Genomic DNA, 461,373 nt, shown 5'->3' on the forward strand with positions numbered 1-461,373 from the left:
AAAATGCCGAAAAAATCAACGACGATGCTAAATCATTTGTCTTGGCTCGTTGGTGTGACCGCGTAAAGCGTGTAGCTAATTACAACCAACTTTTAAAAGAATACAACGCCAAGGCGGAAGAGGAAGATTGGAAGTTATTAAAATCGGAACAATCGCTTATCAATTTCCTCACTGATCCTAAGATTGAACCATTGTGGTACGGTTACCGATTTGGTGAGCTAAAGATGAAAGAAAAATTCACCATGTCATTCAAAACTGCTCTTCCATCTATGCGTGATAGCCTTTGGTATTCAGATGGTACGAAAGTCAATCTTTTCTACCAGGATGCTAATGGAGCTATGAAAACAATAAACGTTTATGAGGTTATGGATGCCTACAGCGAAGTGTTCTTAGGGTATCACATTTCAGAGAAAGAAGATTACGAGGCGGGTTACCAAGCTTTCAAAATGGCGATGCGGGTATCAGAGCACAGACCTTACCAAATTTCGTTTGATAACGGTGCAGGTAACAAGAAGCTTCATTCCGGTGGTTTTTTTGATAAAATCAGCCATTTAGCCATTAAAACACAGCCTTATAATGGTAAATCTAAGACGATTGAGAGTGCCTTTGGACGTTTTCAAACTCAGTTTTTAGCACAATTGCCTAACTATTCCGGTCAAAATATCACATCGAAAAAGGTTTCGAGCCATGCAAATATGGAATTTATTTTGGCAAATACGGATAAACTTCCAACCCTTGAAGAGCTGAAAGCTATTTATAAGAAAAAGCGCAACGAATGGAATCAGGCAACGCACCCAAAGACTGGTAAACCTAGAATCGAAATGTATTTTGAAAGTATCAATCCCGATTCGCCTGAAGTGACACCGTTCCAGATGGTAGACTTCTTTTGGATTGAGAGAAACTTACCGGTTATGTGTCAATCGGGCGGCATTAGCTTCAAAGAAAAGAAAATTCAATACGATTATGTGGTCTATCAACAGAACTCACGAGCTATAGACCAGGAATGGCACATGAGTAATGTAAATCAAAAATTCCATATCAAGTTTGATCCTGACGATATGAGTTTGATTTATCTCTACAAGAAAACACCACTAGGATTGAAGTTTGTAATTGCTGCCGAAACCAAAGTCGAAATACACAGAGGTCAGCAAGAACAGGAAGACTGGGAAGCTCAATTTTACAGAGATCAAATTGAAGCCACTAAGAAAATAAGAATTGCCAATGAGGAGAAAGTTGAGGCTAACCTCGAAAAACACGGAATGACAGCTGACAGTTACGGATATAAAAACCCAAAACTAAAAGGCATCAACTCCAAGCGAGTTAAAAAAGAAAAAACCGACATCGCCCAATTTCAAAAGAAAGTAAGCGAAGCGGTTCTAACGGATGATGCAGAGAGTATCTACGATTTAATGTAAAACGGGTTGCAGCCCAAATTAACCTAATAAAAAACAAAAGTATGACAACTGATTTCAAAAACCAAGTCAAAGAAAAGCTAGTCCTTTTTATAGCTCAAAAAGGTAGTCAAAACAAAGCGGCCAATTCACTAAACGGCGTTTCCTCAGCCTTACTTTCCCAAATCATGAATGACAACTGGGAAAACATTTCAGAAACCATGTGGCGTAATGTGGCTTCACAAATCGGGCACAGCTCTAAAGAATGGGTTTGTGTAGAAACAACAGATTTCAAAATTATCTCTCAATTTCTGAATGATGCCCAACAAAATGCCAATGTTTTTGCCATGACTGGCGATGCAGGTTCCGGTAAGTCTAAGACCTTCGAGCTTTATATCCAAGACAACAAAAATTCGTACTTATTGAGTTGTGCCGAGTATTGGAATCGTAAGGAATTCTTAGTACAACTTCTTACGGAAATGGGGGTTGATTATAGCGGGTTCACGGTTGCCGAAATGATGAACGAGATTGTAAAGAAACTAAAATCACAACAGGACCCGCTTATCATACTAGATGAAGCCGACAAATTACCTGATACCGTGTTGTATTTCTTTATCACCTTATACAACCGACTGGAAGATCATTGCGGAATTGTAATGTGTGCAACGGATCACCTTTCTAAAAGAATCAATAAGGGAATCAAACTCAACCGAAAAGGGTATAAAGAAATCAACTCCCGTATTGGCCGAAAGTTCATAGAACTGAAAGGTGTAAACTATACCGATGTTACACAGATATGTATTGCCAACGGTGTTGAGGATAGTAAATCTATAAAAGAAATATTCAACGATGCTGAAGGCGATTTGAGAAGAGTAAAACGAAAAATTCACGCAGTTAAAAACAGAGTTTAATGGCATTAAAACGAGCCGTTTCGGTTGACGAAATCACAAAAAAGAAGTTCATTGAATTAGAATTACCGCCCGAGTTTGCAAAACTGTTAGGAAAGCCGGAAAGGTCAGGTGTTTGGATTATATGGGGAGAATCATTTAACGGTAAAACGAGTTTCTCCCTGCAACTGGCCAAAGCCTTGACCCAATCAGGCAAGGTGTTTTATAATACACTTGAGGAGGGCGCACGAAAGTCCATGCAGAAAGCGGTGATCTCTCAAAACATGCAGGAAGTAAAACAACGCTTCCTGATAGGCAACCGAGAAAATATCGAACACCTCAAGGAAAGAATGCGAAAAAAGAAGTCGCCCGATATCATTTTCATTGACTCACTGCAGTACACAGGACTAACCAAAAAGGAATATAAACACCTCAAAGAGGAGTTCCACAATAAGCTATTCATTTTTATAAGCCATGCCGATGGCAAGAACCCGGAAGGATCACTTGCCAAGTTTGTAAAATATGATGCTGACGTAAAAATTAGAGTTGAAGGTTACAAGGCCATGTGTTTAAGCCGCCTTGGAGGAGATAAAGAACCCTATGTGATTTGGGAGCAAGGAGCCGCCCAATTTGATATAAAAATAAAATAGCCATGAAACCGTAAGGTTCACGAAAACCAAATTTAGAAAACAACATCATGAGTATTACACAAACAACAACCGCTCAAAAATTACAAATGACTGCCTACGAATATGAACACATGCTTTTTTCTGGGTATGCTCGATGGTGTGAAAGCGTAACCATCAATGAGCGTGAATTTCAAAAGACACTGGCTAATTCCGCTATCAATAAATGGTACCTAATCGAGTATTCAAAATGTGAAAAAGAATTTCAGCAGTTAACCGGAAGGTATGATAATCTAACTGCTTCCGATTATAAAAGATGCTACAACGACTGCACATATCGCATGTTTAATATCCGCCCAACAGCATTGTTACAAGAAGTCAAAAAAACACAAGTCTTTGGAGTTATTAAAATCCAAGGATTGAGAATTCCAAGCTTAACCTTTAACCAAAACTAACCAATGAACCCAGAACAACGAAAAGTCAAGATTGCTGAACTAGAGCAATGTCTAAAAGACAATCCAAACCATGCTAACAGGACCACGATTGAAACTGATTTAAGAAAACTAAAAGAAGAGCAACAAAGCAGAACCTACGAACGCGACACCTTTGATGTTCGAAACCATAATTTTCACAGCCAATGAGCGAAAATATAATTACCCGGCTAGACGATTTACACAGCATATTGCAGTATTGCTCCGACAAACAAAAAGTTGGCAAACCCGAATGTTTTACCACATTAGAGCGCATCTGCATCAATCAGGAGCGGGGCGCATTACTAAGCCAATGCAACGAGGAAAACCGAGAGCACGAAATTAGGTTTTACAGCTGTCCGCCAAAACTGGAAAGCAAAATACGCTTCATTCTCCAAAAAGTAATAGACAACAATTTAATAACCCAATAATTTATCATGAACACAGAAACGCAAGCCCCAGTTGATTTAACAACATTTTCACCAGCACAACTAAAAGCAGCTTTGGCAAAAGTGGAAGCCAAAAAAGAAGACGATCGCACAGCTTATAAAGAATTAGTCGAGCAAACAGTACCTAAAGCCGTATTTAAACTCTGCATGGCATCAGAAGCATTGTCGAATGCCAAAACCGAAGCATTTAAGTACTTCGAAGATATTTTAAAGTTGAAATCGGAAGTTTTCGGTATTAAAGAAAAGCAAATGACACACACTTTTTCGTGTGAGAAAAGCGAGATTACTATTGGGTACCGCATCAATGACGGTTGGGATGATACCGTAAATGCCGGAATCGCCAAAGTGGAGCAATTCATCCAGTCATTAGCTAAAGATGAACCTACGGCAGCATTAGTAAGTATGGTTTTTGGTTTGTTGAAAAAAGATGCCAAAGGAAACTTAAAAGGCAGTCGGGTTTTGGAGTTGCAAAAATTGACCAAAGAGTTCAATAATGAGGAGTTTACCGATGGTGTAGACATCATTTCCAAAGCCTACAAGCCGTTAAAATCGGTTTGGTTTGTCGATGCTTCATTAATTAACGATGATGGATCAAAAACCAGTATTCCGCTATCGTTAAGTGCGGTAGATTTTTCGCAAGGCTACAAATTCGAGTTTTATAATGAATCACCTATAGAAAAGGAATAAATGAACGGTACCATAACCATTATTCCCGTAGAGGATCATCAGCAATATAATGTAAATGGTCATACCGTTTACAAGGACAGCAACGACAACTTTGTTTCAAAAACGGATATGTCAGACAGTGAGCTTAGGGCTTTCCGAAAATACAAGCAATTAGTTATTGATAACCCCAGATTCAAAACACATACTAAAGCAACTTACAAGGTTTAGTTAATTCGGTTTCCTGAGAGTCTTGGAGAATAAAAGCTAGCTGAAAGGGACAATAGGCTTTTTTAAATAGTGATGCAGCCCGCCACCCGTTATGTCAAGGCACCATCACAAGCAGGTTCGAATCCTGCCTCGGGAACAAATATTTAAAACAACAACAAGATGAAAGATAAAGCATTTCATATCAGAGTAAAAGTGACAACTAATAAGACTTTCTATTTAAAAGGAGTTTGTGTTTCAGAAAGCAAAAAGAAGGCAAGTGAATATGTAGTAACCGAAGTTGACAAATGGCTAAGTGCATCAACAAAACAGAACAATAGAAAAATTGAGATTGTCGAATGTAAAGAATTAAGAACGGACTTTTTAATGAGTACCAATAATAAGTAATCATGACAGCAACTAAAGTAAAACCAAAAGAAGTCATAGGCGACGACTTACCCATACTCAAGTGGCAGGTTAACCGGATTATGAAAAACGCCCAATACAAAGTAGACATTAAGGACGAATGGGTACAATGGGTTACTGCCGATGTGAACCGCACCAGCCTGAGATCAATTACACAGGCTGAGGCTAAAAAAGTAATCGTTGCTCAGGAGGGCTTACAGCCATTAAATCAGCCAAAACAACCCTCTGACAATTGGGGCTTATTCGACAATAGCAACCAGCAGCACCGCACCATATTGTCACACATGCGCACCGCTCAATGGACGGTACCCAATGACAAATGGGGCGAAGTTCCAGACCTCGACCGTTTAAGTAACTTTTTAAAGAGCGATAAAAGTCCAGTTAATAAGCCATTAAAAAAGATGGAACCCGAAGAGGTTTCAAAGATTATAGAAGCATTCAAAGGCATAGTAAAATCAATATACAAATGATAAAGAATTTTTTAAACAGAGTTTTCTACAGCATTCAAAACAGATTAACCGACGGCAAAAGCTGCTTTCCAAACGAAACAACATGGAGATAGTTTGCCCCCACGACATCGCTACAATAAGAGTACTGGAAAGCGCGGGAACTTGTGAAACAACAGTACTCGTTTGCACCGAATGTGGCGAACAATTAGAAACTCCAAAAACCGAATGTTAATATGGATATTATAAACCCAACTTTTAAGCCGGCAGAACTCGAAGACAACGGCTTTCAATTGACAGATGAAGCAATGCTTGACGGCGAAGATTACTATAAAACCTATAGTTTAAGTAAAAACGATTCTGATTTAAGTGTTACGCATGAATATGATGCTTGGGGAGACCCAACTAATGAAATAGTTGAGTTCAACAGCACTGCATTGAAAGGCACAAAACCAACGTGGAAAGACCTAAAAACACTAATTGAAATTATGTAATAATGAAAATAGAACTAAAACTTACCGCTGACGAAATCAACTATTTAGAACGTCAAACACTCCTGGTACAAAGCATTGATACCAATCAATTACCAAAAGACAAAAAAGCGGCCTACACCATAATGCTCGATGTGTCCGATAAGCTAATGACAAAAGCCAAACAACTCAATCGAAAAACCGATTTGTTCGACCAGAAAAAGAAACACAAGATCACGCTTAAGTGGCACGAGGCCGAAACCTTGGAGCAATACATAGACGTTTTTAGTTCCTATCAAGACGATCCGTATAAGGCTAATCTTGCCCGAAAGGTAATTATTCAACTCAACCAAAAATTAGCATAGGATGAGCTTGATTAAAACCTACACCGTCAAGATGGAAAATGGCGACATCTGGCAGTTTAAATATAATTTAAAAGGTGTTTTAGTCTTCTTTAATGTAATGGAAGGCGATTTGAGTGATAAACAGGAACAATTTTTATACGTCAACGGAAAGTTCCCCTGGAAAGAAGATTATATCAAGGAATGGACAAAGAAATACAAAAGCATCAAACTTGAAGTTGGTGAGCCGGATTTGTCTTTTAAAGCATTGTGGAATTTGTACGACAATAAAGTGTCCAAGTTTGATGCTGAGAAAGCCTTTAAGAAGCTAAGCGATGCGGATAAAATAAAATGTTTCCTAGCGATACCCGGATACAAGAAGTATTTAGCCAAAAAAGGCACCGGAACGGCTCATTTAGCCACATTCATTAACCGTCAGTATTATAATGACGAATGGAGTAAAGCAGCATAAACAAGTAATTAATTAAACAACAATAAAAATGAGTAAGACAATGCAAATCAATCCGCCACAAGGATTCAAATTTCAATCAGTTGACCAATCGTCAGGAGCTATTAATTTGGTAGAAATACCAAAAGACATCAAAGAGCGAATCAAAACCCTTAATGATGTGATTCGAGAAAATGGGAAGACAGAAGAAGAATTCAGAGAATCATGTGAGGGTCTCGAACCCGACGAAGTTGCCTATAAAATGATCAAGGAAATTGTAAAAGCATTCAATGAAGGTTGGGTACCAGACTGGACAAACAGCAATGAGTATAAATACTATCCTTGGTTCAAGATGGGTTCTCCTTCGGGTGGCGGTTTTTCGGCCGACGTCTACGGTTATTGGATCTCGAGTTCGGCTGTCGGCTCGCGCCTTTGCTACAAGTCCGCTGATTTAGCTAAACATGCTGGACAATTATTTGAGAGTATTTACAAAGATTTTTTAACAGTTTAAAACAATAAAAATGTACACAGAAATTAAAACATTCGAAGACGCTTGCAAGGCTATTAATCTAGAGCCTACGATTATTCCAGATTTTTCATTATTCCCTGAAGCAGACAGACAGGCAATGATTGACCACGCCAAATTAGTGATCATAGCCAAAGCCATAAACGGCGATTGGGTACCGGACTGGAAAGACTGGAGTCAATACAAGTACTATCCTTGGTTCGAGATGGGTTCTCCTTCGGGTGGCGGTTTTTCGTTCATCGGCTGCGGTGGTTGGTACACGGGTTCGGCTGTCGGCTCGCGCCTTTGCTTTGAAACCAGAGACAAGGCAATCTATGCCGGAAAACAATTTGAAGACCTGTACAAAAGCTATTTTGTAAAAGCATAAATAATTAAGGTTGTGTGGTGTCGTTGCTGTAGTTCTCCTTCAGGTGGCAGTTTTTCGTACAACGACTACGATAATTGGAACACGAATTCGAATGTCAGCTCGCACCTGAGCTTAAAATATTAAACACCACAGACCTTGCCAACAGGGCAAAAAATCACAATTTTAATAGGTTCGTTAGTAGAGCAATCGAAAGCGAGCCAATCAAAGCAAAGTAATGAAACGACTCAATAATATATACAGTCAAATCGCCTCCATTGACAATCTAAGGATTGCTGAAGCAAAAGCCCGAAAAGGCAAAGCCCAACAATACGGTGTAAAAATTTTTGACAAAGAACCCGAAAGCAATATTTTTAAACTTCATGAAATGCTTTTGAACAAAGGGTATAAAACCTCAGAATATACAACCTTCACCGTTTATGAACCCAAAGAAAGGCTTGTTTTTCGCCTTCCTTACTTCCCTGACCGAATCACACACCACGCCGTAATGAATGTTCTAGAGCCTATATTTGTAAAGGTTTTTACAAATGACAGTTATGCCTGCATCAAAGGAAAAGGAATACATGCAGCGGCCAATAATATCAAAACAGCATTGCAGGACCAGGAGAATACAAAATACTGTTTGAAGTTGGATATCGTGAAGTTTTACCCTAATGTAGATCATGATATACTAAAAGCGTTACTTAGAAAAAAGTTCAAGGACAATGACCTTCTTTGGCTACTGGATGAAATTATAGACAGTGCCGACGGTTTACCAATCGGCAATTATTTAAGCCAATACTTCGCCAACTTTTACCTCACTTATTTTGATCATTGGATCAAGGAACAAAAGGGAATAAAATATTACTTCAGGTACGCCGATGATATCGTAATACTTTCGAATAACAAACCCCATTTACACGATATTTTATCAGCCATTAAACAGTATTTAAACGATAATTTAAAACTGCGAGTGAAAGATAATTATCAAGTATTCCCGGTTGAAGCTCGCGGGATTGATTTTGTAGGGTACAAGTTTTACCACACGCACACATTACTTCGAAAATCAATCAAAAAAAGATTTGCCAAAGCAGTATCCAAAACAAAAAACAAGGCCACAATAGCCGCTTATAATGGATGGGCAAAACATTGCAACTCCAAACACTTATTAAAAAAATTACTACCCAATGAACAACTTTAAGGATTTCAAAATAAAAGCCGAATTATCCACTTTTACAGGCGATAAGATAAAAGTAGATAGATTATTAAATGCCGAAATATCAGTACTAGCCTATAAGATTGAAGATTCGAAAGTAAAGGCAGGAACAAAGCTCTTAATCCTTCAACTCGAAAAATCGGGCACCAAACATGTTTTATTTACCGGTTCCACAATATTAATGCAAATGATAAAACAAGTTCCTGAAGACAAATTCCCATTCAAAACCATAATAATCAAAGACTCAGAACATTTAGAATTCACTTAAAAACTTAAATTATGAAAGAAATTTGGGAAGATCACCACCGAAAAATGGCAGAAATAGACCGACGCCATAAAATTAGAATGCGAGTTTTGACAACTGCAGCGGTATTACTTTTTATTGCAATGGCTGTTGTCATTTATAAATATTGATTAGATTTGAATCAAATAAAAACTTAAAATGTATATATGGGATTTTTTGACGGTCAATTAGAGAAAATTAAAGTAAGAGCAAAAACAGAAGTTGAAGGTCTACTTTTGAATAACGAAACTATTGAACACTTTTATATTGTTAAAGAGGATTATTGTGCTGTAACAAATAAAAGATTAATATTTGTTGATAATAGCATTTCATCAAAAAAGGCTACTTCAGGAATACCGTTCAATAAAATAAATGTGGTATCATTAAAAAGAGGCGGAACTTTGTCAATTTCCAAAGAGGTTATTGTATTGGTTGGTTCCAAAGAATTCGAAATTGATTTATATAGTGCTGAAGATGCAATTGAAATATTCAAACTAATATCTGAAAGGATAGTTTAAACTAAAATTCTTCAAAAATGAAAAAACTACTCTTACTTACCGCATTATTCATTTGTTCTTTTGCTATTGCACAAAAGACAGATGTTATAAACAGAATGCAGGGAAGCTCCTTAGCTGAAGCTAAAAATCTTGTGAGTGACTTGGTAAGCTTAAATACTGATAAGTATGAATTAGTCAAAGAGAAACCAACGAAAGAGGCTCATCTGTTGTTTTATCTTCCTGCTGGACTTACAGCGGAACAAAAAGAAGAGGCAGCGGTTAACGCTTACGAGAGCGGTATTGTGGTAAGACTTTCTAAACTAGAAAACGGTACTTACAAAGTCCGTGAGTTTTATGCAGAGCCGAAATTGATGTTTTCAATTATCAATGATGTTTTTTATCCTGCTGCTAATTATAATGACTTTGTTGGCGCCACAAAATACCGCAATTATATAGATAGCGATAAGAAGTATAAGTTTTACTTCTATTCCGGGGATTCTCCCAAAAGCAAATATAAATTTTACTCTTATTAAAATAAGAACCCACCAAAACGGTGGGTTTTTTTATGCCTAAAAAATTCGACTTGTTTATAATATGTAAGTTTCCTACTTTTGCTTATATGTCTGTATCCCTAAATCGTAGTATTGGAATTCAAAGGAATAAGCTGTTACGTTACAGGCTTATCAAGGAGTTATACCAAAAACACAAGACCGAGGACATTCCTACAACAGTTGTTTGGCGAAAATACATTTGCCCGGTTTACCCTATTTCACGTACCACACTTTATGAAGTGCTTTGCACGCCCGTAACCTCGGAGCTTAAAAAAATTGAAGACCTAATAAGTATCCAAACAAAATTGTTTGATTAAACATTGGTTACCCCGATGGTATAAGTCACCTCATACTCTTGAATTCCATCATCCCGTTTTACTTTTCTCATGGCCGTGCGCATCATAGCACCGGCAGAACCACCCACAACCACCCCGTGTAACTTAGCGTGAACACTCTTTACAATACCCCAAATTGACCAAGCCTGATCCCTTTGTGTTTGTGGTGCTCTGGCACTGGTATTGGTTAGCTTCAGGCTGGCAATACTGATCACGATGGTACCCGTTGCCATTTGACGGTTTTGGGGTGTTGCCGTTCTGTCTTTTCCAATATCGCTAAATTGCAGGTTTCCAATATCAATTAAAGCCGAAGGAAATTGTGTGGGAGGGTTTGGCGAATAATCGTCCAGTTGCCCCCAGTCTTCATCAACATATTTAAGTGCTGGGATTGTGCTTAAAGTGTCCTGAATGTTTTTTAAAACTACGTCCATTATCGTTTGAGTTTATTAAATATTTCCTTTTCCAATTCTTTCATGTTGCGGTCAACAACCTGCTCAATGCGTTGCCTTACTTGTGGGTGATCGCCTATAAACTGGCGTTGCTTGACTTTCATTTTAGCACCCACTTTTTGCAAGGCTAAGGCTCTCCACGTTTCCGCCTCAGTAGTTAGTCGCTTGTTTCTGTCGTTGTTCCTGGTGTCGCCTTTGGTGGTTTTTGAAACAGCACCGTTTGCCTTGTAGAACATCGCCCAAAAAAAACGCTTCATTTTTTCGGTTACAATAATTTCGCCACCTTCATTCATTAAACTGGCGTGAGGCAATGAACTGCTCCAAGAAATTTCATTATTCGTTTGCTTGGAACGAACGGAACGTCTAGTCTTGCCCGAACGCATCATTAAACTGCCTTTGGCGTTAGGTATTCTTGTGTTTTCCCAAGCTTTGTCAAAGAAAGCCTTTCTCTCAAAATTTTTGTCAAACTCATCGGTTAGCTCGATGCGAACATCAGAAAGAATGTTTTTTATAAAATCTATCATTGCTTTTTCATTTGTTTTTTTACCACAGTTGCACCTACTACTTTTCCATATGGATGCGCCGGAGGAAACACCACTTTTTGCGCACCAGGATTAAAACGGAATATCTCTAAACGGTTCTTGCCGTCCTTGCCTATTTGTGTGGTTGCCGCTTCGCCCGCTTTAATTGACTTTTCACTGTCACTCGTTGGATATTTACCTTTTAAAACTTCTACCGCCGTACAACGGCATTTCCATCCGTTAAGAGGCGTATAATACAGCCAAAAAGGGTCTGACTTTGGTAATGTAATCCCATTTAAAGCAGCGTGCTCTGGACGTACTGCGCCATCGCCTGCAGTCCTGTAATTTAACTCATAACGATCATTATCGGCAAACTCTTCCCATTTGGCCGCCATTTCTGAAGAGCCAACGGCAAACTCATATTCTGCCTCTAAATAATTCTTATTATAAGTAACATTCAGTTTGTCGAATTCGTGCGATAATTGGCTAAAGGGTTTTAAATTACCGTTATCATCCAACAGCAGTTTTGAAGCTTCAAATAATTGTGCATGAGTTTTCAGGCCTCCAAACAAACGGGCATTGTCTTGTAATGCCGTGCGCATGGTGTCCGGTATATCATTGTCGGTAATGGCAAAATTGAAAGCATCGTAAGTTTGGTTAACCAAATCTTTGTACACCTTTTCCGTTTGCAGGTCTTTTGGGGTGTAACTCCCTTTTTTATGCAGGTGTTTAAATGCCTTTTTACCGGTGTTTAATAACTGTTTAAACGAATCACTAATTGACAGGTTTAGTTGATTAACTCTTGCGTTGCAGTCCTCACATCCGCACTCATATAAACTGGTTATACGTGAATGAAACGCCCCGAAATATTCAGGGCTTAAACGAAAAAACGCTCGTAGTCTTCTAAACTTAATTTTGTTCCTGGCGTTGGTGTTGGTTGCACTTTAACGCCAGTAACTTCAATACCAAACGTATCTTTTACCCAAACCGGGTCAACCTCTAAAAAGCTGGCAGCTTCTGTTGTCATCTTCCAAAGTTTGTCTAAATCTTCCGCAGGTGGATAAGCATAAACCACATCGCTCGTAATAACACCCAAAACTTTCAAGGCGGGAATAACAGTCGAGTTCCAAGCCTGTTCAATAATTGATAAGTCGCTATCAATTAAGTCCTGTAAAATCCCAATAGAGGTTTTTTCTTTACTGTTAGAACCGTTTTTGGTGTCCTGACCTACAACGGTTCCGGAGATACCCATTGATAGCTCGTTGTTGCAAAAGCTCATTAAATTTTTGTAAACATCGCCATTTGTGGAAACGCCTTGTGCAAACTCAAAGCTTTCGTTTTCGTCAATGATGAACCAAGCGGCACTACCCATGTCTTTCAACATCTTTTCGCCACGAGAAACCATAGTCCTGTCCTGGGTATTGGTTTTTAATACACGAGGCGGAATACCGTATATTTCACAAAGTTCAGAATAGCAGCTTTGCGAAAACCTTTTAAATAATACGTGGGGAATACAGCCATCGAGTAATCCAAACTCTGTATTGCTTCCAAACTCGATTAACCAGGAACCGTATTCTTTTTGTAAACGATAATCAATAAATTTATCTTCGGTATAGTCTTTGAAAATTCGACCTTTTACAGGTTCAACATTTTGCCTTGGAATTAAATTAAATACCAATTCACCATTAACATAGTCGAATTCTCCAAGAGAATGCGCGTAATAGGTCGTTTGCAAAATAGCCTTGTTGACTTGATAAACGAATTGTTTGTTTTGTAATAAATCGGTTAAATCCTGATCTAAATCGCCTTTCAAATTTTTTATTATAAAAGGCTGAGACAAGCTCTTTAACATCCTGTTGTTGATCTGACTTTGCAAATGTAAATCGACCAATATATTATCTACAAGATTGTAGTATGGGAAACGTTTTGGATTATCAGCATTTTTAAATAGGTTTTTAGCATCAGTATAATTTTTGATGTCTTGCCTAGTTTGCGAAATAGTTTTTGGCGCAATGGTGGGAACATAACTGGTGCCTTGTTTTACTTTCCATGCTCCGGACTTGTCTGCTAATTCAAATAGTGGTACTGTGCTCATAATTAATAATCATGGTTAAATTTGGCGCGTGAACCGGAACTAAAAGGGTTTCGGTCGCTGTTGGTATCGTCAAGGGTAATTCTAGGCAATGAAGTCAATACAACCGTGCCTTTTGATAGTTTGGTAAACCACTCTATAGCTCGGTCGTAGCGTTCTTTGGCTTGCTCATAGATAAAGTCGGCATTGCATAAAGTAGCAATATGAAACTTCGCCAAGGTCAAACAATGTTGTAAAATCAGTGCGTTTCTGTCTAGTCCGGTAGCACTAAAAATCACCTCAGTATCATACAAAATTCGCCCGTCAAGAGCTTCCAGTTTGTTGATATTTGGGGTTAAATAACTTTTGGCCTCTTCCTCGGCCGCCGCCAGAGCTTGTGCGACTAAGTCATCATTACCCTCGGTGATTTGGTCTATTTGGTAGGCATAAATAACACTGCCTAAATCTGCTTTTTCTAAAAACATATTAATGTTGTTTTAATATTTTCGGTTACTTCTTTGCCCAATAACATAGGTGTCTTCTCTTTTTTCAGCTCTGTTTTTTAATAGCCATACACCACCTTCCAGTAAATCGGGGCCATCCATTATTTTGGAACTTTCATCAACTCCTAAAAATTGCTCCTCCATTCTTACCATGTGAGGATTGCTTTTTTCATCTATATTAAAGATCAAATCTCCTGCTGTCCATATAGGTTCAAGGGTTCCTTCGATACGGTTAAATTTGTCTCCTTTTGACCGTCTGTCCAAGGACATTACTAATCTTTTGTTTCGCTCTCTTCCTGTGGTTTGAATCAGCGGCTTTATTACTTGCTCGTAAAAAGGGTCTTGTAAGGAGTTGTTCTCAATCCAGTCCTTATGCACGTCGACACCTTTCCCGTTCACCCATTCCGAGGCATCATATAGATAGCCTACAAAAACAGATTGACGCATATTGTTAAGCCAAATTTTATAGAGATAATATTTGCCTTTGTATAAACCAATAACTCCAACACCTTTTTGAGAAGAGCTGCTTTTATCCTTATTTGAGGTTGCTGGATCAGCATAAGTTAATAGTTGCTCGCAAGCTCTAAGAGGTGGGCATTTCCCCCAAATAACACTTTTGAAAATTTTACCAATCTTGGTTGGATTATTGTAATACTCTTTTTGTTGAGAGCTTAAAGTGATAGGCTTCAAAGCTCTATCAATCATTTCCTCAGTGTTTTTTGTTGGCCAAGTACTTTTGCCGTTTTTGTCACGAATATTTACAATTTCATGCAAGTCGGCTTTTTTACCCATTTCAGTAATACAGCAATATTTTGCAATGATATTACCACAGGCAATTATTAATAATGGGACTGAAATTGACCTAGTAGGAATTAAAGCCTGCTCAATCCATTCGTATTTTTTCTTGATGGTTTCAGGATTACGACAATCAACATCAGTGTCAATGTCATCAATAAGAATCACGTCGGGTCTTGCTGCATCATTACGCGTACCACGCGGTGATTGTCCAGCCCCTAAAGCTCTGAATGAAGCTCCGTTTCTTGTTCTAAATTCGCCTGATTCCCAATTACCAATACTTTCCTGAACTCCATAGTCATTTATCAGTCTATTGTTTACCTCTAGTATCGTTTTGTAAGGCAATAACAACCGTTCGGCATCGTCATAAGTTGCAGAAACAAGTAATACTGTTTTCTTTTTCCCCGTTGTAGTTAAGTACAAAACCTCCATCATAGTTCTGGCGGATTTTGCTAACTCACGAGACCAGGAACGCACTTCGTACCATTCGGGATTATCCAAAGCTCGTTTGGTTGCCTTAATGTGGAATGGTGCAGGTTCCGCAGTATAAAAGTTTGGAAAATAATATTTAAACCATTGTTCCGGGTGCGCTTCCAGATGTTTGATTCTTTTGCCTTTCTCTACCGCAGTTTCGTTCATATCTACAGGAGTTGACTTTCGAGTATTGTCCCGAAACTCCTGCCATTGTGCTAAAGAATCTTTATCGCTTTTACTGCTCATTATTTTTTCATTTTAGAGGTGATAAAAGCGTCGCAATATTCTGTGAGCTGTTTTGAAAAGGCTAAATCTTGACTTCCAATAAACTGGATGAGTTGTTTGGCAACCTCCACGGTTTCGCCAATATTGGTTTCGGTTTCAAGTTTTTTGATTGCACCGGTTATTTTAGAAATAATATCGGCATCTTTTGAATTTGCAAAATTTCCAGACTTTACAGGGTAATCTTTCTCATTGATTTTTGGATATTCCAAGAACTCGCAGCCGTGTTCATCTTTGAGTTTTATTGGTTTTAATAAAAAAACAGGGATGTCGTAAACTATGGGGCGGTTTTCAATCTCTTTGTTTTTAGTTTCCAGCTGCTTGTACAATGCAGTCAGTTGGTTGTCTTTTGTAACCAGCATTGAAGTTTTTAGGGATTCCCAGTTTCCTTCCTTAATCCATTTTCCGATTGTTTTTTCGGTCACATTTAAACGTGTTGCAATTTCCTTTTGTGAGATATTTTCATTCACAAAAAGGATTTTGGCAAAGTCTTTTTCTACCTGTTTTTTAACGCCCATACTACTATTATTTATAGCAAAGTTGAACGAAACTTAAAGGTCAAAAAAATTCCTGTTTACTTGCTTTACAACTGTGTAAGTTCTTTAAACACTAGTGTTCGCGCACTGTGCATTTGTTTTTTTAGGAATTGGTTTCAATACATCTTTGTCATCTCAAAAGGCAACAACTGCCGACAAGAATTTTAAAAAAAATAGCAAATGCCAAGACCGGAATACTTTGTTTTTAATGACGAAAATGTAAAAAACTCATACGGGTTTTACATTAACACATTGGGCATTAAAATGGATCGTTTCAATGACAACCCAGTCATGTTGAATAACCATATAAATTCCAATGAAAATGTTATTGGTAATTGGTCAGATGCTTTAAAAGAAGGCGGATTATTAAAGCTAAAACCCCATTTCGATGAAGAAACGAATCTAGGTAAAGACATCGCCGGGAAAGTAGATCGCGGCATTTTAAAAGGCTGTTCAATGGGAATTATACCCAATTGGGACAGTGTACAAAAAGTGGGCGATCGCTTAATCATGATGGAATGTGAACTCGCAGAGGGTTCTATTGTTCCGGTACCATCCAATAAAGGAGCTACTGCTATTTACAGTATAGATGGCGAACTATTAAAAGAAGAGGACGTAAAATCTCTTTGTTTATCCGTAACCGAGAAACTCGACGGAATCCCCGAAAATTTAAACACAAAATTAGATATGAACAAAATCATTTTAAGCGTAGCTGCACTTATGGCTTTAGGCTATAAAGACCAGCCAAAAGACGGTCTTGACGTTGCAGATGTAGAAGCCAAATTATTGGGGCTTTCTAACCAAGTAACCTCTTTAACCAACGAAAACAACGGTTTGAAATTGGCGGCTGAAACTGCCAAGGAGGCACAAGACGCAGCGATAAAATTAGCAGCTACCCAAAAGGTAGACTTGGCTATTACACAGGGCAAAATCCCTGCAGATAAAAAAGAAGCATTCGTGCAATTAGGGATCAGTTCTCCTGAAGTATTGCAAACGACTTTAGACTCTATTCCTGCCAAACAAAACTTTGGGGCGGGTGTTACGGTTCCGGGTGGAAACGGAGCTGCTGTAGTTGCAACTATGGATGAGTTTGAAAAACTTTCCCATACCGAAAAATTAAGCTTCAAGGAAACCAACCCAGAGGCATACAAAAAATTGTTTAACTAATAAGTAAAATACTATGCCAGCAGCATTTCCAGAAATGTGGGAGTCAAGAGTAAGAACTCTACTCCAAGATGAGCAACTCGCTCTATGGTTAGATGGTATACCAGAAATAGACACTCAAGTTCTTGAGGTTGGTTCTGGTGCAGCATCTGAATCAAACATCATTCATATTCCAATTACCACTTTTAGACCGGGTGTATTGATCAACAATACCACTTATCCGCTTGCTTTGGTAGCTTATGATGATACCAGTATGACTATTCAATTGGATAAGTATCAAACTAATCCAACTTCTCTAACTGATGACCAAGCTAATGGTGCCAGTTATGCACAAATTGACTCTGTAACTAAATCACATCGTGATGATATTACTGAAGGCAAATTTGCAAAAGCAATTCACTCCCTTGCGCCACAAACAACTGTTGCCGGGTCTACATTCGTAATCCAATGTACAGGTGATGAAGTTACCGCCGGTGGTCGTAGAAAAATGCTTTGGAAAGACCTTGTTACGGCAAGACGTTCTATGGATGCCGCCAAGTGCAAGAAAAAAGGAAGACGTTTGGTATTGTGTTCAGATCACGAAAATGATTTGCTTGAGGACAACTCTAACAAATATGCTGACAAATTAGCCGATTATTTATCGGGGAACATCAAAGGTATGTTGGCAGGGTTTGAAATGTACCAAAACATTGACAATCCAATGTACACGGCTGCGGGTGCTAAATTAGCTTGGGGAGCAGTACCAGGAGCGACAGATAGAAACGCAACTGTGATTTTCCATCCAGAGAATATTGTAAAGAAAACAGGTTTTACGAAACAATATTTTTCAGGCTCTGCAGGTGCGCCTAGAACTCAACAAAACGAGTATGCATTGCGCCACTATTTCATTGCAGTTCCTGTAATGGCTAAATACGCCGGAGCAATCATTTAGAAATTAAATTTCAGATCATAAACAAAAGGCTACTGCAATATGTAGTAGCCTTTTTTTAAACTCAATTATGGAGCAATTTGTATACCTAACATTAGCCGCTTTTTTCTCAGCATTAATAACCTATCTATTTTCTAAGCGAAAAAATTTGGCTGAAGATAGAGCCGCAGAATTAGACAATGCCGTCAATGCGGTTAAATATTACAGAGAATTACTTGACGACATGGCTATGCGATTGTCAGCAGCAACCGAAACTATAAAAACGATGGAAGCGCAACACCGTGAGTTAATGGGAATCAATCAGCACTTAGTTGAGGAATTACAAAAGTTCAAACAATTAAACGGTAAGGCCTAATGAAAAAGCAAGACTTTGTGAATAAGTTTTACCCGTCTGCAAAGGCGTCTCAAAACAAAACAGGGATTCCGGCTTTAGCTAATTTGGCACAAGCAGCGGTTGAAAGTGCTTGGGGTGAAGTTTGTCCTGGTAACATGCTTTTTGGGGTTAAAGATACCGACGGCATCAATGGCAATGAGCAATTGCTTGTTACTACAGAATATTCGAAAAGTGCTAATACTAAGTTTCCAAATATTATATCGGTTACACCGGTAGTTAGAAATGGTCAAAAGTGGTTTAAATACAAGATAAAAGACTATTTCAGAAAATACAACACACTAGAAGATTGCTTTACTGATCACGCCCAGTTTTTCATCAAAAACAAGCGTTACGCCAAAGCTCTCTTAGTTAAACACAACACTTATCTATTTATAGATGAAATAGCGAAAGCGGGTTATGCAACTGATCCCAATTACGCGAAATTATTAAGAGGAATTGCTAAAGATTTAGAAAAATACATCCCTAAAACATGAAAAATTTAAAACACATTGTGTTGTTGTTTTTTTCTCTCATGGTACTGGCTTCCTGCTCAAGCTCGAAGCCCGCCATGACCGAAAACAAAACACAGATTATTACCCTAAAGGAAACGGTACGCGATACTGTTTTCAGAATTGAAAAAGACAGCAGCTCATACCTGGCATTATTGGAATGCCAAAACGGTAAGGTTGCTATAAAAAATGTTATTCAAGCCGAACCAGGGCGCACATTAAAAAGCCCAAAGGTTCGGTTAGATAGCAACCAGTTAAAGATAGACTGTGAAGCCCGAGCGCAAGAGTTACTGGCTCATTATATCAATACACATCAAACCAGTGACACGGTGGTTAAGGTACCATTTGAAGTAAATAAACTCAGTTGGTGGCAACAAACCCAAATAAAACTATTTCGAATCTATGCCATTATCACGCTGCTTTTGGCGGTTTGGCTCTTTGTAAAATCTAAAATATAAAATCATGCACAAAATTTTTGAATCGAATCCAGACTTAAAAAAAGCCTTCATCACTTCAGATGGAACGCCTTTCTATCAAGAAAACGACGCTAAAAATCACGCCAAAACTTTGAAGGATAAAACAGTTGAACCTGTTTATAACGAAAAGGAATTACAGGTGGTGGATGCGGAGGACTTGACTGAAGCTGAAAAAGAAATGGCAGCCTTTGAAGCTGATGAGGCCGCAAAAGAGGCAAAAGCCGAGTTGGACAAAGCGTTAGCCGAATTTGACCCGGAAACAACAAAATACCCAGAAGCAGTGAAATTGTTCAAGGCTTTGGGATTGGAGTCAGAAAATGCCAAACAAGACACAATCTATCCTTTGTTAGTTGCTGCTAAGGCAAGCGCACAAGAAGGAGCTAATACTCAAGTATAATGGGAAAACCAAAAGTAAGTATAGGATTTGAAAACGGCAACCTTGGGGTTGTCGCTACAAGTCCGGACGGAATTTGCTCCATTGTAGCAAGTGCCACCGCTAACGGAACTTTTGCTTTAAATACTGTTTATACAGTGTTTAATTTGAAAGAAGCCGAAACACTAGGCATTATTGCCAGTGTTGAAAATTACGAGCTTCATAAAACTATTAAAGAGTTTTATGCTGAGGCTGGTGATGGTACCGAGCTTTGGATTTATGGCGTTGCCAAAACCAAAACCTTGGACGAATTAGTTACTGCAAGTGAGATACCATTGACAGCATCAAACAGACGAATTCGTTTTGTCTTGTGTAAATATGCACCAAGTGTTGCTGAAGTAGAAACCGAAAACGGTTTGCGTGAAGGTTTTGCATCCACATTAGCAGCAGCTCAAACAATTGCTGAAGATTTTACCACAAATAAAATCCATCCTGTTGTATTTGTTATCGAAGGGTATAATTATACAGGCGTTCCGGGTGATTTAGAGGGGTTTTCGGAAACCACTTTTAACCGTGTAGCGGTTTTAATTGGAGATACTGAAAAAAGAACCGGAGCAACTGCTTCAAAAGGTGCTGCAGTAGGTGTTTTGGGTGGTCGCATCGCTAAGAATCAAGTACACGTCAACGTTGGTCGTGTGAAATCTGGTGCTTTGAAACCTTTAGAGTTCTTTGTCCTGGACACGCCAGTCGAGCAAGTGAATATTGATGCCTTGTATGATAAAGGATTTATTACGCTTTGTACGCATGTCGGAAAATCAGGCTACTATTTTGTAGACGATCATTTGGCCTGTACTGTTGAGGATGATTACCACTTTTTGACTCGCAGACGTGTAATTGATAAAGCTTTTGTTTTGGCTAATGCGACTTTGACCAACTACATTCTGGATGATTTCAATTTGTTGGATGGCGGGAAACTGTCCCCAATTGATGCAAGAACTATTGAGGCAGAACTTGAAAGGGTAATTGCGCAAGAAATGAGTGCTAAAGGTGAATTGTCAGTAGATGTTACCAAGGCAAATGATTCAGGAGTACAAGCATTAGTTGATACAACTAACAATGTAGCTACTACTGGAATCATTCAGGGAAAAGTGAAAGTAAAACCAAAAGGCTACGGTAGATATTTAGAGTTTACCATTGGCTATAATCTTAATTCTTAAAAGATATGTTTGATACTAGAGAATACGAGTGGGCTGATATCACGGTCATTTTTGGTGGGGTTGATTTATTGACTATCCGCGCTGTAAAATGCAAAAAGAAACGTGAAAAAGAGCCTATTTATGCCAAAGGTCGAGAGCCTTTTGCCATGCAATCGGGTAATTCATCTTATGAAGGTGAATTAGAGCTTTTGAAGTCGGGTTATGATGCTTTAGAAGATGCAGCCGGCGGAAACATTCTGGATATAAAAGTAGATATGTTGATATCCTACGGTAATCCATCTTCGGGCGATGTTATGCGTACCAAACGAATTTCAGGAGTAAGCATTACTGAAGCTGAGGAAGCTGCTAAACAAGGCGATAAATTCATGCCGGTAACCTTACCATTCTTAGCATTAGGGATGAAAAATGTATAATCAATGATCCCGAGCAATCGGGATTATTTTAATAAAAACAACAAATGAACACAGCAGAAAACACTATTGCCATATCGGCACATACAGCAACTCCAGAGCAAATTGCAGAATGGAAAGCACAACACGGCGAATTTTTTGGAATCGTAATCGAGGACAAAGTTTGCTATTTAAAAAAACCTGATCGTAAGGCTTTGAGCTTTGCTTCGCAAGTCGGTTCCGACCCAATGAAGTTTAATGAAGTAATTCTAAAAAACTGTTGGCTTGGAGGTGATCCAGAGATATTAACAGACGATAGTTTATTTCTTGCAGCCTCTTCAAAACTTGACCAGGTAATTGAATTTAAAAAGGCGGAGCTGGTAAAGTACTAGAGTCATCAGTAGTTGATGAAAACGACTGGTTACGCATCACAAACGCCCAATTGCGCTATTATATGAGTATAGGCAATCCTGATGACTTATCAGATGAAGAATGGGGACAGCGATATAAAGAACTGGAATACATACGAAAAAAAGAAAACACTTAAATGAGCAATACCTTATCCTATATCATTCAGATTAATGAAAACTTTGATAAGGTAAATTCCTCATTTAATAAGTTTCAGTCTAACGTTCATAGCGGAATTGACAGAGTACAAAGGCAGTTAAACGGTTTGCGCTTAAACAATCTAATCCAAAACATTAGTTCAGCAGCAGACGGTTTAAACTCTTTGAATGATCCTGGACTAAAGCTAAGTTCTAGCCTTAGTGATCTTTCGGCAATAACCGGAGTAACTGGGGATAAATTAAAAGAAATTGAGGGATATGCCAGACAAAACGCTAATACTTTTGGAGGTGCTGCTTCCGAAAGTGCGGAATCGTACAAGCTTATACTTTCGCAGTTGACACCTGAAATTGCCAAAGTTCCATCGGCTTTAAAAGCAATGGGTAAAGAGGCATCGGTTACGAGCAAGTTAATGGGCGGCGATACAGCTGCAGCAACAAGTGTTCTTACTACTGCAATGAATCAGTATCAGGTTTCTATGGCTGATCCTATTAAGGCATCCAAAGAAATGGCTAAGATGAACAATGTTATGGCTGCCTCTGCTAAAGAAGGTTCTGCTGAACTGCCTCAGATTGCCCAAGCCTTAGAACAGTCTGGACTGGCTGCAAAAACTGCAAATGTCTCTTTTGAAGAAACAAATGCCTTTATCCAGGTACTTGATAAAAATGGTAAAAAAGGTGCTGAAGGCGGAGTTGCTTTACGTAACGTAATGGCAACATTAGCGCAAGGTCGTTTTTTACCAAAAGATGTTAAAACAGAATTAAGAGCAGCGGGTGTTGATATTAATAGGCTTACCGATAATTCAATTTCATTGTCTGAGCGATTAAAACCCTTAAAGGGAATAATGACCGACCAGGCTTTAGTTACTAAGCTCTTTGGAAAAGAAAATAGCAATGCGGCTATTGCCATGATTGCCGGAATTACCGAAGCGGAAAGGCTAACAATAGCGGTTACCGGTACAAATACAGCTTACGAGCAAGCAGCTATTATAATGGAGTCACCATTGGAAAAAAACAAAAGACTCCAGGCGCAAATTGATGATTTTAAAATAACACTATTTAACGGAACCAATGGCTTAATGGGTTATGCATCTGTTCTTGGGCAAACTGCACATGACTTTGCTAATCTAATGCCTATTATGTCCGGTGCCGGTAAAGTGTTTTCAACTTTAACCAGTGCGACAAAATTACAGGCTTTATGGACGGGAATTGTTTCAGGAGCTACAAGCGTGTGGACTGGTGTACAAATGGCATTCAATGCAGTAATGGCAATGAATCCAATTGTTTGGATTGTTATAGGGGTTATGGCATTGGTTGCCGCAATAGCTTGGGTGGCTACTTCAACCACTGGTTGGGGTAATGCTTGGAAGCATACCATCACAGGTGCAAAATTAATCTTCACTGCTTATGTAGAACTGGTGAAGGCTCAATTTAACACCGTGGTAAACGGGATTATGATTGGGATAAACAAGATACAGATTGCCTGGTACAAGTTTAAAAATATGGCAGGACTTGGAGATAAAGGAGCTAATAATGCCGAAATATCCAAGCTTAATGCCGAGGTGGAAGCGCGTAAGGCCTCCATAAAGGGCGGGTATCAAAAAGCGGCTTCGACAGCGGTAGCAGCAGGAGCAGAATTTAAAGCGGCCTTTGATTCGGTAAAATGGAAAAAGGAAAGCAAAAAAGGTGAATCTGGTATTACTGATCCTGGACTAGTTGGAACGGATTTAGGTAAAGGCGGCGCAAGTGGTTCTGGAGCCGGTGGAGGTTCTGCCAGTGCTAAAAAATCAAACGAGGCGGTTGCAACTGGAGGTACTAAACACACTTATGTCACAATCAACTTAAAAGAATTAATAGGCATAAAAACAGAAAGCATAAGCGGTGGAAAAGACACAGCTAACAAAGCTGGTAATGAAGTTGCTGACGAATTAATGAGGTTGTTGGCAATGGCTACAACGGCAGGAGGATAACCCCTCGACTACGCTCGGGATGACAAAATAAAGAAAAGAATGCTAACAAATAAAGACCTATTGTTTGCCAGTTTGATGGGTACCGCTAATATTAAAATGTATGAGCGGACACAATTAGTGCAAAACGAATTGAGCAAACATGTGTTGCCGCCGATTCCTTTTTTGCCTTTCCCGAAAGAAGACGGTATAACAGGACAAACGGCTAGTCCTGCTTTTTTGGTGAATCAGACTGATTTACCCATACCGGAAGATCAGCAGTTTTTTCCGTTGTCGTTTAGCCTGACTGAAAACGGGCAAAAATGGCTCTTTCCTTATGAACCAATGATAACCATTAGTTCCGGGAATACTGTTATTAAACGAAATGTGGCCAAACAAGGAAATACACTCATCGGTACTATTAAGGAACGTTGGAACCGAAAAGATTTTGACATTACGGTTACTGGTGTTTTGATGGGAGGTTTAATAAAAGGGAAAGTGGAGGATTGTTTCCCGAGGGAGCAAATGCAACGTCTTTTTGAATTTCTGAAGTACAACAAAGAGTTTTATATCTATTGTGCCCCATTGGAGATTTTAGGTATTACAAAAGTAGTGGTTGAAGATTACACTTTTCCCTTTACCAAAGGCGAAAATGTACAGGCTTATGATTTGAAAATAACGAGTGATGACTTTTATAATTTATTAGTCATCGAAGAAAATAAATAAAATGTTTGATATCAATTGGAGCATAAAGTTTAAAACGGCGGGTGTAACCTACAGACTGGAAACGGTTGTCGCCATTGATATTGACGAAAGTGTTGACAATTTAGTAGACACGGCCACCATCACATTGCCGGAGGCGGTTATGAATCAGGTTTTAAACATAGGTGACCGCATTGCCCGAGGTTCGGAAGTGACCATACAATTGGGTTATGATGACAATTTAAAAACCGAGTTTGTGGGCTACGTCCTAGATATTGTCACTAACGACAGTTCTTTGAAAATCCTTTGTGAGGATGCCTTGTTTTTGTTTCGAGTAGGTGTTAAAAATGCTGAAATGAAACCTACTACAATGGCAAAAATTGCTCAATCATTATTGGATCAAATTAACTCCAGTTATAAGTTGGTTTGTGATTATGACATTGCCTACGAAAAGTTTGTAGTCCATCAAGCTACTGGCTTTGATGTGTTGAAAAAACTAGCTGAAGAAACGAAAGCTAATATCTATTTCAATACCGAAAAAAAGGAGCTGCATATCCATCCGCCTTATTTAGAAAAAGGAGGCGAAGTTGTTTACGCTATGCAGGTAAATGTTGAGAAAAGTTCATTGGAATATAAAAAAGCAATTGACCGAAAGGTGGAGGTTGTTGTTGAGGCGACTAACCTAGCGGGAAAAGTAGAAAGCTATACTGCAGGAACAACCGGAGGTGATAAAGTTACCCTTAAAGTGGGTTCCGTGAATTTAGACAGTTTAAAAAAAATTGCTAATGCCGAATTATTACGCCGTAGCGCGGATATGTATGAGGGAAGTTTTGACGGTTGGTTAATTCCATTTGTGAAACCCTCTTATTCGGCAAAGATTAAAGATGAAGACTACCCGGACAAGGACGGAACCTATTATGTTGTAGGTGTTGTAACCTCAGTAAGTGAGTCGGGTTGTAAAAGGACAATTAAACCAGGAATAAAACTGAGCGTGTAAATGGATACAGCAGCAGAAATAAAAAAGGCATTGTTAGGGGCTTTAGGAGCTAATCCAAACTTACCCATTACGGCTACGGTTGTATCGATAGAAAATGACACTTGTACGGTGAAATTATTGAGTGAGTTGGTTCTTTCTGATGTACGATTGAAAGCCACTGTAACGGATGAAACCGATAGTTTTTTGATTGTTCCAAAAGTGGATAGTGAGGTTGTTTTGATGAGTCAGACAGGAGCTTTGAGCAGTTTGATGGTGATAAAAATAAATAGCGTAGAAAGCATTCGCTACAAGAAAGGCGAATTTGAATTTGTAGTTGATGGTACCACCGGTAAAGTGACTTTGAAAAAAGGGACTGCCAATTTTGGAGCTTTGGTTTCCGATCTGATAAAAGAAATAAGCAACGCTATTATTTTGACACCTGCAGGACCAGGTAAAATAGCTCCATCTACTAAAACGAAATTAACGGCATTAGATACCAAGTTTAAAACACTTTTAAATACTGATTAAAATGGGATTAAATAAGGGGGTATTAAAAGACGCAATCAAAGCAATACTTACTGATATGTTGACCAAAGAGGACAACTCTATCGAAGAATTTGCGACACGCTTAAGCGATGCTGTTGATGCCTTTGTAAAAACAGGAGCGGTTAGCGTGACCGTGACCACAACAGGAACGGCAACGAATCACACGGGAAGCGGAACCGGAACAATAAGTTAATTATGAAAGGCATAGGGATACAGGTAAATGACCATAACGATACAGGTGATATTTTGGATTTAAAAATTGAGCCAGTACGTGACAGCTCTAACAAAATTGTTAGTGGCTTGGTTGTAGGCTCTACGCTTGAGCAAAATATTTCTTTCATAATGATATTGCACCAGGGCGAATTAAAATCGAATCCTGATTTGGGAGTGGGGATTGAAGATATTGCATTGAGTGAAGACTATCTGGGTTTTCGACACAAGATAAGAGAGCATTTAAAAAAGGACGGATTGGTAGTAAGTCAATTGGATTTATTTGAGGGAAAACCTTTTAAAATAGTAGCCGAATATGGAAAGTAAAGTATATCAGGGACAAAGTTTTTTAGATAAAACGATAGAAATGACCGGCTCGATTGAGAATGTGTTTGCTCTTGCGCTGGAAAACAATATGTCTATCACAGACATTTTGACCATTGGCAGTACATTGACTTACTCGGGTAAAATAATCAAATCTATTGGCGCATTGTTTAATGATATGAATCGCTGTGCTACTCAAATAACAGCAGAGGATTACACTATTGTGATTCCAGATGAAGGAATAGGCGCTATGATAATTGAAGACACATTTATAATACGATGAGAACAAAAGCACTAATAAAACAGGATTTAACTACACCATTTATGGCCAATGAAACCATGGCAATAAAATATGGTTTCACTGCAGGTGATTTGTTCAGTGATACGTTTGCGATTGTGAGTTTTGAAAATTTTATTTTCGAAATCATTGCTACTGCTATTTTTATACACGAGCTATTTTTTGACCAACATAAAAAGGAGGTTGATGATACATTGGCGAATAAAAAACCGGGCACAAAACCATGGTACCGCACAATGGCCTTACAGTTTCAATATGGTTTTGATTTGGTCGCGGACAAAGATTATTACGATAATACCGGTTTTACAGGTGAGGTAATTGAGGCTTCTAAAATTGTTAAATATTCGGCAGTCAATGAAGCCACGGAAAGCAGCCGAGTGATTGTAAAAATTGCGGGGGAAATTTCGGGTAATCTAGCGCCAATTGCAGTACCGCAAAAGGAGGCTTTTGACGCTTATATGGAGGAAATAAGAATAGCCGGTGTACAACTTACGATTATTAATTATTTGCCCGACAGGTTGTATTTGACTATTCAGATTAAACGGGATGCCTTAGTATTGGCTGCAAATGGGATGAGCATTATTAATGCTAATTATCCGGTCAACGATGCTATTGCCGAATTCATGAAAGAATTACCATTTGACGGTGAGTTGCGATTGTCGGCCTTAGTAGATAAACTGCAAGTTGTTCCGGGTGTTTTGGATGCGACAATCGTGAGTGCATCAAGTTCCTGGATTAATCCACTAACAAACGGCTACGAATTGCCACAACCTATTTATATCGCCACGATTCCGATAAGCGGGTATTTTGAAGTACAAGGATTTGAAAATGTTAACTATGTGGTATAACATCAATTTTAAAATATTCTCGGTGCAAATGTTGCCTCCTATTCTGCGAAAGCAGATTTGGGCTCAATGGATGCAAATAGCGGTTACTCCAATATCTAAGTTATACGATGTGTGGTACAACTGGCGGATTGATAACATTTATAAGATTGAGCATACAGGGCAGGTTTGTTCGTTGCGGGGTTCTTTGAATGATAAGTTTGACCCGATTGAAAGGCGGATTTATATAGGTAACGGTCAGTTTTATGATACTACCTACATCTATTCGGAGGCGGAGGCTCAAGATGTTTGGCTGGAAACGGAAAGCGAAGAAAGAACCATTTGGTTACGAACGGAAGGCGAAACGGCTGATACAGGGCTCGACTTTATTGTTTTTGTGCCTGAACAAATTTATAACACTCAAATTCATGGCTTAAACGCTCATATCAAATTTTACAAAGCTGGCGGTTTTCGCTATAATATTTTCATAGATGAATAGAACTAATTTTAATCAAACGGGTGGTTTTCCTTTGAAAACGGAACGACTACAGGAGCTGCAAACGGCTTCGGAAATCTTTCAGTCTTTTGGAGCATTGGCGGGTAACTTGACGATTATATCGGGTTGCGAGCTCGTAGGTACCACCATAAAGAAAGGTGTGGTTTATATCGATGGTGAACCCCTAGAGTTTCGGGAGGCTGCGGTTACGGGAGGTTCTACCGTGATTATCATTGAAGAGGCCGTAAACAGGGCTTTTGAAAATGGTGCTATAAAACAAGTTCACACGATACGCTATGCCACTTTTGGGACGGCTGCCACATCATGGCCCTGGAGTGATTTTAAAAGACCATTCGAAACTAAATCGATCCCATCGGATTTACTTGCACAACTTGGAACTATAAGTGATAAGGAAGATAAAACAACTGTTGAGGCTTTAATCGAAAGAATAGAAGATCTGGAAACGGCGGCATTGACAATTCCTAAAATAAAAATCACAACTGGAACTGAAATTATAAGCTCAACAGCTGGCGGTTATAAGGAAGATGATTATACTAAAAATTATGTTTATGTATATCCTCCAGCAGGATACGGCATGGCTAATTTAGTCGGGTTTATGCCATCAATAGCGCAAATAGCCTTTTCGGGTGATGTTAATTTGGATGATACGCTATGGTGTAAATATAGGATTGAGTATAATAGAGTAACGGTTATTTGTAGCAATTCTGAAACAAGAGCCACTTCGAAGGTTAATTATATGGCGGTTTGGATTAAATATTAATTATATGGCAACATTAGCACAAATATACGACTGGTTTATGACCGGCAAGAAGCCAACACAAGCGCAATTTTGGGCTTCGTGGGGGAGTTTTTGGAACAAGGAAGAAGCAATCCCGCAAAGTGCGATTTCTAATCTCGCAAGCGCTTTAAACGCTAAGGCGGAAAAAGACCAATTTGATGGACATAAGACGGATGTAAATGCTCATGCTGATCTATTTGAGGAAAAACTAGATGTATCCGTATTCGAGGACTATAAGAACGATCCAAACGCTCACGCGGCCTTGTTTGCAAAAGCCAAAGTTTTCGCCATCGGGGAAATGCTTGTTTTTAAAACTGAGGGCAATGAGGATGATGCCACCCGGGAAATTGGCGATTTCTGTATGGGATTCGTAGAAAATCAATTCATAAGCGCGCCTTATTTGGGAGGTGATATCATGTTGTTATCCTCCTACGATATTTAATAATTTTAAATTAAAATAAATGAAAAAACTATTTATATTTCTATTCTTAACGGCATGTTTGGCCGTATCAGCGCAGGGGACTATTCCTGCTTATTCAACGGTTAAACTTACCAAAACTATGCTTGGTACACCCCTAGATAGTGCATTGGTTAAAGGTGCTAATGGCATTGTGAAGCATTTGCCTGTTTCCGAAATTAAAGGTACAACTAACCTAGATCAATTAGCTACTCCAACTGGAATAACTGTTTTTTCCAGTACGGGAAACGATGCCGTTCTGCCATTGGCTACAACGACCAATGCGGGTTTACAATCACCTGCAGATAAAACTAAACTTGATGGATTATCAAATTTTGATCCTACTACCATAAATAACACTCTAGCTACTAAAGTAGATAAAGTATCCGGAAAAGGATTATCTACAGAAGATTATACAACTGCCGAAAAAACAAAGCTTGCAGGCATAGCCACAGGAGCCACGGCAAACGATACTGATGCCAATTTAAAGAACCGTGCCAATCATACCGGTACACAAGCTATTTCGACTGTAATTGGGTTACAAGCGGCCATAGATGCTAAGTTAAATCTTTCGTTGGTCGGAGCAAACAATGGGGTGGCTCCGCTAGATGCTGGTGGAAAAGTGCCATTTGCTAATCTACCTGCTTCTTTGATGATTTATAAGTCAATGTGGGATGCTGCAGGCAACACTCCTACTTTGTCTGATGCGACTGGTGTGGTCGGATGGGTTTATAAAGTTAGTGTAGGTGGAACGATAAATCTTGGTTCTGGAAACATAACTTTTTTAGCTGCAGATTTCTTAATTCACAACGGGACCAAATGGGAAAGATCACCAGGAACTGATGCAGTTGTTTCTGTAAATGGTCAGCAAGGAATAGTTACTTTGACTACTTCAAATATTGCTGATTCTGCTAATAAAAGATACCAAACTGACTTACAGCAATCTGTCAACGATGCATCAAGTTCAATTCAAACTCAATTGAATGGGAAACAAGCGGTTTTAGGATTTACTCCGTATAACGCGACTAATCCAGCAGGATATATTTCATCATATACCGAAACTGACCCGACGGTTCCAGTTTACTCTAAATCATTAACTTCCTTTGATGTTATAGCGGCAAATGCTGATTCTCGTTATAAACTCACTTTTACAGAAAAAACAGCATTTAATAAAGACTTTGGCTCTACATCTGGAACGGTTGCTCAGGGAAATGACGGCAGAATATCAAACGGACAAACTGCATTTGGTTGGGGTAGTCATGCAGGATTATATCCCCTTTACAATGGTACAGGAGCAACAGGCACTTGGGGGATTAATATAAGTGGATTAGCAGCTAATTCTACTAAATGGAATGGGGAAAATTTCGGAGTACACACGTCAGAAGTTCCAATAAATCTTTTAGGATATAATGTAAGTACTGCCAGATGGGAGCCTAAAACATCAGCAGAGTCACGGTCTTTTTTAGGAATAAATGACGGAAGCACCTTAAATAATAATATTTCGGGTAATGCTGGGAGCGCTACTTATTGGGGGAATAGAACTGCTGATTTAGATGCTTTAGATAATGGTATAGATTATTTTGTTACTAGGACTTCAGGGTTTATAAAATTATCGTCTGTAGGAGGAGTTCAAGTTAGATTAGGTCTTGGTTCCAATGCCTACAGTTCTATTGCTTATTTGCCATTGACAGGGGGTGACATAACAAATAACTTAGGAGTAAATGCTGGTTATGGATTCGGGTTTACTTTATTAGATGGTTTTTCAATAACTAGGCAATCTGGTTTTACTCAATTTAATTATGGAGGTAATTCTAAAATGGAACTTTCTTCAACAGGAATAAATGTAAAAGGGAATATTGGTTCCGATGGTTATTTTTCGCTAAACACTAATATTGATAATGATTCAAGCGGTAATCCTTGGTATGGATTAGGCAAAAAAACTGACTCTTATGTAAACCTAAATGGATGGGCCGGTATTCGTTTAAAAACATATGGAGGCTCTGTTAGTATTAACCAAGATGGTTCTACCTCCTTTCCTGGTACTACAACAGCAACTTCTTTCGTCACAGCAGGAGGTACATCGTCTCAATTCGTGAAAGGGGATGGTTCTTTAACAAGTGCAGTAAACGGGACGACTGCTGCATTCACAGATAAAATTTCTAACACAGGAGGCGGAGTAAATTTTAAAGGTGCAAATGTATCGAGTAATACGATAGAAAATTTATTTGCACAAGCAGCGGTCAACATAGGAGATAATTCTAGGTTGCTGTTTGGAACATCTAATGCCGATGGTAGATTGATTCTTCAATCAACAGATATTACAGGGGCAGCTAGAACCCTTAACATTAATGCATTCGGAGGAGAGGTGAGTATCGGTACCGCAGGCGTAAACTCTCTTATGGTTCACGGTAATCTTAGGTATTCTGGGTCTTTGTCTCAAGTATCTGACGTGAGAGTAAAAAAGAATATAAGACCGCTTAACAACTCATTGGATAAAATCACCAAAATTAACTGCTATACCTATGACAGAACGGACGATAATAGTAAGGATCAGATGGGAGTTATCGCTCAAGAGTTAGAAAAAATATATCCTGAGTTGATTACTACTGGAAAGTATGGGGAAATAGAGGATTTTAAAACGGTCAATTATAGTGGATTAATACCGGCGCTTATTGAAGCTGTTAAAGAGCAACAAAAAACAATCGATAAATTAAATTTAAGACTTGAAATCTTAGAAGGTAAATAGTTTGTCAATACTATATAATTAATAAAAACAGAAATATGAATAAATTTTTAAACTTAATTCTAGGCACAACGGATGTGCCTACGTATATGGCGGGATTGGTTTTCGCATTAATAGGGCTGGCTTTTTATTATCATGGAAAAGTTAAGAAAAGGGACGAGTTTTCTAAAAACACGCCTTATGATTTTTCTTGGCGCTTTTTCACTCAGGACAACCTAGTGGATATTGTGTTTTCATTGTTGGCAATTTTCTTGGCTTTGCGGTTTTCCGTGGAGTATGCAGGCGTTCAAATCACGATGTTTTACTCTTTGGGTATTGGTTGGGGTTTGCCGAAATTCATAGCTTATATGTACACAGTGCAAGAAAAAGCAAGGGAATAGTTCCTAGGGAGGCAGGAAGTAAAAATAGTCCTCCAGCAATTTAAATACTTCTCACGGAATTTAAAATATAGCACAAAGCCACCCGCTGGAGGACATAAGTCTTCTTGTGGGTGGCTTTGTTATTTTAAAGATATTCCGTGAGAAGTGCAAATATAGAATAATCAATCATCAATCAAAAATCGAATGGAATTAAAAAAGAAAGTTTTTACAACGGCACCCTTGCCGTTTATGGGTCAAAAAAGGAAGTTTTTAAAGCAGTTTAAGCCGGCATTGCAAGGGTATTCGCCAACAGCTACTTATGTAGATTTATTTGGCGGAAGTGGGTTGCTGAGTCATACCGTTAAAGCGCAATATCCAAATGCAAGAGTAGTCTATAATGATTTTGATAATTATCGAGAGCGTTTATTGAATATTGCAAAAACGAACGCTTTAATCGGCGATATTCGTCAAATGCTTATAGATGTGCCGAAAGATAAAAAAGTACCGGAAAACATCAAAAAAAGGATATTGGCGCGGGTTGCTCAGGAGGAAAGCCAAACGGGTTATGTGGATTATATAACCTTATCGAGTTCGATATTGTTTAGCATGAAGTATGTATTGAGCTTGGAACAACTGGAAAAAGAAACCTTTTACAATTGCGTACGCCAGTCGGGTTATGATGCTACAGGCTATTTAGAGGGTTTAGAGGTCGTAAGCCAGTGTTACAAGGAATTGTTTAAAGAGTATAAGGATTTGCCTAATGTGGTTTTTTTGGTTGATCCGCCTTATTTGTCAACCGAAGCGGGAACGTACAAGAGTTATTGGAAGCTAAAGGATTATTTGGATGTTCTACAAGTACTGGATGGTACGAAGTATTTTTATTTCACTTCAAACAAGTCGTCAATAATTGAGCTTTGCGAGTGGATTGAGACCAAAACGCCTATGAGCAATCCGTTTACGGGTTCTACAACGGCCACAATGAACGCAACGGTGAATTATAGCTCAAGCTATACGGATATAATGTTGTATAAATAGTTTTTAAATGTTGATTAAATAGTAATTAAAAAGCCGGTACGTTGTGTGCCGGCTTTTGTGGTTTTTTGGGTTGAAAATGTACATTTTAATTTATATTTGTGTACAATTTAATTTTGCGATTATAGAAATAAAACAATTTTTCCATTTTTTTTAGACTTTAAGAACGTTTAGAAACTAAAAATGCCTCTAATTTTAGGGGCATTTTTTTATATTCTTTTTAATTGAATGCTTAATTTGAAAGTAGATTTTAGAATTTTCTTTTTTGATAAGGCGTTCCTTCACCATCTTCACAATACCCCTTGAGACTTAATAAGAACATGGCCCAATTGTAATTGCACCATTGGTAAAATTCAGTTAGTTCGTGCCAATCGAAATGTTTAAGAATAACAGATGTTATTCCGTTTTTTTCGGTTAAGTCAAATGAAATACTTGTTCCTATCCACTCCGGATCAGAGGCTATGCATTTCCATAAGATTCTTTTGTTATGTGACAATTCTATTACTTTCATTTTTGTAGTTTCTTCATCTCCGAAGCCAAACTCATTGATAAAACCCAATTCAGGTTTAACGATTAACTCCTCAGTCCAAACTGCACCAAGACCTATCTGTGTTGTTAATGCGCTGTAAACAGTTGTGATAGGCGCTTTAATGTAGTTTATATGTTCGATTTTTTCCATTTGAAAGCAGGTTGCGTTTTACAAATATAAAGTTAGTTTTTGATACTCCAACTAAAGAAAAATATTTTTAATGTGTTTATTCATAATGTGTTAAGTTGTAAATAGGTCTTGAAAAAGAATTTGTCTTTTAGATTAATTAGGTCTGTTTAGAAAATAGAGGATATTAAAAACAAAAAAAAACAGTAGTAAAAAAGTTTTTACTACTGTTTCAGCTATTATAATTGCTATAAGAGGTTAACTAAAATAAACCGTTTAATTCGGCATCAATTCTATTGATAATATCTCCTAAATCTTCTGGGTTATCCACAAAGTTAATATTGTCAACATCAATTATTAAAAGTTTTCCTTTAGTGTAAGTTTGTACCCAAGCTTCGTAACGTTCATTTAATCTGCTTAAGTAATCAATTGAAATGGTGTTTTCATATTCTCGGCCACGTTTGTGAATTTGTCCAACTAAATTAGGGATAGAACTTCTTAAGTAAATTAATAAATCAGGTGGTTTTACTAAAGTTTCCATTAGTTCAAATAAAGAAGTGTAATTCTGAAAATCACGACTTGTCATTAATCCCATTGAATATAAGTTGGGAGCAAAAATATAAGCATCTTCGTAGATAGTTCTGTCCTGAATAATTTTTTTACCGCTTTCACGAATTTGTTGTACTTGGCGAAATCTACTGTTTAAGAAATAAATTTGCAAATTAAATGACCAACGTTCCATTTGATGGTAAAAATCGTCCAAATATGGATTATCAACAACATCTTCATAATGAGGTTCCCATTTGAAATGTTTGGCGAGTAATTTGGTCAAAGTTGTTTTTCCTGCGCCTATGTTTCCTGCTATTGCTATGTGCATTACGGTATTATGATTTTATAATTTGTAATTCCTCCAAATGTAAAAATAGATAAAATTTGGTCTTTGTAATAGAAATTCCCAAACGTTTTTTCTGAAATTTCAATTTGTAATATATTCTCTAATTCGGGCTTGCTACTGTCTTTAAAAAACAACAAATTATCCTTCTTAAAAATATATTGTTTGTCGTTAAGTATAGTTAAATCATCGAAATCTGGTATTTTCCCAAGAGCAACTACTTTTCCAAAGATGTCACAGGAAAACCAATTGTTTTTTTCATCAATCCAATAAAAGAGATTAAAGTTTGTTTGGTAGTATTTTATGTTACCTGAAAGAGGTATTGAAACAGATTTGTACTCGTCTTTTAAATAATTATAAAGGCCTATTTGTTGATTTAATGTGTTGTAAACCCAGAGTTGGTTTTGTGAAGCAATCCCAATTCCCGAAGCAAGAATTGGAGTTGTGTTTTTTGAAAAATTAATCCTGTTTGTTTCGTTAAACTGATTGTCAAGTAAAATAGCAGTATTGAAATCTTCATAGAATAATACAACCTTAAGCGGGTTCTCTATATCAACTTTCGAGATTTTTCCTAAAGAGATGTTTTTATATTCGTAAGCATCTTTACCGTTAGTCTTTACAAAAAGATTGTTTTTTATTAAATAGGCAAAACCAAAAGAATCCATTCCGATAAATTGATCAGCATCAAAGGTTATATTCTTTATTGCTACAATTTGGATTTTCTTATCTTGGGAAAAAGCTACAGAAAAAGAGCTAATAAGAATAAGAAATATCAAGTTTTTGTACATTATCGTTTTAGTTTTAGTAACTCAAATTTTGAACAGACCAAATTACAAAAAAAACTCAATTGTATTTTGATTTGTTTGTTGAACTAATTCTAGAACGCATTTTTTATAGTTATCTTGTGCATAACGGTAGTATTCTATCAATTATAGACATTCGTTTCTGTAGAGTTGCAAAGCCTCTTTAAATGTTGCTATTAAAGGGTTTTAGTTTTTGATTTTTATAGTTACTCTAATTTGATAATTATTTAGGGTTAGTTTTTTCTCTTTTCTGCTACCGCTCGCATTTAGGTAATTTATAAGAATAGAATATTTAGGAGATTCTATTCTCTGGGAAATAGTATTGTTAACTCTGTTTTTGAAAAGCAGATAATTTGTATTTATAAAATCTGATATTCTTAGCGGAATACTATCTTGATTTATCATCAAATCCAAACCATAATTTTTTTCAATGGACAATATTGAATAATTGACATTGTTTATTTTGATACAATCAGTACAAGTCAAATCAAGTCCTTGGTAGTATACAAAAGTGATATCATACCCGTGAATGTTCTGAATTTCATTTGTACTGTAATTGTAGTAAAAATTATCACTTGTTTCTTTTTTAGAATCATATGGTGAGCGATATTGTAATCCTAAAGCTTCCATAATTGAGAACGAGCTCGGGTTTGTCTGACTCTTGATCAGAATGTCGAGCTTGTTATTTGTAACAGGCAGAAGTATTTTAGCATCATGGTTTTTCTTTACAAAATCGACAATACTGCTGAGGTCTTTTTCTTCTTCAAAAGTTAGTTTTTCTTTTTGAGATCTTTCTACATACTCTTCAAATCTTGATAATTGACTGTTTTTAGAAACTGCATTAGCACTTTGTGGACCAACTAAAGAAAATAACCCACCCAAACACAAACAAATAGGGATGAATTTAATCTTAGGATATTTTTGAATTAAAAAATAGCCAACTATAATACTTAGCAAAATGGCTAATAATAGTACATAGTAGCGATCGTGTGTAAAACCATAAAGATTGATTCGGTACAAAATAGCCCAAAATAGCAATCCTAATAAAGGAATTAATAGATAGTAAAACCAACGGTTAAAAGTTCGTATCCAAAGATTTTCTGTTTCTTTTGCAATTGGTAAAACCAATAAAAAAGACAGGATTCCAAAGAGAGCAAATATCAAAACAAGGTACGAAACCCATCCAACAGGTAATGAAAGTGTCGCGAGAATTTTGGCTTCATAGCAAATTAAAATGACCAAATAGACACTTATTAAAGGCAATAAAATAAATTGAGTAAAGGTTTTAAGTCCTTTAGGATAGTTTAGTGTAAGAGGCACTTCTTTGTTATTGGTTTCAGGAATGCCAGACAAGAAGAAAATAGTATTGAAAATACCAACAATAATAAAAAACAAGTACAAGTAAATGTTTCGGTTAAATTCTACATTAAATAAATTATCTACAGCTAAGATTGCTAATGCCAAGCCAGAATAAAGTACGATACTATAAAGTCCAGCAGTGAGAATACGCAAGAATAGCTGTTTGTTAAATTCCCAAAATTCATCTTGATCATATCTCTTTGGAATAAAACCAGCAAACGAAACTAATAAGTGCAAAGCTATATTAAGTACGATAAATTGCTGAATTTCGAGATTTGTGATGTATTGATGAAAACTAAATATAAAGGCTACAATCAGGCTTCCAAGTACTAAACTAGTTAAGAAACGTAGAATGTTATTCTTTTTTGAGGCTAAGAAAAATAAACTTACAGATAGAAATAAAACGAAGCACAAAGAACAACTCATTAATGCTTTTTGGTAAAGTTCCCTGTTAGGGTCATTGTAAGATTTCTCATTAAGAATTATGGACAAAATAGTTCCTATAACAGCAGTTATGGTTTCTAGTGGGAATCTAGTTATAGTTTTTAGTATAGCTTGAGCTATATTTTGTAACGAAGGAAACTTGCTCATCTTTTATCAGTTATTATGCACAAAGAAAAGCAAGCTGTAAGAGATTAGCAAATAAAATAAATAGGATTAAAAGAGAAGTTTGTACGTTATAAGTTTTACTTTTTTATAACTGTTTTAAATCATAACACCGCTTTTTTTATTAAATTGCTGAGTTTGAATTATAAAATTATAATGTATGAAAAAATTAATTACCCTTGTTTTGATTACTTGTGGAGGAGTTGCTTTTTCGCAAGCAATTAAAAAGCCATTAGTTTCAGCAATAACAGATAAAGATCTTAGAACAGATATGTACCAGATGGCTGGTGATCATTTTAATGGTCGTGAAGCAGGAACTCTGGATGAATTAAAAGTATCGATGTGGCTTGCAAATAAAGCTAAAGAAGCAGGAATGGAGCCATTAGGAGATGATGGAACTTATTTCCAGTTTTTTGATTTGTATAGACATCAGGTTACTCCGAATACAAAATTTAAAATAGGGAATAAAGAATATAAATTATGGAAAGATGTTCTCGTAGCAGAAACTACAAATAGTAAAGTAGATGCATCATTATTGTACTTAGGAGCTGCAACAAAAGAAGAAATTGAAAAAGCAAATATAAAAGGAAAGGCAATTGTGTTATTAGCTTCGAAAGAAGGAATCGCTGATGATATTTCTCTTTTTGACAGACGCTATCCAGGTTTAGTAAGGAATAAATATTATGATCTTGTAGTAAAAAAAGGAGCTGTAGCACTTATTATAGTTGCAGATGATTTAGCAGAAGAAAGCTGGTCGCAGGTAGAGCCACAAATGACAAGAGGTGTATATGGAATTGATGGTTTTCGTGATAAAATAGGAGGAACAATGCCTGTGTTTTGGGTACATTATGACCAATTAGAATATCTAAAAAATACAAAGGATAAATTGTCTACAGAAGTATTTTCTGAGACGTATAAATATCCATCTGTAAATGTTATTGGAAAAGTAGTAGGAACAGATCCTAAATTAAAAAATGAATATGTTCTTTTTAGTGGTCATCAGGATCATGATGGAGTAAGACAAAAATATGGTCAAGATTCTATTTACAATGGAGCAGATGATAATGCTAGTACTTGTGTAGCAATGTTAGCGATTGCAAGAGCTTATAAAAAGCAACCAGGAAAAAGAACTGCTTTATTCGTATTTCATGGTTCAGAAGAAAGAGGGTTGTTAGGTTCAAGATGGTATGCGTCACATCCAACAGTTCCAGAAAAGGATATTGTTGCCGTATTAAACGGAGACATGATTGGTAGAAATAATGTAAATCAAGCGGCACTTTTAGGGTCTAGTTCACCTCATGAAAACTCATCTGATTTAGTTAGTATTGCTAAAAGAGCAAATGATGAAGGACCTAAATTTGAATTGGATAAATTATGGGATAGACCAGAACATCCAGAGTATTTTTACTTTCGTTCAGACCATTTACCTTACGCTCGTAAAGGAATACCAGCAGTATTTTTCACAAGTGTATTGCATAGTGAATATCACACTCCAATGGATGAATCTGAAAAGATTGATTACGTAAAATTGCGAAAAATGACTGAATGGATGTACCGCACAGGTTGGATTTTGTCAAATGATCCAGTTCGTCCAAAAACATTACCTAATGTACAATTAGAACGATAAAAATAATCCATTAAATTCTGCGTCTTATTCAACGCTGGTAAAAGGGATTTTAAAAATAAAACCCCGATTTCTAAAAATTAGAAATCGGGGTTTTTTATGTCTAAGAATAATAAATAGTTATCAAAAAATCGAACAATCTAAAATTCTAATAATCTAAGTTAGTCTAACATCTAAGTTAGTCTAATAGTCTAAATTACAAACCAAATGCAGTTTTTACTTGGTCAACAAAATCAAGTTTTTCCCATGTAAATAACTCAACAGTAACAGTTTTTTCGTTTCCTCCTGGAGCAGAGAAAGTTTTAGTAACAGTTTCTGGTTTACGTCCCATGTGTCCGTAAGCAGCAGTTTCGCTATAAATAGGATTTCTTAATTTTAAACGTTGCTCAATAAAGTAAGGACGCATATCAAAAATAGCTTCTACTTTTTTAGCAATCTCACCATTGGTTAAGTTTACTTTAGAAGTTCCGTAAGTATCAATAAAAATACCCATTGGTTTTGCAACTCCAATTGCATAAGAAACTTGAACCAAGATTTCATCAGCAATACCTGCAGCTACTAAGTTTTTAGCAATATGACGTGTAGCATAAGCAGCACTTCTATCTACTTTACTCGGATCTTTTCCAGAGAAAGCACCACCACCGTGAGCTCCTTTACCACCGTAAGTATCTACAATGATTTTTCTTCCTGTTAATCCAGTATCACCATGAGGTCCTCCAATTACGAATTTTCCAGTTGGGTTAATATGATATTGAATTTTATCGTTGAATAAATGAGCATGAGTTGGATTTTTAGTGATAATTCTTGGAATAAGAATTTCGATAATATCTTTCTTGATTTTAGCAAGCATTGCAGCTTCTTCATCAAAATCATCATGTTGAGTAGAGATTACAATAGCATCAATACGAGTTGGCTTATTGTCATCGCTGTATTCTAATGTTACTTGAGATTTAGCATCAGGACGTAAATAATTGATCTCATTGTTCTCACGTCTTAAAATTGCTAATTCTTGTAATAATTTATGAGATAAATCAAGTGCCAAAGGCATATAATTTTCAGTTTCATTAGTTGCATAACCAAACATCATTCCTTGGTCACCAGCTCCTTGTTCTTCAGGATTTGCTCTGTCAACACCTTGATTGATATCAGCAGATTGTTCGTGAATAGCAGATAAGATACCACAAGAGTTTGCTTCAAACATATACTCGCTTTTTGTGTAACCAATTTTTCGGATTACATCACGAGCGATTTGCTGTACATCTAAATAAGTATTTGATTTTACTTCACCGGCCAATATTACTTGTCCAGTTGTTACTAAAGTTTCACAAGCTACTTTAGAATCAGCATCAAATGCCAAAAAATTATCAATTAATGCATCCGAGATTTGATCCGCAACTTTGTCCGGGTGTCCTTCGCTAACAGATTCTGACGTAAATAAATAAGCCATAATATTTATTAAATTAAAATTAAGCGAGAAAAAATAATTGCTGGAAATGCTAAAGGAGGATTCCTGCTTTAGCATTTTTTAATACTGAAATGAAAATCTTTCAGCATCCATAATGAATGTTTTCATTATGAAGAGGTTGCAATCAGTTCAAATTTTTCCTCTGTATTCGGGTGCAAAGGTATAAAACGATTTTGAATTGCAAATTAATCTTTTGTTTTTTTAATTTAATAATGAGAAATTTAACATATTCTACTTACTCTATAGGGTTTAGAAAATAAATTGAATTTTGTTTGGTAGACTAAAAAATAGTTCGCAAATTTGCCATATCAAAAGAAAAGAAAAATGAAATTTACAGTAAACAATATGATGTCTTGTATGATGCCGGAGTATTCCGCAGAGACGCTATTGTAGTTATTTTTCAAAAAAATATACATAGAGCCTCTGCAAATTGCAGGGGCTTTTTTTGTTTATACAAGAAATAAAAGAACAAACCATTTTTAACCAAACAATAATAAAACAGTAAAAAGTAATGAAAAAGAAAGTAGTATTAGTTTTAGGGCTTTTGACGTTTTCAGGGATTTATGCTCAAGAAAATAAAAAAGAAAAAGACACTTTACAGAATAATGAATTATCTGAAGTAACGATAATTGGTTCTAGAAGTAAAAACAGAGTAAAAACAGATGTGCCAGTGCCAATTGACATTTTTAATATTTCTGAAATAACAAAAGGCGCTCCACAAACCAGTGTAACTCAAATTTTAAATTATGTTGCTCCGTCGTTTACAAGTAATCCAACATCAACAGCAGATGGAACCGATCATATAGATCCGGCACAATTAAGAGGGCTAGGACCAGATCAGGTTTTAATACTTGTAAATGGAAAAAGAAGACATACCAGTGCATTGGTTAATATCAATGGGGCTCCAGGAAGAGGTTCAGTAGGGACAGACTTAAATGCAATACCATCATTTGCAATTGAGCGAATAGAAGTTCTACGAGATGGGGCAGCTGCTCAATATGGTTCAGATGCAATTGCAGGAGTGATTAATATTGTATTGAAAAAGAATGCTAATTTTCTTTCAGGGGATGTTCAATATGGAGCAAACATCTCTTCTGGATCAAATAACTTCAAAGGAGGAACAGACGGTCAATCTGTACAAGTAGACTTAAATTACGGAACCTCTTTAGGTAAACAGGGAAGTTTCTTAAATGTTACAGGTAGTGCTGTTACAAGACAGGCAACTAGTAGAGCTGGAATTAGAAGTAACAACATATTTAATGCTTACAATGCAGTTGAATATAGAGCAGCTCAGAATGGAGTAAATATTAATTCGTTATTCAGCAATATTAATACAACGCCAAATTCAGCTCAGATTATTAACTCCTTGAAACAATATGCACCACAAGTTGGCTATTTTACACCAGCACAACAAACTGCAATTTCTTCAGCAAATAGCATCAACCAGTTACAAACTGCATTAGGTTTTGATGTAACTAATAATGAGATTAATTACAGAGGACAAGCAAGAAGTGATTATAATATGAGCGTTGGACAGTCAGAATTGGCATCTGGACAATTATATTATAATGCTAAATATCCTTTAACAGAAATTACTTCATTGTATTCTTTTGGAGGTGCTTCGTATAGAAATGGAAAATCGTATGCTTTTAACAGACTGCCAAATGGTTCTGGTACATTTACACAAGTATATGCAAATGGATTTTTACCAGAAATTCAATCGGATATTTTAGATCTATCTTCAGCAGTAGGAGTTACAACTCAATTGTTTGGTTTCGATACTGATATTAGTACAAATCTAGGAACAAACTCTTTTAAGTATGATGTAAACAATACTATAAATGCAACTTTGGGAACAAATTCTGCAGATAGTTTTTATGCAGGTAAAGTTTCTTTTTTACAAAGTACGACCAATTTAGATTTAAGTAAAAAGTACGATGTGTTAGAAGGGTTGAATGTTGCATTTGGTGGAGAGTTCAGATATGAAAACTACCAAATAAAACAAGGGGATGAAGCATCTTATGGGTTGTATGACGTAAATGGAAATATTGTTTCAGGAATTTTGCCAAGTAACTCACCATTGATTGTAACCGATTTTTTTGGAAACAAACGTGGAGCTGGAGCACAAGGATTCTCAGGATTTCAACCTTCAGATGCTAAAGAAAAAGATAGAAAAAGTGGTGCTGCTTATATCGATTTAGAATTAAATGCAACAAAAGATTGGCTTTTAAATGGAGCCGCTCGTTATGAGAACTATTCAGATTTTGGGAGTACAGTTACTTTTAAATTAGCATCTCTTTTAAAACTAACGGATAACATCAACTGGAGAATTTCTGGACAAACAGGATTTAGAGCGCCATCATTGCAACAAAAATATTTTGAAAGCAGTTCAACGCAATTTATTAATGGTTCTCCATATCAGGTAGGTTATTTTACAAACGATTCCCAAGCAGCAAAAAGTATTGGTGTTGAAAATCTAAAAGCCGAAACATCTAAAAGTATTAGTACTGGATTTACTTTTAAAATTCCAGACGCTAATATAACAATAGCTACAGATGCTTATTTTACAAGAATCGATGACAGAGTTGTTTTAACAGGACAATATTCAAGACCAACCGATGCGCAAATAAGTGGAGCAACATCACCAGAACAAAAAGATGCATTGACATTGTTTCAACAAGCATTTGATTTAAAAGGGGTTGAAAGAGCTTCGTTTTGGACAAACGGTATTAATTCAGAAACTAAAGGAATTGATTTAGTAATTTCTCAGAAGTATAACGTGATTCAAGATTTCACAATCAGAAATGATTTTGCTTTAAGTTATAATACGACAAAAAGAGTTGGAGAATTAAATGTGCCACAATCAATTATAGATGCTGGTGGAGATCCTTATAAATATTCGTTTTTCCCTGAGTCAAGCAGAGTTTATTTAGAAGAAGCTATTCCTAAATTGAAAGCGAACTTAATGACAACTTTCAATATAAAAAAACTAGATATTTATTTAAGAAATAGCTATTTCGGAAAAGTTACAGATCCAGGAGCAACAGATGTAAATTTAGATGGTTTCTCTTCTGTTTATGAACACCCAGAATATAGCGCAAAATTAGTTACTGACTTATCTTTCGGATATCAGGTTAATGAGCATTTAAGATTGACATTAGGAGTTAACAATATTGGAGATGTTTATCCAGATAGAAATAATCCGGCAACTCCAGCATTTACAAACACAACTCCAACATTGTCGCCAGCTCCGAGTACAGATTTGAGCAATGCGAATCAATTTGCTTATTCTAGAGCGGTATCGCAATTTGGATTAAACGGACGATTTGGTTTCGCACGTTTAAGTTTTAAGATCTAATTTAATTTGTTGGGTGTACATGTTGTAAACAAAATAATGCACCCAACAATTGTATAATTAAAGAATAGATTCCATATTGGGTAATGTAAGATATTTTAAGGTTTTACCTCGATCAACTTACATTACCTATATATCGTCTAAAAGGGAAACAAGAATTTGGAGGTCCTGCTTATTCTCAAATTATTAAGTGATTTTGCAATTAGAAAAAATAATTGCAAAAAAGTAAGTTTAGATTTGGTAAATAGAAATATAGTAACTACTTTTACTCTATCAAATTAGTAGAATTAAAAAATAAAACAATTTTATAAAAATGAAGACAATAGCAAATAAAATGATGATGTGTTGTATGATGCGTATGTGCATCCCAATTTGCTATTGCCAAAAGTGAAAGATTAAATCTTTGTTATAGTTAGAACTATACGCCCTTTTGGTAGCCATCCGAAAGGGCTTTTTTTTATCCTTTAACTTAAATTAGAATCATGAAAACACTAAATATAATTTCAAAAAAAACACAGTCTTTATTAAAGACCAATTTTAAAAGAATTTTCAGCATCATACAAAACAAAAGAGTTACTACTGTCAAAACAAAAGGTGGATTATATTCAAGTGAATCAAATTCATTGTTGTTTCAAATGTATCTCCATGAAGACGAAGATCTTTTTATATAAAAAAAGGATAGTCAAGAAATATAAATATACAGTCTATTAATTAACTAAAAAAAATAAAATCATGAGCACACAAAAATTCGCAACAAACGCATTACACGCAGGACACGACGTTACAAAAAATGGAAGTACACGCGCAGTTCCAATTTATCAGACATCTTCTTATGTTTTTAACAATTCAGATCATGCATCCAATTTATTTGGTCTTGCCGAAGCTGGTTTTATTTACACAAGATTAAACAATCCTACAAATGATATTCTAGAACAACGTCTAGCGGCTTTAGAAGGCGGAATTGGTGCTGTTGTTACGGCATCAGGAGCATCTGCCATTGCAACCACCTTTTTGACCTTGCTTAAAGCGGGAGATCATATTGTGGCTTCGAATAGCCTTTACGGAGGAACCTATAATCTATTAAAAGTTACTTTGCCAAGATTAGGAATTACAACCACATTTGTAGATCCATCAAATGCTGAAAACTTCACAAAAGCAGCAAAGGAAAATACTAGGGTATTTTTTGTGGAATCATTGGGGAATCCAAAGCTAGATGTATTGGATTTAAAAGCAATTGGAACAGAAGCAAAAGCGTTCAAGGTCCCGTTTATAGTTGATAATACCGTTCCAACACCATATTTACTTAATCCAATCGAGTATGGAGCAAATATTGTAATTCACTCTTTAACTAAATATATTTCGGGTAACGGAACTTCTTTGGGAGGAGCAATAATCGATGCAGGAACTTTTGATTGGGCAAACGGTAAATTCCCCGAGTTTACAGAGCCTTCTCCAGGTTACCACGGATTAATATATAATGAAGCATTAGGAAATGCAGCCTTTATAGCTAAAGCACGAATTGAAGGCTTGCGTGATTTTGGATCGGCATTGAGTCCATTTAATGCTTTTCAGATTATCCAAGGATTAGAAACATTACCAATTCGTATTAAAAAGCATAGCGAAAATGCATTGGCACTAGCCTCTTGGTTAGAGTCGCAAGATGAGGTTGTTTGGGTGAACTATCCTGGATTGAAATCAAATAAATACTATGACCTAGGACAGCAATATTTACCAAAAGGACAAAGCGGAATCATAACTTTTGGTTTAAAAGGAGGTTTTGAAGCTGCTAAAAAAGTAGCTGATGAAACTAAATTATTCTCGCTTCTGGCAAATATTGGGGATACCAAGTCATTAATCATCCATCCAGCTAGTACAACGCACCAACAATTATCTGAAGAGGAACAAGTTTCGACAGGCGTTTCAAAAGATCTAATTCGACTTTCAGTAGGAATAGAAGATATCGACGATTTAATAGCCGATTTACAAGCGGTTTTTAAAAGCATAAAAAGTGCTCAGTTAGCATAAATTAAAAATTTGGTTTTTGTTTTTTGTTAGAAAAATTGCCTTTAATCACGTGAGCAGGGTTAAAGGTGATTTTTTTAAAAGGAATACACACAACCAGCCTCAGAATACAATAAAAAAGAAGAAATTATGTCAAAGCTTAAAATAAATATCATCCTTTTTGGAATAGGAAATATAGGTAGTACTTTAATAAATCAGATCATAGAGAGCCAAGTGTTTTTTAGCGAAAACAAAAGCATTGATTTGAGGTTTCCAATAATAACCAATTCAACATTAGCATTTTTTGAGAAGGAAGGCGCAGAGAATGCATGGGAAGCTAATTTTGTACATCTAGCCATTCCTTTTAAAGTAGATGATATTATTGCTTTTGCAAAAGAAAATGCATTCGAAAATTTAATAGCCGTAGATGCAACAGCAAGTGATGAATTAGTAGATCATTATATTCCATTAATTCAAAACGGATTTAATATTGTGGCAGTAAACAAAAAAGCCAATACATTACCAATCAATTTTTATAAAGAGTTAAGAGATAATCTTAAAAAACACGACAAAGAGTTTTTATATGAAACCTCAGTAGATACTGGTTTTCCAGTATTACAAACAATTCGGGATTTATACAACTCGGGTGAGAAAATAACAAAAATACGAGGTGTTTTTTCAGATTCATTAAGTTATGTCTTTAATAGATTTTCTTCAGAGGACACTGGTTTTTCTGAAATACTAAAAGATGCCCAAAAATTACAGTTACTAACCTCAGATTACGAGAGTGATTTATCAGGTAATGATGTGGCCGAAAAACTGCTTATACTTACCAGAGAAATTGGAAAGGATTTTGAATTATCAGACATAAAAATTAGCCCAATTTTAGATCATAATCAATATGAGATAAATGCAAAGACAAAGCGTGTGCTTAATAAAGAAGTATTAGATAAAACTTTTAAAATTGCAAAAATCACACAGGCCGATAATCATGTTTTGAGATACGTAGGAGAGTACACTACTTTGGAAAATAAACTAGAGGTTAAATTGGTTTCGGAATCTACAAAAACAGCAATTGGAAAATTAAAAGGATCGGATACTATTTTTGAAATCTATACACAATCTTATGGAAATATTCCGATAGTTATACAAAGTGCAGCTGCAGGAAGAGAAGCAATAGCCCGAGGTGTTATTACAGATATCTTAAAAGTTGCCGAAAAAATAAAAAATAAAGAAGCTATTTGGGCTTAGAAATTGTAAGAATTGAATTTTATATTCAATTTTTTTTTGATTAAAATTGAGATGTTCTTTGAAATTTATGTTTAGTGAAATAATTTTTTAAACTGCTGATGGTTAAATTTATAGCCTATTGTAAAGTATTTTGCCGTTGAAAAACAACATTTCGTCGTTTTTTTGTTTTTTAATGCAAATTTAACGTCAATTTATCATTAAAATAAGGATTCTGGCTTGGTTAATCCGGAAATATGTCGCATATTTGTTAAACCAAAAAGATACCAAAAATGAATTTTAATATTTGTAAAACGAATAAGGTCATGTCGGAGAAATCCGTAGGGAAGTCTATTGCTTAGAATTATATTTATACAATTATATAGCAAAGCCTTCCAATACATTTGGAGGGCTTTTTTTTTGGATTACGCAAATGTTGAAATTTTTTAAAATAAAAAATAATATTAAAATGAATTATAACTCGAAGTTTAAGATGATGCTGAATGTCGCGCTTATTTGCGTACGCGTTCATTGATTCCAAAAGTATAATAAGTTTAAACGACTTTAACCCTTTTGGCATAATTCCCAAAAGGGTTTTTTTATGGCATCGAGATTCATTTAATAAAGACAAACACAAATAGAAAACACAAATAGAAAACACAAATAAACAATTATAAAAACACACGTTATGAGCACTCAAAATTACTTCGCAAAAAGGTTCGGATTCTTGAAATTTTTCAGAACTAAAAAAAGTATAATCATCCAAACTACAAATGAATTGGCACACCCAAGATTTGGGATGGAAACTACTGATGAGACTGCAGGAAAAAAAGCACCTAATTCTTTGCTTTTCTTGATGTATTCTACAGAGAATGAAACATTATTTATTTAAATTAAAACTTTAAATAAAATACAAGTCAACAAGAAAAATTTTCTGGATATTCGTGTCCAGCGGTTGCTTGTACGTGACTGTTTTGTTTGAACTATTTTGTAAACAGACCAAAATCAAATGAATAAAAAATTTGGTCGTTTAAGAAAATAGTAGTTTATTTGTGCCATTAAGTTCAAAAACGTATTGAAATGTTATAAAGAAAGGACGAGGGATTAGACCCTATGAATCCTTAGCAACCCTTCGATTTATCGAAGAAGGTGCTGCATTCTACCACGCCCAACGTGGAAAGATAACACAAAGAATTTTTCTAGCCTAGCTCTAGTTTTTTCTTTTTAATATTTCCATGTACAAATCAAAAATTACAAAAGATTTGAAATTGGAAAATAAAACCAACCCGATTACATTAAGCAATTTTGTCACCGAAAGCGGTGCTTCGTATGCAACGATTAACCTAAGTTATGAACTTTTTGGTTTGCCGTTACACACTGCACCTATAGTTTTGGTAAATCATGCATTAACAGGAAACGCTCAGGTTACGGGCGAGAATGGTTGGTGGAACGACTTGATTGGAGACAACAAAACAATTGATACTTCAAAATATACTATTCTGGCCTTTAATGTTCCAGGAAATGGATATAATGGTGCCTCAATTGAGAATCATGCTGATTTTACTGCCAGAGATATTGCTCGAATTTTTATAAAAGGAATTGAGTTCCTAAATATCGATCAGTTGTTTGCAATTATAGGCGGTTCTGTAGGCGGCGGAATTGCATGGGAAATACTAGCATTAGAACCTCAAATCACTAAACATTTAATACCGATTGCAACCGATTGGAAAGCTACCGATTGGTTAATTGCTAATTGCTATTTGCAAGAGCAAATCTTGAATAACTCTTCAAAACCAATAGAAGACGCAAGAATCCATGCCATGTTATGTTACCGATCACCTGATTCTTTCAAAGAAAAGTTCCAGAGAACTAAAAATGAAGAACTAGCGATCTTTAATGTAGAAAGCTGGTTGGGACATCACGGTAAAAAGTTGCAAAAAAGGTATCAAATCTCATCCTATAAATTAATGAATCAGTTGCTTAAAACAATTGATATTACAAGGAATACAGCTGATTTTGAAACATTGTTGTCCAAAACAACTGCCGATATCCATATCATAGGAATTAACTCAGACTTGTTTTTTACAGCAAAAGAAAATCAGGAAACTTATCAAGAATTAAAAAAGTTCAAAGAAAATGTTTCTTATAACGAAATAGATTCTGTTCACGGACATGACGCTTTTTTAATCGAGTACAAACAATTAGATAATTTGCTTGCATCTATTTTTTAGAGCAACATAAAATACAACACAAATACAATGAAAATATTAAAATTTGGAGGTAAGTCTCTATCAAATGGGGAAGGACTTAATAAAGTAGTTTCTATAATTATAGATAAAATAAATCAAGGTGAGAAAATTGCTGTAGTAGTTTCTGCTCGTGGAAAAGCAACCGATGAGCTAGAAGATATATTGACTATAGCTTCAAAAAATGGAAATTACAAACCATTACTTGAGAGTTTTAAAACATATCAGATTTCTGATTATAAAAATGTTGACTTCTCTGAAGAGTTTGAAATTTTGGATAAGCTTTTTGAAGGAGTTAGTTTAATTGGTGATTACAGCAAAAAGATAAAAGATCAGATTCTCTCAAAAGGAGAATTGCTTTCGGCTAAATTGTTAACTGCGATTTTAATCGAAAAAGGAGTTCCTGCAAATTTTGCAGATTCTAGAGAGTTGCTTAAAACCGATTCTAAGTTTGGTGATGCACAACTTTTGGAGCAATTATCAAAGAAAAACGTAATCAATTATTTTAAGCAACATAACGGATCTACAGTTAATGTTGTAACTGGTTTTATTGGGTCAAACAATAATAATGATACAACCACTTTAGGAAGAAACGGTAGTAATTATACTGCTTCACTATTAGCAAATTATCTAGATGCTGAAGAGCTTCAGAACTTTACGCATGTTGATGGTATTTATACTGCAAATCCTGATTTGGTAAGTGATGCTAAAAAAATCGAATATTTATCATTCAATGAAGCAAATGAGTTAGCAAACTTTGGAGCTACTATTTTACATGCGAAAACCATAATTCCGTTAATCGAAAAAAGTATTCCGCTTCGTATTTTAAATACTTTTAATCATGAAAACCGCGGTACATTAATCACATCAGATTCGGATAAAGAAGGAATTAAAACACTTTCGGTATTAGAGAATTTATCATTGGTAAATCTTGAAGGTCGTGGATTACTTGGTAAAGCAGGTGTAGATGCTCGTATTTTTAAGGTAATGGGTGATAATGACATTAGTGTTAGTATCATTTCGCAAGGTTCGTCAGAAAGAGGAATCGGACTTGTCGTTGCTACAGATAAAGCAACAACAGCAATGATTGAATTAGAAAAAGAGTTTGAAAATGATTTTTATTCTAAAGATGTTAATCAGATTACAGTAACAGATAACGTTTCGGTTATTTCTATAATCGGACAGGATTTAAGTACTTTCCATAAGCCATATACTGCTTTAATTAAAAATAAGATTGTTCCAATTTTGTTTAACAATACAGTTACGGGTAAAAACGTGAGTTTGGTGGTGAAAAAATCGGAACTTCATAAAGCCTTAAATGTGATCCACGGAGAGATTTTTGGAGTTTCAAAGAAAATTAATATTGCTGTTTTCGGTCACGGATTAGTGGGGGGAACTTTAATCAATCAAATTTTGGCATCTGCGGCAAGCATCGAAAAACGTAAAGATGTTAAGTTGAATGTTTTTGCAATTGCCAATTCTAAAAAAGTACTTCTGAATAAAAATGGAGTTACTGAAAATTGGAAAAATGATGTTGAAAACAATGGAGTTGCTTACACGATAAATGATGTTATCGCTTATGCTAATGAGAATCATTTAGAAAATTTAATTGCCATTGATAATACAGCAAGTGCTGCTTTTGTGGAGAATTATATTTCATTGGTAGAGAGTAGTTTTGATTTGATTTCTTCGAATAAAGTGGCAAATACACTTAGTTATGGTTTTTACAAAGAGCTAAGAAAAGCATTGGCTGATAACCAAAAAAATTATTTGTATGAAACCAATGTTGGAGCAGGATTGCCATTAATTGATACCATAAAACTATTGCATCTTTCGGGAGAAAATATCACCAAAATAAAAGGGGTTTTCTCAGGAACGTTGAGTTATTTATTTAATAATTTCTCAGCTAAAGAAGTGCCGTTTAGTGAGATTTTGCAAGAAGCAATCGAAAATGGATATACAGAACCAGATCCGCGTGAAGATTTATGTGGGAATGATGTTGGTAGAAAATTACTAATTTTAGCTAGAGAATTAGATTTACAAAATGAGTTTGAAGAAATTTCGATTCAGAATCTAATTCCAGAACATTTGCGTGAAGGAAATGTTTCGGATTTCTTAACTAAATTAAAAGAATTTGATCCAATTTATGACAAGATAAAAAAGGATCAAAAACCGAATCATGTGTTGAGGTACATCGGCGAATTGTCTGGTGATTTACAAAATGACAAAGGGGTTTTGGAAGTGAAATTAGTTTCTGTACCTTCGGATACAGCATTAGGAGGATTAAAAGGATCTGATTCTTTTTTCGAAATTTATACAGAATCTTATGGAGATAGACCAATCGTAATTCAAGGAGCGGGAGCAGGTTCAGCAGTAACTGCAAGAGGAGTTTTTGGAGATATCTTGAGATTGTCGGATAAAGAGTAATCCCCCTTGCCCCCGAAAGGGGAAATAATAGGAATGATTAAAAGATTTATTAATTAAATAGGGACGACCTCCAGTCTTAGCTCCCTTCCCTTTGGGGAGGGTTGGGGAGGGGAAAAACATGAAAGTAACCTTAGACAGAGTAAACGATGCGTTTCATTTTAAGCTCAAAAATGAACGTGGTCATGTAGTTGATGTAGATAGCAGAGCCGAATTTGGAGGAAGCGATTTAGGTGCAAGCCCAATGGAATTAGTATTGATGGGTGTTGCAGGATGTAGCGCAATTGATATGATTTCGATTTTAAAGAAACAACGTCAAGAAATAACTTCATTTAAAGCTGAGGTTGAAGGTGAGCGTGTGCAAGTGGGAGAAGCAAAACCTTTTAAAGAAATCTTTGTAGTTTTTTATTTAGAAGGAGATATCAATCCAGAGAAAGCACAGCGAGCAGCACAACTTTCTTTTGAGAAATACTGTTCAGTTGGTAAAACAGTTGAACCAACAGCTACAATTAAATATAAAGTTGTTTTGAATGGAATCCCCCTAACCCCCGAAGGGGGAACCAGCAACTAATACATTTTTTTGCATATAATTATAATATAAATTTCTCCGCATTAGTCTCCCTCCCCTTTGGGGAGGGCTAGGGTGGGGATAACAAACAACACAATGAATACAGAAGAATTTGGTTTTGAGACTCAAGCCATAAGAACACAATTAGAAAGAACACAGTATTTAGAGCATTCGGTGCCATTATACCTATCATCAAGTTTTGTATTTGAAGATGCAGAAGATATGCGCGCTTCTTTTACAGAAGAAAAAGAAAGAAATATTTATAGCCGTTTCAGTAATCCAAATACAACTGAATTCGTAGATAAAATTTGCAAAATGGAAGGAGCAGAAGCAGGTTATGCTTTTGCAACAGGAATGGCAGCAGTGTATTCTACCTTTGCCGCTTTATTAAATTCAGGTGATCATATTGTGTCTGCAAGTAGTGTTTTTGGATCAACTCATGCATTGTTTGTTACTTATTTTCCAAAATGGAATATTGAGACTTCGTATTTTGATATTAACAAACCCGAGACGATTGAGAGTTTTATTAAACCCAATACAAAAATTTTATATGCTGAGTCGCCTACAAATCCAGGAGTTGATGTAATTGATTTGGAGTTGTTGGGAACTATTGCTAAAAAACACAATTTGATTTTAATCATTGATAACTGTTTTGCAACACCATACATTCAGCAACCTATAAAACACGGGGCGCATTTGGTTGTGCATTCGGCTACTAAATTAATAGATGGTCAGGGGCGTGTTTTAGGAGGAGTAACAGTTGGAAGAGAAGATTTAATAAGACAGATTTATTTGTTTTCAAGAAATACAGGGCCTGCATTGTCTCCTTTTAATGCTTGGGTTTTGTCTAAAAGTTTAGAGACATTGGTTGTACGTGTTGAGAAACATTGTGAAAATGCATTGAAAGTTGCCGAGTTTTTAGAGGGGCATCCAAATGTGAAAAGTATTAAATATCCATTTTTGAAATCGCATCCACAATATGAAATCGCTAAGAAGCAAATGCTTTTAGGGGGTAATATTATTGCTTTTGAAATCAATGGTGGAATTGAAGCGGGTAGAAAATTTTTGGATAAAATAAAGTTATGTTCCTTATCGGCTAACATCGGTGATACGAGAACAATCGTAACGCATCCTGCTTCGACTACACATAGTAAATTGTCTGTAGAAGATCAATTAGCGGTTGGAATCACACAAGGTTTAGTGCGTGTTTCTGTTGGTTTAGAAACTGTAAAAGATGTAATTGCCGATTTAGATCAAGCGCTATCTTAGTAGAAACGGAATGATGCTTAATGGTGAGTTTCTCATTGAAATTGTACGCAATTAAGCATCATTTATTATTCTTTTGTAATTCTTCACTCAAAAAGTATATTTTTGTCGTTGCAAAAAGCTGTAGTGATTATGGATTTAATCTAATAAAAAGCTATAATTTTTAATCAGCAAACTTAAAATATTTTTAAAATGCTTTCAAAGAAAACAAAATACGGAATCAAAGCGCTTACTTTTTTAGCAAGGCAGGAAGATCAAACACCTGTACAAATTGCTGAAATTGCTAGAAGCGAAAATATTTCTATAAAATTTCTTGAGAGTATTTTGTTGTTGCTTCGTAATTCTGGGTTTCTTGGCGCTAAAAAAGGAAAAGGCGGAGGATATTACTTGATAAAAGATCCTAAAGACATTAGCATGGCAAAGGTCTATCGTATTCTCGAAGGACCAATTGCATTGTTGCCTTGCGCCAGTCATAATTTTTATGAAAAATGTGATGATTGTGAAGATGAAACAAGATGCGCAGCCAGACGATTAATGACTGAAATTAGGGATAATACTTTAAAGGTATTGGAGAACAATTCCCTTGCAGATATAGCTTTTTAGGTAAAATATCGATAAACATAAAAAAGACCATTTCATTGAAATGGTCTTTTTTATGTTTAAACTTTTAGTCTAAAAAATCAATTTGTATCCAGCTAGAAAAAGCATTACAGCAATTGCATTTCTAAGAAATAAATCAGGAACCTTACCGCTTAACATACTTCCGATGAAAATTCCCGGAAGAGAACCCATTAACAATTGAGCGAGTAGTGTTAAATCTAAATTACCCATTGAGGCATGTCCTAGTCCTGCAACAAGAGTTAGAGGAACGGCATGGGCAATCTCAGTTCCTACCAATCTTGGTGTTGCTAAAAGTGGGTAAAGGAAGAATAGCGTAACAGTTCCTAATGCGCCTGCACCGATTGAAGTAAGTGTTACGGTTGCTCCGAGTAATACACCAATTGCAACAGTTAGTAAGTTTTGAGTTTTACTTTCACTATGAAATTTATCTCCTGCATGTCTTTGTGAAAACACTAACAATTTCTTTTTGAATAAAATGGCTACTGATGTAAAAAGTAATGCCCATCCTAAACTATATTTTATTACAGAATTTATAGTCGTAATATCTGTTTTAATGCTATTTAGTATCCATAAGGTTAGTAAAGCTGCAGGGACGCTACCTAAAGTTAGCCAACCTGTAATTGTCCAATTTATATTGCCCTTTTTGTGATGTACAAATACGCCTCCCATTTTGGTAAAAGCGGCATATAATAAATCGGTTCCTACTGCTGTTGTTGGGGGAATACCGAACCATAATAAAATTGGAGTCATTAAAGAGCCACCTCCAACGCCTGTTAATCCAACTATAAATCCGACCAGTAAACCTGCAATTACAAGACCTATTTGAAAATCCATAAAAATAATTTGGATAAAAATAATAACAATTTGATTATAATCCTATAGATCTGGTAGACATTAGGAAAAAACTAACATTAATAGGTTAAAATGTGTTTTATATTTTATTAAGCTTATTTATTGTGGTTTTAAGGTGAATTAAGATGTAACTTAAAGAGAACTAGAACGATAAAAAAATTAAAAATTATTTTGATATTTAGAAATAAGTAGTAATTTTGCACTGTAATCTACTAACCCGATAGGGTAATGGATTTTAAAGTAAAAATGAATATCAGGAAGATGGAAAAAGAATTGGAATTAAATACTATAGCAACAAAATCAGGGGGATCGTTTTCGAAACAATTATGGGTTATTATTCCTGCTACATTATTGTTGGGTTTAATTTCAGTATTAATTTATAATCATCATGCTGATTTTTCATGGCAAGGTTTTCTAAATGGATTTGATCAAGAATTTTTGGTATTTTTCTTTATTGGAGTTTTTGCGCAATTAGTAGATGGAACATTGGGAATGGGTTATGGAGCGACGTCTACTTCTTTTTTATTGGCTTACGGAGTTTCTCCAGTAGTTAGTAGTGGCGGAGTTCACGTAGCAGAGATGTTTACTACAGGAGCATCAGCAATATCACATCATAAGTTTGGAAATATTAATAAAAAGTTGGTTAAGAATTTATTGATTCCAGGTGTTTTGGGTTCAATTACAGGAGCTTATTTATTATCTGATGTAATTGATGGAGATGTTATAAAGCCTTTTATTGCTGTTTATATGATTGTATTAGCAGTAATAATTATTAGAAAAGCATTAAATAAAAATATAATTAAAAAGAAAACCAAGCGTCTTGGGATCTTGGCAACCTTCGGAGGATTTATGGATTCTATTGGAGGTGGAGGTTGGGGACCAATCGTAACTTCTACATTGTTAGGAAGAGGTAGAAATCCTCGTTACACAATTGGATCGGTTAATGCAGCTGAGTTTGCAGTTTCATTTGCAAGTGGTGTAACATTTATGCTTTTTGGAGGAATCCATGGATGGCAAGTTATTATAGGTTTGATTTTGGGTGGTGTAATCGCCGCTCCTCTTGCTGCTTTTTTAGTAAACAAGATTCAAAGAAAACCAATGATGGTGGCAGTAGGGATATTAATTATCCTTTTGAGTTTAAAAACATTATCTAAATTATTATAAGGATTTTTTAGAAAAAAATAAGAATATGAGTGCAACAGATATTACATCGTTACTAGTTAAAACAAAAGATCTTTCTCTTGAAGAAACATTGATTTTTTTGGCTAATGAATACAAAGAGAAAGTAGTTTTTTCGACTTCGTTTGGTCAGGAAGATCAGGTTATTACCGATTTTATCGCTAAAAACAATATTGATATTACCATTTTTACTTTAGATACAGGTAGATTATTTCAGGAAACATATGATGTGTTTCACCGAACATTAAAGAAATATAAAAAACATATTGAGGTTTATTTTCCAGAGGCAACAGCTGTAGAGAATTTGCTAAAAACAAAAGGACCAAACAGTTTTTACGAATCGGTTGAGAATAGAAAAGAATGCTGTTTTATCCGAAAAGTTATTCCTCTTAAAAAAGCTTTAGCAGGAAATGCAGTTTGGATTACAGGTTTAAGAGCAGAACAATCGGAGAATAGATATGATTTACAGTTGTTTGAATATGATGCTAATTTTGAGATAATTAAATTTAACCCATTGTTAAAGTGGTCTTTACAGGAAGTTGAGGATTATTTACAAGAACACAATGTCCCTCAAAATGCATTACACAAAAAAGGATTCGTAAGTATTGGATGTGCACCATGTACGAGAGCAATTTTACCAGAAGAAGATATTAGAGCCGGAAGATGGTACTGGGAGTCAAGTCATAAAGAATGTGGTTTGCATAGCGCGAAGAAAGAGTAGTTTCTTAGTCGCAGTTTTCAGTTTTCAGTCGCGGTTTACAGTCGCAGTGTCATCCTGAGCGGAGTCGAAGGACAGTCGCAGTTAGCAACTTTCAACTTGCAACCTGAAACAAAAAAATAAACAGTCGCAGTGTCATCCTGAGGGGAGTCGAAGGACAGTCGCAGGATGAAACAAAAAACAAAAGAATAGATTAAATAATAGTTTGAAGAATTTCGGGATAGCTCACAATAACCTGAAACTTGAAACAAAAAATAGCAATAATGAGTTCAGTATTAAAAACAAATGCTTTAGAGAGTGAAGCAATTTACATTTTCAGAGAAGTAATATCGCAATTTGATAAACCAGTCCTACTTTTTTCTGGGGGAAAAGATTCGATTACTTTAGTACGTTTAGCACAAAAAGCATTTTTTCCAGCCAAAATTCCATTTCCATTATTACATGTTGATACAGGACATAATTTTCCTGAAACAATTGAATTTAGAGATAAATTAGTTGAAGAATTAGGATTGGAATTAATAGTAAGAAATGTTCAAGATGCTATTGATGAAGGTAAAGTTGTTGAAGAAACTGGTAAGTATTCTAGTAGAAACAGCTTGCAAACAATTACACTTTTAGACGCTATCGAAGAATTTAAGTTTGATGCTTGTATTGGTGGTGCACGTAGAGATGAAGAGAAAGCAAGAGCTAAAGAACGTATTTTTTCTGTTCGTGATGATTTTGGTCAATGGGATGAGAAAAACCAACGTCCAGAGTTATTTGATATTTTGAATGGTAAAATCGAAAATGGACAAAACGTACGTGTTTTTCCAATTTCAAACTGGACTGAATTAGATGTTTGGAGTTATATCGAACAAGAAAAAATTGAAATTCCATCTATTTATTTTTCACACAAACGTAAAGTTTTCTTGAGAGACGGATTAATCTGGTCGCACTCAGAATTTGTATATCAGGAAGAAGATGAGCAAATCGAAGAAAGAATTGTTCGTTTTAGAACAGTTGGAGATATGACTTGTACTGCAGCAGTTGATTCGTATGCAGCAACAATACAGGAAGTAGTTGGAGAAATTAGAACATCTACAATTTCTGAAAGAGGTGCCAGAATTGACGATAAACGTTCTGAAGCAGCAATGGAGAAAAGAAAACAACAAGGATACTTTTAATCCCCCTAACCCCCGAAGGGGGAATGTAAGGATTGAATAAAAAATAAAATAATAATAGTATTTCCGTTTCTGCTCCCTTCCCTTTGGGGAGGGTTGGGGAGGGGAAAAATAGATAAGATATGGAAGTTTTAAAAATAGCAACAGCAGGAAGCGTAGATGACGGAAAGAGTACTTTAATCGGAAGATTATTGTATGATACAAAGTCATTGACTACAGATAAAATCGAAGCAATTGAAAAAAGTAGTAAACTAAAAGGATACGATTATTTAGACTTTTCTCTTGCAACTGATGGATTGGTAGCAGAAAGAGAACAAGGAATTACTATTGATGTAGCTCATATTTATTTTTCGACTGCTAAGAAAAGTTACATTATTGCTGATACTCCTGGGCACGTAGAATATACTCGTAACATGGTTACGGGAGCTTCAACTTCACAAGTTTCAATCATTTTAATTGATGCTAGAAAAGGAGTAATCGAACAAACATACCGTCACTTTTTTATCAATAATTTATTGAGAGTAAAAGAGGTTATTGTAGCGATTAACAAAATGGACTTAGTTGATTATTCTGAAGAAGTATTTAATAAAATCAAAGCCGATTTTCAGGCATTAAATGCTAAAAGTACTTTTAAGGAGCAAAACGTAAGTTATATTCCGTTAAGTGCTATCAACGGTGGAAACGTAGTTGATAAGTCAGAAAACATGAAATGGTACGATGGGCAAACTGTTTTGGAACATTTAGAAGCTTTAGAGCCAACAGATGTTTTTGAAAAAGGAAAAGCACGTTTCCCAGTTCAAACAGTTATTCGTCCGAAGACAGAAGAGTACCATGATTTTAGAGGATACGCAGGTAAATTATATGGGAATTCAATAAAAGTAGGAGATGCTGTAACAGTTTTACCTTCATTAACAGAATCTAAAGTAAAGCATATTCACTTTTTTGATAAAAAATTCGACGAAGCAATTGCTGGTTCTTCAATAACAATTGAATTAGAAAACGATATCAATGTAACTAGAGGAGATATGATTGTGAAATCGTCAGAGCTTCCAAAAATAGAGAAAGATATCACAACAACAATTTGTTGGATGGACTCAAAAAAGTTAGTTCCAGGAACAAAATATATCGTTCAGCATAATACAAATAGAGTTTTGGCAAAAGTGGAAAGTATTAAAAATACAATTGCAACTGATTACTCAGGTACAACCCCAGCAACTCAGTTAGCCATAAACGAAATAGGAGAGGTGACTATTAAATTAAGTAAGCCTTTATATTTTGATGCTTACAATGATAATAAATCAAACGGAGCATTTATCCTGATTGATACTGCTACAAATACAACTGCAGGAGTAGGGTTTATTCGATAAATTCCCCTAACCCCCGAATGGGGAATGAATAAGAATTTAGATAAAAAAATATATTAATTCTCCAGTTTTACTCCTTCCCCTTCGGGGAGGGTTGGGAAGGGAAAGCGAAATAGAAAAATGGAAAGTTTTAGAACAGAAATAGAAAATCCGATAGTTCAAAAAGAGATTATCGATTTAGAAAAAAAGATTCACTTATTCCGTGGAGGAAAAATTGATGATGAACGTTTTCGTAGTCTTCGTTTAGCACGTGGAATTTACGGACAGCGTCAAGAAGGCGTTCAAATGATTCGTATTAAATTGCCTTTTGGTAAAGTTACCAGTGAGCAATTAGTACGTATCACTAAAGTTTCTGATGAATATTCTACAGGGCGTTTGCATATTACAACACGTCAGGACATTCAGATTCACTATGTAAGTTTAGATAGAACTCCAGAGCTTTGGGCAAATTTGGCCAAAGATGATGTTACCTTGCGTGAAGCTTGTGGTAACACCGTTCGTAATATTACAGCTAGCGAATTAGCAGGTGTAGATGTAAATGAACCATTTGATGTTTCGCCATATGCACATGGTTTATTTCAGTATTTGCTAAGAAATCCTATTTGTCAGGAAATGGGACGTAAATTTAAAATTTCGTTCTCATCATCAGATGAAGATACAGCTTTAAGTTATTTGCATGATTTAGGATTTATTCCAAAAATTGTAGATGGTGTTCGTGGATTCAAAATAATGTTAGGTGGAGGATTAGGTTCGCAACCAGCACATGCCGAATTACTTTCGGAATTTGTTCCTGCTAACCAAATTATACCAACAGCAGAAGGAGTGATTCGTATTTTTGATAGATACGGAGAACGTGCAAAAAGAATGAAAGCGCGTATGAAATTTTTAATCAAAGAAATGGGTAGAGATGCTTTTTTGGATTTGGTTGAAAAAGAGAAAAAAGCAATCGCTTTTGAAACATACGAAATAGATACAACTGCTTTTGATGCACCTATTGCTGAACCATTATTGACCGTTCCAGCTGTTACGATTAAAGATCCAGTAGCTTATGAAGCATGGAAAAAATCGAATGTAATTGCTCAAAAGCAAGAAGGTTATTCTGCTATTGGAATAAAAGTGTTATTAGGTGATTTTTATACCGATAAAGCGAGAATATTAGCCGATTTAATTAAAAATTATGCAGCAAATGAATTGCGTTTTTCGTTGCGTCAAAATATTGTAATTCGTCACGTAAAAGAAGAGAATCTGCCTTTCTTTTATCAAGAATTAGAAAAATTAGGATTCGTTAATTTAGGATATAATTCAACAGCCGATATTACTGCATGTCCAGGTACAGATACTTGTAACCTAGGTATTGCAAGTAGTACAGGAATTGCTGAAGAATTAGAGAAAGTTCTAAATGCTGAATATCCTCAATATAGCAATAATCATGAAATTGAAATAAAAATTAGTGGTTGTATGAATGCTTGTGGGCAACATAATATGTCTGCAATTGGATTTCAAGGAATGTCAATTAACTCAGGTAAATTAGTAGCGCCAGCGTTGCAAGTTTTGTTAGGAGGAGGAAAACTAGGAAATGGTTCAGGACGATTTGCTGATAAAGTAATAAAAATTCCTAGCCGTAGAGGACCAGATGCATTGCGTACTATCTTAAATGATTTTGATGCTAATGCAAAAGGAGAAAAATTCCTTACTTATTATGATGCAAAAGGAGAGAAATATTTTTATGAAATATTGAAACCTTTCGCTGATGTAACGAATTTAACCGAAGCTGATTTTGTAGATTGGGGTAATGCCGATAACTACGTAAAAGCAGTTGGAGTTGGAGAATGTGCTGGTGTTGTTATTGACTTGGTTGCTACTTTATTATTAGAAGCAAAAGACAAATTAACATTTGCTCAGGAATCATTCGACGAAAACAAATGGTCAGATGCAATCTATCATGCCTATGCAGGATTTGTAAATGGTGCCAAAGCATTGTTACTTTCAGAAAATGAGAAAACAAATAATCATGCAGGAATTGTTGATTTATTTGATACTGTTTTTATAGCTACTTCAAAAATTGAATTGCCAACAACATTCAGAGAATTAGTTTATCAAATCAATAAAGTTGAACCTTCAGAAGCATTTGCAAAACAATACATCCAAGAAGGAATTTCATTTTTTGATACAATCGAAAAATATAGAGCCAAAGATTTAGCTAATGCTTAATACAGTAAAACCCAAAGTAACTTTAGTCGGAGCAGGTCCTGGTGATCCTGATTTGATGACTTTAAAAGGTGTAAAAGCACTTGCTGAAGCAAATGTGGTTTTGTATGATGCTTTGGCTAATGAAGAAATTTTAGAATATGCGCCTAAGAATGCAATTCGAATTTTTGTTGGCAAGCGAATAGCAAATCATGCCTATACTCAAGATCAGATTAACCAATTAATAGTTGATAATGCATTGACTTATGGTAATGTGGTGCGTTTAAAAGGGGGAGATCCATTTGTATTTGGACGCGGAAGTGAAGAAATAGAATACGTGGAGAGCTTCGGAATACCTACATTTGTAGTGCCTGGAATATCATCGGTAATTGCAGTTCCTGCTAATTTGGGAATTTCGATAACTAAAAGAGGTGTTTCAGAGAGCTTTTGGGCCATTACAGGAACAACTTCAGATAGAAAATTATCTACTGATGTTGCATTGGCAGCTCAATCTTCGGCTACAGTAGTTATCTTAATGGGAATGAGTAAGCTAGCGCAGATAGTTGCTTTGTTTCAAAAAGAACAAAAAGGAGAAACTCCAATTGCGATTATTCAAAACGGAACAACTCCAGACGAGAAAGTCGGAATCGGAACTATAAGTACAATTAAAAAAGTTGCTATGGAGAAAAAATTAGCTTCTCCAGCAATCATTATAATTGGCGAAGTAGTTAGAGAAAGCACTAAACTAAAAGGATTTTACGAAGAATTTGTATCAAGTCAAATACGATTGTAATGGAAAGAAACGAATTATATCCAATATTTTTAAAACTACATAAGCTTAATGTGCTTATAGTAGGCGGTGGAAATGTGGGGTTAGAAAAACTTTCTTTTTTATTAAAATCAAGTCCCAATGCTAATGTGGAGGTTGTTGCAACTACCTTTTTACCCGAAATTGAGATTCTGGGTGAAAAGTATAATTTGACCTTAACAAAAGCAAAGTTCAAGAAAAAGATGCTAAAAAAAAGGCATATGGTTATTGCTTGTACGGATGATTTGTTGGTGAATAAAAAGATATATGATTTGTCAAGAGAAAGATATCTGATTTGTAATATTGCCGATACTCCCGAATTATGTGACTACTATTTAGGTGGTATCGTAACCAAGGGAAATGTTAAAATTGCTATTTCTACCAATGGTAAATCACCAACAACGGCCAAAAGACTTCGAGAATTTTTTGAAGAAGTTATTCCTGAAGACATTAATAAAATGGTTGAAAACCTCAATGAGTACAGGAAAACACTAAAAGGCAACTTTGAAGATAAGGTTAGAAAGATGAACGAAATTACCGCATCGTTAAAAAATAAAGAGTAAAAAATTCCACAAAGAAATCAATGATAAAAATCATTGACATTAGAATAAATTATTCGTTTCTTTGTATTATTAAGAATGATTATAAACAACCTCATAATGATTAAAACAGACATACTTATAATAGGAGCTGGTCCAACTGGTTTATTTGCCGTTTTTGAAGCAGGATTATTAAAATTAAAATGCCATATCCTAGATGCTTTACCGCAAGCAGGAGGGCAACTTTCAGAGTTATATCCAAAGAAGCCTATTTATGATATTCCTGGTTTTCCAGAAGTATTAGCAGGAGATTTGATTGATAACCTACAGGAGCAAATTAAGCAATTTGAGCCAGGTTACACATTAGGAGAGCGTGCTGAAACAATCGAGAAACAAGAAGATGGTAGTTTTATCGTAACCTCAAATAAAGGAACTAAATTTCATGCGCCAGTTGTTGCTATTGCAGGAGGATTAGGAAGTTTTGAGCCACGTAAGCCACTTATTGAAGATATTGAGTTTTATGAAAATAAAGGAGTAAAATACTTCATTAAGAACCCAGAAAAATTCAGAGATAAGAGAGTTGTAATTGCAGGAGGAGGAGATTCAGCTTTAGACTGGAGTATATTCCTTGCAAATGTAGCTTCAGAAGTAACTTTAATTCACCGTAGAAACGAATTTAGAGGAGCTTTAGATTCTGTAGAAAAAGTACAAGAATTAAAAACGGCTGGAAAAATTAAGTTAATTACACCTGCAGAGGTAATCGGAATCAATGGTGCAGAGCATATTGAGTCACTTGTTATCGAAGAAAACGGAGCAACTCGTATAATTCCAACAGATTATTTTATTCCGCTTTTCGGATTAACACCAAAATTAGGTCCAATCGGAGACTGGGGATTAGAAATTGAAAAAAATGCAATTAAAGTAAATAATGCATTAGATTATCAAACTAATATTCCGGGAATCTTTGCAATTGGAGACGTAAATACTTACCCAGGGAAATTAAAATTGATTCTTTGTGGATTTCACGAAGCGACACTTATGTGTCAGGCAGCATATCAAATTATCAATCCAGGTAAAAAATATGTATTAAAATATACTACCGTATCAGGAGTAGACGGATTTGATGGAACTCGTAAAGAAGCTCCAAAAGCAGTTGTTAAGGCAATTGTTTAGTTTTTAAAAGTTGCTAAGGTTCTTAGTAACTGAGGTTCTAAGATTAAAAAAAAGGAAAGCTCGAACTATTTTAGTTTGGGCTTTTTTTAGTTGTATACTTCAAATTTACGTACTAACGAATTTATAAATCATAAAGAAGTGATGGATATATTCTCAAAATAAAAACAAAAACATTAATAAAGTTTTAAAAACTTAGAGCCTTAGTAACTTAGTGGCTCAGAATCTTTAAAAAATAGTTGCAATTGATAGCTTTATGTCTTTACTTTGCGCTGTTCATATTTTTATTGAAAGTTATCACGAAAGGCGGAGGGATAGACCCATTGAAACCTTAGCAACCCTTTATCATAAAGAAGGTGCTACATTCTACTTTATACATTCATTGTATTAAAGATAGATAACAACATAATACAGCAATGTATTTCTCAAAACTTTTCTTGACAAACTTACCGTATCAAACTGAACAAAATTCAGTATCAGCAGCGAATTATTGGCGCATTTTTGCCCATAACATTCCCGCTTTCTGCTATATCTTATTTTCTGAACCCCAGAAAAAAAGGATACCGCTGTAAACGAAGTTCACTGAACTCCTATGAAAATAGAAATTAAGTGAAGTAATCGGGGCTAAAGAGCTATGATATTGAATTTTTGGAATCGCAACCTAACCCGTTTTTAAAACCTGTTAGGTTTGAATTTCAAACAACAACAAAAATTAAATAGTAGTCCTAACAGGTTTTAAAAACTTGTTAGGACGTTAGAAAAGAAGAAAATGTCAACAATTCAAGAAGCAATAAAAAAAAATATCCTAATCCTAGATGGAGCAATGGGAACAATGTTGCAACGCTATAATTTCTCAGAAGAAGATTTTAGAGGAGAGCGTTTCAAAGACTTTCCGCATCCATTAAAAGGAAACAACGATTTACTATCCATAACACAACCACAAGCAATTCGCGATGTCCACGCCGCTTATTATGAAGCGGGTGCAGACATCGTAGAGACGAATACCTTTTCGGGAACAACAATCGGTATGGCCGATTATTTCCTAGAAGAGTACGTTTACGAATTAAATTACGAATCGGCTAAATTGGCTAGAGAAGTAGCAGATGAATTTACTGCTAAAAATCCAAGTAAACCCCGTTTTGTAGCAGGTTCAATCGGACCAACAAACCGTACAGCAAGTATGTCACCCGATGTAAATGATCCGGGTTACAGAGCCGTAACTTTCGATGATTTACGTATTGCTTACAAACAACAAGTAGAAGCCCTTATGGATGGTGGCTGCGATTTACTGTTGGTAGAAACTATTTTTGATACGCTGAATGCTAAAGCAGCACTTTTTGCAATCGAAGAAGTAAAGGAAGAACGTAATATAGAAATTCCGATTATGGTTTCGGGAACAATTACCGATGCTTCAGGAAGAACACTTTCTGGGCAAACAGTAGAAGCGTTCTTGATTTCAGTATCACATATTCCGTTATTAAGCGTAGGATTCAATTGTGCTTTAGGAGCCGATTTATTGAAACCATATCTAAAAACATTATCACAACATACAAGCTTTAATGTTTCGGCACACCCGAATGCAGGTTTACCAAACGCGTTTGGACAATACGACGAAACACCAGAGCAAACACAAGCATTCATCAAAGAATATTTAGATGATAATTTAATCAATATCATCGGTGGTTGTTGCGGAACAACTCCAGATCATATTCGATTAATTGCCGAAGTAGCAAAAGATTATAAACCGAGAATAGCGCCGGTTTTTGAGTAAAAGTTTTTTAAAAAGTTCTAGATGAAGAGATATTTGTATCAATTATAATGGAAAGGAATTGAGTTAAAGGTTCTTTAAAAAGTTCTAGATGAAGAGATATTTGTATCAATTATAATGGAAAGAATTTAAGTTAAAGGTTCTTTAAAAAGTTCCAGAGGAACGACATATTTGTATCAATTATAATGGAAAGGAATTGAGTTAAAGGTTCTTTAAAAAGTTCTAGATGAAGAGATATTTGTATCAATTATAATGGAAAGAATTTAAGTTAAAGGTTCTTTAAAAAGTTCCAGAGGAACGACATATTTGTATCAATTATAATGGAAAGGAATTGAGTTAAAGGTTCTTTAAAAAGTTCTAGATGAAGAGATATTTGTATCAATTATAATGGAAAGAATTTAAGTTAAAGGTTCTTTAAAAAGTTCCAGAGGAACGACATATTTGTATCAATTATAATGGAAAGGAATTGAGTTAAAGGTTCTTTAAAAAGTTCCAGAGGAACGACATATTTGTAGCAACGAAATTTATTTCGTTGAAAATTAAAAAAAAGAAATGGCAGAAAATAGAAGAGACCTTGTATTAGCAGGATTGGAACCGTTAATTATTACGCCTACTAGTGTTTTTGTAAACATTGGAGAACGTACGAATGTAACAGGCTCAAGAAAATTCTTGCGTTTAATCAAGGAAGAGAAATACGACGAGGCACTTGATATTGCGAGGCAACAAGTAGAAGGTGGAGCACAGATCATCGATATTAATATGGATGAAGGAATGCTTGATGGAGTTCAGGCAATGACTAAATTCCTGAATTTAATTGCATCCGAACCAGATATTTCGAGAGTGCCGATTATGATTGACAGTTCGAAATGGGAAATTATCGAAGCTGGTCTTAAAGTAGTACAAGGAAAAAGTGTTGTAAACTCAATCTCTCTAAAAGAAGGAGAAGAAGCTTTTATTCATCATGCTAAACTTATCAAACGTTACGGTGCCGCTGCAATTATCATGGCTTTTGATGAGGTTGGACAGGCCGATAATTTTGAACGAAGAGTTGAAATTTGTCAGCGTTCGTATGATATTTTAGTAGATAAAGTTGGTTTTCCACCACAGGATATCATCTTCGATTTAAATATTTTTCCAGTTGCAACCGGAATGGAAGAGCACCGCTTAAATGCGTTGGACTTTTTTAGAGGAACAAAATGGGTTCGTGATAATTTACCTCATGCACATATTAGTGGTGGAGTAAGTAACGTTTCGTTCTCATTTAGAGGAAACGATACTGTTCGTGAAGCTATGCACTCGGTGTTTTTATATCATGCGATTCAGAACGGAATGACAATGGGAATTGTAAATCCTGAGATGCTTTCGATTTATGATGATATTCCAAAAGATTTATTAGAACACGTAGAAGATGTAATTCTTAACCGCCGCGATGATGCTACCGAAAGACTTTTGGACTTTGCAGAGAATGTAAAGGGAGAAGTAAAAAGTGATGAAAAAGCAATTCAAGAATGGCGTTTAGGAACCGTTCAGGAGCGTATAACACATTCGCTAGTAAAAGGTATCGATGCTTTTATAGAAGAAGATGTTGAAGAAGCGCGTTTGGCGGCAGTTAAACCTATCGAAGTTATTGAAATTAACTTGATGACAGGGATGAATGTTGTGGGAGATTTATTCGGAAGCGGAAAAATGTTCTTACCACAGGTTGTAAAATCGGCACGTGTAATGAAAAAAGCAGTGGCGTATTTGTTGCCTTATATTGAAGCAAGTAAACAAGCAGGAGATAAATCTGGAAACGGAAAAATCCTGATGGCAACAGTAAAAGGAGATGTTCATGATATTGGTAAAAACATTGTTTCGGTTGTATTAGCCTGTAACAATTACGAAATCGTAGATTTAGGTGTAATGGTGCCTCCAGAAAAAATTATTGCAGCAGCAATTGAGCACAACGTAGACATTATTGGATTAAGCGGACTGATTACACCTTCGCTTGACGAAATGGTTTATTTGGCAAAAGAATTAGACAAACAAGGAATTAAAATTCCGATTATGATTGGTGGAGCAACTACTTCGCGTGCGCATACAGCCGTGAAAATCGCTCCACAATATAGAGAAACTGTAATTCACGTAAACGATGCTTCGAGAGCAGTTACTGTTGCAGGAAACTTATTAGATCATAATCGTAAAGTATATGCAAGTGATATTCGTGCTGATTACGACGCTTTTAGAGAAACGTTTTTAAATCGTTCGAGAGATAAAAATTTCTTGACAATTGAACAAGCGCGTAAAAATAAATTACAATTGGATTGGAGCGAATATACTCCGACGAAACCAAAATTTATAGGAGCGAAAGTTATTGAAGTAGAATTGGATGTTTTGGTTCCGTATATCGACTGGACACCATTTTTTAGAACGTGGGAATTGTTTGGTAAATATCCAGCAATTCTAACGGATGAGGTTGTGGGAACTGAAGCGACTTCTGTTTTTGCAGATGCTCAGGCGATGTTGAAAGTTATCTTGGAAGAGAAAAAACTAACAGCAAAAGGAATTTACGGAATTTTCCCTGCGAATCAAGTAAACGATGATGATATTGAATTATACGACATCCCCCCAACCCCCGAAGGGGGAGTTGCTCAAATTGACGAAAAGCAAACCAACAACAGCACAACGGAAATAACGACAAAAGAAGAAGTTCCCCCTTCGGGGGTTAGGGGGACCTTTTTGACACTACGTCAACAATCTCAAAAGACAAAAGGAGCGCCAAACATAGCTCTAGCAGATTTTATTTTGCCAAAAGATTCGGGAGTAACTGATTATATGGGAGCGTTTTGTGTAACAACAGGATTTGGTGTTGACGAATGGGCTGCAGAATTTGAGAAAGATCTTGATGACTATAATTCGATTATGGTAAAAGCATTAGCAGATCGTTTTGCAGAGGCGTTTGCTGAATATTTACACGAGGAAGTCCGTAAAAATTTCTGGGGTTACGATGCCGATGAGTCATTATCAACCGAAGATTTAATTGAAGAAAATTATAAAGGAATTCGACCAGCACCGGGATATCCTGCTTGCCCAGACCATTTAGAAAAACCAACTATTTGGAAATTACTAAATGTAGAAGAAGAGATAGGAGTTACGCTAACAGAAAGTATGGCAATGTGGCCAGCATCATCAGTTTCAGGATATTATTTCGGAAATCCCAAAAGTAAATATTTTGGACTAGGGAAAATAAAAGAAGATCAGGTTGTTGATTACGCCAAACGAAGAAGTATTTCGACAGATAAAGCCATGAAATGGCTAAACCCAAACATAGCAGACTAGTCCCCCTAGCCCCCGAAGGGGGGGAAAAGGAGAATAAAATAACGCAAACCTGATGACCCCTTTCAGGATTCCCCCTTCGGGGGTTAGGGGGATAATTATGAAAGTAACCAAACATATAGAAAAGGCAAACGGGAATACATTATTCTCATTTGAAATTATTCCTCCACAAAAAGGGAAAAGTATTCAGGAATTATACGCTAATATCGATCCGTTAATGGATTTTAATCCTCCATTTATTGATGTAACAACTTCTCGCGAAGAGTACATTTACATTGATAAAGGAAATGGTTTATTAGATAAAAAACTAACAAGAATGCGTCCGGGAACATTAGGGATTTGTGCTTCTATAAAACATAAATACAATGTAGATACCGTTCCTCATGTACTTTGTGGCGGATTTACCAAAGAAGAAACGGAGTATCTTTTGGTAGATTGTAACTACCTAGGTATCGATAATGTTATGGCTTTGCGTGGAGATGCTATGAAAGACGAACAATATTTTATGCCAAAATTAGGAGGAAACGATTATGCAGTCGATTTAGTAAAACAAATCAACTTGCTCAATCAAGGAAAATACCTGCATGAAGTAATGGATATTGATAACAAAGCCGATTTTTGTATTGGTGTGGCAGGTTATCCAGAGAAACATTTAGAATCTCCATCATTACAATCTGACTTAAAAAGATTGAAAGAAAAAGTAGATGCAGGTGCTGATTATGTTGTAACACAGATGTTTTTTGATAATTCAAAATATTTTAAGTTTGTAGAAAAAGCTAGAGAAATGGGAATTACAATTCCGATTATTCCAGGGATTAAACCAATAGCAGTTCAAAGACATTTACAAGTATTACCACAGATTTTCCGTATCGATTTACCCGAAGATTTAATTCATGAGGTAGATAAATGCAAGAATAATGCTGAGATTAAGCAAGTAGGAATTGAATGGGCAATTCAGCAATCATTAGAGTTAAAAGCAGCTGGAGTTCCTGTTTTGCATTATTACTCAATGGGGAAATCAGAGAATATTCGCCAGATTGCTTGTAACGTTTTTTAGTCTATTTTTGGTGTTATAATTCTAAAAAAGGCAAGGAGCTATTCCGATAACTATCGGAACAAGCTGTACGCTGTATCTTTTTATCCGCAAAATAAAGCGGATAAAAAGGATGCCGCTCCCATCTGGGCTAGGGCATTAGGAGTTGTTAATTTTAATTTATAATAGTTTCAACAATTATGGAAAAAGAAGAATTACAATCAATTGCATCTCAATTAAAAAAACCAGAAGGACAAAAAGGAATTGAAATGGCAAATATGATGCATGAAACAAACATCAATATGACGCTAAGTTCAATTCAAAATCTACATATTTCACAAGGTGATATAATATTAGAATTAGGTCATGGCAACGCTGCTCATCTTGAGTATTTAATGGAGCAAAGCTCTAATTTAAAGTATTACGGACTCGAAATGTCTGAGCTTATGTATCAAGAAGCGCGTCAGATTAACAGAAATTATGTTTCTCAAAAACAAGCTTTCTTTTTGCTTTACGATGGAAATCAAATTCCATTTCCCGATGCACATTTCAATAAAATATTTACAGTGAATACGTTATATTTTTGGCAAGAACCTGTAAAATTTCTTTCGGAAATATACAGAGTGTTAGATAACAAAGGAATCTTTAGCCTAACATTCGCACAAGAAAGTTTTATGAAAAAGCTTCCGTTTACTGCGTTTGAATTCGAACTTTATAATACCGAAAAAGTCGAAAAACTAATTAGTCAGACTCCTTTTAAGGTTATCAAGACAGAAAATCAAACTGAAAAAGTAAAAAGTAAAACAGGAGAACTTGTTGATAGAGAATTTACTACGATTGTTTTAGAAAAATAGAATAAGTTAAGTTGTTGATTGTTAAAAGATTTAGCATAATTTTAAAATACTAATACTTCTTAATTATGGAGACTAAAAAAATCAATTTTTTAAAAAATTACAGCAGTATTCTTTTACTCCTAGGTGGTATTATTGCGGGAAGTGTTTTAGGATTAGTCTTTGGTAAAGACATAGAGATAATAAAGCCAATAGGTGATATTTTCTTGAATTTACTTTTTACAGCAATCATTCCGCTAATCTTTTTTACAATAACATCTTCTATTGCCAATTTAGAAAAAACAGAAAAGTTAGGTAGATTATTCGTTGTGATGGTAGCCGTTTTTCTAGCAACGTTACTTCTTTCGGCTATAGTTATGATTATAGCAGTTTATCTTTTTCCAATTCATCAAAATATTATCGTTTCTAAAATTCCACTTGAGAATATTGCAACAGGAAACGTTGGAGATCAGATAGCACAATTAGTAACAACAAATGACTTCTTCGAGTTATTGTCGCGAAAAAGTATGTTGGCACTTATCATTTTTTCTTTTTTAATAGGTTTTGCAACTTTGCAATCGGGAGAAAAAGGAGCAAGTTTTAAGAGTTTCTTGGATTCAGGAAATGAAGTAATGAAGCAGTTATTAAATATTATAATGAAAATGGCTCCAATAGGTTTAGGAGCTTACTTTGCGTATCAGGTTAGTTTTTATGGACCACAATTATTTGGAGTTTATGCCAAACCATTGGGGATTTATTATGGAGCTTGTGTATTTTATTTCTTTGTTTTCTTTAGCTTTTATGCTTTAGTAGCAGGAGGGAAAAGAGCTTTTATAGTTTTTTGGACTAATAATGTAACGCCTGCACTTACAGCTATAGGAACTTGTAGTAGCATTGCAACAATCCCTGCCAATCTAGAAGCTGCTGAAAAAATGGGAATTCCTGCTCGTGTTCGTAATGTGGTTATTCCACTCGGAGCACCATTGCATAAAGATGGTTCGAGTATGTCATCTATCTTAAAAATTACCGTATTGTTTACCATGTTCGGAAAAGATTTTACAGAACCAAGTACAATACTGATGGCATTAGGAATTACAGTAATTGTATCAATCGTAGAAGGAGGAATTCCTAACGGAGGCTATATCGGAGAAGTTTTGGCAATAACTGTTTATGGATTTCCAATGGCAGAAGCTTTGCCAGTGGCAATGATATTGGGAACGCTTGTTGATCCAATTGCTACTTTACTAAATGCCAATGGCGATGTGATTTCGTCAATGATGGTCTCCCGATTTTCGGAGAAGACTAAATGGTAACCTACATTACTATTTCCTATTTCAATTTAACACTATTTCATAATTCGCATAAACAGTACAATTAACTTACTGTTTTTGTCGTGAATGATGTTTTAGGTAACTACATAAAAGACCGCTATAAATGAATACAACATTTCAACAAGATTTAAACGATATTGAAAATATACTTGAGAAAGTAAAACAACAAGGGCTAGATTTTTTGAATTCCCTAGATACAGTTCCAACTTCAACTTCAAATACGATAACAACCGATAGGAATTTAAATCAATCAGGTTTAGGTACATTATCGACTTTGGATGAATTTAATCAGCGATTAGCTCCTTTAATGGTAGCATCATCTGGGCCAAGATATTGGGGGTTTGTTACTGGCGGGACTACACCTGCTTCGATAGTTGGAGATTGGTTGACTACTATTTATGACCAAAATACACAGACGGTAAAGGCGCAAGGAGGAGTATCGGCTTTAATAGAAATTGAAACAATTAATTTATTATTGCAATTATTAGATTTACCAAAATCATTCCTAGGCGGATTTGTTACTGGTGCTACAATGTCTAATTTTACTTCTTTGGCTGTTGCGAGACAATGGCTAGGAAAGCAATTAGGAAAGGACTTTGCTAAGAATGGAATAGATGAACCAATTACCATTTTATCTGCAACTCCACATTCGTCTTCTATAAAATGCTTGTCGATGTTAGGAATAGGAAGTCAGAACTTTACAAAAATAAAAACACTCGAAGGAAATAGAGAAGCAATTGATGTCGTTGATTTAGAAAAGAACATTCAAGCTTTAAATGGGAAACCTTTTATTGTAATAACAAGCGCTGCTACTGTAAACACAGGAGATTTTGATGATTTTATTGCAATAAATAAACTAAAAGAAAAGTATCAATTCTGGTGGCATATCGATGCTGCTTTTGGTGGCTTTGCCGCTTGTTCGCCTAAATACAAACATTTATTAAACGGATGGGAGACTGCGGATAGTATTACTATAGATTGTCATAAATGGCTAAATGTGCCTTATGAAAGTGCATTTTATTTGATAAAAGAAGAACATAAAATTTTGCAGATAGAAACATTCCAAAATTCGAATGCCCCGTACTTAGGAGATCCATTAGAGAACTTTAGTTTCTTAAATTTTTTACCTGAGAATTCAAGACGATTAAAAGCATTGCCAGTTTGGTTTTCTTTATTGGCTTATGGTAAAGAGGGTTATCAGGATATAGTTGAAAACAGTATTGAACTCGCATTGCAATTTGATGAATTTATTGTTGGGAGTGAGAACTTTGAGTTATTAGCTCCAACGAGATTAAATAATGTTTGTTTTACGTTATCAGGAGATCATAATCAGGATAAAGTAAATTTGTTTTTGACACATCTAAATGACACAGGAAAAGTATTTATGACTCCTACGGTATATTTAAACCGCAAAGGAATTAGAGCTTCATTTGTAAATTGGAGAACCAGCAAAGAAGATATTCAAATCGTGATAGAAGTAATTAAAAAGACAATTTTGGAATTAAAAATATAGATTAATCGTTTAATTATTTTTTAAAAGTAGCCCGTTTAAATTTTTAAACGGGCTACTTTTTTGTATACATGGGAGTTATTGTCAATGTGATTACTCTATTATTTTAATGAAATATGACACATTTTTTTAAGATTTTTATGTTTAAAATTAACAAAAGTGTTATTAAACTTCCTTTTCATTAAATTAAAGTTATTATAAAAGTTAAAAATTATGCTTATTTAGAATAATTAAAAACAAACTTGATTGGTTTGTCTCTAATAGTTAATTTTGTCATAAATTAATTCACATATCTATTGTTCATTTTTAATTAAAAGTTAATGCGACTACATAAAATAGGAATTCTATTATTGGTTTTAATGACCACAATACAAGGTTTTTCACAAAAAAATAAATCAACTATTTCTGGAGTTGTTTTGATAACGAACCAAATGCCGGGCGAAGCAGTTTCTGTAGCTTTAAAAGGAACAGCTTATGCTACACTTACAAATAGTAAGGGAGAATATAAGTTGAATGCTGAACCAGGAGATTATGTTCTAGTGATTACTTATGTAGGTTATAAAACAAGTTATACTGCGATTACTTTATTAAAAGGCGGCAAAGTAGTTCCAAATATCACGATACAAGAAGATATGGCTGCACTAAAAGAAGTAGCTGTAACAGGAAAATCTAAAGTGCAACGAGTTAGAGAGCAGGCTTATAACATTACGGCTGTCGATCTGAAAAAAACATACAATACTTCTGCCGATTTAAATCAGATTTTGAATAAAACAACTGGGGTTCGTGTTCGTGAATCTGGAGGAATGGGTTCTGATTTTAATTTTACATTGAATGGGTTTTCAGGAGATCAAGTGAAATTCTTTCTAGACGGAGTTCCAATGGAGAGCTTTGGTTCTTCGCTTACACTGAATAATATTCCAGTAAATATGGCTGAAAGGATTGATGTGTACAAAGGAGTTGTTCCTATAGAGTTAGGTTCAGATGCTTTAGGTGGTGCAGTTAATATTATAACGAATAAAAGTGTTGATCGTTACATTGATGCTTCTTATAGTTTTGGATCATTCAATACACATAGAATGGCTGTAAATACACGTTTTACAAACAAATCTGGCCTTATTTTGAATTTAAATGCTTTTGGTAACTATTCTGATAATGACTATAAAGTAGACGTAAGTATTGCTGATAAAGCTACTGGATCTTATTTACCAGAAAAAAAATACCGTCACTTCAATGATGGTTATAAATCAGGTGCAATAATGGCAGAAACTGGTTTTAAAAATAAATCATTTGCAGATTATTTACTTGTTGGTTTCGTGATGTCTGGTAATAAGAAAGAGATTCAGCAAGGAATAAGCATGGATAAAGTAGCTGGTCAAGCTTTTAAGGACGGTGAGGCTTTTATATCTTCTTTGAAATACAAGAAAAACAATCTTTTTACTAAGGGACTTTCTGTAAACTTCAATACAACTTATAGTTTGGTAAACAACCGTACAATTGACACTTCATCTAGGGTTTATGATTGGGCAGGAAATTATACTTATAGAAGTTTTGGAGGAGCTAGTGATAAGGGTGAATTAAATGATAATAAAAAAACATTTTATCTATATGATGAAAAGAATTTATTGACAATAACCAATATCAAATATGAAATTGATGAGCACCAATCTATAGCATTTAATCATACATATACGAGTTATAAACGTAAAGAAAAGGAAGGATATATAAATACTATTGATTTAGGTGAACCTTCTTTTGATAAAAATGTTTTGGGACTTGTATATAATGTGAGCGGTTTTGATAATCGATTTTCAGCATCTGTATTTGGAAAGATGTTTGATTTTCGTTCAAGCTCAGTAATTAAGGACAAAAAAGAATCTACCTCATCTACAAATTATGGTTATGGAGTTACTGCAACATATCATTTAACGGAAAATATACAAACAAAAGCATCCTATGAACATGCATATCGTTTGCCTTCGCCTGGAGAGATGTATGGAGATAGTGGAGTAACAATTACAAGTAATACTGGATTAATACCTGAAAGTAGTGATAATGTAAATTTTGGACTTGTATTAATTGCTCAAAAAAACAAACATCATTTTGGAGCTGAAAGTAGTTTGATTTACAGAAATGCTAAAGATTTTATACAAATGGTTCCTGTTGGAAATACATCTAGTTATAAAAATCTACAAAGTGTTCGTGTTACCGGTGTCGATGGAGTAATTCGTTATGCATATGATGATTTTTTAAGTTTTGAAGTAAATGCGACCTATCAAAAGCAGGTTAATACAAATAAATTTGTTAAAAAAGATAATTTGGAGGTTCCGGATGCACTGTATAATGCACAATTACCAAATGTACCTATCTTTTTTGGTAATGCTGATTTAGCTTTTTCATTCAAAAATATCAAATACAAACACGACCGACTTACCCTTAATGTTAGTGCAAATTATTTAGATGCTTTTTATTTAACATGGCCAGTTTTGGGTGAACTTGAAACTAAAAAAGCAATTCCAGAGCAGTTTACTCAAAATGCAATGGTTTCTTATTCTTTCTTAAATGGGAAATACAATTTTGCTTTTGAGTGCAGAAATATTACCGATGTAAAAGTATACGATTATTTCAAAGTTCAAAAACCGGGTCGCGCTTTCTCAGTTAAATTAAGATACTTCATTCAATAATAATTTAAATTTTTAATAATAACCCTTAAATAATTACAAATCATGTTTATAAACAAATTTCAAAAAGGCTTTGCAGTAGCAATGCTATCGTTATCTATTTTTTCTTGTAGTAGTGATGATGCTGCTCCAAAAGATGAAACAACTTTTACTGGTTCTAAGTATGTTGCATCTTACTGGTTAGCTGATTATACTCAGTATATTTTAGATTTTAACTCTATAGATCGATTAATGACGGGTGAAATTAGCGCTAAAGGAGTTGGAATTGAGCAAAACGGAAGTTGTTTTCCGATTAACAATACTTTTTTTGCATTACACACAGGAAGTGAAGGGTCAATACCATTTTCTTTAAATAGTGAAGGTAAATTAAAAGCAGGACAAAAAATTTCTTTCGAATCTTCTTATGCTGTTGGATACACTGATGACAAAAGAATGATTAATATTGGTGCCACTTGGGATGGTAGTTCTTCAGATTATGAACTAATGATTTACAATCCTACCAAAGTTTCAATCGATGCTCGTAAGTTTAATGACTTTGCAGTAAATGCATCAAATAAGAACGTCTTATATTGGCCAACAGGAGCAGCAGTTTCTGGAGATAAACTTTTTGTACCAGTATATATCAAAGATGTATCTGATAAAACGAATGTAATTTTGTCATCAGATGCAATTGTGAGAGTTTACAAGTACCCATCTTTGGAGTACATAACTACAATAAAAGATGCTAGATCAGCTGCAATTGGATTGTATTACACAAACACAGGAATTGTACAAACAGGATCAGGAGATATCTTTACTTTTTCATCTAATGCTCGTGCTGGTGGTTATCCAGTTACAAATGTTTCTTCTGGAATTTTGCGTATTAAAAAAGGAGAAGATAAATTCGATGCAAGTTATTTCTTTGATATTGAAAAAAGTTCACTTAAAGGAAAGGTTCTAGCAGCTTATCCGCTAGGGGGAGAAAAAGTTTATATATCTTATATACCTAGCGATGTTGATTCAGTAAACAATGTTTATAGTTTTCTAGATTCAAAACCAATTTTTAAAGGTGCTATATTAGATTTAGCTTCTAAAACTATTTTGCCAGTTACAGGATTGCCTGATTATGGTGGAGATGAGTTTTTTGGATTAGGAAGCATGTTTGTAGAAGATGGTAAAGCATACAAAAGCTTTGTTACGGGTAAAGAAGCTCGTGTATATCAAATAGATATTGCAACTGGTACTGCTAAAGCTGGAGCACTTCTTAAAGAGGGACTTTACTTACCTTCTATTGGTAAACTTACATATTAATACAGTTTAAAATGGTTTGAGGATATAATGATTAATTCCTCAAACCATTTTTATATGCCTTTTTTGCCCAAGACATTATTACCTATATAAAATATATATCCCCAATGACTACTATTAAAAGCCGTACAAATAAGCCACCGAATAATGGAAAATCGCGTTTTAGTAAAATCAATGCTTGGTTGCATTTATGGCTGGGGCTCGCCTCAGGAATCGTGGTGTTTATAATGGGAATTACAGGTTGTGTTTTGGTTTTTGAGCAAGAAATCAAAGAGTTAACATCACCTTGGTTAACTGTAGAAGCGCAAACACCAGACAAAGTTCTACCACCTTCTAAAATATATGAGGCAGTTAGTAAAGCGTTGCCAGATAAAGAGATTCATGGGTTTTGGTACAATGGTTTAGATAAGACTATAAAAGTTGATATTGAATCGGATTCTTTGATTTACGTAAATCCATACAATGGAGTTATTACTGGAATGGTAGATCACGAAGATCTTTTTCATATTATGGATGAAGGACATCGTTATGTATGGTTAGGTCGTGATGTTGGTTCGCAAGTAACAGCTTGGGGGACATTGATTTTCTTTTTATTACTGATAAGTGGTCTTATTCTTTGGTTTCCAAAAAAATGGAATAAAACAACAAGAAATGCTAGTTTTAAGATTAAATGGAACGCTAAGTTTAAACGAATCAATTATGATTTGCATAATGTAATGGGATTTTACACTATTATATTGGCATTACTTATTTCGTTTACAGGATTAATAATGAGTTTTCACTGGATTAGGCAAAGTACCTATTGGATAAGTGGAGGTTGGGCAGATGAAAAAGAGAAAAAAGAACTAGTTGTTGAAGCTAAAAAAGATTCATTATCCAAGCAACAAATAGATATGCTTACTGCCGCCGATATCATTTGGAATAAAGTGAGAAAAGAAATTGCCAAGGAAAACACAGAAGCCGTTATCATCCATTTACCAGATGAGCCAGAGGAAGATTTTTATGCTTGTACAGATATGAATAAAGGGATTTGGAGAGATTTGTATTTTGATTCAACAACATTAGAATTACTCCCTAAATCACAAAAGTATATTGACAATGAACGTTTTTCAAGATGGCTTATGCGATCCAATTATAGTCTTCATATTGGAGCTATTGGTGGATTACCAACAAAGATCCTATACTTTTTAGCTAGTTTAATTTGCGCTAGTTTGCCCGTTACAGGTTTTTATATATGGTGGGGAAGGAAGAAAAAAACAAAACCTGCCGTTGTTAAAAAATAAGATTACTTTTTTTGTTTACATATTTTTAGTTAGTTAAAGTCTTTTGAAGTTCTGAGCCCTCTTCAAAAGACTTTTTTTATGCTTTAAAATGACGCTCTAATAGATGTTATTTTGATTTGAGAGCTATTGAGTGTAATTACTTCGTCAATTAGCTTTGCTCCGGCCGTAAAAATAGCATTTAACACATAGTTACATAGTTCTGATAGTTATCGGAGGTTATGCGCTATAATAATTACATTCAAGGCGTGTACTAGTAAGTTAATTGTTATTAGTCTTTTTTTTGCTTTGCATTTAATCTGTTGTGATTAATTTATATAAATAAGTCGGTTGCAATTCGTTTTAGATAAGATATAAAACCAAGAAAGCCCATGAAATTCTTCATGGGCTTTTTATTATAAAATGATATTCTTTTAAATTCTGTAAGTAAAAGAAATGGTAGCTACACGGCTATCAAGGTTGTATCTTTTATCTATACTAGTTTGTCCAATAAACGAATTGATATTGTATTTATTAGTATTAAAGACATCAGTAACATTAAATTTTATACTGCCTTTGTTATCAAGAACTTGTTTTGATAATCCGATACTAAAATCGAAGAAACTATCTCTTTCGTAAATACCTACATTCGATTTTGATTGGTATTGTGCATTAGCTTCCGCTTTCCAAGTATCCGTAATAGTAAATGAGTTCTGAACGTTTAAATTTAGCGTTACTATCGGATTAATTTTAGTTGAATTAATCATGTTTCCTTCAAACTTATTTTCAAAAACATTCATCAGTGTATTTACAGACCACCATTTATATATTTCGGTTGTATTGGTAATATTTACACCATAATTAAAAGATTTTTTGGCATTAATTTGAGAAGTAACTGTTGTATTGTCTACAGGATTATAAACATAGATTTCTGTAAAAACATCTTTGGTTTGGTTAAAATAAACAGAAGCCATAAATATACTTTTCCAAGAATAACCTATCTCTGTTGAATGAGTGATTTCTGGAACTAAATCAGGATTTCCCTGTGAATAATTAAATGAATCATCGTAAAAACGGAAAGGGTTCAAGTCAAATTGACTCGGCCTGTTGATTCTCTTACTGTAAGAAGCATGCATCGAATGGTTGCTATTCATTTCATATTTTAGCGCAAGACTTGGGAACCATTTTAAATAGTCATCTTTATGCTTCTCATTTAATGTTTTTTGATTTATATCAATTGCAGTATATTCAGTTCGTATTCCACCTTGAATGCTCAGGTTCTCTAGTTTGTATTTATAGTTAGCATAAGCCGCATAAATTTGTTCATCGTATACAAAATGATTTGTTGAATTAGGGTCAACTATCCATTCATTATTATAGAACTCGTAAACAGAAGGATTATCGTTATTTTTAACACTTGCTTTAAATCCCCATTCTAGAGTTTGTTTTTCCTTAAAAGGATTTGTGAAATCTACCTTTCCAGTGAAAACTTTTAAATGAGAAGGAATATAACCTCTTCGATCATTGATTGCAGCACCAGGAATTAAATTAAAGGCGCTTTGAAATTGATTAGATCTAAATTTTGATGTTTCATATTCAAAATCAAAAGACATGTTTTTACCCTCAGTATTAAATTTGTGAACACCTGATAGAGCATAAGTATAGTCAAACCACTTTTCTTTACTATTGTTGTAGGTTAAAGCATCAAAATCTAATTGATTTAAGCTGTTATATAAAGTATTTCCTCCATTGGCAATATTTTGATAGCGTCCAATTTTTGCGTCAATGGAAACTTCTAAATTTGTTTTTGATGACACTTCATAAGAAGTTCCTATTTTGAAATTATTAGAGGTAAGCGGTTCGCTTGTTGTCGAGTGCTGATAATTTGTTGTAGCAATCTCTTGTCGGCTATTGTCTTTATACTGAATTTGTTCAAAATTTTTGCGTTCCTCTTCGCCTCTAAAAGTGTAGCTATAATTACCAAAAACACCAAATTTATCTTTGTTATAGCTTAAATTCATTCCAGAGTTAGTTCTGTTTTTTCTACCTCTTCCATAACTAGAAAACACAGTTCCTTTAATTCCAGAAGCACTTGGTTTTTTTAATATAATATTAATCATTCCAGCCTTACCCGTAGCATCGTATTTAGCAGAAGGATTCGTAATAACTTCAATTTGTTTGATGTTTGATGAGGTAGTCGATTTTAAGTAATTTGCTAGTTCTTTTTGCGAAAGCTGCGTTAGCTTACCATTAATCATTACGCCAACTCCTTGTTGTCCTCTAATTGATAATTCTCCATCCTGAGATACAACAACGCCTGGAGCGCGCATTAAAACATCTAGAGCAGTTCCCCCTTCGGCTACAATACTATTTTCTACATTAAAAATCATTCGATCTGATTTTTGGGTATAGAGAACTTTCTTTTTTACAATTATAATTTCATCTAATGAATTTATTGATGTTTCGATGATACTGTCTTTTTCTTTCTCTGTTTGCGCAGTCGCATAAACAGAAAAGGCAAGCATAATGGATGTTATAATATTTTTCATATTATTTGTTTTAATTTATGGGAATAATAAAATGACTTATTAATTAAGCCTAAAGGGTATAGTTGATCTATAATGATTTTTTTTATGTGGGAAATGGAACCAGAAATAATCAAATTAATTTTTTTGTTGGATAGAAAATAATTTTAGTTATTTCATCAGAGTATTTTTTTTGAAGATAAAATAACTCACTAAAAAGTGTGGAAGTAGCGGTTTTTGATGGGTAAAATAAAAACATGATTGTGTATTATTTAAAATTTTAAACATCAAATATAGCATTATTTATAACAAGTCTAAATAAAAATAAAAACAATTTTCAGTCTTTCCTGTAATCTGTTGGTATTGAGCATTAAATAGTGGTTGGTATAACGGTTTTAATAAAAAAATCCTATTCATTTAATAGCTGTTAAATGAATAGGATTTTTTATAAGTAGAGTGATAACTCTAAAAATGTTGGTAGCGTATGTATCTTATTTAGTAATTTCTCTAAATACAGCTTCTAGGTTTTTGTTTTTTTGATTAAGCTGTAGCGTTTTTAAACCGTTTGCAGTTGCAAAGTCAAAAATAGCTGGACGCATATCTTTTTCAGTAACAAAAGTCAATTCCCAAATCATATCATGGGTATTTTTATACGAACTAATATTTTCTAGTTTAGCAAGAAGTTGTTCTTCGACCTTATAATCGAACTCAACTTCGATAACTTGTTCTTTATCTTCAGAAATTAATTTGTCTAGTTTCTTGTCAGCAACGATTTTTCCATTGTTAATAATAATAACTCTGTCACAAATAGCTTCTACTTCTTGCATGATGTGAGTTGATAAAAAAACAGTTTTGTCTTTACCAACATTCTTAATTACGTTTCTAATTTCTATTAACTGGTTAGGATCTAGACCAGTTGTAGGTTCATCAAGAATTAAAACATCTGGATTGTGTAATAATGCATTTGCTAACCCTACACGTTGGCGATATCCTTTAGATAATTGTCCTATTTTTTTATGGCTTTCAGGTGACAAGCCTGTCAGTTTAATGACTTCTTCAATACGTGATTTTGCCACTTGATAGACATCGGCATTAAAAGCCAAATACTCACGAACATACAAATCCAAATACAACGGATTATGTTCTGGTAAATACCCAATAGATAGTTGTACTGCTTTAGTGTTTGTCATGACATCATGACTATTTACAAGGGCTGAACCGCTATCGGCAAGTAAATAAGTAGTCAAAATTTTCATCAAAGTAGATTTTCCTGCTCCATTTGGACCAAGAAATCCAACGATTTCTCCCTTTTTAATCGAAAACGAAATTTCGTCTAAAGCTTTTTGAGTACCGTAACTTTTTGATATGCTGTTTACTTCTATTGACATGACTTTTTTATTTGTTGCAAAAGTAAACAGAAATCTGCTTGATTACTAAAAATTGTCTTTTAAAGCACTCTTAAAATTAATATAAAATCTCAGGTACGTCGGCATTGTTATTGTTAAAACGAATCTGAATTTTTAAAAACAAAAAAATAAAATGAAAAAATTTTTACTTATTGCAACATTCGCTATCTGTAGCTTTGCAAATGCTCAAAAAGGATCAATCTTAGTTGGTGGGAATATCGAGTACACTTCTACAAATTCTGATTCTCGTTTTGGAGATACAAAAGAAAACACATTTGGCTTTTCTCCAAGAGTAGGTTACCAATTTAATGATAACTGGACAGTTGGGGGTGAATTTAGTGTAGCTTCTTCAAAAGTAGAAAGCGGTTCAGAAGAAAATAAAATTAATGCTTTCAGATTAGGAGCATTTTTACGTTATTCTGTGCCATTAAGTTCAACTTTCTCGGTTTTTGCTGATTTAGGAGCAGGTTTCCAAAACTATAAAAACAAAACGTATACTACAATGGGTAATAATACTATAACTAGCTCAAAAGCGAAAGCAGATGGTATGTATGTAGGTATAACTCCAGCTCTTTTCATTAACATGAAAAAAGGATTTGGTTTAAACTTCAGTATTGGTGGTTTAGGATACCAAACGTTAAGTTTTGATAATAACGGACCAGACGTTAACGAATTTTACTTCAATTTTGGTAAAACTGTTAATATCGGAATTTCAAAAAATTTCTAATCTTAGATTAGTTTTCAATTTTAAAAAGCACTCCAAATGGGGTGCTTTTTGCATTTCTATAGTCAGTCTTTTTTAATTTAAAAGAGGGAATATCATCGTTTTGAGATTCCCTCTTTTGGAATTAACAGTTCTTTTTGCAAAGACTATTTTTCTTTCATTATTTTTTCTAAATATTCTGTTTTATCTTTTTCAGCCTGAACTAAACGCTCATAAAGCTCAATAACTTTATCTAAAGGATTGAAGGTACAATTATTTGGATGATTAAAAATACCACTACCTGCATTACTATTATCATAAAAGTTATTGAAAAAATTAAGTACATTTTCTTCTGAAAAGTTTTTAATTGCTTCTACGCTTACACCGAGCGCTTTTGCAACTTCTATAAGTTTTTCTTCGTCTATGGTTTCGCTATTTTCGATAGTCGATACAGTTTGCTGCGTTGTTCCTAAAGCTTGCGCTAAGGCTTCTTGTTTCATGTCTTTTAGTTCACGAATGCGGCTAATTTTTCTTCCGATATGACTTGGTCTTGTTACTGTGCTCATAATTCAAAGATATTTAAAAATTCTTTTGTAAAATAGTTTTTGGTAAAAAACAGCTTATTCAGGTACGCTACCGTTACTTTCTTCCATTTTCATTTTGGCATTGAAAAAGTTTAAGAAAGTTGGTTTTTAAATTTTTCCTAAGATAAACCCATTTGGTTCTTTTAATTCAGGTTGACTTTAAATGAAATTGTATCATTTAAAACTGTCTTTCCTTTATCATTAAATCCATATTTTATTATGTTGCCTGTTCTTTTATTTCTGTACTGATCCAATTTGGTATCTCCGTAGCAATTGCCCAATTTTAATAAATCCCTGATATATGTTGTAAAGCAAGGATATTGGCCAATAGCGGTGTCTCTTTTTATAATTATAAAATCTGTAAAAAGTATTAAATTTGTTAAATACAACAAGTTATTGTAGGTTAAAGCTTTCTTTGATTGCAATATTGCGTCTAAATATCTTACTTAAAGAACTTGATTACGTATATTTACCGTCTTTAAAAGACTAATTAACCAAATCACCCATACATGCTTATAGAAAATGTGAAAATTTATTCAGGCTCATTCCTGTAAAATATATAAGCATCTCATTAATAAAAGAGTTTTGATATGGACTTAAAATAAATAGAATGAAATTACTTTTAGTTGAAGACAATCATAAGTTAATAAAAAGTATTGCAGATTATCTAATTCAGGAAAATAATATTTGTGAAATGGCGAATACCATTGCAGAAGCGCGTGAGAAATTACTTTTGTTCACTTACGACTGTATTATTTTGGACATTATGCTACCAGATGAAAACGGAATTGATTTGCTTCGGCTTATTAAAAAAAGTGAAATTCCCAGTTGTGTCATCATAATTTCAGCAAAGAATTCTCTAGATTTTAAAATAACAACTCTCGATGAAGGTGCCGATGATTATATCATAAAACCCTTTCCGCTTCCAGAATTATATTCCAGAATTAAAGCGGTTACCCGAAGAAACAATAAATGTAGTGCTAGCAACCGATTAGTATTTAATGAAATCTATGTTGATCTGCTTTCAATGGAAACTAAAATAAATGAGGACCTTATTATTTTGACACGAAAAGAAACTAATCTACTGATTTATTTTCTAAGTAATCAAAATAGAATTCTCTCAAGGCAAGCGATTGCAGCACATCTTTGGGGGGACTATACTGATAATCTTGATAATTTTGATTTCGTATATCAGCATGTTAAAAATATTAGAAAGAAAATTACAGATGCGGGCGGACAGGATTACATCAGTACAGTTTATGGACTTGGTTACAAAATGAGTAGTTAATGCAACGATTAAATTATCGCTATACAAAAGCATATTCTGTAGTCACATTTTTTGCATTGCTCATTGGTTTTGTGATTGTTTTTAATGCTGTAAAAAGAAGTAGCTCCCAGGCCACCATTGGTCAGTTAAAAAACCTTAATGCTATTATTGCCGAACAGATTAAAAGCGGAAAAGATTTTTCTGGAGATGATTCACGTGCCTATGTGAATATAAAAAAACTAAATTCAAATAGTGGTGAAATCAATGAAGTTGTTAGCTATAGAGAGGTGTATAATAAAAAATTGCAGGATACTGTAAGAGAGGTACAATTAACATCTTATCATCGAATTGATGATATAAATTATCAGATTGTCAGTTATACTTTTATGGTTATAACAGATCATATTTACCTTAACGGAATTTTCATGGTTTTTGCATGGACTTTTGTTTTCCTGATTTCTATGGTTATTATTTCTAGTGAAGTTATTTCGGGTTACATTCTTTCCCCTTTTAATTCGACTTTGAAATTAATGCAACGATTTGAAATCAATCAGAAAACAGATTTGAAATTTGAAAAAACAAATACGTTTGAATTTCAGGAGCTCAATAATTTTTTGAGGAAGATGACTGAAAAGGCAAAAAAAGATTTTTCAATTTTAAAAGAATTTTCGGAAAACGCTTCTCATGAATTACAGACTCCAATTGCTGTAATTAAAGCAAAAATTGAGCTACTCATGCAATCTAAGCTTGATGAAGAACAATTGATTAAGCTAACTTCAATGATGGATGAGTTAGAAAAACTTTCTAAAATTAATCAGTCACTTACATTGCTTACTACCCTTGAAAATTTTGATAATAAAAAAAGCAGTCGGATTGATATTAGCGAAATTGTTGAAGAAACGATTGTGTCTTTTTTAGATTTAATCGAAATGAAAAATATTAGTCTCAAAAAAAATATCCAAAAAGGAGTATTCATTCAGATGGATGAAACGCTCAGCAGAGTACTAATGAATAATCTTTTTAGCAATGCGATTCGACATAATTTTATAAACGGCGAAATTGAAGTAGAAATCACAGCTTCAAAAATGGTTATAAAAAATACAGGTAAACCTCCTTTAGTTCCCACAGAAGAATTATTTGAAAGGTTTAAGAAAGACAATCAATCCTTAAATTCAGTCGGAATTGGATTGTCTATTGTTAAGAAAATTTGCGAAATTTTTAATCATTCAATATCATACACTTCCATTTCTTCAACTCATATCTTGAAAATTATTTTTTTAAAGAAGTAAAAACGCTATTGTTTATTTGATATTTGGAAGAAAAATTTTAAAATTCAAACAAAAAACAGAATTACTTCAAAATTGCTTCAATATTATCTTATTAGTTTGTAATCGACAAAAAAAGGTTTTTTGTTGATTATTGAGCCATCAAGGTTTGCCTTAAACGTATTGTATGAAAAAAATATCAAATAATTTTTTAGTTACTTTAGTTTTTATTGTTGCTTTTGGAAAATTGTATTCACAGGAAATTAAAGATTCTGTGTTTGTTGCAATAGAAAAGCCAAAAGTAACAACGACGCCTATTGGTGATTTGAAAATTAAATTCAATAATGACGGAAGTAAATATTTGAAATTTGGTTTTTGGAATCAAGTCTTACTTCGTGCAATTGAAAACAATCCGGGTACAGCAGTCAATGGCATCCCTCAGGAAACGACTTATGACGTAGGAGTTCGTCGAATGAGAATTACCGCTACAGCCCAACTTTCGCCAAGATACCTATTGTTTGTACAAATGGGAATGAATAATCAGTCTTTTATAGCTGGTGGAGGAAAAGGGACAGGAGCGTATGGCGCGGGGAAAAAAGCAACCTTATTTTTTCATGATGCGTATAATGAATTTACGGTAATTCCGACTATTGATTCCGAAAGTAAAAAAGTAAATGATTTTAGTTTGTATATTGGAGCCGGACTTCACAGCTGGAGTGGAGTAAGCCGTTTGACAAATGCAAGTTCTAGCAAAATGCTGACAGCCGATTTGCCCGTTTTTAATTTTAGTACCATTGAAATTTCGGATCAGTTTGGTCGACAAATGGGAATATTTGCCCACGGAGAATACAAGAAATTAGGTTATAGAGTCAATTTAAATAAACCATTTGCGACCAATTTAGTGCCAGCAGTTGGTGCAGGAGCATTAGACAATAATAAAAGTGGAAAATTATCGTATGCAGGTTATTTTGATTATCAGTTTTTTGATACTGAAAAAAGAATTACCTCTTTTTTTGCAGGAACTTATTTAGGAGAAAAGAAAATTTTAAATGTTGGAGCAGGATTTTATAGCACAAAAGACGGAACGATAACACAGTCTTCTACCGGCGTTTTTGAAAGCCATGACATTAATATATTAGGTTTAGATGTTTTTGCAGAACTTCCGGTTGGGCCAAAAGATAAAAAGATGTCATTCTCTATTTATAGTGTTCTATATGACTATGATTTTGGTAAGAATTATATCCGTACTACAGGAACTATGAATCCAGGAACTGCCGATCCAGCTTTTATTGGTACTGTCGCAAAAGAAGGATTTGGAAACGCGAAATATCTTTTAGGAACAGGGAAAATTTGGTACACACAAACAGGTTTTTTATTGCCTAAATTTAGCGAAAACATCAGAATTCAGCCTTTTGCAACCTATTCTCTGAAAAAATTAGAAGCCCTTTCTCAAAGCGGAAACTATTATGATTTAGGAACAAATCTATTTTTAGAGGGTCATAATGCTAAAATTTCATTCCAATATTCAAGTCGTCCTTTATATGATGGTTTGACTAATACAGTTTTTAAAAGAGCAGGAGAGTTTTTAGCCTGCATTCAAATATGTCTTTAATAAATTAAATCAATTCATTTATAACTTATGTCAGATAAACATACAACTTCTGAAGAAATGTCTACTGCTCGTCGATTAAAAGCAATTATGAGTGGTTCAATAGGAAATTTGGTAGAATGGTACGATTGGTACGCCTATTCTGCATTTTCAATCTATTTTGCACCTGTTTTTTTTCCAAAAAGTGATAGTACGGCACAACTATTAAATACAGCAGGGATTTTTGCAGTTGGGTTTTTAATGCGTCCTATTGGTGGATGGATTTTTGGTAGTATTGCAGACAGGGTTGGTAGAAAATTCTCGATGACATTATCTGTTTTATTAATGTCTCTAGGGTCGCTTTTAATAGCATTGACACCTTCATATGAGACAATTGGAGTATTAGCACCTATATTATTATTAGTAGCAAGATTACTTCAGGGGTTGAGTGTTGGGGGAGAATATGGAACTTCGGCAACCTACTTGAGCGAAATGGCAACCGCCAAAAACAGGGGGTTCTTTTCAAGTTTTCAATATGTTACTCTGATAGGTGGGCAACTTATTGCTTTAGGAATCCAGCTTGCAATGCAAAAATTGTTTTTAACAGATGCGCAAATGCATGAATGGGGCTGGAGAGTTCCCTTCTTTATTGGTGCAGCTTTGTCTTTAGTAGCGTTATACCTGAGAAGCCATATGGATGAGACTTCAGAATTTAAAAAGACTGAAAATCAAAATGAAGGAGAGACAAAGAAGAAAAGTGGTTCTCTAAGGGAATTAATGCGTCATCCAAAAGCATTAGCAACTGTTGTAGGGCTTACACTAGGAGGAACTATTGCTTTTTATACTTATAGTACCTACATGCAGAAATTTTTGGTAAACACAGTACATCTAACCAAGGATGAATCGACATTAATAACTTTTTTATCCTTATTAATTTTTGCTTTAATTCAACCAATATTTGGAGCATTATCAGATAAAATAGGGAGAAAACCATTACTCTTAGCATTTGGGATATTAGGGACTATAGCGACATACCCTTTATTAACAGCAGTTTCGAATGCCTCGGGTAAATGGGAAGCTTTTGGATATATTATGATTGCTCTGATAATTGTAAGTGGTTATACTTCTATAAACGCAGTGGTTAAAGCGGAACTATTCCCAACAGAAATTCGTGCACTTGGAGTAGGCTTTCCTTACTCGATAACAGTTGCTCTTTTTGGAGGAACTGCTGAGTATATTGCACTTTGGTTTAAAAATGCAGGACATGAAACCTATTTTTACTGGTATGTTACAGGTTGTATTTTTATATCACTGATTGTTTATACTTTAATGAAAGACACCCGTAAAACATCAACCTTTGGCGATACTAATAACTAGTGGTTAGTTTATAAGTTAGTATTGTAGTTTTTTTTTTTTGGACCTTGATGAAATAGAGACAGCCTTTTGAGTTGTCTCTATTTTTTTTGTTTTATGATATAAAATACAATTGAGCGAAGTCGAAATAAATCATAACTACAAGATTTTCGACTCCACTCAATTGGCAATAAGAAATAAAAATTATAGGCTTATTTCAGTTTCAACGGCAACTCTCATTTCTTGGGCAGCAGCTACCATTTCAATTAATGCTTTTTTTGTTTCATCCCAATGACGGGTTTTTAAACCACAATCAGGATTAACCCAAAGTTGATTTACAGGAATAACCGCAGCGGCTTTCTCTAACAATTTTACCATTTCTTCTCTAGATGGCACACGAGGGGAGTGTATATCATAAACTCCAGGACCTATTTCGTTAGGATATTTAAAATCGGCAAAAGCATCAAGTAATTCCATTTGCGAGCGAGAACATTCAATTGTAATTACATCGGCATCCATATCGGCAATGTTTTGAATGATATCATTGAATTCGCTATAACACATATGGGTATGAATTTGAGTATCGTCTTTAACGCCACTAGCCGAAATACGAAATGCTTTTACAGCCCAATCTAAGTAAGTTGCCCATTCTTCTTTGCGTAATGGTAATCCTTCACGAATAGCAGGTTCGTCAATTTGAATTATCTTAATTCCTGCATTTTCTAAATCGACTACTTCATCTCTTATTGCCAATGCAATCTGGGTACAGGTTTGAGAACGCGGTTGGTCGTTACGAACAAATGACCATTGTAAAATTGTTACTGGGCCAGTTAACATTCCTTTTAACCATTTAGGAGTTAACGATTGTGCATATTCTGACCATTTTACAGTCATTGGTCTAGGTCGCGATACATCACCGTAGATTACAGGAGGTTTTACACAACGGCTACCGTAACTTTGAACCCAACCATTTTTCGTGAATGTAAATCCATCTAATTGCTCGCCAAAATATTCCACCATATCATTGCGTTCAAATTCGCCATGAACAAGAACATCAATACCAGTTTCTTCTTGAAAACGAATCGTTTCTTCAGTTTCTTTCTTTATTAAATCGTCGTATTGTTGTTGAGATAATTCTCCTTTTTTAAATTTTGCTCTCCAACTACGGACTTCAGGAGTTTGCGGAAACGAACCAATTGTTGTTGTTGGAAACAAGGGAAGATTTAAAGCCTTTGTTTGTTTCTCTCTACGAATAGCAAAAGGGTTCTTGCGTTTGTCATCATCAGGAGTAATGTTTGCAACACGATTTTTAACCAATTCGTTATGAATTAGCTTAGATGTTTTTCTATTCTCATTAGCCAAAGTGTTTTCTGCAAAACGAATAGAGTTTGCAATGTCAATTTCTTTTGTAGCAAACTGCTTTAACAAAACAACTTCTTGAATTTTCTGTTTAGCAAAAGCCAGCCATTGTTTAATTTCAGGAGTCAGTGTTTCGTTGTTTGTTTCTAATTCTAAATCGCATGGACTATGAATTAAGGAGCAAGAAGGCGCAATTAAAATTCTATTTTTACCTAGAGCATTAACTGCTTTTTCTATAATTGCCAATGAGTTTTTAAAATCATTTTTCCAGATGTTTCTTCCGTCAACTAAACCAAGAGAAAGATTCACATTTGGGGCTAATTGATTGGATTCTAAAATGTCCTCTAATTGTAACGGACAACGAACTAAGTCTAAATGCAAAGTATCAACTGGTAAAGCCAATGCCGTAGCTAGATTTTCACCATAACAATCGAAATAATTCGCAAGAATGATTTTAATGTTAGGGAAACGTTTGTTGATTTCGTTATACACTTTTACATAAGTAGTACGTTCTTTATCGCTAAGATTTAAAGCCAAGAAAGGCTCGTCTAATTGAATGTAAGTCGCATTTTCGGCTTCTAGTTTCTCGAAAATTTCAAAATAGACAGGAAGTAAAGATTCAATAAGATCAATTCTATGAAAACCATCTTCCTTTTCTTTTCCTAAAAGCAAGTAAGAGATAGGGCCTATAAGTACAGGTTTTGTAGCAATTCCTAAATCATTAGCTTCTTTAAACTCATTGATTATTTTTTCTGAAAACAGAGTGAATTTTTGGTTTCTTGTAAACTCAGGAACTATATAATGGTAGTTTGTATCAAACCACTTAGTCATTTCCATAGCAACAACATCTTGTCCGTTTTTTTGCGAACCTCTTGCCATTGCAAAATATAAATCGATAGCCGAATTAGTTCTTGCAAAATCAGTATAACGTTCAGGGATTGCTCCTAAACTTACTGTTAGATCTAAAACTTGGTCATAAAAAGAGAAATCATTTGAAGGAATTAAATCAATACCAGATTCAGCTTGTAATTGCCAGTTTTCTCGGCGAATGTTTTTTCCAACTTCCAGAAGTTCATCAGCCGAAATTTTCCCTGACCAGTATAATTCACTAGCTTTTTTTAATTCTCTGTTGCTTCCAATTCGAGGATAACCTAAATTATTTGTTTTCATTTTGTTTCAGTATTTTTTACTGAACAAATTTATTGTATTGGTTTTTAAAACTTATATTTGGTCTGTATTTAAGTGAATTGACTTAATTAAGTGGGTTTTTGCAGATTTTAATACTGATTAATCCTTTTAAAACGAACCTTAGCCGTAAAAATTACTATGGAAAATTTAGATAAGACCGATTTAGAGATCTTGAAACACCTTCAGGAAAACTCAAATATCAATACAAAAGACTTGGCAAGTAAATTATTCTTGACTGTTACGCCCGTTTATGAGCGTATAAAACGATTGGAAAGAGATGGGTATATTACAAAATATGTCGCATTATTAGATAAGAAAAAGATGAATCGTGGCATGATTGTTTTTTGCAATGTTCGATTAAAGGAACATGCGAAAAATGTGGGAAGTAATTTTGTGAAAGATATTGTTGCCCTGCCAGAAATTATTGAGTGTTATAATATTGCTGGTGATTATGATTTTATGCTAAAAATACTTGTTCAGGACATGGCTAGTTATCAGGATTTTGTAATGAATAAATTGTCAACGATTGAGAACATAGGTAATACAAATAGTATTTTTGTAATGGGAGAAATAAAGCACAGTACAGCATTGGCATTTTAGATTGCATTAGATATTTTAGAAAGCCGATGAATTACAAAACGAGTTTTTCTTTAAAACATATCTATTTCTGTATCTTTGAAAACAAAATTGGAAAAAAATTACAATGAACTGGGAACAACTTTTATCACTCAAACGCCAAGGCGATACTAGCAAAAGATTACGTGTAGAACAAGATGATACACGATTGGGATTTGAAGTAGATTATGACCGAATAATATTTTCATCGGCGTTTAGAAGTCTACAAGATAAAACGCAGGTAATTCCACTTTCGAAAACTGATTTTGTACACACCCGCTTAACGCATAGTTTAGAAGTTTCGGTTGTGGGACGCTCAATAGGACGTTTGGTAGGAAAAAAAATAATCGAAAAATATCCATACCTAAAAGAGATTCATGGGTATCATATGAATGATTTTGGAGCTATCGTAGCTGCAGCATCATTGGCACACGATATAGGAAACCCACCTTTTGGACATTCGGGTGAGAAAGCAATTGGAGAATATTTTTCAATTGGAAACGGACAAAAATATAAAGAGCATTTAACGGACAAACAGTGGCAAGACTTAATAGATTTTGAAGGTAATGCAAATGGGTTTTCAGTACTAACAGCAAGTCGCCCAGGAATAGAGGGAGGTCTTAGAATTTCGTACGCCACGTTAGGAGCATTTATGAAATACCCGAAAGAAAGTTTACCAAAAAAGCCAACGAAAGATATAGCCGATAAAAAATATGGTTTCTTCCAGACTGACAAAGATTTTTTTAATACAGTAGCTGTCGATATGGGAATGCTACCTAATAAGTCCGGAAATGATATTGGTTTTGAAAGACATCCTTTGGCTTATTTAGTAGAAGCAGCCGATGATATTTGTTATACTATTATTGATTTTGAAGACGGAATAAATCTAGGTTTAGTCTCTGAAGATTATGCTCTGGAATATTTGATTAAACTGGTAAAAGACAATATTGGAGTTGCTAAATATAAAACACTAACAACAAAAGAAGATCGAATTAGTTATTTACGTGCGCTAGCAATTGGTAGTTTGATAAATGATGCGGTTAAAGTTTTTATTGACAATGAAGAAGCAATTCTAGCAGGTAAATTCCCATATGCTTTAATGGATAAAAGCCAATATAAAGCACAAATGAATGATATTATAAATTTGAGTGTTCAAAATATATATCAAAGTCGCGAAGTGATTGAAAAAGAAATAGTTGGTTATCAGATAATCCAGACACTTCTAGATAAATTTATTACAGCTTTTAATAATAAATACAACGATGAAGCGTCAAACTATGATACTTTGATTTTAAAAATGTTGCCAGAAAAACACCATTTAGAAAAAGAAGGATTATATGAAAGATTGTTGCACATATGCCATTACGTTTCCTTATTAACAGATGGAAATGCATTGGAATTGTTCGACACTATAAATGGAAGAAAAACAAGTTAGTTGTTAAAAAGCATAAACAACACCAACACCAAGAACTTGTTTTAATTGTACTTTTGGTCCTTCGGTAACTTGTACTCCGCCTATTTCTTTTTTAGATTTGATGTCGTCATCATAAACGAAATGAATGCCAACATTGGCTTTTACATATTGATTTACAACAAGATCTAGGCGGGTATCATAATCGATATCGACATTTCCGAATCGATTTAGATAATCGGTATAAAGACTCAGACGGTTTTCGAAAAAGATATTTTTGAAAATCTCATTCTTTGAATAAGCAGTGAATAAAATACCAAATTCCGCTTTTATTTTTTGACCTTCTTCAACAAGAATTTTATTGGTAGGATCCTCAGGGTCTTCTATGTAAATTGCTTTTCTAACACCAAATGCTCCTTGATTTGCCAATGTTTGATCTAATACCAATGTGGTCTTTAATGTTATTGGTGAGAAATAAAAAGTGCGATTTTTCTTTTTGTTAGCATTCTCAGCTCCAGCTCCTAAGAATACATAAGCAGGGGCAAAAAGTTTGGAAATAGGAATGGCAGTGTTTGGATAAGAATATCCATTAGTGAATTGTGAATTTAAATTGAATTTTGCAGAATAATACCAGTTTGAAAGGGTGTCTCTTCTAAAACCGTAAGTGGAATTAAACTGAAAAGCATCATCAGTTTTACGTAATTCAATACCATCTTGTTTATTTAAACCGTATTTTAGTAAAAGTTCATTTGCCCATTTATGATTGTCCTTTGCGTATACTCTTGAAAATTCACCTTTAAAAAGTCCAGAAATAGAACTAGTTCCCCCAGCACTCCAATTTACAAAAGCAATTTGGGTAATATCAAAGCCTAATTTATTTTTCTTAGTCCAATTAGATTCCTCATCTGGTAATTGAGTTTGAATTACGGGAGATATTTGAGTTTGAATTAAAGATTTCTGAGCGAAATTTTTAGATGAACAAAATAAAAAAAGTATTAAAATGGGTAAATGGAATAATTTCATTATGGCAATTTTTGTTTTGGCTGTGCAAAATAATTCTTTTTAAGCAAGAGAAAAAAGAATTTCTAAACTTTTAACGTCAATATTGCATAATTGTTGCAATTCGGTAACAGTTCCATGTTCAATAAAAGTATCAGGAATTCCTAATGTTGTTATGTTTGCTGTATAATTATGAAGGGCTGAAAACTCTAGAATAGCTGTTCCGAAACCACCAGTTACAGTTCCATCTTCGATTGTTATTATGTTTTTGAAATTTGTAAAAATAGTGTGTAATAGTTTGTTGTCTAGTGGTTTGATGAAAGCAAAGTCGTAATGAGCAATACTGTTCGGATTAGCACAGTTTTGTAGTGCAGTTATTACATTGTTTCCAATTGTTCCTGTAGATAAAACAGCTGTTTGATTTCCTTCTTTAAGGCAAGTAGCTCTTCCGATTTCGATTGTAGCATAATTCTTAAAATTGTTCTTTTGCCAATCGGTAACGACACCCCTGCCTCTAGGATATCGAATAGCAATAGGATGGTTCAATCCTAATTGCGCAGTATATAAAATGTTCTGTAATCCTATTTCGTTTAAGGGAGCATATATAATTATGTTAGGAATGCAACGCAAATATGCGATATCAAATACGCCATGATGAGTAGCACCGTCTTCTCCGACCAAACCTGCTCTGTCAAGACAAAATATGACAGGTAAATTTTGTAAAGCAACATCGTGTATGACTTGGTCGTACGCACGTTGTAAAAAAGTAGAGTAAATATTGCAATACACAATCATTCCTTGAGTAGCCATTCCAGCGGCAAGTGTTACAGCATGTTGCTCGGCAATACCCACATCAAAAGCACGTTTTGGAAAAGCATCCATCATAAATTTAAGAGAGCTTCCAGATGGCATTGCAGGAGTAATACCAACGATTTTCTCGTTTTTTTGTGCTAAATCTAAAATAGTTAATCCAAAAACATCTTGATATTTTGGAGGCAGATTATTTTCTATTTTTGGAATTATTTCTCCAGTTGTAGCATCAAATTTACCTGGAGCATGATACTGAACCTGATTGTCTTCAGCTTGCTGTAATCCCTTTCCTTTGGTAGTAACGATATGCAGGAATTTAGGTCCTTTTATATTTTTTAATCGTTTTAATTCTTTTATTAATTCAAAAATATCATGTCCGTTTATAGGTCCCGAATAATCAAAATTCAATGATTTAATCATATTGTTTTTCTTCGGATTTTTTCCTTCTTTTACAGCAGTAAGATATTTTTTAAGTGCTCCAACACTAGGATCTATTCCGATAGCATTGTCATTAAGAATCACTAATAAATTGGCATCAGTTACCCCAGCATGATTTAAACCTTCAAAAGCCATTCCCGATGCGATTGAAGCATCGCCAATAACTGCTATATGTTGTTTTTCGAAATCGCCTTTTAAATTAGAAGCAATTGCCATTCCTAATGCTGCAGATATAGAAGTCGATGAATGGCCTACGCCAAAAGTATCATATTTGCTTTCAGCTATTTTAGGAAACCCAGAAATACCATGAAGCTGTCTATTGGTGTGAAATTGGTCTCTTCTTTCAGTCAATATTTTATGCCCATAAGCTTGATGTCCAACATCCCAAACGAGTAAATCATCAGGTGTATTAAAAACATAATGCAATGCAATGGTAAGTTCGGTAACACCAAGGCTAGCACCTAAATGCCCTTCTTTTACAGAAACAACATCAATAATAAAATTACGTAATTCTTGAGCAACTTGTGGAAGTTGTTCTTCTTGTAACAGACGTAAATCGGCTGGATTGAATATGCTTGAAAGTAAATTATTTTTCATTTTTGAGTAAAAAACAAATTTACGGTTTTAAATTTAATTCTTTCTATTTGATTATCATTTCAGCCTTTAACGGCGCTAATTGCAGTTATTGTAGAAATATTATTTTCTATTGAAGAATTTAGAGTGTCTTTTTGAATTGATAGTAAATATCGTACTCTTGTTTTTTTTCCATTTTGTTCACCAGGTTTCCATTTTTTAGAAGATTTTAAAACCCTAATAGCTTCGTCCATATTTCCAAAGCCCATATCTTTGATCGGTTTGATATCCTCTATAGAGCCATCTTTTGAAATTACAAAAGAGAGTTCTATTTCTCCGTATTTTGCTCTTGCTTCTTCTGGTAATCTAAAATTATCTTTGAAAAAAGTATAAAATTTTTCAATTCCTCCGCTGTATTCAGGATCTACTTCAATCGCGGTGTAGCCATTATAAACATCTTCAGTAACTGAATTGTCTTCACAACTGATTTTTGATTGTTTTTTTAATTTTATTTTTTTATTTGTAATTATAGATACAGGTTTTGTAAATTTTATTTGGTCAACTTTTGGAGGAGGAGGAGTAGGATACCTTGGGTTATTTTCGCTAGCTTTAATATCTCCAACCATAATATTTTCTGTGGTTGAAGAATCTTCAACAATTTCTATTTTATTTATTTTTTGTTTAGTTCCGTTTTTATCCGCGCAACTAAACAAAGTAGTTCCCATACTAATAAACAATGCTAGTAAAAACATTTTATGATAATGAGTTTGCGAATGTAAAACGTGATTCGGAATTTGAATTATAATATTGTCCAGTTGAGATTTTTTAAATCTCCCGCAGACACTCTTATTTTGATTTGAAATAAAATAATGCTGAATTTCTTCTGGTAACATTGCCGTAAAATCGACTACTGTTTTTGTACAGCTAAGGCAAAATCTTCCATTGTCTTTTGGAGTCATTTCGTCCCAGTTTTCATTGCAGGGGTTCGGAATTGTTATTTTGTGTTTTGTGGCCATGATTTTAATTCAATAAATAAATGTAATAATAAATAGTTACTAAAAATGTATTTTTGTTTCATGATAGATATTTTCACCGACGAGTATTTTATGAAAAAGGCTTTGCAAGAAGCTGAAATGGCATTTGATAAAGATGAAATTCCTGTTGGAGCCATTATTGTAATTGATAATAAGGTCATTGCAAGAAGTCATAATCTAACCGAATTATTAAATGATGTTACAGCTCATGCCGAAATGCAAGCTATAACAGCTGCAGCTAATTTTTTAGGTGGGAAATATTTAAAAGACTGTACACTTTATGTAACGCTGGAACCTTGCCAGATGTGTGCGGGAGCTTTGTATTGGAGTCAGATCTCGAAAATTGTTTTTGGAGCCAGTGATGAACATCGCGGTTACAAAAAAATGGGCACACAGCTACATCCCAAAACAGTTGTTGTTCGAGGAATCATGGCAAATGAAGCTTCAGACTTGATGAAACGTTTTTTTGCGAAAAGAAGAAGATAAATACCGGAAAAACTTTAAGAGATATTGTATTTACCTATTAAAGTTATTTCCGTATACTCACTTTAATACAGATAGGTCATATAAAGACATACCAATATCATAAATGTATTAAAACAAATTATATTGTAAAATGTGTTTTCAGAAAAAGCTTTTTTTGAATGAAGTATCTTTAAACTGATGGCTATCGAAAGAAGTAACGTACAGCAAAAGTAAAAGAGAATTCCATTAATACTTAAGTCATTAGTAAGGATATTGGTGTAATCTTTATCCCCTGATTTTACTTTTCTTACTGATTTTAAGATCAAAGAATGCTCAAGTTCTATATCTTTCTCTTCAATATAACTTTTAGCAGTTGAAAATGTAAATCCATTCTGTGTATAGTAATGATAAGAAATAGTTTGAGGTTTAGATCTCCTTTTTGAGCTTGTGTTTTTTAAAGTATAATGGGTTACTTTATCAGTTGTTTTGGAGGCTGGCAAAATATGATAATCTAAAAAGCAGAACAAAATAAACAAAGTTACTATCATTAATAGGTAGATGATAACGGGTTTGTTTTTAATAATAAACGTGTTTTCGGTAGAATTTTTTTTCAAAATAGGTGGTATTTTTGGTTTGTAAAAAAAAGAACGAAATATAATACATTTTTAAATAAGTTGTTCGGAATTTTACGTAAATATTTATTAATCAGTATTGAAGAGTTTTCTTTTAGAAGTAATTAAAATTTAGAGTACTTTTATTACAATATAAAGACCATTTTATTTGTTATGGTTTTGAATTGTAAGAAGGCATATTTTATATGCAATTGTAATTTTGTAATAATTAACTCTGTATGAAATTGACAACAAAAGGATTAGTTTACGTGTTTTTTGTGTTTTTTATTTTTCAGGCTTGCGGAAGGAAATCTGCCTCCGACTTTAATTCTGATTTCTCATTATTCAAAGATTATATAACAAGTTTCACTGGAGGGATAGTTTCGTCTCAATCGGATATACGTGTTGTTTTGGCTTTTGAGAAGAAAGATTGGAAAATCAATCAAGAACTGGATAGCGATTTATTTGATATTTCACCAAGTGTCGACGGAAAAGTAGTTGCACTTTCGAGTAATACAGTAGCTTTTATTCCAGAAAAAAAACTGAAAGCAGGAACAGAATATCAAGTCACATTAAATTTAGATAAACTTATTACGCTTCCAAAAAAAGGAGAGGATGATAAAGATCTTTCTAAATTTAATTTTACTGTTAAAACAATCAAACAAGACTTTATAGTAAATACTTTGGATGTGCAGTCCTATAGTAAGGAATATCAATACCTGAATTGTGTATTGAAAACAGCTGACAATATAGATGTAGAGACAGCAAAGAAACTAGTTTTGGCAAGTCAAAATGGAAAGAATCTCAATATTAAGTTTGACAAAACTGCTATTTCAGGAAAAGAGTTCAAGTTTACTATTGATAGTATTCAGCGTTTTTCGGCTGCTAGCAATCTTGAGATTTCCTACGACGGGAATGATTTTGACATAGATCAAAAAGGAAAGATGGATTTTCCAATTACTGCGATTACTGAATTCAAAATTATAAAAGTCGAAATTCCTGATGAAAACAATCAGTCGGTATTAATTAATTTTTCGGAACCACTAGAGAAAGGACAAGATTTTAAGGGATTGGTAGCCATTCAAAATACAAATAACTTAAAGTTTTCAACCCAAGGAAATATTTTGAAAGTTTATTTCAGTAGCCAAAAGCAAGTTCAAGAAGTAGTACATGAAGTTGCGGTTGTTGATACAACTGCTGTTGCTGTAGATAGTAGCGCTGTGGATAGTGTTGCAGTAGTTGAGCCAGTTGTTCAAGAAGTTGTAGAAGAACCAGTGTCTGATCAAGCTGTAACTGGTGAATTGTTATTAGAAGTTTTTCAAGGAATAGAAAGTCAATATGGGCGAAAGATGGCCGAGAATTATTCGGAGAAGATTTCTTTTGATCAAATTAAGCCGAATATCAAGTTTATAAAAAACGGAACGATTTTACCAAGTTCAAATAATTTAAAATTGAACTTTGAAGCTGTAAATCTTAGTGCGGTAGATGTTAAAGTATATAAGATTTATAAAAATAATATCCTGCAGTTTCTTCAAAACAATGAATTGAATGGAGCTCAAAACTTAAAAAGAGTGGCGCAACCTGTTGCAAAAACGACTCTTAATCTTAAGGATAATCCATTAGTCAATCCAACCAAGTGGAATACCTATGCTTTGGATTTATCCAAAATTATAACACCAGAACCTGGGGCAATTTATAGAGTTGAGTTCTCGTATAAAAAAGCATACTCTTTGTATAAATGTGATACTAACGAGCCAGATTCAGAGCAAACGGAAGAAGAAGATGTTGATGAGAATGATGTAAATTATAGTAGCAATTCATACGATGATTATTACTATGATGATTATGAATGGAGAGAAAGTCAAGATCCTTGTACAGGTTCGTATTATTATAACGCCAAAATAGGAACTAATATTTTAGCTTCAGACTTAGGTGTGATTGCTAAAAGAGGAGAAAATAAATCGTATTTGTTTGTAGTCAATAATATAATAACTACAGAGCCAGTTTCTAATGCACGAGTAGATTTATATAGTTTTCAGCAACAAAAACTTGCCACAGGAACAACAAGTAGCGAAGGAATAGCCTCTTTTCAGTTAGATAAGTTTGCCTATTTTGCTATTGTCACTCTAGGAACTCAATCTACTTATGTAAAGCTAGATGATGGAAATTCATTGTCGGTAAGTAATTTTGATGTTGCTGGTGAAACGTTGCAAAAAGGATTAAAAGGATATATCTACGGAGAACGCGGAGTTTGGCGTCCGGGAGATAATTTGTATTTGTCATTTATACTTAATGATGCAGCAAATAAATTACCAAAATCACATCCGATAAAATTTAGATTAACGGATCCTAACGGGAAAGTGACCTATCAAACGGTTCAAAAATCGAATAATCTGAACCATTATGCTTTTATAGTTCCTACAGATACTGAAGCACCAACCGGAAATTGGGAAGCGATGGTAAGTGTAGGTGGAGCAAAATATTACAAGAGCGTAAAAATTGAAACCATTAAACCAAACCGTTTAAAAATTAAAAATAGTTTTAAACGAGCAATACTCTCTTCTTCATATCCCAATACATGTAACCTTGAAGTTACGTGGCTTCATGGAGCAATTGCTAAAAATTTGAATGTAGAAATGCAAGCAAAGTTTTCGCAACAAAGCACTACATTTAAAGGCTATGAAAAATATGTTTTTGATGATTTAGTACGTCAATTTAGCACAGAAGAAGTTAATATCTTCTCGGGTAAGCTAGATGCAAACGGAAGAGCTTCTGTAAATATTGAACCTAAATTACAAGGGCAAGCACCGGGGATGTTAAGAGCTGCCTTTATTACCAAAGTGTATGAAGAAGGGGGTGATTTCAGTACCGATGTTATCTCAACAACATATTCACCTTACAATACTTATGTAGGTGTTAGATCGCCTGAGCCTACAAAATACGGAATGCTTGAAACCCGTAAAATGAATCGATTTGATGTGGTGACAGTTGATGAAAACGGAAGACCAAAAGCGGTAAGAAATCTAGAAGTAAAAGTTTATAAAACAGAATGGCGCTGGTGGTGGGATGCTTCGAGTGATAACTTATCGAATTATAATTCGTCGAATGCTACTACTTCATACAAAACATTTACTGTAAATACAGATGCAAGCGGAAAAGGAAGTTTTCAATTTGCTTTAACAGATGAAGAATGGGGACGTTACTTAATTCGTGTTTCAGATGAAACTAGCGGACATGCATCGGCAATAACTGTAAATATCGATTGGCCAATTTGGTCAGGTAAGACTAGAAATACAGATGCTTCTACAGCCAATATGCTTGTTTTTTCTACAGATAAAAAGAATTATGCAGTAGGTGAAAAAGCACAAATATCATTTCCTTCAAGTGAGGGTGGTCGCGCTTTAGTTTCTATAGAAAATGGTTCTAAAGTAGTGCAAACGTTATGGGTAAATACTCAAAAAGGAGAAACTAAAGTTGATGTTCCAATTACGGGAGCGATGGCGCCGAATGTGTATTTCAATATCACACTTTTGCAACCACATGCATCGACCAAAAATGATTCTCCAATTCGTATGTACGGAATTGTGCCAATCGAAGTAATTGACAAAACTACAATTCTTGCTCCAAGTTTATCAATGCCAGATGTATTGAAACCTGAGCAAACGTTCCCTATAAAAGTAAGTGAAAAATCAGGCAAGGAAATGACCTATACAATTGCGGTTGTCGATGAAGGTTTGTTGGATTTAACTCGTTTTAAAACTCCAAACGCTTGGGACAGTTTTTATGTTAGAGAAGCCTTGGGAGTAAAAACATGGGATGTTTATGATGATGTGATTGGTGCTTACGGAGGTAAAGTAAACCAGATATTTAGTATTGGTGGAGATCAAGATTTAGGCGGAGGTAAAGCTAAAAAAGCCAATCGATTTAAACCTGTGGTTATTTATCTAGGGCCATTTAAATTAAAGAAAGGGGAAACAAAAACACATCAAGTAAAATTACCAAAATACATTGGTTCAGTAAGAACAATGGTAGTTGCTGGTGATGCAAATACAAGTGCATACGGAAGCGTGGATAAAGCAACTCCAGTTCGTAGTCCGTTAATGGTATTGGCTACGTTGCCAAGAAAAATTTCTCCTTCAGAAAAAGTGACTATTCCAGTTACCATTTTTGCAATGGAAAAACACATTAAGAACGTAACTGTACAAATTAAAACAAGTAACGGATTAAGAGTAATAGGAAGTGCGACTCAAGGATTGACATTTACACAGCCTGATGAAAAGATGGCATATTTTAATTTAGAAGTAGGTGGCTTAACCGGAATTGCCAAAGTACAAGTTATCGCTACTTCTGGAAAAGAAAAATCAGTTTACGATGTCGAAATTGATATGACAAATCCAAATCCTGTAACGAATACGTATACAGATGTAATCTTAGAACCAAATAGCGCTAAGACTATTGTTTGGAAAACATTTGGCGTAGCAGGAAGTAACAAGGCAAAACTCGAAGTGTCGTCAATGCCAACGATTAATTTAAATGGAAGGTTGCAATTTCTTATTCAATATCCGCATGGATGTGTAGAGCAAACAACTTCATCAGTATTTCCGCAACTATTCCTAAATGATGTGGCCGATATTGATGTTACGCGTCAGCAGCTTATTCAAAAGAATGTAACAGCAGGAATTGCAAGATTAGGAGGTTTCCAATTGTCAAATGGAGGACTTCCATATTGGCAAGGAAATCCTGTTGCTGATGATTGGGGAACTTCATATGCAGGGCATTTTATGATAGAAGCCGAGAAAAAAGGATATGTATTGCCAATTAATTTTAAGTCAAAATGGTTATCATATCAGCAAAAAGAAGCCAAACAATGGCGATTTGAAGTTCGTTATGGAAATGATTTAGCGCAAGCTTATCGTTTATATACATTGGCTTTGGCTGGTTCATCAGATTTGTCTTCAATGAATAGATTGCGTGAAACAAAAGGGATTTCAAATGAAAGTAAATTAAGACTTGCTGCTGCTTATGTTTTGGCAGGACAAAAAAGCGCAGCTTCAGCATTGCTATTGAGTAGTAAAATTGATGAAGAGGCATCGGGTTATAATTATTACTATTATGGTTCAAGTGACAGAAATCGTGCTATGGCTTTGGAAACAATGTTGTTATTAGATCAAAAACAAAAAGCATTTGCGATGGCTACAAAACTAGCTAAGAACATGGCAAGTGATCAATGGATGAGCACACAAACAACAGCTTATTGTTTGTATGCAATGTCTAAGTTTTCATTGAATAATGGAGCTAAAGGAATTGACGTACAATATAGTTCGGCAGGCAAAACAGAAAGTATAAAAACAAATAAAACGGTCGCCGATAGAAGCTTAGTAGTTAAAGCAGGTTCGAATAGCGTTACTTTAAAAAACAATAAAAAGAATACGATTTATGTTCGAGTATTAAATACAGGAATCTTACCAATAGGTCAGGAGAATGTAATTCAGAGCAATGTTTCGGCTACTATAGTTTTCAAAAACAGAAAAGGAGGCGTTATCAATGTATCGAAAATTGCACAAGGAACAGAATTTATAGCAGAGGTGACTGTTAGAAGTCTAAGGAATGAACGTGTTGAAAATGTAGCATTGACTCAGATTTTACCTTCTGGATTTGAAATTGTAAACACCCGTTTTACAGATTTTGGTGATGCAACAAATAATATCGCCGATTATATCGATATTCGTGATGATAGAACCAATTTCTATTTTGGATTAAAAGCAGGAGAAACCAAAGTGTTTAAAATTTTGTTGAATGCATCTTATCTAGGTAATTATTATTTACCTGGATTGCAGTGTGAAGCAATGTATGATAATACATTCTTAGCACGAACAAAAGGATTCTGGGTTGAGGTTGTGAAATAAGTCTCGTATCCTAACAGGTTTCCGAAACCTGTTAGGTATATTTTTTAGTTTTTATTAGTTTTACTTGGATTGGAAAGCGAAGCAATGTATGATAATACCTTCTTAGCACAAACTAAAGGATTCTGGTTTGAGGTTGTGAAATAAGTCTCATATCCTAACAGGTTTCCGTAACCTGTTAGGTATACTTTTCAGTTTTATTAGTTTTACTTAGATAGGAATGTGAAGCAATGTATGATAATACCTTCTTAGCACGAACAAAAGAATTCTGGTTTGAGGTTGTGAAATAAGGTGTATCCTAACAGGTTTCCAAAACCTGTTAGGAATGCTTTTTAGTTTTCATTAGTTGTGTCTAAGTAAAATGTATATCAAGTTTAGAAAATTTTAGGGTAAAAGAATAAGTTACAATGGATAAAGATGTTTTTGAGTCAGGACAGTACTATCATGTATATAATAGAGGAAATAATAGGGAGGATATATTTATTGAGGGGAGAAATTATATTTATTTTCTTGAAAAAATGAAGAAATATCTTTTGCCTGCCGTAGATATTTATGCCTATTGTTTACTTAAAAATCATTTTCATATTGTATTAAGAATTAAGGATGAAAACGAATTACCTGAAAAAATAAAAGAGAAATTGCATCTCCCTTTCTCGCACTTATTTAATTCATATTCTAAAAGTATAAATAAAGCTTATAATAGAACAGGAAGTTTGTTTCAAGAGCATTTGCAAAGAAACAGAATAGAAAACGAAGCTTATTTAAAACAATTGATTATTTATGTTCATTTGAATCCTGTCAAACATAAGTTTACAAAGAATTTTGAGTCTTATTCGCATTCTTCCTATCGTTCCTATTTATCTGATAAGCTGAGTAATGTCGATAGAAACTATATTCTTGAATTATTTGATGGGTTAGAAAATTTTAAGTTTTGTCATGATGAAAGAAGAATTGTTTATGAGGGAGTAATTGGCGATGTTGATAAAATGGACGAGTAAGATCTCTTCGTAAATTTAAAAATATACCTAACAGGTTTTGGAAACCTGTTAGGATAAAAAATAGTTTCATTTGTTTTGAAAAATAAATTAAAAGCATTCTTCCAACGCATTATAAATTGGATTAAACAGAATAAGATAAAATCACTACTAGCATTTTTGTTAGTGGTGATTTATTATTTTTCGTTGCCACGAACTTTATTTCAAGAGCCTTATTCTACAGTTATCGAGAGTAAGGAAGGGGAATTATTGGGGGCGAAAATTGCTCGCGATGGGCAATGGCGTTTTCCTGCTCAGGATAGTGTTCCAGATAAATTTAAAAAATGTATCGTTTATTTTGAAGATGAGTACTTCTATAAGCATCCGGGGTTTAATCCAGTTGCTATGGTAAATGCGATTAAGCAAAATAGAAAAGCGGGGAAGGTTGTTCGTGGAGGAAGCACACTTACACAGCAAGTAATCCGATTATCACGTAAAGGTAAGGGAAGAACTTATTTTGAAAAACTTATCGAAGTTGTCCTAGCAACAAGATTGGAGTTGGGATATTCAAAAGATGCAATTTTAGAATTATATGCTGCGCATGCCCCTTTTGGCGGAAATGTGGTAGGTCTCGAAATGGCCTCATGGAGGTATTTTGGAGTTAAATCAAATCAATTGTCGTGGGCAGAAAATGCAACTTTAGCCGTTTTGCCAAATGCGCCGAGTTTAATTTATCCAGGAAAGAATCAGGTAAAATTATTAAAGAAGCGTAATCGTCTTTTGCGTAAGCTTAATCAGGAAGGAATAATTGATAAGCAAACGTATGAACTTGCTATAGAAGAGCCTTTGCCTAAAAAGCCCTATGATTTGCCACAAATAGCACCTCATTTATTACAGCGAGTTGCTAAAAATCAGGAAGGAGCAAGGGTAAAAACAACAGTTGAATTTGCTTTACAGAACAGAGTAAATCAAATTGCAAAATATTATTACAATCAGTACAAGCAGAATGAAGTTAGTAATTTGGCTATTTTGGTAATTGATGTTTCTAATAGAAATATAATCAGTTATATCGGAAATTCACCCACAGATAGCGATCATCAAAAAGATGTTGATATAATCGATGCGCCAAGAAGTACAGGAAGTATTTTAAAGCCTTTGTTATATGCTGCAATGCTAGATGATGGGGAAATATTACCTAATACTTTGGTTGCCGATGTGCCAACTCAAATTGCTGGATATACACCACAAAATTTTAATTTAACCTATGATGGAGCTGTGCCGGCTCATCGTGCCTTATCGCGTTCGCTTAATATTCCATCAGTTTTGATGTTACAGGATTTTGGAGTAAATAAATTTTACGAAGAACTGCAAAAGTTTAAACTGAAAAATATTTCAAAGCCAGCAGAGCATTATGGATTGTCGCTTATTCTTGGGGGAGCCGAAAGCAATTTATGGGATTTGTGTCGCAGTTATGCGGGTATGTCATCAACAGTGAATTATTTTAATAAAAGCAATGGTAAATACCGAACAAATGAATTTACGGAACTAAATTATGATAACGATTTAAAGGCTGATTTTGGAGGCGAAAGCACTCAAAAGAACATATTAGGCGCTGGTTCGATTTGGTTAACCTATAACGCCATGGAAGAGGTAAATAGGCCAGAAGGAGACGAAGCTTGGAAATTTTATGACAGTTCGCTTAAGATTGCATGGAAAACAGGTACAAGCTTTGGTAATCGTGATGCTTGGGCGATAGGTACAAATTCTAGATATGTAGTTGGAGTTTGGGTAGGAAATGCTACAGGGGAGGGAAGACCGACATTAACTGGTGTTACAAGTGCAGCGCCAATTTTGTTTGATATATTTAATTTATTGCCTAGACAAAAATGGTTTACTACTCCGTACAAGGATTTGGATGAGGTTGAGGTTTGTCGCTTAAGTGGGTATTTAGCCAAAGAAGGCTGTCCGAAAATTAAACAATGGGTTTCTTTAAAAGGAAAAACAACTTCAATTTGTCCCTATCATAAAACAGTACATTTGAATCAAACCGAAAAGTTTCAGGTAAATAGTAGTTGTGAAAGTGTAGATAATATGGTTGTGAAAAATTGGTTTGTCTTGCCTCCTGTTATGGCGTGGTACTACAAAGGCAAGCATATTGAATATATGCCATTACCACCTTTTAGAGATAATTGTGTAGGGACACAAACAGCTTCTATGGATTTTATTTATCCTAAAAGCAATAGCAAAATATATCTGACCAAAAATTTTAATAGTGAAGTGCAACCAGTAATATTTAGAGTGGCTTATTCACAAAGAGAAAGTCAGTTGTTTTGGTATGTAGATAATGTGTATAAAGGAGTTACTAAAGTATTTCATGAGAAACCAATTGTAATGACTGCCGGGTTTCATTATGTTACTGTTGTAGATGAATTAGGAAACGAAATTAGACGAAAAGTTGAGGTTGTACGGGAATAGTATAAATCACATCACTTTTTGGTAATGCTTTGATGAGTGTAAAATTAAATAGAATTAAAATATAGAAAGACAACTTGACTTAATCTGCTTATTTGTGGTATTTGAAGGTGTCTGATTTTGTTGAGTAATAGGTACAAAAAAACCGCCAATCTTTAGAGAGGCGGTTTTTCGTTTTATTCTTTAATAACATTTCCATCTTTATCATAGAAATGATATTCTAAATACGTGTAAGCGTCACGAGGTATAATTTTCACCCATTTTTTATATTCAAAAAACCATTTTGAACGTATTGATGGAAAACCTTTACTGAGGTATGCAGCCACAAATGGATGTGTGTTAAGCACAACTTTTTTGTGGGTTTTTAAATGTCTTTCTAAATCAGAAGTAATTTTATCAATGATTAAAATTGGCGCTTCAATTTCGCCATTTTCATTGTTTGGATTCTCTTCTCTAGTTTTAATGTTTACTTCGGGTCTTACTCTTTGTCTTGTAATTTGAACTAATCCAAATTTGCTAGGCGGTAAGATTTTATGTTTTGCTTTATCGTCGCTCATTTCTTCTCGCAAGAAGTCGAACAAAATCTTCCTATTTTCAGGGTTAGACATATCGATAAAATCTACTACGATTATTCCACCCATATCGCGCAAACGTAATTGTCTTGCGATTTCGGCAGCGGCAATCATATTGACTTCCATGGCTGTATCTTCTTGATTAGTGGCCTTATTAGAACGGTTTCCGCTATTTACGTCTATAACGTGTAAAGCTTCAGTATGTTCGATAATAAGATACGCCCCTTTGCTCATAGAAACAGTTCTTCCAAATGAAGTTTTGATTTGTCTCTCAATGTTGTATTTCTCGAAAATTGGAGTATCATTTGATTGATAAAACTTAACAATCGATTGTTTTGAAGGAGCAATTTCTTGCAGATAGTCCTTCGTTTGATGGTACAACTCTTCATCATCAATTTGAATACCACTAAAGGTATCATTAAATACATCTCTCAATATTGAAGAAGCTCTATTGAGTTCTCCTAATACCTTAGATGGATGATGAGCAGTTGGTAATTTTTTACACATTGCAGTCCATCTGCTAAGCAGGTTCTGCAAATCTTTTTCTAATTCGGCTACGTTTTTGCCTTCGGCTACTGTGCGAACAATAACACCAAATCCTTTAGGTTTGATCGATAATACAAGTTTTTTTAATCGATCCTTTTCTTTTTTGTCTTCTATTTTTTGTGAAATAGAAACACGATCAGAAAAAGGAACTAGAACAATAAAACGTCCAGCCAAAGATAGTTCTGCACTAATTCTTGGACCTTTAGTAGATATTGGTTCTTTTACGACTTGTACTAAAACAGATTGATTAGCACTTAAAATATCAGTAATGGTGCCGTCTTTATCAATCTCTTTTTCAAACTGAAAGGTTTTTAGGGAGAAATCTTTTAATTTACCTGCGCTTACAAGTTTTATGAATTTCAATTGAGAAGCTAAGTTAGGTCCTAAATCGTGATAATGTAAAAAGGCATCTTTTTCAAAGCCAACATTTACAAAAGCAGCATTAAGTCCAGCAACTGGTTTCCTTATTTTGGCTATAAAAATATCGCCAACTTGAAAATTGCTTTTCTCTTCTTCCTTGTGTAATTCAATTAGTTTTCCATCTTTTAATAAGGCAAAATCTACGAAATCAGAACTTGATCTAATGATTAATTCTTTATTCATTTGTAAATTTTTATCCGAACTTTTTAGTTTTCAGTTCACAGTTTTCAGTTCATAGCTTTTGCAACTCTTAAACTCATAACATATAACTCATAACTGAATTGTAAGGATGGATTAAACAATAATTTAACAGGTATTGAACCCGGGGGATTTTAATTTGCAGTTTTCAGTGGCAGTTTGCAGTTTAACAATTACGCTGCATACTTTGACTGTTTACTTAAACTAATTTCCAATTTCAATGAACGGTTAAAAAGAAAAAAGTAGTTTAAAACTACTTTTTCTTCTTGTGACGGTTAGCTCTCGCTCTTTTTTTACGTTTGTGAGTTGCTACCTTATGTCTCTTTCTTTTTTTACCACTTGGCATATCGTATCGATTTTATGATTAATTAATAGTGTTATTTTGCTTCGTTATTTATCTTTACTCCTTCTACGAAAACTTTTGCAGGCTTAAACGCAGGAATGTTGTGTGCTGGAATTTTAATAGTGGTATTTTTAGAAATGTTTCTTCCAGTCTTTTCAGCTCTGGTTTTTACAATAAAACTACCAAACCCTCTTAAATAAACATTGTCTCCAGTTTCTAATGAAGTTTTTACTTCATTCATAAAAGTTTCTACAGTTGCTTGTACGTCACCTTTTTCAAGACCCAACTTTTCTGAAATTTTCGCTACGATATCTGCTTTCGTCATTTTCTTTCCTATTTATAATGGTATACTATTTTTTGAGTTTGCAAATATAGGAATTAAAAAAACAAATATTCAAGCTAATTCGTTAAATTTTAATTACATAAACTTTTACTTTTGTGGTCTAATATTTAATGATGAGTTTTTCTAAACAATTGATAAAATGGTATTTACAAAATAAACGCGATTTACCATGGCGAAATACTGTTGATTCTTACCCTATTTGGCTATCAGAAATAATGTTACAACAGACTCGAGTAGCACAAGGAATGCCTTATTTTTTATCTTTTTTAAATGCATTTCCTACGGTTTTTGATTTGGCAAACGCCGATGAAGAGCAAGTTTTGAAACTTTGGCAGGGTTTGGGTTATTATTCGAGAGCTAGAAATCTCCATCAGACTGCAAAATTTATTGCGAATGATTTAAATGGTGTTTTTCCTAAAACGTATTTAGAGTTACTAAAATTAAAAGGAGTAGGCGAGTACACCGCAGCAGCTATTGCATCCTTTTCTTATAATGAAGCTGTTCCGGTTGTTGATGGAAATGTATTTCGTGTTTTATCACGTTACTTTGATGTAGAAACGGATATTGCTGTAGCTTCGGCTAAAAAAGAATTTGCCGCTTTGGCTTATGAATTGATGCCAAAAGATAATCCGGCAATTTTTAATCAAGCTATAATGGAGTTTGGCGCTTTACAATGTGTGCCTAAAAGTCCAAATTGTTCGATTTGTGTGTTCAATGAAAGCTGTTTGGCATTGCAGAAGAAAAAAGTCGACGTGCTCCCTGTGAAATCAAAAAAGATAAAAGTAACGACTCGATTCTTTAATTATTTAGTAGTTGAGGATGGAATTGGTAATACGGTTTTACAAAAAAGAACTGCAAAAGGCATATGGCATAATCTATATGAGTTTCCGTTATTAGAAACAGATACTGAGAAAGACTTTGATTTTGTGGCTTCTTATATTAAAGAAGAGTTTTTTTCCACGCATTCTATTATAGGAATAGAGGAGTGTAATCCAAAAAGTATCATTCATAAATTATCACATCAGCATTTGTATATTAAGTTCTGGAAAATCAAAATTAGCGAGACAATTTCAAAAGGTATTAATGCACAGGATTTAAAAACATATCCTTTTCCTATAGTGATTCATAATTTTATTGAGTCAGTATAATATGATTAAACTGAATTGTTTAGGGTTTACACCTATAAAGGTTCTGTTTTTTGAATTTTAAATAATAATCTATCAATTGTAAGTTTTTTATTCGTTTCTTTATTTCGTAATGTTAATGTTTCTGATGAGAATAAAAGCGTTTAAAATTCAGAATTAAATTAAACTTAAAAAATTAGATTATGAAGATTGCTTTTGTGATATCGGTGTTTTGTATTTATACAATAGGTTATTCTCAATCTGTGGTAGTAAATTACATTGAAAAAAGAATAATAAGTAAAGAGAAACTAGAGGCAACTCCTGAATTTGCTAGAGCTAATGCATTAGCAATTCACAATTATATTTTGGAATATAGTAATGGGATTTCATTTTACAAGAATACTTCTGAGGTAAAAAATGTGGATAGTATTAAGGAAATTGACACAAAAAACGAAAGAGAAGAGAAGTCTTATAGGATTACTCAAAGACATCTTGAAAAATGGTATTACGCAGATTTTAATACCGATGAATTATTGTTTAAGATTTATAACGGTAAAGATTTTTATGGACAGGATCATTTGTTAAAATGGGACTGGAAAATTACAAATGAGACAAAAAATATAAATGGGTTCGAATGTAAAAAAGCAATTTCAGAAGCTTTTGGCTATTATTTTACAGCTTGGTTTACAGAAGATATTGCTGTAAGTGCAGGGCCAGACAAATTTAATGGACTTCCGGGGCTTATTTTATATGTTGGAACAGCCTATTACGAATACGTTGCAACAAGCCTAGAGGTGAAAAAAGAACCGATAGTGATTGTGAAACCTAAAATAGCAGACAAAACCTTTACTATGGCGGAGGTAGAAACCTATGTGAAAGACGGTATTAGTAAATTAAAATCGGGTACCACGACTGAAGTAAAAGGCAATACTACAAAAACTGTAACAAGTATAATCGTTCATTAGGTAATAAAAAGTATTTATGCGATTTACGCTATTGATTATTTTAATTTTTGTATTTCTTCCGGTAAAAGGACAAACAGTAATAAAAGGGACAATTAATGATTCACTACAAAATCCTGTTGCATTAGTCAATGTAAGGCTGTATAATAAATTAGACAATTCTCTAATTGATTTTAAGCAATCTAATAAGGTAGGGGCTTTTGAATTAGTATCAAATGATAGTAACATTAAAAGCTTTGTTCTAAAGGCTAATTATATTGGTTATAAACCATTTTTACTTGAATTTACGAACTCAGAAGATAAGTTGTTGTTAGAAAAAAAAATTATCTTAAAAGAGGAAATTATTAAAATGAAAGAGGTTGTTATTAAAGCTGATTTCAGAGATGTTGTTGATAAAAACGATACGGTTACATTTAATCTTAAAAAATTATTAAACGGGTCAGAACAAAAGTTGAAAGATGTGCTAAAAAAGCTTCCTGGAATTAAAATAGATAATGACGGTAAAATAAAATATAAAGGAAAAAAAATTGATGATTTATTGATAGAAGGAGATGAGTTTTTTGGTACTCAGCATCAATTGGCAACTGAGAATATTAAATCTGAAATGATTGAAAAAATTGAGGTGCTGAAAAATTTTAAAAATCTATCTTCAATGGCAGGTTTCGATAATGCCACAAGAACTGCATTGAATATTTCTATAAAAAATGAGTTTAAAAATACTTTCAAAGGGAATGTTGATGCCGAGTATGGAGTGAAAAATCGTTTTCGGCAACATAATAATATCTATAATTTCGCAAGTAAGGTTAAATTGAATTTTATTTCGGATCTCAATAATACAAATAATCCTTCATTTACAGTTAATGATTACTTAGAATTAAAAAAAGGAGTCAAGAATGATGTTGCAAATATAAATCAGGCAAATACATTTTCTGTAGATGAAAATATTCCGTCTTTTTTGTTTTCAACAGATGATGTTAGTAAAAAGGATATTCAGTTTTATTCTATCAACTTTAGTGATAAGCTTTCAAAAACCAGTAAGATACAAGGAATATCGATTTTAAACCAAATCAATCAAAATGAATTTTTGCAATCAAAACAAACTTTTTTTTCTGATAAGAATGATTTTGTTGTAGATAAAAATTCAGTTCTCGATGGTTATTTACTCTTTAATACTAATCGTATACAATACGAATCTAAACCAAACGATAGAAACTATTATAATTATGTGATTTCGGTAAATTATAATAGAGAAAAACAAAACAGCTTAATTGATAATAAATCAAATACGATACGTACAAATTTTAATGAAGATAAAAATAATTTCAATACAAATATTGGTCAATTTTTTAATCATAAAATAAAACTGAATAGCAAAATTCTTTTTGAATACGATCTATATACAGATTTTACAAGTTTTAAAAAAGATTTATGGCTGAATTCAAATATGCCATTTTTAGGTTTGAATTTTAATGATACTTTTGATGCGCTTCAGAAAACCGAAGGATATTCGAATGCAATTGGGATCAATTCTAATTTTATAATTAAAAAAGAAATAGGGACATTTGTTCTTAATGCTGGCTCGGCTTCTAATTTTGATTCACTAAACTTCTTTTTAAACGAATTAAATCCAAATTTTAATTCTGAACAAAATCTTACAACTTCTAAAAATTATATTGGACTTAACTTCAGTAAGAAAAAACGAAACAGTATTAGTTATTCAGTTGGATTTCGACTTTCGCAGGCCACTTTAAATTTTAATTCAGAAAAAGAAAACATATTCACGTTCCTTCCCTTCGGAAGTTTTAATTACGAATTTAGCCCCAACAAAACGATTAATATTGGTTATAAAAGAGACTTCTCAAATCCAGCAATAGATAAGTTGATTTCTGGATTTTATCTTCAAGACTACAGAACTGTTTTAAAGAATGGTAGTATTCTTTATGATGCTATTTTACCAAAAAACACTTTTAGTTTAACGAGTTCATACTCTAATAGCGATCATAGTGTTATTTCATTTTTTGGAGCAATATATACAAACAAAGAAAAGTCTATAGGTTATAATTCGCTCAATACGAATAATTTATCGGTTAGGGAGTATGAGTATATTGAACTAGATGATTCTTATTATTTGTTTTTTACGATTGAAAAAAAAATGAAAAAGATTCCTTGGGCAATAAAAATGGAGGCTTTGTATTCTAATTCTAAACAAGAATCTTTTATAAATAATGGGAGTGTTGATTTTAGCTCTACCCAAAGTAAAATGGAGGTCAATCTATTGTCTTATTTTAAGTCTAGTGTTTTTAATGTTAATTTTGGGGCAGAATATGTTATTAATGAATCTAGGTATAGTCCTAATAATGAAATGAATGGCTTAAAAAAGACTTCGGTTTTTATGAGATTTAATGGTTTGATTTTAAACGAAAAAATTAATTGGGAATTAGAGAATAAATTCATTCATTTTGATTCTAATAATTCTGTGCAAAAAAATATTTTAGAACTGAATCCTAGTCTTAGTTACAAAATTAAAAAGTGGAGTTTTACAATTAGAGGCGTCAATATTCTGAATATAAAAGATAACAATACAAGATTAAGAGTAGTGAATAGAGAGTCTTATTTTGAAGAAACACAATACAGTTCTTTGCCTGGTTTCGTCAATGTTGGGTTTTCTTGTTCTTTTTAATTTTATCTTTTAAAAAGCATTTTTTTTGTACAAGCAATTCTTCATGGCTTCTGAGTTTTATTTATGCTTTATGTATGAAAGGAATTGTTAGTGGTGTAATAATTTTTAGAAAAAAAATGTATCTTTGATAGAAATACAATAGTTAAGTCATGAACGGAACATTAAATAAAGTGATGTTGATAGGTCATTTAGGTGACGATGTAAAAATGCATTATTTTGATGGTGGGAATTGCATTGGGCGATTTCAATTGGCAACTAATGAGGTTTATATTAACAAAACAACCAATGAAAAGATCACTTCTACGGAGTGGCATAATTTGGTTGTGCGTAATAAAGCCGCAGAAATTTGTGAAAAATATTTATCAAAAGGAGATAAGATATATATCGAAGGTAGGATAAAGTCGCGCCAATGGCAAGCCGAAGATGGTTCGACGAAACATACGACAGAGATTCAGGTAACTGAGTTTACTTTCTTGACTACTAAAAAAGAGACTGAAGGGCAGAAGCAGAATCCTTCTCCAGAATCGTCAAAAAACACTAACTTTGACGCTTCGAATGATGGCTTACCAATAAATGATTTGCCATTCTGATTGTTTAACTAATTCTTTTTAATTTGGACCCAGAGCCCAGTTTATACGTTGCAAACACCTTAGATACTAACCTTATTGTTGGTTTTCTTGGAATTTTTATTTTACTTTTTTGTTCGGCCATTGTTTCCGGCGCCGAAGTAGCACTTTTTTCGTTGTCTCAAAAAGATATTGATGAGGCAGTACAACAAAACGCATCCAAAGGAAGAATTATCTCTAACCTTTTGGATAAACCCAAAAAGCTTTTAGCGACACTTCTTGTAGCCAATAATTTTATTAATATTGGAGTTGTTATCTTGTTCTCTTTTGTAGGTCGAGATATTTTTGGTGCAGTTATTTCTCCTGTTTTAAAATTTATTCTAGAAGTGATTCTAGTTACTTCTTTGATTTTGTTTTTTGGTGAAATTTTACCAAAGGTCTATGCGAGTCGTAATAATCTTAAATTTGCACAACGTGTGGCATATCCATTAGCTTTGCTAGATAAATTGCTTTCTCCTATAAGTTTGCCAATGCGTTCGGCAACGGTATATTTGCATAATAAATTGGGAAAACAAAAAACGAGTTTTTCAGTGGGTCAATTGTCTCAAGCTTTAGAACTTACCGATTCAGATGATACGTCAACTGAAGAGCAAAAAATATTAGAAGGGATTGTTTCTTTTGGAAATACAGACACAAAGCAAGTGATGAGTCCGAGAATTGATATTTTTGCATTAGAGATTTCGGAATCTTTTGAAGCAATATATCCTAAAATTATCGAAAAAGGATATTCTAGAATTCCAGTTTACAGAGATAATATTGATCAGATTGAAGGAGTTTTGTTTGTAAAGGACTTGCTTCCTTATATAGATAAGAAAGATTTTGATTGGGTTACACTTATTCGTGAGCCATTTTTTGTGCCGGAGAATAAGAAGTTAGATAATCTATTGAAAGATTTTCAGAGTATGAAAAGCCATTTAGCAATCGTTGTTGATGAATATGGTGGAACTTCTGGATTGGTTTCTTTAGAGGATGTAATTGAAGAAATAGTAGGGGATATAAGTGATGAGTTTGATGATGAACACATTAATTTTTCTCAAATTGATGATAAGAATTACCTGTTTGAAGGAAAGATAAATCTAAAAGACTTTTATAGAATTATAGATGTTGATGAAGATTTATTTGAAATACAAAAAGGAGAAGCCGAAACATTGGGAGGTTTTATTTTGGAGATTATAGGTAATTTTCCAAAGAAGAATCAGAAAATTGCCTTTCAAAACTGTATTTTTACAATAGAATCGGTGGATAGTAAAAGAATAAAACAAATAAAAGTAACAATAGAATAATAATAATGCTTAAAAAATCAATTGCCATAATCACGCTTTTTATAATAACATTGACTGTAGTAAGTTGTAAAGATGATGTTGTGCCTAAACCAGCAAGTTATCTGAGATTGGATTATGCGGAAGCTAAATATGTAAATTTTGAGAATCAGTGTCCTTTTAGTTTTGAAATAAATGGAGATGCCGTTATAAAAGGAGAAAAAGATTGTGGGTTCACGATTTCATATCCAAAAATGAAAGCGACTATTTATCTTACTTACAAACCTGTCAATAATGATATTAATAAATTATTGAAAGATGCTCAGAAGCTAACCTACGAACATGTTATAAAAGCAGATGATATATTAGAGCAACCCTATTTAAACCCTGATAAGAAAACGTATGGTATGTTTTATCAAGTTGACGGAAACGCTGCTACAAACTCTCAATTTTACATCACAGACAGTATTAAGCATTTTGTGACTGGTTCGGTTTATTTTTACGCAAAGCCTAATTTTGATTCAATCATGCCGGCAGCGAGTTATATTAAAAATGATATGCAGCATTTAATGGAAACTATTAAATGGAAGTAATTACAATATATACAGGTACAAAAAAAGAGCATTCGTTTTGAATGCTCTTTTTTTTGTGTTCTTAAAATCGTTTGAATTACGATTTCATGTTTGAAACTTTATATGTTTTTCCGTCACCAGTGGCTTGAACTATTTTAGTTAAGTTATCTGGATTTTGAACAGTTTTGTCAAAAGTTACAGTAGCAGTTTTTTTGTCAAAATCTACTTTAGCATCTTGTACACCATCAAGGTCAGCTAATTCGCTTTCGATAGTTTTTGCACATCCCATTGCGCAAGTCATTCCTTCGATTTCAAAACTTGCAGTTTGCACATTTTGAGCAGCGATTTCTTTATGCACTTTTGGAGTAGCAGCTTCTGTAGTTGCAACAGGTGTAGTTTCTGTTTCGTTCTTTTTACAGCTTATGAACAAAAGGCTAGCAATTGCTATAACTGCGATTGATTTTACGATTTTCATATAGTTTATTTTAATAATTTACAACAGGATTTATTTGCAAAATTAATAAAAAACGAATGGGTAATTCATAAAATTATTACAATTTTGCTGCAAAACAGATAGTATGGATTCAAAACAATTAAAGTGGGTTTATTTAACGGTATTAGCCTTGGTTTGGGGAAGTTCTTTTATTTTGATAAAAAAAGGATTAATAGGCTTAACTGCGATTCAGTTGGGGTCTTTGCGAATTATTTTTGCTGCCTTATTTTTATTATTGATTGGTTTTAAAAGTTTGGCTAAAATTCCGCAACGTCAATGGAAATTTATTGCGTTAACTTCTTTCTTTGGAACATTTACGCCTGCTTATCTTTTTGCCATTGCCGAAACAGAAATTGATAGCTCGATTACCGCAATCTTAAATTCGTTGACTCCATTAAATACATTGATAATAGGAGCGGTTATCTTTGGAATGCAATTTCAGAGGCGACAAATTATCGGAGTTTTTATTGGGTTAATAGGATGTTTGCTTCTGGTTTTTAATGGAGCAATGAGTCATCCTGAGCAAAATTATTATTATGCTGTTTTAGTGGTTGTAGCGTCTCTTTGTTATGCTATCAATGTAAACTTGATAAAAAGATACTTATCAGATTTAAGTTCGCTGAGTATTACTACGGGTAATTTTATGGTACTATTGGTTCCTGCAATTGTAATATTAAGTTTCTCCGGATTTCAGGACGTAATGTATGACGATAAAGTGCAGTATTCTATTTGGTTTATAGTTGTTCTTGGAGTAGTGGGGACTGGAATTGCTAATGTTTTATTCTTTAAACTAATACAAATGTCTTCGCCGGTATTTGCAACTTCTGTAACTTATTTAATTCCTATAATAGCTTTCTTTTGGGGTTTTCTAGATAATGAAATGCTTACGCCAATTCAAGTATTAGGGGCGTTGATTGTTTTGGTTGGGGTTTATCTCTCAGCAAAAAAATAAGGTTTGTCAAAATTTTAATTTTTGACAAACCTTATAAAGGTTATTTCAAGCTAAGCAAAAGGCTTTTTGAAATGGTTGTGTTTTAAAAGATTATAAGAAGTCTTTATCAGTAACACCTTCGTTGATTTTTACTTCGGACATTTTGATGTTCAATTCAAAACCTACATTTTGAGTAATGTTAAAAGGAACCTTAACTCCTTTTACTTCTTTATAATCACCAAAATTTGTAATTTGAGTAATTGATTTCCCCGCTTGTTCGGAAACTTTAGCTTCGGCAACTTTTAATCCAGATTTTGTATCAAAGAAGTAAGTTGTTTTGCCGTCTTTTATAGCGTAAGCATCGTTGTTGTTAATAGGTTCAATGTGGTCAATCACTAAGCCTTCTTTTTTAGAAAGGTGAAGCTCTTCAAACGGAACAGCGCTTGCTTTCATATCTGCAAGATCTTTACCTTCAAGGTTTTTTCGTTGTCCTTGTTGTTCGATATAAGCTTCTTTTTCATTGACAACTTGCTTCATTAAATTCATAGGTCCCATCGCTAGTGAAACCATCATTTTTCCTCTAGCATCCATTTTAGAGATAAAGGTTAATGGAGACGGTGCTTGAGGAATAGTTGTTGATCCTAGCATAGCAATTGTTTTTACAGAGGCTACTGCTTTTTCTCCGCCTATAACTTTTATGTAATTGTCAAATACGCTTTTAGCAGTTACGCCTTTAGGAACTTCTTTCTTTAATGATGGCTTTTCTGTAGGATTAGCATATTTGTCAAAGTAACTAATAGGAATGTTTAGTTTTTCTAAACCGGGAATTACTTCAGATCCTTTTCCAGTAATAACAATTCTCATGTTATCAATTGGGAAATATTTGTTGGCTACTCTAAGTATCTCGTCTGGAGTTACCTTATTGATGTTCTGAATGTATTTCTCGTAAAAATCTTTAGGAAGATTTTCGGTCTCAATATTCAATGCGTATCTAGCTACAGTCTGTGGCTTCTCAACCTGCATAACAAATCTACCGATGTATCCTGCTTTAACTGTTTTTAAAATCTCGTCTGAAACTTTTTCCGTTCTAATTCTCTTGATTTCTTTTACAAATTCTACTACAGCGCTATCTGTTACAGCATTTCTTACTGCCGAAGCAGCTTTGAATTTAGCAGTGTATTTTCCGCTTCCTAGGCCTGAACTAGCACCATATGTCCATCCGTGAGCCTCACGTAAATTCATGTTTAGGTAACTGTTGAAATCTCCTCCTAAGATTTGGTTTGCAATAACTGCAGGGAAAAAATCTGGATCGTTCATTTTTAAGTTAACTGTGTTAACTAGTGCTATTTCTGATTGGACAGCATTAGGAACGTCAACAAAATTAATTTGAAGATTAGAGACATTTACAGGGTTAGGGTAGGTGTCTTTTGGTTGTGCTTTTTTCTCCCATTTTCCAAACAGTTTTTCTACAGCGGCTTTAGTTTCTTTGAATTTTATATCTCCAATAACTACTAAATAGGCGTTTTCTGGAACAAAATGTGTTTTGTAATTGTTTTCTACATCAGCCAGTGTTATGTTCTTTAGTGTTTCTTCAGTGATAAATTCTCCAGAAGGATGGTTTTTTCCAAACGCTAAAGCATCAACTACTCTTCTTTCGATAGCAGGTACGCTTTTCTCTTCAGTTTTAAGTCCTTCGCTGAGTTTTGCTTTTTCTTTATCAAATTCTGCTTGAGTAAAATTAGGTTGCAAAGCACCTTCTGCTAAAAGTTCTAAGATTCTTCCTGAATATTTAGAAAGAGAACTTGCGAAAGCACCGCTAGAACTAAAATTAATATTTGCTCCGTAGAAATCAATCTCTTCGTTAAAAGCTTCTTTTTTAGTTTTTTTAGTTCCGTCGCCAATCATATTACTTGTTAGCTCATCTACTCCTTTTTTATTTCCTTCTGTAAAAGGAGCGTTGTCAAGGGTTAGGTTAAAACTTACTCTAGGTAATTTGTGATTCTCGACAACCAAAACTTTCATCCCGTTTGCCAAAACAAAGGTTTGTGGTTTTTTAATATTTACTATTGGAGCGTTACCTGGTTTAGGTTGTGGACGATCTTGTGCTTGCATAATTCCTGTTACGAATAATAGGATTAAAATAATGTTTCTTTTTTTCATGTTTCTAAGAGTCTTAATTTTGTGCCTTTGTAGTAGGAACATAGTCTAGAATTAAACGTTGATTAGGATTTAGATATTTTTTTGCTACATCTCTAATTTCTTCTCTTGTTATAGAGTGATAGAGGTCAATTTCTGTGTTTATTAGATTTATATCACCATAAAGCAGATAGTAACTAGCTAGGTTTTCGGCAATTCCTTCAACAGTTGCGTTTGAGTTAACGTAGTTGTTGTCGAACTTGTTTTGTAGTTTTTCGTAATCTTTCTCAGAAATCAAGTTGGTTTGAAGTTTTACAATTTCTTCGTCAATTTCTTTTAATAGATCGGCAGATGTATAAGGGTTCATTGGTAAGCCGTATAAAATGTACATACCGTAATCTTCTTGACTAAAACCAACAGCTCCAATTTGTAAAGCCATCTTTTTTTCGTCAACTATTTTTTTGTAAAGTTTAGAGCTTTTTCCATCACTTAAATAAGAAGATATTAAATCTAGTACTCTTGCGTCTCTAGTTTTCATCGATGGAGTACGGTATGAAGCAACAACCATCGGAATTTGAATGTTTGGATCTTCGTATTTAGCTTTTATCGGTTGAGTGATAGGTTCTTCTGTAAAAGTTTGTTTTTGCAGTTTCTCTCCTTTTTTTATTGGTCCAAAGTATTTTTGAACCCATTCTTTGGTTTTTGCTTTATCAAAATCTCCAGCAATTACCAAAACAGCATTGTTTGGAGTGTAGAATTTTTTATTGAAAGCTTTAAATTCGTCAAGAGTTGCAGCATCAAGATGTTCCATAGTCCCGATTGTAGTCCAACGATAAGGGTGGTTCTTGAACATGTTTTTCTTTACCTCTGGAAGAATGTTTCCGTAAGGTTGGTTGTCGTAGCGAGTTCTTTTTTCCTCTTTAACAACTTCATTTTGAGTGTCAACTCCAATTTTGTTTATTACAGGATGCATCAATCTTTCTGATTCCATCCATAGTGCTAATTCTAAATTATTAGATGGGAAAACTTCGTAATAATACGTTCTGTCGTCAGATGTGTTAGCGTTATTGGTTCCACCATTGGCAGTTACCATTTTCATCCATTCTCCACGTTTAATATTTTCAGTTCCTTCAAATAATAAATGTTCGAAAAAATGAGCAAAACCCGTTCTGTCTGGAGTTTCGTCTTTTGATCCGACATGGTACATTACAGAAGTTATGACAACTGGTGCCGAAGAATCATTGTGCAAAATGACATGTAGGCCATTGTCCAAATCGTATTCTTCAAAGGCTACTTTTTGAGCAGTAGCTACTCCACCTAGCATAAGCGCAGCACTTAACATAATTATTGATTTTTTCATAAAGGTTAATAATTTTTTATTACACTTAATAGGTAATGATTAATTAGAAATAGTTACATCAAAAATAACTTTTTTTGGTTAAGAATAGCAAAAACGAAATTCTTTTAACAGTATTTTACTACAGTATGTTTTGTTGTATGAATTATAGCCTATTGAGAAACAGGGTTTAAAGAGTATTGAATATTTTTACTTTAAGAAATTGCATAGTAAATTATTAATTGTATATTTGCAACCTTAAAAATCAATAAATCAATTTGGTATGTATGCAATCGTAGAGATAGCAGGGCAACAATTCAAAGTAAGCAAAGACTTAAAGGTTTATGTTCACAGATTAGCTAATGAAGAAGGTTCAAAAGTTTCTTTTGACAAAGTTCTTTTATTAGATGATAATGGGAATGTAACTTTAGGCGCCCCAGCTATAGAAGGTGCTTCTGTAGAAGCTAAAGTGTTACAACACTTAAAAGGAGACAAAGTAATCGTTTTCAAAAAGAAAAGAAGAAAAGGTTACAAAAAGAGAAATGGTCACAGACAATATCTTACTCAAATTGTAATTGAAGGTATTACTGCAGCTGGAGGAACTAAAAAAGCAGCAGCTAAGAAAGCAGTTGTAGCAGAAGAAGTTGCGACTGAAGAAGCAGCTCCTAAAGCTAAAAAAGCGGCTCCAAAAGCAAAAAAAGAAGCTACTAAAGAATAATAACAATATTTAAACTCATACGTCATGGCTCACAAGAAAGGTGTCGGTAGTTCGAAGAATGGTAGAGAATCAGAATCAAAACGTTTAGGCGTTAAGATTTTTGGAGGACAAGCTGCTATTGCTGGGAACATCATCGTTAGACAAAGAGGTTCAAAACATAATCCAGGTGAAAACGTTTACATTAGTAAAGATCACACTCTACACGCAAGAGTAGCTGGAGTTGTAAAGTTCCAAAAGAAAAGAGATAATAAATCTTACGTTTCTATACTTCCATTCGAAGCATAATAACTAGATTATATATTATTACAAAACCCGTTCGCTTTGCGAACGGGTTTTCTGTTTTTAGGCTATTTATTATTTTTAGAAGCTTTTTTTGTAGTCCTTTTGTATGAAATAGTGATTCTCTGCTGGTTTCCGTAGATTTATTATTAGTATTTTTGATTGGATAAATCTACGTTAGCTTTGAAAAGAATAATATTACTTCTATTAATTTTTTGTACTGGTATGTATGCAGGGAACGATCCTAAGAATGCAACTAATCAGATTGTATTGTTAAATGAAGCTCAAAAAAAGATGCTCTTTGAATTTGCAGTTTTGCAAAATAATGGTGCTGATGAAGAACAGTATTGGCTGAAACATAAAAGTCAATTTCCATCGTTTAATAATAATAAAAGAGATGCATTGGCAAAGGAAATCTTTGAGAACTCTCATATCATGTATGCCCCAGTTAAAAATTCATCTGTCGAATTATGGATGCAAGCACAATCGCTTGCCAATTGGATGTTATACTTGGCTGCATTCATTGCAGTATGCGCAGTAATTGCTTTGATGCGTAATTATTGGAGCCTCATTATAAAGATTCTCATTAAGCAATTTCAGCCCTTGTTTAAAGTGTTGTTTTCACAAGTTTTACTTACTTATGAATTGTTACTGATTGGTATTGCTAGCGTTTTTATAGCCAGCAATGTTGATGATATGGTTTTGCGTACTGTTTTAGCGCATCTTGGGATCTTTCTGATTTGGAGTCAATCGACAGCCTTATTTACTAAAGAGTATCTTGTAAAGGGATATATTCATGAAATACGAGATAATTTTTGGGAGAACAATACGTGGAAAGTAATAAAGACAATTTGCTTTCCTGCTATTATTGTAACTTTTGCTATTTTATTTATGTTGTGCAAAGTGCCTCAAGATAAACTGTATTATTATGAAGTCGTTATAACGAGTCTTGTAGCTGTTTATGCTTTCCCTATTTGGCGGTCACTTGAAAAGTACATATATCCAGTTCTGATTCCTTTTAAAGATCCTCGTGTTGAAAGAAGTATTCACTCGTTAGCAACTTGTACTGTTTTGGTTTTATTGGTTGATGCAGTTTTTTTGTATCAATCACATGAAGGTTTATCTTATTTTGTAACAGCACTAACTTCTTTATTGGTTGCATCATTTCTAATTTTATCTCTCAAGGTCAATTATAAGCATAATTATAAAAACTACATTTATCTACAATTTGTTGCAGTCCTTTTTTTGCTTTCTTCTTTGGTCTATAGTTTTTATATCCAATCAGTAGAAATGATTTGGGTAGGAATAACAGGGCTGTGTGTATTTATAATTATAAAATATTGGGAGATTGTCATGCATTATTTAAGTTGGAATAGAAGAGCTAGTAAATGGGCTTGGAGTTGTCTAGGAATGGCAGTATTGTTGTGGTTGTTAGCAAAAGGAATTTTGTTTCTGTTACATTACTATTATATATAATTTTAGTTATATTAATTGGTCGCTTTCGATTATAGACAGTATAAAATCAACCCTTTTTTTTATGTCTAATTTTGGCACTTCGATTAATTGGTAATCACAATTAGTGTACGTTTTTACTATTGCTTCGTAGGTATCTATCGCCTCTTGAAAAGTTTGTTTGCGTTCCGAATCTGTTTGGTATATTTTTTTCCAAGGAGGAAGAGCGAATACGATTGGGTTATAGCGATATTTTCTAGTAGCCTCTAAAAGTTCTGTAAAAGGTTTTAGTCCGATTAAGTTTGCGTATGCTAACGTATCTGGAATCCCTCGATCAAAAAAAGTAATACAAGAATTGTTCTCGTTTTCTATAAAGGTTTCTATGGAGTGCTTTAACATTAATAATGTGTATTTTTCTTTGTTGGCCCATGGTAAGGCATCTCCATTTGAGGCTACTTGCTCTTTGATTATATTGCGTGCAACTTCGTCTATGCAATTATAATTTCTTTTTTTTAATTCTTCAATAATGGTTGTTTTACCAGCACCTGGTCCTCCAGTTATGATAAATAGATTAGTTGATTCGGTCATTTTTAGTTTATTTGATTGCAATAAAAGAGTTTTGCAAGAAGGATAATTGTGATTCTACAGTATTATTAAGTTAATTTTAGTAATGTGCTTTGATACGTGTTAATCTTAAAATAAAATTTTATTTAAGCAAGGTGCAGATTTATAAATGTAAAAAATGATCTGCAATTTTGCAAATGATTTGGTGAATCTTAAGTGCTTGTTTTTTAGTTGTTTTGTTTTGTGTTTTGTATGATTTAGTAGCGTTAGTAATGTTTTTAAGTACTTTTTTGAAGACTTGAATATTAAAAAATATGTAGTTTTTTACTGATTTAAGTGAAAAAAGTTTTATATTGGGAAATAAATGTCAATTTATGTTAAAATAGGTTGGCAAAAATTAATTTACCAGTATTTATATATCAAAAAAATGAAACAATTACTACAGTGGACAATTATTATTCCAGTATTATCCTGGGCTCTTTTTTTTAGTGGCCTTGTTGATAATAGCAGCATCTTTCAAGTAGTTGCAAGCATATTACTTATCCTTAGTGTTATGTCGGCAGTGCATCATTCAGAAATAATAGCAGAAAGAGTAGGGGAGCCTTACGGAACCATTATTTTAGCTATATCAATAACAGTTATCGAAGTTTCAATTATCGTGTCTTTGATGATGTCCGAAGGTTCAGAAGCAGCCTCGCTTGCGAGAGACACAGTTTATGCAGCTACGATGCTTATTCTTAATGGTATTATTGGATTGTGCCTTCTAATCGGTGGGCTTAAACATTATGAACAGAATTTCTCGCCTTCATCGGTAACTATCGGCTTAGTTTCGCTAGTTTCGATTATAGTATTTACATTAGTGTTCCCTACTTTCACCGAAAGTGTTTCGGGATCTTATTACTCAATACCACAGCTTGTTTTTGCATCTGGTGCATGTATTGTTATTTATGGTTCGTTTCTATTTGCGCAGACTACAAGATACAGACAATACTTTCTTACGATTGGTGCAGATGAAAATGAAGAAGTAGCTGAGCCTATCCCGATTAATAACAAAGTTTTTTTTACTAGTCTTTTCTTCCTTGTTGTAAGTTTAGGAATTGTAGTTTTATTGGCCAAAACGCTATCGCCTACAATCGAAGGAATTATTGTTAGCTATCATTTACCAAAAAGTTTAGTTGGGGTTGTTATTGCAGCAATAATATTATTACCAGAAGCTATTGCGGCTATCATAGCAGCAAGAAAAAACAGACTTCAAACTAGTATTAACTTAGCTTTGGGTTCTGCTTTGGCAAGTATCGGATTAACTATTCCTAGTGTTGCAGCAGTTTGTATTATGATGGATATGCCTATTATCTTAGGACTAGATATTAAATCGATTGTTCTATTGGCATTGTCGGTATTTACGGTAATGTTGTCATTAAGTAAAGGAAAGTCAAATGTTGTTTATGGAGTCGTACTTCTAGTCAATTTATTTGCTTTTGTATTTTTGATGATATATCCTTAATAATAAGCAATAATAGTTAATATTAGAATCTGTTAGTTAAAGCTTACACAGAGTTCTAAATAGTATTTTACAATATAAAACTGCTCTAATTTTTTCTAATTAGAGCAGTTTTGTTTTTATAGAGAGCCATCATAATTAGTAATAAATAAAAAAATCATGCAACATTTTCCAGTAATAAGTTCAATTCTTTCAGCGAGTAAACTTGGTGAATTATTACAACAGCAATATGGTTTAAGTAAGAATACTGAATGTGAACTTTTTAGAGCAGCTATGAATCATGTTTATATTGTTACTGATGTTGACAAGAAATATGTTTTTCGTGTTTATACTTTTGATTGGAGAACAAAAACGGAAATAGCCGAAGAATTAAGACTCTTACTTCACTTGCGGGAAAATAAAACGCCAGTTTCCTATCCCATTGCAACCAACTCAAACGAATATATTCAAGAAATAAACGCTCCCGAAGGAAAGAGATTTGGAGTATTGTTTTCGTTTGCTGACGGTGCTAAATCTGCTAAATTTACTGCAGAAACAAGTTTCTTTATCGGACAAGCATTAGGCGAAGTTCATAAATCAACCCAAAATTTTACATTAAAAAGAGAAACATATAACGATACTGTTTTGTTGGTAGATTCTGTTAAACGAATCCAGCTATTTTTCAAAAAAGAAACAGATGAAATACTTTTCTTGAAAGATTTAGCGACCTTTCTTCAGAAAGAATTTGATGCAATAAAAATTGATCAAGTCAGATTTGGAGCAGTTCATCTCGATGTATGGTTTGATAATATGCATTTTAATGAAGAGAATAAAGTAACATTATTTGATTTTGATTTTTGTGGTAATGGATGGTTATGTCTCGATATTTCATACTTTTTGTTTCAGCTCTTTATTACAAACCCGAATGAAAAGGATTATGAAGCAAAGGCAGTAACTTTTCTAAAAGGTTATGAATCCAAAGGCGAAATAAGCGAAGAAGAAAAACGTATTATATCTTTTGTTTGTCTTGGTGTTATGGTCTATTTTTTAAGTATGCAATGCGACAGATTCGATCATTGGACAAACATCTTCTTGAATGAAGATCACTTAAAAAGATTTACTGGTAATTTAAAGCGCTGGATGGATTATAATAAAATCACAATCCAATAAAGATTCTATAATTGTTTAATATTAGAGCAATGAATAATTCTTGTAAAACAAAGAATCTCAAGTAAACTAGATTATGTGATATCTAATTTATCAATAAATCTAATGCCGAATTTTTTTGGTTGATGATGAACAGCTGACTTTTGTCTTCTAGCAATATTTTATAGTTAAATTCTTTTTCAGGATTATACTTCCAGTTTTTTAGTTCCTTGAAACTGTCCTTGATTAATTTAAGATTCTCTTTGTTGTTTTTTGATACAATTATCATTTTCGTTAATGTTGTTTTTTGCATTTTTTCAATGGCACTTTTTGTAATTTCAGTTTCATAATTCGTTCGAGAGCGATAACGGAATTTTTTCTTAATTACATCAAAATCTTTTGGGTTTTCTGAAATAACGTACCTGTAAGCCATTATATTATCAAGTTCATTTATCCAATTTGGAAAGTTTTCTTCATACTGTTTGATATAGTTATCAATGAAATTTTTATCCATAGATTTATTTTGAGCAATATATTCTTTCACTAACGGATAAATTTGTTTTGCCATCAAATTAATGTACTTATGATAATACCAATCATTAGAATCTACTGTTCCGTTTAGTTTTTCGTAAACATAGCCGTTCCCTAAAGCAGTAGCTAAAACTTCATTTAAAAGCTGATAAGCATAATTGCTATATATTGATTTATTCTCTTGGAAATTTTTGTTGATTTCTTCTTTTACTTCAAGTGATTGTTCGTTGTAAATGATGTGATACGTTTCGTGTAACATAACACTAAATAAATCTTTGTAATCGCTTAAATTGGTTTGAATTGCACTTATGAAATTATTGCAAAATGCTTGTGCTGTAAAGCCTTTAGAATTTGGTAAAGGGTAAAATGCAATCTCAAAAGGAATTGAATTGTCCCAACTTGAGTTATAAAAAACTAGTCCAGTTTCGAAATAGCGTTCGATATTATTTTCATTAGAATATCTCGTGATTTCTGTAATTTGTTTTTCAAACTGCTTTTTATTTGGGTTGTATATTAGTTCATTGTAGATAGGTGTAAACTCCGAAATGCTGGTTGTTAAATCATTCAATGTTTTATTCGGAATCATGCCAATGCAACGAAGTTTGAAATCGGTTAGATTAGTAGTTTCAATAAGATTCTTTTTCAAAATATCTTCCGTCTGCATTTGCTTTTTTGAACCATAAGGGAATTCATCAAATTGATAATTGTAATCAAGTATTAATTTGTCAAATTTTGAAATGATATCGTTGTACTTGTCAACGTTGTATTTTGATTTTAGAAATTCTGTTTTGTAGACATTATCTGGATAGTTTTCAGATAGGTTTTGCATAAAAATAAATACCGCTAATTGTTCCGAATATTTAATGTTAAAAGTGGTCTTTTGAGAAAAAGATAAAGTAGATATTCCGCAAAGTATAAAAACTAAAATTCTGATATTCATCGTGTTCTTTTTTTTATAACGTGTTTATTTATTTTATGTTTTGTCGTTGGAGAAATAAAGTAATAAAAAAAGAGGCTGAACGAAATACTTTTCGGACAGCCTCTTTAAGACATTGATATATCTTCTATAAAAGGTTATTTCTCTTTTATTACCTTCTCTAAATATTCAACCTTTTCTTTTTCTGCTTGAACTAAACGTTCGTATAGTTCAACTATTTTATCGACTGTATTAAAAGTTGGTTGATAATTCACAGAACTAGCAATCAATGTAGAGTTGTCACTACTTGTATTGTGATAAGTATTTGAAATTATATTAAATACGGCTTCATCACTATAATCTCTAATTGCTTCTACAGAAACACCTAAACTTGAGGCAATAGCTTGTAGTTTTTCTTCATCAACAGTTTCACTTGCTTCAATATTAGATATGGATTGTTGGCTTACACCAATTGCAGTAGCCAAAGCTTCTTGTTTCATACCGCGTAGCTCTCTTATTCGGCTAATATTTCTGCCTATATGTTTTGGTTTTGTTACTGTGCTCATAGTTCAAAGATATTTAAAATTCTCTTAAAAAATAGGTTTTGGTAAAAAACAAGTACCGTTTGGTAAGTTACAATTCTTAATGGTTGGGTACAGTACTAAGCCGTTTTTCTTTGTATGTAATAAACAAAAATAGAAAATAGAAACAATGTTTAACTTGTAAAAATCAAAATTATGGAAGTACAAAAAAATGTGAATTCTAATGAGTTTAGACAATTAATCGCTAGGTATTTCACTACAATAAAACCCCTAAATGGTAAAATGGATAGTTATACAGCAGAAATCAAGGTATTGAATTATTGTGAACTCTCATCTGTTATTACTAATATGTTGAAATTGTGTACTCTGGCATTAGATCATGAAACTCCTGAAATTTCAAATATGCCTAGAGATTCATCTATCGATATTGCATTAATATTAAAAGTAGTTACGCAGTTACTTCCTCTTGAAGAAATTGAATTTCTGGATGAAATTAATAAAATGTTTATTACGAATCCAAATTCTACAGATTTGTAATCTGTGCTCAATAATTAAGGAATGAATGAGATAAGGAATAAAAAGTTCCTGTTTTTTTAGTTTTGTTTTTATATAATTCTGCATTTTTTTTGTATTCAGGTGGATGTGATACAAATCGGTACATTAATTTTAATAAAATATAAGTAATATGTATGAGTAAGATTTTTACTGTATATTTACTTAGGATGAAATACTGATAACTTTTAATTTAAGACGTTTAAAGCATCCAATTCTAGTAACCAATAACCATAAATACATGAGAAAAATTAAATTAGGGATTGCCTTTGTTTCAGTTTTATTATTGTTTTCGAACTGTAACAATGAAACATTTGAAAATCCGCAAGAGGTAAGTGCGACAACAAAATTGCTATCTGGGATAAAAGAAGAAAATATAAGTCTCGACGAAATTGAAAAAGATTATTATTTAAGCCCAATTTTACAGAAGACTTCAAAAAAACTTAAACAAAATGCAAACAATTTAAAAAACACAAATCAAAATTTATTCAATTTAGATTTATCAAACCGAGTAAAAAAATATACACTAAACGATTATACCTCTTATACAATACCAATAATTAATGATTCTGGAAATTCTTATATTTTTCAAAATCTTGTAATTGAAAAAGATGCGCTAAGAGATGCGGCCTATCTTGTGACTTACTATCCCGATGAAAATTATAAAGAATCGATACGAAAACATCTTGTAAAACCAGATGACAATATTGATTTCACAGGAAGTAAAACGATTGTATATTTATACTATAAGCGAAAAGTAAATATTGATGAAAAAACAACAACGACTAATAAAAATAACGGTGCAATTGAAATAGGTTCAGATGGAGTAATAGACGAACCTTTAACGGTTTGCGTAACAACATACAGTCCTAAACAATGTACTGCAGGAGGGAATCATTCTCCTGGGCAGTCATGCACTGGCACGTCTGGGCAACAACCTGGTTGGATTGTCTCCGAAAGTTGCACTCCTATTCCTCGTCCTACTGATCCTGGTCCTGGCCCTTATCCTGGTGGATGTACGGGTTGTGTAACATCACCTTCAGCTCCGAATCAAGGAACAGGTGCCTATTTTCCTCCAACGAGTCCAAGTCCAGATTGGACACCAGAATTTATTTGTATTGAGCAAGGTTCTGAAGGAAGGTGTACTAAAATGGTACCCTATACACCTATTCTAACAATACCTATGTATGATCCTTATAATTACTATACTTCAGTATTAAACCGTGCAGAAATTGATTTATTGTTAAGAGTTGAATATAAGGAAGCTCGAAAAAGTATTGATTCTTATATAGAAAGAAATAAAACATTAGAAGGAGGTTACGTTCCGGAAACTTTAACTTTTGTACCTTGGGCACTGGATTATTTCAAGAATAATCCTGATACAACATTTGAACAATTTAATAATTGGTTTATGAGTGTTTCTGAAGGTCAAGATTGGAGTTATGATACTACTTATTGGGAAAATCCAAATTTAACTTTTCCTAAACAAGATTTACCTAGTTATAATGATTATTATAATGGCATGGCTCGCTCTACAGATGGAAAACTTATGGTAGGTGCAGATAATGTATATGGTTTAATAGGAGGCAAAGTACAAGAAGTGCGAACTAAATATCCGAGAATAACTGAAAACACATGTGCTGCAAAAGTTTCGATAGCATTAAACAGATCAGGTGTTGTAATTCCTAATTTACCGGGTAAAACAATTGAAGGTGGAGGCGCAGAATTTACAGGAAAATACTTTTTTCTAAACGCTAGGGAGTTAAACATTTGGATGAGAAAAACTTTTGAAACAAATCCTTCAAATGCGAACCACATATCTTATTTAGGGAGTGAAGGAGGTACAAATGGGGCAAATTTTCCAGAGTTACTTAAAGATATTAAAGGAATTTATTCGATGGTAACTACAAAGGATTATAGTGACAAAACTGGAATGTCAGGGCACTCTGACCTTATGTTTACTGATAGTAAAAATTTGGGAAATTGTGTATATGGATGCTTTTTTGATAGACCAATAGAAAGAATAGACGTATGGATACTAAATTAATAATCAAAATTACAACACTGTTGCTACTAGTAACAGTGTTCTCTTGCACAAGCATTAAAGGAACTGATAATCTTAATGTCTATTATGGAGATAATTTCTTTTATCCTAGATCTTCAGATAGCAAAAAAACACCCATTAATGGATGGGTTAACTCTTATAAAATAGGAGCATTTTATGACTGCCTCTTCCAAGGATATAAAAATGACTCTATTTATAAATTAGCAAAAAAAGAAGATTTATTCTTTGAAACTATTATTCCTATTGATAAATGGGATAAGATTAAAGCTGACAGTAAAAAAATAGCGGATAATATGCCAGTGGTTGAGAGTCACTATGATGACGAATTATATAAAAAGAAAAAATACATTTCAGCAACATGCCTATGTTATTTTGCTAGTAGAGAATTGGATTCTATTGCGAAAGAAGAATATAAATTATTCAGGAAAGATAAAAATAATAAAGATTTTTTCGAATAATTAATTGATTATCTCTAGCATATAAAAAGTACTAAAAAAAACAGAATAATATAAAAGGATACTTGTTTTATGTTTTCATACTGATTTTGGAGTTTTTTATTCTGTGGTTCTACTCTTATTTTACGCATTAAACAGTCGCAAACTTGTTTCTCTGAGGAACGAAGAGTCTTCGTTAGTGGCTCGACTATCAAAAAATACTTTGTGTTAGTTTCTTGTGGTGACTCTTCGTTCCTCAGAGAGACAAGATTGGGGTAAGGATAGAAATGCTGAGCGATTCGTGAAATAATACCATAAAAAAACTCCTTAAGAAATTAAGGAGTTTAGTGATTAATAGTGACGCTATATTATTCGTACTTTAAGTATTTTAAAACATCAACTTTTGTTACTTGATAGGCTTTGGCTAAAACGATTGTTAGTGTAAGAAACAATAAGAATACAAAAGCAATTATAAACGGTAGAACTGGGATGTCGATGCGAAAGGCAAAGTTTTCAAGCCATTTTTCTAATAGGAAATAGGCAGGAATAATTCCGATTATAAAACCAATGATGCAAAAAAGAACATATTGTTTTGATAATTCTTGTAGTAAAAGATTCGTTTCTGCACCTAGTGTTTTTCTAATAGCAATTTCTCTTAATCTCCGTTCCATCGAAAAAGAAGCTAAGGCGAATAATCCAAATACAGCAATAAGAATTACAATTACATTTAGTAAAGAAAACAACCTACTTTGATTTTTGTAGATGTCATATTTTCTGGCGAAATTTTTATCTACAAAATTATATTCAAATGGATATTCGGGATCTACTTTTGTATTCCAGAATTTATCTAAAGCGGCTATGGTTTTAGACATATCTTGTGAGGCAATTTTAAAGGAAATATTATGTAGTTTTTCATCTTTAATGGCGTTGGTTGTTAAATGCATGAAAATCATAGGACTTATTCTGTTTTCAAGCCCAAAATAATTGAAGTCCTTTACGACTCCTACTATTTTACAATTTTTACCTTTCCAATTAATTACTTTATCGATAGGGTCATTCTCTTGCATCATCTTAACGGCGGTTTCATTTAGTAAAACGTTCGAAATTGTATCCGATGAAAATTGATCTGTCAAATCTCTTCCTTTTATGATTTTGATTCCTAGTAGATTTAGTATTCCAAAATCGATTCCCATGCGCTGGATTAAGATGCCTTTATCGCTTTTGTATGAGAAGCTATCCCAAGAATTTTCGTCACTACCAATAGAAAATAATCCTGCCGAAACTGCTTCGACTCCTTTAATCTTTAGCGCTTGTTGCTTGATAACTTTATATCTGTCGTATTGATTTTGGCCTTCTTTAGTTTTAAAAGTCACATCGATAACTTGTGCGCCTTTAAAACCTAAATCTTTCTCGGTCATAAACTTTACTTGTTGGTAAACGATAAATGAACCAATGATAAAAAATGTTGCAATGGTAAATTGTAGAACAAGCATTCCGTTTCGTAGCCAAATTCCGTTTTTGCTACGAGAAAAATTCCCTTTCAATACTTTTAAAGGTTCAAAATTGGAGACATATATTGCAGGTAAAACTCCAGCAACAAGAATTACAATTATAAAAATTAGTATTAATTGTGAGTAAAATTGAGATCCTTCGATTAGGAGATTTGTATTTAAAAATGAATTGTAATACGGCAACGAAAGCTCTACGATTACTAATGCCAATAAGAGTGAAAAAAGGGTAATTAATGCTGTTTCAAATACAAATTGCGTTATGATTTGAGACTTTTCTGCACCGACAATCTTTCTTATTCCTACTTCTTTAGCTCTCTTTATTGCATTGGCTGTAGCCAAATTAATGTAGTTTACAATTGAAAGCAACAAAATAAGAATAGATAAACCCATTAATATTCTTAAGAATTGTAAGTTACCAGTGTCTCCAGGAAAAGGCGTGTTCCCTTTGTATAGTCTGGTATTAGGTAGCGAAAGTAAACTTGATTTTACAGGCTCACCATATTTCTTGATATATTTTTCGACAGTTAAGCCTTCTTGATTTGCTTGAACCTTTAAGCAGTTGTCTATAAAAATGGTATTTAAATCTTTTACTATTGAAGTGGTGTCGCTTTGTTTTTTTAATTTCAGCATCAAACCAAAATTATAACTCCACTTGTCTTTCTCTTTTTCTAAATCGTCTTCTATTATAGTCGTTACTAAGGAAGGCACTACTGAAGAATTTTGATTTAATCGATATACACCCCTTACAACAAATAGTTTGTTTAGATAGGTTACTTGCTTGCCCATAGGGTTTTCATTCCCAAATAATTGAGAAGCAGTCTCTTCAGACAGAGCGATGCTGTTACGATCTTTAAGAGCAGTTTTTCCGTTACCATGAATAAATTCGAAAGGGAAAAAAGTAAAAAAATTACTTTGTGCAGTATAAATACCATCTATTAATTCTCGTTTCGCTTTATACGTAATGGTTTCTTTGTAGTAATTAATTTGAGTGTAACAATAACTCTCGAGAGCAGGAGAGGTAATTTTTAGTATTGGTGCTATGGGTGCAGGATTTACAGACCAGATGTTTCCTTCTCCAATGTCATTCATAACCGAATAAATCCTGTCCTTATCAGGATTCCATTGGTCATACGAGTGCTCGTTATTCCAGTACAGAATAGCAAAGATTAATCCCGAAATTCCAATGCTCAATCCTAAAACATTTAAAGCAGTAAAGAGTTTGTTGCTTTTAATATGGTAAATAAATATATTGATCCAATTTTTTAGCATGATGTCATTTTTTTAGAGTTTGCTACAAATACATCAACATTTCTATTGTTTGTTTTTTCTGAAAGAATAATTCCGTCTTTCATTAAAATTGTTTTTTGAGAATAAGAAGCATCGTAATCAGAATGGGTTACCATTAAGATTGTTGCTCCATTGGCATGTAAATCGGTAAGTAGCTCCATTACTTCATTTCCATTTTTGCTGTCTAGATTTCCTGTAGGTTCATCGGCAAGAATTATTTTTGGATTATTAATTAAAGCCCTTGCAACAGCAACACGTTGTTGTTGTCCTCCAGAAAGTTGTTGCGGATAATGTTTTAAGCGATGCGAGATGTTTAATTTATTAGCAATTTCAGGTACCTTTATCTTTCTTTCGGCTACGGGAACATTGTTGTAAATTAACGGTAATTCGATATTGTCATAAACAGATATTTCATCAATTAAATTAAAGTTCTGAAAAATGAAACCAATGTTTTCTTTTCTGGCTTTTGATCTTAATTTTTCTTTTAAGCCAACCATTTCCTGATCTAGAAGCAGGTAATTGCCGCTGGTAGCACTGTCTAATAATCCAACAATGTTTAGTAAAGTTGATTTTCCACTTCCTGATGGTCCCATAATAGAAATAAAATCACCTTGGTTAATGGTTAATGAAATTTCACTTAATGCATTGGTTTCTAATTCTTCGGTTCTAAATATTTTTGAAAGCTTTTTGATGGTAATCATGATTGACTTTTTTTAGTGATTGTTTTTTTTCTTTAAATTTTTTGTCATCGAAGCAAAAGAAACACATCTGTAAATTTAGATATTTCACAATGTAATTTATAGTTGTTTATTTTGTTATTTTTACTTTCGAAAGGTGTTCGTAATTAATGATTTACAAGTCATAATGTGAATTTTATGCCAAAAATTTAAAGATTGTAAATGCCTTATTTTTAAGATTTTATTTTATTGAAATAAATTATACTGTCCATAATTGGACAGCTTTCGTCCAAAACTGAACAAAAATGAAAAAGACAAATGCTTCCATATTAATCATAGATGATCAAGAGGATATTCTTTTTGCATCAAAATTGTATCTGAAAAAGTATTTTGAGACTATTTATACACTAAATAATCCAAGAAATATTGTCGAATTATTAGCAAAAAATAATATTGACGTTGTTTTGCTTGATATGAATTATCGAATTGGTTTTGAGGATGGGAGAGAAGGATTGTATTTGCTAAAAGAGATAAAAACGCTTTCGCCCAAAACAGTAGTTATATTAATGACCGCTTTTGGAAAAGTAGAAACCGCAGTTGAGGGATTAAAATCGGGAGCCTTTGATTATATTTTAAAGCCTTGGGAGAATAAAAAATTATTAGAAACGGTAAAACAAGCAGTTGATGTAAGTCGGAAGAATCAAAGGAATGCAAAGGATGTTGTTGTTAATGATGAGTTTTTTGTAGGGAATTCAGAGATTATAAAAAAAGCATATTCTCTGGCAGATAAAGTGGCCAAAACAGATGCGAATGTTTTGATATTGGGCGAAAACGGAACAGGTAAGTTTGTCTTAGCACATCATATTTATAGCCAGTCAGAAAGAAAAAACAATCCTTTTGTTGCAGTTGATTTAGGATCGTTAAATTCTAATATTTTTGAAAGTGAATTGTTTGGCTATGCTAAAGGAGCTTTTACTGATGCACAAACAGATACGCCTGGGCGGTTTGAAATGGCACAGAACGGAACTATATTTTTAGATGAAATAGGGAATGTTCCTTTGCATTTACAATCGAAACTTCTGCAAGTTATACAGACCAAAACAGTAACAAGGTTAGGCGAAACAAAAGCGAGACCACTTAATGTGCGTATCATTACTGCGACTAACTTAAATCTGAAAGTAGAAGTTGAGGATAAAAACTTTAGAGAAGATTTGTATTATCGCATCAATACAATGGAAATTGTTTTGCCTCCGTTGCGGGAACGAAATGAAGATAAAATTCCTCTAGCGGAATATTTGTTAGAAAAAATGAGAGAGAAATACGGAAGAGATGCCATTGCTTTTGATAAAAAAGTATTCGAACAAATAGAAAAACATGCTTGGAAAGGTAATATCCGAGAAATGGAAAATAAGATTGAACGTGCCGTTATCCTTTGTGAAAACAATCGAATCACAGTTTCGGATTTGGATCTTGACGAAATAACTACATACGATGAAAATTCAGATGATATTCAGCTTTCAACAGTAGAGAAGGCTACAGTTGAAAAAGCATTGCTTAAAAACAATAATAACATCAGTAAAACAGCTGAGGAGTTAGGATTGTCAAGAGGTTCGTTGTACCGACGTTTAGAGAAATATAACATTAGCATTAACTAATATGTTTAAATCATTAAAAATATACAATCTTCTTTTCTTGAGGTTAATTTTTATACTAGTGGGTGTTGAACTTGCCATTTTATTTTTTAAAAAGGATTTAATTTTTACCACTATATTTAGTTTATTTATTGTTTTCTTACTTATTCGTGAGTTGTATTTCTATGTTAGAAATTTCGTTTTACTTTATAATAAAACGATAGCTTCGATATTGGAAGATGATTTTTCTTCAGATTTTTCGAAGCATAAATTCAATAAAAATTATGATGATTTATTTACTTTATACAACACGCTAAAAACGAAGCAAAAAGAAGAAGTTTCTAAGGATATTGTTTATCGTTCTATATTGAATAATATTGAAACAGGAATTTTCATCTTACAAAAGGAAGGAGACGATTGGAATGTTTTTTTAATGAATGATTATTTTTCTAAATATTTTGATGTCCCAAAAATCTCTAAGTGGAAGTATTTAAAAAATCATTTACCAGCTTTATGTAATGTAATTGAGGAACAGGATTTTCAGGAAATTAAAACTGCAATAGACATACGTGTAAATCAGGAGAATGTACAAACATTTGTCATGCAAACATCTAGAACAGAGATTTGTGATTTAGATTATTTTATTGTTTTGCTAGATTCGATTCAAAATGTGGTTGAGAAAAAAGAGAAAGAAGCTTGGGTGAATTTGATGAAAGTGATTTCGCATGAGCTTTTAAATTCGATAACGCCAATTCGTTCAATTTCGCAAAATTTACAGGAATTAGTAGAGCAAGATTCGATTTCATCAGATGATATTGAAGATATTAAAAGTGGTGTTGGAACCATGTTACGACGAAGTGATCTTTTGCAGAAGTTTGTAGAAGGATATCGAAAGCTAGCAATGTTGCCTTCTCCTCAAAAAGACAAAATAGATTTGTTGCAACTCATTGCGGATTGTCTTCTAGTAATGGATCCATTATTTAAAGAAAGAGGGATTGAGGTTATAAATACAATTGATTTTAAGTATTGGTTGTCTGTAGATCAGCAACAAATGGAGCAAGTCTTGATTAATCTTTTAACCAATAGCATGCATGCTCTAGAAAATAGTGAAAACAAACAAATTTTAATTGCTTCGGAAATTAAAGAAAACAGAATTTTTATAAAGATTATTGATAACGGAACCGGAATTGATAAAGAAATAGAAACGAAAGTATTCTTGCCTTTTTTTACCACTAGACAAGAAGGTGCAGGAATCGGATTAACGCTTTCTAAAAGTATTATTGAAGCTCACGGTGGTTATTTGGATTTTAAGAACCAAGAGGATAAAACCACTTTTGTGATTTGTTTGGTTGAGAATTAAAATTAAAATAATGCTTGAGGCAAGTAGATGAAGATTGTTTTAGTAATTTCTTAATGATTTTCTTTGTGTTTTTTTAGATCTATTTTTTAATCATTTCTATTTCAGACTATATCTGGCTGTGCTAATTTTTTTTTCTATAGTTGAAAATTAAATCTAGCGACAGATAATTTACAGCATAGGGATTGTTTCCTCCAACTAAATTATTCATGTAGCCAATGTCAAAAGTTATATTTGATTTTCTTGGTGTTACCGAATAATATATTAAGAATCGACTTTCCTTATATTTTAAATCACTCCATTTTTTTGATAATTCATTTTTTTCAGCTGAAAATAGTTGTTCGGAACTTATAATTATTTTTTTAGAAGCTTCTTCATTTAGATTAATACTCAACTGTAATCTCAGTCTGCTTCTCAAGGCTAAAGATTCGGAATCTATGAGGTTTTTTGGAGAAAAGAATTTTCTTAGTTCCTGTCTAAAAGTAGGAGTCAATTTTAGTTTTGAAAATTTAAAAGCATGAGATAGTCTCCCGTAAAACCTTATTTCCTGTTGATCTAAAGTTTGATTGGTTGAAGAGATTTGTTGTTTTTGATTTCTCAAACTTAAAGCTAAAGAGTAGTTCCAGTTATTTTTTAATTGTCTGATAAATTCCTGATTTAGAACCAAAATAGTGGGATTTTTATTAGAGTTGATTGCTGTCATGTCTTTGAATCCAATTCCTAAATAACTCATCGATTCCCATTTAGAATCTAGTCTATTTCTTATTCCGGCTGCAAACCAGCTGGGCATTTCAGAATGTCCTAATCCTGGTGGACTGATTTGTGCTACGGTTTGAAATGTAAAAAATAAAAGTGTAAAAATGATTATGAGCTTTTTCATGCCGCTAAATTCTAAAATGATTCTGGAAACAATTGGGAATCCCAATCATAGCATTCGAAATAGACTTTATGATAATCGATTCGTGAAATAATTGCATAAAAAAGCTCCTTAAAAAATTAAGGAGTTTCTTGGTGGGTAGTTAGGGTTTCTAACCGACACTTGATTCGGTTTTTATTTTACGCATTAAAAAGTCGTAAACTTGTCTCTCTGAGGAACGAAGAGTCTTCATTAGTGGCTCGACTATCTAAAAATACTTTGTGTTAGTTTCTTGTGGTGACTCTTCGTTCCTCAGAGAGACAAGATTGAGGGTAAAGCAGAATTCTATATAAAAAAACTGTTTTCTGCTAGCTACTTGATGAGATATTTTACATAATCCACAACTTTTGCACCTGATCCGGGATAAGTGAAATAATGGCATAAAAAAACTCCTTAATTTCTTAAGGAGTTTTTTTGTGGGCGATGAGGGGTTCGAACCCCCGACCCCCTCGGTGTAAACGAGGTGCTCTGAACCAGCTGAGCTAATCGCCCTATTTTACTAGGTTGCTATCATATTCTGATTGCGTGTGCAAATATAAGATTGTTTTCTGGATTTCCTAGACTTATCAAATACATTACTAATTTTAAATTAAGCCAATTGCTCAAATTTATTATGGAGAGTCTTTGATATCATTTTTCTATCTTTTAAGTACCTCGATTTCACTTCTTGATTTTAATCTTTTGGTCAAGCTCAATAGTGTTATGCTTAATAGGATTATATATCCAGTAATAATTTTTAAACTGCCAAGATTTGCAATTACAAGTACAATTCCTGTAATTCCTGGACTCCCACCACCGACAAGTTCATACCTTGCACCATTTTCAATTTGGAAAGCTAAATATAGTGACCAAATAAAAATTACCGTAATAGATAATAATGCAAAAAGTTGTGCTTTTGCATAATTCATTACACTAGGAATTTCGGCTGAATATTTTAATTTCGGATTTTGGGATTTCAAAAACTCAAAAATCTCATTTTTTATAATTTCGTTGTCAACTTTTAGTTCTTCTTCAGAGTTATTCCCAAATAATATTTTGATATGATTTTTTCCTCTTTGGTTTTCTATTCTTTTAATGTAAGAATATGGAATGCTAAATAAATCTTTTAAGAATTCTAATTCAGTCGTTTCTGGATTTACACGATTCAAGTCATTTTCTTTAGGATTCCCCTTAAAAATTATTTGGTCTTTAATCAAAATCAGTTTGTTTGATTTCGATTCTTTTAACTTCCAAAATTGATGCATTTAAATGTCTTTTTTTAAATTTTTTGTGAGTAATACTTGAAATATATAACTACTGTTTTACAGTGCGCAACTCTCTTATTTTGTTTGTATAGGTGTTGCGTAATGAAGTGTAATTATTTTGCAATAGTACAATAAAAACAGAATAATACGATATATGCCTTTTAATAAATTGAGATTTATTTTAGATAAAAATGAAAAATATTGCGAAGACATTTGTTAAATAATGACATCAAATAACTCCTTAAGAAATTAAGGAAATTTTTGATGCGCCTTTTTTCTTGTTTTATGTGTTTTTAGGTAATTGTGCTGATTTTTGCATAAGTAGTAAAATCTTTAATTTTTATTATATGAAGCAGATTATCATTGTTTTAATGGTTGAAAATGGATTTATACTTATTTTAGCATTTGCGTTATTTTGCATTATGTTGTTTTGTATATTTGGTAAAATGCAAAAAAGCGTATTTGTTAAAAGTATCGTTATGTTTTGTGTTAAATAACTAATTAAAACCAACTAACTATGAGAAAAAATTATTTAATTGTCTTACTTTTTTTTATTGGAGTGATAAACAGTGCTACGGCCCAATGTTCGATGGGTGGCGAGTTTAGCAAAAGCAATCCAAAACGCGATTTGAGAGGTGTTTTTTTAGCCTCAGTTTACAGTTTAAATTGGCCTACAAATCGATTAGCTTCACCAGCAGTACAGCAAGCAGAATTGATTGTGATTTTAGATAATCTAAAAGCTAATGGTTATAATACCGTTTTTTTTCAAGTTCGTTCAGAGTGTGATGCTTTGTATGTCTCAAGTATTGAGCCTTGGGGGTATTATTTAACTGGAACACAAGGTTTGGCACCAAATCCTTTGTGGGATCCTTTGTTGTTTGTTATAAATGAAGCTCATAAAAGAGGACTCGATTTGCATGCTTGGTTGAATCCCTATCGAGCAAAAACAGCCTCTACATACGCTACTTCTGCTAATCATATTACTGTCACCCAGCCTACTTGGTGGTTTACATCATCAGCTGATTCACAAAAAATATTAAATCCTGGCTTACCTACAGTAAAAAATTATGTCATCAGTATTGTACAAGATATTGCTACACGATATGATGTAGATGGAATTCATTTTGATGATTATTTTTATCCCAATGGAGGAATGGCGACAAACCAAGACGCTCAAACTTATATCGATAATAATCCAAATAATATTGCTACCATTACTGATTGGAGAAGAGATAATGTAAACCAGATGATTGCGGGAACCTACGATGCAATACAGACTATAAATGCCGATTTAAATAAAAATATCGTTTTTGGTGTTAGTCCTGCAGGGATTTGGAAAAGTGGAACGCCTACCGGAATTTCTGGAAATTCAGCATATTCGGCTCTTTATTGTGATGCATTAGCGTGGTTGAATTCGGGTAAGGTAGATTATTTAGCTCCTCAATTGTATTGGAAAATTACCGGTTCTCAAGATTATGTGGCTCTGTCAAAATGGTGGAACGATCAAGCCAAGGCTAGCGGGAAACAACTGTATATTAGTCAAGCTTACTATAAAATGACTGATTCAAATAATTGGACAGCAATTGAAATGCAGAATCAATTTATTCAAAATAGAGCTCCTTCGATGGATGCTACTTTTGGGCAAATTGCTTACAATTACACTAGCATAAAAGGTAATTCAAAAACTATTAATGATGTTTTGAATAGCAATCAATATAAATACAGGGCATTTGCACCGCCAATCGCGGGTAAAGATGTTATTTGTCCTAATGCTCCAGAAAACATTAGATTTGTTGGTTCAACGCTAACATGGGATACTCCTGTTGTAGCCTTAGATGGTGATTTGCCTGTGAAATATGTTGTCTATGCTTTTAATAACTCTGCTGAGGCTATAACCAATAAAGATGATGGTTCTAAGATAATCGATATTGTTGTGGGTAATGAATTAGTTGTTTCGCAAGACTTAAAAGACACGAAGCATTTTGTAGTTACTTCATTGGATAAAAATAATAATGAAGCAGGGGATTTTAATGCAACTTTGGGTAATCCGGATTTTGACTTAATGATAAATAAGTCCTACGTGGTTTATCCAAGCCCATTTAATGATTTTTTTGAGATTGAGTTTCAAGCTGCTTTTTCCGATTATATAAAAGTGTCCATTTTTGATGCAAACGGAAAGCAGGTTTTAGAGCAAGATTATGTTATCGCAAATTCTAAAATAGTGGTGAGTCCTGTAAATATTGATAGTGGAATTTATTTTGTAAAAATTAGTTTTGAAAATGGAGCTAATGAGAGCTTTAAAATAATTAAGAAGTAATAACAAAATGGTGTAAAATAGAAAATTGGCTAAGTAAAATTAGTTTGATAAATTAATAAGATATGATTATTGAACTTAATTCTGCAGGTTTGGAATTCTTGCCCGAGCAGTAAGGGGTAAGTGAAATAATGGCATAAAAAAACTCCTTAAGAAATTAAGGAGTTTTTTTGTGGGCGATGAGGGGTTCGAACCCCCGACCCCCTCGGTGTAAACGAGGTGCTCTGAACCAGCTGAGCTAATCGCCCTATTTTACTAGGTTGCTATCATATTCTGATTGCGTGTGCAAATATAAGATTGTTTTCTGGATTTCCTAGGCTTTTTTTATTCAGAAAGGATGAATTTTTAAGTTGTTTTTGCAATGATTTGATATCTAGTATGATTTTAATGAAATATAAAATGAAAAAATATTTTCAGTTAGCTATTTATAGGCTTATTCATACGTGTATTTTGTGCTAAATCTTTATAGCATTGTAAAATGTATTCTTGTTTTAATATAGAAAAGCTAATGTTTAGTATTGTTGACTGAAAATGTTATTTCTAATTGTCTTTATTTTTAAAGTCTTTGATAGTTTTTCCGTCATAGCGATGCACACCGTTCATAGATCCAAACCAAATGTCCCCATTTCGAGCTTCTAAAATACCAAAAAGAACATTATCTGCAGTGCTAATTTCGGTTACAATTGGTTTTTTATCAGACAAAGAGTTTCCGTCATAGTGAAAAAGTGCCCAAGATTGACTATTGCCTTTTTGTGTAGTAGTCCAAATATTGCCTTTTGTGTCTTCGATTATATAGCCAGTAAAATTCTTTGTGAAATTAGTGAATGTATTACCGTCATAGCGCCAAAGACCATCAGCTCCACCAAGCCAGATATTTCCTTTTTTGTCCTCTATTATGGAACGAACATTTTTAAAAGGTTTGTCGTTATGAGAGAAAACTGAAAATGTTTTTCCATCATAGGCAAAGGTGTTGCTTCTTGTAGCAAACCAAATTTTGCCTTTTTTATCTTCAATGATAGAGTTAACCTCATAGGGACGTCTGCTTGGAAAAGTTTTCCCAGTAAGATCGACATTCATTTCGTTGCCCTCTATAATATAATTTTGAAAAGACTTTCCGTCGAAACGACTTGCTCCTCCAGAAACACCAAACCAAATAGTACCCTTTTTATCTTCATAAATACTTGTTACTTCGTTATTAAGAAGCCCTTCTTTGATTGTGAAATTCTGAAAAGATTTGCCATCGTAATAATAAGCACCTGAGCCAATACTTCCAAACCAGAAGTTTCCTTTTTTATCTTCTAAAATTGAAAAAAAACGGAAGGGAATTACTTTGCTTGTAATGTTGGTAAAAGAGTTTCCATCGTAACGAAATACACCAGTAAATGTCGCAATCCAAATGTTGCCTTTTCTATCTTGTATGATATTTCGAGATAACGATGGAAGTTCGTCTGGGGTGATTACTCTTTTAGTTTCGGAGTTGATAATAATTTTTTCTCCCTCTATTCTTTTTTGTTGGCAGGATGTGTATAGAAAAAGCATTAATAGCAAAATATGAATCTGTAAGTATCTCTTCATTGCATTTTGTGTTAGCTCAAATTTTATACTAATATAGAAACAATTCTTAATAAATTATCAAATGCCTTTTGGTTTGTTAGATGCTATGGTGATTTGTGTTTTGTAGGTTTTTTTTTCTTTTTTTTTCTTTTTGTGGTTGAGTTGTATTCGAATCTAACCTTCGTAAGATAGTATATACTATGAAAACCAAATTTTAAAGAATTTTGTGTGTCGATTTTACCACAAAATTTAATCAGTTTTAAGAATCTAAACCTGTTAACTAAGGCTATAATTGAATAACAAAGATGTAGAATTTAAGCCCCAGTTTATATTAATGCGGTAAGTAGAGGATATCTGGTATGTGATAATTTTAAAGCCTCTTAATTTATGTGGCAAAGAGAAGATGCTAGTTCCACTTTTATCATGATGTAGTTTTTGTAGATAGTTGGTTTATAGCGGTTTGTTTTGATAATGTTTCTGACGAATAACTCAATTTGTTGTTTTTTAATCCTAGATCATTATAATATGTAGTATATAAACTTTGTTAAAAAATATTTAATTATAAGAATTTATTGATATATTTATCGCTTTAATGAAATAGTGTAATTTTTATTATGTCGTTTCAATATTATTAAAAGTTTGTAGAAAGAACTACAAATTAGTAAACGTGAACTATGATTTGGCTCAGGAAACAGATCCTTCAGCGTGTTCTTTTATGGTAACTCGAAATATAATAAGTAAGTGAGAATAAGAAATCGCACAGAGAAGATAAATCGCAAAATTGGCGAGTTTCGATAACAAAGAAGTTGCCATAAATATTAAAAGCTTTAAAAGTGTACACTCACATTAGGAACAAAATTTAATAATAAATAATTATGAGTATTGTAAGAATTATCGGTGGAGAGATGAAAAATACCACCAGAGGGAAAATGGATTTACATGCTACAGAAGGTGATTTTAATATAAATGCCGCTACAGAAATTAATTGGGACGGAGGAGAAGGTGGTGTTGTTCATAGAGAATATGAACCATTACATCCAGATGATTCACTTTCTAACGAAAAAATAGTAAGGCTTAATTTATTTTTTGATGGCACACAAAATAATAAAACAAATACTGAAGCAGGAAAATTGCATCCTAATTCTAATCACGTAGATGATAGTTATACAAATGATTATTCTAATGTGGCGCGAGGTTTTGATGCTACAGATCCTACCAAAGAAAATCAAGTACGTGTTTATATAGAAGGTATAGGAACTGAAAACTTAAAAAGTGAGACTACTTTTTTTGGCAATCTGCCTAATAATTCCGGTATCCCTTTGGGTGAGGGTATTCGTGGTGTAAAGGCAAAAGTAACCAAAGGATGTTTTGAAGCAGGGAAAGGTTTGAATGAATATGCGGGAAAAGCCATTACGTTACAAGTAAATGTTTTTGGGTTTAGCAGAGGAGCCACTGCAGCTAGGTATTTTCTGCACATAGCGACTAATCCTGTTGAGACCAATAATCCTACGTTTAGTAATTACGAAGTTGCACTTCCTCCATTTGGCATAAAATGCCCGAGATATTTAAAAACAAAAGAAACGGATATGCAGGTGCAAAAATATGGTTTTTTTGGTGCTTGTCTTGCGAAGTGGGATGTCATACCTGCAAATATCATTTTTAATTTTGTTGGCTTATACGATACTGTAGCTGCTTACGGTGCAGACCATCGGGGCAAAGCAATTCCGGGTACGACGATAAGTATTATAGATAATGATACCAAACAACTGGGGTTGGATGCAGTTAATAAGGCTTCTTTTGTGCTTCAGTTTGCTGCAGACGACGAACACCGTGATAATTTTGACTTGACCAATATAAATAGTGCGGGGATACATGGATTAGAGTTTACTCTACCTGGAGTTCACTCAGATATTGGTGGCTGTTATGTCGAGAATGATTCAGAAAATGTAGATCTTTTTTATGAACCTTATTTTAATCGAGATTGTAATAAATTTAAAGAGATTTTAGAAGAAGAAGGATGGTACAAACCTCATGAGTTAAAAATTGTACATTCTTATACTACCGATTTTACTAAAAAAGTACCTGTAGAGTATGACGCTAATCCTGTAGGGAACTTCGGCTTGGTGGGTACCAGAAAAAACATACACAATAGTTATGATAAGGTTGCGCTAAACCAAATGTTTCATTACTCAAAACAATTTGATGTAGCATATAAGAATTTAAGTCTAAATGACCATAAAATAAAAAGTTCTTTTCTGATAACAGTAAACAATCAGTTAGTGCGTTACATCAATGCTTGCTCGCATTTAAGAAATCAGTATGTTATACGGTTTAATAGTGGGGAGAATATTACAAATGAATATCTCGCTGCTATAAAAAAAATTAAATATCAGGATTATATAAATGAAGATGATTTAAAAACACTGCGAAATGAATACTTGCACTGGTCGTCTAGCGCTACCAAATTTGGCTACGGTCCTAAGGTAGGAGGTATAAAGAATGCAATAGAAAGAAACCGTAATATACAATATGGATAGTTTTAAAAAAATAATACTAACGAGTATAGCATGCTTTGTGTTTTGTACTCAATTAACCCAATGTCAGATGATACAACCATTGCCAGAATTTCATGTAGAAATATGTTCTCCAGATAATAAATATAGGATTGAACCAATTTTTGATACTATAAAGACGCTCGAAGGAGTTCCAGCTGGACTACCTTATGGAGGTTCGTCAGGACGATGGGGCAATTCAAGGAAAATTTGGACTTCACAAAAAGGGACCCCAATAGGGGCGGATATTACTTATTATTCAGGATACGAAGATGTGTTTTATCGACTAAATATTGATTTTCCTTTAGAGGCTATAAAAGACTATATGGAAAGAGTGTATTCCAGAGTAGATGATAGAAATGGAGAAACACAGGAATATAAAAGATTGGGTAGAGGTTATGAATCTGGCGGAGGTGAAGCTTATGATAGTTTTAGTACATTGGTTTTTGGTTTTGCACCAAAAGGAATGGTTGTGGTATGGATGAATTTTGGTACTACGCGAATAGAATTAGGTCGCTATCAGGCTCAGAAAGTAATTGATGATGTTATTATAAATAAGGCAAGTAAAAAACATTTAGAAAAGTATAGAATAACACCAGAGCGATTTGAGGAGGAAAAAGAAATACTACATATTTCTGATGCCAGTCCATCAAGATGGGATAATTATCGTAATCGCTATAACTGGCGTCCAGAAATAATTTCTGAAAGTCCCAGTTTTGAACTCCTGCAAATTTTAAATAGTTATTATAATGGCGAAGTAGAATATATGCTTCGTCCATGGGTTAGCAATATACCCTACAAAGAACGAGCAGTTCCCCAAGAAATAAATGTAGTCTGGTTGACAGGAGAAAACCATGAAGTAAAAAAACAGGCTTTTATCTATCTCAGTTGGATAAAAGCAAATGAAGCTTTTACAAATGCAGGAGACAAATTTGATATGCAGATAAAAATAGCTGAAAATAATAGTATTCAAGTTTTTCTAAATGGACAGCCGTTTGAAGTAGAAAGTATTAGAGTATTTGATTGGTCACCATCTATGCTCAATGGCGGGATGTATAAAAATGTAAAAAAAATAGAGTAGTAATTTATTTGGCACAAAGTTGTGAAAGAGGAATGAAAAAAATAATACTAACGAGTATAGCATGCTTTGTGTTTTGTACTCAATTAACCCAATGTCAGATGATACAGCCATTACCAGAATTTCATGTAGAAATATGTTCTCCAGATAATAAATATGATATAACTCCAGTCTACGATGTTATAAAAACCCTCGAAGGAGTTCCTGCAGGACTACCATATGGTAGCTCATCAGGGCGATGGGGTAATTCAGGTTCTATTTGGACTTCACAACAAGGGACCCCAATAGGGGCAGATATTACTTATTATTCACGCTACGAAGACGTGTTTTATCGACTAAATATTGATTTCCCATCAGAGACTATAAAAGACTATATGAAAAGAGCGTATTCCAGAGTAGATGATAGAAATGGAGAAACACAGGAATATAAAAGATTGGGTAGAGGTTATGAATCTGGAGGAGGAGAAGCTTATGATAGTTTTAGCACATTGGTTTTTGGTTTTGCACCAAAAGGAATGGTGATGGTATGGATGAATTTTGGTACTACTCGAATAGAATTAGGTCGTTATCAGGCTCAGATACTTACTGATTCAGCTGTTATAGAAAAAACCAAGAAAAAATATCTGTCAACTTATCGTTTAAGTTCAGAGCGATATGATGAAGCTGCAAAAGAATATTTTCTTGTAGATGCCAGTCCATCAAGATGGGATAATTATCGTAATCGCTATAACTGGCGTCCGGAAATAATTTCTGAAAGTCCCAGTTTTGAACTCCTACAAATTTTAAATAGTTATTACAATGGCGAAGTAGAATATATGCTTCGTCCATGGGTTAGCAATGTTCCATACAAAGAACGAGCAGTTCCCCAAGAAATAAATGTAGTCTGGTTGACAGGAGAAAACCATGAAGTAAAAAAACAGGCTTTTATCTATCTCAGTTGGATAAAAGCAAATGAAGCTTTTACAAATGCAGGAGACAAATTTGATATGCAGATAAAAATAGCTGAAAATAATAGTATTCAAGTTTTTCTAAATGGACAGCCGTTTGAAGTAGAAAGTATTAGAGTATTTGATTGGTCACCATCTATGCTCAATGGCGGGATGTATAAAAATGTAAAAAAAATAGAGTAGTAATTTATTTGGCACAAAGTTGTGAAAGAGGAATGAAAAAAATAATACTAACGAGTATAGTATGCTTTGTGTTTTGTACTCAATTAACCCAATGTCAGATGATACAACCATTGCCAGAATTTCATGTAGAAATATGTGCGCCAGATAATAATTATGATATAACTCCAGTGTATGATGTTATAAAAACCCTCGAAGGAGTTCCTGCAGGACTCCCATATGGTAGCTCCTCAGGGCGATGGGGCGATTCAGGTTCTATATGGACTTCGCAACAAGGGACCCCAATAGGGGCAGATATTACTTATTATTCACGCTATGAAGACGTATTTTATCGACTAAATATTGATTTCCCATCAGAGACTATAAAAGACTATATGGAAAGAGCTTATTCTGCTTATGACGATAGAAATGGAGAAACACAGGAATATAAAAGACTTGGTCGCAGATACGAATCTGGAGGAGGAGAAGCTTATGATAGTTTTAGTACATTGGTTTTTGGTTTTGCGCCAAAAGGAATGGTGATGGTATGGATGAATTTTGGTACTACTCGAATAGAATTAGGTCGCTATCAGGCCCAAATACTAACTGATTCAGCTGTTATAGAAAAAACAAAGAAAAAATACCTATCAACTTATCGTTTAAGTTCAGAGCGCTATGATGAAGCTGCAAAAGAATATTTTCTTGCAGATGCCAGTCCATCAAGATGGGATAATTATCGTAATCGCTATAATTGGCGTCCAGAAATAATTTCTGAAAGTCCCAGTTTTGAACTCCTACAAATTTTAAATAGTTATTATAATGGTGAAGTAGAATATATGCTTCGCCCATGGGTTAGCAATGCTCCCTACAAAGAACGAGCAGTTCCCCAAGAAATAAATGTAGTCTGGTTGACAGGGAAAAACCATGAAGTAAAAAAACAGGCTTTTATCTATCTCAGTTGGATAAAAGCAAATGAAGCTTTTACAAATGCGGGAGACAAATTTGATATGCAGATAAAAATAGCTAAAAATAATAGTATTCAAGTTTTTCTAAATGGACAGCCGTTTGAAGTAGAAAGTATTAGAGTATTTGATTGGTCACCATCTATGCTCAATGGCGGGATGTATAAAAATGTAAAAAAAATAGAGTAGTAATTTATTTGACACAAAGTTGTGAAAAGAGGAATGAAAAAAATAATACTCATGAGTATAGCATGCTTTGTGTTTTGTACTCAATTACTCCAATGTCAGATGATACAACCATTGCCAGAATTTCATGTAGAAATATGTTCTCCAGATAATAAATATAGGATTGAACCAATTTATGATACTATAAAGACGCTCGAAGGAGTTCCAGCTGGACTACCTTATGGAGGTTCCTCAGGGCGATGGGGAGATTCAGGTTCTGTATGGACTTCACAAAAAGGGACCCCAATAGGGGCGGATATTACTTATTATTCAGGATATGAAGACGTATTTTATCGACTAAATATTGATTTCCCATCAGAGACTATAAAAGACTATATGGAAAGAGCTTATTCTGCTTATGACGATAGAAATGGAGAAACACAGGAATATAAAAGACTTGGTCGCAGATACGAATCTGGAGGAGGAGAAGCTTATGATAGTTTTAGTACATTGGTTTTTGGTTTTGCACCAAAAGGAATGGTGATGGTATGGATGAATTTTGGTACTACTCGAATAGAATTAGGTCGCTATCAGGCTCAGGAAGTAATTGATGATGTTATTATAAATAAGGCAAGTAAAAAACATTTAGAAAAGTATAGAATAACACCAGAGCGATTTGAGGAGGAAAAAGAAATACTACATATTTCTGATGCCAGTCCATCAAGATGGGATAATTATCGTAATCGCTATAATTGGCGTCCAGAAATAATTTCTGAAAGTCCCAGTTTTGAACTCCTACAAATTTTAAATAGTTATTATAATGGTGAAGTAGAATATATGCTTCGCCCATGGGTTAGCAATGCTCCCTACAAAGAACGAGCAGTTCCCCAAGAAATAAATGTAGTCTGGTTGACAGGAGAAAACCATGAAGTAAAAAAACAGGCTTTTATCTATCTCAGTTGGATAAAAGCAAATGAAGCTTTTACAAATTCGGGAGACAAATTTGATATGCAGATAAAAATAGCTAAAAATAATAGTATTCAAGTTTTTCTCAATGGACAGCCGTTTGAAGTAGAAAGTATTAGAGTGTTTGATTGGTCACCATCTATGCTTAATGGCGGCATGTATAAAAATGTAAAAAAAATAGAGTAGTAATTTTCAATTATCTGTTTCTTGTAAATTTGGAAACAGTAAAATAAGAGTGTAATAAAGGCAATTAAGAAGAAGTGTAATTAGTGCACAGTCATATTTAATTAAAATTAATAAAATAACAATACCTAAACAAACCTTGCGTAGAATTGAAGTTGTTTGTATGTTGAAAATAAAGTTGGATAGCCTAAGAGGGAATATATTTAAATCTTTCAGTAAGTTAAAGTCATAAATCTTTCCTTGTTAAAATAAAAAATAATAATTTGGCAGGATATAATAGACCCCTTTTTTTTGTGCAATTAAATTCACAATTTACTATACAATGAAGCAATTTTTTAATATTTCGTTACTACTTTTCAGTACAGCTCTATTTTCACAAATTAAGATAACTGGGAGAGTTGTTACAAAAGAAAATATTCCAAGTGCATTTATTGAGGCTATATTGGTGAATAAAGATTCATTAGCCGTTAAAAGTGAACTTACTAATGAAAAAGGAGCGTTTTTCTTCGACGTTGCTCCAGGTTTTTATACGCTGCAAATAAGGCAGAATGCAAAAATAGTCGCTTCTCAAAATTTTCAGTTAATTACTGATAAAGATTTAGGGCAAATTTCAGTAGGTGATGCGGTTGAGTTAGAATCCGTCGTTATTGAAGGGGTGAGGAAAAAATTAATAGAAAGAAAAATTGATAGAGTAGTATTTAATTTGGAAAATTCAATTAGTTCATCAGGTGGTAACGCCTTAAGTGCGCTCAGTGTAACGCCGGGTGTACGAGTTCAAAATGAAAATATAAGTATTATTGGGAAAAGTACACTTGCTGTTTTAGTAGACGATAAAATTGTGCAACTTTCTGGCGATGACCTTGCTAATTATTTAAAAACAATACCTTCTTATGCTATTCAAAAAATTGAAGTTATAACTACTCCTCCTGCTAAATACGAAGCAGAAGGAAATAGTGGGTTGGTTAATATTGTGATGAAGAAAGCAAAAGAAAATTCATGGAATGCTTTAGTGCAGTCTACTTACATTCAAAAAACGTATGCTGGTCAAGCCTCTATGGGGAGCTTTAATTACAATAAGGATAAATTAAGTTTTTCTTCGGTTATTAATTACAGAGACGTAACTGATGCATTTGAAAACAAGCAAGAGACTTATTTTCCCGATAATTTATGGTATTCGAGTAATCCTTTTAAAATAAAAGCTAAAAGTTTAAATTTAAATTTAAGCACGAATTATAAAATTAAGCCTTGGTGGACTATGGGAGTACAGGTCTTGTATGTGCAAAATAACCGAAGTTTTGACAGCAAACCCTATACATCTATTAAAGATTATACATCAGGTAATGTTGATAGTTACTTATCGTCAGTAGTTAATGCGAAATTAAAACCAAATATTAAATCGTATAACTTTTACAATGATTTTAAGCTTGATACTTTAGGAAGAAGGCTGACTTTAAATTTAGATTACTTTAATTTCAATAATAATGATTTCCGAGTTTATGATGGTGAATCTATTACTTTGTCTCCTCAACCTACCTCTGAGCAATATTATGCGGGAGAGAATTCAAATATTCAAGACATCACGAATTTATCTGGAAAAGTAGATGTAGAATATCCAACTAAATTTGCCAAATGGAGCTATGGTGGTAAAATCTCAAGTTCTAAATCCAAGAATGACATTTATAGTTTTAATAGCGGTTTAGTCGATAATCCTGTTTCAGATTTTCCTATTACTTATTCTAAATTTGAATATACTGAAAACATTCAGTCAGCTTACTTGTCTTTAAATAAAAAAATCAATAAGAGCTGGGAGTCTCAATTTGGGTTAAGAATGGAAGCGACACAGACCCAGTCATTTGTTGAGAAATCAGGAGCAATAGAAAATAAATATTTAAAGTTTTTCCCGACATTTTACTTGGCTTATACAATAAATGATAATTCATCACTGAATTTAAATTACAGTAAAAGAATTTCAAGACCTGGTTTTGCTAATTTAAATCCAAATATATTTTTCAGTAATCCTTTTCAAAGCCAGAGAGGTAATCCGTTGTTACAGCCTGCCTTTATAGATAATATTGACTTAAATTATAGATTTAAGGATCTTGAAAGTAAACTTTATGTTAGTTTTTCAAATAATTTATTTGCAGGAATAGATATAACAGATCCAGCCACGGAAACAGTTGTATCGAGCACGGAAAATTATTTGGATACACAAAGATATGGTGTTTATGAAACTTATTCTTTTACTAAATTTAAATGGCTAGAAAGTTCATTTTCATTAGATGTTAACTATACTGTTTCAAAATCAAGAGTTGCTATTACCGAACAGAAGCAGGAGGGATTTAATTCTTCAGTTTCTCTCGATAACCAGTTTACTTTAAATACTAAAAAGACAGTACTTTTTTTTGCAAATTATTGGTACGATTTTCCAGGAATAAATGGGATATATAAAAATAAGGCAACAAGTAATTTGTCAGTAGGATTCCAATACCTATTGCTTGATAAGAATTTAAAAATCTCTTTGAATGGCAATGATATTTTTAAAACTGCAGGGCCTCGTACACGTGCAGCTGTTAATGATGTTCTCAATAAAACTGCTATGTATTTGGATAGCAGAAATCTCCAGCTATCTGTTTCTTATAAATTTGGAAATAGTAAAATAAGAGTGCAACAAAGGCAAGCTGGTAATCAAGAAGAAAGAAGAAGGACAGGGAATTAGTAAGTTGTGTTCTTTTTACGACGTTTTTCGTGACAAACACATCAAAGAAGATTTAGAAAATTATCCAAAATAGTTAAAAAAAGTATTTGGTCTATAAATTATTAATCAAACAATATCTGAAAGAAAATGAGTATAGCAAAAAAGGTATTATTAATCAACACGCATTTAAATTATCCAAATTGGAGCGAAGGCACATTGAATGCTTCGTTTTATCAAAAAGCGAAAGACTTTTTCTTAACAAATGGGTTTGAAGTTTTAGAGACGAAAGTAGAAGGCGGCTACAATACCGATGAAGAAGTAGAAAAACATTTAGAAGCAGATATTATCATCTTACAAACACCAATCAACTGGTTTGGTGCGCCATGGATTTATAAAAAATATGTAGATGAGGTTTTAAAGTCTTGCTTTCCGATAATGGTGATAATTTCTATCCGTTTGTCTCCATTGATTTGATAGTAAATAGTATCAACACCACAAACGCAGTAACGGTAACTTTTTTTAATGTGATCGGCAGATGGAAATAAAAAAGGATTTTCCTCTATTTTATCAAAACAATCATAAAACATATTGAAATAGTTATCAGCTACAACAATACCAAACTTGGCAACGCCATAATAATAAATTCTCCTTAAATCTTCTTTTGCCTCGCTACTTAAATAATAGCTATACATTAGGCAAATCTTTTTTAAATTCAGCTAACATTTCTTCTCTGGTTTGTTTTTTTGCAAAGCCGCTTTTTTCTCCCTTATCTATTTTAGCTCTCACAAAATCATAATATTCTTCTCGCGAGCGGGCTTGTTTAATCAAATAGTTGATAGCTTCGCTTTTACTACTAAACTCTTCGGTGTTGACCTGATTTTTTAGCCACTCTTCATTAAGGGCGGTTAGTGATATGCTTTGTCGTGTCATGATAAAAAATATAAGATTGGTGCAAATTTACACCATAATTTTGGAAATGGAAAAAGATTCAGTCAAAAACTTAAATTGACAAAAAAAATGGGTCAAGGTATAGTGTTGTGGTGGAATATTAAAAAATTACGATTTTGTATTGATGCTCAATTTTGTAAATATTTTCACCGGTTTCTAGGCATAAAAAAAGGCCTAAAATAATTTAGGAATACAGTTAAATAAATCAATTAACTAGAAAATTAGATTTATTAATTTAACAAACTCGATTCGCTCGATTTTTTAATAAATATAATTCCATCAAATGCTTCTTTTAATTTTTCTTTTTGAATCATCTTAGGGGAATAAGTAGATCCGATATCTCTGTAAAGCACTTTGGACATTACGAATTCATTTAATAGGGGAGATAAATTACTTTTGTGAAAATCTAAAAAATATATGTCAGAAGAAGCATTGTTGAATACCTCAGTGCTTGTTTTTTCTAAAGGTTCATGGATAGAATACTTTTTAATTTTGTTATTTACAATATCCCAAGCATTAAAACTACCAGATCCAAAGTCAAAACCAGCGCTATAATATTTTTCTGAATATTTATTTTTTAAACGATACCCTAGGGATGTAAATGAAATATTGTTTTTTTTAATATGGGAATTGTGAGCGCAAATAAATATATTATTATTACTATTTTCTACTAACCAATTTACATTTTCAAACATAAGTTCATCCCTGTGGCTTTGAGTATAATTTAACTTCATTGAAATGTATTGTAAAATAGAATTGTTAAGTTGCCATAAATATGGATCTTTTAGATGTTTCAATTCTAATTCTAAAGACTTTAATATTAGATAGTGTTCTTCAAAATCTTTTTTTCTAAGTTTTGTTAAATTATTTTTTGAAACATAATTATTTAATACGGTAAGATATTTTTGGTTATTGGGTGAAGAATTGCTTTGTAGGTATTTGTAAAGTATATCTGTTGCATTTTGACAATTCAAAACATCAATGCCGATAAATGTTAATTGGTTTTCTTTATTTTGTGTTGAATTATATAGTTTCATCCATTCAATCAATGATAATGTTTCGTTTGTATTCCATATCCAATATCCAATTTTATTTAGGAGATCTTTTGGATTAAGCTTCTCTTCATTCTTAATGTATGAATTAATGGCTAAACAGTCACTGTAATTTGCTTCTATTGCAAGTGTTTTGACATTACAATTAAAGACAAGGTATCTGAAAAACTTATCTTTTAAATCCTGAAATTCTTTAGTGCCATGCGTCGCCTCTCCAAAACCAAATATTTTTACATTTTGAAATATATCCTTCAATTTAAAGGGTTCTTTAAAAGGATATTCTGGATTTGAATTATCAATGTCGATCAAACTTGAATTAATAGATGTAATTAATTCTTTATTTTGTGATCGTACTGATTTAAAAGAAGTGATAAAAATTATTAATACTAATATTTTTAATTTATGCATCTTGTAGACTATTTAAAAAATAACAATAATTTTAAATTTGAGTATATTTTGTTAATTGAGTAAATTGAATTTTTTACGGATCAATCCTAAAAGTTGTGATGGAAAGATAGAAAAAAGTTTTTTTTATTGATGCTCAATTTTGTAAATATTTCCACCGGTTTCTAGGCATAAAAAAAGTCCTAAAATAATTTAGGACTTTTTTGGTGGGGAGAGCAGGATTCGAACCTGCGAAGTTTTCACAGCAGATTTACAGTCTGCCCTCGTTGGCCGCTTGAGTATCTCCCCGATACTCGCTAATTTTGTAAAAAAAACTCCTTAATTGCTTAAGGAGTTTTGTGGGCGATGAGGGGTTCGAACCCCCGACCCCCTCGGTGTAAACGAGGTGCTCTGAACCAGCTGAGCTAATCGCCCTATTTTACTAGGTTGCTATCATTTTGTGATTGCGAGTGCAAATATAAGACTGTTTTTCGTATCTCCAAAGCTTTTTTAAATAAAATGTAATTTAAATTTGCAATTAATTTTTAGCTTGTTGATATTTAGTTATTTGTAAAACTTGATTTTTGTATTAAAAATCAAGTTTTACCTATTTTGTTGTCTTTTTATGCTTATTTGTTTTGTCTTTTTTATTTCTCTTCACCAGATAAAGGCAGTTCGGCTACTACAAATGTGCTTCCGCCTGCGTAAATGAAATCATTTTTAGTTGCATTTTCTTTAGCTGCGACAAAAGCATCAGAGACCGAATCGTATTTTTCACCAATTAATTCATGCTTTTTAGCATTTTCTTGTAAAATAGAAGTCGGTAAACCACGCGTGGAATTAGGACTACAGAAATAGTATTGTGCTTCTTTTGGGAATAGGGGTAGGATAGAATCTAAATCTTTATCATTAACAACACCTAGAACGATATGCAAGTTATCGAAAGTTTCTTTTTTTAACTGATTCATCACAATTGCTAAACCATGTTTGTTATGAGCCGTATCACAGATTATCTTTGGACTTTTACCCAGTTGTTGCCATCTTCCTTGTAAACCTGTGTTGGTAGTCACTTTTAATAAACCCGTTTTAAGGTTTTCGTCATTGACTTTAAAATCATTTAAGGCATTTAAAATATGAATCGTTTGCTGTACCGTCTTTTTATTATGTAGTTGGTAATCTCCTAATAAGTCCGAAGGAAAAACTTCGGTGATTAAATCTGCAGCAAAATAAATTGGCGCATTGTTCTCTTTTGCTTTAGCTAAAAAAACGGCTTTTGTGTCGAGAGTATATTCTCCAATTACAACTGGAGAGTTTGGTTTAATTATTCCAGCTTTTTCGCCTGCAATTGCTGTTGGTGTATTTCCTAAAAATTGGGTGTGATCCAAATCTATATTGGTAATCACCGAGATTAGCGGTTTGATAATATTAGTAGCGTCTAATCTTCCGCCTAGTCCCACTTCAATAATAGCAATGTCTACTTTTTGTTTCGCAAAATAATCAAATGCTAACCCAACCGACATTTCGAAAAAGCTCATATCATTAGATTCAAAAAAAGTCTTGTGTTTGCTTATGAATTCGCAGACAAAATCTTCAGAAATTTCTACACCGTTAATTTTAATGCGTTCACGAAAATCTTTTAAATGTGGTGAAGTGTACAATCCAACTTTGCATCCTGCTTCTTGTAATATTGAAGCTAGCATATGAGAGGTTGAACCTTTACCATTTGTTCCAGCAACATGAATGCATTTCAATTGATTTTCAGGATTATCAAGATGAGAAGCCAGTAGCTTAATGTTGGTTAAATCTTCTTTATATGCCGAAGCTCCCTGTAATTGGTACATTGGGAGTTGATTAAACATCCAGTTTGTAGTTTCTTGATAGTTCATTTATTTCTTGTAAAATAGTTGCTGATTGAAATAATTTTCGTTTTTTTTAGTTTAATATAACAACGAAAAGTATCTTTATTGCAAAATTGGAATATTTTTTAGAATTAATTATTAAAAACAAGAATTAATATATGTTTAGCTTCATTCAATTACAAGCGGATACTATTGCAAACGCCGCATCTAACGTAGTTATAGAAAAAATTGCACCAAATACAGAAATTTCTGTTTTAGGATTTATTTTAAAAGGAGGGGTCTTTCTTATTCCAATCGCCATCTTATTATTCTATACTTTTTATATAATCATTGAACGTTATTTATATATAAGTAAAGCTTCAAAAATCGATAATCGATTAATGATGGATGTAAGTATGAATCTAAATTCGGGAAATTTAGATATGGCTAGAAGCATTGTAGAGAGAAGTGATACTGCTGCAGGAAATATTCTTAAAGAAGGTGTACTTGTTATTGGTAGACCAATTGCCGAAATAGAATCGAATATGGATCGTGCTGCCGATATTGAAATAGGTGAGATGGAAAGACGTCTTGGGCATTTAGGTCTTATTGCGGGTATTGCGCCTACTTTAGGATTTATTGGAACAATTTCTGGAGTTATAAAAATATTTTATAGCATTTCGGTTACTGAGAATATTAGTATTGGTAATATTTCTGGAGGATTGTATGAAAAAATGATTAGTAGTGGTTCGGGGTTAATTGTTGGTATTATTGCTTATAGTGCTTACCACCTTTTGAATGGTAAAATTGATGATTTTGCTCTGAAAATTCAGAAGCAAATACTAGAATTTGTAAATATTATTCAAAGATCATAAGCTATGTCTATAAAAAGAAAAAGAAGATTTCATGCCGAGGTGGCAACTTCATCGCTAAGTGACATTATGTTTTTCTTGCTTTTGTTTTTCTTGATTATATCTACATTGGCAAATCCAAATGTTATAAAAATGACATTGCCTAAAGCCAAAGCAAATGAAAAAACAAACAAACAATTCATAAGTATATCAGTTACCGAAGATAAAAAATTCTTCATCGATAAACAGCCTGTAGATTTTGAAGAGTTAGAAACGAGTTTAATGTCCAAATTAGGAACAGATAAAGAACAAACAGTAGTTGTAAGGATTCCGTTTAATCTTCAAGTACAAGACTTGGTAGATGTGCTTCAAATAGGAGTAAGGAATAATCTTAAGTTTGTTATTGCTACGAGTCCCAAATAATAAAAATTTTTTGAGATAACTGGATTTCTGATTCAGTTGAGACCAATAAAAAAGGCTTTCAGATTTTAGACTGAAAGCCTTTTTTATTGGATCTTATATTTTTTAATTCATATCAAAATTGTAAATAATCTTACCAACTTGTTTTTCTGGAGCATCACTACTTGCAGCCCATTTTGTATTCATTGCCGCAATTTTGGCTTGATCTAATAAACATTTTGCAGTGTTTGTAGTTCCTTTTATTCCTGCAATTGCGCTTATTGTTCTTCCGTTTCTGTCTACAGAAACTTCTACAACTACTTTTCCAACTTCATTGCAAGTATAGTTTGGAGCAGGTTTAGATAATGCTTTTCTGTTTCCAAGGGAATATCCTGATCCACCGCCAGAACCACTTCCAGATCCGCCACCACTTCCTGAGCCGTAGCCACTACCAGTTCCTATGCCAGTTCCAGTTCCGTTTCCGCCACCAGTTCCTCCGCCAGAACCACCAGTTCCGTAATAGCCATTAGAATTCAGATTTCCGTTTGATTTTCCTTTGTTTCCAGCCACTTTATCATCTCCATCACCGCCTTTGTTGGAGCCTTTTAAAATACTTGATAAAGCATCATTTGTAGTGTTGGAAACTTTAGGTTTCTCGACTACAGGCTTTGGGTCCGGTTTTGTAACTGTTATAGGTTTGTTCGTTTTTTCTTTTTGAGGAATAACAACACTCTCTTCAGTAGCGTTTTCTTGTGATAGTATCGCTTCTTCTGGAGTTGATTTTACAGGGATTTGTTTAGCATGGTTTTTTACTTCCAAAACTTCACTTTTGTAATTTGCGCCAGAACCTAAGTCGCTATCTCCAAAGTTAACGGTAACACCACCGCCTCCGCCGCCTCCAGCTAATTCGTTTATGCCATTTGCAGGTGGCCAAAAGCGAATGAAGAATAAAAGCAGTATGATTAGTCCATACAAAAGCACAGAAACGATGATTGATTTCTTTTTATCAGAACCAGGAGCATTTACAAACGTGTCGCTAGCTTTGCCTAGTAATCTAGATATTAGGCCAGTAGGGATTACCATATTAGTGTCAAATTAGTTTTAAATTTAAACGTTTAAAAGTACTAAAAATTGTTTAGAATCAAAGGGCTGGGCAGATTTTATGAAATGTAGGTTTAAGTAGCTGTTTCTAATATGTGGGTTTAGTAGATTGGTCAAGTTATTCGGATTGCTACTTAATTAGCAGTTTGCATTAATTACTTCGTCAACTTGGGTCGTAAAAAATATATTTAATACATAGAGACATAGTTTCTGTACTTATCGCATTAGAATTGATAATCAAAGGGGATTTAAGAAAAATATTTTTTCCACATAGCTTATGTTATTTATTTTAAGTGAAATACCTTTTTAGACTTTGTTATGCTATGTTCCGATAGCTATCGGAACTATGTGTGATAATAATTAAATGGAACGTTTTTAATCAGTTAAAGATTCTCCATCTGATTTGCCAATTTTGAATAAGTTAAATAAAAAAACGGATCAAACAGTTTATGAAAACTAGTTTGATCCGTTTAGGATAAAGTATAAAAAAATTATACTAATTGTTTCAGTGCAATTTCAAAAGCAGTTGCGCTGATATTTGTTTTTGATGCACTTAAAGCATGTGCTTTTTGAATTGCATTTTTTATAGTGTCCGAAGTGTCATTAAAGATCGCTTCATCGGTCATTTGTACTTTCTTTTCCATGAAATAAGCAAAAACGCGTGCCATTCCGCAGTTTGAAATAAAGTCAGGAATTAAACTCACTTTGCTGTCTACTTGTTCCATAATCGAACCAAAGAAGATTTCTTTATCAGCAAAAGGTACATTTGCACCACAAGAAATTACTTCAAGTCCATTTGTAATTAAAGCATCAATTTGATTCTGATTTACTAATCTTGAAGCGGCGCAAGGAGTAAATATTTCGGCTCCAATTGTCCATATTTTTTCATTGATTTCTTCAAAAGGAATCATGTTTTCAGCAACAAGTTTGTTACCGTCTTTAGCTAAAAATAGTGCTTTGATTTCATCAAAAGAAAAACCTTCTTCATTAATTAATCCACCATCTCTATCGATAATACCAATTACTTTAACCCCCATGTCAGCCAAATAAAAAGCGGCTGCCGATCCTACATTTCCGAATCCTTGTACGATAGCTTTCTTACCTTTTACCTCACCTCCATAAATTGCATAATAATGACGTACAGCTTGTGCAACGCCAAAACCTGTAATCATATCAGCAATTGTATATTTTCTGGTTACGTCGGGAGAGAAATTTGAATTCTCGATTACTTTAACAACCCCTTGACGTAATTGTCCGATTCTATTAATTTTGTCAGCTTCAGTAGGCTTGAAATGTCCATTAAAAACACCTTCTTGCGGATGCCAAACACCGCATTCTTCGGTCATTGGAATTACTTCGTGAATTTCATCAACATTCAAATCACCACCAGTTCCGTAATAACTTTTTAGTAATGGAGAAACGGCTTTGTACCAACGTTGTAAAACACCTTTCTTTCTAGGGTCGTTTGGGTCAAAATTAATACCAGATTTAGCACCACCAATCGCAGGTCCAGAAACTGAAAATTTTACTTCCATTGTTTTTGCCAATGATAAAACTTCGTTTACATCTAAACCTTTTCGCATTCGGGTACCCCCACCAGCAGCTCCACCTCGAAGGGAATTAATTACTGTCCATCCTTCGGCTTCGGTTTCAGAATCTTTCCAGTTGAATACGATCTCAGGTTCCTTATTTTCAAATTTCTTTAATAAATCTTTCATTTTACTGCGATTAGTTTAATTTAGACAAATATAAAAAATAGGTTAATGCGAAATGTGTATTATGGTAAAAATTTCAATTACTTCACAGAATGATGTTTTTTTAACCAAATTAGCTAAATATTATTATTTACCTAATAATTGATTTTTTAATTTCTCATCAGCAGGTTTGTCTGCTAACCAAATACCAAAAAGAGCTTTCTTAAAATCTTTTCCTTCTATTTTCCCTTTCAGATTATTGTTTTTATACACCCAGATTGAAGTATCATTTGGTGAATAAATAAGCTTAAAAACATCTTTTTTGGTTATGTTATCGCTTAAGTATCTTTTAAACATTTCGATTCGAGGTTGCAACGACTCTAAATTATCACCTGCATTTTTTCGGAAGCCATCATCCATCGCTTTAGTTAGCTTTTTTGAAGATACCATCGACGAAGTAACTTCAATTCGAATAGCCATTTCAGTGTCGCTTTCCAGAATAAACTTTGCATCTTGACTTAATTGGGATAAATATAATGCTTGTACATAAAGATCTGACCACATAATAGACCTGCCACCAGCACCATTTAAGGATAAAGTTTTATTTTGAAATTCTATTGTTCTAGGAACCATTACGCCTTCTACATTAAAAACTTTCTGAGCAGAAACGGTTGAAAATTGCAAAGTCATTATTATTGTAAGTGATAGTAAAAAGTTTTTCATAATAATTGTAATTTAAATTTATGCAAAATTACTTATTATTTCTCTATTTTTAGGGTACTACAGAAGTCTTTTTGGTTAAGCGCTTAGTTTATAGGCTTTAATTTAAAGTTAATAATTCAAGACAATAGCGTATTTATTTACCTAATAGTTGATCTCTTAGTTTTACATCGGCTGGTTTGTCTGCTAACCAAATACCAAAAAAAGCTTTTTTGAAATCAGTTCCTTTAATCTTTCCTTTCAGTATATTGTTTTTATATACCCATACTGCTGGATCGTTAGGGGTGTATATAAATTTAAAAACATCTTTTGCTCTGATTTCACCACTAAGCATATTATTTAATTTTTCTAACCTTGGTCTAAGGTATTCAATATTGTTTTCAGCCGCAATTTCAAAACGGTCATATATAAGTTTTGTTAATTTACTTGGAGGAACTACAGGAATAACAATGTTTATACGTATAGCCATCTCAGTATCAAGATCCATTAAATACTCATAATCTTGACTTAATTGAGTTAAATATAATGATTGAATGCATTTCCCTAACCAAATTTTAGATTTTCCACCCGCTCCATTTAATGATAAAGTTTTATTTTGAAATTGAATGGTTCTTGGTAGAACAACATCTTCTACTGTAAACGTTTTTTGTGCGTAAACATTTGTGAATTGCAAAGTTGAAATTACTGTAAGTAACATTAAAAATTTTTTCATCTTTTTGTAAATTATATGATTTTCACAAAAATACTCCTAATTTCAATATTCTATGGATGAATAAGGGTTCTTACCTGTATAAATGACTTATTTATGATAGTTTTTAGATTTTAGTTATTTGTAAGGTATTCAGGTTGTTAGTTGATATTTCGGTTAGCCTACAAAACACTTTTGTTGAAGTGTCTTATGTAACGTATTAAAATAATTTTACTTCAAAAATCAGGCTTTTAAAGAGTAAAATAAATTAGAGTATATATGGTATAATAATCTTATTTTCAGATAATAAGATTGTTTGATTTAGTTGGATTATTTGTCATCTTAATCTTTCTAGAGGGAATGTTTTTTATCAGTAGATATGTCGTTTTTATAGCGTAAAGTGACGTAAATGCTTTTTATTACAAACAAAATAAAGATTAACAATTTATTTGTAGTACAAATAGCTCAATATTAATTTTATAACATGGATATTTATCTTACAAATGAATAAGAAGATGTTTTTGAAAACTTATTCATTCGAAAAAACAAAGTAGCTAATTTGTTTAAAATTGTTTTTTTCCTTTTTTTGATTAGTGGGAATCTTGTTTTTTATTCTAATTAGAGAATGTTTAAAAACTTATTTACCTAATAATTGATTTTTTAATTTTTCATCAGCAGGTTTATCAGATAACCAAATTCCGAACAGCGCTTTTTTGAAATCAAATCCTTGCACTTTACCTTTTAAAATATCATTTTTAAATACCCAAACAGACGAATCAATAGGAGAATAGATAAGTTTAAAGATATCTTTTTGTGTTATTTCGTCACTTAAATAACTTTTAAATTGTTCGATTCTTGATCGTAATGATTCTAGATTATCTCCAGCTGATTTTTCGAAACCACTATTCATTGCTTTTGTTAATTTATTAGAAGAGACCATTGATGAAGTGATTTCAATTCGGACAGCCATTTCTGTGTCACTATCAATAATGTATTTTGGATCTTGACTTAATTGGGATAAATACAAAGCTTGAACATATACTTCTAACCACATTTTTGATCTTCCACCAGCACCATTTAATGATAAAGTTTTATCTTGAAATTGAATTGTTCTAGGAACTATAACACCATCAATATTAAAAGATTTCTGTGCTGAAACGTTAGAAAATGGTAAAATTATAATTGCAGTAAGTAATAGTAAAAATTTTCTCATATTAATGTTATTGTGCGTTTTTGGTAAAAATAGTTTTATTTTCTGTTTTTTTTTGTGAAAAAAATAGTGTTTTTAATGAGAAAATCATTTGTGTAAGAAAACATCTATTTGGGAATTACTTATTTGGTTTCTAGTAGCTTACTAATATTGTTTTTTTTAGGAATAGGAGTTTTTATTTTGGCTTTATTTTTTCTCTAAAAATCATATTTCCATCAGTTCGAGTCAGATTTGGTGTTTACTTTTCAGCATATTGAAAGGAGATGCATGCGTATTATTGTTCCAGAATTTTTATTCTATGATGAAACTATATCGTTAAGTCTTGTCTTTACTAAAATTATTTGGTTTCTGATGTGTTTTTGTAGAAATTGATGTAGCTTTTTTTATGCAAAATAAGGTATGGTTTTAAGTGTTTTGAAAGCAAATTAGGTATGTATTTACATAAAATTAATAATAACTTAATGGTCGTTTTTAAGTGAAGTCCTTGATATTATTACGATAACGATATAGTGAACTATTTTACTTACTCAAAAATGCTTGACATTATTGAAAATTACAGTATAAAAAATTATCTTTGAATATATTTTTTTAACAAAAAGCAACTTTTATTTTATATTACTATGGATTTTAATCTTACCGAAGAGCACTTAATGATTCAACAAGCCGCTAGAGATTTTGCTCAAAACGAATTACTACCAGGTGTGATTGAAAGAGACGAAAAGCAAATTTTCCCTACGGAACAAATAAAAAAAATGGGACAACTCGGATTCATGGGAATGATGGTTGATCCTAAATACGGAGGAAGCGGTTTAGATACGATTTCGTACGTAATTGCAATGGAGGAAATTTCTAAAGTTGATGCTTCGGCTTCTGTAGTTATGTCGGTAAATAATTCATTAGTTTGTTGGGGACTTCAAGCTTTTGGTACCGAAGAACAAAAACAAAAATATTTACCAGGATTGGCTTCTGGAGAGATTCACGGTGCTTTTTGCTTAAGCGAGCCAGAAGCAGGAAGTGATGCTACATCACAAAAGACTTCTGGAATTGATATGGGCGACCATTATCTAGTAAACGGAACAAAAAACTGGATTACTAATGGTAATACAGCTTCTGTATATATTGTAATTGTACAAACTCATGCCGAATTAAAGCATAAAGGAATAAATGCTTTAATCATGACCAAAGATATGCCAGGTTTCTCTGTTGGTCCTAAGGAGCAAAAAATGGGAATTCGTGGTTCAGACACGCATTCATTAATGTTTAGCGATGTAAAAGTGCCAAAAGAAAACAGAATCGGTGAAGACGGATTTGGATTTAAGTTTGCTATGAAAACCTTAGCAGGTGGAAGAATCGGAATTGCTTCTCAAGCCTTAGGAATTGCTTCTGGAGCTTATGAATTGGCTCTTAAATATTCTAAAGAACGTAAAGCTTTTGGAACAGAAATTTGCAATCACCAAGCTATCGCATTTAAATTAGCAGATATGGCAGTTAATATCGAAGCAGCTCGTCATCTTTGTATGAAAGCAGCTTGGGATAAAGACCAACATAATAATTACGATGTAAGTGGTGCTATGGCTAAATTATTTGCTTCGCAAGTAGCAATGGATACGGCTGTAGAAGCAGTACAAATTCATGGTGGAAACGGATACGTAAAAGAATATCACGTAGAACGTTTTATGCGTGATGCAAAAATTACTCAGATTTATGAAGGAACTTCAGAAATTCAAAAAATTGTAATTTCAAGAGCAGTTATTGCAGGATAATCTTTTGATTTAATTGATATCAACAACCCTTTCGATACTATGGCTTCGAAAGGGTTTTGTTTTTAAAATTAAAAATTAATTACATTTACAATCCTAGATTTGATATTATGTACGAAGATTTAAAATATTGGTATTTGCGAGATCACAAATTGTTCCGGACATTAAGTTATGGACAAATAAAGCAATTGTGCATCATTACAGGTTTTAAAAAAGCGGAGAAAGGGGAGATTATTTATTTCTCTTCTTCTGATTTGCCTCGAATTTTTTTATTGAAAAAAGGAAATATCAAAATTGTTGCAGTTGATGAAGACGGAAACGAAACAATAAAAGATATTATTCAGAAGGGAGATTTGTTTGGCGAATTAACTTTGGAGACGGATAAAGAAACAAATGAATATGCAAAAGTGCTTTCAGAAGATGTTTCTATTTGTAGTTTCTTAATGTCGGATTTTGAAGATTTATTATTACGAAATCCAAGTTTAGCTTTGTCTTACACAAAATTTGTAGGGCTGAAGATGAAACGCATCAAAAACAGTTATTCTAATTTGATTTCTAAAGATGCTAAAACGAGATTACTTCAGTTTTTAAAGGACTGGGCAGAGAAAGAAGGAGTGAAGTCTGGAAATTTAGTAACAATCGAAAACTATTTAACTCAAAATGATATTGCTCAGATTATCTGTACTTCAAGACAAACAGCAACCCAGTTGATTAATGAGTTAGAAACCAATAAGATTCTCGTATACAATCGAAAAGAAATTGTAATACAAGATATTACTAAATTATAGCTCCTTTTCTAAACTTTACTAGGGTTGATATTTAGGTTCGCAAAACTGAAGTAGGTTTGCATTATCAAAATGTAAGCCTATGAAGAAAAATAATTTTTATCGTGGGGTGGTGTTTTTACAGCAACGCACACTCATCTGCTTTGGCTTAAACCGAAAAATGACAATTGAATTTAGTATATCAAATTATCGCTGTAAGCCCAGATTAGCTAATAATTTAAAAAGTATCGAAGAGAAAGAGGAAATATATTATCTGTTGCTTTCTGATAACAAAGGAAAAGTAGTAAAGGTTATGGGTGTTTTTAAGAGTTTTGGAAATTAAAAGAAGATTTTAAACATCGTATACTGCCACATTGTTGGCCGCAGATGTAAAAAAATATAGCAAAATCAAACGTATATGTTGAGAAATGTATAATGTATTGGCTGTTTTTTATTGGAGTTTTACTTAATTGTTTTAATTTTTTGCAATTACCTTTCTGGACTGGTTGGAATTTGTATTTGATAAATGAGAATTATATTTCTACAGAAAAGAATTATAAATATTATTATATTGCGGGAACTTTAATTGGAGTCTTTATAGGAATGCTTAGCCTTATTTTAGTATTGCAACTCATTTTTAAGAATACATCTTATATTTTTAATTATCTGATGTTAATTCTTATACCGTTGTTTTTTATTTTTTTGGCTGGGATTCAGACTTTTAAAGTGTATAATAAATATTTTAATATAAAGCTTAAAACTTAGCTAAATCAAACCACAGTAATGAAAAAACTATTCCTTTTAGTTCCGTTTATTTTTTTTGCGTGTAAAACCAATACACAAGTTGCAACCGAAGCAACACAGTCAAATTCAAAATTAGTAATTGATTATAAAGTAAAGGAGAGTGATGTTTCTTCGACTTTAAAATATCTTTCATCAGATGAATTAGAAGGAAGGGAAACGGGAACAAAAGGAATTGAAAAAGCAGCTGTTTATCTGGAAGATATTTTAAAAAGTAATTCTGTTAAACCTTATTTTTCTTCTTATCGTGACACTTTGTCTACGTTTAAAACTCCAGCATTTAATATAGTTGGATATTTAGAAGGAACAGATCCCGCTCTAAAAAAGGAATTTGTTATTCTAAGTGCACATTATGATCACATTGGTATTGATAAAAAAGGTGTTAATGGAGATTTTATAAATAATGGTGCAAATGACGATGCATCTGGAGTTGTAGCGGTTGCAGAAATGGCGAAGTACTTTAGCCAAACGAAATCGAATAAAAGGAGTGTACTATTTGTGTTTTTTTCAGGAGAAGAAAAAGGGCTTTTAGGTTCTAAACATTTGGCTAAAAAACTCAAAAGCCAAAACTTTAATTTATATACTCAGTTAAATATAGAAATGATTGGTGTGCCAATGAAGCGCGAGTTTTTAGCTTATATTACAGGTTTCGATAAATCGAATATGGCAACAAAAATCAATGAATATACTGGCGATAAGACTATTGGGTTTTTACCAAAAGAAGCTGAATATAAATTATTCTATAGATCTGATAATTTTCCTTTTTTCGAAGCATTCAATGTTCCTTGTCAATCGATAAGTACATTTGATTTCGAAAATTTCGAGTTCTACCATCATGTTTCTGATGAATTTAAAGTAATGGATGTGTCGCATATGACTTCTTTTATTCAGGAATTTTTGCCTGCGGTAACTCATATGACAAGTTCTCCAACAAAAGAGATTATCATGACCAAATAAACTATGCTTTTTTATCGGTTTTCCTTATTTTTGCTATATGAAAAATATTATTATCACAGGAACGAGTAGAGGGATAGGTTATGAGTTGGCTTTGCAATTTGCAAATGCTGGGCATCAGGTATTGGCTATTTCCAGAAAAATTCCTCAATTGCTTTTAGAGCATTCTAATGTTACTTGTCTTTCGGTCGATTTATCTGATGAATCTGAATTATACAAAGTAGAAGAGTTTCTTTCTTCAACTTGGAAAAAAGTAGATGCATTGGTGCATAATGCAGGAGCTTTGCTTTTAAAGCCTTTTGCAGAAACTACTCAAGCAGATTTTGAAAGTATTTATAAAGTGAATGTTTTTGCAGTAGCTAATCTAACTAGAGTTTGTCTGCCTTTTCTTCAGAAAGGAAGTCATGTGGTAACTATTAGTTCTATTGGAGGTGTTCGCGGTAGTCTCAAATTTGCAGGACTTGCAGCTTATAGCTCTAGTAAAGGAGCAGTAATTACATTATCTGAATTGTTAGCTGAAGAATACAAAGAAAAAGGAGTCTCATTTAATGTTTTGGCATTGGGTTCTGTTCAAACAGAAATGTTACAGGAAGCTTTTCCAGGATATCAAGCACCAATTTCGGCAGAAGGAATGGCTACTTATATTTATGATTTTACACTTAATGGTAATAAATATTTTAACGGAAAAGTGTTAGAAGTTTCTTCGACTAATCCGTAGTTTAATTATAAGAAGGATTATTACCTCAAAGAAAAACCTAAAACTCATAATTCATAACTCATAATTTTAAAACGTTTTGAGCCAAACTCTAGCAAAATATATCCCTGAACATGCAGTAAGTCCAGTTTTTGATCTTATTGTTGATAATCATGTGCATCTTAAGATCGTAAACGAAAGACAAACACGTCATGGAGATTATAGAAAAGGACCAAGTGGCAAACACGAAATTACGGTGAATTCTAGCTTGAATAAATACAAGTTTTTAATCACACTTATTCATGAGATTGCACATTTGGTAGCCTTTGAAAAGTTTGGAAGAAATATTAAACCTCATGGGAATGAATGGAAATATTCTTTCCAACGGTTAATGGTTCCTTTTATACGGCCGGAGATTTTTCCGAGTCATTTATTACCATTGTTAGCTAAGCATTTTAAAAATCCTACAGCAAGTAGTGATACTGACGCAACATTGTCATTGGCTCTAAAACAATATGACAAAGAAAATGATAAGAATTATATTTTTGAGATCCCTTTTGGAAGTGTTTTTAAGATACATAACGGCAAAGTTTTTAAAAAAATGGCCCTTAGGACTAAACGTTTTGAATGTCTCGAAATAAGCTCAGGAAAGACCTATCTTTTTAATCCAAATGCCGAAGTAGAGTTATTACCTGTTAGAGGCTAGTTTCACTACCAAAAACAAAAACCATTTAGAAATTAAGTTTAAGAATAGAATCTTAAATCGCTTAATTTCTAAATGGTTTTTTTTATGTTTTAGAATTTATCTAAAGGTTAGCCTTTTAAATAAGCTTCTCGTACTTTCTTGAATAAATTAGAAGAATATACAAATTCTACAATAGCTTTATTATCGGTTACAAAAATTTCTTCTTTTGTTCCTTGCCATTCTTTTACTCCATTTTTTAAGAATAAAATATTCTCACCAATCTCCATTACAGAGTTCATATCATGCGTATTAATTACAGTTGTGATATTGTACTCTTCTGTGATTTCTTTAATCAAATTATCAATCAGAGTTGATGTATTTGGATCTAGACCAGAGTTAGGTTCATCACAAAATAAATATTTTGGATTGTTTACAATAGCACGGGCAATAGCCACACGTTTTTGCATACCTCCTGAAATCTCTGATGGTAATTTTTTATGTGCATCAATTAGATTTACTCTTTTTAAAACGAAATCTACACGATCTTGAATTTTAGAGCCAGTATCTGTGGTGAACATTTTTAGAGGGAAAGCTACGTTCTCAGCAACAGTCATGGAATCAAATAAAGCACTTCCTTGAAATACCATTCCAATTTCAGTACGTAATTCTCTTTTCTCGTCTGGTTCTAGTTCTGAGTAAACTCTACCATCAAACTCAATTGTTCCAGAATCTGGAGCGTGAATACCTAATAAGCTTTTCAGTAGAACCGTTTTCCCAGATCCACTTTGCCCAATAATTAGGTTTGTTTTTCCAGTTTCGAATACGGTCGAAACACCTTTAAGTACTTTGCTGTCGCCAAATGATTTTTCTATGTTTTTTACTTCTATCATGAGCCTAATAACAATTGTGTTAGTATATAATTAAAAAGGATAATAGATACAGATGTCCAAACGAATGCTACTGTACTTGCCTTTCCTACTTCTAGTGCGCCACCTTTCATGTAGTAACCGTGAAATGAAGGGATTGTTGCCAATAGCATAGCGAAAATTATGGTTTTAATGAAAGCATAAGTAATATGAAATGGAATAAACTCCATTTGCGCCCCCATTATAAAATCATCACTAGTTGTAAATCCTCCATAAACTCCAGCTAGCCAACCACCAAAAATACCTAAGAACATACTAATTCCAATTACGAAAGGATATAGTAGTAAAGCGATTATTTTTGGAAAAACTAAATAGTTTAATGAGTTTACACCCATAACTTCAAGCGCATCGATTTGTTCTGTAACACGCATAGTTCCTATACTTGATGTAATAAAAGAGCCCATTTTTCCCGCCATAATAACAGAGATAAAAGTTGGAGCAAATTCTAAAATTACAGATTGTCTGGTTGCGAAACCAATTAAGTATTTAGGGATTAAAGGATTTGTTAAGTTTAATGCGGTTTGAATTGCAACAACTCCTCCTACGAAGAATGAAATGAAACAAACAATACCAAGGGAATCAATAATTAAGTCATCAATTTCTTTAAAGATTAGTTTTTTCATAACAGACCATTTGGTTTGTTTGTTGAAAATTTCTTTAAGCATCAAGAAGTATCTTCCTATTTGGGATAAATAACGAATGAGCATCATAGTTTTTACGAATATGGGCTAAATTACGAAAATAGTTGCCAGTTTACGGTTTAGATTTTATAGTTTTTTTGATTGCTTGAACTAAAAAAGCTTTTCTTTCATTTTTTTCAATCGATAATTTCGAATGAATTTTGCTTGAGCGTCAGTAACTAACAAAGGTGTTTTTGCTTTTTTTGCTTTCAAGAATCCTTTTATGTAATCAAGGAATAATAACGGTTTTTTCTTCATCATAGCTAATTTTGCAGATGCAATTGCTGTGATCCAAAAACCATAGCCTAAAGTATAAAAAGCTTCGCCTTGTTTGTAACGAGCTGTTTTGTTATAATTTGCACCTGTTGGTTTAAGGTGTTTTACATGTAATGAAGAGTCAGTAATGATTTTCCAATCGTAATATTTACAAAGTAATTCATCTACAGTATCCCAACCCATTGAAGGTTTTAAACCACCAATTTGTTTAAACGTTTCTTTTCGGTATGCTTTTAATGCGCCACGAATATGATCCTTATCGGTTAGGTTTTCTAGTACCCAATCTCCATTTTTTTCTATGTAGCAAAATCCTCCTGCCATTCCAACTTTTGGGTCGGATTGAAAATGAGAAATTATGGTTTCGAAATAGTTTGGTGGGAAAATTAAATCACCATCTATTTTTACAATGATATCATAATCTTCATCAAGAGTTTCAAATCCTTTTTGAAATGCTTGAATAACTTTGCTTCCAGGTAAATGTATGGCACTTGAAGTTTTATTAACTAAGGAGATATATGGATTTTCTTTGGCATAATTCAATACTATCTCTTCCGTTTTATCGGTGGAATTATCATTGACTACAACTATTTTTTTTGGTAAAATGGTTTGCGAAATCAAAGACTGCAAGGTTAACCCAATTAGTTTTTGTTCGTTATGTGCCGGTATAACAATGTAATATTTCATAAGCTAAAACTGATGCGGAAAATTATTTTCTTTCTGCGTAAACAATATAATATCTGTTAGTAAAGCTTCGTAATAACGGACGGATACCGAATTTTTTTACGGGATTGGTCCATTTTTGTCTGTCGATGATTTTCCAACCTGTTTTTTCAAGAAGCCAATCTAATTGCCAATCTTCAAATTCGTGATAATGCCTGTCCCACATATCCGTTTTGCTACGATATGCTGGTGAAAACCATAAACGCATTGGAATCGAGATAAATAGTTTGTCTGATTTTATTTCGTTTAAAATAGTGAACGGGTTTAATAAATGTTCGAAGATTTCGAATGCTGTAACCACATCTTGCTTTTCGGTAGAGAATACTGTTTGGTCGATGTCTAAATCTTCTCCAGTGGTATTTTTTACTTTAAATCCTTCGGCTTTCATGATTTTTGAAAACGGATTTTCAACTCCTAAATCTAAGATAGTTTCGGATGTTGTGATGTGCTTTTTTAGAAATTCTAAAGTATGTTTGAATCGTTTGTTCGGAAATGTTTTTTCGTACATAGTTATTTCGAGGAACGATAGAATCTCTCGTTCTTAGTTTTAATTAGGGTGCAAAGGTACAAAATATCTTCTTTTTTTATTGTTTTTTAGCCCAGATAGAAATGAAAAGCCCACGACTTAAAAAATGCAGTTTTTATTGGCTTAAAAAAGCGACTTTACGAAGCTCTTTTTAAGGTTTTTAAAAAACACATTTTTTAAGTGTGGACTTGTAATGGATAACTGGATTAGCTCCTAAAAAAGGAATTAATGTCTGTATACAAATGCATTAACATTCATTCCTGCTCCAACGGAAGCAAAGATGATAACGTCGCCTTTGTTTATTTCGTGATTTTCTATTTTTCCTTGTAATAATAGGTCGTAAAGCGTAGGGACTGTTGCTACACTGCTGTTTCCTAAATCGTGAATACACATTGGCATAATGTTTTCTGGTGGAGTTTTGCCATGTAGTTTGTAAAAACGATGGATTATAGCTTCGTCCATTTTTTCATTAGCTTGGTGAATCAAGATTTTTTTAACATCATCGATTGCAATACCGCTTTTGTCCAAGCAACTTTTCATTGCTGCAGGAACTTGGCTTAAAGCGAATTCATATATTTTTCGACCATACATTTTGATGTATTTGGTGTCTGGATCTAAATCGGGATTGTATGATTTTCCGAAGTATAAGTAGCCTGCCTCATCATTTGCAAAAGTAGCACTCTCGTATGACAATAAACCAGTTTCATCATCCGAAGCTTCGATTACTGACGCACCTGCTCCGTCTGAATAAATCATAGAATCTCTATCATGATGATCTACAACTCTAGAAAGTGTTTCGGCACCAATTACTAAGCAACGTTTTGCCATGCCAGATTTGATGAAAGCATTTGCTTGTAAGACACCTTCTATCCATCCTGGACATCCAAAAAGGATATCGTATGCAACACATTTTGGGTTCTTAATACCTAATTTATTTTTTACACGCGTTGCTAAACTCGGTAATATATCTGTTTGAGTTGTACCATATTTTACATCGCCAAAATTGTGGGCAAAAATTATATAATCAAGCGTTTCAGGATCGATATTTGCATTTTCTATTGCTTTTTGTGCAGCAAAATAGGCTAAATCGGAAGAGGTATATTTGTCTTCTGCATATCGTCTGTTCTCAATACCTGTTATTCCTTTAAACTTACTAATGACAACTTCATTTGGATAACCAAAAGGGGTTCCGTCTTCATTTAAAAATACATGTTCGTTAAAATCTGTATTCTTTATTTTTTTTTGTGGAATATAACTTCCTATTCCAGTTATTTTTATTTTCATTACACAGTTTTTCCTAATAATTTAGGCTAATTTAGAAATAATATTATAATTACAACTATAATATTTACTATGCATGCATATAATTATGGAATAATTTGTGTTTTGTTTTAATATCTGTCTATATTTTAATAATTACCTCTATTTTTTGCGTTTTTATTGGTTAATTTACGGAGGCTTGAAAATTTATTTTTTGGTGTGTTTTTATAGAACAAAAAAAATGCCTCGAATATTCGAGGCATTTGTAAGATTTGCTTTTGTTTTATTAATTGATTCTCTCAAGAGTAATTGCTTTTTTATTGATTTCTTCATTCACATTTTTAAGAGTTCCTTCTTTGCTAATTTCTGCAAAAATCTTTTTACCGTCTTTAAGCCTTAAACCACTAAATTGTACATTGTCATCATTATCTACGTTTAAAGAGTAAATTTCATATTCACCTGATGGAAGTAACTTAATATAATCATGAGTGTCTAAATTAACTTTGTATAGATCTTTTTTTGTTGCGATATAATAATTTTCTTTTGAATAGACAATTTTAGAATATTGATCGATATTGGGTAAATCGATGGTTTCAACTGCATTGTCACTTTCAAAAAATTCCCAATCCATAGTACCCCAGCTATAATAGGTGTCTATAAACATAACAGAGTTTCTTTTCTTTATCATAAATGATCCTTGAGCAGATGTGCGAAACATATGTCCTACACCATCTGGAACAGGCGAACCCTTACGAGGCCATACTACAGTAGTACTAATGTTATCGCCATCGATATCTATTTTATGAATTTGTGGGATGTAGTTATTGTCCCATGTATAAGTAATAAAATAAAATTTGCCATTATTGCCTAGCCAAAATTCTCTGTTATCTCTTCCTTCTATTTTAACTTCATAGATTCCGCCATTTGCTTTTCTGATACGTATATCATTTGTACCGTTACTTTTGGTGACTCCTTTGCTTTCTCCATATTTATACATGCAGTTTCCTTTAGGATCAACTTCAAAATACATGTTTTTTTGTCCGCTTGGTAAATAATCTATTATGCTGATATTGTCTGGATTGTTTAAAGAAAATTTTCCAATTGAATTTTCAGCTCCCTTGTAATAATAGATGTTTCCCTCAGAATCAGTTTTAGGTAAAATTTCGCCTAATTTTTTAGTTTCAAAATTAAAGCCAATTGATGAGGAATCGTATATTGCTCCGTCATTTTTTCGTACTACAATGCTTGAGTATTTTTTTGTCTTACCACCTTTATCGGATATCTCAAAACTTCCTGTAAGTAAAATGTAATTTGAGTTTAAATTTTTGATATTGTAGATTACCGATTTACCACTTGATGTATTAGTAGAACCATCTGCATTTGTGAGATTTACTGGTAAGTATTTACCATCTGCAGTAATTTTGAATAAATTTGTTTCGGTTGCGAGGTTTTTGCTAGATAATGATGTTTCTAACACAACCAGACTTTTTGCATCCGTAATATTTAATGTAGTTTTTGTATTGGTTCCTTGTTCTCCGTTATTAGTTTCATTGTCTTTATCGCTTGAACAACTAACGGACAGTAATATAAAAAGAGAGCCTAATGCAAGTATAGTTTTGTTCATATAATTTTTATTTAAGTGGAGGATTAAGTTTGTAGCTAAATTATTAAAAAAATAGACACATCTCGTAATTCGTTGTTGGGTTTTATTAAAAAAAAATACCCCGATTCTAGAATTCTAGATCGGGGTATTTTATATTAAAAAGAATTGTTTTTATTCTTCCATATAGGCTTCAATAGGAGCACAGCTACAAACTAAATTTCTATCTCCAAAAGCATCATCGGCTCTGCGTACAGTTGGCCAGAATTTGTTTTCAGCAATATATTCTAATGGGAAAGCAGCTTGTTCTCTTGTGTATGGGAAATCCCAAACATCTGTAGTAAGCATTGCTAATGTATGTGGTGAATTTTTTAATACATTGTTTTTGTCTTCTAGTGTAGAAGCCTCAATTTCTTTACGAATAGAAATCATTGCCTCACAGAAACGGTCTAATTCTTCTAAGTTTTCACTTTCAGTAGGTTCGATCATTAAAGTTCCAGCAACTGGGAAAGAAACTGTTGGAGCGTGGAAGCCGTAATCCATTAAACGTTTTGCAATATCAGTAACTTCAATTCCTTTTTGTTTAAATGGACGACATTCTAGAATCATTTCGTGAGCAGCACGACCCATTTCTCCTGAATATAAAGTGTCGTAGTGACCGCTTAATTTTTCTTTGATGTAGTTCGCATTTAAAATAGCATGTTGTGTAGCGCTTTTTAAACCTTCGGCTCCTAACATCGAAATGTATCCGTAAGAGATTAAACAAACTAATGCTGAACCCCAAGGAGCTGCAGAAATAGCTGTAATTGCGTGATCTCCTCCAGTTGCAATAACTGGGTTTCCTGGTAAAAATGGAACTAATTGTGGTGCAACACAAATAGGTCCAACTCCTGGTCCACCACCACCGTGAGGGATTGCAAATGTTTTGTGTAGGTTTAAGTGACAAACATCGGCTCCAATTGTTGCAGGATTTGTTAATCCTACTTGAGCATTCATATTTGCACCATCCATGTATACTTGACCACCGTTATCGTGGATCAATTGTGTAATTTCTTTAATAGCACTTTCGTAAACACCATGCGTAGATGGGTACGTTACCATTAAACAAGATAGATTGTCTTTATGAAGAATGGCTTTTTCACGTAAATCTTCTACGTCGATGTTACCGTTTTCTAGTGTTTTTGTAACAATAACTTTCATTCCAGCCATTGCAGCCGAAGCAGGGTTTGTTCCGTGTGCTGATGATGGAATTAAAGCAATATTTCTGTGGTGATCTCCTTTTGATTGGTGGTACGCACGAATTACCATAAGTCCTGCATATTCTCCTTGTGCTCCTGAGTTAGGTTGCAAAGTAGTTCCAGCAAATCCTGTGATAACGTTTAATTGTTGTTCTAGTTTTTTCAACATTTCTTGGTAACCTTGTGCTTGATCAAGCGGAGCAAAAGGGTGAATGTTGTTCCATTGTGGGTTGCTTAATGGTAACATTTCGGCAGCCGCATTCAATTTCATCGTACATGAACCTAGCGAAATCATCGAGTGATTTAAAGCTAAATCTTTGCGCTCTAACTTTTTGATGTAACGCATCAAAGCAGTCTCTGAGTGGTATTTGTTGAAAACATCATGTTGTAAGAATGATGATGTTCTTTTCAAATTCTCTGGGAAATGATTTGTATTACTTAAGCTATCAATTGTGTTAGCTTTTTGATTTGTAGCATTAGCAAAAACAGAAATGATTTCGTTTACCTCAGCAACACTAACAGTTTCATTTAATGAAATAGAGATTGTGTTATCGTCGATATAATAAAAATTGATTTCGTTTTGTTCTGCAATAGCACGTACTTTTTTAGAATCGGCTTTTACTACGATTGTATCAAAGAATGCAGTATTAGTTTGTTCTACACCTAATTTTTTTAATTCGATTGCAAGCGTTGCGGTTGCAGCGTGAACTTTATCAGCGATGTATTGTAATCCTTTTGGTCCGTGATATACTGCATACATTCCTGCCATAACAGATAATAATACCTGTGCAGTACAAATGTTTGAAGTTGCTTTATCACGTTTTATGTGTTGCTCACGTGTTTGTAATGCCATACGTAAAGCACGGTTTCCGTTGGTATCGATTGTAACTCCAATGATACGTCCTGGCATACTTCTTTTGTATTCGTCTTTTGTTGCAAAATAAGCAGCGTGTGGTCCACCATATCCTAACGGAATACCAAAACGTTGTGTTGTTCCTACAACAACAGCAGCTCCAATTTCTCCAGGAGGAGTTAATTTTGCTAAACTTAAAATATCAGCAGCAACAGCAACTTTTATTTCATTTTCTTTTGCTTTAGCAATAAAAGCTGCATAATCATTTACTTGTCCGTATTTTCCAGGATATTGAAGGATTGCTCCAAAAAATGCTGTTGAAAAATCGAATGTTTCGTGATTTCCTATAACTAATTCAACTCCAATTGGTGTTGCACGAGTTTGTAAAACAGATAATGTTTGTGGTAAAATTTCTTCAGAAACAAAAAACTTGTTGATTTCGCTTTTCTTCTGATCTCTTGATCTTACATCAAATAAAAGCGCCATTGCTTCAGCAGCAGCAGTTGCTTCATCTAATAAAGATGCATTGGCAATCTCCATTCCAGTTAATTCTATAACTGTAGTTTGGAAATTAAGGATTGCCTCTAAACGACCTTGAGCAATTTCTGCTTGGTAAGGTGTGTATGCTGTATACCATCCTGGATTTTCAAAGACATTTCTTTGAACAACTGCAGGAACGATAGCTTGGTTATATCCTAAACCAATATATGATTTAAAAACCTTATTTTTATTTCCTAATTGGTGTATGTGATTTGAAAACTCATATTCTGTCATTGCAGGATCTAAGTTTAATGGTGCTTTTAAACGAATGTCATCTGGAAGCGTTTCATAAACGAGTTGTTCAATAGATTCAACTCCGATTGTTTTCAACATATGTTGATGGTCCGTTTCTCTTGGTCCAATGTGTCTTAAAGCAAAAGCATCTGTTTTCATATAGTAGTAAAAGTGTTGTTTTTTAGTGGTGCAAAATTAAGTATTAATAATAATTTAATTGCTATTTTCAGTGCCAATTTTTATGGAATTTACAACTAAAGGATTGATTTCTTAATAATTGATTATTTTTGTCTTATGAGAGTAATTACACAGCTATTTAATTTTTATATCATTAGTAGCATTCATGTTGCTTTATCATGTTATGCATTGGTGCGTTTGACATTCCATATGTTTGGTCTTGAGTATGATGAATCAATCACCTTATTTGTTTTTTTTGGAACTATTGTAGGTTATAATTTTGTAAAATACGATGCTTTGGTTCGTGTAAAGAAAGTACCAATAGGAAATCAATTAAAAATTATTGCTGTTTTTAGTTTCTGTTCTCTTTTATTGGTTGGTTATTATTTTTTTCAATTAAAAAGAATAACTCAAATTGTTTCGGTGGGTATTTTGGCAATTACAGCACTTTATACACTTCCTTTCTTTCCCAATAGAAAAAATGCACGAAATTGGGCGGGAGTTAAAATCTACATAGTTGCGTTATGTTGGGTTGGCGCCACCTTGGTTTTGCCTTTAATTAATGCTGAAATTGCTTTTACTTCAGATTTCTATTTGAAATGTATACAACGTTTTATATTGGTTTTTGTACTGATTTTAATTTTTGAAATTATCGATAAAGCTAATGATGACCCGCATTTACAAACAGTTCCACAACAAATTGGAGTAAAGCGGACCAAGATTTTAGGATTGCTATTATTGTTGCCTTTTTACTTTTTAGAATTTTTAAAATCTAATTTTGATAAAAACCAATTGGTGATTAATTTAATCATGGTCTTTGTTTTGTCACTTTTTATTGTTTTTGCAAATGAAAAACGTTCTAAGTATTATACTTCTTTTTGGGTAGAAAGTATTCCAATTTTTTGGTGGTTGCTGGTTGTGTTTTATGGATAACTGAAGATTAGAAACAAGAAAACCGATGAGAGGCATCGGTTTTGTTGTGGAGGCACTAAAGGGTTATTTCGTTTTTTGTTCTAAAAGCGCTTTATTCAATTCGGCTTTTGCTTCTTCTAATTTTTTCTTTTTCTTATTGATTTTTTCTTTGCTCTCGTTGTCTTTAATCGCTTTGTTTAAATCTGCCGTTTTTTCGTTTACTTTTTGCTGTTTCTCTTTTACTTTCTTTTCTAGGTCTTTATTAACTGTTTTAGTTGTGCAGTTTTTCTTGGTTTGTGAGATAGCATTTTCAATTCCTCTAATTTCGTTTTGATTGCCTCTTTTTTTAGCATATTCTAATTTAGTGTTCAGTTCGCATAATTTTCTTTCGCAACCACTTAATTGTTTGCAATTACTTTGTGAGAAGCCTACGAATGAAATGACTAAAAATAGTGCGGATAAAAATTTAGTTTTTAATGTCATGATCTTCATTTTAAGTTAACGATTAAAATCCATCTTATTTTGCTTGAAAAAGCAGGTGATACTCAAAGATAATTTTTTAATTGGAACGTTTTGTTTCGAATGCACTATTTTCTTTAAAGACTCATATCCATTATAACTTGATTAGTTACCTTTTTCAGAAATGGTTTTTAAAACTTTATTTCTTTCTAATAGAAAATGAGTTAGGTGTTTTTCTAAAAATAAAATGTCAAACAATTTTCCTAATAGCCAAAAAGGAGTTTCATATTGTAATTTATCAGTCATAATTGTAAGTCCATTTACTTCTTCAAAAAAATGTTCATGTTTAAATGATTTAAATTTTCCTTCTTCCATCTCATCAACAAAATAATCATAAAGACTCATTGCTGTAATTCTGCTTTTATGAGTTAAATAAAAACCGAAATGTTTACCACGCCAAGTAACCGTTTCATTATTATTGATTAATCCTTTAGTTACACCTGAAATTGCTTTTTCGTTGGTCTTAGAAGCTGATTTTTGGTGTAAATCGATATCTCGTGAATTGTCAAATACAATTTTTTTCGATGCGTTTATTCTTGTGACTAGATGTATAGTTGTCATTTATATTAAGTTTTTTAACGCCTTTTCTAGCGTATCAAATTCAAATACAAAGTCATTTTCTTGTAATCGTTTTGGAATCACATTACGGCTCTTTAAAACTAATTCGGTTTCAGTTCCAATTAGAACAGCTCCAAATTTTAATAACGGTTCACTTATCGGAATTCCAATTGAACAATCAACCGCTTTACGAAGTTCCTTCATGAAATCGGTATTCGGAATTGGCTTAGGAGAAACAATGTTTACAACTCCGGTGATTTCTTTCTGAATTACGAAATCTACTGCTCGTACAAAATCAGTTTCATGAATCCAGCTTACAAATTGATTTCCTTTTCCTTGTTTTCCACCTAAACCAAATTTGGCTAATCTCTTTAACGGAATCAAAGCACCTCCTTGTCTTCCTAATACGATAGATGTTCGCAAGGCAGTCTTTAAGGTGTTTGTTGTTTCTGTTTTAAAAAAAGCCTTTTCCCAAGATAAAGCAACGTTAATAGAGAAATCATTTCCGACTTCTCCGTTAATTTCATCCATTTCTTTATCTAAAGAGAAACGATAAATAGTAGCTGTTGATGAATTTAGCCAATGCTTAGGTGGTGTTTTGCAATTTAAAACAGCTTCGTTTAGAATTCTAGTACTATCAATTCGTGATAGCAAAATTTCTCTTTTGTTTTCTTTGGTATAACGGCAATCTACAGATTTTCCTGCCATGTTTATTAAAACGGTTGTATTTTCAAGCTCGTTTTCCCATCCAGAAAAAGTTTTCGCGTTCCAATTGACGTATTTAATGGTGTCGATTATTTTAGATTTTCCTCGAGTAAGAATTACAATTTCTTCAAATTTATTTTTGAAATGATTGACTAATGCTTGTCCTAAAAATCCTGTTCCAGCTGCGATGACTAGTTTGCTCATGGTTATAAATTTAAAATTAAAAATAAGGCTATAATTCGGTAGAGTACCCAAGTATATGAAAGATAAGATGGAAGTTCTAAAATTTTAATTCTTCTAAAATGTTCTGCAAACATAATTAGAACTGTTACAGCAAACCAACCTAAAAGCAGCATTTCTGAAAGTTTTATGAATTGATTTAAGAGTACAATTGGCATTAAAATTAAAGAACCCATTAAAGAAACGCTCATTAGATTTCCAATATAATTTAGAATCGTATTTCTGTTTGATTTTATTAGAAATAAACTTTGAAATATAATTTGACTAGATGCTATAACAATTTCTCTTAAAATACTTGATTTGGGAAATGCTGGAATTATATTTGAATATTGGAATAATGTGTAAGCTGTTATTGTTAAGGAAAATGCGATAAAAACAAATCGGTATTTATAATTAAAATCGGGTATGCATTGCAGTTTAACCTCTTTATTAATTCTATTCGGCATAATCACTTTACGATTATAAGAAATAAAAGAATATAATTTTCTCAGAATAAAATTGATTGGTTTAGTTTTTCCAATTTTTTCAATCAATGGAAATGAAAACCCAACCACTTTCAATAAACTATCGATACCATAGATAACAGTTTTGTTTTTGTTATCTATTAATGCAATTTCATTTGAAGCTTGTTTTATATTTATTAGATTTTGTTCTTCCTGAGATAGTTGGCAGTATGATTTTCTTCCGTTTCCGTCGAGCATTCCAGTTTTTATAAATCCACTTGTGTAAAGGTTGCAAAGAGGGCAGTTCTCATCATAGATTAGTGTTTGATTTTGAAGCGTTTTCATAGTTATAAATTTTTAGGAGATTAAATGAAATGCCAATACTAGTTTATATCTTAATTTTTTTCTTGTTCTCAACACTAATTTTAGAACCTACTGCTAAAAATGCAGAGAGAGGTTTTACCCCATTAAGGAATGCAAAATCATTTCCGTAGTTGTCTTCAAAATCAACATCAATTTTATAATTAATAAGTTGAAGTTGTTTCCATCTTGGATGTGTTACCTCATATTCATAGGTAGTATTCTTATCATATTTAGTATATCCAAAATAATGTTCGGTAATGAATTCTGCTTCTGAGTTAATTTTTATTTCTTTTTGAGTTGTTTCAGTTTCAACTTCTATCGTATTCCATTTATTTTGATACATCCATTGATAAACAAAAGTTTTAGAGTCTTTACTCTCAATAATAGCATGTTTCATTTTATTAGTTTGATAGTGCTCTTTATATAAAGTGTTTGCAATAAAAGTAATAGCAGTTTTAGGAACTATTTCTTTTATGAAAATAACACCACGTTTCCAAGTGCCCTTTTCTAACCGTTTAACGTAAAAGCGCAGGTTTACCTCTTCGAAGTCGATATGAAAAGGGATTTTTATGCCTAATACTTTCGTGTTTTTAAACAAAAAACCAACTAGACTTACGTAACACTTGTTATCCCATAAATCAATTTCGGTTCCAGGCGGAACATATTTCTCAAGTATTTTAGCATTGATCTCATAATTGAATAATGCTAAATTTTTCCATTCGGCGGTTAAGAAGCTCATGATTCTTTTTCTTTATATATCAGTACAGAAAGATAAATGGCGAGAATAAGTGGGACAGGCACGAGTACATAATTAATGAAGTTATTGTAGCCAATGAAACTATTAAAGAACCAAAGTGCAAAGAACAAAGCTACTGCAGCAATGTATATCTGAATCTTGGTGTCTTTTGGATTATCAATAAGCATTATTACCCCTAACGAAAATTGAATTAATCCTGTAAGCATAGTAGATAATAAGGCGAATATAATAGCTCCTTCTTTGAATATTGGAGCTGTTATTGCAATGGTAAGCGGAATTGCAAGTGCTAGGGTGTTCATTTTTTGTAAAGCTGTCATTATTATTGAGTTTTTTAAACTTTCAGAAAAAAATGAAAGTTTAGATTAAATTTTTTTATTTCATTATTTTAAGTACCAAACGGCCTAACCAGTTTTCATTAAATTCGGTCATTTTATCTAACATATTATCAGCCTTTAAAACAAAATCATACAATTTAGCGGTTTGATCTACAAAGTGTTTTTCTTCTGCTGAATCTTTTGATTCAATCGAGGATACTTCTTTTAATATTTTAAGTGCTGGTTTAATTTCGCGTTTACTTCTTTCACGAGCAATTTTTACAGCTAGTTCATCTAAATCTTTTTCGGCAGTAAAAAATTCTCTACGTTCTCCCGCTTTGTATTCTTTGTAAACAATTCCCCAATCCATCAGAGCTCGTAAATTCATACTGGCATTACCACGAGAAATTTGTAATTCTTCCATAACGTCTTCCATAGAAACAGCTTCGTTTGAAATCATTAATAAAGCATGGATTTGTGCCATGGTTTTATTAATACCCCATTGAGAACCTAAAGCTCCCCATGTTTGAACGAATTTATTTTTTGCCTCTTTGAATTCCATTTTTTACTTCTATAATTTTCTGATTTCAAATATTCTTTGTGATACAACAAATGTAAATAAAAGTTTTCAAACTTTCAAAAATAAATGAAACTTATTTTCGTAACTGATTTATTTTTTTTTAATCTGAAAATCAGGTATTTATACGCTTTTAAGGTTTCTAGTATTATTGTTCCTTTATTATGTAATAATCAAAAGTTTTGATACCAAAAGATTGCCCCAAAAATCTTTATTACTTAACCTATAAATGTTTAAATATGTCACACATTACTTCAAAGTTAGATTCTGGTACACAGACTGGCCAGAATTTTCACAATCATTCAAATTTATGTATTGATTTAGATCATCTTGATTTTACAAAACAGAATTATCACGCAACAACTTTAGCTCGTATTGAAGCTGGAGTGGCTAACCCTAAAGAATCATTTTTGCGAAGTAAATATGGTATGCTTTGGTTTAAAAATTCAGAAGCAATTAGTGAAGTACTCTAATTATTCGAGAATAATTTAAAACGGTAAGCTATGAACAATTCTATTCTTGAAACTAGAAGTTGCTGTTGCGCAATTAAAGAACATAGTCATACAGTAGAGAAGCCAATATCTAAAACTAAAAAAACATTTAGAGCAATCCCTTCAATGTTTTTAAGTATTCTTATTGCTTTTTTTCCTAAATGCCCAGTTTGTTGGGCAGTTTATATGAGTATGTTCGGAAGTCTTGGTTTGGCACAACTACCTTACATGGGTTGGTTGTTGCCTGTTTTAATGGTTTTTATGGTGGTTCATTTATTTATGATCTATAAAAAATCAACAGCTAAAAATTATTTACCCTTTTTGTTAAGCTTAACAGGAACACTTATCATTCTTATAGGGCGATTTTCCTTTGCAGATGAAAAATGGTTGCTTATAACAGGTATGATTTTTATTATAACGGGCTCATTACTCGTTCAATTTCCTACTATTCGAATTCATTTATTCCCAACTAAACACAATAATATAAAAAACGTATAACTATGCCTACTACAAAATTAAATATCAGAAAATCTATTGCAGAATTACAAAGAGATTATGAAAGCGGTAATAAAACCGAATTAGAAAATTTAATGCGCGCTTGGAAAGGAATTAAAGAACTTCCTGCAGAAAATGAGCATTCTTTTTTTAGAATTGGAGGTTTTCATGGTGAGCCTTTTAGAGGTGCTGGGTGGGGAAGTAGTGCCTATTGGGGCGGTTATTGCAATCACGGAAATGTATTGTTTCCAACATGGCATCGAGTTTATATTCTTAAAATAGAACAAGCCTTGCAAAGTATTGAAGGTTGCAAAACAGTAATGCTACCTTATTGGGATGAAACTGATGAAGAATCATTAAAAAAAGGAATTCCAAAATGCTTAACAGATGAGTTTTTTGTACTTGACGGTAAAAAAATTGCCAACCCTTTGCGCTCCTTTATTTTTCCTAAAAACATTGTTGATAATATACAAGGCGAGAATAATTTGTATAACAAACCCAAAGGATACGAAACAGTTCGTTATCCATTATCGGGCTTGGTAGGTACCGAAAAAGATCGTGCCGAAACGGATGCGCACAATGCTAAATTTCCCGATTATAATAAAAATGTAGCGATTCTAAATGATAATGTGTTAAACTGGTTGAACTCCTTTATAATTGTAAAAGGAAAAAAGATTGAAACTAATGTAAATAAGAAATTTAGAGATTGTTTGAATGCACCAAATTTTACAGTTTTTTCAAATACAACTTCTGTTTCTGAATGGAATGCGAATCTTGAAGAAGGTCAAGACTTGGTCGTCTCTCTCGAATCTCCACATAATAGTATTCATCTTGCAGTGGGTGGTTGTGATTTACCAACCTATGACCGTTCGCCTATTCCTGGTGCAAATGGAGATATGGGGGAGAATGATACTGCAGGATTAGATCCAATCTTTTATTTTCACCATTGTAATATAGACCGTGTATTTTGGCTTTGGCAGAAAAAACATGGATTTACAGATCACCTTGAGATTTTTCCTGAATATCCAGGAACAAATACAGTTGATAGTCAGGGGCCAACGCCAGGGATGGCTCCTAATTCATGGCTTAATTTAGAGAGCCCGCTTAATCCGTTTACGATTATCGAAGACAAGAAAGAAAGACCTTATAATTCTTTGGACTGTATTAACATCGAAAAACAGTTGGGATTAACTTACAGTGTTGGGTCTCTTGAAGAATCAAATGAAAAGAAACTTTTAGCAAATGAAGAAGAAGATTCAAAAATCATTAAAGTGTCAAGAATCAATAAGGCTCCGATAAGAGGTTCTTTTTTGATTTCTGCTTTTGTAATGGTTGATGGCAAAAAAGAACATCTGGGTACAGAAGCTGTATTAAGTCGTTGGAGTTCGCAATATTGTGCCAATTGCCAAACGCATCTGGAGGTAAAAGCATTTTTTAAATTGCCAATTCCAAAAGAGGATGGAAAGAATTTATTAACGGCTTCTTTAGTTAATAGTGTTGAAATAGAAATTTATGGAAGAGATGGGCAACTTAATGATGCTGGAAATGGTACGGAAAATAGATTGTTTAAAGATACTGGAAAACCGCCAGTGAGTTTCCATATGGAAATAGTTTAATGTTTAAATAGAAGTCTATTATCTATATCTAAAATGGGTTTTGTGAACTAAAATCAACCAATTTTAAAAATAAAAAAAAATGAAAAAATTAACCACTAAAATTGCTTTAGTGTTATTTACTATAGCAATAATTCTATTTATAGGATGTAATAAAAAAAAGGAATTAGTTGCATCAGTTTCTAATAGTGATGAGTATTTGCCACAAGATGTAAAACAATCCTGTACAGTTTCAGAATCTGAATTTAATTCTTGGTTTAAAACTGGAAAAGCGTCAGAAAACGGCTTGGTAGAACCAGCAAATAGTGTGACATTTCCTAGTCAGAATAATTGTGATTTCTACAAATGGTCTGAGCAAATGTTTTTATGGATAACTTCGCCTGCATCGGGAACATATAATGGTAAAGGTACGGTTTTAGAGTCTTCCGTTTTCTATAATGTTTCTCCTCCAGATGCTAAAGGAAAACGTACTATGACGCAGCATAATCCCGATGAAATACTTAGTGCAGTAGGTACTATTAATCAAAACGGACCAAACCGTTTGCCACTTGTAAGTGATAAAACAGGAAGGCTATTTGAGGTTGAACCTGCAAAAAAGGATGAAAAAGTTAAGGATGAAATGAATAAGTTAGTACAAGTAAGTCGTATTACAACAGATGCAAAAGGATTGCATTTGTTTATCGATAGTAAAGGACAAGTTATTAAAAGTGCGAAACCAGTTATTGATAGTAAATTAGATTCTAAGAATGTTTTGCAAGAATTTAAAGTGGGCAAAAAATCTGTGTTTTTTGATTCTAATGGTAATGAGGTTGAAACAGAACAAGGGCAGGCAGGATCTAATGGTGCTTTAATGGGAGAAAATAAATCATTAGTGTATTATATCACTATGGTTAATGATGTGTATGCTTATTTCTTAACAGGAGTTAATGAAGGGAAATTAAATGGCAGCAAATTTCCGACAACTGCTAGTGCAAGAGATAGTATTTTGGCTTATGCAAAAACCAAAGGATGGGCAACTCCTCCGGATCCAAATGCATTGGCAATGGAATTAAAAACGTCATGGATTGAAGTTAAAGATTTACCTAATGCTGCTACCTATATTACTATAAAGGCTAAGATTCCTACTTATAATAAATCTAATCCGAATAAGTGGGTTGTAAATGGAGAAACGACTACAACATTAGCTTTAGTTGGTATGCACGTGGTAGGGAGTGTAGCTGGACATCCTGAGATGATTTGGGCAACTTTTGAACATGAAAAAAATTCTCCTAATGCTACTTATGCTTATAGAGATATAAATGATAAAATTAAACATGTGAAAGCAGACACAGGTGAAGGGTGGCTTTTTAATGCTCATGCAAATGATACCACAGGAACGCAAAATATACAAAATATGACCGTTAGTGGAGATACAATTAAAGTGACGAATCCAGCTGTTAATAGCCCCACTGCGAGAAGGATTATGGCTTGGGGTGTTGCTTCAAATATGGTTCCTAATGGAGAAGATAAAACGCCAGCTGATTCTAATAGCGAAGTCATTTCTATAAATAATGCTGTGCGCAAAATGCTCAGCGGAAATGATATCAGGAGAAATTATTTATTGATTGGAGCAACATGGACTTTTGGAGGATCGGCACCAAATGGTAAATCATATCCGTATGGATCCGCAACAGATTCTATTCATAGAGGTGATGCGATTGGTACAGGTCAATTGGCAAATACGACTATGGAAACGTATTTTCAGTCTCCAAGTTCTGCTAGTGATGCAACCGATTCTAGATCATGTTTCTATTGTCATCGTTCATTGACTCCAGGAAAATTGAGTCATGTGTTTAGTTCAATAGTATCGTTGCCTTCATATACTAAAAAAGTATTACCTAAGTAAATTACTAATTCAAGTAAAAAAAGCCAGTACTAAATTTTTAGTTACTGGCTTTTAAATTTTTATATCAATCCTGCTCTTTTTAATAAAGCTTCAGGTTTTGGTTCTTGACCTCTAAAGCGTTTGTATAAAATCATCGGATGCTCCGTTCCTCCTTTTGAAAGTACGTTGTCTTTAAATTTAGTTGCCACCTCTTTATTGAAAATTCCTTTTTCTTGAAAGTATTCAAAAGCATCAGCATCTAGAACTTCGGCCCATTTGTAGCTGTAATATCCAGAAGAATAACCTCCTTGGAAAATATGTGAAAATGCAGTACTCATGGCATTTTCTTTCACATCAGGATATAATTGCGTGTCTTTAAATTGTTCCGTTTCAAATGCTTTTAAATCGGTAATTGCAGTTGGATCTTGTCCGTGCCAAGCCATATCTAATAATCCAAAGCTTAACTGACGTAATGTGGCTAATCCTTCTTGAAAACTAGCACTTTCTTTAATTTTGTTTACATACTCCATCGGAATGACTTCACCTGTTTCATAGTGATTAGCAAACAATGCTAAAGCTTCTGGCTCATAACACCAGTTTTCCATAATCTGACTTGGTAATTCTACAAAATCCCAATAAACAGAGGTTCCTGATAAGCTTGGGTAAGTTGTATCAGCTAACATTCCGTGTAATCCGTGACCGAATTCATGAAACAAAGTTGTTACCTCATTAAAAGTTAGTAATGAAGGTTTCGTTTCTGTAGGTTTTGTAAAGTTACATACGTTTGAAATATGCGGTCTTTCGTTTACTCCGTCTTTTCTATATTGAGATTTAAACGATGTCATCCAAGCCCCATTTCGTTTTCCTTTTCTTGGGAAAAAATCAGCGTAGAAAATAGAAACTAATTCGTTTTTATCGTTCGTTACTTCGTAAGTCATTACTTCTTCGTGGTATTTGTCAATGTCAAATACTTCAGTAAAAGTAAGTCCGTATAGTTTTCCTGCAATTGTAAAAGCACCGTTTAGTACTTTTTCTAATTGAAAGTAAGGTTTTAATTTTTCATCATCTAAATTAAAAAGCTGTTGTTTTAATTTTTCTGAATAATAAGCACCATCCCATTTTTCTAATTGTTCGATTCCGTCTAGCTCTTTTGCGAAAGCAGTAAGTTGTTCAAATTCTTTTTTGGCAGCAGGCTTCGCTTTAGCCAATAAATCATTAGAGAAAGAGAATACTTTTTCTGGGTTTTCGGCCATACGTTCTTCAAGAACAAAATGGGCATGCGTTTTATATCCTAGTAAATTGGCTCTTTCAAAACGTAGCTTAACGATTTTAAGAACAATTTCTTGATTGTCGAATTCATTATTTTTGAAAGCTTTTGCTCCAAAAGCGATTGCAAGTTTTTTACGCAATTCACGGTTGTCAGCATAAGTCATAAACGGAACATAGCTTGGATGATCTAGAGTAAAAATCCAACCTTCTTTATTTTGACTTTTAGCCAATGAGCGAGCTGCTTCGATAGTTCCTTCTGGTAATCCAGCTAAGTCACTTTCGTTTGTTAAATGTAATTCGAAAGCGTTTGTTTCAGCTAAAACATTCTCGCCAAATTGTAGACTTAATTTAGATAACTCTTTGTCGATTTCACGTAATTGGTTTTTCTTTTCTTCAGGTAAATTAGCTCCGTTTCTTGAAAAACTTTTATATTTTTTATCTAAAAGTGTAGTTTGCTCTGGATTTAGATTTAAACTCTCCTTTTGGTTATAAACAGCTTTTATTTTAGCAAATAAAGCAGCGTTTAATGTGATGTCATTTCCGAATTCTGATAATAGTGGCGAAACTTCTTGCGCGATTTTTTGCATCTCGTCGCTAGTTTCTGCTGAATTTAAATTGAAGAAAATACTTGAAACGCGGTCTAGGATGTCTCCTGTATAATCCATTGCTTCAATAGTATTCTTGAATGTTGGAGCTTCAGTATTGTTTACAATTGCATCTATTTCAGCTTTCGCTAAAGTAATTCCTTCTTGAAAAGCAGGAACGTAGTCTTCGATTTTAATTTCCGAAAAAGGCGCTGTATTGTGTTTTGTATTGAAGTAGTTTGTTAAGATGCTCATGTTTTTTTAGTATTCAGTTGCAGTCTCTGTTTTCAGTAGATCGTGTGACTGAAAGCGGAGACTGAAAACTATTTTTATTTTTTTAAACCTTCAGAAGATTTGTAAACCGCTTCTTTTAGGCTTTCTTTATAGGCGATGATTTTATCTAAAACCACTTTATCATGGCTTCCGATGATTTGCGCTGCAAGAATTCCTGCATTTTTAGCTCCATTTAAGGCAACAGTTGCAACAGGAACGCCACCTGGCATTTGTAGAATAGATAAAACACTATCCCAACCATCGATTGAGTTGCTAGATTTTACTGGAACTCCAATTACTGGTAAAGGCGACATCGATGCTACCATTCCAGGTAAATGAGCTGCTCCACCAGCTCCAGCAATAATTACAGAGACACCATTTAGGTGCGCATTTTTACTAAAATCAACTAATTTCTCAGGTGTTCTGTGTGCAGAAACAATATCAACTTCTACAGCGATATCAAATCCTTTTAATATATCGATAGCATCTTGCATTACTGGCATGTCAGAGATGCTTCCCATTATTACGGCTACTTTGCTCATGTTTTTATTTTATTTCAAGTTAATGTTACAAGTTGCATTACTGCGACCGAAAACGGTGACTGTTCTATTTTGTTTCAAGTTACAGGTTTCAAGTTTTGCATTGCGACTGCAAACTGCCACTGCGACTGTTTTGTTTCAAGTTCTACACAGTGACTGCAAACTGAGACTGCGACTGTTCTATTTTGTTTCAAGTTTCAGGTTTCAAGTTTTGCATTGCGACTGCAAACTGCCACTGCGACTGTTTTATTTTGTTTCAAGTTACAGGTTTCAAGTTTTGCATTGCGACTGCAAACTGCCACTGCGACTGTTTTGTTTCAAGTTCTACACAGTGACTGTAAACTGAGACTGCGACTGTTCTATTTTGTTTCAAGTTCTATACTGTGACTGCAAACTGAGACTGCGACTGTTCTATTTTTTTTCAAGTTTCAGGTTTCAAGTTTTGCATTGCGACTGCAAACTGCCACTGCGACTGTTTTGTTTCAAGTTCTGTACTGCGACTGAAAACTGAGTACTAAAGACTAATTACTTTAATAGTATTCTTTACATCTTCAGCAATTCGTCTTGCTTCGTTCATGTCTTCATTTACGATAGTAACGTGACCCATTTTTCGGAAAGGGCGAGTTTGTTTTTTACCGTATATATGAGGTGTAACGCCATTCCAACCTAAAATTGTTTCGATGTTTTGGTAAACTACGTCACCAGAAAAACCTTCGGCACCAACTAAGTTCACCATAACTCCAGCAACTTTGCTGTCGGTGTTTCCTAAAGGAAGATTTAATATAGCGCGTAAGTGATTTTCGAATTGCGATGTATAACTAGCTTCGATAGAATAATGACCAGAATTGTGTGGGCGAGGAGCAACCTCGTTTACCAAGATTTCATCGTCTTGAGTTTGGAACATTTCGACAGCTAATAATCCTACGTGATTAAATTTCTCCGAAACATTAAGTGCAATTGCTCTTGCTTTTTGAGCTACTTTCTCATCAATTCTAGCAGGACAAATCACATATTCAACTTGGTTTGCCTCAGGATGAAATTCCATTTCGACAACAGGATATGTTTTTATTTCTCCCGATGGATTGCGACAAACAATAACAGCCAATTCGTTTTTGAAAGGCACCATTGTTTCTGCAATGCATTCTACATTTGGTAAATTATCTAAATCAGAAATTTGACGAATCACTTTTACGCCATTTCCATCATATCCAAATTCTGTGCATTTCCAAACAAATGGTAATTTTAGATTTTGAGCATTCGATTTAAGACTTTCCAGATTTTCAAATCTTTCAAAAGGAGCAGTCGGAATATTGTTTTTAGAATAAAAATCTTTTTGGATTCCTTTATTCTGAATTCCTCTTAAGGTTTTTGGCGAAGGATATACTTTTACACCTTCACTTTCTAATTTTTCAAGAGCCTCGAGGTTCACGAGTTCGATTTCAAAAGTTAGAACATCTACTTGTTTTCCAAAATTGTAAACCGTTTCAAAGTCCATTAAGTCACCTTGAAAGAATTTATTACAGGCGATTTTGCTTGGAGCTTCATCGCTTGGGTCTAAAACATAGGTTTGTATGTCAAATTTTCGTGTGTCAAAAAGAAGCATTTTGCCTAATTGTCCACCGCCTAATATTCCTAATTTAAAATCAGAAGAAAAATAATTCATTGTTGTGTGTTTGTGATGCGCAAAGATACTTTATAATGATTGAATAGGAAAATGCTATTTTATTTTCTTGAGAATTTCTCGAGCAACTGCTTTATAAGCAGCAGTATGGTTAGCGTAATCCTTGGTAAGTATGATTTGTAATTCGGGATGAATCCAATCGTAATGTTTGCCTAATATATGTAAGGTACGAATGGAGTAGGCTTTTGCTGCTACTTTGGTATCGGTAATTAACCAATCAAAACTGGCTTCGATGATGTCTTGAAGCTGTATTTCGGAAAGCGTAATTTTTGTTTCTGCTTTTTTGTAATGAGCTGTAACTAGTAGTTGACAGATTTTTGCAATGGGTCTAATCGCACTTTCGTCTTTTAGATGTTTTAGATTTGAGCAAAAAAAATCAAGATGAGGTTGCAACCATTCTAGCTTTTCATAGCATACAAATTCCAATATCCAGCAGGCTTTGTGTGTGTTTTTATCAGAAATAGTAAAGCAAATTGAAATTAACTCAGGAAAACAATCAGGATTTTCTAAAACAAATTGAGCACCTTTAAGTCTATTTTCTCTGTAAGCACTTACGTAATCAAGGTTTTTCTGTAATTCAGAGGGCATCGATTTTTTTTTTGATTTAAAAATACAAATTTAAGGTCAATTTTCGATTCTAAAACTCGAATTCTGTATCTTTGCCCATTATTTTAAATGTAAAAAATAATGATACAACTTCACGATAAACAATTTGTTCCGTTTATTTCTGCTAAAGAAATCGATTTTGCAATTACTAAAATGGTAGCCCAGGTACAGGATGATTTTGGAGATGAAATTCCAATTTTTATCGGTGTGCTTAACGGCTCTTTTATGGTTGTGGCAGATTTTTTGAAAAAATATAAAAAACACTGCGAGGTTTCATTTATAAAAATGGCTTCTTACGAAGGAACTGAAACAACTCATGACGTTAAGCAATTGATAGGGTTAAATCAAGATTTAACGGGAAGATCTGTTGTTATTATCGAAGATATTGTTGACACAGGGAATACTGTAGTTGAACTTAAAGAAATATTCAAGCAGCAAAATGTTAAGCATTTAAAAATAGCTACTTTATTCTTTAAGCCAGAGGCATATAAAAAAGATGTTAAAATTGATTATATCGGAATTCGAATTCCAAACAAATTTATTGTTGGTTACGGTTTAGATTACGATGGTTTGGGAAGAAATTTGTCTGAAGTATATCAATTAGCAGAATAATTTTAGAACTAAAAACTAAAGAAATATAAATTAACTATTCATTTTAAACTTCTTTGAGTAATAAAGGAAGTACGACACAACACACAAACTATGATTAATATTGTTTTATTTGGAAAACCTGGTGCAGGAAAAGGAACTCAGGCAGAATTTTTAAAAGAAAAATACAAATTAACACATCTTTCAACAGGAGATATTTTTCGTTTTAATTTAAAAAACGATACAGATTTGGGAAAGAAAGCTAGAGTTTTTATGGATAATGGAGAATTGGTTCCATGTGCAGTAACAACGGCTATGTTAATTGATGAGGTGAAAAAACACCCAGATACTGCAGGTTTTTTGTTTGACGGTTATCCAAGAACATTAGAACAAGCTGAAGCATTAGATAAGTTTTTACCAACTATTGGTACGAGTGTTACAGCAACAATCGCTTTAGAAGCTGATGATGAGGTTTTAGTAGCTCGTTTATTAGAAAGAGGTAAAACTAGTGGAAGAGTTGATGATCAAGATGAAGAGAAAATTCGTGTTAGATATCAAGAATATAATGAAAAAACAGCTCCGTTAATTGGATATTATAAAGAGCAAAATAAATTTCACGCTGTAAACGGAATCGGAACTGTAGAAGAAATAACCGAGCGTTTGACTAGTGTAATTGATAATTTGTAATACAAACAAAATTGTTTAAAGTTTAAGGTTTAAAATGAGTCTAACTATACTATTATTTAGACTGCTTTTTAGGCCTTAAACTTTAAATGTTTAAATATAAAAATGGAAATACTAATAATATTTTTTCTAATAATTTTAAATGGGGTTTTCTCTATGTCGGAAATCGCATTGATTTCGGCTAGGAAGAATAGATTAGAAACTGCAGCCAAAAAAGGAAATAAAAGTGCTAGAATTGCCCTTGATTTGGCCAACTCACCTAATAAGTTTTTATCAACAGTTCAAATTGGGATTACTTTAATCGGAATTTTAACTGGTATCTATAGTGGTGATAAAATTACTATGGATGTAGAAACTTTTGTAAGTCAGTTTGCAGTTTTACAACCGTACGCACATTCAGTTTCTGTGGGGATTGTGGTGGTAGTTTTAACTTTCTTTTCACTTGTTTTGGGCGAATTATTACCTAAAAGAATTGGATTGAACCATCCCGAGGCTATTGCAAAAGCTGTGGCATTACCAATGAAAGTTGTTTCGATTATTACAGCTCCATTTATTTGGTTGCTGACTAATTCGACAGATTTTTTATTGAATGTTTTGCAAATAAAACCTACTGCCGATGGTAAAGTCACCGAAGAAGAAATAAAAGCCATCATAAAAGAAGGTACAGAAGGTGGTGAAGTACAAGAAATAGAACAAGACATTGTAGAGCGTGTTTTTCATATTGGAGATAGAAAAGTAAATTCGTTAATGACTCATAGAAAATCTGTAGTTTTCTTGCCTTTAGATTCAGATAAACAGCGTGTAAAAGAATTAATATTAGAAGATTTACACTCTATTTATCCTGTCTATAAAGAGAATTATGATGATATTTCAGGAGTAGTTAATCTGAAAACAATATTTGCTAATATTGAAAAAGATGATTTTAGTTTAGCTTCTATAATGACTGATGCGCCGTTTATAATGGAGCAAACAACAGCCTATAAAGCATTAGAAAACTTTAAGAAAACGGGTATTCATTATGCTTTTGTTTCTGATGAGTATGGTGTTTTTCAAGGTATTATTACATTGAATGATATTTTGGAAGCGCTTGTAGGAGACGCCGCCGATTTTTATAAAGATGAATTTCAATTAATTGAAAGAGAAGACGGAAGCTGGTTGGTAGATGGACATTATTCATTACACGATTTCTTAACTTATTTTGAGTTAGACGAATTAATTAATGATTATGAAGTTACTACTGTAAGTGGACTTATTATGACTGAATTATCACGTATTCCTAAAGAGGGTGAAAAGTTAATTTGGCAAAAATTTGAGTTGGAAGTCATCGATATGGATGGCGTTAAGATTGATAAAGTATTAATAAAAGCATTAAAAGAGTAAAAATAAAATAGTTTCCAGTCTTAGTTTTCGGTAGCAATTTGTGCTGAAAATTAGATTGTGACTGAATACAGAGAATTATGACAGAAGGAAATTTTGTAGATTACGTTAAAATATTTGTTTCTTCCGGTAAAGGTGGAAAAGGTTCTACGCATTTACATAGAGAAAAATTTATTGAAAAAGGTGGTCCAGATGGTGGAGATGGTGGACGTGGAGGTCATGTTTTTTTGGTTGGAAATAAAGGACTTTGGACTTTATTTCATTTGAAATTTGCTCGTCACATTAAAGCTGGACATGGTGGAGATGGTGGAGGAGACAGAAGTACTGGAGCTGATGGTGATGATAAGTTTATTGAAGTACCATTAGGAACGGTTGTAAAAGATAAAGAAACTGGTGAAGTCTTATTTGAAATCACAGAACACGGTGAAAAACAAATTCTTTCTAAGGGAGGTAAAGGTGGATTAGGAAACTGGCATTTTAGAAGTTCAACAAATCAAACACCTCGATATGCACAACCAGGTTTGCCAGGAGTAGAAATGGATGTTATCTTAGAGCTTAAAGTTCTTGCTGATGTTGGTTTAGTTGGTTTTCCAAATGCAGGTAAATCTACATTGTTATCAGTGCTTACATCTGCGAAGCCTAAAATTGCAGATTATCCATTTACAACATTAAAACCTAATTTAGGAATTGTAGCTTATAGAGATTTTCAATCTTTTGTAATTGCTGATATTCCTGGTATTATTGAAGGAGCAGCTGAAGGAAAAGGATTAGGACATTATTTTTTACGTCACATAGAACGTAATTCTACTTTGTTATTTCTTGTTCCGGTAGACGCAACAGATATTAAAGCGGAGTATGATATTCTAGTGAACGAATTAACTAAGTATAATCCAGAGATGTTAGATAAAGAGCGCCTATTGGTGATCTCTAAATGTGATATGTTGGATGATGAGCTTAAAGCTGAACTTAAAGTAGAGCTTGATGTGGCTTTTAAAGATGTTCCATATATGTTCATTTCTTCTGTAGCTCAACAGGGCCTACAAGAGCTTAAAGATAAATTATGGAAAATGTTAAATGATTAATATCTGAATTGATCATTATATAATGCATAAACTAAAAAAACCACCAATAGGTGGTTTTTTCGTTTTAACTAAATTGCGTATTCTTATAAAGTAAAGTTTTTAGAAATACCAATGTTTACTGTTTTTCCAAAATTGAATCCGAATTTTTCTTGTCGAGGATCATTTTTGCCATCTATATTATCGTAATTGATTCCACCGATTGAAAAGTTTAAACCAAACCCATCTTTCATATTTATAAATAATGCCGGTGCAACGTATACGTATATTCCTTTTGCATCATTTATAGAATTTTGTTGGTAACCTGTTCCTAAATCAGCATAAACTGCGAAAGTTTCACCAAGTGGTTTAGCGTAACGAATGAATCCACCTACCTTTTGATTGTTAGACTTAGTGTCTTCCATTTTTACGCTGCCAATAGTTGCGTTTATTCCAGTAGTCCAGTTTTGATTAAGTTGGTAACCGAATGTTGGTGAAAAGTTAAATGATTCGTTTCTAGTATCACCAATTTTTTCAGAAGAATATTCAACATTTCCTCCTACAAGAATTGAACCTTTTTGCGCTGTAGCAATTGTAGAAACTACTAAAGCTACACATAGTAATAATTTTTTCATAAGTATAAATTTAATTTCTGCAAACCTAAGACATATTTTATAAGAAACGGATTATAATGTTGTAATTTTTTTGTAATTTATTTATTACATATTAATTTGTGATATAAATTGTATTTATTTAGATAATTTAGAATTTGAATATGTAGAATTCATAAGTATTGTATGGAATTTTGTTGATATGTTTAATTTCAAGATTATACCTAGATGTTTAATTGTGAAAATGCACTATATTCGCACAACTAAAAATATTTACAACGTATGAAAAAAATAATTTTATTTTTAACAATGTGCCTTATGGCTTTTCCTGTGAAAGCAGATGAAGGAATGTGGTTCTTGATGTTTATCGAGAGATTAAACCATAGAGATATGCAGAAAATGGGCTTACAGCTTACATCTGAAGAAATCTATAGTATCAATAATCATAGTTTAAAAGACGCAATAGTTCAGTTTAACGGTGGGTGTACTGCAGAAATGGTATCTAAAAGCGGTTTAGTTTTAACGAATCACCACTGTGGTTACGATGCTATCGCAGAACTTTCTAGTGAAGAGCAGAATTACTTAAAAAATGGTTTCTGGGCAAAAGACAAAAGCGCCGAAATGAAACCAAAATCTTTATATGTTCGTTTCTTCGTACGTATGGATGACGTTTCTAAAAGAATTTTATCAAAAGTAAATGATGGAATGACAGAAGCAGAAAGAAACAAAGCGATTCAACAAGAAACGGCTTTGATTGAAAAAGAAAATAATGAAGGTGGAAAATATACCGTTTCTGTTCGTCCTTTCTTTCAAGGAAATGAATATTACTATTTCGTATATCAAGATTATAAAGATGTACGTTTAGTAGGTACGCCTCCAGAAAGTGTTGGAAAATTTGGTGGAGACACTGATAACTGGGAATGGCCACGTCATACTGGAGATTTCTCAATGTTCAGAGTTTATGCTGATAAAGACGGTAATCCTGCTGAATTTTCTAAAGACAATGTGCCTTTAAAACCAAAGCATTACTTACCAGTAAGCTTAAAAGGTGTTAAAGAGAATGATTTTGCTATGATATTAGGATATCCAGGAAGAACAAACCGTTGGATGCCAGCTGGTGGAATTGAGCAAAACATTAAGTTTGCTTACCCTGCTTGGGTTGAGGGAGCTAAGACTGGAATGGATCAGATGAAAAAATATATGGACAAAGATGCAACAGTTCGTTTGCAATATGCGTCTAAATATGCTTCGACTGCAAATTACTGGAAAAACCGTCAAGGTATGATTGATGCTTTAACAAAAGCAGGAACAGTAGCTACTAAAACAGAACAAGAAGATAAGTTTTATGAGTGGGCTGCTTTACCAGCTAACAAAGAGAAATACGAAAACGTAATTCCTACTATCAATGGTTATTATAGAGAAACGAATTTAAAAGCGACTCACGATAATTATTTAACGCAACTTTTACGTACTTCAAGTTATGCAACTGGACCAGTAAACTTAGGAAATGCATTAATTGCTTACTACAGAGAAAATGATGCTAAAAAAGCTGAAATGTTGCCTAAGATTAATGCTTTGATTGATAATATTTATGGTGAGTTTTACGCTCCTCTTGAAAAAGATGTGTTAACTGCTCAATTAAATTTATATGCTTCTAAAGCTGCTGAGTACGGTTTGGCTCCACAAATAGCTAAAATGAAATCAGAAAACAACGGTGATTTTACTGCAGATGTAGCTAAAGCTACAGAAATTAGTTACTTTACATCTAAGGATAAAGTATTAGCATTTATGGCTGATCCAAAACCACTAGCGATTGTACATGATCCATTGTATATTATCTCTAATGATTTGTTGAGTAAATTCCGTGCTAAAACAGAAGGACAATTAAAAGCTGATGATAGCTTCGCAATTGCTTACCGTAAATTAGTAGAAGGATTAAGAGAATCTAAATTGAATGCGATTAAGTATCCAGATGCAAACTCAACTTTGAGATTGACTTACGGAAAAGTTCGTGCTTTGCCAGAAGATAAAAGAAATGACGCTAAAACTAATAACTATACTACAATGACCGGAATGGTTAAAAAGTATAAAGCAGGAGATCAAGAATTTGATTTACCGGCTAGATTATTAGAATTAAACAAAGCGAAGGACTTTGGTCAATATGCAGATAAAGCAGGATACATGCCAGTAAACTTCTTAACAGATAATGATATTACAGGTGGAAATTCAGGTTCTCCAGTAATTAACGGAAAAGGAGAGTTAATTGGTGTTGCTTTTGATGGAAATATTGAAGCAATGGCAGGTGATGTTATCTTTGATCCTAACTTACAAAGAACTATCAATGTTGATATTCGTTATGTACTTTGGATTATCGATAAATATGCTGGTGCAAAACACATTGTTGATGAAATGACAATTATTAAATAATTCGATTCTATCATAAATTAAACCCGATAAGTTTTTAAGCTTATCGGGTTTTTTTGTTCTTAGTGTTTAGGTTATTTTACTTTTATTCGAATTCCTTTTGTGTGACTTGAATATTCTGGAGCATACATGCTTTTGATAGTTGAAATTCCGTTTGAGAATTCACCGGTGTTATTTACTCGAATATCGTATTCTATAACATAAGTCCCTTTGTTTATAGTGTCAAAGAAAAAATGAGTTGCAGCATCTTTAGTACTCATGTAATATCCTAATCGATCTTTGTATTGGTATTCAGAAAGCACATTTACAGGCTCAAAGCAAGAAGCTCGCATGTCTTTAAGGTGCACAAATTCAGTATTCTCTTTAGCAGTAATAATTAGCCTTACAGTTACTAGATCTCCAATTTTTAATGGATTATTGGAAGTTATTTTTTCTAATTTACTTCCTTTTAAAGTACTTTTTTTGAGGTATAGTTCTTTAGCAACAGAAAGGACAGCTCCAGAGTTATTTTTGATTTTATCTAAATCTTCAAAATATTGCCAGTAAGCACCTCCAAAACCTGGAACCTTAGATTTGTTTTCGATTACAATAGCGTTCATTTCTTTTTTAACTTCATCAGCTTTCCAGTTTAGTTTTATATAACCTGTTTCTGCTTCTTTTTCACTTTCAGATAGTTTCTTGGTTGAGATTTTTTCATTACCAAGTTTGATAATCGTATTGTCTTTTACGCTTAACCAATCGGTTCCTTGCATCAATAAAGCATATATAGCTTCGGTAGTAGATTTTGTTGTAGGCCAATTTTTCGTCTGTTTGTTTTTTAATAGCCAAACTTTCATTGCATCAACAGATTTGGTATCGTTACTTATTTCAGTAAAAGCTTCAATTAATAAAGCCTGCGTTTCTATTGGGGCTTGATACCAATACCATCCCGATTTATTAGCAATCCAATACATTCCCCAGTCTTCATTAGTCGAAGAAGTTTCCTTTAAGCTTGTTAGGATTGCTTTTGCCGTATCTTTTTCTCCAAAACGATTAAGAATTAAGGTGGCTAGTCCTTTTTCGTAAAGCGAATAGGATAACCAGTCTTTTTTGGCAGTTTCAAGATATAATTTAGTTGCCTTTTTCAAAGTATCAGTAAGAGGATATTTGTCCAAATAAAAACTTCTAGTATATAGATAATGCAAATCAGAGTTTGGATTGCTCCATAGTAGTTTATCAATAGTTTTTAAGCCTTTGGTTCTTATTTTGTAATACGCTAAAAACTTTTGATCTAAATATGTGATTCCTGTTTTTGCAATTTCATCAATTTTAGAAAGATTGTCTTCTGTTTTATCCAATTTAGATAAATGACCTAAACCTGCTAAAATATGCCTTGTGATATATTCGTTTTCATCATTTCCGTCAAACCAAGAAAATCCTCCAGACGCTTTTTGTTTTTGTTTTAGTTTTTGAAAAATACTTTCTTGCGAAGCTTTCATTTTTTCTAAATCGAATAAAAGGGCAAGATTCTTTTTCTTTTCACCTTCAGTTTGCGCATCATTTAGCCAAGGAGTTTCAGCAAGAATAATCGATTTTAATTCTTCGTTTTCCTCCAATTTTGAATTTAGTTTTCCGTTTTTTCTCCAATCTTCAAATACCGTTGCGATTTTTGGATTACTTGAAATAATTTCAGTTGCCAATGCATTTGCATAAAAGCGTGCAAAAGTCTGTTCTGCACATTCATGTTCGTATTCCATTAAATAGGGAAGAGACTGAATTGCAATCCAAGAAGGATTAGAAGTATATTCTAAAGTAAACTGATGATTTCTTAAAGTTGTTGAATTATTGTTTTTTAGATTTTCAAAAGTATATTCTTTCTTAGAATTTTCAGGAACCCAAATAGGAAGGCTTTCTGTGACCAATATATTATTAGTTAGAACTGGCAGAATGTTTTCTTCACCATCTGAAAAATTGCCTGCCTTGGCAAGGATTTTATATTGAACACCTTGCAAACCTTCCGGAATTGTGATTGTCCATGTTGCAGTTGTATTTCCAAAAGCACTAACGCTAAAGTTCTTTAGGTTTTTTGAGTTCAACATTTTAGCATCGATTGGTTGCATCGTTGTTGCATCAAAAAGCTGTAAAATTGCAATTCCATCTTTGGCTTTGTTAGTAATATTCGAAATTTTAGTGCTTATAACAATAGTATCCTTCTCTCTAAAAAAACGCGGGAAGTTGGGTAAAATCATCAATTCTTTTTGAGTGATAACACTTTTTTCTAAATAACTAGAAATGGCATCTTTATTATGTGCTAATAAACGAAGTTTCCACGAAGTTAAAGCCTCTGGTGATGTAAAGTTGAAGCTAACATTTCCTCTACTGTCTGTTCTTAAATTTGGGAGAAAAAAAGCCGTTTCCGATAAGTTCTTTCTAGCTTTTACTTGTGTTAAAGCTTCTATTTCTTTCATAGGCTCAGAAGTGAATTCTTTTGCCTTGGCAATAACTGGTTTTACAAAAACTATCTCATTTAGATTTTGAGTAGCATAGCTTGCAGGGTATATATTGTTATCTTCTTCCACAACTGCCGCAGTTCCAGTTCCAACAGGTTCAACTGTTAATACTGCATCGGGATCACCTTTTATGTTTTCTGAACCAATTTTTTTATCGTTGATTTGATACGTACTGCTATTGAAGTTGAATCCAAACCATTTTAGTTCTGAATTTTCGTTTTGAATTTCATTAAAAGGTAGGTTTGTATTAAGTTTTTGTATTGATGTATATACTTTCTCAAATCCTAAACTAGTTTTAGTATTAATCCCATTATAATTGTATTGGTTAAAATTTAAATTATTCCAGTCTTTAGTAGTAAATTGATCCAATGAGCTGTCGTACATGGAAGCCAAAACTTCTGCTTCATTATTAGTATCGAGTGCATTTAATTGAAATGACCAATTTTCATTACCACCAGGTTGTATTTTATTTCTAAAACTTTCTACTTTCCAGTTTAGTGTTTTGGGAGTACTTTTTAAATTGACAGCTACTTCGTCTTTAAATGTTTGATTTTCAAAAACAGATTCAAACCCTAATTTAATTAGTCTCTCAAATTCTTCTCTTAATGGAATTTTTATAATGACTTCGTTGTTTTGAAGACGCTTTGTTTCTTCAAAAAAGACTTTGCTATCATAATTTCCTGTGGTTACAATATAAAGCTCAGGAATGACCGAAGTTATTTTAATTAAAACAAAGCCATCTTTTTTGGGATCGACATTAATTTGTTTTGCAGTAAATAATTTTTCTGTATTGTATTTGTCTTTGCTTTGTATAAGTTTAAATTTAGAGATACTTTCGATAACATTACTAAAACTATCTTTTGCCGAAAAAACGACTTTGTAATTCCCAGATTTATAATTTGATATAAAATCTAAAGCTATTTTTTTATCTTTTTCAGTGTCGATTTTTTTTGAATAAACTAAAGTTTCAACAACTTTATCCAATGTGTCTTTTTTGTTATTTTCGTAAGGAAATAATCTCTCGAAATCTTGGTCGGATATGCTTTTTATTTCAGGGTTATCCCAGATTCTAGGTTTGAATTTGTTGGAGAACGGACTAACATGATAGATTTTAATTTCTCCTTTTGTAGCTAGAAATTCTCCATTTAAATTAGTACTTGTCAGTATGATTTCGTTTTTGTCTTTTGTTTCAATTTCATTAGGAAGATAAGCATATAGAATTAAATCATGATACCCTATTTTTATAGTAGTTTCAGCAGTACGAGTCTCACCATTAATATCTGTTACGGATACATTTATGTTATAATTAAAGATAGGTAATTGTTCTTTGTTTAAGTTTTTAGATGGTGTTGCTATAAAATTAATAACGAATTTACCCGAAGCATCAGTTTTAGTTTCTTCGGTGGCCAAAATTTCAGTTTCTTCCCGTCCGTAGTAATTTCTAAAAAAGGTTACGTATCGAGTTACAGTATAGGAAACTTTTGCATCAGTAATATTGCTTCCAGCAAAAGCTTTGGCAATTCCATTTACTTGTATGGATTGATTGAGTTTGAAACTTCCTTTTTTTGATTCAAATGTAACTTCGAATTTAGGACGTTTATATTCTTCAACAGTAAAGAAAGTCTGTGAGTTCTGTAAGTTTGTATTGTTCCAGTTTTTATTTGTTGGTTCTTGTTTAAAGTAACTGTTTGTTTTCTCTAAATAGGTAGGTTTAGTTGCTATTAGTGTAAATCTTCCTGTAGAGCCATTTTTAGGTAAAATAAATTCTCCATTGAAAGAACCAAATTCATTGGTTATAACTTCAATCTCTTTTAAAGCCGTGTAATTTGCATCTTTAAAAATGATCTTAAAGTTTGTGTTTGGAATAACACTTGTTCTTTTCTTGTTTTTCTGAATAGCGATTCCTTTATAATATACCGTTTGTCCAGGGCGATAAATAGCTCTGTCTAAGTAAAATTCAATTTTTGCTTCTGAGTCGTCTTTATCATTTGCGTTATATACAGAATTATATTTAACATAATTTTTGTTAATTAAAATAGTATCATTAGCATTTGAAAATTCGATAGTTTCGTAATTGTAATTATCGTTGTAATTTTTTTTATGTGACGCTAATCCATTTTTATCAGTTTTGATATTAAATGTAGAAGATTTTATAGTTACATTTTCTAATGGTTTTCCCGTTTTTCGATCTAGAACTTGTAATGTTTCTTGTGATTCGTTTTGTGATCCTAATACCGAAATATTTGAAGTTGTCACGGTTTCAAATGTAAATGCTTTTTTATCTTTTGTATCAGATTCGCTTTCAAAACAAACTATATAGGAGCCAGTTTTTAAGTTTGGTAACAGCACTTCTGTAGAATATTCAAAATAATCTTTTTTGTTTTCTAATGTATAAGACTTTGATAAGAGAGGCTTTTTTTCTTTAATAATTGAGTGTGCTAAACTATCTCTTCGATTAGAATTTTCGCTGTATTCTTTGAGTTGCTTTTGGTTAATCTTGTAGAATGAAACGCTAAGTTGATTTACATTTCTATAATTGATATAAGCTCTAGTGTTTTCATCATTGTAGGTGTATTTTTGGAGTTCAATGTTTATTGATTTTGAAGTGATATTTCCCTTTCTTTCAAGTGCTAATTTATACGCATTTGATCGATTGTTGATTTTTATAATGCTGTCTAGAATTGTAATTGCTTTAATGTTGTAATCAGGATATGTGAGTTTTGATGCTTGTTGTTCTAATAGAATAGCTTTTTGTAATTGAATTTTTTGAATTAAATGTTCTTCTTTAGTACTTTTCTGAAGCACATTTAATGCATTTACAAAATCATCATTATTTTCAATTAAATGGTTTTTAGAAAATAGAATACGGTTAAACTGATTTTCAGCTGTAGGCTGATCTATTTCTCTTTTTTGATATAATGATAAAACCGTACTTAAATTTTCATTGGTTACAAAATCAAAGTTTAGTTTTATAAAACCTTCTGCTTTTCCTAGAAGTTCCTTTTTATAAACTACAAAATCACTTTTTTTAATTTCCCATGTGCGTAATTTTTTTGTATATGATGCAATGTTTTCTGAGATTATGTAATCAAATAAGTTTTGGGTTTTGAATTTTTCTAAAGTTAAATATTCAAAAATAGCTTCATAATTAGTTAATGGTGTAGCTTTTAAAACAGCTTCGTTTTCTAATGTTTTATCAAAGGCATTTTTAATTTGGTTTTCAAAATTAACTGTTGACCATGTTAGAAAATCATCTTCAACTTCTACAGTATTTGTTCTGTTTCTAATTGTATAACCATTTCTATCGTAATAATCATCTAAACATTTAGCATAAATCAAATTTAGAATTGCTTTTGAAGGAATTGAAACCTGATTAATATCTGATTTTAAATTATTTATAATTTTGGTTTGTGCATCTTCATCAATAACTTGAGAATATTTAGATTGATAAAAGAAACACTTTATAATTTGTACTTCATCATTTTGTTTAACCGCTTTTTTATAAATCTTTGTGACAATATCATTGGCCGTTTTTACCTTGCCTAAATTTTCATTTTCGATTACTTTGTTCCAGTTTTTGTCATATTGTTGACCAAATAGTGAAGTTGAAATTAGAAATAATATAAAATAGATGTTCTTCATAAAATTTGGTTTTTTGTTGTTTGAAAAGAAAATATTGGTTTCGGATATAATTTCTGTACAAATTACTAATTTATGTTAAAAAACAAATGATAGATTTTATATTTCCACTATTTTTGATGTATGAAACAAATAGTAATTATTTTTCTTTTATTTCCGACTTTATTTTGGTCGCAATCAGCATTTGAGAAAGGGAAAAAATTATTTGAATCTCAAAATTTTGATAAAGCAGAAGCTTTTTTTTAATCAGCTTTAAAAGAAAACCCTTCAGATTTTAAATCTATAGAATATTTGGGTGATATTGCTGGTCACAATAAAAAGTGGAATGATGCTGTAGGTTACTATAAAAAGCTAAAAGAGTTAAAGCCAGCTGTTGCTAATAATTTTTATAAATGCGGAGGTGCTTTAGGAATGAAAGCTCTAGAGGTAAATAATTTTAAGGCACTTAGAATGATCGACGAAATAAGGGAGGCTTTTGAGCAAGCAATTGTGCTAAATCCAAAGCATATTGGAGCGCGTTGGTCTCTAATAGAATTAAATTTACAGTTACCTGCAATTGTTGGAGGAAGTCAAGCTAAAGCTATGAAATACTCGGATGAATTATTAAAATTATCCCCAATAGATGGATATATGTCAAGAGGGCATATTGATGAATATTTTAAAAGATATTCAGATGCTGAGCGACAATATAGACATGCGATTATAGTAAGTAAATCTAAAGCAAGTTATACTATGCTTGCGAACTTATACCAAAAGAAAATGAATCAGCCTGTTAAGGCAAAAGAAGTTTTGGAAGAGTATAGAAATATTCAAAACTGATTTAATCAAGAAAAAATAAACGAATAACTGAGCAAACTAAAATGAAAACACATTTTATAGCCATAGGCGGTAGCGCCATGCACAATTTAGCACTAGCATTGCATAATAAAGGATACCAAGTTACAGGAAGTGACGATGCTATTTTTGAACCTTCTAAATCAAGATTAGAAAAAAAAGGATTACTACCGTTAGAAATGGGATGGTTTCCTGAAAAAATCACTTCAGATATTGAAGCTGTAATTTTAGGTATGCATGCTAAGGCAGACAATCCTGAATTATTAAAAGCTCAAGAATTAGGACTAAAAATCTATTCTTACCCAGAGTTTTTATATGAGCAATCTAAGAACAAAACCAGAGTTGTTATTGGTGGTTCTCACGGAAAAACTACAATTACTTCGATGATTCTCCATGTAATGCATTATCATAATATCGAAGTTGATTATATGGTTGGTGCGCAATTAGAAGGTTTTGATACAATGGTACATCTTACCGAAGAGAACGATTTTATGGTTCTAGAAGGAGATGAGTATTTATCTTCTCCTATAGACAGAAGACCAAAGTTTCATTTGTATCAACCTAATATTGCTTTAATATCTGGAATTGCTTGGGATCACATTAATGTTTTTCCAACTTATGAAAATTATGTTGAGCAGTTTGAAATTTTCATAGGGAAAATTACAAATGGCGGTATTTTAGTTTATAATGAAAATGATCCAGAGGTAAAACGTGTGGCAGAAGAAGCTACAAATCCAATTCGTAAGTTAGGATATCATACGCCAAATTATTCAGTACAAGATGGAGTTACACTCTTAGAAACACCAGAAGGGAATATGCCGATTGAAGTTTTTGGAGCACATAACTTAAACAATCTTGCTGGAGCAAAATGGATTTGTCAAAATATGGGTGTAGATGAAGCTGAATTTTACGAGGCTATTGCTAGTTTCAAAGGGGCTTCTAAACGCTTAGAGAAAATAGCTGAAGCAAAAGGGAAAGTTGCTTATAAAGATTTTGCACATTCACCTAGTAAAGTTGCCGCAACAACAAAAGCAGTTAAAGAACAATATCCGAATCGTACTTTAGTTGCTTGTTTAGAATTACATACTTATAGCAGTCTAAATGCAGCGTTTTTAAAAGAATATGAAGGGGCATTACAATATGCAGATGTTGCTGTTGTTTTTTATTCGCCAGATGCAGTAAAAATTAAGCAACTAGATGAAGTTACTTATGAGCAAATAGCGACAGCATTCAATCGCGAAGATTTGATTATTTATACAAATCCAAATGATTTTAAAGAATACTTGTTCAATCTTAATTTAGAGAATACAGCATTGTTATTGATGAGTTCAGGAAATTATGGTGGATTGAACTTTGATGATGTAAAAGGATTGATTGAATAATCCCAGTTTTACTCCAATTAAAATAGCTATTAAAGCCAACACCATTGCGTAGTTGGCTTTTTTTTATTTTATATATTTATAGTGCCCGATAATTTTATATTTAAATAAACAGTCTTCTAATACTTGGCCTCCTCCCACATTGTGAACGATTAAGTTTCTTTTTCCATCACGTGTTTTTCTATTAGTGATAATTCCAATATGAGGAAGTTTTTCATTTATCATCCATGTTACAATTTCTCCAGTTTTATATGTTAAGGGGTCTTCGTTTATGGTTAGTTTTTGTCCTTTCCTTTCAAAAAAAACTTCCAAATTAGGTACCCTTCTGTGATCTATATTAGTGTCAGTTTTTGTTAGTCCCCATATTTTTAAGCTCGGATATTTCGAATAATTGGCAACCATATCTTCATGGACTTCTTTTTGTAAATCAATGTTTAATATTCGATAAGATCTTATAATTACGTCTGTGCAAACTCCTTTGTCTTTAGGGACATCTCCTTTTGGGTATTTTATCGATATATAAGCTGGGTCATATTTTATCGTTGGATCTATTATTGAAATGGCAGCATCAGATAGTTTCTCTTCAAATGTTCTGTTTGTTGAAATTTTATGCGATGTGTTTTTTTCTCTTTGTTCTTGTTTGCACGAAGAACAGAGTAGAGCTATTAATAAGAGAATACTATATTTCATTCTTTTTTCTTTAAATTTAATCATATTTCAAATAGCTTTAATTTTTTTTGACTGAATTTTCTTCTTTTCTGTGTAAATTAGCCGAAAAATACATTTGTATGAATACTTGGGTTAAGTTGTGTGGAAACCTAATAAGAATTCTAACTCATATGTAATAAAATTTTTGATATATTTATGGAGTTAACACATTTACCTATTACTGTTTGGTCTGAGGATGATAAGCCACGTGAAAAATTGATTCTTAAAGGAAAAAATGCTTTAAGTGATGCAGAATTAATAGCTATATTAATAGGCTCAGGAAGTAGAAATGAATCAGCTGTTGATTTGAGTAAACGGATTCTTTCTAGTGTAGATAATAATCTGAATTCGTTAGGTAAATTATCTCTAGCTCAATTAATAGCTTTTAAAGGAATAGGGAATGCAAAAGCAATTTCGATAATTGCTGCTACAGAGTTAGGTCGACGCAGAAGAGTGGAGGATATTGTAGAGTTAACAAAGATTACATCTAGCAAAAAGGTTTTTGAAATCATGTTGCCAATTATTGGAGAGTTACCACATGAAGAGTTTTGGGTTTTATTTTTAAATAATTCGAATAATGTTATTTTAAAATCTCAATTAAGTAAAGGAGGAATTTCGGGTACTATTGTAGATGTACGCTTGGTTTTTAAATTAGCGCTTGAAAATGGAGCTACTGGCTTAATATTGTGTCATAATCATCCTTCGGGAGTTTTGAAACCAAGTCAAGCTGATAAACAAATTACAAATAAATTGAAATTAGCAGGGGAGAGTTTAGATGTTAAAGTTTTAGACCATTTGATTATAACTGAGACAAAATATTATAGTTTTGTAGATGAAGGAATTTTTTAAGAATGAAAAACAATACCATGATTACTGACATCTTTTTTGATTTGGATCATACCCTTTGGGATTTTGATAAAAATTCAGAATTAGCTTTTGAAACTATTTTAAAAGAAAGCCATCCAACGATTAATATTACGGAGTTTATTGAAGCGTATATTCCAATAAATCAAGCGTGTTGGAAATTGTACCAGAACGATAAAATTTCGCATATAGAATTGCGTTATAATAGATTGAAGCATACTTTTGATGCTTTAAATTATGTGATTTCTGATGAATTAATTGATGAAATGTCTGAAGATTATATCCGAATATTACCAGACAATAATGCTCTTTTTGATGGAGCAATTGAGATATTAGAATATCTAAAAGATAAATACAATTTGCATATTATTACAAATGGATTTGCAGACGTTCAAGATAGGAAAATAACCAATTCGAATATTGGATCTTATTTTCAAACCATCACCAACTCTGAGATGGCAGGAGTAAAGAAGCCTAATCCTATAATTTTTGAATATGCATTGAATGCTGCCAATTCTAAAAAAGAAAATAGTATTATGATTGGTGATTGTCTTGAAGCGGATATAGAAGGTGCTTTAAATGCTGGAATCGATGCGATTTTCTTTAATGATAAAAAAAGCGAAGCGCAACAAAATATAAAACAAATTAATCATTTATTAGAACTAAAAAAATATTTATAAAACTATGAAAACAAGAATCTTATTAATGCTTTTGTTTATCTCAAGCTTTGGTTTCTCTCAATCCATTAACGATTATAAGGCGGTAGTAATTCCGTTGAAATATGATTTTATGAAAAGCGATAATCAGTATAGATTGGCTACACTGACAAAGTTCAATTTGAATAAAGCTGGTTTTGAAGCTTTTTATGCAAATGAGGCAGTTTCAGAAAATTACAACAGATGTGATTTATTATATATAGATGTAGTTAAAGAAAATGGATTTTTAGTAACAAAGTTGTATGTGACATTTAAAGATTGTTACGGGAAAATTGTTTTTACATCAGACATAGGAAGAAGTAAAACAAAAGAATATGATTTAGCCTATTCAGAAGCTTTAAATCAAGCTTTTTTGTCTGTTAAGGCTTTGAATTATAAATACAATGGAAAAGTATCAACTACTCAAAACACTCCATCACCAGCTGTAGCTTCTGCACCTGCGGTAGCGGCTAATAATGCCGTTGTTAATACAGTTGTAAATAGTAACGATCCAAACTTATTGTATGCACAGCCTACAGAAACTGGATATCAGTTAATTGATAAAACGCCAAAAGTTGTTATGAAGCTGATGAAAACATCTCGTCCAGATTCATTTATAGCTATAAAAGGAGATATTCAAGGTTCTTTAAATGCTAAAGACAACGAATGGTACTTTGAATACTATAAAAATGATAAATTAGTTTCAGAAAAAGTAGTCGTTAAATTCTAAGACAAACTGGTTTAATAACCGTATTTGTCTTTCCAGCGATTTCTCAAAAACTCCCGGTTGCTATTCTCTCTAGAATTGTTACCGGGATTATATAGTACAGTTTCAGATATAGCATCGGGCAAAAACTCCTGTTCGGCAAAATTATTTGCATAATCATGCGAATATTTGTAATCATCCCCATAACCCAGTTCCTTCATAAGTTTAGTAGGAGCATTGCGTAAATGTATAGGTACAGGCAAATCTCCAGTTTGTTTCACAAGTTGTTGTGCACTACCAATAGCCAAATAAGAGGCATTACTTTTAGGTGAAGTTGCAAGATAAATTGCGCATTGACTTAATATTATTCTGCTTTCAGGATAACCAATAGTAGTAACAGCCTGAAAAGCATTATTGGCCATAATAAAGGCAGTAGGGTTTGCATTTCCAATATCTTCACTAGAAAGAATTAGCATTCTTCTAGCAATAAATTTTACATCTTCACCACCTTCAATCATTCTAGCTAGCCAATAAACGGCACCGTTAGGGTCACTTCCGCGAATTGATTTTATAAAAGCCGAAACGATATCATAATGTTGTTCACCACTTTTGTCATATAAAACCGTGTTTTGTTGTACTAACTCAAATACACGATTATTTGTAATAACTATAGCATCACTTGGAGAGGCATTAATAACTAGTTCAAATATATTTAACAACTTCCTTCCGTCGCCACCAGATAGCCTCAATAATGCTTCGGTTTCTTTTAAATCAATTTTTTTAGAAGCCAAAACAACATCAGTTTTCATAGCACGATGTAGTAATAATTCTAAATCATTTTTTGTAAAAGCATTCAGAATGTAGACTTGGCATCTTGATAATAAGGCAGGAATTACTTCAAAACTCGGATTTTCTGTAGTAGCTCCAATAAGTGTAATCCATCCTTTTTCTACAGCAGCAAGAAGCGAATCTTGTTGCGATTTACTAAAACGATGAATTTCATCAATAAACAAAATAGGGTTTTTGGCAGTAAATAACCCCCCGCTTTGTTTCGCTTTTTCAATAACATCACGAATGTCTTTAACCCCAGAATTAATAGCGCTCAGTATATAAAAAGGGCGTTTAGACTCCTGAGCAATAATTTGCGCTAAAGTCGTTTTTCCAGTTCCAGGAGGTCCCCACAATAATAATGAAGGGATAATTCCTTTTACTATTTGTTGTGTTAAAGAACCATTTGGTCCAACCAAATGACTTTGGCTAATATAGTCCTCTAATTTCTGTGGTCGTATGCGTTCTGCTAATGGTGCTTCCATTTTGTAAAATTACTATTTTCAATTTTGATTTGTCATCACATTTAGTTTTTTTTAGGAGCTTCTTCCAGCTCTTCACTATATCTTTATTATTGCTAAAGACGCAACAATAAAGGATGCCGTTTCGATCTGGGCTATAAAACAGCTTTGGGATTGAATAAGTGTCTGACAAAATAGCATTATATTTATTTTGGATAAATTTTTGACATAAATTTCTAACTAATCATAATTATAACCAATAGTGGAGAATCCTTTTAAGTTTACCAATTCAGTTGTTATACTGCCATTGTTTTCTGTATTGTTGTTGTGGATTGTTTATTGGTTACAAATACGGTATGATTTCGATTTTTACGAATACGGTATTTTTCCTAGGACATTAACAGGCTTACAAGGAATCATATTTAGTCCTTTTATCCATGCAGATATAAGTCATTTGTATAACAATTCGATACCATTGTTGGTTTTGTTGGCCGCGCTTCAATTTTTTTACCCAAAGCAAACAGTTCCCGTAATTCTATACGGTATATTATTTTCTGGATTAATTACTTGGATTATAGCTAGACCCAATTATCATATAGGAGCAAGTGGGGTAATATATGTTTTGGTGAGTTTTATTTTTTTCAAAGGCATTCAGACGCAATACTACCGATTAGTGGCTTTATCGTTATCTGTTGTTTTGCTTTACGGTGGAATGATTTGGTATGTTTTTCCTGAAGTAGATACTTCAATCTCATGGGAAGGTCATTTAGCTGGTTTAATAACAGGTTTCCTTATATCATTAAAATATAAAACACCTGAATATAAAAAGCCTATTTTATACGATTGGCAACATCCAAATTTCAACCCCGAAGAAGATGCTTTTATGAAACATTTTGATGAGCAAGGTAATTTTGTTAATCTACCCGAACCAGAAGAGATTATTATTGAGAGAGAATCGTTTTTTACTTCTAGCTTAAATGTCGTTTATGATTTTGTTGAAGATGAAAATGCTGTAAAAACAAAAAAGAATTAAAACATACGCTTAATTCTTTTAGATGCTATTCATAAAAAAATAACCACTCTGAATAATCAGAGTGGTTATTGTAAAACTATTGTTTAAACAGTATTAGTTTTTATCCCACCAAATAGGAGAAGTAACATTACTAACCACAGTTGCGTTAGGGTTGTATTGTCTTTCATCAGACGGAGTAGGTAGTCTTACAGGTATAGTTTTTGTATTAGAATCTTGATTAGGAACTAACGCAGGGAAACCTGTTCTTCTGTAATCATTATAAGGCTCCATAGTTAAAAATAGAGCAATGTATTTTTGTTGAATAATATTAGCAATTGTAAAATCAGCTGTTGCTGCAGCTAAAAATCCTGCTGTAGGCTCAATGCCAGTAACCTTAGTTACAGAAGCAGTTACAGCATCTTGCAAAGCAGTTTGAGCCCCTGATTGTCCTAATATTGCTCTAGCTTCAGCTTCAATAAATTTTGCTTCAGCATAAGTTACAATTCCAATAGGAGAATTTTTACTAGCAAAAGCAGCTCCGATATAAGAAGTTCCAAGAGATGATTGGTCTTCAGGTGCGTTTCCTATGTATTCTGGTATAAATACAGTTCCTGGTGGCAAAGGTTTTGGAGGTTTGGTTAAAGCTATCATACTAGCTAGCCTAGGGTCATTGTTGTTTTTTAGATAATCAACAAAATATTTACCTACTTTTAAGTAGTTATCACGATTATCCTCAAAAGCATACCATTGGTTCAAGCTGTTATTTTCATTAGTAAACAAAGTATTTGCATCGTCTTTATTCTCAGTCATACCTGCTAAAGTAATGTAGTCTAACGCTTTTTGAGCAGCAACATTTCCTTCAATAGCAGTCAATCTTAAAGCATATCTAGCTTTCAATACGTAAGCAACTTTGATCCATTTTTTAGTATCACCTTTAAAAATCATATCATCATCCTCAGGTACTTTTTCATTACTAGCTAAAGGTTTTGCTAAGTTTATAATAGCATTATCTAATATAGTTTGTAATCTTGCGTATATTTCTTGTTGCGTATTATACTTAGGAGCTTTGTTCCCTTGTTCTGCACGAAATGCTTCATCATAAGGTACATCTCCCCACATATCTGTAGCGTATCCTAGATTTATAGCAGTCAATACCTGACCAATTCCATTATAATATGGATAGTCTTTTGCAAAATCTCTATTTAAGATGTGTCCATTCATCAAAGTAGTACCATAAATAAGATTCCACTCATTGTTTACATCTCCTTCGGTTATAATATAACTTGCGATTGGTCCCATTTGTCCAATGTTTGTACCTGCCAAATGTTGAGTAAAAATCCCAGTATTTCTCATTAAACCACTTGTGTGTGTAGAAAATGTTGATACTTCCATTGCAGCCACCAGTAAAGATGGAGTACTTACCGAAGGGTTGTTAGGGTTGATGTTAAAGTTATCTAACTCAGATTGACAACTGTTTAGTAATGTTATGCTAAACGCTGCTAGAATTACACCTTTTATGTATTTTTTCATTTTTATTAGTTTTTAATTAAAAGCTCACTCGTAAACTCATTATGAAAGATTTACTACCAGGATTGTTGAAATAATCTAATCCATTAATTCTTGATCCAGCACCAGTTAAGCTAGTTTCTGGGTCTACTCCTTTGTAGTTTGTATTTATCCATAAATTTCTTCCAGTTAATGATATTTGTGCAGCTGTTATGAAAGAGAATTGTTTTACATTCAAATCATAGCTAATAGTTGCATCACGAAGTCTAACCCAGTTTACAGTTTCTACCGCTTCTTCTGCCGCTCCACCACCATCACCAAGATATTTTTGGTAATATTGTTGTGCTGTTATTGCTTTATCATTCGGAGTTCCATCTTCTTTAACACCTTCTATAACATAAGTTCTTTCTCTGTCTGCAGAAGCTTCAGAAACACCAATACTGTGCATTCTTGCTAGTGTACCATTGTAAACTTCTCCACCGTGTCTAATATCTAATAAAGCAGACAAGGTAACTCTTTTGTAAGAGAAAGTATTTCTGATACCACCAGTCCATTTTGGAGCAGAATTTCCTAGATTGCCAACTTCATCAGCTACGACAGCCAGTCCATTGCTTCCAATAATTTTTTGCCCATTTTCATCACGTTTCCATTTAGTTCCGTAAAAACTTCCTAATGGTTGCCCTTTTACAGCATAATATCCAATTGATCCAAAAGCTGTTTCTATCGATATTTCAGGTAAACCACCTGATATATCTGTTACTTCATTTTCATTTTTAGCCCAGTTTAAATTTACATTCCATTGAAATGGATTGCTTTTTTTAAATATATCATAGCCAATTTCTACCTCAATACCTTTGTTAACTAATTCAGCTGCATTTTTATATTGTGATGCAAAACCAGATGATTGAGGTAATGGTACATCAATCAATAAATCTTTAGATGTTTTATAGTATAAATTCACATCTATCGCTAAACGATTGTTTAAAAATTTAGTACTTAATCCTAAATCGTGACCTAATACTCTTTCTGGTTTTAAATCAAGATTAGATAAACGCCCAGCTAAAGCCATTCCATTTATTCCATTGTAAGGAAAACTTAAACCATTTGTAAAACCGTCTGTCATAGATGGCTTTGAGTAAACACTTATGGTACGGTATGCTGCTGGTGCAATACCAACTTCTCCGTATCCATAACTAAATTTTACGAAATTACCCCAATCAAAAGTATTTGAGGCAATCCAAGAAGCCGTTCCTGAAGGGAATACAGCACTTCTTACATTGTCACCATAAGTAGATGCCCATTCCTTACGGATTGTACCAGATATGAAAAGTTGATCTTTAATATCGAAATCTACTTGAGCAAAAAGAGCTCTAGAAATAGTATTTTCTTCTACGTTAGAAGCGTATAGTTGAGTTGCGTTACCTAAATTGTATATACCCGGTACAGATAAACCTTTACCTCTTGAAAATATGTCTAAATATTGAGTAGAACGTAAATTAAGACCTGCAGTATAGTTAATTTTAATTGCTTCTGAATTTAATGGTATAATACCTGAAGCGATTAAATCTCCATAGTAATCTTTGTTTGTGATGCTATTGTAAGCGACTTCACCAATTCCACCTAAATCATCTCCATTTGATGAAACTGCATAGTTTTGTTTACGAGCGTCTGAGTAGGTATCAATACCACCTTTTGCTGTTAATGATAACCATTTTGCATGATTGTACGTTAAATAGATGTTACCCAAAACACGATTTACATCACTTGTTGCTTGATTTTCATTTACTGTAAAGTAAGGATTGTCATATGCAGAGAAATAGTTAGTGTTGTTTCCAAACTCATCTTTATAGTTTCTTAAATCATAATTAATAGGTGAACGCATCAAACTTAACATTACACCAGAACTATTACTACCATTTTGAGCTAAAGTAGTAGTTGTATGCGTGTATTGCATACTAGCGCCCGCTTTCCATTTTTCGCTTAGTTTTAAGTCTCCTGAAAGTCTAAGAGTATTTCTTTTTAATCCTGTTTCAGGAATCATCCCTGTTTGAGTAACGTTACCATATGACGCTCTAAAGGTCGCTTTGTCGTCACCTCCGTATATCGAAATGTTGTTAGTTTGCGTAATACCTTCTTGAAAGAAATTACCAGGATTGTCGTAAGTACGTAGTCCTAATGATGCAGCCGATGGTCCCCAACTTTGTGGAGTATTTAATTCGTAATTTGGAACTCCATCTTTGTAAGTACCTTGAACATACTTGTTTTGTCTTGCAGGCAATTGACTTACTGCGTCTATAGCTAACGAAGTATTATAATCAATACCTAAACCTTTTCCGTTTTTACCTTTTTTAGTAGTGTAAATAATAACACCGTTACCTGCTCTTGCTCCGTATAAAGCAGCAGCTGCAGGTCCTTTAAGAATAGTAACACTTTCGATGTCATCAGGGTTAATGTCCAATGCTCTGTTTGAGTTATTGATTCCAGATAAGTTTGCATTATATGGGTTATCTCCAGCACTAGTTTGAGTTGTTGAATTGTCAATTGGAATTCCATCTACTACAATTAGAGGGTCACTTGTACCTGTAATAGTATTTGTTCCTCTAATGATAATTTTACTAGATGCACCAGGAGTTCCTCCTGATCCGATGATTTGTACTCCAGCCGCTTTACCAGCTAATGCTTGTAGAACATTTTGTTCCCCAGATTTAGTAATTTCATCCGATGATACTTTAGATACTGCGTACCCAAGTTTTTTCTCTTCTTTTTTAATTCCTAAAGCAGTAACAACTACACCTTCTAGTTCTACTGAGTCATCTTTTAATTTTACATTAATTGTAGACGACGTTGCAGCTACTTCTTGGGTTTTCATTCCAATGTAGCTAAAAATAATTACCTGATTCGATGAAGCTTTGACAGTGTATTTTCCATCAAAATCAGTTTGTGTTCCAGTTTTTGTTCCTTTCACTAATACACTAACGCCTGGTAATGGCATCCCTGTATTATCAGAAACAGTACCTGAAACAGCTCTTTCTTGTGCAAAAGTAAGTTGCGCAATTAGTGCTAGGAATAGCACTAAGATCCCTTTGAACTTTAATTTCATTCTTTTAAATATTTTTAATTAGAATCACAAAACTCACAATAAATTGTTAATCCACCTAATTGTCAAATTTTAGAATCTTCATTTTTTTAAGAATAAGTTTATATTTCTTACTAAAACCCATATTTAATTGTAGGTCATTGCTTACTTTGTTAAATGAGTAAAGTTAAATTTTTATGTGGTTTTTATTAAATTTGCAATTTTTTAATGAAAAGCTTTATTTTTTATGATTAAAAAAAGTGAATTTTAATATTGAGTAAAAAGTAAAATTTTTTAAGTTCAATTTTTGCTTTAACAGGAATAGTTTGTAGGGAGATTGGGAGTCTACTACGTTCTTCGCTTCATATTTCTTAAAATTCGTAGAGTATATACAGTGTAATTGAGTTTAGACACTCTTTTAACTATGTAAATTATGCTTTAAGTTGAAGATAAAGGGGTGTCATGAAATTTAGAATCTTGATCTATGTTTGTATTGACAAAATTCATTGTTAAGAAGTTTTTTTGATATTGCTTTATGATTCTCATATGTATATCTCAATTTAGATCTATTCCTCTCATTTTTCTTGAGGGTGTATTCCTTGATATTAGTTGTTGATCTTGTAGATGATTTTTTTGATCAAGAGATTAGGTGAAGTAAAATTTGTATCTGTTTTGCTTCCTTTATGTAGATTTTATAGGTCTATTAGTTTTAAGGAAATGACTTAAATTGTAATTAATATTGAGTAGTATTTTAGTTTCTTACTAAGATTTTTTATTGTTGTTGTGGGTATTGATATTTAGTTTCTGTTGAAATAGGAGAGGGTATGCTTAATTTGTCTTTTAGAAATTCTGCATTTTGTTAACTATAGAAACTACCTCGGGTTTACTATGAGGTGCTATTGACTTTTTTTATTCTCAAAAATATTATATGTTGTATGCATAGCAAAAAACCTATACTTGTAAAATCAATATTTACAAGTATAGGTTTTTATTAAACTATTAGAGAGTGATGTTTACTTTCTAAGATTATTTAGCTTCTTTGTCTAACAGTTTCATATAAGAATGCACCACAAGCAACAGAAACATTCAAAGAGCCAATAGTACCAAACATAGGTAATTTGGCTTTTTCGTCTACAATTTTAAGAACAGAAGGGTTAATACCTCTGTCTTCAGATCCCATGATGATTGCTAAAGGTTCGTTTAGTGATAAATCGTAAATGTTTTTATCTGTTTTTTCAGTTGCTGCAACGGTTTTTATTCCCGACCCTTGAAGGTAAAATACAGCATCTTTAATATGTTCTACTTTGCATATAGGTACGTTAAAAACGGCTCCAGCTGATGTCTTAACGGTATCTCCATTTACAGGAGCAGAACCCGCTTTTTGAACAATGATTCCGTTTACTCCAGTACATTCTGCAGTTCTAATAATGGCACCAAAATTTCGAGCATCAGATATTTGATCTAATATCAGGAATAATGGTTTTAATCCAGATTCTAGAGTCGATTCTACTAGATGCTCTATGTCGATAAAACCAATTGGAGATATGGTTGCGACAGCGCCTTGATGGTTATTTGGTGTTAAGCGATTTAGTTTTTCAACAGGTACATAAGAAAAATTAATATTAGCGCGTTTCATCACTTTCATTAAATCTTTCATTAACTCACCCGAAATTTCTTTTTGGATGAATACTTTGTCTACTTCTTTACCAGCTTGGATTGCTTCTATAATAGCTCTAATCCCAAATATTTGATGTTCTTTTTCCATAGTGCAAATATATAAAAAAACCACCAACTTTCGTTGGTGGTTTTTAATTGTATAGTGTCAAATAATACTTGAAATAATACTAGTTTTTATCCCAGATTAATTTTGTATCTAGTTTATCACCGCCCATGTTTTTAACTGCTTCATCATAGTTTGCACCATTTAAGTTAGCTGCGTTAGTAGGGTATGTTAAACGAGTAGGCATTTCTGTTAGGTTGTTTAATGCTTCAAAAGTATACGTGGTAACAGAACCTTCAGGAACATTTAAAGGATAGCTTTGTCCTGGTTTTAGTAAAGAAGATGGGAAGCCAGTTCTTCTGTATTCAGCCCAAGCTTCACCTGGTTGCATAAACAAAGCAAGGTATTTCTGAGTGATCACATTTTCTTTGTTTGCAGGAGCTACGGCTGCTAAATAGGTGTTTATTTTAGCACTAGCTACACCCCAACGTTCCATAGAAGCTTTAATACCGTTTTTGTAATTAGTATCGCTCCATCCGTTGTTTTCAGAAAGTAAAAACTCTACTTCTGCATATTCCATCAAAATTTCAGTATAATCTCTTCTTAATACATCAGAGCTCCAATATGAAGTATTAGGTGTCTGTGCTTCAACAGAAGAGTTTGGAATACCGTAAGGCATACCTATGTACTTTGTTAAGTCATCAGTTTCTGTGTAAGTTTTATCTCTAATAGCAACTAAACCTGCAGTATTTGGTGAAGCGTATTTTTGTAATCTTGGATCAACAATTCCGAAAACACCAATTTTTCCTTTTAATAAATCAACTAGCGTGTTCGTGATTTTGAAATCTGATCTAGCATCTGTGAAGAACCCTGTAAAAAAAGGAGATGGGAATACGTTGTTGTTTTCGTATTTTACACCTACGTTGTCACTATTACTTGTCATCACTCCAGAATCAATTGCTTCTGTAATATGAGTAGCAGCTCCAGGTATAACCCCGTTTACTCTCGTTGCAATACGTAAACGTAAGGAGTTAGCAAACTTTTTTAGTTTGTTAGCATCTCCACCAAAAAGGACATCTCCTTTTGTGAAAACTTTCTCGTTCAATACTAACATCGCAACAGATTCTTTCAATTCTTTTAGAATGTCTGTATAGATTTTTGCTTGTGAAGCAAATTTTGGTTCACTAATACCTTTGTCTAATTGTAATGCTTGAAAGTCTGGATCATTATTTCCGTATGAATAATAAGGAACATCTCCATAAGTATCTACTAATATCGAAAAAGTATAAGCTAACATTACTCTAGCAGCGGCAATTTGGTTATTTGTGTTACCATATACTGAGTTTTTTGCTGCTGTTACAGGGTTAGTATTAATATCGATTATTGTTTTGTAATCTTTAGCTGCTAAGTTCAAATCTCTGTAAAAATCATCTTTAGTCTCAATTCTAAATTTAAATCGGTCCTCTTCTGTGTAAGCAACTTGAGCGGAATACTGTACCCATGGCAATGCCAATCTTCCCGAAGGGAAAGAGCTTCTAGTATTGTCCATTATGAACTTATTGGTGTAGTTGAAAAGGCCGTAAGCAGGTACATTAATGATCTCTGGTCTATTTGGATCTTGGTTTAACTCTTCTAAGCCGTCACTACAGCTAACGGTAGTTGTCAGTAGGCCTAAAGCCATAACTGATAATAATGATATGAATATTTTTTTCATTTTGTCTTGTTTTAGAATTTTAATTCTAGATTCATTCCGTATGTTCTAGTTGATGGTAAAGAACCACCTTCTAGTCCTTGAACATTTCCACTGCCGTATGATGCTGTTTCTGGATCCATTCCTTTCCAATCTAGGTTCCATGTGAATAAATTTCTACCAAAAGCAGATAATTTAACTCCTGAAAAAGGTCCTGTGTATTTTGCAGGGAAGCTGTAAGAGAATATAACTTCTCTTAATTTGATGTAGTCAGAACTGAAAACATTCATTTTGTCTATGCCACCATAAAATGATTTAGCCCATTCTTGACCTGTTATAGATGTTGTGTTTGGAGCTCCAGCTTCTGTTACACCTTGGTTGATTGTCCCGTTTTCACGTATTCCATTTGCAGCACTCGCTTCAAGCATTCCAGAATACATTCCGAACATATGTGATGTTGAGAAGTAGTTTGCTCCTTTTTGCATGTCAAGTAAAGCACTTAGGCTGAAGTTTTTGTATTTGAATGTGTTTCTAAGACCCATATTGTAGTCAGGAGTAGTTGTACCAAGTGATTTTTGACCTGATGCTACATATAGACCGTCGGCTCCTACAATTTTGTTTCCTTTGTCGTCATAAGTGAAATCTGTTCCGAAAATTTGACCGTAAGGTTGTCCTACTACTGCATACAGTGAAGCTTGAAATGGTGCTTTTTGTATTAATAATGATTTTGCATCGCCAGCTAATTCCAATAACTTGTTTTCATTTTTTGCAAAGTTCCATGTAACATCCCATGAGAAATCTTGTGTTCTTATTGGGTTAACATTTATTGTTGTTTCAAAACCTCTGTTTTGTAATTTTCCAGCATTTTTAAATTCACTTGTGTTACCGGTACCATGGAAAACTTCTACCGGAGTAATTAAGTCTTCTGTTACAACGTCATAGTAAGATGCGTCAATACCAACTCTTCTGTTAAATAGGCTTAACTCTAGACCAACCTCTTTTGTCGTTTTTAATTCTGGCACTAAGTATTTGTTGTTAGCTTGGTCAGGATTACTGTATCTAGGGTTTCCTTGGAAAGGAGCTAATACGTCAGCGTAATTATCTAAGTTGTATGCTGTTGTAGCATTTCCAGCTTGAGCCCAACCTCCTCTTAATTTACCGTAGTTAAGCCATGAAGAGTTTTTCATTAATTCAGAAAAAACAAAACTACCTGTAATAGAAGCGTAATTTACATCTTTATATGTAGTACTAAACCAGTCGTTTCTGTCTGTAGCTTCTATGAAAAGCATATCGTTGTATCCAACAGATACAAATCCATAAATACTGTTTGTTTGGCTATTAGTTTGACTGTTTGTTGCTCTAGCAGTTTCAACACTGTTTGAAAGGTTGTAAAGGTTAGGTAAAGTAAGTCCGCCTACAGTTGTACCACTTAGCAATGTGTAATTGGACACTCTTTTGTTGATACCAACAAATGAATTGATACTGAATTTACCAAAACGTTTGTCGTAATGGATACGTCCTTCGTAGTTGAAGTCACTTAAAGTACGTGTAGTTGAAGAGTATTTTGGTTGAGCTTGTGACCCTATTGCTACTCTTTCGTCAATAGTTAAAGTATACGTATCACCATAAACGTTACCTACTAGGTATAAATCTGGTGTTATGTTATAAGTAAGTTTGGCATTACCATACAAACGATTTCTTTTGTCACTTGCAGTATTTTCATTAATAATCCAGTATGGATTATCTGAATATTTTGGAGTTCCATCATTCCAAGCAGTTCTATTCCAAGATCTTTGGCTTCCATCTGCTAATTTGTATTGTTTTAGATCATTAAAGTCTAGTTGTCTTTGTCCCCATTGATAGAATTTCTGTGGCAATGAATTGTCTCCATATCCTCCTTCAGGTCTGTTGAATCCTTTAGTCTGTACAAAAGTCATCATACCTTCAATTTTAAACTTCTCTCCAAGTTTAGAATTTGCGTTAATCGAAAAAGTATTTTTCTTAAGTGTAGAATTTGGTACAATACCTTCTGTTTGTTGGTTGCTGTATGAAAGTCTGAAATTACTGTCTTGAGTTGATGTTAAGTAAGCTAAAGAGTTTGTTTTAGTTGTACCTACTCTAAAGAATGAATCTACATCATTAGGAGAAGCTACCCATGATTTTTCTTTTAAATAATCATTTGCAAATTCTTTGTCAAATGCATTCCAAGGTAAGTATTTTAAATTTGGATCAAATTTAGGTCCCCAACTTTCATCAACTACATAGTTTGCAAGGTTATATGTTTTTCCGTCTATAACTTGTTTTCTCATAGTTGTTGATGAACCACCACCGTATAAATTTTGTAATTTTGGCATGATGTTAACAGATTCCATTGTAAGTCCTGTGTTGAAAGAAAATTCGCTTTTACCTCCTTTTTTCTTTCCTGACTTAGTAGTGTATAAGATTGCACCATTTCCTGCTCTACTTCCGTATAGCGCAGCTGCTGGTCCACCTTTTAGTACAGTTACAGATTCAATGTCGTCTGGGTTAATGTCTGCAGAAGCATCTCCGTAATCTCTACCTCCACTACCTCTTTGTGTTGCGGCAGTATTGTAGTTTCCGTTGTCTAATGGAATTCCATCAATTACAATAAGTGGTTTGTTTTCTCCTGTAACAGATCCAACACCTCTTAAGATGACTCTTGTAGAACCTCCCATTGTTGATGGTGCAGTAACTTGAAGACCTGCGATGTTTCCAGATAAAGCAGAAACAGCATTTGTTGTTCCACCTTCACTGATTATTTCACCTTTTACGTCTTGTGCAGAGTACCCAAGTGATTTTTTCTCTCTTTTGATCCCTAGGGCAGTTGTGATAACAACGCTTTCTAATTCTACTGAATCATCGGCTAGTTTCACGTTGATTACAGAAGAGCTTGCTGCTATTTCTTGGGTTTTCATCCCAATGTAGCTAAATACCAAAACTTGGCTAGAAGAAGCTTTGATAGAATATTTTCCGTCAAAATCGGTTTGTGTTCCAGTTTTAGTTCCTTTTATCAATACACTCACACCTGGTAAAGGCATGCCCGCATTGTCGGAAATAGTTCCTGAAACAACTCTTTCTTGCGCAAAAGTAAGTTGCGCGACTAGTACTAAGAACAGCACTAAGAATCCATTGAACTTTAGTTTCATTTTTAAATATTTTGAATTAGTATCGCAAAACTCACAATAAATTGTTAACTTTCCTAGTGAATAAATGGTTTTTTTTGTTAAACACTAAAATTTAACATTATAACTTATGTTTAAGATAGTGTTGTTTAATTGTAAATTTTGCGTCTTAGAGCTTCCGTTTGTCGCTGCGATTTTTAATAGTCCATTTGTAGTCTGTATTGTAAAGCCAACACCGATTCCTATTAATTTTTTGATTTCTTTTTGATTGATATCGTTTGTTAAGTCTTGGTATATACCGTAATCTGCTATAGAATTGACATAAAGGTTTTGTGATACTAAATATCTGTATTCTGTAAGAATTAAGGAATTGAAATTAGCTTGTAGACTATTTTCTGCAAAACCGCGAATAGAATTTATGCCTCCAAATCTTATTAATTCATTGACGATGTAGTTGTTGCTTTTTAAGATAAAATTTTGAGAATTTATGTTAATGTAATTTTTCTCGTTTATCTTGAGATTGTAATTTATGTTTAGTGAGTTGTAAAATTGCTTGCTGTTTTTTACAGTTTCAGGTTCGTTATTTGTATTTCTTTTTCCAAATCCGGCTGTGTAGTTTAGGTGTGCTTTTTCTGGAAATAGGGTGTTGTTGTAATTTGTTTTTTTATAATTATAGCTTATAGTGGTGTATGAGTTTTTGTAATCGCTAATTGTTGAGTTGTTTGTGTTTTGTATGTCGCTTGATTCAGTAGATTGGTATCCTAGGTATATTTTTGAGTTGTAGTTAATATAGTATCCAAGATTAATTGCGGTTTTGCTGTTTTGAAAAGTACTGTCTTGTTTAAAGATGTTTAATTGGGCTTTAATTCCTAAGGGTGTTTTAAAAATGTACGGAATCTCTAAACTTGTATTGAAAGTTTTTTGTTGGTTTCCGTCGCTTTTCCAGTAAAGGGAGAATTTTTCTCCAGCATGGAGTGTATTGAGTAAGGTGATATCTAGGTATCCGTTGAATGTTACTTTTTTGCTTTCGTTGTTTGTAAATCCAATGTATCCGTCAAATGTGTTTGCTTTTCTTTTTTCTATATAGGTATAGATTTTGGTTGAATCATTCGTAAAAAGAGCTTCGGGGTATTTAGTTTGAGATATAAATTCGTAATTGTTTATGTCTTGGTATAATTCTTTGATGGATTCTTGATTGAAGGTCTTGTTGGTGTATTTTTTGTTAAGCTGTTTTAAATGGCCTTTTGGGAATATTTTTGATTGGTTGTTTTGTGTGAAGTTTAATACGATCGAGTTTATCTCTCTTTTCTTTTCGCTTTTAACATCCAGATTGGCGTATAGGGTGTTTTTCTTTCGTTCGATGTTTGTTAGTTTTAGCTTTGTAAAAGAGTATCCTTGTTGTTCAAGTTGGTTCAGTTTTGTGTTTAATAAGGATTCGATTTCTTCGTATGGAATTATGAGAGTGTCTTTTTTAGTGCTAGAGAATACTTTTTTTAGTATTTTGTTTTCTCTGTTTATATGTATGTGTACGAAATTTATTTTTTCTTTTAATCTTAATTTGATTACGTATATGCTGTCGTTTACGCGGGTATTTGAGGTTATTTGGTTGTCTATGTAGCCTTTTGAGGTAAGCTTTTCTGTGAATGAGAGTATTTCCTCGCTAATTGATTTTATTGTTTTGTGTTTTTTTAAATAGGGGATGGAGTCTATGATTTTTTCTTCTAAATTATTTTCTCCGGCTATCTTTAATTCAAAATGTTGTGCTTTACAGTGTAAGCTCAAGGTTATTATTAGGAAAAAAGTTAAGAGTGTTTTCAAGTTTTAAAAGTGTTTTATTAAAATTAATGCAAATATCTAATCTTTGCGATTAAAAACATAAGGTTAAATAATCTTATTGAAAATTAATGCATTAACGTTTGCATAGTGAAAAATATTTTATACATTTGCAACCCCGTAAAAAGCGGGAATTTAATATACATAATAAATTTTTAGTATTAATTATGCCAACAATTCAACAATTAGTAAGAACAGGAAGAACTCAGATGACTAAGAAGAGTAAATCGGTTGCTTTAGATTCTTGTCCTCAAAGAAGAGGGGTTTGTACGCGTGTTTACACTACTACACCAAAAAAACCAAACTCTGCAATGCGTAAAGTAGCGCGTGTACGTTTGACAAATGGTAATGAAGTAAATGCTTACATCCCTGGAGAAGGACACAATTTACAAGAGCACTCGATAGTATTAGTTAGAGGCGGAAGGGTAAAAGATTTACCAGGTGTTAGATATCATATCGTTCGTGGAGCGCTTGACACGTCAGGAGTTGCAGGAAGAACGCAAAGAAGATCTAAGTACGGTGCTAAACGCCCAAAAGAAGCAAAAAAGTAATTTAAACTTTTAAAAAAAAGACATGAGAAAAAGAGCGGCAAAGAAAAGACCACTTTTACCAGACCCGAGGTTTAATGACCAGTTGGTAACGCGTTTTGTGAATAACTTAATGTGGGACGGTAAGAAATCTACAGCTTTTAAAGTATTTTATGATGCAATTGACATCATCGAATCTAAAAAGCAAGATTCAGAAAAATCATCATTAGAGATCTGGAAAGATGCCTTGACTAATGTTATGCCTCACGTAGAAGTACGTAGTCGTAGAGTTGGTGGAGCTACATTCCAAATCCCAATGCAAATCAGACCAGATCGTAAGATTTCTATGGCAATGAAGTGGTTGATACTTTATTCTAGAAGAAGAAATGAAAAATCTATGGCTCAAAGGTTAGCTTCAGAATGTTTAGCTGCGGCTAAAGAAGAAGGAGCGGCTGTTAAAAAGAGAATGGATACTCATAAGATGGCTGAAGCTAATAAAGCATTCTCTCACTTTAGATTTTAATTCATAAGAAATGGCTAGAGATTTAAAATATACAAGAAATATAGGGATTGCTGCGCATATTGATGCTGGTAAAACAACAACGACAGAGCGTATCCTTTTCTATACAGGGAAAACACATAAAATTGGAGAAGTGCACAATGGTGCTTCTACAATGGACTGGATGGAGCAAGAAGCGGAAAGAGGTATTACAATTACTTCTGCAGCTACAACTTGTGAGTGGAGTTTTCCAACTGAGCAAGGTAAGCCTTTACCAGAATCAAAACCATACCATTTTAATATTATTGATACCCCGGGTCACGTTGATTTTACTGTAGAAGTAAATCGTTCTTTACGTGTACTTGATGGGTTGGTTTTCTTGTTTAGTGCTGTTGATGGTGTTGAGCCTCAATCAGAGACTAACTGGAGACTAGCGGATCAATATAGAGTTCCTCGTATGGGATTCGTTAATAAAATGGATAGACAAGGTTCTAACTTTTTGAATGTATGTCAACAAGTTAGAGATATGTTGAAATCTAATGCAGTTGCAATCACTTTGCCAATTGGTGAAGAGAATGATTTCAAAGGTGTAGTTGATTTAGTTAAAAATCAAGCTATTATATGGCATGATGAGACTCAAGGAGCTACTTTTGATATTGTGCCTATCCCAGAGGATATGCTTGCAGAGGTAAAAGAATATAGATCTATACTTATCGAGGCAGTTGCTGACTACGATGAGAATCTTCTTGATAAATACATGGAAGATGAGAGTTCTATTACTGAAGAAGAGATTAATAATGCTTTAAGAGCTGCTACTATAGATATGGCAATCATCCCGATGCTTGCAGGTTCTTCTTTTAAAAATAAAGGAGTTCAATTTATGTTAGATGCTGTATGTAAGTACTTGCCATCTCCAATGGACAAAGAAGGTATTGAAGGAATTCATCCTGATGATGCTGAATTGTTAGAAGAAGATCAAAAGAAAATCATTCGTCGTCCAGATGTGAAAGAACCATTCGCTGCTTTGGCATTTAAAATTGCTACTGATCCTTATGTTGGTCGTTTAGCTTTCTTCCGTGCTTATTCAGGTCGTTTGGATGCTGGTTCATATATTTTGAACACTCGTTCTGGAAACAAAGAAAGAATTTCTCGTATCTATCAAATGCACGCTAATAAACAAAATCCTATCGAGTATATCGAGGCGGGTGATATTGGTGCGGCAGTTGGTTTTAAAGATATTAAGACTGGAGATACAATGTGTGATGAAAAACACCCAATTATTCTTGAGTCAATGAAATTCCCTGCACCGGTAATTGGTATTGCAATTGAGCCTAAAACTAAAGTGGATGTAGATAAAATGGGTATGGCTTTGGCTAAATTAGCTGAAGAAGATCCAACGTTTACGGTTAGAACTGATGAGGCTTCAGGGCAAACTATTATATCAGGTATGGGTGAGCTTCACTTGGATATCTTGATTGATCGTATGAAGCGTGAATTTAAAGTTGAAGTTAACCAAGGTGAGCCTCAAGTTGAATATAAAGAAGCTTTTACAAAAACTGCTACGCATAGAGAAACATATAAGAAGCAATCAGGAGGTCGTGGTAAATTCGGAGATATCGTATTTACACTTGGGCCAGCTGACGAAGTTGATGGTAAAGTTCCTGTAGGATTGCAGTTTGTTAATGCTGTAAAAGGTGGTAACGTTCCTAAGGAATATATCCCATCTGTAGAAAAAGGTTTCCGTGAGGCTATGAAAACTGGTCCTTTAGCAGGATACCAAGTGGATAGTTTAAAAGTAACTTTAACTGACGGATCTTTCCACCCTGTCGATTCTGATGCGCTTTCTTTTGAGCTTGCAGCTAGAATGGGGTATAGAGAAGTGGCTAAAGCTGCTGGAGCAGTAATTCTTGAGCCTATCATGAAAATGGAGGTTATTACACCAGAAGAAAACATGGGAGATATCGTAGGTGATATTAACCGTCGTAGAGGTCAGGTTAATGACATGGGTGATAGAAATGGTGCTAAAACTATCAAGGCTGATGTGCCTTTATCAGAGATGTTTGGTTATGTAACAACATTAAGAACGCTTTCATCTGGTAGAGCAACATCTACAATGGAATTTTCACACTACGCTGAAACACCTTCTAATATTTCGGAAGCAGTTATCAAAAAAGCAAAAGGAAACGCTTAATCTTTAAGAAAATGAGTCAAAAAATCAGAATAAAACTAAAATCTTACGATCACATGTTGGTGGATAAATCTGCTGAAAAGATTGTAAAAACAGTTAAGAGTACCGGTGCTGTTGTAACAGGTCCAATTCCGTTGCCAACACATAAAAAACTTTTCACTGTGCTACGTTCTCCGCACGTTAACAAAAAAGCGAGAGAGCAATTTGAAGTAATGTCATATAAGAGATTAATTGATATTTATTCATCTTCATCTAAAACTATTGATGCTTTAATGAAGCTTGAATTGCCAAGTGGAGTAGAAGTTGAAATCAAAGTTTAAGTAGTTCAAGAGTAAAAAAGGACGCTGTTTTTAAGCGAAAAATATTTTTTTGGTTTGTGTGTAAATAAGTTATACTTTTGCACCACTTAAAAAATAGGATTCGGTTAAAAGCTGCGTTCTATATTTATATTTAATAATTAATAATTAATATTTATGTCTGGGTTAATTGGTAGAAAAATCGGCATGACTAGCATCTTTGATGAAAACGGGAAAAACATTCCTTGTACAGTAATCGAAGCTGGTCCATGCGTTGTTACCCAAGTCAGAACCAAAGGTGTTGACGGGTACGAAGCGTTGCAACTTGGTTTCGATGACAAAAACGAGAAACATTCCACAAAAGCGGCTTTAGGTCACTTTAAAAAAGCTGGAACTGTAGCTAAGAAAAAAGTCGTTGAATTCCAAGATTTCGCAACAGAACAAAAATTAGGAGATCTTATTGATGTTTCTATTTTTTCTGAAGGAGAATTTGTAGATGTACAAGGTGTGTCTAAAGGTAAAGGTTTTCAAGGGGTTGTAAAACGTCACGGTTTTGGTGGTGTTGGTCAAGCAACTCACGGTCAACACAACCGTTTAAGAGCGCCAGGTTCTGTGGGAGCTTCTTCTTATCCATCTAGAGTATTCAAAGGAATGCGTATGGCTGGAAGAATGGGAGGAGACAATGTAAAAGTTCAAAACCTTAGAGTTTTAAAAGTAGTTGCTGAAAAGAACCTACTAGTTATAAAAGGATGTGTTCCTGGTCATAACAACTCTTATGTAATCATTCAGAAGTAATGGAAGTAAAAGTATTAGATTTCAACGGAAAAGATACTGGAAGAAAAGTTCAACTTTCTGATTCAGTATTCGCAATTGAACCAAATAATCACGCTGTATATCTTGATGTTAAGCAATATTTAGCAAATCAAAGACAAGGTACTCACAAGGCTAAAGAAAGAGCTGAAGTAGCAGGTAGTACACGTAAGATTAAAAAACAAAAAGGAACTGGTACTGCTCGTGCGGGTAGTATTAAAAACCCTTTGTTTAAAGGTGGTGGAACAGTTTTCGGACCAAGACCAAGAAGTTATTCATTCAAATTGAATAAAAACTTAAAGAGATTGGCAAGAAAATCTGCTTTCTCGATTAAAGCAAAAGAAGCAAGTATTGTTGTTTTAGAAGACTTTAATTTTGAAACGCCAAACACTAAAAATTTCATTAACGTTTTGAAAGCTTTAGGGTTAGAAAATAAAAAATCTCTATTTGTGTTGGGAGAGTCAAATAAAAATGTATATTTGTCCTCACGCAATTTGAAGGGTTCTAATGTTGTAAGTAGCTATGAATTAAGCACTTACGCTATTCTGAACGCTAACAATTTAGTGCTTTTAGAGAGTTCTTTAGAGGTAATTGAAGAAAATTTAAGCAAATAATAGGAATATGAGTATCATAATTAGACCTATAGTAACTGAAAAAGTAACCAAGGAAAGTGAAGTTTTAAATCGCTTCGGTTTTGTTGTTGACAAAAGAGCAAATAAAGTACAAATTAAGAAAGCTATTGAAGCTACTTATGGAGTAACTATTTTGAGCGTTAACACAATGAATGTAAGACCGGATAGAACTACAAAATACACAAAAAGTGGTTTGATCAGCGGAAAGACAAATGCAATCAAAAAAGCAATTGTTCAAGTACAAGAAGGAGAAACAATTGATTTTTACAACAATATCTAAGATAGAAAAATGTCAGTAAGAAAATTAAAACCTATTACCCCAGGTCAGCGATTTAGAGTTGTGAATGGTTATGACGCCATTACAACTGATAAGCCGGAACGCTCTTTGATAGCGCCGATAAAAAACTCTGGAGGTAGAAATAGTCAAGGAAAGATGACCATGCGTTATACGGGTGGTGGTCACAAGCAGAGATATCGTATTATTGATTTCAAACGTACTAAAGAAGGAATTCCAGCTACAGTGAAATCAATTGAGTATGATCCAAATCGTACTGCATTTATCGCTTTGTTAGCTTATGCTGATGGAGAGAAAACTTATGTTATTGCTCAAAATGGATTGAAAGTTGGTCAGAAATTAGTTTCTGGTCCAGAATCTCAACCAGAAATTGGTAATACATTGCCTTTAAGCAGAATTCCTTTAGGAACTGTTATTTCTTGTATCGAATTGAGACCAGGTCAAGGAGCTGTTATTGCTCGTTCAGCTGGAACATTTGCTCAATTGATGGCAAGAGATGGAAAATATGCTACAATTAAAATGCCATCAGGTGAAACAAGATTAATTTTGTTAACTTGTGCAGCTACAATTGGAGCAGTATCTAATTCAGACCACCAATTAGTTGTATCTGGTAAAGCAGGTAGAACAAGATGGTTAGGAAGAAGACCTAGAACAAGACCTGTTGCAATGAACCCTGTTGATCACCCAATGGGTGGTGGAGAAGGACGTTCTTCTGGTGGACATCCACGTTCAAGAAATGGAATACCAGCTAAAGGTTATAGAACTCGTTCTAAGAAAAACCCGAGTAACAAGTATATCGTAGAACGTAGAAAGAAATAATTAAGATATGGCACGTTCATTAAAAAAAGGACCTTTCGTTCATTATAAGTTAGACAAGAAAGTTCAAGAAAACATTGAAAGCGGTAAAAATGGAGTAGTAAAGACTTGGTCTAGAGCTTCTATGATTACTCCTGACTTTGTTGGACAAACTATCGCAGTTCATAACGGTCGTCAATTTGTACCAGTTTACGTAACAGAAAACATGGTAGGTCACAAATTAGGAGAATTTTCGCCAACTAGATCTTTTAGAGGTCATGCTGGAGCAAAAAATAAAGGTAAAAAATAAGAAGCAATGGGAGTTCGTAAAAGAGAAACAGCAGATGCGAGAAAAGAGGCTAATAAGTCTATTGCTTTCGCAAAATTGAATAACTGCCCTACTTCACCTAGAAAAATGCGCTTAGTAGCGGACTTGGTAAGAGGTCAGAAGGTAGAAAGAGCACTTAACATCTTAAGATTTAGTTCTAAAGAAGCTTCAAGAAAATTAGAGAAACTATTATTATCTGCAATCAATAACTGGGAGCAAAAAAATAGTGAAGGTAATTTAGAAGAAGCTGGATTATTTGTTAAAGAGATCAGAGTAGATGGTGGAATGATGTTAAAAAGACTTCGTCCAGCACCTCAAGGTCGTGCACACAGAATAAGAAAACGTTCTAATCACGTAACAATCGTGCTTGGAGCTATCAATAACACACAAAGCAATTCTTAAACAGCATGGGACAAAAGACAAATCCAATTGGAAATAGACTTGGTATCATCAGAGGGTGGGACTCAAACTGGTATGGTGGAAATGATTACGGTGATAAACTTGCCGAAGATCACAAAATCAGAAAGTATATCCACGCTCGTTTATCAAAAGCTAGTGTATCAAAAGTAATCATCGAGAGAACTTTAAAACTTGTAACCGTTACTATCACTACTGCTAGACCTGGTATTATTATCGGAAAAGGTGGACAAGAGGTAGACAAGTTAAAAGAAGAACTTAAGAAAATTACAGACAAAGAGGTTCAAATCAACATCTTTGAAATTAAAAGACCTGAATTAGATGCTTATCTTGTGGCGACAAGCATCGCGCGTCAAATTGAAAGTCGTATTTCTTACAGACGTGCAATCAAAATGGCTATTGCTGCTTCTATGCGTGTGAACGCTGAAGGTATCAAAGTTTTGATTTCAGGACGTTTGAATGGAGCTGAAATGGCACGTTCAGAAGGTTTCAAAGAAGGTAGAATTCCTCTATCAACTTTCAGAGCTGATATTGATTATGCACTTGCAGAAGCTCATACTACTTACGGTAGAATGGGAATCAAAGTGTGGATCATGAAAGGTGAAGTTTATGGAAAGAGAGATCTTTCTCCGCTTGCTGGAATGGATAAAAAACAAGCTGGTGGTGGAAAAGGTGGAGATGCTCCTCGTGGCAAATCTAACTTTAATAAAGGTTCAAAACCAGACGCTCGTAAAAGAAAGTAAATTTTTAAACTAAAGAAAAATGTTACAGCCTAAAAGAACAAAATACCGTAAGGTACAAAAAGGTAAAATGAAAGGTAACTCTCAAAGAGGGCATGAACTTTCTAATGGAATGTTTGGTATTAAATCTGTACATGAAGATGGAATGTTCTTAACTTCTCGTCAAATAGAAGCTGCGCGTATTGCTGCAACTCGTTTCATGAAGAGAGAAGGACAATTATGGATCAAAATATTTCCAGACAAACCAATCACTAAGAAGCCTCTTGAAGTACGTATGGGTAAAGGTAAAGGTGCAGTAGAATATTGGGCTGCAGTTGTTAAACCCGGAAGAATAATGTTTGAAGTTGGAGGAGTTCCTTTGTCAGTTGCAAAAGAGGCGTTACGTCTTGCAGCGCAAAAGCTTCCAGTAAAAACTAAGTTCGTTGTTGCTAGAGATTTCGAAGCATAATTTATAATATATTATGAAACAATCAGAAATAAAAGATCTTTCTGCAGCGGAGTTGCAAGAAAAACTTAGTCAAACTAAGAAGATATATGCTGACCTAAAAATGGCGCACGCTATTTCTCCAATTGAGAACCCACTTCAAATTAGAAGTGTAAGAAGAACAGTTGCAAGATTGGCTACAGAGTTAACTAAAAGAGAGTTACAATAATTGTATTCTGCTGAAAGATGGAAGAAAAAAGAAATTTAAGAAAAGAAAGAATTGGTGTTGTTACTTCAAATAAAATGGACAAGTCTATTGTTATTGCTGAAGTAAGAAAAGTTAAACACCCATTATACGGTAAGTTCGTGTTGAAAACAAAGAAATACGTTGCACACGACGAAACAAACGACTGTAACATTGGAGATACTGTAAGAATTAGCGAAACGCGTCCTTTAAGTAAATCAAAATGTTGGAGATTAGTTGAAATCTTAGAAAGAGCTAAATAATTATGGTACAACAAGAATCAAGACTAAAAGTAGCAGATAATACGGGAGCAAAAGAAGTTTTAACTATCCGTGTTTTAGGAGGTACCAAAAGAAGGTATGCCTCTGTTGGTGACAAGATTGTAGTTTCTATCAAAGATGCAACTCCAAACGGAAACGTTAAAAAAGGAGCTGTTTCAACTGCAGTTGTTGTACGTACCAAAAAAGAAGTGAGAAGAGCTGATGGTTCTTATATCCGTTTCGATGACAATGCATGTGTTCTTTTGAATGCTGCAGGAGAAATGAGAGGGACTCGTGTTTTTGGTCCGGTAGCAAGAGAACTTCGTGAAAAACAATTCATGAAAATTGTATCATTAGCACCAGAAGTGCTTTAATTCGTTTTAAGATGATAAAGCTAAAAATAAAATCAGGAGATATCGTAAGAGTAATTGCTGGAGACCATAAAGGTTCAGAAGGTAAAGTATTACGTGTTTACCGTGAGAAAAATAAAGCGATAGTTGAAGGTGTAAACATGGTTTCGAAACATACAAAACCAAGTGCTAAAAACCCTCAAGGTGGTATCGTTAAGAAAGAAGCTTCTATACAAATATCTAACATTTCACTAATTGATCCTAAAACTAAGGAAGCAACTAGAGTTGGTATTAGAGTAGAAGGAGATAAGAAAGTAAGATTTTCAAAAAAATCTAATCAAGTACTATAGTAATGGCATATACACCTAGACTAAAAGAAGAATATAAGAGTAGAGTAATCTCTGCTCTTAAAGAGGAATTCGGATATACAAACGTAATGCAAGTTCCAAAATTGGAAAAAATCGTTTTGAGCCGTGGAGTTGGTGCAGCTGTATCTGATAAAAAACTTATTGACTATGCAGTTGATGAGTTAACAAAGATCACTGGACAAAAAGCAGTATCTACTATTTCAAAGAAAGACGTTGCGTCATTTAAATTGAGAAAAGGGATGCCAATTGGTGCAAAAGTTACTTTGCGTGGAGAAAGAATGTATGAGTTTTTAGATAGACTTATTACTTCAGCTTTACCTCGTGTAAGAGATTTTAGTGGAATTAAAGCTACTGGTTTTGATGGTAGAGGTAATTATAACCTTGGAGTTTTAGAGCAAATCATTTTCCCAGAAATTGATATTGATAAAGTAAACAAAATTTCAGGAATGGATATTACTTTTGTTACAACTGCTCAGACAGACAAAGAAGCAAAGTCATTATTGACTGAATTAGGTTTACCTTTTAAAAAGAATTAAGACATGGCTAAAGAATCAATGAAAGCCCGCGAGGTTAAGAGAGAAAAAACGGTAGCAAAGTATGCTGAGAAAAGAAAAGCTTTGAAAGAAGCTGGAGATTTTGAAGGTTTACAAAAATTACCTAAAAATGCTTCACCAGTTCGTTTGCACAATCGTTGTAAATTAACAGGTAGACCAAGAGGGTATATCCGTCAATTCGGTATTTCACGTGTAACTTTCCGTGAAATGGCTAACAATGGATTAATTCCAGGTGTAAAAAAAGCCAGCTGGTAATATAAAAAGTTTATAAATTGATTAAAGGTTCAGGAAGCGAGTGCTTCCTGAAAACCATAATCGCAATCAAATACATATGTATACAGATCCTATTGCAGATTATTTGACGAGAGTTCGTAACGCTGTGGCTGCAAACCACAAAGTTGTTGAAATTCCTGCATCTAATCTAAAAAAAGAAATAACTAAGATCTTATTTGATCAAGGTTATATCTTAAGTTACAAATTTGAGGACAACGCTGTTCAGGGTTCAATCAAAATCGCTTTGAAGTATGATAAAGATACTAAAGAGCCGGTAATTAAAGATATCCAAAGAATTAGTAAACCAGGTTTGCGTAAATATGCAGGTGCTGCTAACTTACCTAGAATCCTTAACGGATTAGGAATTGCTATTGTTTCTACGTCAAAAGGTTTGATGACTGGAAAACAAGCTAAGCAATTAAATGTAGGTGGTGAAGTAATCTGTTACGTATACTAATTATAAAGACTATATAAGATGTCAAGAATAGGTAAAAATCCAATTGTAATCCCTGCTGCTACAACTGTTGAAGTTAAAGATGGTATTATTACAGTAAAAGGAAAGAATGGTCAACTTACTCAGGAGTTTTCGGACGTAACTGTTACAGTTGAAGGCGATCAAGTACTAGTTGAAAGATCGTCTGATCACAAAGATCACAGAGCAAAACACGGACTTTATAGATCATTAATCAATAACATGATTCTTGGTGTAAATGAAGGGTTTACTAAATCTTTAGAATTGGTTGGAGTAGGTTATAGAGCTTCAAATCAAGGACAAAAGTTAGATTTAGCTCTTGGATATTCTCACAATATTGTTTTAGAAATTGCTCCAGAAGTAGTTTTAGAGACAATATCTGAAAAAGGTAAAAACCCTATCGTAAAATTAACATCAATTGATAAACAACTTTTAGGTCAGGTTGCGGCAAAAATTAGAGGTTTCCGTAAGCCAGAACCATATAAAGGAAAAGGTGTTAAATTTGTAGGTGAAGTATTAAGAAGAAAAGCAGGTAAATCAGCTTAAAAAATAAGATTATGTCATTAACAAAATCTGATAGAAGACAGAGAATTAGATTCAGAATTAGAAAAACGATTAGTGGTTTCGCTACTAAACCAAGACTATCTGTATTTAGAAGTAACAAAGAAATTTACGCACAACTTATTGATGATGTAAATGGTGTTACTTTATTTGCTGCATCTTCAAGAGAAAAAGAAATAGGTAAAGGTACGAACGTAGAAGTTGCAAACGCAGTTGGAAAACTTGTTGCAGAAAAAGCGTTAAAAGCTGGGATAGATTCAGTAACTTTCGATAGAGGAGGATACTTATATCACGGTCGTATTAAATCATTAGCAGAAGGCGCAAGAGCGGCTGGACTTAAATTCTAATATATTATGTCTAAATACAAAAATGTAGAATTAGTAAAACCAAGTGGTCTTGAACTTAAAGATCGTCTGGTAAGTGTTAATCGTGTTACTAAAGTTACAAAGGGTGGTAGAGCTTTCGGTTTTTCTGCTATTGTAGTTGTAGGTGATGAAAATGGAGTTGTAGGACATGGATTAGGAAAATCTAAAGATGTTTCTGAAGCAATTGCGAAAGCAGTAGAAGATGCTAAGAAAAATTTAGTAAAAATTCCTTTGAATGGTCAATCAGTTCCTCACGAACAAAAAGGTAAATTTGGTGGTGCACGTGTATTCTTAATTCCTGCGTCTCATGGTACAGGAGTTATTGCTGGTGGAGCTGTTCGTTCAGTTCTTGAATCAGTAGGTATTCACGATGTATTATCTAAATCTCAAGGATCATCAAATCCTCATAACGTAGTTAAAGCAACTTTTGATGCTTTATTACAAATGAGAAGCGCTTATACTGTTGCAAAACAAAGAGGTGTTTCTTTAGAAAAAGTTTTTAAAGGTTAATTCAAGGAAATTATGGCTAAATTATTAGTAAAACAAGTAAGAAGCAAAATCAACTGTCCTCTTTCTCAAAAAAGAGGTTTGGAAGCTTTAGGTCTACGTAAAATGGGACAAGTTGTAGAGCATGATTCAAATCCTGCTATCCTTGGGATGATAAACAAAGTTAAACACTTAGTTTCTGTTGAAGAAGCTAAATAACAAATACTGTTATGAATTTAAGTAACTTACAACCAGCTGAAGGGTCAACGCACAATCAAAATAAAAGATTAGGTAGAGGAGAAGGTTCTGGAAAAGGTGGTACTTCTGCAAGAGGTCACAAAGGAGCAAAATCTCGTTCTGGTTATTCTAAAAAGATTGGTTTTGAGGGAGGGCAAATGCCACTTCAAAGACGTGTACCTAAGTTTGGTTTCACAAACATCAACCGTAAAGAATACGAAGGTGTAAATTTAGATACGCTTCAATTATTAGTAGACAATGGTATTATTACAGATTCTGTTGACATGACAGTTTATGTGGCTAATCGTCTAGCTACCAAAAATGAAATCGTTAAGATTTTAGGTAGAGGAGAATTGAAAGCAAAATTAAAAGTAACTGCTCACAAATTTACTGCTACTGCAAAAGCTGCTATTGAAGCTGCTGGTGGAGAAGTTGTAACAATATAATTTTTCTATTGTATGAAGAAATTTATTGAATCACTAAGTAATGTTTGGAAAATCGAAGAACTAAAAAATAGAATCTTAATCACTTTAGGACTTCTTTTGGTATATCGTTTTGGAGCACACGTTACGCTTCCTGGAATTGATGCAACGCAATTAACTGGATTAGCGGGACAAACAAAAAATGGTTTAGGATCTATTCTAGACATGTTCACCGGAGGTGCATTCTCTAAAGCTTCAGTTTTTGCTTTAGGTATTATGCCTTATATTTCAGCGTCTATTGTTGTACAGTTAATGGGAATTGCGATTCCGTATTTACAAAAACTTCAAAATGATGGGGAGAGCGGTAGAAAAAAAATTAATCAGATAACACGTTGGTTAACTATTGTAATTACATTAGTTCAAGGACCAACTTACATCTATAATTTATATAGAACATTACCTAGTAGTGCATTCTTACTAGGTTTTAATTCTTTTGAGTTTTTATTTTCTTCTGTGATAATTTTGGTTACAGGTACAATTTTTGCCATGTGGTTAGGAGAGAAAATTACAGATAAAGGTATTGGAAATGGAATTTCATTGTTGATTATGGTTGGTATATTAGCTCGTTTTCCACAAGCTTTTATTCAAGAATTTACAACCAGAGTTACCAATAACAATGGAGGACCAATGTTATTAGTTATTGAAATTATTGTTTGGTTATTAGTGATCATTTCTTGTGTACTGTTAATTATGGCAGTTCGTAAAATTCCTGTTCAATACGCTCGTCGTACAACTTCAGGTGATTATGAGCAAGATTTGATGGGAGGAAATAGACAATGGATTCCACTTAAGCTTAATGCTTCTGGGGTTATGCCAATCATTTTTGCACAAGCAATTATGTTTATTCCTGCAGCTGTAGCTGGATTATCAAAATCAGAAACATCACAATCTATTGTAGGTACTTTTAGCGATATGTTTGGATTCTGGTATAACTTTGTATTTGCAACATTAATTATTGTTTTTACATTCTTTTATACTGCAATTACAGTACCTACTAATAAGATGTCAGACGACTTAAAGAGAAGTGGTGGTTTTATTCCAGGTGTTAGACCAGGAGTTGAAACTTCAGACTATCTTGATAAAGTAATGTCTCTAATAACTTTCCCAGGATCTTTATTCCTTGCTTTGATTGCTGTTTTCCCAGCCATTGTTGTAAGTTTTATGGATGTACAACAATCTTGGGCAATGTTTTTTGGAGGTACCTCGTTAATAATTATGGTTGGGGTTGCAATAGATACTATTCAACAAATCAACTCATACTTGTTAAACAAACATTATGATGGTTTAATGAAGACTGGTAAAAATAGAAAAGCAGTAGCTTAATTTTTATATGGCAAAACAATCAGCAATAGAACAAGACGGATCAATCATTGAAGCATTATCAAATGCGATGTTCCGTGTAGAATTAGAAAATGGACATATTGTAATTGCTCATATTTCTGGAAAGATGCGTATGCATTATATCAAATTATTACCTGGTGATAAAGTGAAACTAGAAATGAGCCCTTACGACTTGTCAAAAGCAAGAATTACTTATAGATATTAAAGGATATTCACTATGAAAGTTAGAGCATCAGTAAAAAAGAGAAGTCCCGAGTGCATCATTGTGCGTAGAAAAGGGAGATTGTACGTAATAAACAAAAAGAATCCTAGATTTAAACAAAGACAAGGATAATTATGGCAAGAATAGCAGGGGTAGATATCCCAAAAAATAAGAGAGGTGTTATAGCACTTACCTATATCTTTGGATTAGGAAGAAGTAGAGCTATTGAGATTTTAGAAAAAGCTCAAGTAAGCCAAGATAAAAAAGTTCAAGAGTGGAATGATGACGAGATCGGAGCAATTCGTGAAGCTGTATCATCTTTTAAAATTGAAGGAGAATTACGTTCTGAAGTTTCTTTAAACATCAAACGTTTAATGGATATTGGTTGTTATAGAGGTATCCGTCATAGATCTGGTCTTCCATTAAGAGGGCAAAGAACTAAAAACAACTCTAGAACAAGAAAAGGTAAAAGAAAAACTGTTGCTAACAAGAAAAAAGCAACTAAATAATAAGTAATATGGCTAAAGCAACTGCAAAAAAACGTAAAGTTATCGTTGAATCAACGGGTGAAGCTCATATTTCTGCCACTTTCAACAACATTATCATTTCTTTGACTAATAAGAAAGGTGAAGTTATTTCTTGGTCTTCAGCTGGTAAAATGGGTTTCAGAGGTTCTAAAAAGAATACTCCGTACGCAGCTCAAATGGCAGCAGAAGATTGTAGTAAAGTAGCTCTTGAGGCAGGACTTAAAAAAGTTAAGGTTTATGTAAAAGGACCAGGAAACGGACGTGAGTCTGCTATCCGTTCTATTCATAACGGTGGAATTGAAGTTACAGAGATTATCGATGTTACTCCAATGCCTCACAACGGATGTCGTCCTCCTAAAAGACGTAGAGTTTAATACTCAAAAATTATAGTATAACCTAGATTGAAAATAGATTATCGAAGGATAAGACCTGAATTCATAATCTCAATCTTAAACAATTTAAAATGGCAAGATATACTGGTCCAAGCACAAGAATCGCTCGTAAATTTGGCGAAGCAATCTTCGGAGATGACAAATCTTTCGAAAAAAGAAATTACCCACCTGGACAACACGGGATGGCTAAAAAAAGAGGAAAAAAATCTGAGTACGCTGTTCAGTTAATGGAAAAGCAAAAAGCTAAATATTCTTATGGAATTTTAGAAAAACAATTCAGAAATTTATTCGAAAAAGCATCAGCTACTAAAGGAGTTACTGGTGAGGTTTTATTACAATTATGTGAAGCAAGACTTGATAATGTAGTTTTTAGAATGGGTATTGCTCCTTCTAGAAGAGGTGCACGTCAAATCGTATCTCACAGACACGTTACTGTAAACGGTGAAGTTGTTAATATTCCTTCTTACCACCTTAAGCCTGGTGATAAAGTTGCTGTTCGTGAAAAATCTAAATCTTTAGAAGCTATCGAACGTTCTTTATCTAATTCAAGTCATGTTTATGAGTGGATTACTTGGAACAATGATCTTAAAGAAGGAACTTTTGTTTCTGTACCTGCGAGACTTCAAATTCCAGAAAACATTAAAGAACAATTAATCGTAGAGTTGTACAACAAATAATAATTGACTTAGTCGAAATTTATGGCAATATTTAATTTTCAAAAGCCCGATAAAGTTATCATGATCGATTCAACCGATTTTGAAGGTAAATTCGAATTTAGACCTTTAGAACCTGGTTATGGATTGACTGTTGGTAATGCACTTAGAAGAGTTTTGCTTTCAGCATTAGAAGGTTATGCAATTACATCCGTTCGCATTGAAGGTGTAGATCATGAGTTTTCTACTATCTCAGGTGTTGTTGAAGATGTTACCGAAATTATCCTTAATCTTAAGCAAGTTCGTTTCAAACGCCAAATTGAAGATATCGATAATGAATCAGTTACTATTTCTGTTTCTGGTAAAGATCAATTAACAGCAGGTGATTTTCAAAAATTTATTTCAGGTTTTCAAGTTCTGAATCCAGACCTTGTTATCTGTAATTTAGATAGTAAAATTAAACTGAATTTCGATTTAACGATCGAAAAAGGTAGAGGATACGTTCCTGCTGAGGAGAACAAAAAACAGAATGCTGCAATTGGAACTATTTTTACAGATTCAATTTTTACTCCGGTAAAAAATGTAAAATACGCAATTGAAAACTTCCGTGTTGAGCAAAAAACAGATTACGAAAAATTAGTTTTTGAAATTAAAACTGATGGTTCTATTAATCCTAAAGATGCCCTTACTGAAGCTGCTAAAGTTTTAATTCACCACTTCATGTTATTCTCTGACGAAAGAATTACACTCGAGGCTGACGAAATTGCACAAACAGAATCGTATGATGAAGAGTCATTACATATGAGACAATTGCTTAAAACTAAGCTTGTTGATATGGATTTATCTGTGAGAGCATTAAATTGCTTGAAAGCGGCTGAAGTTGATACACTTGGTGATTTAGTATCGTTCAATAAAAATGACCTAATGAAATTCCGTAATTTTGGTAAAAAATCTTTAACTGAACTTGATGAACTTGTTGCAGTAAAGAATTTAACTTTCGGAATGGATTTAGCTAAATACAAACTAGATAAAGAATAATCTAATTCGCTTAGGCGAGTTAAATTTAACATAGCAATGAGACACGGAAAAAAATTCAATCACTTAAGCAGACAGACTGGACATAGAAAAGCTATGTTGGCTAATATGGCTTGTTCTCTTATTGAGCACAAACGTATTAACACTACTGTTGCTAAAGCTAAAGCGCTTAAACAATTCGTTGAGCCTTTAATCACAAAATCAAAAGAAGATACGACTCACAACCGTCGTATTGTTTTTGCATACTTACGTAGCAAATATGCTGTAACTGACTTGTTCAGAGATGTAGCTGCTAAAGTAGGAGACCGTCCAGGTGGATACACTCGTATCATTAAAGTTGGAAATCGTTTAGGAGATAACGCTGATATGGCGATGATCGAACTTGTTGATTTCAATGAACTTTACAACGGAGGTAAAAAAGAAGTTAAAAAAGCAAAAAGCCGTCGTGGTGGAAAAGCAAAAAAAGCTGATGAGACTTCTGAAGCTCCTGCTGCTGATACAGAAACGACAACTGAAGCTTCTGAATAATTATGAAAGTAATCATTCAATAAGAATTAAGGATAAACTAGTTACTAGTTTATCCTTTTTTTTTGTTTTTTTCAAATTAAAACACAATAATATAACACTTTCCCCTCTTAGGGTTTTATTTTTAGAGATGAATTTTTTAAAAAACCTTGCACTCGCTCTTTTAAAAAATTAAATTTGCAAAATATCTAATTACAAATGAAATACACAACACGACAAAGCGCTATTCTTTTACTAAGTGACGGAACAATTTTTCACGGAAAATCAATCGGAATTAGTGGTACAACTTTTGGAGAAGTTTGCTTTAATACAGGAATGACAGGATATCAAGAAATCTTTACGGATCCTTCTTATTTTGGTCAGATTATGGTTGCAACGAATGCACACATTGGAAATTATGGTGTAAATGATTCTGAAATAGAGTCTGATAGCATCAAGATATCTGGATTGGTGTGTAAAAACTTTAGCTTTAACTATTCTAGAGAAGGTGCTTCAGAAAGTTTAGAGTCTTATTTTATAAAAGAAAATCTTATTTGTATCTCAGATGTTGATACAAGAGCATTGGTGAGTTATATACGAGATCACGGAGCTATGAATGCTGTTATTTGTACGGATGGGACTTCTATAGAGGATTTGAAGATCGCATTGGCAAATGTTCCGAATATGGAAGGATTGGAACTTGCTTCTAAAGTGTCAACAAAAGAGCCGTATTTTTATGGAGATGAAAATGCTACATATAAAATTTCTGCTTTAGATTTAGGGATTAAGACTAATATTTTGCGTAATCTAGCAAAAAGAGATTGTTATATCAAAGTATTTCCATACGATTCGAGTTTTAAAGATTTAGCGGCATTTAATCCAGATGGCTATTTCTTATCGAATGGGCCTGGTGATCCTGATCCATTATTTGGTGCAATTGAAGTTGCTAAAGAGATTTTGGCAAATGATAAGCCGTTATTTGGTATTTGCTTAGGGCACCAAGTCATTGCTTTGGCAAATGGGGTTTCTACTTATAAAATGTTTAATGGACATCGTGGAATAAATCATCCGGTTAAGAATTTGATTACTGGTAAAGGTGAGATAACATCTCAAAATCATGGTTTTGCCGTTAATAAAGAGCAATTAGATAATCATCCTGATTTAGAAATTACGCATTTACATCTTAATGATGAAACAGTTGCTGGTATGCGTATGAAAAATAAAAATTGTTTTTCGGTACAGTACCATCCAGAAGCAAGTCCAGGGCCACATGACTCATCTTATTTGTTTGATCAATTTATTGAGAACATAAAAGCGAATTAAACTAAAACGTTTGAGTTAATAAATAAAAGTATTTAATTGCTAGGGAAATTAATTAGCGTCAAATATTTTTATAATTTCGAAAAATATTTATAATTTAATAATAAAAACTAAAAATAATGAGTATTATAATAAAAATTCACGCAAGACAAATTTTTGATTCTAGAGGTAATCCTACTATCGAAGTTGATGTAATTACAGACAATGGAGTATTAGGAAGAGCAGCAGTTCCATCTGGAGCGTCTACTGGGGAACATGAAGCAGTTGAATTACGTGACGGAGGTAAAGCTTTTTTAGGTAAAGGAGTTTTGAATGCTGTGAATAATGTAAATACTATTATTGCAGAAGAATTAGTTGGTGTTTCTGTTTTTGAGCAAAATGTTATCGATCAAGCTATGATCGATTTAGATGGAACTCCGAATAAATCTAAATTAGGAGCAAACGCTATTTTAGGTGTTTCTCTTGCTGTAGCGAAAGCGGCAGCTAATGAGTTAGGTTTGCCTTTGTATAGATATGTTGGAGGTGTTTCAGCAAATACATTGCCTGTGCCAATGATGAATATTATTAATGGTGGTTCGCACTCTGATGCTCCGATTGCTTTTCAAGAATTTATGATATTTCCAGTAAAAGCTACTTCTTTTTCTCACTCTATGCAAATGGGTACTGAAATTTTTCATAGCCTGAAAAAAGTGTTACATGATAGAGGATTAAGTACTGCTGTAGGTGATGAAGGAGGTTTTGCTCCAAATTTACCAGGTGGTACTGAAGATGCTTTAGATACTATTAAAAAAGCTGTTGAAAATGCAGGGTATACTTTTGGTGACGAAATTATGATTGCGCTTGACTGTGCGGCGGCTGAATTTTATGTAAACGGTAAATACGATTATTCTAAATTTGAAGGAGAAACTGGTAAAGTTAGAACTTCTGCTGAGCAAGTTGATTATTTAGCTGAATTAGCTGCTAAATATCCAATTATCTCTATTGAAGACGGAATGGATGAAAATGACTGGGATGGTTGGAAATTACTTACGGAAAAAATTGGAAATAAAGTACAATTAGTAGGTGATGACTTATTCGTAACTAATGTGGAACGTTTATCTACAGGAATCGAAAAAGGAATCGCAAATTCTATTCTTATAAAAGTAAACCAAATTGGTACTTTGACAGAGACTATTGCTGCGGTTAATATGGCTAAAAATGCAGGTTATACTTCAGTAATGTCACACCGTTCGGGAGAAACTGAAGATAATACAATTGCAGATTTAGCAGTAGCTTTAAACTGTGGGCAAATCAAAACTGGTTCAGCTTCACGTTCAGATCGTATGGCAAAATACAATCAATTGCTTAGAATCGAAGAAGAACTAGGAAGTACTGCTTATTTTCCTGGATTAAACGCTTTCAAGATTAAATAATTGTAAGAGTTATATATTGAAAAAAAAGCCATTCGTGAAAACGGATGGTTTTTTTTTGGAGTTTTAACAAATTCATAGCAAGATTCCTTTTTTAGTTAGTCTTAAATTCCTTAAATTTGATAAATTATTATTTAAAAGATTTATTTCCGATTATATTATGTCAAAAATAGCTACCCTAGAAGTAGATGGTAAGAAGATTGAACTTCCTGTTATAACAGGAAGCGAAAATGAATCTGCTGTCGATATTAACAAATTACGTGATTTAACAGGTTTCATTACTCTTGATCCAGGATATAAAAACTCTGGTTCTTGTACAAGTGAGATTACTTTTTTAGATGGAGAATTAGGAATTTTGCGTTACAGAGGATATTCAATTGAAGACTTAGCTGAGCAAGCAAGTTTTCCTGAAGTGTCTTATCTATTGATTTTCGGTGAGTTACCTACAGCTGCACAATTAGCACAATTTGATGCTGATATTAAAAAGCATACTTTGGTAAACGAAGAAATGAAAAATATTATTGACGGTTTTCCAAAAACTGCTCATCCTATGGGAGTATTGTCTGCATTGACAAGTGCTTTGACTGCTTTTAATCCTAAAGCAGTGAATGTAGAAAATGAAAAAGAAATGTATGAAGCTATTTGCAAAACGATAGCTAAGTTTCTTGTAATTGCTACATGGACCTATAGAAAAACAATGGGATATCCATTAAATTATTATGACAATACTAAAGGGTATGTAGAGAACTTTATGCAATTGATGTTTAAATTGCCTACAGGTCCTTATGCTGCAAATCCTATTGTTGTTAATGCATTAGATAAATTATTCATCTTACACGGAGATCATGAACAGAACTGTTCTACATCTACAGTAAGAATGGTTGGTTCTTCTCACGCTGGTTTGTTTGCTTCAATCTCTGCTGGAGTTTCTGCTCTTTGGGGACCACTTCATGGAGGTGCTAATCAGGCAGTTCTTGAAATGCTTGAAGAGATTAATAAAGACGGTGGTGATACTGATAAATTTATGGCGAAAGCCAAAGATAAAAATGATCCTTTCCGTTTAATGGGATTTGGTCATAGAGTATACAAAAACTTTGATCCAAGAGCTAGAATTATTAAGAAAGCTGCAGATGAAGTTTTGAATACATTAGGTGTTGATGATCCAATTTTGGCTATTGCTAAAAAATTGGAGGCAGCAGCCCTAGAAGATGAATACTTTAAATCAAGAAGTTTGTATCCTAACGTAGATTTTTACTCAGGTATTATTTATAGAGCATTAGGGATACCTACAGATATGTTTACAGTAATGTTTGCTATAGGAAGACTACCAGGATGGATTGCGCAATGGAAAGAAATGCGTGAAAATAAAGAACCAATTGGTAGACCTAGACAAATATATACTGGTCATCCTTTAAGAGAATTCAAATCGAATAAATAAAATTCAATTTAAAGCTTCACTTAACTGTGAAGCTTTTTTTTATCTTTGTTGAAATCAAATAATAGAATATGTTACAATTAAATGTAAAGAACGAAACATCAAGATTACGTGCTGTAGTTTTGGGAACTGCAGTTCATAACGGGCCTACGCCAACTGTTGAGGAAGCGTATGATCCGAAATCATTGGAGCATATTAAAGCAGGGACTTATCCTGTTGAATCTGATATGGTTGCTGAAATGGATGCTTTTAATGCAGTGCTTCAAAAATACGATGTGACAGTTTTTCGTCCTGAAATGATTGAAAACTACAACCAGATTTTTGCTAGAGATATCGGTTTTGTGATAGATGATGTTTTTGTGAAATCAAATATTTTACCAGAAAGAGAATTGGAGCTTAATGCAATTCAATACATAATAGATCAAATGGATCCTCAAAAAGTAGTTCGACCACCAGAAGAAGTACATATCGAGGGAGGAGATGTTATGCTTTGGAATGATTATGTTTTTATAGGAACTTATAAAGGGAGTGATTATAAAGATTATATTACTGCAAGAACAAATATGGAGGGAGTTGAGTTTATTAGAAATTTGTTTCCAAATAAAATTGTCAAAGAGTTTGATTTGGTTAAATCTAAAATTGAAGCTCGTGATAATGCTTTGCATCTTGATTGTTGTTTTCAACCAGTAGGAAAGGATAAAGGAATTATTTACAAAAGAGGATTTCGTGAAGAAGCTGATTACATGTATTTAGTGAATCTTTTTGGTAAGGACAACTTATTTCATATTGAGAGAGAAGAAATGTATTATATGAATTCGAATGTTTTTTCAATAGATACTAATGTTGTTGTGTCAGAGAAAAATTTTACTAGATTGAATAATTGGCTAAGAAGCAACGGATTTGTTGTAGAAGAAATCCCTTATGCTGAAATTGCTAAACAAGAAGGGTTGTTGAGATGTTCAACTTTACCTTTGATTAGAGATTAAAAATTAGTTTCAAGTTTCAGGTTTCAAGTTGCTAGAAAACTTGAAACCTGAAACTTGAAACAAAAAAAATACAAACATGAAACAAACTACAAACGCAATAGTAATGATTCGTCCGGTTGCATTCAGAATGAATGAGCAAACGGCAGTAAATAATTATTATCAGAAAGTGTTAGACGGACTTTTACCGGCTACAGTAAATGCAAAAGCACAACAAGAATTTGATGCTTTTGTGGATAAATTACGTGCTGTGGGGGTAGACGTTACAGTAGTAGAAGATACGCTAACACCAGATACGCCAGATAGTATATTTCCAAATAACTGGGTTTCCTTTCATGAAAATGGAGATGTAGCATTGTATCCTATGTTTGCTGAGAATCGTCGTCTAGAACGTCGTGAGGATATTTTGGATATTCTTGAAGAAAAAGGTTTTCAAATAAATAACATTGTAGATTATACATCGGCAGAAGAGGATGGTTTTTTCTTAGAGGGCACAGGTAGTTTACTTTTGGATAGAGCAAATGGGAAAGCGTATTGCGCTTTATCTCCAAGAGCTGATGAAGAATTATTTATAGAATTCTGCGAAGATTTTGATTATGCACCTGTAATTTTTGAAGCATTTCAAACTGTTAATGGTGAGCGAAAGCTAATTTATCATACTAATGTTATGATGTGCTTGGGTGAAACTTTTGCAGTGATTTGTGCAGATTGTATAGATGATAAAAAAGAGCGTAAAATGGTTCTAGAAAATCTAAAAGCAGATAAGAAAGAAGTTATTTTAATAACAGAAGCTCAAGTGAATAATTTTGCTGGAAATATGCTTGAAGTTCGTGGAGCTAATGATAAAAAATATATCGTGATGAGTACTTCAGCGCATCAAAGTTTAACGCCAAAACAAATTTCACAACTTGAAGCTCATGCGACTATTTTAAGTTCAAGTTTAGATACTATCGAGGCTTGTGGAGGAGGAAGTGCAAGATGTATGATGGCAGAAGTGTTTTTGCCAAGAGCATAAAAAAAATATAAAATCAAAAAAAAGGGACAAATCTAGTATTTTGTCCCTTTTTTAGTTTTTAGTGTGTTTAGATATGCATTAAATTGCCTTTGATTATATTAATTATCGCACTCACGATATATTGTATTCCGATAGCGATTACAATAAAGCCGACAATTCTTGAAATAGCAACAATGCCTGAAGCACCAAGGATCTTAGCTAGATAATGTGCACTTCTAAGAATGATAAAAATTACAATCGCAATTGCTAAAATTGCCGCAGAGGCGATAATGATCTCAGTAGTTTCATGGTGTTCTTGGTAAAAAGCAATTAATAAAGAAATTGATCCAGGGCCTGCGAGCATAGGAATTGCTAGTGGCGTAAGAGCAATGTCATTTCGTTGTTGGGCATCAGTTTCTACTTTTTTATTTATTCCTCTTTTTTTGTTGAATTTACCAGATAGTAATGAAAAACCCGAGTTTACAATTATAATTCCACCGGCAATACGAAGAGCATCGATGCTTATTCCAAAAAATGTCAACATGTATTGTCCTATAAAAAAAGAAACGATTAGGATAAGAAAAACGTTTATAGCGGTCCATAAGGAAATTCGAGAACGCTCTTTTTTCGAGTCATGTTGTGTTAGTCCTACAAAAATAGGAACTGTTCCAATGGGATTTAATACCGAGAATAGAGCAGCAAATAAGTAAATAAATAGATCCATAAAGTCTTGTTTAGTCTTGTAAAAATAGTCTTTTTTAAAAGATATGATTACAGTTTAATTAGTAGGTTATTGATTTTTTTAAAAAAGAACTAAACTTTTTAAATCATCGAAGAGCTAAACCTTTTTGATTACTTTTGTAGTATATATTAGAGACAATGAAAAATAAAAAAACAGTAGTGCTTGGAGCAACTACCAAGCCTGAAAAATATGCTTTTTTAGCTATAAATAAATTAGTAGAAAAAGGACATACCGTTTTAGCAATTGGTCAAAATGCTGGAGAAGTTGCTGGTGTAAAAATTTACACAAAGGCAATTCCTCTTAAAAATATTGATACCATCACGTTGTATTTGAATCCGTCACGTCAGCGAGATTATTATAATTACATCGTAGAAGCAAAGCCTAAGCGAGTAATTTTTAATCCAGGAACCGAAAATCCAGAATTATATCAGTTGTTAGAACTTAATAATATTAAAGCTCAAGTTGCTTGTACATTAGTTTTGCTTACAACAAATCAGTATTAGTTCTGTAGCTAATTAATGTTTTTTTTTAGTAGCTATTTCCAGCTATCCGCTATATCTTTTTCTGTTCGCAGATGCGAACAGAAAAAGGATGTCGCTTCTATCTGGGCTAGTCCGCATAAGGACAATTAAAATAGTATGTTTTTATGAAATGTGAAATTTCAAGTATTTAAAACTTCTATTTTCCATAAAACAAAAGTCGAGTAAACCCACAAATTTAGTATTTTTGTCTTCATGGAATTTTCTTCAAAATTAATAGAGAAAGCAGTCAATGAAATGTCTCAATTGCCAGGTATTGGTAAGCGTACGGCTTTGCGACTAGTTTTACATTTATTAAAACAACCAAAAGAACAAACCGGTTTTTTAGCCGAAGCATTAACAACAATGCGTGCAGATATTAAATTTTGTGAAAGCTGTCATAATATTTCTGATATTGCAGTATGTGAAATTTGTGCTAACACAGCAAGGAATCATCAAACTATATGTGTAGTTGAGGATATTCGTGATGTAATGGCTATAGAGAATACAGGTCAGTACAAAGGGATTTATCATGTTTTAGGAGGGAAAATTTCTCCAATTGAAGGAGTTGGTCCAAGTCAGTTAAATATAACTACCTTAGTCGAAAAGGTGAAGTTAGGCGGGGTAAACGAAATTATCTTTGCTTTAAGTTCAACAATGGAAGGGGATACAACTAATTTTTATATCTACAAACAAATAGCCGATGCTGAAATTATTATTTCAACAATAGCACGCGGAATTGCTGTAGGAGATGAATTAGAATATGCAGACGAAGTAACTCTAGGAAGAAGTATATTGCATAGGGTTCCGTTTGAGAAAACGTTTAAAAATAGTTAACAGAGTCAGTCAATAAAATTGATGTTTTCTTAAAATAAATGAAAAGCTATATTTACTATTAAAATTCTGTAAATGAATAAAAACTCTCTTTATCTGTTGTTGCTTATTAGCATACTTTTTGCATCATGCATTCCGCTAAATGATTTGGTTTATTTACAAGATAAAGGAACAACCGGCACTGAAAGTAATATTGCTGTTGTAGAATCAAAACCCTATCGTTTGCAAACTAATGATGTTTTAAGTATTAATATAAAGGCTATTGATCCAAAATTAGTAGCGATTTTTAATACTACAGATAAAACCGTAGGACAAAATTTATCTAACTCAGAAGCAGGATTGTATTTTGATGGTTTTACAGTTGATGCTCATGGAAATATAAGAATGCCCGTTTTAGGTGAAATAAATGTTATGGGGTATACACTAGAAGAAGTGCGTATTAAAATAGAAAAACAATTATTAGACGAACATTTTAAACCAGAAGCAAATATATTTGTAACAGTAAAGCTTGATGGTTTTAGATATACAATAAATGGAGAAATAACATCTCCAGGTACTAAAACGCTTTTTAGAGAACAGGTAAATGTAATGGAAGCCATTGCTAATTCTGGAGATATTACAATTACAGGTAATAGAAAAGCAGTTACTATTATTCGACAATCACCTTCAGGAGTCGAAATGCATGATATTGATCTTACAGATCTTAATGCAATAAAATCCCCTTATTTTTATTTACAACCCAATGATTATATATATGTAAAACCACTTAAGCAAAAAACTTGGGGAACAGGTAAAACAGGTATAGAATCTATTGGAACAATAATCACTATAATTTCTTTGGCAACAACTACATTTTTACTTTTAAAACTTTAAAAACCTACAAAATGTTAGATATAAAAGATTTTTCGATTTTTGACAATCAATCAGATTTTGATTTTAAAGGGTTTTTGTTAAAAATTGGGGGATACTGGAAATGGTTTTTATTGAGTTTAATAATTGCTTTTGCAATTGCTTATCAAGTAAACATTCGCAAAGAAAAAATATATGGAATGGAAACTTTGATTTCCATAAAAGAAGAAAATAATCCATTCTTTACTTCAAATACTAGTTTAGTTTTTAACTGGGGAGGAACTTCTGATCAAATAAGTAATACAATAACAGTTTTGCAATCAAGATCTCACAATGAGCTTGTTGTAGATAAGTTGCAATATTATATCGATTATCTAGAACAAGGTAAGTATAATATGGTAGACTCTTATGGGGCTGTTCCTTTTTATGTTGTCATAGATAAATCGAAAGGACAATTAGCTGGGGCGTTAATCAGTATTAAGTTTTTAAATGCTAATGAATATGAAATTAGAATTCCTTTTGAGAATAGTTCAGTTTCATTAATTACTTATGCTAATAATTCATACAGTAATACAGCTGTAGAGATAGGAGAGTTTGTAAAGAAGTATAAAGTTGGAGAGCAAGTTTCGTTGCCTTTTTTAAATTGGAAATTACAAATTAACGATAATGCCGGTTTTTATAAAGACAAAGAATATTTTGTCCAATTCAATGATTTTGATAGTACGGTTGCAAAATATCGAGGTATAAGTGTGCGGTCTGATGATGGAGGGAGTTCGATAATTACATTGGGGATGCAAGGAACTAATAAAGCACGAATGGTTGAATATTTAAATTCGACTGTAAAAATGCTAATAAAAATCCAACTTGATAGTAAAAATCAATTTGCAACAAATACCATTAATTTTATTGATAGTACACTTGTGGCAATGGAAACTCAGTTAAAGCAGACTGGAGATGAATTAAAGATATTCCGAAAAGGTAAAAATGTTTATAATATAGAAGAAGGAGGGAGTAAGTTTTCAGATAAAATCATGGACTTTGATGTCGAAAAAGATAAAGTTACTCGTAAAATAGCCTATTATAATTCGTTAAATGCATATTTAAAAAACAGTGTTGATTATTCTAGGTTGCCTGCGCCGTCTGTTGCGGGTATTGATGATCCAAATATTGTTGTAAATGTTTCTAAATTAATTTCGCTTTCTGCACAAAGATCAGAAATGGCCTATGCAGTAAAAAGTGATAAAATTTTTAAAGATTTTGATAATCAAATGTTGGCTGTCAAGAACGTGCTGTTAGAAAATATTGCTTCTGCCAAATCTTCTTTGCAATATGATTTGGCAATGGTTAATAGTAAAATTGGACAGACAGAAAGTACAATAAAAAGATTGCCAGAAGAGCAACAAGAGTTATTGAAAATTAAGAGGAAATACGATTTAAGTGATAATATTTACAGTACATTTCTTCAAAAAAGGAGCGAGGCAGATATTGTAAAAGCGGCTAATTTATCGGATATTCATTTTATAGATCCAGCAAAAGATGTTGGAGGTGGGCTAATAGGGCCAAAGACTTCTGTCAATTATGTTTTAGCATTGTTCTTGGGTTTACTAATTCCGTTATTGCTAATTTGTATTGTCTTCTTTTTTAATAACTCGATTCAGAACATAGAAGATGTCAGTAAGCAAACACAAATTCCATTAATTGGAGTAGTGGGAGTAAATAATGATGCGACTAATTTAGCAGTGTTTGATAAACCAAAATCGGTTTTGTCAGAGTCGTTCAGATCAATTCGTTCTTCTTTACAGTTTTTGTATAAAAAACAGCAAGTTGAAGGAGCAAAGACATTAATGGTAACTTCATCAGTTAGTGGTGAAGGTAAAACCTTTTGCTCGATTAATATTGCTACCGTATTTGCATTAAGTGAAAAAAGGACTGTTATCGTTGGTTTAGATTTAAGAAAGCCAAGGTTGGCAGAGGAATTTAGATTGACTAATGAAGTTGGAGTAGTTAATTATTTAATTAAGGAAAAAAACTTAGAAGAGATTACTAATGCAACCAAGATTCCGTATTTAGATGTTATTCTTTCTGGGCCAATTCCACCAAATCCATCTGAATTGATTTTAGGAGAAGCAATGAATGAGTTTATGAGTGAATTGAAAGCAAAATATGATTATATAATTTTGGATACGCCTCCAGTTGGGCTTGTTTCAGATTCTCTAGAATTGGTGCAATATAGTGATGTAACCTTGTATATTGTGAGGCAAAATTATACCAAAAAAGATATGATCACGTTGTTGAATAATAGAGTTAAAAGAGGTGAACTCTCAAATGCAAGTATTGTTTTGAATGGATTTGAGAACAAAGCCAAATACGGAGCAACTTATGGTTATGGATACGGTTATGGAAATTATTCTAATAGATATCATGAGGGAGTAAAAAAAGTAAGTTTGTTAAAAAGAATTTTTAATAAATTCAATAAAAAATAATATCGAGTCATTTAAAAGTATTAATTATGGAATCACAAAACACGATATTAATTACCGGAGGAGCTGGGTTTATAGGTTCTAATCTCTGTGAGTATTTTTTAGGACAAGGGCATAAAGTTATTTGTTTAGATAATTTTTCGACAGGTCATCGACATAATTTAAAAGATTTTGTTACTAATGATAACTTTAAGTTAATAGAAGGAGATATTCGAAACATTGCAGATTGTATCTTTGCAGTTCAAGGTGTAGACTATGTTTTGCATGAAGCAGCTTTAGGTTCAGTTCCAAGATCTATCAATGATCCAATTACAACAAATGATGTAAATGTTTCAGGATTTTTAAACATGCTAGTGGCTTCAAGAGACGCTAAGGTAAAGCGATTTATTTATGCTGCAAGCTCATCTACTTATGGCGATTCAGAAGGATTACCAAAGGTAGAAGAAGTAATAGGGAAACCATTGTCACCTTATGCTATTACAAAATATGTAAATGAGTTATATGCTGAAATTTTTAGTAGAACTTATGGATTAGAAACAATTGGTTTGCGTTATTTTAATGTTTTTGGAAGAAAACAAGATCCGAAAGGAGCTTATGCTGCGGTTATTCCTAAGTTTGTAATGCAATTGATGAATTATGAAAGCCCTGTTATTAATGGTGATGGTAATTTTTCACGTGATTTCACTTATATTGATAATGTGATTCAGATGAATGCCTTAGCTATTACGACTAAAAATACGGAGGCGGTCAATACAGTTTATAATACTGCGTATGGAGACAGGAACACTTTAAATGATTTGGTTAATTATTTAAAAAAATATTTATCCGAAAAAGATGCTAAAATTGCCTCTGTAGAAATAGTCTATGGGCCAAATAGAGCGGGCGATATTCCACATTCCTTGGCAAGTATAGACAAAGCAAAGAAGCTATTGCAATACGATCCTAAGTATTCTTTACAAGAAGGTTTGCAAGAAGCTGTAAGTTGGTATTGGAATAATTTAAAGTAGCAATTTTCTTTAGAATAGTATAAAAATAAAATAGAATAAAAAACATTTGAAAATTTAATTAGATGAAAATCACAAAGATTTGTTGTATTGGTGCAGGTTACGTAGGTGGACCAACTATGGCAGTTATAGCTCAAAAATGCCCGCATATACAAGTTACAGTAGTTGATTTAAATGAAGAAAGAATCAGAGCATGGAATGATGAGAATACTGATAATATTCCAATTTATGAACCTGGTTTAGATAAGATCGTGGCCGACGCTAGAGGTCGCAATTTATTCTTTTCAACAGATGTTGAAAAAGCAATTGACGAGGCTCAAATTATATTTATATCTGTAAATACCCCTACAAAAACTTACGGAAAAGGTAAAGGTATGGCAGCAGACTTAAAGTATATTGAACTGTGTGCCAGACAAATTGCCAAGATTGCAAAAGACAATAAGATTGTGGTTGAAAAATCGACATTGCCTGTACGAACTGCCGAAGCTATTAAAAGTATTTTAGACAATACAGGAAATGGTGTTCAATTTCAAATTTTATCAAATCCTGAATTTTTAGCCGAAGGAACAGCGGTTACAGATTTATTAAATCCAGATCGTATATTAATTGGTGGTGATGCCACATCGGAGGGTAAAGATGCAATAGGTGCTTTGGTAGAGGTGTATTCGAATTGGGTATCGTTAGATAGAATCTTAACGACAAATGTTTGGTCATCGGAGTTGTCAAAGTTAACGGCAAATGCATTTTTGGCTCAGAGAATATCTTCAATAAATGCCATGTCAGAATTGTGTGAGAAGACAGGGGCTGATGTTAATGAAGTGGCGAGAGCAATTGGAATGGATACTAGAATTGGGTCTAAATTTCTTAAAGCTTCAGTTGGATTTGGAGGGTCATGTTTTCAAAAAGATATTTTAAATTTAGTTTATATTGCTAAGTCATATGGATTGCACGAAGTAGCTGATTATTGGGAACAAGTCATTATAATGAATGACCATCAGAAGAGAAGGTTCTCTAGTAAAATTGTTCAGACCCTATATAATACCGTTTCAGGTAAGAAAATAACATTCTTAGGTTGGGCTTTTAAAAAGGATACAAATGATACACGTGAGTCGGCAGCGATTTATGTAGCTGATGATTTGATTAATGAACAAGCTAAAATTGCTGTTTATGATCCTAAAGTTTCTAGAGAAAAAATGTTGAGTGATTTAAATTATTTAGAGACTAGAAGTTTAGAAGAGAATACTAAATCGGTTGCGACTTTTGAGGATCCTTATGAAGCATGTAATGGAGCTCATGCAATTGCGATATTGACTGAGTGGGATGAGTTTGTGAAATATGATTGGGTGAGGATTTATAATTCAATGCAAAAACCAGCTTTTGTCTTCGATGGAAGAAATATTCTAGATAAAGGAGAGTTGAAGAAAATAGGATTCGTATATCTGGGTATTGGGTCTTGATATTGGAGGATAAAGCATAAAGTGTTGTTGTATTAATGTTTATAGGTAAATTTCATAACAAAGTAAGTAATAATGAATTGGTATGTAGTTTATACGAAGCCCAAATGGGAAAAAAAAGTTGCGGATCAATTAAATAAAATTGGAGTTAAGTGTTATTGTCCGTTGGTTATTCAGATAAGACAATGGTCGGATAGAAAGAAAAAAGTAGAAGTGCCTTTGTTTAATTCTTATGTTTTTGTTCAATTAGAAGATTTGGATAGAAACTTAGTGTTTCAAGCTTCAGGAGTTATTCGTTATTTATTTTGGTTAGGAAAACCTGCTATTGTTCGAGATGAAGAAATCAGGATTATTAAAAATAGTATAGAATCTCCTTCTATTAGTGAGGTTTTTTTAGTTCCATTTAAAATAGGAGATAAAATAAAATTGGATTCTGGAGCTTTTAGTAATCAAGACGCGATAGTTCAAGAGATATCTAATACGCATTATACCTTGGTTTTGGAGTCATTAGGTTGTGTATTAAAAGTAAAGTATAAGTAAATTAACGAGATAAATAAGACGTATTAGTCGTATTTTGCATAAAAAAAAATCACTGTTTTTAGTGATTTTTTTATGCCTATTTTTTTTGTTTAAAACATTTTTACCTTGACTTTTAGTTGATTGTAATTTTTTAGCTAGTTAATAATTTAATTTTTAATGTTTCAGTAGTTTTTGCTATTGAATTAATAGTCTTATTATGGTATATTTGCCAAAAGTGTATGTTCGGTAAACTAAGTTAAAATGTGACTTGGGTTAGCGAAGCTGTGGGAATAAATGATTAAAATGATAAAATACAACTAGAAATATATGGATAAAAACGTAAAAATAGCAGTTATAGGCTTAGGTTATGTTGGATTACCATTAGCGAGATTATTTGCTACAAAATATTCTGTTGTTGGTTTTGATATTAATCAAACAAGAGTTAATTTATTACAATCAGGAACGGATAGTACATTTGAAGTTGATGATGAAACTTTACAAAAAGTTTTACTTGATAAAAAAGGGGATGCAATTGGTTTGTTTTGTACTTCAAAAATGGAGGATATAAAAGATTGTAATTATTATATAGTAACAGTTCCTACTCCAGTTGATAAGAATAATAGACCTGATTTAACTCCTTTGTATAAATCTAGTGAAAGTGTTGCTTCGGTTTTAAAAAAAGGAGACATCGTTATTTATGAATCTACTGTTTATCCGGGAGTCACTGAAGAAGAATGTGTACCTGTATTGGAAAAAATATCAGGATTAAAATATAATGTTGATTTTTATGCAGGATATTCACCGGAGCGTATTAATCCTGGAGATAAAGAGCATACGGTTGAAAAGATTCTCAAAGTTACCTCTGGTTCAACACCTGAAATAGGAAAAAAAGTTGATGAATTATATAAAACAGTAATTACTGCAGGAACGCATTTGGCACCGACAATAAAAGTTGCAGAGGCCGCTAAGGTTATCGAGAATTCACAGAGAGACATTAATATTGCATTTGTAAATGAGTTAGCAAAAATATTCAATTTAATGGATATTGATACTCAGGCTGTTTTAGAGGCAGCAGGAACAAAATGGAATTTTCTGCCATTTAAGCCGGGATTAGTTGGTGGTCATTGCATTGGTGTTGATCCCTACTATTTGGCACAAAGAGCTCAGGAATTTGGGTATCACCCAGAAATTATTTTGGCAGGACGTCGTTTAAATGATAGCATGGGAGAGTATATTGCTTCTCAAGTGGTTAAGCTTATGCTGAAAAAAGGGATTTATGTAAATGGAGCTAATATTCTAATGCTTGGAATTACATTTAAAGAAAATTGTCCTGATGTGCGTAATACTAAAATTGTAGATTTAATAATGGGGTTGAAAGAATATGGTATTGCAGTTACAATATTTGATCCATTAGCTAGTTTAGAAGAAGTATATAAAGAATATAAATTAGATATAACCAATGAAATTCCGAATCAAAAATTTGATGCTGTTATTCTAGGAGTAGCTCATGCTGAATTTTTGAATTTGAACTTTTCAGAACTACAAAAAGAGAATAGCTTGTTGTATGATGTAAAAGGAATATTAGGGAATATTGCAGATAACAGATTATAGAATATAACAATTCGTTTTTAGATAAATTATGAAAGTAGAGAATTCAATTATACATGTTGTTTTAACAGGTGGGGTCGGAAGTAGATTATGGCCACTTTCTCGTAAAAGTATGCCTAAGCAATATTTAGAGATATTTGAAGAAAAATCATTGTTTGAAATGACAGTAGAGCGAAATGCAAATTTGGCTGATAAAGTGATGGTTGTCGGTAATGTAGATAATTGTCATCTTAGTGAAAAGGTGATGAAAAAGTTAGGGAAAGATTATATTAATATAGTTGAATCAACTCCCCGAAATACAGCTGCCGCTATTGCATTTGCTGCTTTTGCTTCTCAACCTGAAGACATATTGATTGTGACGCCTTCGGATCATATTATTGACGAAATGGATCAATATAATCAAGCAATAAAAAAAGCCATTGCTAAGGCAGAGGACGGCTACATAGTAACTTTTGGTATCGTTCCTACTAAACCAGAAACAGGATATGGTTATATAGAGTCTAAAGGAGATGATGTAATCTCTTTTCGAGAAAAACCCAATAGCATAACAGCAAAAAGTTTCATTGCACAAGGTAATTTTTTATGGAATAGTGGGATGTTCTGCTTCAAAGCAGGTGTTCTATTAGATGAATTAAAAGCGTATCAACCAGAAGTATATGAGAAAGCTAAAGAGGTTTGGGACAATAATAAAAACGGTAATTTAGATTTAGACTTATCGCTAGATATCCCTTCTATAAGTGTTGACTATGCTGTTATGGAACGTAGTAAAAAGATTAAAGTAGTTCCGGCATCTTTTACTTGGTCTGATTTAGGGTCTTTTGAGTCGGTGTATGATTATTTAATTTCTAAAGGACATTATGTTGATAAACATGGGAATATGGTAATTGGTTCTGATAAATATACAACATTTTTAGGATTGAAAAATACTATTTTTGTGCACACAGATACAGCCAATTTAATTTTACAAAAGGAAAATTCGCAAGATGTAAAAGATCTATATGGCGAATTGGAGAAGCAAAATTCAGAATTATTGAATTAATGATTAAAATAAAAAAAATACTTATAACGGGAGGTGCTGGATTTATAGGTTCGCACGTAGTAAGACGGTTTGTTACGAAATATCCAGAATATCATATTTTTAACCTTGATGCATTAACTTATGCGGGTAATCTAGAAAATATTAAAGATATTGAAAATGAACCAAATTATACCTTTGTTAAAGGTGATATTGTTGATGAATCTTTTATAGATAAAATTTTTTCTGAAAACGATTTTGAAGGAGTGTTGCATTTAGCAGCTGAATCGCATGTAGATCGTTCAATAAAAGATCCTCTTTCGTTTGTGAAAACGAATGTTATTGGTACCATGAATTTGCTTAATGCTGCAAAAAATCAATGGAAGAATAAGCAAGAAGGTAAGAGGTTTTATCATATCAGTACCGATGAGGTTTACGGGTCACTTGGAGCCGAAGGACTTTTTACAGAAAAAACTTCTTATGATCCTAATTCACCATATTCAGCTTCAAAAGCAAGTTCTGATCATTTTGTGCGTGCATATGGAGAAACATATGGTTTACCTTATGTTTTAACCAATTGCTCTAATAACTATGGTTCTTACCATTTTCCTGAAAAATTAATTCCACTCTTCATTAATAATATAATTAATAATAAACCATTACCGGTATATGGAGATGGTAATTATACTCGCGATTGGCTATTTGTAGAGGATCATGCTATTGCTATTGATTTAGTATTTCACGAAGGTAAAAATCATGAAACCTACAACATTGGAGGATTTAACGAATGGAAGAATATTGATTTGGTCAAATTATTGTGTCAAATCATGGATGAAAAATTGGGAAGAGTTAAAGGTACTTCTCAAGAGTTAATAACTTACGTAAAAGACCGACCAGGGCATGATTTGCGTTATGCAATTGATGCATCAAAAATTAATAAGGAATTAGGATGGAGCCCTTCTGTAACTTTTGAGGAAGGACTTGAAAAAACTATAAATTGGTATTTAAGTAATGAAGTATGGTTGCAAAATGTAACTTCAGGTACTTATAAGGATTATTATAAAAAACAATACTCTTAAGGATTTTAATGACTAATTCAAATATTGAATTAGATATTAACTAAATGAATTTTACTTTAAAATTAGCTATGAGAAAGATAACAGCAGTATTAGTATTAGTATTTACTTTTTTTGTTTCAATAAATGCGGCAGCTCAAGATATACTGCAATCTAAAGATTTAAGTACAGTAAAGGTTGATTATTTATCTGATAGTGATATTAATAAAATCAAAAGTCAATTAGAAGCCAAGGGTTTTACAATTAATGATGTAGAAGAAGTTGCTTTGTCTAAAGGAATGAGTAAAGCGGAGTTTTCTAAACTCAAGGAAAGATTAGAGCAACTTTCTAAAAAAGATTCTAAGAATAAAGATTCAAAAGATAAAGATTTAGAAGGCAACGATAACAAAAACAAAAAGCCTGAGTTTGGAAGGAAGCAGCAAGAAATTATCAATAACAAAATAAAAGATTCGGTTAATGCTTTAATTTTTGGTTCTGAGTTATTTGATAATCCTACTTTAAATTTCGAACCAGACTTAAAATTGGCGACACCGATGAATTATGTTCTAGGACCTGGGGATGTATTACAAATAAGTGTTTATGGAGTTCAGCAGTTTGATGACAATATTCCTGTGAGCGTAGAAGGCAAAATTACAATACAGTATATTGGACAAGTTAGTGTTTCTGGAATGACTATTGAAGCGGCTACTCAAAAAATTAAAGCAGCTATAGGGAAAGTGTATAGCACAGTTCGATCAGGTCAATCACAAGTAAGCGTTAGTTTAGAACAAATTAAAACTATAAAAATAACTATCGTTGGAGGAAAGCAACCAGGTAATTATTCTGTTTCCTCTTTGGCAACAGTTTATAATGCTTTGCATTTAGCAGGTGGTCCAGGTAAAAACGGGAGTTATAGAAATATTGAATTGATTCGTAATAATAAAGTTTATAAAAACATAGATATATATAAGTTTTTAGTAAAAGGAGACCAATCGGATAATGTGGGATTGAAAGAAAATGATGTGATTCGAATTCCGGCTTATTCTATGAGGGTAACAGTAGAAGGTGAAGTAAAACGCCCTGGAATTTTTGAGATGAAAAAAGGGGAATCTTTTTCTGATTTATTATCTTTTGCGTCTGGTTTCAATGAGTTTGCTTATACAGCTTCTGTTAATGTTTTACAAAAAACGGGTAAAGAGTTTAAGGTTCATGATGTTAATGAAAGTGAATTTAAGATTTATCAACCACAATCTGGGGACGTTGTTAAAGTTTCCAAAATTTTAAATCGATTTGAAAATCGTATTCAAATTGGAGGAGCTGTGTTTAGACCAGATTTTTATTCTTTTACTGAGGGGATGAGAGTTTCAGATTTGATTGCAAGGGCAGAAGGTTTAAAAGAAGATGCTTATACAAAACGTGCCAGAATTATTCGTTTAAAATCAAATTTAACGACAGAAATTGTAAATGTTGATTTAGCAGGTGCTTTGTCTGGTGATTTAAATGCTGATGTACTTTTGAAAAGAGAGGATATTGTAACCGTGTATTCTATTTTAGATTTTAGAGAAGAATATAAAGTTACGATTGACGGAGAAGTTAAGAATCCAGGAGAATACGAGTTTTATGAAAATTTGACTTTGAATGATTTAGTTATTGAAGTTGGAGGATTAACTGGTTCAGCATCAAAACGAGTTGAAGTTGCTAGAATGAGAAAATATGATGCAATTAATGATGCAGACCCTAAAAGAGTAGACGTATTTGAATTGGAGATTAATGAGGGTAATAATGAGCAGATTAAAAACTTTGAGTTAATGCCTTTTGATGTTGTTAACATAAGAAGAATGGCTGTTTATGAAAAACCAGAAATGGTTAAAATAAGTGGTGCAATTTCTTATCCAGGTAAATATGTTTTAGCTAATAAAAGAGAAACGGTATATAATGTTGTGATGCGTGCGGGTGGACTAACATCTATTGCCAATTTAGAAGGTATGAAAATAAAAAGACCTATTAAAGAAGAGCAAATTGAAAAATTAAAAAGTATTGATTTGAATCTGAGAAATGGGGATTCTCTGAAAGAGAAACAATTAGTGAAAAAATTAAAGGAGGAACTAAAATATGCAACTATTCCTGTGGATTGGGAAAGCATTGTAAAAGATAAAAATCATTACTCTAATGTTACTTTATTTCCTGGAGATGAAATAGAAGTTGCTACTTTTAATGAAGGAGTAAAAGTTACAGGTAATGTATTGTTAACTTCAGAAATACCATACAGAAGCGGGAAAAGTTTTAAGTATTATTTAAATGCAGTTGGAGGTGTTGATAATATGGGATGGAAGAAAAAAGCTTATATTATTTATCCAAATGGTAAAGCTGCTGTAACAAGTTCTTTTTTGTTTTTTAAATCTTACCCGAAAGTAACGCCAGATTCACAAATTGTAGTTCCTGAAAAACCTGTAACCAAGAAAATGACTGCGGGGGAATGGGTAGGTATTGGTAGTGTAGTTTCGAGTTTAGCTTTATTGATATTAACTGCTTTTAAATAATAATTAGTCTTAAGAATGAATAATACACCTATTGAAAATAACGAAGTTTCTTTAAAAGAGTTATTATTAAAAGTAAAAGAATGGTATAACTATCTATTGTTGAAGTGGAAAATTATTGTATTGGCAGGAATAATTGGAGGCGGTTTAGGATTAACATATTCTTATTTAAAAAAACCTGTATATACTGCTACTTTATCATTTGTTTTAGAAACTGAAAAGTCTGGAGGTTTAGGTAGTGCATTAGGTTTAGGTAGTGCATTAGGATTGGATTTAGGCGATGGTGGCGGAAGTATTTTTACAGGTTCAAATTTAACGGAGTTGTTTAAATCTAGATCGATGGTCGAAAAAACATTAATGTCTCCTGTTTCTGTAAATGGTAAAACTATTTCTTTAGCTGAGATGTATATTGATAATAACGAATGGAGAGAAAAGTGGAAAAAAAATCCAAAACTGTCAGCAATTCAATTCTTGCCAAATTCAGATCGTAAATCTTTTGTTAGAACACAGGACAGTATTTTAGGTTTAATTTATCAGAGTTTATCTAAAAATGCCTTAATAGTAGCGCAAAAAGATAAGAAAGTTGCTATTGTAACTATGGAGGTATCCTCAATAGATGAAATGTTCTCTTTATACTTTTGTAATGCACTTGTAAAAGAAGTGGGCGAGTTTTACATTGACACTAAAAGCAAAAAAGCTCGTACAAACTTAGAAATTTTACAAAGACAGACTGATTCTATCCGTAGAGCATTAAATGGTGCTATAACAGGCGTAGCTGTAGCAAACGATAATACTTTTAATTTGAATCCTGCTCTTAATGTTAGACGAGCGCCCTCAGCCCGCAGGCAAGTAGATGTTCAGGCAAATACGGTTATATTAACTGAATTGGTTAAACAATCCGAATTAGCTAAAGTAACATTACGAAAAGAAACACCATTAATTCAGATAATCGATGGACCAATTTTACCTTTAAGTGTAGAAAAGTTCGGAAAAGTAAAAGGTGTTTTTTTTGGAGCCTTTTTAGCTACTTTCTTTATATTGCTTTTTTTGATTGTAAAAAGATTGTACAATGACTATATTTAAGAATACTATAAGTTTTAAATTTAAAATATAAAGTAAATGTTTAAGGATAAAGTTTTATTAATAACAGGAGGCACTGGTTCTTTTGGAAATGCAATGTTAAGAGGTTTTTTAAATTCAGATTTAAAAGAAATTAGAATATTTTCACGTGATGAGAAAAAGCAAGAAGATATGCGTATTGAATATAAAAATGATAAATTAAATTTTGTTATTGGTGATATTCGAGATTTCGATAGTATAAATGCTGCTATGAATGGTGTGAATTTTGTTTTTCATGCTGCGGCGCTAAAACAGGTGCCTTCTTGTGAATTTTATCCTATGCAAGCTGTTCAGACTAATATATTAGGAGCGGAAAATGTATTAGAAGCTGCAGCAAGAAATAATGTTGAGAGAGTAGTAGTACTCAGCACAGATAAAGCTGTTTATCCAATAAATGCAATGGGAATTTCTAAGGCGTTTATGGAGAAATTAGCTGTCTCGAAGGCTAGAGATTCTAGAGTTAAGAATGTTGATGCGATTTATACCGCAACTCGATATGGAAATGTTATGTGTTCTCGAGGTTCTATAATTCCTTTGTTTGTTAAACAGATAAAAGAAGGTAAAGCGTTGACTATTACAAACCCAAAGATGACAAGATTTATGATGTCGTTGGATGATTCTGTAGAGCTGGTTATGTTTGCTTTTACAAATGGAAATCCAGGTGATATCTTCGTTCAGAAATCTCCAGCTGCCACAATAGAAGATTTGGCACAGGCATTAAAAGAATTATTTAATGCCGATAATGAGATTAAAATTATTGGTGAACGTCATTCTGAAAAAATGTATGAAACGCTTTGTGCAAAGGAAGAAATGGCTAAGGCCGATGATTTAGGTGAGTTTTATAGAATCCCTGCAGATTTTAGAGATTTGAATTACACTAAATATGTTCAGGAAGATGGACCTAAGCTTGTAGATACTGAGTACAATTCAGATAATACACAAAGGCTAAATGTTGAAGAGTTAAAAAAATTACTATTAACTTTAGACTATATTCAAGAAGAATTAGCGTCTTATAATCAATAATTTATTTATGTTACCATTAGTAAAAACTAGTATTCCTCCTCGTGATGTATTAATGCCAAAACTTGAAGAAGTTTTGTATAGTGGCTATGTTGCTCAAGGAGAAGCAGTAGAGGAGTTTGAAAGAAAATTTGAAGAATATATTGGAGGGGGACATTGTCTATCTTTAAATTCTGGAACAGCAGCCCTACATATAGCATTGATTTTAGCTGGGGTACAAGAAGGCGATGAAGTTATAAGTACAGCTTTAACTGCTGAACCAACCAATGTGGCAATCAAAATGGTTGGTGCAAAGGTAAGATGGGCAGATGTTGATTATAATACAGGTAATATTTCGGCGGAATCAATCGAAGAAGTAATAAATCCAAAAACAAAAGCAATTATTGTTGTAGATTATGCTGGAATTCCTGTTGATGTAAAAAGAATTCAGGAATTATCAGAAAAATATAATATACCTGTTATTGAAGATGCTGCTCATGCATTGGGGGCTAAATTTAGAGGAAAGAAAAGCGGAAACCATTTCCCGTTTACGGTATATTCTTTTCAGGCGATTAAGCACTTGACAACTATTGATGGTGGAGCACTACAAATATTAGATAATGATTTATATGAAAAAGGTAAAATTATCAGATGGTTTGGTTTGGATAAAAAAATGACTCGTCTGGATAATAATATTACTTTTCAGGGATATAAATATCATATGAATAATGTAAATGCAACTATTGGATTAATTCAATTGCAAAATATAGATAATTTAGTCCAAAAGTATATCGATAATGGGAAGTATCTTGATGAGCAACTAAAAGATATAAAAGGAGTTGAACTGATAAACTACTATAAAGATACAGAGCCTTCATATTGGTTGTATACCTTAAAAGTAGAAAATCGTGATAGATTCGTAAAAATGATGTCCGAAAATGGAATAATGGCATCTGAACTTCATAAACGTAATGATTTACATGATTACCTAAATGACTATCCTGCAAAATTGCTAAACTTGGATTTGTTTTACAGTAAAATGGTTCATATACCGTGTGGTTGGTGGGTTACTAGGGAAGATTTAGATATGATGATACGTTTAATAAAACAAGGTTGGTAATGATACCAATTTATAAACCTTATATGTCTGATAATATTGATTCAGAAATTAGTAGCATACTTTATTCTGGACAGTTAGGTTATGGAAAATACGGAAAAGTATTTGAAAATAAATTGAAGAGCTTTATAGAATGTGAATATATACTTTCTGTAAGTTCATATAATCTAGCAATGCTAATTGTTCTTTCAACATTAGGGTTAAATAAAGGTGATGAAATTATTGCTAGCCCTGTAAGTTGTTTAGCATCTAATCAGCCATTTGCAGTTAAAGGATTGAAAGTTATTTGGGTTGATATAAACCCAGAGACGGGAAGTATGTGTCCTGATGATTTGAAAGTTAAGATCACAAATAAAACCAAGGCCATTTTCCATAATCATTTCTGTGGTTATTTAGGAAATATAGATGAAATTAATACAATTGGAAATTCTTTTGGTATCCCTGTTATTGATGATGGTATTGAAGCATTTGGATCTGAATATAAAGGTAAAAAAATTGGGAATCTAGGAACAGATATAACTGTGTTTTCTTTTCAAACGGTTAGATTACCTAACACTATAGACGGAGGAGCTATTGTTTTTAAAGATAAAGAACTTTATGAAAAAGCTTTATTGATTAGAGACTACGGAATTGACAGAGCAATTTTTAGAACTGATAATGGAGAAATTAATCCTAAATGTGACATTAGCTTAGAAGGTTATGGCGGGTTAATGAGTGAATTAAATTCATTTTTGGGTACCAAACAAATGGATGATATTGAAGATTTGTTATTACGGCAGAAAAAGAATGCATTTGTTTGGGATCAAAAAATTATGAATATGGATAATTTCAATTCTCTAAAATTGACTGAAAATACCATGCCTAATTACTGGGTATATGGTATTTTATGTGAGGATAAAGAAATTGCCATTAATTATTTTAAGGATAATGGATTTTATGCTACTGGAGTTCATATTAATAATAATGTATATTCAGTTTTTAATAATAAGGATAACTTAAAAGGAGTAAATGAATTTATGAAACACTTTCTAGCAATACCTTGTGGTTGGTGGTTTGAAAATAAATTATTATAAATGGGTACAAATCAAATAGATAGCACGGCTAAAATACATCCAAATGTTGTGTTTGGAGAACATAATAGAATTGGTAAAAACGTTGTAATCGAAATTTTGGGAAATAATCCTAATGCAGTTGCAATTATTGGAGATAATAATATTATAAATGATAACACAAGAATTTTTATTCATGGTGAGTTTATCGTTGGTGATTGGAATGTTTTTCATAATGATATGCTAATTATGCCAGAAGATTCGATGAGAATAGGTCATAATTGCTGGTTTGGACAAAATACGATTTTAGATGGTGCGGGAGGACTGGAAATAGGAAATGGTGTAAGAGTGGGTATGTATTCTCAAATTTGGACGCACGTAGCAAGCGGCGAACAAATTGAAGGATGTATACTTTTTGCTAAGAGAAAAACAATCATAAATGATGATGTTTGGTTGGTTGGCAGTTGTGTTGTTGGTTCAGGAATTGTTCTTGGGAAAAGAAGTACAGCTTTAATTAATTCGGTAATTACTAAAGATACGTTGCCAGATAAAGCATATTCTGGGAGTCCAGCAAAGATTATGGAGCATGTTAAATTCTACCTTCCAAAAACGATAGATGAAAAGTTTGATATGCTAAAATTATGGTTGTATGAGTTTGTAGAGCTAAATAAGGGAGTTTTCACATTAGAAGTAGACAAAAGTGAATTGATTCTTTTTAATTTGAAAGAAGATCAAAATGTAATTTTTACAAAATCAGAAACTAAGTTACTTGATTTATCTCAGAGTATTTTTTATTTATCTGATAAAACATTTAATAAAACCAATTCGATATCAGAGAGAGCAATTTATAAGTTTTTGTACAATAACAAAGCAAGATTCATCCCTAGTCCTAAATGATTTTTTTACTTTTTGACATAATAAACATCTAATTATAGTAAGAACTTAATTAAAAAAATGGGGGCAGTAATAAAGAATATAGAATATGTATTTCCTGAACAAAAGATCACTAATACTGATTTAAGAAATCAATTTCCAGATTATGATTTTAGAAAATTTGAGGATAAAGTTGGGATAATAAACAGGTATTGGGTTTCTGAAAATGAAACTGCTTTTGATTTGGCAAAAAATGCTTGTGAAAAATTATTTAAAAAAATAGATAGGTACGAAATTGATTATATTTTATATTGTACTCAAAGTCCAGAATATTTTTTACCAACCACAGCCTGCGTTTTACAAAATCATTTAGGTTTAAGAAAAGATATTGGTGCTCTTGATTTTAATTTAGGTTGTTCTGGGTATGTTTATGGAGTTAGTATGGCAAAAGGATTAATAAATTCTGGTCAAGCAAAGAATATTTTGCTGGTTACAGCTGAAACATATTCTAAATATCTACATCCAGATGATCGTTCAAACAGAGCTATTTTTGGAGATGCAGCTACTGCAACATTGATTTCTTTCTCAGAAGTAGAACATATTGGAGAATTCTTATTTGGAACAGATGGTTCGGGATATGACAAGTTAATTGTGAAAAATGGATGTAGCAATGCTCCATTTAATAAAGAAGCAAAAGAAATTAACTATGGTTCAAACAATATTTACACTGACAATCATTTGTATATGAACGGCCCGGAAGTTTTTAACTTTACCAGTGAAGTTATTCCTAGTTTCACTAAAGAAGTTTTGGAAAAAAATAAAAAAGAAATCAATGATATAAATCAGTTTGTTTTTCATCAAGCAAATTCATTTATGTTAAATTTCATGCGTAAAAGACTCAAAATTGACATTGAGAGGTTTTATGTAAATTTAGAAGATGGAGGAAATACAGTTTCCTGTACAATACCAATTGCGCTCAAAAAGTATTCAGAGGATTCGGAATTCAAAAATCAAAATATAGCGATTGTTGGCTTTGGTGTAGGATTGTCTTGGGCAGGAGGTTTAATAACAATAGATAGTAATTTGTAACAATATATATGATGAATAAAAAGCAATTTTTTTTAAGACTAGTAGACGATTTAGAACTTGAAATAGAAATAAATGGTGAAACCAATATTAAAGACTTAGATGACTGGGATTCTATGGCGGCAATGGTTTTAATTGGTTTAGTAAATGAAGAATTTTCTGTGACTTTGAATTCAGATGATATAGAAAATATAACAACAGTAAATTCTTTAATGGAAAGAATTGGCTTAGATAAATTTAACTAGAAATAGGGTTTAAAATAATGATTATACTACTAACAGGAGCAACTTCTGGTATCGGTTTCGAAACATTAAAGCAGTTGATTGCAGCTGGGCATACAGTATATGCAATTGGAAGAGATTTTTCAAAAATAGATTTTTTTATACAAAATTATAAGTCACAGATTTTCAATTTTAACTTTGATTTTAATCAGGTAGAACAAATTGATGAGTTGTTTTCAAAATTTAATTTAGAAAATCAAAAATTTGACGCTTTAGTACACTGTGCCGGAGTTGAGGAAACACTTCCTTTGTCTTTATATTCTGCAAGTAAGGTTAGAAAAATATTTGATGTAAATGTTTTTTCAGGAATTGAATTATTAAGACATTTTACAAAAAAGAAATACTGTAATGATGGTGCGGGTATTGTTTTTTTGTCATCAGTAATGGGAACGTTAGGTCAACCTGGAAAAATTGGGTATTGTGCAACGAAAGCAGCTGTATTAGGTGTCGTTAAATCAGGTGCATTAGAATTCGCAAAGAGAAAAATAAGAATTAATGCAGTTTTACCAGGAATTATTAATACTCCGATGACTAAAAAGCTATTCAGTCAGATAAATGACGATCAAATTATGGAGATTGAAAATATGCATCCATTGGGTTTTGGTGAAGTTGAAGATGTAGTGCCTACTATTTTATTTCTCATATCTAAAAATTCAAGATGGATCACAGGACAAAGTTTCGTAATTGATGGTGGATATTCAATTCAGTAGTTTTTGTATTGAAAGCTATTAATTATTAAAGAAGTTTATATATTATAATATGTTTAAAAACATAATAGCCAATTATGTTGGTAAAGTTTGGGGAATTATATCTGTCTTTGTTTTTATACCATTTTATATAAAATTATTAGGGATTGAGTCTTATGCTGTAATTAATTTCTATACAGTAATTTTAACTATCATGTATTTTGCAGATGGGGGACTATCAGCTACCCTTAATAGAGAAATTGCGAGAAATGAAGATAAACAATATATTGGGAATATGCTTTTTACAATTGAAAGAGTGTATATGGCCATTTGTTTATTTATAATGCTTTTTGTTTTTAGCTTTTCAAATATTATTGCTGAGAATTGGTTGAATTCCGATATTATTTCTAGCAGTGATTTATCTACATATGTAAGTTTAATGGGGGTAAGTATTGCTTTTCAGTTATTTACCACTTTGCAAATTAGTGGCTTAATAGGATTAGAGAAACAAGTTTTATCTAATGGAATTCAAGTTGCGAGTAGTTTCTTCCGTTCAGGAGTTGTTCTTATACCTCTTTATTTTTACCCTACGTTATTGACTTTTTTTATATGGCAGGTTTCAATAAATATTATCTTCTTTTTTATTGCAAGATTTAACTTGTGGAAGTATGTTAAGACTAATTTAAGATATAAGTTTGACAAGAATGTTTTAAAAACTGTTGGACGTTTTGCCGGAGGAATGATGTTAATGGCTATAATTTCTTCTTTTAACACTCAAATTGATAAATTAGTGATAAGCAAATTATTATCATTAAAAGAATTTGGTTATTATGCACTTGCTGGTATTCTTTCACAAATACCGGAATTAATAATTACTCCTATTGCAGTGGCTATATTACCAAGAATGGTGAAGTACACTGAAAGGATTGAAAAAGATAAAATTACAAAGCTATTTCATGTAAATACCTTTATATTATCAACTTTAGCAACTACAGGAGGGATGTTACTGTTTCTTTTTACTAAAGATTTTCTTTTTATTTGGACTAATGATATTATCATTGCTAGTAAAATTGAAAATGTTGCAAAAGTACTTTTAGTAGGTTCGGTATTCTTATCTTTTCAATTTATGCCATATTATCTTGCAATTGCAAATGGGCATACGAGGACAAATGTGACGTTAGGTATCGTGGCAATAATTTGTATAATACCTGCTCTAATTTATTTTGTTAAGCAATACGGATTAATTGGTGCTACTTATACATGGCTTATAATGAATGTGGTCGCTTACTTTTATTTGGGGTATTTTATAATTTCCAAATTTTTAAAAAATGAGTTTAGGAGATGGTTAATAAATGGGACACTAATTCCCTTATTAATAACAGCCTTAGTTGGTACTGTAGGTTATATTTTAACAATCAATTTGCAAAAAGGATACTTTGTGTTTTTGTATTCTACAATTATTGGGCTTATTTCTTTAGCTGTGAACCTACTGGTCTTCAATAAAATGAATCCAGAATATAAGATAAATAAAAGACAATTAATAAATGATGGAGAAGCATAAAATTTTACTTTCTATAATTATACCTACTAAAAATAGGTATTCAACCCTTTTGCCTGTTTTAGATTCAATTGTAGATAATTTAAGTAAAGAATATACTTACGAAGTAATTGTGCAAGATAACTCCGATAATAATGAGCTTTGTTTACAATATCTTTCTAAAAAAAATAATCAACAAATAAAATATTTTTATAATAAAGAATCTATTCCTATTGCTGATAATACAGAATTAGCTATTATTAATTCAACAGGTAAATATCTGATTTTTATTGGAGATGATGATTTTATCTGCCCAGATATTCTTGAAATTGTTGACATTGTAGATAGTAGATCTATAAAATGTTTAATATATAATCCCGGCTCGTATTGGTGGGAGTCAGTAATATTTCAAAACGAAAATTACTACCATAAATCGTGTAATCTTTGGTTGCCAGATGCATACGAAAAGCTTGAGTTTACAAAGCTTGACCCTATGTTTGAGCTAAATAAAACCCTATCAAAAGGAGCTATGGCCTATGACATGCTACCTCGATTCTATCATGGAATCGTATTAAGATCTGAACTTGATAAATTGCAATCTAAAATAGGTAGGTATATAGTGGGATCTTGCCCAGATATTGATTTTGCAGTATCTTTAGCTATAAATATTGAAGAGTATTATCATTTAAATTATCCAGTAAGTATTTTTGGTGCTTCAAAAAATAGTGGAGGAGGTTGGACAGCATTAAAAAAGCATTTTGGAGATGTAGATAAATTACCATTTCTTAGACCAGAAATTAAGAATAATTGGAATCCACTTATTCCAAGAATATGGTCTGAAAAGACAATTTATCCTCAAACTACAAGTGAAGTTTTAAAAGCCTATAGAATTAATAAGAAGTTAAATTTAATTGCTTTGTATACCGCAATGTTGGTTTACGAACCATTTTTAGAGCCTAAAATTTTAAGTTACATTTTGAAATATTGTGGATATAATCCCTTAAATTATTTGGTTTTCGGAATAGAGCTTTGCAAAAAAACAGCTGGTTTTATAGTACAAAAAATTAAGTACAAATTTAAGATGCTACCTGTGAAAGTTTTTCATAATGTGAAACATGATGAGGTGTTAACTGTTTTAAAAGAGAATTTTAATATTAAATTATGAGTGAATTTTCGTATAGAAATATAGTTTTGTATATACTATTAATTATTGGAAATTCATTGACGCATGAAAAAATAACAGGTATTTTAGTCTCTTTTCCAGAAATAATAGCTGTTGTTTATTTTATTTCTAAAGGGAATACGGAAAAAGCATTTTTTTTTCATATCGTTTTTACAATAACATGTCTCGCTATACCATTTTCACAGATAACTAATCCTGAAGATAGTCATTATGGACTTTTCAATTATTCCAAATTAAAACTGATTGGTCCTATTGGAATTTATCATATAATCATGTTTAGTTTTTTTATACGAACATTACGATTAAAGGTTCAGGTACCATTCAATTCTGTTTTCTATTCACTTTATAAAACTATAATATTTATTGGAGTATCGGGAATTTTGCTTGGAATTTTTGGCCTAATATTTTTAGAATATTATGTTGAGTATTTTGTATTATATACCTCTTATATTCTAACGCTATTTTTCACAGCATTTGTTTTAATTAGAATGCCTTTTTATTCATTTGTTGGTAAATTATATAAGATGTTGTTAGAGGTGATGATCGCAGCACCAATAGCAGCTTTAATTGTTTACATATTAGGATTTTCATCTCAATATGGAGCAGACGATGTGTCGATACTTATAGAAGTGGTTTATTTTAGTATGGCTTTAATATTTTCATATTATCATTTAAAAAATTTTTTTTTGCCTTTGTTTTCTTTTTTATTAACCGGTTTTTTTCTAATGGATGGAGGAATGGGAGGAAAAGGGATTATATTTATGGGGGTTGTTTTAATAATGTTTTTATTGACAGCTTTTAATAAACATACAACCGGTATAAATATCGCTAAGCGAAAACGTGCGCTTCGTTTTGCAATGATTCCAATTTTAATATTTGTAGTTATCAAGTTTGCTTCATACATTGAAGATTCTGAGTATAATTTGTTTTTATATAAATTAGAGAATGTTACATTATTAATAAATGTTTTCCAGGGATTTGATGGGATTTATTTAATTCCTGAATCACCACGAGTACGAATTATCGAGATCATGAGTATTTTTAATGAGCTTTTTAGTAATCCGGTTTATTTACTCTTTGGTAAAGGATATGGCTCCTATTTTTCAGATGATTTCAGACTATTGGCTGGTTTAGATTTGGTAAATGCTTATAAAGCAGTAGAGATAAGTAACAATAAATATGGTGGTGTTCATGATTCATTTTCAAGTATACCATTGGCAAATGGCTTAATCGGACTTTTTTTGATTTTTAGATTGACTATCAAATATGCCAAAATGATCAAACATAACTTCATGGCATATGCAGCTATACCATGGTTAGCATTTACATTTTATTATAATGTTCAATTTGGTATTATTGCTATGTTACTTCTTTTTAGTTCAGAATTTTATTTAAAATCCCAAAATGAACAAGCATAATAGAATTTTATACATTGATCCTTTATTGCAAAATGGTCATGTTAATTTTAATAATATTTATATTAAAAGTTTAGCGAAAGCCGGATATGATCTGGAATTTATTTTTGTTAAAGACTATGAGAATAAATTAGATATTGATAAATCGAAAGTTGTATATTCAATCCCTAAAGCTTTATTTAAAAGAGATTATGGTAAATTAGTTAATAGGATTGCTTATTTATATGGATTGTTCCTCATAAAAATGTTTGTCAACTTTAAAAAGTATGATTTTGTAGTTTTTTCAAGTTTTGAAGAAATATCTTTTGCATTTTCGGGTATTACTAAAAGTTATTTAATTAATCATATTAATGTAAGTAATTCATATGAAAGCAAATCTAAATTTTTCTTTTTGAATTGGGTTTTAAGAGCCAATTCGTTAATTGTGCTTGATGAAAAAACAAAAAAATACTTAGCTACAAAGGGGAGTTATGATATACATATGTTACCACACGGTCTCCCTAGTTCAAAATTATTCAATGATGAAATAAAAGAAGATTCACTTTTTTATATAATTGCAGAATTTAAAAAATATAAAAAAATAATATTCTCTCCTTCTGAAAGTAGTTCTGATAAAGCTTTTATTAATGAACTAATTGAATCTCGTAATTTTATCAAATATCTTGAAGATGAGAGCATATTATTTATTTATAAAAATGATGAGTTAAAAATCATGCCCAATGTTGTTGCAATTAATGGTTATTTAAATCAGAAAGCTTATGATTATTTGTTTTTGAAGTCTAATATTATACTTTTAGCTTATCCTGAAAGTTTTAGATACAGAGTGAGTGGAGTCTTATTAGAGTGTATTGCTAATAATAAGGCCTGTGCAGTTTCACGAATTGACATTTTAGAATCTTTTACTGAGTTTTTTAATTATGATCCTTTTTTTTCAAACATAGAAGAATTAATTCAAACTATTGATAATTTGAATAATGATAGTAATGAGAATTACTTTAAAAATCTAAACTTGCTAGAACCGGATTTCAATAATTTTTTTAAATAGGATTTAAATATATTACAGAGTAAATTGGAAAACAAACATATTATTTATATCGGAAGAGCATTAAATTCAGTAGATGGCGGGGCAGTTGTTTCCAAAAGAAATGTTGAAATACTGAAGAGAATGAGCAATGGAAAAATTACTGAATTTTATTTGTCAGATAAAACAATTTTTCATAAATTTTTCAACATACTCCTTGGCAATCCTTGGGGGTACTCTCATAAAGTTTATAATAGCATTAAGGGAGCAATATTATCAAATGATGTTTCTTATATATTTATTGATCATTCATTACTTGGTGGCTTTGCAAGTCTTTTAAAAAAATTTAATGTTGAAATAATTGCTTTTTTTCATAATGTTGAGGTTAAGTATTATAAAGATAAGGTTTTAGTAGATGGTTTTTTAAATAACCTGATGGTTGGTTATGCCAAAAGGAATGAAGAAAAGATAATAAAGTATGCAAATAAAATTATTTGTCTTACCGATATTGATAGTAATTTGTTGAAATCAATTTATGGAAGAAATGCAGATCTTACTATTCCAATAACAATTGCAGATAACTTTAAGAGCTTTCACCAATTAGAAGTCAAGGATAGTTATCACTTATTTGTTGGGAGTTCATTTTTTGCAAATATTGATGCTGTAAATTGGTACATTAAAGATGTATTACCTTTTGTTAAGTCAAAATTAGTAGTAATAGGTACTGGAATGGAGGTACTACTTGAACAGCATGCTGAAAATCCAAATTTAGAAATTCATGGTTTTGTAGATGATTTGGGGCCCTATTATGAAGGAGCTAGTTTTGTTATAAACCCTGTAAGATTAGGATCAGGTATGAAAACTAAAACCATTGAAGCCTTAATGTACGGAAAAACGATTATTGGTACACAGGAGGCATTTGCAGGCATAGAAAACATCGAGAAATTTGGAGCGGGTTATGTTTGTAACCAATCAGAAGATTTCATTAGATGTATAGAGAAATTAGATAGTGAAAAATTTAATTTGAGATCTCGTAATTATTATTTAAGTAATTTTTCAGCTGAATTTGGATATAATAAGTTCGAAAGTTTTTTAGCTCCTTAATACGTCATTAATTTTTTAACATATTTTATCTTTTCTTATGCAGAGCCATAAAGTATCTATTATAACTCCTTTATATAATTCCGAAAGTTTTATCGCGGAAACAATTCAATCAGTAATAGCTCAAACATATAATAATTGGGAAATGCTAATTGTTGATGATTGTTCAACAGATAATTCCAAATCGATAATTGAAGATTTTTCTAAGCATGATGATAGAATAAAATATTTTAAGACTAACTCGCCATCTGGGTCACCTACTATTCCTAGAAATATAGGTATAGAAATGGCTTCCGGTAGATTTATAGCTTTCTTGGATAGTGATGATTTATGGAATTCTGATAAACTCCAATTGCAGATTCCATTATTTAATGATGAAAAAGTAGGTATTGTTTTTTCCGATTATGAAAAAATTAATGAAGAAGGACAGTCTGATAAAAGATTCATAATTGCACCAAATGAGGTTAGTTATAAAGACTTATTAAAGGGAAATGTAATAGCTTGTTTAACAGTGATTTTTGATAGTGAAAAACTAAGCAAGTTATATTTTACAAAGCAAGGACATGAAGATTATGTTTTTTGGTTAAGTATATTAAAAAAAGGATATATAGCCAAAAATGTTGGACACGTTCTCGCTAAATACCGCGTTAGAAAATCTTCAGTTTCCTCAAATAAATTTAAAGTTATTAAATGGTATTATGAAATTTATCGTAAGAATGAAAAACTTTCAATACCACAAACCTTATATTATTTAATGATTGCACTGAGTAAATCTTTTTTTAAGTATGTTAAATGATTTAAATAAAATTTCCGGATTAAAATAAAACTTAAAAATGAAAGTATTACTAACTGGATCTACAGGGTTTCTAGGTAAGATTATTCTTGAAACAATTAAAAATGAGCATCAAATTATTGAGTTATCTCGTAAATCAGGAAATTACAAGGCTGTATTAGAGGAGGGAATGATTAAATTTACGGAATCTTTTGATTTGGTAATTCATTCAGCAGGCAAAGCTCATTCTTTGCCCAAAACTAAACCTGAAATAAGAGCTTTTCATGAAGTAAATGTTACAGGGACAGAAAACTTACTTAAAAGTTTAGAAGTATTAGAGTTGCCTAAACAATTTGTTTTTATTAGTTCAGTTTCTGTTTATGGACAAGAAACAGGGAGTGATATTCTTGAAGGGCACTCACTACTAGCCAAAGATCCTTACGGGATTAGTAAAATTAAAGCAGAGAAATTAGTTGAGAAATGGTGCCTGGATAATGATGTTAAATGTACTATATTGAGATTGCCATTATTAGTAGGAAAGAATCCGCCAGGTAATTTGGGAGCTATGATTAAAGCAATTGAGTTAGGGTATTACTTTAACATAGATGGAGGGAAAGCAAAAAAAAGTATGGTTTTAGCTCGTGATGTAGCTAAATTTATACCAATTGTTGCTGCTGTAGGCGGAATTTATAATCTTACAGATGGAACTAATCCTAGTTTTAATCAATTAAGTTATGCTATATCAGGGAAAAAATCTTTGAATTTACCATTGAGTTTAACCAAGTTTATTGGAAAAATAGGAGATTTTTTAGGAGATAGATCTCCAATTACTTCGTTGAAGGTAGAAAAAATAATATCAGAATTAACTTTTAATGATTCAAAAGCAAGAACGTTATTAAATTGGGATCCCGAACCAGTTTTGAATTATCTTAAGAAAGAGAAGCTTTTTTAGTAAATTTTGATACTATATAGAAGAGTATTAAGAAGTGATGAATGAGCAGGTTAAAAACTGAAAATGATTTTAGTATTCATTTTAAATATAATTTTTAAGCTTTAAATTGTGGTTTTTTATATTGCATTTCTCTTACTAATTACATTCCTATTGTTGACACAATATTTTTATCAATCGAAGATAAAAATATTCGAATATTTGGCATTCACAGTATTAATTTTAGTATCAGGATTTAGAGAAAAAATAGGTGTTGATTATAATAGTTATGTTTCTTGGTATCTTCAGAAAACTCGTGATTCTGATTTTGAATTTGGGTTTGTTGTTATTATGAACTTGTTTAGATGGCTTGGCCTCAGTCCTACTTATCTTTTTTTCTTTTTTTCTTTTTTTACTTGTTACTTTGTTATTTTAGGAATAAAAAATTATACAGGGAATTCCAGTATCGCATTATTATTTTATGTTCTGATTCCAAGTTTGTATCTAACGTCATTTAGTTTAGTTAGACAATCTTTTGCTGTAGCAGTTAGTTTTTATGCATTCTATTATTTAATTAATAAAAGATATTTATTTTATTTTTTATTAATGTTCTTAGGTGTATCTATTCATAGAAGTTGTCTAATTCCTTTTTTTCTTTTTCTTTTTGTTTTTAAGTTTTATGACAAATTCAAAACAGGATATTTACTTGGATTAATTATCGCTTCTTTTCTCTTGTCTAGATTTGATTTTATTCAGATTTTCAGGGTGTTTTTTGAAAATAATAGATACTTGTATTATTTTTCAAATAAAGAAGAACAAGTTGGGTTAATTAAATTAGTTATTATAAATCTGGAAGGGATTTTTTTTCTTTTTTATTTTAAATATGTTAAAGAAAAAAAAAATTATGATAAACACTTGTTGATCTTATATTGCTTTTCTATTATTTTTTTAAATCTATGTTCTAAAAACTCTGACTCAGCAAGAATTGCTACATACTTTAGAATCTTTGAGATCATAATTTTGACAAAATTAATTTTTCTTGAAAGTGGGCGTAAAAGAAGTATTATTTTTCTGTTTTTCTATGCTCTTTATTTCGGTGCTTTTTTAGTTGGATTAAAAAAAGATTTTGACCGGCAGAATATTAATATGCCCAAATTTATACCATATAAAAATATTTTAGGGTCATTCTTAAATGAAAATTGGGATAATGCAAAGAATATAAATTAAACGCAATCTAATCTAATTAAATTCAGTTAACCTTTTATGATTATTCATTATTAATATTTTTATGAGCACGATTTTAATAAGTTATTAGTTTATATTATAATTAAACGAACGAGGAGAATGTTGTTTTTCGTAGTTCTTAAAACTAATTAATAACAACTAGAATAGAAAGATTAAATATAACACGAAAATGATTATAGACTTTTAACCGATTTTGATAACAACAAATTATATGAATTATACAATACTAGGAATCCTTTTAATGATTATAATGCTGCTTTATTTTAAAGTAGCTAACCGATTTAACATCATAGATAGACCTAATGACAGAAGTTCTCATACAGAAGTTACTTTAAGAGGGGGTGGAATCATTTTTTGGTTTTCTTCTTTGCTATATTTCGTTCAACACATACAGGATAACTATTTTTTCTTTACTGGGATAACTTTGGTTAGTTTGGTTAGTTTTTGGGATGATATACAGAGTTTATCAAATAAAATTAGAATTTCAATCCATTTTACAGCGATAACACTTATTTTTTATGATTTAGATATCTTTAACTTAATGCCGATATGGGGAGTTGCGATCACTTACATTCTTGCAATAGGATTAATAAATGCCTATAATTTTATGGATGGTATTAATGGAATAACAGGTTTGTATACTTTGGTTGTAATGGGAGCATTGTTGTATGTAAATACAAAGGTTCAACTATTTATAGATAGTACTTTTATAAAATATGCAATGATAGCTAGTCTAGTTTTTTTGTTTTTTAATTATAGAAAAAAAGCTAAGTGTTTTGCTGGAGATGTAGGAAGTATTGCTATTGCCTTTTGGGTAATCTATTTAGTATTGAAACTTATTATTGTTACAAACTCTCTTATTTGGCTTCTTTTTTTGGCTGTGTATGGAGTGGATGCAATAGGTACGATCATGCATCGACTATATTTAAAGCAAAATATTTTTGAAGCACACCGTTTGCACTTATATCAAGTTTTAAGTAACGAATATAAAATTCAGCATAGAGTGGTTGCTTTATATTACGCAATTGTACAAACTGCAGTTTCGGGTTTGGTTGTGTTTTTATATCAAAAGGTTGATGATATATTATTATTTGTAACTATTATTATTCCATTACTTTTGATCTATTCATTGAAATTTTATTTGTTGAATAAAAACGGCTTAAAAGTTACTATATGATTCCAAAAATAATTCAAGGAGGAAATTTCTCAGACCATCGTGGGACTATTTCGTATGTAAATGATTTTAGTTTTGCAGCTATTGAAAGGTTTTATATTATTAGTAATTCAGATGGTAATCCTATTCGTGCTTGGCAAGGACATAAATTAGATGCTAAAAATTTTTATTGTATAAGCGGAAGCTTCAAAATTCATTTCGTAAAAATTGATAATTGGGAGAATCCTTCTAAACATTTATTAATTGAAACTGTTACTGTTTCTGTTTCCGATAGCAAAATTGTTCATATTCCTGCAGGATATGCTAATGCAATTCAGGCATTGGAGAAAAACTCTAAATTAATTTCATTTTCGACTTTGCCATTAGCAAATGTTAGTGAAGATGATGTCCGTTATGCTTCTGATTATTGGATAATCAATGAATAACAAAAGAATTTTTTTGTCATTACCACAGCAAAGTGGATTTGAAGAAAAATATATTCAAGAAGCACTGAATGATTCTTGGATTACTTCTGGGGGACCAAATGTTGATGAGTTTGAAAATAAGTTACAATGCTATTTTGGCAATAAAGTTTCTATAGCTGCTTTAAACTCAGGGACAGCAGCCATTCATTTAGCATTAGTTTTATTGGGAGTAAAGTTGGGAGACGAAGTAATTTGTCAGAGTATGACATTTGCTGCATCTGCCAATCCTATATTATATCAAGGAGCAATTCCAGTTTTTGTAGATAGTGAACTAGATACTTGGAATATTTGTCCAGAATTTCTTGAAGTTGCAATTAAAGATGGAATTACAAAAGGGAAGAAGCCTAAAGCTATTATTACAGTTCATTTGTATGGGATGCCATATAAAATAAATGAGATTCATGCAGTTGCTGAGCGTTATGGAATTCCCATAATAGAAGATAGTGCAGAGGCACTAGGTAGTCGTTACAAAGGTAAGGAGTGTGGTACGTTTGGTGATTTTGGTGTACTTTCATTTAATGGAAATAAGATCATTACAACCTCAAATGGAGGTGCATTAGTTTGTGATTCAAAAGAATTAAAGAATAAGGCAGTTTTTTATGCTACTCAATCTAAAGATAATGCATCGCATTATGAGCATAGTGAAATAGGTTATAATTATAGAATGAGTAACATTTCTGCAGGAATAGGGTGTGGGCAAATTGAAGTTTTGGATGAAAGCGTTACTTTGCGTAGAGAAATACATGATTTTTATAAAAATGTATTCAACGATATAGATGGAGTCTCTGTTTTCGAAGAACCAAATGAGGATTATTTTTCTAATTATTGGTTGAGTACAATTTTGATTGAAGATGATTGCAATGAGAAAATTAACAGAGAGGCTTTAAGGTTGGCTTTTGAAGAAGCGAATATTGAAACACGTCCACTTTGGAAACCGATGCATTTGCAACCTCTATTTTTAGAATATCCCTATTATGGAGAAAAAAATGCCGAAAATTTATTCAATAAAGGGCTATGTTTACCTTCAGGATCAAAACTTACAAATGAAGATAGAAATAGAATTGAAAAAGTAATAAAGACTTTTTTTAATAAAATTTGAATTATATTTTAATATGAAAATTGAAGAAACATTTATAAAAGATTTAATAATTGTTGAGCCAACAGTTTTTGGCGATGAAAGGGGGTATTTCTTTGAATCATACAGCAAGACCAAGTTCAATGATTTAGGGATTGATATTGACTTTGTTCAAGATAATCAATCTTTTTCAAAAAAAGGAACTTTACGAGGTTTACATTATCAAAACCCACCATTTGCACAAACTAAATTGGTGCGTGTTTTAGAAGGAGAAATAATTGATGTTGCAGTTGATTTAAGGAAAAATTCGCCTACTTATGGTAAAGCGTTTAGTATATTACTATCTGCAGAAAATAAAAAACAATTGTTAGTTCCTCAAGGATTTGCTCATGGCTTCTCAGTGATAAGCGAAACGGCTTCAGTAATGTATAAATGTGATGCGTTTTATAATAAAGATTCTGAAGGAGGAATAAAATATGACGATCCATCATTAAATATTGATTGGGGAATGAATCTAGAGGGTGCAATTGTTTCAGAAAAAGATCAAATTCTTCCTTTTATTGATAATTGCAATAGTTTGTTTTAATGGAAAAAATACTTGTAACAGGAGCAAATGGTCAACTAGGATCTGAACTTTCTCTATTGTCATTAAATTTCCCGCAATTCCAATGGATTTTTGCGGATAGGACTGTTATAACTTTAGATAATCTAGATCTACTTAATGTACAATTAAATGATATAAAACCCACAATTATTTTAAATTGTGGTGCTTATACAGCGGTTGATAAAGCAGAAACAGAGAAAGATTTAGCTAATGTAATTAACAATTTGGCAGTAGGAGTACTAGCGAGATATTCGGCTAAAAATGAAATTAAATTGCTTCATGTATCTACAGATTATGTTTTTGATGGAACATCTTCAGTAGCTCTTGATGAAGAAGCTCCAACGCAACCTATAAATATTTACGGAGAAACTAAGAGAGCTGGGGAGTTAGTTTGTTTACAAGAAAATCCCAATGCTATTATAATAAGAACATCGTGGGTTTATAGCCAATTTGGAAACAATTTTGTGAAAACAATGCAGCGATTAATGCAGGAAAGAGATTCGATAAGTGTAGTAAATGACCAAATCGGATCGCCAACTTACGCCGCTGACTTAGCAGAAGCTATAATTAAAATCATTTTATCTGAAAAATGGATTCCTGGAATTTATAATTATTCGAATGAAGGGGAAATCAGTTGGTATGAATTTGCAATAGCTATAAAAAATATTGGAGGGTATAATTGTGAAGTAAATGGAATTCCTTCTTCAGCATATCCTACTCCTGCGAAACGTCCTTCTTTTTCTTTATTAGATAAAAATAAAATTAAGGAAGTCTACGGTGTAGATGTTCCAAGTTACAAAGAGAGTTTGAAAAAAATGATGGCACAGTTATAGTTGCTGCTTTTTTGTTAGTATAAATTGATTTAATTTAAAAAAATGAAAGGAATTATTTTAGCAGGAGGTTCTGGTACAAGATTGCATCCGTTAACACTTGCAATGAGCAAGCAAATGATGCCTGTGTATGATAAACCAATGATTTATTACCCGTTGTCAACTTTGATGATGGCAGGGATAAATGAGATTTTAATTATTTCAACGCCTCATGATTTACCAAATTTTAAAAAATTATTAGGAGATGGAGAAAATCTGGGTTGTAAATTCAGTTATGCGGAGCAAGCTATTCCAAACGGTTTAGCACAAGCTTTTGTAATTGGAGAAGAATTTATAGGGGATGATGATGTCGCTCTAATATTAGGAGACAATATATTTTTTGGAGCCAATATGCAAGAACTCTTGCGTTCCAACACTAAACCAAAAGGAGGAGTTGTTTTTGCATACCATGTTTCGGATCCTGAACGTTATGGAGTAGTAGAATTTGATCAAGATTTTAAAGCGATTTCAATTGAAGAAAAACCAGAAAACCCTAAATCTCATTATGCTGTTCCAGGGTTGTATTTTTATAATAATTCCGTTGTTGAAATAGCAAAAAATATTCAGCCAAGTGCACGTGGAGAATATGAAATTACCGATGTGAATAAAGTTTACCTATCAAAAGAAGCTTTAAAAGTTGGAATTTTAAGCAGAGGAACAGCTTGGCTAGATACAGGAACTTTTAATAGTTTGATGCAGGCTGGGCAGTTTGTTCAGGTTTTAGAAGAACGCCAAGGTTTAAAAGTTGGTTGTATTGAAGAGATTGCTTGGAGGCAAGGTTTTATTGATGATACTCAACTTGAACAACTAGCATTACCCCTTGTTAAGTCTGGGTATGGAGCTTATTTAATGGATTTTTTAAAACCAAAAAGAGCTAGCGTTAAAATTTAATTTTTAAATCTATTATTTTGTACTTTTGTAAGTACTATGTTACTTACTAATTCTAAGACCAACTAATTTGAATAATAAACCAACCAATCTAGCAATTTTATTTGCTAAGTATTTTTCTATAACCAACTTGAGGCTTAATATTCATAATCTGAGTTATTTACCAAGGTGGATTATCGTTTTTATGGATGTTATGGTGTTGATTTTCTCTTTTACTTTTACTTATTTATTATTTAAGGGTACAGGTTTAGGTTACATTATAACACATCATGAATTTTATTTTGTTGCTTCACTTTTAGGAGTTAATATATTTTTCTTCTGGCTATTTAGGACCTATTCGGGTATAATTAGGCATTCATCATACATTGATGCAGTTAAGTTGTTGTTTTCACAAATGTCAGTTCTTGTCGTTTTCTTATTCTTTAATTTTTTATTTGAACTATATCATGGCGATAAGGCATTTTTGAATACAGCACTTTTTATAAACATAGTGCTTTCATTCTGTGGTTTGTTTTTATATAGAGTAGTTGTTAAACAAACGTTTGAACTTTATTTTGCTGAAAAGAATAATAGTCAACTCATTAGAACTGTTATTTATGGAACTGATGCCAATGCGATATCGGTTGCTAATGCATTAAAGTTTGAAACACCTTCTCGTTTTAAAATTGTAGGTTTTGTCGATAAAAACAATCAAAATGCTTCAAAGCGAATGTTGGACTTACCAATATTGGTTCAAAAGAAAAGATTACCTGCATTAATGCGTTCGGTTGCGGCAGAGGGTATTATTATTGCAGATAAAAGCTTATCTAAGGATGAACAATTGATTATTGTAGATCAGTGCTTAGAATTCAATTATAGAGTATATACTGTACCTTTAATTTCGGATTGGGAAAACCAAAAAGAAATTTCTCAAAAGGTAAAGAATATTCAAATTGAAGATTTACTTGAAAGAAAACCCATTGTATTAGATAGCAAATCTATATCTAAACAATTAAAAGATAAAACTATTTTAATTACAGGTGCTGCAGGATCAATTGGAAGTGAAATTGTAAGACAGGTAATTGGTTTTAATCCTAAAAAGATAATTTTATTAGATCAAGCAGAAACTCCACTACATAGTCTTTGTTTAGAAACTCAAAGTATAATTTCGAGTTGCCGAATTCATGCTGTAATTGCTGATGTGAAAAGTAAAGAAGCAATGGAGAGGGTATTTAAAGTTTATGGTCCACAAGTCGTTTTTCATGCAGCTGCTTATAAACATGTGCCCTTAATGGAAGAAAATCCATCTCAGGCTATATTGACAAATATAGAAGGGACTAAAAATTTAGCCGATCTATCCTGTAAATATAAGGTAAAGAAGTTTGTAATGGTTTCTACAGACAAAGCTGTTAACCCTAGCAATGTTATGGGAGCAAGCAAGCGAATTGCTGAGAAATACGTGCAGTCACTACATCTTAAAAATCAAAAAGAAAAAGGAAACGATACTACAAAATTTATTACAACTCGTTTCGGAAATGTATTAGGATCAAATGGATCGGTAGTTCCTTTATTTACTAAACAAATTGAAGAAGGTGGTCCACTAACGATAACACATCCTGATATTATTAGATATTTTATGACCATTCCAGAGGCATGTCAATTAGTGCTTGAGGCTGGTGCAATGGGTAATGGAGGTGAAATTTATATATTTGATATGGGTAAACCAGTTCGAATTATTGATTTGGCTAGAAAAATGATAAAACTAGCAGGATTTATTCCAGAAAAAGAAATCAAGATTCAAATTGTTGGACTAAGACCCGGAGAAAAACTTTTTGAAGAATTATTAAATGATACATCAAAAACGCTACCAACGTATCATAACAAAATCATGATTGCTGAAGAAATTCAAGATGAATATGAAACGCTACATGTTGAAATCGATGAGTTAATAGGAATCTCTAAATTTTTTGATAACGATGATATTGTTTCCAAAATGAAAAAAATAGTACCAGAGTTTAAAAGTATGAACTCTAGTTTTGAAATTCTTGATAAATAATCTTTAATCCAAAGTTTATTTATGTTTAAATGTAAAGGTGTTTTTTTGAATAAAAACACCTTTTTTTGTTTCTATGAAAATGGAAAGATGCAGTAAAAATGTATGATTGTATCTAATTATTATTTTGTTGTGAAAATATTCCATAATTTAGGTTTGTAAAAAGATTATTAGTTACTCGCTTTTAATTCTGAATTTTAAAGCTATTCATGAACAAATCAAAAGATATTTCGGCTCCTTGGTTGTTTGAAATAACACCTAAGAATAATTTTTTTTCGCTACATATAAAAGAGGTTTGGCAATACCGTGACTTGTTATTTCTTTTTGTTAAAAGAGATATCGTAACAGTTTATAAACAAACAGTTTTAGGACCGCTTTGGTATTTAATTCAGCCTTTACTTACGGCGGTAATATTTACGATACTATTTAACAATATTGCTGGAATCGATACTGGTTCTGTGCCTCCTTTTTTATTCAACCTTGCAGGAATTACTGTTTGGAACTACTTCACAGCTTGTCTTGTAGCAACCTCTGACACTTTTAGAGCTAATGCTGCAATCTTTGGGAAAGTTTATTTCCCAAGAATAATTACCCCTTTATCTATCGTAATTTCAAATTTGATCAAATTTGGAATTCAGTTTTTGATTTTTATCGCTTCCTATATTTACTATTATTCTCAAGGAGCTGTTATTAGTTTAAATGCTACAGCAGTTTTTTTTCCTCTATTAGTTATTTTAATGGGGATCCTTGCGTTAGGTTTAGGAATGTTGATTTCTTCGCTCGTTACTAAGTATAGAGATTTTAGTAATTTAATTAATTTTGGAGTACAACTACTAATGTATGTATCTGCAGTTGTATATCCAATGGCATTAATTAAAGATAAATTACCCAATTACGGGTGGTTGGTGCAATACAATCCGTTAGCTTATATAATTGAGACATCTAGATATATGCTTTTGAATATAGGCGATATTTCTTTCTATGGTCTTCTTTACACTTTTACTATAACAGTCATTATTTTTTTTTCAGGATTATTAGTCTTCAATAAAACAGAAAAAAGTTTTATTGATACGGTATAGTCTACGATATAATTTATAGGAATCGGTACTATTTGGTTTGTAATAATTTTTAATAAAATGAATACAGATATTATATTAAAGGTTGAAAATATTTCTAAACAATATCGTTTAGGACAAGTGGGTACAGGAACTTTGCGCCATGATTTAAATCGATGGTGGCATCGCATACGCGGAAAAGAAAATCCATATTTAAAAATTGGGGAAACAAATGATCGTAGTACAAAAGGTGCTAGTGATTATGTTTGGGCTTTGCAAGATATTAATTTTGAAGTGCAACGTGGGGAAGTTCTAGGGATAATAGGGAAAAATGGAGCAGGGAAATCTACATTACTAAAAATTTTATCTAAGGTTACAGCACCAACTATGGGGAGTATTAAGTCTCGTGGACGTATTGCATCTTTACTTGAAGTTGGTACAGGATTTAATCCCGAACTTACAGGGAGAGAAAATATTTATCTCAACGGCGCTATTTTAGGAATGACCAAAAAAGAAATTACATCTAAGCTAGATGAAATTATTGATTTCTCTGGATGTGAACGTTATATAGATACACCGGTTAAAAGATATAGTAGTGGCATGACTGTTCGGTTAGCTTTTGCAGTTGCCGCTTTCTTAGAGCCTGAAATATTGGTTGTAGATGAGGTTTTGGCTGTTGGTGATGCTGAATTTCAAAAGAAAGCAATTGGTAAAATGCAAGCTATTTCAAGAGGGGAAGGTCGTACCGTTTTATTTGTGAGTCATAATATGGCCGCTGTTAAAAGTTTGTGTACTAAAGCAATTGTATTGGAACAGGGCAAAGTGGCTTTCGAAGGAGAGGTATTAACCGCAATAGAGAAATACTTATCTAATAAAAAGAACATTTTGAATGTAAATATTAAAGAAAGAAAAGATAGGATTGGGAGAGGCCGAATTAAAATTTCAGAGGTAACTATTCTTAATACTATTAAGGTGATGACAGGAGATACACTTTCAGTTCAAATCGAGTATAGTAATATTGAGGAAGAAATAGAAATTAATGAATTTGGAGTGAGTATTTGGAATGCTAGAGAGGATAAAATAATAAGCATTTCTTCTACTTTTAAAAATCAATTAAAAGATATCTCAAATAAAGGTAAAGTAATTTGTGAGATGCCGAATCTTCCGTTAGTAAAAGGCAGTTATGTTATTAATTGCTTTGTCAGTTCAATTTTTGGATTAGAAGATTATATTCTTGATGTATTAAGTTTTGATGTAGAGGATAATGATATTTATGGAAACGGGAAGACAGTAAATCCAGAATGGGGAATGATTGCAGTTGAACATAATTGGATTCAATAATTATACATTATGATACAAGAAAAAAAAGCGTTAGAACAATGGCACGAAACTGAAGATCCTTGGGGCTATAATGAAAATAAAGATGATATATTAAGAAAAGAAATTTTGCTTGCTGAGATTCCAGACAAAAAGTATAAAAGAGTATTAGACATCGGATGTGGACAAGGATTTATTACTAAAGATTTACCTGGTGAGGAGGTATATGGAATTGATATATCTCAAGCGGCAATAGATTTTGCAAACAAAATGGGGAGATCCAATTTAATTTTTAAACAAGGGTCAATATATGATATTGATAAATTATTTGATTTCAAGTTTGATTTGATAATCATAACAGGAGTTCTTTATCCTCAATATATAGGGAAATCTTCTAGTTTAATTTATTTACTAATTGATAAAATACTAGAAAATAAAGGTGTTCTTGTATCTGTGCACATAAATGATTGGTATAATGCTCAATTTCCGTACTTAAAAACGAAACAACTTTTTTATAATTATAGAAAATATACTCATAACCTAGAAACATACTCGAAATGATTTTAATGTATCATAAAATACATCCTAGTAGTCCATCAATGTGGTGGGTAACAGTAAATGATTTTTACAGGCAGCTGTCTGAAATATCAAGTAAAGAGGTTGTGTATTTACAGGACTATGATTCAAAAAATCCAAATCATGTTGTAATTACTTTTGATGGTATTTATAAAAATGTTCTAGAATATGGGCTACCTATTTTAAAATACTTTGATTATCCATTTGAGTTGTTTTTGACTTCAGATTATATAGGTTTGGATAATGAGTTCGATTCTGTAGAGCCAATTGCTCCATTTGCAAATTATGAAGAATTGCAATTGTTGGTTGCAAATAAAGGAAGATTACAATGGCACACAAAGAGTCACCTTAATTTAAAAAACATTCAGGATTTAGATGTTATAAGTAGAGAACTTACCGTTCCAGAAAAAGTGAAGCAACTAGATGTTAATGGATTTACTTGGTTTGCTTATCCGCATGGCGAATTTAATGAATTGGTTATTGAGGAAGTGCAAAAGCGATTTGAAGGAGCTGTTTCCTGCATACAAGGAAACAACGAAGATAAATTTGTTTACAATAGACTTACAGTTGTTAATGATTCAAAACTGAGAACTAATAAGATAGCTTGTATTATTGCTTCTTATAATTATGGAGATTATCTTATAGAGGCTATTGAATCGGTGTTACGGCAAACAATACTTCCAGATGAAATTCTTATTTCTGATGATTGTTCTGACGATGAAACAGCAATTATTGCAAATGAATATGCTAAAAAATACCCACAACTAATAACATATAATCGGAACGATGTTAACATGGGAATTGTAGCTCATTTTAACAAAGCAATTTCTTTGACAAAATCAGAGTATGTGTTTTTTTTAGGAGCGGATAATAGACTTTTAAGTAACTATATTGAAGAGTGTGCTAGAAAATTAGATGCGAATACAAATACAGCAATTGCCTATACGGACTATGCTTTTTTTGGTTCGAGAGCAAGACTAGCTTATTCTAAGTTTTCTGAAGATAGAAGAGCAGGAATTATTGAAAATACATTCTATCAGATTTGTTTTCCCGATTTTAGGAGTCAAGAAGAATCATTAGAAAATCTTTCAAAAGAAAATTTTATTCATGGATCTTCCATGTTCAGAAGAACTGCATTTAATGAAGTTGGAGGGTATCATAAAACAGGTAATCCCGAAGATTATAATTTATTTAGAAGAATAGTAGAAAAAGGATGGGGAGCCGAAAAAGTTAAAAATACAAATTTAGAGTATAGACAACATAATATAGGGCAAGCTAATAATGTTTTAAGTCTACAAAATAAACTCAATTTTTATCAATCGGCCTATAGTAGAAAGAATACATTCGAGAAATCATTTTTATACAAAGTCTTCCGGAAAACCTATATGATCAAAGAAAAAATGGTCAACCTTAACAAGAAAAAAGTTTTAAGATATATTAAAAAAATAACGAAAACTAAATAGATGGTTAATGTCACTATAATAATTCCCAGCTACAACCATAGCACTTTTTTATTAGATCGATTAAAAAGTATTTCCAATCAGACCTATAAAAATTGGGAAGCTATTATAATTGATGACCAATCGACAGATAATAGTGTTGAGATAATTAGGCGTTTTCTTGTAGAGAATCCAAATTTTAATTTAAAAAGCTTAATTATAAACGATGCAAATTCTGGAAGTGGTTATTCCTCCTGGCAAAAAGGAATTGAACTAGCAACAACTGAATATATATGGATTGCAGAAACAGACGATTATTCAGAATCAACTTTTCTAGAAGAGTTGGCGACTATTTTAGATATTAATAAAGGAGTTTCCTTGGCTTTTTCGGGTAGTAATTATGTTGAAAATAATAGAATAATCTATGATTCAGCTAATAGAACAAAAGATTTAAATGTTGGAATAAATGATTATCAAGTTTTAGATAGTAGTATTTTTTTAGACAGAATGCCTTTTAAAACTTATATAACGAATGGGAGTTCTGTGCTTTTTAGAAAACCTAAGAGAGCAGTTCCAGCTGAAGTATTTAATTATAGATTATGTTCGGATATATTTTTATGGTCTCATTTGTTACAAAACAGTTCCTTTGTTTTTTTAAATGAAAATTTAAATTTTTTCAGAAGGCATGGAGGATCAATTTCATCCTATTTGAGCAAAAATAAATTAGAAGAAGTTTATCATGAGAAAGCACAATATTTAAATTATTTTAAGCAAACGGATAAGTACATCCAATTTATAGAGCATTACATAAAATATTACATTTGGACGCATAAGAATGATTTTTTAAACACATCAAGTATTCAGACAATTCAATCAGGCAAGAAAGTCAAAGTATTATATTTTTATAAATTGATACAGTTTTTTGTTTCTAAAATTTTCAGAAAATGATAACTCCATTAGTAACTGTAATAATACCTACTTATAATCGAAAGGAATATTTTGAAACAGCTATTCAATCGGTAGTGGGGCAATCTTATGCAAACATTGAAATAATAGTAGTTGATGATGGTTCTACAGATAATTATGCAGGATTAATTTGTGATAAATTTTCAAATTGTACTTATTTTTATAAAAAGAATGGTGGGATAGCAGCAGCCAGAAATTATGGAATTAATTTATCGGAAGGGGAGTATATAGCTTTTTTAGATGATGATGATTTCTGGGAAAGTTCAAAAATAGAAAAACAAGTAAAAATTCTACTTGAAAATCCTTCTGTTGACTGTGTACACTCTTCCGTCGCAGTAGTGAATGAAAAGGGAGAATTAACAGGAGACTATTTCGGAGCAGCTCAAAATAAAATAGCGAAACGCTCAGGATATGTTTTTTGGAATGCTTTAGGCTGCTGGGTGGTTAAATCGCCTACACCTTTAATTAGAAAAATTGTTTTTCAACCCGACTTATTATTTGATGAAAAAATTAAAGTAGGAGAGGATATCGATTTTTATCAGCGAATGTTTTATAGACATAAGATACATTATATAAATGAACCTTTAGCATTTTATAGAGTCCATAATAATACTGAAAGGCTTTCATCTCAGCTTAAGAAGTACATAGGAATTGAGAATAAAATGTTCTTTAACTTTAAAAACATGGGAATTAGAAACCCATTTATTTTACATTTAATTGCCGTTAAACTTTTGAAAAAAGCAATAGAAAAAAATAATTCTTTGTATCCAGAAGCAAAAAAAACGATTTCTAAAATACTTATTTATTCTCGACCAGACTATTTCTTGAATCGTTATTTTGGATGATTAGGGTTTAACAATAGTTAATAAAAGAGAATTGACTATTATAGGATTATTGAAAAATTAAAAAACGAGTTAATTTCAACGATTACCTACTATATGCAAATAAACTATATAATTTTAGCACATAGATATCCAGAACAATTAAGACGGTTAATTCAGAAATTAACAACTCCTGAATCATTTTTTTATGTTCATATTGATAAAAATGCCTCCATAGATTTATTTGCAAAAGAACTAGTTGACTTACCAAATATAAATTTTGTAGAGGATCGTAAGGAAGGAACATGGGGAGATTTAGGAATTGTAAAAGCTACATTGGATGTTTTAAAACAAATAGTTAGAGATAATAAAGAAGGTTATTGTGTACTTTTGAGTGGGCAAGATTACCCGATTAAGTCAAATGAGAATATTAGATTATATCTCACATCAAATTTTGGAAATGAATTTATTGATATTGTTGCATTGCCAACAAAACATTTATCAATAGATAGAATTGAAAAGTATAAATTTAATTTGTCTTCTAAGAAAGGAGATTTCATTCAGATAGGGTCGATTCTAGAAACCGGATTTTTCACAAAGAAGACATTAAAAAAAAGCTATCGATTAATTATAGCTGGACGTTACGATTTTATTTTAAAAGTTTTAAAAAAAAGAAAATATCCAGATTATATTAAGCCCTATGGTGGAAGTCAATGGTGGGCTTTAACAACACAAACAGCTAAAGAAATAATCCAATTTGTTGATGAACATCCTGATTTTGTAAAATATCATACCTATTCATTACTTCCCGATGAAATGTTTTTTCAATCGATTATTATGTATTTGAAAGAGAAGAAGAGCAAAATTAAAATTATGCCATTTCTCACTTATATTAATTGGGAAAAGAAAAATTGTGATTTGCCAGTTACATTCAGTTCAGCAGATTTTGAAGACTTAATTACACAACCGGATTATAAATTATTTGCTAGAAAATTTGATAGCAGTAGTAGCAAGGAGATTTTAGATAAAATAGATGCTTTTCATTCTTAAAAGAATTAATAAAGATGCGAGTAGGACAAAATCCAGAGAAAAAAGAATCTAGGCAATTGGTGTATAAAAAACACAGGATTATTATCCCCGTTTTTATACCTCAAAGCGAGGATCATTATTATAAAGAATCTTTGGATGTTTTTAAATATTGTATAGAGTCTTTGATTAGAACAATAGATACAAACAATACTGCAATCACTATATTAAACAATAATTCAAACGATGAGGTTCAATGTTTAATTGAAAGTTATTTGGATAAAAAAGTAATAGATAAGTATGTGAAATATGTTGAGAATAAAGGTAAAGTATATGCGATTTTACAAGAAGCAAGAGCTTCCTATGAAGAATTTTTGACTATTGCCGATGCTGATGTGTTTTTTTTAAATAATTGGCAATCAGAAATTCAAAACGTTTTTGAAAAGTTTAAAGAAGTTGGAGTTGTAGGTTTAACACCTGATCCGAATATGGCCTTTTACTGTAATAATTCTATTTTCTCTTCTGAATATTTTAAAATCAAAAATGGAAAAATCGTAGCCGATACCGATTTAGAATTATTTGAAAATAGCATAGGTAATGCAGATTTGTATGTGACAAAAAAAAGAAATTGGAAAGCGGAACACTATTATCTTGAAAAAGATGGCATTAGAGTTGTTGTGGGGGCAAATCATTTCGCATCTACTTACAGAAAAAGAATATTTGAAAAATTACCATTCCAAAAGCCAATTTATGTTTTTCCTGGAGGGGAATTAAATTTCTTGGATATTCCGATAGATAAATTAGGTTATCATAGAGTTTCTTTGCCCAAAGCATTTGCGTATCATATGGGAAACACTATAGACCAAAATTTAGATCTTAGTATTTTAAAAAATGATAGATTAATTGATGGAAAAAAAGCTGATGCTAGAAATCCTACAATTATAGTTCCTTATTTCCTGAAGGGATATTTTGTTAGGCTGATAAGAAAATGTTCTTTTATTTAATTCTATATGAAAAATAAAGTTTCAATAATTATCGCTACTTATAATCGAGCTCATCTTATTCTTGAAACGCTAGAAAGTGTTTGTAACCAAACCTATACTAATTGGGAATGCATAATTGTAGATGATGGTTCTACAGACAATACAGAAAAAATTGTAAATGATTTAGTTTCAAATGACAGTAGATTTAAATTTTTGAATAGGCCATCAGAAAGACCAAAAGGACCTAATGCAGCTCGGAATTTTGGTATTGAGAATTCTACTGGAGAATACGTTTTATCATTAGATTCAGATGATTGGATCTTGCCAGAGCATTTAGAATTAAAAGTTGAGGTTTTTAAAAAAGATCATACAATTGATGGGGTATTGTCAAAAACTATAATGGTTGATAGCAACAAAGTCATAATAAAAAAAGAAGAGCGTACCCGGTTGACAAAAAATATCTTAGAGGATTTTATTTCATTGCGAGTTTCTTGGTATATGCACGATATCATGTGGAGGAAGTCTTTTTTTGAGAATAAGGTTTTATACGACGAGCAGTTACTAAAAATGTTAGACAGAGACTTTCATATAAGGAGATTATCTGAGGAACCTGTATTAGCTTTTATTGATGAGTATTTATCTCTATATCGAATTCATGAAAACTCAAATTCATCCAATAACAATATTAATGTAGCTGAATCACGGCATAATGCAATTATTAAAATTGTAAATGAACTGAATGGAAAAGGAAAACTTTCCAATAATATTAAATTTTATTTATTCAAACATCAAGTGCAAAATTTAGTTATCTTACATAAACATCCGAATTGTATGTCTTTGTATTTTAGATTGATAAAAAAAACATTTATTTTTAGATTTGATTATTTAAAATGGCTCTTGAAGTTGATGATAGGGTATTGTTCGTTTAAAATTATGGGTAGAGGATTATATTTTGTACAGTAATGAAGAAATTTCTAAAGAAAATAATATATAAAATTTTAAACTCCGTTGAGTCAAACGAAAAGTTTGAGTCTTTTGGCTATTCAAGAGGTATTCAAAATGTTGTATTTGAAGGTAAAAACGGAATACCTGATGGATGTAATTTTTCAGGCAGCATACATGTCGGATATGCGACTACTTTAGGCTATAATAATTATGTACATGGAGAGGTAACTATTGGGAAATATTGTCAAATAGGTGCCGATGTAGCCATTTTTACGAAAAATCACCCAACTAATTATATGGCAACATATATTGGCAAGAATCTCTTTAACGGAGAATTAAAACAATTGCGAGAGGAGAATAAAATAATAATAGGCAACGACGTTTGGATTGGACATGGGGTTATTATAGTTGGAAATGTAATTATTGGTAATGGTGCGGTTTTAGCCGCTGGTTGTGTTGTAACAAAAAATGTTGAGCCCTATTCTGTAGTCGGTGGGATACCTGCTAGATTACTGCACAAACGTTTCTCTGATACAATAATTAAAGAAATTGAAGATTTGAAATGGTGGGATAAAAATGAGGCTGAAATAGAAAAATTGAAGCCGTTGTTTTTTAAGAAATTCACAAATACAAATAGTATCTATGAGTAAAACGATCGCTATAATTCCAGCTCGAGGAGGGTCAAAACGAATACCCGAGAAAAATATTCAAATCTTTGGAGGGCTACCGTTACTAGTGCATTCTATTTTATATGCGCAAAAGAATAGTGACATTATAGATGAAATATATGTTTCAACAGATAACAATGATATAAAAAATATTGCACTGCAATACGGCGCCAAAGTTATTGATAGACCAGCATCGATTTCGGGTGATCTAGAACCTACTATTACAGCATTAAAACATGCTTTGGAATGTATAGATAATGATGCTATAGAAAACGTAATTTTATTGCAACCCACAAACCCATTGCGACCACAAAATTTACTGAAGGAAACATTTGCCCTTTATCAAAATGAAAATTTAGATAGTTTATTTACCGTCTCAAGAAATCATCAAAAATTCGGAAAAATAGCAGCAAATAAATTTGTTCCATTTAATTATACAATTGGACAACGAAGTCAGGATTTAGACCCAATTTTTTCAGAAAACGGATTATTATATATTACTAAAGCTTCTTTGATTTTTAAAAATATTATCATCTCCGAAAATGCTTGTCCCTATGTAGTAAATCATGCTTTTGCCAATGTCGATATTGACTTGCCAGAAGATCTAGATTATGCAGAATACCTTTTTCAAAAAAACGTCCCATATTTATGAAGCCATATATAGAAATTGCTGGAAGGAAAATAGGAGCAGATTTTCCACCTTTAGTTATTGCAGAAATTGGAATTAATCACGAAGGGTCTTTGCAAGTAGCCAAAGAAATGGTTGACGCAGCTTGTAGAGCTGGAGTCGAAGTAGTAAAGCATCAAACGCATATTGTAGAAGATGAAATGAGTGGTGCTGCAAAAAAAGTGATTCCAGGCAATGCAACTGTTTCGATTTATGAAATTATGGAACGATGCTCATTGAACGAAGCTGATGAACTCGAACTTAAAAATTATGTTGAACATAAAGGAATGATTTTTATATCAACGCCTTTTTCCCGAGCAGCAGCCGAGCGATTGAAGAAATTTGATGTTCCCGCTTATAAGGTCGGCTCTGGCGAATGTAATAATTATCCATTATTAGAGCATATTGCTTCATTTGGAAAACCTGTAATATTAAGTACCGGTATGAATACGATCGAAAGCGTTCAAAAAGCTGTAGCAATTTTTGATAAGCATGCTATTCCTGTAGTGCTATTGCATACTACAAATTTATACCCAACGCCTGCACATTTAGTTCGTTTTGGTGGTATGATAGAATTAAATCAGGCATTTCCAGATAAGGTATTTGGTTTAAGCGATCATACCTTAAATAACAATGCTTGTTTAGGTGCTGTAGCATTAGGGGCAAGTGTTTTAGAAAGGCATTTTACAGATCATATGCAACGTGTTGGTCCAGATATTATTTGTAGTATGGACGAAAAAAAATGTCAGGAATTAATTGTTTCATCCGCAGAGATCGCTTTAATGCGTGGAGGTACAAAAAAACCTGCACAAGAAGAACAAGTAACAATTGACTTCGCTTTTGCAACTGTCTGCACAATAGTTCCAATAAAAAAAGGAGAAAAATTATCAAAAGAAAATATTTGGGTAAAACGCCCAGGAACTGGTAAAATCTTAGCTGTACATTTCAATGATTTAATCGGCAAAGTAGCAACAAGAGCTATTGATAATGATGAGCAATTAGATTATAGCGATTTTGAGTAGTTCCATAAAAAAAATACTCTTCCTAACGGGAACGCGAGCAGATTTTGGTAAAATAAAATCATTAATTTCAATTTTGGAAGACCAACCAGAATTTGAAGCTTTTGTCTTTGTTACAGGAATGCATCTACAAGAAATTTATGGATATACATTGATTGAAATTGAGCGTTGTAATTTTAAAAATGTTTATACATTCGAGAATCATACTCACGAAACAACAATGGATTTAACATTAGCCAAAACGATTGAAGGGCTGTCTAATTATTGTAAAAACATAAAACCTGATATGATTGTTGTACATGGAGATCGTGTCGAAACGCTTGCAGGTGCTATTGTAGGATCATTAAATAATATTCTTGTTGCTCATATTGAAGGAGGAGAATTATCGGGAACTGTAGATGAATTAATCAGACATAGTGTTAGTAAACTAAGTCATATACATTTTGTTTCGAATACAGAAGCAGCGAAAAGACTCATCCAAATGGGAGAAATTTCGGAATCTGTTTTTACAATTGGATCCCCAGACATTGATGTTATGTTTTCGAATACGCTTCCAACCTTAAACACAGTTAAAGAATATTATCAAATTTCGTTTGATAATTTTGCGCTTGTAATGTTTCATCCTGTAACTACAGAATTTCAAGTTATGCAGCAGGCAGCGAAAGCTTTTGTTGATTGTCTGTTAGAAGACCATCGTAATTATGTCGTTATTTTTCCAAATAATGATTTGGGAAGTCAATTTATTCTTGATGAATTTAAAAGATTGAAGCAAAACACAAGATTCAGGATTTTTCCATCGCTTCGTTTTGAGTATTTTTTAACCCTATTAAAAAACAGTCAGTTTATTATAGGTAATAGCAGCGCCGGAATTCGTGAAGCCCCTTATTACGGGATTCCAATTATTAATGTGGGTACTCGACAGCAAAATAGAGCAGTGCATACAGCTATCATCAATACAGACTATTCTGTGGTAAATATAAAAGAGGCACTTTCTATTATAAGTTCACATAAAGTTAAAGTAACAACAACTGATTTTGGTCAAGGAAATAGCAAAAAAATGTTTTTAGATTCGCTAAAGAAAAACGATATTTGGCAGCTCAATCATCAGAAGAAATTTAAAGATATTTAACGGAATAAAATTCAAGTTTTTTAGAATTAAAAAAATCGAAATCTATGTTGCAAAGCCTGATGTTCATTAATATCATTATATAATTTATGTTTTTTAATTCCTTAGCGTTTACTGTTTTTTTACCAATCGTTTTCTTCTTGTATTGGTTTGTTTTCAATAAAACAAAAAGTTCACAAAATGCTTTATTAATTGTTGCGAGTTATTATTTCTACTCTTGTTGGGATTGGAGATTTCTATTTCTTTTGGTTTTTTCTACCTTTTTGGATTATTATACTGGAATTCAAATAGAAAAAGGAAAATCAGAAAAGAGTAGAAAATTCTGGTTTTGGTTGAGTATTATAATCAACTTAGGCTTTTTAGGAATTTTTAAATATTACAATTTCTTTGCAGCTTCTTTCTCTGATTTACTAAATTCGGTGGGAGTAAAGGCAAGTCCTATTTTATTAGATGTAATTCTGCCAGTAGGAATTTCGTTCTATACTTTTCATGGATTATCCTATGTGATTGATATCTATTATAAAAGAATAAAAGCCGAATATAACTTTGTAGATTACTCTTTGTTTGTGAGTTATTTTCCGCTATTAGTTGCAGGACCAATAGAAAGGGCCACTCACTTATTACCTCAAGTAAAAGTAAAACGAGAATTTAATTCTGAGTTGGCTAAAGAAGGTGTATATCAAATCATTTGGGGATTAGTCAAAAAAGTTGTTATTGCAGATACTTGTGCGACTTATGCCAATGCTATCTTCGATAATTATCCTTCAATGAATTCCTTCTCGCTTATTTTAGGCGCAGTATATTTTGCATTTCAAATCTATGGAGATTTCTCTGGATATTCAGATATTGCACTAGGGGTTTCTAAGCTCTTTGGTTTAGATTTACTTCGAAACTTTAATTATCCTTATTTTTCTAGAGATATTGCCGAGTTTTGGCGTCGTTGGCACATTTCACTTTCTTCTTGGTTTCGGGATTATTTGTACATTCCATTAGGAGGAAGCAAAGGAGGAATTTGGATGAAAATCAGAAATACTTTCATTATTTTTATAGTAAGCGGATTTTGGCATGGAGCCAATTGGACTTATGTTGCTTGGGGACTTATTAACGCCATTTATTTCTTGCCTTTACTATTATCAAGCAGTAATAGAAACAACATGGGCGCTATTGAATTAAAATTTAATTTTGATTCTGTCAGAGTAATTATGAGTATTTTGTATACTTTCTTACTGACCTGCGTTGCGTGGGTGTTCTTTAGAGCGAAATCCATTTCTGATGCGGTTTTATATCTGAAAAGAATAATTACAGATGGAAGTTTTAAAGCTCAATATTTATCGAATGAACGTTATAATTATGAGTTATTAGTACTGATTGGTATATTCGTTTTAGTCGAATGGAACAATCGTAATAAAATAGAACCCTTATCAGGGAAAAGAAGCATGTTGAAATTAGCTTTAGCGATAACAGCAATAATTGCATTCGGAACCTACTCAGATTATAAAGAATTTATATATTTTCAGTTTTAATGAAGAATTTTTTAGTTTATACAGCAAAAATTTTGGCCATAATTATTTTGGTTTCAGTAATTTTAGATGGGCTTTATACGTATGTTTTTTTACAGTCTAAGAATAGAGGAAAGATCGAGACCGTTTTTAACTCTAAAGCAAAAAAATATGATGTAGTGATTTTAGGTTCTTCTCGTGCCAATAATCATTTTGTAACACAAATGCTTGAGGATAAGGGACTAAGAGCTTTTAATTATGGAATGAGTGGCGGGCATTTGTTTGAGGCTTCATTAATGCTAAAATTAATGCTTGAAAGAAAATATGTTATTAAAAATGTAATTTTAGAAGCAGATTTGAATTTGTCAAATGATGAAGAAGCAGAAGGTGTTGCAACTAAATTTTTGCCTTATATTCGTAATTCAGAGGTTATAAAAGAACATTTTTCATCACAAGAAAATTTTAATGAGTTATATTATATCCCATTTTATAGATATGTAAAGTACGATGGTAAGATTGGATTTAGAGAAGTTTTTTATACAATTATTGGCGCTAAAACAAATGCTTTAGACAATCTAGGATATTATCCATTAGGAAAATATAAAAATGGGAATATGAAAAATAATATTGTTAATCTAAACCCTTTGCCTCGTAATAAATATTATGAAGAAATTAAAAATATTTGTAAAGCCAATAACATCAACTTTATAGCTGTAATGACACCTATGTGTGAAAATGTTAAAGGAATGGAATATTTTGATAAAGTAAAAAAAGCATATCCTGAAATTCATAATTATGAAAACGTAGTTGTAGAGGATAAGTATTTTTCATCCTGTGGACACATGAATGATGCAGGTGCTAAAATTTTTACTGCTAGAATCTTGAATGATTTTTTTCTTTAAAAAAGATTAGTAAAAAGCAAAAATAAGCAAAACGATTAAACCCGTTGCTATACAATGCTTTATAAAACAGTAGTCTTAGTTTGGAACTCGGTGTCTGATAGGTTTTGGTCGTGAAAACACAAGGTTAGGTTACTAATTCGTTACCGATTGATAACGGTAATGACATAGCTTAACTGATTATATTTCAGTCTTTTGCACCCATTTTTATATTCCCTTGTAACTCAATGTAATTTAATTTTAAACATTAAACATTTGAGTTATGGAACAGACAAAAAAGTCCACGTTCAAACTGCTTTTCTACCTGAAAAAGAACGAACTGAAAAAGAACGGTAATGCACCAATTATGGCACGTATTACCATTGATGGAACACCTAAAACTTTCGGAACAAAGTTAGAAATCAATCCTAATAATTGGGATTTAAAATACGGAAGAGTTGAGGGAAAGAGTGCCACCGCTTTGAGCGTTAACCAAAAATTGGATAACATACGTGGACGTATCGACAAGATTTACGAAGATATGCTGAAGCACGAGGGGTTTGCAACCGCCCAAAAAGTAAAGCTCTCGTTTTTAGGTGTTGGTGTAATGGAAGATGCCGTACTAAAAGTCTTTAAAGACCAAAACGAAGACTTTGAAAAAATGGTCGCTAAGGGAAAACGCTCTCAAAGCACATATAGCAAGTACAACACTGTTTACAATCACCTTAGCGAATTTATAAGGGAGCGTTACCATCGTGACGATATGGCTTTCCGAGAACTCACTTCTGATTTTATCCGTGAGTTTGATTTCTTTCTTCGCATTGATAAGGAATGTACCCATAATACGGTTTGGGTTTACACAATGCCAGTTATTGCTTTGGCAGAATTGGCTATCAAGAAAGGCTTGATACGGGATAATCCTTTTGAAGATTATGAAATCAGTATGGAAGAAACCGACCGCAGCTACCTTTTAAAAGAGGATGTGGAAACTTTAATGCTCCTGAAACCATCTAAGCCCCGATATGAACTTGTAAAAGACCTTTTTATTTTCAGTTGCTTTACAGGGCTTTCTTACATTGATATTAAGAAACTGAAATGGAGCAATATCCAGTCTTTCTTTGATGGACACCAATGGATAATCAGCAGGAGGAAGAAATCAGATGTTGCCTCCAACGTCCGTCTTTTGGAAATCCCCAAACGCATCATTGAGAAATATCGTGGAGTTACAAGAAATGATTTTGTATTCCCAATGCCATCCAATGCGACTTGCAACACGCATATAGGTAAACTTATTGAGGAAGCGAGTATTGTTACAGAACAGAAAGTTACATTCCACACCGCCCGTCACACATTCGCCACAATGTTTTTGACCGAGGGCGTACCGCTTGAAAGTCTTAGCAAAATGATGGGGCATAAAAATATTTCCACCACACAGATTTACGCCAAAATCACAAGCCAAAAAATCAGTAAGGATATGGATTTAGTTGCCCCAAAATTTCAGGCTATGGAAGAAGCATTTTTAGCCGCAATCTGATTAACTTTTATTACTTCACAACACAGCAGAACTTAACGGTTCTGCTTTTTTTATGCCCTTACTTTTCGATTATTCCAACCTCTATTTCAGGCTCTCATAGCCTGGTCATTTATTCCATAAAAATTAGAACAGAATATTTCCACAATCAACCGGTAAAAAGGCAGCTAAGTTATAGCGGGCAGCCACCGCACCCACCCACCAATAAAAAAAATGAATGAACGGTTTCCCCCTAAAGGAACCCCCATTAAATCATTTTTTTTCTTGGTCTTCGCTGTTGCCCGCTTGGATTATCTGCTTTCTTTTTTCCGGTTTTTCTTTTGGAAAAAATTATGCGAAGCGAAGCGGAGCAAACCACAACAGGAAGCAGGAAACGAGAAAAGCGAACGTAACAAAATGTAAAACTTTTAAAACAGGACGATTATGAACATCACAGGAAGACTGACAAGGGATGCGGAAGTACGCACAACGTCAAACGGAAAACAAGTAGTAAACTTTTCAGTAGCGGTAAACGACAGCTACAAAACCAAACAGGGCGAACGAGTGGAACAAACCGCCTATTTCGACTGCTCATATTGGAGAACCCCGAACGCAGTGAAGATACTCACTAAAGGTCTATTGGTAGAACTGACTGGCAGGGTAAGCACAAGAGCGTGGGTAGGCAAAGACGGAGAAGCAAAGGCAGGTTTGAACTTTCATACCTCCGACTTCAAACCGCTTGCAGGAGGCAGGAGAGCCGAAACCGTACAGGCTACTGCACAATCTGAAAGTAACGGATTTACAACACAGGGAGTAGATGACGACCTCCCATTTTAACAACGAGTATTCAATCATTTTTTAACATCAAATTTTAAGTATTATGGCACATAATATCAATTTCAACGAGAGAACAGGACGTTATTCATTTTTCAGCGTTCAGCAAAAAGCGTGGCACAACTTGGGACAAATCGTGGAGCAATACCCGACAAGCGAGGAAGCTATCAAATACGCAGGGTTAGATTACGAAGTCGTAAAATCTCCACTATTTACCAAAGGTTCGGGCATTATCGAAACTGCCAACGGCATAGAGATAGGCAGTAGCGAATTAGAAGTACCCAACTATTTCGCCAACATACGCACCGATAACAATGCAGTATTGGGCGTAGTCGGCAAGGATTACCACATTGTACAGAACCGTGAAGCCTTTAATTTCTTTGATGCGATTGTAGGCGGTGGCGAGGGCATTCTGTACGAAACCGCAGGAGCGTTAGGCAACGGAGAACGTATTTTTATCACAGCCAAATTGCCCGACTATATCCGAGTAGGTAAAGGGGATGACGTTACGGAAAAGTACATTTTCCTAACCACTTCGCACGATGGTAGCGGAAGTATCACAGCCGCATTTACACCTATCAGAATTGTTTGTCAAAATACCTTAAACGCTTCGTTACGCAGTATGACCAATGTTGTCCGTATCAAGCACACTTCGGGGGCAAAACAACGTATCGAGAACGCTCACAAGATTATGGGACTTGCCAACACATTGAGCAACCAATTAGAGGGCATTTTCAACGAATGGGCAAAAGTAAAGGTATCAGACCGAGAGGTAAGAAAGCTAATACAGTTGGCACTTTGCCCAAACAAGGAAACGCTTGACCTCATCAAAAAAGGTGCGGAAGATGAAATTTCCACTGTGTTCAAAAATGTCGTTGAGGATGCTTTTGCGTATGCAATGATAAGCGATACACAGCAAATGGACACTACCAAAGGCACATTGTTCGGAGCGTACAACGCTGTTACAGGCTACTATCAGAACGTAAGAAATTATAAGAACGATGAAGCCAAGTTGCAGAGCATTGTATTGGGTGGTACTGCCCAACTCAAATCACAAAAAGCATTTGAATTGTGTAGTGGTTTTGCCTTAGATGGTGCGGAAATCCTAAACCTTAATTAAATAACAACAGGCTACCGCCTTAATCGGTGGTAGCCTTATAAAACAACGGATATGAAAGCAAAAACAATAGAGGAAGCAAAAAGTATGGCTAAAGACAAGAGCCTTGAAACGCAATACAGGGATGAAGCTATTTACATCATCTATTGCAGTAGAACCGAGTATTTCTATGTAGATACCGACAGCCTAATACGACTTTGGGAACAGCTATTTGGCTATTATGAAAATGGATTTTATACCGCTGAAAAATCACACTCATAAAGCTATGCAAGTAACAGATTTGAACAGTTGCCCCATTGAAATAACAAACCTCAAAGAAGCCATCAAAATAGCAAGGCAATACAAAGAATACCGCCACGAGGATAAAAGTTTCTCCGAGTTCGATAAAAGGAAAAAAGTCTATTGGGCAGATATGTACGAGAAACTAAAAGCAATAAAAAAACGATTAGACGAAACTTTAAAATTTTAGAACAATGAACACAAATTTTTTCAATCAGATACAGCAGTTGGACTTTACAGGAGTTTTACAACTGAACATTTCAAAAGGAATAGAAAGCAACTTAATTGTAACTGTATTGCTCAACAACGAAGAATGCGGAGATAGTGCCAAAAACGGTATTCCCCCATTGACCTTTAATGCCACGCCCCAAGAGTTTGACGAGGGATTTTTTGAACAGATAACAACACCTATACAAAAGGTATCGGGCTTAATGGTGGATATGGAAAAATTCCTAAAGCAATTGGAAGAAGTTAAAAAGCATTCCGCAATAGAAAAGGAAAAAGCCGAGAAAGCCAAAAAGGAGAAAGAAGCCAAAGACAAGAAGTTTAAAGATGCTATGGCAAAGGCTGACGAGTTGGAGAAAGAGGGCAAATTCCGTGAAGCGTGGATAAAAGTACCCGATATAACGGAGTTCCCCGAAAAAGCGGACGAGATACGCAAACGTAAAACATCATTGTCCGACAAGTTTGCCACACCAAGCCTTTTCGGAGCAATGGAAGAAGCAAAACCCGAACCGCAAAAAGAGGAAGAAGTTACTGCCGATTATCCTATTGATGAAGCGGACGAAGAAGAACAGTATTAACACTTAAAAACGACCATTATGTTATTAGCAACCCAATTAGAGCGAGTATTTATCCTCAATGATACAGGACAGGACATCAGATTGACCGACCCAGAACCACGTTGGAGCGTGGAAGCCGTAATGAATTTTTACGCCAATATGTACCCGATTTTGACAACAGCAAAAGCATCCGCACCGCAAATCAAAGATGATGTGGTAGAGTACAAATTTGAAAGCGTAATGGGTACGAAAGGTTAAACAAAAATTATAAAACGATGAATTATGCAACGCAATATCATATCGGGAATTATCAGCATACCCGAACAGAAACGACAACAACAGTTACACCGACAGTTGGGCGGGTTCGCAAATTGGCTACAAAGACCAAAGGACGCAAACCAAGTGCAGAAAGACAAGCAGAAATCCGTACCGATAGCAATGCTACCAATGGTATTCTAAAGTGTACGTTTCTGCCTAAACTGAAAACAGCACAATCCGTACAGGCTTGTCAGAAAACGGAGAGGGATTTTTACAAGTCCCTTTCCCGACTTGCCGAACATTACAGCATTGAGCCAATGCAGACCCAAGATTTTGATTTTCCCTACAATATGGCATTGGCTATGTGGGATGTGGAAACCAAAGTAAAACGTACCAATATCAATTGGGATAGTTTCAAATTGCTACAGGACAGTAAGAAAACCTACTTCACAAGTGAGGAACGATACAATACAGGCACAACCTTGTATTATATTCCTATTGCACCACTCTTTAAAATGCTCAAAGACCCGAAGCGTAAAAAGACTGCACAGCTTTTAATATCAGTATGCAGTTATCTGTACCATATTGCCGATGTACCGTATTACAGGCAAGAAGACAGCTATTTGTATTGGCTATATGAAACGCATAAAGATTGGGTAGAACAGGACGAAGAAACGGGCGAAACCGAAACGTATAAAAGTGAGTTAAGAAATGCAGAATATATTGGCGATAATATAGAACAGAAGCTATTTAACCGTATCAATTTAAAGGTATTTGAACAGCGTTTGAGCCGATTTAAAAGCGTTGATATATTCGACAGGAAATGTTGGCAGATAGCTTGTAATGCCTTTGCCCTTTATACGGAATATCCGAACGCACCCATTTTCAGAAATGCACCATTGCCCGAAGAAGACCCCTATAATGATGATTACGAAACCGAAGCAATCGGAATGGAAAAGTATATCTCTTTTATTTCCGATACCAAAGGTTGGTTATATGAAAGCCTTAAAGACAGCATCAACAACGAGTTTAACGAGTGCGGAGTATTGGAAGAACCGACCATTTGCAAATCCTTTGACGGCAGTAAAACAAAGACAAATAACCTCGATTTTGAGAACCGTCTGTTTGCCGTATTGGACGACCTCTGTACCCTATTGTATGACTATAAAACAACAGAAAAATGAACACCGTAAACGACATAACCAAAGATTTCGGTACATTGTATTATCCAAAATCCGCTTTGGTATTCTACGAAACCAAAGGCACAGATACAGCAATGTACGTGGAGCATTTCGATATGGATAGCAACGGAACGCCTACCAATGCCCACCCATTGACAGTAAAAGAAGCCAACGTATTGGCAAAGGCTTTACAGACCGATGAAGAAAAGAACACAGCTTTTTTAAAGCCAAATGGAATTTTGCCGACCAATATTCTGCATATCAGTCCGAGCGAAAAAGGTACGGTGCTATGGTACACGAAAGCACAGCAAAGACAACTGTATTTTGTAGATAGTTTGGGCATACCCAACGGAAAGGCACAAGTACCACCAATGCTTTGGTTAGCGAGCAAAAGCAGTCTTACTGTATTTGCTTTGGCAAGCGACAGAAGACCTACCGAGAAAACGCCATTGCATTACGTCCCATTTTTCAATATCTACGAAAAGGGCAACGTATGTATGGGTACTGTTAGTATTGACATTAAAAATTCGGCTTCGGTTGAGGAATTTACCCGCGCGTGGGAACATTATTTTTTCAATTCCTATTTCAGCCATTCATTATGCGAAAACTTGACGAAAAAAAACATTGTAAACCTTTGGAAAGACCTTATCAGCACAGATAAACCCTTTCCGAAAGAAGTATTAAAAAAGAATAACAAAACCCTTAAAAATCTATTGTGATGAATACAGCAAAAACAGCAATCCATTTTACGGACAATTATCTGCTCAATCCGACCAATCCGATTTCGGTAAACCTTATCGGAGCAGGTGGCACAGGCTCTAAGGTACTGACCGCTTTAATGGAAATTAACGAGAGCTTGATAGCATTAGGACACGCAGGGTTGCAAGTCCGCCTTTGGGACGATGATGTTATCACGAATGCCAATTTAGGCAGACAGCGATTTTTTGAATGCGAAACAGGATTGCATAAATCCGTTGCTCTGATAAACCGTATCAATCGTTGCATCGGTACAAATTGGAAAGCCGAAACGGTAAAATTTGAAAAGGATAAGTTTGGCAGAATGCCCGAAAAAGCAAGGGCAATCATTACTATTACTTGTGTGGATAATGTACAGGCAAGATTTGGTGTTGCTGAAATTCTTAAAGAAATAAGTTACCGCAGACACTACCAAGATGAACCAAAATATTGGTTGGATTTTGGCAACAGCCAAGATACAGGACAAGTGCTACTATCTACTATCGGAGAGATAAAGCAACCCAATTCAGAGAAATACCAAACGGTGGCAAGCCTGCCATTTGTTACCGATGAATTTGGCGAATTGCTGAAGCAATCCGAACAAGAGGACAACACGCCAAGTTGCTCACTTGCCGAAGCGTTGGAACACCAGGACTTGTTTATCAATTCATCATTGACACAAATGGGTTGTTCCTTGTTGTGGAACTTGTTCCGCAGGGGAATGACCGAATACAAAGGATTTTTTCACAATCTGAAAGACTTCCGCACCCACCCGATAAAAGTCGCCTGACCCGAAAAGTCGGGCGGCAAAAAGACAGATCCTCCCGATGGTCGGGGCAGTCTTTTTGCATCAAATCGGTGCAACCCCTTTGTTAAAATGCACTCCTGCGCAATTCCCTTTCCTTACATTTTACCAAACAGGTTGCGACATTATTGTATGGGATATTCATTATCCCAATGATTAGGTATGCAGTGACTTCTTTTCTTTTCACATAAGCGACCAAAGAAAAGAAGCAAAAGAACGCCGCTTGATTAGAACAGATATTTTACACTATTATAATTGGAACGTTACTTATTGCTGAAATATTCCTGTGTAATTTCCGCTACTCCCACACTAAAATATCTATCGCCATTGGTAACAACATCAATAGCTTTTTTAAAATCGTCCACATCACTACCTATGAGCAGATAACCTGCAAAACCGATTTCTAAAAGAGATTTTACGGCTTTTTCTGCATCAATATCACTATGTGCAATCAGTTTAATGGTTGGATATTGTGTTCTCAATTCTTGAAGCTGTGCCAGCACATTCTTATTGTAAAAATCAAGGTCAATAATACAAACGTTGGGGAGTGTTTTTAATGCTGATAATTGGGATAGTCCGTCTTCAATGTTTTCAGAGCGGAACGATACTTCAATTCCTGAAGCAGCGAGGTCGTTGCAGGTCAAATCCAAAATCGGGCTTTTATCATTGATAAAGGCGAGGGTAATTTTTTTTTGTGCTGTACCAGTTTCCATATCATTACTTTTTTGAGTTGATGTAGCCCTGCACAAAAAAAAGAAGCGCAGGCAACCACACTTACCGATACTGAGGCACTGGTACGCCTTAATCCCCGAATAAGCGAGCGCCCACGCCTATGACGTGAGCGTTCTTACTTATTGTCTTGGGGATACAAAAAATTACCAGTTTTCAGTACCAAGACCTAAAGCAAAAACACTTTAAGTATTGTTATATTTTACATAGCAAATATACTAAAGTCCTTCCGTTGAAACATAGTCAGAACAAAATTAATTACAAGCAATGTCTGTCATTGGCTATATAGTTCTGTTCTAAGACGGTCAGAATATCACTTTCCTTATAGATTATCTTGCCCCCAATTTGTATAAACGGCAGGATATTATCGTCACGGTATTGCTGTAAAGTCCGTTTGCTGATATGGAGCAGCTTGCATACATCTTCGCCCGACAAGTATATTTCTCCGTTCATTACAGGACGGTAGTTTTTCAATATTTCTTCAATACGGTTTCTCAACTGCATTATCATTTCCTGATGGGCGATGATTTCTTCCGTTTCATTCGTCAGTAAATCCATTGTCGTTGGTATTGTACGGCTGTCCGGCTTCGAGTAAAGCCTGTACGTCCGAGCGTTTATAATAATTCTTGCGGTTCAGTTTGGAATATGGCAATAAGCCTTTGTCCTTATAGGTCTGCAAAGTCCGTTTGGTAATGTTCATCATCAAACACACTTCCTGGTTGTCGAGCCATTGCTCTTCTTTGAAAATCGGCGTGTATTTCCGTACAGCATTTTCGGTCATTTCCAAAATTTCCCTTAGCTCATTTTTCATTCCGTCCAATGCGGATTTTTGTATTGCGATAACTTCCATTTTTTGCTCATTTTTTCTGTGGAAGTCGAAGATATTAAGGGGTGTTACAGGGTTGGAAAATGTAGTATTGATTGGCGTTGAAAGGTAGTGTTTGGCGGTTTACTACCTCTGTAAACAAAAAATCGGATAACCTTTTGGCTATCCGATTTGATATTGCTTATTCACAATATTTAAGCAAAGTATTTTTTTAATTTCTCTGGTATCTCTACATTATCAGTTTGCAAAATATTTTTATATTCAATGGTAATGGTACTACCATCAATAAATATATTATTAAATCTTTCCAATAACCAATCAGAATTATCTCGTTGATTATAGTGCTCAACTAATCTCATAATTATATCCTTATCGGACGGGCAATTTTTGATTATTCCGGAAATAATATCAGCTCTATCGTTTACCCATAAATATGACTTATACCCAATAAAACTAATGTTGTTTAAAATCACTTGTTTAAAAGTATCTAAGATGCCATTTCCTGATAATATCTGATGCTCATTGATGGTTGGAGAATATTCTCTTATAGCATTTAATATAGTTTTATTTGCTTCTGCTATTTCATTTTGTGGGATTAAACCATTTCTTAAAAAAGAAGTATATAATCCTAAAATGTTGTTGCAAGAAGTTAATTGTGTTTTCCAAAATTTTCGGACTTCTTCCTCATTAAAATTAAAGCTCAAAATTTTATCAGGATGGTTCGACAGAAAGTCTTTTAAATAATACTTATTGGCTTTGACAATAGCAATCAAACTATCGTTTACAAAACCTTTATTTACCTCTAAACTTTTACTAATTAGTTCCTGTTTCCTTATAGATAAGTCGAAATCCCATTCTCCATTATTTAATAATGCTTCCCAAAAATGTTTCAATTTTGACCTTTCTACTGAAAATTCAATCTCTTGAATTAATGGAGAAATGTCTTTATCCGGTGGAGTAATAGTTGGGTCAAAATGTTTATGAATTTTATTTATCAGAGATTGCATTCCACCCTCTATTGTTATTTTGGACATATTACTCTCTATAAATGCCCAAAAAGCCTCAATATGAAAAGTGTCTATAATATTATCCTTGTAATGAGCGCAGTCATTCCTTCTATCTTTCCAATATTTTATTTGTAATCGTAGATTGTCATTAAGGTTAAATATTGGGTCTTTAGTGCGTTCTTTTGTAGTCTGGTCAGTTTTTTCTTGTTGTTGAGTTGAATCAAATACACTTGCTTCCCACAAGTCTTCATTTTGTAATTTTGAGATTATTTTGTCCCATTCCCCTTGGGGAAATAAGTTTGGTTTAGTTCCTCCAATTATTCTTTCCTTCAGTATCGTCAGAAAAGCCAAATATGAAAATAATAATGAGGCTCTATTCGCTCCAGCTTTATAGCAAGTAACGGCATCTGTAAATAGTACATTTACATCTTCTGAAAAATTATTATTATCAATCCAATTTTCAATTCGTAGTTTCATTCAAATTATATTTTGCCTAAAGCTGTTTAAGATACTACAAAATTATACAAATATCTTAAGTGGCAACTTGAATGAGCAGATTGATTATCGAGGGTTTTGTATCTCCACTTTTTGCAGTTCCTTTTCCTTTTTCATTTGGCTGTAAGTCCATATACAGACAATACCGACAACAATTAAAGCATAGGCAATCCATTTGCCGATACGTTCTATAAAACGGGTAAATACAGATGCTTCAAAACTCGAAAATCCCTCTGCACCCATACCATTACGCCTGTAAAATTTCCTGCGGTTTATCCAATAAATAAGCACTATCGCAATAACGATAACAATAATACCAAACACCAATTGAGCCGTAACTGTATCCATACCCGTTAAGATTATAATTCAAGTAAATTTAAACAAAAAACAACGTACACCGAAAGCTGAAAAGCAAAAAACCGACCTGTAACAGTCGGTTTTGCTTTTATATAAGTAGCATTAATCACTACTGTTGAACTGAAAGCTCAACTGCTTTTCATTCCCAAAGCTGTCTGAAATCCACACATCAAAAGATTGTGAAACGGTAGATGCCGAAGTGTAATACAACCGGAACTGCTCCGTTGGCAACGAATACAAATCGTTTGGCAAATACGGTGGTTCGTCATAATACCGCAATGTGCCTTGACCGTCAAATTGGAAGTAGCGGAGAAAATATTGCGTATTGCTGTAATTGCCTGTTCGCTGTATGGTAATCCGTATCTCTACGGTCTGCCCACTGGCAACATCTTTGGGTACAGGCATTACTTTGACCTCAAAAGGGAAATCGTTCTGTATTTCGAGTTCATCGTCTTTGCTACAAGATACCAACGTAACCGAAGCTGTGAGGATTGCCAAGAGTACATATATTGAGCTTAATCCTATCCTGAATTTATTGAATATTGCTATCATTGTTTTTACGTTTTAAAAATTAAACCTTAATCCCACGCCTGCGGACGGTCGGAACTGTTCCAAGTCTGTACCCCACAAAACCTTTGTACGCCCTTGCAGGACTAACACAAAACGGTCGGACAGATACGTTTCAAAAGTGAGGCGACCGCCTGCTCCATAGATAAAATTATCCTCGCTCAAAATTTTTGCTCCGTCATACAACATTGCTTCGCCACGGTTGATACTTTCGTAACCGACTACACCTGTTATTCCGAAGTTCAGCGTGATGTTCTTACGGGCATCGCCCAAGAGGAAGAAGCTGTAACCGCCCTCTGCGGTATAAGTTTCCTGCGGTATGCGGAGGTCTTTATAATCGTGGTATTGGTGCGTGTATTCCAACGCCCAAAGCTGATAGTTACCATTTTTGCCGTTTACGGTCATTGCTGCACTGATGTAATAATCGTCACCGATTTTATCATTGGACAGCACACCCGTACTCACTTCCAATCCTTTCTGTTTAGGTAACATTCTTTGTGCCTGTGCGACCGTGATGGCCATAAAGATGAGCATCACGGTATAGATATACTTTTTCATATTATTTACTTTAAAAGGTTATTAAAATTTCAGGTGCATATCGTTAATCAAACGGGCTTTGATTAAGTCGGAATTTTCTATCTGGAGCGTTTGATGCCTGCCTCCGTTTTTCTCGAAAATCTCAATCAGCAGTACCTTGTCATCGGCAATGGTAAATTGGTCTAACAGGAAGACGTTTTGTTCGATTGTTTTTCCGGCAATGTCGTCCAGTGGCTTGTAAGTCCTAAGCGGTATCATCGGGCGTTCCTGCACTACGGTACGTTTGGCTACCTTTTTATCCACCACTTTGAAATTCACAAAATCAATCTGAAACGGCACATTGGTACGGTTTCTCAATTCCGTATGGAAATAGTATTTGCCGTTGTGTATGTAAATGCCTTTGAGGATAAACTGAATACCGAAACTCTTAGCCCCGATATGCTTTACAATACGTTTGTCCTTTTTGTAAATGGTTTCCAAAAGCAAGCCTGCCAATGATGGCGAATTGTTGCCCAATTCTTCAAAAAGCACATCGTTTCCGTTGGCTTTATCTACCGCCTTTTGCATCGTAAGCAGGTCATAGCTCAACGCATCGGGATACCCACTGTAATATACATTGAAGCTGTAAAAACGTCCGTCATTCGTGATTACGGAAAAATTGGTTTCCGCTTCAAATTCCCTTACCGATGCTTTTACACGCAACACGTTTTCCGCATCTTCCGCTTTTCCTGCAATCAGGTATTCGCTTCCCAAATCCACATAACGAATGGCGGTCGGAAAAATAAGATGTGAAGTTTTATCGTAGGTAACTTCCATTCTATACGGTTCTATCTTGCCTAATGCAAGCGGAGTTTTTGCACTATCCTGTGCAAAAGATTGTACGGCAAAGCCGAGTATCAGGGCAAATGCCCAAAAGGTTTTTAAATGATTTTTCATTGTTTAAATTATTTGAGTTCAACATTATTTTTTAGATACAAGGAAGACCTGATGCCCCGCTTTTAGCGTAACCTTTGGGGTTCTTACCTTTTTGGCGAAATAGCCCGAAACACCCTGTACCACGCCACGGCTTAAATCAGCAGCAACCTGTTGTCCTGCATTCTGCGTGAGCATTATGCTTGTTCCCGAAGTCTGGCTCATATTGCCCGCCATTTCGGTAAGGGCGTTCATTTCGGGCGAATACGGAACGTACAAGCCTTGCTGTCCGTCCAAATCGTAAATAGTAATATCAACCGGAATGATGTTGCCCTCTAATTCTACGGAGGTAATTTTTAGCTGTAATCGTCCACCCTGAAATTTGGCATTAGCTGTTACAATCGTTCCTTTTGGAATGGTACGCCCGGGCGTTTGGGCTGGCTCTAACAATCGCAATCGTACCCCTGTTTCGCCGATAACCGTTTGTGCATCGTGTACACAGGCTTTGATACTGTTTTTCGGTTGTGCCGTTTGCTCAATAGAACCTGCGGTATAAAAGCCCCGGTTTCTTGTTTCGCTCCAATCGGCTAAAAAGGCACTGTCCGTAGGCTCACGATACAAAGCGGAAACGGTGTTTTTCCTTGTCGGTGTAAACGCTACAAAATGTTCTTTTTGAGTTGAACCGGTCGTAGCTGTACCTGCACTTTTAACAGGTGGAGCTTCTGTCGAATTTGTACCCGTTGGCAGATACTTTGCCGCCATCTGGTAGGATTTCTCCATTAGGGCAAGCTGGTCATCAACGGTTACAGATTTAGGCACATCTTTCTCGGCTAATTGTTCTTTTAGTTCGTCCAATTGCCTGCGGAGTTCTGTTGTTTCCGAGTTGTTATCCTGATAAAATGAACCCAATGTGCTTTGTGCATTGCGGTAACTGCTCAATGCCGGATTGCCGTTTCTGCCCGAACCTCTGCCACCGCCATAGCTGTTGCTTTCGTCTTCTTCGGAAAATTCATCATTAGGCTCTTTTTTGTCTTCAGTATTCCAATAGTCAGAAAGCGTGGTAAGTGCATTGCGTTTTTCTTGCTCTTTGCGTTCCAGCATTTCCAACTCGTAAGCCTTGCCTTTGTCGGCAGGCATTCCTGCTCCGGTAGCCTCTGGTACTGCATCGTTCAGCCCGATGTTCTCGATTTCCTTTTTGTCTGCGGATGGTTTAAATATGAGGTACATACAACCTACGAAGACAATTCCCATTAAGCCAAAGATGAGCGGCTTTTTGAGCTTTTCGGCTTTGTTCTGTGTACCGTCTTGCGGTACATCAGCGGTTGCTGCCTGGTTCCCTTCCGTTACCCGAACAACCGACTTTTTGTTCTCATTTTCTTTCATAAATCTTGTTTTTTAGAATTGTTGATAATGTGTCCTGCAATCTTGCAGGGCTTTCACTTTTTTTGAGGACAGGGTTTTCGATATGCTCAATGACCATATCGTTACCGGACTTTGAGGTATCGTACCATACTTTGCAAATGACCCCTGCCGTAAGCAGTAGATACCCCACAAAAAAGTAAAGTGTGTATTGGTGCTGTTTCCGCAAGGGCAATGCCCGCCAGCGTTCGTCCAGTTTGTCAAAGTACCTGTCCATATTTGCTCTTAGTTTTTTCATAACCTTACTATTTCTGTTGTTATAGCTTGAAACGCTTAGGACTTTGACCTGCCTTTTGCTTCGGTTCTTCATTGACCAAAGCGACTGCCTCAACCGCTTTGGGTACGGATATTACAGACAGGTTTGTCAGTCCCGATTTTTTCAGCAGTTGCCCAAATTGGTCTTTCCTTGCAACCTCCATTCTGTTGAGCGAGAATTTGCCGTTCAGGTATTTTACCCACATACTGCATTCTACACTTGGCTTGTCTTCGCCCGACCATTGCAGGTAGCCCGTCAGCAACAAGTCCTGTTTAGGCAAACTATCTGTACCTTTTTGGCAGTTTTCGAGGTATTCGCCGATACTTTCCTTCAACTTTCCGGCATACGCTCCCTGCGTATGGAAATAGCCGTTATATCCTTTATCGGTAAGGATTTTTGCAAACGTGTTTAAATCTGATAATGCTTCCATAAGATTGTTTTTTTAGCGTTCGATAACTTCTATATCCCTGTTTTCTATCACTGCAAACTTTTCGATGTTGAAGCCCTGCGGGTTGTTGTCCGAACGGACAGAGTTCACGAGATAGCAGGAAGTAATCAGGTTACGCCTGGTCACGTTGCTCGAACGGATAATGAATTGTTTGGCGTAGGTACGCACCGCATAAGGATAGGTGTCGAAATTGCACACGACACTATCCACCTCAATGCGTTGCTGTACATTCCCCGAAATAATCCTGCTGTAATAGCCCTTTTCCGACAGGTCTTTGTAATAATCAAAAGCTGATTTATCGGCAAGGTTGAACGCCCTGCTCATATTGCTTTCGATAGCGTTCTTGTCGGGAGCAAGCGTAAAAAAGAGTTCGTGAAAACGCCTGACGTGTTCCCTTGCTTCCACAGGTCGATTGATACTTGCATCTTGCGATAAGGCAAGCATCAACGATTTTCCATTATCCAGCACATAGATTTTTTGGCGTTGTTCTTCCGCAAAGCTGTAAGATTTCCAAAGTGAAAATCCTACCACGCTTAGGCAGAGAACGGCAAATACAATGGCATACAGCCGTATTTGCCTAAAACTGTTTTCGATATTTCTTAATGTTTTAAATTCCATTTTTAAATGATTTGATTGTTTTTATTTCCCCATTAACTTGCCACCGATATTTCCAACTGCCGAACCTGTTCCTGCTCCGGCGATATTTCCGGTTTTCATTGCGGCTTGGTTTACGTTACGGGTAAAGTTTCCTGCACCGCCTGCCTGAATAATCCAGCCTGTTACCGTTGGGATAGTGAAGTAGCCCACGATACCGATTATCATAAAGATGATGTACACGGTATTTGAGGTATCAGGAATGTAAGTCGGGTCGGCAAGCATTGCTATATCCTTTTCGATAATGAGGGATTGTATTTTGGCAAGCATAGAGCTGAACAGGTCTGCCACAGGCAACCACAGGTAAACGCTGACGTATCGGGTCAGCCATTGCGTGAGCGTGGACTGAAAACCGTCCCACACGCTTATCGCAAAGGCTATCGGCCCGAGTATGGACAGGACAATGAGAAAGAACGTCCTTATGGTATCAATAACCAAAGCTGCTGCCTGAAACAGTACCTCTAACAGATTGCGAAACCAATTCTTAATAGCTTGTTCGGTTTGGTAGGCAAACCTATCCATATACATTCCCGACATCGTAATCAAATCGCCGGGCGACCAGCCCAATTCTTCGAGCTTTTTATCAAATTCCTCATTTGATACGAGATAGGCTGTTTCAGGATTTCGTAGCATAGCTTCCCGTTCGAGCAGGTCTTTTTTCGCCTGCAAATTGTTGAGGTCAAGCACCTGATTTTCGAGGATTGTGTGAGTACCCTGTACCACCGGACTTAACACGGCATTGATTGTTCCCAATACGATAGTTGGGAAAAACATAATGCAAAGCCCCAAAGCGAAAGGACGAAGCAAAGGGTACATATCAATGGGTTCAGCCCTGCTCAAAGCCTGCCATACTTTTATGGCAACATAGAACAAAGCCCCCAATCCGGCTATCCCTTTAGCCACTGCCGCCATATCGGCGGACAGTGGGAGCATCTCATCATATAATGAGCGTAGGACTTCGTGAAGATTTTGAAATTCCATAACTACCAGTATTTTTGGTTAGGAGTTCCATAGAGGTCAAGCACTCTTTTGGTATTGTTCTGCTTTTTTGCTCTTAGAATACTTACAGAGATATTCTTATTGGTATAGTAGCGTACCAAGCTGTGGTATTCCTTTACTTCTTTGTACACTCTATCAATAATATCCATACGCTCTTTGTCGTTCAGCGAAAGGCTTGATGAGGTTACAATCTGTTTGAGTTCTTTCAGCAGTTCGGTACTTTCATTCAAAAGTGCCGAATAACCATTGCTGATAGCTGCCAATTCCTGTGCAGAAAAATTCGGGTCGTTCATCATCTTACCGAAGTTGGTAACATACATTTCGGATACGTCACCGACAAGCAATACAGTCTGCTGTACCTTACGTGCATCTTTTACAAGATTATTTACAGCTTGTAGCTTGTCGTAATACTCCTTACCCTGTTTATACACCTTTTCCACTTCCTTGAAATTTTTAATTACATTGGATACCGTGGAAGAAGTCTGTACGATTTCATTCGCACTGTTGAGAATACCCGATGCCAGATTTGTGGGGTCGGTTACTACCCATTGTGCTTTAGCGGACGGTGCTACGGCGAGCATTAGTGCCGTACACACCATAAAAAGGAACTTTTTCATTTTTATGAATTTTAAAATGTTAATGACTATTGATTTGCTTTGTCACGCCTTTGCATTGCGATATGCTTAATGGCGAGTTCTACGTTACCGTCCAATTCGGAAGCTAATTGCATTACCTCCATTTTTTCGGTTTCTTCGGTGGTGTATGCGAGGTATTCCTCCAAACTAACTTCGGTGGCATAGACTGCCGAGTTCGTACCACCTAAGCCAATCCAAACCTCTTTGTACAGTCGGCTTGCATCGTTGTTCATATTGATAGAAAGTACCTGACTTTTTTCCTTATCTGTAAGCCCCAACATTGCCTGTATGTCATCGAATTTATTCATATACTTACGCTGGTCTAAGAGGATTTTACAGTCGGAATTGTTGATGATACTTTCTTTTACAATGGGCGACTGGATAATATCATCTACCTCTTGCGTAACGACAATCGCTTCTCCGAAGAATTTCCTAACCGTTTTAAAGAGGTACTTTATGTATTCCGCCATTCCTTCTTTTGCGATTGCTTTCCAGGCTTCTTCAATCAAAATGAGCTTGCGAATACCTTTTAATCGCCTCATCTTGTTGATGAAAACTTCCATAATGATGATTGTGACTATGGGAAAGAGGATTTTGTGGTCTTTAATCGCATCAATTTCAAACACGATAAAGCGTTTGGAAAGCAGGTCTAACTGCTTATCGGAGTTGAGCAGATAATCATATTCGCCGCCCTTGTAATAGGGTTCGAGTACGTTCAGGAAATTGGCAATGTCAAAGTCTTTTTCCCTTACCTGTTTTTCTTCGAGTACCTTGCGGTAATCGCCTTTGACATACTCGTAGAAACCGTTAAATGATGGGTAAACATCGTCCGTTTTGATACGTTCGATATAGCCGCTTACGGCATTGGAAAGAGCAACCTCTTCAGAACGGGTTGGCGGTTCATCATCACGTTTCCAGAGTGTCAGTATCAAAGTCTTGACACTTTCCCGCTTCTCAATGTCGAACACGCCATCATCGGTATAGAAAGGGTTAAAGGCAATGGGATTGTCTTCGGTGTATGTAAAATACACGCCGTCTTCGCCTTTGGTCTTTCCTTTGATGAGTTCGCATAAGCCCTGATAACTATTCCCTGTATCCACCAACAGGACGTGAGCACCCTGTTCGTAGTATTGCCTTACCATATGATTTGTGAAGAACGATTTTCCCGAACCCGATGGCCCCAAAATGAATTTGTTGCGGTTCGTGATAATCCCACGCTTCATAGGCAGGTCGGAAATATCCAAATGGATAGGTTTTCCTGTAAGCCTGTCAGCCATTTTGATACCGAACGGCGAGGGCGAATTGTGATAGTTGGTTTCTTCTGTGAAGAAGCACAAGGCAGGTTCGATAAAAGTGTAAAAACTTTCCTCACTCGGAAAATCGCCTGCATTGCCGGGCATTCCAGCCCAAAACAAAGTGGCTACGTCCGTAGTGTTGTGGCGAGGCTTACACTCCATCAATGCCAATGCACTACCGCAATCGTTCTTTAACTGTTTCAGCTCCGCAGGGTCTTCCGACCACGCCATAATGTTGAAGTGTGCCCTGATAGACGACAGACCGAAGCTGTGGGCTTCGTTCAGGTATTTTTCTATCCACTCTTTGTTGATTTGGTTTGCCCTGCTATACCTTGCCAAAGAGTGCATATTGCGGGCGGACTTTTCAAACTTTTGCAGGTTGTCTTCGCTGTTATCCAAAAACAAATATTGGTTGTAGATATGGTTACAGCTAAGGAGTAATCCCACGGGAGCAGCGAACGACAAACGGCAGTCGCTCCGGTCGGTGGATAGCTTTTCAAAACGGGTATCAGCCGATACCGTTCCGGGCAAATCGTCTGTATCGGACAAGGTGTGCAGGCTCAACCTTTTGTTTCCGATACGGACTTCTTCCGTTCCGAGTGCGATGTCCTGCATTGGTGTTCCAGATTCCCTTGATAACGTGAGGTACTGTTCCAGTAATCCATGTGTATCTTCTGTTCCGATGATTTCATCTTCGGTCAGACGTTTCAGGGTTACAAAACCGCTATCGTTCACGATACGCTCAAACTGGGCGACCGCCTCCATAAAGCGGTGTATCGTTTCCTTGTTCCTGATTTCCTTTGGTATCAGCGTACCTTTACATAGCGATGAAAAATTACTTTGCATCCGCATTCTTTCCTTAGTGGTCTTGGTCAGGAACAAGTAACAGTAGTGATTTAAGAACGGTCGCTCATTGAAATGGCGTTGATAGGATTTTGCCAAAAAACTTTGGTTATCCTCTGCCAAATCGGGCGCATAGCTTTCTTTGATGTACCAATCCTGTTTGTGAATGACCGTAAAATCAGGCAAGGTTTTGATAGCCTTGTGCCAGGCGGAGTGAATAGCTTCGTATTCCGCAGAAGCTACCGTGAACAATTCCGGCAAGCGTACTTCAAAGCAGGCGGTAATGTCCGCATCTTTGGATAAGATGCAGTTGTTCTCCACTGCCAACAAAGGGAACTTGTTTTCCAGTGTGGTGGTCTTTGCTACATTTCTCATACGGCATTCTGTTTAGGTGTGAATTTTAAATAGCGGTGTACAGGCTTGCGGCAGATGATGTAGCGGGGATGCCTTTTATTGGCTCCAATTTTCATCAGCCCGTGTTCGCCGTACTTCCTGTTCAGCGAAAAGGTCTGCCATACAATGAGCGAAGCACCGCCTGCCCCAAGAAAAAGGCAGATGTAGGAATTAACCCCGGCCATGTAAAGTATCATGACCAGGATAAGGGTTCCGAGCAGTCCGCCTGCAAAAATGAACAGGTATTGTGCTTTCAGCCCTTTAAATTCCACCGTTCTCCCAATGCCTTTGTTGATGTTATAATTACTCATAAGGCAACGGATTAAAGGAAGAATGAACGCAGGATGGTAGCTGCAACAATTAAGAAGATACACGCACCAAACCAGGATGCTGCAGTCTTCGATGTGTCGGGGTCGCCCGAACTGAACTTGTTATAAACCTTAACGCCCCCTATCAAGCCCACGACCGCACCAATGGCGTAGATTAATTGGGTTGCGGGGTCGAAATAAGACGTTACCATTTGAGTAGCCTCGTTGATGCCAGCCGAACCGTTTCCCTGTGCGAACGCACCAATTCCTGACAGAATTGCCACGGCTGCCAGCAAAACTTTTTTTCTCTGTTTTTCCATAATTGAAACACATTAATTTGTTATTGTTATCCCGCACCTTGCGGACTTTCGGGACAAAGGTGTTTCAGAAATCAGGGCGTTATAATAAAGTGGCAGTCAAAGGAATGATTTGGCAGTGAGTGGCTGAATTGCTGGATCTTCTTCATGAAATAGGGAAGATAATTTTATTATTTGAAACTATCTACAAAGAAATATATTTGTGTATTTAAATATTATCCTGTATATTTGCTTAAATTTGAAACGGAATACAAAATTGAAAATGCAATTAAAAGATATATCCCATTTGCAATTTGGCTTTTATGACAAGCCAAAAGAAAAAGGTGCAGTTATCTATCTTCAGGCTAAAAATTTTAATGATTTTGGGCTGTTTGATGGTAATGGAGATGGATGGGTTGAAATAACAGAAAAGTCCAAAAGCCATCTTTTAGAAGAGGGAGATGTTTTATTTGTGGGGAAAGGGATGCGAAATTTTGCTTGGAAATACAGTGTTGATACAGGAAAAGCAATTGCTTCCTCTATCTTTTTTGTTATCAAGCCGAAGTCTGATCTTGTTGATTCAGACTATTTGGTTACGATTTTTAATTCGACTAAGTATCAATCATTTTTTCAGTCCCTTGGTGCAGGTAGCTCTATTCCTTCTATTCGTAAAAATGAACTCGAAGCAGTAGAAATCCCTCTTCCTCCATTAGAAGTTCAAAAAAAGATAGCCAAGCTAAGTGATTTGCATCGAGCAGAATTAGCTTTGACAGGAAGGTTGATAGACGAAAAAAATAAATTATTTCAAGCAGTAATAAATGATATTTTAAAATAAAATGGAAAAGAAGCTCACTCAAAAAGAGATTAACAATATAGTATGGAAAGCCTGTGATTCATTCAGAGGAGTGTTAAGTAGCGGACAGTATAAAGATTATGTGCTGACGATGCTTTTTGTAAAGTATGTTTCTGATGTATGGAAAGACAAGAAAGCATTTTACACCGAAAAGTACAAAGGTGATAATGTGCGTATAGAACGGGCTTTGGCAAATGAACGATTTAAGCTTCCTGAAAATGCAACTTTCGATTATTTATTTGAAAATCGTAATGATGTACAATTAGGTGATTTAATCGACCGTGTTCTGGAACAAATTGAAGATTCCAACCGCTTGAAATTAGCAGGTGTTTTCAGAAATATTACGTTCAATTCAGAATCAAATCTTGGGCAAACAAAAGACCGTAACAGAAGACTGAAAAATTTGCTTGTCGATTTTTCTGAAATGGATTTACAGCCTTCGCATTTGGAAGGTAATGATGTGATCGGTGATTCTTATGAGTACCTGATTTCAATGTTTGCGGGTGATGAAGGAAAAAAATCAGGAGAATTTTATACCCCAAGTGAGGTTTCTACCCTATTAGCGAAGCTCCTTACTCCTGAAGCGGGTAATAGATTAAATGACCCAACCTGCGGTTCGGGCTCCTTATTGATTAAGCTATCCAAAGAAGTAGGATCCGGAAACTTTTCTTTATATGGACAGGAAGTAAACGGAAGCACTTGGGCTTTAGCTCGTATGAATATGTTTCTGCACGAGATTGATAACGCTACCATTGAATGGGGAGACACCATAAATAACCCACGCCTTTTGGAAGGTGATCAATTAATGAAGTTTCATATTGTGGCTGCAAATCCACCTTTTTCATTAGATAAATGGGGAGCGGAAAATGCGGTCGCTGATCAATACAATCGTTTCCATCGAGGTGTTCCTCCAAAAAGCAAAGGTGATTACGCCTTTATTAGTCATATGATTGAAACCACTTATGAAGATATTGGTCGTGTTGGAGTGATTATGCCGCATGGTGTATTGTTTAGGGGAAGCAGCGAAGGTAAAATCCGTCAGCAGTTGATTGAAGAAAATTTATTAGAAGCTGTCATTGGTTTACCTGCCAACTTATTTTTCGGGACTGGTATTCCAGCTGTTATTCTGATTTTCAACAAAGCAAAGGAATCCAATAAAGATGTTTTGTTCATTGATGCGAGCAAAGGTTTTGAAACAGGTAAAAATCAAAACAAACTGAGAGATATAGATATAAAACACATTGTTGAAACATACAAAGCTTTTAAAATCAGTGTTCCTCTTGCTACTGATAAAGGTAGTGTAATTGAAGACAAATATGCTTATCGAGCGCCCTTGAGCGAAATTAAAGAGAACGATTTTAATCTGAATATCCCTCGCTATGTGGATACGTTTGAAGAAGAGGAAGAGGTGGATATTAAAGCGGTACAATCAGAGATTAATACACTAAAGCAACAGATTGATGATGTGGAAGCAGAAATGGCTAACTATTTAAAAGATCTGGGATACTAGTATGGATAAAAAGACTGGATATAAGAAAACACCATTAGGAACAGTTCCCTCTAATTGGAATATCGTTGAAATACTTGAGGTTCTAGAATATGAACAGCCGAGCAAATATTTAACGAATAATATCAACAAGGTAAACAACTTGAACAACATGCCTGTATTAACAGCTAATAAAGCTTTTGTTTTAGGTTATACCGAAGATCAGGATGGTATATATAACCCTGATAATCCTGTAATAATTTTTGACGATTTTACTACTGCTAGCAGGTATATTGACTTTCGCTTTAAAATTAAATCTTCAGCCATAAAAATTTTAACAGCAAAGGCGGGTAACGACACAAAGTTCTTATATGAGAGACTTCAGCTAGTAAAGATTAATACTGAAGATCATAAAAGACGGTGGATTTCAGAATTTCAAGAAATAGCTATAGCGTTGCCGCCAATTAACGAGCAAAATGAAATTGCAAAACTTTCATTTACTTGGGATAGGTCAATTAGATATAATGAGCAATTACTTGAAAATTTTATAAATCGCAGACGTGCTCTTGTTTTAAAATTGACTTCTGACATCGGAATGAACGTAGTTTTAACACCGCTTGCAAAAGGAGTTATTAAAGTTAAAACAGGTTTTATTCCTGAGAAAGAAATTTTTTATCAAGAAATTGGTATAAGATCTCATGCTAAAGGCATTTTTCATAAAGAACCAGTAACAGGAAAAAGTTTAGGTAACAAATCCGTGTTTTGGATAGAACCCGATTGCTTTGTTGTAAATATTGTTTTTGCATGGGAGCAAGCAATAGCAAAGACAACGGAAGCAGAGAGAGGAATGATAGCTTCACATCGTTTTCCTATGTACAAACCTAAAGAAGGGGTTTTAGATCTGGATTACCTGTTGTACTTTTTTAAATCAGCAAAAGGGAAAAACTTATTAGAGTTGGCTTCTCCCGGTGGTGCAGGGCGAAACAAGACGTTAGGGCAATCTGAATTCCTAAAACTCAAAATACCCGTACCTCCAATTGAGGAGCAGAAGGAAATTGTTCGGTTACTAAATACAGCAGATAAGGAAATCGAACTACAAAAGAAGAAAATAGAAGCGATTAAACAACAGAAAAAAGGTTTGATGCAACAATTATTAACCGGGAAAAAGAGATTGAAAATAAATACTATTTAACGCATGAATACATCTGAAACCTTTAAGGAGTTCCTCTCAAATATCAAAATAAGCGATAATAAGGCTGATACAATTTCTTATCGCTATGGGCGTATTACAAAATCTTTGAACACAGAATTTCGCAACACAGATTCTAAAACTGCAAATAGCTTGCAAGTTGGTTCTTATGGAAGGTATACGGGAATTAATGGGATTTCAGATTTAGACATGCTATATATTATGCCTGCATCAAAATGGGCAGATTATAACAAGTCCGGAGGACAAAGTAAATTATTACAAGATACTAAAACTGCAATTTCAAATACCTACTCTTCTTCTGATATTAAGGTGGATAGATGTGTAGTTACGGTAAATTTTACAGATTCCCATATCGATGTACAGCCAGTTTTTGAATTAGACGATCAAGACTACAAATATCCAGATACTTATGCTGATGGCACTTGGAAAATTACAAAGCCAAGAAAGGAAATGGATGCCATGGTCGAGTTTGTAGCCAATAAAAATCGAAACCTTAGAAGACTCTGTAAGATGGCCAGATCATGGAAAAATAAGCATGGGGTTTGTATGGGTGGGCTTTTGATAGACACGCTTGCTTATAATTTTTTAAAATCAACTACTTGTTATGACGAAAAGAGTTTTGCATATTATGATGAAATGTGTAGAGATTTTTTCAAACATTTATATGACCAGCCCAAGGATCAAAATGAATATGGTGCTTTGGGAAGCAAGCAGCGAGTGAAAGTTAAAAAGTCTTTTAAGAGGAAGGCAAAGAAGGCGTATGATCTAGCTGAAGAAGCGATTGATGCTGCTTCTGATAAAACGAAACATAATAAATGGAGGGATATTTTTGGAAATGATTTCCCGAAATATGTAAACGAAGAAAAAGAAGCCGCATCACTTAATTCCAGCTATAGAAACACCGAGGAATTTATTGAATCAAAATACCCTATTGATATTAGATACGATTTAAAAATAGATTGTGAAGTGAAGCAAAATGGTTATAGAGATGGTTTATTACGTGAATTTCTGTTAAAGAAAATTAGATTGATGCCGAATAAATCTTTAAGGTTTTATATTGAGAGAATAGATGTGCCTGCTCCTTATGTAATCAAATGGAAAGTTACTAACCGCGGAGAACAAGCAGTCAAGAGAAACTGCATTAGAGGACAAATAATTGATTTAAACTCTAGTGAGAAGACTGAAACTACAAGTTTTAAAGGTAGTCATTTTGTAGAATGTTATATCATTAAAGATAATATAGTAGTTGCCAGAGATTTAATTGATGTACCTATTTCTGAATAGTTTAAAAATATAGATATGAGTGAGCAAAAAAACTTATTAGAGTCTCAAATTCGAGAAATTTATGGAAGAGTTGTTTATACACACAAAACCCATGAAAAATGTGCCGATGTTCTTAAGGAAAGAAGTGATTGCTTAAAATTTGCTGAAATTTTCTTATCGGCAGCAACTACTACCAGTATTTTAGTTGTAGTGCTCGGTGAAGGGAAAGCATTTCAATTTATCGCTGCACTTTGCTCAACAATATTACTTGGAATAACACTTTATTCCAAAGATTTCAATTTATTGGCGATAGCAGAAAAACATAAACAGGCAGCTTTAAATATTCTAGAAATAAGAGAAAAGCTACTTTCATTACTTGTCGATATTAGGATTGGAAATAAAGCAATAGAACATCTTCAGCAGACCAGAGACGAATTGAACGAAGAACTTATCAATACATATCGAGGTGCTCCTAAAACAATTAATAAGGCTTATCAAATTGCTTCCAAAGCACTTCAACAAAATGAGGAGTTTACATTTTCAGATGCAGAAATCGATAAGTTTTTACCAGAAAGCTTGAGAAAGAATTAGAATTATAGTTTATCAATTGATTGAAATAGATCAGGCACATCAACCCTTAACCAATAAAACTTTAAAAAGAATATGCAGCTTAATTACTTTCCAATAAATATTGAGTTTGAAAAATATCAAATCAATACTGAATTATATAGCGATGAACGTCTTACTGAATTAAGAGGTTTGTACAATGCTACGCATTCTTTTTTTAGAAACGGTGATTCTATATACATTTCCAACAAGGACAGTGATGACAGCACTCCAATTGGTATATTAACAGAACGAAGTACATATAGTGATCATCAGATCACAGCCTCATTGATAAAGCATATCTTTTTCAGAACTTTCAAAGACCGTTTCCCAAGATACACTCCCGTAGATTTTTATCCTTTCCGTTTCTTTTCGGGTAAAGACGATATCATTAAAAATGCCTTGCCAGATAGTTTAAAAGACAGGATAGGTTATAAAAAGCTCATTGAAGTGCAATTGCGTTTGACCGAGATCAATGGAAAAAAACGTTTCGGTTTCTTGGTCAATATCAAACGTAACTGGATTTTTGACATTAGTTGTGCTGAGTTACATTCAGAAGGATTTGAATTGATTGGTCTTGATGTATTGCATGCAGAAACCTTGCCTGGATTAACGAATATTCTCGCTCCCAATGAAGAATTTGTTGGAGTTCTAAAAGAAGTAATAGGAAACAAAGCAAAAGTTGAAACCAATGAAGGTTTGAAAGAATTTGAATTAAGTGAATTGCTAATTCGAAAAACAAAATTCAACATCGGGAAGTACCTGAGTTTTGCCACATCACCAGATAAAAGTGATGAAATATTGAACATCATTGAGGGTAAACGATCTGATATCTACAATCCCAAAAATCTCTATACCGAAATTAGTAAAATAGCAGAACACTTATTTAGTGAAAACGGAAAACTGGTTTTATTCCAGAATAAAGAAAGTTTTTGTTTTACGGTAGATAGCAAACCGATCTCTGTTTCAAATACGATGGAACTAAAAAATCCTACGTTTATTTTTGACCATGCTGTTACAAAGACCAATAATTATAACCCAGATGCAGGTCTGTCTAATTATGGCCCTTATGACAGCAATACATTTGATATCAAATCACCAAACATCCTTTCTATCTGTAACAAGAATACCCGTGGCAATTTCACAAAGTTCCTTTATAGTCTTAAAGATGGTATTCCGCAATCCAGATATTTCCAAAAAGGACTGCAAAAGAAATACGATTTGCAAGATATAGTATTTAACATTAAGGAAATTCAGGATTATACTATAAATGAATATCTAAATGCAATTAGAAGTGATGATGAAAGTAAACCAGATTTAGCTATTATTGAAATCCCAGCAGCATTTAAAAGATATGATGACCGAAATAATCCATATTATGCTATAAAAGCAAAATTACTTGCTCTTGAAATTCCGGTTCAATATGTTACTGCAGAGGTAGTAAAAAGCCATAATGAATACATTTTAAATTCACTTGCATTGCAAATTTATGCAAAGCTTGGCGGTATTCCTTGGGTTTTGCCTTCGCAGCGTTCGGTCGATAGAGAAATAGTAATTGGTATTGGGCATAGTTGGCTCAGGAAAAATCAATACGCAGGATCCGAACAAAACAGAGTGGTTGGTATCACAACCTTTCTTTCGGGAGATGGTCAGTATCTATTATCAGATAAAGTAAAAGATGTAGCTTTTGAAAATTACTTTTCGGAGTTGCTTAAAAGCCTAAAAAATTCCATCGAAAGGCTATCATCAGAATATGGTTGGGCAGAAGGTGATACTGTACGTCTAATTTTTCACATATTCAAACCTATCAAAAACACAGAGTTCGATGTAATCAGTCAACTGGTCAAAGAAATTAATCAGTATAAGATAAAATTTGCTTTTGTTACAATTAGCCAATCGCACCCAAATATGATTTTTGACACCACTCAGCAGGGTGTACAGAAGTATGGTAACAGCAATGTTATCGGTGCGTTTATCCCCAGCCGAGCAAGTAATGTTTTTTTGGATTCAGAAACTTGTATTGTTCAAATGTTGGGACCGAATGAATTGAAAACATCTAGGCAAGGGATGAGCAAGCCCATTCAAATTAAAATACGCACCCCACAAGGCAATTATGACAATAATGGATTGAATGATTTGATATTTCATGATTTGAGTTATATCACACAGCAAATATTCTCATTCACTTACCTGTCTTGGCGTAGTTTTTTACCAGGAGAAGAACCCGCAACAATGAAGTATTCCAACCTTATTTCACGCTTGCTCGGCAAAATGAGAAGTGTTCCTGGCTGGGATGCGGATAGCTTAAACTATGGATTAAAAAGAAAGAAATGGTTCCTTTAGAAGAAAAAACAGGTTATCTATCAAGAGTCACTGAAAGCCATAAACTTACAGCATTTAATAATTTGTTGTTAGGTAAGACTATTATTGTACCTGAAAGTCAAGATTTGAATGAGTCTGAGGAGTATTATTTTGAAATTGTAAATGCTATTCAGAAAAACAAGAAAGTAGATTTTGAAAAATATTTTGAAAAAAAATGTAAAAGTAAACCGAGTAAAGACTCTCCAGCTCCTTTTGTCAATGATGATTTTCTTATGTTCTCGTTTATTGTAGGTGTTTCAATATTTAGTACAAACAAGGATTGGGTAAACTATATAGTTTCTATCAGAAACAGAAATGCAATAACAATAACTTTTGAAAACATTTTAAACGAAAATTATTATAGCACAAGTAATTTACCAGAGATTGTATTCGTGTTTCTTCAAATAAGCAATCAATCACTAATTACAAACGAGTTCGTAAACTTCACCTATAAAAAGTTGACTGAGAATATTAAATTATTTGAAAGTCGTAGCGATTTTCAAATTTTGTGTTCTATAAAAGCTTATGACTCAATACTGTTACTAAAGGAATTACCTGATAATAGTGAATTAAACTTGTTTAGGAGCTTTAATACCAAATTTATTAGACGCATAAAATACTTATCATGGATAATTCAAGCAGTTTTATTTGCTGGGTTAATTTATCTATTGCTTAAGCTTCCAAAGTACAGTCCTGAAACAATTCAATTTATTGAAACATACAACTACGCTTTTACAATTTTTGGAGCGTTGGGGCTTAGTCTTATAGGCAATTTAATACCTGCCTTTAAAAACAAATCACAAGAATTAATTATGAAAATGCTTGGCTATCCAAGTGAACTAATTATAAATTCTACAAAGAAGATATAAGTATCATGGACACACCCTCATTCATAGAAGACCATATTTCCCAAATTCCGGCGTTAAAATTGCTGATGAATATGGGCTGGAAATACCTATCGCCAGAGGAGGCTTTAGCAGCCCGTGGAGGAAGAAGCTCGAATGTGCTATTAGAAGATATTCTAAAAAGCCAAGTACAGAAGATTAATAAAATTGATTATAAGCAAAAGGAATTTGCTTTTTCCGAATCTAACATCAACAATGCAATACTTGCAATCAGGGATTTACCAGTACAAGATGGTTTTATAGCAGCGAATAAGGCCTATTACGAACTCATCACATTAGGGAAAAGTTTTGACCAAACGGTTTTAGGTGATAAAAAAAGTTTCTCTTTTCGTTATATTGACTGGGAAAAGCCGGAAAACAACATCTATCACATAACTGAAGAATATAGTGTACTACGTTCAGATAGAGCCGATCATTACCGACCAGATATTGTACTATTTATTAATGGTATTCCGATGGTCATTATTGAATGTAAGTCGCCTAAAATAAAAGAGCCTGTAGAAAAAGCCATTGAACAGCATCTAAGAAACCAGCAAGAAGACGGAATTCGAAGCTTGTATTTGTACTCCAATCTTACATTTGCTTTGGCCTCTAATGAAGCAAAATATGGTACAACCGCTACCAGCAAAGAATTTTGGGGCGTTTGGAAAGAAATGTTCCGTACTAAAGAAGAAGAACGTTTTTGGGAAAATAAAATCAGCATTCTAAAGCACAAAGCTTTACCAGAAAATGAGCGTACAGTATTATTTAAAGAACGATTTAGAAAGGTCTGGCAATATTTTGAAAATTTAGAACAAGAGGAACAGGTTATTACTACGCAGGATAAACTACTCTTTAGTTTTTGCCATCCCAAACGATTATTGGAAATTATATATGATTTCATTTTATATGATGACGGTATCAAAAAAGTAGCCCGATACCAGCAGTATTTTGCGATTAAAAACACGTTGACCAAAATCCTAAAAACCGATACCAAAGGTAATCACGAAGGTGGTGTGATTTGGCATACACAAGGAAGCGGAAAATCTTTGACTATGGTGATGCTGGCTCAATTAATTGCTTCACATCCGAATATTAGAAATCCTAAGATACTTTTGGTAACAGATCGTATTGATCTGGATGACCAGATAACGGAAACGTTCAAAAAATGTCATGTGCCAGTAGTTAATGCTGATAAAGGAGCATCAAAGGAAATAGCTAAAAAACTCAGAGGGGAAATACTGGATGATAACGAACAGGAAAAATTAAAGAAGGATACCAGCCTTTTAAAATTGATTACAGAATCCGGCGACGCAGTCATCACCACCCTAATTCATAAATTTGAAGCTGCTGTTAATGCAAGCCCACAATCATTTGATAGCTCAGAAATTTACATTTTGATAGACGAAGGACACCGTTCACAATATGGTTCTTTCAATGTCAAAATGCAGAAAGTATTTCCAAATGCCTGTTTTATCGCATTTACTGGTACGCCATTGTTGAAAAAAGAAAAAAGCACAGCGAGTAAGTTTGGAGGCATTATCGATGTGTATTCGATTACGGATGCTGTAGAAGACGGAGCCGTTGTCCCTTTGTTATATGAAGGCAGGCATAACCTTATTGAGGTTAATGAAAAACCGTTGGATAATTATTTTGACAAGGTTTCGGAACCACTTACACCCTACGGAAAAGCGGCTTTGAAGAGAAAATACAGTTCGAAAAATATCCTTAATAAAGCCGATCAGGTTATTTACGCCAGAGCCTGGGATATCACTGAACATTATGTGGATAATTTTCAAGGCACTGGTTTTAAAGGGCAGCTGGTAACACCCAATAAAGCCACAGCAATTAAATACAAAGAGTATTTTGACGAAATTGGCAAAGTAAGCTCTGAAGTAATCATGTCTGCTCCCGACACTCGGGAAGGCGAAGAAGACGCCTTCGATGTATCGGATGATAAAGTGAAAAAATTCTGGAATGCCAGAATAGATAAATACGGCACACAGGATAAATATGAAAAGTCCGTAATCGGTTCGTTTAAGAAACAAGACTTCCCTGAAATAATCATTGTGGTGGATAAATTACTGACTGGTTTTGATGCTCCAAGAAATATTGCGTTGTATTTAACCCGTCAACTAAAAGAACATACTTTGTTACAAGCTATTGCTCGTGTAAACCGTGTATATCCGGGAAAGGATTATGGTTATATAATAGACTATTTTGGTAATCTCGAAAACTTGGACAACGCCATTCAGACATATTCCGGTGATAATATGTTTGATGCGGAAGATTTAGCCGGAAGTTGGACAAATATAGGAGAAGAAATCAAAAAGTTACCACAGGTTCATTCGGAGGTTTGGGATATTTTTAAAACTATTAAAAACAAATATGATGAACCGGCTTATGAAGAATTTCTTAGCGATGAAGCTATCAGGCATCAGTTTTATGAGAAAGTATCTGCTTTTGCACGATTACTAAAACTGGCATTATCCAGTATTGATTTTGCTAACAACACCCCTGAAAAACAAATTGACAAGTATAAGTCTGATTTGAAATTCTTTTTAGCATTGCGTGTTTCTGTCAAAAGGAGATTTTCTGATGATATTGACTACAAGGAATATGAGCCACAGGTACAAAAATTAATTGACAAGCATATCACGACAGAGGGCGAAGTGCTTAGGATAACGGATTTAGTCGATATTTTTGACAAAGAACAACGAGAAGCTGAAGTTGAGAAATTAAGCAGTAAATCTGCTAAAGCGGATCATATCGCCAGCAGAACTATTCGAGCCATCAATATCAAAATGAATGAGGATCCCATCTTTTATAAAAAGCTGTCTAAACTCATTCGTGAAGCGATTGAAGAATATCATCAGCAAAGAATTGACGAAGCTGAATTCCTAAAAAAAGCTAAAGAGTATGAGGAGGCATTTTTAAAAGGAGAACGAGGGAATATTCCAAATGCTTTGCTAGGAAATGATACAGGTATTGCTATTTATAATCTTATAACTGATATTTTTAAAGATGTGCTTTCTGATAAAATCGAAGTTGCTACAGAGCTTGCTCTTGGTATAGATCAAGTAATCCGTTCAGTAGTATATCAAAATGATCAATTGATGGTAGATTGGCAGAACAAACCTGATATAGAAGGTAAAATTCGCATCGCTATTGATGATTACATCTTCGATTTGAAAAGCAAATACGACATTGACTTGTCTTTCGATGATATTGATCAGACCGTAGAAGAGGCATTAAAAGTAGCTAAAATCAAGTTTGTATGATGGTGGAAAATATCCATAAGATACAATTTGGTTCTGCTACAATTGAATATAGACTCGAATTTCAGGATAGAAAAAATTTGACTATTAAAGTCTATCCAGATTGTATTGTAAAAATAATAGCACCGTATGATACAGCGGTGGAAAAAATTACACAGCATATCAAAAAAAAAGCTCCATGGATCATCAAACAACAACGTGAATTTTTATCCTACCATCCATACACACCAGAACGAATATATGTCAATGGAGAAACACATCTGTATTTGGGGAGACAATATAAGCTACGTGTAGAAATAGGTAATAGAAATGAGGTGAAGCTTTTCAGAGGGCATATTACGGTACTTTATAAAGAGGAAAATAACGTTAAAGATATTCTCGATAAGTGGTATCGAGAGAAGGCATTCGTTCATTTTGACGAGGTATTGAGTAAAGTGTATCCCATGTTTAAGAAATACAAAATCAATAAACCAGAATTACATATCCGCTCTATGGAAAAACGTTGGGGAAGTTGTACGCCAAATGGTAAGGTTATTCTAAATCCAGAGTTAATCAAAGCTCCTAAAGGTAGTATTGAGTATGTAGTTGTTCATGAATTGTGCCATTTAGTGCATCACAACCATACAAAGGCTTTCTATGATTTACAGGAGGTAATGATGCCAGACTGGAAGAAATGGAAAGAGAAGTTAGAACATAGTTTAGTGTGATTTATTTGTGCTTAAAAATAACATTGGGAAGTCTATAAAAACTCCCCAATGTCAAAATCACTCAAATCACTTTTCCGCAAAGTTGAAGAACTGTCTTCCGTTTCAGATGAAAGGGTGCTATCCAAAAGCTCGGCTATTCTTCGGGAAGCATCTTCCATAGAATTTTCCAATAGGCTGAATAATTCGGTTCCCTGTATTTTTTGAACTATCGCTATCGCTGTTTCCTTTTGGGCTGGTTCCAATTCTTCTTTTTGGAGCAACACCCCCACGGAGCTTAGTTCTTCAAAGGTAACCCCTTGGGCAAAACCGTCATCGCCACCGGATATTCCGTACCTGTTCCATTCTTCTTCCTCTTCCTCCAAATCAGGCATATTACTGAAAACTTCGTCCAGCTCTTCCTTGCGGATTTGAATGCCGACGTTTTCATTTTCGTCGTATTCAATGTCTAAATTAGCGGGGTTTATCTCCGGTTCCTCAATTTGGCGTTCATTGGCAGCGTTTGGCATTGAAAGGCGTTCTACGGGTTTTGGCTGCCCCATAATATCGGGCAGGTTCGGATTGACTTTCTTCTGCATTGGCTTATGCTCCGACCTTTTCTTAATGACAATCTTGTCCTGCACCAGCAGGGCAATGACTATGAGCAGGCATATCACAATTACTGTTTCCATAACGTAGGTTTTTTAAAACAAGCCTTTGTACTTTTCCTTGAACTCTTTTGTAATCATATCTTCAAATACTTTAAAATGATGTTCAAGAATATTATTGAGATAGGCAAACAAGGGTATTTTATCATCGCCTATAATCTGGACTATGCGGGTTAAACGCTCGTGATGTTCAGGACTTAGGTATATGCTTTTATTGCCTCTTTTCTGCATTTTATTCATTTGCATAAATGCATTTTCATAGGTTGTTTTAGCTGTATTGCTAACTGTATCGGAGTTGCTGCCGGCTGCAACAGTATTCCTGTTCTTTTTATCTTTCTTCATTATAAAATGGGTTTAAAATGTTCATTGAAATAATCGGTAATATCGTCCCCGTACTCTCTGAAATGATGTTCAAGAATGTTGTCAATGTAAGAGTAGAGCGTTGTTCTTTCCTCTCTTGTCAGTTGCACGATGCGGAGCAATCTTTCGTGGTATTCAGGGCGTATGTAAACTACCTTGCCGTTACGCCCCGATGGAAACCGATTGACCAAAAATGTTTCCTCGTAGTCCGCTTTCTTTGATGAACTGTTACGGGCTTTTTCCCTGGGCTTTGTTTCCTTTGGTATATCCTGCAGTTTATTATTGCTCGGTGGAGCAACAGGCTCATCGCCGCTTATGACGTTCATAAGGTATTCCTCATCAACATTGGGCTTTTCAAAATCGTTGTTTTTGTTATCTGAAGCCATACTTTAATATTTTTATAGATGAGTGATTTTTAAAAATTCCTCGACAAGCAAATCCATTTTGGTTGCTTTCATTAGCTGTGGTTCGGCAGGTAGCAAACTTGACCGGAATACATAACTGCCTGTATCGTCTGTTTCCTTTCGGAAACGCTTGCTGTCCATTATCCTTGTTTCCATTATGGGCAGGTTGAGTTCTTTGATGACACTTTGATACGCATCATACAAACCTGTTTTTTCCCTGCCGTCCACCTGGTTCCAAAACAGCCACATCTCTTGTTCGGGATTGCCCTCATCCGTTTGGGGAAGTCCGAGAAAGGCTTTGGTAAAGCCCAATGTACTTTCCACTACCAAACGGTCGGCAGTAATGGGCGAAAAGATGAAGTCCATTTTTTTTAAGGTCGTCAGTACACCTTTGGTATTGGCTGTTCCTGGCAGGTCGAAGAAAATAACATCCGGTACAACCGCCGACTGGCTTCTGTATTCCGATGCTTTCTCCAAAGCTGTTTCAGCTTTGCATTTAATAATCGGGTATGCTTTTTTGTTGATGGCTTGAAACTGCTTCATTGCCGCCTTTTTATGGTAGTCGTTCTGCATTATGGTTCTCTTATCCCGTTCACGCATATTGGTCAGGCTGTGTTGCGGAAAGTCGCAGTCCATCACCATCACATTAAAACCTAAACGGTAGTGAAGCACACTTGCCAGCAAAGTGGTCATTGTAGATTTTCCCACACCGCCTTTTTGGGTGGAGAAGCTGATTTTTAAAGTTTTCTTTGTTGTTTCCATTATTTAAAAATTTATTGTTACACACTTTATTTGTTTTGCAGGATTGAATATTGGTTTATCTGATTATTACCTCATTCCTATATTCCTGCATTCCCTTTTGGGTACTTTCCTGCACAGGTATCTGCTTTCATTTTTGCCTTGTAAGGCACATTCTTTGGCAAGTGGCAAAACTTGCAACAGGTAAATTGCTTTACCGCTTTTATGCTTTTACACTTTTATTGTTTTATGCTTTTAAAACCCTATGCTTTTATTCCAAACTGTCTGTTTGCAAACCTGATTTTCTTCTTTGTTTAGATACATTTTTTACTACCTGCACTAAAATTATACGGCAAATAAAGCGATTGATTTGCCCGCTGATTGCGGTGTGGCAGTGTTTGGCGTTCAAAGGCAGTGTTTGGCACAGCTATACAGTACAATGCTTTCGTAAACAGGGCTTTACTTTGTACAGTGATTTTTATTAATGGATTTATGCAAAATTCTTTTGACAAATCGGAGGGTAACGAGAACGGCATCGAGCCGTTTTTCCCTGTTACATTTAATCCGTCCCGTAGGGCGGATTTTTGTGTTCAACAGAACACGGCAAGTTGTGTTTTGAGGCACTCGAAACCGAGTTAGTGCCTCAAAACAACTTGCCCTGCCGGGGGCTAAAAAACACTCTCCGAAGTCGAGGTTTTGTGTGGATTAAAAATGGATTAGTGATGAATGATAACAGTAACAAAAAACAGAATAAGGGCGGACGGACACCTAAAACCGACCCAAGCATCCACCGCCACGTTTTCCGTCTTACAGACGAAGAAAATGCCAAACTTTTATCGCTTTTTGAAGCATCGGGAATGCCCAATAAAGCAAAGTTTATCATTTCCCTGCTGTTCAGTAAGGAAATGAAATTGGTCAAAATTGACAAAGGAACGGTTGATTTTTATATGCGGCTGACTTCTTTTCACAGCCAGTTCCGTTCCGTTGGCGTGAATTACAATCAGATTGTGAAGCTGTTGTATCGTCATTTTTCCGAGAAAAAGGCGGGAGCATTTCTCTATAAATTGGAAAAACAGACGGCTGAAATGGCAGTATTATGCCAAAAAATTATTCAGATAAGTGAGGAATTTGAAACCAAACACCTGAAAAAACAGCCTTAGAAATGATAGCGAAAATTGGCAGAAGCGGAAATTTATACGGTGCATTGGCATACAATCAGCTCAAAGTGGAGCATGAAAACGGACAGATTTTGTTTGCCAATAAGATGATTGAAACCGCCAATGGTCATTATTCCGTTGCACAATTAGCCCAATCTTTTGCTCCTTACCTGATAGCCAACCGCAATACAGAAAAGCATACGTTGCATATTTCGCTCAATCCCGACCCGAAAGACAAGGTAAGTGATGACAAGTTTAGGGAAATAGCAGAAGAATATATGCGGGAAATGGGCTACAGCGAACAGCCTTTTGTGGTATTTAAACATACAGATATTGACCGCAGCCATATCCATATCGTATCGGTTTGCGTGGACGAGGAGGGCAAAAAGATTTCGGACAAGTTCGAGAAAATGCGGTCTATGAATGTATGCCGTCAACTCGAAAGCAAACACGGATTGATACCAGCCACGGACAAGGAACATAAGCAAAATGACAAGGTATTCCGTCCGGTGGATTATCGGGCTGGCGACGTGAAAAGCCAAATCGCTTCGGTAGTCCGACACCTTCCGAATTATTATCAATACCAAACTTTGGGCGAATACAACGCTTTGCTTTCCCTTTTCAATGTAACTACTGAAAAAGTGGAAGGTGAATTGCAGGGAAAGTTGAGACAGGGGTTACTCTACATCCCATTAAATGAAAAGGGAGAAAGAGCCGGACATCCGTTTAAGGCTTCTTTATTCGGAAAGAACGCTGGGCTTCCAGCATTAGAACTGCATTTTGCGAAATGCAAAACGGCTATGAAAGACAATCCAACCCAAAAAACTTTACAATCAGCAGTTACCATTGCCCTGAAATCAACAAGTGATGAGCAGGCTTTTAAAAAGAAAATAGGCGAACAGGGCATTAACGTAGTGGTGCGGAGAAATGATACAGGACGGATTTACGGAATAACTTTTATAGACCACAACTCTAAAACTGTTTGGAACGGCTCACGTTTGGGCAAGGAACTTTCTGCAAATACCTTCAATGATTATTGGAACAATAACATTAAACCGGAGATTAAAGAAACTGTTGTACAACAACCAAAAAGATCCACATCAAATGATGCGGATCTTCTGCAGGAAGAACCACACCATTTGTTCGACTTCCTGAATACTGAAAAACACGAAGATGGTTTGATTGAAGCATTAGGCGGCTTATTGCCCGAAGTTCAGGGCGAAGATTATGAGGAACATAATTTTGCCAACAAAATGAAGAAGAAAAGTAAACGCAATAGAGGTCATAAATAAAATATCCTAATCAGATATTTAACGATTACGACGCCTAATTAAATCATTTACTATCAATATTCATTTAAAGCAAATTCTTATGTTTCATCAAATAATCCATTGCTTCCTTTACTGCTTGTTTGCCGTCTTTTGGATTAAATCCCAATTCATTTCTTGACTTGGAAATATCAAAATCCTGTTGCAAGCCAGAGAACATAGCAATTTCTTTTGTAGTCAGGACAGGTGGTTTTCCACTCAACTTTGCCGAAAATTCCATAAAACCAGCAATAGCATATAGCACGAATTTAGGAACGGAACCAGGCACCTTAAGTTTTAGCTCTGGATAAAACTTTTGTGCCAATTTAGTGGTATCGGTAATAGTCATACATTTTTCATTGGCAAGAATATATCGTTCTCCTGATCGCCCTTTTTGTGCAGCCAGATAACATCCTTCTGCTACATCTTTTACATCTACCCAATTCAAAGTAATTTTTGTATCCATAGGAATTTGCTTGTTTAGTATCAATCTCAAAACACCATATGAAACATTCAAAGGAAGAAAAGCTTCACTACCTATCATTGCTCCGGGCATCACGGATACCAGTTCAATTCCCAAATCTTTAGCCATTTGAAAAGCCAGCTTTTCACCATCATTTTTAGAATTGTAGTACATATCTCTTCGATCAGGGTTGTATCCGTTACTTTCCTTAATAGGCAGATTGGTATAATCTAGTGCAGCAATAGAACTCACATAAACAATCTTCTTAACGCCAGCCTCAACTGCGGCTTCAATCGTATAGCGAGTGCCCTGCATGTTCACATCATAAATCTCTTTCTTCGGGTCTTTTGCCCATAACTTGAATGCTGCACCTACCGCATAAAATGTATCTACACCTTGCAAGGCTCTAACAAAGGAAGCTTTGTCAGTAATATCAGCTTGAACCACTTCGCAATCCAATCCCTTAAAACATTCTTTGTTGTTGATATCCCGAACAGATGCCCGAACCTGAAATCCTTTTTTAATGAGTAACCTTACAAGATTATTTCCCAAATGCCCATTAGCACCCGATACCAATACTAATTTCTTACTTGTCATATACATTGATTTTAAATGATAGGGCAAAGTTCATCGTTGCTCATTCAAAACCACTTCACAAATGTTACCTAATAATCTGTTTACGGATACGGCTCAGGCTTTTAGGGTTCATTCCAAGAAAAGAAGCGATGTACTGCATCGGGACATTGTGAAGTACTTCGGGATAATTTTCAATTAATTTAAGATAGCGTCGTTCCGCAGTAAGTGTAGCCAGTTCTTTAGAGCGGTTTTCATTGTAAGATAAAGATTGCTGAAACACCAGAATACTAAAGTCCTTAAATGAAGAGCTTTGTTGTATAAGCAAATCAAGGTCGGTCTTTGTAATACGTAAAAGTTCACATTCGGTAACGCATTCAAGATTTTCGTCAGATTTCTTTTGATTGGAAAAATTAGTATAAGAAGTAATGAAGCCCGGCGGGCAATTGATGTGTGTTGTCACTTCATCGCCATTGTCGTTGTAGTGGAACAACCTCACAAACCCCGATACTACAAAATACAAATAGCCTGGAATTTTTCCTTCTTCTTCAAGAATACGGTTTTTAGGAAACAATACAGGTTCAAAATATCGAATACACAAATCTCTTTCAAAATCTGAAAGAGATACGCTCTGTGCGATAAGTTGAATAAGCTGATTGTGCATCTTGCAAAGATAAAAAAACATCCTACTACACAGTGAAAGCTATATCCATATTTTGTTATACTTAGACAAACACCACCACTGGAAGCCAAACACTGCCACATAATTATAGCCACTCTGCATAGCTCATAAATTCACGCCCGAACATTAAAACTTAAAATAATGCAGGGAGAAGACGATTTAAGAGGTTTAGCCAAGATTATGGCTTTTATGCGAGCAGTAAGTATCCTCATCGTATTGATGCACCTTTATTGGTTTTGTTACGGTTTCTTTATAGAACGTGGCTGGACGTTAGAAGTCATCAATAAAATATTAGGCAATTTTCAACGAACTGCCGGTCTGTTTTCACATACACTTTACACCAAAGTATTTGCAATAGTATTGTTAGCATTAAGTTGTCTGGGGACCAAAGGCGTGAAGAATGAAAAAATAACCTGGCCCAAAATTTATGTGGCTTTGGGAATTGGATTTGTGCTGTTCTTTCTGAACACATTCTTATTGAAGCTAACACCCATCATTGGTACATTCTTTTATATCCTCACGCTTGCTTTGGGATATATTGCTCTGATGATGGCTGGTGTATGGATCAGCCGTTTATTACGCACCAACTTGATGGATGATGTTTTCAATAATGAGAACGAAAGTTTCCAACAGGAAACCAAATTGATGGAGAACGAGTATTCTGTCAATCTACCTACAAAGTTTTATTACAAGAATAAATGGAATGACGGCTGGGTTAATATTGTCAATCCTTTTCGGGCAACGATAGTTTTAGGAACTCCCGGTTCCGGAAAATCCTATGCCGTTGTGAACAATTATATCAAGCAGCAGATTGAGAAAGGTTTTTCAATGTATATATACGATTTCAAGTTTGATGATCTTTCAACCATTGCCTACAATCATTTATTAAAGCATCGGGATAAATATAAAGTGCAACCGAAATTCTACGTCATCAACTTTGACGACCCACGCAAGAGCCACCGTTGCAATCCGCTCAATCCAGTTTTTATGACGGACATTTCAGATGCTTACGAAGCGGCTTATACCATAATGTTAAACCTCAACCGAAGCTGGATACAGAAACAAGGCGATTTCTTTGTGGAAAGCCCAATTATCTTGTTAGCAGCAATCATTTGGTATCTGAAAATCTATGATAATGGTAAATACTGCACATTTCCACACGCCATCGAATTGCTGAATAAAAAGTATTCAGACGTATTTACGATATTAACTTCCTATCCTGATTTAGAAAATTATTTGTCACCTTTTATGGATGCCTGGCAAGGTGGAGCACAGGATCAATTACAGGGTCAGATTGCATCTGCAAAAATTCCATTGTCAAGAATGATTAGCCCACAATTGTATTGGGTAATGACGGGCGATGATTTTTCATTAGACATCAACAACCCGAAAGAACCAAAGATTTTGTGTGTAGGTAATAATCCCGACCGCCAAAATATTTATTCGGCAGCATTGGGTTTGTACAATTCCAGAATTGTAAAGCTCATTAACAAAAAAGGGCAATTAAAAAGTTCCGTAATCATAGATGAGTTGCCCACCATTTACTTTAGGGGGCTGGACAATCTAATCGCAACGGCGAGAAGTAACAAGGTCGCAGTCTGTTTGGGCTTTCAGGATTATTCGCAATTGATACGAGATTATGGAGATAAGGAAGCAAAGGTTATACAAAATACCGTCGGTAATATTTTCAGTGGTCAAGTAGTGGGTGAAACAGCAAAAAGCCTTTCGGAGCGTTTCGGAAAAGTATTGCAGAAACGCCAGAGTTTATCAATCAACAGGAATGATACTTCAACTTCTATATCGACACAGTTAGATAGCCTTATTCCAGCTTCCAAAATATCAACACTTACGCAAGGGATGTTTGTAGGTTCTGTTTCCGACAACTTTGATGAACGTATCGAGCAAAAAATATTTCATGCTGAAATTGTGGTGGATAATGATAAAGTAACTACTGAAACCAAAGCCTATCAGAAGATACCCGAAGTTTTATCCTTTGTTGATGAACATGGAGAAGATAAAATGAAACAGGATATTGAGGCAAATTACAGACAGATAAAACTGGATATTGTTCATATTATCGAAAGTGAGCTGGAACGAATTAAAAATGATCCAGATTTACAGCATTTGATTACAGATTTGTAGATAAATTTCTTTTCCTATTAAGAATGTCGGTATTCATTAGGCGTCATACCGACCTGTTTTTTAAAGAACTTACCAAAAGAAGTTGCATCAGCATAATTAAAATATTCTGCCAATTCTTTAATCGTGATTTTTGAGGACTTGATAAGAGCCTTTGCTTCCGCAATAATATACTCAAATACCCATTCAGTGACCGTATTTCCGGTCTGCTGTTTTATAATAGTAGATAGGTACTTGGTCGATAACAACAACTTTTCTGCATAAAACAAAGTATCTTTTTCATTTCTGTAGTTTTTAAACAAAAGCTGATAGAACTCCCAGACCAATCGCTCCTTTTTTGTCAGGTTTTCTGTATCCAAAGATGTATGATTTTTTTCAATCAAAGCAAACTCATACATACCTGACAAAAGCGTATGTTGTATAATCTGCCTTCTGAACAAACTGTCCCTATGATTATATTTTTCAAGCAGATTATCATATATTTTAATCAAGACTTTATACTCTTCAATATCCGCTTTGAAATAGGAATTCTGGCGTGCATCAGGATAAAGGTATAAAGCATCGAATGCAGATACGAACTCGAGCGAGATTGACATATATTTCATCAAAAAATCACTACTTATTTCTTCTGGGTCGTATTGGATAATAGCTCCGGGTGAGAGTGCTATTACATCTCTTTCAGATAGAGGTATTGCTTTTAAGTTCACGTTGATACTACCTTTCCCTTTTGTACATATACCAACAAGTAAGGAATTAATCTTTACTGGATGTTCGAGGGTGATACCAATAATATCCTCACTTGTATCTGATATTGCGAAATCATTCTTAAGGTTATCATCCGCCAAATTCAAATGCGAAACCTCTAGCGTATAAATTGTTTTATGTTTCATTATCACATTATCTTTTAAGACAAATTAACCAAAAAAAATCAGTTTAACAGTCCATTATTCCAAAAATCGTACTATATGACTATATATTAGGAATGTATGACCTTTTTAATATATACCATACATCGCAACTTTGCAATGTTAAAATATTGAATTAATCGGTATGAAAATTAGAAACTACTTAGTAATCGCCTCTCTTATCCTTCTTTTCGTTACAGGCTGTAAGAACAAAGAAAAGGAAACCCAAAGTGAACAGCAGATTCCAGTAAAGGCAGTATTGATTGCCTTAAATGATATTGACGGACAAAGAAAATACATCGGTTCGGTCGAAGAATCTGCACTAACGCAACTTAGTTTCCAAGTTGCGGGAAATGTGAAGCAAATACTTGTTTCAGAAGGAAGCAAGGTCAACGCAGGTCAACTCATTGCAACTTTAGACAGAGCCCGGTATCAAAAGGCCTATGAGGTAGCAAAATCCCAGAAAAAGCAAGCTAAAGATGCTTATCAGAGACTTAAGATTATCTATGATAATAAGAGTTTGCCTGAGATCAAGATTATTGAGGCTCAATCGCTTCTTGAACAGGCAGAAGCTGCGGAGTCGCTTGCTCTAAAGGATGTAGAAGACTGTAACCTCTATGCTCCTTACAGTGGCGTAATCGGAACCAAGGGTATTGATTTAGGTACGAATGTAGCTGCCGGAATGCCAGTTTTCACCGTACTTAAGGTAGATAAAATACGGGTTAAGGTTTCCATTCCAGAGAATGATATAAAAGAATTGAAAATGGGAGATAATGCAAATATCTATGTAAAGACCCTAGATAAGAGTTATATCGGGAAAATTATTGAAAAGGGAGTCGTTGCCAATCCATATTCAAGAGCATACACGGTTAAGGTGGATATTTTAAATGGGAAAGACGAATTGCTTCCCGGAATGGATTGTAACATAACGTTTAAGTCCGATAACGTAACAGGCTACTCACTTCCAATTTCTGTAATTCAAATTTCAGCAAGGAATGAACGATATGTCTGGAAGGTTAACAAAGACAATACTGTGTTAAAACAATCAGTAAAAATAGGCGAGCTGACTTCTGATGGAGTTGTCGTATTAGAGGGCCTTAAAGAAGGAGACCGAATTGTTACCGAAGGTTTTCAGAAAATCTTTGAAGGATCTAAAGTTATCGTTAAATAAAAATTTGAACTATAAGAAATGGCAAATAATATTAAAGCGGTAGCATGGGCTATGCGTTACCATAAAGTCGTGTTTTTGGTAACAGCACTACTTCTAATCGCAGGAATTGGCGGGCTTCTTTATATGCCCAAACAAGAATATCCAACCGTAACTATTAATCAGGGGATTATTGCAGGAATATACCCCGGAGCAAATTCAGAACAGGTCGCAAAACAGCTTACAAAGCCTTTGGAAGAACATCTTTTCAAATATAAAGAAGTAAAAAGAAAGGCTACCTATTCACAATCCAAAGACGGCATTGTTTACGTGTATATTACGCTGAATGATAATGTAAAAAACAAGGATGAAGTCTGGGCAAAAATAAGACATGGATTAAACGAACTTAAGCAGGAACTGCCTCCAGAGGTATTGGCATTGATAGTAGATTCAGATTTTGGCGAAACTTCAGCTTTACTTTTTTCGGTCGAGTCTGAAAGCAAAACCTATCGACAGCTTGAGGGCTATATGGAACAAATAGAATCCAGACTAAGACAGGTACCCGAAGTTTCAAAATTGACAAAGTCTGGCCAGCAAAAAGAAAGGATTGCCATCTATCTTGATAAGGGAAAAATGGCTAAGAATGGCATTCAGGCTCAGCAAATCGGAGAAGTACTCTATACACAGGGACTGAAAGGATATGCAGGCGATATAGATAATGGAGATATGTCCATTCCAATCTATCTTAACACCGCAAATCAGACCGAGCAGAACATTGCTAACCAGATTATAAGGGGTGATGGACAGACGGACATTCTTCGCTTAAAGGATATAGCCAATGTTATCAGAGAATATCCTGCACCTGACGATTTTATTAAGAATAACGGGAAAAAGTGCCTATTGATGTCTGTGGAGATGCAGACCGGAAATGATATTACACGTTTCGGCAAGGAATTAAACTCAATTCTTTTAGAGGAGGGAGCCAAACTTCCTGCCGATGTTAAAATCAGTACCATTGTCGATCAATCAAAGGTTGTACAAAAATCTGTGGACGAGTTTCTGGTAGAGATGCTTATCGCCATAATTTCGGTTGTACTTGTTACTGTATTTTTTATGCCGGTACGTGTTGCTGCAGTAGCAGCTACCTCTATTCCCATCACTATTTTTATTTCATTGGGGATTATGTATGCAGCAGGTTTTGAATTAAACGTTGTTACGTTTGCCGCACTTATTGTTGTGCTAGGTTTGATTGTAGATGACTGTATCGTTATTGTCGACAGTTATATAGAGCATCTCGACGAAGGAATGTCCCGTTGGCACGCATCAATTGCAGGTGCGGGAGAGTATTTCAAATCCTTAGTTTCTGCAACGCTCATTATTAGTGTTACATTTTTTCCCTTTCTCATCACACTGAAGGGACCGAATAGAGATTTTATGTTCTCCTACCCCTGGACGTTGACAATCACGCTCTTTGTTTCTCTTGCGGTAGCCCTGTTTATTATTCCTTTTATGCAGTATATCCTGATAAAGAAGGGGCTGCATAAAGATAAGAAAGACACTAAGAAAAGTTTTCTTGATAGAATTCAGTTGGGCTATGATAAGATACTTCCCGTATTCTTTAAACGTCCGGTGCTAACTATGTCAATATTATTCGCATCTGTGGTATTAGCTATGTTGATGCTGGGCAATGCAAAAATGAGAATGATGCCAATTGCAGAACGAGATCTGTTCGCAGTCGAAATTTATCTTCCACAGGGGAATTCATTGGTTCAAACCGAAAAAGTGGCTGACAGTCTGGAAAAAATCTTAAAAAAGGATGATCGCGTTTTGTCGATTACTTCATTTATCGGAGCAAGCTCGCCACGTTTCCATTCAGGTTATTCACCGAATATGCCTTCGAAAAATTATGCCCAATTTATCGTAAACACCAAATCAAATAAAGCTACAGAAGAACTACTGAATGAGTATGCCGACAAATATGCCTTTCATTTTCCAAGAGCTTATGTATTCTTCAAGCAGCTCGATAATGAAGTGGTACGCTATCCTATAGAAGTACGATTGACAGGTGCTGATGAAGCCACATTAAAGTCGATGTCTAAGGAGCTAATCCGTGATTTATCTAAAATGGATGAATTCCTTTGGGTGCATAACGATGTAGAAAACCCATCGTCGTCGGTACAGATAAATATAGACCAACAGCTTGCTAACCGTCAAGGAATTTCCAACAATTCTGTCGCTCAAGAACTTGGGGTTATTAATAAAGGAATTGATATCACAAATGTTTGGGAGAATGACTACAAGATGAATGTCACCTTAAGAGGCGAAATAGACAGTTTACAGGAACTTAATCGTGTGGGTAATATTTACGTACCAAACATGGCTGGGGTATCCGTTCCGCTAAATCAAGTGTCTGAAGTTTCACCTGCATGGAGAGATGGACAAATCAATACCCGCAATGGCATTTATACCATCTCTGTACTTGCAGATCTAAAAAGAAATGTAAATCCGAATGATATATTTCCTAATGTAAGTAATCAGGTTGATTCTCTTCTTAAGAAGGAGGAGTATAAGAATGTTGAGGTTAAATATGGTGGTGTTTCAGAATCAAATGAAGAGTCGATACCACAAACGCTTCTTGCTCTTTTAATAGCCGTATTCATTATCTATTTTGTACTTGTTTTCCACTACAAGAAGATCAGTCTGGCGAACTTGACGCTGGCATCCACCGTTCTTTGCTTTTTCGGTGCAGCATTTGGAATATGGGTAACTGGATTTGAATTCGGAATGACCTCTGTTCTAGGATTTGTATGTCTTATCGGTATTGTAATGAGAAATGGAATTATCCTTTTTGACTATGCTGATAAGCTTAGGAAAACCGAAAAAATGACAGTAAAAGAAGCTGCATTAGAAGCTGGAAGAAGAAGAATGCGGCCGATTGTACTTACTTCAGTAGCCGCATCGGTTGGCGTAATTACAATGTTGGTCGTTGGGAGTCCGCTTTGGGGGCCAATGGCAGCTATCATCTGCTTCGGCGCACTGTTCTCCATGGTCTTTATATTAACAATCCTGCCTGTCTCTTATTGGCTCGTATACAGAAAACAGGATACTAAAATCATAAAATAATGAAATCTGTTCACTATATATTTTTTGCTCTTTTCTTTTTGGTTACAAGTGTTGCATCAGCACAGACAACCTATACGTTAGAGCAATGCAAAGAACTCACGTTAAAGAATAATAATGCTTTAAAAGCTGACCGTTTGTCTATAGAAGAAGCATCACTAACGACAAAAGAGGCTTTTACAAACTATTTTCCAAAAGTTAGTGCATTTGGATTAGGATATCACCTAAAGGAAGGGATGATCGGTAAAGAATCCGCAGAAATGATAAACATGCTTGGTTCAAGTTTTCCCGGAATGCCCAATGTAAGGGACAGGAGAAATGGATATATGCTGGGTATATCTTTAGAACAACCAGTCTTTACTGGAGGGCAAATTTACTACGGAAATAAATTAGCAGAGTTGGGGGAAGAAACCAGTAAATATCAAGTTCAGGAAGCTGAAAAAAATATACTGGTCAATGTAGAACAATACTACTGGACCCTAGTAGCTTTATATGAGAAACGCAAGACTATTCAAGTAATGAAAAATCTAGCTGACAATCTATTCAGTGACGTGAAAGTTGCTGTAGATGCAGGTGTGACAAATAGGAATGATCTACTACAGGTACAGTTGAAACAAAATGAGATAAAGACAAGTAGTGTGGAGCTAGAAAACAGCATCAGCTTATTAAAAATTCAGCTTGCACAATTAATGAACGTAGATGGTGGTCAATTCGAAATTGAAACCAAGGATCAAGAGTATATTTCCAATCCCGTTACTCTGCTTGTGGATCATAACCAGGCCGTAACAAATACGAATATGCACAAGCTCCTAAGTAAAAACATTGAAGCGAAACAACTGGAAAAGAAAATAGAACGTGGCAAATTGCTTCCATACTTTGGTGTTGGAGCTGGCTATTACCAATACAATGATATTTTCAAAAATACAAATCCGTCCACTATGGTTCATGCAACTTTATCACTTCCCATTTCAGACTGGTGGGGAGGTTCTTACAATCTCCGTAAAAAGCAAACTCAGATAGACAGGGCAGAATACGAGAAAACAGATACTGATCAAAAGCTTTTTGTCATGTTCCAGAGTTATTGGAACAAATTAAATGAAAATTACAACAAGATATTATTGGCTAAACAGGCCATAGAGACAGCCGAGGAAAATGTGAGGATAAACAAAGATCAATACCAGAATGGCCTGAGCATCTTAAGCGATCTTATTGATGCCCAGTCGCTATTACAACAGAGTAGAGATCAGCACACGGAAGCATATACAGGATTTCTAGTTGCCAGGTATCTATATCTGAGAGAAACTGGAAGATAAAATTATAAAACAATGAATAAAAGCAATTTTAAAAAGACACTTGGTTTTATATTTTTTGGCATTACGATTATATGCTGGGTTGGTGCACCTATACTGCCGTTTACTGATATTCCCAATAAGGCAATTGTGACAACAACGGTGGTTATTGTCGGAGAGGTATTTTTTGTATCTGCTATTGCACTTCTTGGAAAAGAATATTGGGGTAAAATAAAGCAGTGGTTCAAAAACTTATTCAGTAAGGAAACCAAAGAAAACTAAAAACTTATAGAGATTAAAACATTTTAAATGGTTTACTAATCAATAAAAAAAACATGCAACAGAGCGTAAATTTTAGCGTAATATTTTTGACAGCATTTCTATTTTTTATCTGCTCAGCTTACGGACAGACCAATGAAGACAAATTTACAGGGAAGTGGCTTTCAAAGGATAAAATGATAGTTGAAGTCTACAAGGCGGGAAAAGGTTTTAATATAAAGCAACTAGAATCTCCTAAACCTAAAGAAAAGAAAAATAATGGAAAAGTTGTTGCTAAGAACATCCTTGAAACATCAAAAGGCGAATATAAGGGTACTTCAATTGATCTGACTGATGACAAGGAATATCAAAGTATCTGGATTATCAGTGATGAGGGAAAGAGCTTAACTTTCAAACTTAAATGGGGTTTTATTTGGCATAGCGAAAGTTGGACAAAATTCTAGACTTAATAAAATTTATATGATTGTACAGGATAATTTAAATGATTTAGGAAATGATTTTGTATAACAATAGGCGTTGTATATTAATTGCTTTTTTGTTTTTTTTTAGCAACCATGCATTTTCTCAAGACACTTTAAGTAATAGCTATAGAGATAAAATAGAGGTCACTACTTCATTTGGAGTAAGTATCCCACGTTCAGATTTTATGAAGCATAGTAACATTGGTATAAGAACCATGACTGGTTTTCAATATCGGTATAACAAGAGTATATTCTTCAGAGCAGTATATGAGATATCACTCTACAGTTTTACAAATACTAGGTCGGTTGATGGGTTTTCCATTGTAAACAAAGGTAATCGATCTTCAATTGGAGCATTCACAGATGCTGGGCTAAATAAAAGTATGGGAGACAGATTTGAAATTGGAGGGTTTGCGGGGTTTGGTGTTTTGTGGCTGACAAGCTCCTTTACCGAGGTTCAAGGAAGTATTGCCAGTATTAATACGCAGTCGAAAACAAAAGCTTATGAAACTTATCGATTGGGTGGTTTTGTATCATATCGTGTTAATAGGAAATTTGTTACTTATGTCGAATTGCAACATTTCAACGCTCTACGACGATCTCATGTATTTGGAAGTAAGCTTGGTGGTACCAATATAGCCTTAGGTTTTCGTACGAATTTGAGAAATCAAAAAAGATGATAGAACGCCAGTATTAGCTCTGCGTAACAAAAAAAATAAAAGATTATGGATAAAGTAAATTCACAAAAAATAAAGATTAACTGTTCGGTAGAGCAGGTTGTAGATATTTTTTTTCAGCTACATAACGAACTCTATTTCGAGGGTAAGCCGTTAATTGGCGGCAATCCGGAAGATTTGGCGAGAATAATTACGAACTCTTTTCTAGATAATGAAGGCAAGGCATTAGATCCCTCTTGGATTAAGAAAATGTTAGTTCCACCCACACCTAGTAGGGAGTATAAGATATTTATAATGTAACTCCTCAAGTTAGTATATGTCAGACAAATTATGAGCTAGCGACTCAATAATGTCGAATAATTATAATCTAAAGTAGGAAAGGCAATTGAATAATGATAGTAAATAATAAAATCGGGATTACGCTTTCAGGAGGTGGGTTTAGAGGAATAGCTCACCTCGGTGTTCTCCAATATATGGAAGAGTTAGGAATCTCATTTGATGCTATTTCAGGTGCAAGTGCAGGTGCACTTATTGGGGCATTTATTGCTGAAGGCTACACTCCTGTTGAGATTTTCAAATTTGCAAAAACAGAAAACTTTTTCAACTACTCTGATTTATTTCAAGGTAATGGAGGATTATTCAGTCCAGATATATTTGAAAGGATTATTACTAAATATATTCCTCATGACAGTTTTGAGCAGCTCAAAGTCCCATTATATGTTTCCGTAACTGATCTTAGCAATGCTCGGTCTTTAGTGTTCAATCAGGGTTCACTAAGTTTTGCAATTAAATCTTCATGTTGTTTTCCGATGGTTTTTATTCCAGTCAATTATAATAATGATACAATATTATGTGACGGGGGTATACTCAATAATTTTCCTGTTGAGCATATAAATGCAACGTGTGGAAAGAGTGTCGGTGTGGATGTAAATTCTATTGAGCTTACTAAGGGGGAATTGGGATATGGTGAAATTATGAATCGGATTATCCGAATAATAACTTCAAAAATAGATAAAGATGGAGCAAATTACTGTGACGTTTTTATACAGCCTGGAGAACTTCGAAAGTTTTCTACTTTCGACACCAAACATATGGATGAAATATATCAAATAGGATATGAATATGCCAAAAAATTTCAAGATGATTTACTGTCTTTAATGGAGGGTAATAACAGATCAATGCCATGATTTAGTGAACCATTATTTCTTGGCAGAAGTTAAATCTAGTTTCATAACTCATAAATGGCAACAATATAATAGATGAAAAAATACTGTTATGACAAATTACAGCAGCTAAATGATCACCTAAATGATTTATCATGCGATAAAACAATGTTACTCGCAGAAGACGCAATTGAAATTGCCCAAAAAAAACTGAATGAGGTAAAGGAGTTTATCATAGACCGAGGTTTTAAGGATATGAATGAGGAAATCTGTTTTTTTAAGAAGATAAAACCGCAGTTTGTTGCCAAGTTAATTTATTACAATGGTATTTATAAAATCGAAGCTAAAATACCTTATGGCGGAGAAAAAGCAACGAGAAAATACTTAAAAAATGAGATTACCAAATTAAAGCGATATTTTGATAATAATCTGGAATTTTACAGATATTATAAAACAAATAGCACTTATCTAGATGATAAATATTTTTTGCGAGGGAAATATGACATCAAACTTAGCTTAGATACTTACTATTTTGAGACAGACCATAGCTTTTGTACTAGCCATGACTATAAAGTTGCAAAAATTTTAGCAAATGATCTTATTCAACTATATATTGAAGATAGGATTTTTAGACTTTCGAACATATTAACTACAAAAAATCCACAAGAATCTCTGAATTGGACAGGAAGTAAGGCAGCGCTGGTTGAGCTTATTTATGCTTTGCAGGCGCAAGGAGTATTAGATCATGGGCATGCTGATATTAAACAGATATCAAGAGCATTTTCAAGGATGTTAAATATAGATCTTGGAGATTTTTATCACACTTATCTAGAGCTACGAAACAGAAAAATCAATAAAACTAAGTTTTTAGACTCTCTTCGAGATGGGTTAAGCAAAAAAATGGATGAACAAGATGATAGATCAGAAAATATATGATATTTGGTTAAAATGTATTTTTAATAGTTCTGTTTTTTGTTATTGAAGCATTTAATTCTGGAGGTTTAATTTCATTTTGATTATCTGCTTGTGTCTTCGACTGGGGAGCGATAGATAATTGTATCTTTCTTTCCACGGCAGCCAATTCCGTTTTGAGTTCGCTCAATCGGCTTTCCTTAGACCAAGTACTGCCCACTACTTCTTGAAGAATAGGCAGGTCTTTTTGAATTTCCGCAATCTTCTTTTGTTCCTGGTCAATATAGCCGGGCAGTTTTTCCAATGCCCTCAAAAAGTTCAATGATGCGGTTTCGGGTTCTTTCGCCATTAAACCGTTGTTGTAGGTATATTTGATATTGCCCTCTCCCTGTACCAAAAAGCGGTTTACCCGAATATCCACGCCCTCTTTTTCGGACATTTCGGTTTTAACCAATAAGGTAAATCCGTACAGGCTTCCTATTTCTTCATATTGACCTCCGGTGCGGGCTTTGTCCGCAAGCTGGTTGAGTTTTGCACCGACTTGTTTTATATCCGCATTAGGCTGCAAGCCGTCCAACTGAACAGGGTTTGCAATAGTGCCATCAGAACGCTTTTGTATGCGTTGCTGTAAATTTTTCCAATCGAGGTTCATTCTATTTAAGCGTGATTGCGTACTATCCAGCAATTCCGTAAAGTCTTGCAATTTGTATTTGGCACTGAATTTAGAACGGTTGAATGCCTGTTTTTCGCTTTCCAATCCAGCAATTTGTTTTTCTAATTTCGCTTTATCCAACAAATCAGTATTTCCCGAAAGGATAGCCACGTATTCTGAAAAGTTCATTCCTGATTTTTCATCCATACTGCCCTCGTCAATGGTTCGTTTGCCGAGATTGTTGTTTTTTAATTGGTCAATGAATAGCTGTTTATTGTACAACAGATTGAACTTATAACTATCTAATGATTTTTCTACGGCATAGATAATCACATCTACCTTGTTGTCGGCAAAGAATTTAGCAATCTCATTGCCCTTACGAACAGCTCTGCCATCCCTTTGGGCAAGGTCGCTCGGTCGCCACGGTGTATCTAAATGATGAATGGCAACGGCTCTTTTCTGTGCATTGACACCTGTACCCAGCATACTTGTAGAACCGAATAGCACACGGATTTTACCCTCATTCATTCCTTTAATCAATTCCTTACGTTGCTTATCATTCTTGGCTTCTTGTATAAAACGGATTTCGTTTGCAGGTATGCCGTGGTCTTCCAAGAGCTTGCGTTTAATTTCGGAGTACACGTTCCATTCGATGGGCTTGTAGGTTCCCAAATCAGAGAAAACAAACTGTGTTCCTTTCTGTGCGTTGTATTGGTTGTAATACTTGGCAATGTTTGCTGCACAATGCGAAGCCTTGTTGTCGGGGTGGTCTTCGTACATACCACTTACCATACGCATATCGAGCGACATCTTACGGGCGTAATCCGTAGCAATAAGCATCTTTGCTTTTTCTTCTGTTGGAGATAAGGGCGGTCTTCCGAGTAAAGTTGCATCACCGGACTTCGCAAACGCCATTAGTTTTTGGATAAATTCAGCTTGGTCTGGCGTAGGCGGTATGTTATACAGTACCTCGTTCTTATTTGGACGGTCAATGCCTATATCCTTTGCCGTTCGGTAGTCCGTGATTTCGGAATAGAATTGGGCAAGCTCCGGCACTTTGATAAAGTATCGGAAACGCTCTTTTGCCACGATATTGTTAGCGACCGAAAACTCATAATCGGTCGTTTTCCTCGCATAGATAGCTGCCCACGCATCAAAAGAATGAATACCCTGTTTTTCCATTGCTTTTGGTCGCAGGTATTTGAAAAGGAGGTACAATTCCGTTAATGAGTTGCTGATGGTTGTACCTGAAAGAAAGGTTGCTCCCATATCCGCATTGGTGCGTTCCTGAATGGTGCGGATAGCAAAGAGCAGGTTCATTGCCTTTAGGCTCCCATCCACATTACCCAATCCGGCAACCCGTGTATGCCTTGTGTTGAACATCAGGTTTTTGAATTGATGACTTTCGTCCACGAACAAATGGTCTATACCCATCATCTTAAAATCCACCACATCATCTTTGCGGTTTTCAATATCGTGTTGCAAGGTTTTGAGCTTTACTTCGAGGTTTTCTTTCCGCTTAATTACTCCTGCAAGCATCCCTCTGGTCACTTCCTTGCCTTGCGATTGCAGGGCATCGAGGTTGCGTTCCACGCTGTCCAATTCTATTTCGAGGATTTCCTTTTGTATTTCGGGAGATTGCGGGATCATCCCGAATTGGTCGTGTGTGAGTATCACACAATCCCACTCATTATTTTTAATATCCCCGAAAATCCGCAGGCGTTTTTGAGGCGTAAAATCTTCTTTGCCCGGAAACAAAATTTTTGCGTGTGGGTAAGCGGTGCGGTAGGCTTCGGCAATTTCGTGTACATTGCTTTTCAGCCCGATAATCATCGGTTTGTGGGCTAATCCCAAACGCTTCATTTCCTGTGCTGCCGTACACATTACCAACGTTTTTCCAGCACCTACTTCGTGGTCGCAGATAGCACCGTTGTTCAGCTTTATCATCCAAACGGTGTCCTTTTGGCTTGAATACAAATCCTCAATGCCCAATGCTTTACGGTCTAATCCCGGAAAGTCCTGATGTGTTCCGTCATAGTTCGGGCGGACGAAGCAATTAAACGTATCGTTGTATTGGTCGGTCAGCCTGTTTTTAAACTCATCGTTTTGGGCGTGAAGCCAATCGGTAAAGGCAGTACGGATTTCGTCAATCTTGGTGTTCGCCATTTGTATGGCTTCCATATCCCGCACCTTGACCTCTTGGTCGCCAACCATCACTTTTTTGGTAATGTCGGGCGTTGTATTTACCAATGCGTGTTTGAGCAGGGCAATACCGTCAAACGTCCTGCTTTCGGCTTTGACGGCATATTTCTCCCATATATTCATATTGCCCTGATGACACTTTACGGAAAAGTCGTCAGAGCTTTCGGAGTAGTGAATAAGAACATCTGCATCGAACAGGTGCGAAGCGAAACGGGCATAAATGCCTGTGGGTATCCAGCGTTCTCCGAGGTTGAAGTCCAGCTCCTCAAATTCAATACGTCTTGGTCGGGCTTCCTCCAATACCGTAAGGCTTGCTTTAGCTTCCGTATCTTGGGGATTGTTTTCAATGTAGGTTCGTACCTCTTGGGCTTTCTCTACTACGTTCCCTGCAATCCAGCGTTCGGATATTTCATATTCCTTTTGCAGAGGATTGTAGTAAATACGACTGTGCAAGGCTTCTTTCAAGGCATCGTCAGGCATTCCGCTGATTTCGGACATATAGTCCAAATCCACGCTTCCGTATTTATTAAGGGATGCCGCTAATGCTTCTTCGGGATTGTCCGTTGCTATGGTTACGGTAGAAAAACTTACAGGACGGCTGAATATATCCGCTTTGTGTACCACACCGCCAACGACACGCTCCAAAAAAGGGATTTCTTTACCGGAACTATCCGTTTTAATGAGCTTGACATTATCGTCACTGTTGAGGTTTCCGTACCTTTTTACAAAGGCATCGTATAAGCGGTTAAGGTTTTCCCTTTCTTCTTTGTGTTCGGTCTGAAAATTTGCCTCCTTATTGTAAAGCTCTTGGTATATATCCCGTACCGCTATGTACGCTTCGGCTCTTGCTTTCTGTGCGGTTGGTAATTGCAATGGGTGAAATATAGCCTTGCCATCTGAAGTATCTACATCTTGCAAATGACCGACCCAACCTTTATCAACCACGAGGCAATCGCTTCGATGGAACGATTGCAGTTTGCCCTCATACGGAGCAGGTTCGGGAATGGCTGGATTATCAGCTTGGCCATTCCCATTAATATTTGAAAACAGGTCGCCGATGGCTTCCTGTTTTTTGCCTTTCCGTGGCGTACTTTCATTAGCGGCCCTATTGGTAACAGGAGGCGTATAAGGTTGCTGCATCGTACTAAACAGGTCGGTCTGGCGACCTATTGCATCTCTTCTTTTTTTAGTGGTTTGCCTTTTAGTTTGTGTTGCTCTTTTGGGCGGAGCAATTAGCATTACAGGTTCGTCCACATTTTCAAACAGGTCGAAAATGCTTAACTGCTTTTCCTGTGGGCTTTCCTGAATTATGGTCGGTGTAGTAAACCGTTGTCGTTCCGACTGAATAATTGTAGGTTCAACTACTGGAGGTGTAACCGGAATTTGTGTGATGGGTTCATCATTCCGTTCGCCTTTGTATAAACCTAAATTCAGGTACTTTCCAAAATCTTCGGAAAGCATTTGTTTGAGGTCTTTGGCAATTCCGGCAACGCCGTCTTTGTGTGTATAAATTAAGGCAGGCTGTCCGTAAGGGTCGGTATCTAATTTACGGTCAGTATGCACAATCCTTGTGCTGTCCTGAAACAAGGCATTGCCAGGCGTAGTGTATTCGGTTGGGTTGCTTTGGCAAAACAGATCTTCCCTTTCGGTCAGATTTTGTTTTGCCGTATTCTTTTGCAGGATAATCAGGTCGCTTCCGACTTCCGTACCTGCATATTCTGTAAACAGGTTGTTGGGTAATCGAACAACTGAAACCAAATTATTATCCTGCATTAACGCCCTGCGTATCGGTTCATTCTTTGGGCTATTCAGAATGCCTTGTGAAGTGATGTAGGCCAACAAACCGCCCTCACGGAGCATATCGGCTCCTTTCAAAAAGAAATAGTTATGAATGCTTCGGGCAGCCTGTACTTTTGCACTATCCTTGCTTCGGGAATAGGATAAATCAAAGACGGAAGTATCGCTAAACGGGATGTTACTTGCAATTACATCATACGTGTTTTGTTCCTTTTCGGGAATTTCCTCAAAGCCGCTTACACGTATCTTGCTTTCGGTAAAAAGCTGTTTTAAAATCTTTCCTGTCAGCAAATCCTTTTCATAGGCAGTAACATTTGCCCGTTGGTTTTCTGAAAGGGATTGTATGAACGAACCAATACCTGCGGAGGGTTCGAGAAATTTCTGAATGTTCAGACCGCTTTCACGCAAGGTTTCGGAAATTGCATCTATAACCTGTGGAGGCGTATAAAAAGCCGTCAGTACCGAACTTTTCATACTGTCCACATACCTGCGGTATTCCTTTTCGTCAGCAGAATTTTCCTTTAACAGTTGGTGGAGTTCCTGCGTAATCGGAAATAAATCGTGTTCAGTCTTTCGCCAATGGTTGATGTCTATTTCATTTGCTATGGGGTTCAACACGAATTTAAGACCGCCAAATCCGCTGTATTGCATCATTAGCAGTCTTTCACCTACGGTGGCTTGTCGTTTCTCCTTTTCCAGTTTAAAAGCAATTCGCAGGGCATCAATGTTCTGTTGGAGATGTTGGCGTTTACTGAAGCCCATTTTCGGTTATCCATATTGCGATGGTTCCGGTTATTTCGGTATAGAGCAGGTCGTACTCTGTGTTATAAGCGAAATCATCGGTTAGTTGGTAGCCGGAGAAAACAGGCTCACAAACCGAGAGCATTTTCAGGGCGAACAGTCGCAGTTCCTCATCTGCCATTATGGTATCAAACTCATTGCATACCACCTGAAAAACGGTGTCGAATTTAGAGAAGTGCAAGCCCTCAAACAGAATGTAGTTGGCTATTTCGTTGCATTGTTCAACTGCATTTCCCGAACTAAAAGCGCCCTCGTAGGCATTTGCCGCCCACGAAGAACGTTGCTCGATAAATTTTTTGTCATTCGCCTTTTCGGGAAAGCTCGTGTTTAATAATTCTTGCAGTCGTAATCTGAAATACGATAGGTCTTTTTGCTGTGTATCCATACTATAATTTTGTTTAGAATTTTACTTGAAGCCTAAAATTATAGCAGTAGATAAGAGCCTTTACAGAAGTGGCAGGCTTTGGCTTTGAGAGGCGGGATTTGACTGAATACGAATTATTACGAAGAGATTAATGGTTTTTTTTGTCAACCTATTTTTGTATCTGAATTTATTATCGTAATATTGCGATGTATTAATATTAAATATGGGACTTACCAAATCGGAAATATTCACAGACGAACAAAACAGATTAGCATCACTGTTTAAGGTCTTGGCACACCCTGCGAGGGTTGCTATACTTCAATATATCATCAATCAGAAAGCCTGTATATGTAATGATTTGGTCGAGGAATTGGGTTTGGCACAGGCAACCATTTCACAACACTTAAAAGAGCTGAAAAATATAGGTATCATTAAGGGAACTATTGAGGGAAAATCCGTTTGCTATTGTATTGATGAAAATGTCTGGAAAAAAATCCAAGCAGATTTTAATGTTTTTTTCAATCAGGAAGTAAAAGTAAACAATTGCTGTTAGCAGTATTTTTTTAGTATTTAACATCGTTATATTGCGATATATCATTAAGTAAAATCATTAAAATTTAAAAAAAATGAAACTATCAAACATCAAAGAAATCTTACCGACATTGGAAAATGTGGAATTTCAAGTAGAGAACGGAACATTTGTACCGGAACACTTTCACGTTACAGAAGTAGGTGTTATTACAAAGCACTTTATTGATTGTGGCGGAACTATCAGAAATGAAAAAGTGGTCAATTTCCAATTATGGAACGCCAATGATTTTGAACACCGTTTAAAGCCAACCAAACTACTGAACATCATTAAACTATCTGAAGAAAAATTGGGTATTGAAGATGCTGAAATAGAAGTAGAATACCAAAGCGACACCATTGGTAAATACGATTTAGATTTTAACGGAAAACACTTTGTACTAAAGAACAAACAGACAGCTTGCTTGGCAAGTGATGCCTGCGGCATTCCTGCGGAAAAACAAAAAGTACAATTATCAGAACTGAATAATGCTTGTTGCACACCTAATTCGGGATGTTGCTAAAATCAATCAAACTCAAAAAACATAAATTCTAAAAAAGTATAAAAATGAAAATTGCATTATTCAGCGACATACACGCCAATTTACCTGCATTAGAAGCATTCTTTGAAGATGTAGAAAAAAGAAATCCCGATAGTATTTATTGTTTAGGCGACTTGGTAGGGTATAATATTTGGGCAAACGAAGTAATTAAGGAAATCCGTAAAAGAAAGATACCAACCATTGCAGGGAATTACGATTTTGGTATTGGGCGTATGAGTAATGATTGCGGATGTGCCTATAAAACAGAACCCGAAAAAGATAACGGAAGCATATCTATATCCTTTACTAATTCTATTGTGAAAGATGAAGAAAGAGCCTATCTGCGTACACTTCCTGCACACATCAAAGTGGAATTTCAATTGAATGAGGATAAACTCAATTTACTGTTAGTACACGGTAGCCCACGTAAAATAAATGAATATCTGTTTGAGGATAGAGAAGAAAAAAGTATGCTTAGAATAATGGAGCAAGCAGATGCAGACATTATGTGTTTCGGGCATACACACAAGCCATACCACCGTATTTTAAATTCGGGTATCGACGGGCAAAACCATTTCAGACACGCTATAAATATAGGTTCAGTAGGAAAACCTAAAGACAATGATGTTAGGGGTGGTTATGTAATGCTTACCATTAATGAGCAAAGTTCTGTATTGGATAAAGACAGTATCAGTGTAGAGTTTATACGCTTTGATTATGATATTGAAAGAGCAGCCAAAGCAGTAGAAGAAAGTCCATTACCTAATGAATACGCAGAAAATTTAAGAAGAGGTTATTAATCTAAAAAATTATCAAAATGGAATTTCCAAACGATTTGAAATATTCAAAAGAACATACTTGGATAAGGGTACAAGAAAACATAGGTACAATAGGTATTACAGAGTTTGCACAAAGTGAATTGGGCGAAATTGTATATGCAGATTTACCCAATGTTGGATACAGTTTTCAGCAGGATGAAGTATTTGGCTCTGTTGAAGCGATTAAAACTGTTAGTGATTTATTTATGCCTGTATCGGGTAAAATCATTGAAACCAACAAACAACTATTAAAAGAACCAACACTTATCAATTCAGAACCTTTTGAAAACGGTTGGCTGATGAAGATAGAAATCAAAGACGTTGCAGAATTACAAAATTTGCTTACATCAAATCAATATAAAGAACTTACAAATTAGCCACACGATGCAACCAAAATTAAAATTTCTTGACCGTTACCTAACCTTATGGATATTCCTTGCAATGGCAGTAGGTATAGGATTAGGATATTTCTTTCCGACTATTTCCAATGTTACAAATGCACTATCCGTAGGCACTACAAACATTCCTTTGGCAATAGGATTAATATTGATGATGTACCCGCCATTGGCAAAAGTAGATTACACATTATTACCAAAAGCCTTTAAGGATAAAAAAGTAATAGGTATATCCTTATTGTTGAATTGGGGAATTGGTACAGTATTGATGTTCGGATTGGCAGTCTTGTTTTTACGGAACGAACCCGATTATATGACAGGCTTAATACTGATAGGTTTGGCAAGATGTATAGCAATGGTAATTGTTTGGAGTGATTTAGCAAAAGCAAACAGAGAATACACCGCTATGTTAGTTGCATTAAATAGCATCTTCCAGGTACTTTCTTATAGCTTCTTAGTTTGGCTATTCATCAATGTATTACCAAGCAAATTAGGATTAGCAAATTTCAATGTAAGCGTATCAATGAAAGACGTAACAGAAAGCGTATTGATATACTTAGGTATTCCTTTCTTAGCAGGTTTTTTAAGTCGCTATTTATTGGTAAAATCAAAAGGCATAGAATGGTATAATAGAAAATTTGTACCTGCAATATCACCCATTACATTATATGCTTTGTTGTTTACCATAGTCTTAATGTTCAGCTTGAAAGGCGATAAAATTTTAGAGTTACCAATGGATGTGGTAAAAGTAGCTATTCCATTAATCATCTATTTTGTACTAATGTTTTTCGTGAGCTTCTTTATCAATAAATCCCTAAAAGTTCCTTACGACAAAAACGCATCAATAGCATTTACAGCCACAGGAAATAATTTTGAATTAGCAATAGCAGTAGCCATATCAATATTCGGCATTCATTCGCCACAAGCATTTGTAGGTGTTATTGGTCCATTGGTAGAAGTTCCGGTACTGATATTATTGGTTAGAGCAAGTTTTTGGTTAAAGAAAAGATATTACAAGTCAATTTAAAGAAGTTAGTGTGAGCATAAAAAACCTCTGAATATTCAGAGGTTCATTCTATGGATTGTTTAAGATTTGGAGCATTCTGCCGACTTCTATATCCATTCGGGAAAAAGCAAACCATTTTTTGCCCAGGTCTTTGAGTGATGCTCCGATATGGTAAAGCTCCGTATCATCAATAATCAAAAATCGGTCGTGAGCATCGGAGAAAATCTCAACTTCAATCGGAGGATATTGGCTGTTATATCGTTGCAAATCCAGCCGTAATTGATTGCTGATAGATTTGGCATATATAGTAGCGGTTACATTCGTATTGCGTTTGCCCAATAAAGTCAGTACCGTATCGTCCACGTAATTGTCCAGCAGGATAATGGAGCTTCCGGCACTTCGGATAACATCTGATACAAAGGAGTAGGCATCAAAAACCTGCCCATTGTAAAAAATACCTTTTTCGCTGTGGAGCTTGTCGCTTTCCAAAGCCTTAAAAATTTCTTCAAATTTTTGGTCGGCTTCTAATTGCCTTAGTTCAATCTTATCCAGCCGATGAAACAAAGAAGCATTACTGATAAGCATACGCCGCATTTCTACAAAGGCTTCCATAATTTCAACACTGACTTTAACTGCAATGTCTGAACGGAGTATGGCAGAAGCCATTGCAACCCCTTGTTCAGTAAAAACATAGGGCAAATAACGTCTTCCACCGTAGTTCAAATTTGAGGTTCCAAATTGGAACCTCAAGTAGCTGGCTTCCTCATCGGTCAGTTGAAAGCAAAATGAAGCAGGAAACCTTTCAATATTTCTTTTTACCGCTTTGTTGAGGTTCTTTGTTTCCACTTGGTATAAGGAAGCGAGGTCGCTATCCAGCATCACTTGCTTGTCACGTATGGTATAAATCAGGTTTCTGATTTCCTTGCTGATAATGATGGGTTTATTTTCCATTACTTTTTGTAGCTTTTGTTTTTCTCAAATTCAAAAGAGGTTGTACAGTCCTCTTTCAATACGATATACGCATCGAATTTCTTACCTGCCTTGCTTTTCATTCCTTTGATGAGTGAAGTTTTCTTTTTGTTGATAAGGCTTTCAATATCGGCAATACCGATTTGTACGCCACACACATTGCGGAACTGTACCCAGCTACAAACTTCATCAGGACATTTCACTATCTTATCACGCATAAGGAGTTGCTTGCTTTTACATTTCGGGCAATTAAGTTTGGGCAGGTTGCCGTTGGCAATGGTAGTTTGCAATAGTTCATTGGTAATAGATGAAGCATAGGTTTCCATCTCTTTTTGAAATGCTTCGGCATCGGCTTCATTGTTTTCTATTTTCTGCAAGGCAAGTTCCCATTCGGCAGTCATCGCCACGTCCGCAATTTTGAGGTCTTTTACGAGTTCATATACCTGCAATCCTTTTTCAGTGGGTATCAGGGATTTCTTATCCCTTTGGATATAGTTGCGGGTAAACAGCGTTTCGATAATCGCCGCCCTTGTTGCAGGTGTACCAATACCAATATTTTGCAGGGCTTTCCGTTCCTCTTCGTTTTCGATTTCCTTTCCTGCACTTTCCATAGCCGACAAAAGCCCTGCTTCGGTATAAAGCACAGGCGGTTTGGTTTGCTTTTCCAAAACGGTGGCTTCCTTAATTTTGAGTTCATCACCCTTTTTCAGTTCAGGCAAATCCTGTACAGGTTCGGTATCATCATCCGAGAAGCTACCTTTAATGGAACGCCAGCCTGCTTCCATAATCTTACAGCCTTTTGCCATAAAATCGTAATGCAATGCCTGTATAGCAATATCGGTCAACTCTTTGATACAGGCTTGTGAAATGGCTTCGAGTAATCGAAAGGCAATCATATCATAAACCGCATTTTCCTTTGCGTTCAGGGCAGACGGTATTTTATCAGTAATCAGCAAACCGTGATGGTCGGTAACACGCAGGTCGTTCACGATACGTTTGTTGAAACGACCCCATTTTACTTTGGCTACGGCTTGTTTGCAAGTTTCCCTGTCCTGCAATGCTCTTACGAGGTTGGGAATTTCTGCCCACATATCTTCGGGAATGTATTTGCTTCCGGTGCGTGGGTAAGTGATAAACTTCTTTTCGTAAAGGCTTTGGGCAATGTTCAGGGTTTCTTCGGCAGAAAGATTGAGCTTTTTATTGGCTTCCTTTTGCAGTCCTGTAAGGTCAAACAACAAAGGCGGTTGCTCTGTAACGCTTTTGGTTTCTACCGATGTAATTGTTGCCGTATCGCTTCGCTGAATGGCTTTCAATGTATCATCGGCAAGTTTTTGGTCTTCCCATTTGGTTTTGGAAAGGCTTTTAAAATCAATACCTGCTTTGTGATGCAACAACTGTATCTGCCAATATTTCTTTACCGAGAAGTTTTTGTTTTCGAGATAACGCTTGCATATCAAAGCCAGTGTAGGTGTTTGCACCCTGCCGAGCGAGTAAACCCCGTTACCTGCGGCAATGCTCAATGCCTGTGTAGCATTGATGCCCACCAACCAATCGGCACGGCTTCTGCCTTGAGCCGCCTGATACAACCCGTCAAATTCTTTTCCGTCTTTCAGGTTGTCAAAGCCTTGTTTGATGGCTTTTTCGGTAAGCGAGCTTATCCAAAGCCGTTCAAACGGTTTCTTGCATTTGAGGTGTTCGTATATATAGCGAAAGATGAGTTCGCCCTCACGTCCTGCATCGGTAGCTACAATAATGCTATCGCTACGGTTGAAAAGCTGATCTATTATTTTCAGTTGCTTTAACGCACCCGCATCAGCGGTATAGCCTTTGTCTTTTTTTACTTTCCGGACAGTCAGTAAAAACGGGTTGGGGAGTATCGGCAATGATACTTTGTCAAATCCTTTGATCCCATAATCTTCTGGCATTCCCAATCCTATGAGGTGTCCGAATGCCCACGTAACAAAATAGCCGTTACCTGTCAGGTAGCCGTCCTTTTTTTCGGATGCTCCCACAAGTCCGGCTATTTCCCTTGCTACGCTTGGTTTTTCTGCAATAATTGTTTTCATACACTACATTTTTCTGACTTTGGATTTTGCAGGTGCTTTAGGCTTTTCCTGTTGTTCCTGCTGTTGTTTGTTTTTAGGTGTTTGTTGCCCCGATTTCAAAGGCTCGTTGATATTTTTTGTCGCTTCGTTGGTCTTTCCCTCCGAATTAACGGCAACTTGCGTTTTATTAGTTTCGGCAGGTTTTGCCTGAGCCTTAACCTGGTTTGGAAAGGCAAAGTCGGTTTTTCCTGTTTCCTTGTTGAAAGTGATATAACCCTGATATGGTTGCCCTTTTTTATCCCTCAATCCGTCAATGTAAACCGTCTGCCCGGCTTTGAAATCCTTATGCTGCTCATCGGTCAGTTCCTTGCCTCTGAATGTTTTTGGAGCTTCCTGCGGCTGGCTTTGCTGGTTACTTTGCCCGTTGCTTTGGGTTTGCCTGTTGGAATTATTGCGGTCAAACAGGAACTCAACATAACGCTTGTCTGCATTGAACTGTACAGTTGCCGTGAACTCCGTTCCTTTAGTAGAAATCATACCGTCTAACTTTAAGGGCTTACCCTCCATTAAGGTTTGCTTTTGGGCATCGTCCAATTTCACGCCCTTAATTTCATCGGGAATTTTTATGAAATCCGTTCGCAGTGCAATTACATCGTTTGTCAGCCTGTCTATACTGATAATGGACGGCATCAATTCTCCTGTCTTGGTATTTTTCAAATCAACCACCCGTCCCATATTGCCCGTTTCAAGCAGGTTTTTCTTGTCCTCATCCGTAAATTTGTGTCCAAAAAACTCAAAATGCAGATTAGGCTCTTTTTTGATGCCGTGTATTCCCACAACAATTTTTCCGTCTTCGGCTTGCTGTAATGACAGTCGGGCATCTGTGCGGAGAATAGTACCTCCAAGATTAACCCCTATCGGTACGAGTTCATTGGTTTTATAACCTTTCAATAAAGGTTCAAGCAGGTTTCTCTTTTCAAGGTATTCCTTGCTTAATCCGAGATTGGTCATTGTATCCCAATCAATCTGCTCCGGCTTGTAGCGGTATTCGCTTACATCCGGCGTTGTCTGTGCTGTTTCCATATTTTTTTGATTTTCTTGTTTTTTATCCTGTTGAGGTTCCGTTTTTACCTCGTGTTCTTTCATCACTTTTTCGCCTTCGGGAGTTGGCTTATCTACCTGCTTTTGCATTTCCTGTGCTTTCTCAACGGCGATAGGTGCAGGCACTTTGAAAAATGAAAAATTGGTAGGGTTCTTTAGTTGGCTGAAAAAATTGGAAAAGAAGTTGGAAAAGAAATCGCCACTCTTATCCACACGCATAAACTGATTTTGGTTTTTCTTTGTGGGTTCAACGGTTTCCATTTTCCCGTTCTCGTCTATGCTCTTTACGGCTTGGATTTTCATTTTTTCTTTATCCAGCACCAATAATATGTCCGATAACTGTTCGGGCATTTCCTGTTTGTTTGTGGGTTCTTCACTCATAATCTGAAAATTTTAAAAGTTTACCGCCCAATGTAAAGGAAGCGTTCACTGCATTGCCCGAAGTGGCACTCAAAGGCAGTGTTTGTCACTTATTGGCGTTCATTTTGCAGGAGGGTTAAAACTTTCCCTTATGAACTGATGCACATCGGACAGCTTGTAATACAGTTTACCGCTAATAGTATAATAGGGTAGTTTACCGATGGAGCGATACCGTTGCAGGGAACGGTTGCTGATTTTTAGCATTTGCAGCAAGTCCTGATTATCGAGCAATTCTTCGCCGTCTATGCTGTTACGTTTCTTTTGCAACTCGTCTATATTGTCGCCCAACATATCGAGGCGACCCATAAGGCGTTCCATCCACGCCAAAAATTCCATTCTGTCAATATTCATAGGAATATACTTTTTGAGGGTTCATACCTATTTTTTATCTGTTTTTAGCTTTCTGCCTTTCTCAATATAGCTTTTGCCTTTTGCCATAAGCTCCTGCACAAACTCATCGCTGCTTTGTATCGCATTGGAGTTAAGCATTTCCTTAATTGCCCCAATTGTGTAGAAATATTGACCATACATTTTGGAATAGGCTATTTCACCCTTGGTACGCATACGCCACAATGTTTTCTCGCTGATGTGCAGGTATTGGCATACCTCGTGGTTATTTAACCACAGGTCATCATAGCTTTTATCTTCCTGTCTTTTCAGGTAATCGGCAATGGCATTGATACGGCTGTTTAGCTGTTGCCATGCTTCTTCTTCAATCGTTATAATTTTCATTGCAAAGCATTTAAAGTTCACTATGCAAAATTGCTTAGGGTGGCAGTGTTTGTCTGCCAAGCCTCGCCAATTGGTTTGGCAGTTTTTTGAAAATTTCTGCAAACAGGGAAACCCCTTGTTTGATAAGGGTTTAAATGTATTGGAGGGAGTTTGTGAAGGAATTTTTCCAACATTTGCCAATTGGCATATATGGGCAAAGAAAAAGCAGTACGGTTTGGGTACTGCTTTTAAATTACTGTATTGAAGTGGTTAAAGGTCTTTATCCATATACTCTTCAAGGGATATTTTGAGTTGGTCTAAAAATGCCGTTCGGGAACCTGCCCTTGTTTTCATTCGGTGGAAAGCATGATGTAGATCATTTAATGGGATCCGGAAAAGTATTTGGAACATTAGGCTTATTTTTCGGATACCAATCTTGCCGTGTGAAATAGCCCCCGAAGCATGGAGGGCATAAATTAGCTCAATAAGAGAATTTTTACTGTCCGTCCAGAATATATCTTTGTAACTTTCCGAGTTTTGCAAAATCAGATCAGGGTTTTCATCGGGATTGATTTTTGTAAGCAGGTACGAATAGAGTAATTCATTCGCAATAATTCTAGAAACTTTATAGTCGAAAAATGTTGAAAAAGATGGATCCATTTCGAATACAATGCTGTTTAATCCATCGTGATAGTTTATATTGCCTCGTTTAAAGTATGAGTTATCGCGATCTGTTCTTCCCGAGCGGTAATACCTATAGAAATCGGAATTACATATATGCTCAATATACTCCCGCTTCAGGTTAGTCAACTGTTTAGAAAAGTAGTTGTTATACATTTTACCATTACTAACTGGACAGGCCGTTTCGGTACGATAAACCTTATTATAGTAAATCAATCTCCCGAGTATCTGCGGTTTTGTATTGCGAAAGAAATTAATCTCCTCTGCGTCATTTTTAAATTTCTCTTCAGCAATTAACTTTTTGACTGATAGCAATAAGTCTTGGAGATATAACATCATTTCATGTGCCTCATCAATCAGACTTTTGTTTTGTGATGAAACCTTATCTTCTTTCTTGTGTATCTCTAAAATGATATTTTGTAAAGAGTATTTCATAGTCCGTATTTTTTACTGGAAAACCAGATTTTAAAATCTGGTTTTCCTGATTTAAATCACAAACTTTGTTATTAAAAATGAGAATCTTTCCCAAGTTCTTCCCAACTTGGGAAAGATTTTTCTACATTTGTAATGTTGTTACAAGGAAAATGAATGAGAATGTATGCAATTAGCACCATTACTAAATCGTTACCGAAAACGATTTCCTTTTTTATAAACTACTCTTTATGAGCTGCTTTCAACTTAACTAATCTTTTTATTAAAAACTAACGAAATATAATTTTCGAGAGGAATGCTGGATTTGTAGGTTTATTAAATTAATAGTATTTATTGATTTTTTGAATGGAAAAAAATAAGATTTTTTTACTCTTCCCAGATGGAGTCGGAATTAGGAATTACCTTTATTCTAATGTATTTAAGGATACAGACAAGGATTTAGTGTTGTTTCATAATTTTGACTCCGAAACTGTGAATGCAATAAAAAGCAATACAGTAATTAATGACGAAATCACCATTCCTAATTACAGAGAATCTACAAAAGAGAAGTTTTTAAGAGAATTAATCTGTCTCTCGAGATTACGATATAATACCCAATTAGTTAACAATGAATCTGTATTGACTAATTGGAATTGGAGCCATAAAAGTATTTCCAAAAAAACATTCTATAAGATAATTGAGCTACTGGCTCCTTTCTTTAAGAAGTATTCTAGCATTTTAAAATTAGAAGAAAAATATCAAAAGGCTATTCGTCAAAATAGTTTCTATGATGAGGTAAAAGAGATCTTAATAAAAAATAAACCAAAGACTATTTTTTGTTCCCACCAACGAGCTCTTAAAGCAGCTACAATTTTTGCTGTTGCTTCAGATCTAGGAATCAAAACTACAACAGTAATTTACTCTTGGGATAACTTGCCTAAAGCGCGTATGGCCTTACGAGCAAATGCTTATTTAGTATGGTCAGATTATATGAAAAAGGAATTGAGGATGTATTATCCAGAAATTCCTTCAAGTAGTATTTATGTTACTGGAACCCCACAATTTGAGTTCTATGAAAACGAGGAAAATATAATTGATAAAGAGATTTTTTATAGAAGATATAATTTAGATCCAAATAAAAGAATCATTTGTTTCTCGGGTGATGATACTAAAACCTCTCCTGATGATCCAAGTTATTTAGAAGATATCGCCACAGAATTAATTAAAGCCAACCTGCAGGATAAATATCAAATTTTGTTAAGAAGATGTCCAGTAGATTTTTCAGGAAGATTCGATTCGGTAGTAAAAAAATACAGTAACTTTATCAAAGAGGCAGCTCCTTTGTGGTGTTTTAATTCATCAAAAGAATGGAATGCTATTTATCCTTCTGCCGAAGATGTCAAACTACTTGTCAGCACTGCTTTTTATTCTGATATAGTTGTAAATGTAGGATCTACAATGGCTTTTGACTTTGCAATGTTTAATAAACCATGTGTGTTTATTAATTATGAGCAACAAAATAAAAAAGTAAAAAATTGGTCAATTAAAACGATTTATCAATTTCAACATTTCAGAAGCATGCCCAATAAAAACGCTGTGATTTGGCTCGATAGCAAAGAAGAAATTGTAGAAAAATTAACCCTAGATAAGAACTGTAGCTCAGATATGATTGTATGGAGAGATATTGTTCTAGAAGATTATAAAAATTCTTCGATTAAAATAAAAGCAATTATTAATTCGGACTAAAATGCACATCTGTTTCCTAACAAATGAATATCCAAAAGAAGGCTTTCCACATGGGGGAATAGGAAGCTTTGTGAAAACTTTGGCTGTAGCATTAATCGATAAAGGAATCAGAGTTTCAGTGATAGGGTTGAATTATACCTCAAATAATGAAGCTGTAATTGTAGATGGAGTTCATGTCCATCGCCTTAAAAAGAATACCGTAAAAATGATCTCTTGGCATTTTAATTTTAAAGTAATTAATAATAAAATAAAAGAAGTCCATAAAGAGCATCCCATAAATATTGTAGAAACTTCAGAATTAGGTCTGGCTTTTATATCCAAAATAAAAGATATTAAATATATAATCAGACTGCATGGGGGGCATCATTTTTTTGCAGAAGGAGAAAACAGAGGAATTAATAAATGGAAAGGATTTCAAGAAAAAAGATCTTTCAAAAACAGTGATGGTTTTATAGCAGTTTCTCAATATGTAAAAAATCATACCGAGAAGTATCTAAGCTATCATGATAAGCCACTAGGCTATATTAATAATCCGATAAATAGTAAAATTTTTCAACCCAATGAAAAGTATTTAGCTAAAGCCAAAATTGTTTTTGTCGGTACCGTTTGCGAAAAAAAAGGAATTCGTCAATTAATACAGGCGTTCCCGCTAGTAAAAAAAACATATCCTGAAGCTATATTAGAAATATATGGTAGAGATTGGTTTTTTTTAGATGGAAGTTCTTATATTCAATCACTTAAAGAAGAAGAGTTTTCTAGATTAGGAGAGATTGCAAAAGATATTCATTTTCAAGGAGCAGTTTCACATACAGATTTACCTGAAATTTATGAAAAAGCTTCTGTATGTGTTTTCCCATCTCATATAGAAACTCAAGGCTTAGTAGCCCCAGAAGCTATGGCAATGGAAAGACCAGTTGTTTTTACAAAGTTAGGACCAGGTGCAGAAACAATAGAAGATTATAAAACTGGATTATTATGCGATCCACATAATCCCGAAGATATAGCCGAGAAAATCATTTGGGTTTTTTCAAACCAAAACAAAGCAAAAGAGATAGGGGAAAAGGCAAGAGAGTTTGTACTTGAAAAATATGGACTGAGTCCTGTTGTTTCTCAGAATATTTATTTTTATCAATCAGTGATTAACCAGTAATATTTTTTGATTAGTGAATTAAATGAGTAAAGACAAAAGCTATATGAATTTATTTCAATTGATAGAATCAGATTATAAAAAGTATAAAAAATATGGAGGCAATTTTTTTGTCATCTTATTTCTTACCCAAAGTTTTTGGGCAATATTTCAATATCGTATTGCCAATTTTATTTATAGAAATGTAAAAATAATTGGAATAAGACAGTTTCTATTATTTGGTTGTTTATTATGGCAAAAAACAATTGAAATCTTAACGGGTATTTCTTTACCTGCATCAATTAAAATCGGAGGATCTTTTTATATAGGTCATTTTGGAGGTATAATACTGAACAGTAAAGCTATAATAGGTAATAATTGTAATCTCTCACAAGGAGTCACAATAGGGGTTTCAGGGCTTGGAGAAAAACGTGGAGTACCTATGATTGGAAATAATGTTTATATAGGAGCAAATGCGACTGTTGTGGGGAGAATTACTGTAGGTAATAATGTTCTAATTGGAGCAAATACATTTGTGAATTCAAATGTTCTTGATAATGGAGTTGTATTAGGTGTACCAGCTATTAGAATTTCAGATAAAGGTTCGGAGGGCTATATTTAATGAAATTACTTATCATATCCTCTGCTCCCTTAATAGCATCTCATGATAAATGGTATGCATATAGCCCTTATATAAACGAAATTAAGATTTGGAGTCACTATGTAGATGAAGTACAATTTTGTGCCCCTATTTGGAAAACAGATGAAGGCCTGTTAATTTCAGAAGTTCCATTTAACATGCTTCCGCCAATTCAATTAATTGATTTTAATATTAAATCAGTTTCAGCAGTATTGAATTCATTTTATAGTGTTTTCGTAAACATGAAAATTATTTATAAGGCAATGAAAAATGCAGATCATATTCATTTACGTTGCCCAGGAAATATTGGCTTATTGGGGTGTTTTGCCCAAATTCTTTTCCCTAACAAAAAAAAGACTGCTAAATATGCAGGAAATTGGGATCCAAAGAGTAAGCAACCATGGACATACAAATTGCAAAAATATATTTTAACTAATACTCTCCTAACTAAAAATATGCAGGTTTTGGTTTATGGAGAATGGACGAAGCAATCTAAAAATTGTAAACCCTTTTTTACGGCTACCTATTCCGAAAAGGAAAAAGAAACTATTCAAAAACCAGATTGTAATAAAACTATAGAATTTGTTTTTGTTGGAAGTTTAGTTACAGGAAAAAATCCGCTCTATGCGATACAACTAGTTGAACAACTTATCAGAAAAGGAAAAAATGTAACTTTAAATTTATACGGTGATGGTATTGAAAGAACTGCTTTAGAGCAATACATTCAAAATAATCAATTAGATAAGAACATCTTTTTAAGAGGAAATCAAAATCAAGAAACAATCAAAAAGGCATATCAACAAAGTCATTTTGTACTGCTACCATCAAAAAGTGAAGGTTGGCCAAAAGTCATTGCTGAGGGGATGTTTTGGGGATGTGTTCCCGTGGTAACAGCTGTTTCATGTGTGCCATTTATGTTAGATCATGGCAATAGAGGAGTTTTATTAGATATGAATTTGTCTAATGATACAATCCAATTAGAAACAATCATAGAAGATAAGAAGTGTTTTGTAGATAAAAGTATAAAAGCATCAGAATGGTCACAGCAATTCACCAAAGACATTTTTGAAGCTGAAATTAAAAAAATACTGCAATCATGAGAGTTTTGCAAATCATAGATTCATTAGAGGCTGGTGGAGCAGAGCGAATGGCAGTAAATTTTGCTAATGCCCTTGGCAAAAAGATTGAATTTTCAGGATTAGTAGCAACACGTAAAGAAGGTGGTCTTAAGAGTCAAATTGATTCTGATGTCTCTTATTTGTTTTTAAATAGAAAATCGGTAATAGATTTTAAAGCAATTTTAAAACTTAGAAAGTTCATTATAAATAATAAAGTTACTATTATTCATGCGCACAGTTCCTCTTTCCTTATTGCAGTTTTACTAAAATTCACGTTGCCCAAAATTAAAATTATTTGGCATGATCATTATGGTAAACGGATAGATGAAACGCAGATTAAAAACCGATATTTAATTCTGTTGTCTCCTTTTTTCTCCTCTATTTTTGTAGTTAATCCGTTATTGGAAAAATGGAATAAAAAAAATATGTTGTGCTCAAACGTATATTTTATTCCTAATTTTATAAAAAATGCAAACGATGACGAAAATGACCCTTCTTTAAAAGGTGTTGCGGATAAGCGAATACTATTTTTAGCAAATTTAAAAGAGCCTAAAAATCATAGTGTAATGCTAAATGCGTTTAAAAATTTAAAATTGAATAATTTAGGATGGAGTTTACATTTAATCGGTAAAGACTATTCAGATGATTATTCGGATTCAATAAAAATATTTATAAAAGAACATGCTCTAGAAAATGATATTCATTTGTATGATTCAAGAAATGATGTTACTTCTATTTTATCTCAAGGAACAATAGGAGTTTTAACTTCGACAGCAGAAGGTTTTCCGTTGACTTTATTAGAATATGGACTTGCCTCCTTGCCAGTAGTTTCAACCAATGCAGGGTATTGTTCTTCAATAATTGAAAATAATAATTCAGGTTTACTATTTAATCCTTTACAAATATTGGAGTTGGAAGATCAGATAATTAAATTAATTTCAGATGCAGAGCTTAGAAATAAATTAGGATTGAATTTAAAAAAAGTGGTGTTAGAAAATTATATAGAGGTTGTTGTAGTACAGAAATTAATTTTAGCTTATAACAGATTATAATTATGAAAAATACTTTTTTTTCGTATTACAGATTAGTTTTTATCCACACATTGATTGCTTTGGTAGTTTTTGTTGTGCCTTTCTCTTCTAAAATTTACGCACTTTTAATTCCAATCATTGGCATGTTTTTAGTTTTTAAAACCAAGAACAAAAACAATGAAGTACTTTTAGTAGCCGCTTATTTAGTCGGAGTTGAGGTTTTTTTAAGAATGACTGGTGGCAATTTCAATAATGAGTACATTAAGTTAAGTGTCGTTTTTTTTATGATATTAGGGATGGCTTATAGTAGTTTTAAAATTAACTCATTCCTATATTGGTTTTTCTTGGTGTTATTAATTCCAGGTATATTGTTAACAGCTACTGCTCCTATTTTATCAGTAGAAGTGAAAAAAGTTTTAGTTTTTAATTTATCAGGTCCCTTTTGTTTAGCCTTTTGTGCGATATACACTTTTAATAGAACAATAACCTTTCAAGAATTGCAAAAAATACTAGTTGCAATGGGATTACCAATAATCTCAATTACAACCTATTTGTTTTTGTATAATCCTAGTGTACAAAGTGTTGTTACAGGAACACAGTCTAATTTTGAAACTTCGGGCGGTTTTGGACCTAACCAAGTTTCTACCATCTTAGGATTAGGAATGTTTGTGTTTTTTACGCAATTGATTCTCTTTTCAAAAACAAAAAAAATGCTAATCCTAAACGGAGCATTACTTTTAGTCATTAGCTATAGAGCAATTGTAACCTTTTCTAGAGGAGGTGTAATTACTGGAGTAGTTATGATTATTATATTATTATTGTTGCTGTATTTTTATTCGAGTACAAAAGTAAATTCTAAACTTGCTTTAGTATTTGCTATTACTGCTATAATGGGAGTTGGGATTTGGACCTATACTTATATGCAGACTTCTGGATTGATAGAAAAGCGGTATGCTAATAAAGATGCAGCAGGAAGAGTCAAAAAAGACAGGTTAGGAGGTAGAGAAGCTATTATTGCCGTAGATATTAAAACCTTTTTTGAGAATCCGATAATGGGAGTTGGAGCAGGTCTTGGTAAAGAATATAGAAAAGAGGCTTTTGGAGTAGATGTTGCATCACATAATGAAATAACGCGCCTGTTAAGTGAGCATGGAGTATTTGGAATAACTGGATTACTTATACTTCTTATAATGCCTTTTGTATTGTATTATACTAACACAAGCAACCTGTACTTTTTATCATTTTATGCCTTTTGGCTTTTAACAATTAATCATGCAGCTATGCGAACAGCCGCGCCTGCATTCGTGTATGCATTAACTCTTATTAACGTAATTAAGAATAAAAGTCGATAGCTACATAAAATAGGCTGGTATTTATGATAAGTATGCCAGACTATTAATTTGATATTACTTTTCTCTTGTATGATTTAATTTAGTAAATTTAATCATACAACATAATTGATATTATTTAAATGCCTCAAAAAAATAAAATTCATTTTGATATATCAGAACGAAAAGTCCTTCTTCGATTTTTTGATTCTTTTTTTGTCTTAGCAGCATTGTATTTTCTAGGTCACGTTTTTGATTATCATTATTTTAATGTTTTAAGTACGGACTATCTTGGAGCAATTGTATTGGTAATATATCTCAATGCTTTTGGATTAATTTTCGAAATGTATAACTTGCAAGTAGCAAGTAATCAGTTTCAAATCCTTAGAAGTACTGTTATTACTGTTTCTATTACAGTTTTGGTTTATTTGCTAACCCCAGTTTTATCACCAGAATTACCCAAACAAAGAGTTTCGATAATTCTATTCTATTTTACGATACTGTTTGCTGTTCTTTTTTGGCGTTTTTTTTATGTTTACTTTCTTGCCTCGCATCGTTTTTTTCAAAATGTAGTTTTAATATGTGAGCAAGACCAATTAGAAGAATTAGTACTAGGATTAGAGAAAGTTGATCCTAATTATAAGATAATTGCCTTTGTAAACTTGGATGCTTCAAATAAAAATCCAATAGAATATCGGTATACTAAAGAGATTAAAAAGAAAGAGTTAAAAAATTATGTTCTTGAAAATGGCGTTTCAGAAATTGTTATTGCATCGCAAAAGACAGACGAAATTACTGCTGGTTTATATAAGCAATTATTATATTTACTTGAGTCGGGTAAAATAATAAGAGAATATACTCAAGTATACGAAAGTAAGACACAACGAATTGCCTTGCAATATATCGCAAGAGACTTTTATCGTTTCTTTCCATTTAGTCGTAGCAATAGTAATAAGTTGTATTTAGTGGTTGTACGTCTTTTTGAATTTGTTTTTTCTTTGTTTGGACTCTTAACGGGATTGATTTTAATACCATTTATTTTTATTGGAAATTGCATAGGAAACAGGGGAGAACTTTTTTATACTCAAGAAAGAATAGGGAAAGATGGGGCAGTTTTTAAAATATACAAGTTCCGAACAATGGTAAAGAATTCCGAATCTAAAGGAGTTACTTTTACTAGTACAAATGATGTGCGAATAACTCCTTTTGGTAAAATGATGCGTAGATCGAGAATTGATGAATTACCTCAGTTTATTAATGTCATAAAAGGAGATATGGCAGTTATAGGCCCACGACCAGAACGTCCTTTTTTCGTGAAAGAAATTGCTCAAGTTATGCCATTTTATGAAACAAGACATATTATAAAACCAGGCCTTACTGGTTGGGCACAGGTAAATTATCCCTATGGAGAATCATTAGAAGAAAGTTTAATAAAACTACAATATGATTTATATTATATCAAGCACAGAAGCATTTTCCTTGATATGAGTATTACCTTTAAAACCATCACTACAGTTTTATTTTATAGAGGACAATAATTATATAATGATAGGTATTGGTTTCTTATTTTTAATAGCAATACGTACAAGAACAACTCCACTAGTTATAATTAAAGGTAAAACGATTAGGAAAGACGCTTTGTTAATCATAAATAATGCATAAGTAATTAGTGCAATTAGATGTATTAATGAAAAACGATACGTCCATTTTTTATTTTTCATAAGATTAAGAATCAAAAGAACTAATAAAAAAGGGCTAAATAATAGCACGTTGTAATTGAATTCTAATTCCTTGTGTAGGGAATAAAAACCAACAAAGACAAAGAACACTCCTAATAAACCCATTATTAAAAGGTAAATTTTATCAATGCTTCTTTTATTTATGAAGATAATAAATGCCAATACAATGATGTAAGTATACCAATTATTCCACCAAGAATGGATTGGCTCTTTATCAAAAGATAAAATAGTCTTAGTCTCTTTAACTAGAGGATGATTTTGAAAAGATGTTTTGGCTAAACTGTTTTTTAGCTCAAAAGGTAAAAATATTTTTGTTGCTAATTCATCTACTTTTTTTCCAAAAATGATACTGATACCTAATTTTTCATAAAAATGACCATCAAAATAAGGATAAAGAATTGTTCGGTAAGTTTTATCTGTATCTCCCTTTTTTGTAATTACTGTTCCGTTAAGTGATTTGTTGATAACGTCAACAACCATCGAAGTACAGTTTTTATCAATAAATTTATAAGTATAATATCTATCTTCTGAGAGAAGTGTTTTGTTTAAGTTATCGAATAGCTTTTGTTTCAGATTTTCTGGAATATTCAACTCTTGCTCGTAAACACTTCGTTTGTCATTATCGTATTCATTTATAAAATCGATATATGGGTGTACGGTAGCATAATATTGTAAGTCCCCTTTTGTGAATCTTGCAACAAAGTTTGGAGTAGTAAAATCAAAAGTTCCATAATTATATACTAAGTCAATAGCATTGATAGAATCTTTGATTCGGATAGCTGTGTGACCAAAAAGAGAATAGGATTCATTACCAGTACCACAAGTTATAACACTAACATTAGCATCTTTAGACAATAAAAGACTTTGTCCAAAACTATTGTTGATAAACACAAAAAATAAAAGCAGTAACAATGTTTTTTTTAGTGAATACGTTTTCATAAATATTTTTTTAAATGAATTATCAATAACTCTTTTTGATGTTTTTATTATCTAAACACGCCCAAATCTACCTTAAGCGAGAATATATTTGAATATAAAGCGGCACTCTGATTTCCTAAATCCGTTAAAGCATAATCTACCTGAATACCTTTGTATTTAAAACCAAGTCCGATGTTAGGCTGAAAACCTACTTTCTCAGAATTGTCTAATTGTGTTACATTTTGAAAATTTCCTACTCCAGCTCTCAAAAAAACAAGGTCAGTATAACCAAACTCCAATCCTAATGCAGGATCAACACTTACAAAGTTACTAGAAACAATGTCTTTTGTTCTCTCAAAACGCATATTCATATTTGTAGCAACTAGCACACTATAATCATATCTAATTATAAATTTCTTTGCAATACCTAATTGAGCTTTTGGCAATGTAATTTCAGTACTTTGGGGTAAATCTTGATTTTCTCCAGGAATAGCATCCGATATTTTTTTGTATTCTTTCTCGTCAATATTCCAAACATTATATGTGGTTGTGATATCGCGTATCATCAAGCCAAAATGCCAATCATTCTTATCAAATTGCAATCCTAAATCAAATCCAAAACCCCAAGAGTTAGCAAATTTTCCAATAATACGACGGATAACTTTAGCATTTACTCCATATTGAAATCCTGGAACAGGTAATTTTCTAGCATACGAAAAAGTAAAACCATAATCGGCAGTCGAAAAAAGACTAATTCGATTGTAATCAATATTTCCTTGACTGTCTATTAATTCAGTAGTATTCATGATGTCATCTACACCAAAACGAATTAATGAAATCCCCCATGCACTTCGGTCATCTATTGGACTCGCATAACCAATATAATCATATTGCGCAATATTGGCAAAATAATTAGCATGCATTAAAGCAACTTGATGATCCTGGAGGTTGGCTAATCCAGCTGGATTCCAGTAAACAGAATTTACATCTTTGGTAGAAGCAACAACTGCGCTCGACATAGCGAGAGCGGCAGCATCGACACCAATATTCATAAACTCATTAGAGTATTTTCGAACAGATTGGCTGTAATTGGTTGTGTAAACACAAAACAGTAAAAACAATAAAATTTTCTTCAAGAGCTAATTTTTATAAACCGAAGTCTGTTTAATTTTTTTATCAAAAATATAATATTTTACTGAGCTTATTTATCCCTTTTAATAAATAATGCTAAAGTCTCACTTTTGTGCAAAAAACTCTAATGAAAACGTGCAAGGCATTCAGTTATTATAGTAAATTTGTCGTTAATCATACTTAAAAATATATTTGCAATGAATATTAAAAAACATGTCCCTAATGCTATTACTTTAATTAATCTTTTCTGTGGATGCATAGCTGTTGTTTTTGTTTCTAAATTAGATTATGAAATGGCCTTTTATTTTGTTTGTCTAGGAATATTTTTTGATTTTTTTGATGGTTTTTTTGCTAGATTATTTAAAGTATCAAGTCCGCTTGGTTTACAGTTAGACTCTTTGGCAGATATGGTTACTAGTGGTGTTGTGCCAGGTTATGTAATGTACAGCTTGTTTGTTAGTAGTTCAAGCTCTCATGATATATTAGGACCTGTATTTACCCCTTTTTTAGGATTCATAGTTACTTTAGGTTCTTGCTATCGATTGGCAAATTTTAATATAGATACACGTCAAACAGACTCGTTTATTGGATTGCCAACTCCTGCAAATGCTTTGTTTATTTTGAGCTTGCCTTTAGTGTTAAAATATTCAGATTCATTGATGGTTCTTGAAATTCTAACGAATCAATGGATTTTATTAGTAATAGCATTATTTAGTGCTTATATCTTAAATGCCGAAATACCTTTGTTTGCATTGAAAATTAAAAAATTCAATTTAAAAGATAATGCTTTACAAGTAGGGTTTTTAGTACTCTCATTATTACTATTGATTTTCTTTAAATATCTAGGAATTCCGTTGGTGATTATTACTTATGTATTATTGTCTGTAATAAACAATAAGTTCTCTAAGAAGTAGTTTTTTTATTGAATGAAAAGAAAAGTTACTAAAAGGAAGCGAACTTCAAACCGAAAATCAAAATCAAGTAGTTCATTAGGTACCGTTTTTCGGTTTCTCATAGTATCAATTTTTATAGGTCTTTTTCTAGGAGCTGTTTATCATTATCGTAATGGTTTGGCTTATTATTTTGGTTTTAAAACGGATAAAGTTGTTGAAACAGAAACAGATGATAAGCGCCTTTCAGATGCTAGAAATTTTCAGGTTTTAGCAAATCACAAAGGAAAATCGATCGGATTAGATGTTTCCGAATACCAAGGAAAAATTAGTTGGTCTTACGTCGATACCTTAGAGCAAAAATACCCTATAGATTTTGTGTTTATTAGAGCAACTGTTGGAAAAGACAGAAAAGACTATCGGTTTGAACGAAATTGGATAGGAGCTAAGAAGAATAAAACAATTCGTGGAGCGTATCATTATTATCGTCCAAACGAAAATTCTATTGAGCAAGCAGAACTTTTTATTAAAACGGTTAAACTTGAAACAGGCGATTTACCTCCAGTTTTAGATATTGAGAGATTGCCAAAAAATCAATCACTAGATAATTTAAAAAAAGGATTGAGAAGATGGCTGGATAAAGTGGAAGCACATTATAAAGTACGTCCAATAATTTATACAGGCGAAAGTTATTATGATGATTTCTTAAAAGAAGAATTTAATGATTATCTTTTTTGGATAGCCAATTATAATTTTTACCGAGAAAAAATGGAGGAGGATTGGCTGTTTTGGCAATTTACAGAAAAAGCAACTGTGCCAGGAATTAAACATACAGTAGATGTAAATATCTATAACGGAGACCTACAGCAATTACAATTTATAACAGTGGATTAAGTTTTTAGTTTTCAGTCTCAGTTTACAGTCTCAGTTTACAGTCTCAGTAAAATACTGTAAACTGAAATCTGCGACTGTCTTCTATTTAGTTCAGGTTGGCACTGCGACTGTATACTGCGACCGAGTACTGAACTGCGACTGAATACTTATTTAAAACTCGAGTTTCTTCTTACGTAGTTCAAAGTTCTGACCTAGATACACACGACGTACCATTTCGTCTTCTACTAATTCCTCAGGGACCCCAGCTTTAAGGATTCCACCTTCAAACATTAAATATGTTTTATCAGTAATAGCAAGAGTTTCTTGAACGTTGTGATCGGTAATTAAGATTCCGATATTTTTATTTTTTAATTGAGCAACAATACGTTGAATATCCTCTACAGCAACTGGGTCAACCCCAGCGAAAGGTTCATCTAGTAAGATAAATTTAGGGTCAGTAGCAAGAGCTCGTGCAATTTCGGTACGACGACGTTCTCCACCCGAAAGTAAATCTCCACGGTTGGTACGAATATGTTCTAAGCTAAATTCTTCAATTAAGCTTTCCATTTTAGCAACTTGTTCCTCTTTGGATAATTTTGTTAATTGTAGTACGCTTAATATATTATCCTCAATGCTTAGTTTTCTAAAAACAGATGCTTCTTGTGCCAAATAACCAATTCCGTGTTGTGCTCTTTTGTACATAGGGTAATCAGTGATATTTAAATCATCAAGATAAATATTACCCGAGTTAGGTTTTACCAATCCTACAATCATGTAAAACGAAGTGGTTTTTCCAGCGCCATTTGGACCTAAAAGACCAACTATTTCTCCTTGATTTACCTCGACAGAAATACCTTTTACGACACTACGTCCTTTATAGGTTTTGATTAAATTATCGGCTCTTAATTTCATTTTCTTACTTTAATCGTTTAAACAATTGATTCGTTTAATCGCTACAAATTAACGAATAAACGAATCAACAGATAAACCTATTAACAATTATTTAGTTTCTTCTAGTGCTTCCCAAAATTCATAAGCTCTACGTAAGTGAGGAACAACGATTGTACCGCCAACTAACGTTGCTATTCCCATTGCTTCCATCATCTCTTCTTTGGTAACTCCTTCTTTATGACTAGTTTCAAGATGGTATTTTACACAATCATCACAACGCAATACTGCTGATGCGACTAAGCCTAATAGTTCTTTTGTCTTTACATCAAGAGCTCCTGCTGCGTATGCATTAGTGTCTAAATTGAAAATTCGTTTTACAATTTTGTTATTATCAGCTAATAATTTTTCGTTCATTTTTGAACGATAGTCGTTAAATTCTTGAATGATATCAGACATTTTTTTCTTTGTTTTGGTTTTTATATACAAGTACCGAAATAAAGATACTCAATTCATAAATTAATAACATTGGTACTGCTACAATTGTCTGGCTCACAACGTCTGGAGGTGTTACAATTGCTGCTACAATTAAGATTATAATTACGGCATATTTCCAGTACTTTCTTAAAAAAACAGGTGTTACTAAACCTAATTTGGTAAGGAAATAAATAATTATAGGCAGCTCAAAGAAAAGTCCTCCAGCAAGAATACTTGTTTTTACCATTCCAATATAAGATTCTAAGGTAAATTGGTTTTTTACAATATCACTCACTGTAAATGTAGCAACGAAATTTACAGACATTGGAATTACTACATAATAGCCAAAAATTACTCCCATAAAGAAAAGTAATGAGGAGACAAAAATGAATATTTTAGCATTTTTACGTTCTTTCTCGTACAACGCAGGGCTGATAAATTTCCAAATTTCCCATAAAATATAAGGGAAACTCAAGACGAAACCCGCTAAGATACACATCCATACAAAAACATTTACCTGTCCTTCCATTTGTGTATTCTGAATGATAAAAGGCATTTCGGTAATACAAATATTCTCTGCAAATCCTAGTTTATGTGATAATTCACAAAAAAACTGATACGTAAAGAAAGTGGGTCTTGTTGGTCCGAAAATAATAACATCGAACAAATAATCACTTATAAAATAAGTTATAAAAGCCATTACGATTATGGCAATTGTACTTCTAACTAACAACCATCTTAGTTCTTCTAAATGGTCTAAAAACGACATTTCGCCTAATTTTTTTGTATTTGCCATTATACGATTCCTTCTTTTAAGATGTCATGTAAGTGTAGTACGCCCTTGTATTCTCCATTGTCAGAAACAATTAATTGAGTAATCGAGAAATCTTCTAAGATGTTTAAGGCGTCGACAGCCATTGTATCCGATGATACCATTTTTGGATTTTTAGTCATAATGTCTATTGCGGTTAAGTCGGCAAAAGTATCTCTGTCGTTTAGCATTCTTCGGATGTCACCATCAGTGATAATTCCGATTATTTTATTATTCTCAACAACTGCTGTTACACCAAGTCGTTTTTCTGATATTTCAAATATAACTTTTTTGATTGAAGAATCCGGAGCAACAGCTGGTTTTAACGAATGTTCAATCATGTCTTTCACACGAAGTAAAAGTTTTTTGCCTAATGCACCTCCTGGGTGGTATACAGCAAAATCTTCGGGTTTAAAATCACGCATTTCCATCAAGCAAATAGCAAGGGCATCTCCCATTACAAGTTGGGCAGTAGTGCTACTAGTAGGAGCTAGGTTTATTGGGCAGGCTTCCTTGTCAACTGTAGTGTTCAAGACGTGGTCGCTCCCTTTTGCTAAAAAAGAAGTTGTATTCCCTGTAATAGCAATTAGAGTATTGCCAAAGCGTTTCAATAGCGGAACTAAAACTTTAATTTCTGGACTATTACCGCTTTTTGAAATACAAATAATAATGTCTTCATTTTGGATCATTCCTAAATCACCATGAATTGCCTCAGCAGCGTGAAGGAATAATGAAGGGGTTCCAGTTGAGTTAAAAGTAGCAACCATTTTTTGTGCAATTATGGCGCTTTTTCCTATTCCTGTGACTACTAATCGACCTTTCGTTTCGTATATCTGTTGAACAGCTTGAGTGAAATTTTCGTCTAGAAAATCAATTAGTTTCGCAATAGACTCACTTTCAGATAGTATTGTTTTTTTAGCGATTGCTAATATATTTTCTTTTGTTATCAAAACAGAATAGTTAAAATTTGTAAGTGTAAAAGAAAGTTGTATCTTTATTGATGCAAATTTATACAAAATACCATAAAATAAAGAATGAATTCAAACGAAATTGAAATACATAAAGAATTAAAGAAGTATTTCGGCTTTAGCCAATTTAAGGGATTGCAAGAAGAGGTTATAAAAAGTATACTCAATAAAAAAAATACTTTTGTTATTATGCCCACTGGGGGAGGAAAATCACTCTGCTACCAATTACCCGCTTTAATTCAGGAAGGAACAGCGATAGTTGTATCTCCTTTAATTGCTTTAATGAAAAATCAGGTAGATGCCATTCGGAGCCTTTCATCAGAAAATGGAATAGCTCACGTTCTGAATTCTTCACTTACCAAAACAGAAATTGCCCAAGTAAAAAAGGACATTACTTCTGGTTTGACTAAATTATTATATGTTGCACCCGAATCTTTAACGAAAGAAGAATATGTGCAGTTTCTTCAAAATGTTACTATTTCATTCGTTGCTATTGATGAAGCGCATTGTATTTCAGAATGGGGACATGATTTTAGACCTGAATATAGAAATCTAAAACATATTATTAAACAGCTAGGTGATGTGCCAATTATTGGACTTACCGCAACTGCTACTCCAAAAGTTCAAGAAGATATTTTAAAAAATCTTGACATGTCTGACGCTAATACTTTTAAAGCGTCGTTTAATAGACCAAATTTATACTACGAAGTTCGTACAAAAACAAAAAATATAGAATCGGATATTATTCGGTTTATAAAACAACACAAAGGAAAATCTGGAATTATATATTGCTTAAGCCGTAAAAAAGTAGAAGCAGTTGCCGAAGTATTGCAAGTAAATGGTATTAGTGCAGTTCCTTATCATGCGGGATTAGATGCTAAAACAAGAGCCAAACATCAAGATATGTTCCTTATGGAAGATGTAGATGTAGTTGTTGCAACTATTGCTTTTGGAATGGGGATTGATAAACCCGATGTTCGTTTTGTAATTCATCATGATATTCCAAAATCACTCGAAAGCTATTATCAAGAAACAGGTCGTGCTGGTCGAGATGGTGGTGAAGGACATTGTTTGGCATACTACTCCTATAAAGATGTAGAAAAGTTAGAAAAGTTCATGTCTGGTAAGCCAGTTGCTGAGCAAGAAATTGGTTTTGCCTTATTGCAAGAAGTGGTGGCTTACGCCGAAACATCAATGTCACGTAGAAAGTTCTTGCTACATTATTTCGGAGAAGAATTCGACAGCGAAACAGGCGAAGGAGCAGATATGGATGATAATGTTCGTAATCCGAAAACAAAAATTGAAGCCAAAGACCAAGTGGTGAAATTATTGGAGATAGTTCGCGATACAAAACATATTTACAAATCTAAAGAAATAGTATTTACATTAATAGGGCGTGTAAATGCAGTTATAAAAGCACATAGAACCGATTCTCAATCTTACTTTGGATCAGGTTCAGATCATGATGAAAAATACTGGATGGCTTTACTTCGTCAAGTATTAGTAGCAGGATTTTTGTCAAAAGATATAGAAACCTACGGAATCATAAAAATTACTAAAGCGGGATTGGACTTTATTAAAAAACCAGTTTCGTTTATGATGTCTGAGGATCATGAATATAACGAAAGCGAAGACGAAGCAATTGTGACAGCATCAAAATCAGGAGGTACTGCCGATGAAGTTTTGATGGGAATGTTGCGAGAGTTAAGAAAAAAAGTAGCTAAGAAATTAGGAGTTCCTCCATTTGTAGTGTTTCAAGATCCATCACTAGAGGATATGGCTTTGAAATATCCAATCTCTATTGCAGAATTGTATAATATTCATGGAGTAGGAGAAGGAAAAGCAAAAAAATACGGAGGAGATTTTGTAGCCTTAATAAATAGGTATGTAGAAGAGAACGATATTATCCGTCCAGATGATTTAGTTGTAAAATCTACAGGAGTAAACTCAGTAAACAAATTATACATAATCCAGAACATCGATCGTAAACTATCACTTAATGATATTGCTTCTGCAAAAGGACTTACGATGGATGCTTTGATTAAAGAAATGGAGCAAATCGTATATTCAGGAACAAAACTTAATATTAAATATTGGGTAGATGATATGCTTGATGACGATCAGCAACAAGAAATTCATGAATACTTCATGGAATCAGAATCTGATAAAATAGAAGATGCTCTCAAAGAATTTGATGGAGAGTATGATATAGATGAATTACGCTTAATGCGAATTAAATTCATTAGCGAAGTAGCTAATTAAAAAGTTTTACAGTCGCAGTTTTTAGTTTTCAGTTCTACTGAGACTATAACTGCGACTGTTTTTTTTTTTTTTTTTTGTTGTTTCAAGTTTTTCTTGTTTCAAGTTCCGTACTGCGACTGCAAACTGAAAACCGCGACTGTCATTTTGTTTCAAGTTTTATTTGTTTCAAGTTGTCACGCTGAGCGAAGTCGAAGTGCTTTTCAAGTTCCGTACTGAAAACTGCAAACTGCGACTGGCACTATATTTTAAGTTCCGTACTGTGACTGAAAACTGCGACTGAAAACTGAAAACTAATTCTCCGGAAACACTTCCCCGCGGTGTGGCTTTAAAGCATCCCGAACCTGAATCATATTTTCATCGGTTACAACCATGTAGGCAATAGCGTACATATCGTTAAGGATTGTAAAACCAGTTATATTTAAAGGTAGCTTTTCGATAGCAATGAATTCTTTTAAATGAATTTCATGATGTTCAGCCGTTTTTGCTGATGCAGGACCACGAAAATCCCAAATTAATTTTATTTTTCTAGACATTTATTTATAGATCAGAGTTGAAAGTAACAAAGGTACAAAGTCTATTTTAAAAAATGGATGCTCGATTACAGAACAAATTCCACTTCAAAATACTACTTTTGCATTCTGTTTTTCGTATAAATGATAAACATATTCAATAGAAAATATATAATGCCAAGAGAACTTTTACTTCAAGTATCGCCCGAAATAGCCACAAACGAGTTGTTGCTAAAAGAACATTTGTCGAAACAAATTAATGTTTCTCCAAAGGAAATTCAACACGTATCTATTTTAAAGCGTTCGATTGATGCTCGTCAGAAAGCAATAAAAATCAATTTGAAAGTGTTGATTTATTTGCAAAATGAAGTTTATCAACCCGCTAAATTTGAAATCCCAGATTACAAAGATGTATCGGGAGCACAAGAAGTAATTGTTGTAGGTGCAGGTCCTGCAGGACTTTTTGCTGCTTTGCAATTAATAGAATTAGGACTTAAGCCAATTGTACTTGAAAGAGGAAAAGATGTTCGTGGTCGCCGTAGAGATTTAAAAGCAATAAATACAGAGCATTTTGTAAATGAAGATTCTAATTATTGTTTTGGAGAAGGAGGGGCAGGAACATACTCCGATGGTAAATTATATACGCGTTCAAAAAAACGTGGAGATGTAACAAGAATTCTTGAGTTATTTGTGGCTTTTGGTGCTTCTGAAGATATTTTAATAGAAGCTCATCCGCATATTGGAACTAATAAGTTGCCAAAGATTATTCAGGATATTAGAGAGAAAATTATAGAATACGGAGGTCAGGTTTTATTTGAAACTCGAGTAACTGATATTCTTCTGAAAAATAACGAAGTTCAAGGAGTTGTGACTCAAAATGGAGATACAATACATGCTAATAAATTAATATTAGCAACGGGGCATTCTGCCCGTGATATTTTTGAATTATTAGATAGAAAGAAAATTTTTATCGAAGCCAAACCTTTTGCCTTAGGTGTAAGAGCAGAGCATCCACAATCTTTAATAGATAGCATTCAATATAGTTGTGATTACCGAGGCGATCATTTGCCTCCAGCACCATATTCTATAGTGAAGCAAGTGGGAGGAAGAGGAATGTACTCATTTTGTATGTGTCCAGGAGGTGTAATTGCACCTTGTGCTACAAGTCCTGGAGAAGTTGTTACGAATGGTTGGTCACCATCTAAAAGAGATCAAGCTACGGCAAACTCTGGAATTGTAATCGAATTGAAATTAGAAGATTTTAAACCTTTTGCTAAATACGGAGCTTTGGCTGGAATGGAATTTCAAAAAAGTATCGAACAAAAAGCATGGCATTTAGCAGGAGAAACTCAAAAAGTTCCTGCGCAAAGAATGGTCGATTTTACTCAAAATAAAGTATCGTCTGATATTCCTAAAACATCATATGTTCCTGGAACTACTTCGGTAGAAATGGGGCAAGTTTTCCCTGGGTTCTTATCTCAGATTTTACGTGAAGGTTTCTCGGAGTTTGGTAAATCTATGCGTGGTTACTTAACCAATGAAGCAATTCTTCATGCTCCAGAAAGCAGAACTTCATCACCAGTACGTATACCTAGAGATCCAATTACTTATGAGCATTTGCAGATAAAAGGATTGTATCCTTGTGGTGAAGGAGCGGGTTATGCAGGTGGAATTATATCGGCAGCGATAGATGGTGAAAAATGTGCGTTGATGATTGCTGAAACTTTAAAATAATTCATTAGACTCTTTTATTTGTAGTGGTAATAGTATTATTTTAGTCGTTTGAGAGAAAACTGGTCATTTAAAATGCAGGTTACTCTCAAGCGACTTTTAAATATATATCATGACGCTATTAGATGTTGAAATAAAACACGGATTTATATATCCAATTATCTACAAAGAACTTTTTCAAAATGGAATGCTTGCTATTGGCGAGTATGGACCTAATTGGTACACTACTGTTTATCCGAAATTAAAAGAGAATCCTACACTATTGTTGCATTCCTATGATTTTGAATTGCTCAATACAAAAGATGCGGATGAAGCAATAGAGGAGCTTTCTGACCCAGAAGATTACCGTCAAATTAAAGAAGAATTTAAGTTTGTTCCCTTTGGACAAAGTGGAGCGGGAGATCATTATTGTTTCTTTTTAAATGAAGAGAAAAATGGTGATATGCCTATTGTTTTTGTTTGGCATGATGCTAATGAAGTAAATTACCTTGCGAAGAACCTGCAGGATTTTATTTTTAGAATGCTATTGATTGATATGTCTGATCAAGATGTTTATAACAATGTAACCGATGAAGAGTTTAAGGATAACTTAAGCAGAGTTTTTAAGACTCATGAAAAATACCTAACGGATCAACAAAATGATGTTTTGAAAAACGTATTTAGTAGAGGAATCATGGATTATGAAATTCTGTTGCCTAGAGCTAAAGATACTAAAAGAGGATTGTTAAGTGATGTTGAGTTAAAGCAACTATTAGCTGATGTTATTCCATTTGATAAAATGGATGTTAGTTTTGAATATTCAGAGGAGTAATAACTGTAGTGCTCTAACAATTAAAATATATATAATAAATCCAATGAAAGATTTTTTCTCTAATTTTTTTAATAGAAATAATAATCCAAAATCAATAGTTTCTTTTGATGTTATAAATTCAATTTATTCTTATTTATATAATGAGGGTAGTGTTGATTTTAAAATGAAAGGAGTTCATGACTCTGTTTCTGTGAAATTTTATTCATTCCCGAGTTCATTTGATCATGAAGAAGGAAAAAATGAAATTAAGAATAGTGGCTTTAATAATGCATATGAAGTTTTAAATGAACTGTATAAAAAAGTCAATATTGGAGCACTTTCTGAGGTAAATATTCAGGATGAATTAGAATACGATTATATCCATATTCAATTTTATTCAGAGCCAACACCAGAAATGAAAAAGCATCTGAAGCATGTGTTGCATAATTTTATAATTTTCTTTTGTTGTACGAACAGTCTCGAAACAAATGATTTTAAAATGTTGTATACAAGCAATTATTTTTTTGATTACACAAAAGGTTTGTTAGAATCTGAGGCTATTGATATAGAAAATCCTAAAAATGAAATTCAAAAAATAGGGTTTAAAAATTTTGAAACTATTTTACAAGGAATTTGCCAGTTCATGAAAATTGAATTGCCCAAAGGAGTTGTTTTACCATGCACGGAAAATTTGATGGTTGATGCTGTTGCAGTTGATGATTTTAAAGAATTCTTGACGTTAGTTTCAAGAGGTGATATCGATGAAGAATTGCTAGAAAGTCAATCTAGAATTCTTTTTGATAATTTTGGAAATGAGGATGGAGAAGAGGATTATGATGATGAATTTGATTTTTTTGAAGGTGTAAATTGCTGCCATAGTGATTGGAAATTTGATCCAGAAGATATAGAATGGTTTATTTCAGAAATGTTGGGTGAGGGTTTTAGCTTTGAATATCCTGAAGAAACATACAGTCATGATTTGTTTCCTTACATTCAAACAGAATTAGCAAAACAAAATTTAGAGCTAATGAGTTATGATACAAAAGGAGATAGCTATTTATTTTTTATTGCCAATAAAAATGAAGTCTCAAGGATTTTAGAATTGTCGGAAATAGTCGAAATGGGAATTGATAAATTATAATCTTGTCTTTGCAGGTAGTTTGTTATCCCAAAGCGTGAGGTGTCTCATACACAGTTTAATAAAGATTGGATGAGAAACTGAGACTAAAAACTGTTCTCTGGTATGTCCAGATTATTTTTTTAAGGAATTAAAATTATTTTCCCTGTACTTTTTCGGCTTTCAAGGTAATCATGTGCTTGTTTGCCTTCGGATAGTTTAAATAAAGTAGGTGTTGCAAGTGAAATTTTTCCTTCGGTAATCCAGGTGAATAACTGATTGGCTCTTTTTATTCTCTCTTCTTTGGTAGTTAAATAACTCCATAAATCTCCGCCTGTTAAGGTTTTGGAAGTATCCATAAGCATTCTTGGATCTACTGGATCGGGATCGCCACCAGCCATTCCGAAAAAGACCACTTGTCCACAGTTTTTGGTTACTTCGAAACTTTCGTTTAAAGTGCTTCCTATACTGTCATAAACTACATCGGCACCATTTGGAACAACTTTAAAGATTTCAGATTTCCAATCATTATTGTATAAAAACACATGATCTGCTCCTTGTTCAATGGCAATTTTAGCTTTAGCAACAGATGAGGTTAGGCCAATCACGGTAGCGCCCAAAAGTTTGCTTATCTGTGTTAGGAATTGTCCAACTCCTCCTGCGACAGCATGAATAATTACAGTTTCTCCTTTTTGAGTTTTGTGGCTATCTGTTGCTAGATAATGTGCTGTTAAGCCTTGTAGTAATATAGAAGCTCCGGTTTTGAAGTCAATTGCGTCTGGCAACGGAATTACATGGTTGATATTAACTGCTACAAGTTCGGCATTAGCAAAGGGAACATCGGCAAAAGCAATTCTGTCTCCAACTTTGAATTCGGAATGATTATTTGTGTTTATGACAACTCCAGCCCCTTCGTAACCTGCTATAAATGGAGGGTTTCCTTTAAGATGATAATTTCCTTTTCGGCGATATACATCGGCAAAGTTTAATCCAATCGCTTTCATTTCGACTAAAATCTCATCTTGTTTTAATTGTGGATTAGGAATGTCAATGTATTCAAGTACGTCTGAATTACCGAAAGTAGAAAAAGTTAATGCTTTCATTCTTATTTATTGTAAAGATGTTTTAATGGAAACGACCTTAGTTTATAGTTTCTGTAAATTGATTTCGTTGAATTTACTTTTTTGCGAAGTTAGCTTTTCAATGTCTTGCCATTTTCTAGGGGAATCAATAGATAGGTTTTCGTAGGAGTCTTTCTTTATAAGAATGTCATCTTCTATTCTAACACCAATATTCCACCATTTTTTATCACACTTACTATTTGCTGGAATGTAAATTCCGGGTTCGACGGTAATAATCATGTTTTCTTTAAGTAAACTTGTAGGGCCGCTATAATTCCCTTTGTCATGTACATCTAAACCAAGAAAATGGGAACATCCGTGAGGATAATAAGTTCTTACTTCTTTCAGTTCTTTGATGATTCCTAGTTGTAATAAGCCTTTAGCTAATACTTCTGTGGCTTTTTTGTTTAAATCTGCCAATGGAGTACCCTCTTTGCAAATAGCAAAAACGGCTTCTTGGGTATCATAAACCAATTGATAAATTGCTTTTTGTTCTTCAGTGAAATTTCCGTTTGCAGGAATGGTTCGTGTAACATCGGCTGAGTATCCGTGGTATTCAGATCCTACATCCATTAATAATAGTTGATTGTCTATTTTAGTGCTGTTGTTTTCTCCATAATGTAAAATGCATCCGTTTGCTCCTGCACCCACTATTGGAGGATAACCTTCTCCCTCAGCACCGTATTTTCTATGAATGTAGGTATGAATTCCCTCGGCTTCATTTTCGCTCATGTCGGTATTTATAGCTTTCATTACTTCATTATGTGCAATGCAAGAAAGCTTAACCGATTTACGCATTAAATCAATCTCTTCTGGTGTTTTTATTTCCCGAAGTGTCGCCGTGATGTTCTCAAATAATAACAAAGAAGATACGTCTTCATTTGTAATCGCCGCTTTTGTTTTAAAAGTTTGTAGCAGTCCAAAAAGATCAAAGCCACTTGAATCCTTTCCTATGTCGGTTGGAATCTTGTCGTATATTAGCTTGTCAAATTTTTTAAAGTCGATTTGGAAATCTTTAAAGTCTTTTCCGTTAAAAACAGTCGAGAACCCTAATTTTGATTTTGTGCCTTCAATACCTAAGCGTCTTCCTGTCCACATTTCATGAGCAGCATTCTTTTCTCTAATAAAGAAAACTTCATTATAGGCCGTTTCGCCGTTGCCTTGTGTTTCTTTAAATAGTAATAATACAGCATCAGGTTCTTTATAACCGCTCAGGTAATATAAATCAGGATTTTGATGAAAATTGTAGTTAATGTCTCTAGAGAATTTTCTTTCTGGATACGAAAAGATTATTGCTACAGAATTCACGGGCATTAATTTTCTAAAAGCCTCTCTTCTGCCTTGGTGAAATTCCTTCGTAAGATAATCGGTAGGTAGATTTTCTTGAGCAAAATTGTGGTTAAAGAACAATAAGAATAAAAGAGATAAATATAAATGCTTCATTTTTTCTTGGTTTAGTTAATGGCTTGATACTCTTTAATATTGATGCAAATTACGAAATTTTGTCTTTTTATTTTAAAAATAAAAAAGCCACTTGTAAGTGGCTTAGTGAATTAGTGATTATTTCTTTTTTAATTTGTCTTTAAAAACTTTTTCGAATTTTTCTATTTTCGGTTGTATTACCATTTTACAGTAAGGCTGGTTTTTATTGTTGTCATAATAATTTTGATGATAGTCTTCGGCTTTATAAAATTTGGTAAATGGTTCTACAGAAGTCACAATTGGACTGTTGTATACGTGTGCTTTTTTTAAAGCATTTATGATGTCATTTGCTGCTTTTTTTTGTTCTTCATTTTTATAAAAAATAACCGAACGATATTGTATTCCTACATCTGCGCCTTGTCTGTTTAAAGTTGTTGGATCATGCACGGTAAAGAAAACTTTAAATATTTCATCTAGGCTTGTTACGTTTTTGTCGAATGTAATTTGAACTACTTCGGCATGGCCTGTTTTTCCTGAGGATACTTCTTCGTAAGTTGGGTTTGTAGTTTTTCCGCCCGCAAAACCAGATACAACAGATTTCACTCCATTTAAGTTTTCATAAACTGCCTCTACGCACCAATAGCATCCACCTCCTAGAGTGATAGTATCGTAATTAGGAGTTTTCTTTGTTTTGTCTGCTTGCCCAAATCCATGAATTGATAAGATTAAAAGGCAAATTAAAATTGTATTTTTCATGTTTTATTTATTTGGTATCAGGTACAAAATCTAAAGCAATTGAGTTCATGCAGTATCTTTTTCCTGTAGGTGGTGGGCCGTCATCAAATAGATGACCTAAATGACCACCACATCTTCCACAAAGCACTTCGGTTCTTTCCATTCCTAAAGAGTTGTCTTGTTTGTATGTTGTGCTTTTTTTGTTTTCTTGTTCAAAAAAGCTTGGCCATCCACAACTGCTTGAAAATTTTGCCCCAGAGCGGAATAGTTTATTGCCACATGCTGCGCAATAGTATGTTCCTTTTTCATCACTCTTCCAGTATTTTCCGGTAAAAGGTCTTTCTGTATCAGCTTCTCTCATTACGGCATAAACATCATCTGGTAATACTTTTTTCCATTGGGTATCGGTGAGATTTAGCTTAGTTGTATCAGTGTTCGAGTAATATGGATTGTCAGGTTTGCTGATTTTGTTTTCCATTGGGTTAGCTTTTGTTGATGTATATTCCTCTTTTTTGTTTTGTCCACAAGCTTGAAATATAAACAATGGAAGCAAAAATAATAAGCTTAAATAGCGGGCTTTTGTTTTCATAATTAATTGATTTTGTGATGTAAAATTAAGCTTTGTTTAAAGTATGAATTGTCATCTACTTTACAAACTACCATGCATTTAAGTAAGTTTTAACTATTGATATTTACGTATAAAAAGCAATTTTAGTTTTAAAATTAAAGACTATCCTCTGTATGTCTTTAATGTGCTTATAATCAAGATATAAAGTTAAAATTTTAGTGTATGCGAAGCTCGTTAAACTTTTCACAAACTTTTTCTAGGCTCTAAAGCAATTTCTTTTTTCGTATTTTTGTGTGTTTAATACCAGTTATGATAGAAGAAAACGTAATATTAGTTAATCAAAATGATGAGCAAATTGGCTTGATGCCAAAAATGGAAGCTCATGAAAAGGCAGTTCTACATCGTGCATTTTCAGTTTTTGTTTTAAATGATAATAATGAAATCATGTTGCAACAACGTGCGCATCATAAATATCATTCTCCACTACTTTGGACTAACACATGTTGTAGTCATCAGCGCGAAGGAGAAACTAATATAAAAGCTGGAAGTCGAAGATTGTTTGAAGAAATGGGATTTAAAACGCCACTTAAAGAACTTTTTCATTTTATATATAAAGCTCCTTTTGATAACGGGTTAACAGAACATGAATTGGATCATGTTATGATTGGGCGTTATAATGAAGTTCCTACCATTAATCCTGAAGAAGTAGAAGCTTGGAAATGGATGAAAATCGAAGATGTGAAAGTAGACATGCAATCACACCCAGAAATTTACACCGTTTGGTTCAAAATAATTTTTGACGAGTTTTACCATTTTCTAGAAGACCATAAAATTTAAACCAAATCTACATGAGAGTAACTATATCAAGAAAAGCACATTTTAATGCCGCCCATCGACTGTACAGAAAAGATTGGACTGCTGAAAAAAATGATGCCGTTTTTGGAAAATGTAATAATCCCAATTTTCATGGTCATAATTATGACTTAACAGTTAGTGTTACTGGAGAGGTAGATCCTGAAACTGGTTTTGTGATAGATGTAAAAATATTGGCTGATATAATTTATCAAGAAGTCGAATTGCCATTTGATCACAAGAATCTTAATCTTGATGTATTTGAATTTCAAGATTTAAATCCAACTGCAGAGAATATCGCAGTTGTGATTTGGAATAAAATTAGAAAAAAAATAAGTGCCGATTTTGATTTAGAAATCGTGTTGTACGAAACTGCTCGTAATTTTGTAACCTATAAAGGAGAATAAAATGTCATTAAAAGTAGGGGATATTATCCCGAATTTTACAGCTAAAGATGCTAATGGAGAGGTGTTTGAAAGTAAGAATGTGCTTGGTCGTAAACCTTTAGTTATTTATTTTTATCCTAAGGATAATACACCGGGTTGTACAACTGAGGCTTGTAGCTTTAGAGATCAATATGAAGATTTTGTAGCTCTAGGAGCAGAAGTAATTGGTATTAGTAGTGATAGTGTTGATTCTCATCAAAAATTTTCTGATAAACATCACTTGCCTTTCTTGTTGCTTTCTGATGCTGATAAAAGAATAAGAAGTCTTTTTGGAGTTCCATCAGGATTGCTAGGACTGTTGCCAGGTAGAGTAACTTATGTTATAGATAAAAATGGAGTTATAATCTTGATTTATGATAGTATGATTGCTGCCAAACATATTCCTAAAGCGCTTGAGGCAATTAAAGAATTAGTATCGTAATTTAAAAATATATAGTGTTGTACAAGATTCTTCGGATGAATGAATCTGTATGAAAAATAAAAAACAAATAATGAATCTACAATTATATCCTCTACAGTTTGAGCCAATTTTGAAAGATAGAATTTGGGGTGGAGAAAAATTAAAAACAGTTCTTAATAAACCAATAACTTCTAAAATTACTGGCGAAAGTTGGGAATTATCTACTGTAGAAGGAGATGTGAGTGTTGTTGCAAATGGAAGTTTGAAAGGAAAAGCGCTTACAGATATAATAGAGGAGTCGCCAAGTGAGATCTTAGGAACAAAAGTTTATGAGCGATTTGGAAAACAATTTCCATTGCTTTTTAAATATCTAGATGCTCGCGAAGATCTTTCGATACAAGTGCATCCTAATGATGAATTAGCTAAGGAGCGTCATAACTCTTTTGGTAAGACTGAAATGTGGTACATTATGCAGGCTGATGCAGATGCAAGAATCATTGTAGGTTTTAAAGAAGATTCAAGTAAAGAGGAATATCTTGAAAATCTAAATAATAATTCATTAGTTTCTATTCTTGATGATGTAAAAGTTAAATCTGGCGATGTTTTTTTTCTGGAAACTGGAACAGTTCATGCGATAGGAGCTGGCTTAGTAGTTGCAGAGATTCAGCAAACATCAGATATTACATATCGTTTGTATGATTTTGATAGAATAGATGCACAAGGGAATAAAAGAGAATTGCATGTAGACTTGGCATTAGATGCAATTAATTACAATAAGGTAGATACTTATAAGAAATACGATAAAAAATCAAACGAATCAAATGTAGTAGTTGATTGCTCTTATTTTACTACAAATTTCATTCCGTTAGACGGTCAGGTTGAGGTGAATAAAAATTCAGAAAGCTTTACTGTATATATGTGTGTTGAAGGATCTTTTGATATAGAATACAATGGAGAAAAAGTGTTCTATATAAAAGGAGATACAGTATTAATTCCAGCAGCTATGAATGCGTTCATTCTCAATGGAAAAGCTTCAATTTTAGAAATTTACATTTCATAGCGAGTAATACAAAGATTATGTGTATTTTTGCAGACGCAAATTAAAATAAAAATAAAATGGCAAACGTTAAGAATTTAAAGAAAGACATCAACTACGTTTTAGGAGATATTATTGAAGCAGTTTACTTATTTGAAATTTCTACTACAGGAAAACCATCTGCAGAAACTAATGCTTTAATCGATGAAGCTATTGCTGCTTTTGACGCTTTGATCACAAAAGTGAACGCAAAGAACGTAGAAAATAAAAAAGCACACTTCAAACAAATCAATGTTGAATTGGAAGAAACTGCAAATCAATTGATTACTAAAATCAACGAATTGTAGTCGGAAAAAACTATAAAAAAGTGCAGATTTATGTTGTGAGATTCAAAAAACAGCTATATATTTGCACCCGTAATGAGTCGCCAGCGTAGCTCAGTTGGCTAGAGCAGCTGATTTGTAATCAGCAGGTCGTGGGTTCGAGTCCCTCCGCCGGCTCAACGTAAAACCATCATAGAAATATGATGGTTTTTTTTTGTGCCAAAATTTTCAGCCATAATCTTAACCTTCTGAGGAGCGAAGAATGGGGTAAAAAATCTCATCAAACCGTAAACATAAAACAGAGGAGTAGTAAAAAAGAATGAAGAATCCCAAAAGGGACTAACATAAAACAGTTTTTTTATAGAATCCTGCATTACCCCAATTTTGTCTTTCTGAGGAACGAAGAATCTCCGCAAGTAGCTAACATTAAATAGTTTTTTTTGATAGAATCGTGCATTGCTCCAATTGTCCTCCTGGGGAACGAAGAAACTCAGATATAGTTTTTAGCCTCAGCTTTCAGTCTCAGTGTCATCCTGAGCGGAGACGAAGGATAGCTCAGTGTTCAGTGTCAGTACTCAGTTTCAAGAAACTTAGCGTGTTCTCTTTGTGAATCTTTGCGAAGCAATTTCAATAGTAGCGAATAGACGAAGTGATCGCATCTACTAGCTCGATAATCTAGAGGTACTTTGTGTTGGTTTCTGGAGAAGATTCTCGGCAAGACGGCTAATTCAAGGTATTGTTGGATTGGGTTCCTTTGCTGGCTAAGTGTAAAGTGTTCTTTTTCAGTGGTTGTTTTTATTTTTAAAAAAAAGTGTAAATTTATGTTGTGAGATTCAAGAAACAGTTATATATTTGCACCCGTAATGAGTCGCCAGCGTAGCTCAGTTGGCTAGAGCAGCTGATTTGTAATCAGCAGGTCGTGGGTTCGAGTCCCTCCGCCGGCTCAGCGTAAAACCATCATAGAAATATGATGGTTTTTTTTGTGCCATATCCTATTTTCTGTTGTTGTTTTTTTTTGCCTTTTTGGATATGCTGACGTAATTTTTGGGTTTTCTTTATTTTTTGATAATTTGAAATCCAAAAAAAATCCTGTTTTAATAAAAAAACAGGATTGATTTAGAAGTTGTAATGATGGACTTGTATTTATTGCTCTTTTTTTATTTTAGCAATATACTCTGTTAGTTTTTTTCCATAAAGAGATTGTGCAACTTTTGGAGACATTGATTTCTGAATTGTATCTAGGAATTTAATATTGATATCATATATGTCAGATAAGGCAATATATGGTGCTATTTCGTGATCTTTGTTGTTGATGGCAAAGTTTGTAGCATACAAGTATTTTCGTTTGATATTTGACTCTTGTTTTTCGTTGATGCTGTCTAATGCTTTTTGGTTGTTGTTTTTCATTGCGTTGAATCTTAATGCTACAAGATCAAGGTTAGAATCATTAAAGCGTGAGCTTATTTTTCTATAATCCTCGTACAATTCTTGGTTTTTTGATCCAGTAATTTTAGCACTTGAGATGTAAGTATCTAAGTTTGTATCAATATTAATGTTACCTGGTTCAGCAAAGAAAAGAATATTGTTGTCTAGTGAATTAGTTACTCCACGATCTAGAAATAAGTAAAGCATTTCTGGAGATTCTAATTCAATGTTAGTTTCGAAGGCAGAATTACCATCGATTTTAATACTATCAATAGCTACTAGCGAAGTATCGACAACCCTTTGTATGTATAAGGTTCCGTTTTTTAATCCTTTAATATTTCCTGTAATATGCAAATTAGTTTTTGATTCGTTTTTGCTACAAGAAGCTAAAAGAACAAGGGTAACGAATGCAATAATAGTTTTTTTCATTGTTTATAGATTTTCGTGCAAAATAAAGAAAATAGTTTTAATAAAAACATTGCTAAACTTTTTAATTTATAAAAAAATACCAATCTATTTCTAAATTGGTATTTTTTCTGTTTTTCGTCTTATTATCCTTTTAACCAGGCATTTCTAAGGACTTGTTTGGAATTGTCTGTTGCCTTAAAAGTATTCTTTTCTTCGTAAGGAAATTTAACAACTCCTTTTAAAGTTATATCCTTTCCATTGCGTTTTATCTTTACGCTTACAGGAGCATTTTCTTTCCATGATTGACTTTCAGTTATCATATCATATATGTTTACTAATGAGTATGGTTTTTCATTTATGGATAAAATATAGTCACCTCCTCTTAGGTCAATTGCTTTAAAAAATGGGTTCAGTTCAATTTCTGGTATAACCATTATTTCTTTAGTCTCAGGATTTATGGTAATGTATGGGACTTGTCCTTTTAAGAAGATAGTTCCAGGAACTTTTTCTACAGCTTTGGTTACGCCTACTTTGGCTAAGTAAGTATCGTAAGGTATTGGAGTTGTTCCTGCTACATAAGTATCTAAAAATGCTCCAACTTCTGGATAGGTTAATTGAGTGATTTTTGCAAAAAGTTCGTTATCGTTAAATGGTTTTGTAATACCATATTCATTAGATAATTTATGCATTAAGTCTAGAATACCTCTTTGGCCATTACTTTTTTCTCTAATTATAATATCGATACACATTCCAATAAGCGCTCCTTTTTCGTATACGTTTAGGTATTGGTCTTTGTAGGGTTGCTTTAATACATTGGCGCTCATTTTTGTAAACGACATGGTATCGTTCATTGCTTTTGCGTGTTCTACTTTCTCGGCAATACGAGAATAAAATTCCGGTTCTTCAATTAAGCTTTGATTAATTTGGAAAAGATTTGCAAAATATTCGGTAACTCCCTCATACATCCATAAATGTTCAGACATTTTTGGAGCATTGTAATCAAAATATTGAATTTCTTTTGAGTGAATAGTTAGCGGGGTTACAATATGAAAGAATTCGTGAGAAACAACATCTTTCATTGATTTTATTAATTCATCTTTTGGCATCATCTCAGGTAAAACTACAGTTGTTGCAGTAGGGTGTTCTAAGGCTCCAAATCCGTGTGCATCATCTGGTTTCATGGTTGACAAATATAATAGGACAGTATATTTTTTAGTAGAATTTATTTTTCCTAAAAAATTTTTCTGAGCAGTCATTATTGTTTTCATCTCAGGAGTGATACTCTCGGCAGTGACTTTTCCTGTTGGGGAATAAACAGCTATTTGTATTTCCATTCCATTTACATCAAATGAAGTATGATCAGGTTTAGAATACATAATTGGATTTTCTACTAAAACGGCATAGTGAGATGTTGTAAATACATCACTAGTATCGCTAGTATCTTCGTCTATCATAGAAGTTGCTCCCCAAAGAGTTGCGGGATGTGAAATAGTTACTTTGTAAGGAATGTCTAGTTTGTCTTGAAAGTAGCCGACAAAACCATGTGTGTTTATTACGAAATTAGTGTTAGCGTCAATATTTGTTCCAGCTGGGGAGAAAATATCATCATTACCAAATCCTGTTCCTTTTTCGGTATCAAATGTGTCATTAACTAAATAAGTAATTGTTTTTAGTGTCTTTGCATTAGAGATTGTCCAAGTATTTTCGTCTGTCTTCTTTGTGGTAAGGAGTGTGCCTTTTGAATCGTAAGCTTTTAGGTCTTCAATGAATCTACCGTAATTATCTTCAGAGTATGTTCCAGGAACAATTTTTGGTATACTGTAAGTTACCTCGTCGGTAGTGATTTTGGGTGCTGTAACTGTAACAAGCACTTTATCGTTTTTTACATCGGTAAGGTTGATGTTAATGTCAACTTCTTGTTTTGTAGCGATGTTACTGGTTGAGTTTGCTATTTTACAGCTTGTAAATACAGCTACTAATGCTAATGTGACTATTATTTTTTTCATTACTTATGAGTTTATCTTTACTATTGGTCTTTATAGATTGAAGAAAGTTACAAAAAAACAGTCAAGTTTTATTTATCTGCAAAAAAAAACTCCTGTTAGTCAGGAGTTTTATAGTTAGTCTAATTTATTCTTTATGTAATATTTACCGTCCAAATCTTCATCAAAATCATCTATTTTAACTGGTTTTGGCTTAGGCTTGTTGGCAATAGCTTTCTTTTTCCACATTTCAAATTTCTCTGCGGGCATTTTCTTTTTCATAATTTCTAAAACCTCTTTTTCAGCCAATCCAAACTCTTTTTTGATAGATTCAAAAGGATTTTTCTCTTCTAAGGCTAATGTAACAAGTTTTTCTGTTTGTTCCCAGTTCAATTCTTTACGGTTACTCTTTTTCATCACGTGAAAATTAATTCAAATAGGGGTTAATGATTAATAATAGATTGATTTTCAATTTAGATATCAATATTAATGAAAAAAATAATTACTTCATCGCTTATGCTTGTTTTTTTTATAGATTTTAATTGTTTTTTAACGAGCGTTGTTTTTGAAACGGAATTTGTAATAGATTTTTCAGATTATTGTGTTCTTCAGGGTTCATATGAGTGTCAACTCCATAGATTATTTTTTCTTTCGGGAGTGTCGTAAACGTCCCGAAAAGGCGATCCCAAATAGAAAATATGTTTCCGTAGTTGCTATCGGTATAGGGTAGTACGTAATGGTGATGTATTTTGTGCATATTTGGGGAGACAATAAAATAGCTTAAAAAAGAATCTAGTTTAGTGGGGAGGGAAATATTTGCATGAGTAAATTGAGTCGATATAACGGATAGTGTTTGGTATAGGAAAACCATCCACATTGGGCTTCCTACAATTAAAACACCAAAAGTTGTGAAAATAAAACGGATTATACTTTCTCCGGGGTGATGTCGGTTACCGCTTGTGGTGTCTATCCAAGTATCTGTATGATGAATAAGGTGGAAGCGCCATAAAATTTTAATCTTGTGCTGAGTGAAATGTGCCAGATAGGCGCCTATTAAATCGAGTAATAGTAATCCGATAATTGTGTAGATCCATAGCGGGATTTCTGGAAGCCATTGCAAAATGCCAAAATTATTTTTAATAGTCCAATCGGCAGTTTTGAGTAGTATAAATGCTAAAACGAAATTGATGATAATTGTAGTTAATGTCAAGAAAAAATTGATTCCAGCGTGATTCCATTTTTTATAGTTGAACTTAAAAAGCGGGAAAGAGTTTTCTATGAGCCAAAAAAAGGTTATTCCGCTTACGAGAATTAAACTTCTGTGTGAAGATGGAATAGCACTGAAATAAGAAATAATTTCATCCATTACGAAAGTATTTACCCAAAATTAATAATTTTGTCGATATGAAATTAAAATTGGTCTTAAAATTTTGATTTTCAGTGTTATAATTCACATGTGATTGTTGCAAAACAAAAAGAGAAGAAAGGAAGTAATGAGTCTTCTTTTCTTCTCTTTTATATGATGATGTTACTTGTTTTAAGATTGAAACAAGTAGGGAAGGGGTTTATGCTTTTTTTATTAAGCTAATAATAAATAATAGAACCCAAGCGCCACCAACAGCAATTATAATTTGCCAAAGTAAACCGCCACCTCCAATACCTAGTTTTCCGGCAATCCATCCACCAATAAGTCCACCGACTATTCCAACGACAATGTTACCAAGAAGTCCAAAACCTGCACCTTTCCATATTTGGCCGGCGAGCCAACCGGAAATTGCTCCAATAAGTAAGAAATATAAAAATTCCATATTTTAAAGTTTAAGGGATTAATAATCGATTTTTAAAATAATAATTTAAGAGGCGTCGTGATTTTGCAGTAATGTTTTGTATAAAATTCCTGCTACAATTGCACCTAAAATTGGGGCAACCCAAAATAGCCAAACTTGAGATAATGGTTCTCCGCCAACAAAAACAGCTTGTGATAAAGATCTAGCTGGATTTACAGATGTATTTGTGATTGGGATGCTTATTAAGTGAATTAACGTTAATCCTAGACCAATTGCTACGCCTGCAAACTTTCCATTTGCAAATTTATCTGTAGCGCCAAGAATTATTAATAAGAAAAACAAAGTGAGAACAAACTCTGCTATAAATGCCGATTGCAAAGTGTATCCATCTGGTGAAAAAGCTCCAAAACCGTTTGAGGCAAAAGCGCCAGCTTTAGTATTGTCTATCATGAAACCAGCTTTGCCAGATGCGATTGTAAATAAAGTTCCTGCAGCTGCAATTGCCCCAATACATTGTGCGATAATGTATGGTACCAAGTCTTTTGCGGGAAATCTTCCGCCGGCCCAAAGTCCAAATGATACCGCTGGATTAAAATGACCACCGGATATGTGTCCTACGGCATAAGCCATTGTTAAAACTGTTAATCCAAAAGCTAGAGCTACTCCAGCAAATCCAATTCCTAGATCTGGAATTCCTGCTGCGAAAATTGCACTTCCGCAACCACCAAATACCAGCCAGAATGTTCCGAAAAATTCTGCAAAAAGTTTTTTCATAATAAAAGTTTTTAAATGTTAAAAAGTATATTGGTAAGCCCAAAAAATTAAAACTAACTGAAAAGGAATGCGTAATAGTAGGATCCATCTGGGGAAACCAAAGCTGGCTTTTTTATTCTGATACATGTATAGGTTTGCTGGAAAAACCGCAATTAATAATGCGATAATACCCCATGCTGCAAAATGAGATGTCGCTGAGACTATTAGGAGTAATCCTAGTATAATCTCAGCGACACCGCTTATAATATTTAATAATTTTGGATTTGAAAAATAAGATGGAATTATCTTTAGATACATTCCGGGATTTCTAAAATGATTTATCCCAGCAATAATATAAAGAAAAGCCATTAAATAGATATGCCATGGTAAACTCATAATAGTTATTTATTACGAATTTAAGAAATAATTAGGAATTTAATGTAATATCTATATTCTTTTTAACAAGTATTGTAAAGTGTTTACTTTTTCTTCTGAAAGTTTAAGTTCATAATGATAATAGCAAGTATGATTAAAATTATTCCAACCCATTGAAGTAGTATTACTTTTTCATTTAAAAGTACATACGCCATCATTACAGATACAGGTAACTCTAAAGCCGAAACGATACTTCCTAGTCCAATTCCTGTAAGAGGAAAACCTATGTTCATAAGCATTGGAGGGATAATTGTACCAAAAAGAGCAAGGATGATTCCCCATTTTGTAAAAATAGCCAAGTTAAATGCAGTTGTTTGTGTAGCTATTGCAAAAGAAAATACAATAACAGCACCACCTAAAAGCATGTACAAGCTTCGTTGTGCCGATGAAATTTCGGTAGCAACTCGGTTTGCAGTAAACATCGTTGTGGTAAATGATGCGGCAGCTAAGCATCCCCATACAAGACCACGCCAATCCAATTGAATTTCATTTTGAGTAATATTTGTAGCTAAGACTGTTCCTGCTAAAACAATTATTACGGCAACTACTTTTTGTTTAGATGGTAATTTTTTCTCTAATATCATTTCTAGTAAAACACCCATCCATACCGTTTGCATCAATAAAACAATTCCGATAGAAACAGGAATGTATTTTACTGCTAAATAATAGAACAAGCTAGTCATTCCTAGTGAAGTTCCAGCTGTCATTAATTGTGCAATGTTCTTTGGAGTTGCATTTACAACTTCATTTTTGTGTTTTGCTTTTTGGAAAGCATTAATGATCAGGATTCCAATTATTCCTAATATAAATTGAGATGTAGTTACTTCTGCTGTAGTGAATCCTTCATCATATGCCATTTTTACAAAAGTGGCTAACATGCCATAACTTGTTGCACCAAATGCTACTAGAAAAACTCCTTTTAATACGTTATTTTTTATCATTTTATGTAATTTACTGCTTCTGTTTTTAAAAATAAAGCCTGCAAAGATAGTCTTTAGTAATTGATTTAAAAAACGCTTTTAATTTGAATATTGCATTTAGTGCATTGTTCGAGGACTATATTTTATTAAAAATGCTTTAAAATGTAGTTATTTTGACTTATTCATAAGTTGTTTGAGTTATTTATTGTTTAATAGGATTTATATAGGTTTTTATGGATGCTATATGTAATTCTGTTTAGTAACATTCAAAATCATGTAAGCTGTATTTTAAATATAATTACGGTAATAAGCCGCTTTAGTTATATATAGGAAATGTGTATTGCTAACTCTTTTAATAACAAAAAGCCCCGCAAGTTATCTGCGAGGCTTTGCATTTATTTGGTTTTAGGACCAAATTGAAACTTATTTGATCATTTCAAAACTTCTTTTTACGAAAGCAGTTAATGCTTCACCTTTTAGAAGGTTTTGAGATAATTTAGCTAAATCTAAAGCTTGTTTTACCAAATGTTCTTGGTGCACTTTGTCTTCGGTGTTTAAGATATTAGTAGCTAACTCTGAGTTAGTGTTTACTACCAAGTTGTACATCTCAGGCATATTACCCATTCCGAACATACCACCACCACCAGACTGACTCATTTCTTTCATTCTACGCATAAATTCTGGTTGCGTGATGATAAACGGAGCAGCTTGACTATCCATAGCTTCCAGTTGTACACTGTACGCTTTAGGAATATATGCTTCCAATGAAGCTTTTAAAGCTTCTTTTTCTTCATCAGATAATTTAGAAATTGTGTTTTCATCTTTTTTGATCAAGTTATCAATGTGATCAGAATCTACACGTACGAAAGTTACATCTTTATTATCTCCTTCAATTTTTTGAATTAAGTGAGAAATGATTGGAGAATCTAAAAGTAATACTTCGTATCCTTTTTCTTTTGCTGTTTCAATGTATGAGTGCTGTGCATCTTTGTTTCCAGCATATAGAACAACCAATTTTCCGTCTTTATCAGTTTGGTTTTCTTTTATTTTCTCTTTTAATTCCTCTAGGGTAAAATACGTATTATCTACCGTTGGGTATAAAAAGAAAGATCCAGCTTTTTCATAAAATTTGTCTTCAGAAAGCATTCCGTATTCCAAAACAATTTTAATGTCATTCCATTTTTCTTCAAAGTCAGCACGGTTTTCGTTGAATAATGCTTTTAATTTATCAGCTACTTTACGAGTAATGTAGTTTGATATTTTTTTAACAGCCCCATTTGCTTGTAAGCCAGAACGAGAAACGTTTAATGGAATATCTGGTGAATCAATAACACCTTTTAACATTGTCAAGAATTCAGGAACAATTCCTTCTACGTTATCAGTTACATAAACTTGATTTTGGTATAATTGAATTTTGTCTTTCTGAATTTGCATATCCGAACCTAATTTTGGGAAATATAAAATTCCAGTTAGGTTAAACGGGTAATCCACATTTAAGTGAATATTGAATAATGGATCTTCAAATTGCATTGGATACAATTCGCGGTAGAAGTTTTTGTAATCCTCATCAGATAATTCAGTTGGTTGTTTTGTCCAAGCTGGATTTGGGTTATTGATGATGTTATCAACTTCTATTGTTTCGTTTACATAGTCTTCTGGAGCATCTTCTGGCTTAGGAAGTGTTTCTGTTCTTGTTCCGAATTTAATTGGAATAGGCATAAATTTATTATACTTATTCAATAATTCATTAATCTTAGAATCTTCCAAAAATTCTAAAGAATCTTCAGCAATGTGTAAAACGATTTCAGTTCCACGTGTAGTTTTGTCAGCTGGTTCCAAAGTAAATTCTGGGCTACCATCACATGTCCAATGTGCAGCTGGTTCGTCTTTATATGATTTAGTAAAAATCTCTACTTTTTCTGCAACCATAAAGGCAGAGTAGAAGCCAAGACCAAAGTGACCTATGATTCCTGAATCTTTTGCTGAATCTTTATATTTGTCCAAAAATTCTTCGGCTCCAGAAAAAGCAACTTGGTTGATGTATTTTTCAACTTCGTCCGCAGTCATCCCAAGACCTTGATCAATGATGTGGATTTTTTTTCCTTCTTTGTCAATTTTAACTTCAATAATTGGGTTACCATATTCTACTTTGGCTTCACCAATACTGATTAGGTGTTTTAATTTTAAAGTAGCATCAGTTCCATTAGAAATCAGCTCACGCAAGAAAATTTCGTGATCACTGTATAAGAATTTTTTGATTAAGGGAAATATGTTTTCTACAGAAACATTAATTTTACCTGTTGTCATATTTTTTAAATTTTAAGTTTAACATTATGCATTTCAGATTATTCAAATAGAATACCAATTGCGTAGAGGGTGACAAATTGTCGCACGTGTTAATTCTGAAATAAAAAAAACAAATTTTTAAACATATTTAATTTTTTTGCATTGTATCTTTGTAGGAGTATTAATTTTAAATTTGCTAAAACGATGAGAAAAATTATTTTAATATGCATAATAGCCGTATCGGTTTTTGCATGTAAATCAGGCTCAACAGCAACTACATCTAATGGGGCTGAACCACTTTCTACAAAACTTGACAGGCCTTCTCAAGTTGCAATTAAAGGAAATTGGGTTATTACAAATGTTACTTATCCAGGTTCGGATTATATTAAAGTGAATTCTTTTCAAATTGCAGATTCTAAGTGTTTTGTGGGTAGTACTTGGAACTTTATTTCAAATAACAATAAAGGAAGTATGGCTTTAACAAACGCAAGCTGTCCAGCATTTAGCTCGCCGATCGTTTGGAGTATCAACAAACAAGGTCTTTTTGTGCTTAAAATTGTTGAAGCTGGAGTAAAATCAAAAACAGTAACGGAAGGATACTTATTAAGAGTAGCTAATCAAACAGAGACTTCATTTCAGTTAATTGACAATATCAATGTTGGTGGTCAATCAAAAGAAGTTACGTACCAATTTCAAAGAAGTAATTAATCAAATATAAATCAAGATGAGAAAAATAATAGTTTTAAGTATAAGTAGTTTATTGGTATTGAGCAGTCTTTTTGTAAGCTGTGATTCAGTAAAAAACGCCAATAATACTCAAAAGGGTGCAGGGATTGGTGTTGCTGCGGGTGCTCTTTTAGGAGGTATTTTAGGAAATAACATAGGAAAAGGTGGTAATGCTGCTTTAGGTGCTGCAATCGGTGCTGCTGTAGGTGGTGGAACTGGTGCTCTTATTGGAAACAAAATGGACAAGCAAGCTAGAGAAATTGATCAAGCTTTACCAGGTGCAGATGTAGAACGTGTTGGAGAAGGAATTCACTTGGTTTTAAATGAAAATGCAGTGCGTTTTGATACTAACAAATCAACTTTAACTCCTCAGGCAAAAGCTAATCTAGATAAATTGGTTCCAGTATTTAATGAGTATGCTGATACTAATATCGAAATTTTTGGATACACTGATAATACAGGTAGACCAGAATACAACTTGACACTTTCTGGACAGAGAGCAGCATCTGTAAAAGCATATTTAGTTTCTAAAGGATTAAATGCAAACAGATTCAAAACTTCAGGTATGGGAATTGTTGATCCTATTGCATCAAACGATACTCCAGAAGGAAGAACTCAAAACCGTCGTGTAGAGTTTGCTATTACTGCAAATGATAAAATGGTAAATGACGCAAAAGCTGGAAAATAAGCATTGCATCCCAATAAATAAACTGAAAGCTGTTTCTTCGTGAAGCAGCTTTTTTTTTGTAGATAATTTAATAACTTTCTCTAATTTAGTTTTGCTAAAGGAACTATCTTTGTGTCCACAATTTTTCAATGCCATCCCAATGCTTCAAGTTCAAGATATTTCTTTTTCGTATACCGATAAGCCTGTTATTAAAAACGTTTCTTTTACCATAAATAAAGGAGAAAATATTGCTATTATTGGCGAAAGTGGCTGTGGAAAAAGTACGCTTCTTAAGTTGATATATGGATTATATGATTTAAATGAAGGCAAACTCTTTTATAATGAAAAGCCTATTTTAGGACCAAAGTTCAATTTGGTTCCTGGAATGCCGTACATGAAATATTTAGCTCAGGATTTTGATCTATCTCCTTTTGAAACAGTTGCCGAAAATGTCGGGAAGTTTCTTTCAAATGGATTTGCTAATATGAAAAAACTACGCGTTCAGGAATTGTTAGAAATGGTCGAAATGGAGCAGTTTTCTAATGTAAAAGCAAATCTGTTGAGTGGAGGACAAAAACAAAGAGTAGCCTTGGTAAGGGTTTTAGCTTTAGAACCTGAAGTAATTTTACTGGATGAGCCTTTTAGTCAAATCGATGCTTTTCGTAAAAATGCACTACGCCGAAATTTGTTTAGATATTTAAAACAAAAAGGAATTACTTGTATTATAGCAACACACGATAGTACAGATGCATTGTCATTTGCTGATGAAGCAATTGTAATGCGAAATGGAGAAGTCTTAGTTAAAGATAATCCAACAAAAATTTATGAAGATCCTGAGACACGTTATGTAGCGTCGCTATTTGGTGAGGTAAATGAAGTTCCTACTCACTTATTGATTCCTTATGAAGATGAAATGCATAAAACATTAGTGTATCCGCATCAGTTTAAAATGGTAGCCGAATCTACTTTGCCAGTTAAAATTAGAAGAACTTATTTTAGAGGGAATCATTTTTTAATTGAAACAGTGTATAAAAGACAATTAATCTTTTTTGAAAGTGAAATAGATTTACCTCTTGAGCAAGAAATATTTTTAAGTCTAAATTATTTATAAAAACTCAAGTCGTTTTTATAGCCTTATATTTTTTGAATTAAGAAAAAATAAAACCCGATTGATTTTTAAATCAATCGGGTTTGTTATTTATAAAAGAAATGAAATTTAGTTTTTTAAATTTTTCTCTAAGAACTGATCTTGTTCCCAAAGTAAATGTAAAATGTTTTCTTTAGCTACATAACCATGAGATTCTTTAGGTAAAATCACCATTCTTGCTGGTCCACCTAATCCTTTTATAGCTTGAAAATAGCGTTCTGTTTGCAAAGTAAATGTACCAGGGTTGTTATCAGCTTCACCATGTACCAAAAGTAGTGGCGTTTTCATTTTGTCAGCATGCATAAAAGGAGACATTGCATTGTAAACATTCGGAACTTCCCAGTAGTTACGTTGCTCTGTTTGGAAACCAAAAGGAGTTAACGTTCTGTTGTAAGCACCACTTCTAGCAATTCCGCAAGCAAAAAGATTAGAATGTGTAAGTAAATTAGCAGTCATAAAAGCGCCATATGAATGTCCTCCAATTGCAACTTTCTTTTTGTTTATGTATCCTAAAGCATCAACTGCATCAATAGCCGCTTCGGCATCATCAACAAGTTGTGTAATAAAATTATCATTAGGCTCAGTAGTTCCTTCACCAATAATAGGGAAAGAAGCATCGTCAAGAACAACGTATCCTTTAGTTACCCAGTACACAAATGATCCATAATAAGGAAATGTAAACTCATTTGGATTCTGGTTACTCTGTCCTGCGCTTTTTTTATCTTTGTATTCTGCAGGATAAGCCCAGATTAATAACGGTAGTTTTTCTTTCTTTACCTTGTCATAACCAGCAGGTAAATATAAAGTCCCAGATAATTCAACACCATCTTTACGTTTGTATTTAATAACCTCTTTGCTTACGTTTTTAATGCTTTCAAATGGATTTTTGAAAAAAGTAAGTTGAGTTAAACTATTTTGTTTCTGGATGTTTCTAAAATAGTAATTAGGATAATCATTTTTGGATTGAATTTGTACCAAAACTTTTCCTGTTTTAAAATCTTCAATGCTTAGAATATCTTCTTTTTTGTCTTTAAATGAAGAAGTGTATAAGCGTTTTGTTTTTAATGTTTTAAGATTTAGTTCGCTAATAAATGGGAATTGACCATCTTTAGTAAATCCTTCACCAAGAAGAAAAGCATTATCGTTTTCTATAGCAAGAACATATCTGTTGTATTGGTTTTTCTTGTACTCAAAATTTCCAGGATTAGAGTAGATATCTTGTGAGTTTCTATCAAAAATCAATCTTGGTTTTTGAGTAGGTTCTGCAGGATTAATTAAATAAGTTTTAGTATTACGTGTGTCATACCACTCATCAGAAAGAATTGCAGTATTCTCATTCCCCCAAATAATACCACTGTAACGTTGAGGTGTTTTTACCAATGAAGTTGCCTCAGTGTTAAATGGAGCGTTCCAAAGAAACACTTCGTCTCTAAAGTCAACTTTATTAGCTGGATTTCCTTCATCTAATGCAACTACGTAAGAAAGTGTAGCAGGTTTGTCGTTTCTCCATGACATTTCTCTTTTTCCATTACGAACAGCCATAAAACCTTTTGGCATAACTTCATAAAGAGGTACTTCGTTTACTGTTTTTACTTCAGTACCATTTTTGTCATAAACAACTGCCTTAGATGGAAATCTGTTTAAAGGAACAATATAAGAGAATGGTTTCTGAATTGTTGTTAGCATTATGTAATTTCCGTCTGGAGAAATTCTTTCAGAAGAGTACATAGCTGCATTTTTAAATAAAGTAGCAGCACCATTATTGATGTTTACTTTGTAGATTTCTGAAGTAATGATGTTTTCAAAATTAGTCTCATCATTTTTGTTTTTCAACATATCTGCATAGGTTCTGTTTTGTGATTTAGAACCATCAGCAGTAGAAACAATTGGGCCAGTTGGTAAATCTTTTTTAGAATCTAATAATGCTGGTCTGTTTTTAGGTAGCATTTTTACTAAAATAGTTTCATTGTCGTTGAACCAGCTAAATGGAGTTCCTATGTTAGCATTTAATGTAGCATCAGTTAGTTTAGTTGCTTTTGCAGTAGCAACATCTATAATCCAAAGTTCTACTCCAGTTTTTGTTGTATTAGTAAATAAAATCTTTTTGTCATTTGGTGACCATGAAGTATAACTAATTTGTGGATTTGCCGGCAAATTTGCTATTTCTATTTCTTTGGTATCGTTGACCTTTCTCAATTTTAGATTTTTTACATACGTAACTGTACTTGAGATATTAGTTATAGGATTAATTCTCAAACCAGCTAAACGAAGTTCCTCTTGGTTTAAATCATCTAAGGTCTTGTAGGTATTTCTATAACTTAATAGAATGTATTCTTTTTTTGTATCCAATGATACAGAAGGGGCTCTTTCGTAATCAGCCAAATCCAAAATTGATTTTGAAGGCTTTTGATACGTTAAGTTTTCTTGTGCTGAAGCAATTAAGCCAAGATTTAAAAATAGAAATAGAATAATTTTTAATTTCATAATTGGTACTTTAATAATTAATTTAGGTTCGTTATAATTTGTCTAAAGTAGTTTAAACTTGTTACATTTTAATAATGAAAAAGAATATAGATGTTTTTTTTATTACATTGAAATTTTTTTCTTACAATTTAGTATTAAGGTGTAAGGCGAAGTTAATGAGAATGGTATGTCGAATTGTTAATTACGAAAAAATTACTAAATTGTGTACATGATTTTTAAAAGATGTTTAGATTTGCAATCCAAATTTTTAACGAATAACAAAAATATATGTATCATTCAAAAATAGCGGGATTAGGATATTATGTCCCTTCAAATGTAGTGACCAATGACGATTTGTCAAAAGTAATGGATACTAATGACGAGTGGATACAAGAACGAACAGGAATTGAAGAGCGCAGACATATTATTCGTGGAGAAGATACTACAACTTCTATGGGAGTAAAAGCTGCTGAAATAGCTATTCAACGTTCTGGAGTAGCAAAAGAAGATATTGATTTTGTTGTTTTTGCAACATTAAGCCCAGATTATTATTTTCCAGGACCAGGAGTTTTGGTGCAACGTGATTTAGGATTAAAAACTGTTGGAGCATTAGATGTAAGAAATCAATGTTCAGGTTTTATATATGCTATTTCGGTAGCGGACCAATATATTAAAACTGGAATGTATAAAAATGTTCTTGTAATTGGTTCAGAAGTGCACTCGACAGGTTTAGATATGACAACCAGAGGAAGAGGAGTATCTGTAATTTTTGGAGATGGAGCTGGAGCTGCAGTTTTAAGTAGAGAAGAAGACACTACAAAGGGAATATTATCGACACATTTGCATTCAGAAGGTCAACATGCTGAAGAATTATCTCTAATGGCACCAGGAATGGGCGCACGTTGGGTAACAGATATTTTAGCAGACAATGATCCAAATGACGAAAGTTATTTTCCTTATATGAATGGACAATTTGTATTTAAAAATGCAGTAGTTCGTTTTGCCGAGGTAATTAACGAAGGTTTAGTTGCTAATAATTTGGAGGTTTCAGATATTGATATGTTAATTCCTCATCAGGCAAACTTGAGAATTTCTCAATTCATTCAGAAGAAATTTGGATTGAATGATGATCAGGTATATAACAATATTCAGAAATACGGTAATACAACCGCAGCATCTATTCCTATTGCATTAACAGAAGCATGGGAAAAAGGAAAGATTAAATCTGGAGACACTGTAGTTCTTGCTGCATTTGGTAGTGGGTTTACATGGGGAAGCGCAATTATCAAATGGTAATTTGATTTTTATATTATATTTTAAAACCTGCTCTTTTTGGAGCAGGTTTTTTTATACTTTCGTGTTTTGTAACATAAATATTATCCACCGAAGGAGACATTGCAATACCGAATAAACCTCTGACAAAGGTGCAAACTTTACATATTGTTTCTTTGTGAGAAAAATTATAATTTGAGACTTAGTTAAATTCTGCTCGAGTCTTTTTCGTGAGAATGATAATATTGGGGAAATATCTTTTAAATTAAATGGAAAAAAGTAAATTAGAGATTGCGTGTTTTAATCTTGATTCTGTCGAAATCGCTCAGGCAAATGGAGTGAACAGAATTGAGTTATGTGTTAATATGAAAGAGGGCGGAACGACTCCTGGTTTAAGTTTAGTTCTAGCAGCTAGAGAAAAAGCTACTATTGATCTGAATGTAATTATAAGGCCACGTGGTGGTGATTTTGTTTACAGCGATGCTGAATTTCAGGAAATGAAAGAAAGTATAATCGAATATAAAAAGGGTAAGGTTGATGGTTTTGTATTTGGGAATCTTAACCGTGATGGAAGTGTCAATATAGAGCAAAATACAGAATTAGTTAATTTGGCGGCGCCACTTCCTTGTACCTTTCATCGTGCCTTTGATGTTGTTTCAGATGTTGCTAAATCTCTTGAAGATGTAATTAATTGTGGTTTTAAAACAATCTTAACATCAGGACAGGGGAAAAATGTTGTAGAAGGAATTGATGTGCTTATTGATGTTGTTCAAAAAGCAAATAATAGAATAGTAATTATGCCAGGCGGAGGGCTTCGATCTTCGAATATTGGGTTGCTGAAAGAAAAAATAGGGAATACTTTTTTTCATTCATCAGCGATTACTGATTCTGGAGAAACAGCAAGTGTAATAGAAATTAATGCTTTAATATCGCAGTTGTAGCTTTTCAAAATAATAAAAGCCCAGAGCGGCAATTCTCTGGGCTTTAACTACTAAAATAATTCAAAATTAAATAATTCGAATTAGGGTGATAAATTAGAACATTCCTCCACCACCTTTATTCGTATTGTCTTCTCTTTGCTTGCGTTGCAAACTTTTGTTTTTACCACCACCAAAGTTGTAGCTAAGACCAAAATAAACGGTTTGACTCTCCCATGTAAATTTTCCTGTTTGAGGATAAGGGTTTTTAGAATCGAAAGCATATTTCATAGTGTCGAAGATATCGTTAAAACGTAAGCTTAAAGTCATTTTATTGTCTAGCAAAGTGTAGCGAGTACCAGCATCCATTTTGTACATGTCGTGGCTGTTGTTTTGTATTCCGTCAACAGAACCTCTGTAAAAACCAAATAATAAGAAACTCAAACGTTTATTCACTTTAAAGTTTGCATTCATTCTGGCATTAAAAGAGTTGGCATTAATTTCTTTGTCTTCTGGTTTTGAAACATCAGTCAATGGGTCAATAACAAAGACAATTCCTTGTTGTTTTATGCTTGAGAAATCGATAGACGGTTGAATGTCTAACCATTTCGTAGCTTTATAATTTGCAGACATTTCGAATCCATATGCGGTGTTATTGTCAAAATTGGCATAACTCATAATTTGCTTCTCTTTCGTTAGATCGCTATCATCAGGACTTAACGTACGGCTAATTTGGTCATTAATGCTTCTTACGTAAACTCCAGCTGTGAATGTACTTTTGCCAAAAGTTTTGGTATAGTTTATTTCGACAGAATTAGTGAATTGTGGTCTTAACTCAGGATTTCCTAGAGAGGTTACCAATGGAGTAGAGAATTCTGGGATTGGTTTAGTTTGTTCAATACTAGGACGATCTACACGACGGCTATAGCTAAATTGAAAGGTGTTATTTTCATTAAGGTTATAGGTAATATATGCCGATGGATATAATGTAATGTAATCATCTTCAAAAGTAGTTTGTCCAGCATTTAAGTTGGCTTGAACTTTATAACTTTCAAAACGTGCCCCTACTTGATAACTGAATTTTTTAAATTTTTGGCCAAAAGTTACATAAGCAGAATAAATATCAATATCATACGTGTAATTTGAAATTCTTTTGTCAATTGGTGTTAAAGGATTTCCGGTTAAGAAATCATTTGTAGTTCTTGTAAATCTTGCCTCGGCACCAGCCTCAAGTGTTGTTTTATCGTTTAGCGGATTTACATAGTCAACGTTTAACGTGCTGTTTTTTCTAACATCTCTGATGTCGTTTTTGTAAATAGCAGTTGTTGTGTTTCCTGTATCGTCAGTAGTTTTTGTGTCAAAATAAGAAAGTTGAGGTTGCTTGAAATCATTGTAGTTTCCTTCAACATCAAGAGTATGGCCTTCTTTTTTGAAAAGATGCTTGTAGGCTATATTGTAGGTGTTGTTATTATTCTTATTGTCATACTTTGAATTTTGGTAGATTTTTTTAATTGGTCCTTCTCCATAATTAATATCAGTATTAATATCAGTAAAACCATCAAAAGAGTTCTGATTGGTGTATACAGAAATGGTGTTCTTATCATTGATATAGTAATCCATACCAATTTTATAAAGATGAGAATCATTATCGTTCGTAATATCTAAATCTTGAGTCAGCGGAGTATCTAATCTATTAATTAGACCTTCATTACCATACACACCAAAGTTACGTCCTGCGGTTCCAAAGAAATTTACTTTTCCAACTTTGTAATTCAAGTCTAATGAATTATTGTATTTTGCAGTTTCCCCAAAAGTTATTCCAGCATTAAAGTTTCCGTTAAAACCAGTATTCGCATTTTTATGCAAAATAACGTTGATGATTCCAGACATTCCTTCCGGATTGTATTTAGCACTTGGATTAGTGATTAACTCAATTTTTTTGATAGATGTAGACGGAATTTGTTTTAGTAATTGAGCAGGATCCATATTTGTTGGTCTACCGTCAATTAATACACGTACATTTGAGTTACCACGCAAAGATAATTTACCATCCTGATCCACATTCACCGAAGGGATATTGTTCATAATGTCTGAAGCCGAAGCACCAGCAGTAGTAAGATCTTTACCGACAGTAATAACTTTTCTATCGATTTTTTGTTCAATAGTAGAACGTTCGCTAACAATGTTTACTCCCTTTAATTGAGTTGCCTCTTCTTCAAGAGTAACTTTAAAAGTGTATTCTTTTTTTGAATCACTAAAATAAAGATTCGCTTTGTATGGTTTATATCCGATGTATTGTATCTCTAAAATATAATTTTTTAAAGGAATATTTTTTAAATTAAAGTCTCCTTTATCATCAGTTACTCCACTTGCGATAGTTTTACCTTCTTCTTTTACGGCAATGGTAGCATAAGAGATTGGCGAATTAGTTGCTTTCTCTAGTACTTTTCCAGAAATACTTCCAGAATTTTGAGCTTGTACCGATGTTATTACTCCGATAAGCAATAACATGATAATTTTAAGTTTCATAGGATTTGATTTTGTTATTGTTGATTAATATTTTTTTGATTGATGATTACCTTTAAATTCAAGTTGATTATTCTCTTTTAAAATTTATTTAAAGTTTCTATTAAGACTGTTTTTTTTCTTTTATGTTACAGAATTTGTTAGAAATAATGTTCAGATTATAAAGTGTACTTTGTTTATCAGTGATTTATAATCGAATTAAATGTTAGAATTTTATTGTTTCCGAATTAATTGTACTAAATATTCCTAGATTTTATATCTTTTACATTTTCTCTAATTGACGAATAAGCAGTATATTTGCACTCTTTAAAATTAAGATTACATGTCATTATCACAAATTCTTACGCCTTCTATACAAAAAGCAATACAAGCCTTATTTGAAGTAACGGTAGATAAAGTCGAATTTCAAACTACTAGAAAAGAGTTTGAAGGGGATATTACTATGGTTATTTTTCCATTACTGAAAGTGATTAAAAGTAATCCCGTTGAGTTAGGAAATAAAATAGGGAATTATCTTGTAGAAAATCTTCCTGAGGTAGCCCGTTTTAATGTGGTTTCAGGTTTCCTGAACATTGTTGTTTCGGATACTTATTATGTGAATTTCTTTAACGGAATAAAAGATGGAAAAAACTTTGGTTTCGTAGAGCCAAATCCTTCTGATAAGGCAATCATTGTAGAGTACTCTTCACCAAATACAAACAAGCCACTACACTTAGGTCACGTTCGTAACAATTTGTTAGGATATTCTGTAGCTGAAATTATTAAAGCTTCTGGGAAAAAAGTTTATAAAACACAAGTTATAAATGATAGAGGAATTCATATCTGTAAATCAATGTTGGCTTGGGAAAAATTTGGAAATGGAGAAACTCCTCAAAGTACAGGTTTAAAAGGAGACAAATTGGTTGGGAATTATTATGTAAAATTTGATAAAGTTTATAAAGAACAAATCAATGAACTAATTGAAGCAGGTAAAACCGAAGAAGAAGCCAAAAAGCAAGCACCGATTATTCTAGAAGCACAAGAAATGCTTTTAAAATGGGAAGCTGGCGATCCCGCTGTAAAAGAACTTTGGGCTAAAATGAACCAATGGGTTTATGATGGTTTTGCTATTACTTATAAAAACCTAGGAGTAAATTTTGATAGTTACTACTACGAAAGTAATACTTACTTATTAGGTAAAGATGTTGTTCAGATAGGTTTGGATAAAGGAATTTTCGAAAAAGATCCAGATGGTTCTGTTTGGATTGACTTAACCGATGAAGGTTTAGATCGTAAAATTGTGCTTCGTTCAGATGGAACTGCAGTTTACATGACTCAAGATATTGGAACAGCTATTCAGCGTGTTAAAGACCATCCAGATGTTGGAGGAATGGTTTACACAGTAGGAAACGAGCAAGATTACCACTTTAAAGTATTATTTTTAATACTTCAAAAATTAGGTTTTGACTGGGCTTCAAGCTTATATCATTTATCATACGGAATGGTTGATTTACCTTCTGGTAAAATGAAAAGCCGTGAAGGAACTGTAGTCGATGCCGATGACTTAATGCAAGAAATGACAGATACAGCTCAAGAAATCTCAGAAGGTTTAGGTAAACTAGATAGTTTCTCTGAAGATGAAAAAGCTAAATTATACAGCACAATCGGACTAGGTGCGTTAAAATATTACATTTTAAAAGTAGATCCTAAGAAACGTATTTTGTTTAACCCAGAAGAATCTGTTGATTTTGCAGGAAATACAGGGCCATTTATTCAATATACTTATGCAAGAATTCAATCGATTATCCGTAAAGCCGATTTTGATTTCGGAGTTACGCTTACTGGAATTGAATTGCTTCACGAAAAAGAAAAAGAATTAGTAAAACAAATCGAGCTTTTTCCAGAGGTAATTCAGAATGCTGCGCTTAATCATAGTCCAGCTCTAATTGCTAATTATACCTATGACTTGGTAAGAGAATATAATTCATTTTATCAGTCGGTACATATTTTAGGAGAAGAAGATTTGACTAAAAAAATATTTAGAGTACAGTTCTCTCAAAAAGTTGGTGAGATTATAAAATCAAGTTTCAGCTTATTAGGAATACAAGTTCCTGAAAGAATGTAAAAATATCAGAAATGAGAACAAAAAGGGCTGTCTATATAGATAGCCCTTTTTGTTTAATCAATACTGAAGTAAGAATCTAGATTTTCTGCTAATTGATTTAGCCAATAAACTGTTTGGTCTAATTCTTTGTTATGAAATTCTAATGTTTCATTCCTTCTAATTAAGGCCAATGTGATTACGTAATTTAGGTTACGAATCAATTTGGCCATAGTTTCGGGAGAAATGTCGTTGTTAAAAAATTCAGTAAGTTTTTCAGGATTGTAGCTTGTCGCTAATGGGTGTGCTGCATTCATAATCTGATTGTTTAAGGAAAATATAAAACCCGTATAGGTTATCTGTCCTACGCCAACTAGAGCGTTGCGGTTGTTTCCAATGCCGCCAGCATACCATACGGGAGAATTTTTAAGTCATAGGTCCCTTTTAAAAAAATCAGTAAGTTTTTCAGGATTGTAGCTTGTCGCTAATAGGTGTGCTACATTCATAATCTGATAGTTTAGAAAAATATAAACCCGCGCAATTTAGATGTTCTACGCCTATCAGAGCGTTGCAGTTGTTTCCAATACTGCCATCATACAACACGGGAGATTTTTTTTAAAGTCATAGTTCAATTATTAAAAATTGTAAATATAGTTAAAATTCTTACAATTTAAAATAATTAGGTGAATCACTTCCTAGTTCTTATGTTTATATTCCCTCGTTTTTTGTACTTTTTTATTTTTTAAGAGTCTTTATAAATCAATTATAAAGAATGTAAGAGTTTAGCTTTGAGTAATTTAAGTTGTATTAAAGTGCATTTGGCTTAAGTAATTACCGAGTCTTTTTGCTAAAGAAATCTAAGAAGCGTATTTATTGTTTTAAATGGCAAAGAAAATGTCATTAAAAAAAAGACTTTTTTACTTACAAATTCGATTTATAGATAAAGTTTTTAAACTATGTTTGCACAAAATCCAATAATATTATTAATAGTATTTTTAAAGTTAATAAAACGAGTAAGCTGAAAATCGTAAGAGTAAGCAAAATTTAAACCTAAAATAATAATGATTAAAAAAATTACTTTATTACTAATGCTTTTTTTTGCATTTAGTAGCAATGCACAAAGTTTAATTTCTCCATCTTATGGATTTTCTCACAGTAAAACTGCTTACATTACTTTGGCAGATGGGACAGAAATCAATGGTACTATCAAAGATATTGATAGAGATAAAGGATTAATTGAATATATTAAATTGCAAGATGGTACTGGAAAAAAACATAAGTTAAAACCTCAAAACATTAAATTTATGTATTTGCCACCAAGTGGATTAGATAATTTGGGTAAAAAACTTGATTTTATTTCTGATTCAAAAAAATGGAATGATGAGAAATTAGACCAAGATTTTTTAAATCAAGGATATGCCTATTTTGAAACTACTGATGTTAAAATCAAGAAGAAAAATACAAAATTGTTAATGCAACTTCTTAATCCTGGATTTAGTAAAGAATTTAAAGTTTATTGTGATCCATATGCAAAGGAAACAGCATCATTAGGAATTGGTGGAGTTAAATTTGTTGGTGGAGACGTTAAATCATTTTATGTAGCTAAGAAGGGTGAACCAGCATTTTTGCTTAAGAAAAAAGACTACAAAAAAGAATTTGTTCCTTTATGGAAAAGTTGTGATAAACTAATCGCTGAAAATGCAGAACCAAAATGGGGTGATTTAGTTAAGCATATTGTTACTTATTCTGAATGCGCACAATAATATTGGCATTGTTCAGCTAAAATTAGAAAAGCCGTTAGTTTTTAAAACTAACGGCTTTTTCTTTACAACTAACACTAAATAATTATTTTTTTACAAATTTGTCGATTATTGCATCCGTTTCTGCTTTTTTAGTAGTTGGTTCTAAATCAAACAAATAAGAAAAAAGTGCTTTTCTATCTACTTTAGCTTCTAAGTTTAGATCTTGATGTCTGTCAAAAAGAGTTTGCCATTTGTCACGAACATTTTTCCAAAGAGCATTATTTTCTTTCCACCATTTTTGAGCAGCGATACACTTAATATCTGGAACTTTAGTGTACACATCCATTCCTTTTTCTTGTGCTAACAAAACATCTTTTTCGTTGTCATCGCGAATCAGTTTGTCATTATCTTGCTCATGATTCCATCCTGTAGCAGTAATTTCATGAATGTTTCTTCTTTTTAAAACATTATAATCATCACGTACAGTATGTTCTCTACGCGGTAATGGAGCGTCTGTAGTATTTACCCAGTAATCTTTCCCGTCAATATGTGCCCATGAAGAAGTACCTTCATATCTTGGACTGTCATCTACTTGATATACTTTTTGAGACCATTGTCCTTTTACTGCTTTTTTATCTAATTTCTTGTATTTCCAAGAAGTTTCTTTGTCGAATAAATACAAGTCAGTGTTCTCAAACATCCAATCTTGTCTCCAGTGTTTAATAATCATATCGTCACTTACTATAAGTAGGTGTTGCATTACAATTTTGTTAGGAGTATCTTCTAATAATTCTACCCATTCTAAAGCAGATTCATGTTTAGTTTTTGATGGCTTATAATTGGCTGTATCTTTTGGGTATTGAAAAGTTTCAGTAAAATTAAATTTCACTTCATAGCAACCACACATCGATTTTATCGACTTAATATCTTGTTGTTTTTTAGATTCTTGAGCAAATCCAAAATTAATAGATAACGCCATAACGGCAGATAAACAGAGCCCTTTTGTAATCATAACTAGTTTTTTTGATTTTAAATTTTTAGCAAATATATAAATTTTATTTAGAATGAATTAAAATAATTATATATTTGCCGAAGTTATTAAGACTAATTAAAAATAATGAAAACCAAAACGATCCAATTTGTTGCTTTAGTATTTTGTATAACGCTTTCTGCGCAACAAAAGCCAAAAGATAGTATTCGTGCCAACGAATTATCCGAAGTTGTTGTTACTGGGCAGTTTGAGCCACAATCTATAAAGAAGTCGGTTTTTAACGTGCGTGTTATCTCAAGTAAAGACATTCAGAACTTAGCAGCTAACAATTTGTCAGATGTACTAAATCAGTATTTGAATATTAATGTAAGACCAAGCGGTACAAGTGGGCGTTCTACAGTATCGTTATTTGGGTTAGATGCTCAGTATTTCAAGATTTTGGTAGATAATGTTCCTTTAGTAAGTGAGGCAGGTTTAGGGAACAACACCGATTTATCTCAAATTAACTTAAACGACGTAGAGCAAATAGAAATTGTTGAAGGTTCAATGGGAGTTACTTACGGAGCAAATGCCGTAAGTGGTGTTCTGAATATAATCACAAAAAAAACTTCTAAATACAAATGGAGCATGACAGCTTCGGTACAAGAAGAAACGGTTAAAGACGAATATGCTCTTTTTAAAGAAGGCCGACATATACAATCACTTAAGCTTTCGCATACATTAAATAAAAATTGGTTTATAAGTTTAGGGGCAAATCGCAATGATTTTAGAGGTTTTCTAGATGATAAAAATGGAAAAGATTATATCCAAAATGATCAGACTCGTGGCTATAGATGGCTTCCAAAAGAGCAATTAAATACGACAGCATTAATAGCATATCATAAAGATAGTTTTCGTTTTTTTTACAAATTTGAATTTTTGGATGAAGATGTAGACTATTACAATAGTACGGTGCAATCTGGTTACACTCCAGAATTAGGATCCTATAGATACTCAGAAGATAAACGATATTTTACCAATAGATATTTTCATAATTTAAATGCAACAGGTAAGTTATTCGCAAAGCTAAATTATAATGTTTCTCTTTCGCATCAAAAGCAAAAACGTGATGTAGAGGATTTTAGATATTATTTATATACTAAAAATGAAGCGAAAAATGTTACTGTAAAGGACCAGTCTATGGAAGTGCTTTATTCTACAGGAACTTTAAGTAATTTTTTCTCTGATAGTAGAGTTGATTTACAATTAGGATATGAGTTTGTAAACAATCAAGGATATTCATTAGTTAAAGAGGCAAATAATAAGTTTTCTCCAGTTCGTAAAACACTTGAGAATTATGATTTTTTCGCTTCATCAGAAATCCGTGCAACCGAAAAACTCTCTATTCGTCCAGGATTACGTTTTTCTGCTCAATCTAAATTTGATAATCAATATGCTTCATCTCTTGGTTTAAGATATTTGTTTGATAAAGGAGTAGAGCTTAGAGGTTCTTATGGTAATTCTTTCCGCACACCGACTTTTGAAGAATTATATTCAAAACAAATTTTTGATGGTCATTTTTTTACTGGTAATGAAAATCTTATCCCAGAAACTAGTACTTCTTACGAAGCTAGTCTTAAAAAGATATCAACTCTTGCTTCAGGGTTTCAAATCGCGAACACTTTTGCAGGAAGTTATTTAAATGTAGATGATAGAATTGATATGGCACTTGCAAGATTCAATCCAGATACAGGAAATCCAGAGTATGAATATATCAATATTAGTAAATACAAAATGTGGAATTTTTCGACTACGAACCAATTTAAAATAGATAATCTAACATTTAACTTTGGCGCGTCTTTGATTGGAATTTCTCAAAAAATTGAAAACCAGGTTTTTTCTTCAGATGATAAGTTTCTTTATTCTTTTAATCTTAATAGTAGTGTTTCATATATTATTCCGAGCTGGAAAACAACATTTTCGGCATATTACAAATACAACGGAAAATCACAACAATTTATAGAAACAAGTTCTGCTTACGTAATATCCGATGTCGATCCGAGTAATTGGCTTGATGCTTCAATTAGAAAAAACTTTTTTGGTGATAAACTGGAAGCTACAATAGGAGCAAGAAACATACTTAATGTGCTTAATGTAAATCAAACAAATACGAGTCAAGCTGTTGCTCATGCTGGGCCTTCACAAATAATGTTGGCTTATGGGCGCTCTTATTTTATAAAATTAGCATATAATCTTAATCTTTAATATAAAATCAAATACAATGAAAAAGACATTTTTACTATTATCATTCGCATTATTGACTCTTGGAAGTTGTTCGAGTGATGACAATAACGATACAGTGGTTATACCAGGTCCCTCTGTTGGAGAAGTATTACAACCAAGTGTAGGTGGGCCAAATCAACCAAATCAGGTTTATGTAGATTTAAGTACTGGAAAGTTAGAGTCTGTAAATAGAGCAAAATGGGATTTAGGATTTTCTAGCGGTTCAGATTTTAGAGTTGTAATCAATGGTTCTATTAAAATGGCTGTAAAAAAGCTAGAGACTTCAGATATTACTTTAGTGCAACAAATTGATAATTCTGTTAATGTTGGATTTGATTCACCTGCATCAAAAGGATATGTTGATAATCCTACAGGAGTTTTAGAGGGAGCTGGTGAAGGAGTTGGAACGGCTATTGCTGAGATTTCGGCTACAGATGCTGCTAATAAAGTATATCTAGTAAATCTTGGATTTGAAGTTGGGACTGCAGTGCCGAATGTAGGTTCAGCAAATCTTTATGGTAACCCTAGAGGGTGGAAAAAAATTAGAATTCTAAGAAGTGGGAATGGATATAAAATTCAATTTGCAAATTTAGATGCAACAACTTTCACAGAAAAAATAATTTCTAAAGAAGCTGCTTTTAATTTTTCATTCTTTAATTTGATTTCAGGAACTAACGTAGTAGTTGAACCAGAAAAAACAAAATGGGATTTAAACTTCACAGGTTTTACTAATTATACACCTAATGGTCCGGTAATTGTAAGTTATGGATATGCCGATTTTATTATCTCAAACTTGAGAGGTGGAACTCAGGCATATGAAGTTTTAGTTGCTACAGGTGGATCTTATGCTGATTTTAATAAAGTAAAGGTTGTTGAAGCTAATTTTAAAACTTCTTTAACAGACCAAAGAGTTCTTGGTCCAAATTGGAGAAATCCAGGTGGTCAAAATGGTTCATTACCAAGTATAAAAACAGATCGTTTTTATGTAATTAAAACAACAGGTGGGAATTATTATAAAGTTAACTTCCTTACTATGACAAATGCTGCAGGAGAAAGAGGGCATACTACTTTTGAATACGCGCTTTTAAAATAGGCTCATAAAGAGACAATCAATATTATAAAAATAAATACATTCCTTCTTTTTAGGAATAATATAAGTCTAACGAGTTCATTTAAATACTCGGATTATTGTTTGTAAATCTAGCTTGGTTATGAATTTTGAAATCAATATTTATACAAGACTATGTTTAAATTCAATTAGAAGATTACTTGGTTTTTTTTATTTTTTTTTGGAAAGAGGCTAGATTTATCTAGCCTCTTTTTTATTTTTCATTTATTCAAAAAAAAAGAATGATAGATTATTGTTTATTCTATCTTTGCAAACGTTTTAATTGAATTAATAAGAAATTTAGACAGTGTGATTCTTATTGATTTTATTCTTCAAAATTTATAATTAAAAGTGAATACAAAATCTTATTTTTTTCAGTCTTTTGCAATTATAGCATTAGCATTTGTAGCTTTCGTTGGTTTTAAACAAATATTGCCAGATAAAATTTTTCCTGAAAGCAAAGTAGATTCCAAAAACGTTCTTGTGGATAGCATGCTACTAGAATCTTTTGAGAAAGAATCTGTGTCTAAAAAAGGAGATAGCACTGATGCGGATCAACAAGGGCAGGAGAATATCACTTTTAATTCTAATGAAGGAATTGAATTTCCTTCTGAAACCTTCGATAATTATAAAGGTTATCAGTACCTGATTTCTTTTTATGATAAATTATACCAATTAGAAAAGCATCCAGAAGCAAAAGTAAGAATTGCATATTATGGAGATTCTATGACCGATGGAGATTTAATTGTTCAAGATGTTCGAAATAATTACCAAGAACGATTTGGAGGTACAGGAGTTGGATTTGTTTCTATCTCTTCTGAGTCATCGGCATCACGATCTTCGGTAAAATCGTTGTCTTCTAAAAACTGGAAAGCGCAATCGTATCTTAATGTAAAGAAACCTTTAAGTCCTTTTGGAGTTAGCGGACATGTCTTCTTTGCAAACGATAGGTCAAATTCAACATGGGTTTCTTATGAAGCTGGTTTAAGCAGATTTACCACTAGTTTAGATAATCCAACGTTGTATTACGGAAAATCATCAAAAACAGGAAAAGTAAATTTCATAATTGGTAAAGATACTATCTCTAAAAATCTTGCTCCAAATAATTTGGTCAACACCATAAAAGTAACTTCAAAAAGCATCAAAGCATTTAAGGCAAATTTCATTCAAGCAGATTCAATTCCGATTTTTGGATTCAATTTTGATAACGGAAGCGGAGTTCACGTAGATAACTTCTCTCAAAGAGGAAATTCAGGAATGCCAATTTCTATATTTGATGCCAATGTAATGCAAAGCTTCAATGCCAACTTAAAATATGATTTGATTATACTTCATTACGGAACAAACGTTTTGAATTATGGTACAAAAAACTATTCTTGGTATGGAAAAGGAATGACTAAAGCAATTAATAAAATAAAAGCATCTTTTCCAGGAGTTTCTATTTTGATTATTTCGACTGCCGATAAATCAACAAAATATGATATGCAAATGAAAACTGATTCAGCTGTTGTTCCTTTAATGAAAGCGCAGAAACGTTATGCTTTAGAAACAGAATCTGGATTTGTGAATTTATATACCTTAATGGGAGGTGATGGCTCAATGGTTAAATGGGTAGATGAGGCACCTGCAAAAGCAAACAAAGATTATACGCACTTTAATCAGCGTGGAGCAAAAGCAATAGGGGGGCTACTTTATGACCAATTGAATAAAGGATACGAACAGTATAAGGTTTTGCGTGAGAAAAGAGAAGCCAATATTAGAAAGGGCAAAACCGTTAAGAAAACAAATGCAGATTCCGTGTCTGTAATAAACGATAGTGTAGATGAATAAACTTATTATTTTCTTTTGTTGTCTTCTTTTTGCGTCTAATAATAAAGCGCAAAAGGCAGAGCCAATTTTAATGACTAAAAAGATGATTAGCAATATAGATACAACAACTGTAGAACCTTTGTCGGGAAATCAAATTTATAATGCTAAAGTATTAGAAAGCTTTTTCAGTAAATTAAAAGACAATGAAAGTCATAATAATCGAAAAATAAACATAGTTCATATCGGAGATTCACACATTCAGAGTGATTTGATGACAAATGAAATTCGTAAAGAACTTCAGAATGAATTAGGAAATGCTGGTCGAGGTTTGATTTTTCCGTATTCGTTAGCAAAAACGAATGGTTCTTATAATGAGCGTTTCCGTTCGAATAAGGCTTGGGAAAGTTACCGAAACATTCTCCCTGTAAAAGATTGTCCGATGGGTTTAAGTGGCATCGCACTTTGGAGAAACACTGATGGTTTTGTAATCGAAGTAAATGTAAAAGATCCGGTGTATAAGTTCAATACAATCAAGATTATTACGCCACAAAATCAGCATATGTTTGACTTGGCAACTCGCATTCAGACTAACATGATTCAATCTTCGGAGCGAAAGGTAATTACGCATAAAATCAAAAAAGGAGAGGCGATCTCGATTATTGCGGATAAATACAACGTTTCGATTGCTGAGATAAAAAGAGCCAATCATTTAAAATCGAATGCGATTAGAGCTGGTAGGACATTAAAAATTGTGACAAATGAAACACGTCCTAAAACAATATCACAATCAGAATACGTTCCTTTAGAGATAGAGTCAGATTCCTTCTCGCATTATTATAATACAGAGAAAGCATTAGATAAAATTTATCTTATTCCAAATAAAGACGCTAAGAAATATGAGCTTAACGGATTGATTCTCGAGAAAAATTCGGCAGGAGTAATTTATAGTGGCATTGGGGTAAATGGAGCAAAGTTCTCTGATTACAATAAATACCCAGTTTTCTTTGAGCAACTAAAATCGTTGCATCCTGATATGATTGTTTTATCATTAGGAACAAACGAAAGTTATGATAGATTAGAGGCTTCGGGGTATATAAAACAATTAAGAGAGTTTATAAGCAATCTAAAAGCACAAAATATTAATGTTCCAGTAATCGTCATGACGCCACCGCCATCGTTACTAAAAGCAAGAAAACCCAATACATTTGTTGCCGATTATACAAAACATATATACGAAACAGCTCAGTCAGATGGATTAGCAGTTTGGGATTTGTATAACGAGTTTGGAGGTATGCAAGGGATCGGAAAGCTAAAAGCCGAAGGATTAATAGGCCCAGATTGGGTACATTATTCTAAAAATGGATATGAAAAGCAAGGTCGCTTGTTTTCGAAAGCATTATTAAACGAATACAATAATTTTAAATTAAAAAAATAAGTTGATAACAGTTGATAGCATTAATGATTGGTTCGTTCAAAATTTTGGTGCGCTTACATTAGAACAGGTTAAAGGTTGGTTTATATATAATCCAGAAGAAAAATTATTATTCAATACTGGTTTATTCTTAGGATTGTTTTTGGTTTTTTATTTTGTGTATGCCTTTTTACGCAAAACATTTTATTTAAGATTAACGTATGTTATTCTATTTTCGCTTTTCTTTTATTATAAATCAAGCGGAATATACTTTTTGTTATTACTGCTGTCTTCCGTCGTAGATTATGGCTTGAGCCAAATAATTTATAATGAAAAAGTAAAGACTAGAAAGAAAATATACCTGATAATAAGTGTTATCTTAAACTTAGGATTACTGGGTTATTTCAAGTATATGAACTTTATGATTGTCACGTACAATGATATGTTTCATGGTAATTTTGAGCTGCATGATATTTTTCTACCAGTCGGAATTTCATTTTATACATTTCAATCGATGAGTTATATCATTGAGATTTATCGTGAAGAGATTAAGCCGACAAAAAATTATATTGAGTATTTATTCTTCGTTTCTTTCTTCCCGCAACTAGTAGCTGGGCCAATTGTAAGAGCCAAAGATTTCTTACCACAGATATACCAGAAATTAAGTCTTACCAAGGAGGATGTAAATAATGCATTGTTTTTAATCATTGGAGGTTTAATTAAGAAAACAGTAATCTCAAATTACATATCGGTAAACTTTGTAGATCGTGTTTTTGATACACCTATGAGTTATACCTCATTCGAGAATTTAATGGCTTCTTATGGATATGCAATCCAGATTTACTGTGATTTCTCAGGATATTCAGATATGGCAATCGGTATTGCATTATTGCTTGGATTTAAATTACCGGCTAACTTTAGAACACCATATAAATCGGTATCGATTACCGATTTCTGGAGAAGATGGCATATTTCATTGTCAACTTGGTTAAAAGACTTTTTGTATATATCTATTGGAGGAAACAGAGAAGGGACATTTGCAGGATTTTTATTTCCTAGTTTATTCTTCTTCGGATTATTGCTTTGGGGAATTACAAACTCAGCCGAGAGTATAATTCCACTTGTAATCGCAGTAGGAGGAATTGTAGTTTTCTGTTTGTCATTTTTGCTTTCAAGCAAATTGAAACAAACAATGGTGACTAATTTTAACTTATTTACGACAATGCTTTTAGGAGGATTGTGGCACGGAGCAGGAGCACAGTTTATAATTTGGGGAGCATTACACGGATTAGCTTTGGCAGTTCATAAAATAATTGTAGAACTTTTTCCATCTAAAAAAGAAAATAATGGATTCAGTTCTATCTGGAAATTCTTCTCGATACTACTTACATTTCACTTTGTAGTTTTCTGTTGGATATTCTTCCGAGCAAAAGATTTCGATACAGCAATACAAGTAATTAATAATATTGGTCAGTTAACATTTGAGCCAGAACATTGGCAAACAATTATAATAGGATACAAAAACGTATTTTTATTAATGCTTTTTGGTTACGTATGGCACTTCTTGCCAGAATCCATTATAGCTAAAATGAAGTTTGTTTTTGATAGCACGCCACTAATAGGAAAAGCTATAATTCTAGGATTTGTATATTGGATCGTTTACGCGACAGCAGTTGCAGGTTCACAACCATTTATTTACTTCCAATTTTAAAAGAGAGGTACAAAGGAGCAAAGTTACAAAGGCGCAAAGATTTTATTCTTTGCGCTTTTTTTATAAATTTAATTAGAGCGCAACTATTAAACTTTGTGAACAAAAAAAGCATAGAAACCTTTGCGTAAAACCTTGCGAACTTTGTGGTTAAATGCGGTTAAATAAAAATTGCCTGAAATGTCTAATTAGATTATCTTTGCACTTCAAATAAAGAAAATAGTATGTTTGATAATTTAAGTGATAAGTTAGATAAAGCCTTCCATATATTAAAAGGACACGGTAAAATTACAGAAGTAAACGTTGCCGAAACCTTAAAAGAAGTTCGTCGTGCCTTACTTGATGCCGATGTTAACTTTAAAATTGCTAAAGATTTTACTACCAAAGTAAAAGAAAAAGCAATAGGTCAAGACGTTTTAACTACATTACAACCAGGACAATTATTGGTTAAGTTGGTAAAAGACGAACTTACTGAATTGATGGGTGGTGACGTAGCAGGAATAAACTTGTCAGGAACACCAAGCGTTATCTTAATGTCAGGATTGCAAGGATCGGGAAAAACTACTTTCTCAGGAAAACTGGCAAATTATTTAAAAACTAAAAAGAATAAAAAACCACTTTTAGTAGCGTGTGATATTTACCGTCCAGCGGCGATAAACCAATTACATGTTGTAGGTGATCAAATAGGTGTTGAGGTATACTCAGAACCAGATAATAAAAATCCTGTAGAAATTGCACAAAATGCAATTAAGCATGCTAAAGCGAATGGGTTCAATGTTGTTATCGTCGATACAGCAGGACGTTTAGCTGTAGATCAGGAAATGATGGACGAGATTGCACGTGTACACAAAGCAATTCAGCCACAAGAAACTTTATTTGTTGTGGATGCCATGACAGGTCAAGATGCTGTGAATACTGCAAAAGCATTCAATGATATATTAAACTTCGACGGAGTTATCCTTACTAAATTAGATGGAGATACTCGTGGAGGAGCTGCTATTTCAATTAAATCGGTAGTAAACAAACCAATTAAGTTTGTTGGTACAGGAGAGAAAATGGATGCAATCGATGTGTTCTATCCTATTCGTATGGCAGAACGTATACTTGGTATGGGTGATGTTGTGTCGTTGGTAGAAAGAGCACAAGAGCAATTTGATGAAGAAGAAGCTAGAAAAATTCAAAAGAAAATTGCTAAGAACGAATTTGGTTTTGATGATTTCTTGTCGCAAATTCAGCAAGTAAAGAAAATGGGTAATATGAAAGACTTGGTTGGAATGATACCGGGTGCATCTAAAGCCATGAAAGATGTAGAGATTGAAGATGATGCCTTCAAGCATATTGAAGCAATCATACACTCGATGACGCCATTAGAAAGAAGCAAGCCAGCAGTAATCGATGTAAAAAGGAAAGCTAGAATCGCAAAAGGTTCCGGAACCAAAATCGAGCAAGTAAATCAACTGATGAAGCAGTTCGACCAAATGAGCAAAATGATGAAGATGATGCAAGGCCCAGGCGGAAAGAATTTAATGAAAATGATGGGAGGCATGAAAGGAATGCCAGGCGGAATGCCGAGATAATATAAATAGTTTCAAGTTTCAGGTTTCAATTTTTTGAGACAGAAATTTGAAACTTTTTTACTTAATATAAATAAGAGTTTCTATTTTGAAACTTTAAATACTAAACACGAAACTTAAAAAACAACAATGCAACTACTAGACGGTAAAAAAACAGCTGAGGATATTAAAAACGAAATTGCAATAGAAGTGCAAGCGATTAAAGATGCGGGAGGCAAAGTGCCTCACTTAGCAGCTGTGATTGTTGGTAACGATGGAGCTAGTTTAACTTATGTAGGTAGTAAAGTAAGATCATGTCAACAAATAGGTTTCGATTCTACTTTGGTAAGTTTACCTGAAACGATTACAGAAGAGGAGCTGTTGGCAAAAATTAAAGAATTAAACGAAGATGATGATCTAGATGGATACATCGTACAGTTGCCTTTACCAAAACATATCGACGAGCAAAAAATTTTAATGGCAGTAGATCCAGATAAAGACGTAGATGGTTTTCATCCTACAAATTTTGGAAAAATGGCTTTAGAGATGGAAACTTTTATTCCAGCTACACCATTTGGAATCATGCAATTGTTAGAGCGTTATAAAGTAGAAACAGCGGGTAAACATACTGTAGTTATTGGACGTAGTCATATTGTGGGCCGACCAATGAGTATTTTGATGAGCCGTAAAGGTAACCCTGGTGATTCAACAGTAACACTTACGCATAGTAGAACTAAGAATATTGAAGAGTTTACTAAAAATGCCGATATTATTATTACAGCTTTAGGGGTTCCAAATTACCTGAAAGCGCATATGGTAAAAGATGGAGTTGTTGTTATCGATGTTGGTATTACAAGAGTTGAAGACGCAACGCATCCAAAAGGTTACGTAATTACAGGTGATGTTGATTTTAATGAAGTAAGTAAGAAATCATCTTTTATTACACCAGTTCCCGGTGGAGTAGGTCCAATGACTATTGCAATGCTTCTTAAAAATACATTACAGGCAAGAAAAAGGAGAGCGAGAAATTAGAAAATATCAAAAAATCCCATTCAGTTTTGAATGGGATTTTTTGATTTTAATAATCTCCTCTTTTCTTAAATCGAGGGTCGTCTCTTTTTATAAATTCAGTTCTCTTTCTTGGAGTTTCAATTTTAGGTAAACTAGCTTCTTCCGTCTTGCTCGAAGGTTCAATAAGTTCGTTTAGCTCTTTGATCTCTGCGTCAGTTAGATCACGGTAGCGACCAACAGGAACATCAAGAGAAATATTGATAATACGAATACGTTTTAAGGCAGTAACTTCATATCCTAGATATTCTGCCATTCTACGAATCTGACGGTTTAAACCTTGAGTTAGGATAATCTTAAAAATGTATTTGCTTATTTGTTCTACTTTACATTTTTTAGTTACCGTATCAAGAATAGGTACTCCATTTCCCATTCGTTCAATAAAACGATCAGTTATAGGTTTGTTTACCGTTACAGTATATTCTTTTTCGTGGTTATTTCTTGCACGTAGAATTTTGTTTACTATATCACCATCATTAGTCATAAAAATTAATCCCTCACTGGCTTTGTCTAATCTTCCAATTGGAAATATACGCTTGGGATAATTAATATAATCGACAATGTTATTACGAACGTCTAAATTAGTAGTGCATTCTATTCCAGCAGGTTTGTTAAAAGCCAAATAAACAGGTTTTTCATGCTTTTCTACGATTAACTTTCCGTCTATACGTATTTCATCATTAGGTGAAACTTTCGTTCCCATTTCAGGCACAACGCCATTTATAGTTACACGACCTTCTTCGATTAGTTTGTCAGCTTCACGACGAGAACAATATCCAGTTTCTCCAATGAATTTGTTGAGGCGTTTTAAATTTTCTTCCATAGTGCAAAAGTAATCAAAAAAATAGACTTCTTAGATTGTTGGACTTCTTAGACTGTTAGAATTTTAGACTTCTTAGATTTTTGGATTTTTGGATTTTTGGATTTTTGGATTTTTGGATTTTTGGATTTTTGGATTTTTGGATTTTTGGATTTAGTAAAAAAAAAGCATTCTGCTTTTTTTTTACCTCAGAACCTCAGAACCTCAGAACCTCAGAACCTCAGAACCTCAGAACCTCAGAACCTCAGAACCTCAGAACCTCAGAACCTCAGAACCTCAGAACCTCAGAACCTCAGAACCTCAGAACCTCAGTGGAAGTTGGCGCTGTCTTTAGGTGTTTCTTTTCTATCATGCATTCCGTAATTTCTTTTTACATCTGCAATCCTTAAATGATAATCTTTAAAAATTTCTTGTCTGCCTTTAGATTGAGCGCCACGATGCATTTCAAGAGTTCTCCATTGTAGAATACTTTCTTCATCTTTCCAAAAAGATAAAGACAAAATTTTTTCGGAATCATTCAAACTTTGAAATCGTTCTATAGAGATAAAACCAGGGATTTTATCAAGCTCTGGACGCAAACTTGCTGCAATGTCAAGGTATTCTTGTCTTTTTTCTTTTTCTGGAATTACTTCAAAAATTACTGCTATCATATTATTTTATTTGAGTTGTTGTATTGAGATCCATAAGGATTTAGGTAATCTAGCATTTATCATGGACTCATATTGAATGGTTGTGTCTAGGATTTTGATTGTTTTATAGTTGTCTAATAAATAGGATAAAGTTTCGGTTGCAAGATGAATCGAAAAATATTTTGCTAAACACATATGTCCTCCAGTTCCAAAAGTTAGATGGTCGTTGTTATTGATTCTTTCGATATCAAAATTCATTGCGTTATCAAATTTTTTAGGATCTCGATTTGCGGCTGCAAGAACAAGTAGAATAGCATCATTTTTCTTAATTATGGTTTTGCCTAATGTGATAGTCTTAGTAGCAACTCTTCGGGTATTATGAATTGGTGGGTCAAATCGCAATGTTTCGATTATTGTTTTTTGGATTAGGATTTTGGTAATGTCTTTTCTAAATATAGAATTGTTTGTATTTATAATTTGTAGCAGTGAATTGCTTAAAATCCCTCTACCTGCATCATAACTCTGAATGAATAATCCAATCAAATTGCTCACACAGATTTTTGTAGTTTCTTTTAAAGAAAGAGTGTGAAATGTTGCTATTTTATTTAGTAAAGGCTTATATAAACTAAGGTTTGATAGTTGTTTTTCTGTTATTGAAAAGATGTTTTCAGAAGCCTCATTAATTAATTGGACTTGTTCTTCGGTTTTGTTTGGGAGCATTATTTTTGCAAGAGACTCTATTTTTTCTAAAATGAAATTGCAATCACCTTGCTCAAAGTCAAAGCTTTTTAAAAGAACTAGAACAGGAAGTTTTTTACAAACGGAATCAACCCAATCTATTTTTGATTCAATTAGGTTGCTGTTTAGTAGGTCTGTAAAGATTCGGTTGGTATCAATTAATTTCATGTTAGCAAATAACAGTGTTGCAGTTTCTTTTGCTATTTCATGTTGGATTCCATTAGATAATCGAGATAAGTGATTAGCAATTTTCAAAGTATGTTCGTTGAGGTTTTGTACATTATTAGGGTTAATGGGAGGAATGTTTGCATTAGTGTTGTTTAGGATAGCTGTACAGTATTCGTGTGAGTAAATCGCCCAAATTTGGTTTGGTTCATCCCAGAATATAGGATACTTATCAAGCATTGATTCATATACAGCGTAAGGATCTTTAATGTCTGATTGAAAAAATAAAGTAGTTGGCATAGATTATTGTTTTAAGCAAAGTTATTTAACTTTACACGCAGATACTTCAATGGAGATTTAACTATGGTTACCTAAAATGGAAGAACAATTTATAAAAATAGCGACATTAATTGGTGATCCAACCCGAGCATCAATAATGTGGACATTACTCGATGGGAAAGCTTTTACAGCTACAGAATTGGCTATTGTGGCTAATACTTCACCTCAGAATATCAGTATGCATTTGGGAAAACTTTTAGATGCTAATTTGCTTTGTGTTGAAAAGCAAGGACGTCATAAGTATTATCGTTTTTCAACTAAGGAAATCGCTTATGCAATCGAAGGGATGGCAAATCTTATTGCGAAACCCTTAAATTCTAAGATGGAAAGTATAGAAAAGCTTTCGCCAATAAAACATTGCAGAACCTGTTATGATCATTTGGCAGGTAAAATTGGTGTTGCTTTGACAAATAGTTTATTAGAACAAAATATAATTATTGATACAGATACTAATTTTGAAGTTAGCCTGGAAGGTGAGAAATGGTTTTCGGACTTTGGGATTAATCTAAACGAAGTTAAAAAACAAAGGCGTTTATTTTTAAAGCCTTGCCTAGATTGGAGTGAAAGAAAAAATCATATGGCAGGTTCGCTAGCGGCTTCTTTATTGAGTAAAATGTTAGCTGATGATTGGTTGCGGAAAACTGCAAATTCAAGAGCAATAATTATAACTGGTAAAGGAGAGAAAGAGTTGTTTAGGTATTTTAAAATTATTGTTTAGACTGTTAGACTGTTAGATTTTTGGATTTTTGGATTTTTGGATTTTTGGATTTTGTAAAAAAAAAGCAGAATGCTTTTTTTTTACCTCTGAACCTCTGAACCTCTGAACCTCTGAACCTCTGAACCTCTGAACCTCTGAACCTCTGAACCTCTGAACCTCTGAACCTCTGAACCTCTGAACCTCTGAACCTCTGAACCTCTGAACCTCTGAACCTCTGAACCTCTGAACCTCTGAACCTCTGAACCTCTGAACCTCTGAACCTCTGAACCTCTGAACCTCTGAACCTCTGAACCTCTGCACCTCTGAACCTCTGAACCTCTGCACCTCTGCACCTCTGAACCTCTGAACCTCACCCCTAATCTTCTGAAAACAAAAAAGCAGCGACTTTCTGATACAGTTCATCATCATGCATGCCGTGACCCAAGCCGTTTGTGGTAATGAATTTACTATTCTTCCAGGTGCTTGCTATTTTTTCTCCTTCTTCAAATGCAACTACTGTGTCGGCAGTATCATGTGCGATTAGTCCTTTTACGGTAAAGCTTGAAGCAAATTTCTTAGCTGAGAAATCATTTAGTTTAAAATTGAAACGAGTAATGAAATGATTATCTAACAGGGGAGTCATTTTTTTGTTTAGACTCAGCATAGCAATATAATTATTGATAAGTGTTTGCAGGTCAGATGGAGCACCTAAAACAACCATTTTTTGAATACTAGTTTCAGGAAATAAATACTGATGATAAACGCAAGCGGCTCCGCCAATAGAATGGCCGATTATTATAGAAGGTTGGTGTTTTTCTACTGCTTTGTTAATAAATTCCGCATAAAGAGGAATGTTGAATTCTTTTCCGCTACTTTGTCCGTGAGCGGGTGCGTCGATTGCAATAATAGTACTTCCAGATTTTTGTAAATAAGGAAGTGTTTTTTGCCATCTAGCAGCATTGCTTTCCCAGCCATGAACGAGTAAAATTTTAGTTTCATTTCCTTCCCAAGTATAAGTTTGAAAATGATGCTCATTGTGGTGAAAAGTTTCTGTTTTAGTATTTTGTAATATTTCGGGTAAACTGTCTTTGTTTAATCTGCCTTCTCGAGGTTGGCTAAATAGCGCATAGGAGAGTTGCGTTGCTTTCTGAGGACGAACATAACTTAAAAAGTTAATATACTTTCCTACTGATTTTAATGTAATGAAACGAATGCCTTCTTTAAGTCCCAAAATTGTAATTATTTAATATAAAAAAAAAAGCCTCGAATTTCGAGGCTTGTATTATTTAGAATTTAGAGAATAATTGATCCATTTTTTCTCTTTCTTCATCTGCTAATGTACTGTCAACTAAGATTCTTCCAGAATGCTCATCAGTGATGATTTTTTTTCTAGATGCAATCTCAACTTGAGTTTGTGGTGGAATAGTAAAGAAAGATCCTGCTGATGCACCTCTTTCGATAGATACTACTGCCAAACCGTTACGAACACTACTTCTGATTCTTTTGTAAGCAGCTAATAAACGCTCTTCAATTAAACCTTCGTATTCAGCTGATTTTTCAGATAAGAAGATTTCTTCTTTTTGAGTCTCAGCCATAATCGCATCTAATTCAGATTTTTTATGTTTTAGATGTGAGCTTTTAGATTCAAGTTTTTCTTTTAAACCAGAGATAACTTCTTTTTTATGCTCAATAGAAACTTTCATTTCTTTGATTTGCTTTTCAGCCAATTGAATTTCTAATTCTTGAAACTCAACTTCTTTAGTCAAAGAGTTAAATTCTCTATTGTTGCGAACAGATTCTTGTTGTTTTGTATACTTTTTGATAGACTCTTTATGATCATCAATAGCATTTTTTCTAGTTTTGATTTGCTCTTCAACTATTTCTAGCTCGCCTTTCAATTTTTCTGAACGTGTGCCTAAACCTGCAACTTCATCTTCTAAATCTTCCACCTCTAATGGAAGTTCTCCTCTTACGTTTCTGATTTCGTCAATTCTAGAGTCAATTAGCTGTAAATCGTAAATTGCTCTTAACTTGTCCTCAACACTTAATTCTTTCGTATTCGCCATATTCTATAAGTACTTAACTGGATTTGTATTTTCTTCTGATAAAATGATTGCAAAATTAAGGATTTTTTTCCGAAGATAATCAACAATATAATTTTTTGTATAGCGTTCGCTTTCAAAATGTCCAATATCTGCTAATAGTAATCGATTTTCGGCTTCATAAAACTGATGGTATTTTAAATCAGCAGTTAAAAAAGCATCAGCACCAGCCTGAATTGCATTTTTTATAGCAAAACTACCAGATCCACCAAGAACGGCAACTTTATGAATTTTCTTTCCAATATATGCCGAGTGTCTAATGCCATCAGCTATCATTTTTTCTTTTACAAAAGGTAAAAAATCAGTTTCGTTCATCGGAGTTTCAAATTCCCCAATCATACCCAAACCTATATTTTGATAATCATTTAGCAAATCGTAAATTTCATAAGCTACTTCTTCATAAATATGAGTATTAAAAAGTGTCTTCAGTATTTTTGATTGTAAGTGTTTTTCAAAAACAACTTCAATTTTTATTTCGTTTCCAGTATGTAATTTGCCTTTTTCTCCAATAACAGGATTGCTGTTTTCGTTTCCTTTAAAAGTAAAAAAACCTTCTGTGTTGAAACTACAATTGTCGTAATTACCAATTTTACCAGCGCCTGCTTCAAATAATGCATTGCGAACATCTTCTGAATTCTCAGGGACAGTATAGGTTATTAGTTTTCGAAGGTATTTCTGTTTCGGAATTAGGACTTTTGTATTTGTCAAGCCTAAAGCATCGCAGAATATTTTATTTACACCTTGCGAATGATTGTCTAGTGCGGTATGAACGGCGTAAATAGCAATATCATTTTTAATTGCTTTAAGAATAGCACGTTCTACATAATTTTTGCCAGTTATTTTTTTGATACCAGAAAATAAAATGGGATGAAAACAAACTACAAGATTGCAGTTTTTGCTAATTGCTTCGTCTATTACATTTTCGAGTGCATCATGACAAACCAAAACTCCTGTAGCTTCTGTTGATGCGTTTCCTACTAGCAATCCAACATTGTCAAAATCTTCGGCATAGCCTAAAGGAGCCATTTCTTCGAGTACAGAAAGTATTTCTTGTATTTTCATTTTTAGATTTTTTGATGATTAGATTGTTGCAATTTTGTAATTATGAAATAATCCAATTTCTGAACAACAAATTAACGAATAAACAAATCAACTTTGGAATAAAAAAAATACTTTAAGAAATCTACATTTGTTAGAAGGAATAGTTTTAAAGCTAATTGCTGTTAGATTGAATTGTTCAAATAAGAATGGTGTGATTTTCGTATATTTGTATTTCAAAATTAAGAGTCATGACTACAATAACAATAAAAATTAATGAGCGTACCAAAGCAGGAAAAGCATTTCTAGCTATGTCCGAAACTTTTTTTAAAGGTGTTGAAGGAATTGAAATTATTGAAACAGATTCTGAAAAAATAAAAAAATCAGAAAGCGTATATAGTCCTGAATTTGTAAAAAAAATTAAAAAAGCGGAAGCAAATATCAAAAAAGGTAAAACTACAAGATTAAATCCTGAGGACATATGGGGAAGTATTTTGTAGAACTTGAAGATCTTGCACGTAAAGATTTAAAGGCTCATTTTAAATCTGGAAATAAATCTGTTATAAAAAAAATTGAAAAAATACTATTGGAACTTAGTGAAACCCCTTTTTCTGGAGAAGGTAAGCCAGAAGAATTAAAATATAATCTAGAAGGATATTGGTCTAGACGTATTAATCAGAAAGACAGAATGATTTATCGGGTAGAAGATGCTATTGTAACCGTTTTTGTAGTTTCAGCGATGGGGCATTATACTGATAAATAAAATTATGAATTTACTTCGAAAAATACTTTTCCCTTTTGCTGTTTTATACGGAATCATTACTTCTATTCGGAATTTTCTTTTTGACAAAGGAGTTTTAAAATCTACATCATTTGATGTTCCGATTATTGCAGTTGGTAATCTTAGTGTTGGTGGAACAGGGAAAACACCTCAAATTGAATATTTAATCCGATTGTTATCAGATAAGTATCAGGTAGCAACTCTTAGTCGTGGTTACAAACGACAATCAGAGGGGTTTGTTCTTGCCGATGCCAATTCTAATGCTGTTATTTTAGGAGATGAGCCTTTTCAGTTTTTTAAAAAGTTTAAGAATATTCTGGTTGCTGTAGATGCGAATCGAACAAATGGAATTCAGCAATTACTTTCTCAATCGAAAAAACCAGAAATTATTTTGCTTGATGATGCCTTTCAACATCGAAAAGTCAAAGCAGGATTTTATATTTTGTTAACTTCGTATGGTGATTTGTATGCAGATGACTGGATGCTACCTACAGGTAATTTGCGAGAGAGCAGGAGCGGAGCCAAACGAGCTAATATAGTTATTGTTACTAAATGTCCTGCTGATCTTGGAGAATCCGAACAAGAGAATATTCGCAGAAAATTAAAATTAGAAGCTTCGCAACAACTCTATTTTACTTACATTGATTATGATGATAGTATTTATTCTCAAACAGAAAAAATAGCCGTTGAAGATATTATAAACAGTCAGAAGCTACTTTTGGCAGGAATTGCAAAGCCAGCTCCATTTTTTAAGTTTTTAAAATCAGATGCAGACGAATGTCTTACATTCCCTGATCATCATCATTTTACAGAAGCAGATATTACAACGATTGCGAAAAAAGCAAAAGAACATAAAATTATTACAACCGAAAAGGATTATGTTCGCTTAAAAGACACTAATATTGCGCCGCAATTGTATTATTTGCCAATAAAAAGCTCGTTTATTAATTATCAAAATAATTTTGATACAACAATTTTAAATTATGTGGGAAAAAGTTCAAGAAACAGTTAGTTATATAAAGTCGAAAACACAATTCGCTCCAGAATATGGTGTGATTTTAGGTTCAGGTTTAGGTGGTTTTACAAATGATATCAAAATAGATTTTACCTTACCATATAATGAAATTCCTAATTTTCCAGTATCAACAGTTCAAGGACATACTGGAGCTTTGGTTTTTGGAACTATTGGAGATAAAAAAGTGGTTGCGATGCAAGGTCGTTTTCATTTTTATGAAGGATACTCAATGGAAGAAGTTACTTTTCCTGTTCGTGTAATGAAGTTTTTAGGAGTTAGTAAATTAATGGTTTCTAATGCTTCTGGAGGAGTAAATGCAGCTTACAAAGTAGGTTCTATTGTAATTATCAAGGATCATATCAATTTTGCGCCAGAGCATCCTTTACGTGGTAAAAATGACGAACGTTTTGGACCTCGATTTGTAAATATGAGTGAGCCTTATTCTAGAAAAATGATCATTAAAACCAAAGAAATTGCATCAAGATTGGATATAGAAATTCATGACGGAATTTATTTTGGTTTACAAGGACCAACTTTTGAAACTTTGGCGGAATATAAAATGGTAAAAATTCTTGGGGCAGATTGTGTAGGAATGTCTACTGTGCCTGAAGTTATTGTTGCTCGTCATATGGACATAGAAACTTTTGGTATTTCGGTAATTACCGATATGGGTAACGAAGAAAGTATAGATACAATCTCACATGATGAAGTTCTTGAGGCAGCAAAAATGGCAGAGCCTAAAGTAAGAGCTTTGATAAAAAACTTGATTTTAGAGTATTAATTACTATTTGAAGAAAAGAATTTTGCGATAATCGTGTAGAATTCGTCAGGAACAAAGGGTTTTGTTATTACGTCGTTCATTCCGAAAGACAATAACATTTCCCTGTTCTCATCCAATGAAATAGCTGTCAAGGCAATAATTGGAGTAATTTTGTCAAATTCACGAATGTATTTAGTGGCAGTAGTTCCATTTATTCCCGGTAAATGAACATCCATTAAAATCATATCAAAGCGTTTGATTTTTAATAATTCAATCGCTTCTTCACCATTGTCGATTACCTCACAAGTTATGCTTTTGTTTTCAAGCATCTTTCTAGTAATCATTTGGTTTATTCTGTTGTCCTCTATCAACAAAATATTTTTGCCTTTTAGTTCGTAGTCGTTATACAATTTAGTTTCTTCTTTAATAGCTAGGGGTTCATTATCTATTTGGAATTTCAATTTAAAAGTAAATGCAGAGCCTTTGCCAACTTCACTTTTAAGATTTATTTCTCCACCTAGCATTTCGGTTAGTTTTTTTACAATTGTAAGACCTAAACCGGTTCCTCCGTATTTTCGATTGACTTCTATTGAGCCTTGTGAAAAACTTTCAAAAACCGTTTGTAGTTTGTCTTCTGGTATTCCTATTCCAGTATCAACTATTTCAAAATAAACAGTTGCTTCATCGTCTTTTAATGAATGTAATTTTACAATAACATTCACGCGTCCATTTTCAGTAAATTTTAGGGCGTTATTAATCAAGTTCATTATAATCTGAGACAATTTAGTTGGATCGCCAATTAGATTATCAGGAATGCTATTATCAATGTCTAGATTAAAAAAGTTTTTATTGGCGGTAGCTAATTCTTTTAATGAGCTTTGTATGTTTATGAGTAATTCTTTTAGATTGAAGCTTATTGCTTCTGTCTCGAGTTTGTTAGAGTCAATTTTATTTATCTCAAGAATTTCATTGATAAACGTAGTTAAATAATTACCTGAGAATTTTAATGACTCTAGGTATTTTTTTTGTGATTTTTTAGGATTGTCTTCAATTAATAAATGGGTGATCCCGTTTATTGCATTAAGGGGTGTTCGTAGTTCGTGACTAACTGTTGATAAAAATTCAGACCTTGCCTTTGATGCTTTTTCAGCTTTGTTTTTTGCAATAATTAGTTCGTTATTTTTTTCTCTTAAAACAATATTATTTTGATTTCGAATAATATTGTTTTTATAAAGCGACAAGCTTAAAAGTGATAAAATTGAAATTAAAGCAATAGCGAGAATGCTTATTAATTTAGAATATTTATAGGTCTTTTTGTCCTCAAGATCTTTCTTTTCTTTTTTAATTGCAGTTTTTATAAGCTCTTTATCTTTGAATTTTTTAAAATCATCAAAGTCAACTTTTGAGTTTTTTAATTTATAGATATAGTTCTTTAGTTGGTAGTGTTCATTTAAATAAGAGTAAGCCCTATCGTAGTCTTGGTGTGTTTTGTAAAACTGACTTAACGCTAATAAAATTATTGCTTTTTGGTTAAGATCATTGCTTTTAGAAGTTAGGTCTAGTGCCTTGTCAAGGTAGTATATAGCCTCTTTATTTTGTTTTAGCTCTTTTTGAATAAGTCCAAGCTGATAGTAAGCATCAGTTTTGGTTCTTAGCATCAACTTGCTATCTGGTTCTTCGATTATTTTTTTAAATGTTGCGATAGCCAAATCGTATTCTTTATTGGCTTTTAAGGCAATTCCTTTTTGAAGATTCAGTGTTTGAGTCGAATCAATAATTTTTAACTGTTTAAAAATAGATTCTGATCTTTTATAATAGTTTTCAGCAAGATTGTGGTTGCCTTTTTCAGTATTTGTTATACCAATATAGTGAAGGGTAAGTGCTTTGGTAGCAGTAGTTGTGTCTTTAAGTAGGGTTAGACTTTTGTTAAAGTTGGTTAAAGCCTCGTCGTATTTTTTCTGGTTATAAAAAATTTTACCTAGCTTAAAAGTTTGGTTGGCTTGGCTTTCAATTTTATGATTTGATTCACTAAAAAGGATTGACTTTTCGGTAAAAGCGAGTACTTGATTGTGTTTTTTGGCCTTGACACTAGAATTAGATGGTTTGCTAGAATGCACTACGTTATCTGTATTCTCAGTTAACTGAGAATACAAAAATGAACTGAAAAGACTGATTATAATAAAAAGGTATTTCATGTATTGTAATACTTTCTATAATTAGTTTATCTTTCTTTTGTCAGCAATATCAAATCGATTAATCTAGACGAATAACCAATTTCATTGTCGTACCAGCCTACAACTTTAACCATTTTGTCGATTACAGAAGTAAGTTGTGCATCAAATAAACAGGAATTCTGATTTCCGATAATATCAACAGATACAATAGGATCTTCAGTATAATCTAAAATTCCTTTTAAACTAGTTTTAGCGGCATTCTTAAATGCGTCGTTAATTTCTTCGATAGAAACGGCACGATTTACATTGAAAGTAATATCGGTTAATGAACCATCTGGAACAGGAACTCGAATACCACAACCGCCAATTTTATTTTGCAATTTAGGGAATATTTTTGTTAATGCTTTTGCTGCGCCCGTTGTTGTAGGAACAATTGATTGGCTCGCACCTCTAGCTCTGCGTAGATCTTTATGGGGTTGATCGTGCAGACTTTGATCTGTTGTGTATGAGTGTATCGTAGTAATGTAGGCCTGCTCGATACCACAAAGATCATCGATTATTTTTATCATTGGAGCTGCATTGTTTGTTGTACAACTCGCATTTGATATTATAGTTTCTGTTCCATCTAATATTTCTTCGTTTACACCCAAAACCACAGTTTTGATAGTGTCTACTTCAGAAGGGGCAGATAGAATAACTTTTTTTGCTCCAGCTATAATGTGCGCATTTATTTCATCATGCGTTTTATATTTCCCTGTAGATTCTATAACATAATCTATATCACAGTCCTTCCAGTTTAAGTTTGAGATGTCCTTTTCGTGGAAAAATAAAAAATGCCTTCCATCAACGATTATTCCATTTTCGTCACTGCTCACAACATAGGGCAATACACCATGAATACTGTCGTATTTAATTAGGTGTGCCATAGTTTTGGTGTCTGCAATGTCGTTTATGGCGACAACTTCAATTTCAGGATGGTTTAAAAGTAATCGAAATAAGTTTCGACCAATTCTTCCGAAACCGTTAATAGCAATTCGTATTTTTTTATTCATTTAAAAAGGAAATATTCAACATTTAGAAACTAAAGAATGTGTTTTTGTGCCTTATAAGAAGAACGAACTAATGGGCCACTTTCTACATGGCGAAATCCTAATTCTAGTCCAAATTTCTCATATATAGCAAATTGATCTGGAGTGATAAATTCTTTTACAGGTAAATGTTTTTTACTTGGTTGTAAATATTGTCCAATTGTTACCACATCTACATTTGCATTACGCAAATCAGTCATGGTCTGAAATACTTCTTCTTCGGTTTCTCCAAGACCAAGCATAATTCCCGACTTGGTTCTGTTGATTCCTTTTTCTTTTAAGTAGCGTAATACTTCTAGGCTACGGTCGTATTTGGCTTGTATGCGTACTTCACGAGTTAATCGACGAACAGTTTCTACGTTATGAGAAACAACTTCAGGGTTAGCTTCTACAATTCGGTCAATGTTTCTTTCTATTCCTTGAAAATCAGGGATTAATGTCTCTAGAGTCGTATTCGGATTCATACGGCGTATTGCCTTAACAGTTTCAATCCAAATAATCGAACCACCATCTTTTAAATCATCTCTATCTACACTTGTAATTACAGCATGTTTGATATTCATGATTTTAATAGAGCGTGCTACTTTTTCTGGTTCGTCCCAATCTACAGTCTCAGGTCTTCCGGTTTTTACACCACAAAAACCACAAGAACGTGTACAAACGTTACCTAAAATCATAAAAGTAGCAGTTCCTTCTCCCCAGCATTCACCCATATTTGGGCAACTACCAGAAGTGCAAATCGTATTTAAACTATATTTGTCTACCAAACCACGTAGTTCGGTATATTTCTGTCCAATCGGTAGTTTTACCTTCAACCATTTTGGTTTTCCAACAGGTAAATTATTATCTATAACGCTTTCCATATTCAATATTCAAAGTACAAAGATACGGAATGTTGTTTATTTGTAGATTTGTTTATGCTTTAATTTATAAAACGACTGCAAAAAGCACGATTATTCTGTTTTTAGGATGAATGAGGTAATCTAGATTTATAAAGTTTTTATGTGATAATTGTAAACAAGTAATTTTAAATATGTCAAATTAATTTCTTTTCTTTAAAATTAATTGGTTTCCTATTAGATGAGTATTTTAAAGTTGTATTATATTTGTTATGGTTAATTTAACATTAAAACGATGAAAAGAAAATCAATAGCATTAATTGTATTGCTAGCAACTTTTGGATTTACAAAAGCTAATGCACAAATAAATTTAGGAGAAAAAGCTTTAGGAGCTGTTCAAAAAGGGTATGCAGGATTTACTTTTAGTGATGCTGATGCCGCAGCTTTATCAAAAGCAGCAGTTGCTGAAATGGATGCCAAAAATCAGATTGCCCCAGCGACAGATGGGTACGCAATTCGATTAAATAGATTGTTTGGAAAACATACTGCTGGTAATGGGTATACTTTAAATTATAAAGTTTATATGCTAAAGGAAGTAAATGCTTTTGCAACTGCAGATGGTAGTGTTCGTGTGTATTCAGGTTTAATGGATATTATGGACGATAATGAATTACTTGCGGTTATCGGACATGAAATTGGTCACGTAGCTAATCATGATTCAAGAGATGGAATGAAAGCACTTTACAAAAAAGAAGCTTTAATTGATGCAGTGTCTTCACAGTCAGGAAAAATTGCTGCGCTTACTGAAACTCAATTGGGAAAAATTGGAAGCGCTATGATTGATAGTAAGCATAGTAGAACACAAGAATCTGAGGCAGATTTATTCTCGTATGATTTCTTGAAAAAGAATGGTTATAATATTAATGCTGAAGAATCGGCATTTAGAATCCTTGCAAAGATGAGTGAAGGAGCAGAAGGATCATTTCTAGATAAAATGATGAGTTCACATCCAGACCCTAAACAAAGAGCAGATGCTGCTAAGCAAAGAGCAGAAAAAGACGGATTGTACAAGCCCTATGTACAACAAAAAATAGTGAATACTGTACCAGTAGCAGCAAAGAAAACAACTGCAAAGAAAACAGTTAAGAAAACTACTAAGAAATAATTAGATTTATTTTTTGAGCATAAAAAAAGCAGAACCTTAGGTTCTGTTTTTTTTTATTTTAAAGTTTTCAGGAAAAAGCTGTATCGATTGAATACTAAGCTTTTATAGAGATAATCAAAAAAGTCAGGTAACGATTTGGTAACGGTGCTAATTGCTTTTATTTTCAACGTGTTTCCGTTAGCTCATAACAAATATACAATATGATAGTATATTATAAAATATCATTTCCAAATTATTACACAATCTCTAGTTTAGATTAGCTGTTTCTTAGACCATTTGTTCTTCCAATTGTCCCTTCCAAATGGAGAACCCTTTATTGTAGTCCGAATAATCGTGGACAACTCTTGAAAAATTTTGCGGATTTGTTTCTAAGTAGGCTTGCCGTCCTTTTTCACGAATAATATTCAGGTCTTTGTCAATTTGCTTTATTGTGTCGATCAATACGGATTTACCTTTATCTGTATGCCAAATATAAGTTGCTTCTTCGGTATCTAATGTTTCTAAAATAATGTGGTAGTTTTGTGTTCCTTCCAGCAAAAAAACAAATGAAAACGGTTGTAAAACGAAGCGAAGTTTCATTACATTGCGTTCGTGCTTGTCTGCTAAAAACTGAATGTGTTGTGAATGTTTGTAATGTTTACCTTTTAGCAAATCGTTCAAAATACTTTCTGCATCAGTATAAAATGTTTGATTTTTAGGAAGTTCATTTGTGGTGAGAATGTTTTGTTTTGATATCGGAATTTGACCGATGAAACTCTTATTCAGAAACTGAAATTTCACGCTTTCTACAATTTCTTTATCGATGTTTTCAATATCGGAGGAAGTGGCTAATTGCGATAAAATCACACCGTTTTCTATTTCTGCATAAATAGTTATAAAAATGGATTTTGATTTCAAAATCTTTATGAAATATGGTTTTAAGACTTCATATTCAGGTCGAATTTCTTCGTTTTCGATTTCGAAATCAAAACGTTGGTTACTTTCTTTATCAATATACGCAAAACCAACATTTCCATATCTGAAATCCAAAGCTTCTATAGCTATTTTGATTTTCTTTTCGATTACCAAACTTTGTCTTTCTGGAATAAGTTCGGTTGGTTCATCAAATAAAGTGGCTTGTTTCATTATTTGACGATAGTAAGTGTTTCGTCTTAAAAACAGTTTATTCAAATAATCAATTTTGATGTCCCGATAATCATAAATAGTCGGAGTGATTTCTGAACGTTGTACACGACCTATATATTGAATCAGCTTGCCTTTGAAAGAAAAAGGATATACCAAAAACAATGAACTGATATTGGATAAATCTGAACCTTCTCCAAAATATTGTCCTGTGGTAATTAGTATTTGGAAATTACCTTGCTGTAAGGTTTGCCATTTGGATTTTCTGTTACTTTCAGAATTATTTCCACTTAGCGTAATAACTTCGTAAGATTGTTTGAGGAAAAGGTACAGTGAATCAATATGTTCTTTTCTTTCTGTGATAATAGCAATTCGTTTTCCTTTAGAAAGCTCGTTTTCAATATCATTAATAATGAGTTTATTTCGTTCCGAATCGTGAACCAGTATCTTTGAAAGTGTTTCAAAATTATCTGTTTTGGAATTGAAAGGAACATCTAAATTAGTGTTTCTGACAATAATTTGAGCGTGTTTAAAATTTTCAATTTCATTACTGGATATTTCCGAAATTATTTCTCCAAGAAAAGCAAAAATCAGTTTGTCATCATTGTATTTTCTGAATGGAGTTGCAGTCAATCCATACAAATTGAATGATTCCAACTTCTCAATGGTATTGCGAAATGTTTCAGCAGGAATATGATGGCATTCATCCACCAAGATAGTTCCAAATTGATTTTGGATTTGCTCAATTTGTTTCGGCAAACTTTGGATAGTTGCAATGGTAATTTGCTTTCCTATCTTCGCTTTTCCCTGACCGATAATACCGATTTCATGTTTAGGAATTCCGAGAAATGCCTGAATCCGTTCCTGCCATTGTTCCAATAATTGTTTGCGATGAACAACAATTAAAGCTGATTGTTTTTTATCTGCAATAATCTTCAATCCCATAATCGTTTTGCCCGAACCTGGCGGAGCAACGATAACACCGAAATCCTTTTTTGAAACGGCTTCAATGACTTTATCTTGATGGTCTCTCAAAGTTGAATTGAATGCGAAAGAGATTTCTGTCTTTTGTTTTCGATTGTCTTGAAAATCAAAATCCAAGTTTTGTTCTTTACAAAATCGCAAAAGTTTGCCAATGAAACCTCTTGGAATGATAATTTCATTTTCTGTTTCCTCGACAAGTTTAAAATACCGTTCTGTTCCAAACGTATTTTTGCCTGATTTCTTCTTGATAAAAAACTCTGAATTAGCAAAATTCAATTCTTCTTTCAGAAAATTGATTAACGGAGAACTCAATCTATCTCTTTGAATACGGATATTTTGTTGAAGTACGATGGATAATTTTCCACTTCCGTAGGATGCAACGTCGTTAGTTGGTAAATTTTGCTTTGTTGAAATTTCCTGAAATAATTTGTCCAACACTTCAATCGAAACTCTTTCAATTTCATTCAAAAATTGCCATTGGTCAGGTATCGGCTCAAAAGTTTCAGTATTGATAAAACAGCTATTTCCGTTGTCCATTGCGGGTTTGAAAAATGGCAGAGCAATTAGATTTCCCAAACCTTTTCCTGAAAGAAAATCTTGATTTGGAAACAAACGATCAAAACTGGAGCTTTTGTCAAACATTGAAAATACCCCAGACTGTTCCAAAATCGAAATGAAAATTTTTCTACTTCGGATTGCAGGATAAGGTCTATCAAAAAATACCCATACGTGTCCTCCATTTCCCGAACGTGAACGCTCCAAATAAGCAGGAATATTTTTTTCCTTGCAGGCATTTAGGAAATTTACGGCTTCTTCTTTCCAGTTTTGTTTATCAAAATCAGCTACTAAAAACCAAGAAGTATTATCTTGTAACAATGGGTAAACACCGATTTGCTGAATACCGTTTAAATGCTTTTGAATTTCACTATTGTTAAAAGGCAAAAATGTTTTATGTGGATAATTTGCAAAAGTCCCGCCATTCATTTTATGTGTCCGATAATGATACAGGTCATACTGATAGGCGGGCATATATCCAGATTTTCCCGATTTCTCCCAACGGATAGCAAATACATCTTCTCGGCCCCTAAAAAGAGAAAAGAAATCATTCATCTAGTACTAATTTTACTCAATTTGATATTTAGTCTATCTTTATTTATATTTTTTTTTCTCGATCGGTTGATAGTTGGTTACAAGTATGCTCTCTTATAGACTTTAGTATGTATTTTGTTTTTCAGTTACTTGCAAATTTTGGAATTATCATAATTTTGATTGCTTCCTTAATCCTGCAACCGCTGTTGGGATGTCTTGTAACGCATCTTTATTACTCCATTCTTTCCAAAACTGTACTGTAGCACTTTGAGGTTTTATTGTTGGTTTGTCAATAATTACTCTTGTAGGAAGAAGTGACGCATCGCCTACAATTAATGCTTCGCCAATGTCAAGAATTGGTAATACATCTGTAAGACCAGCTAAATTATCAGGAAGTAGCCTTTTTATAACCGCTTGATCTTCTGCATTTGAAAGTCGTAATGAAATGAAATTATTGCATTGACTTAAAACTGTTCTGTTTACTTCGGCAGGTCTTTGGCTAATAACAGTAAGACTAACCCCGTATTTTCGTCCTTCTTTTGCTATACGTTCAAAATTTTTCAATCCAAGTTCTGCTGCTACATCTTGATTTGTTCTTTCTGGAATATAAAGATGAGCTTCATCACATAAAAGGCAAATAGGGTGTCTTTTATCTGTTAAAGTCCATTGTTGAACTGTAAATACAATTCTTGCTACTAAACCGATAACAAGAGGTAAAACATCAGATGGCACTTCTGAGAAATCAATAACTTTTACGCCTGCATTTTTTGAATTTGTAGTTGAGCCTTGCATTAAAGCATTACAAAGTTTATCCATCCAATCAATATGCAATTCATCTTCTGAAATTTGAAACATAAATCCTGAACGTTTGTCTTGACTTTTTGCTTCCAATCGTTGAATAAATCTAGATAATTTCCCTTTAAAATCACCTGCTTTTCCTGCTGCTGTTGAGCCTGCAACTTGTTCGTTATCTAACCTTCTCAATTCAGCTATAACTGCTTCTAATGAATAAGGAATTGGACTATCTATTGTGATGCTATCTTTGAAAGTAGTATCACCAATTGAATTTAAAAAGTTTATTTTTTCATTAAAAACGGTTCTTGAAAATACCATAGCTTGATTAGGTGCATTACTATCACTTCTATCAAGCAACATTGCCAACATCTCTTCATAAGTTAATAACCAATACGGAAGCATCAAGGCATTATTTTCAAGATTACCTGTTTTACCTAAATCAGAAGGGTTTGCAATTCTAAAATGCTGTATTCCATCTGCTTTAAAATCTGAACCGCTATATTCTCCGTGAATGTCAAAAAGAATACAATTTGCCATTGGAAGTTTTGCAATCTGCTCAACCAATTTGGCTACACACCAAGATTTACCTGAACCTGTACTACCAACAATTACCGCATGTCTTTGAAAAAGTTTGTCTCCATCTAAAAATGCTTCTGCATTTTCATCAATAGAATATTTTCCAATTGATAAAGGGATTTCATAATTCGATTGTGTAGAAATTGTTTGCATAAATTTGGTAATGTTTTCACCATCAATAGGGAAACAAGGTGCTTCAATTTCAGGAACTGTATCAAGCGTTCTTTTAAAAATGTTCTCAAATTCACCATGTTTATCAATCATGGTTCCTATTAAATTTACTCTTATGATATTTTCTGTAAGTAGAAATCCACCAAGTCCCAAATCTTCACTTACTGAATTGTTGTCGTCCGAAAGTTTTCTAGTGATCCTATTAATAATTCCAATCAAATGCTGCCCTGCCTTTGAGCTTTTTACTGCAATCAGATGATTAACTTGAAGTTTTCTTAATTTTTCAAGTTCTTCAACTTTAACGATGATTGTAGATGTATCTACACTAAACACGGTGCCGATTGATGCTGTTTCTTCAAACTTAAATATTGCCATTGTTGAGGTTTATGAGATGATTAATTTTAAATACTCGCCTAATGACCAATAATTAACATTAGGAATTATGTGTTCGCCAAAACTAGAAGACTATACTTTTGTATCTGTTCCATTTATTTCTTCCATTAAAATATAGTGTTTACAATTGCCTGTAAGAATTGATTGTTTTGTTTTAGGGGTCAATTCTTTTGTTAAAACAATAATTGGTTTGGATTTTATTTGTTCGATTAGTTTTGGTTGTACATGAATATCATTAAAACCATATCCAATGCATAAAAATCCGTTTGCTGTTTCTATTTCATTGTCGGCTTGAGCAAAAATTGTACGGTACGGCTCATTATGTGTCTCAAAATATTTACTTAGACCAGGTGTTACAATAGATGGTTTGCTATTGCGAGGAACTGAATGTCGCAAAGGAAGCTGTATATTTTCATCATTCATTGTTTTAAACCAATCTAAAGAACCGTGAACTTTCCAGATATTTACTTGACCATTGTAACCTTTTATGGATGACAAGGAATTTTGATGAATGGCATTTGAGAAATGTCCAATATAATTTTGTGCATAACCTGTACAGATTATTGCTTTAGCGAAACTGGCCGCATATTCTGCTAATCTGTCATAATTAGTTGTTACAACCGATAGTTTTTTGTTAGCGGTTGAAAGCAAATGTTCTGTCAATTTAGCCAAAGGGAAATTTTCTGTTGTTTCTAAAAATTGCTCATAAGCTTCGAAATCCGATTTATTAACCAATTCCCATGTTTTACAAACTATTTCGTTTAAAACATTGTCTCTTAATTGTAGTTCAGAAAGAGTGGCTTCTAAATCTCCATTAGTATCAAAAGATGTTTTGAATTTTTCAAATTGTTCTTGGTCGTTAGTGTCTGTAAAAACAATTGAATTTTTCAAATGTTCTCCAAGTGTCCACATAGATGGAAGCTTAAACGGAACAGAAGCTCCGCTTCCTAATACAACTAAAGGAACTCGGTTTGTCCAATCTTGAAGCTGTTTTAATAATGCATCTGTATCCATATTTTATTTACTTCTATTTAACCTACGTTTCGATAACTTTTTCCAAATACTGTGAGCCAAATTAATTTCTTATACTTTATAAATCCCTTCAATCATCTCCCAAATCTCCAACTCTTCTATTTTGTCATAATTTTCTGTTATTCTTACTTCATCAACAATGCGTTTCGTTTTTGCCGTTATCAATTCCAAAACTGGTTTTTCGGGAATGATAATCGGAATTTTTTTGATGTAGTTTGCAGGATTGTTAGCAGATGGATTGATGGTTCTAATCAATTTATTACAAGTTGGTGAATTGAAAAATGCCAACAAATAATAAGTTAGACTTTCATCTTTCGGAAAAATTCCCACAATACTTTGGTCGAACAATTTGTTTTCAATCAAAGAGGCTGTAATACTTGATGAACTTATCATTGGTACACCAATCCCAAATCTGAAATAGTATTTTGGGTTTTGAAATCTTGATTTTTTGTCGGTTTTGTAATGTTGTACGGCTTCTTTGCTCCAATTCATAAACCAACTTTCTGGCTTTAGATATTTAGTATTTCCGCCCTTTACGATTGGAATAAAATGTTGCTTGTTTTCAATTCCTTTTAAAATATCAATATTTTCTTTGTAATCTTTATTTATGGTTTCTGAATTTACTAAATCGTAGTTTTTACCGTTTTTCAAATCAACACTTATCACTTGTAAAAAACGTTTATCATCGCCTGAATAAAAACCAGTAACACAATCGGCAATGTCACCAATTTTGAATTTGGATTGATTAATCAATTTCAAAATGTTGCTGTTTTCTGCAATCAAAAATGCGTGGTCGGGATTATTGAAAATAGTTGCTTGTGTAAATTGATATGTCTTTAAAGCATTATCATTTATATTGTTTAATTGCTCTACATTACCAAAACCATTGATAACAGAAAAGCTATTTTGCATACATTCTTTATAGTCGCTTTTCTTTCTTAATGTAATGATGGAAAGATTGGCATAACCAAAATTTACACCTGGAAAAAATGAAGAAGGAAATAAAGCCAATTCCACAATTTGGGTTTTAGTCAAAATGTGATTTCGTAAAGCTTTGTGCATATGTAGATTGAGAAAAGTGTCAGGAATGATAAATGACAAAATCCCATCCTCTTTCAGTAATTCAATACAGCGATATAGAAACAAACCGTAACTTTCTTTGGCGTATAATTCTGGATACATTTTTTTGAGAACCGTCCGTTTCTCATAATCTTGCCAAGCTCCATAAGGAGGATTAGCTATGATTTTATCATAAATACCACCAAAACAAGAGTTAAAGCCTAACTCTGCATCTAATAATGTATCACATTCCCGAATAGTTACATTCGGATAATCTGAGAATTTTTCATTTAGCGTTTCAATGGAATTTGGATTAAGCTCGCAAATATCAATATGAGCAAATTCGTTTTCGCTTAAAATTGTTTCCACAAATACGCCATCACCACCACAAGGTTCAAATATTCTATCGCTTGTTTCCAATGATAGTTTACTCACCATATAATCAACAATTGGTGTCGATTTTGTGTAAAATGCTTGATATTTTCTTGCTTCGCTTATCATTACCAAAGTAAATATTGTAAAAGATTATTGTCTGTCAAATGTTGAGTTGTTTCTGCATTGAAATCCGCTGCCCAATCAATGTTTGTTTCCGTCCATTGTTTCAGGTTGTAACCTGAATATTCACTTATTTTTTGGTAGGCTTCGCTTCCACAATACGCTTCCCAAATTCCTGAATTTTTCAGCGTATTGAAATAACTGTTGTTTTCTTCTGCTCTTACAAAAAGCAAACATTTATAGTTGTCATCAAGGTTTTGGTAAATGGTTGCAACCAACAAAAGTCTGTTGGTATTTCCTTTTTCGTTTGAACCAAATCCACTTTTAAAATCCACAACATATTTTTGTTCATTGTGAGAAAAATGTAGGTCAAGTTCTAACTGAATTTCTCCTGAGCTAACTAAACTCCAAACTTTGTCGTAATACTTTTTTAGTTCTTGCTTTTCTTCATCAGTGATGGCTAGGTTACCAATGTAGTCTGTAATTTCATCAGTCATTTTCTTTTTAACTTCCGAAAAAAGTGGTGGTATAAAAAGCGAAAGATTGTTGATTGGGTAATAAAAACACAATTTACAAAATGGATCCCAAAGTTCACCGACTCTTCTCGAAAAGTCCATATATTCATAAGGTCTTACAGAGTTTCGGCTTTC

General features: G+C 33.7%; 432 protein-coding genes, 6 tRNA genes, 1 pseudogene and 2 riboswitches (2 of these 441 only partly in view). Of the genes and pseudogenes, 292 read left to right on the plus strand and 147 right to left on the minus strand.

Annotation, left to right across the window (positions count from 1 at the left end; all coding sequences use genetic code 11):
- The 19 genes from QWY99_RS01090 to QWY99_RS01180 form a co-directional block, all read left to right on the plus strand.
- On the plus strand, nucleotides 1-1,415 hold the 3' portion of the coding sequence (locus tag QWY99_RS01090; RefSeq protein WP_290259967.1) for a hypothetical protein. The gene continues 580 nt to the left of window position 1, outside the view; 1,415 of the gene's 1,995 nt are visible here — the last part of the coding sequence; its start codon lies off the left edge, out of view; its stop codon occupies nucleotides 1,413-1,415.
- A 41-nt stretch (nucleotides 1,416-1,456) separates the two neighbouring features.
- Nucleotides 1,457-2,302: an AAA family ATPase gene (locus QWY99_RS01095; protein ID WP_290259969.1), complete on the plus strand. Its 846-nt coding sequence runs from the start codon at nucleotides 1,457-1,459 to the stop codon at nucleotides 2,300-2,302.
- Nucleotides 2,302-2,928, plus strand: coding sequence for a P-loop NTPase family protein (locus QWY99_RS01100; protein ID WP_290259971.1), 627 nt, complete (start codon nucleotides 2,302-2,304; stop codon nucleotides 2,926-2,928). The genes QWY99_RS01095 and QWY99_RS01100 overlap by 1 nt, the downstream gene beginning before the upstream one ends.
- A gap of 47 nt (nucleotides 2,929-2,975) precedes the next feature.
- Entirely contained in the window at nucleotides 2,976-3,359 is a 384-nt protein-coding gene (locus QWY99_RS01105; RefSeq protein WP_290259973.1) for a hypothetical protein, read from the plus strand.
- A gap of 3 nt (nucleotides 3,360-3,362) precedes the next feature.
- Nucleotides 3,363-3,545, plus strand: coding sequence for a hypothetical protein (locus QWY99_RS01110; RefSeq protein WP_290259976.1), 183 nt, complete (start codon nucleotides 3,363-3,365; stop codon nucleotides 3,543-3,545).
- A 266-nt stretch (nucleotides 3,546-3,811) separates the two neighbouring features.
- A complete protein-coding gene (locus tag QWY99_RS01115) occupies nucleotides 3,812-4,510 on the plus strand; it encodes a DUF3164 family protein (RefSeq protein ID WP_290259979.1) in 699 nt (232 codons plus the stop codon).
- A complete protein-coding gene (locus QWY99_RS01120; protein WP_290259981.1) occupies nucleotides 4,511-4,717 on the plus strand; it encodes a hypothetical protein in 207 nt (68 codons plus the stop codon).
- A 159-nt stretch (nucleotides 4,718-4,876) separates the two neighbouring features.
- Nucleotides 4,877-5,101 carry a hypothetical protein gene (locus QWY99_RS01125; RefSeq protein ID WP_290259983.1) on the plus strand — a complete coding sequence of 75 codons (225 nt, stop codon included), beginning with the start codon at nucleotides 4,877-4,879 and terminating at the stop codon, nucleotides 5,099-5,101.
- Nucleotides 5,102-5,103: 2 nt separating this feature from the next.
- Nucleotides 5,104-5,589 carry a hypothetical protein gene (locus QWY99_RS01130; RefSeq protein ID WP_290259985.1) on the plus strand — a complete coding sequence of 162 codons (486 nt, stop codon included), beginning with the start codon at nucleotides 5,104-5,106 and terminating at the stop codon, nucleotides 5,587-5,589.
- 212 nt (nucleotides 5,590-5,801) lie between these two features.
- Entirely contained in the window at nucleotides 5,802-6,059 is a 258-nt protein-coding gene (locus QWY99_RS01135) for a hypothetical protein (RefSeq protein WP_290259987.1), read from the plus strand.
- 2 nt (nucleotides 6,060-6,061) lie between these two features.
- A complete protein-coding gene (locus QWY99_RS01140) occupies nucleotides 6,062-6,400 on the plus strand; it encodes a hypothetical protein (RefSeq protein ID WP_290259989.1) in 339 nt (112 codons plus the stop codon).
- A gap of 1 nt (nucleotide 6,401) precedes the next feature.
- Nucleotides 6,402-6,848 carry an LvrA C-terminal domain-related protein gene (locus tag QWY99_RS01145; RefSeq protein WP_290259992.1) on the plus strand — a complete coding sequence of 149 codons (447 nt, stop codon included), beginning with the start codon at nucleotides 6,402-6,404 and terminating at the stop codon, nucleotides 6,846-6,848.
- A gap of 28 nt (nucleotides 6,849-6,876) precedes the next feature.
- On the plus strand, nucleotides 6,877-7,335 hold the full coding sequence (locus tag QWY99_RS01150) for a hypothetical protein (RefSeq protein ID WP_290259994.1): 459 nt from the start codon (nucleotides 6,877-6,879) through the stop codon (nucleotides 7,333-7,335).
- A 10-nt stretch (nucleotides 7,336-7,345) separates the two neighbouring features.
- Entirely contained in the window at nucleotides 7,346-7,717 is a 372-nt protein-coding gene (locus QWY99_RS01155; RefSeq protein WP_290259996.1) for a hypothetical protein, read from the plus strand.
- Nucleotides 7,718-7,931: 214 nt separating this feature from the next.
- Nucleotides 7,932-8,894: an RNA-directed DNA polymerase gene (locus tag QWY99_RS01160; RefSeq protein WP_290259998.1), complete on the plus strand. Its 963-nt coding sequence runs from the start codon at nucleotides 7,932-7,934 to the stop codon at nucleotides 8,892-8,894.
- Nucleotides 8,881-9,177: a DUF8468 domain-containing protein gene (locus QWY99_RS01165; RefSeq protein ID WP_290260000.1), complete on the plus strand. Its 297-nt coding sequence runs from the start codon at nucleotides 8,881-8,883 to the stop codon at nucleotides 9,175-9,177. The genes QWY99_RS01160 and QWY99_RS01165 overlap by 14 nt, the downstream gene beginning before the upstream one ends.
- An 11-nt stretch (nucleotides 9,178-9,188) precedes the next feature.
- Complete coding sequence (locus tag QWY99_RS01170; RefSeq protein WP_290260002.1) at nucleotides 9,189-9,323, plus strand: hypothetical protein; 135 nt, start codon at nucleotides 9,189-9,191, stop codon at nucleotides 9,321-9,323.
- 36 nt (nucleotides 9,324-9,359) lie between these two features.
- Nucleotides 9,360-9,710 (plus strand): PH domain-containing protein, encoded by a 351-nt coding sequence (locus QWY99_RS01175; RefSeq protein WP_290260004.1) that lies wholly within the window; start codon nucleotides 9,360-9,362, stop codon nucleotides 9,708-9,710.
- Nucleotides 9,711-9,727: 17 nt separating this feature from the next.
- Entirely contained in the window at nucleotides 9,728-10,222 is a 495-nt protein-coding gene (locus QWY99_RS01180; RefSeq protein WP_290260006.1) for a hypothetical protein, read from the plus strand.
- A 331-nt stretch (nucleotides 10,223-10,553) separates the two neighbouring features.
- Here QWY99_RS01180 and QWY99_RS01185 read toward each other — a convergent pair whose 3' ends face one another.
- From QWY99_RS01185 to QWY99_RS01215, 7 genes are all read right to left on the minus strand, one after another.
- Nucleotides 10,554-11,006, minus strand: a complete 453-nt coding sequence (locus QWY99_RS01185) for a hypothetical protein (protein ID WP_290260009.1) — start codon at nucleotides 11,004-11,006, stop codon at nucleotides 10,554-10,556.
- Nucleotides 11,006-11,548 carry a hypothetical protein gene (locus QWY99_RS01190; protein WP_290260012.1) on the minus strand — a complete coding sequence of 181 codons (543 nt, stop codon included), beginning with the start codon at nucleotides 11,546-11,548 and terminating at the stop codon, nucleotides 11,006-11,008. The genes QWY99_RS01185 and QWY99_RS01190 overlap by 1 nt, the downstream gene beginning before the upstream one ends.
- Nucleotides 11,545-12,210 (minus strand): phage head morphogenesis protein, encoded by a 666-nt coding sequence (locus tag QWY99_RS01195; RefSeq protein WP_290260014.1) that lies wholly within the window; start codon nucleotides 12,208-12,210, stop codon nucleotides 11,545-11,547. The genes QWY99_RS01190 and QWY99_RS01195 overlap by 4 nt, the downstream gene beginning before the upstream one ends.
- A gap of 212 nt (nucleotides 12,211-12,422) precedes the next feature.
- Nucleotides 12,423-13,640 carry a phage portal protein family protein gene (locus tag QWY99_RS01200; protein WP_290260016.1) on the minus strand — a complete coding sequence of 406 codons (1,218 nt, stop codon included), beginning with the start codon at nucleotides 13,638-13,640 and terminating at the stop codon, nucleotides 12,423-12,425.
- Between the two features lie 2 nt (nucleotides 13,641-13,642).
- Nucleotides 13,643-14,101, minus strand: a complete 459-nt coding sequence (locus tag QWY99_RS01205; RefSeq protein WP_290260018.1) for a phage protein Gp36 family protein — start codon at nucleotides 14,099-14,101, stop codon at nucleotides 13,643-13,645.
- Between the two features lie 12 nt (nucleotides 14,102-14,113).
- Nucleotides 14,114-15,634, minus strand: coding sequence for a hypothetical protein (locus QWY99_RS01210; protein WP_290260020.1), 1,521 nt, complete (start codon nucleotides 15,632-15,634; stop codon nucleotides 14,114-14,116).
- Nucleotides 15,634-16,188 (minus strand): hypothetical protein, encoded by a 555-nt coding sequence (locus QWY99_RS01215; RefSeq protein WP_290260022.1) that lies wholly within the window; start codon nucleotides 16,186-16,188, stop codon nucleotides 15,634-15,636. Before QWY99_RS01215 ends, QWY99_RS01210 begins: the two co-directional genes overlap by 1 nt.
- Nucleotides 16,189-16,386: 198 nt before the next feature.
- Here QWY99_RS01215 and QWY99_RS01220 point away from each other — a divergent pair, with 198 nt between their 5' ends.
- From QWY99_RS01220 to QWY99_RS01330, 23 genes are all read left to right on the plus strand, one after another.
- Entirely contained in the window at nucleotides 16,387-17,373 is a 987-nt protein-coding gene (locus QWY99_RS01220) for an HK97 family phage prohead protease (RefSeq protein WP_290260025.1), read from the plus strand.
- Between the two features lie 13 nt (nucleotides 17,374-17,386).
- Complete coding sequence (locus tag QWY99_RS01225) at nucleotides 17,387-18,301, plus strand: hypothetical protein (protein WP_290260027.1); 915 nt, start codon at nucleotides 17,387-17,389, stop codon at nucleotides 18,299-18,301.
- 67 nt (nucleotides 18,302-18,368) lie between these two features.
- A complete protein-coding gene (locus tag QWY99_RS01230; RefSeq protein ID WP_290260030.1) occupies nucleotides 18,369-18,653 on the plus strand; it encodes a hypothetical protein in 285 nt (94 codons plus the stop codon).
- Nucleotides 18,653-19,165 (plus strand): glycoside hydrolase family 73 protein, encoded by a 513-nt coding sequence (locus tag QWY99_RS01235; protein WP_290260032.1) that lies wholly within the window; start codon nucleotides 18,653-18,655, stop codon nucleotides 19,163-19,165. The genes QWY99_RS01230 and QWY99_RS01235 overlap by 1 nt, the downstream gene beginning before the upstream one ends.
- Nucleotides 19,162-19,638 carry a hypothetical protein gene (locus tag QWY99_RS01240; RefSeq protein ID WP_290260034.1) on the plus strand — a complete coding sequence of 159 codons (477 nt, stop codon included), beginning with the start codon at nucleotides 19,162-19,164 and terminating at the stop codon, nucleotides 19,636-19,638. Before QWY99_RS01235 ends, QWY99_RS01240 begins: the two co-directional genes overlap by 4 nt.
- Before the next feature lie 4 nt (nucleotides 19,639-19,642).
- Nucleotides 19,643-20,053 (plus strand): hypothetical protein, encoded by a 411-nt coding sequence (locus QWY99_RS01245; RefSeq protein ID WP_290260037.1) that lies wholly within the window; start codon nucleotides 19,643-19,645, stop codon nucleotides 20,051-20,053.
- Nucleotides 20,053-21,246, plus strand: a complete 1,194-nt coding sequence (locus QWY99_RS01250; RefSeq protein WP_290260039.1) for a DUF2586 family protein — start codon at nucleotides 20,053-20,055, stop codon at nucleotides 21,244-21,246. Before QWY99_RS01245 ends, QWY99_RS01250 begins: the two co-directional genes overlap by 1 nt.
- A 5-nt stretch (nucleotides 21,247-21,251) precedes the next feature.
- Nucleotides 21,252-21,659: a hypothetical protein gene (locus QWY99_RS01255; RefSeq protein WP_290260042.1), complete on the plus strand. Its 408-nt coding sequence runs from the start codon at nucleotides 21,252-21,254 to the stop codon at nucleotides 21,657-21,659.
- A gap of 44 nt (nucleotides 21,660-21,703) precedes the next feature.
- Nucleotides 21,704-22,027 (plus strand): hypothetical protein, encoded by a 324-nt coding sequence (locus tag QWY99_RS01260; protein WP_290260044.1) that lies wholly within the window; start codon nucleotides 21,704-21,706, stop codon nucleotides 22,025-22,027.
- A 155-nt stretch (nucleotides 22,028-22,182) separates the two neighbouring features.
- Nucleotides 22,183-24,168 carry a phage tail tape measure protein gene (locus QWY99_RS01265; protein WP_290260046.1) on the plus strand — a complete coding sequence of 662 codons (1,986 nt, stop codon included), beginning with the start codon at nucleotides 22,183-22,185 and terminating at the stop codon, nucleotides 24,166-24,168.
- Between the two features lie 39 nt (nucleotides 24,169-24,207).
- Nucleotides 24,208-24,870 carry a DUF6046 domain-containing protein gene (locus tag QWY99_RS01270; protein ID WP_290260048.1) on the plus strand — a complete coding sequence of 221 codons (663 nt, stop codon included), beginning with the start codon at nucleotides 24,208-24,210 and terminating at the stop codon, nucleotides 24,868-24,870.
- 1 nt (nucleotide 24,871) lies between these two features.
- Nucleotides 24,872-25,843, plus strand: a complete 972-nt coding sequence (locus tag QWY99_RS01275; protein ID WP_290260050.1) for a hypothetical protein — start codon at nucleotides 24,872-24,874, stop codon at nucleotides 25,841-25,843.
- Nucleotides 25,844-26,350, plus strand: a complete 507-nt coding sequence (locus tag QWY99_RS01280; protein WP_290260052.1) for a hypothetical protein — start codon at nucleotides 25,844-25,846, stop codon at nucleotides 26,348-26,350.
- 1 nt (nucleotide 26,351) lies between these two features.
- A complete protein-coding gene (locus QWY99_RS01285) occupies nucleotides 26,352-26,561 on the plus strand; it encodes a hypothetical protein (protein WP_290260054.1) in 210 nt (69 codons plus the stop codon).
- Between the two features lie 2 nt (nucleotides 26,562-26,563).
- Nucleotides 26,564-26,905, plus strand: a complete 342-nt coding sequence (locus tag QWY99_RS01290; protein ID WP_290260055.1) for a hypothetical protein — start codon at nucleotides 26,564-26,566, stop codon at nucleotides 26,903-26,905.
- Between the two features lie 40 nt (nucleotides 26,906-26,945).
- Nucleotides 26,946-27,185: a hypothetical protein gene (locus QWY99_RS01295; RefSeq protein ID WP_290260057.1), complete on the plus strand. Its 240-nt coding sequence runs from the start codon at nucleotides 26,946-26,948 to the stop codon at nucleotides 27,183-27,185.
- Nucleotides 27,182-28,048 (plus strand): nucleotidyltransferase, encoded by an 867-nt coding sequence (locus QWY99_RS01300; RefSeq protein ID WP_290260060.1) that lies wholly within the window; start codon nucleotides 27,182-27,184, stop codon nucleotides 28,046-28,048. Before QWY99_RS01295 ends, QWY99_RS01300 begins: the two co-directional genes overlap by 4 nt.
- Nucleotides 28,038-28,523, plus strand: a complete 486-nt coding sequence (locus QWY99_RS01305) for a hypothetical protein (RefSeq protein WP_290260062.1) — start codon at nucleotides 28,038-28,040, stop codon at nucleotides 28,521-28,523. Before QWY99_RS01300 ends, QWY99_RS01305 begins: the two co-directional genes overlap by 11 nt.
- Complete coding sequence (locus QWY99_RS01310; protein WP_290260064.1) at nucleotides 28,516-29,301, plus strand: hypothetical protein; 786 nt, start codon at nucleotides 28,516-28,518, stop codon at nucleotides 29,299-29,301. The genes QWY99_RS01305 and QWY99_RS01310 overlap by 8 nt, the downstream gene beginning before the upstream one ends.
- Before the next feature lie 4 nt (nucleotides 29,302-29,305).
- On the plus strand, nucleotides 29,306-29,761 hold the full coding sequence (locus tag QWY99_RS01315; protein WP_290260067.1) for a hypothetical protein: 456 nt from the start codon (nucleotides 29,306-29,308) through the stop codon (nucleotides 29,759-29,761).
- Nucleotides 29,762-29,780: 19 nt separating this feature from the next.
- A complete protein-coding gene (locus tag QWY99_RS01320; RefSeq protein WP_290260070.1) occupies nucleotides 29,781-32,522 on the plus strand; it encodes a tail fiber domain-containing protein in 2,742 nt (913 codons plus the stop codon).
- A 35-nt stretch (nucleotides 32,523-32,557) separates the two neighbouring features.
- The gene (locus QWY99_RS01325; protein ID WP_290260072.1) at nucleotides 32,558-32,899 is read left to right on the plus strand and encodes a hypothetical protein; all 342 of its coding nucleotides are present in this window, start codon (nucleotides 32,558-32,560) and stop codon (nucleotides 32,897-32,899) included.
- A gap of 183 nt (nucleotides 32,900-33,082) precedes the next feature.
- Nucleotides 33,083-33,913, plus strand: a complete 831-nt coding sequence (locus QWY99_RS01330) for a DNA adenine methylase (RefSeq protein ID WP_290260074.1) — start codon at nucleotides 33,083-33,085, stop codon at nucleotides 33,911-33,913.
- 247 nt (nucleotides 33,914-34,160) lie between these two features.
- Here QWY99_RS01330 and QWY99_RS01335 read toward each other — a convergent pair whose 3' ends face one another.
- The 4 genes from QWY99_RS01335 to QWY99_RS01350 form a co-directional block, all read right to left on the minus strand.
- The gene (locus QWY99_RS01335; RefSeq protein WP_290260076.1) at nucleotides 34,161-34,589 is read right to left on the minus strand and encodes an SRPBCC family protein; all 429 of its coding nucleotides are present in this window, start codon (nucleotides 34,587-34,589) and stop codon (nucleotides 34,161-34,163) included.
- A gap of 238 nt (nucleotides 34,590-34,827) precedes the next feature.
- Entirely contained in the window at nucleotides 34,828-35,442 is a 615-nt protein-coding gene (locus tag QWY99_RS01340) for a deoxynucleoside kinase (RefSeq protein ID WP_290260077.1), read from the minus strand.
- Nucleotides 35,442-36,245 (minus strand): hypothetical protein, encoded by an 804-nt coding sequence (locus QWY99_RS01345; protein WP_290260079.1) that lies wholly within the window; start codon nucleotides 36,243-36,245, stop codon nucleotides 35,442-35,444. The genes QWY99_RS01340 and QWY99_RS01345 overlap by 1 nt, the downstream gene beginning before the upstream one ends.
- Nucleotides 36,246-36,446: 201 nt before the next feature.
- Nucleotides 36,447-38,210: a DUF4153 domain-containing protein gene (locus tag QWY99_RS01350; protein WP_290260081.1), complete on the minus strand. Its 1,764-nt coding sequence runs from the start codon at nucleotides 38,208-38,210 to the stop codon at nucleotides 36,447-36,449.
- A gap of 175 nt (nucleotides 38,211-38,385) precedes the next feature.
- On the opposite strand from QWY99_RS01350, the gene QWY99_RS01355 reads away from it, so the two are divergent.
- Nucleotides 38,386-39,852 (plus strand): M28 family metallopeptidase, encoded by a 1,467-nt coding sequence (locus tag QWY99_RS01355; RefSeq protein ID WP_290260083.1) that lies wholly within the window; start codon nucleotides 38,386-38,388, stop codon nucleotides 39,850-39,852.
- Between the two features lie 193 nt (nucleotides 39,853-40,045).
- Here the strand turns inward: QWY99_RS01355 and metK are convergent, their stop codons facing one another.
- Nucleotides 40,046-41,296, minus strand: a complete 1,251-nt coding sequence (gene metK, locus QWY99_RS01360) for a methionine adenosyltransferase (protein WP_290260085.1) — start codon at nucleotides 41,294-41,296, stop codon at nucleotides 40,046-40,048.
- A gap of 529 nt (nucleotides 41,297-41,825) precedes the next feature.
- Here metK and QWY99_RS01365 point away from each other — a divergent pair.
- The 10 genes from QWY99_RS01365 to QWY99_RS01410 all read left to right on the plus strand — a co-directional run bounded on the left by QWY99_RS01365 (nucleotide 41,826) and on the right by QWY99_RS01410 (nucleotide 55,004).
- Entirely contained in the window at nucleotides 41,826-44,672 is a 2,847-nt protein-coding gene (locus tag QWY99_RS01365) for a TonB-dependent receptor plug domain-containing protein (protein WP_290260087.1), read from the plus strand.
- Nucleotides 44,673-45,151: 479 nt separating this feature from the next.
- The gene (locus tag QWY99_RS01370; protein ID WP_290260089.1) at nucleotides 45,152-45,340 is read left to right on the plus strand and encodes a hypothetical protein; all 189 of its coding nucleotides are present in this window, start codon (nucleotides 45,152-45,154) and stop codon (nucleotides 45,338-45,340) included.
- 61 nt (nucleotides 45,341-45,401) lie between these two features.
- The gene (locus tag QWY99_RS01375) at nucleotides 45,402-46,694 is read left to right on the plus strand and encodes an O-acetylhomoserine aminocarboxypropyltransferase/cysteine synthase family protein (RefSeq protein WP_290260091.1); all 1,293 of its coding nucleotides are present in this window, start codon (nucleotides 45,402-45,404) and stop codon (nucleotides 46,692-46,694) included.
- A 126-nt stretch (nucleotides 46,695-46,820) separates the two neighbouring features.
- On the plus strand, nucleotides 46,821-47,921 hold the full coding sequence (locus QWY99_RS01380; RefSeq protein WP_290260093.1) for a homoserine dehydrogenase family protein: 1,101 nt from the start codon (nucleotides 46,821-46,823) through the stop codon (nucleotides 47,919-47,921).
- 664 nt (nucleotides 47,922-48,585) lie between these two features.
- A complete protein-coding gene (locus tag QWY99_RS01385) occupies nucleotides 48,586-48,789 on the plus strand; it encodes a hypothetical protein (RefSeq protein ID WP_290260094.1) in 204 nt (67 codons plus the stop codon).
- A 188-nt stretch (nucleotides 48,790-48,977) separates the two neighbouring features.
- Nucleotides 48,978-49,085, plus strand: a riboswitch (SAM riboswitch).
- An 80-nt stretch (nucleotides 49,086-49,165) separates the two neighbouring features.
- On the plus strand, nucleotides 49,166-50,128 hold the full coding sequence (locus QWY99_RS01390) for an alpha/beta fold hydrolase (protein ID WP_290260096.1): 963 nt from the start codon (nucleotides 49,166-49,168) through the stop codon (nucleotides 50,126-50,128).
- Nucleotides 50,129-50,155: 27 nt separating this feature from the next.
- Nucleotides 50,156-52,570, plus strand: a complete 2,415-nt coding sequence (thrA, locus tag QWY99_RS01395; protein WP_290260098.1) for a bifunctional aspartate kinase/homoserine dehydrogenase I — start codon at nucleotides 50,156-50,158, stop codon at nucleotides 52,568-52,570.
- A 118-nt stretch (nucleotides 52,571-52,688) separates the two neighbouring features.
- Entirely contained in the window at nucleotides 52,689-53,138 is a 450-nt protein-coding gene (locus QWY99_RS01400) for an OsmC family protein (protein WP_290260099.1), read from the plus strand.
- A 93-nt stretch (nucleotides 53,139-53,231) separates the two neighbouring features.
- Entirely contained in the window at nucleotides 53,232-54,404 is a 1,173-nt protein-coding gene (locus QWY99_RS01405; protein ID WP_290260101.1) for a trans-sulfuration enzyme family protein, read from the plus strand.
- 189 nt (nucleotides 54,405-54,593) lie between these two features.
- Nucleotides 54,594-55,004: an RrF2 family transcriptional regulator gene (locus QWY99_RS01410; protein ID WP_290260103.1), complete on the plus strand. Its 411-nt coding sequence runs from the start codon at nucleotides 54,594-54,596 to the stop codon at nucleotides 55,002-55,004.
- A 69-nt stretch (nucleotides 55,005-55,073) separates the two neighbouring features.
- On the opposite strand, the gene QWY99_RS01415 is transcribed toward QWY99_RS01410, so the two are convergent.
- Nucleotides 55,074-55,856 carry a sulfite exporter TauE/SafE family protein gene (locus QWY99_RS01415; RefSeq protein WP_290260105.1) on the minus strand — a complete coding sequence of 261 codons (783 nt, stop codon included), beginning with the start codon at nucleotides 55,854-55,856 and terminating at the stop codon, nucleotides 55,074-55,076.
- A gap of 246 nt (nucleotides 55,857-56,102) precedes the next feature.
- Between QWY99_RS01415 and QWY99_RS01420 the strand changes: the two genes are divergently transcribed.
- The 17 genes and pseudogenes from QWY99_RS01420 to QWY99_RS01500 all read left to right on the plus strand — a co-directional run bounded on the left by QWY99_RS01420 (nucleotide 56,103) and on the right by QWY99_RS01500 (nucleotide 80,034).
- On the plus strand, nucleotides 56,103-57,038 hold the full coding sequence (locus QWY99_RS01420; protein WP_290260108.1) for a sulfite exporter TauE/SafE family protein: 936 nt from the start codon (nucleotides 56,103-56,105) through the stop codon (nucleotides 57,036-57,038).
- A gap of 16 nt (nucleotides 57,039-57,054) precedes the next feature.
- A pseudogene (locus tag QWY99_RS01425) lies at nucleotides 57,055-57,774 on the plus strand (phosphoadenylyl-sulfate reductase); the annotation flags it as partial.
- Nucleotides 57,775-58,034: 260 nt separating this feature from the next.
- Nucleotides 58,035-58,934 carry a sulfate adenylyltransferase subunit CysD gene (gene cysD, locus QWY99_RS01430; RefSeq protein WP_290260110.1) on the plus strand — a complete coding sequence of 300 codons (900 nt, stop codon included), beginning with the start codon at nucleotides 58,035-58,037 and terminating at the stop codon, nucleotides 58,932-58,934.
- A gap of 119 nt (nucleotides 58,935-59,053) precedes the next feature.
- Complete coding sequence (locus QWY99_RS01435; RefSeq protein ID WP_290260112.1) at nucleotides 59,054-60,298, plus strand: sulfate adenylyltransferase subunit 1; 1,245 nt, start codon at nucleotides 59,054-59,056, stop codon at nucleotides 60,296-60,298.
- Nucleotides 60,299-60,415: 117 nt separating this feature from the next.
- Entirely contained in the window at nucleotides 60,416-62,506 is a 2,091-nt protein-coding gene (locus tag QWY99_RS01440) for a ferredoxin-like domain-containing protein (protein ID WP_290260115.1), read from the plus strand.
- Nucleotides 62,499-63,275, plus strand: coding sequence for a uroporphyrinogen-III C-methyltransferase (gene cobA, locus QWY99_RS01445; RefSeq protein ID WP_290260117.1), 777 nt, complete (start codon nucleotides 62,499-62,501; stop codon nucleotides 63,273-63,275). Before QWY99_RS01440 ends, cobA begins: the two co-directional genes overlap by 8 nt.
- The gene (locus QWY99_RS01450) at nucleotides 63,275-63,853 is read left to right on the plus strand and encodes a precorrin-2 dehydrogenase/sirohydrochlorin ferrochelatase family protein (protein WP_290260121.1); all 579 of its coding nucleotides are present in this window, start codon (nucleotides 63,275-63,277) and stop codon (nucleotides 63,851-63,853) included. Before cobA ends, QWY99_RS01450 begins: the two co-directional genes overlap by 1 nt.
- A gap of 96 nt (nucleotides 63,854-63,949) precedes the next feature.
- Nucleotides 63,950-65,002, plus strand: a complete 1,053-nt coding sequence (locus tag QWY99_RS01455; protein WP_290260124.1) for an NAD(P)/FAD-dependent oxidoreductase — start codon at nucleotides 63,950-63,952, stop codon at nucleotides 65,000-65,002.
- A 288-nt stretch (nucleotides 65,003-65,290) separates the two neighbouring features.
- A riboswitch (SAM riboswitch) is annotated at nucleotides 65,291-65,403 on the plus strand.
- Nucleotides 65,404-65,768: 365 nt separating this feature from the next.
- On the plus strand, nucleotides 65,769-66,770 hold the full coding sequence (locus tag QWY99_RS01460) for a homocysteine S-methyltransferase family protein (RefSeq protein ID WP_290260127.1): 1,002 nt from the start codon (nucleotides 65,769-65,771) through the stop codon (nucleotides 66,768-66,770).
- Between the two features lie 549 nt (nucleotides 66,771-67,319).
- A complete protein-coding gene (metH, locus tag QWY99_RS01465; protein ID WP_290260129.1) occupies nucleotides 67,320-70,085 on the plus strand; it encodes a methionine synthase in 2,766 nt (921 codons plus the stop codon).
- A gap of 97 nt (nucleotides 70,086-70,182) precedes the next feature.
- On the plus strand, nucleotides 70,183-71,139 hold the full coding sequence (gene metF, locus QWY99_RS01470) for a methylenetetrahydrofolate reductase [NAD(P)H] (RefSeq protein ID WP_290260131.1): 957 nt from the start codon (nucleotides 70,183-70,185) through the stop codon (nucleotides 71,137-71,139).
- Nucleotides 71,140-71,315: 176 nt separating this feature from the next.
- Entirely contained in the window at nucleotides 71,316-71,969 is a 654-nt protein-coding gene (locus tag QWY99_RS01475; protein WP_290260134.1) for a class I SAM-dependent methyltransferase, read from the plus strand.
- A 65-nt stretch (nucleotides 71,970-72,034) separates the two neighbouring features.
- Nucleotides 72,035-73,258, plus strand: coding sequence for a dicarboxylate/amino acid:cation symporter (locus tag QWY99_RS01480; RefSeq protein ID WP_290260137.1), 1,224 nt, complete (start codon nucleotides 72,035-72,037; stop codon nucleotides 73,256-73,258).
- A 121-nt stretch (nucleotides 73,259-73,379) separates the two neighbouring features.
- Nucleotides 73,380-74,789: a pyridoxal phosphate-dependent decarboxylase family protein gene (locus QWY99_RS01485; protein ID WP_290260139.1), complete on the plus strand. Its 1,410-nt coding sequence runs from the start codon at nucleotides 73,380-73,382 to the stop codon at nucleotides 74,787-74,789.
- A 317-nt stretch (nucleotides 74,790-75,106) separates the two neighbouring features.
- Nucleotides 75,107-77,467, plus strand: coding sequence for a TonB-dependent receptor (locus tag QWY99_RS01490; RefSeq protein ID WP_290260141.1), 2,361 nt, complete (start codon nucleotides 75,107-75,109; stop codon nucleotides 77,465-77,467).
- A gap of 42 nt (nucleotides 77,468-77,509) precedes the next feature.
- Nucleotides 77,510-78,754: a DUF4374 domain-containing protein gene (locus QWY99_RS01495; protein ID WP_290260143.1), complete on the plus strand. Its 1,245-nt coding sequence runs from the start codon at nucleotides 77,510-77,512 to the stop codon at nucleotides 78,752-78,754.
- 104 nt (nucleotides 78,755-78,858) lie between these two features.
- Nucleotides 78,859-80,034, plus strand: coding sequence for a PepSY-associated TM helix domain-containing protein (locus QWY99_RS01500; RefSeq protein ID WP_290260145.1), 1,176 nt, complete (start codon nucleotides 78,859-78,861; stop codon nucleotides 80,032-80,034).
- Nucleotides 80,035-80,444: 410 nt separating this feature from the next.
- On the opposite strand, the gene QWY99_RS01505 is transcribed toward QWY99_RS01500, so the two are convergent.
- Together QWY99_RS01505 and gldA are read right to left on the minus strand one after the other, a co-directional pair.
- Entirely contained in the window at nucleotides 80,445-82,559 is a 2,115-nt protein-coding gene (locus QWY99_RS01505; RefSeq protein ID WP_290260147.1) for an outer membrane beta-barrel family protein, read from the minus strand.
- A 467-nt stretch (nucleotides 82,560-83,026) separates the two neighbouring features.
- Complete coding sequence (gene gldA / locus QWY99_RS01510; RefSeq protein WP_290260148.1) at nucleotides 83,027-83,923, minus strand: gliding motility-associated ABC transporter ATP-binding subunit GldA; 897 nt, start codon at nucleotides 83,921-83,923, stop codon at nucleotides 83,027-83,029.
- Nucleotides 83,924-84,074: 151 nt separating this feature from the next.
- On the opposite strand from gldA, the gene QWY99_RS01515 reads away from it, so the two are divergent.
- Entirely contained in the window at nucleotides 84,075-84,668 is a 594-nt protein-coding gene (locus tag QWY99_RS01515) for an outer membrane beta-barrel protein (protein WP_290260150.1), read from the plus strand.
- Between the two features lie 143 nt (nucleotides 84,669-84,811).
- On the opposite strand, the gene QWY99_RS01520 is transcribed toward QWY99_RS01515, so the two are convergent.
- Entirely contained in the window at nucleotides 84,812-85,210 is a 399-nt protein-coding gene (locus tag QWY99_RS01520) for a helix-turn-helix domain-containing protein (RefSeq protein WP_290260153.1), read from the minus strand.
- A gap of 628 nt (nucleotides 85,211-85,838) precedes the next feature.
- Here QWY99_RS01520 and QWY99_RS01525 point away from each other — a divergent pair.
- The 4 genes from QWY99_RS01525 to QWY99_RS01540 all read left to right on the plus strand — a co-directional run bounded on the left by QWY99_RS01525 (nucleotide 85,839) and on the right by QWY99_RS01540 (nucleotide 90,725).
- Complete coding sequence (locus tag QWY99_RS01525; RefSeq protein WP_290260155.1) at nucleotides 85,839-86,516, plus strand: response regulator transcription factor; 678 nt, start codon at nucleotides 85,839-85,841, stop codon at nucleotides 86,514-86,516.
- The gene (locus QWY99_RS01530; RefSeq protein ID WP_379690269.1) at nucleotides 86,516-87,784 is read left to right on the plus strand and encodes a sensor histidine kinase; all 1,269 of its coding nucleotides are present in this window, start codon (nucleotides 86,516-86,518) and stop codon (nucleotides 87,782-87,784) included. The genes QWY99_RS01525 and QWY99_RS01530 overlap by 1 nt, the downstream gene beginning before the upstream one ends.
- 163 nt (nucleotides 87,785-87,947) lie before the next feature.
- A complete protein-coding gene (locus QWY99_RS01535; RefSeq protein WP_290260160.1) occupies nucleotides 87,948-89,372 on the plus strand; it encodes a porin in 1,425 nt (474 codons plus the stop codon).
- A 27-nt stretch (nucleotides 89,373-89,399) separates the two neighbouring features.
- The gene (locus tag QWY99_RS01540) at nucleotides 89,400-90,725 is read left to right on the plus strand and encodes an MFS transporter (RefSeq protein WP_290260162.1); all 1,326 of its coding nucleotides are present in this window, start codon (nucleotides 89,400-89,402) and stop codon (nucleotides 90,723-90,725) included.
- Between the two features lie 180 nt (nucleotides 90,726-90,905).
- Here the strand turns inward: QWY99_RS01540 and metE are convergent, their stop codons facing one another.
- Nucleotides 90,906-93,230, minus strand: coding sequence for a 5-methyltetrahydropteroyltriglutamate--homocysteine S-methyltransferase (gene metE / locus QWY99_RS01545; RefSeq protein WP_290260163.1), 2,325 nt, complete (start codon nucleotides 93,228-93,230; stop codon nucleotides 90,906-90,908).
- 156 nt (nucleotides 93,231-93,386) lie between these two features.
- On the opposite strand from metE, the gene QWY99_RS01550 reads away from it, so the two are divergent.
- Nucleotides 93,387-93,848 (plus strand): Lrp/AsnC family transcriptional regulator, encoded by a 462-nt coding sequence (locus QWY99_RS01550; protein WP_290260166.1) that lies wholly within the window; start codon nucleotides 93,387-93,389, stop codon nucleotides 93,846-93,848.
- A 103-nt stretch (nucleotides 93,849-93,951) separates the two neighbouring features.
- On the plus strand, nucleotides 93,952-95,298 hold the full coding sequence (locus QWY99_RS01555) for a deoxyguanosinetriphosphate triphosphohydrolase (RefSeq protein WP_290260168.1): 1,347 nt from the start codon (nucleotides 93,952-93,954) through the stop codon (nucleotides 95,296-95,298).
- 3 nt (nucleotides 95,299-95,301) lie between these two features.
- On the opposite strand, the gene QWY99_RS01560 is transcribed toward QWY99_RS01555, so the two are convergent.
- From QWY99_RS01560 to QWY99_RS01570, 3 genes are read right to left on the minus strand one after another with little or no spacing between them, the layout of a single operon-like run.
- Nucleotides 95,302-96,297, minus strand: a complete 996-nt coding sequence (locus QWY99_RS01560) for a DUF3078 domain-containing protein (protein ID WP_290260170.1) — start codon at nucleotides 96,295-96,297, stop codon at nucleotides 95,302-95,304.
- A 39-nt stretch (nucleotides 96,298-96,336) separates the two neighbouring features.
- The gene (locus tag QWY99_RS01565; RefSeq protein ID WP_290260172.1) at nucleotides 96,337-98,118 is read right to left on the minus strand and encodes a 1-deoxy-D-xylulose-5-phosphate synthase; all 1,782 of its coding nucleotides are present in this window, start codon (nucleotides 98,116-98,118) and stop codon (nucleotides 96,337-96,339) included.
- 59 nt (nucleotides 98,119-98,177) lie between these two features.
- A complete protein-coding gene (locus QWY99_RS01570) occupies nucleotides 98,178-98,987 on the minus strand; it encodes an energy transducer TonB (protein WP_290260174.1) in 810 nt (269 codons plus the stop codon).
- 183 nt (nucleotides 98,988-99,170) lie between these two features.
- On the opposite strand from QWY99_RS01570, the gene QWY99_RS01575 reads away from it, so the two are divergent.
- Nucleotides 99,171-99,614: a nucleoside deaminase gene (locus QWY99_RS01575; RefSeq protein ID WP_290260176.1), complete on the plus strand. Its 444-nt coding sequence runs from the start codon at nucleotides 99,171-99,173 to the stop codon at nucleotides 99,612-99,614.
- Nucleotides 99,615-99,676: 62 nt separating this feature from the next.
- Here QWY99_RS01575 and QWY99_RS01580 read toward each other — a convergent pair whose 3' ends face one another.
- Nucleotides 99,677-100,207 (minus strand): hypothetical protein, encoded by a 531-nt coding sequence (locus QWY99_RS01580; RefSeq protein ID WP_290260178.1) that lies wholly within the window; start codon nucleotides 100,205-100,207, stop codon nucleotides 99,677-99,679.
- A gap of 242 nt (nucleotides 100,208-100,449) precedes the next feature.
- Here QWY99_RS01580 and QWY99_RS01585 point away from each other — a divergent pair, with 242 nt between their 5' ends.
- The 3 genes from QWY99_RS01585 (at nucleotide 100,450) to pbpC (ending at nucleotide 109,556) form a co-directional block, all read left to right on the plus strand.
- A complete protein-coding gene (locus QWY99_RS01585) occupies nucleotides 100,450-106,110 on the plus strand; it encodes an alpha-2-macroglobulin family protein (protein WP_290265277.1) in 5,661 nt (1,886 codons plus the stop codon).
- Between the two features lie 515 nt (nucleotides 106,111-106,625).
- A complete protein-coding gene (locus tag QWY99_RS01590; RefSeq protein WP_353960564.1) occupies nucleotides 106,626-107,105 on the plus strand; it encodes a transposase in 480 nt (159 codons plus the stop codon).
- 75 nt (nucleotides 107,106-107,180) lie between these two features.
- Nucleotides 107,181-109,556, plus strand: coding sequence for a penicillin-binding protein 1C (gene pbpC / locus QWY99_RS01595; RefSeq protein WP_290260183.1), 2,376 nt, complete (start codon nucleotides 107,181-107,183; stop codon nucleotides 109,554-109,556).
- Nucleotides 109,557-109,729: 173 nt separating this feature from the next.
- Here the strand turns inward: pbpC and QWY99_RS01600 are convergent, their stop codons facing one another.
- Both QWY99_RS01600 and QWY99_RS01605 read right to left on the minus strand, forming a co-directional pair.
- Entirely contained in the window at nucleotides 109,730-111,274 is a 1,545-nt protein-coding gene (locus tag QWY99_RS01600) for an Rne/Rng family ribonuclease (RefSeq protein ID WP_290260185.1), read from the minus strand.
- Nucleotides 111,275-111,666: 392 nt separating this feature from the next.
- The gene (locus QWY99_RS01605; protein ID WP_039112429.1) at nucleotides 111,667-111,957 is read right to left on the minus strand and encodes an HU family DNA-binding protein; all 291 of its coding nucleotides are present in this window, start codon (nucleotides 111,955-111,957) and stop codon (nucleotides 111,667-111,669) included.
- Nucleotides 111,958-112,088: 131 nt separating this feature from the next.
- Here QWY99_RS01605 and mutY point away from each other — a divergent pair, with 131 nt between their 5' ends.
- The 6 genes from mutY (at nucleotide 112,089) to gldD (ending at nucleotide 119,219) form a co-directional block, all read left to right on the plus strand.
- Entirely contained in the window at nucleotides 112,089-113,123 is a 1,035-nt protein-coding gene (gene mutY / locus QWY99_RS01610) for an A/G-specific adenine glycosylase (RefSeq protein WP_290260198.1), read from the plus strand.
- Nucleotides 113,124-113,302: 179 nt separating this feature from the next.
- On the plus strand, nucleotides 113,303-114,064 hold the full coding sequence (locus QWY99_RS01615; protein ID WP_290260200.1) for a GLPGLI family protein: 762 nt from the start codon (nucleotides 113,303-113,305) through the stop codon (nucleotides 114,062-114,064).
- A gap of 16 nt (nucleotides 114,065-114,080) precedes the next feature.
- Entirely contained in the window at nucleotides 114,081-116,741 is a 2,661-nt protein-coding gene (locus QWY99_RS01620) for a peptidase associated/transthyretin-like domain-containing protein (RefSeq protein ID WP_290260201.1), read from the plus strand.
- A 149-nt stretch (nucleotides 116,742-116,890) separates the two neighbouring features.
- Entirely contained in the window at nucleotides 116,891-117,331 is a 441-nt protein-coding gene (locus QWY99_RS01625) for a single-stranded DNA-binding protein (RefSeq protein WP_290260203.1), read from the plus strand.
- Between the two features lie 23 nt (nucleotides 117,332-117,354).
- The gene (locus tag QWY99_RS01630; RefSeq protein ID WP_290260205.1) at nucleotides 117,355-118,650 is read left to right on the plus strand and encodes a gliding motility-associated protein GldE; all 1,296 of its coding nucleotides are present in this window, start codon (nucleotides 117,355-117,357) and stop codon (nucleotides 118,648-118,650) included.
- Nucleotides 118,651-118,655: 5 nt separating this feature from the next.
- On the plus strand, nucleotides 118,656-119,219 hold the full coding sequence (gene gldD, locus QWY99_RS01635) for a gliding motility lipoprotein GldD (protein WP_290260208.1): 564 nt from the start codon (nucleotides 118,656-118,658) through the stop codon (nucleotides 119,217-119,219).
- A 76-nt stretch (nucleotides 119,220-119,295) separates the two neighbouring features.
- On the opposite strand, the gene QWY99_RS01640 is transcribed toward gldD, so the two are convergent.
- Nucleotides 119,296-119,673: a heavy-metal-associated domain-containing protein gene (locus tag QWY99_RS01640; protein WP_290260210.1), complete on the minus strand. Its 378-nt coding sequence runs from the start codon at nucleotides 119,671-119,673 to the stop codon at nucleotides 119,296-119,298.
- A gap of 103 nt (nucleotides 119,674-119,776) precedes the next feature.
- On the opposite strand from QWY99_RS01640, the gene QWY99_RS01645 reads away from it, so the two are divergent.
- On the plus strand, nucleotides 119,777-120,643 hold the full coding sequence (locus tag QWY99_RS01645; RefSeq protein WP_290260212.1) for a DMT family transporter: 867 nt from the start codon (nucleotides 119,777-119,779) through the stop codon (nucleotides 120,641-120,643).
- Nucleotides 120,644-120,733: 90 nt separating this feature from the next.
- Here the strand turns inward: QWY99_RS01645 and QWY99_RS01650 are convergent, their stop codons facing one another.
- Nucleotides 120,734-122,782, minus strand: a complete 2,049-nt coding sequence (locus tag QWY99_RS01650; RefSeq protein WP_290260214.1) for an insulinase family protein — start codon at nucleotides 122,780-122,782, stop codon at nucleotides 120,734-120,736.
- Nucleotides 122,783-122,795: 13 nt separating this feature from the next.
- Nucleotides 122,796-124,118: a M16 family metallopeptidase gene (locus QWY99_RS01655; protein WP_290260216.1), complete on the minus strand. Its 1,323-nt coding sequence runs from the start codon at nucleotides 124,116-124,118 to the stop codon at nucleotides 122,796-122,798.
- A gap of 259 nt (nucleotides 124,119-124,377) precedes the next feature.
- On the opposite strand from QWY99_RS01655, the gene rplU reads away from it, so the two are divergent.
- The 3 genes from rplU (at nucleotide 124,378) to QWY99_RS01670 (ending at nucleotide 126,567) form a co-directional block, all read left to right on the plus strand.
- Nucleotides 124,378-124,812, plus strand: a complete 435-nt coding sequence (gene rplU, locus QWY99_RS01660; RefSeq protein WP_290260218.1) for a 50S ribosomal protein L21 — start codon at nucleotides 124,378-124,380, stop codon at nucleotides 124,810-124,812.
- 24 nt (nucleotides 124,813-124,836) lie between these two features.
- Nucleotides 124,837-125,097: a 50S ribosomal protein L27 gene (rpmA, locus tag QWY99_RS01665; protein ID WP_035685981.1), complete on the plus strand. Its 261-nt coding sequence runs from the start codon at nucleotides 124,837-124,839 to the stop codon at nucleotides 125,095-125,097.
- Nucleotides 125,098-125,274: 177 nt separating this feature from the next.
- Nucleotides 125,275-126,567 carry a hypothetical protein gene (locus tag QWY99_RS01670; protein ID WP_290260246.1) on the plus strand — a complete coding sequence of 431 codons (1,293 nt, stop codon included), beginning with the start codon at nucleotides 125,275-125,277 and terminating at the stop codon, nucleotides 126,565-126,567.
- 6 nt (nucleotides 126,568-126,573) lie between these two features.
- Here QWY99_RS01670 and QWY99_RS01675 read toward each other — a convergent pair whose 3' ends face one another.
- Nucleotides 126,574-127,131 carry an AAA family ATPase gene (locus QWY99_RS01675; protein ID WP_290260248.1) on the minus strand — a complete coding sequence of 186 codons (558 nt, stop codon included), beginning with the start codon at nucleotides 127,129-127,131 and terminating at the stop codon, nucleotides 126,574-126,576.
- A gap of 403 nt (nucleotides 127,132-127,534) precedes the next feature.
- Here QWY99_RS01675 and QWY99_RS01680 point away from each other — a divergent pair, with 403 nt between their 5' ends.
- Together QWY99_RS01680 and QWY99_RS01685 are read left to right on the plus strand one after the other, a co-directional pair.
- Nucleotides 127,535-128,611 (plus strand): calcium:cation antiporter, encoded by a 1,077-nt coding sequence (locus tag QWY99_RS01680; protein ID WP_290260249.1) that lies wholly within the window; start codon nucleotides 127,535-127,537, stop codon nucleotides 128,609-128,611.
- A 156-nt stretch (nucleotides 128,612-128,767) separates the two neighbouring features.
- A complete protein-coding gene (locus QWY99_RS01685) occupies nucleotides 128,768-129,757 on the plus strand; it encodes a phosphotransferase (RefSeq protein WP_290260251.1) in 990 nt (329 codons plus the stop codon).
- A gap of 82 nt (nucleotides 129,758-129,839) precedes the next feature.
- On the opposite strand, the gene QWY99_RS01690 is transcribed toward QWY99_RS01685, so the two are convergent.
- Complete coding sequence (locus QWY99_RS01690) at nucleotides 129,840-131,204, minus strand: hypothetical protein (RefSeq protein ID WP_290260253.1); 1,365 nt, start codon at nucleotides 131,202-131,204, stop codon at nucleotides 129,840-129,842.
- A gap of 134 nt (nucleotides 131,205-131,338) precedes the next feature.
- Nucleotides 131,339-131,746, minus strand: a complete 408-nt coding sequence (locus QWY99_RS01695) for a helix-turn-helix domain-containing protein (RefSeq protein WP_290260255.1) — start codon at nucleotides 131,744-131,746, stop codon at nucleotides 131,339-131,341.
- 171 nt (nucleotides 131,747-131,917) lie between these two features.
- Here QWY99_RS01695 and QWY99_RS01700 point away from each other — a divergent pair, with 171 nt between their 5' ends.
- The 3 genes from QWY99_RS01700 (at nucleotide 131,918) to QWY99_RS01710 (ending at nucleotide 134,797) form a co-directional block, all read left to right on the plus strand.
- On the plus strand, nucleotides 131,918-132,259 hold the full coding sequence (locus tag QWY99_RS01700) for a hypothetical protein (protein WP_290260257.1): 342 nt from the start codon (nucleotides 131,918-131,920) through the stop codon (nucleotides 132,257-132,259).
- Nucleotides 132,260-132,515: 256 nt separating this feature from the next.
- Nucleotides 132,516-134,321 (plus strand): T6SS effector amidase Tae4 family protein, encoded by a 1,806-nt coding sequence (locus QWY99_RS01705; RefSeq protein WP_290260259.1) that lies wholly within the window; start codon nucleotides 132,516-132,518, stop codon nucleotides 134,319-134,321.
- The gene (locus tag QWY99_RS01710) at nucleotides 134,306-134,797 is read left to right on the plus strand and encodes a hypothetical protein (RefSeq protein WP_290260262.1); all 492 of its coding nucleotides are present in this window, start codon (nucleotides 134,306-134,308) and stop codon (nucleotides 134,795-134,797) included. The genes QWY99_RS01705 and QWY99_RS01710 overlap by 16 nt, the downstream gene beginning before the upstream one ends.
- A gap of 344 nt (nucleotides 134,798-135,141) precedes the next feature.
- Here QWY99_RS01710 and QWY99_RS01715 read toward each other — a convergent pair whose 3' ends face one another.
- Nucleotides 135,142-137,553 (minus strand): ABC transporter permease, encoded by a 2,412-nt coding sequence (locus tag QWY99_RS01715; protein ID WP_290260264.1) that lies wholly within the window; start codon nucleotides 137,551-137,553, stop codon nucleotides 135,142-135,144.
- Complete coding sequence (locus tag QWY99_RS01720) at nucleotides 137,547-138,272, minus strand: ABC transporter ATP-binding protein (protein ID WP_290260266.1); 726 nt, start codon at nucleotides 138,270-138,272, stop codon at nucleotides 137,547-137,549. The genes QWY99_RS01715 and QWY99_RS01720 overlap by 7 nt, the downstream gene beginning before the upstream one ends.
- A 281-nt stretch (nucleotides 138,273-138,553) precedes the next feature.
- On the opposite strand from QWY99_RS01720, the gene QWY99_RS01725 reads away from it, so the two are divergent.
- Together QWY99_RS01725 and QWY99_RS01730 are read left to right on the plus strand one after the other, a co-directional pair.
- On the plus strand, nucleotides 138,554-139,903 hold the full coding sequence (locus tag QWY99_RS01725; RefSeq protein ID WP_290260268.1) for a sigma-54-dependent transcriptional regulator: 1,350 nt from the start codon (nucleotides 138,554-138,556) through the stop codon (nucleotides 139,901-139,903).
- 1 nt (nucleotide 139,904) lies between these two features.
- A complete protein-coding gene (locus tag QWY99_RS01730; protein WP_290260270.1) occupies nucleotides 139,905-141,239 on the plus strand; it encodes a sensor histidine kinase in 1,335 nt (444 codons plus the stop codon).
- Nucleotides 141,240-141,360: 121 nt separating this feature from the next.
- Here the strand turns inward: QWY99_RS01730 and QWY99_RS01735 are convergent, their stop codons facing one another.
- The 3 genes from QWY99_RS01735 to QWY99_RS01745 form a co-directional block, all read right to left on the minus strand.
- Nucleotides 141,361-142,116 (minus strand): DUF2490 domain-containing protein, encoded by a 756-nt coding sequence (locus tag QWY99_RS01735; protein WP_290260272.1) that lies wholly within the window; start codon nucleotides 142,114-142,116, stop codon nucleotides 141,361-141,363.
- Between the two features lie 453 nt (nucleotides 142,117-142,569).
- Nucleotides 142,570-142,644 (minus strand) — tRNA-Val (locus QWY99_RS01740).
- A gap of 146 nt (nucleotides 142,645-142,790) precedes the next feature.
- The gene (locus QWY99_RS01745; RefSeq protein WP_290260274.1) at nucleotides 142,791-143,396 is read right to left on the minus strand and encodes a hypothetical protein; all 606 of its coding nucleotides are present in this window, start codon (nucleotides 143,394-143,396) and stop codon (nucleotides 142,791-142,793) included.
- A gap of 517 nt (nucleotides 143,397-143,913) precedes the next feature.
- Here QWY99_RS01745 and QWY99_RS01750 point away from each other — a divergent pair.
- A complete protein-coding gene (locus QWY99_RS01750; protein ID WP_290260276.1) occupies nucleotides 143,914-145,713 on the plus strand; it encodes a glycoside hydrolase family 10-like protein in 1,800 nt (599 codons plus the stop codon).
- 170 nt (nucleotides 145,714-145,883) lie between these two features.
- Here QWY99_RS01750 and QWY99_RS01755 read toward each other — a convergent pair.
- Together QWY99_RS01755 and QWY99_RS01760 are read right to left on the minus strand one after the other, a co-directional pair.
- Nucleotides 145,884-145,958 (minus strand) — tRNA-Val (locus QWY99_RS01755).
- Nucleotides 145,959-146,250: 292 nt separating this feature from the next.
- Nucleotides 146,251-147,285 carry a ligand-binding sensor domain-containing protein gene (locus tag QWY99_RS01760; RefSeq protein ID WP_290260279.1) on the minus strand — a complete coding sequence of 345 codons (1,035 nt, stop codon included), beginning with the start codon at nucleotides 147,283-147,285 and terminating at the stop codon, nucleotides 146,251-146,253.
- 854 nt (nucleotides 147,286-148,139) lie between these two features.
- On the opposite strand from QWY99_RS01760, the gene QWY99_RS01765 reads away from it, so the two are divergent.
- The 7 genes from QWY99_RS01765 (at nucleotide 148,140) to QWY99_RS01795 (ending at nucleotide 157,445) form a co-directional block, all read left to right on the plus strand.
- Nucleotides 148,140-149,801, plus strand: a complete 1,662-nt coding sequence (locus QWY99_RS01765; protein WP_290260281.1) for a T6SS phospholipase effector Tle1-like catalytic domain-containing protein — start codon at nucleotides 148,140-148,142, stop codon at nucleotides 149,799-149,801.
- 67 nt (nucleotides 149,802-149,868) lie between these two features.
- On the plus strand, nucleotides 149,869-150,897 hold the full coding sequence (locus QWY99_RS01770) for a DUF2931 family protein (RefSeq protein ID WP_290260283.1): 1,029 nt from the start codon (nucleotides 149,869-149,871) through the stop codon (nucleotides 150,895-150,897).
- 98 nt (nucleotides 150,898-150,995) lie between these two features.
- Complete coding sequence (locus tag QWY99_RS01775) at nucleotides 150,996-152,024, plus strand: DUF2931 family protein (protein WP_290260285.1); 1,029 nt, start codon at nucleotides 150,996-150,998, stop codon at nucleotides 152,022-152,024.
- A 98-nt stretch (nucleotides 152,025-152,122) separates the two neighbouring features.
- Nucleotides 152,123-153,151 (plus strand): DUF2931 family protein, encoded by a 1,029-nt coding sequence (locus tag QWY99_RS01780; RefSeq protein ID WP_290260287.1) that lies wholly within the window; start codon nucleotides 152,123-152,125, stop codon nucleotides 153,149-153,151.
- Between the two features lie 51 nt (nucleotides 153,152-153,202).
- Nucleotides 153,203-154,279 carry a DUF2931 family protein gene (locus tag QWY99_RS01785; RefSeq protein ID WP_290260289.1) on the plus strand — a complete coding sequence of 359 codons (1,077 nt, stop codon included), beginning with the start codon at nucleotides 153,203-153,205 and terminating at the stop codon, nucleotides 154,277-154,279.
- 319 nt (nucleotides 154,280-154,598) lie between these two features.
- Complete coding sequence (locus QWY99_RS01790) at nucleotides 154,599-156,992, plus strand: outer membrane beta-barrel family protein (RefSeq protein WP_290260290.1); 2,394 nt, start codon at nucleotides 154,599-154,601, stop codon at nucleotides 156,990-156,992.
- A gap of 126 nt (nucleotides 156,993-157,118) precedes the next feature.
- Entirely contained in the window at nucleotides 157,119-157,445 is a 327-nt protein-coding gene (locus QWY99_RS01795; RefSeq protein ID WP_290260292.1) for an NAD(P)H-dependent oxidoreductase, read from the plus strand.
- Here QWY99_RS01795 and QWY99_RS01800 read toward each other — a convergent pair.
- From QWY99_RS01800 to QWY99_RS01825, 6 genes are all read right to left on the minus strand, one after another.
- Entirely contained in the window at nucleotides 157,361-157,663 is a 303-nt protein-coding gene (locus QWY99_RS01800; protein ID WP_290260294.1) for a type II toxin-antitoxin system RelE/ParE family toxin, read from the minus strand. The genes QWY99_RS01795 and QWY99_RS01800 overlap by 85 nt on opposite strands.
- A complete protein-coding gene (locus tag QWY99_RS01805; protein ID WP_290260296.1) occupies nucleotides 157,656-157,901 on the minus strand; it encodes a ribbon-helix-helix domain-containing protein in 246 nt (81 codons plus the stop codon). The genes QWY99_RS01800 and QWY99_RS01805 overlap by 8 nt, the downstream gene beginning before the upstream one ends.
- 248 nt (nucleotides 157,902-158,149) lie before the next feature.
- A complete protein-coding gene (locus tag QWY99_RS01810) occupies nucleotides 158,150-159,379 on the minus strand; it encodes an erythromycin esterase family protein (RefSeq protein WP_290260300.1) in 1,230 nt (409 codons plus the stop codon).
- A 201-nt stretch (nucleotides 159,380-159,580) separates the two neighbouring features.
- A tRNA-Tyr gene (locus QWY99_RS01815) sits at nucleotides 159,581-159,664 on the minus strand.
- A 51-nt stretch (nucleotides 159,665-159,715) separates the two neighbouring features.
- Nucleotides 159,716-159,790: transfer RNA gene (locus QWY99_RS01820), tRNA-Val, on the minus strand.
- A 212-nt stretch (nucleotides 159,791-160,002) separates the two neighbouring features.
- Nucleotides 160,003-161,241 carry a bifunctional folylpolyglutamate synthase/dihydrofolate synthase gene (locus tag QWY99_RS01825; protein ID WP_290260303.1) on the minus strand — a complete coding sequence of 413 codons (1,239 nt, stop codon included), beginning with the start codon at nucleotides 161,239-161,241 and terminating at the stop codon, nucleotides 160,003-160,005.
- A 131-nt stretch (nucleotides 161,242-161,372) separates the two neighbouring features.
- Here QWY99_RS01825 and QWY99_RS01830 point away from each other — a divergent pair, with 131 nt between their 5' ends.
- Together QWY99_RS01830 and QWY99_RS01835 are read left to right on the plus strand one after the other, a co-directional pair.
- The gene (locus QWY99_RS01830; protein WP_290260304.1) at nucleotides 161,373-162,068 is read left to right on the plus strand and encodes a MotA/TolQ/ExbB proton channel family protein; all 696 of its coding nucleotides are present in this window, start codon (nucleotides 161,373-161,375) and stop codon (nucleotides 162,066-162,068) included.
- 3 nt (nucleotides 162,069-162,071) lie between these two features.
- A complete protein-coding gene (locus QWY99_RS01835) occupies nucleotides 162,072-162,467 on the plus strand; it encodes an ExbD/TolR family protein (protein ID WP_290260306.1) in 396 nt (131 codons plus the stop codon).
- A gap of 102 nt (nucleotides 162,468-162,569) precedes the next feature.
- Here QWY99_RS01835 and QWY99_RS01840 read toward each other — a convergent pair whose 3' ends face one another.
- The 5 genes from QWY99_RS01840 to QWY99_RS01860 all read right to left on the minus strand — a co-directional run bounded on the left by QWY99_RS01840 (nucleotide 162,570) and on the right by QWY99_RS01860 (nucleotide 167,859).
- Nucleotides 162,570-163,526 carry an energy transducer TonB gene (locus QWY99_RS01840; protein WP_290260308.1) on the minus strand — a complete coding sequence of 319 codons (957 nt, stop codon included), beginning with the start codon at nucleotides 163,524-163,526 and terminating at the stop codon, nucleotides 162,570-162,572.
- Nucleotides 163,527-164,035: 509 nt separating this feature from the next.
- Nucleotides 164,036-165,262, minus strand: a complete 1,227-nt coding sequence (locus QWY99_RS01845; protein WP_290260310.1) for a Glu/Leu/Phe/Val dehydrogenase dimerization domain-containing protein — start codon at nucleotides 165,260-165,262, stop codon at nucleotides 164,036-164,038.
- A 123-nt stretch (nucleotides 165,263-165,385) separates the two neighbouring features.
- Nucleotides 165,386-165,961, minus strand: a complete 576-nt coding sequence (locus QWY99_RS01850; protein WP_290260312.1) for a chalcone isomerase family protein — start codon at nucleotides 165,959-165,961, stop codon at nucleotides 165,386-165,388.
- 133 nt (nucleotides 165,962-166,094) lie between these two features.
- Nucleotides 166,095-166,670, minus strand: a complete 576-nt coding sequence (locus QWY99_RS01855) for a chalcone isomerase family protein (protein WP_290260314.1) — start codon at nucleotides 166,668-166,670, stop codon at nucleotides 166,095-166,097.
- A gap of 613 nt (nucleotides 166,671-167,283) precedes the next feature.
- Nucleotides 167,284-167,859 carry a chalcone isomerase family protein gene (locus tag QWY99_RS01860; protein ID WP_290260317.1) on the minus strand — a complete coding sequence of 192 codons (576 nt, stop codon included), beginning with the start codon at nucleotides 167,857-167,859 and terminating at the stop codon, nucleotides 167,284-167,286.
- A 617-nt stretch (nucleotides 167,860-168,476) separates the two neighbouring features.
- Here QWY99_RS01860 and QWY99_RS01865 point away from each other — a divergent pair.
- The 6 genes from QWY99_RS01865 (at nucleotide 168,477) to QWY99_RS01890 (ending at nucleotide 173,535) form a co-directional block, all read left to right on the plus strand.
- Nucleotides 168,477-169,619, plus strand: a complete 1,143-nt coding sequence (locus tag QWY99_RS01865) for an acyl-CoA dehydrogenase family protein (protein WP_290260319.1) — start codon at nucleotides 168,477-168,479, stop codon at nucleotides 169,617-169,619.
- A gap of 107 nt (nucleotides 169,620-169,726) precedes the next feature.
- The gene (locus QWY99_RS01870; protein ID WP_290260322.1) at nucleotides 169,727-170,404 is read left to right on the plus strand and encodes a Crp/Fnr family transcriptional regulator; all 678 of its coding nucleotides are present in this window, start codon (nucleotides 169,727-169,729) and stop codon (nucleotides 170,402-170,404) included.
- 79 nt (nucleotides 170,405-170,483) lie between these two features.
- The gene (locus tag QWY99_RS01875; RefSeq protein WP_290260324.1) at nucleotides 170,484-170,723 is read left to right on the plus strand and encodes a hypothetical protein; all 240 of its coding nucleotides are present in this window, start codon (nucleotides 170,484-170,486) and stop codon (nucleotides 170,721-170,723) included.
- A 440-nt stretch (nucleotides 170,724-171,163) separates the two neighbouring features.
- Complete coding sequence (locus QWY99_RS01880) at nucleotides 171,164-172,138, plus strand: M20/M25/M40 family metallo-hydrolase (protein WP_290260326.1); 975 nt, start codon at nucleotides 171,164-171,166, stop codon at nucleotides 172,136-172,138.
- Between the two features lie 37 nt (nucleotides 172,139-172,175).
- Nucleotides 172,176-172,853: an SDR family NAD(P)-dependent oxidoreductase gene (locus tag QWY99_RS01885; RefSeq protein WP_290260329.1), complete on the plus strand. Its 678-nt coding sequence runs from the start codon at nucleotides 172,176-172,178 to the stop codon at nucleotides 172,851-172,853.
- Between the two features lie 76 nt (nucleotides 172,854-172,929).
- Nucleotides 172,930-173,535 carry a SprT-like domain-containing protein gene (locus tag QWY99_RS01890; protein ID WP_290260331.1) on the plus strand — a complete coding sequence of 202 codons (606 nt, stop codon included), beginning with the start codon at nucleotides 172,930-172,932 and terminating at the stop codon, nucleotides 173,533-173,535.
- A 107-nt stretch (nucleotides 173,536-173,642) separates the two neighbouring features.
- On the opposite strand, the gene QWY99_RS01895 is transcribed toward QWY99_RS01890, so the two are convergent.
- The 7 genes from QWY99_RS01895 to gcvP all read right to left on the minus strand — a co-directional run bounded on the left by QWY99_RS01895 (nucleotide 173,643) and on the right by gcvP (nucleotide 182,526).
- Nucleotides 173,643-174,404 carry an ABC transporter ATP-binding protein gene (locus QWY99_RS01895; protein ID WP_290260333.1) on the minus strand — a complete coding sequence of 254 codons (762 nt, stop codon included), beginning with the start codon at nucleotides 174,402-174,404 and terminating at the stop codon, nucleotides 173,643-173,645.
- Complete coding sequence (locus QWY99_RS01900) at nucleotides 174,401-175,150, minus strand: MlaE family ABC transporter permease (protein WP_035619715.1); 750 nt, start codon at nucleotides 175,148-175,150, stop codon at nucleotides 174,401-174,403. Before QWY99_RS01900 ends, QWY99_RS01895 begins: the two co-directional genes overlap by 4 nt.
- An 81-nt stretch (nucleotides 175,151-175,231) precedes the next feature.
- Nucleotides 175,232-176,080: a glycosyltransferase family 2 protein gene (locus QWY99_RS01905; RefSeq protein ID WP_290260343.1), complete on the minus strand. Its 849-nt coding sequence runs from the start codon at nucleotides 176,078-176,080 to the stop codon at nucleotides 175,232-175,234.
- A 22-nt stretch (nucleotides 176,081-176,102) separates the two neighbouring features.
- Nucleotides 176,103-176,624, minus strand: coding sequence for a class I SAM-dependent methyltransferase (locus tag QWY99_RS01910; RefSeq protein ID WP_290260344.1), 522 nt, complete (start codon nucleotides 176,622-176,624; stop codon nucleotides 176,103-176,105).
- A 243-nt stretch (nucleotides 176,625-176,867) separates the two neighbouring features.
- Nucleotides 176,868-177,926: a 3-oxoacyl-ACP synthase III family protein gene (locus QWY99_RS01915; RefSeq protein WP_290260346.1), complete on the minus strand. Its 1,059-nt coding sequence runs from the start codon at nucleotides 177,924-177,926 to the stop codon at nucleotides 176,868-176,870.
- Between the two features lie 262 nt (nucleotides 177,927-178,188).
- Nucleotides 178,189-179,526 carry a hypothetical protein gene (locus QWY99_RS01920; RefSeq protein ID WP_290260348.1) on the minus strand — a complete coding sequence of 446 codons (1,338 nt, stop codon included), beginning with the start codon at nucleotides 179,524-179,526 and terminating at the stop codon, nucleotides 178,189-178,191.
- 150 nt (nucleotides 179,527-179,676) lie between these two features.
- Nucleotides 179,677-182,526, minus strand: a complete 2,850-nt coding sequence (gene gcvP, locus QWY99_RS01925; RefSeq protein WP_290260349.1) for an aminomethyl-transferring glycine dehydrogenase — start codon at nucleotides 182,524-182,526, stop codon at nucleotides 179,677-179,679.
- Nucleotides 182,527-182,661: 135 nt separating this feature from the next.
- On the opposite strand from gcvP, the gene QWY99_RS01930 reads away from it, so the two are divergent.
- Nucleotides 182,662-183,477, plus strand: coding sequence for a hypothetical protein (locus QWY99_RS01930; RefSeq protein WP_290260351.1), 816 nt, complete (start codon nucleotides 182,662-182,664; stop codon nucleotides 183,475-183,477).
- 63 nt (nucleotides 183,478-183,540) lie between these two features.
- Here the strand turns inward: QWY99_RS01930 and QWY99_RS01935 are convergent, their stop codons facing one another.
- The 7 genes from QWY99_RS01935 to QWY99_RS01965 form a co-directional block, all read right to left on the minus strand.
- Entirely contained in the window at nucleotides 183,541-183,939 is a 399-nt protein-coding gene (locus tag QWY99_RS01935; RefSeq protein ID WP_290260354.1) for a DUF1090 family protein, read from the minus strand.
- 141 nt (nucleotides 183,940-184,080) lie between these two features.
- Nucleotides 184,081-184,536, minus strand: a complete 456-nt coding sequence (locus QWY99_RS01940) for an SRPBCC family protein (protein WP_290260357.1) — start codon at nucleotides 184,534-184,536, stop codon at nucleotides 184,081-184,083.
- Nucleotides 184,537-185,442, minus strand: a complete 906-nt coding sequence (locus QWY99_RS01945; protein WP_290260359.1) for a TIGR01777 family oxidoreductase — start codon at nucleotides 185,440-185,442, stop codon at nucleotides 184,537-184,539. It abuts the gene before it with no gap.
- A 2-nt stretch (nucleotides 185,443-185,444) separates the two neighbouring features.
- On the minus strand, nucleotides 185,445-186,266 hold the full coding sequence (locus tag QWY99_RS01950) for a thiol-disulfide oxidoreductase DCC family protein (RefSeq protein ID WP_290260361.1): 822 nt from the start codon (nucleotides 186,264-186,266) through the stop codon (nucleotides 185,445-185,447).
- Nucleotides 186,267-186,309: 43 nt separating this feature from the next.
- Nucleotides 186,310-187,023 (minus strand): YqjF family protein, encoded by a 714-nt coding sequence (locus QWY99_RS01955; RefSeq protein WP_290260363.1) that lies wholly within the window; start codon nucleotides 187,021-187,023, stop codon nucleotides 186,310-186,312.
- Nucleotides 187,020-187,340, minus strand: coding sequence for a hypothetical protein (locus tag QWY99_RS01960; RefSeq protein ID WP_290260365.1), 321 nt, complete (start codon nucleotides 187,338-187,340; stop codon nucleotides 187,020-187,022). Before QWY99_RS01960 ends, QWY99_RS01955 begins: the two co-directional genes overlap by 4 nt.
- A gap of 73 nt (nucleotides 187,341-187,413) precedes the next feature.
- Nucleotides 187,414-187,917, minus strand: coding sequence for a GbsR/MarR family transcriptional regulator (locus tag QWY99_RS01965; protein WP_290260367.1), 504 nt, complete (start codon nucleotides 187,915-187,917; stop codon nucleotides 187,414-187,416).
- A 254-nt stretch (nucleotides 187,918-188,171) separates the two neighbouring features.
- Here QWY99_RS01965 and QWY99_RS01970 point away from each other — a divergent pair, with 254 nt between their 5' ends.
- The 4 genes from QWY99_RS01970 (at nucleotide 188,172) to QWY99_RS01985 (ending at nucleotide 192,416) form a co-directional block, all read left to right on the plus strand.
- The gene (locus QWY99_RS01970; protein ID WP_290260369.1) at nucleotides 188,172-188,405 is read left to right on the plus strand and encodes a hypothetical protein; all 234 of its coding nucleotides are present in this window, start codon (nucleotides 188,172-188,174) and stop codon (nucleotides 188,403-188,405) included.
- Between the two features lie 30 nt (nucleotides 188,406-188,435).
- A complete protein-coding gene (locus QWY99_RS01975; protein ID WP_290260371.1) occupies nucleotides 188,436-188,921 on the plus strand; it encodes a hypothetical protein in 486 nt (161 codons plus the stop codon).
- 2 nt (nucleotides 188,922-188,923) lie between these two features.
- On the plus strand, nucleotides 188,924-190,534 hold the full coding sequence (locus QWY99_RS01980; protein ID WP_290260373.1) for a tyrosinase family protein: 1,611 nt from the start codon (nucleotides 188,924-188,926) through the stop codon (nucleotides 190,532-190,534).
- A gap of 79 nt (nucleotides 190,535-190,613) precedes the next feature.
- The gene (locus QWY99_RS01985) at nucleotides 190,614-192,416 is read left to right on the plus strand and encodes a hypothetical protein (RefSeq protein ID WP_290260375.1); all 1,803 of its coding nucleotides are present in this window, start codon (nucleotides 190,614-190,616) and stop codon (nucleotides 192,414-192,416) included.
- A 59-nt stretch (nucleotides 192,417-192,475) separates the two neighbouring features.
- Here QWY99_RS01985 and QWY99_RS01990 read toward each other — a convergent pair whose 3' ends face one another.
- The 4 genes from QWY99_RS01990 to QWY99_RS02005 all read right to left on the minus strand — a co-directional run bounded on the left by QWY99_RS01990 (nucleotide 192,476) and on the right by QWY99_RS02005 (nucleotide 197,329).
- Nucleotides 192,476-194,503: a M3 family metallopeptidase gene (locus QWY99_RS01990; RefSeq protein WP_290260377.1), complete on the minus strand. Its 2,028-nt coding sequence runs from the start codon at nucleotides 194,501-194,503 to the stop codon at nucleotides 192,476-192,478.
- Nucleotides 194,504-194,577: 74 nt separating this feature from the next.
- A complete protein-coding gene (purE, locus tag QWY99_RS01995; RefSeq protein ID WP_290260379.1) occupies nucleotides 194,578-195,063 on the minus strand; it encodes a 5-(carboxyamino)imidazole ribonucleotide mutase in 486 nt (161 codons plus the stop codon).
- A 511-nt stretch (nucleotides 195,064-195,574) separates the two neighbouring features.
- Complete coding sequence (locus tag QWY99_RS02000; RefSeq protein ID WP_290260382.1) at nucleotides 195,575-196,723, minus strand: 5-(carboxyamino)imidazole ribonucleotide synthase; 1,149 nt, start codon at nucleotides 196,721-196,723, stop codon at nucleotides 195,575-195,577.
- A 54-nt stretch (nucleotides 196,724-196,777) separates the two neighbouring features.
- Entirely contained in the window at nucleotides 196,778-197,329 is a 552-nt protein-coding gene (locus QWY99_RS02005) for a HEAT-like fold family protein (RefSeq protein WP_290260384.1), read from the minus strand.
- Nucleotides 197,330-197,428: 99 nt separating this feature from the next.
- Here QWY99_RS02005 and hpt point away from each other — a divergent pair, with 99 nt between their 5' ends.
- The 4 genes from hpt (at nucleotide 197,429) to obgE (ending at nucleotide 201,078) form a co-directional block, all read left to right on the plus strand.
- Nucleotides 197,429-197,959: a hypoxanthine phosphoribosyltransferase gene (hpt, locus tag QWY99_RS02010; RefSeq protein WP_290260386.1), complete on the plus strand. Its 531-nt coding sequence runs from the start codon at nucleotides 197,429-197,431 to the stop codon at nucleotides 197,957-197,959.
- A gap of 90 nt (nucleotides 197,960-198,049) precedes the next feature.
- On the plus strand, nucleotides 198,050-198,622 hold the full coding sequence (locus QWY99_RS02015) for an adenylate kinase (RefSeq protein ID WP_290260388.1): 573 nt from the start codon (nucleotides 198,050-198,052) through the stop codon (nucleotides 198,620-198,622).
- Nucleotides 198,623-198,724: 102 nt separating this feature from the next.
- Nucleotides 198,725-199,999 (plus strand): hemolysin family protein, encoded by a 1,275-nt coding sequence (locus QWY99_RS02020; RefSeq protein WP_290260391.1) that lies wholly within the window; start codon nucleotides 198,725-198,727, stop codon nucleotides 199,997-199,999.
- A gap of 77 nt (nucleotides 200,000-200,076) precedes the next feature.
- Complete coding sequence (gene obgE / locus QWY99_RS02025) at nucleotides 200,077-201,078, plus strand: GTPase ObgE (protein WP_290260392.1); 1,002 nt, start codon at nucleotides 200,077-200,079, stop codon at nucleotides 201,076-201,078.
- Nucleotides 201,079-201,161: 83 nt separating this feature from the next.
- Here the strand turns inward: obgE and QWY99_RS02030 are convergent, their stop codons facing one another.
- A complete protein-coding gene (locus tag QWY99_RS02030; RefSeq protein ID WP_290260395.1) occupies nucleotides 201,162-201,689 on the minus strand; it encodes an outer membrane beta-barrel protein in 528 nt (175 codons plus the stop codon).
- 258 nt (nucleotides 201,690-201,947) lie between these two features.
- Between QWY99_RS02030 and QWY99_RS02035 the strand changes: the two genes are divergently transcribed.
- Nucleotides 201,948-204,092, plus strand: a complete 2,145-nt coding sequence (locus QWY99_RS02035) for a S46 family peptidase (RefSeq protein ID WP_290260396.1) — start codon at nucleotides 201,948-201,950, stop codon at nucleotides 204,090-204,092.
- Nucleotides 204,093-204,163: 71 nt separating this feature from the next.
- On the opposite strand, the gene QWY99_RS02040 is transcribed toward QWY99_RS02035, so the two are convergent.
- Nucleotides 204,164-210,220 (minus strand): alpha-2-macroglobulin family protein, encoded by a 6,057-nt coding sequence (locus QWY99_RS02040; protein ID WP_290260398.1) that lies wholly within the window; start codon nucleotides 210,218-210,220, stop codon nucleotides 204,164-204,166.
- 288 nt (nucleotides 210,221-210,508) lie between these two features.
- Here QWY99_RS02040 and QWY99_RS02045 point away from each other — a divergent pair, with 288 nt between their 5' ends.
- Together QWY99_RS02045 and QWY99_RS02050 are read left to right on the plus strand one after the other, a co-directional pair.
- On the plus strand, nucleotides 210,509-211,036 hold the full coding sequence (locus QWY99_RS02045; RefSeq protein WP_290260400.1) for a tetratricopeptide repeat protein: 528 nt from the start codon (nucleotides 210,509-210,511) through the stop codon (nucleotides 211,034-211,036).
- Nucleotides 211,037-211,077: 41 nt separating this feature from the next.
- Nucleotides 211,078-212,433: a UDP-N-acetylmuramate--L-alanine ligase gene (locus QWY99_RS02050; RefSeq protein WP_290260403.1), complete on the plus strand. Its 1,356-nt coding sequence runs from the start codon at nucleotides 211,078-211,080 to the stop codon at nucleotides 212,431-212,433.
- A gap of 63 nt (nucleotides 212,434-212,496) precedes the next feature.
- On the opposite strand, the gene QWY99_RS02055 is transcribed toward QWY99_RS02050, so the two are convergent.
- The gene (locus QWY99_RS02055) at nucleotides 212,497-213,120 is read right to left on the minus strand and encodes a DUF1287 domain-containing protein (protein ID WP_290260405.1); all 624 of its coding nucleotides are present in this window, start codon (nucleotides 213,118-213,120) and stop codon (nucleotides 212,497-212,499) included.
- 174 nt (nucleotides 213,121-213,294) lie between these two features.
- Between QWY99_RS02055 and radC the strand changes: the two genes are divergently transcribed.
- From radC to QWY99_RS02070, 3 genes are read left to right on the plus strand one after another with little or no spacing between them, the layout of a single operon-like run.
- Nucleotides 213,295-213,987: a RadC family protein gene (gene radC / locus QWY99_RS02060; RefSeq protein WP_290260407.1), complete on the plus strand. Its 693-nt coding sequence runs from the start codon at nucleotides 213,295-213,297 to the stop codon at nucleotides 213,985-213,987.
- A gap of 2 nt (nucleotides 213,988-213,989) precedes the next feature.
- Complete coding sequence (locus QWY99_RS02065) at nucleotides 213,990-214,682, plus strand: YjjG family noncanonical pyrimidine nucleotidase (RefSeq protein ID WP_290260409.1); 693 nt, start codon at nucleotides 213,990-213,992, stop codon at nucleotides 214,680-214,682.
- Between the two features lie 4 nt (nucleotides 214,683-214,686).
- Complete coding sequence (locus QWY99_RS02070; RefSeq protein WP_290260411.1) at nucleotides 214,687-215,427, plus strand: hypothetical protein; 741 nt, start codon at nucleotides 214,687-214,689, stop codon at nucleotides 215,425-215,427.
- 11 nt (nucleotides 215,428-215,438) lie between these two features.
- Here the strand turns inward: QWY99_RS02070 and QWY99_RS02075 are convergent, their stop codons facing one another.
- Nucleotides 215,439-216,716, minus strand: a complete 1,278-nt coding sequence (locus QWY99_RS02075; RefSeq protein ID WP_290260413.1) for a replication-associated recombination protein A — start codon at nucleotides 216,714-216,716, stop codon at nucleotides 215,439-215,441.
- Nucleotides 216,717-216,951: 235 nt separating this feature from the next.
- Between QWY99_RS02075 and QWY99_RS02080 the strand changes: the two genes are divergently transcribed.
- Nucleotides 216,952-217,725 carry a rhomboid family intramembrane serine protease gene (locus QWY99_RS02080; protein WP_290265280.1) on the plus strand — a complete coding sequence of 258 codons (774 nt, stop codon included), beginning with the start codon at nucleotides 216,952-216,954 and terminating at the stop codon, nucleotides 217,723-217,725.
- 93 nt (nucleotides 217,726-217,818) lie between these two features.
- Here QWY99_RS02080 and QWY99_RS02085 read toward each other — a convergent pair whose 3' ends face one another.
- From QWY99_RS02085 to QWY99_RS02110, 6 genes are all read right to left on the minus strand, one after another.
- Nucleotides 217,819-219,234 carry a SusD/RagB family nutrient-binding outer membrane lipoprotein gene (locus QWY99_RS02085; RefSeq protein ID WP_290260415.1) on the minus strand — a complete coding sequence of 472 codons (1,416 nt, stop codon included), beginning with the start codon at nucleotides 219,232-219,234 and terminating at the stop codon, nucleotides 217,819-217,821.
- 16 nt (nucleotides 219,235-219,250) lie between these two features.
- Nucleotides 219,251-222,310, minus strand: coding sequence for a SusC/RagA family TonB-linked outer membrane protein (locus tag QWY99_RS02090; protein ID WP_290260417.1), 3,060 nt, complete (start codon nucleotides 222,308-222,310; stop codon nucleotides 219,251-219,253).
- Nucleotides 222,311-223,316: 1,006 nt separating this feature from the next.
- Nucleotides 223,317-224,051: a 23S rRNA (guanosine(2251)-2'-O)-methyltransferase RlmB gene (gene rlmB, locus QWY99_RS02095; protein WP_290260419.1), complete on the minus strand. Its 735-nt coding sequence runs from the start codon at nucleotides 224,049-224,051 to the stop codon at nucleotides 223,317-223,319.
- A 79-nt stretch (nucleotides 224,052-224,130) separates the two neighbouring features.
- Nucleotides 224,131-225,720 carry a SusD/RagB family nutrient-binding outer membrane lipoprotein gene (locus QWY99_RS02100; protein WP_290260422.1) on the minus strand — a complete coding sequence of 530 codons (1,590 nt, stop codon included), beginning with the start codon at nucleotides 225,718-225,720 and terminating at the stop codon, nucleotides 224,131-224,133.
- 11 nt (nucleotides 225,721-225,731) lie between these two features.
- On the minus strand, nucleotides 225,732-228,863 hold the full coding sequence (locus tag QWY99_RS02105; protein WP_290260424.1) for a SusC/RagA family TonB-linked outer membrane protein: 3,132 nt from the start codon (nucleotides 228,861-228,863) through the stop codon (nucleotides 225,732-225,734).
- Nucleotides 228,864-228,947: 84 nt separating this feature from the next.
- Nucleotides 228,948-230,621 carry a BamA/TamA family outer membrane protein gene (locus QWY99_RS02110; RefSeq protein WP_290260426.1) on the minus strand — a complete coding sequence of 558 codons (1,674 nt, stop codon included), beginning with the start codon at nucleotides 230,619-230,621 and terminating at the stop codon, nucleotides 228,948-228,950.
- 218 nt (nucleotides 230,622-230,839) lie between these two features.
- Between QWY99_RS02110 and rpsL the strand changes: the two genes are divergently transcribed.
- The 37 genes from rpsL (at nucleotide 230,840) to ctlX (ending at nucleotide 254,091) form a co-directional block, all read left to right on the plus strand.
- Nucleotides 230,840-231,223 carry a 30S ribosomal protein S12 gene (rpsL, locus tag QWY99_RS02115; protein ID WP_022828353.1) on the plus strand — a complete coding sequence of 128 codons (384 nt, stop codon included), beginning with the start codon at nucleotides 230,840-230,842 and terminating at the stop codon, nucleotides 231,221-231,223.
- A 22-nt stretch (nucleotides 231,224-231,245) separates the two neighbouring features.
- The gene (gene rpsG, locus QWY99_RS02120) at nucleotides 231,246-231,722 is read left to right on the plus strand and encodes a 30S ribosomal protein S7 (protein ID WP_007803600.1); all 477 of its coding nucleotides are present in this window, start codon (nucleotides 231,246-231,248) and stop codon (nucleotides 231,720-231,722) included.
- Between the two features lie 10 nt (nucleotides 231,723-231,732).
- Nucleotides 231,733-233,889, plus strand: coding sequence for an elongation factor G (gene fusA, locus QWY99_RS02125; protein ID WP_290260491.1), 2,157 nt, complete (start codon nucleotides 231,733-231,735; stop codon nucleotides 233,887-233,889).
- A gap of 11 nt (nucleotides 233,890-233,900) precedes the next feature.
- The gene (rpsJ, locus tag QWY99_RS02130; RefSeq protein WP_011963470.1) at nucleotides 233,901-234,206 is read left to right on the plus strand and encodes a 30S ribosomal protein S10; all 306 of its coding nucleotides are present in this window, start codon (nucleotides 233,901-233,903) and stop codon (nucleotides 234,204-234,206) included.
- 153 nt (nucleotides 234,207-234,359) lie between these two features.
- Nucleotides 234,360-234,977, plus strand: a complete 618-nt coding sequence (gene rplC, locus QWY99_RS02135; protein ID WP_035619642.1) for a 50S ribosomal protein L3 — start codon at nucleotides 234,360-234,362, stop codon at nucleotides 234,975-234,977.
- Nucleotides 234,977-235,606 carry a 50S ribosomal protein L4 gene (gene rplD / locus QWY99_RS02140; RefSeq protein WP_290260647.1) on the plus strand — a complete coding sequence of 210 codons (630 nt, stop codon included), beginning with the start codon at nucleotides 234,977-234,979 and terminating at the stop codon, nucleotides 235,604-235,606. The genes rplC and rplD overlap by 1 nt, the downstream gene beginning before the upstream one ends.
- A gap of 7 nt (nucleotides 235,607-235,613) precedes the next feature.
- Nucleotides 235,614-235,904, plus strand: a complete 291-nt coding sequence (gene rplW, locus QWY99_RS02145; protein WP_290260649.1) for a 50S ribosomal protein L23 — start codon at nucleotides 235,614-235,616, stop codon at nucleotides 235,902-235,904.
- Between the two features lie 9 nt (nucleotides 235,905-235,913).
- The gene (rplB, locus tag QWY99_RS02150) at nucleotides 235,914-236,738 is read left to right on the plus strand and encodes a 50S ribosomal protein L2 (protein WP_035619640.1); all 825 of its coding nucleotides are present in this window, start codon (nucleotides 235,914-235,916) and stop codon (nucleotides 236,736-236,738) included.
- Between the two features lie 7 nt (nucleotides 236,739-236,745).
- Nucleotides 236,746-237,024, plus strand: a complete 279-nt coding sequence (gene rpsS / locus QWY99_RS02155; RefSeq protein ID WP_031456039.1) for a 30S ribosomal protein S19 — start codon at nucleotides 236,746-236,748, stop codon at nucleotides 237,022-237,024.
- Between the two features lie 6 nt (nucleotides 237,025-237,030).
- Nucleotides 237,031-237,444: a 50S ribosomal protein L22 gene (gene rplV, locus QWY99_RS02160; protein ID WP_007803631.1), complete on the plus strand. Its 414-nt coding sequence runs from the start codon at nucleotides 237,031-237,033 to the stop codon at nucleotides 237,442-237,444.
- A gap of 5 nt (nucleotides 237,445-237,449) precedes the next feature.
- On the plus strand, nucleotides 237,450-238,202 hold the full coding sequence (gene rpsC / locus QWY99_RS02165; protein ID WP_290260740.1) for a 30S ribosomal protein S3: 753 nt from the start codon (nucleotides 237,450-237,452) through the stop codon (nucleotides 238,200-238,202).
- 19 nt (nucleotides 238,203-238,221) lie between these two features.
- A complete protein-coding gene (gene rplP / locus QWY99_RS02170) occupies nucleotides 238,222-238,647 on the plus strand; it encodes a 50S ribosomal protein L16 (RefSeq protein ID WP_007803637.1) in 426 nt (141 codons plus the stop codon).
- Nucleotides 238,648-238,660: 13 nt separating this feature from the next.
- Nucleotides 238,661-238,852 carry a 50S ribosomal protein L29 gene (rpmC, locus tag QWY99_RS02175; RefSeq protein ID WP_007803639.1) on the plus strand — a complete coding sequence of 64 codons (192 nt, stop codon included), beginning with the start codon at nucleotides 238,661-238,663 and terminating at the stop codon, nucleotides 238,850-238,852.
- A 17-nt stretch (nucleotides 238,853-238,869) separates the two neighbouring features.
- Nucleotides 238,870-239,130 carry a 30S ribosomal protein S17 gene (rpsQ, locus tag QWY99_RS02180; RefSeq protein WP_129539790.1) on the plus strand — a complete coding sequence of 87 codons (261 nt, stop codon included), beginning with the start codon at nucleotides 238,870-238,872 and terminating at the stop codon, nucleotides 239,128-239,130.
- Nucleotides 239,131-239,132: 2 nt separating this feature from the next.
- Nucleotides 239,133-239,501, plus strand: coding sequence for a 50S ribosomal protein L14 (rplN, locus tag QWY99_RS02185; protein WP_007803649.1), 369 nt, complete (start codon nucleotides 239,133-239,135; stop codon nucleotides 239,499-239,501).
- Between the two features lie 11 nt (nucleotides 239,502-239,512).
- On the plus strand, nucleotides 239,513-239,827 hold the full coding sequence (gene rplX / locus QWY99_RS02190) for a 50S ribosomal protein L24 (RefSeq protein ID WP_035619636.1): 315 nt from the start codon (nucleotides 239,513-239,515) through the stop codon (nucleotides 239,825-239,827).
- Between the two features lie 2 nt (nucleotides 239,828-239,829).
- The gene (gene rplE / locus QWY99_RS02195) at nucleotides 239,830-240,381 is read left to right on the plus strand and encodes a 50S ribosomal protein L5 (RefSeq protein ID WP_083694052.1); all 552 of its coding nucleotides are present in this window, start codon (nucleotides 239,830-239,832) and stop codon (nucleotides 240,379-240,381) included.
- Nucleotides 240,382-240,384: 3 nt separating this feature from the next.
- Nucleotides 240,385-240,654, plus strand: coding sequence for a 30S ribosomal protein S14 (gene rpsN / locus QWY99_RS02200; protein WP_007803655.1), 270 nt, complete (start codon nucleotides 240,385-240,387; stop codon nucleotides 240,652-240,654).
- 76 nt (nucleotides 240,655-240,730) lie between these two features.
- Nucleotides 240,731-241,129, plus strand: coding sequence for a 30S ribosomal protein S8 (rpsH, locus tag QWY99_RS02205; RefSeq protein ID WP_195735572.1), 399 nt, complete (start codon nucleotides 240,731-240,733; stop codon nucleotides 241,127-241,129).
- Between the two features lie 18 nt (nucleotides 241,130-241,147).
- The gene (rplF, locus tag QWY99_RS02210) at nucleotides 241,148-241,690 is read left to right on the plus strand and encodes a 50S ribosomal protein L6 (protein WP_290260830.1); all 543 of its coding nucleotides are present in this window, start codon (nucleotides 241,148-241,150) and stop codon (nucleotides 241,688-241,690) included.
- A gap of 11 nt (nucleotides 241,691-241,701) precedes the next feature.
- Nucleotides 241,702-242,052, plus strand: a complete 351-nt coding sequence (gene rplR, locus QWY99_RS02215; protein WP_290260833.1) for a 50S ribosomal protein L18 — start codon at nucleotides 241,702-241,704, stop codon at nucleotides 242,050-242,052.
- A gap of 3 nt (nucleotides 242,053-242,055) precedes the next feature.
- The gene (gene rpsE, locus QWY99_RS02220; RefSeq protein WP_085950271.1) at nucleotides 242,056-242,580 is read left to right on the plus strand and encodes a 30S ribosomal protein S5; all 525 of its coding nucleotides are present in this window, start codon (nucleotides 242,056-242,058) and stop codon (nucleotides 242,578-242,580) included.
- A gap of 12 nt (nucleotides 242,581-242,592) precedes the next feature.
- The gene (rpmD, locus tag QWY99_RS02225) at nucleotides 242,593-242,775 is read left to right on the plus strand and encodes a 50S ribosomal protein L30 (protein WP_017495010.1); all 183 of its coding nucleotides are present in this window, start codon (nucleotides 242,593-242,595) and stop codon (nucleotides 242,773-242,775) included.
- Nucleotides 242,776-242,786: 11 nt separating this feature from the next.
- Nucleotides 242,787-243,239, plus strand: coding sequence for a 50S ribosomal protein L15 (rplO, locus tag QWY99_RS02230; protein WP_290260839.1), 453 nt, complete (start codon nucleotides 242,787-242,789; stop codon nucleotides 243,237-243,239).
- A 12-nt stretch (nucleotides 243,240-243,251) separates the two neighbouring features.
- On the plus strand, nucleotides 243,252-244,598 hold the full coding sequence (gene secY, locus QWY99_RS02235) for a preprotein translocase subunit SecY (RefSeq protein ID WP_290260841.1): 1,347 nt from the start codon (nucleotides 243,252-243,254) through the stop codon (nucleotides 244,596-244,598).
- A gap of 7 nt (nucleotides 244,599-244,605) precedes the next feature.
- Nucleotides 244,606-244,821 carry a translation initiation factor IF-1 gene (gene infA / locus QWY99_RS02240; protein WP_007136545.1) on the plus strand — a complete coding sequence of 72 codons (216 nt, stop codon included), beginning with the start codon at nucleotides 244,606-244,608 and terminating at the stop codon, nucleotides 244,819-244,821.
- Between the two features lie 12 nt (nucleotides 244,822-244,833).
- Nucleotides 244,834-244,950 carry a type B 50S ribosomal protein L36 gene (gene ykgO / locus QWY99_RS02245; RefSeq protein ID WP_072945378.1) on the plus strand — a complete coding sequence of 39 codons (117 nt, stop codon included), beginning with the start codon at nucleotides 244,834-244,836 and terminating at the stop codon, nucleotides 244,948-244,950.
- A gap of 2 nt (nucleotides 244,951-244,952) precedes the next feature.
- The gene (gene rpsM / locus QWY99_RS02250; RefSeq protein WP_129539785.1) at nucleotides 244,953-245,327 is read left to right on the plus strand and encodes a 30S ribosomal protein S13; all 375 of its coding nucleotides are present in this window, start codon (nucleotides 244,953-244,955) and stop codon (nucleotides 245,325-245,327) included.
- A gap of 8 nt (nucleotides 245,328-245,335) precedes the next feature.
- Nucleotides 245,336-245,719 carry a 30S ribosomal protein S11 gene (gene rpsK, locus QWY99_RS02255; protein WP_007803677.1) on the plus strand — a complete coding sequence of 128 codons (384 nt, stop codon included), beginning with the start codon at nucleotides 245,336-245,338 and terminating at the stop codon, nucleotides 245,717-245,719.
- Nucleotides 245,720-245,808: 89 nt separating this feature from the next.
- Complete coding sequence (gene rpsD, locus QWY99_RS02260) at nucleotides 245,809-246,414, plus strand: 30S ribosomal protein S4 (RefSeq protein ID WP_035619621.1); 606 nt, start codon at nucleotides 245,809-245,811, stop codon at nucleotides 246,412-246,414.
- A gap of 21 nt (nucleotides 246,415-246,435) precedes the next feature.
- The gene (locus tag QWY99_RS02265) at nucleotides 246,436-247,428 is read left to right on the plus strand and encodes a DNA-directed RNA polymerase subunit alpha (protein ID WP_008464329.1); all 993 of its coding nucleotides are present in this window, start codon (nucleotides 246,436-246,438) and stop codon (nucleotides 247,426-247,428) included.
- 36 nt (nucleotides 247,429-247,464) lie between these two features.
- Entirely contained in the window at nucleotides 247,465-247,953 is a 489-nt protein-coding gene (gene rplQ / locus QWY99_RS02270) for a 50S ribosomal protein L17 (protein ID WP_229988489.1), read from the plus strand.
- A gap of 195 nt (nucleotides 247,954-248,148) precedes the next feature.
- Nucleotides 248,149-249,252 carry a glutamine-hydrolyzing carbamoyl-phosphate synthase small subunit gene (carA, locus tag QWY99_RS02275; RefSeq protein WP_290260892.1) on the plus strand — a complete coding sequence of 368 codons (1,104 nt, stop codon included), beginning with the start codon at nucleotides 248,149-248,151 and terminating at the stop codon, nucleotides 249,250-249,252.
- A gap of 116 nt (nucleotides 249,253-249,368) precedes the next feature.
- Nucleotides 249,369-250,661 carry a phosphopyruvate hydratase gene (eno, locus tag QWY99_RS02280; RefSeq protein WP_290260894.1) on the plus strand — a complete coding sequence of 431 codons (1,293 nt, stop codon included), beginning with the start codon at nucleotides 249,369-249,371 and terminating at the stop codon, nucleotides 250,659-250,661.
- A gap of 157 nt (nucleotides 250,662-250,818) precedes the next feature.
- A complete protein-coding gene (locus tag QWY99_RS02285) occupies nucleotides 250,819-252,096 on the plus strand; it encodes a citrate synthase (RefSeq protein ID WP_290260896.1) in 1,278 nt (425 codons plus the stop codon).
- A 68-nt stretch (nucleotides 252,097-252,164) separates the two neighbouring features.
- Complete coding sequence (locus QWY99_RS02290; protein ID WP_290260898.1) at nucleotides 252,165-253,079, plus strand: dimethylarginine dimethylaminohydrolase family protein; 915 nt, start codon at nucleotides 252,165-252,167, stop codon at nucleotides 253,077-253,079.
- A gap of 76 nt (nucleotides 253,080-253,155) precedes the next feature.
- Nucleotides 253,156-254,091 (plus strand): citrulline utilization hydrolase CtlX, encoded by a 936-nt coding sequence (gene ctlX / locus QWY99_RS02295; RefSeq protein WP_290260900.1) that lies wholly within the window; start codon nucleotides 253,156-253,158, stop codon nucleotides 254,089-254,091.
- 67 nt (nucleotides 254,092-254,158) lie between these two features.
- On the opposite strand, the gene QWY99_RS02300 is transcribed toward ctlX, so the two are convergent.
- The gene (locus QWY99_RS02300; RefSeq protein ID WP_290260904.1) at nucleotides 254,159-254,794 is read right to left on the minus strand and encodes a MarC family NAAT transporter; all 636 of its coding nucleotides are present in this window, start codon (nucleotides 254,792-254,794) and stop codon (nucleotides 254,159-254,161) included.
- Nucleotides 254,795-254,949: 155 nt separating this feature from the next.
- Here QWY99_RS02300 and QWY99_RS02305 point away from each other — a divergent pair, with 155 nt between their 5' ends.
- The 59 genes from QWY99_RS02305 to QWY99_RS02595 all read left to right on the plus strand — a co-directional run bounded on the left by QWY99_RS02305 (nucleotide 254,950) and on the right by QWY99_RS02595 (nucleotide 314,674).
- Nucleotides 254,950-255,315 carry a CoA-binding protein gene (locus QWY99_RS02305; protein ID WP_290260907.1) on the plus strand — a complete coding sequence of 122 codons (366 nt, stop codon included), beginning with the start codon at nucleotides 254,950-254,952 and terminating at the stop codon, nucleotides 255,313-255,315.
- A 231-nt stretch (nucleotides 255,316-255,546) separates the two neighbouring features.
- A complete protein-coding gene (gene recR, locus QWY99_RS02310; protein ID WP_290260911.1) occupies nucleotides 255,547-256,167 on the plus strand; it encodes a recombination mediator RecR in 621 nt (206 codons plus the stop codon).
- 72 nt (nucleotides 256,168-256,239) lie between these two features.
- Nucleotides 256,240-257,037 carry a polysaccharide biosynthesis/export family protein gene (locus QWY99_RS02315; protein ID WP_290260914.1) on the plus strand — a complete coding sequence of 266 codons (798 nt, stop codon included), beginning with the start codon at nucleotides 256,240-256,242 and terminating at the stop codon, nucleotides 257,035-257,037.
- An 11-nt stretch (nucleotides 257,038-257,048) separates the two neighbouring features.
- Nucleotides 257,049-259,496, plus strand: a complete 2,448-nt coding sequence (locus QWY99_RS02320; RefSeq protein ID WP_290260915.1) for an exopolysaccharide transport family protein — start codon at nucleotides 257,049-257,051, stop codon at nucleotides 259,494-259,496.
- Between the two features lie 26 nt (nucleotides 259,497-259,522).
- Entirely contained in the window at nucleotides 259,523-260,500 is a 978-nt protein-coding gene (locus tag QWY99_RS02325; protein WP_290260917.1) for an SDR family oxidoreductase, read from the plus strand.
- 62 nt (nucleotides 260,501-260,562) lie between these two features.
- A complete protein-coding gene (locus QWY99_RS02330) occupies nucleotides 260,563-261,954 on the plus strand; it encodes a UDP-glucose 6-dehydrogenase (protein WP_290260919.1) in 1,392 nt (463 codons plus the stop codon).
- Nucleotides 261,955-262,026: 72 nt separating this feature from the next.
- Nucleotides 262,027-262,491 (plus strand): UpxY family transcription antiterminator, encoded by a 465-nt coding sequence (locus QWY99_RS02335; protein ID WP_290260921.1) that lies wholly within the window; start codon nucleotides 262,027-262,029, stop codon nucleotides 262,489-262,491.
- Between the two features lie 306 nt (nucleotides 262,492-262,797).
- Complete coding sequence (locus tag QWY99_RS02340; RefSeq protein ID WP_290260923.1) at nucleotides 262,798-264,081, plus strand: nucleotide sugar dehydrogenase; 1,284 nt, start codon at nucleotides 262,798-262,800, stop codon at nucleotides 264,079-264,081.
- A 28-nt stretch (nucleotides 264,082-264,109) separates the two neighbouring features.
- Nucleotides 264,110-265,117, plus strand: a complete 1,008-nt coding sequence (locus tag QWY99_RS02345; RefSeq protein ID WP_290260926.1) for a mannose-1-phosphate guanylyltransferase — start codon at nucleotides 264,110-264,112, stop codon at nucleotides 265,115-265,117.
- An 8-nt stretch (nucleotides 265,118-265,125) separates the two neighbouring features.
- Nucleotides 265,126-266,172, plus strand: coding sequence for a dTDP-glucose 4,6-dehydratase (rfbB, locus tag QWY99_RS02350; RefSeq protein WP_290265288.1), 1,047 nt, complete (start codon nucleotides 265,126-265,128; stop codon nucleotides 266,170-266,172).
- A 68-nt stretch (nucleotides 266,173-266,240) separates the two neighbouring features.
- Nucleotides 266,241-268,688: an SLBB domain-containing protein gene (locus QWY99_RS02355; protein WP_290260928.1), complete on the plus strand. Its 2,448-nt coding sequence runs from the start codon at nucleotides 266,241-266,243 to the stop codon at nucleotides 268,686-268,688.
- Between the two features lie 15 nt (nucleotides 268,689-268,703).
- Nucleotides 268,704-269,768, plus strand: coding sequence for a Wzz/FepE/Etk N-terminal domain-containing protein (locus QWY99_RS02360; RefSeq protein ID WP_290260930.1), 1,065 nt, complete (start codon nucleotides 268,704-268,706; stop codon nucleotides 269,766-269,768).
- 36 nt (nucleotides 269,769-269,804) lie between these two features.
- Nucleotides 269,805-270,827: a polysaccharide biosynthesis protein gene (locus QWY99_RS02365; protein ID WP_290260932.1), complete on the plus strand. Its 1,023-nt coding sequence runs from the start codon at nucleotides 269,805-269,807 to the stop codon at nucleotides 270,825-270,827.
- A gap of 7 nt (nucleotides 270,828-270,834) precedes the next feature.
- Nucleotides 270,835-271,923, plus strand: a complete 1,089-nt coding sequence (locus tag QWY99_RS02370) for a DegT/DnrJ/EryC1/StrS family aminotransferase (protein WP_290260935.1) — start codon at nucleotides 270,835-270,837, stop codon at nucleotides 271,921-271,923.
- Nucleotides 271,923-272,993 (plus strand): DegT/DnrJ/EryC1/StrS family aminotransferase, encoded by a 1,071-nt coding sequence (locus tag QWY99_RS02375; RefSeq protein WP_290260937.1) that lies wholly within the window; start codon nucleotides 271,923-271,925, stop codon nucleotides 272,991-272,993. Before QWY99_RS02370 ends, QWY99_RS02375 begins: the two co-directional genes overlap by 1 nt.
- Complete coding sequence (locus tag QWY99_RS02380; protein ID WP_290260940.1) at nucleotides 272,994-273,866, plus strand: LbetaH domain-containing protein; 873 nt, start codon at nucleotides 272,994-272,996, stop codon at nucleotides 273,864-273,866.
- Between the two features lie 57 nt (nucleotides 273,867-273,923).
- A complete protein-coding gene (locus tag QWY99_RS02385) occupies nucleotides 273,924-274,931 on the plus strand; it encodes a ketoacyl-ACP synthase III (RefSeq protein ID WP_290260942.1) in 1,008 nt (335 codons plus the stop codon).
- An 11-nt stretch (nucleotides 274,932-274,942) separates the two neighbouring features.
- Complete coding sequence (locus tag QWY99_RS02390; protein ID WP_290260945.1) at nucleotides 274,943-275,173, plus strand: acyl carrier protein; 231 nt, start codon at nucleotides 274,943-274,945, stop codon at nucleotides 275,171-275,173.
- Nucleotides 275,174-275,190: 17 nt separating this feature from the next.
- Nucleotides 275,191-275,919 carry an SDR family NAD(P)-dependent oxidoreductase gene (locus tag QWY99_RS02395; RefSeq protein ID WP_290260947.1) on the plus strand — a complete coding sequence of 243 codons (729 nt, stop codon included), beginning with the start codon at nucleotides 275,191-275,193 and terminating at the stop codon, nucleotides 275,917-275,919.
- 49 nt (nucleotides 275,920-275,968) lie between these two features.
- A complete protein-coding gene (locus QWY99_RS02400; RefSeq protein ID WP_290260950.1) occupies nucleotides 275,969-277,456 on the plus strand; it encodes a lipopolysaccharide biosynthesis protein in 1,488 nt (495 codons plus the stop codon).
- The gene (locus tag QWY99_RS02405) at nucleotides 277,443-278,597 is read left to right on the plus strand and encodes a glycosyltransferase family 2 protein (RefSeq protein ID WP_290260952.1); all 1,155 of its coding nucleotides are present in this window, start codon (nucleotides 277,443-277,445) and stop codon (nucleotides 278,595-278,597) included. Before QWY99_RS02400 ends, QWY99_RS02405 begins: the two co-directional genes overlap by 14 nt.
- On the plus strand, nucleotides 278,594-280,033 hold the full coding sequence (locus tag QWY99_RS02410; protein ID WP_290260954.1) for a hypothetical protein: 1,440 nt from the start codon (nucleotides 278,594-278,596) through the stop codon (nucleotides 280,031-280,033). Before QWY99_RS02405 ends, QWY99_RS02410 begins: the two co-directional genes overlap by 4 nt.
- Nucleotides 280,020-281,075: a hypothetical protein gene (locus QWY99_RS02415; RefSeq protein WP_290260956.1), complete on the plus strand. Its 1,056-nt coding sequence runs from the start codon at nucleotides 280,020-280,022 to the stop codon at nucleotides 281,073-281,075. The genes QWY99_RS02410 and QWY99_RS02415 overlap by 14 nt, the downstream gene beginning before the upstream one ends.
- A gap of 24 nt (nucleotides 281,076-281,099) precedes the next feature.
- The gene (locus tag QWY99_RS02420; RefSeq protein ID WP_290260959.1) at nucleotides 281,100-282,155 is read left to right on the plus strand and encodes a glycosyltransferase; all 1,056 of its coding nucleotides are present in this window, start codon (nucleotides 281,100-281,102) and stop codon (nucleotides 282,153-282,155) included.
- Between the two features lie 37 nt (nucleotides 282,156-282,192).
- A complete protein-coding gene (locus QWY99_RS02425) occupies nucleotides 282,193-282,948 on the plus strand; it encodes a glycosyltransferase family 2 protein (RefSeq protein ID WP_290260961.1) in 756 nt (251 codons plus the stop codon).
- A 37-nt stretch (nucleotides 282,949-282,985) separates the two neighbouring features.
- Nucleotides 282,986-283,876: an NAD-dependent epimerase/dehydratase family protein gene (locus QWY99_RS02430; RefSeq protein WP_290260963.1), complete on the plus strand. Its 891-nt coding sequence runs from the start codon at nucleotides 282,986-282,988 to the stop codon at nucleotides 283,874-283,876.
- Nucleotides 283,877-284,074: 198 nt separating this feature from the next.
- Entirely contained in the window at nucleotides 284,075-285,079 is a 1,005-nt protein-coding gene (locus tag QWY99_RS02435) for an EpsG family protein (RefSeq protein WP_290260965.1), read from the plus strand.
- 229 nt (nucleotides 285,080-285,308) lie between these two features.
- On the plus strand, nucleotides 285,309-286,274 hold the full coding sequence (locus tag QWY99_RS02440) for an MraY family glycosyltransferase (RefSeq protein WP_290260966.1): 966 nt from the start codon (nucleotides 285,309-285,311) through the stop codon (nucleotides 286,272-286,274).
- Nucleotides 286,271-286,696, plus strand: coding sequence for a cupin domain-containing protein (locus tag QWY99_RS02445; RefSeq protein WP_290260968.1), 426 nt, complete (start codon nucleotides 286,271-286,273; stop codon nucleotides 286,694-286,696). Before QWY99_RS02440 ends, QWY99_RS02445 begins: the two co-directional genes overlap by 4 nt.
- The gene (locus QWY99_RS02450; protein WP_290260970.1) at nucleotides 286,689-287,834 is read left to right on the plus strand and encodes a DegT/DnrJ/EryC1/StrS family aminotransferase; all 1,146 of its coding nucleotides are present in this window, start codon (nucleotides 286,689-286,691) and stop codon (nucleotides 287,832-287,834) included. Before QWY99_RS02445 ends, QWY99_RS02450 begins: the two co-directional genes overlap by 8 nt.
- Nucleotides 287,835-287,847: 13 nt before the next feature.
- Complete coding sequence (rfbC, locus tag QWY99_RS02455; RefSeq protein WP_290260973.1) at nucleotides 287,848-288,396, plus strand: dTDP-4-dehydrorhamnose 3,5-epimerase; 549 nt, start codon at nucleotides 287,848-287,850, stop codon at nucleotides 288,394-288,396.
- Nucleotides 288,396-289,247, plus strand: a complete 852-nt coding sequence (gene rfbD / locus QWY99_RS02460; protein ID WP_290260975.1) for a dTDP-4-dehydrorhamnose reductase — start codon at nucleotides 288,396-288,398, stop codon at nucleotides 289,245-289,247. The genes rfbC and rfbD overlap by 1 nt, the downstream gene beginning before the upstream one ends.
- A 42-nt stretch (nucleotides 289,248-289,289) precedes the next feature.
- Entirely contained in the window at nucleotides 289,290-290,174 is an 885-nt protein-coding gene (gene rfbA / locus QWY99_RS02465) for a glucose-1-phosphate thymidylyltransferase RfbA (protein ID WP_290260977.1), read from the plus strand.
- Nucleotides 290,175-290,241: 67 nt separating this feature from the next.
- Nucleotides 290,242-292,206: a polysaccharide biosynthesis protein gene (locus QWY99_RS02470; protein ID WP_290260979.1), complete on the plus strand. Its 1,965-nt coding sequence runs from the start codon at nucleotides 290,242-290,244 to the stop codon at nucleotides 292,204-292,206.
- Nucleotides 292,207-292,412: 206 nt separating this feature from the next.
- Nucleotides 292,413-293,282, plus strand: coding sequence for an ABC transporter permease (locus QWY99_RS02475; protein ID WP_290260982.1), 870 nt, complete (start codon nucleotides 292,413-292,415; stop codon nucleotides 293,280-293,282).
- A 57-nt stretch (nucleotides 293,283-293,339) separates the two neighbouring features.
- Nucleotides 293,340-294,599: an ABC transporter ATP-binding protein gene (locus QWY99_RS02480; RefSeq protein ID WP_290260985.1), complete on the plus strand. Its 1,260-nt coding sequence runs from the start codon at nucleotides 293,340-293,342 to the stop codon at nucleotides 294,597-294,599.
- 9 nt (nucleotides 294,600-294,608) lie between these two features.
- Entirely contained in the window at nucleotides 294,609-295,136 is a 528-nt protein-coding gene (locus QWY99_RS02485) for a class I SAM-dependent methyltransferase (RefSeq protein ID WP_290260987.1), read from the plus strand.
- A 5-nt stretch (nucleotides 295,137-295,141) separates the two neighbouring features.
- Nucleotides 295,142-296,614, plus strand: coding sequence for a glycosyltransferase (locus QWY99_RS02490; RefSeq protein ID WP_290260989.1), 1,473 nt, complete (start codon nucleotides 295,142-295,144; stop codon nucleotides 296,612-296,614).
- On the plus strand, nucleotides 296,615-297,538 hold the full coding sequence (locus QWY99_RS02495; protein WP_290260991.1) for a glycosyltransferase family 2 protein: 924 nt from the start codon (nucleotides 296,615-296,617) through the stop codon (nucleotides 297,536-297,538).
- Nucleotides 297,535-298,401 carry a glycosyltransferase family 2 protein gene (locus QWY99_RS02500; RefSeq protein WP_290260994.1) on the plus strand — a complete coding sequence of 289 codons (867 nt, stop codon included), beginning with the start codon at nucleotides 297,535-297,537 and terminating at the stop codon, nucleotides 298,399-298,401. The genes QWY99_RS02495 and QWY99_RS02500 overlap by 4 nt, the downstream gene beginning before the upstream one ends.
- A gap of 93 nt (nucleotides 298,402-298,494) precedes the next feature.
- On the plus strand, nucleotides 298,495-299,427 hold the full coding sequence (locus QWY99_RS02505; protein ID WP_290260996.1) for a beta-1,6-N-acetylglucosaminyltransferase: 933 nt from the start codon (nucleotides 298,495-298,497) through the stop codon (nucleotides 299,425-299,427).
- Nucleotides 299,428-299,486: 59 nt separating this feature from the next.
- A complete protein-coding gene (locus tag QWY99_RS02510) occupies nucleotides 299,487-300,407 on the plus strand; it encodes a glycosyltransferase family A protein (protein WP_290265291.1) in 921 nt (306 codons plus the stop codon).
- 6 nt (nucleotides 300,408-300,413) lie between these two features.
- Nucleotides 300,414-301,349, plus strand: coding sequence for a glycosyltransferase family 2 protein (locus tag QWY99_RS02515; protein WP_290260998.1), 936 nt, complete (start codon nucleotides 300,414-300,416; stop codon nucleotides 301,347-301,349).
- Nucleotides 301,349-301,981, plus strand: coding sequence for a CatB-related O-acetyltransferase (locus QWY99_RS02520; protein WP_290261001.1), 633 nt, complete (start codon nucleotides 301,349-301,351; stop codon nucleotides 301,979-301,981). Before QWY99_RS02515 ends, QWY99_RS02520 begins: the two co-directional genes overlap by 1 nt.
- Nucleotides 301,974-302,651, plus strand: coding sequence for an acylneuraminate cytidylyltransferase family protein (locus tag QWY99_RS02525; RefSeq protein ID WP_290261003.1), 678 nt, complete (start codon nucleotides 301,974-301,976; stop codon nucleotides 302,649-302,651). The genes QWY99_RS02520 and QWY99_RS02525 overlap by 8 nt, the downstream gene beginning before the upstream one ends.
- Nucleotides 302,648-303,688, plus strand: coding sequence for an N-acetylneuraminate synthase family protein (locus tag QWY99_RS02530; RefSeq protein WP_290261005.1), 1,041 nt, complete (start codon nucleotides 302,648-302,650; stop codon nucleotides 303,686-303,688). The genes QWY99_RS02525 and QWY99_RS02530 overlap by 4 nt, the downstream gene beginning before the upstream one ends.
- Nucleotides 303,681-304,814 (plus strand): UDP-N-acetylglucosamine 2-epimerase, encoded by a 1,134-nt coding sequence (neuC, locus tag QWY99_RS02535; protein ID WP_290261007.1) that lies wholly within the window; start codon nucleotides 303,681-303,683, stop codon nucleotides 304,812-304,814. Before QWY99_RS02530 ends, neuC begins: the two co-directional genes overlap by 8 nt.
- A gap of 86 nt (nucleotides 304,815-304,900) precedes the next feature.
- On the plus strand, nucleotides 304,901-306,334 hold the full coding sequence (locus tag QWY99_RS02540) for an MBOAT family O-acyltransferase (protein ID WP_290261010.1): 1,434 nt from the start codon (nucleotides 304,901-304,903) through the stop codon (nucleotides 306,332-306,334).
- Complete coding sequence (locus QWY99_RS02545; protein ID WP_290261012.1) at nucleotides 306,334-307,212, plus strand: hypothetical protein; 879 nt, start codon at nucleotides 306,334-306,336, stop codon at nucleotides 307,210-307,212. The genes QWY99_RS02540 and QWY99_RS02545 overlap by 1 nt, the downstream gene beginning before the upstream one ends.
- A gap of 259 nt (nucleotides 307,213-307,471) precedes the next feature.
- Complete coding sequence (locus tag QWY99_RS02550; RefSeq protein ID WP_019974921.1) at nucleotides 307,472-308,722, plus strand: site-specific integrase; 1,251 nt, start codon at nucleotides 307,472-307,474, stop codon at nucleotides 308,720-308,722.
- A 420-nt stretch (nucleotides 308,723-309,142) separates the two neighbouring features.
- Entirely contained in the window at nucleotides 309,143-309,535 is a 393-nt protein-coding gene (locus QWY99_RS02555) for a single-stranded DNA-binding protein (protein ID WP_019974919.1), read from the plus strand.
- Nucleotides 309,536-309,578: 43 nt separating this feature from the next.
- Complete coding sequence (locus QWY99_RS02560; protein WP_078674660.1) at nucleotides 309,579-310,652, plus strand: DUF932 domain-containing protein; 1,074 nt, start codon at nucleotides 309,579-309,581, stop codon at nucleotides 310,650-310,652.
- Nucleotides 310,653-310,703: 51 nt separating this feature from the next.
- Nucleotides 310,704-310,910: a DNA-binding protein gene (locus QWY99_RS02565; RefSeq protein ID WP_078674659.1), complete on the plus strand. Its 207-nt coding sequence runs from the start codon at nucleotides 310,704-310,706 to the stop codon at nucleotides 310,908-310,910.
- Between the two features lie 4 nt (nucleotides 310,911-310,914).
- A complete protein-coding gene (locus QWY99_RS02570; RefSeq protein ID WP_059333838.1) occupies nucleotides 310,915-311,118 on the plus strand; it encodes a hypothetical protein in 204 nt (67 codons plus the stop codon).
- Between the two features lie 4 nt (nucleotides 311,119-311,122).
- Nucleotides 311,123-311,731: a PRTRC system protein E gene (locus tag QWY99_RS02575; RefSeq protein ID WP_059333833.1), complete on the plus strand. Its 609-nt coding sequence runs from the start codon at nucleotides 311,123-311,125 to the stop codon at nucleotides 311,729-311,731.
- A gap of 18 nt (nucleotides 311,732-311,749) precedes the next feature.
- Nucleotides 311,750-311,968, plus strand: a complete 219-nt coding sequence (locus QWY99_RS02580) for a PRTRC system protein C (protein WP_290261035.1) — start codon at nucleotides 311,750-311,752, stop codon at nucleotides 311,966-311,968.
- A gap of 17 nt (nucleotides 311,969-311,985) precedes the next feature.
- The gene (locus QWY99_RS02585; RefSeq protein ID WP_059333831.1) at nucleotides 311,986-313,152 is read left to right on the plus strand and encodes a hypothetical protein; all 1,167 of its coding nucleotides are present in this window, start codon (nucleotides 311,986-311,988) and stop codon (nucleotides 313,150-313,152) included.
- Complete coding sequence (locus QWY99_RS02590) at nucleotides 313,149-313,868, plus strand: PRTRC system protein B (protein ID WP_059333830.1); 720 nt, start codon at nucleotides 313,149-313,151, stop codon at nucleotides 313,866-313,868. Before QWY99_RS02585 ends, QWY99_RS02590 begins: the two co-directional genes overlap by 4 nt.
- Nucleotides 313,868-314,674 carry a PRTRC system ThiF family protein gene (locus tag QWY99_RS02595; RefSeq protein WP_059333829.1) on the plus strand — a complete coding sequence of 269 codons (807 nt, stop codon included), beginning with the start codon at nucleotides 313,868-313,870 and terminating at the stop codon, nucleotides 314,672-314,674. Before QWY99_RS02590 ends, QWY99_RS02595 begins: the two co-directional genes overlap by 1 nt.
- Before the next feature lie 278 nt (nucleotides 314,675-314,952).
- Here the strand turns inward: QWY99_RS02595 and QWY99_RS02600 are convergent, their stop codons facing one another.
- The 17 genes from QWY99_RS02600 to QWY99_RS02680 all read right to left on the minus strand — a co-directional run bounded on the left by QWY99_RS02600 (nucleotide 314,953) and on the right by QWY99_RS02680 (nucleotide 327,689).
- The gene (locus QWY99_RS02600; protein ID WP_290261040.1) at nucleotides 314,953-315,402 is read right to left on the minus strand and encodes a response regulator; all 450 of its coding nucleotides are present in this window, start codon (nucleotides 315,400-315,402) and stop codon (nucleotides 314,953-314,955) included.
- A 274-nt stretch (nucleotides 315,403-315,676) separates the two neighbouring features.
- Complete coding sequence (locus QWY99_RS02605) at nucleotides 315,677-315,976, minus strand: helix-turn-helix domain-containing protein (protein WP_019974910.1); 300 nt, start codon at nucleotides 315,974-315,976, stop codon at nucleotides 315,677-315,679.
- The gene (locus QWY99_RS02610; RefSeq protein WP_019974909.1) at nucleotides 315,957-316,268 is read right to left on the minus strand and encodes a helix-turn-helix domain-containing protein; all 312 of its coding nucleotides are present in this window, start codon (nucleotides 316,266-316,268) and stop codon (nucleotides 315,957-315,959) included. Before QWY99_RS02610 ends, QWY99_RS02605 begins: the two co-directional genes overlap by 20 nt.
- Before the next feature lie 170 nt (nucleotides 316,269-316,438).
- Nucleotides 316,439-317,728: a hypothetical protein gene (locus QWY99_RS02615; protein WP_059333827.1), complete on the minus strand. Its 1,290-nt coding sequence runs from the start codon at nucleotides 317,726-317,728 to the stop codon at nucleotides 316,439-316,441.
- An 84-nt stretch (nucleotides 317,729-317,812) separates the two neighbouring features.
- Complete coding sequence (locus QWY99_RS02620; protein ID WP_019974907.1) at nucleotides 317,813-318,094, minus strand: hypothetical protein; 282 nt, start codon at nucleotides 318,092-318,094, stop codon at nucleotides 317,813-317,815.
- A gap of 111 nt (nucleotides 318,095-318,205) precedes the next feature.
- Nucleotides 318,206-318,655, minus strand: coding sequence for a DUF3872 domain-containing protein (locus QWY99_RS02625; protein ID WP_059333826.1), 450 nt, complete (start codon nucleotides 318,653-318,655; stop codon nucleotides 318,206-318,208).
- A 12-nt stretch (nucleotides 318,656-318,667) separates the two neighbouring features.
- Nucleotides 318,668-319,228, minus strand: coding sequence for a conjugal transfer protein TraO (locus QWY99_RS02630; RefSeq protein WP_290261048.1), 561 nt, complete (start codon nucleotides 319,226-319,228; stop codon nucleotides 318,668-318,670).
- Nucleotides 319,229-319,249: 21 nt separating this feature from the next.
- Entirely contained in the window at nucleotides 319,250-320,143 is an 894-nt protein-coding gene (gene traN / locus QWY99_RS02635) for a conjugative transposon protein TraN (RefSeq protein WP_290261050.1), read from the minus strand.
- Nucleotides 320,144-320,167: 24 nt separating this feature from the next.
- A complete protein-coding gene (traM, locus tag QWY99_RS02640) occupies nucleotides 320,168-321,502 on the minus strand; it encodes a conjugative transposon protein TraM (protein WP_059333823.1) in 1,335 nt (444 codons plus the stop codon).
- A complete protein-coding gene (locus QWY99_RS02645; RefSeq protein ID WP_019974903.1) occupies nucleotides 321,489-321,776 on the minus strand; it encodes a hypothetical protein in 288 nt (95 codons plus the stop codon). Before QWY99_RS02645 ends, traM begins: the two co-directional genes overlap by 14 nt.
- Before the next feature lie 19 nt (nucleotides 321,777-321,795).
- Nucleotides 321,796-322,224 (minus strand): hypothetical protein, encoded by a 429-nt coding sequence (locus QWY99_RS02650; RefSeq protein WP_290261056.1) that lies wholly within the window; start codon nucleotides 322,222-322,224, stop codon nucleotides 321,796-321,798.
- A 12-nt stretch (nucleotides 322,225-322,236) separates the two neighbouring features.
- Nucleotides 322,237-322,860: a conjugative transposon protein TraK gene (traK, locus tag QWY99_RS02655; RefSeq protein WP_059333821.1), complete on the minus strand. Its 624-nt coding sequence runs from the start codon at nucleotides 322,858-322,860 to the stop codon at nucleotides 322,237-322,239.
- A 21-nt stretch (nucleotides 322,861-322,881) separates the two neighbouring features.
- Complete coding sequence (gene traJ / locus QWY99_RS02660; RefSeq protein WP_059333820.1) at nucleotides 322,882-323,877, minus strand: conjugative transposon protein TraJ; 996 nt, start codon at nucleotides 323,875-323,877, stop codon at nucleotides 322,882-322,884.
- A 2-nt stretch (nucleotides 323,878-323,879) separates the two neighbouring features.
- Complete coding sequence (locus QWY99_RS02665; protein WP_019974899.1) at nucleotides 323,880-324,512, minus strand: DUF4141 domain-containing protein; 633 nt, start codon at nucleotides 324,510-324,512, stop codon at nucleotides 323,880-323,882.
- 26 nt (nucleotides 324,513-324,538) lie between these two features.
- Nucleotides 324,539-327,043 carry a TraG family conjugative transposon ATPase gene (locus QWY99_RS02670; RefSeq protein WP_059333819.1) on the minus strand — a complete coding sequence of 835 codons (2,505 nt, stop codon included), beginning with the start codon at nucleotides 327,041-327,043 and terminating at the stop codon, nucleotides 324,539-324,541.
- On the minus strand, nucleotides 327,040-327,372 hold the full coding sequence (locus QWY99_RS02675; RefSeq protein ID WP_055133788.1) for a DUF4133 domain-containing protein: 333 nt from the start codon (nucleotides 327,370-327,372) through the stop codon (nucleotides 327,040-327,042). The genes QWY99_RS02670 and QWY99_RS02675 overlap by 4 nt, the downstream gene beginning before the upstream one ends.
- 11 nt (nucleotides 327,373-327,383) lie before the next feature.
- Nucleotides 327,384-327,689, minus strand: a complete 306-nt coding sequence (locus tag QWY99_RS02680; RefSeq protein WP_055133789.1) for a DUF4134 domain-containing protein — start codon at nucleotides 327,687-327,689, stop codon at nucleotides 327,384-327,386.
- A gap of 259 nt (nucleotides 327,690-327,948) precedes the next feature.
- Here QWY99_RS02680 and QWY99_RS02685 point away from each other — a divergent pair, with 259 nt between their 5' ends.
- The 9 genes from QWY99_RS02685 (at nucleotide 327,949) to QWY99_RS02725 (ending at nucleotide 340,313) form a co-directional block, all read left to right on the plus strand.
- Nucleotides 327,949-328,500 (plus strand): restriction endonuclease subunit S, encoded by a 552-nt coding sequence (locus tag QWY99_RS02685; RefSeq protein WP_055133790.1) that lies wholly within the window; start codon nucleotides 327,949-327,951, stop codon nucleotides 328,498-328,500.
- A 1-nt stretch (nucleotide 328,501) separates the two neighbouring features.
- Nucleotides 328,502-330,028 carry a type I restriction-modification system subunit M gene (locus QWY99_RS02690; RefSeq protein ID WP_055133791.1) on the plus strand — a complete coding sequence of 509 codons (1,527 nt, stop codon included), beginning with the start codon at nucleotides 328,502-328,504 and terminating at the stop codon, nucleotides 330,026-330,028.
- A 1-nt stretch (nucleotide 330,029) separates the two neighbouring features.
- On the plus strand, nucleotides 330,030-331,196 hold the full coding sequence (locus QWY99_RS02695; protein WP_055133792.1) for a restriction endonuclease subunit S: 1,167 nt from the start codon (nucleotides 330,030-330,032) through the stop codon (nucleotides 331,194-331,196).
- A 3-nt stretch (nucleotides 331,197-331,199) separates the two neighbouring features.
- Nucleotides 331,200-332,498 carry an SMODS domain-containing nucleotidyltransferase gene (locus QWY99_RS02700; protein WP_290261076.1) on the plus strand — a complete coding sequence of 433 codons (1,299 nt, stop codon included), beginning with the start codon at nucleotides 331,200-331,202 and terminating at the stop codon, nucleotides 332,496-332,498.
- A 15-nt stretch (nucleotides 332,499-332,513) separates the two neighbouring features.
- Nucleotides 332,514-333,068: an SLATT domain-containing protein gene (locus QWY99_RS02705; protein ID WP_055133794.1), complete on the plus strand. Its 555-nt coding sequence runs from the start codon at nucleotides 332,514-332,516 to the stop codon at nucleotides 333,066-333,068.
- Nucleotides 333,069-333,140: 72 nt separating this feature from the next.
- Entirely contained in the window at nucleotides 333,141-335,426 is a 2,286-nt protein-coding gene (locus QWY99_RS02710; protein WP_059333817.1) for a Piwi domain-containing protein, read from the plus strand.
- Nucleotides 335,414-336,313, plus strand: coding sequence for a hypothetical protein (locus QWY99_RS02715; protein WP_281031978.1), 900 nt, complete (start codon nucleotides 335,414-335,416; stop codon nucleotides 336,311-336,313). The genes QWY99_RS02710 and QWY99_RS02715 overlap by 13 nt, the downstream gene beginning before the upstream one ends.
- 5 nt (nucleotides 336,314-336,318) lie before the next feature.
- On the plus strand, nucleotides 336,319-339,609 hold the full coding sequence (locus QWY99_RS02720) for a type I restriction endonuclease subunit R (RefSeq protein WP_290261087.1): 3,291 nt from the start codon (nucleotides 336,319-336,321) through the stop codon (nucleotides 339,607-339,609).
- Complete coding sequence (locus QWY99_RS02725; RefSeq protein ID WP_281031980.1) at nucleotides 339,606-340,313, plus strand: M48 family metallopeptidase; 708 nt, start codon at nucleotides 339,606-339,608, stop codon at nucleotides 340,311-340,313. The genes QWY99_RS02720 and QWY99_RS02725 overlap by 4 nt, the downstream gene beginning before the upstream one ends.
- A gap of 32 nt (nucleotides 340,314-340,345) precedes the next feature.
- Here QWY99_RS02725 and QWY99_RS02730 read toward each other — a convergent pair whose 3' ends face one another.
- Genes QWY99_RS02730 through QWY99_RS02745 form a run of 4 tightly spaced genes read right to left on the minus strand, consistent with a single transcriptional unit; the run spans nucleotide 340,346 to nucleotide 342,483 of the window.
- A complete protein-coding gene (locus QWY99_RS02730; protein ID WP_059333816.1) occupies nucleotides 340,346-340,981 on the minus strand; it encodes a hypothetical protein in 636 nt (211 codons plus the stop codon).
- A 12-nt stretch (nucleotides 340,982-340,993) separates the two neighbouring features.
- On the minus strand, nucleotides 340,994-341,299 hold the full coding sequence (locus tag QWY99_RS02735; RefSeq protein WP_055133800.1) for a DUF3408 domain-containing protein: 306 nt from the start codon (nucleotides 341,297-341,299) through the stop codon (nucleotides 340,994-340,996).
- Nucleotides 341,299-341,703 carry a DUF3408 domain-containing protein gene (locus QWY99_RS02740; RefSeq protein WP_059333815.1) on the minus strand — a complete coding sequence of 135 codons (405 nt, stop codon included), beginning with the start codon at nucleotides 341,701-341,703 and terminating at the stop codon, nucleotides 341,299-341,301. The genes QWY99_RS02735 and QWY99_RS02740 overlap by 1 nt, the downstream gene beginning before the upstream one ends.
- Before the next feature lie 12 nt (nucleotides 341,704-341,715).
- Complete coding sequence (locus QWY99_RS02745) at nucleotides 341,716-342,483, minus strand: ParA family protein (protein ID WP_059333814.1); 768 nt, start codon at nucleotides 342,481-342,483, stop codon at nucleotides 341,716-341,718.
- 698 nt (nucleotides 342,484-343,181) lie between these two features.
- Here QWY99_RS02745 and mobA point away from each other — a divergent pair.
- Nucleotides 343,182-343,619 (plus strand): conjugal transfer protein MobA, encoded by a 438-nt coding sequence (gene mobA, locus QWY99_RS02750; RefSeq protein WP_290261095.1) that lies wholly within the window; start codon nucleotides 343,182-343,184, stop codon nucleotides 343,617-343,619.
- 2 nt (nucleotides 343,620-343,621) lie between these two features.
- Nucleotides 343,622-344,908: a conjugal transfer protein MobB gene (gene mobB / locus QWY99_RS02755; protein ID WP_290261099.1), complete on the plus strand. Its 1,287-nt coding sequence runs from the start codon at nucleotides 343,622-343,624 to the stop codon at nucleotides 344,906-344,908.
- A gap of 64 nt (nucleotides 344,909-344,972) precedes the next feature.
- Here the strand turns inward: mobB and QWY99_RS02760 are convergent, their stop codons facing one another.
- On the minus strand, nucleotides 344,973-345,983 hold the full coding sequence (locus tag QWY99_RS02760) for an NAD-dependent epimerase/dehydratase family protein (protein WP_290261101.1): 1,011 nt from the start codon (nucleotides 345,981-345,983) through the stop codon (nucleotides 344,973-344,975).
- A 64-nt stretch (nucleotides 345,984-346,047) separates the two neighbouring features.
- Nucleotides 346,048-346,623: a Crp/Fnr family transcriptional regulator gene (locus tag QWY99_RS02765; protein ID WP_290261103.1), complete on the minus strand. Its 576-nt coding sequence runs from the start codon at nucleotides 346,621-346,623 to the stop codon at nucleotides 346,048-346,050.
- A 159-nt stretch (nucleotides 346,624-346,782) separates the two neighbouring features.
- Between QWY99_RS02765 and mobC the strand changes: the two genes are divergently transcribed.
- Nucleotides 346,783-348,783: a conjugal transfer protein MobC gene (gene mobC, locus QWY99_RS02770; RefSeq protein ID WP_290261105.1), complete on the plus strand. Its 2,001-nt coding sequence runs from the start codon at nucleotides 346,783-346,785 to the stop codon at nucleotides 348,781-348,783.
- Between the two features lie 17 nt (nucleotides 348,784-348,800).
- Here mobC and QWY99_RS02775 read toward each other — a convergent pair whose 3' ends face one another.
- Nucleotides 348,801-349,670, minus strand: a complete 870-nt coding sequence (locus tag QWY99_RS02775; protein WP_290261107.1) for a helix-turn-helix domain-containing protein — start codon at nucleotides 349,668-349,670, stop codon at nucleotides 348,801-348,803.
- Nucleotides 349,671-349,830: 160 nt separating this feature from the next.
- Between QWY99_RS02775 and QWY99_RS02780 the strand changes: the two genes are divergently transcribed.
- From QWY99_RS02780 to QWY99_RS02820, 9 genes are all read left to right on the plus strand, one after another.
- On the plus strand, nucleotides 349,831-350,856 hold the full coding sequence (locus tag QWY99_RS02780; protein ID WP_290261109.1) for an efflux RND transporter periplasmic adaptor subunit: 1,026 nt from the start codon (nucleotides 349,831-349,833) through the stop codon (nucleotides 350,854-350,856).
- Nucleotides 350,857-350,874: 18 nt separating this feature from the next.
- Nucleotides 350,875-353,955 carry an efflux RND transporter permease subunit gene (locus QWY99_RS02785; RefSeq protein ID WP_290261111.1) on the plus strand — a complete coding sequence of 1,027 codons (3,081 nt, stop codon included), beginning with the start codon at nucleotides 350,875-350,877 and terminating at the stop codon, nucleotides 353,953-353,955.
- Nucleotides 353,955-355,265, plus strand: coding sequence for a TolC family protein (locus QWY99_RS02790; protein WP_290261114.1), 1,311 nt, complete (start codon nucleotides 353,955-353,957; stop codon nucleotides 355,263-355,265). The genes QWY99_RS02785 and QWY99_RS02790 overlap by 1 nt, the downstream gene beginning before the upstream one ends.
- A 12-nt stretch (nucleotides 355,266-355,277) precedes the next feature.
- Nucleotides 355,278-355,523 carry a transporter suffix domain-containing protein gene (locus QWY99_RS02795; RefSeq protein ID WP_290261116.1) on the plus strand — a complete coding sequence of 82 codons (246 nt, stop codon included), beginning with the start codon at nucleotides 355,278-355,280 and terminating at the stop codon, nucleotides 355,521-355,523.
- A 53-nt stretch (nucleotides 355,524-355,576) separates the two neighbouring features.
- Nucleotides 355,577-355,963, plus strand: coding sequence for a DUF2147 domain-containing protein (locus QWY99_RS02800; protein WP_290261118.1), 387 nt, complete (start codon nucleotides 355,577-355,579; stop codon nucleotides 355,961-355,963).
- 50 nt (nucleotides 355,964-356,013) lie between these two features.
- Nucleotides 356,014-356,661 carry a hypothetical protein gene (locus QWY99_RS02805; RefSeq protein ID WP_290261121.1) on the plus strand — a complete coding sequence of 216 codons (648 nt, stop codon included), beginning with the start codon at nucleotides 356,014-356,016 and terminating at the stop codon, nucleotides 356,659-356,661.
- Nucleotides 356,662-356,706: 45 nt separating this feature from the next.
- A complete protein-coding gene (locus QWY99_RS02810; protein ID WP_290261124.1) occupies nucleotides 356,707-356,958 on the plus strand; it encodes a hypothetical protein in 252 nt (83 codons plus the stop codon).
- Between the two features lie 92 nt (nucleotides 356,959-357,050).
- Complete coding sequence (locus QWY99_RS02815; protein ID WP_290261126.1) at nucleotides 357,051-357,845, plus strand: patatin-like phospholipase family protein; 795 nt, start codon at nucleotides 357,051-357,053, stop codon at nucleotides 357,843-357,845.
- Between the two features lie 72 nt (nucleotides 357,846-357,917).
- Nucleotides 357,918-358,757 (plus strand): RteC domain-containing protein, encoded by an 840-nt coding sequence (locus tag QWY99_RS02820; RefSeq protein ID WP_290261128.1) that lies wholly within the window; start codon nucleotides 357,918-357,920, stop codon nucleotides 358,755-358,757.
- Between the two features lie 7 nt (nucleotides 358,758-358,764).
- Here the strand turns inward: QWY99_RS02820 and QWY99_RS02825 are convergent, their stop codons facing one another.
- Nucleotides 358,765-364,146: a helicase-like domain-containing protein gene (locus QWY99_RS02825; RefSeq protein WP_290261130.1), complete on the minus strand. Its 5,382-nt coding sequence runs from the start codon at nucleotides 364,144-364,146 to the stop codon at nucleotides 358,765-358,767.
- Nucleotides 364,133-364,570 (minus strand): DUF1896 domain-containing protein, encoded by a 438-nt coding sequence (locus QWY99_RS02830; protein WP_290261134.1) that lies wholly within the window; start codon nucleotides 364,568-364,570, stop codon nucleotides 364,133-364,135. Before QWY99_RS02830 ends, QWY99_RS02825 begins: the two co-directional genes overlap by 14 nt.
- Before the next feature lie 202 nt (nucleotides 364,571-364,772).
- Between QWY99_RS02830 and QWY99_RS02835 the strand changes: the two genes are divergently transcribed.
- From QWY99_RS02835 to arsB, 5 genes are all read left to right on the plus strand, one after another.
- On the plus strand, nucleotides 364,773-365,102 hold the full coding sequence (locus QWY99_RS02835) for an ArsR/SmtB family transcription factor (RefSeq protein ID WP_290261136.1): 330 nt from the start codon (nucleotides 364,773-364,775) through the stop codon (nucleotides 365,100-365,102).
- Between the two features lie 73 nt (nucleotides 365,103-365,175).
- On the plus strand, nucleotides 365,176-365,640 hold the full coding sequence (locus QWY99_RS02840; protein WP_290261139.1) for a DUF6428 family protein: 465 nt from the start codon (nucleotides 365,176-365,178) through the stop codon (nucleotides 365,638-365,640).
- A 44-nt stretch (nucleotides 365,641-365,684) separates the two neighbouring features.
- Entirely contained in the window at nucleotides 365,685-366,458 is a 774-nt protein-coding gene (locus QWY99_RS02845) for a metallophosphoesterase family protein (protein WP_290261141.1), read from the plus strand.
- A gap of 17 nt (nucleotides 366,459-366,475) precedes the next feature.
- Entirely contained in the window at nucleotides 366,476-366,853 is a 378-nt protein-coding gene (gene gcvH, locus QWY99_RS02850; protein ID WP_290261143.1) for a glycine cleavage system protein GcvH, read from the plus strand.
- 7 nt (nucleotides 366,854-366,860) lie between these two features.
- The gene (gene arsB, locus QWY99_RS02855; RefSeq protein ID WP_290261145.1) at nucleotides 366,861-367,898 is read left to right on the plus strand and encodes an ACR3 family arsenite efflux transporter; all 1,038 of its coding nucleotides are present in this window, start codon (nucleotides 366,861-366,863) and stop codon (nucleotides 367,896-367,898) included.
- Nucleotides 367,899-367,946: 48 nt separating this feature from the next.
- Here arsB and QWY99_RS02860 read toward each other — a convergent pair whose 3' ends face one another.
- From QWY99_RS02860 to QWY99_RS02885, 6 genes are all read right to left on the minus strand, one after another.
- Entirely contained in the window at nucleotides 367,947-368,828 is an 882-nt protein-coding gene (locus tag QWY99_RS02860; protein ID WP_290261147.1) for an ORF6N domain-containing protein, read from the minus strand.
- A complete protein-coding gene (locus tag QWY99_RS02865; RefSeq protein WP_290261149.1) occupies nucleotides 368,828-370,912 on the minus strand; it encodes a type IA DNA topoisomerase in 2,085 nt (694 codons plus the stop codon). Before QWY99_RS02865 ends, QWY99_RS02860 begins: the two co-directional genes overlap by 1 nt.
- Nucleotides 370,913-370,915: 3 nt before the next feature.
- Nucleotides 370,916-372,373, minus strand: a complete 1,458-nt coding sequence (locus tag QWY99_RS02870) for a DUF3945 domain-containing protein (protein WP_290261153.1) — start codon at nucleotides 372,371-372,373, stop codon at nucleotides 370,916-370,918.
- 99 nt (nucleotides 372,374-372,472) lie between these two features.
- On the minus strand, nucleotides 372,473-372,763 hold the full coding sequence (locus QWY99_RS02875) for a helix-turn-helix domain-containing protein (protein WP_290261155.1): 291 nt from the start codon (nucleotides 372,761-372,763) through the stop codon (nucleotides 372,473-372,475).
- Nucleotides 372,764-372,790: 27 nt separating this feature from the next.
- A complete protein-coding gene (locus QWY99_RS02880) occupies nucleotides 372,791-373,144 on the minus strand; it encodes a helix-turn-helix domain-containing protein (RefSeq protein ID WP_290261158.1) in 354 nt (117 codons plus the stop codon).
- Between the two features lie 249 nt (nucleotides 373,145-373,393).
- Nucleotides 373,394-374,239, minus strand: a complete 846-nt coding sequence (locus QWY99_RS02885) for an RteC domain-containing protein (protein ID WP_290261159.1) — start codon at nucleotides 374,237-374,239, stop codon at nucleotides 373,394-373,396.
- Between the two features lie 342 nt (nucleotides 374,240-374,581).
- On the opposite strand from QWY99_RS02885, the gene QWY99_RS02890 reads away from it, so the two are divergent.
- From QWY99_RS02890 to QWY99_RS02920, 7 genes are all read left to right on the plus strand, one after another.
- The gene (locus QWY99_RS02890) at nucleotides 374,582-375,961 is read left to right on the plus strand and encodes a hypothetical protein (protein ID WP_290261161.1); all 1,380 of its coding nucleotides are present in this window, start codon (nucleotides 374,582-374,584) and stop codon (nucleotides 375,959-375,961) included.
- Nucleotide 375,962: 1 nt separating this feature from the next.
- Nucleotides 375,963-377,111, plus strand: coding sequence for a glycosyltransferase family 4 protein (locus QWY99_RS02895; RefSeq protein ID WP_290261163.1), 1,149 nt, complete (start codon nucleotides 375,963-375,965; stop codon nucleotides 377,109-377,111).
- A 22-nt stretch (nucleotides 377,112-377,133) separates the two neighbouring features.
- Nucleotides 377,134-377,709: a serine O-acetyltransferase gene (locus QWY99_RS02900; protein ID WP_290261166.1), complete on the plus strand. Its 576-nt coding sequence runs from the start codon at nucleotides 377,134-377,136 to the stop codon at nucleotides 377,707-377,709.
- Nucleotides 377,709-378,827: a glycosyltransferase family 4 protein gene (locus QWY99_RS02905; protein WP_290261168.1), complete on the plus strand. Its 1,119-nt coding sequence runs from the start codon at nucleotides 377,709-377,711 to the stop codon at nucleotides 378,825-378,827. The genes QWY99_RS02900 and QWY99_RS02905 overlap by 1 nt, the downstream gene beginning before the upstream one ends.
- A complete protein-coding gene (locus QWY99_RS02910) occupies nucleotides 378,824-379,897 on the plus strand; it encodes a glycosyltransferase (protein ID WP_290261170.1) in 1,074 nt (357 codons plus the stop codon). Before QWY99_RS02905 ends, QWY99_RS02910 begins: the two co-directional genes overlap by 4 nt.
- A gap of 2 nt (nucleotides 379,898-379,899) precedes the next feature.
- Nucleotides 379,900-381,228: an O-antigen ligase family protein gene (locus tag QWY99_RS02915; RefSeq protein ID WP_290261173.1), complete on the plus strand. Its 1,329-nt coding sequence runs from the start codon at nucleotides 379,900-379,902 to the stop codon at nucleotides 381,226-381,228.
- Between the two features lie 119 nt (nucleotides 381,229-381,347).
- Nucleotides 381,348-382,742, plus strand: a complete 1,395-nt coding sequence (locus QWY99_RS02920) for an exopolysaccharide biosynthesis polyprenyl glycosylphosphotransferase (RefSeq protein WP_290261175.1) — start codon at nucleotides 381,348-381,350, stop codon at nucleotides 382,740-382,742.
- On the opposite strand, the gene QWY99_RS02925 is transcribed toward QWY99_RS02920, so the two are convergent.
- Together QWY99_RS02925 and QWY99_RS02930 are read right to left on the minus strand one after the other, a co-directional pair.
- Nucleotides 382,743-383,882 carry a lipoprotein N-acyltransferase Lnb domain-containing protein gene (locus QWY99_RS02925; RefSeq protein ID WP_290261177.1) on the minus strand — a complete coding sequence of 380 codons (1,140 nt, stop codon included), beginning with the start codon at nucleotides 383,880-383,882 and terminating at the stop codon, nucleotides 382,743-382,745.
- A gap of 47 nt (nucleotides 383,883-383,929) precedes the next feature.
- Nucleotides 383,930-384,997 (minus strand): putative type IX sorting system protein PorV2, encoded by a 1,068-nt coding sequence (locus tag QWY99_RS02930; protein ID WP_446681940.1) that lies wholly within the window; start codon nucleotides 384,995-384,997, stop codon nucleotides 383,930-383,932.
- A gap of 192 nt (nucleotides 384,998-385,189) precedes the next feature.
- On the opposite strand from QWY99_RS02930, the gene QWY99_RS02935 reads away from it, so the two are divergent.
- A complete protein-coding gene (locus QWY99_RS02935) occupies nucleotides 385,190-385,906 on the plus strand; it encodes a CDP-alcohol phosphatidyltransferase family protein (protein WP_290261179.1) in 717 nt (238 codons plus the stop codon).
- A gap of 12 nt (nucleotides 385,907-385,918) precedes the next feature.
- Nucleotides 385,919-386,776: a glycoside hydrolase family 25 protein gene (locus tag QWY99_RS02940; protein WP_290261181.1), complete on the plus strand. Its 858-nt coding sequence runs from the start codon at nucleotides 385,919-385,921 to the stop codon at nucleotides 386,774-386,776.
- 150 nt (nucleotides 386,777-386,926) lie between these two features.
- On the opposite strand, the gene lptB is transcribed toward QWY99_RS02940, so the two are convergent.
- The 4 genes from lptB to QWY99_RS02960 all read right to left on the minus strand — a co-directional run bounded on the left by lptB (nucleotide 386,927) and on the right by QWY99_RS02960 (nucleotide 389,881).
- Complete coding sequence (gene lptB, locus QWY99_RS02945) at nucleotides 386,927-387,667, minus strand: LPS export ABC transporter ATP-binding protein (protein ID WP_290261183.1); 741 nt, start codon at nucleotides 387,665-387,667, stop codon at nucleotides 386,927-386,929.
- A gap of 87 nt (nucleotides 387,668-387,754) precedes the next feature.
- On the minus strand, nucleotides 387,755-388,102 hold the full coding sequence (locus QWY99_RS02950; protein WP_290261185.1) for a carboxymuconolactone decarboxylase family protein: 348 nt from the start codon (nucleotides 388,100-388,102) through the stop codon (nucleotides 387,755-387,757).
- A complete protein-coding gene (tatC, locus tag QWY99_RS02955) occupies nucleotides 388,095-388,916 on the minus strand; it encodes a twin-arginine translocase subunit TatC (protein WP_290261187.1) in 822 nt (273 codons plus the stop codon). Before tatC ends, QWY99_RS02950 begins: the two co-directional genes overlap by 8 nt.
- On the minus strand, nucleotides 388,916-389,881 hold the full coding sequence (locus QWY99_RS02960) for a KpsF/GutQ family sugar-phosphate isomerase (protein ID WP_290261189.1): 966 nt from the start codon (nucleotides 389,879-389,881) through the stop codon (nucleotides 388,916-388,918). The genes tatC and QWY99_RS02960 overlap by 1 nt, the downstream gene beginning before the upstream one ends.
- 84 nt (nucleotides 389,882-389,965) lie before the next feature.
- Here QWY99_RS02960 and recQ point away from each other — a divergent pair, with 84 nt between their 5' ends.
- Complete coding sequence (gene recQ, locus QWY99_RS02965; RefSeq protein WP_290261191.1) at nucleotides 389,966-392,161, plus strand: DNA helicase RecQ; 2,196 nt, start codon at nucleotides 389,966-389,968, stop codon at nucleotides 392,159-392,161.
- A 290-nt stretch (nucleotides 392,162-392,451) separates the two neighbouring features.
- Here the strand turns inward: recQ and QWY99_RS02970 are convergent, their stop codons facing one another.
- A complete protein-coding gene (locus QWY99_RS02970) occupies nucleotides 392,452-392,694 on the minus strand; it encodes a hypothetical protein (protein WP_229988336.1) in 243 nt (80 codons plus the stop codon).
- Nucleotides 392,695-392,844: 150 nt separating this feature from the next.
- On the opposite strand from QWY99_RS02970, the gene QWY99_RS02975 reads away from it, so the two are divergent.
- From QWY99_RS02975 to QWY99_RS02985, 3 genes are all read left to right on the plus strand, one after another.
- Nucleotides 392,845-394,404, plus strand: coding sequence for an NAD(P)/FAD-dependent oxidoreductase (locus tag QWY99_RS02975; protein ID WP_290261195.1), 1,560 nt, complete (start codon nucleotides 392,845-392,847; stop codon nucleotides 394,402-394,404).
- Between the two features lie 109 nt (nucleotides 394,405-394,513).
- Nucleotides 394,514-395,212, plus strand: coding sequence for an SMI1/KNR4 family protein (locus QWY99_RS02980; RefSeq protein ID WP_290261197.1), 699 nt, complete (start codon nucleotides 394,514-394,516; stop codon nucleotides 395,210-395,212).
- Between the two features lie 43 nt (nucleotides 395,213-395,255).
- Nucleotides 395,256-396,332, plus strand: coding sequence for a DUF6630 family protein (locus tag QWY99_RS02985; protein ID WP_290261199.1), 1,077 nt, complete (start codon nucleotides 395,256-395,258; stop codon nucleotides 396,330-396,332).
- A 119-nt stretch (nucleotides 396,333-396,451) separates the two neighbouring features.
- On the opposite strand, the gene QWY99_RS02990 is transcribed toward QWY99_RS02985, so the two are convergent.
- The 4 genes from QWY99_RS02990 to msrB all read right to left on the minus strand — a co-directional run bounded on the left by QWY99_RS02990 (nucleotide 396,452) and on the right by msrB (nucleotide 400,175).
- Nucleotides 396,452-397,411 carry a quinone oxidoreductase family protein gene (locus tag QWY99_RS02990; protein ID WP_290261201.1) on the minus strand — a complete coding sequence of 320 codons (960 nt, stop codon included), beginning with the start codon at nucleotides 397,409-397,411 and terminating at the stop codon, nucleotides 396,452-396,454.
- A 42-nt stretch (nucleotides 397,412-397,453) separates the two neighbouring features.
- Nucleotides 397,454-398,872 (minus strand): aminopeptidase P N-terminal domain-containing protein, encoded by a 1,419-nt coding sequence (locus QWY99_RS02995; protein ID WP_290261203.1) that lies wholly within the window; start codon nucleotides 398,870-398,872, stop codon nucleotides 397,454-397,456.
- A gap of 117 nt (nucleotides 398,873-398,989) precedes the next feature.
- Entirely contained in the window at nucleotides 398,990-399,607 is a 618-nt protein-coding gene (msrA, locus tag QWY99_RS03000) for a peptide-methionine (S)-S-oxide reductase MsrA (RefSeq protein WP_290261205.1), read from the minus strand.
- Nucleotides 399,608-399,614: 7 nt separating this feature from the next.
- On the minus strand, nucleotides 399,615-400,175 hold the full coding sequence (gene msrB, locus QWY99_RS03005) for a peptide-methionine (R)-S-oxide reductase MsrB (protein ID WP_290261208.1): 561 nt from the start codon (nucleotides 400,173-400,175) through the stop codon (nucleotides 399,615-399,617).
- A gap of 288 nt (nucleotides 400,176-400,463) precedes the next feature.
- On the opposite strand from msrB, the gene idi reads away from it, so the two are divergent.
- From idi to QWY99_RS03040, 7 genes are all read left to right on the plus strand, one after another.
- Nucleotides 400,464-400,991 carry an isopentenyl-diphosphate Delta-isomerase gene (idi, locus tag QWY99_RS03010; protein WP_290261210.1) on the plus strand — a complete coding sequence of 176 codons (528 nt, stop codon included), beginning with the start codon at nucleotides 400,464-400,466 and terminating at the stop codon, nucleotides 400,989-400,991.
- An 11-nt stretch (nucleotides 400,992-401,002) separates the two neighbouring features.
- A complete protein-coding gene (locus QWY99_RS03015) occupies nucleotides 401,003-401,413 on the plus strand; it encodes a 6-pyruvoyl trahydropterin synthase family protein (RefSeq protein WP_290261213.1) in 411 nt (136 codons plus the stop codon).
- 1 nt (nucleotide 401,414) lies between these two features.
- On the plus strand, nucleotides 401,415-401,873 hold the full coding sequence (locus tag QWY99_RS03020; RefSeq protein WP_290261215.1) for a peroxiredoxin: 459 nt from the start codon (nucleotides 401,415-401,417) through the stop codon (nucleotides 401,871-401,873).
- 70 nt (nucleotides 401,874-401,943) lie between these two features.
- Complete coding sequence (locus tag QWY99_RS03025; RefSeq protein ID WP_290261218.1) at nucleotides 401,944-402,912, plus strand: type I phosphomannose isomerase catalytic subunit; 969 nt, start codon at nucleotides 401,944-401,946, stop codon at nucleotides 402,910-402,912.
- 56 nt (nucleotides 402,913-402,968) lie between these two features.
- On the plus strand, nucleotides 402,969-403,235 hold the full coding sequence (locus tag QWY99_RS03030) for a hypothetical protein (protein ID WP_290261221.1): 267 nt from the start codon (nucleotides 402,969-402,971) through the stop codon (nucleotides 403,233-403,235).
- A gap of 79 nt (nucleotides 403,236-403,314) precedes the next feature.
- Nucleotides 403,315-403,388: transfer RNA gene (locus QWY99_RS03035), tRNA-Thr, on the plus strand.
- A 693-nt stretch (nucleotides 403,389-404,081) separates the two neighbouring features.
- A tRNA-Thr gene (locus QWY99_RS03040) sits at nucleotides 404,082-404,155 on the plus strand.
- A gap of 199 nt (nucleotides 404,156-404,354) precedes the next feature.
- Here QWY99_RS03040 and QWY99_RS03045 read toward each other — a convergent pair.
- The 9 genes from QWY99_RS03045 to htpG all read right to left on the minus strand — a co-directional run bounded on the left by QWY99_RS03045 (nucleotide 404,355) and on the right by htpG (nucleotide 413,228).
- Complete coding sequence (locus QWY99_RS03045) at nucleotides 404,355-405,065, minus strand: DUF4369 domain-containing protein (protein ID WP_290261223.1); 711 nt, start codon at nucleotides 405,063-405,065, stop codon at nucleotides 404,355-404,357.
- A 122-nt stretch (nucleotides 405,066-405,187) separates the two neighbouring features.
- Entirely contained in the window at nucleotides 405,188-407,050 is a 1,863-nt protein-coding gene (locus QWY99_RS03050) for a M61 family metallopeptidase (RefSeq protein ID WP_290261226.1), read from the minus strand.
- A gap of 114 nt (nucleotides 407,051-407,164) precedes the next feature.
- Nucleotides 407,165-407,443 carry a DUF2805 domain-containing protein gene (locus tag QWY99_RS03055; RefSeq protein WP_290261230.1) on the minus strand — a complete coding sequence of 93 codons (279 nt, stop codon included), beginning with the start codon at nucleotides 407,441-407,443 and terminating at the stop codon, nucleotides 407,165-407,167.
- Nucleotides 407,444-407,564: 121 nt separating this feature from the next.
- Entirely contained in the window at nucleotides 407,565-408,392 is an 828-nt protein-coding gene (locus QWY99_RS03060; protein WP_290261234.1) for a sterol desaturase family protein, read from the minus strand.
- A 199-nt stretch (nucleotides 408,393-408,591) separates the two neighbouring features.
- A complete protein-coding gene (locus QWY99_RS03065; protein WP_035619441.1) occupies nucleotides 408,592-408,834 on the minus strand; it encodes a GlsB/YeaQ/YmgE family stress response membrane protein in 243 nt (80 codons plus the stop codon).
- 45 nt (nucleotides 408,835-408,879) lie between these two features.
- Complete coding sequence (gene aqpZ / locus QWY99_RS03070; protein ID WP_290261241.1) at nucleotides 408,880-409,587, minus strand: aquaporin Z; 708 nt, start codon at nucleotides 409,585-409,587, stop codon at nucleotides 408,880-408,882.
- 18 nt (nucleotides 409,588-409,605) lie between these two features.
- Nucleotides 409,606-409,962 (minus strand): DoxX family protein, encoded by a 357-nt coding sequence (locus QWY99_RS03075; RefSeq protein WP_290261243.1) that lies wholly within the window; start codon nucleotides 409,960-409,962, stop codon nucleotides 409,606-409,608.
- Nucleotides 409,963-410,045: 83 nt separating this feature from the next.
- A complete protein-coding gene (locus tag QWY99_RS03080; protein WP_290261247.1) occupies nucleotides 410,046-410,942 on the minus strand; it encodes an EamA family transporter in 897 nt (298 codons plus the stop codon).
- A gap of 402 nt (nucleotides 410,943-411,344) precedes the next feature.
- Entirely contained in the window at nucleotides 411,345-413,228 is a 1,884-nt protein-coding gene (gene htpG, locus QWY99_RS03085) for a molecular chaperone HtpG (protein WP_290261249.1), read from the minus strand.
- A 183-nt stretch (nucleotides 413,229-413,411) separates the two neighbouring features.
- On the opposite strand from htpG, the gene QWY99_RS03090 reads away from it, so the two are divergent.
- The 3 genes from QWY99_RS03090 to QWY99_RS03100 all read left to right on the plus strand — a co-directional run bounded on the left by QWY99_RS03090 (nucleotide 413,412) and on the right by QWY99_RS03100 (nucleotide 415,711).
- Complete coding sequence (locus QWY99_RS03090; protein ID WP_290261251.1) at nucleotides 413,412-413,915, plus strand: lipocalin family protein; 504 nt, start codon at nucleotides 413,412-413,414, stop codon at nucleotides 413,913-413,915.
- A gap of 16 nt (nucleotides 413,916-413,931) precedes the next feature.
- The gene (locus tag QWY99_RS03095; protein WP_290261253.1) at nucleotides 413,932-414,621 is read left to right on the plus strand and encodes a YiaD family glycine zipper/OmpA-like lipoprotein; all 690 of its coding nucleotides are present in this window, start codon (nucleotides 413,932-413,934) and stop codon (nucleotides 414,619-414,621) included.
- A gap of 139 nt (nucleotides 414,622-414,760) precedes the next feature.
- Nucleotides 414,761-415,711: an ABC transporter ATP-binding protein gene (locus QWY99_RS03100; RefSeq protein ID WP_290261255.1), complete on the plus strand. Its 951-nt coding sequence runs from the start codon at nucleotides 414,761-414,763 to the stop codon at nucleotides 415,709-415,711.
- Nucleotides 415,712-415,816: 105 nt separating this feature from the next.
- Here the strand turns inward: QWY99_RS03100 and QWY99_RS03105 are convergent, their stop codons facing one another.
- The gene (locus QWY99_RS03105) at nucleotides 415,817-418,231 is read right to left on the minus strand and encodes a S9 family peptidase (protein WP_290261257.1); all 2,415 of its coding nucleotides are present in this window, start codon (nucleotides 418,229-418,231) and stop codon (nucleotides 415,817-415,819) included.
- Between the two features lie 267 nt (nucleotides 418,232-418,498).
- Here QWY99_RS03105 and QWY99_RS03110 point away from each other — a divergent pair, with 267 nt between their 5' ends.
- Complete coding sequence (locus tag QWY99_RS03110; RefSeq protein WP_290261258.1) at nucleotides 418,499-419,506, plus strand: 3-oxoacyl-ACP synthase III family protein; 1,008 nt, start codon at nucleotides 418,499-418,501, stop codon at nucleotides 419,504-419,506.
- A gap of 245 nt (nucleotides 419,507-419,751) precedes the next feature.
- Entirely contained in the window at nucleotides 419,752-420,423 is a 672-nt protein-coding gene (locus tag QWY99_RS03115) for a copper homeostasis protein CutC (protein ID WP_290261260.1), read from the plus strand.
- A gap of 93 nt (nucleotides 420,424-420,516) precedes the next feature.
- Here QWY99_RS03115 and QWY99_RS03120 read toward each other — a convergent pair whose 3' ends face one another.
- Nucleotides 420,517-422,928, minus strand: a complete 2,412-nt coding sequence (locus QWY99_RS03120) for a TonB-dependent receptor (RefSeq protein WP_290261262.1) — start codon at nucleotides 422,926-422,928, stop codon at nucleotides 420,517-420,519.
- Between the two features lie 319 nt (nucleotides 422,929-423,247).
- On the opposite strand from QWY99_RS03120, the gene argS reads away from it, so the two are divergent.
- Nucleotides 423,248-425,029, plus strand: coding sequence for an arginine--tRNA ligase (argS, locus tag QWY99_RS03125; RefSeq protein WP_290261263.1), 1,782 nt, complete (start codon nucleotides 423,248-423,250; stop codon nucleotides 425,027-425,029).
- Nucleotides 425,030-425,082: 53 nt separating this feature from the next.
- Here argS and QWY99_RS03130 read toward each other — a convergent pair whose 3' ends face one another.
- Nucleotides 425,083-425,322, minus strand: coding sequence for a hypothetical protein (locus QWY99_RS03130; RefSeq protein ID WP_290261266.1), 240 nt, complete (start codon nucleotides 425,320-425,322; stop codon nucleotides 425,083-425,085).
- 744 nt (nucleotides 425,323-426,066) lie between these two features.
- Between QWY99_RS03130 and QWY99_RS03135 the strand changes: the two genes are divergently transcribed.
- The gene (locus QWY99_RS03135) at nucleotides 426,067-426,768 is read left to right on the plus strand and encodes a hypothetical protein (protein ID WP_290261268.1); all 702 of its coding nucleotides are present in this window, start codon (nucleotides 426,067-426,069) and stop codon (nucleotides 426,766-426,768) included.
- Nucleotides 426,769-426,850: 82 nt separating this feature from the next.
- Here the strand turns inward: QWY99_RS03135 and QWY99_RS03140 are convergent, their stop codons facing one another.
- Nucleotides 426,851-427,759 carry a DUF6607 family protein gene (locus QWY99_RS03140; RefSeq protein WP_290261270.1) on the minus strand — a complete coding sequence of 303 codons (909 nt, stop codon included), beginning with the start codon at nucleotides 427,757-427,759 and terminating at the stop codon, nucleotides 426,851-426,853.
- 105 nt (nucleotides 427,760-427,864) lie between these two features.
- On the opposite strand from QWY99_RS03140, the gene QWY99_RS03145 reads away from it, so the two are divergent.
- The 7 genes from QWY99_RS03145 to QWY99_RS03175 all read left to right on the plus strand — a co-directional run bounded on the left by QWY99_RS03145 (nucleotide 427,865) and on the right by QWY99_RS03175 (nucleotide 438,621).
- Complete coding sequence (locus QWY99_RS03145) at nucleotides 427,865-429,982, plus strand: TonB-dependent receptor plug domain-containing protein (RefSeq protein WP_290261272.1); 2,118 nt, start codon at nucleotides 427,865-427,867, stop codon at nucleotides 429,980-429,982.
- 16 nt (nucleotides 429,983-429,998) lie between these two features.
- Complete coding sequence (locus tag QWY99_RS03150; protein ID WP_290261274.1) at nucleotides 429,999-431,093, plus strand: HmuY family protein; 1,095 nt, start codon at nucleotides 429,999-430,001, stop codon at nucleotides 431,091-431,093.
- Between the two features lie 366 nt (nucleotides 431,094-431,459).
- Nucleotides 431,460-432,938 carry an SGNH/GDSL hydrolase family protein gene (locus tag QWY99_RS03155; RefSeq protein ID WP_290261277.1) on the plus strand — a complete coding sequence of 493 codons (1,479 nt, stop codon included), beginning with the start codon at nucleotides 431,460-431,462 and terminating at the stop codon, nucleotides 432,936-432,938.
- 82 nt (nucleotides 432,939-433,020) lie between these two features.
- Nucleotides 433,021-434,352 (plus strand): LysM peptidoglycan-binding domain-containing protein, encoded by a 1,332-nt coding sequence (locus QWY99_RS03160; protein WP_290261281.1) that lies wholly within the window; start codon nucleotides 433,021-433,023, stop codon nucleotides 434,350-434,352.
- Nucleotide 434,353: 1 nt separating this feature from the next.
- Nucleotides 434,354-436,039: an MBOAT family O-acyltransferase gene (locus QWY99_RS03165; protein WP_290261283.1), complete on the plus strand. Its 1,686-nt coding sequence runs from the start codon at nucleotides 434,354-434,356 to the stop codon at nucleotides 436,037-436,039.
- Nucleotides 436,040-436,260: 221 nt separating this feature from the next.
- The gene (gene ffh / locus QWY99_RS03170) at nucleotides 436,261-437,613 is read left to right on the plus strand and encodes a signal recognition particle protein (RefSeq protein WP_290261285.1); all 1,353 of its coding nucleotides are present in this window, start codon (nucleotides 436,261-436,263) and stop codon (nucleotides 437,611-437,613) included.
- Nucleotides 437,614-437,739: 126 nt separating this feature from the next.
- Complete coding sequence (locus QWY99_RS03175; protein ID WP_290261287.1) at nucleotides 437,740-438,621, plus strand: bifunctional 5,10-methylenetetrahydrofolate dehydrogenase/5,10-methenyltetrahydrofolate cyclohydrolase; 882 nt, start codon at nucleotides 437,740-437,742, stop codon at nucleotides 438,619-438,621.
- A 46-nt stretch (nucleotides 438,622-438,667) separates the two neighbouring features.
- Here the strand turns inward: QWY99_RS03175 and rluF are convergent, their stop codons facing one another.
- The 3 genes from rluF to QWY99_RS03190 all read right to left on the minus strand — a co-directional run bounded on the left by rluF (nucleotide 438,668) and on the right by QWY99_RS03190 (nucleotide 441,309).
- Entirely contained in the window at nucleotides 438,668-439,480 is an 813-nt protein-coding gene (gene rluF, locus QWY99_RS03180) for a 23S rRNA pseudouridine(2604) synthase RluF (RefSeq protein ID WP_290261289.1), read from the minus strand.
- A 305-nt stretch (nucleotides 439,481-439,785) separates the two neighbouring features.
- Complete coding sequence (locus QWY99_RS03185; RefSeq protein WP_290261291.1) at nucleotides 439,786-440,127, minus strand: antibiotic biosynthesis monooxygenase family protein; 342 nt, start codon at nucleotides 440,125-440,127, stop codon at nucleotides 439,786-439,788.
- 6 nt (nucleotides 440,128-440,133) lie between these two features.
- On the minus strand, nucleotides 440,134-441,309 hold the full coding sequence (locus QWY99_RS03190; protein ID WP_290261293.1) for a cytochrome P450: 1,176 nt from the start codon (nucleotides 441,307-441,309) through the stop codon (nucleotides 440,134-440,136).
- Between the two features lie 76 nt (nucleotides 441,310-441,385).
- Here QWY99_RS03190 and QWY99_RS03195 point away from each other — a divergent pair, with 76 nt between their 5' ends.
- Complete coding sequence (locus tag QWY99_RS03195; protein WP_290261295.1) at nucleotides 441,386-442,066, plus strand: ArsR/SmtB family transcription factor; 681 nt, start codon at nucleotides 441,386-441,388, stop codon at nucleotides 442,064-442,066.
- Nucleotides 442,067-442,078: 12 nt separating this feature from the next.
- On the opposite strand, the gene QWY99_RS03200 is transcribed toward QWY99_RS03195, so the two are convergent.
- The 4 genes from QWY99_RS03200 to QWY99_RS03215 are packed head-to-tail and all read right to left on the minus strand — an operon-like array spanning nucleotide 442,079 to nucleotide 445,209.
- Nucleotides 442,079-442,471, minus strand: coding sequence for a hypothetical protein (locus QWY99_RS03200; protein ID WP_290261298.1), 393 nt, complete (start codon nucleotides 442,469-442,471; stop codon nucleotides 442,079-442,081).
- Complete coding sequence (locus tag QWY99_RS03205; protein ID WP_290261300.1) at nucleotides 442,422-443,276, minus strand: alpha/beta fold hydrolase; 855 nt, start codon at nucleotides 443,274-443,276, stop codon at nucleotides 442,422-442,424. Before QWY99_RS03205 ends, QWY99_RS03200 begins: the two co-directional genes overlap by 50 nt.
- 55 nt (nucleotides 443,277-443,331) lie before the next feature.
- Nucleotides 443,332-444,111, minus strand: a complete 780-nt coding sequence (locus tag QWY99_RS03210) for a zinc ribbon domain-containing protein (protein ID WP_290261302.1) — start codon at nucleotides 444,109-444,111, stop codon at nucleotides 443,332-443,334.
- A gap of 3 nt (nucleotides 444,112-444,114) precedes the next feature.
- Nucleotides 444,115-445,209, minus strand: coding sequence for a Nif3-like dinuclear metal center hexameric protein (locus QWY99_RS03215; RefSeq protein WP_290261304.1), 1,095 nt, complete (start codon nucleotides 445,207-445,209; stop codon nucleotides 444,115-444,117).
- A gap of 227 nt (nucleotides 445,210-445,436) precedes the next feature.
- On the opposite strand from QWY99_RS03215, the gene QWY99_RS03220 reads away from it, so the two are divergent.
- From QWY99_RS03220 to QWY99_RS03235, 4 genes are read left to right on the plus strand one after another with little or no spacing between them, the layout of a single operon-like run.
- Nucleotides 445,437-445,685 carry a DUF2683 family protein gene (locus QWY99_RS03220; RefSeq protein ID WP_290261306.1) on the plus strand — a complete coding sequence of 83 codons (249 nt, stop codon included), beginning with the start codon at nucleotides 445,437-445,439 and terminating at the stop codon, nucleotides 445,683-445,685.
- Complete coding sequence (locus QWY99_RS03225; RefSeq protein WP_290261308.1) at nucleotides 445,667-445,948, plus strand: Txe/YoeB family addiction module toxin; 282 nt, start codon at nucleotides 445,667-445,669, stop codon at nucleotides 445,946-445,948. Before QWY99_RS03220 ends, QWY99_RS03225 begins: the two co-directional genes overlap by 19 nt.
- Before the next feature lie 4 nt (nucleotides 445,949-445,952).
- On the plus strand, nucleotides 445,953-446,978 hold the full coding sequence (gene lpxK, locus QWY99_RS03230; RefSeq protein ID WP_290261310.1) for a tetraacyldisaccharide 4'-kinase: 1,026 nt from the start codon (nucleotides 445,953-445,955) through the stop codon (nucleotides 446,976-446,978).
- The gene (locus QWY99_RS03235; protein ID WP_290261313.1) at nucleotides 446,950-447,762 is read left to right on the plus strand and encodes a purine-nucleoside phosphorylase; all 813 of its coding nucleotides are present in this window, start codon (nucleotides 446,950-446,952) and stop codon (nucleotides 447,760-447,762) included. Before lpxK ends, QWY99_RS03235 begins: the two co-directional genes overlap by 29 nt.
- Here QWY99_RS03235 and QWY99_RS03240 read toward each other — a convergent pair.
- The 3 genes from QWY99_RS03240 to lipA are packed head-to-tail and all read right to left on the minus strand — an operon-like array spanning nucleotide 447,759 to nucleotide 451,866.
- On the minus strand, nucleotides 447,759-449,936 hold the full coding sequence (locus QWY99_RS03240; protein WP_290261315.1) for a tetratricopeptide repeat-containing hybrid sensor histidine kinase/response regulator: 2,178 nt from the start codon (nucleotides 449,934-449,936) through the stop codon (nucleotides 447,759-447,761). The genes QWY99_RS03235 and QWY99_RS03240 overlap by 4 nt on opposite strands.
- Nucleotides 449,937-449,962: 26 nt before the next feature.
- Nucleotides 449,963-450,967 (minus strand): type I glyceraldehyde-3-phosphate dehydrogenase, encoded by a 1,005-nt coding sequence (gene gap / locus QWY99_RS03245; protein WP_290261317.1) that lies wholly within the window; start codon nucleotides 450,965-450,967, stop codon nucleotides 449,963-449,965.
- Between the two features lie 29 nt (nucleotides 450,968-450,996).
- A complete protein-coding gene (gene lipA, locus QWY99_RS03250) occupies nucleotides 450,997-451,866 on the minus strand; it encodes a lipoyl synthase (RefSeq protein WP_290261319.1) in 870 nt (289 codons plus the stop codon).
- 271 nt (nucleotides 451,867-452,137) lie between these two features.
- Here lipA and QWY99_RS03255 point away from each other — a divergent pair, with 271 nt between their 5' ends.
- On the plus strand, nucleotides 452,138-453,007 hold the full coding sequence (locus QWY99_RS03255) for a M48 family metalloprotease (RefSeq protein ID WP_290261321.1): 870 nt from the start codon (nucleotides 452,138-452,140) through the stop codon (nucleotides 453,005-453,007).
- 267 nt (nucleotides 453,008-453,274) lie between these two features.
- Here the strand turns inward: QWY99_RS03255 and QWY99_RS03260 are convergent, their stop codons facing one another.
- The 5 genes from QWY99_RS03260 to QWY99_RS03280 form a co-directional block, all read right to left on the minus strand.
- Nucleotides 453,275-456,223, minus strand: coding sequence for a DEAD/DEAH box helicase (locus tag QWY99_RS03260; RefSeq protein WP_290261323.1), 2,949 nt, complete (start codon nucleotides 456,221-456,223; stop codon nucleotides 453,275-453,277).
- A 147-nt stretch (nucleotides 456,224-456,370) separates the two neighbouring features.
- Nucleotides 456,371-458,119 carry an ATP-binding protein gene (locus tag QWY99_RS03265; RefSeq protein ID WP_290261325.1) on the minus strand — a complete coding sequence of 583 codons (1,749 nt, stop codon included), beginning with the start codon at nucleotides 458,117-458,119 and terminating at the stop codon, nucleotides 456,371-456,373.
- A gap of 90 nt (nucleotides 458,120-458,209) precedes the next feature.
- Entirely contained in the window at nucleotides 458,210-459,151 is a 942-nt protein-coding gene (locus tag QWY99_RS03270) for an SIR2 family protein (protein WP_290261327.1), read from the minus strand.
- A gap of 69 nt (nucleotides 459,152-459,220) precedes the next feature.
- Nucleotides 459,221-460,729, minus strand: coding sequence for an Eco57I restriction-modification methylase domain-containing protein (locus tag QWY99_RS03275; RefSeq protein WP_290261329.1), 1,509 nt, complete (start codon nucleotides 460,727-460,729; stop codon nucleotides 459,221-459,223).
- Nucleotides 460,729-461,373, minus strand: partial view of a hypothetical protein gene (locus QWY99_RS03280; RefSeq protein WP_290261331.1) — the 3' portion only. Its footprint extends 270 nt past the window's final position; 645 of the gene's 915 nt are visible here — the last part of the coding sequence; its start codon lies beyond the right edge, outside the window; it ends in the stop codon at nucleotides 460,729-460,731. Before QWY99_RS03280 ends, QWY99_RS03275 begins: the two co-directional genes overlap by 1 nt.

The sequence above is a fragment of the Flavobacterium branchiarum genome, from assembly GCF_030409845.1.
Taxonomy (GTDB): domain Bacteria; phylum Bacteroidota; class Bacteroidia; order Flavobacteriales; family Flavobacteriaceae; genus Flavobacterium; species Flavobacterium branchiarum.

Bases quoted from the DNA above. Each gene is read 5' to 3' on its own strand.
- QWY99_RS01215 (WP_290260022.1), bottom strand. From the start codon at position 16,188: ATGGGCGTTAAAAAACAGGTAGAAAAAGACTTTGCCAAAATCCTTTTT.
- QWY99_RS01645 (WP_290260212.1), top strand. From the start codon at position 119,777: ATGGATTCAAAACAATTAAAGTGGGTTTATTTAACGGTATTAGCCTTG.
- QWY99_RS03235 (WP_290261313.1), top strand. From the start codon at position 446,950: ATGTGGGAAAAAGTTCAAGAAACAGTTAGTTATATAAAGTCGAAAACA.
- QWY99_RS01240 (WP_290260034.1), top strand. From the start codon at position 19,162: ATGAAAAATTTAAAACACATTGTGTTGTTGTTTTTTTCTCTCATGGTA.
- QWY99_RS02545 (WP_290261012.1), top strand. From the start codon at position 306,334: ATGAAGAATTTTTTAGTTTATACAGCAAAAATTTTGGCCATAATTATT.
- QWY99_RS02325 (WP_290260917.1), top strand. From the start codon at position 259,523: ATGGAATCACAAAACACGATATTAATTACCGGAGGAGCTGGGTTTATA.
- QWY99_RS02370 (WP_290260935.1), top strand. From the start codon at position 270,835: ATGTTACCATTAGTAAAAACTAGTATTCCTCCTCGTGATGTATTAATG.
- QWY99_RS02805 (WP_290261121.1), top strand. From the start codon at position 356,014: ATGATTTTGTATAACAATAGGCGTTGTATATTAATTGCTTTTTTGTTT.
- QWY99_RS01950 (WP_290260361.1), bottom strand. From the start codon at position 186,266: ATGAAAACGCTTCAAAATCAAACACTAATCTATGATGAGAACTGCCCT.
- QWY99_RS03110 (WP_290261258.1), top strand. From the start codon at position 418,499: ATGTATCATTCAAAAATAGCGGGATTAGGATATTATGTCCCTTCAAAT.
- QWY99_RS01260 (WP_290260044.1), top strand. From the start codon at position 21,704: ATGAACACAGCAGAAAACACTATTGCCATATCGGCACATACAGCAACT.
- QWY99_RS02430 (WP_290260963.1), top strand. From the start codon at position 282,986: ATGAAAGTATTACTAACTGGATCTACAGGGTTTCTAGGTAAGATTATT.
- QWY99_RS01870 (WP_290260322.1), top strand. From the start codon at position 169,727: ATGTACGAAGATTTAAAATATTGGTATTTGCGAGATCACAAATTGTTC.
- QWY99_RS01300 (WP_290260060.1), top strand. From the start codon at position 27,182: ATGAGAACAAAAGCACTAATAAAACAGGATTTAACTACACCATTTATG.
- QWY99_RS01730 (WP_290260270.1), top strand. From the start codon at position 139,905: ATGTTTAAATCATTAAAAATATACAATCTTCTTTTCTTGAGGTTAATT.
- QWY99_RS02885 (WP_290261159.1), bottom strand. From the start codon at position 374,239: ATGAAATACTCTTTACAAAATATCATTTTAGAGATACACAAGAAAGAA.
- QWY99_RS03020 (WP_290261215.1), top strand. From the start codon at position 401,415: ATGTCATTAAAAGTAGGGGATATTATCCCGAATTTTACAGCTAAAGAT.
- QWY99_RS02090 (WP_290260417.1), bottom strand. From the start codon at position 222,310: ATGAAATTAAAGTTCAAAGGGATCTTAGTGCTATTCCTAGCACTAATT.
- rplW (WP_290260649.1), top strand. From the start codon at position 235,614: ATGAGTATCATAATTAGACCTATAGTAACTGAAAAAGTAACCAAGGAA.
- QWY99_RS02605 (WP_019974910.1), bottom strand. From the start codon at position 315,976: ATGGATTTACTGACGAATGAAACGGAAGAAATCATCGCCCATCAGGAA.
- QWY99_RS02735 (WP_055133800.1), bottom strand. From the start codon at position 341,299: ATGAAGAAAGATAAAAAGAACAGGAATACTGTTGCAGCCGGCAGCAAC.
- QWY99_RS01675 (WP_290260248.1), bottom strand. From the start codon at position 127,131: ATGACCGAATCAACTAATCTATTTATCATAACTGGAGGACCAGGTGCT.
- QWY99_RS02920 (WP_290261175.1), top strand. From the start codon at position 381,348: ATGCCTCAAAAAAATAAAATTCATTTTGATATATCAGAACGAAAAGTC.
- QWY99_RS01975 (WP_290260371.1), top strand. From the start codon at position 188,436: ATGAACAATTCTATTCTTGAAACTAGAAGTTGCTGTTGCGCAATTAAA.
- rplX (WP_035619636.1), top strand. From the start codon at position 239,513: ATGATAAAGCTAAAAATAAAATCAGGAGATATCGTAAGAGTAATTGCT.
- QWY99_RS02050 (WP_290260403.1), top strand. From the start codon at position 211,078: ATGAAAACACATTTTATAGCCATAGGCGGTAGCGCCATGCACAATTTA.
- QWY99_RS03210 (WP_290261302.1), bottom strand. From the start codon at position 444,111: ATGGCGAATACGAAAGAATTAAGTGTTGAGGACAAGTTAAGAGCAATT.
- QWY99_RS01105 (WP_290259973.1), top strand. From the start codon at position 2,976: ATGAGTATTACACAAACAACAACCGCTCAAAAATTACAAATGACTGCC.
- QWY99_RS02800 (WP_290261118.1), top strand. From the start codon at position 355,577: ATGCAACAGAGCGTAAATTTTAGCGTAATATTTTTGACAGCATTTCTA.
- QWY99_RS03015 (WP_290261213.1), top strand. From the start codon at position 401,003: ATGAGAGTAACTATATCAAGAAAAGCACATTTTAATGCCGCCCATCGA.
- rplP (WP_007803637.1), top strand. From the start codon at position 238,222: ATGTTACAGCCTAAAAGAACAAAATACCGTAAGGTACAAAAAGGTAAA.
- QWY99_RS02630 (WP_290261048.1), bottom strand. From the start codon at position 319,228: ATGAAAAAGTATATCTATACCGTGATGCTCATCTTTATGGCCATCACG.
- QWY99_RS02015 (WP_290260388.1), top strand. From the start codon at position 198,050: ATGATTAATATTGTTTTATTTGGAAAACCTGGTGCAGGAAAAGGAACT.
- QWY99_RS01440 (WP_290260115.1), top strand. From the start codon at position 60,416: ATGGAAAGTTTTAGAACAGAAATAGAAAATCCGATAGTTCAAAAAGAG.
- rpsG (WP_007803600.1), top strand. From the start codon at position 231,246: ATGAGAAAAAGAGCGGCAAAGAAAAGACCACTTTTACCAGACCCGAGG.
- QWY99_RS01810 (WP_290260300.1), bottom strand. From the start codon at position 159,379: ATGCATAAATTAAAAATATTAGTATTAATAATTTTTATCACTTCTTTT.
- QWY99_RS02790 (WP_290261114.1), top strand. From the start codon at position 353,955: ATGAAATCTGTTCACTATATATTTTTTGCTCTTTTCTTTTTGGTTACA.
- QWY99_RS01965 (WP_290260367.1), bottom strand. From the start codon at position 187,917: ATGGAATTCAAAGAGGCAAAAAATAAATTCGTTCAAACATGGGGAGCT.
- QWY99_RS02475 (WP_290260982.1), top strand. From the start codon at position 292,413: ATGAACAAATCAAAAGATATTTCGGCTCCTTGGTTGTTTGAAATAACA.
- cysD (WP_290260110.1), top strand. From the start codon at position 58,035: ATGAGTTCAGTATTAAAAACAAATGCTTTAGAGAGTGAAGCAATTTAC.
- QWY99_RS01490 (WP_290260141.1), top strand. From the start codon at position 75,107: ATGCGACTACATAAAATAGGAATTCTATTATTGGTTTTAATGACCACA.
- arsB (WP_290261145.1), top strand. From the start codon at position 366,861: ATGCAACCAAAATTAAAATTTCTTGACCGTTACCTAACCTTATGGATA.
- QWY99_RS02915 (WP_290261173.1), top strand. From the start codon at position 379,900: ATGAAAAATACTTTTTTTTCGTATTACAGATTAGTTTTTATCCACACA.
- QWY99_RS01835 (WP_290260306.1), top strand. From the start codon at position 162,072: ATGTCTATAAAAAGAAAAAGAAGATTTCATGCCGAGGTGGCAACTTCA.
- QWY99_RS01905 (WP_290260343.1), bottom strand. From the start codon at position 176,080: ATGAAATATTACATTGTTATACCGGCACATAACGAACAAAAACTAATT.
- QWY99_RS02895 (WP_290261163.1), top strand. From the start codon at position 375,963: ATGCACATCTGTTTCCTAACAAATGAATATCCAAAAGAAGGCTTTCCA.
- traN (WP_290261050.1), bottom strand. From the start codon at position 320,143: ATGAAAAATCATTTAAAAACCTTTTGGGCATTTGCCCTGATACTCGGC.
- QWY99_RS01495 (WP_290260143.1), top strand. From the start codon at position 77,510: ATGTTTATAAACAAATTTCAAAAAGGCTTTGCAGTAGCAATGCTATCG.
- aqpZ (WP_290261241.1), bottom strand. From the start codon at position 409,587: ATGAAAAAACTTTTTGCAGAATTTTTCGGAACATTCTGGCTGGTATTT.
- fusA (WP_290260491.1), top strand. From the start codon at position 231,733: ATGGCTAGAGATTTAAAATATACAAGAAATATAGGGATTGCTGCGCAT.
- QWY99_RS02285 (WP_290260896.1), top strand. From the start codon at position 250,819: ATGTCAAAAATAGCTACCCTAGAAGTAGATGGTAAGAAGATTGAACTT.
- QWY99_RS01185 (WP_290260009.1), bottom strand. From the start codon at position 11,006: ATGGACGTAGTTTTAAAAAACATTCAGGACACTTTAAGCACAATCCCA.
- QWY99_RS03220 (WP_290261306.1), top strand. From the start codon at position 445,437: ATGACTACAATAACAATAAAAATTAATGAGCGTACCAAAGCAGGAAAA.
- QWY99_RS02040 (WP_290260398.1), bottom strand. From the start codon at position 210,220: ATGAAGAACATCTATTTTATATTATTTCTAATTTCAACTTCACTATTT.
- QWY99_RS01200 (WP_290260016.1), bottom strand. From the start codon at position 13,640: ATGAGCACAGTACCACTATTTGAATTAGCAGACAAGTCCGGAGCATGG.
- QWY99_RS02785 (WP_290261111.1), top strand. From the start codon at position 350,875: ATGGCAAATAATATTAAAGCGGTAGCATGGGCTATGCGTTACCATAAA.
- QWY99_RS01885 (WP_290260329.1), top strand. From the start codon at position 172,176: ATGAAAAATATTATTATCACAGGAACGAGTAGAGGGATAGGTTATGAG.
- QWY99_RS03120 (WP_290261262.1), bottom strand. From the start codon at position 422,928: ATGAAACTTAAAATTATCATGTTATTGCTTATCGGAGTAATAACATCG.
- QWY99_RS01385 (WP_290260094.1), top strand. From the start codon at position 48,586: ATGAGCACTCAAAATTACTTCGCAAAAAGGTTCGGATTCTTGAAATTT.
- QWY99_RS01455 (WP_290260124.1), top strand. From the start codon at position 63,950: ATGATTAAAACAGACATACTTATAATAGGAGCTGGTCCAACTGGTTTA.
- hpt (WP_290260386.1), top strand. From the start codon at position 197,429: ATGATACAACTTCACGATAAACAATTTGTTCCGTTTATTTCTGCTAAA.
- QWY99_RS02485 (WP_290260987.1), top strand. From the start codon at position 294,609: ATGATACAAGAAAAAAAAGCGTTAGAACAATGGCACGAAACTGAAGAT.
- rpmD (WP_017495010.1), top strand. From the start codon at position 242,593: ATGGCTAAATTATTAGTAAAACAAGTAAGAAGCAAAATCAACTGTCCT.
- QWY99_RS02520 (WP_290261001.1), top strand. From the start codon at position 301,349: ATGAAGAAATTTCTAAAGAAAATAATATATAAAATTTTAAACTCCGTT.
- QWY99_RS01735 (WP_290260272.1), bottom strand. From the start codon at position 142,116: ATGAAAAAGCTCATAATCATTTTTACACTTTTATTTTTTACATTTCAA.
- QWY99_RS02565 (WP_078674659.1), top strand. From the start codon at position 310,704: ATGAAAGCAAAAACAATAGAGGAAGCAAAAAGTATGGCTAAAGACAAG.
- QWY99_RS02775 (WP_290261107.1), bottom strand. From the start codon at position 349,670: ATGAAACATAAAACAATTTATACGCTAGAGGTTTCGCATTTGAATTTG.
- QWY99_RS01790 (WP_290260290.1), top strand. From the start codon at position 154,599: ATGAAGCAATTTTTTAATATTTCGTTACTACTTTTCAGTACAGCTCTA.
- QWY99_RS02355 (WP_290260928.1), top strand. From the start codon at position 266,241: ATGAGAAAGATAACAGCAGTATTAGTATTAGTATTTACTTTTTTTGTT.
- QWY99_RS02415 (WP_290260956.1), top strand. From the start codon at position 280,020: ATGAACAAGCATAATAGAATTTTATACATTGATCCTTTATTGCAAAAT.
- rlmB (WP_290260419.1), bottom strand. From the start codon at position 224,051: ATGGAAAAAGAACATCAAATATTTGGGATTAGAGCTATTATAGAAGCA.
- rpmC (WP_007803639.1), top strand. From the start codon at position 238,661: ATGAAACAATCAGAAATAAAAGATCTTTCTGCAGCGGAGTTGCAAGAA.
- QWY99_RS02835 (WP_290261136.1), top strand. From the start codon at position 364,773: ATGGGACTTACCAAATCGGAAATATTCACAGACGAACAAAACAGATTA.
- QWY99_RS01780 (WP_290260287.1), top strand. From the start codon at position 152,123: ATGATACAACCATTGCCAGAATTTCATGTAGAAATATGTGCGCCAGAT.
- QWY99_RS02525 (WP_290261003.1), top strand. From the start codon at position 301,974: ATGAGTAAAACGATCGCTATAATTCCAGCTCGAGGAGGGTCAAAACGA.
- rpsD (WP_035619621.1), top strand. From the start codon at position 245,809: ATGGCAAGATATACTGGTCCAAGCACAAGAATCGCTCGTAAATTTGGC.
- QWY99_RS01920 (WP_290260348.1), bottom strand. From the start codon at position 179,526: ATGAACAAAACTATACTTGCATTAGGCTCTCTTTTTATATTACTGTCC.
- mobC (WP_290261105.1), top strand. From the start codon at position 346,783: ATGCAGGGAGAAGACGATTTAAGAGGTTTAGCCAAGATTATGGCTTTT.
- QWY99_RS01150 (WP_290259994.1), top strand. From the start codon at position 6,877: ATGAGTAAGACAATGCAAATCAATCCGCCACAAGGATTCAAATTTCAA.
- QWY99_RS02100 (WP_290260422.1), bottom strand. From the start codon at position 225,720: ATGAAAAAAATATTCATATCATTATTATCAGTTATGGCTTTAGGCCTA.
- rplE (WP_083694052.1), top strand. From the start codon at position 239,830: ATGGCATATACACCTAGACTAAAAGAAGAATATAAGAGTAGAGTAATC.
- QWY99_RS01590 (WP_353960564.1), top strand. From the start codon at position 106,626: ATGAAGAAATATCTTTTGCCTGCCGTAGATATTTATGCCTATTGTTTA.
- QWY99_RS02400 (WP_290260950.1), top strand. From the start codon at position 275,969: ATGTTTAAAAACATAATAGCCAATTATGTTGGTAAAGTTTGGGGAATT.
- QWY99_RS03195 (WP_290261295.1), top strand. From the start codon at position 441,386: ATGGAAGAACAATTTATAAAAATAGCGACATTAATTGGTGATCCAACC.
- QWY99_RS01655 (WP_290260216.1), bottom strand. From the start codon at position 124,118: ATGAAAAAATCAATAATTATGTTAAGTGCTGCGCTTATGCTAGGTGGA.
- QWY99_RS02820 (WP_290261128.1), top strand. From the start codon at position 357,918: ATGAAAAAATACTGTTATGACAAATTACAGCAGCTAAATGATCACCTA.
- mobA (WP_290261095.1), top strand. From the start codon at position 343,182: ATGAATGATAACAGTAACAAAAAACAGAATAAGGGCGGACGGACACCT.
- obgE (WP_290260392.1), top strand. From the start codon at position 200,077: ATGACAGAAGGAAATTTTGTAGATTACGTTAAAATATTTGTTTCTTCC.
- QWY99_RS01235 (WP_290260032.1), top strand. From the start codon at position 18,653: ATGAAAAAGCAAGACTTTGTGAATAAGTTTTACCCGTCTGCAAAGGCG.
- QWY99_RS03025 (WP_290261218.1), top strand. From the start codon at position 401,944: ATGAATCTACAATTATATCCTCTACAGTTTGAGCCAATTTTGAAAGAT.
- QWY99_RS01705 (WP_290260259.1), top strand. From the start codon at position 132,516: ATGAGAAAAATTAAATTAGGGATTGCCTTTGTTTCAGTTTTATTATTG.
- QWY99_RS03160 (WP_290261281.1), top strand. From the start codon at position 433,021: ATGATTAGCAATATAGATACAACAACTGTAGAACCTTTGTCGGGAAAT.
- lipA (WP_290261319.1), bottom strand. From the start codon at position 451,866: ATGGAAAGCGTTATAGATAATAATTTACCTGTTGGAAAACCAAAATGG.
- QWY99_RS02710 (WP_059333817.1), top strand. From the start codon at position 333,141: ATGCAGCTTAATTACTTTCCAATAAATATTGAGTTTGAAAAATATCAA.
- QWY99_RS01270 (WP_290260048.1), top strand. From the start codon at position 24,208: ATGCTAACAAATAAAGACCTATTGTTTGCCAGTTTGATGGGTACCGCT.
- QWY99_RS01280 (WP_290260052.1), top strand. From the start codon at position 25,844: ATGGATACAGCAGCAGAAATAAAAAAGGCATTGTTAGGGGCTTTAGGA.
- QWY99_RS02500 (WP_290260994.1), top strand. From the start codon at position 297,535: ATGATAACTCCATTAGTAACTGTAATAATACCTACTTATAATCGAAAG.
- rpsH (WP_195735572.1), top strand. From the start codon at position 240,731: ATGTATACAGATCCTATTGCAGATTATTTGACGAGAGTTCGTAACGCT.
- QWY99_RS01805 (WP_290260296.1), bottom strand. From the start codon at position 157,901: ATGACACGACAAAGCATATCACTAACCGCCCTTAATGAAGAGTGGCTA.
- QWY99_RS02335 (WP_290260921.1), top strand. From the start codon at position 262,027: ATGAATTGGTATGTAGTTTATACGAAGCCCAAATGGGAAAAAAAAGTT.
- QWY99_RS02840 (WP_290261139.1), top strand. From the start codon at position 365,176: ATGAAACTATCAAACATCAAAGAAATCTTACCGACATTGGAAAATGTG.
- QWY99_RS01350 (WP_290260081.1), bottom strand. From the start codon at position 38,210: ATGAGCAAGTTTCCTTCGTTACAAAATATAGCTCAAGCTATACTAAAA.
- QWY99_RS02875 (WP_290261155.1), bottom strand. From the start codon at position 372,763: ATGAATATTGACAGAATGGAATTTTTGGCGTGGATGGAACGCCTTATG.
- QWY99_RS01160 (WP_290259998.1), top strand. From the start codon at position 7,932: ATGAAACGACTCAATAATATATACAGTCAAATCGCCTCCATTGACAAT.
- QWY99_RS03265 (WP_290261325.1), bottom strand. From the start codon at position 458,119: ATGGCAATATTTAAGTTTGAAGAAACAGCATCAATCGGCACCGTGTTT.
- QWY99_RS01420 (WP_290260108.1), top strand. From the start codon at position 56,103: ATGGATTTTAAAGTAAAAATGAATATCAGGAAGATGGAAAAAGAATTG.
- rfbC (WP_290260973.1), top strand. From the start codon at position 287,848: ATGAAAATTGAAGAAACATTTATAAAAGATTTAATAATTGTTGAGCCA.
- rplD (WP_290260647.1), top strand. From the start codon at position 234,977: ATGGAAGTAAAAGTATTAGATTTCAACGGAAAAGATACTGGAAGAAAA.
- QWY99_RS03175 (WP_290261287.1), top strand. From the start codon at position 437,740: ATGCAACTACTAGACGGTAAAAAAACAGCTGAGGATATTAAAAACGAA.
- rplF (WP_290260830.1), top strand. From the start codon at position 241,148: ATGTCAAGAATAGGTAAAAATCCAATTGTAATCCCTGCTGCTACAACT.
- rluF (WP_290261289.1), bottom strand. From the start codon at position 439,480: ATGGAAGAAAATTTAAAACGCCTCAACAAATTCATTGGAGAAACTGGA.
- QWY99_RS02360 (WP_290260930.1), top strand. From the start codon at position 268,704: ATGAATAATACACCTATTGAAAATAACGAAGTTTCTTTAAAAGAGTTA.
- metE (WP_290260163.1), bottom strand. From the start codon at position 93,230: ATGAAAACAAATAATTTAGGTTATCCTCGAATTGGAAGCAACAGAGAA.
- rpsK (WP_007803677.1), top strand. From the start codon at position 245,336: ATGGCTAAAGCAACTGCAAAAAAACGTAAAGTTATCGTTGAATCAACG.
- QWY99_RS01165 (WP_290260000.1), top strand. From the start codon at position 8,881: ATGAACAACTTTAAGGATTTCAAAATAAAAGCCGAATTATCCACTTTT.
- QWY99_RS01960 (WP_290260365.1), bottom strand. From the start codon at position 187,340: ATGAACACCCTAGCACTTGCAATTCCGCTTACCATTGCAATAACAGCT.
- QWY99_RS01345 (WP_290260079.1), bottom strand. From the start codon at position 36,245: ATGTACAAAAACTTGATATTTCTTATTCTTATTAGCTCTTTTTCTGTA.
- QWY99_RS02950 (WP_290261185.1), bottom strand. From the start codon at position 388,102: ATGTCTGATATCATTCAAGAATTTAACGACTATCGTTCAAAAATGAAC.
- QWY99_RS01305 (WP_290260062.1), top strand. From the start codon at position 28,038: ATGTGGTATAACATCAATTTTAAAATATTCTCGGTGCAAATGTTGCCT.
- QWY99_RS01460 (WP_290260127.1), top strand. From the start codon at position 65,769: ATGTCAACAATTCAAGAAGCAATAAAAAAAAATATCCTAATCCTAGAT.
- QWY99_RS01770 (WP_290260283.1), top strand. From the start codon at position 149,869: ATGATACAACCATTGCCAGAATTTCATGTAGAAATATGTTCTCCAGAT.
- rplC (WP_035619642.1), top strand. From the start codon at position 234,360: ATGTCTGGGTTAATTGGTAGAAAAATCGGCATGACTAGCATCTTTGAT.
- msrB (WP_290261208.1), bottom strand. From the start codon at position 400,175: ATGAAAACAAAAGCCCGCTATTTAAGCTTATTATTTTTGCTTCCATTG.
- QWY99_RS02300 (WP_290260904.1), bottom strand. From the start codon at position 254,794: ATGGATCTATTTATTTACTTATTTGCTGCTCTATTCTCGGTATTAAAT.
- QWY99_RS02265 (WP_008464329.1), top strand. From the start codon at position 246,436: ATGGCAATATTTAATTTTCAAAAGCCCGATAAAGTTATCATGATCGAT.
- QWY99_RS01140 (WP_290259989.1), top strand. From the start codon at position 6,062: ATGAAAATAGAACTAAAACTTACCGCTGACGAAATCAACTATTTAGAA.
- QWY99_RS02970 (WP_229988336.1), bottom strand. From the start codon at position 392,694: ATGTCTAGAAAAATAAAATTAATTTGGGATTTTCGTGGTCCTGCATCA.
- QWY99_RS01380 (WP_290260093.1), top strand. From the start codon at position 46,821: ATGTCAAAGCTTAAAATAAATATCATCCTTTTTGGAATAGGAAATATA.
- QWY99_RS02890 (WP_290261161.1), top strand. From the start codon at position 374,582: ATGGAAAAAAATAAGATTTTTTTACTCTTCCCAGATGGAGTCGGAATT.
- QWY99_RS02105 (WP_290260424.1), bottom strand. From the start codon at position 228,863: ATGAAACTAAAGTTCAATGGATTCTTAGTGCTGTTCTTAGTACTAGTC.
- rpsQ (WP_129539790.1), top strand. From the start codon at position 238,870: ATGGAAGAAAAAAGAAATTTAAGAAAAGAAAGAATTGGTGTTGTTACT.
- QWY99_RS01825 (WP_290260303.1), bottom strand. From the start codon at position 161,241: ATGAACTATCAAGAAACTACAAACTGGATGTTTAATCAACTCCCAATG.
- QWY99_RS03185 (WP_290261291.1), bottom strand. From the start codon at position 440,127: ATGATAGCAGTAATTTTTGAAGTAATTCCAGAAAAAGAAAAAAGACAA.
- QWY99_RS03075 (WP_290261243.1), bottom strand. From the start codon at position 409,962: ATGAGTTTACCATGGCATATCTATTTAATGGCTTTTCTTTATATTATT.
- mobB (WP_290261099.1), top strand. From the start codon at position 343,622: ATGATAGCGAAAATTGGCAGAAGCGGAAATTTATACGGTGCATTGGCA.
- QWY99_RS03060 (WP_290261234.1), bottom strand. From the start codon at position 408,392: ATGGATGAAATTATTTCTTATTTCAGTGCTATTCCATCTTCACACAGA.
- QWY99_RS02555 (WP_019974919.1), top strand. From the start codon at position 309,143: ATGAACATCACAGGAAGACTGACAAGGGATGCGGAAGTACGCACAACG.
- QWY99_RS02795 (WP_290261116.1), top strand. From the start codon at position 355,278: ATGAATAAAAGCAATTTTAAAAAGACACTTGGTTTTATATTTTTTGGC.
- QWY99_RS01530 (WP_379690269.1), top strand. From the start codon at position 86,516: ATGCAACGATTAAATTATCGCTATACAAAAGCATATTCTGTAGTCACA.
- QWY99_RS02085 (WP_290260415.1), bottom strand. From the start codon at position 219,234: ATGAAAAAATACATAAAAGGTGTAATTCTAGCAGCGTTTAGCATAACA.
- QWY99_RS02615 (WP_059333827.1), bottom strand. From the start codon at position 317,728: ATGAAACTACGAATTGAAAATTGGATTGATAATAATAATTTTTCAGAA.
- QWY99_RS03275 (WP_290261329.1), bottom strand. From the start codon at position 460,729: ATGATAAGCGAAGCAAGAAAATATCAAGCATTTTACACAAAATCGACA.
- QWY99_RS03095 (WP_290261253.1), top strand. From the start codon at position 413,932: ATGAGAAAAATAATAGTTTTAAGTATAAGTAGTTTATTGGTATTGAGC.
- QWY99_RS03270 (WP_290261327.1), bottom strand. From the start codon at position 459,151: ATGGATACAGATGCATTATTAAAACAGCTTCAAGATTGGACAAACCGA.
- QWY99_RS01765 (WP_290260281.1), top strand. From the start codon at position 148,140: ATGAGTATTGTAAGAATTATCGGTGGAGAGATGAAAAATACCACCAGA.
- QWY99_RS02030 (WP_290260395.1), bottom strand. From the start codon at position 201,689: ATGAAAAAATTATTACTATGTGTAGCTTTAGTAGTTTCTACAATTGCT.
- QWY99_RS02440 (WP_290260966.1), top strand. From the start codon at position 285,309: ATGAATTATACAATACTAGGAATCCTTTTAATGATTATAATGCTGCTT.
- QWY99_RS01290 (WP_290260055.1), top strand. From the start codon at position 26,564: ATGAAAGGCATAGGGATACAGGTAAATGACCATAACGATACAGGTGAT.
- cobA (WP_290260117.1), top strand. From the start codon at position 62,499: ATGCTTAATACAGTAAAACCCAAAGTAACTTTAGTCGGAGCAGGTCCT.
- QWY99_RS02405 (WP_290260952.1), top strand. From the start codon at position 277,443: ATGGAGAAGCATAAAATTTTACTTTCTATAATTATACCTACTAAAAAT.
- QWY99_RS02645 (WP_019974903.1), bottom strand. From the start codon at position 321,776: ATGAAAAAACTAAGAGCAAATATGGACAGGTACTTTGACAAACTGGAC.
- idi (WP_290261210.1), top strand. From the start codon at position 400,464: ATGATAGAAGAAAACGTAATATTAGTTAATCAAAATGATGAGCAAATT.
- QWY99_RS01930 (WP_290260351.1), top strand. From the start codon at position 182,662: ATGAGAGTAATTACACAGCTATTTAATTTTTATATCATTAGTAGCATT.
- QWY99_RS02610 (WP_019974909.1), bottom strand. From the start codon at position 316,268: ATGGAAGTTATCGCAATACAAAAATCCGCATTGGACGGAATGAAAAAT.
- QWY99_RS03255 (WP_290261321.1), top strand. From the start codon at position 452,138: ATGAAAAGAAAATCAATAGCATTAATTGTATTGCTAGCAACTTTTGGA.
- QWY99_RS01320 (WP_290260070.1), top strand. From the start codon at position 29,781: ATGAAAAAACTATTTATATTTCTATTCTTAACGGCATGTTTGGCCGTA.
- QWY99_RS01335 (WP_290260076.1), bottom strand. From the start codon at position 34,589: ATGGAAAAAATCGAACATATAAACTACATTAAAGCGCCTATCACAACT.
- QWY99_RS02365 (WP_290260932.1), top strand. From the start codon at position 269,805: ATGTTTAAGGATAAAGTTTTATTAATAACAGGAGGCACTGGTTCTTTT.
- QWY99_RS02560 (WP_078674660.1), top strand. From the start codon at position 309,579: ATGGCACATAATATCAATTTCAACGAGAGAACAGGACGTTATTCATTT.
- QWY99_RS01310 (WP_290260064.1), top strand. From the start codon at position 28,516: ATGAATAGAACTAATTTTAATCAAACGGGTGGTTTTCCTTTGAAAACG.
- QWY99_RS02910 (WP_290261170.1), top strand. From the start codon at position 378,824: ATGAGAGTTTTGCAAATCATAGATTCATTAGAGGCTGGTGGAGCAGAG.
- QWY99_RS01990 (WP_290260377.1), bottom strand. From the start codon at position 194,503: ATGAGCATCTTAACAAACTACTTCAATACAAAACACAATACAGCGCCT.
- QWY99_RS02305 (WP_290260907.1), top strand. From the start codon at position 254,950: ATGAAAAATAAAAAAACAGTAGTGCTTGGAGCAACTACCAAGCCTGAA.
- rplO (WP_290260839.1), top strand. From the start codon at position 242,787: ATGAATTTAAGTAACTTACAACCAGCTGAAGGGTCAACGCACAATCAA.
- QWY99_RS03030 (WP_290261221.1), top strand. From the start codon at position 402,969: ATGGCAAACGTTAAGAATTTAAAGAAAGACATCAACTACGTTTTAGGA.
- QWY99_RS01520 (WP_290260153.1), bottom strand. From the start codon at position 85,210: ATGAGCACAGTAACAAGACCAAGTCATATCGGAAGAAAAATTAGCCGC.
- QWY99_RS01600 (WP_290260185.1), bottom strand. From the start codon at position 111,274: ATGAATAAAGAATTAATCATTAGATCAAGTTCTGATTTCGTAGATTTT.
- QWY99_RS03140 (WP_290261270.1), bottom strand. From the start codon at position 427,759: ATGATTACAAAAGGGCTCTGTTTATCTGCCGTTATGGCGTTATCTATT.
- QWY99_RS01315 (WP_290260067.1), top strand. From the start codon at position 29,306: ATGGCAACATTAGCACAAATATACGACTGGTTTATGACCGGCAAGAAG.
- QWY99_RS02625 (WP_059333826.1), bottom strand. From the start codon at position 318,655: ATGATAGCAATATTCAATAAATTCAGGATAGGATTAAGCTCAATATAT.
- QWY99_RS01785 (WP_290260289.1), top strand. From the start codon at position 153,203: ATGAGTATAGCATGCTTTGTGTTTTGTACTCAATTACTCCAATGTCAG.
- QWY99_RS01850 (WP_290260312.1), bottom strand. From the start codon at position 165,961: ATGAAAAACTTTTTACTATCACTTACAATAATAATGACTTTGCAATTT.
- QWY99_RS03045 (WP_290261223.1), bottom strand. From the start codon at position 405,065: ATGAAAAAAACTATTATTGCATTCGTTACCCTTGTTCTTTTAGCTTCT.
- rpsN (WP_007803655.1), top strand. From the start codon at position 240,385: ATGGCTAAAGAATCAATGAAAGCCCGCGAGGTTAAGAGAGAAAAAACG.
- QWY99_RS01365 (WP_290260087.1), top strand. From the start codon at position 41,826: ATGAAAAAGAAAGTAGTATTAGTTTTAGGGCTTTTGACGTTTTCAGGG.
- QWY99_RS02505 (WP_290260996.1), top strand. From the start codon at position 298,495: ATGCAAATAAACTATATAATTTTAGCACATAGATATCCAGAACAATTA.
- QWY99_RS01970 (WP_290260369.1), top strand. From the start codon at position 188,172: ATGTCACACATTACTTCAAAGTTAGATTCTGGTACACAGACTGGCCAG.
- QWY99_RS01685 (WP_290260251.1), top strand. From the start codon at position 128,768: ATGCAACATTTTCCAGTAATAAGTTCAATTCTTTCAGCGAGTAAACTT.
- QWY99_RS02880 (WP_290261158.1), bottom strand. From the start codon at position 373,144: ATGAAAATTATAACGATTGAAGAAGAAGCATGGCAACAGCTAAACAGC.
- rpsS (WP_031456039.1), top strand. From the start codon at position 236,746: ATGGCACGTTCATTAAAAAAAGGACCTTTCGTTCATTATAAGTTAGAC.
- QWY99_RS02375 (WP_290260937.1), top strand. From the start codon at position 271,923: ATGATACCAATTTATAAACCTTATATGTCTGATAATATTGATTCAGAA.
- QWY99_RS01480 (WP_290260137.1), top strand. From the start codon at position 72,035: ATGGAGACTAAAAAAATCAATTTTTTAAAAAATTACAGCAGTATTCTT.
- QWY99_RS01910 (WP_290260344.1), bottom strand. From the start codon at position 176,624: ATGTACGAAAAAACATTTCCGAACAAACGATTCAAACATACTTTAGAA.
- QWY99_RS02695 (WP_055133792.1), top strand. From the start codon at position 330,030: ATGGATAAAAAGACTGGATATAAGAAAACACCATTAGGAACAGTTCCC.
- QWY99_RS01560 (WP_290260170.1), bottom strand. From the start codon at position 96,297: ATGAAATTATTCCATTTACCCATTTTAATACTTTTTTTATTTTGTTCA.
- QWY99_RS03260 (WP_290261323.1), bottom strand. From the start codon at position 456,223: ATGAATGATTTCTTTTCTCTTTTTAGGGGCCGAGAAGATGTATTTGCT.
- QWY99_RS01410 (WP_290260103.1), top strand. From the start codon at position 54,594: ATGCTTTCAAAGAAAACAAAATACGGAATCAAAGCGCTTACTTTTTTA.
- QWY99_RS02935 (WP_290261179.1), top strand. From the start codon at position 385,190: ATGAATATTAAAAAACATGTCCCTAATGCTATTACTTTAATTAATCTT.
- QWY99_RS01275 (WP_290260050.1), top strand. From the start codon at position 24,872: ATGTTTGATATCAATTGGAGCATAAAGTTTAAAACGGCGGGTGTAACC.
- QWY99_RS02720 (WP_290261087.1), top strand. From the start codon at position 336,319: ATGGACACACCCTCATTCATAGAAGACCATATTTCCCAAATTCCGGCG.
- QWY99_RS02705 (WP_055133794.1), top strand. From the start codon at position 332,514: ATGAGTGAGCAAAAAAACTTATTAGAGTCTCAAATTCGAGAAATTTAT.
- QWY99_RS01860 (WP_290260317.1), bottom strand. From the start codon at position 167,859: ATGAGAAAATTTTTACTATTACTTACTGCAATTATAATTTTACCATTT.
- QWY99_RS01515 (WP_290260150.1), top strand. From the start codon at position 84,075: ATGAAAAAATTTTTACTTATTGCAACATTCGCTATCTGTAGCTTTGCA.
- QWY99_RS02760 (WP_290261101.1), bottom strand. From the start codon at position 345,983: ATGACAAGTAAGAAATTAGTATTGGTATCGGGTGCTAATGGGCATTTG.
- QWY99_RS02650 (WP_290261056.1), bottom strand. From the start codon at position 322,224: ATGGAAGCATTATCAGATTTAAACACGTTTGCAAAAATCCTTACCGAT.
- QWY99_RS01245 (WP_290260037.1), top strand. From the start codon at position 19,643: ATGCACAAAATTTTTGAATCGAATCCAGACTTAAAAAAAGCCTTCATC.
- gldA (WP_290260148.1), bottom strand. From the start codon at position 83,923: ATGTCAATAGAAGTAAACAGCATATCAAAAAGTTACGGTACTCAAAAA.
- QWY99_RS01570 (WP_290260174.1), bottom strand. From the start codon at position 98,987: ATGTTACCAGAAGAAATTCAGCATTATTTTATTTCAAATCAAAATAAG.
- msrA (WP_290261205.1), bottom strand. From the start codon at position 399,607: ATGAAAAATACAATTTTAATTTGCCTTTTAATCTTATCAATTCATGGA.
- QWY99_RS02990 (WP_290261201.1), bottom strand. From the start codon at position 397,411: ATGAAAGCATTAACTTTTTCTACTTTCGGTAATTCAGACGTACTTGAA.
- QWY99_RS01935 (WP_290260354.1), bottom strand. From the start codon at position 183,939: ATGACATTAAAAACTAAATTTTTATCCGCACTATTTTTAGTCATTTCA.
- QWY99_RS01945 (WP_290260359.1), bottom strand. From the start codon at position 185,442: ATGAGCAAACTAGTCATCGCAGCTGGAACAGGATTTTTAGGACAAGCA.
- QWY99_RS02570 (WP_059333838.1), top strand. From the start codon at position 310,915: ATGCAAGTAACAGATTTGAACAGTTGCCCCATTGAAATAACAAACCTC.
- rpsC (WP_290260740.1), top strand. From the start codon at position 237,450: ATGGGACAAAAGACAAATCCAATTGGAAATAGACTTGGTATCATCAGA.
- QWY99_RS01370 (WP_290260089.1), top strand. From the start codon at position 45,152: ATGAAAACACTAAATATAATTTCAAAAAAAACACAGTCTTTATTAAAG.
- QWY99_RS01830 (WP_290260304.1), top strand. From the start codon at position 161,373: ATGTTTAGCTTCATTCAATTACAAGCGGATACTATTGCAAACGCCGCA.
- QWY99_RS02005 (WP_290260384.1), bottom strand. From the start codon at position 197,329: ATGCCCTCTGAATTACAGAAAAACCTTGATTACGTAAGTGCTTACAGA.
- ykgO (WP_072945378.1), top strand. From the start codon at position 244,834: ATGAAAGTTAGAGCATCAGTAAAAAAGAGAAGTCCCGAGTGCATCATT.
- QWY99_RS03105 (WP_290261257.1), bottom strand. From the start codon at position 418,231: ATGAAATTAAAAATTATTCTATTTCTATTTTTAAATCTTGGCTTAATT.
- QWY99_RS02595 (WP_059333829.1), top strand. From the start codon at position 313,868: ATGAATACAGCAAAAACAGCAATCCATTTTACGGACAATTATCTGCTC.
- rpmA (WP_035685981.1), top strand. From the start codon at position 124,837: ATGGCTCACAAGAAAGGTGTCGGTAGTTCGAAGAATGGTAGAGAATCA.
- mutY (WP_290260198.1), top strand. From the start codon at position 112,089: ATGAGTTTTTCTAAACAATTGATAAAATGGTATTTACAAAATAAACGC.
- carA (WP_290260892.1), top strand. From the start codon at position 248,149: ATGAAATACACAACACGACAAAGCGCTATTCTTTTACTAAGTGACGGA.
- QWY99_RS01355 (WP_290260083.1), top strand. From the start codon at position 38,386: ATGAAAAAATTAATTACCCTTGTTTTGATTACTTGTGGAGGAGTTGCT.
- QWY99_RS01120 (WP_290259981.1), top strand. From the start codon at position 4,511: ATGAACGGTACCATAACCATTATTCCCGTAGAGGATCATCAGCAATAT.
- thrA (WP_290260098.1), top strand. From the start codon at position 50,156: ATGAAAATATTAAAATTTGGAGGTAAGTCTCTATCAAATGGGGAAGGA.
- QWY99_RS02870 (WP_290261153.1), bottom strand. From the start codon at position 372,373: ATGAGTGAAGAACCCACAAACAAACAGGAAATGCCCGAACAGTTATCG.
- QWY99_RS02975 (WP_290261195.1), top strand. From the start codon at position 392,845: ATGCCAAGAGAACTTTTACTTCAAGTATCGCCCGAAATAGCCACAAAC.
- QWY99_RS02865 (WP_290261149.1), bottom strand. From the start codon at position 370,912: ATGAAAACAATTATTGCAGAAAAACCAAGCGTAGCAAGGGAAATAGCC.
- QWY99_RS01340 (WP_290260077.1), bottom strand. From the start codon at position 35,442: ATGCACATAGCAATAGCAGGAAACATAGGCGCAGGAAAAACAACTTTG.
- QWY99_RS02745 (WP_059333814.1), bottom strand. From the start codon at position 342,483: ATGGAAACAACAAAGAAAACTTTAAAAATCAGCTTCTCCACCCAAAAA.
- rplU (WP_290260218.1), top strand. From the start codon at position 124,378: ATGTATGCAATCGTAGAGATAGCAGGGCAACAATTCAAAGTAAGCAAA.
- QWY99_RS03150 (WP_290261274.1), top strand. From the start codon at position 429,999: ATGAAAAAGACATTTTTACTATTATCATTCGCATTATTGACTCTTGGA.
- QWY99_RS01865 (WP_290260319.1), top strand. From the start codon at position 168,477: ATGGATTTTAATCTTACCGAAGAGCACTTAATGATTCAACAAGCCGCT.
- rpsJ (WP_011963470.1), top strand. From the start codon at position 233,901: ATGAGTCAAAAAATCAGAATAAAACTAAAATCTTACGATCACATGTTG.
- QWY99_RS01700 (WP_290260257.1), top strand. From the start codon at position 131,918: ATGGAAGTACAAAAAAATGTGAATTCTAATGAGTTTAGACAATTAATC.
- QWY99_RS02550 (WP_019974921.1), top strand. From the start codon at position 307,472: ATGGAACAGACAAAAAAGTCCACGTTCAAACTGCTTTTCTACCTGAAA.
- QWY99_RS02580 (WP_290261035.1), top strand. From the start codon at position 311,750: ATGTTATTAGCAACCCAATTAGAGCGAGTATTTATCCTCAATGATACA.
- QWY99_RS02345 (WP_290260926.1), top strand. From the start codon at position 264,110: ATGAAAGTAGAGAATTCAATTATACATGTTGTTTTAACAGGTGGGGTC.
- QWY99_RS01900 (WP_035619715.1), bottom strand. From the start codon at position 175,150: ATGATGCTCATTCGTTATTTATCCCAAATAGGAAGATACTTCTTGATG.
- QWY99_RS01540 (WP_290260162.1), top strand. From the start codon at position 89,400: ATGTCAGATAAACATACAACTTCTGAAGAAATGTCTACTGCTCGTCGA.
- QWY99_RS01625 (WP_290260203.1), top strand. From the start codon at position 116,891: ATGAACGGAACATTAAATAAAGTGATGTTGATAGGTCATTTAGGTGAC.
- QWY99_RS01100 (WP_290259971.1), top strand. From the start codon at position 2,302: ATGGCATTAAAACGAGCCGTTTCGGTTGACGAAATCACAAAAAAGAAG.
- QWY99_RS01220 (WP_290260025.1), top strand. From the start codon at position 16,387: ATGCCAAGACCGGAATACTTTGTTTTTAATGACGAAAATGTAAAAAAC.
- QWY99_RS01800 (WP_290260294.1), bottom strand. From the start codon at position 157,663: ATGTATAGCTATTATTTAAGTAGCGAGGCAAAAGAAGATTTAAGGAGA.
- QWY99_RS02320 (WP_290260915.1), top strand. From the start codon at position 257,049: ATGTTAGATATAAAAGATTTTTCGATTTTTGACAATCAATCAGATTTT.
- QWY99_RS02075 (WP_290260413.1), bottom strand. From the start codon at position 216,716: ATGGAAGCACCATTAGCAGAACGCATACGACCACAGAAATTAGAGGAC.
- rpsL (WP_022828353.1), top strand. From the start codon at position 230,840: ATGCCAACAATTCAACAATTAGTAAGAACAGGAAGAACTCAGATGACT.
- rpsM (WP_129539785.1), top strand. From the start codon at position 244,953: ATGGCAAGAATAGCAGGGGTAGATATCCCAAAAAATAAGAGAGGTGTT.
- QWY99_RS01750 (WP_290260276.1), top strand. From the start codon at position 143,914: ATGAGAAAAAATTATTTAATTGTCTTACTTTTTTTTATTGGAGTGATA.
- QWY99_RS01895 (WP_290260333.1), bottom strand. From the start codon at position 174,404: ATGATAGAAGTAAAAAACATAGAAAAATCATTTGGCGACAGCAAAGTA.
- QWY99_RS01845 (WP_290260310.1), bottom strand. From the start codon at position 165,262: ATGAAAGATTTATTAAAGAAATTTGAAAATAAGGAACCTGAGATCGTA.
- QWY99_RS03100 (WP_290261255.1), top strand. From the start codon at position 414,761: ATGCTTCAAGTTCAAGATATTTCTTTTTCGTATACCGATAAGCCTGTT.
- QWY99_RS01135 (WP_290259987.1), top strand. From the start codon at position 5,802: ATGGATATTATAAACCCAACTTTTAAGCCGGCAGAACTCGAAGACAAC.
- QWY99_RS03200 (WP_290261298.1), bottom strand. From the start codon at position 442,471: ATGATGAACTGTATCAGAAAGTCGCTGCTTTTTTGTTTTCAGAAGATT.
- QWY99_RS02585 (WP_059333831.1), top strand. From the start codon at position 311,986: ATGAATTATGCAACGCAATATCATATCGGGAATTATCAGCATACCCGA.
- QWY99_RS01725 (WP_290260268.1), top strand. From the start codon at position 138,554: ATGAAAAAGACAAATGCTTCCATATTAATCATAGATGATCAAGAGGAT.
- QWY99_RS01175 (WP_290260004.1), top strand. From the start codon at position 9,360: ATGGGATTTTTTGACGGTCAATTAGAGAAAATTAAAGTAAGAGCAAAA.
- QWY99_RS01715 (WP_290260264.1), bottom strand. From the start codon at position 137,553: ATGCTAAAAAATTGGATCAATATATTTATTTACCATATTAAAAGCAAC.
- purE (WP_290260379.1), bottom strand. From the start codon at position 195,063: ATGAGCAAAGTAGCCGTAATAATGGGAAGCATCTCTGACATGCCAGTA.
- QWY99_RS03115 (WP_290261260.1), top strand. From the start codon at position 419,752: ATGGAAAAAAGTAAATTAGAGATTGCGTGTTTTAATCTTGATTCTGTC.
- QWY99_RS01210 (WP_290260020.1), bottom strand. From the start codon at position 15,634: ATGAGCAGTAAAAGCGATAAAGATTCTTTAGCACAATGGCAGGAGTTT.
- QWY99_RS02685 (WP_055133790.1), top strand. From the start codon at position 327,949: ATGCAATTAAAAGATATATCCCATTTGCAATTTGGCTTTTATGACAAG.
- QWY99_RS01375 (WP_290260091.1), top strand. From the start codon at position 45,402: ATGAGCACACAAAAATTCGCAACAAACGCATTACACGCAGGACACGAC.
- QWY99_RS02765 (WP_290261103.1), bottom strand. From the start codon at position 346,623: ATGCACAATCAGCTTATTCAACTTATCGCACAGAGCGTATCTCTTTCA.
- QWY99_RS01985 (WP_290260375.1), top strand. From the start codon at position 190,614: ATGAAAAAATTAACCACTAAAATTGCTTTAGTGTTATTTACTATAGCA.
- secY (WP_290260841.1), top strand. From the start codon at position 243,252: ATGAAGAAATTTATTGAATCACTAAGTAATGTTTGGAAAATCGAAGAA.
- recQ (WP_290261191.1), top strand. From the start codon at position 389,966: ATGAATTCAAACGAAATTGAAATACATAAAGAATTAAAGAAGTATTTC.
- QWY99_RS01295 (WP_290260057.1), top strand. From the start codon at position 26,946: ATGACCGGCTCGATTGAGAATGTGTTTGCTCTTGCGCTGGAAAACAAT.
- QWY99_RS01405 (WP_290260101.1), top strand. From the start codon at position 53,232: ATGAATACAGAAGAATTTGGTTTTGAGACTCAAGCCATAAGAACACAA.
- QWY99_RS03055 (WP_290261230.1), bottom strand. From the start codon at position 407,443: ATGAAAAAGAGTAACCGTAAAGAATTGAACTGGGAACAAACAGAAAAA.
- lptB (WP_290261183.1), bottom strand. From the start codon at position 387,667: ATGAAATTAAGAGCCGATAATTTAATCAAAACCTATAAAGGACGTAGT.
- QWY99_RS01095 (WP_290259969.1), top strand. From the start codon at position 1,457: ATGACAACTGATTTCAAAAACCAAGTCAAAGAAAAGCTAGTCCTTTTT.
- QWY99_RS01525 (WP_290260155.1), top strand. From the start codon at position 85,839: ATGAAATTACTTTTAGTTGAAGACAATCATAAGTTAATAAAAAGTATT.
- gcvP (WP_290260349.1), bottom strand. From the start codon at position 182,526: ATGAAAACAGATGCTTTTGCTTTAAGACACATTGGACCAAGAGAAACG.
- QWY99_RS02740 (WP_059333815.1), bottom strand. From the start codon at position 341,703: ATGGCTTCAGATAACAAAAACAACGATTTTGAAAAGCCCAATGTTGAT.
- QWY99_RS02690 (WP_055133791.1), top strand. From the start codon at position 328,502: ATGGAAAAGAAGCTCACTCAAAAAGAGATTAACAATATAGTATGGAAA.
- QWY99_RS01555 (WP_290260168.1), top strand. From the start codon at position 93,952: ATGAACTGGGAACAACTTTTATCACTCAAACGCCAAGGCGATACTAGC.
- QWY99_RS01415 (WP_290260105.1), bottom strand. From the start codon at position 55,856: ATGGATTTTCAAATAGGTCTTGTAATTGCAGGTTTACTGGTCGGATTT.
- QWY99_RS01485 (WP_290260139.1), top strand. From the start codon at position 73,380: ATGAATACAACATTTCAACAAGATTTAAACGATATTGAAAATATACTT.
- QWY99_RS02410 (WP_290260954.1), top strand. From the start codon at position 278,594: ATGAGTGAATTTTCGTATAGAAATATAGTTTTGTATATACTATTAATT.
- QWY99_RS01855 (WP_290260314.1), bottom strand. From the start codon at position 166,670: ATGAAAAAATTTTTAATGTTACTTACAGTAATTTCAACTTTGCAATTC.
- QWY99_RS02780 (WP_290261109.1), top strand. From the start codon at position 349,831: ATGAAAATTAGAAACTACTTAGTAATCGCCTCTCTTATCCTTCTTTTC.
- QWY99_RS01745 (WP_290260274.1), bottom strand. From the start codon at position 143,396: ATGCATCAATTTTGGAAGTTAAAAGAATCGAAATCAAACAAACTGATT.
- gldD (WP_290260208.1), top strand. From the start codon at position 118,656: ATGCTTAAAAAATCAATTGCCATAATCACGCTTTTTATAATAACATTG.
- argS (WP_290261263.1), top strand. From the start codon at position 423,248: ATGTCATTATCACAAATTCTTACGCCTTCTATACAAAAAGCAATACAA.
- QWY99_RS02000 (WP_290260382.1), bottom strand. From the start codon at position 196,723: ATGAATTATTTTTCTTCTGATTTTAAATTAGGAATATTAGGCGGTGGA.
- QWY99_RS02330 (WP_290260919.1), top strand. From the start codon at position 260,563: ATGAAAATCACAAAGATTTGTTGTATTGGTGCAGGTTACGTAGGTGGA.
- eno (WP_290260894.1), top strand. From the start codon at position 249,369: ATGAGTATTATAATAAAAATTCACGCAAGACAAATTTTTGATTCTAGA.
- rplR (WP_290260833.1), top strand. From the start codon at position 241,702: ATGTCATTAACAAAATCTGATAGAAGACAGAGAATTAGATTCAGAATT.
- QWY99_RS01680 (WP_290260249.1), top strand. From the start codon at position 127,535: ATGAAACAATTACTACAGTGGACAATTATTATTCCAGTATTATCCTGG.
- QWY99_RS01255 (WP_290260042.1), top strand. From the start codon at position 21,252: ATGTTTGATACTAGAGAATACGAGTGGGCTGATATCACGGTCATTTTT.
- QWY99_RS02815 (WP_290261126.1), top strand. From the start codon at position 357,051: ATGATAGTAAATAATAAAATCGGGATTACGCTTTCAGGAGGTGGGTTT.
- QWY99_RS02905 (WP_290261168.1), top strand. From the start codon at position 377,709: ATGAAATTACTTATCATATCCTCTGCTCCCTTAATAGCATCTCATGAT.
- QWY99_RS02590 (WP_059333830.1), top strand. From the start codon at position 313,149: ATGAACACCGTAAACGACATAACCAAAGATTTCGGTACATTGTATTAT.
- QWY99_RS01230 (WP_290260030.1), top strand. From the start codon at position 18,369: ATGGAGCAATTTGTATACCTAACATTAGCCGCTTTTTTCTCAGCATTA.
- QWY99_RS02985 (WP_290261199.1), top strand. From the start codon at position 395,256: ATGAAAGATTTTTTCTCTAATTTTTTTAATAGAAATAATAATCCAAAA.
- QWY99_RS02390 (WP_290260945.1), top strand. From the start codon at position 274,943: ATGAATAAAAAGCAATTTTTTTTAAGACTAGTAGACGATTTAGAACTT.
- QWY99_RS01325 (WP_290260072.1), top strand. From the start codon at position 32,558: ATGAATAAATTTTTAAACTTAATTCTAGGCACAACGGATGTGCCTACG.
- QWY99_RS02425 (WP_290260961.1), top strand. From the start codon at position 282,193: ATGCAGAGCCATAAAGTATCTATTATAACTCCTTTATATAATTCCGAA.
- QWY99_RS01170 (WP_290260002.1), top strand. From the start codon at position 9,189: ATGAAAGAAATTTGGGAAGATCACCACCGAAAAATGGCAGAAATAGAC.
- QWY99_RS01980 (WP_290260373.1), top strand. From the start codon at position 188,924: ATGCCTACTACAAAATTAAATATCAGAAAATCTATTGCAGAATTACAA.
- QWY99_RS01955 (WP_290260363.1), bottom strand. From the start codon at position 187,023: ATGAGCTTCTTAACCGCCGAATGGAAAAATTTAGCATTATTCAATTAT.
- QWY99_RS01265 (WP_290260046.1), top strand. From the start codon at position 22,183: ATGAGCAATACCTTATCCTATATCATTCAGATTAATGAAAACTTTGAT.
- QWY99_RS03240 (WP_290261315.1), bottom strand. From the start codon at position 449,936: ATGAAATACCTTTTTATTATAATCAGTCTTTTCAGTTCATTTTTGTAT.
- QWY99_RS02445 (WP_290260968.1), top strand. From the start codon at position 286,271: ATGATTCCAAAAATAATTCAAGGAGGAAATTTCTCAGACCATCGTGGG.
- QWY99_RS02380 (WP_290260940.1), top strand. From the start codon at position 272,994: ATGGGTACAAATCAAATAGATAGCACGGCTAAAATACATCCAAATGTT.
- metH (WP_290260129.1), top strand. From the start codon at position 67,320: ATGGCAGAAAATAGAAGAGACCTTGTATTAGCAGGATTGGAACCGTTA.
- QWY99_RS02620 (WP_019974907.1), bottom strand. From the start codon at position 318,094: ATGGATACAGTTACGGCTCAATTGGTGTTTGGTATTATTGTTATCGTT.
- QWY99_RS01435 (WP_290260112.1), top strand. From the start codon at position 59,054: ATGGAAGTTTTAAAAATAGCAACAGCAGGAAGCGTAGATGACGGAAAG.
- QWY99_RS02715 (WP_281031978.1), top strand. From the start codon at position 335,414: ATGGTTCCTTTAGAAGAAAAAACAGGTTATCTATCAAGAGTCACTGAA.
- QWY99_RS03090 (WP_290261251.1), top strand. From the start codon at position 413,412: ATGAGAAAAATTATTTTAATATGCATAATAGCCGTATCGGTTTTTGCA.
- QWY99_RS03145 (WP_290261272.1), top strand. From the start codon at position 427,865: ATGAAAACCAAAACGATCCAATTTGTTGCTTTAGTATTTTGTATAACG.
- QWY99_RS02395 (WP_290260947.1), top strand. From the start codon at position 275,191: ATGATTATACTACTAACAGGAGCAACTTCTGGTATCGGTTTCGAAACA.
- QWY99_RS02480 (WP_290260985.1), top strand. From the start codon at position 293,340: ATGAATACAGATATTATATTAAAGGTTGAAAATATTTCTAAACAATAT.
- QWY99_RS02900 (WP_290261166.1), top strand. From the start codon at position 377,134: ATGAGTAAAGACAAAAGCTATATGAATTTATTTCAATTGATAGAATCA.
- recR (WP_290260911.1), top strand. From the start codon at position 255,547: ATGGAATTTTCTTCAAAATTAATAGAGAAAGCAGTCAATGAAATGTCT.
- gcvH (WP_290261143.1), top strand. From the start codon at position 366,476: ATGGAATTTCCAAACGATTTGAAATATTCAAAAGAACATACTTGGATA.
- QWY99_RS02540 (WP_290261010.1), top strand. From the start codon at position 304,901: ATGTTTTTTAATTCCTTAGCGTTTACTGTTTTTTTACCAATCGTTTTC.
- QWY99_RS02860 (WP_290261147.1), bottom strand. From the start codon at position 368,828: ATGGAAAATAAACCCATCATTATCAGCAAGGAAATCAGAAACCTGATT.
- ctlX (WP_290260900.1), top strand. From the start codon at position 253,156: ATGAAACAAACTACAAACGCAATAGTAATGATTCGTCCGGTTGCATTC.
- QWY99_RS02515 (WP_290260998.1), top strand. From the start codon at position 300,414: ATGAAAAATAAAGTTTCAATAATTATCGCTACTTATAATCGAGCTCAT.
- QWY99_RS01550 (WP_290260166.1), top strand. From the start codon at position 93,387: ATGGAAAATTTAGATAAGACCGATTTAGAGATCTTGAAACACCTTCAG.
- rplV (WP_007803631.1), top strand. From the start codon at position 237,031: ATGGGAGTTCGTAAAAGAGAAACAGCAGATGCGAGAAAAGAGGCTAAT.
- QWY99_RS01500 (WP_290260145.1), top strand. From the start codon at position 78,859: ATGACTACTATTAAAAGCCGTACAAATAAGCCACCGAATAATGGAAAA.
- QWY99_RS01285 (WP_290260054.1), top strand. From the start codon at position 26,352: ATGGGATTAAATAAGGGGGTATTAAAAGACGCAATCAAAGCAATACTT.
- QWY99_RS03080 (WP_290261247.1), bottom strand. From the start codon at position 410,942: ATGATAAAAAATAACGTATTAAAAGGAGTTTTTCTAGTAGCATTTGGT.
- radC (WP_290260407.1), top strand. From the start codon at position 213,295: ATGGAGTTAACACATTTACCTATTACTGTTTGGTCTGAGGATGATAAG.
- QWY99_RS01225 (WP_290260027.1), top strand. From the start codon at position 17,387: ATGCCAGCAGCATTTCCAGAAATGTGGGAGTCAAGAGTAAGAACTCTA.
- QWY99_RS01840 (WP_290260308.1), bottom strand. From the start codon at position 163,526: ATGGTAATCCCTACTGGCCTAATATCTAGATTACTAGGCAAAGCTAGC.
- QWY99_RS01330 (WP_290260074.1), top strand. From the start codon at position 33,083: ATGGAATTAAAAAAGAAAGTTTTTACAACGGCACCCTTGCCGTTTATG.
- QWY99_RS02035 (WP_290260396.1), top strand. From the start codon at position 201,948: ATGAAAAAAATAATTTTATTTTTAACAATGTGCCTTATGGCTTTTCCT.
- ffh (WP_290261285.1), top strand. From the start codon at position 436,261: ATGTTTGATAATTTAAGTGATAAGTTAGATAAAGCCTTCCATATATTA.
- QWY99_RS02575 (WP_059333833.1), top strand. From the start codon at position 311,123: ATGAACACAAATTTTTTCAATCAGATACAGCAGTTGGACTTTACAGGA.
- QWY99_RS02980 (WP_290261197.1), top strand. From the start codon at position 394,514: ATGACGCTATTAGATGTTGAAATAAAACACGGATTTATATATCCAATT.
- QWY99_RS02825 (WP_290261130.1), bottom strand. From the start codon at position 364,146: ATGGGCTTCAGTAAACGCCAACATCTCCAACAGAACATTGATGCCCTG.
- QWY99_RS02665 (WP_019974899.1), bottom strand. From the start codon at position 324,512: ATGAAAAAGTTCCTTTTTATGGTGTGTACGGCACTAATGCTCGCCGTA.
- QWY99_RS02810 (WP_290261124.1), top strand. From the start codon at position 356,707: ATGGATAAAGTAAATTCACAAAAAATAAAGATTAACTGTTCGGTAGAG.
- QWY99_RS01605 (WP_039112429.1), bottom strand. From the start codon at position 111,957: ATGACGAAAGCAGATATCGTAGCGAAAATTTCAGAAAAGTTGGGTCTT.
- QWY99_RS02700 (WP_290261076.1), top strand. From the start codon at position 331,200: ATGAATACATCTGAAACCTTTAAGGAGTTCCTCTCAAATATCAAAATA.
- QWY99_RS01155 (WP_290259996.1), top strand. From the start codon at position 7,346: ATGTACACAGAAATTAAAACATTCGAAGACGCTTGCAAGGCTATTAAT.
- QWY99_RS03225 (WP_290261308.1), top strand. From the start codon at position 445,667: ATGGGGAAGTATTTTGTAGAACTTGAAGATCTTGCACGTAAAGATTTA.
- QWY99_RS01505 (WP_290260147.1), bottom strand. From the start codon at position 82,559: ATGAAAAATATTATAACATCCATTATGCTTGCCTTTTCTGTTTATGCG.
- QWY99_RS03130 (WP_290261266.1), bottom strand. From the start codon at position 425,322: ATGAATGCAGCACACCCATTAGCGACAAGCTACAATCCTGAAAAACTT.
- QWY99_RS01180 (WP_290260006.1), top strand. From the start codon at position 9,728: ATGAAAAAACTACTCTTACTTACCGCATTATTCATTTGTTCTTTTGCT.
- QWY99_RS01775 (WP_290260285.1), top strand. From the start codon at position 150,996: ATGATACAGCCATTACCAGAATTTCATGTAGAAATATGTTCTCCAGAT.
- QWY99_RS02830 (WP_290261134.1), bottom strand. From the start codon at position 364,570: ATGGATACACAGCAAAAAGACCTATCGTATTTCAGATTACGACTGCAA.
- QWY99_RS02450 (WP_290260970.1), top strand. From the start codon at position 286,689: ATGAATAACAAAAGAATTTTTTTGTCATTACCACAGCAAAGTGGATTT.
- QWY99_RS02495 (WP_290260991.1), top strand. From the start codon at position 296,615: ATGGTTAATGTCACTATAATAATTCCCAGCTACAACCATAGCACTTTT.
- QWY99_RS02315 (WP_290260914.1), top strand. From the start codon at position 256,240: ATGAATAAAAACTCTCTTTATCTGTTGTTGCTTATTAGCATACTTTTT.
- QWY99_RS01690 (WP_290260253.1), bottom strand. From the start codon at position 131,204: ATGAATATCAGAATTTTAGTTTTTATACTTTGCGGAATATCTACTTTA.
- QWY99_RS01250 (WP_290260039.1), top strand. From the start codon at position 20,053: ATGGGAAAACCAAAAGTAAGTATAGGATTTGAAAACGGCAACCTTGGG.
- traK (WP_059333821.1), bottom strand. From the start codon at position 322,860: ATGGAATTTAAAACATTAAGAAATATCGAAAACAGTTTTAGGCAAATA.
- QWY99_RS02600 (WP_290261040.1), bottom strand. From the start codon at position 315,402: ATGGAAACTGGTACAGCACAAAAAAAAATTACCCTCGCCTTTATCAAT.
- QWY99_RS03050 (WP_290261226.1), bottom strand. From the start codon at position 407,050: ATGAAAAAAATAATAGTCACATTAGCATTAGTAGCTGTATTTACAAGC.
- QWY99_RS01145 (WP_290259992.1), top strand. From the start codon at position 6,402: ATGAGCTTGATTAAAACCTACACCGTCAAGATGGAAAATGGCGACATC.
- QWY99_RS03190 (WP_290261293.1), bottom strand. From the start codon at position 441,309: ATGCCAACTACTTTATTTTTTCAATCAGACATTAAAGATCCTTACGCT.
- QWY99_RS01710 (WP_290260262.1), top strand. From the start codon at position 134,306: ATGGATACTAAATTAATAATCAAAATTACAACACTGTTGCTACTAGTA.
- QWY99_RS02925 (WP_290261177.1), bottom strand. From the start codon at position 383,882: ATGAAAACGTATTCACTAAAAAAAACATTGTTACTGCTTTTATTTTTT.
- rplN (WP_007803649.1), top strand. From the start codon at position 239,133: ATGGTACAACAAGAATCAAGACTAAAAGTAGCAGATAATACGGGAGCA.
- QWY99_RS02290 (WP_290260898.1), top strand. From the start codon at position 252,165: ATGTTACAATTAAATGTAAAGAACGAAACATCAAGATTACGTGCTGTA.
- QWY99_RS01190 (WP_290260012.1), bottom strand. From the start codon at position 11,548: ATGATAGATTTTATAAAAAACATTCTTTCTGATGTTCGCATCGAGCTA.
- tatC (WP_290261187.1), bottom strand. From the start codon at position 388,916: ATGGCAAATACAAAAAAATTAGGCGAAATGTCGTTTTTAGACCATTTA.
- rfbD (WP_290260975.1), top strand. From the start codon at position 288,396: ATGGAAAAAATACTTGTAACAGGAGCAAATGGTCAACTAGGATCTGAA.
- QWY99_RS01450 (WP_290260121.1), top strand. From the start codon at position 63,275: ATGGAAAGAAACGAATTATATCCAATATTTTTAAAACTACATAAGCTT.
- QWY99_RS01205 (WP_290260018.1), bottom strand. From the start codon at position 14,101: ATGTTTTTAGAAAAAGCAGATTTAGGCAGTGTTATTTATGCCTACCAA.
- QWY99_RS01130 (WP_290259985.1), top strand. From the start codon at position 5,104: ATGACAGCAACTAAAGTAAAACCAAAAGAAGTCATAGGCGACGACTTA.
- QWY99_RS02530 (WP_290261005.1), top strand. From the start codon at position 302,648: ATGAAGCCATATATAGAAATTGCTGGAAGGAAAATAGGAGCAGATTTT.
- QWY99_RS01760 (WP_290260279.1), bottom strand. From the start codon at position 147,285: ATGAAGAGATACTTACAGATTCATATTTTGCTATTAATGCTTTTTCTA.
- htpG (WP_290261249.1), bottom strand. From the start codon at position 413,228: ATGACAACAGGTAAAATTAATGTTTCTGTAGAAAACATATTTCCCTTA.
- QWY99_RS02070 (WP_290260411.1), top strand. From the start codon at position 214,687: ATGAAAACAAGAATCTTATTAATGCTTTTGTTTATCTCAAGCTTTGGT.
- QWY99_RS01565 (WP_290260172.1), bottom strand. From the start codon at position 98,118: ATGAAAAATAATTTACTTTCAAGCATATTCAATCCAGCCGATTTACGT.
- QWY99_RS02845 (WP_290261141.1), top strand. From the start codon at position 365,685: ATGAAAATTGCATTATTCAGCGACATACACGCCAATTTACCTGCATTA.
- gap (WP_290261317.1), bottom strand. From the start codon at position 450,967: ATGAATAAAAAAATACGAATTGCTATTAACGGTTTCGGAAGAATTGGT.
- QWY99_RS02995 (WP_290261203.1), bottom strand. From the start codon at position 398,872: ATGAAGCATTTATATTTATCTCTTTTATTCTTATTGTTCTTTAACCAC.
- QWY99_RS01880 (WP_290260326.1), top strand. From the start codon at position 171,164: ATGAAAAAACTATTCCTTTTAGTTCCGTTTATTTTTTTTGCGTGTAAA.
- QWY99_RS02725 (WP_281031980.1), top strand. From the start codon at position 339,606: ATGATGGTGGAAAATATCCATAAGATACAATTTGGTTCTGCTACAATT.
- QWY99_RS02065 (WP_290260409.1), top strand. From the start codon at position 213,990: ATGAAAAACAATACCATGATTACTGACATCTTTTTTGATTTGGATCAT.
- QWY99_RS02385 (WP_290260942.1), top strand. From the start codon at position 273,924: ATGGGGGCAGTAATAAAGAATATAGAATATGTATTTCCTGAACAAAAG.
- QWY99_RS02340 (WP_290260923.1), top strand. From the start codon at position 262,798: ATGGATAAAAACGTAAAAATAGCAGTTATAGGCTTAGGTTATGTTGGA.
- QWY99_RS01915 (WP_290260346.1), bottom strand. From the start codon at position 177,926: ATGAAAATAAAAATAACTGGAATAGGAAGTTATATTCCACAAAAAAAA.
- QWY99_RS01475 (WP_290260134.1), top strand. From the start codon at position 71,316: ATGGAAAAAGAAGAATTACAATCAATTGCATCTCAATTAAAAAAACCA.
- rplB (WP_035619640.1), top strand. From the start codon at position 235,914: ATGTCAGTAAGAAAATTAAAACCTATTACCCCAGGTCAGCGATTTAGA.
- QWY99_RS01875 (WP_290260324.1), top strand. From the start codon at position 170,484: ATGAAGAAAAATAATTTTTATCGTGGGGTGGTGTTTTTACAGCAACGC.
- QWY99_RS01620 (WP_290260201.1), top strand. From the start codon at position 114,081: ATGCGATTTACGCTATTGATTATTTTAATTTTTGTATTTCTTCCGGTA.
- QWY99_RS01795 (WP_290260292.1), top strand. From the start codon at position 157,119: ATGAGTATAGCAAAAAAGGTATTATTAATCAACACGCATTTAAATTAT.
- QWY99_RS03065 (WP_035619441.1), bottom strand. From the start codon at position 408,834: ATGGAATTTTTATATTTCTTACTTATTGGAGCAATTTCCGGTTGGCTC.
- QWY99_RS03135 (WP_290261268.1), top strand. From the start codon at position 426,067: ATGATTAAAAAAATTACTTTATTACTAATGCTTTTTTTTGCATTTAGT.
- QWY99_RS01940 (WP_290260357.1), bottom strand. From the start codon at position 184,536: ATGACAACTATACATCTAGTCACAAGAATAAACGCATCGAAAAAAATT.
- infA (WP_007136545.1), top strand. From the start codon at position 244,606: ATGGCAAAACAATCAGCAATAGAACAAGACGGATCAATCATTGAAGCA.
- QWY99_RS01720 (WP_290260266.1), bottom strand. From the start codon at position 138,272: ATGATTACCATCAAAAAGCTTTCAAAAATATTTAGAACCGAAGAATTA.
- metF (WP_290260131.1), top strand. From the start codon at position 70,183: ATGAAAGTAACCAAACATATAGAAAAGGCAAACGGGAATACATTATTC.
- QWY99_RS03215 (WP_290261304.1), bottom strand. From the start codon at position 445,209: ATGAAAATACAAGAAATACTTTCTGTACTCGAAGAAATGGCTCCTTTA.
- QWY99_RS02055 (WP_290260405.1), bottom strand. From the start codon at position 213,120: ATGAAATATAGTATTCTCTTATTAATAGCTCTACTCTGTTCTTCGTGC.
- QWY99_RS01575 (WP_290260176.1), top strand. From the start codon at position 99,171: ATGATAGATATTTTCACCGACGAGTATTTTATGAAAAAGGCTTTGCAA.
- metK (WP_290260085.1), bottom strand. From the start codon at position 41,296: ATGGCTTATTTATTTACGTCAGAATCTGTTAGCGAAGGACACCCGGAC.
- QWY99_RS01650 (WP_290260214.1), bottom strand. From the start codon at position 122,782: ATGAAAAAAAGAAACATTATTTTAATCCTATTATTCGTAACAGGAATT.
- QWY99_RS01115 (WP_290259979.1), top strand. From the start codon at position 3,812: ATGAACACAGAAACGCAAGCCCCAGTTGATTTAACAACATTTTCACCA.
- QWY99_RS02490 (WP_290260989.1), top strand. From the start codon at position 295,142: ATGTATCATAAAATACATCCTAGTAGTCCATCAATGTGGTGGGTAACA.
- QWY99_RS01695 (WP_290260255.1), bottom strand. From the start codon at position 131,746: ATGAGCACAGTAACAAAACCAAAACATATAGGCAGAAATATTAGCCGA.
- QWY99_RS02675 (WP_055133788.1), bottom strand. From the start codon at position 327,372: ATGAGTAATTATAACATCAACAAAGGCATTGGGAGAACGGTGGAATTT.
- rplQ (WP_229988489.1), top strand. From the start codon at position 247,465: ATGAGACACGGAAAAAAATTCAATCACTTAAGCAGACAGACTGGACAT.
- QWY99_RS02730 (WP_059333816.1), bottom strand. From the start codon at position 340,981: ATGGAAACAGTAATTGTGATATGCCTGCTCATAGTCATTGCCCTGCTG.
- QWY99_RS02680 (WP_055133789.1), bottom strand. From the start codon at position 327,689: ATGGAAAAACAGAGAAAAAAAGTTTTGCTGGCAGCCGTGGCAATTCTG.
- traM (WP_059333823.1), bottom strand. From the start codon at position 321,502: ATGAAAGAAAATGAGAACAAAAAGTCGGTTGTTCGGGTAACGGAAGGG.
- QWY99_RS01640 (WP_290260210.1), bottom strand. From the start codon at position 119,673: ATGAAAATCGTAAAATCAATCGCAGTTATAGCAATTGCTAGCCTTTTG.
- QWY99_RS01125 (WP_290259983.1), top strand. From the start codon at position 4,877: ATGAAAGATAAAGCATTTCATATCAGAGTAAAAGTGACAACTAATAAG.
- lpxK (WP_290261310.1), top strand. From the start codon at position 445,953: ATGAATTTACTTCGAAAAATACTTTTCCCTTTTGCTGTTTTATACGGA.
- QWY99_RS01615 (WP_290260200.1), top strand. From the start codon at position 113,303: ATGAAGATTGCTTTTGTGATATCGGTGTTTTGTATTTATACAATAGGT.
- QWY99_RS01400 (WP_290260099.1), top strand. From the start codon at position 52,689: ATGAAAGTAACCTTAGACAGAGTAAACGATGCGTTTCATTTTAAGCTC.
- QWY99_RS01110 (WP_290259976.1), top strand. From the start codon at position 3,363: ATGAACCCAGAACAACGAAAAGTCAAGATTGCTGAACTAGAGCAATGT.
- traJ (WP_059333820.1), bottom strand. From the start codon at position 323,877: ATGGAATTTCAAAATCTTCACGAAGTCCTACGCTCATTATATGATGAG.
- QWY99_RS02940 (WP_290261181.1), top strand. From the start codon at position 385,919: ATGAAAAGAAAAGTTACTAAAAGGAAGCGAACTTCAAACCGAAAATCA.
- QWY99_RS02020 (WP_290260391.1), top strand. From the start codon at position 198,725: ATGGAAATACTAATAATATTTTTTCTAATAATTTTAAATGGGGTTTTC.
- QWY99_RS02670 (WP_059333819.1), bottom strand. From the start codon at position 327,043: ATGAGAAATGTAGCAAAGACCACCACACTGGAAAACAAGTTCCCTTTG.
- rfbA (WP_290260977.1), top strand. From the start codon at position 289,290: ATGAAAGGAATTATTTTAGCAGGAGGTTCTGGTACAAGATTGCATCCG.
- QWY99_RS01535 (WP_290260160.1), top strand. From the start codon at position 87,948: ATGAAAAAAATATCAAATAATTTTTTAGTTACTTTAGTTTTTATTGTT.